Origin of the sequence: Sulfurospirillum sp. (assembly GCF_036802865.1) — a bacterium.
Lineage (GTDB): Bacteria > Campylobacterota > Campylobacteria > Campylobacterales > Sulfurospirillaceae > Sulfurospirillum.
In genome coordinates, this window is the sequence record NZ_DAIRVK010000002.1 from 227,863 (window position 1) to 689,235 (window position 461,373).

The 461,373-nt window shown below is 37.8% G+C and carries 440 protein-coding genes, 4 tRNA genes and 2 pseudogenes (2 of these 446 cut by a window edge); 220 read left to right on the forward strand and 226 right to left on the reverse strand.

The annotated features are described in order from the left end of the window. The 6 genes from V7Q04_RS05535 to V7Q04_RS05560 form a co-directional block, all read left to right on the forward strand. Positions 1-1,026, forward strand: partial view of an EAL domain-containing protein gene (locus tag V7Q04_RS05535; RefSeq protein ID WP_333803931.1) — the 3' portion only. 975 nt of this gene lie to the left of the window's left edge; 1,026 of the gene's 2,001 nt are visible here — the last part of the coding sequence; its start codon lies beyond the left edge, outside the window; the stop codon is at positions 1,024-1,026. A 199-nt stretch (positions 1,027-1,225) separates the two neighbouring features. Continuing rightward, entirely contained in the window at positions 1,226-1,453 is a 228-nt protein-coding gene (locus tag V7Q04_RS05540) for a hypothetical protein (RefSeq protein WP_333803932.1), read from the forward strand. 65 nt (positions 1,454-1,518) lie between these two features. Further along, positions 1,519-2,322: a bifunctional hydroxymethylpyrimidine kinase/phosphomethylpyrimidine kinase gene (gene thiD, locus V7Q04_RS05545; RefSeq protein WP_333803933.1), complete on the forward strand. Its 804-nt coding sequence runs from the start codon at positions 1,519-1,521 to the stop codon at positions 2,320-2,322. Next, positions 2,319-3,530 (forward strand): putative hydroxymethylpyrimidine transporter CytX, encoded by a 1,212-nt coding sequence (gene cytX, locus V7Q04_RS05550; RefSeq protein ID WP_333803934.1) that lies wholly within the window; start codon positions 2,319-2,321, stop codon positions 3,528-3,530. Before thiD ends, cytX begins: the two co-directional genes overlap by 4 nt. Then, a complete protein-coding gene (gene thiM / locus V7Q04_RS05555; protein WP_333803935.1) occupies positions 3,509-4,312 on the forward strand; it encodes a hydroxyethylthiazole kinase in 804 nt (267 codons plus the stop codon). The genes cytX and thiM overlap by 22 nt, the downstream gene beginning before the upstream one ends. A 75-nt stretch (positions 4,313-4,387) precedes the next feature. Beyond that, positions 4,388-4,903, forward strand: coding sequence for a ferritin-like domain-containing protein (locus V7Q04_RS05560; protein WP_333803936.1), 516 nt, complete (start codon positions 4,388-4,390; stop codon positions 4,901-4,903). Positions 4,904-4,944: 41 nt separating this feature from the next. Here V7Q04_RS05560 and V7Q04_RS05565 read toward each other — a convergent pair whose 3' ends face one another. Further along, entirely contained in the window at positions 4,945-5,235 is a 291-nt protein-coding gene (locus tag V7Q04_RS05565; RefSeq protein ID WP_333803937.1) for a helix-turn-helix domain-containing protein, read from the reverse strand. A 286-nt stretch (positions 5,236-5,521) separates the two neighbouring features. Here V7Q04_RS05565 and V7Q04_RS05570 point away from each other — a divergent pair, with 286 nt between their 5' ends. The 3 genes from V7Q04_RS05570 (at position 5,522) to V7Q04_RS05580 (ending at position 9,181) form a co-directional block, all read left to right on the forward strand. Then, on the forward strand, positions 5,522-7,129 hold the full coding sequence (locus V7Q04_RS05570) for a methyl-accepting chemotaxis protein (protein ID WP_333803938.1): 1,608 nt from the start codon (positions 5,522-5,524) through the stop codon (positions 7,127-7,129). Between the two features lie 198 nt (positions 7,130-7,327). Further along, positions 7,328-8,431, forward strand: coding sequence for a methyl-accepting chemotaxis protein (locus V7Q04_RS05575; RefSeq protein WP_333803939.1), 1,104 nt, complete (start codon positions 7,328-7,330; stop codon positions 8,429-8,431). Positions 8,432-8,440: 9 nt separating this feature from the next. Then, positions 8,441-9,181, forward strand: coding sequence for an MBL fold metallo-hydrolase (locus V7Q04_RS05580; protein WP_333803940.1), 741 nt, complete (start codon positions 8,441-8,443; stop codon positions 9,179-9,181). 6 nt (positions 9,182-9,187) lie between these two features. On the opposite strand, the gene V7Q04_RS05585 is transcribed toward V7Q04_RS05580, so the two are convergent. The 4 genes from V7Q04_RS05585 to motA form a co-directional block, all read right to left on the reverse strand. Continuing rightward, a complete protein-coding gene (locus V7Q04_RS05585) occupies positions 9,188-9,487 on the reverse strand; it encodes a hypothetical protein (RefSeq protein WP_333803941.1) in 300 nt (99 codons plus the stop codon). A gap of 31 nt (positions 9,488-9,518) precedes the next feature. Beyond that, the gene (locus tag V7Q04_RS05590) at positions 9,519-11,351 is read right to left on the reverse strand and encodes an ABC-F family ATP-binding cassette domain-containing protein (RefSeq protein WP_333803942.1); all 1,833 of its coding nucleotides are present in this window, start codon (positions 11,349-11,351) and stop codon (positions 9,519-9,521) included. Positions 11,352-11,529: 178 nt separating this feature from the next. Then, positions 11,530-12,324 (reverse strand): flagellar motor protein MotB, encoded by a 795-nt coding sequence (gene motB, locus V7Q04_RS05595; RefSeq protein ID WP_333803943.1) that lies wholly within the window; start codon positions 12,322-12,324, stop codon positions 11,530-11,532. A gap of 9 nt (positions 12,325-12,333) precedes the next feature. Next, complete coding sequence (gene motA / locus V7Q04_RS05600; protein ID WP_333803944.1) at positions 12,334-13,107, reverse strand: flagellar motor stator protein MotA; 774 nt, start codon at positions 13,105-13,107, stop codon at positions 12,334-12,336. Positions 13,108-13,289: 182 nt separating this feature from the next. Here motA and V7Q04_RS05605 point away from each other — a divergent pair, with 182 nt between their 5' ends. The 9 genes from V7Q04_RS05605 to V7Q04_RS05645 all read left to right on the forward strand — a co-directional run bounded on the left by V7Q04_RS05605 (position 13,290) and on the right by V7Q04_RS05645 (position 24,403). Then, on the forward strand, positions 13,290-13,946 hold the full coding sequence (locus V7Q04_RS05605) for a TetR/AcrR family transcriptional regulator (RefSeq protein WP_333803945.1): 657 nt from the start codon (positions 13,290-13,292) through the stop codon (positions 13,944-13,946). A gap of 113 nt (positions 13,947-14,059) precedes the next feature. Next, positions 14,060-15,223 (forward strand): efflux RND transporter periplasmic adaptor subunit, encoded by a 1,164-nt coding sequence (locus V7Q04_RS05610; protein ID WP_333803946.1) that lies wholly within the window; start codon positions 14,060-14,062, stop codon positions 15,221-15,223. Between the two features lie 3 nt (positions 15,224-15,226). Continuing rightward, on the forward strand, positions 15,227-18,355 hold the full coding sequence (locus V7Q04_RS05615; RefSeq protein WP_333803947.1) for an efflux RND transporter permease subunit: 3,129 nt from the start codon (positions 15,227-15,229) through the stop codon (positions 18,353-18,355). Further along, on the forward strand, positions 18,345-19,769 hold the full coding sequence (locus V7Q04_RS05620) for an efflux transporter outer membrane subunit (protein ID WP_333803948.1): 1,425 nt from the start codon (positions 18,345-18,347) through the stop codon (positions 19,767-19,769). The genes V7Q04_RS05615 and V7Q04_RS05620 overlap by 11 nt, the downstream gene beginning before the upstream one ends. A 156-nt stretch (positions 19,770-19,925) precedes the next feature. Beyond that, entirely contained in the window at positions 19,926-20,843 is a 918-nt protein-coding gene (locus tag V7Q04_RS05625; protein WP_333803949.1) for an AraC family transcriptional regulator, read from the forward strand. 122 nt (positions 20,844-20,965) lie between these two features. Next, positions 20,966-22,069: an alpha/beta hydrolase gene (locus V7Q04_RS05630; protein WP_333803950.1), complete on the forward strand. Its 1,104-nt coding sequence runs from the start codon at positions 20,966-20,968 to the stop codon at positions 22,067-22,069. 93 nt (positions 22,070-22,162) lie between these two features. After that, positions 22,163-22,582, forward strand: coding sequence for a (R)-mandelonitrile lyase (locus tag V7Q04_RS05635; RefSeq protein WP_333803951.1), 420 nt, complete (start codon positions 22,163-22,165; stop codon positions 22,580-22,582). A gap of 130 nt (positions 22,583-22,712) precedes the next feature. After that, positions 22,713-23,960 (forward strand): MFS transporter, encoded by a 1,248-nt coding sequence (locus V7Q04_RS05640; RefSeq protein ID WP_333803952.1) that lies wholly within the window; start codon positions 22,713-22,715, stop codon positions 23,958-23,960. Positions 23,961-24,031: 71 nt separating this feature from the next. Next, the gene (locus V7Q04_RS05645; protein ID WP_333803953.1) at positions 24,032-24,403 is read left to right on the forward strand and encodes a cyclophilin-like fold protein; all 372 of its coding nucleotides are present in this window, start codon (positions 24,032-24,034) and stop codon (positions 24,401-24,403) included. Here the strand turns inward: V7Q04_RS05645 and V7Q04_RS05650 are convergent, their stop codons facing one another. From V7Q04_RS05650 to V7Q04_RS05685, 8 genes are all read right to left on the reverse strand, one after another. Further along, positions 24,404-25,306, reverse strand: a complete 903-nt coding sequence (locus tag V7Q04_RS05650) for an AraC family transcriptional regulator (RefSeq protein WP_333803954.1) — start codon at positions 25,304-25,306, stop codon at positions 24,404-24,406. A 39-nt stretch (positions 25,307-25,345) separates the two neighbouring features. Beyond that, a complete protein-coding gene (locus V7Q04_RS05655) occupies positions 25,346-25,618 on the reverse strand; it encodes a DUF2798 domain-containing protein (protein ID WP_333803955.1) in 273 nt (90 codons plus the stop codon). A gap of 15 nt (positions 25,619-25,633) precedes the next feature. After that, the gene (locus tag V7Q04_RS05660) at positions 25,634-25,921 is read right to left on the reverse strand and encodes a Dabb family protein (protein WP_333803956.1); all 288 of its coding nucleotides are present in this window, start codon (positions 25,919-25,921) and stop codon (positions 25,634-25,636) included. Then, positions 25,918-26,460 carry an NAD(P)H-dependent oxidoreductase gene (locus V7Q04_RS05665; RefSeq protein ID WP_333803957.1) on the reverse strand — a complete coding sequence of 181 codons (543 nt, stop codon included), beginning with the start codon at positions 26,458-26,460 and terminating at the stop codon, positions 25,918-25,920. Before V7Q04_RS05665 ends, V7Q04_RS05660 begins: the two co-directional genes overlap by 4 nt. 179 nt (positions 26,461-26,639) lie before the next feature. Beyond that, positions 26,640-27,788 (reverse strand): iron-containing alcohol dehydrogenase, encoded by a 1,149-nt coding sequence (locus V7Q04_RS05670; protein WP_333803958.1) that lies wholly within the window; start codon positions 27,786-27,788, stop codon positions 26,640-26,642. A gap of 103 nt (positions 27,789-27,891) precedes the next feature. Beyond that, a complete protein-coding gene (locus tag V7Q04_RS05675; RefSeq protein ID WP_333803959.1) occupies positions 27,892-28,620 on the reverse strand; it encodes a TIGR03915 family putative DNA repair protein in 729 nt (242 codons plus the stop codon). Further along, a complete protein-coding gene (locus V7Q04_RS05680; RefSeq protein ID WP_333803960.1) occupies positions 28,620-29,852 on the reverse strand; it encodes a putative DNA modification/repair radical SAM protein in 1,233 nt (410 codons plus the stop codon). The genes V7Q04_RS05675 and V7Q04_RS05680 overlap by 1 nt, the downstream gene beginning before the upstream one ends. A 102-nt stretch (positions 29,853-29,954) precedes the next feature. Further along, on the reverse strand, positions 29,955-30,584 hold the full coding sequence (locus V7Q04_RS05685; protein WP_333803961.1) for an NAD(P)H-dependent oxidoreductase: 630 nt from the start codon (positions 30,582-30,584) through the stop codon (positions 29,955-29,957). Between the two features lie 130 nt (positions 30,585-30,714). On the opposite strand from V7Q04_RS05685, the gene V7Q04_RS05690 reads away from it, so the two are divergent. Both V7Q04_RS05690 and V7Q04_RS05695 read left to right on the forward strand, forming a co-directional pair. Next, complete coding sequence (locus V7Q04_RS05690) at positions 30,715-31,107, forward strand: winged helix-turn-helix transcriptional regulator (protein WP_333803962.1); 393 nt, start codon at positions 30,715-30,717, stop codon at positions 31,105-31,107. An 81-nt stretch (positions 31,108-31,188) separates the two neighbouring features. After that, a complete protein-coding gene (locus V7Q04_RS05695) occupies positions 31,189-31,812 on the forward strand; it encodes an NAD(P)H-dependent oxidoreductase (protein WP_333803963.1) in 624 nt (207 codons plus the stop codon). Here V7Q04_RS05695 and V7Q04_RS05700 read toward each other — a convergent pair. The 4 genes from V7Q04_RS05700 to V7Q04_RS05715 form a co-directional block, all read right to left on the reverse strand. Then, a complete protein-coding gene (locus V7Q04_RS05700) occupies positions 31,802-33,337 on the reverse strand; it encodes an ABC1 kinase family protein (RefSeq protein WP_333804422.1) in 1,536 nt (511 codons plus the stop codon). The two genes, V7Q04_RS05695 and V7Q04_RS05700, sit on opposite strands and share 11 nt — an antisense overlap. Further along, positions 33,337-33,600 carry a hypothetical protein gene (locus tag V7Q04_RS05705; protein ID WP_333803964.1) on the reverse strand — a complete coding sequence of 88 codons (264 nt, stop codon included), beginning with the start codon at positions 33,598-33,600 and terminating at the stop codon, positions 33,337-33,339. Before V7Q04_RS05705 ends, V7Q04_RS05700 begins: the two co-directional genes overlap by 1 nt. Positions 33,601-33,662: 62 nt before the next feature. Further along, on the reverse strand, positions 33,663-35,021 hold the full coding sequence (locus V7Q04_RS05710; RefSeq protein WP_333803965.1) for a cryptochrome/photolyase family protein: 1,359 nt from the start codon (positions 35,019-35,021) through the stop codon (positions 33,663-33,665). Between the two features lie 2 nt (positions 35,022-35,023). Beyond that, positions 35,024-35,971 (reverse strand): YbgA family protein, encoded by a 948-nt coding sequence (locus tag V7Q04_RS05715; RefSeq protein ID WP_333803966.1) that lies wholly within the window; start codon positions 35,969-35,971, stop codon positions 35,024-35,026. Positions 35,972-36,101: 130 nt separating this feature from the next. Between V7Q04_RS05715 and V7Q04_RS05720 the strand changes: the two genes are divergently transcribed. Next, positions 36,102-37,613: an RNA-directed DNA polymerase gene (locus V7Q04_RS05720; protein ID WP_333803967.1), complete on the forward strand. Its 1,512-nt coding sequence runs from the start codon at positions 36,102-36,104 to the stop codon at positions 37,611-37,613. Positions 37,614-37,628: 15 nt separating this feature from the next. Beyond that, positions 37,629-38,639, forward strand: coding sequence for a virulence RhuM family protein (locus V7Q04_RS05725; protein WP_333803968.1), 1,011 nt, complete (start codon positions 37,629-37,631; stop codon positions 38,637-38,639). A 37-nt stretch (positions 38,640-38,676) separates the two neighbouring features. Here the strand turns inward: V7Q04_RS05725 and V7Q04_RS05730 are convergent, their stop codons facing one another. Genes V7Q04_RS05730 through V7Q04_RS05750 form a run of 5 tightly spaced genes read right to left on the reverse strand, consistent with a single transcriptional unit; the run spans position 38,677 to position 44,069 of the window. Further along, positions 38,677-39,975 carry a phenylacetate--CoA ligase family protein gene (locus V7Q04_RS05730; protein WP_333803969.1) on the reverse strand — a complete coding sequence of 433 codons (1,299 nt, stop codon included), beginning with the start codon at positions 39,973-39,975 and terminating at the stop codon, positions 38,677-38,679. A gap of 15 nt (positions 39,976-39,990) precedes the next feature. Next, a complete protein-coding gene (locus V7Q04_RS05735; RefSeq protein WP_333803970.1) occupies positions 39,991-40,425 on the reverse strand; it encodes an amino acid-binding protein in 435 nt (144 codons plus the stop codon). After that, positions 40,425-41,723, reverse strand: a complete 1,299-nt coding sequence (locus V7Q04_RS05740; protein WP_333803971.1) for a phenylacetate--CoA ligase family protein — start codon at positions 41,721-41,723, stop codon at positions 40,425-40,427. Before V7Q04_RS05740 ends, V7Q04_RS05735 begins: the two co-directional genes overlap by 1 nt. Beyond that, positions 41,720-42,256 carry a 2-oxoacid:acceptor oxidoreductase family protein gene (locus tag V7Q04_RS05745; RefSeq protein ID WP_333803972.1) on the reverse strand — a complete coding sequence of 179 codons (537 nt, stop codon included), beginning with the start codon at positions 42,254-42,256 and terminating at the stop codon, positions 41,720-41,722. Before V7Q04_RS05745 ends, V7Q04_RS05740 begins: the two co-directional genes overlap by 4 nt. 1 nt (position 42,257) lies before the next feature. After that, the gene (locus V7Q04_RS05750) at positions 42,258-44,069 is read right to left on the reverse strand and encodes a thiamine pyrophosphate-dependent enzyme (protein ID WP_333803973.1); all 1,812 of its coding nucleotides are present in this window, start codon (positions 44,067-44,069) and stop codon (positions 42,258-42,260) included. A gap of 258 nt (positions 44,070-44,327) precedes the next feature. Between V7Q04_RS05750 and V7Q04_RS05755 the strand changes: the two genes are divergently transcribed. Both V7Q04_RS05755 and V7Q04_RS05760 read left to right on the forward strand, forming a co-directional pair. After that, positions 44,328-44,495: a symporter small accessory protein gene (locus V7Q04_RS05755; RefSeq protein WP_333803974.1), complete on the forward strand. Its 168-nt coding sequence runs from the start codon at positions 44,328-44,330 to the stop codon at positions 44,493-44,495. Continuing rightward, complete coding sequence (locus V7Q04_RS05760; RefSeq protein ID WP_333803975.1) at positions 44,495-46,135, forward strand: sodium:solute symporter family protein; 1,641 nt, start codon at positions 44,495-44,497, stop codon at positions 46,133-46,135. Before V7Q04_RS05755 ends, V7Q04_RS05760 begins: the two co-directional genes overlap by 1 nt. A 145-nt stretch (positions 46,136-46,280) precedes the next feature. Here the strand turns inward: V7Q04_RS05760 and V7Q04_RS05765 are convergent, their stop codons facing one another. From V7Q04_RS05765 to V7Q04_RS05780, 4 genes are read right to left on the reverse strand one after another with little or no spacing between them, the layout of a single operon-like run. Beyond that, positions 46,281-46,529 carry a hypothetical protein gene (locus V7Q04_RS05765; protein ID WP_333803976.1) on the reverse strand — a complete coding sequence of 83 codons (249 nt, stop codon included), beginning with the start codon at positions 46,527-46,529 and terminating at the stop codon, positions 46,281-46,283. Next, positions 46,516-46,893 carry a flagellar export chaperone FliS gene (gene fliS, locus V7Q04_RS05770; RefSeq protein ID WP_333803977.1) on the reverse strand — a complete coding sequence of 126 codons (378 nt, stop codon included), beginning with the start codon at positions 46,891-46,893 and terminating at the stop codon, positions 46,516-46,518. Before fliS ends, V7Q04_RS05765 begins: the two co-directional genes overlap by 14 nt. An 18-nt stretch (positions 46,894-46,911) precedes the next feature. Continuing rightward, positions 46,912-48,594, reverse strand: coding sequence for a flagellar filament capping protein FliD (gene fliD, locus V7Q04_RS05775; protein WP_333803978.1), 1,683 nt, complete (start codon positions 48,592-48,594; stop codon positions 46,912-46,914). A 3-nt stretch (positions 48,595-48,597) separates the two neighbouring features. Beyond that, a complete protein-coding gene (locus V7Q04_RS05780; RefSeq protein ID WP_333803979.1) occupies positions 48,598-48,969 on the reverse strand; it encodes a FlaG family protein in 372 nt (123 codons plus the stop codon). 183 nt (positions 48,970-49,152) lie between these two features. On the opposite strand from V7Q04_RS05780, the gene V7Q04_RS05785 reads away from it, so the two are divergent. From V7Q04_RS05785 to V7Q04_RS05875, 19 genes are all read left to right on the forward strand, one after another. Next, positions 49,153-49,515, forward strand: coding sequence for a hypothetical protein (locus tag V7Q04_RS05785; RefSeq protein WP_333803980.1), 363 nt, complete (start codon positions 49,153-49,155; stop codon positions 49,513-49,515). Continuing rightward, a complete protein-coding gene (gene rsmD, locus V7Q04_RS05790; protein WP_333803981.1) occupies positions 49,505-50,083 on the forward strand; it encodes a 16S rRNA (guanine(966)-N(2))-methyltransferase RsmD in 579 nt (192 codons plus the stop codon). The genes V7Q04_RS05785 and rsmD overlap by 11 nt, the downstream gene beginning before the upstream one ends. Before the next feature lie 2 nt (positions 50,084-50,085). Continuing rightward, positions 50,086-50,805 carry a DUF1003 domain-containing protein gene (locus V7Q04_RS05795; protein ID WP_333803982.1) on the forward strand — a complete coding sequence of 240 codons (720 nt, stop codon included), beginning with the start codon at positions 50,086-50,088 and terminating at the stop codon, positions 50,803-50,805. 42 nt (positions 50,806-50,847) lie between these two features. After that, on the forward strand, positions 50,848-51,903 hold the full coding sequence (locus tag V7Q04_RS05800) for a flagellar basal body P-ring protein FlgI (RefSeq protein ID WP_333803983.1): 1,056 nt from the start codon (positions 50,848-50,850) through the stop codon (positions 51,901-51,903). 53 nt (positions 51,904-51,956) lie between these two features. Continuing rightward, positions 51,957-52,211 (forward strand): rod-binding protein, encoded by a 255-nt coding sequence (locus V7Q04_RS05805; RefSeq protein ID WP_333804423.1) that lies wholly within the window; start codon positions 51,957-51,959, stop codon positions 52,209-52,211. Positions 52,212-52,272: 61 nt separating this feature from the next. Continuing rightward, positions 52,273-52,473 (forward strand): flagellar biosynthesis anti-sigma factor FlgM, encoded by a 201-nt coding sequence (locus tag V7Q04_RS05810; protein WP_333803984.1) that lies wholly within the window; start codon positions 52,273-52,275, stop codon positions 52,471-52,473. Between the two features lie 28 nt (positions 52,474-52,501). Beyond that, positions 52,502-52,930, forward strand: coding sequence for a hypothetical protein (locus V7Q04_RS05815; protein WP_333803985.1), 429 nt, complete (start codon positions 52,502-52,504; stop codon positions 52,928-52,930). A 2-nt stretch (positions 52,931-52,932) separates the two neighbouring features. After that, a complete protein-coding gene (gene flgK / locus V7Q04_RS05820; RefSeq protein WP_333803986.1) occupies positions 52,933-54,780 on the forward strand; it encodes a flagellar hook-associated protein FlgK in 1,848 nt (615 codons plus the stop codon). A gap of 17 nt (positions 54,781-54,797) precedes the next feature. Next, positions 54,798-55,592 (forward strand): ABC transporter permease, encoded by a 795-nt coding sequence (locus V7Q04_RS05825; RefSeq protein WP_333803987.1) that lies wholly within the window; start codon positions 54,798-54,800, stop codon positions 55,590-55,592. Further along, positions 55,582-56,337 (forward strand): TIGR02757 family protein, encoded by a 756-nt coding sequence (locus V7Q04_RS05830; RefSeq protein ID WP_333803988.1) that lies wholly within the window; start codon positions 55,582-55,584, stop codon positions 56,335-56,337. Before V7Q04_RS05825 ends, V7Q04_RS05830 begins: the two co-directional genes overlap by 11 nt. A gap of 8 nt (positions 56,338-56,345) precedes the next feature. Beyond that, positions 56,346-58,040, forward strand: a complete 1,695-nt coding sequence (locus V7Q04_RS05835; protein WP_333803989.1) for a SulP family inorganic anion transporter — start codon at positions 56,346-56,348, stop codon at positions 58,038-58,040. Positions 58,041-58,042: 2 nt separating this feature from the next. Then, complete coding sequence (locus tag V7Q04_RS05840; RefSeq protein WP_037955736.1) at positions 58,043-58,249, forward strand: tautomerase family protein; 207 nt, start codon at positions 58,043-58,045, stop codon at positions 58,247-58,249. A gap of 61 nt (positions 58,250-58,310) precedes the next feature. Continuing rightward, the gene (locus V7Q04_RS05845; RefSeq protein ID WP_333803990.1) at positions 58,311-58,988 is read left to right on the forward strand and encodes a F0F1 ATP synthase subunit A; all 678 of its coding nucleotides are present in this window, start codon (positions 58,311-58,313) and stop codon (positions 58,986-58,988) included. An 11-nt stretch (positions 58,989-58,999) separates the two neighbouring features. Then, positions 59,000-59,284 (forward strand): hypothetical protein, encoded by a 285-nt coding sequence (locus V7Q04_RS05850; RefSeq protein ID WP_333803991.1) that lies wholly within the window; start codon positions 59,000-59,002, stop codon positions 59,282-59,284. Then, positions 59,259-59,816, forward strand: a complete 558-nt coding sequence (locus V7Q04_RS05855; RefSeq protein WP_333803992.1) for a thiamine phosphate synthase — start codon at positions 59,259-59,261, stop codon at positions 59,814-59,816. Before V7Q04_RS05850 ends, V7Q04_RS05855 begins: the two co-directional genes overlap by 26 nt. 15 nt (positions 59,817-59,831) lie before the next feature. Continuing rightward, positions 59,832-61,262, forward strand: a complete 1,431-nt coding sequence (gatB, locus tag V7Q04_RS05860) for an Asp-tRNA(Asn)/Glu-tRNA(Gln) amidotransferase subunit GatB (protein ID WP_333803993.1) — start codon at positions 59,832-59,834, stop codon at positions 61,260-61,262. An 11-nt stretch (positions 61,263-61,273) separates the two neighbouring features. Beyond that, positions 61,274-62,161 carry an NAD(P)H-dependent glycerol-3-phosphate dehydrogenase gene (locus V7Q04_RS05865; protein ID WP_333803994.1) on the forward strand — a complete coding sequence of 296 codons (888 nt, stop codon included), beginning with the start codon at positions 61,274-61,276 and terminating at the stop codon, positions 62,159-62,161. A gap of 74 nt (positions 62,162-62,235) precedes the next feature. Next, on the forward strand, positions 62,236-63,258 hold the full coding sequence (locus tag V7Q04_RS05870) for a glycoside hydrolase family 3 N-terminal domain-containing protein (protein ID WP_333803996.1): 1,023 nt from the start codon (positions 62,236-62,238) through the stop codon (positions 63,256-63,258). Beyond that, entirely contained in the window at positions 63,248-64,474 is a 1,227-nt protein-coding gene (locus tag V7Q04_RS05875; RefSeq protein ID WP_333803997.1) for an amidohydrolase family protein, read from the forward strand. Before V7Q04_RS05870 ends, V7Q04_RS05875 begins: the two co-directional genes overlap by 11 nt. Here the strand turns inward: V7Q04_RS05875 and truA are convergent. From truA to glmU, 6 genes are read right to left on the reverse strand one after another with little or no spacing between them, the layout of a single operon-like run. Next, positions 64,471-65,205, reverse strand: coding sequence for a tRNA pseudouridine(38-40) synthase TruA (gene truA, locus V7Q04_RS05880; RefSeq protein ID WP_333803998.1), 735 nt, complete (start codon positions 65,203-65,205; stop codon positions 64,471-64,473). The genes V7Q04_RS05875 and truA overlap by 4 nt on opposite strands. A 6-nt stretch (positions 65,206-65,211) precedes the next feature. Beyond that, positions 65,212-66,237 (reverse strand): LptF/LptG family permease, encoded by a 1,026-nt coding sequence (locus V7Q04_RS05885; protein WP_333803999.1) that lies wholly within the window; start codon positions 66,235-66,237, stop codon positions 65,212-65,214. After that, a complete protein-coding gene (locus tag V7Q04_RS05890; RefSeq protein WP_333804001.1) occupies positions 66,230-66,958 on the reverse strand; it encodes a prepilin peptidase in 729 nt (242 codons plus the stop codon). Before V7Q04_RS05890 ends, V7Q04_RS05885 begins: the two co-directional genes overlap by 8 nt. Positions 66,959-66,963: 5 nt before the next feature. Beyond that, on the reverse strand, positions 66,964-67,686 hold the full coding sequence (locus V7Q04_RS05895; RefSeq protein WP_333804002.1) for a hypothetical protein: 723 nt from the start codon (positions 67,684-67,686) through the stop codon (positions 66,964-66,966). Next, a complete protein-coding gene (gene coaBC / locus V7Q04_RS05900) occupies positions 67,683-68,894 on the reverse strand; it encodes a bifunctional phosphopantothenoylcysteine decarboxylase/phosphopantothenate--cysteine ligase CoaBC (RefSeq protein WP_333804003.1) in 1,212 nt (403 codons plus the stop codon). The genes V7Q04_RS05895 and coaBC overlap by 4 nt, the downstream gene beginning before the upstream one ends. Continuing rightward, a complete protein-coding gene (gene glmU / locus V7Q04_RS05905) occupies positions 68,887-70,188 on the reverse strand; it encodes a bifunctional UDP-N-acetylglucosamine diphosphorylase/glucosamine-1-phosphate N-acetyltransferase GlmU (protein ID WP_333804004.1) in 1,302 nt (433 codons plus the stop codon). Before glmU ends, coaBC begins: the two co-directional genes overlap by 8 nt. A gap of 259 nt (positions 70,189-70,447) precedes the next feature. Here glmU and V7Q04_RS05910 point away from each other — a divergent pair, with 259 nt between their 5' ends. The 4 genes from V7Q04_RS05910 to V7Q04_RS05925 all read left to right on the forward strand — a co-directional run bounded on the left by V7Q04_RS05910 (position 70,448) and on the right by V7Q04_RS05925 (position 73,225). Next, complete coding sequence (locus V7Q04_RS05910) at positions 70,448-70,837, forward strand: bacteriohemerythrin (protein WP_333804005.1); 390 nt, start codon at positions 70,448-70,450, stop codon at positions 70,835-70,837. Positions 70,838-71,009: 172 nt separating this feature from the next. Beyond that, positions 71,010-71,744 carry a flagellar type III secretion system pore protein FliP gene (gene fliP / locus V7Q04_RS05915; RefSeq protein ID WP_333804424.1) on the forward strand — a complete coding sequence of 245 codons (735 nt, stop codon included), beginning with the start codon at positions 71,010-71,012 and terminating at the stop codon, positions 71,742-71,744. Next, on the forward strand, positions 71,698-72,552 hold the full coding sequence (locus tag V7Q04_RS05920) for a D-hexose-6-phosphate mutarotase (protein ID WP_333804006.1): 855 nt from the start codon (positions 71,698-71,700) through the stop codon (positions 72,550-72,552). Before fliP ends, V7Q04_RS05920 begins: the two co-directional genes overlap by 47 nt. A gap of 82 nt (positions 72,553-72,634) precedes the next feature. After that, positions 72,635-73,225, forward strand: coding sequence for an NAD(P)H-dependent oxidoreductase (locus V7Q04_RS05925; RefSeq protein ID WP_333804007.1), 591 nt, complete (start codon positions 72,635-72,637; stop codon positions 73,223-73,225). A 33-nt stretch (positions 73,226-73,258) separates the two neighbouring features. Here V7Q04_RS05925 and V7Q04_RS05930 read toward each other — a convergent pair whose 3' ends face one another. From V7Q04_RS05930 to V7Q04_RS05940, 3 genes are read right to left on the reverse strand one after another with little or no spacing between them, the layout of a single operon-like run. Continuing rightward, entirely contained in the window at positions 73,259-73,780 is a 522-nt protein-coding gene (locus V7Q04_RS05930; RefSeq protein ID WP_333804008.1) for an ATP/GTP-binding protein, read from the reverse strand. Between the two features lie 46 nt (positions 73,781-73,826). Then, on the reverse strand, positions 73,827-74,138 hold the full coding sequence (locus V7Q04_RS05935) for a thiamine-binding protein (protein WP_333804009.1): 312 nt from the start codon (positions 74,136-74,138) through the stop codon (positions 73,827-73,829). A gap of 16 nt (positions 74,139-74,154) precedes the next feature. Then, the gene (locus V7Q04_RS05940) at positions 74,155-75,873 is read right to left on the reverse strand and encodes a YgiQ family radical SAM protein (RefSeq protein WP_333804010.1); all 1,719 of its coding nucleotides are present in this window, start codon (positions 75,871-75,873) and stop codon (positions 74,155-74,157) included. Between the two features lie 113 nt (positions 75,874-75,986). Between V7Q04_RS05940 and V7Q04_RS05945 the strand changes: the two genes are divergently transcribed. Continuing rightward, positions 75,987-77,252, forward strand: a complete 1,266-nt coding sequence (locus tag V7Q04_RS05945; protein ID WP_333804011.1) for a glucose-6-phosphate isomerase — start codon at positions 75,987-75,989, stop codon at positions 77,250-77,252. Between the two features lie 32 nt (positions 77,253-77,284). Here V7Q04_RS05945 and V7Q04_RS05950 read toward each other — a convergent pair whose 3' ends face one another. Further along, positions 77,285-77,674, reverse strand: coding sequence for a TerB family tellurite resistance protein (locus V7Q04_RS05950; protein WP_333804425.1), 390 nt, complete (start codon positions 77,672-77,674; stop codon positions 77,285-77,287). A gap of 115 nt (positions 77,675-77,789) precedes the next feature. Here V7Q04_RS05950 and V7Q04_RS05955 point away from each other — a divergent pair, with 115 nt between their 5' ends. The 10 genes from V7Q04_RS05955 to nikR all read left to right on the forward strand — a co-directional run bounded on the left by V7Q04_RS05955 (position 77,790) and on the right by nikR (position 89,376). Beyond that, positions 77,790-78,377, forward strand: coding sequence for a TetR/AcrR family transcriptional regulator (locus V7Q04_RS05955; RefSeq protein WP_333804012.1), 588 nt, complete (start codon positions 77,790-77,792; stop codon positions 78,375-78,377). Next, a complete protein-coding gene (locus tag V7Q04_RS05960) occupies positions 78,377-79,267 on the forward strand; it encodes a hydrogenase (protein ID WP_333804013.1) in 891 nt (296 codons plus the stop codon). Before V7Q04_RS05955 ends, V7Q04_RS05960 begins: the two co-directional genes overlap by 1 nt. After that, complete coding sequence (locus V7Q04_RS05965; RefSeq protein ID WP_333804014.1) at positions 79,254-80,597, forward strand: nickel-dependent hydrogenase large subunit; 1,344 nt, start codon at positions 79,254-79,256, stop codon at positions 80,595-80,597. Before V7Q04_RS05960 ends, V7Q04_RS05965 begins: the two co-directional genes overlap by 14 nt. Before the next feature lie 242 nt (positions 80,598-80,839). Next, positions 80,840-81,997, forward strand: a complete 1,158-nt coding sequence (locus tag V7Q04_RS05970) for a hydrogenase small subunit (RefSeq protein WP_333804015.1) — start codon at positions 80,840-80,842, stop codon at positions 81,995-81,997. 15 nt (positions 81,998-82,012) lie between these two features. Beyond that, the gene (locus V7Q04_RS05975; protein WP_333804016.1) at positions 82,013-83,761 is read left to right on the forward strand and encodes a nickel-dependent hydrogenase large subunit; all 1,749 of its coding nucleotides are present in this window, start codon (positions 82,013-82,015) and stop codon (positions 83,759-83,761) included. A 20-nt stretch (positions 83,762-83,781) separates the two neighbouring features. Then, the gene (gene cybH, locus V7Q04_RS05980; RefSeq protein ID WP_333804017.1) at positions 83,782-84,459 is read left to right on the forward strand and encodes a Ni/Fe-hydrogenase, b-type cytochrome subunit; all 678 of its coding nucleotides are present in this window, start codon (positions 83,782-83,784) and stop codon (positions 84,457-84,459) included. Between the two features lie 12 nt (positions 84,460-84,471). Continuing rightward, positions 84,472-85,011, forward strand: a complete 540-nt coding sequence (locus V7Q04_RS05985) for a HyaD/HybD family hydrogenase maturation endopeptidase (RefSeq protein ID WP_333804018.1) — start codon at positions 84,472-84,474, stop codon at positions 85,009-85,011. Then, on the forward strand, positions 85,008-86,672 hold the full coding sequence (locus V7Q04_RS05990) for a hypothetical protein (RefSeq protein WP_333804019.1): 1,665 nt from the start codon (positions 85,008-85,010) through the stop codon (positions 86,670-86,672). Before V7Q04_RS05985 ends, V7Q04_RS05990 begins: the two co-directional genes overlap by 4 nt. After that, positions 86,662-88,881, forward strand: coding sequence for a carbamoyltransferase HypF (gene hypF, locus V7Q04_RS05995; RefSeq protein ID WP_333804020.1), 2,220 nt, complete (start codon positions 86,662-86,664; stop codon positions 88,879-88,881). The genes V7Q04_RS05990 and hypF overlap by 11 nt, the downstream gene beginning before the upstream one ends. A gap of 81 nt (positions 88,882-88,962) precedes the next feature. Beyond that, positions 88,963-89,376 carry a nickel-responsive transcriptional regulator NikR gene (gene nikR, locus V7Q04_RS06000; RefSeq protein WP_041957442.1) on the forward strand — a complete coding sequence of 138 codons (414 nt, stop codon included), beginning with the start codon at positions 88,963-88,965 and terminating at the stop codon, positions 89,374-89,376. A gap of 44 nt (positions 89,377-89,420) precedes the next feature. On the opposite strand, the gene V7Q04_RS06005 is transcribed toward nikR, so the two are convergent. Further along, complete coding sequence (locus V7Q04_RS06005) at positions 89,421-90,071, reverse strand: Crp/Fnr family transcriptional regulator (RefSeq protein WP_333804021.1); 651 nt, start codon at positions 90,069-90,071, stop codon at positions 89,421-89,423. 281 nt (positions 90,072-90,352) lie between these two features. On the opposite strand from V7Q04_RS06005, the gene V7Q04_RS13150 reads away from it, so the two are divergent. The 16 genes from V7Q04_RS13150 to V7Q04_RS13155 all read left to right on the forward strand — a co-directional run bounded on the left by V7Q04_RS13150 (position 90,353) and on the right by V7Q04_RS13155 (position 111,130). Continuing rightward, a complete protein-coding gene (locus V7Q04_RS13150) occupies positions 90,353-92,590 on the forward strand; it encodes a molybdopterin oxidoreductase family protein (RefSeq protein ID WP_443070033.1) in 2,238 nt (745 codons plus the stop codon). 314 nt (positions 92,591-92,904) lie between these two features. After that, complete coding sequence (gene fdhF / locus V7Q04_RS06020; protein WP_333804022.1) at positions 92,905-95,142, forward strand: formate dehydrogenase subunit alpha; 2,238 nt, start codon at positions 92,905-92,907, stop codon at positions 95,140-95,142. A gap of 325 nt (positions 95,143-95,467) precedes the next feature. Further along, positions 95,468-96,040: a 4Fe-4S dicluster domain-containing protein gene (locus tag V7Q04_RS06025; protein ID WP_333804023.1), complete on the forward strand. Its 573-nt coding sequence runs from the start codon at positions 95,468-95,470 to the stop codon at positions 96,038-96,040. A gap of 13 nt (positions 96,041-96,053) precedes the next feature. After that, positions 96,054-98,015, forward strand: coding sequence for a proton-conducting transporter transmembrane domain-containing protein (locus V7Q04_RS06030; RefSeq protein WP_333804025.1), 1,962 nt, complete (start codon positions 96,054-96,056; stop codon positions 98,013-98,015). A gap of 10 nt (positions 98,016-98,025) precedes the next feature. Further along, the gene (locus tag V7Q04_RS06035) at positions 98,026-98,949 is read left to right on the forward strand and encodes a respiratory chain complex I subunit 1 family protein (protein WP_333804026.1); all 924 of its coding nucleotides are present in this window, start codon (positions 98,026-98,028) and stop codon (positions 98,947-98,949) included. Position 98,950: 1 nt separating this feature from the next. Next, positions 98,951-99,598: a hydrogenase 4 membrane subunit gene (gene hyfE, locus V7Q04_RS06040; protein ID WP_333804027.1), complete on the forward strand. Its 648-nt coding sequence runs from the start codon at positions 98,951-98,953 to the stop codon at positions 99,596-99,598. Positions 99,599-99,606: 8 nt separating this feature from the next. Next, a complete protein-coding gene (locus V7Q04_RS06045) occupies positions 99,607-101,091 on the forward strand; it encodes a hydrogenase 4 subunit F (protein ID WP_333804028.1) in 1,485 nt (494 codons plus the stop codon). Between the two features lie 10 nt (positions 101,092-101,101). Next, positions 101,102-102,844, forward strand: a complete 1,743-nt coding sequence (locus V7Q04_RS06050) for a hydrogenase large subunit (protein WP_333804029.1) — start codon at positions 101,102-101,104, stop codon at positions 102,842-102,844. A gap of 6 nt (positions 102,845-102,850) precedes the next feature. Further along, a complete protein-coding gene (locus V7Q04_RS06055) occupies positions 102,851-103,390 on the forward strand; it encodes a formate hydrogenlyase complex iron-sulfur subunit (RefSeq protein WP_333804030.1) in 540 nt (179 codons plus the stop codon). Continuing rightward, the gene (locus V7Q04_RS06060; protein WP_333804031.1) at positions 103,387-104,211 is read left to right on the forward strand and encodes an NADH-quinone oxidoreductase subunit B family protein; all 825 of its coding nucleotides are present in this window, start codon (positions 103,387-103,389) and stop codon (positions 104,209-104,211) included. The genes V7Q04_RS06055 and V7Q04_RS06060 overlap by 4 nt, the downstream gene beginning before the upstream one ends. A 28-nt stretch (positions 104,212-104,239) precedes the next feature. Further along, positions 104,240-104,587, forward strand: coding sequence for a formate hydrogenlyase maturation HycH family protein (locus V7Q04_RS06065; RefSeq protein ID WP_333804032.1), 348 nt, complete (start codon positions 104,240-104,242; stop codon positions 104,585-104,587). Next, entirely contained in the window at positions 104,584-105,042 is a 459-nt protein-coding gene (locus V7Q04_RS06070; protein WP_333804033.1) for a hydrogenase maturation protease, read from the forward strand. The genes V7Q04_RS06065 and V7Q04_RS06070 overlap by 4 nt, the downstream gene beginning before the upstream one ends. A gap of 10 nt (positions 105,043-105,052) precedes the next feature. Continuing rightward, the gene (locus V7Q04_RS06075) at positions 105,053-105,907 is read left to right on the forward strand and encodes a formate/nitrite transporter family protein (protein WP_333804034.1); all 855 of its coding nucleotides are present in this window, start codon (positions 105,053-105,055) and stop codon (positions 105,905-105,907) included. A 9-nt stretch (positions 105,908-105,916) separates the two neighbouring features. Beyond that, positions 105,917-106,153 (forward strand): hypothetical protein, encoded by a 237-nt coding sequence (locus tag V7Q04_RS06080; protein WP_333804035.1) that lies wholly within the window; start codon positions 105,917-105,919, stop codon positions 106,151-106,153. Positions 106,154-106,353: 200 nt separating this feature from the next. Further along, complete coding sequence (fdhF, locus tag V7Q04_RS06085; RefSeq protein ID WP_333804036.1) at positions 106,354-108,597, forward strand: formate dehydrogenase subunit alpha; 2,244 nt, start codon at positions 106,354-106,356, stop codon at positions 108,595-108,597. Positions 108,598-108,883: 286 nt separating this feature from the next. Then, positions 108,884-111,130, forward strand: a complete 2,247-nt coding sequence (locus V7Q04_RS13155) for a molybdopterin oxidoreductase family protein (protein ID WP_443070034.1) — start codon at positions 108,884-108,886, stop codon at positions 111,128-111,130. A gap of 48 nt (positions 111,131-111,178) precedes the next feature. On the opposite strand, the gene V7Q04_RS06100 is transcribed toward V7Q04_RS13155, so the two are convergent. From V7Q04_RS06100 to V7Q04_RS06110, 3 genes are all read right to left on the reverse strand, one after another. After that, entirely contained in the window at positions 111,179-112,369 is a 1,191-nt protein-coding gene (locus V7Q04_RS06100) for an APC family permease (protein ID WP_333804037.1), read from the reverse strand. A 138-nt stretch (positions 112,370-112,507) separates the two neighbouring features. After that, positions 112,508-114,643, reverse strand: a complete 2,136-nt coding sequence (locus V7Q04_RS06105; RefSeq protein ID WP_333804038.1) for a TonB-dependent siderophore receptor — start codon at positions 114,641-114,643, stop codon at positions 112,508-112,510. Between the two features lie 164 nt (positions 114,644-114,807). Then, the gene (locus tag V7Q04_RS06110) at positions 114,808-115,479 is read right to left on the reverse strand and encodes a hypothetical protein (protein WP_333804040.1); all 672 of its coding nucleotides are present in this window, start codon (positions 115,477-115,479) and stop codon (positions 114,808-114,810) included. Positions 115,480-115,579: 100 nt separating this feature from the next. Here V7Q04_RS06110 and hypB point away from each other — a divergent pair, with 100 nt between their 5' ends. The 7 genes from hypB to V7Q04_RS06145 all read left to right on the forward strand — a co-directional run bounded on the left by hypB (position 115,580) and on the right by V7Q04_RS06145 (position 120,379). Further along, a complete protein-coding gene (hypB, locus tag V7Q04_RS06115; protein ID WP_333804042.1) occupies positions 115,580-116,428 on the forward strand; it encodes a hydrogenase nickel incorporation protein HypB in 849 nt (282 codons plus the stop codon). Between the two features lie 2 nt (positions 116,429-116,430). Next, positions 116,431-116,700: a HypC/HybG/HupF family hydrogenase formation chaperone gene (locus V7Q04_RS06120; protein ID WP_333804043.1), complete on the forward strand. Its 270-nt coding sequence runs from the start codon at positions 116,431-116,433 to the stop codon at positions 116,698-116,700. Further along, positions 116,693-117,817: a hydrogenase formation protein HypD gene (gene hypD / locus V7Q04_RS06125; RefSeq protein WP_333804044.1), complete on the forward strand. Its 1,125-nt coding sequence runs from the start codon at positions 116,693-116,695 to the stop codon at positions 117,815-117,817. The genes V7Q04_RS06120 and hypD overlap by 8 nt, the downstream gene beginning before the upstream one ends. Beyond that, positions 117,814-118,818 (forward strand): hydrogenase expression/formation protein HypE, encoded by a 1,005-nt coding sequence (gene hypE / locus V7Q04_RS06130; RefSeq protein ID WP_333804045.1) that lies wholly within the window; start codon positions 117,814-117,816, stop codon positions 118,816-118,818. The genes hypD and hypE overlap by 4 nt, the downstream gene beginning before the upstream one ends. Then, positions 118,818-119,159, forward strand: a complete 342-nt coding sequence (gene hypA, locus V7Q04_RS06135) for a hydrogenase maturation nickel metallochaperone HypA (RefSeq protein WP_333804046.1) — start codon at positions 118,818-118,820, stop codon at positions 119,157-119,159. Before hypE ends, hypA begins: the two co-directional genes overlap by 1 nt. 81 nt (positions 119,160-119,240) lie before the next feature. After that, positions 119,241-119,741: a GNAT family N-acetyltransferase gene (locus V7Q04_RS06140; RefSeq protein ID WP_333804047.1), complete on the forward strand. Its 501-nt coding sequence runs from the start codon at positions 119,241-119,243 to the stop codon at positions 119,739-119,741. 2 nt (positions 119,742-119,743) lie between these two features. Then, positions 119,744-120,379 carry an HAD family hydrolase gene (locus tag V7Q04_RS06145; RefSeq protein ID WP_333804048.1) on the forward strand — a complete coding sequence of 212 codons (636 nt, stop codon included), beginning with the start codon at positions 119,744-119,746 and terminating at the stop codon, positions 120,377-120,379. Positions 120,380-120,532: 153 nt separating this feature from the next. On the opposite strand, the gene V7Q04_RS06150 is transcribed toward V7Q04_RS06145, so the two are convergent. Then, the gene (locus V7Q04_RS06150; RefSeq protein WP_333804049.1) at positions 120,533-123,094 is read right to left on the reverse strand and encodes a YhdP family protein; all 2,562 of its coding nucleotides are present in this window, start codon (positions 123,092-123,094) and stop codon (positions 120,533-120,535) included. A gap of 31 nt (positions 123,095-123,125) precedes the next feature. Here V7Q04_RS06150 and mltG point away from each other — a divergent pair, with 31 nt between their 5' ends. The 10 genes from mltG (at position 123,126) to V7Q04_RS06200 (ending at position 133,596) form a co-directional block, all read left to right on the forward strand. Further along, positions 123,126-123,974 (forward strand): endolytic transglycosylase MltG, encoded by an 849-nt coding sequence (gene mltG / locus V7Q04_RS06155; RefSeq protein ID WP_333804051.1) that lies wholly within the window; start codon positions 123,126-123,128, stop codon positions 123,972-123,974. A gap of 73 nt (positions 123,975-124,047) precedes the next feature. After that, the gene (locus tag V7Q04_RS06160) at positions 124,048-126,285 is read left to right on the forward strand and encodes an NADP-dependent isocitrate dehydrogenase (protein WP_333804053.1); all 2,238 of its coding nucleotides are present in this window, start codon (positions 124,048-124,050) and stop codon (positions 126,283-126,285) included. Positions 126,286-126,315: 30 nt separating this feature from the next. Beyond that, complete coding sequence (gene mdh / locus V7Q04_RS06165) at positions 126,316-127,266, forward strand: malate dehydrogenase (protein WP_333804055.1); 951 nt, start codon at positions 126,316-126,318, stop codon at positions 127,264-127,266. Between the two features lie 250 nt (positions 127,267-127,516). Continuing rightward, positions 127,517-128,467, forward strand: coding sequence for a malate dehydrogenase (gene mdh / locus V7Q04_RS06170; protein WP_333804057.1), 951 nt, complete (start codon positions 127,517-127,519; stop codon positions 128,465-128,467). A gap of 127 nt (positions 128,468-128,594) precedes the next feature. Beyond that, positions 128,595-129,764: an ADP-forming succinate--CoA ligase subunit beta gene (gene sucC, locus V7Q04_RS06175; protein ID WP_333804059.1), complete on the forward strand. Its 1,170-nt coding sequence runs from the start codon at positions 128,595-128,597 to the stop codon at positions 129,762-129,764. A 2-nt stretch (positions 129,765-129,766) separates the two neighbouring features. Continuing rightward, entirely contained in the window at positions 129,767-130,639 is an 873-nt protein-coding gene (gene sucD, locus V7Q04_RS06180) for a succinate--CoA ligase subunit alpha (RefSeq protein WP_333804061.1), read from the forward strand. A 95-nt stretch (positions 130,640-130,734) separates the two neighbouring features. Then, the gene (locus tag V7Q04_RS06185; protein WP_333804063.1) at positions 130,735-131,052 is read left to right on the forward strand and encodes a 4Fe-4S dicluster domain-containing protein; all 318 of its coding nucleotides are present in this window, start codon (positions 130,735-130,737) and stop codon (positions 131,050-131,052) included. 9 nt (positions 131,053-131,061) lie between these two features. After that, positions 131,062-132,195, forward strand: a complete 1,134-nt coding sequence (locus V7Q04_RS06190; protein ID WP_333804064.1) for a 2-oxoglutarate synthase subunit alpha — start codon at positions 131,062-131,064, stop codon at positions 132,193-132,195. Further along, positions 132,195-133,028 carry a 2-oxoglutarate ferredoxin oxidoreductase subunit beta gene (locus V7Q04_RS06195; RefSeq protein ID WP_333804065.1) on the forward strand — a complete coding sequence of 278 codons (834 nt, stop codon included), beginning with the start codon at positions 132,195-132,197 and terminating at the stop codon, positions 133,026-133,028. Before V7Q04_RS06190 ends, V7Q04_RS06195 begins: the two co-directional genes overlap by 1 nt. A 10-nt stretch (positions 133,029-133,038) precedes the next feature. Further along, a complete protein-coding gene (locus V7Q04_RS06200; protein ID WP_333804066.1) occupies positions 133,039-133,596 on the forward strand; it encodes a 2-oxoacid:acceptor oxidoreductase family protein in 558 nt (185 codons plus the stop codon). 48 nt (positions 133,597-133,644) lie between these two features. Here V7Q04_RS06200 and V7Q04_RS06205 read toward each other — a convergent pair whose 3' ends face one another. The 5 genes from V7Q04_RS06205 to V7Q04_RS06225 all read right to left on the reverse strand — a co-directional run bounded on the left by V7Q04_RS06205 (position 133,645) and on the right by V7Q04_RS06225 (position 137,565). Further along, complete coding sequence (locus tag V7Q04_RS06205) at positions 133,645-135,252, reverse strand: methyl-accepting chemotaxis protein (RefSeq protein ID WP_333804067.1); 1,608 nt, start codon at positions 135,250-135,252, stop codon at positions 133,645-133,647. 113 nt (positions 135,253-135,365) lie between these two features. Further along, on the reverse strand, positions 135,366-136,286 hold the full coding sequence (locus tag V7Q04_RS06210; RefSeq protein WP_333804068.1) for a helix-turn-helix domain-containing protein: 921 nt from the start codon (positions 136,284-136,286) through the stop codon (positions 135,366-135,368). 195 nt (positions 136,287-136,481) lie between these two features. Beyond that, entirely contained in the window at positions 136,482-137,051 is a 570-nt protein-coding gene (locus V7Q04_RS06215; protein WP_333804069.1) for an NAD(P)H-dependent oxidoreductase, read from the reverse strand. A 113-nt stretch (positions 137,052-137,164) separates the two neighbouring features. Further along, positions 137,165-137,464, reverse strand: a complete 300-nt coding sequence (locus tag V7Q04_RS06220) for a hypothetical protein (RefSeq protein WP_333804071.1) — start codon at positions 137,462-137,464, stop codon at positions 137,165-137,167. A 26-nt stretch (positions 137,465-137,490) separates the two neighbouring features. Then, positions 137,491-137,565: transfer RNA gene (locus tag V7Q04_RS06225), tRNA-Gly, on the reverse strand. Between the two features lie 157 nt (positions 137,566-137,722). On the opposite strand from V7Q04_RS06225, the gene fumC reads away from it, so the two are divergent. Both fumC and V7Q04_RS06235 read left to right on the forward strand, forming a co-directional pair. Further along, positions 137,723-139,114 (forward strand): class II fumarate hydratase, encoded by a 1,392-nt coding sequence (gene fumC, locus V7Q04_RS06230; RefSeq protein ID WP_333804072.1) that lies wholly within the window; start codon positions 137,723-137,725, stop codon positions 139,112-139,114. A 105-nt stretch (positions 139,115-139,219) separates the two neighbouring features. Beyond that, positions 139,220-139,717 carry a hypothetical protein gene (locus V7Q04_RS06235; protein ID WP_333804073.1) on the forward strand — a complete coding sequence of 166 codons (498 nt, stop codon included), beginning with the start codon at positions 139,220-139,222 and terminating at the stop codon, positions 139,715-139,717. On the opposite strand, the gene V7Q04_RS06240 is transcribed toward V7Q04_RS06235, so the two are convergent. The 3 genes from V7Q04_RS06240 to V7Q04_RS06250 form a co-directional block, all read right to left on the reverse strand. Then, on the reverse strand, positions 139,714-141,015 hold the full coding sequence (locus tag V7Q04_RS06240; RefSeq protein WP_333804075.1) for a TolC family protein: 1,302 nt from the start codon (positions 141,013-141,015) through the stop codon (positions 139,714-139,716). The genes V7Q04_RS06235 and V7Q04_RS06240 overlap by 4 nt on opposite strands. A gap of 301 nt (positions 141,016-141,316) precedes the next feature. Further along, entirely contained in the window at positions 141,317-141,817 is a 501-nt protein-coding gene (locus tag V7Q04_RS06245; RefSeq protein ID WP_333804076.1) for a hypothetical protein, read from the reverse strand. Between the two features lie 5 nt (positions 141,818-141,822). Further along, the gene (locus V7Q04_RS06250; protein ID WP_333804077.1) at positions 141,823-142,989 is read right to left on the reverse strand and encodes an AAA family ATPase; all 1,167 of its coding nucleotides are present in this window, start codon (positions 142,987-142,989) and stop codon (positions 141,823-141,825) included. A gap of 444 nt (positions 142,990-143,433) precedes the next feature. Here V7Q04_RS06250 and V7Q04_RS06255 point away from each other — a divergent pair, with 444 nt between their 5' ends. The 4 genes from V7Q04_RS06255 to V7Q04_RS06270 are packed head-to-tail and all read left to right on the forward strand — an operon-like array spanning position 143,434 to position 148,403. Further along, a complete protein-coding gene (locus V7Q04_RS06255; RefSeq protein WP_333804078.1) occupies positions 143,434-144,591 on the forward strand; it encodes an HlyD family secretion protein in 1,158 nt (385 codons plus the stop codon). Positions 144,592-144,598: 7 nt separating this feature from the next. Next, entirely contained in the window at positions 144,599-146,212 is a 1,614-nt protein-coding gene (locus tag V7Q04_RS06260) for an ATP-binding cassette domain-containing protein (protein ID WP_333804079.1), read from the forward strand. Continuing rightward, positions 146,209-147,327, forward strand: a complete 1,119-nt coding sequence (locus V7Q04_RS06265) for an ABC transporter permease (RefSeq protein ID WP_333804080.1) — start codon at positions 146,209-146,211, stop codon at positions 147,325-147,327. The genes V7Q04_RS06260 and V7Q04_RS06265 overlap by 4 nt, the downstream gene beginning before the upstream one ends. Further along, positions 147,324-148,403 carry an ABC transporter permease gene (locus tag V7Q04_RS06270; RefSeq protein ID WP_333804081.1) on the forward strand — a complete coding sequence of 360 codons (1,080 nt, stop codon included), beginning with the start codon at positions 147,324-147,326 and terminating at the stop codon, positions 148,401-148,403. The genes V7Q04_RS06265 and V7Q04_RS06270 overlap by 4 nt, the downstream gene beginning before the upstream one ends. Positions 148,404-148,514: 111 nt before the next feature. On the opposite strand, the gene V7Q04_RS06275 is transcribed toward V7Q04_RS06270, so the two are convergent. Then, a complete protein-coding gene (locus tag V7Q04_RS06275) occupies positions 148,515-149,120 on the reverse strand; it encodes a MarC family protein (RefSeq protein ID WP_333804082.1) in 606 nt (201 codons plus the stop codon). A 65-nt stretch (positions 149,121-149,185) separates the two neighbouring features. Between V7Q04_RS06275 and V7Q04_RS06280 the strand changes: the two genes are divergently transcribed. The 7 genes from V7Q04_RS06280 to V7Q04_RS06310 all read left to right on the forward strand — a co-directional run bounded on the left by V7Q04_RS06280 (position 149,186) and on the right by V7Q04_RS06310 (position 156,785). After that, positions 149,186-149,791, forward strand: coding sequence for a hypothetical protein (locus tag V7Q04_RS06280; protein WP_333804083.1), 606 nt, complete (start codon positions 149,186-149,188; stop codon positions 149,789-149,791). Between the two features lie 11 nt (positions 149,792-149,802). After that, complete coding sequence (locus V7Q04_RS06285; RefSeq protein ID WP_333804084.1) at positions 149,803-150,462, forward strand: DUF1847 domain-containing protein; 660 nt, start codon at positions 149,803-149,805, stop codon at positions 150,460-150,462. Between the two features lie 42 nt (positions 150,463-150,504). Further along, positions 150,505-151,875, forward strand: coding sequence for a diguanylate cyclase (locus V7Q04_RS06290; RefSeq protein ID WP_333804085.1), 1,371 nt, complete (start codon positions 150,505-150,507; stop codon positions 151,873-151,875). 372 nt (positions 151,876-152,247) lie between these two features. Next, positions 152,248-152,451, forward strand: coding sequence for a Tat pathway signal protein (locus tag V7Q04_RS06295; protein WP_333804086.1), 204 nt, complete (start codon positions 152,248-152,250; stop codon positions 152,449-152,451). Between the two features lie 9 nt (positions 152,452-152,460). Further along, a complete protein-coding gene (locus V7Q04_RS06300; protein ID WP_443070035.1) occupies positions 152,461-155,295 on the forward strand; it encodes a formate dehydrogenase subunit alpha in 2,835 nt (944 codons plus the stop codon). 18 nt (positions 155,296-155,313) lie between these two features. Continuing rightward, positions 155,314-155,871, forward strand: a complete 558-nt coding sequence (fdh3B, locus tag V7Q04_RS06305) for a formate dehydrogenase FDH3 subunit beta (RefSeq protein WP_333804429.1) — start codon at positions 155,314-155,316, stop codon at positions 155,869-155,871. Positions 155,872-155,885: 14 nt separating this feature from the next. Next, positions 155,886-156,785, forward strand: a complete 900-nt coding sequence (locus tag V7Q04_RS06310; RefSeq protein WP_333804087.1) for a formate dehydrogenase subunit gamma — start codon at positions 155,886-155,888, stop codon at positions 156,783-156,785. A 39-nt stretch (positions 156,786-156,824) separates the two neighbouring features. Here the strand turns inward: V7Q04_RS06310 and V7Q04_RS06315 are convergent, their stop codons facing one another. The 11 genes from V7Q04_RS06315 to murJ form a co-directional block, all read right to left on the reverse strand. Then, entirely contained in the window at positions 156,825-158,096 is a 1,272-nt protein-coding gene (locus tag V7Q04_RS06315) for a 4Fe-4S binding protein (RefSeq protein ID WP_333804088.1), read from the reverse strand. Between the two features lie 141 nt (positions 158,097-158,237). Next, positions 158,238-158,915, reverse strand: a complete 678-nt coding sequence (locus V7Q04_RS06320; protein ID WP_333804089.1) for a YggS family pyridoxal phosphate-dependent enzyme — start codon at positions 158,913-158,915, stop codon at positions 158,238-158,240. Then, a complete protein-coding gene (gene rseP / locus V7Q04_RS06325; protein ID WP_333804091.1) occupies positions 158,905-159,963 on the reverse strand; it encodes an RIP metalloprotease RseP in 1,059 nt (352 codons plus the stop codon). The genes V7Q04_RS06320 and rseP overlap by 11 nt, the downstream gene beginning before the upstream one ends. Beyond that, positions 159,963-160,505: a CDP-diacylglycerol--glycerol-3-phosphate 3-phosphatidyltransferase gene (gene pgsA, locus V7Q04_RS06330; RefSeq protein WP_333804092.1), complete on the reverse strand. Its 543-nt coding sequence runs from the start codon at positions 160,503-160,505 to the stop codon at positions 159,963-159,965. Before pgsA ends, rseP begins: the two co-directional genes overlap by 1 nt. Beyond that, positions 160,502-161,269 carry an enoyl-ACP reductase gene (locus tag V7Q04_RS06335; protein WP_333804093.1) on the reverse strand — a complete coding sequence of 256 codons (768 nt, stop codon included), beginning with the start codon at positions 161,267-161,269 and terminating at the stop codon, positions 160,502-160,504. Before V7Q04_RS06335 ends, pgsA begins: the two co-directional genes overlap by 4 nt. After that, the gene (gene dapA, locus V7Q04_RS06340; protein WP_333804094.1) at positions 161,269-162,162 is read right to left on the reverse strand and encodes a 4-hydroxy-tetrahydrodipicolinate synthase; all 894 of its coding nucleotides are present in this window, start codon (positions 162,160-162,162) and stop codon (positions 161,269-161,271) included. Before dapA ends, V7Q04_RS06335 begins: the two co-directional genes overlap by 1 nt. Position 162,163: 1 nt before the next feature. Further along, a complete protein-coding gene (locus tag V7Q04_RS06345) occupies positions 162,164-163,423 on the reverse strand; it encodes a M16 family metallopeptidase (RefSeq protein WP_333804095.1) in 1,260 nt (419 codons plus the stop codon). A 48-nt stretch (positions 163,424-163,471) separates the two neighbouring features. Then, on the reverse strand, positions 163,472-164,536 hold the full coding sequence (locus tag V7Q04_RS06350; protein WP_333804096.1) for a quinone-dependent dihydroorotate dehydrogenase: 1,065 nt from the start codon (positions 164,534-164,536) through the stop codon (positions 163,472-163,474). A 75-nt stretch (positions 164,537-164,611) separates the two neighbouring features. Further along, the gene (locus V7Q04_RS06355) at positions 164,612-166,327 is read right to left on the reverse strand and encodes an ABC transporter ATP-binding protein (protein ID WP_333804098.1); all 1,716 of its coding nucleotides are present in this window, start codon (positions 166,325-166,327) and stop codon (positions 164,612-164,614) included. After that, entirely contained in the window at positions 166,328-167,725 is a 1,398-nt protein-coding gene (cysS, locus tag V7Q04_RS06360) for a cysteine--tRNA ligase (protein WP_333804099.1), read from the reverse strand. It lies immediately after the preceding gene. After that, positions 167,712-169,121, reverse strand: a complete 1,410-nt coding sequence (gene murJ, locus V7Q04_RS06365) for a murein biosynthesis integral membrane protein MurJ (RefSeq protein ID WP_333804100.1) — start codon at positions 169,119-169,121, stop codon at positions 167,712-167,714. The genes cysS and murJ overlap by 14 nt, the downstream gene beginning before the upstream one ends. A 147-nt stretch (positions 169,122-169,268) precedes the next feature. On the opposite strand from murJ, the gene V7Q04_RS06370 reads away from it, so the two are divergent. From V7Q04_RS06370 to V7Q04_RS06410, 9 genes are all read left to right on the forward strand, one after another. Beyond that, a complete protein-coding gene (locus V7Q04_RS06370; RefSeq protein WP_333804102.1) occupies positions 169,269-171,200 on the forward strand; it encodes a flagellar assembly protein A in 1,932 nt (643 codons plus the stop codon). After that, entirely contained in the window at positions 171,197-171,754 is a 558-nt protein-coding gene (gene ruvA / locus V7Q04_RS06375) for a Holliday junction branch migration protein RuvA (protein ID WP_333804103.1), read from the forward strand. Before V7Q04_RS06370 ends, ruvA begins: the two co-directional genes overlap by 4 nt. A 12-nt stretch (positions 171,755-171,766) precedes the next feature. After that, the gene (locus tag V7Q04_RS06380; protein ID WP_333804104.1) at positions 171,767-172,801 is read left to right on the forward strand and encodes a D-alanine--D-alanine ligase; all 1,035 of its coding nucleotides are present in this window, start codon (positions 171,767-171,769) and stop codon (positions 172,799-172,801) included. A gap of 53 nt (positions 172,802-172,854) precedes the next feature. Next, positions 172,855-173,079, forward strand: coding sequence for a prevent-host-death protein (locus tag V7Q04_RS06385; protein ID WP_333804105.1), 225 nt, complete (start codon positions 172,855-172,857; stop codon positions 173,077-173,079). Then, on the forward strand, positions 173,072-173,791 hold the full coding sequence (locus tag V7Q04_RS06390; protein ID WP_333804106.1) for an alpha/beta fold hydrolase: 720 nt from the start codon (positions 173,072-173,074) through the stop codon (positions 173,789-173,791). The genes V7Q04_RS06385 and V7Q04_RS06390 overlap by 8 nt, the downstream gene beginning before the upstream one ends. After that, a complete protein-coding gene (locus V7Q04_RS06395; protein ID WP_333804108.1) occupies positions 173,788-174,057 on the forward strand; it encodes an acylphosphatase in 270 nt (89 codons plus the stop codon). The genes V7Q04_RS06390 and V7Q04_RS06395 overlap by 4 nt, the downstream gene beginning before the upstream one ends. Before the next feature lie 3 nt (positions 174,058-174,060). Next, positions 174,061-175,497: a UDP-N-acetylmuramoyl-tripeptide--D-alanyl-D-alanine ligase gene (locus V7Q04_RS06400; RefSeq protein ID WP_333804110.1), complete on the forward strand. Its 1,437-nt coding sequence runs from the start codon at positions 174,061-174,063 to the stop codon at positions 175,495-175,497. A gap of 68 nt (positions 175,498-175,565) precedes the next feature. Further along, positions 175,566-177,677, forward strand: a complete 2,112-nt coding sequence (pta, locus tag V7Q04_RS06405) for a phosphate acetyltransferase (RefSeq protein WP_333804111.1) — start codon at positions 175,566-175,568, stop codon at positions 177,675-177,677. Then, a complete protein-coding gene (locus tag V7Q04_RS06410) occupies positions 177,674-178,888 on the forward strand; it encodes an acetate kinase (protein ID WP_333804112.1) in 1,215 nt (404 codons plus the stop codon). Before pta ends, V7Q04_RS06410 begins: the two co-directional genes overlap by 4 nt. 44 nt (positions 178,889-178,932) lie before the next feature. Here the strand turns inward: V7Q04_RS06410 and V7Q04_RS06415 are convergent, their stop codons facing one another. Beyond that, complete coding sequence (locus V7Q04_RS06415) at positions 178,933-179,379, reverse strand: GatB/YqeY domain-containing protein (protein ID WP_333804113.1); 447 nt, start codon at positions 179,377-179,379, stop codon at positions 178,933-178,935. An 81-nt stretch (positions 179,380-179,460) separates the two neighbouring features. On the opposite strand from V7Q04_RS06415, the gene flgH reads away from it, so the two are divergent. Together flgH and V7Q04_RS06425 are read left to right on the forward strand one after the other, a co-directional pair. After that, positions 179,461-180,168, forward strand: coding sequence for a flagellar basal body L-ring protein FlgH (flgH, locus tag V7Q04_RS06420; protein ID WP_333804114.1), 708 nt, complete (start codon positions 179,461-179,463; stop codon positions 180,166-180,168). A gap of 24 nt (positions 180,169-180,192) precedes the next feature. Further along, positions 180,193-180,636 (forward strand): hypothetical protein, encoded by a 444-nt coding sequence (locus V7Q04_RS06425; RefSeq protein ID WP_333804116.1) that lies wholly within the window; start codon positions 180,193-180,195, stop codon positions 180,634-180,636. Positions 180,637-180,682: 46 nt separating this feature from the next. Here the strand turns inward: V7Q04_RS06425 and V7Q04_RS06430 are convergent, their stop codons facing one another. From V7Q04_RS06430 to V7Q04_RS06495, 14 genes are all read right to left on the reverse strand, one after another. Then, a complete protein-coding gene (locus V7Q04_RS06430) occupies positions 180,683-181,924 on the reverse strand; it encodes a type II secretion system F family protein (RefSeq protein ID WP_333804117.1) in 1,242 nt (413 codons plus the stop codon). Continuing rightward, positions 181,921-183,672 carry a GspE/PulE family protein gene (locus V7Q04_RS06435; protein WP_333804119.1) on the reverse strand — a complete coding sequence of 584 codons (1,752 nt, stop codon included), beginning with the start codon at positions 183,670-183,672 and terminating at the stop codon, positions 181,921-181,923. The genes V7Q04_RS06430 and V7Q04_RS06435 overlap by 4 nt, the downstream gene beginning before the upstream one ends. A 66-nt stretch (positions 183,673-183,738) precedes the next feature. After that, positions 183,739-184,587 (reverse strand): hypothetical protein, encoded by an 849-nt coding sequence (locus tag V7Q04_RS06440; protein ID WP_333804120.1) that lies wholly within the window; start codon positions 184,585-184,587, stop codon positions 183,739-183,741. Continuing rightward, positions 184,580-185,389: an ATP-binding protein gene (locus tag V7Q04_RS06445; RefSeq protein ID WP_333804430.1), complete on the reverse strand. Its 810-nt coding sequence runs from the start codon at positions 185,387-185,389 to the stop codon at positions 184,580-184,582. The genes V7Q04_RS06440 and V7Q04_RS06445 overlap by 8 nt, the downstream gene beginning before the upstream one ends. Then, positions 185,382-186,929, reverse strand: a complete 1,548-nt coding sequence (gene mshL, locus V7Q04_RS06450) for a pilus (MSHA type) biogenesis protein MshL (RefSeq protein ID WP_333804121.1) — start codon at positions 186,927-186,929, stop codon at positions 185,382-185,384. Before mshL ends, V7Q04_RS06445 begins: the two co-directional genes overlap by 8 nt. After that, the gene (locus tag V7Q04_RS06455; RefSeq protein ID WP_333804122.1) at positions 186,898-187,326 is read right to left on the reverse strand and encodes a hypothetical protein; all 429 of its coding nucleotides are present in this window, start codon (positions 187,324-187,326) and stop codon (positions 186,898-186,900) included. The genes mshL and V7Q04_RS06455 overlap by 32 nt, the downstream gene beginning before the upstream one ends. Next, positions 187,323-187,973, reverse strand: coding sequence for a type 4a pilus biogenesis protein PilO (gene pilO, locus V7Q04_RS06460; protein ID WP_333804124.1), 651 nt, complete (start codon positions 187,971-187,973; stop codon positions 187,323-187,325). The genes V7Q04_RS06455 and pilO overlap by 4 nt, the downstream gene beginning before the upstream one ends. After that, positions 187,966-189,477: a hypothetical protein gene (locus V7Q04_RS06465; protein ID WP_333804125.1), complete on the reverse strand. Its 1,512-nt coding sequence runs from the start codon at positions 189,475-189,477 to the stop codon at positions 187,966-187,968. Before V7Q04_RS06465 ends, pilO begins: the two co-directional genes overlap by 8 nt. Before the next feature lie 47 nt (positions 189,478-189,524). After that, positions 189,525-190,415: a GTPase Era gene (era, locus tag V7Q04_RS06470; protein WP_333804126.1), complete on the reverse strand. Its 891-nt coding sequence runs from the start codon at positions 190,413-190,415 to the stop codon at positions 189,525-189,527. Between the two features lie 13 nt (positions 190,416-190,428). Then, positions 190,429-191,754, reverse strand: a complete 1,326-nt coding sequence (gene hslU, locus V7Q04_RS06475) for an HslU--HslV peptidase ATPase subunit (protein ID WP_333804127.1) — start codon at positions 191,752-191,754, stop codon at positions 190,429-190,431. A gap of 4 nt (positions 191,755-191,758) precedes the next feature. After that, positions 191,759-192,295, reverse strand: coding sequence for an ATP-dependent protease subunit HslV (gene hslV / locus V7Q04_RS06480; RefSeq protein WP_333804128.1), 537 nt, complete (start codon positions 192,293-192,295; stop codon positions 191,759-191,761). A gap of 5 nt (positions 192,296-192,300) precedes the next feature. Further along, positions 192,301-192,747: a 50S ribosomal protein L9 gene (rplI, locus tag V7Q04_RS06485; protein ID WP_333804129.1), complete on the reverse strand. Its 447-nt coding sequence runs from the start codon at positions 192,745-192,747 to the stop codon at positions 192,301-192,303. A gap of 99 nt (positions 192,748-192,846) precedes the next feature. After that, positions 192,847-193,266 (reverse strand): rhodanese-like domain-containing protein, encoded by a 420-nt coding sequence (locus tag V7Q04_RS06490; RefSeq protein WP_333804130.1) that lies wholly within the window; start codon positions 193,264-193,266, stop codon positions 192,847-192,849. 5 nt (positions 193,267-193,271) lie between these two features. Further along, positions 193,272-194,501, reverse strand: coding sequence for an argininosuccinate synthase (locus V7Q04_RS06495; RefSeq protein ID WP_333804131.1), 1,230 nt, complete (start codon positions 194,499-194,501; stop codon positions 193,272-193,274). 157 nt (positions 194,502-194,658) lie between these two features. On the opposite strand from V7Q04_RS06495, the gene V7Q04_RS06500 reads away from it, so the two are divergent. Genes V7Q04_RS06500 through V7Q04_RS06520 form a run of 5 tightly spaced genes read left to right on the forward strand, consistent with a single transcriptional unit; the run spans position 194,659 to position 198,315 of the window. Next, positions 194,659-194,907: an RNA-binding S4 domain-containing protein gene (locus V7Q04_RS06500; protein ID WP_333804132.1), complete on the forward strand. Its 249-nt coding sequence runs from the start codon at positions 194,659-194,661 to the stop codon at positions 194,905-194,907. Continuing rightward, entirely contained in the window at positions 194,904-195,887 is a 984-nt protein-coding gene (trpD, locus tag V7Q04_RS06505) for an anthranilate phosphoribosyltransferase (protein ID WP_333804133.1), read from the forward strand. Before V7Q04_RS06500 ends, trpD begins: the two co-directional genes overlap by 4 nt. Next, positions 195,884-196,315, forward strand: coding sequence for a tRNA (adenosine(37)-N6)-threonylcarbamoyltransferase complex ATPase subunit type 1 TsaE (gene tsaE, locus V7Q04_RS06510; protein WP_333804134.1), 432 nt, complete (start codon positions 195,884-195,886; stop codon positions 196,313-196,315). The genes trpD and tsaE overlap by 4 nt, the downstream gene beginning before the upstream one ends. After that, entirely contained in the window at positions 196,302-197,024 is a 723-nt protein-coding gene (lptB, locus tag V7Q04_RS06515; protein WP_333804136.1) for an LPS export ABC transporter ATP-binding protein, read from the forward strand. The genes tsaE and lptB overlap by 14 nt, the downstream gene beginning before the upstream one ends. Before the next feature lie 19 nt (positions 197,025-197,043). After that, positions 197,044-198,315, forward strand: coding sequence for an RNA polymerase factor sigma-54 (locus tag V7Q04_RS06520; protein WP_333804138.1), 1,272 nt, complete (start codon positions 197,044-197,046; stop codon positions 198,313-198,315). Here V7Q04_RS06520 and V7Q04_RS06525 read toward each other — a convergent pair. The 5 genes from V7Q04_RS06525 to V7Q04_RS06545 all read right to left on the reverse strand — a co-directional run bounded on the left by V7Q04_RS06525 (position 198,312) and on the right by V7Q04_RS06545 (position 202,497). Beyond that, positions 198,312-199,142 carry an adenylosuccinate lyase gene (locus V7Q04_RS06525; protein ID WP_333804139.1) on the reverse strand — a complete coding sequence of 277 codons (831 nt, stop codon included), beginning with the start codon at positions 199,140-199,142 and terminating at the stop codon, positions 198,312-198,314. The genes V7Q04_RS06520 and V7Q04_RS06525 overlap by 4 nt on opposite strands. Before the next feature lie 63 nt (positions 199,143-199,205). Next, entirely contained in the window at positions 199,206-199,913 is a 708-nt protein-coding gene (locus V7Q04_RS06530) for an arginyltransferase (protein ID WP_333804431.1), read from the reverse strand. Positions 199,914-199,934: 21 nt separating this feature from the next. Beyond that, positions 199,935-200,105 carry a hypothetical protein gene (locus V7Q04_RS06535; protein ID WP_333804140.1) on the reverse strand — a complete coding sequence of 57 codons (171 nt, stop codon included), beginning with the start codon at positions 200,103-200,105 and terminating at the stop codon, positions 199,935-199,937. Positions 200,106-200,416: 311 nt separating this feature from the next. After that, a complete protein-coding gene (locus V7Q04_RS06540) occupies positions 200,417-201,661 on the reverse strand; it encodes a hypothetical protein (RefSeq protein WP_333804142.1) in 1,245 nt (414 codons plus the stop codon). 53 nt (positions 201,662-201,714) lie between these two features. Beyond that, positions 201,715-202,497: a nuclease-related domain-containing protein gene (locus V7Q04_RS06545; protein ID WP_333804144.1), complete on the reverse strand. Its 783-nt coding sequence runs from the start codon at positions 202,495-202,497 to the stop codon at positions 201,715-201,717. 108 nt (positions 202,498-202,605) lie between these two features. Between V7Q04_RS06545 and V7Q04_RS06550 the strand changes: the two genes are divergently transcribed. The 5 genes from V7Q04_RS06550 (at position 202,606) to V7Q04_RS06570 (ending at position 206,685) form a co-directional block, all read left to right on the forward strand. Next, complete coding sequence (locus tag V7Q04_RS06550; protein WP_333804145.1) at positions 202,606-203,520, forward strand: hypothetical protein; 915 nt, start codon at positions 202,606-202,608, stop codon at positions 203,518-203,520. 116 nt (positions 203,521-203,636) lie between these two features. Beyond that, a complete protein-coding gene (locus V7Q04_RS06555; RefSeq protein WP_041957562.1) occupies positions 203,637-203,894 on the forward strand; it encodes a hypothetical protein in 258 nt (85 codons plus the stop codon). Between the two features lie 133 nt (positions 203,895-204,027). After that, a complete protein-coding gene (locus tag V7Q04_RS06560; protein WP_333804147.1) occupies positions 204,028-205,368 on the forward strand; it encodes a hypothetical protein in 1,341 nt (446 codons plus the stop codon). Next, positions 205,368-205,607: a hypothetical protein gene (locus tag V7Q04_RS06565; protein WP_333804149.1), complete on the forward strand. Its 240-nt coding sequence runs from the start codon at positions 205,368-205,370 to the stop codon at positions 205,605-205,607. Before V7Q04_RS06560 ends, V7Q04_RS06565 begins: the two co-directional genes overlap by 1 nt. 37 nt (positions 205,608-205,644) lie before the next feature. Beyond that, on the forward strand, positions 205,645-206,685 hold the full coding sequence (locus tag V7Q04_RS06570) for a tyrosine-type recombinase/integrase (protein WP_333804150.1): 1,041 nt from the start codon (positions 205,645-205,647) through the stop codon (positions 206,683-206,685). 75 nt (positions 206,686-206,760) lie between these two features. Here V7Q04_RS06570 and V7Q04_RS06575 read toward each other — a convergent pair. Both V7Q04_RS06575 and V7Q04_RS06580 read right to left on the reverse strand, forming a co-directional pair. Beyond that, positions 206,761-206,844: transfer RNA gene (locus tag V7Q04_RS06575), tRNA-Leu, on the reverse strand. A gap of 82 nt (positions 206,845-206,926) precedes the next feature. Beyond that, entirely contained in the window at positions 206,927-207,205 is a 279-nt protein-coding gene (locus V7Q04_RS06580) for an HU family DNA-binding protein (RefSeq protein ID WP_333804151.1), read from the reverse strand. A gap of 201 nt (positions 207,206-207,406) precedes the next feature. Between V7Q04_RS06580 and V7Q04_RS06585 the strand changes: the two genes are divergently transcribed. The 4 genes from V7Q04_RS06585 (at position 207,407) to V7Q04_RS06600 (ending at position 215,359) form a co-directional block, all read left to right on the forward strand. Beyond that, a complete protein-coding gene (locus V7Q04_RS06585; protein ID WP_333804432.1) occupies positions 207,407-210,019 on the forward strand; it encodes a flagellin N-terminal helical domain-containing protein in 2,613 nt (870 codons plus the stop codon). 115 nt (positions 210,020-210,134) lie between these two features. Beyond that, positions 210,135-212,216: a DNA translocase FtsK 4TM domain-containing protein gene (locus tag V7Q04_RS06590; RefSeq protein ID WP_443070036.1), complete on the forward strand. Its 2,082-nt coding sequence runs from the start codon at positions 210,135-210,137 to the stop codon at positions 212,214-212,216. A 28-nt stretch (positions 212,217-212,244) separates the two neighbouring features. After that, positions 212,245-214,803, forward strand: coding sequence for a bifunctional aconitate hydratase 2/2-methylisocitrate dehydratase (gene acnB / locus V7Q04_RS06595; protein WP_333804152.1), 2,559 nt, complete (start codon positions 212,245-212,247; stop codon positions 214,801-214,803). A gap of 58 nt (positions 214,804-214,861) precedes the next feature. Continuing rightward, a complete protein-coding gene (locus V7Q04_RS06600) occupies positions 214,862-215,359 on the forward strand; it encodes an FKBP-type peptidyl-prolyl cis-trans isomerase (protein ID WP_333804153.1) in 498 nt (165 codons plus the stop codon). Here V7Q04_RS06600 and ppsA read toward each other — a convergent pair. Next, complete coding sequence (ppsA, locus tag V7Q04_RS06605; protein WP_333804154.1) at positions 215,356-217,737, reverse strand: phosphoenolpyruvate synthase; 2,382 nt, start codon at positions 217,735-217,737, stop codon at positions 215,356-215,358. The genes V7Q04_RS06600 and ppsA overlap by 4 nt on opposite strands. Before the next feature lie 140 nt (positions 217,738-217,877). Continuing rightward, entirely contained in the window at positions 217,878-218,618 is a 741-nt protein-coding gene (locus tag V7Q04_RS06610) for a MipA/OmpV family protein (protein WP_333804156.1), read from the reverse strand. Positions 218,619-218,757: 139 nt separating this feature from the next. Here V7Q04_RS06610 and V7Q04_RS06615 point away from each other — a divergent pair, with 139 nt between their 5' ends. After that, positions 218,758-219,642, forward strand: a complete 885-nt coding sequence (locus V7Q04_RS06615; protein ID WP_333804157.1) for a helix-turn-helix domain-containing protein — start codon at positions 218,758-218,760, stop codon at positions 219,640-219,642. A 7-nt stretch (positions 219,643-219,649) separates the two neighbouring features. Here the strand turns inward: V7Q04_RS06615 and V7Q04_RS06620 are convergent. Beyond that, positions 219,650-219,727 (reverse strand) — tRNA-Pro (locus tag V7Q04_RS06620). A gap of 111 nt (positions 219,728-219,838) precedes the next feature. On the opposite strand from V7Q04_RS06620, the gene V7Q04_RS06625 reads away from it, so the two are divergent. The 3 genes from V7Q04_RS06625 to trmA all read left to right on the forward strand — a co-directional run bounded on the left by V7Q04_RS06625 (position 219,839) and on the right by trmA (position 223,341). Next, positions 219,839-221,353, forward strand: coding sequence for a B12-binding domain-containing radical SAM protein (locus tag V7Q04_RS06625; protein WP_333804158.1), 1,515 nt, complete (start codon positions 219,839-219,841; stop codon positions 221,351-221,353). A gap of 24 nt (positions 221,354-221,377) precedes the next feature. Then, positions 221,378-222,088 carry a DUF445 domain-containing protein gene (locus V7Q04_RS06630; protein WP_333804159.1) on the forward strand — a complete coding sequence of 237 codons (711 nt, stop codon included), beginning with the start codon at positions 221,378-221,380 and terminating at the stop codon, positions 222,086-222,088. Positions 222,089-222,237: 149 nt separating this feature from the next. After that, entirely contained in the window at positions 222,238-223,341 is a 1,104-nt protein-coding gene (gene trmA / locus V7Q04_RS06635; RefSeq protein ID WP_333804160.1) for a tRNA (uridine(54)-C5)-methyltransferase TrmA, read from the forward strand. An 18-nt stretch (positions 223,342-223,359) separates the two neighbouring features. Here the strand turns inward: trmA and V7Q04_RS06640 are convergent, their stop codons facing one another. After that, positions 223,360-224,544 carry a methyl-accepting chemotaxis protein gene (locus V7Q04_RS06640; RefSeq protein ID WP_333804161.1) on the reverse strand — a complete coding sequence of 395 codons (1,185 nt, stop codon included), beginning with the start codon at positions 224,542-224,544 and terminating at the stop codon, positions 223,360-223,362. Positions 224,545-224,666: 122 nt separating this feature from the next. Here V7Q04_RS06640 and V7Q04_RS06645 point away from each other — a divergent pair, with 122 nt between their 5' ends. Both V7Q04_RS06645 and ilvA read left to right on the forward strand, forming a co-directional pair. After that, complete coding sequence (locus tag V7Q04_RS06645; RefSeq protein WP_333804162.1) at positions 224,667-225,101, forward strand: CoA-binding protein; 435 nt, start codon at positions 224,667-224,669, stop codon at positions 225,099-225,101. After that, positions 225,101-226,312: a threonine ammonia-lyase gene (gene ilvA / locus V7Q04_RS06650; protein ID WP_333804163.1), complete on the forward strand. Its 1,212-nt coding sequence runs from the start codon at positions 225,101-225,103 to the stop codon at positions 226,310-226,312. Before V7Q04_RS06645 ends, ilvA begins: the two co-directional genes overlap by 1 nt. A 32-nt stretch (positions 226,313-226,344) precedes the next feature. Here ilvA and V7Q04_RS06655 read toward each other — a convergent pair whose 3' ends face one another. The 5 genes from V7Q04_RS06655 to V7Q04_RS06675 form a co-directional block, all read right to left on the reverse strand. Further along, positions 226,345-226,797, reverse strand: coding sequence for a hypothetical protein (locus V7Q04_RS06655; protein WP_333804164.1), 453 nt, complete (start codon positions 226,795-226,797; stop codon positions 226,345-226,347). Positions 226,798-226,823: 26 nt separating this feature from the next. Next, a complete protein-coding gene (locus V7Q04_RS06660) occupies positions 226,824-227,570 on the reverse strand; it encodes an amino acid ABC transporter ATP-binding protein (RefSeq protein WP_041957597.1) in 747 nt (248 codons plus the stop codon). 8 nt (positions 227,571-227,578) lie between these two features. Next, complete coding sequence (locus tag V7Q04_RS06665) at positions 227,579-228,664, reverse strand: amino acid ABC transporter permease (protein WP_333804167.1); 1,086 nt, start codon at positions 228,662-228,664, stop codon at positions 227,579-227,581. 1 nt (position 228,665) lies between these two features. Then, a complete protein-coding gene (locus V7Q04_RS06670; RefSeq protein WP_333804168.1) occupies positions 228,666-229,820 on the reverse strand; it encodes an amino acid ABC transporter permease in 1,155 nt (384 codons plus the stop codon). Between the two features lie 65 nt (positions 229,821-229,885). Continuing rightward, positions 229,886-230,914 carry an amino acid ABC transporter substrate-binding protein gene (locus V7Q04_RS06675; RefSeq protein WP_333804169.1) on the reverse strand — a complete coding sequence of 343 codons (1,029 nt, stop codon included), beginning with the start codon at positions 230,912-230,914 and terminating at the stop codon, positions 229,886-229,888. A gap of 432 nt (positions 230,915-231,346) precedes the next feature. Between V7Q04_RS06675 and V7Q04_RS06680 the strand changes: the two genes are divergently transcribed. The 3 genes from V7Q04_RS06680 (at position 231,347) to V7Q04_RS06690 (ending at position 235,837) form a co-directional block, all read left to right on the forward strand. Next, complete coding sequence (locus V7Q04_RS06680) at positions 231,347-233,434, forward strand: methyl-accepting chemotaxis protein (protein ID WP_333804170.1); 2,088 nt, start codon at positions 231,347-231,349, stop codon at positions 233,432-233,434. Between the two features lie 72 nt (positions 233,435-233,506). Beyond that, complete coding sequence (locus V7Q04_RS06685) at positions 233,507-234,871, forward strand: class II 3-deoxy-7-phosphoheptulonate synthase (RefSeq protein ID WP_333804171.1); 1,365 nt, start codon at positions 233,507-233,509, stop codon at positions 234,869-234,871. A 78-nt stretch (positions 234,872-234,949) separates the two neighbouring features. Further along, a complete protein-coding gene (locus V7Q04_RS06690) occupies positions 234,950-235,837 on the forward strand; it encodes a cation diffusion facilitator family transporter (protein ID WP_333804173.1) in 888 nt (295 codons plus the stop codon). A 3-nt stretch (positions 235,838-235,840) separates the two neighbouring features. On the opposite strand, the gene V7Q04_RS06695 is transcribed toward V7Q04_RS06690, so the two are convergent. From V7Q04_RS06695 to V7Q04_RS06715, 5 genes are read right to left on the reverse strand one after another with little or no spacing between them, the layout of a single operon-like run. Continuing rightward, complete coding sequence (locus tag V7Q04_RS06695; protein WP_333804174.1) at positions 235,841-236,119, reverse strand: DnaJ domain-containing protein; 279 nt, start codon at positions 236,117-236,119, stop codon at positions 235,841-235,843. Positions 236,120-236,130: 11 nt separating this feature from the next. Then, a complete protein-coding gene (locus V7Q04_RS06700) occupies positions 236,131-236,751 on the reverse strand; it encodes a DedA family protein (RefSeq protein WP_333804175.1) in 621 nt (206 codons plus the stop codon). Positions 236,752-236,768: 17 nt separating this feature from the next. Next, on the reverse strand, positions 236,769-237,167 hold the full coding sequence (locus V7Q04_RS06705) for a desulfoferrodoxin family protein (protein ID WP_333804176.1): 399 nt from the start codon (positions 237,165-237,167) through the stop codon (positions 236,769-236,771). 59 nt (positions 237,168-237,226) lie between these two features. Then, positions 237,227-237,805, reverse strand: coding sequence for an ATP-binding cassette domain-containing protein (locus tag V7Q04_RS06710; protein WP_333804177.1), 579 nt, complete (start codon positions 237,803-237,805; stop codon positions 237,227-237,229). Next, positions 237,802-239,037 (reverse strand): glutamate-5-semialdehyde dehydrogenase, encoded by a 1,236-nt coding sequence (locus tag V7Q04_RS06715; protein ID WP_333804178.1) that lies wholly within the window; start codon positions 239,035-239,037, stop codon positions 237,802-237,804. The genes V7Q04_RS06710 and V7Q04_RS06715 overlap by 4 nt, the downstream gene beginning before the upstream one ends. Positions 239,038-239,155: 118 nt before the next feature. On the opposite strand from V7Q04_RS06715, the gene V7Q04_RS06720 reads away from it, so the two are divergent. From V7Q04_RS06720 to mnmH, 8 genes are read left to right on the forward strand one after another with little or no spacing between them, the layout of a single operon-like run. After that, complete coding sequence (locus V7Q04_RS06720) at positions 239,156-240,109, forward strand: NAD(P)-binding domain-containing protein (RefSeq protein ID WP_333804179.1); 954 nt, start codon at positions 239,156-239,158, stop codon at positions 240,107-240,109. Between the two features lie 17 nt (positions 240,110-240,126). Then, positions 240,127-243,453 carry a hypothetical protein gene (locus tag V7Q04_RS06725; RefSeq protein WP_333804181.1) on the forward strand — a complete coding sequence of 1,109 codons (3,327 nt, stop codon included), beginning with the start codon at positions 240,127-240,129 and terminating at the stop codon, positions 243,451-243,453. A 2-nt stretch (positions 243,454-243,455) separates the two neighbouring features. Further along, complete coding sequence (locus V7Q04_RS06730) at positions 243,456-244,154, forward strand: tRNA1(Val) (adenine(37)-N6)-methyltransferase (protein ID WP_333804183.1); 699 nt, start codon at positions 243,456-243,458, stop codon at positions 244,152-244,154. After that, entirely contained in the window at positions 244,142-244,522 is a 381-nt protein-coding gene (locus tag V7Q04_RS06735) for a YkgJ family cysteine cluster protein (RefSeq protein ID WP_333804184.1), read from the forward strand. The genes V7Q04_RS06730 and V7Q04_RS06735 overlap by 13 nt, the downstream gene beginning before the upstream one ends. Continuing rightward, positions 244,498-245,769, forward strand: coding sequence for a hypothetical protein (locus V7Q04_RS06740; protein WP_333804185.1), 1,272 nt, complete (start codon positions 244,498-244,500; stop codon positions 245,767-245,769). The genes V7Q04_RS06735 and V7Q04_RS06740 overlap by 25 nt, the downstream gene beginning before the upstream one ends. Beyond that, entirely contained in the window at positions 245,766-246,554 is a 789-nt protein-coding gene (gene trpC, locus V7Q04_RS06745) for an indole-3-glycerol phosphate synthase TrpC (protein ID WP_333804186.1), read from the forward strand. The genes V7Q04_RS06740 and trpC overlap by 4 nt, the downstream gene beginning before the upstream one ends. After that, positions 246,554-247,045, forward strand: coding sequence for an HIT family protein (locus V7Q04_RS06750; RefSeq protein ID WP_333804187.1), 492 nt, complete (start codon positions 246,554-246,556; stop codon positions 247,043-247,045). The genes trpC and V7Q04_RS06750 overlap by 1 nt, the downstream gene beginning before the upstream one ends. Continuing rightward, on the forward strand, positions 247,039-248,052 hold the full coding sequence (gene mnmH, locus V7Q04_RS06755) for a tRNA 2-selenouridine(34) synthase MnmH (RefSeq protein ID WP_333804188.1): 1,014 nt from the start codon (positions 247,039-247,041) through the stop codon (positions 248,050-248,052). Before V7Q04_RS06750 ends, mnmH begins: the two co-directional genes overlap by 7 nt. Here the strand turns inward: mnmH and V7Q04_RS06760 are convergent. The 9 genes from V7Q04_RS06760 to V7Q04_RS06800 form a co-directional block, all read right to left on the reverse strand. After that, positions 248,049-248,801, reverse strand: coding sequence for an energy-coupling factor ABC transporter ATP-binding protein (locus V7Q04_RS06760; protein WP_333804189.1), 753 nt, complete (start codon positions 248,799-248,801; stop codon positions 248,049-248,051). The two genes, mnmH and V7Q04_RS06760, sit on opposite strands and share 4 nt — an antisense overlap. Further along, positions 248,788-249,342, reverse strand: coding sequence for a hypothetical protein (locus V7Q04_RS06765; protein WP_333804190.1), 555 nt, complete (start codon positions 249,340-249,342; stop codon positions 248,788-248,790). Before V7Q04_RS06765 ends, V7Q04_RS06760 begins: the two co-directional genes overlap by 14 nt. Continuing rightward, the gene (locus V7Q04_RS06770) at positions 249,332-249,613 is read right to left on the reverse strand and encodes a PDGLE domain-containing protein (protein WP_333804191.1); all 282 of its coding nucleotides are present in this window, start codon (positions 249,611-249,613) and stop codon (positions 249,332-249,334) included. The genes V7Q04_RS06765 and V7Q04_RS06770 overlap by 11 nt, the downstream gene beginning before the upstream one ends. After that, positions 249,610-250,257 (reverse strand): cobalt transporter CbiM, encoded by a 648-nt coding sequence (cbiM, locus tag V7Q04_RS06775; protein ID WP_333804192.1) that lies wholly within the window; start codon positions 250,255-250,257, stop codon positions 249,610-249,612. The genes V7Q04_RS06770 and cbiM overlap by 4 nt, the downstream gene beginning before the upstream one ends. A 111-nt stretch (positions 250,258-250,368) precedes the next feature. After that, positions 250,369-251,304 carry a 4-hydroxythreonine-4-phosphate dehydrogenase gene (pdxA, locus tag V7Q04_RS06780; RefSeq protein WP_333804193.1) on the reverse strand — a complete coding sequence of 312 codons (936 nt, stop codon included), beginning with the start codon at positions 251,302-251,304 and terminating at the stop codon, positions 250,369-250,371. Beyond that, positions 251,301-252,080, reverse strand: a complete 780-nt coding sequence (locus tag V7Q04_RS06785) for a pyridoxine 5'-phosphate synthase (protein ID WP_333804195.1) — start codon at positions 252,078-252,080, stop codon at positions 251,301-251,303. Before V7Q04_RS06785 ends, pdxA begins: the two co-directional genes overlap by 4 nt. A 63-nt stretch (positions 252,081-252,143) precedes the next feature. Continuing rightward, positions 252,144-253,271 carry a cytochrome b/b6 domain-containing protein gene (locus V7Q04_RS06790; RefSeq protein ID WP_333804196.1) on the reverse strand — a complete coding sequence of 376 codons (1,128 nt, stop codon included), beginning with the start codon at positions 253,269-253,271 and terminating at the stop codon, positions 252,144-252,146. Between the two features lie 59 nt (positions 253,272-253,330). After that, entirely contained in the window at positions 253,331-253,702 is a 372-nt protein-coding gene (locus tag V7Q04_RS06795; protein ID WP_333804197.1) for a c-type cytochrome, read from the reverse strand. A 32-nt stretch (positions 253,703-253,734) separates the two neighbouring features. Then, a complete protein-coding gene (locus V7Q04_RS06800) occupies positions 253,735-255,207 on the reverse strand; it encodes an NAD(P)/FAD-dependent oxidoreductase (protein WP_333804198.1) in 1,473 nt (490 codons plus the stop codon). A 269-nt stretch (positions 255,208-255,476) separates the two neighbouring features. Here V7Q04_RS06800 and V7Q04_RS06805 point away from each other — a divergent pair, with 269 nt between their 5' ends. The 6 genes from V7Q04_RS06805 to V7Q04_RS06830 all read left to right on the forward strand — a co-directional run bounded on the left by V7Q04_RS06805 (position 255,477) and on the right by V7Q04_RS06830 (position 260,072). Further along, entirely contained in the window at positions 255,477-255,635 is a 159-nt protein-coding gene (locus tag V7Q04_RS06805; RefSeq protein ID WP_333804199.1) for a hypothetical protein, read from the forward strand. A gap of 6 nt (positions 255,636-255,641) precedes the next feature. Next, positions 255,642-256,547 (forward strand): Ppx/GppA phosphatase family protein, encoded by a 906-nt coding sequence (locus V7Q04_RS06810; protein WP_333804202.1) that lies wholly within the window; start codon positions 255,642-255,644, stop codon positions 256,545-256,547. Positions 256,548-256,695: 148 nt separating this feature from the next. Then, positions 256,696-258,387, forward strand: a complete 1,692-nt coding sequence (locus V7Q04_RS06815) for an acetolactate synthase large subunit (RefSeq protein WP_333804203.1) — start codon at positions 256,696-256,698, stop codon at positions 258,385-258,387. 3 nt (positions 258,388-258,390) lie between these two features. Then, positions 258,391-258,864, forward strand: a complete 474-nt coding sequence (gene ilvN / locus V7Q04_RS06820) for an acetolactate synthase small subunit (protein WP_333804204.1) — start codon at positions 258,391-258,393, stop codon at positions 258,862-258,864. After that, the gene (gene lpxD / locus V7Q04_RS06825; RefSeq protein ID WP_333804205.1) at positions 258,864-259,814 is read left to right on the forward strand and encodes a UDP-3-O-(3-hydroxymyristoyl)glucosamine N-acyltransferase; all 951 of its coding nucleotides are present in this window, start codon (positions 258,864-258,866) and stop codon (positions 259,812-259,814) included. The genes ilvN and lpxD overlap by 1 nt, the downstream gene beginning before the upstream one ends. Positions 259,815-259,826: 12 nt before the next feature. Beyond that, positions 259,827-260,072: a hypothetical protein gene (locus V7Q04_RS06830; RefSeq protein ID WP_333804206.1), complete on the forward strand. Its 246-nt coding sequence runs from the start codon at positions 259,827-259,829 to the stop codon at positions 260,070-260,072. A gap of 48 nt (positions 260,073-260,120) precedes the next feature. Here V7Q04_RS06830 and V7Q04_RS06835 read toward each other — a convergent pair whose 3' ends face one another. From V7Q04_RS06835 to murA, 15 genes and pseudogenes are all read right to left on the reverse strand, one after another. Then, entirely contained in the window at positions 260,121-261,317 is a 1,197-nt protein-coding gene (locus tag V7Q04_RS06835; protein WP_333804207.1) for an NAD(P)-dependent oxidoreductase, read from the reverse strand. Between the two features lie 123 nt (positions 261,318-261,440). Next, on the reverse strand, positions 261,441-262,610 hold the full coding sequence (locus V7Q04_RS06840) for a pyridoxal phosphate-dependent aminotransferase (protein WP_333804208.1): 1,170 nt from the start codon (positions 262,608-262,610) through the stop codon (positions 261,441-261,443). 69 nt (positions 262,611-262,679) lie between these two features. After that, positions 262,680-263,393 carry a serine O-acetyltransferase gene (gene cysE, locus V7Q04_RS06845; protein ID WP_333804210.1) on the reverse strand — a complete coding sequence of 238 codons (714 nt, stop codon included), beginning with the start codon at positions 263,391-263,393 and terminating at the stop codon, positions 262,680-262,682. After that, complete coding sequence (gene speA / locus V7Q04_RS06850) at positions 263,390-265,234, reverse strand: biosynthetic arginine decarboxylase (protein ID WP_333804211.1); 1,845 nt, start codon at positions 265,232-265,234, stop codon at positions 263,390-263,392. Before speA ends, cysE begins: the two co-directional genes overlap by 4 nt. An 11-nt stretch (positions 265,235-265,245) precedes the next feature. Continuing rightward, positions 265,246-266,454: a histidine--tRNA ligase gene (hisS, locus tag V7Q04_RS06855; RefSeq protein ID WP_333804212.1), complete on the reverse strand. Its 1,209-nt coding sequence runs from the start codon at positions 266,452-266,454 to the stop codon at positions 265,246-265,248. Next, positions 266,447-267,130 carry a dTMP kinase gene (tmk, locus tag V7Q04_RS06860; protein ID WP_333804213.1) on the reverse strand — a complete coding sequence of 228 codons (684 nt, stop codon included), beginning with the start codon at positions 267,128-267,130 and terminating at the stop codon, positions 266,447-266,449. The genes hisS and tmk overlap by 8 nt, the downstream gene beginning before the upstream one ends. Then, the gene (locus V7Q04_RS06865; protein ID WP_333804214.1) at positions 267,127-267,927 is read right to left on the reverse strand and encodes a phosphoribosyltransferase; all 801 of its coding nucleotides are present in this window, start codon (positions 267,925-267,927) and stop codon (positions 267,127-267,129) included. Before V7Q04_RS06865 ends, tmk begins: the two co-directional genes overlap by 4 nt. Beyond that, positions 267,920-268,651, reverse strand: a complete 732-nt coding sequence (locus V7Q04_RS06870; protein WP_333804215.1) for a hypothetical protein — start codon at positions 268,649-268,651, stop codon at positions 267,920-267,922. Before V7Q04_RS06870 ends, V7Q04_RS06865 begins: the two co-directional genes overlap by 8 nt. Before the next feature lie 49 nt (positions 268,652-268,700). Further along, positions 268,701-269,183, reverse strand: coding sequence for a pantetheine-phosphate adenylyltransferase (gene coaD / locus V7Q04_RS06875; RefSeq protein ID WP_333804216.1), 483 nt, complete (start codon positions 269,181-269,183; stop codon positions 268,701-268,703). Continuing rightward, entirely contained in the window at positions 269,180-269,707 is a 528-nt protein-coding gene (locus tag V7Q04_RS06880; RefSeq protein ID WP_333804217.1) for a UbiX family flavin prenyltransferase, read from the reverse strand. Before V7Q04_RS06880 ends, coaD begins: the two co-directional genes overlap by 4 nt. Beyond that, positions 269,704-270,441 carry a flagellar basal body P-ring formation chaperone FlgA gene (gene flgA / locus V7Q04_RS06885; protein WP_333804218.1) on the reverse strand — a complete coding sequence of 246 codons (738 nt, stop codon included), beginning with the start codon at positions 270,439-270,441 and terminating at the stop codon, positions 269,704-269,706. Before flgA ends, V7Q04_RS06880 begins: the two co-directional genes overlap by 4 nt. A 152-nt stretch (positions 270,442-270,593) precedes the next feature. Beyond that, positions 270,594-270,668 (reverse strand) — tRNA-Gly (locus tag V7Q04_RS06890). A 268-nt stretch (positions 270,669-270,936) separates the two neighbouring features. Continuing rightward, positions 270,937-272,367, reverse strand: a pseudogene (locus V7Q04_RS06895) (methyl-accepting chemotaxis protein); the annotation flags it as partial. A gap of 144 nt (positions 272,368-272,511) precedes the next feature. After that, positions 272,512-273,708 carry a molybdopterin molybdotransferase MoeA gene (locus V7Q04_RS06900; RefSeq protein ID WP_333804220.1) on the reverse strand — a complete coding sequence of 399 codons (1,197 nt, stop codon included), beginning with the start codon at positions 273,706-273,708 and terminating at the stop codon, positions 272,512-272,514. A 3-nt stretch (positions 273,709-273,711) separates the two neighbouring features. Continuing rightward, positions 273,712-274,980 carry a UDP-N-acetylglucosamine 1-carboxyvinyltransferase gene (gene murA / locus V7Q04_RS06905; RefSeq protein WP_333804221.1) on the reverse strand — a complete coding sequence of 423 codons (1,269 nt, stop codon included), beginning with the start codon at positions 274,978-274,980 and terminating at the stop codon, positions 273,712-273,714. Between the two features lie 102 nt (positions 274,981-275,082). Between murA and V7Q04_RS06910 the strand changes: the two genes are divergently transcribed. Further along, positions 275,083-276,993: a PilZ domain-containing protein gene (locus tag V7Q04_RS06910; protein ID WP_333804222.1), complete on the forward strand. Its 1,911-nt coding sequence runs from the start codon at positions 275,083-275,085 to the stop codon at positions 276,991-276,993. A 24-nt stretch (positions 276,994-277,017) separates the two neighbouring features. On the opposite strand, the gene larB is transcribed toward V7Q04_RS06910, so the two are convergent. From larB to V7Q04_RS06945, 7 genes are all read right to left on the reverse strand, one after another. Beyond that, on the reverse strand, positions 277,018-277,764 hold the full coding sequence (gene larB, locus V7Q04_RS06915) for a nickel pincer cofactor biosynthesis protein LarB (RefSeq protein WP_333804223.1): 747 nt from the start codon (positions 277,762-277,764) through the stop codon (positions 277,018-277,020). Beyond that, positions 277,765-278,574: an ATP-dependent sacrificial sulfur transferase LarE gene (gene larE, locus V7Q04_RS06920; protein WP_333804225.1), complete on the reverse strand. Its 810-nt coding sequence runs from the start codon at positions 278,572-278,574 to the stop codon at positions 277,765-277,767. After that, a complete protein-coding gene (larC, locus tag V7Q04_RS06925; RefSeq protein WP_333804226.1) occupies positions 278,567-279,799 on the reverse strand; it encodes a nickel pincer cofactor biosynthesis protein LarC in 1,233 nt (410 codons plus the stop codon). Before larC ends, larE begins: the two co-directional genes overlap by 8 nt. Before the next feature lie 8 nt (positions 279,800-279,807). Further along, a complete protein-coding gene (larA, locus tag V7Q04_RS06930; protein ID WP_333804227.1) occupies positions 279,808-281,067 on the reverse strand; it encodes a nickel-dependent lactate racemase in 1,260 nt (419 codons plus the stop codon). A gap of 259 nt (positions 281,068-281,326) precedes the next feature. Beyond that, positions 281,327-281,887, reverse strand: coding sequence for a Fe-S-containing hydro-lyase (locus V7Q04_RS06935; protein ID WP_333804229.1), 561 nt, complete (start codon positions 281,885-281,887; stop codon positions 281,327-281,329). Between the two features lie 10 nt (positions 281,888-281,897). Further along, a complete protein-coding gene (locus tag V7Q04_RS06940; protein ID WP_333804231.1) occupies positions 281,898-282,749 on the reverse strand; it encodes a fumarate hydratase in 852 nt (283 codons plus the stop codon). 225 nt (positions 282,750-282,974) lie between these two features. Then, positions 282,975-284,336 carry an anaerobic C4-dicarboxylate transporter gene (locus V7Q04_RS06945; protein WP_333804233.1) on the reverse strand — a complete coding sequence of 454 codons (1,362 nt, stop codon included), beginning with the start codon at positions 284,334-284,336 and terminating at the stop codon, positions 282,975-282,977. A gap of 269 nt (positions 284,337-284,605) precedes the next feature. Here V7Q04_RS06945 and V7Q04_RS06950 point away from each other — a divergent pair, with 269 nt between their 5' ends. From V7Q04_RS06950 to V7Q04_RS06970, 5 genes are read left to right on the forward strand one after another with little or no spacing between them, the layout of a single operon-like run. After that, complete coding sequence (locus V7Q04_RS06950; RefSeq protein ID WP_333804235.1) at positions 284,606-286,657, forward strand: sensor histidine kinase; 2,052 nt, start codon at positions 284,606-284,608, stop codon at positions 286,655-286,657. Further along, on the forward strand, positions 286,654-287,304 hold the full coding sequence (locus V7Q04_RS06955; protein ID WP_333804237.1) for a response regulator transcription factor: 651 nt from the start codon (positions 286,654-286,656) through the stop codon (positions 287,302-287,304). The genes V7Q04_RS06950 and V7Q04_RS06955 overlap by 4 nt, the downstream gene beginning before the upstream one ends. After that, positions 287,294-288,442: an MFS transporter gene (locus V7Q04_RS06960; protein WP_333804239.1), complete on the forward strand. Its 1,149-nt coding sequence runs from the start codon at positions 287,294-287,296 to the stop codon at positions 288,440-288,442. The genes V7Q04_RS06955 and V7Q04_RS06960 overlap by 11 nt, the downstream gene beginning before the upstream one ends. Continuing rightward, entirely contained in the window at positions 288,439-288,720 is a 282-nt protein-coding gene (locus V7Q04_RS06965) for a hypothetical protein (protein ID WP_333804240.1), read from the forward strand. The genes V7Q04_RS06960 and V7Q04_RS06965 overlap by 4 nt, the downstream gene beginning before the upstream one ends. A gap of 45 nt (positions 288,721-288,765) precedes the next feature. Continuing rightward, the gene (locus V7Q04_RS06970; protein WP_333804241.1) at positions 288,766-289,266 is read left to right on the forward strand and encodes a SixA phosphatase family protein; all 501 of its coding nucleotides are present in this window, start codon (positions 288,766-288,768) and stop codon (positions 289,264-289,266) included. A 12-nt stretch (positions 289,267-289,278) separates the two neighbouring features. Here V7Q04_RS06970 and V7Q04_RS06975 read toward each other — a convergent pair whose 3' ends face one another. Genes V7Q04_RS06975 through tgt form a run of 3 tightly spaced genes read right to left on the reverse strand, consistent with a single transcriptional unit; the run spans position 289,279 to position 292,248 of the window. Beyond that, entirely contained in the window at positions 289,279-290,064 is a 786-nt protein-coding gene (locus tag V7Q04_RS06975; protein ID WP_333804242.1) for a CorA family divalent cation transporter, read from the reverse strand. Continuing rightward, the gene (locus tag V7Q04_RS06980; RefSeq protein WP_333804243.1) at positions 290,061-291,125 is read right to left on the reverse strand and encodes a tyrosine-type recombinase/integrase; all 1,065 of its coding nucleotides are present in this window, start codon (positions 291,123-291,125) and stop codon (positions 290,061-290,063) included. The genes V7Q04_RS06975 and V7Q04_RS06980 overlap by 4 nt, the downstream gene beginning before the upstream one ends. Position 291,126: 1 nt before the next feature. Then, entirely contained in the window at positions 291,127-292,248 is a 1,122-nt protein-coding gene (tgt, locus tag V7Q04_RS06985) for a tRNA guanosine(34) transglycosylase Tgt (RefSeq protein ID WP_333804245.1), read from the reverse strand. 43 nt (positions 292,249-292,291) lie between these two features. On the opposite strand from tgt, the gene V7Q04_RS06990 reads away from it, so the two are divergent. The 9 genes from V7Q04_RS06990 (at position 292,292) to V7Q04_RS07030 (ending at position 301,326) form a co-directional block, all read left to right on the forward strand. Beyond that, positions 292,292-293,695, forward strand: a complete 1,404-nt coding sequence (locus tag V7Q04_RS06990; RefSeq protein WP_333804247.1) for a COG3400 family protein — start codon at positions 292,292-292,294, stop codon at positions 293,693-293,695. Positions 293,696-293,742: 47 nt separating this feature from the next. Continuing rightward, entirely contained in the window at positions 293,743-294,789 is a 1,047-nt protein-coding gene (gene aroB, locus V7Q04_RS06995; RefSeq protein WP_333804248.1) for a 3-dehydroquinate synthase, read from the forward strand. Then, entirely contained in the window at positions 294,782-296,395 is a 1,614-nt protein-coding gene (locus V7Q04_RS07000; protein ID WP_333804250.1) for a mechanosensitive ion channel domain-containing protein, read from the forward strand. Before aroB ends, V7Q04_RS07000 begins: the two co-directional genes overlap by 8 nt. Beyond that, the gene (gene mtaB, locus V7Q04_RS07005; RefSeq protein ID WP_333804251.1) at positions 296,376-297,620 is read left to right on the forward strand and encodes a tRNA (N(6)-L-threonylcarbamoyladenosine(37)-C(2))-methylthiotransferase MtaB; all 1,245 of its coding nucleotides are present in this window, start codon (positions 296,376-296,378) and stop codon (positions 297,618-297,620) included. The genes V7Q04_RS07000 and mtaB overlap by 20 nt, the downstream gene beginning before the upstream one ends. Next, positions 297,607-299,268, forward strand: coding sequence for an ATP-dependent metallopeptidase FtsH/Yme1/Tma family protein (locus V7Q04_RS07010; RefSeq protein WP_333804252.1), 1,662 nt, complete (start codon positions 297,607-297,609; stop codon positions 299,266-299,268). Before mtaB ends, V7Q04_RS07010 begins: the two co-directional genes overlap by 14 nt. Beyond that, positions 299,255-299,764: a pimelyl-ACP methyl ester esterase BioV gene (gene bioV / locus V7Q04_RS07015; RefSeq protein ID WP_333804254.1), complete on the forward strand. Its 510-nt coding sequence runs from the start codon at positions 299,255-299,257 to the stop codon at positions 299,762-299,764. The genes V7Q04_RS07010 and bioV overlap by 14 nt, the downstream gene beginning before the upstream one ends. Next, positions 299,761-300,123, forward strand: a complete 363-nt coding sequence (locus V7Q04_RS07020) for a thioredoxin family protein (protein WP_333804255.1) — start codon at positions 299,761-299,763, stop codon at positions 300,121-300,123. The genes bioV and V7Q04_RS07020 overlap by 4 nt, the downstream gene beginning before the upstream one ends. 89 nt (positions 300,124-300,212) lie before the next feature. Beyond that, positions 300,213-300,551 carry a DUF3465 domain-containing protein gene (locus V7Q04_RS07025; RefSeq protein WP_333804256.1) on the forward strand — a complete coding sequence of 113 codons (339 nt, stop codon included), beginning with the start codon at positions 300,213-300,215 and terminating at the stop codon, positions 300,549-300,551. 28 nt (positions 300,552-300,579) lie between these two features. Then, positions 300,580-301,326 carry a hypothetical protein gene (locus tag V7Q04_RS07030; RefSeq protein WP_333804258.1) on the forward strand — a complete coding sequence of 249 codons (747 nt, stop codon included), beginning with the start codon at positions 300,580-300,582 and terminating at the stop codon, positions 301,324-301,326. Positions 301,327-301,399: 73 nt separating this feature from the next. Here V7Q04_RS07030 and V7Q04_RS07035 read toward each other — a convergent pair whose 3' ends face one another. Further along, positions 301,400-302,398: an LLM class flavin-dependent oxidoreductase gene (locus tag V7Q04_RS07035; RefSeq protein ID WP_333804260.1), complete on the reverse strand. Its 999-nt coding sequence runs from the start codon at positions 302,396-302,398 to the stop codon at positions 301,400-301,402. Positions 302,399-302,592: 194 nt separating this feature from the next. Between V7Q04_RS07035 and V7Q04_RS07040 the strand changes: the two genes are divergently transcribed. Then, complete coding sequence (locus tag V7Q04_RS07040) at positions 302,593-303,510, forward strand: glutaminase (RefSeq protein WP_333804261.1); 918 nt, start codon at positions 302,593-302,595, stop codon at positions 303,508-303,510. 57 nt (positions 303,511-303,567) lie between these two features. Here the strand turns inward: V7Q04_RS07040 and V7Q04_RS07045 are convergent, their stop codons facing one another. After that, positions 303,568-304,113, reverse strand: a complete 546-nt coding sequence (locus V7Q04_RS07045; RefSeq protein WP_333804262.1) for a DUF3237 domain-containing protein — start codon at positions 304,111-304,113, stop codon at positions 303,568-303,570. Between the two features lie 151 nt (positions 304,114-304,264). Continuing rightward, the gene (locus V7Q04_RS07050) at positions 304,265-304,882 is read right to left on the reverse strand and encodes a pentapeptide repeat-containing protein (RefSeq protein ID WP_333804263.1); all 618 of its coding nucleotides are present in this window, start codon (positions 304,880-304,882) and stop codon (positions 304,265-304,267) included. A 174-nt stretch (positions 304,883-305,056) separates the two neighbouring features. Here V7Q04_RS07050 and V7Q04_RS07055 point away from each other — a divergent pair, with 174 nt between their 5' ends. From V7Q04_RS07055 to V7Q04_RS07065, 3 genes are read left to right on the forward strand one after another with little or no spacing between them, the layout of a single operon-like run. After that, positions 305,057-305,557 (forward strand): Rieske 2Fe-2S domain-containing protein, encoded by a 501-nt coding sequence (locus tag V7Q04_RS07055; protein WP_333804264.1) that lies wholly within the window; start codon positions 305,057-305,059, stop codon positions 305,555-305,557. Beyond that, positions 305,554-306,717, forward strand: a complete 1,164-nt coding sequence (locus V7Q04_RS07060; RefSeq protein WP_333804265.1) for a cytochrome b — start codon at positions 305,554-305,556, stop codon at positions 306,715-306,717. The genes V7Q04_RS07055 and V7Q04_RS07060 overlap by 4 nt, the downstream gene beginning before the upstream one ends. Continuing rightward, entirely contained in the window at positions 306,704-306,997 is a 294-nt protein-coding gene (locus V7Q04_RS07065; RefSeq protein WP_333804266.1) for a hypothetical protein, read from the forward strand. Before V7Q04_RS07060 ends, V7Q04_RS07065 begins: the two co-directional genes overlap by 14 nt. A gap of 3 nt (positions 306,998-307,000) precedes the next feature. Here the strand turns inward: V7Q04_RS07065 and hemJ are convergent, their stop codons facing one another. The 4 genes from hemJ to V7Q04_RS07085 form a co-directional block, all read right to left on the reverse strand. Next, positions 307,001-307,513, reverse strand: a complete 513-nt coding sequence (gene hemJ, locus V7Q04_RS07070) for a protoporphyrinogen oxidase HemJ (protein WP_333804267.1) — start codon at positions 307,511-307,513, stop codon at positions 307,001-307,003. A 109-nt stretch (positions 307,514-307,622) separates the two neighbouring features. Then, positions 307,623-308,717 (reverse strand): GTP-binding protein, encoded by a 1,095-nt coding sequence (locus tag V7Q04_RS07075; RefSeq protein ID WP_333804268.1) that lies wholly within the window; start codon positions 308,715-308,717, stop codon positions 307,623-307,625. 15 nt (positions 308,718-308,732) lie between these two features. Continuing rightward, positions 308,733-309,545 (reverse strand): MIP/aquaporin family protein, encoded by an 813-nt coding sequence (locus V7Q04_RS07080; protein WP_333804269.1) that lies wholly within the window; start codon positions 309,543-309,545, stop codon positions 308,733-308,735. An 89-nt stretch (positions 309,546-309,634) separates the two neighbouring features. Then, positions 309,635-310,654 carry an AraC family transcriptional regulator gene (locus tag V7Q04_RS07085; protein ID WP_333804270.1) on the reverse strand — a complete coding sequence of 340 codons (1,020 nt, stop codon included), beginning with the start codon at positions 310,652-310,654 and terminating at the stop codon, positions 309,635-309,637. A gap of 89 nt (positions 310,655-310,743) precedes the next feature. On the opposite strand from V7Q04_RS07085, the gene V7Q04_RS07090 reads away from it, so the two are divergent. The 6 genes from V7Q04_RS07090 (at position 310,744) to V7Q04_RS07115 (ending at position 317,593) form a co-directional block, all read left to right on the forward strand. Continuing rightward, positions 310,744-311,169: a CopD family protein gene (locus V7Q04_RS07090; protein ID WP_333804271.1), complete on the forward strand. Its 426-nt coding sequence runs from the start codon at positions 310,744-310,746 to the stop codon at positions 311,167-311,169. Positions 311,170-311,255: 86 nt separating this feature from the next. Beyond that, on the forward strand, positions 311,256-311,870 hold the full coding sequence (locus V7Q04_RS07095; protein ID WP_333804272.1) for a TetR/AcrR family transcriptional regulator: 615 nt from the start codon (positions 311,256-311,258) through the stop codon (positions 311,868-311,870). Continuing rightward, positions 311,867-313,096 (forward strand): TolC family protein, encoded by a 1,230-nt coding sequence (locus tag V7Q04_RS07100; protein ID WP_333804274.1) that lies wholly within the window; start codon positions 311,867-311,869, stop codon positions 313,094-313,096. Before V7Q04_RS07095 ends, V7Q04_RS07100 begins: the two co-directional genes overlap by 4 nt. Then, complete coding sequence (locus tag V7Q04_RS07105) at positions 313,093-313,791, forward strand: efflux RND transporter periplasmic adaptor subunit (RefSeq protein WP_333804275.1); 699 nt, start codon at positions 313,093-313,095, stop codon at positions 313,789-313,791. The genes V7Q04_RS07100 and V7Q04_RS07105 overlap by 4 nt, the downstream gene beginning before the upstream one ends. 3 nt (positions 313,792-313,794) lie before the next feature. Then, entirely contained in the window at positions 313,795-316,824 is a 3,030-nt protein-coding gene (locus V7Q04_RS07110) for an efflux RND transporter permease subunit (protein ID WP_333804277.1), read from the forward strand. 286 nt (positions 316,825-317,110) lie between these two features. After that, a complete protein-coding gene (locus tag V7Q04_RS07115) occupies positions 317,111-317,593 on the forward strand; it encodes a hypothetical protein (protein ID WP_333804278.1) in 483 nt (160 codons plus the stop codon). Between the two features lie 40 nt (positions 317,594-317,633). On the opposite strand, the gene V7Q04_RS07120 is transcribed toward V7Q04_RS07115, so the two are convergent. Beyond that, positions 317,634-317,846: a hypothetical protein gene (locus V7Q04_RS07120; RefSeq protein WP_333804280.1), complete on the reverse strand. Its 213-nt coding sequence runs from the start codon at positions 317,844-317,846 to the stop codon at positions 317,634-317,636. 190 nt (positions 317,847-318,036) lie between these two features. Here V7Q04_RS07120 and V7Q04_RS07125 point away from each other — a divergent pair, with 190 nt between their 5' ends. Next, positions 318,037-318,351 (forward strand): hypothetical protein, encoded by a 315-nt coding sequence (locus V7Q04_RS07125; RefSeq protein WP_333804281.1) that lies wholly within the window; start codon positions 318,037-318,039, stop codon positions 318,349-318,351. Between the two features lie 63 nt (positions 318,352-318,414). On the opposite strand, the gene V7Q04_RS13160 is transcribed toward V7Q04_RS07125, so the two are convergent. The 20 genes from V7Q04_RS13160 to V7Q04_RS07230 all read right to left on the reverse strand — a co-directional run bounded on the left by V7Q04_RS13160 (position 318,415) and on the right by V7Q04_RS07230 (position 352,357). Further along, positions 318,415-320,424 (reverse strand): methyl-accepting chemotaxis protein, encoded by a 2,010-nt coding sequence (locus tag V7Q04_RS13160; protein WP_443070037.1) that lies wholly within the window; start codon positions 320,422-320,424, stop codon positions 318,415-318,417. A 383-nt stretch (positions 320,425-320,807) separates the two neighbouring features. Beyond that, positions 320,808-322,127, reverse strand: coding sequence for an HlyD family type I secretion periplasmic adaptor subunit (locus V7Q04_RS07140; protein WP_333804282.1), 1,320 nt, complete (start codon positions 322,125-322,127; stop codon positions 320,808-320,810). Beyond that, the gene (locus V7Q04_RS07145) at positions 322,124-324,226 is read right to left on the reverse strand and encodes a peptidase domain-containing ABC transporter (protein ID WP_333804284.1); all 2,103 of its coding nucleotides are present in this window, start codon (positions 324,224-324,226) and stop codon (positions 322,124-322,126) included. The genes V7Q04_RS07140 and V7Q04_RS07145 overlap by 4 nt, the downstream gene beginning before the upstream one ends. Then, positions 324,211-325,518, reverse strand: a complete 1,308-nt coding sequence (locus V7Q04_RS07150; RefSeq protein WP_333804285.1) for a TolC family protein — start codon at positions 325,516-325,518, stop codon at positions 324,211-324,213. Before V7Q04_RS07150 ends, V7Q04_RS07145 begins: the two co-directional genes overlap by 16 nt. Then, on the reverse strand, positions 325,515-338,120 hold the full coding sequence (locus V7Q04_RS07155) for a calcium-binding protein (RefSeq protein ID WP_333804286.1): 12,606 nt from the start codon (positions 338,118-338,120) through the stop codon (positions 325,515-325,517). The genes V7Q04_RS07150 and V7Q04_RS07155 overlap by 4 nt, the downstream gene beginning before the upstream one ends. Next, positions 338,120-338,878 (reverse strand): hypothetical protein, encoded by a 759-nt coding sequence (locus tag V7Q04_RS07160; protein WP_333804287.1) that lies wholly within the window; start codon positions 338,876-338,878, stop codon positions 338,120-338,122. The genes V7Q04_RS07155 and V7Q04_RS07160 overlap by 1 nt, the downstream gene beginning before the upstream one ends. Positions 338,879-338,908: 30 nt before the next feature. Further along, positions 338,909-340,582, reverse strand: coding sequence for a polymorphic toxin type 44 domain-containing protein (locus V7Q04_RS07165; RefSeq protein ID WP_333804288.1), 1,674 nt, complete (start codon positions 340,580-340,582; stop codon positions 338,909-338,911). Then, a complete protein-coding gene (locus V7Q04_RS07170) occupies positions 340,582-341,148 on the reverse strand; it encodes a hypothetical protein (RefSeq protein WP_333804289.1) in 567 nt (188 codons plus the stop codon). The genes V7Q04_RS07165 and V7Q04_RS07170 overlap by 1 nt, the downstream gene beginning before the upstream one ends. A gap of 641 nt (positions 341,149-341,789) precedes the next feature. Beyond that, positions 341,790-342,440 carry a ferritin family protein gene (locus tag V7Q04_RS07175; RefSeq protein WP_333804290.1) on the reverse strand — a complete coding sequence of 217 codons (651 nt, stop codon included), beginning with the start codon at positions 342,438-342,440 and terminating at the stop codon, positions 341,790-341,792. Positions 342,441-342,710: 270 nt separating this feature from the next. Further along, positions 342,711-342,983: a CBU_0592 family membrane protein gene (locus tag V7Q04_RS07180; RefSeq protein WP_333804291.1), complete on the reverse strand. Its 273-nt coding sequence runs from the start codon at positions 342,981-342,983 to the stop codon at positions 342,711-342,713. A 3-nt stretch (positions 342,984-342,986) separates the two neighbouring features. Beyond that, positions 342,987-343,580 (reverse strand): hypothetical protein, encoded by a 594-nt coding sequence (locus V7Q04_RS07185; RefSeq protein ID WP_333804292.1) that lies wholly within the window; start codon positions 343,578-343,580, stop codon positions 342,987-342,989. Between the two features lie 140 nt (positions 343,581-343,720). Then, positions 343,721-345,529 (reverse strand): menaquinone biosynthesis decarboxylase, encoded by a 1,809-nt coding sequence (locus tag V7Q04_RS07190; protein ID WP_333804293.1) that lies wholly within the window; start codon positions 345,527-345,529, stop codon positions 343,721-343,723. A 9-nt stretch (positions 345,530-345,538) separates the two neighbouring features. Further along, positions 345,539-346,483 carry a hydroxymethylbilane synthase gene (gene hemC, locus V7Q04_RS07195; RefSeq protein WP_333804294.1) on the reverse strand — a complete coding sequence of 315 codons (945 nt, stop codon included), beginning with the start codon at positions 346,481-346,483 and terminating at the stop codon, positions 345,539-345,541. Next, positions 346,480-347,340: a DsbA family protein gene (locus tag V7Q04_RS07200; protein WP_333804295.1), complete on the reverse strand. Its 861-nt coding sequence runs from the start codon at positions 347,338-347,340 to the stop codon at positions 346,480-346,482. The genes hemC and V7Q04_RS07200 overlap by 4 nt, the downstream gene beginning before the upstream one ends. Then, positions 347,291-347,719: an FxsA family protein gene (locus V7Q04_RS07205; protein ID WP_333804296.1), complete on the reverse strand. Its 429-nt coding sequence runs from the start codon at positions 347,717-347,719 to the stop codon at positions 347,291-347,293. The genes V7Q04_RS07200 and V7Q04_RS07205 overlap by 50 nt, the downstream gene beginning before the upstream one ends. Next, positions 347,716-349,419: a proline--tRNA ligase gene (locus tag V7Q04_RS07210; RefSeq protein WP_333804297.1), complete on the reverse strand. Its 1,704-nt coding sequence runs from the start codon at positions 349,417-349,419 to the stop codon at positions 347,716-347,718. The genes V7Q04_RS07205 and V7Q04_RS07210 overlap by 4 nt, the downstream gene beginning before the upstream one ends. Continuing rightward, entirely contained in the window at positions 349,416-350,720 is a 1,305-nt protein-coding gene (hemA, locus tag V7Q04_RS07215; protein ID WP_333804299.1) for a glutamyl-tRNA reductase, read from the reverse strand. The genes V7Q04_RS07210 and hemA overlap by 4 nt, the downstream gene beginning before the upstream one ends. Further along, positions 350,720-351,616 carry a polyprenyl synthetase family protein gene (locus V7Q04_RS07220; protein ID WP_333804300.1) on the reverse strand — a complete coding sequence of 299 codons (897 nt, stop codon included), beginning with the start codon at positions 351,614-351,616 and terminating at the stop codon, positions 350,720-350,722. The genes hemA and V7Q04_RS07220 overlap by 1 nt, the downstream gene beginning before the upstream one ends. A gap of 8 nt (positions 351,617-351,624) precedes the next feature. After that, on the reverse strand, positions 351,625-351,966 hold the full coding sequence (locus tag V7Q04_RS07225) for a hypothetical protein (RefSeq protein ID WP_333804301.1): 342 nt from the start codon (positions 351,964-351,966) through the stop codon (positions 351,625-351,627). A 112-nt stretch (positions 351,967-352,078) separates the two neighbouring features. Further along, a complete protein-coding gene (locus tag V7Q04_RS07230) occupies positions 352,079-352,357 on the reverse strand; it encodes a DUF2018 family protein (RefSeq protein ID WP_333804302.1) in 279 nt (92 codons plus the stop codon). 421 nt (positions 352,358-352,778) lie between these two features. On the opposite strand from V7Q04_RS07230, the gene V7Q04_RS07235 reads away from it, so the two are divergent. The 5 genes from V7Q04_RS07235 to V7Q04_RS07255 all read left to right on the forward strand — a co-directional run bounded on the left by V7Q04_RS07235 (position 352,779) and on the right by V7Q04_RS07255 (position 358,987). Then, entirely contained in the window at positions 352,779-354,041 is a 1,263-nt protein-coding gene (locus V7Q04_RS07235; RefSeq protein ID WP_333804304.1) for an O-acetylhomoserine aminocarboxypropyltransferase/cysteine synthase family protein, read from the forward strand. A gap of 9 nt (positions 354,042-354,050) precedes the next feature. Next, on the forward strand, positions 354,051-354,464 hold the full coding sequence (locus V7Q04_RS07240; RefSeq protein ID WP_333804305.1) for an Rrf2 family transcriptional regulator: 414 nt from the start codon (positions 354,051-354,053) through the stop codon (positions 354,462-354,464). 11 nt (positions 354,465-354,475) lie between these two features. Continuing rightward, a complete protein-coding gene (gene cysK, locus V7Q04_RS07245; RefSeq protein WP_333804306.1) occupies positions 354,476-355,405 on the forward strand; it encodes a cysteine synthase A in 930 nt (309 codons plus the stop codon). A 93-nt stretch (positions 355,406-355,498) separates the two neighbouring features. Next, positions 355,499-356,296: a GGDEF domain-containing protein gene (locus V7Q04_RS07250; protein ID WP_333804307.1), complete on the forward strand. Its 798-nt coding sequence runs from the start codon at positions 355,499-355,501 to the stop codon at positions 356,294-356,296. Positions 356,297-356,356: 60 nt separating this feature from the next. Then, entirely contained in the window at positions 356,357-358,987 is a 2,631-nt protein-coding gene (locus V7Q04_RS07255) for a valine--tRNA ligase (RefSeq protein WP_333804308.1), read from the forward strand. A gap of 42 nt (positions 358,988-359,029) precedes the next feature. Here V7Q04_RS07255 and mog read toward each other — a convergent pair whose 3' ends face one another. The 6 genes from mog to V7Q04_RS07285 form a co-directional block, all read right to left on the reverse strand. Next, a complete protein-coding gene (mog, locus tag V7Q04_RS07260; protein ID WP_333804310.1) occupies positions 359,030-359,560 on the reverse strand; it encodes a molybdopterin adenylyltransferase in 531 nt (176 codons plus the stop codon). A 1-nt stretch (position 359,561) separates the two neighbouring features. Continuing rightward, the gene (locus V7Q04_RS07265) at positions 359,562-360,497 is read right to left on the reverse strand and encodes a ketopantoate reductase family protein (protein ID WP_333804311.1); all 936 of its coding nucleotides are present in this window, start codon (positions 360,495-360,497) and stop codon (positions 359,562-359,564) included. Between the two features lie 5 nt (positions 360,498-360,502). Then, positions 360,503-361,795: a histidinol dehydrogenase gene (hisD, locus tag V7Q04_RS07270; protein ID WP_333804435.1), complete on the reverse strand. Its 1,293-nt coding sequence runs from the start codon at positions 361,793-361,795 to the stop codon at positions 360,503-360,505. A 26-nt stretch (positions 361,796-361,821) separates the two neighbouring features. Beyond that, positions 361,822-362,694 carry a 1-aminocyclopropane-1-carboxylate deaminase/D-cysteine desulfhydrase gene (locus V7Q04_RS07275; RefSeq protein ID WP_333804312.1) on the reverse strand — a complete coding sequence of 291 codons (873 nt, stop codon included), beginning with the start codon at positions 362,692-362,694 and terminating at the stop codon, positions 361,822-361,824. Positions 362,695-362,738: 44 nt separating this feature from the next. After that, the gene (gene fbaA / locus V7Q04_RS07280; protein ID WP_333804313.1) at positions 362,739-363,815 is read right to left on the reverse strand and encodes a class II fructose-bisphosphate aldolase; all 1,077 of its coding nucleotides are present in this window, start codon (positions 363,813-363,815) and stop codon (positions 362,739-362,741) included. Positions 363,816-363,932: 117 nt separating this feature from the next. Then, positions 363,933-364,745 carry a peptidylprolyl isomerase gene (locus tag V7Q04_RS07285; protein WP_333804314.1) on the reverse strand — a complete coding sequence of 271 codons (813 nt, stop codon included), beginning with the start codon at positions 364,743-364,745 and terminating at the stop codon, positions 363,933-363,935. Between the two features lie 119 nt (positions 364,746-364,864). Between V7Q04_RS07285 and nth the strand changes: the two genes are divergently transcribed. Further along, positions 364,865-365,506: an endonuclease III gene (gene nth / locus V7Q04_RS07290; RefSeq protein ID WP_333804316.1), complete on the forward strand. Its 642-nt coding sequence runs from the start codon at positions 364,865-364,867 to the stop codon at positions 365,504-365,506. 11 nt (positions 365,507-365,517) lie between these two features. Here the strand turns inward: nth and V7Q04_RS07295 are convergent, their stop codons facing one another. Both V7Q04_RS07295 and V7Q04_RS07300 read right to left on the reverse strand, forming a co-directional pair. After that, positions 365,518-366,081 carry a thioredoxin family protein gene (locus V7Q04_RS07295; protein ID WP_333804317.1) on the reverse strand — a complete coding sequence of 188 codons (564 nt, stop codon included), beginning with the start codon at positions 366,079-366,081 and terminating at the stop codon, positions 365,518-365,520. Positions 366,082-366,084: 3 nt separating this feature from the next. Continuing rightward, on the reverse strand, positions 366,085-367,374 hold the full coding sequence (locus V7Q04_RS07300; protein WP_333804318.1) for a Xaa-His dipeptidase: 1,290 nt from the start codon (positions 367,372-367,374) through the stop codon (positions 366,085-366,087). A gap of 45 nt (positions 367,375-367,419) precedes the next feature. Here V7Q04_RS07300 and V7Q04_RS07305 point away from each other — a divergent pair, with 45 nt between their 5' ends. The 3 genes from V7Q04_RS07305 to V7Q04_RS07315 all read left to right on the forward strand — a co-directional run bounded on the left by V7Q04_RS07305 (position 367,420) and on the right by V7Q04_RS07315 (position 369,276). After that, entirely contained in the window at positions 367,420-367,650 is a 231-nt protein-coding gene (locus V7Q04_RS07305) for a hypothetical protein (protein WP_333804319.1), read from the forward strand. A 6-nt stretch (positions 367,651-367,656) separates the two neighbouring features. Further along, on the forward strand, positions 367,657-368,556 hold the full coding sequence (gene cmoB, locus V7Q04_RS07310; protein ID WP_333804320.1) for a tRNA 5-methoxyuridine(34)/uridine 5-oxyacetic acid(34) synthase CmoB: 900 nt from the start codon (positions 367,657-367,659) through the stop codon (positions 368,554-368,556). Positions 368,557-368,730: 174 nt separating this feature from the next. Next, positions 368,731-369,276 carry a PaaI family thioesterase gene (locus V7Q04_RS07315; RefSeq protein ID WP_333804321.1) on the forward strand — a complete coding sequence of 182 codons (546 nt, stop codon included), beginning with the start codon at positions 368,731-368,733 and terminating at the stop codon, positions 369,274-369,276. Here V7Q04_RS07315 and V7Q04_RS07320 read toward each other — a convergent pair. Then, positions 369,271-369,864 carry an MBL fold metallo-hydrolase gene (locus V7Q04_RS07320; RefSeq protein ID WP_333804322.1) on the reverse strand — a complete coding sequence of 198 codons (594 nt, stop codon included), beginning with the start codon at positions 369,862-369,864 and terminating at the stop codon, positions 369,271-369,273. The two genes, V7Q04_RS07315 and V7Q04_RS07320, sit on opposite strands and share 6 nt — an antisense overlap. A 134-nt stretch (positions 369,865-369,998) precedes the next feature. Here V7Q04_RS07320 and V7Q04_RS07325 point away from each other — a divergent pair, with 134 nt between their 5' ends. The 7 genes from V7Q04_RS07325 (at position 369,999) to V7Q04_RS07355 (ending at position 376,608) form a co-directional block, all read left to right on the forward strand. After that, positions 369,999-370,766, forward strand: a complete 768-nt coding sequence (locus V7Q04_RS07325) for an NAD+ synthase (RefSeq protein WP_333804323.1) — start codon at positions 369,999-370,001, stop codon at positions 370,764-370,766. A gap of 9 nt (positions 370,767-370,775) precedes the next feature. Beyond that, positions 370,776-371,909: a DegT/DnrJ/EryC1/StrS family aminotransferase gene (locus V7Q04_RS07330; protein ID WP_333804324.1), complete on the forward strand. Its 1,134-nt coding sequence runs from the start codon at positions 370,776-370,778 to the stop codon at positions 371,907-371,909. Next, positions 371,902-372,840 (forward strand): tetraacyldisaccharide 4'-kinase, encoded by a 939-nt coding sequence (locus V7Q04_RS07335; RefSeq protein ID WP_333804325.1) that lies wholly within the window; start codon positions 371,902-371,904, stop codon positions 372,838-372,840. The genes V7Q04_RS07330 and V7Q04_RS07335 overlap by 8 nt, the downstream gene beginning before the upstream one ends. A 33-nt stretch (positions 372,841-372,873) precedes the next feature. Then, a complete protein-coding gene (gene argB / locus V7Q04_RS07340; protein ID WP_333804326.1) occupies positions 372,874-373,725 on the forward strand; it encodes an acetylglutamate kinase in 852 nt (283 codons plus the stop codon). Between the two features lie 108 nt (positions 373,726-373,833). After that, positions 373,834-375,321: a threonine synthase gene (gene thrC / locus V7Q04_RS07345; protein WP_333804436.1), complete on the forward strand. Its 1,488-nt coding sequence runs from the start codon at positions 373,834-373,836 to the stop codon at positions 375,319-375,321. Then, entirely contained in the window at positions 375,318-376,022 is a 705-nt protein-coding gene (kdsB, locus tag V7Q04_RS07350) for a 3-deoxy-manno-octulosonate cytidylyltransferase (protein ID WP_333804327.1), read from the forward strand. The genes thrC and kdsB overlap by 4 nt, the downstream gene beginning before the upstream one ends. Before the next feature lie 58 nt (positions 376,023-376,080). Then, positions 376,081-376,608, forward strand: a complete 528-nt coding sequence (locus V7Q04_RS07355; RefSeq protein ID WP_333804329.1) for a hypothetical protein — start codon at positions 376,081-376,083, stop codon at positions 376,606-376,608. Positions 376,609-376,650: 42 nt separating this feature from the next. Here V7Q04_RS07355 and V7Q04_RS07360 read toward each other — a convergent pair whose 3' ends face one another. Next, positions 376,651-376,941, reverse strand: a complete 291-nt coding sequence (locus V7Q04_RS07360) for a hypothetical protein (RefSeq protein WP_333804330.1) — start codon at positions 376,939-376,941, stop codon at positions 376,651-376,653. Beyond that, a complete protein-coding gene (gene dsbD, locus V7Q04_RS07365) occupies positions 376,942-378,693 on the reverse strand; it encodes a protein-disulfide reductase DsbD (RefSeq protein ID WP_333804331.1) in 1,752 nt (583 codons plus the stop codon). It abuts the gene before it with no gap. A gap of 116 nt (positions 378,694-378,809) precedes the next feature. Between dsbD and ppk2 the strand changes: the two genes are divergently transcribed. Next, a complete protein-coding gene (gene ppk2, locus V7Q04_RS07370) occupies positions 378,810-379,703 on the forward strand; it encodes a polyphosphate kinase 2 (RefSeq protein WP_333804332.1) in 894 nt (297 codons plus the stop codon). Between the two features lie 3 nt (positions 379,704-379,706). Here ppk2 and V7Q04_RS07375 read toward each other — a convergent pair whose 3' ends face one another. The 7 genes from V7Q04_RS07375 to rpsO all read right to left on the reverse strand — a co-directional run bounded on the left by V7Q04_RS07375 (position 379,707) and on the right by rpsO (position 385,458). Next, complete coding sequence (locus tag V7Q04_RS07375; RefSeq protein ID WP_333804333.1) at positions 379,707-380,738, reverse strand: HD-GYP domain-containing protein; 1,032 nt, start codon at positions 380,736-380,738, stop codon at positions 379,707-379,709. Between the two features lie 162 nt (positions 380,739-380,900). After that, a complete protein-coding gene (gene dnaK / locus V7Q04_RS07380) occupies positions 380,901-382,787 on the reverse strand; it encodes a molecular chaperone DnaK (RefSeq protein WP_333804334.1) in 1,887 nt (628 codons plus the stop codon). Positions 382,788-382,897: 110 nt separating this feature from the next. Beyond that, complete coding sequence (gene grpE, locus V7Q04_RS07385) at positions 382,898-383,458, reverse strand: nucleotide exchange factor GrpE (protein ID WP_333804335.1); 561 nt, start codon at positions 383,456-383,458, stop codon at positions 382,898-382,900. Positions 383,459-383,460: 2 nt separating this feature from the next. After that, positions 383,461-384,264, reverse strand: coding sequence for an HrcA family transcriptional regulator (locus tag V7Q04_RS07390; protein WP_333804337.1), 804 nt, complete (start codon positions 384,262-384,264; stop codon positions 383,461-383,463). Positions 384,265-384,431: 167 nt separating this feature from the next. Further along, complete coding sequence (locus V7Q04_RS07395) at positions 384,432-384,602, reverse strand: hypothetical protein (RefSeq protein ID WP_333804339.1); 171 nt, start codon at positions 384,600-384,602, stop codon at positions 384,432-384,434. Next, positions 384,599-384,847, reverse strand: a complete 249-nt coding sequence (locus tag V7Q04_RS07400) for a helix-turn-helix domain-containing protein (protein ID WP_041957805.1) — start codon at positions 384,845-384,847, stop codon at positions 384,599-384,601. The genes V7Q04_RS07395 and V7Q04_RS07400 overlap by 4 nt, the downstream gene beginning before the upstream one ends. A 332-nt stretch (positions 384,848-385,179) precedes the next feature. Beyond that, positions 385,180-385,458 (reverse strand): 30S ribosomal protein S15, encoded by a 279-nt coding sequence (gene rpsO, locus V7Q04_RS07405; protein WP_333804340.1) that lies wholly within the window; start codon positions 385,456-385,458, stop codon positions 385,180-385,182. A 196-nt stretch (positions 385,459-385,654) separates the two neighbouring features. Here rpsO and V7Q04_RS07410 point away from each other — a divergent pair, with 196 nt between their 5' ends. From V7Q04_RS07410 to V7Q04_RS07425, 4 genes are read left to right on the forward strand one after another with little or no spacing between them, the layout of a single operon-like run. After that, positions 385,655-386,059 (forward strand): RrF2 family transcriptional regulator, encoded by a 405-nt coding sequence (locus V7Q04_RS07410; RefSeq protein WP_333804341.1) that lies wholly within the window; start codon positions 385,655-385,657, stop codon positions 386,057-386,059. 9 nt (positions 386,060-386,068) lie between these two features. After that, positions 386,069-388,261, forward strand: coding sequence for a flagellar biosynthesis protein FlhA (flhA, locus tag V7Q04_RS07415; RefSeq protein WP_333804342.1), 2,193 nt, complete (start codon positions 386,069-386,071; stop codon positions 388,259-388,261). 48 nt (positions 388,262-388,309) lie between these two features. Continuing rightward, positions 388,310-389,335, forward strand: coding sequence for a DHH family phosphoesterase (locus tag V7Q04_RS07420; RefSeq protein ID WP_333804343.1), 1,026 nt, complete (start codon positions 388,310-388,312; stop codon positions 389,333-389,335). A 3-nt stretch (positions 389,336-389,338) separates the two neighbouring features. Next, positions 389,339-389,605: a hypothetical protein gene (locus tag V7Q04_RS07425; RefSeq protein WP_333804344.1), complete on the forward strand. Its 267-nt coding sequence runs from the start codon at positions 389,339-389,341 to the stop codon at positions 389,603-389,605. A gap of 19 nt (positions 389,606-389,624) precedes the next feature. Here V7Q04_RS07425 and cmoA read toward each other — a convergent pair whose 3' ends face one another. Further along, positions 389,625-390,335: a carboxy-S-adenosyl-L-methionine synthase CmoA gene (gene cmoA, locus V7Q04_RS07430; protein WP_333804346.1), complete on the reverse strand. Its 711-nt coding sequence runs from the start codon at positions 390,333-390,335 to the stop codon at positions 389,625-389,627. A gap of 105 nt (positions 390,336-390,440) precedes the next feature. Here cmoA and V7Q04_RS07435 point away from each other — a divergent pair, with 105 nt between their 5' ends. Next, on the forward strand, positions 390,441-391,226 hold the full coding sequence (locus V7Q04_RS07435) for a GGDEF domain-containing protein (protein WP_333804348.1): 786 nt from the start codon (positions 390,441-390,443) through the stop codon (positions 391,224-391,226). Here V7Q04_RS07435 and V7Q04_RS07440 read toward each other — a convergent pair. From V7Q04_RS07440 to V7Q04_RS07485, 10 genes are read right to left on the reverse strand one after another with little or no spacing between them, the layout of a single operon-like run. Then, on the reverse strand, positions 391,205-392,068 hold the full coding sequence (locus V7Q04_RS07440; RefSeq protein ID WP_333804349.1) for a bifunctional riboflavin kinase/FAD synthetase: 864 nt from the start codon (positions 392,066-392,068) through the stop codon (positions 391,205-391,207). The genes V7Q04_RS07435 and V7Q04_RS07440 overlap by 22 nt on opposite strands. After that, complete coding sequence (tlyA, locus tag V7Q04_RS07445; protein WP_333804351.1) at positions 392,028-392,744, reverse strand: 23S rRNA (cytidine-2'-O)-methyltransferase TlyA; 717 nt, start codon at positions 392,742-392,744, stop codon at positions 392,028-392,030. Before tlyA ends, V7Q04_RS07440 begins: the two co-directional genes overlap by 41 nt. Continuing rightward, a complete protein-coding gene (gene ligA, locus V7Q04_RS07450) occupies positions 392,741-394,687 on the reverse strand; it encodes an NAD-dependent DNA ligase LigA (RefSeq protein WP_333804353.1) in 1,947 nt (648 codons plus the stop codon). The genes tlyA and ligA overlap by 4 nt, the downstream gene beginning before the upstream one ends. Continuing rightward, positions 394,684-395,445: a TSUP family transporter gene (locus V7Q04_RS07455; RefSeq protein ID WP_333804354.1), complete on the reverse strand. Its 762-nt coding sequence runs from the start codon at positions 395,443-395,445 to the stop codon at positions 394,684-394,686. Before V7Q04_RS07455 ends, ligA begins: the two co-directional genes overlap by 4 nt. Then, positions 395,435-396,166, reverse strand: coding sequence for a hypothetical protein (locus tag V7Q04_RS07460; RefSeq protein ID WP_333804355.1), 732 nt, complete (start codon positions 396,164-396,166; stop codon positions 395,435-395,437). The genes V7Q04_RS07455 and V7Q04_RS07460 overlap by 11 nt, the downstream gene beginning before the upstream one ends. 8 nt (positions 396,167-396,174) lie before the next feature. After that, positions 396,175-397,317: a dihydropteroate synthase gene (folP, locus tag V7Q04_RS07465; protein WP_333804356.1), complete on the reverse strand. Its 1,143-nt coding sequence runs from the start codon at positions 397,315-397,317 to the stop codon at positions 396,175-396,177. Continuing rightward, positions 397,314-397,940 (reverse strand): DNA polymerase III subunit delta', encoded by a 627-nt coding sequence (locus tag V7Q04_RS07470; RefSeq protein WP_333804357.1) that lies wholly within the window; start codon positions 397,938-397,940, stop codon positions 397,314-397,316. The genes folP and V7Q04_RS07470 overlap by 4 nt, the downstream gene beginning before the upstream one ends. Beyond that, positions 397,927-398,478, reverse strand: a complete 552-nt coding sequence (locus V7Q04_RS07475; RefSeq protein WP_333804358.1) for a HobA family DNA replication regulator — start codon at positions 398,476-398,478, stop codon at positions 397,927-397,929. Before V7Q04_RS07475 ends, V7Q04_RS07470 begins: the two co-directional genes overlap by 14 nt. 3 nt (positions 398,479-398,481) lie before the next feature. Next, positions 398,482-399,684, reverse strand: a complete 1,203-nt coding sequence (locus tag V7Q04_RS07480) for an aspartate kinase (protein WP_333804359.1) — start codon at positions 399,682-399,684, stop codon at positions 398,482-398,484. Between the two features lies 1 nt (position 399,685). Continuing rightward, positions 399,686-400,156 (reverse strand): RNA pyrophosphohydrolase, encoded by a 471-nt coding sequence (locus V7Q04_RS07485; protein WP_333804360.1) that lies wholly within the window; start codon positions 400,154-400,156, stop codon positions 399,686-399,688. 76 nt (positions 400,157-400,232) lie between these two features. Between V7Q04_RS07485 and hemW the strand changes: the two genes are divergently transcribed. Continuing rightward, positions 400,233-401,288, forward strand: coding sequence for a radical SAM family heme chaperone HemW (gene hemW / locus V7Q04_RS07490; protein WP_333804361.1), 1,056 nt, complete (start codon positions 400,233-400,235; stop codon positions 401,286-401,288). A gap of 28 nt (positions 401,289-401,316) precedes the next feature. Here hemW and V7Q04_RS07495 read toward each other — a convergent pair whose 3' ends face one another. The 3 genes from V7Q04_RS07495 to V7Q04_RS07505 are packed head-to-tail and all read right to left on the reverse strand — an operon-like array spanning position 401,317 to position 404,208. Further along, positions 401,317-402,927, reverse strand: coding sequence for a cation:proton antiporter (locus V7Q04_RS07495; protein WP_333804362.1), 1,611 nt, complete (start codon positions 402,925-402,927; stop codon positions 401,317-401,319). Between the two features lie 2 nt (positions 402,928-402,929). Continuing rightward, positions 402,930-403,304 (reverse strand): heat shock protein transcriptional repressor HspR, encoded by a 375-nt coding sequence (locus V7Q04_RS07500; protein ID WP_333804363.1) that lies wholly within the window; start codon positions 403,302-403,304, stop codon positions 402,930-402,932. Positions 403,305-403,323: 19 nt separating this feature from the next. After that, a complete protein-coding gene (locus tag V7Q04_RS07505; protein ID WP_333804364.1) occupies positions 403,324-404,208 on the reverse strand; it encodes a DnaJ C-terminal domain-containing protein in 885 nt (294 codons plus the stop codon). A 171-nt stretch (positions 404,209-404,379) separates the two neighbouring features. Between V7Q04_RS07505 and V7Q04_RS07510 the strand changes: the two genes are divergently transcribed. The 4 genes from V7Q04_RS07510 (at position 404,380) to V7Q04_RS07525 (ending at position 408,236) form a co-directional block, all read left to right on the forward strand. Further along, a complete protein-coding gene (locus V7Q04_RS07510) occupies positions 404,380-405,801 on the forward strand; it encodes a Do family serine endopeptidase (protein ID WP_333804365.1) in 1,422 nt (473 codons plus the stop codon). A 65-nt stretch (positions 405,802-405,866) separates the two neighbouring features. Further along, entirely contained in the window at positions 405,867-406,547 is a 681-nt protein-coding gene (locus V7Q04_RS07515; RefSeq protein WP_333804366.1) for a response regulator transcription factor, read from the forward strand. Next, positions 406,544-407,776 carry an ArsS family sensor histidine kinase gene (locus V7Q04_RS07520; protein WP_333804367.1) on the forward strand — a complete coding sequence of 411 codons (1,233 nt, stop codon included), beginning with the start codon at positions 406,544-406,546 and terminating at the stop codon, positions 407,774-407,776. Before V7Q04_RS07515 ends, V7Q04_RS07520 begins: the two co-directional genes overlap by 4 nt. A 43-nt stretch (positions 407,777-407,819) precedes the next feature. Beyond that, positions 407,820-408,236 (forward strand): hypothetical protein, encoded by a 417-nt coding sequence (locus V7Q04_RS07525; protein WP_333804368.1) that lies wholly within the window; start codon positions 407,820-407,822, stop codon positions 408,234-408,236. A gap of 10 nt (positions 408,237-408,246) precedes the next feature. On the opposite strand, the gene V7Q04_RS07530 is transcribed toward V7Q04_RS07525, so the two are convergent. After that, a complete protein-coding gene (locus V7Q04_RS07530; protein ID WP_333804369.1) occupies positions 408,247-409,449 on the reverse strand; it encodes an ABC transporter permease in 1,203 nt (400 codons plus the stop codon). 9 nt (positions 409,450-409,458) lie between these two features. Beyond that, positions 409,459-412,038, reverse strand: a complete 2,580-nt coding sequence (gene secA, locus V7Q04_RS07535) for a preprotein translocase subunit SecA (RefSeq protein WP_333804437.1) — start codon at positions 412,036-412,038, stop codon at positions 409,459-409,461. Between the two features lie 128 nt (positions 412,039-412,166). On the opposite strand from secA, the gene lolA reads away from it, so the two are divergent. Beyond that, positions 412,167-412,682 (forward strand): LolA-like outer membrane lipoprotein chaperone, encoded by a 516-nt coding sequence (gene lolA, locus V7Q04_RS07540; RefSeq protein ID WP_333804370.1) that lies wholly within the window; start codon positions 412,167-412,169, stop codon positions 412,680-412,682. Positions 412,683-412,697: 15 nt separating this feature from the next. Here lolA and V7Q04_RS07545 read toward each other — a convergent pair whose 3' ends face one another. From V7Q04_RS07545 to glmS, 12 genes and pseudogenes are all read right to left on the reverse strand, one after another. Then, complete coding sequence (locus V7Q04_RS07545) at positions 412,698-415,271, reverse strand: EAL domain-containing protein (protein ID WP_333804371.1); 2,574 nt, start codon at positions 415,269-415,271, stop codon at positions 412,698-412,700. A 68-nt stretch (positions 415,272-415,339) separates the two neighbouring features. Then, positions 415,340-416,512, reverse strand: a complete 1,173-nt coding sequence (gene nhaA, locus V7Q04_RS07550) for a Na+/H+ antiporter NhaA (protein WP_333804372.1) — start codon at positions 416,510-416,512, stop codon at positions 415,340-415,342. 64 nt (positions 416,513-416,576) lie between these two features. Next, positions 416,577-417,914 carry a tRNA uridine-5-carboxymethylaminomethyl(34) synthesis GTPase MnmE gene (mnmE, locus tag V7Q04_RS07555; protein ID WP_333804438.1) on the reverse strand — a complete coding sequence of 446 codons (1,338 nt, stop codon included), beginning with the start codon at positions 417,912-417,914 and terminating at the stop codon, positions 416,577-416,579. Continuing rightward, complete coding sequence (locus V7Q04_RS07560) at positions 417,911-418,858, reverse strand: Jag N-terminal domain-containing protein (protein ID WP_333804373.1); 948 nt, start codon at positions 418,856-418,858, stop codon at positions 417,911-417,913. The genes mnmE and V7Q04_RS07560 overlap by 4 nt, the downstream gene beginning before the upstream one ends. Next, a complete protein-coding gene (yidC, locus tag V7Q04_RS07565; RefSeq protein WP_333804374.1) occupies positions 418,855-420,444 on the reverse strand; it encodes a membrane protein insertase YidC in 1,590 nt (529 codons plus the stop codon). The genes V7Q04_RS07560 and yidC overlap by 4 nt, the downstream gene beginning before the upstream one ends. Positions 420,445-420,472: 28 nt before the next feature. Next, a pseudogene (gene yidD / locus V7Q04_RS07570) lies at positions 420,473-420,793 on the reverse strand (membrane protein insertion efficiency factor YidD); the annotation flags it as partial. After that, the gene (gene rnpA / locus V7Q04_RS07575; RefSeq protein WP_333804439.1) at positions 420,790-421,128 is read right to left on the reverse strand and encodes a ribonuclease P protein component; all 339 of its coding nucleotides are present in this window, start codon (positions 421,126-421,128) and stop codon (positions 420,790-420,792) included. The gene rnpA and the pseudogene yidD, both read right to left, overlap by 4 nt. Next, the gene (gene rpmH, locus V7Q04_RS07580) at positions 421,116-421,250 is read right to left on the reverse strand and encodes a 50S ribosomal protein L34 (RefSeq protein ID WP_014769624.1); all 135 of its coding nucleotides are present in this window, start codon (positions 421,248-421,250) and stop codon (positions 421,116-421,118) included. The genes rnpA and rpmH overlap by 13 nt, the downstream gene beginning before the upstream one ends. 103 nt (positions 421,251-421,353) lie before the next feature. Continuing rightward, positions 421,354-422,928 (reverse strand): AMP-binding protein, encoded by a 1,575-nt coding sequence (locus V7Q04_RS07585; protein ID WP_333804376.1) that lies wholly within the window; start codon positions 422,926-422,928, stop codon positions 421,354-421,356. A gap of 1 nt (position 422,929) precedes the next feature. Continuing rightward, positions 422,930-424,123 (reverse strand): glutamate mutase L, encoded by a 1,194-nt coding sequence (locus V7Q04_RS07590; RefSeq protein WP_333804377.1) that lies wholly within the window; start codon positions 424,121-424,123, stop codon positions 422,930-422,932. After that, a complete protein-coding gene (locus V7Q04_RS07595; RefSeq protein ID WP_333804378.1) occupies positions 424,120-425,484 on the reverse strand; it encodes a methylaspartate mutase in 1,365 nt (454 codons plus the stop codon). The genes V7Q04_RS07590 and V7Q04_RS07595 overlap by 4 nt, the downstream gene beginning before the upstream one ends. Next, on the reverse strand, positions 425,481-425,885 hold the full coding sequence (gene glmS / locus V7Q04_RS07600) for a methylaspartate mutase subunit S (RefSeq protein ID WP_333804379.1): 405 nt from the start codon (positions 425,883-425,885) through the stop codon (positions 425,481-425,483). The genes V7Q04_RS07595 and glmS overlap by 4 nt, the downstream gene beginning before the upstream one ends. 85 nt (positions 425,886-425,970) lie before the next feature. Here glmS and V7Q04_RS07605 point away from each other — a divergent pair, with 85 nt between their 5' ends. After that, a complete protein-coding gene (locus V7Q04_RS07605; protein ID WP_333804380.1) occupies positions 425,971-426,330 on the forward strand; it encodes a hypothetical protein in 360 nt (119 codons plus the stop codon). Between the two features lie 13 nt (positions 426,331-426,343). Beyond that, positions 426,344-426,823, forward strand: coding sequence for a ribonuclease E activity regulator RraA (gene rraA / locus V7Q04_RS07610; RefSeq protein ID WP_333804381.1), 480 nt, complete (start codon positions 426,344-426,346; stop codon positions 426,821-426,823). Here the strand turns inward: rraA and V7Q04_RS07615 are convergent. Next, the gene (locus V7Q04_RS07615; protein WP_333804382.1) at positions 426,792-427,244 is read right to left on the reverse strand and encodes a hypothetical protein; all 453 of its coding nucleotides are present in this window, start codon (positions 427,242-427,244) and stop codon (positions 426,792-426,794) included. The two genes, rraA and V7Q04_RS07615, sit on opposite strands and share 32 nt — an antisense overlap. Positions 427,245-427,318: 74 nt before the next feature. Between V7Q04_RS07615 and V7Q04_RS07620 the strand changes: the two genes are divergently transcribed. After that, positions 427,319-427,741 (forward strand): hypothetical protein, encoded by a 423-nt coding sequence (locus V7Q04_RS07620; protein WP_333804383.1) that lies wholly within the window; start codon positions 427,319-427,321, stop codon positions 427,739-427,741. A 44-nt stretch (positions 427,742-427,785) separates the two neighbouring features. On the opposite strand, the gene V7Q04_RS07625 is transcribed toward V7Q04_RS07620, so the two are convergent. Next, positions 427,786-430,359, reverse strand: coding sequence for an ATP-dependent Clp protease ATP-binding subunit (locus V7Q04_RS07625; protein ID WP_333804384.1), 2,574 nt, complete (start codon positions 430,357-430,359; stop codon positions 427,786-427,788). Between the two features lie 226 nt (positions 430,360-430,585). Between V7Q04_RS07625 and V7Q04_RS07630 the strand changes: the two genes are divergently transcribed. From V7Q04_RS07630 to V7Q04_RS07665, 8 genes are all read left to right on the forward strand, one after another. Continuing rightward, the gene (locus tag V7Q04_RS07630) at positions 430,586-431,917 is read left to right on the forward strand and encodes a S41 family peptidase (protein ID WP_333804385.1); all 1,332 of its coding nucleotides are present in this window, start codon (positions 430,586-430,588) and stop codon (positions 431,915-431,917) included. A gap of 14 nt (positions 431,918-431,931) precedes the next feature. After that, positions 431,932-432,645, forward strand: a complete 714-nt coding sequence (gene purC, locus V7Q04_RS07635; protein ID WP_333804386.1) for a phosphoribosylaminoimidazolesuccinocarboxamide synthase — start codon at positions 431,932-431,934, stop codon at positions 432,643-432,645. A 22-nt stretch (positions 432,646-432,667) separates the two neighbouring features. Next, on the forward strand, positions 432,668-432,913 hold the full coding sequence (gene purS / locus V7Q04_RS07640) for a phosphoribosylformylglycinamidine synthase subunit PurS (protein WP_333804387.1): 246 nt from the start codon (positions 432,668-432,670) through the stop codon (positions 432,911-432,913). After that, positions 432,907-433,578 carry a phosphoribosylformylglycinamidine synthase subunit PurQ gene (purQ, locus tag V7Q04_RS07645; protein WP_333804388.1) on the forward strand — a complete coding sequence of 224 codons (672 nt, stop codon included), beginning with the start codon at positions 432,907-432,909 and terminating at the stop codon, positions 433,576-433,578. The genes purS and purQ overlap by 7 nt, the downstream gene beginning before the upstream one ends. 4 nt (positions 433,579-433,582) lie before the next feature. Then, entirely contained in the window at positions 433,583-434,674 is a 1,092-nt protein-coding gene (locus V7Q04_RS07650) for a hypothetical protein (RefSeq protein ID WP_333804389.1), read from the forward strand. Continuing rightward, positions 434,652-435,344 carry a lysophospholipid acyltransferase family protein gene (locus V7Q04_RS07655; protein ID WP_333804390.1) on the forward strand — a complete coding sequence of 231 codons (693 nt, stop codon included), beginning with the start codon at positions 434,652-434,654 and terminating at the stop codon, positions 435,342-435,344. The genes V7Q04_RS07650 and V7Q04_RS07655 overlap by 23 nt, the downstream gene beginning before the upstream one ends. A gap of 137 nt (positions 435,345-435,481) precedes the next feature. Continuing rightward, on the forward strand, positions 435,482-437,353 hold the full coding sequence (htpG, locus tag V7Q04_RS07660) for a molecular chaperone HtpG (protein WP_333804391.1): 1,872 nt from the start codon (positions 435,482-435,484) through the stop codon (positions 437,351-437,353). Between the two features lie 234 nt (positions 437,354-437,587). Then, the gene (locus V7Q04_RS07665) at positions 437,588-437,773 is read left to right on the forward strand and encodes a hypothetical protein (protein ID WP_333804392.1); all 186 of its coding nucleotides are present in this window, start codon (positions 437,588-437,590) and stop codon (positions 437,771-437,773) included. Positions 437,774-437,888: 115 nt separating this feature from the next. Here V7Q04_RS07665 and V7Q04_RS07670 read toward each other — a convergent pair whose 3' ends face one another. The 9 genes from V7Q04_RS07670 to V7Q04_RS07710 all read right to left on the reverse strand — a co-directional run bounded on the left by V7Q04_RS07670 (position 437,889) and on the right by V7Q04_RS07710 (position 446,701). Continuing rightward, positions 437,889-439,625, reverse strand: coding sequence for a thioredoxin domain-containing protein (locus tag V7Q04_RS07670; protein WP_333804393.1), 1,737 nt, complete (start codon positions 439,623-439,625; stop codon positions 437,889-437,891). A gap of 9 nt (positions 439,626-439,634) precedes the next feature. Further along, the gene (locus tag V7Q04_RS07675) at positions 439,635-440,027 is read right to left on the reverse strand and encodes a rhodanese-like domain-containing protein (RefSeq protein ID WP_333804394.1); all 393 of its coding nucleotides are present in this window, start codon (positions 440,025-440,027) and stop codon (positions 439,635-439,637) included. A 62-nt stretch (positions 440,028-440,089) separates the two neighbouring features. After that, positions 440,090-442,120, reverse strand: a complete 2,031-nt coding sequence (locus V7Q04_RS07680) for an ATP-dependent helicase (protein WP_333804395.1) — start codon at positions 442,118-442,120, stop codon at positions 440,090-440,092. Positions 442,121-442,188: 68 nt separating this feature from the next. Further along, positions 442,189-442,725 carry a hypothetical protein gene (locus V7Q04_RS07685; RefSeq protein WP_333804396.1) on the reverse strand — a complete coding sequence of 179 codons (537 nt, stop codon included), beginning with the start codon at positions 442,723-442,725 and terminating at the stop codon, positions 442,189-442,191. Then, positions 442,722-443,354: a hypothetical protein gene (locus tag V7Q04_RS07690; protein WP_333804397.1), complete on the reverse strand. Its 633-nt coding sequence runs from the start codon at positions 443,352-443,354 to the stop codon at positions 442,722-442,724. The genes V7Q04_RS07685 and V7Q04_RS07690 overlap by 4 nt, the downstream gene beginning before the upstream one ends. Then, positions 443,344-444,144, reverse strand: coding sequence for an ATP-binding protein (locus V7Q04_RS07695; protein ID WP_333804398.1), 801 nt, complete (start codon positions 444,142-444,144; stop codon positions 443,344-443,346). The genes V7Q04_RS07690 and V7Q04_RS07695 overlap by 11 nt, the downstream gene beginning before the upstream one ends. 87 nt (positions 444,145-444,231) lie before the next feature. Next, on the reverse strand, positions 444,232-444,735 hold the full coding sequence (locus V7Q04_RS07700; protein ID WP_333804399.1) for a flagellar basal body-associated FliL family protein: 504 nt from the start codon (positions 444,733-444,735) through the stop codon (positions 444,232-444,234). Positions 444,736-444,745: 10 nt separating this feature from the next. Continuing rightward, positions 444,746-445,258, reverse strand: a complete 513-nt coding sequence (locus V7Q04_RS07705) for a hydrogenase-4 component G (RefSeq protein WP_333804400.1) — start codon at positions 445,256-445,258, stop codon at positions 444,746-444,748. A 114-nt stretch (positions 445,259-445,372) separates the two neighbouring features. Then, entirely contained in the window at positions 445,373-446,701 is a 1,329-nt protein-coding gene (locus V7Q04_RS07710; protein WP_333804401.1) for an ATP-dependent DNA helicase, read from the reverse strand. A gap of 56 nt (positions 446,702-446,757) precedes the next feature. On the opposite strand from V7Q04_RS07710, the gene V7Q04_RS07715 reads away from it, so the two are divergent. Further along, positions 446,758-448,764 (forward strand): SH3 domain-containing protein, encoded by a 2,007-nt coding sequence (locus V7Q04_RS07715; protein ID WP_333804402.1) that lies wholly within the window; start codon positions 446,758-446,760, stop codon positions 448,762-448,764. Here V7Q04_RS07715 and V7Q04_RS07720 read toward each other — a convergent pair whose 3' ends face one another. Genes V7Q04_RS07720 through V7Q04_RS07730 form a run of 3 tightly spaced genes read right to left on the reverse strand, consistent with a single transcriptional unit; the run spans position 448,765 to position 450,689 of the window. Continuing rightward, entirely contained in the window at positions 448,765-449,472 is a 708-nt protein-coding gene (locus tag V7Q04_RS07720; RefSeq protein WP_333804403.1) for an endonuclease/exonuclease/phosphatase family protein, read from the reverse strand. Between the two features lie 8 nt (positions 449,473-449,480). Then, entirely contained in the window at positions 449,481-449,669 is a 189-nt protein-coding gene (locus V7Q04_RS07725; RefSeq protein WP_333804404.1) for a DUF1737 domain-containing protein, read from the reverse strand. A gap of 27 nt (positions 449,670-449,696) precedes the next feature. Next, positions 449,697-450,689, reverse strand: a complete 993-nt coding sequence (locus V7Q04_RS07730; protein ID WP_333804405.1) for a virulence protein RhuM/Fic/DOC family protein — start codon at positions 450,687-450,689, stop codon at positions 449,697-449,699. 200 nt (positions 450,690-450,889) lie between these two features. On the opposite strand from V7Q04_RS07730, the gene tpx reads away from it, so the two are divergent. Beyond that, a complete protein-coding gene (gene tpx / locus V7Q04_RS07735; protein WP_443070039.1) occupies positions 450,890-451,432 on the forward strand; it encodes a thiol peroxidase in 543 nt (180 codons plus the stop codon). After that, on the forward strand, positions 451,377-452,621 hold the full coding sequence (locus V7Q04_RS07740) for an NnrS family protein (RefSeq protein ID WP_333804407.1): 1,245 nt from the start codon (positions 451,377-451,379) through the stop codon (positions 452,619-452,621). The genes tpx and V7Q04_RS07740 overlap by 56 nt, the downstream gene beginning before the upstream one ends. A gap of 47 nt (positions 452,622-452,668) precedes the next feature. On the opposite strand, the gene V7Q04_RS07745 is transcribed toward V7Q04_RS07740, so the two are convergent. The 7 genes from V7Q04_RS07745 to V7Q04_RS07775 all read right to left on the reverse strand — a co-directional run. Beyond that, positions 452,669-452,875, reverse strand: a complete 207-nt coding sequence (locus V7Q04_RS07745; protein ID WP_333804408.1) for a heavy-metal-associated domain-containing protein — start codon at positions 452,873-452,875, stop codon at positions 452,669-452,671. Between the two features lie 114 nt (positions 452,876-452,989). Continuing rightward, a complete protein-coding gene (locus tag V7Q04_RS07750; RefSeq protein ID WP_333804409.1) occupies positions 452,990-455,152 on the reverse strand; it encodes a heavy metal translocating P-type ATPase in 2,163 nt (720 codons plus the stop codon). An 80-nt stretch (positions 455,153-455,232) separates the two neighbouring features. Then, entirely contained in the window at positions 455,233-457,608 is a 2,376-nt protein-coding gene (locus V7Q04_RS07755) for an HD domain-containing phosphohydrolase (RefSeq protein WP_333804410.1), read from the reverse strand. 98 nt (positions 457,609-457,706) lie between these two features. Next, on the reverse strand, positions 457,707-459,011 hold the full coding sequence (rmuC, locus tag V7Q04_RS07760) for a DNA recombination protein RmuC (RefSeq protein ID WP_333804411.1): 1,305 nt from the start codon (positions 459,009-459,011) through the stop codon (positions 457,707-457,709). 34 nt (positions 459,012-459,045) lie between these two features. Further along, on the reverse strand, positions 459,046-459,330 hold the full coding sequence (locus V7Q04_RS07765) for a hypothetical protein (protein WP_333804412.1): 285 nt from the start codon (positions 459,328-459,330) through the stop codon (positions 459,046-459,048). Beyond that, positions 459,330-460,247: a 16S rRNA (cytosine(1402)-N(4))-methyltransferase RsmH gene (rsmH, locus tag V7Q04_RS07770; RefSeq protein WP_333804413.1), complete on the reverse strand. Its 918-nt coding sequence runs from the start codon at positions 460,245-460,247 to the stop codon at positions 459,330-459,332. The genes V7Q04_RS07765 and rsmH overlap by 1 nt, the downstream gene beginning before the upstream one ends. 27 nt (positions 460,248-460,274) lie before the next feature. Then, a protein-coding gene (locus tag V7Q04_RS07775; RefSeq protein WP_333804414.1) for an adenosylmethionine--8-amino-7-oxononanoate transaminase crosses the window boundary here: on the reverse strand, positions 460,275-461,373 show its 3' portion. It continues 206 nt past the right edge of the window; the window shows 1,099 of its 1,305 coding nt (coding positions 207-1,305); its start codon lies off the right edge, out of view; its stop codon occupies positions 460,275-460,277.

The window sequence follows — 461,373 nt, forward strand, 5'->3', positions numbered from 1 at the left end:
TTAGGTTTTGGAGAGTATGCCTTAGCGATTGACAAAAATAAATGCCCCCTCAGTGTGGATATGTTAGCTCAAAAAATTAAAGAACTCTTGAAAAATGTCGAAACATCTACCATTCATCTCAATGAGATTGAGTACAGTGTCTCTTTGCTAGCAAGTTTAGCTTATGGTGGTAAAGAGCCTTATCAAAGTGCCCATTTTGGTATCAAAAAAGCGGAACGCTCCAAGATCAATTTTATCGTAGCTACGGACTTGATTTTAGAAATGCAAGCACAAGCGCAGGTCAATATGGGAATCATTGTTGCGGTTAAAAAAGCACTGAGTTCTTCAGGTATTGTCTCGTATTTTCAACCTATTATTGACAACAAAACACGTAAAATTACCAAATTCGAATCCTTAGTAAGGTTAGTGGATGATCATCATAACTTGTGGTTTCCCTCCGACTTCTTGGATATTTCTAAAAAAGGGCGTTACTACACTCAAATTACGCAAAGAGTTTTAGACAACTCATTTCAAGCGCTTTACCAAACGGAAGCGGGTATCACGATCAACCTTTCTGCCGTTGATATTGAGGAAAAAGTAACACGTAAAAAACTCATTAGTCTTTTGGACGTTCATAAAGAACATGCCCACCGTATTACATTTGAGCTTTTAGAAGATGCCAATGTTAAAGAATTTGAGACCATCAAACAGTTTATTAAAGAGGTTAAAGCGTGTGGCGTTTCAATTGCTATTGATGATTTTGGCAGTGGATACTCTAATTTTGAGAGATTGCTTGATTATGAGCCCGATATTATTAAGATTGATGGTAGCTTGATTAAAAATATTGCGACCGATGATTACTCTATCTCGATTGTCAAAACGATTGTTGGTTTTGCGAATGAACATGGTATTAAAACCGTTGCAGAGTTTGTTGAAAATGAGACAATTTTTACTATTCTCTGTGATTTGGGTGTTGATTATTCACAAGGATATTATTTTAGCAAACCAAAATTATTGGAAGAATATAAAGGTGTTGAAGGCTTGTAAAAACCTATAAATCAGAGTACAATTGTCTTTAATAGTTCGTGCTAGGAGGGCTGGTAAACCAGCTGAGATAAAGAATGGTGATTCTTTGATCCTTATACCAAGCACATCTATCTATCGCGTCAATAGCTTGTCAAGCACCAAGTTTCATGAGGCGACACTTTGCAAGTGTAGTTCTACTACACTCAAAGGTGTTAACGAGATGAGGCGCCGTGTGATTGACAAGCCCTACGGGAACTTTTTTAAAATTATCTTTGGGGCGTTAAAGATACTTGCCTTGCACTTAGCAAGGTTGCGCATCTTTGCCTACCAAACACAATTTTTAAAAAGTTCTATTGACGTGATAGATAGATGCGCTTGGTATCTACCTGATCTGGGTAATGCCAGCGTAGGAAAGCTCAATCAAACCAACACACATCCTCCTTTTTAATTCCTCTCACGACCTTCATTCTTTTTACATGTAAACGCAATTTAACTTATTTTCGAGGAAAATATATGAAACATTGTTTAACCATAGCAGGCTCAGACAGCTGTGGCGGAGCGGGCATTCAAGCCGATCTTAAAGCTTTTAGTGCCAATGGCACGTATGGCATGAGCGTTATAACCGCAATTACAGCGCAAAATACGCAAGGCGTTTTTGATGTTCAAGACATTAATCCTTCTGTGATTGCACACCAAATCGAAGCCATTTTTGATGACATTCGCGTGGATGCAGTCAAAATTGGGATGGTCTCCAGACCTGAAACAATCGAAATTATCGCACAGACGCTTAAAAAATACTCCTTACCCCCGCTTGTCATTGACCCTGTGATGATTTCTAAAAGTGGGTATGACCTTTTGCAGCCTGAAGCCAAAAAAGCACTCATCGAAATTCTTTTACCGATGGCAACGCTTATCACTCCTAATCTTCCTGAAGCGGAAGTCATTGTAGGGTATACCATTGATACGATTGAGCTTATGAAAAAAGCTGCACTTGATTTGCACACATTAGGCTGTAAATATGTGCTAGTGAAAGGTGGACATTTGGAAAATGACGCTACCGATGTACTGTACGATGGATCACAATTTTATCTATTGCACTCTAAGCGTTTAGAGACTATTAACACGCATGGAACAGGCTGTACACTCTCTTCAGCCATTGCCGCTAATCTTGCCAAAGGAATGAGTGTGAAAGAGGCTGTTGAGGCTGCAAAAGCGTATATCACTGAAGCGATCAAACATGGTTTTGTTCTTGGTCGTGGAGTGGGACCCGTACACCATTTTTATGAACTTTACACGAAAGCAGGAATTGAGTTATGATGGAAGAAAAAACAAAGTTAAGTGGTTTTGGCCTTTTCACTCTTTGGTTTGGTGCCGCTGTTTCGATGGCGGAGATATTTACAGGGGGTCTTTTAGCACCTTTAGGCTTTAGTGAGGGCTTAAAAGCAATTCTTTTAGGTCATTTCATTGGTGGTGTTATACTCATTTTGGGTGGCTACATCGGCGCCAAAAGTAAGCTTCCTGCCATCATGTCAACGCGTATCTCCTTTGGTCGTTATGGTTCATACCTTTTTTCACTACTCAATGTGCTTCAGCTCATTGGTTGGACAGCAGTAATGATCATCTCTGGTGGTCGTGCGGCTAATGAATTGGGTATTAGCTTGTTTGGATTTGATAGCCTCAATACATGGGCGATTGCCATCGGCATTTTTATAGGACTTTGGATTTGGCTTGGGAAAGTTGGTTTTCAAAAGCTCAACGTCATAGCAGTCGTACTTCTTTTTGCGCTCACATTGGTTTTATGTGGTGTTGTTTTTCAAGAAGGAAGTATTTTTCAAGTAAAGCCAACGGGTGAAATGAGCTTTGGCTCTGCATTAGAACTGAGTGTCATTATGCCACTTTCGTGGTTACCCTTAATTTCAGATTATACACGCTTTGCTCACACTAAAAAAAGTGGACTTCTAGGAAGTTTTACGGGCTATTTTATCGGTAGCTCTTTGATGTATGCTCTGGGGCTAGCCATTGCGTTGTATGCCCAAGATGCAAGTGTGGGGACGATGATGATGGCGCTTAATTTAGGGTTTGCCGCGTTGGGAATTGTCCTACTCTCTACCATTACGACTACATTTTTAGACGCATACTCCGCGGGTGTTACATTTACCAATATTTTTCCACAAATGAGTGAACGTAAAATTGCCTTTGTCATGGCAGTTATTGGTCTTGTTGTCGCTCTATTTACTCCCGTTGAGCAGTATGAGAATTTTTTATATGCGATTGGTTCAGTTTTTGGACCATTGTTTGCCATTGTACTCAGCGATTATTTCATCTTTAAAAAAGAGCAGATAGAACCCACATTGGCGTTACATGTCGGCTCACTTTTAGTATGGATAATAGGTGTAGTGTTGTACTATCAGTTCATAACGCTTGACCTCTCTTTAGGTTCAACCCTTCCTACGATGCTTGCAACGAGCATTATTTTTATCATCACTAAAAAGGTTATGACATCATGGACATTAAAGAGCAAATAAAGGCTATTTTTGAGTCACTTGAGACTAAAAAAGCGCTCATACATCATATTACTAATTATGTGACAGTCAATGACTGTGCCAATGTCGTTTTAGCGATTGGTGCATCGCCGATTATGGCAGATGAAGTACGTGAAGTAAGCGCAATGGTAAGCATATGTGATGCGTTGGTTTTGAACATTGGTACTGCCAATGAGCGAACCATCGATGCAATGCTAGAAGCGGGTAAAACGGCAAATGCGAAAGGCATTCCTCTTGTGCTAGATCCCGTAGGCGTGGGTGCTACACCGTTTCGTCATGAAAGTGTCGAAAAGCTCATGGAAGCTTTGACGTTTAGTATCATCAGAGGCAATATGGCAGAGATCAAAACGATTGCTGGGCTTGAAGCAAAAAGTGCTGGTGTTGATTCGTTGGAAGAGGAGAGCGATGGTTCACTTATTGCTCAAAAACTGGCTAAGAAGCTTGGTTGTGTCATTGCCATTACAGGTAAAATTGACATTGTCTCTGATGGAACTGTTTGCTTCGCGCTTGAAAATGGCGATGTCGCTTTGACCAACATTACAGGAACAGGGTGCATGAGCACGTCGCTCATCGGCAGTTTTTTAGGTGCTTCAAAAAATGCACTTGGAAGTGCCATTGCAGCCATTTTGACAATGTCCATTGCTGGTGAAATTGCCGACAAAAGCAAAGGTATGGGCACTTTTCATACTTCACTGATGGATGCCATTAGTCAAATGAATGCTGACACTGTTATTCAAAGAGGTAAGATAAGCCTCATTAAATAATAAAAATTATTATTTAATATATATTTTAGTTTTTTGCTTGTAAGATTTCTTCATATAAAATCAAAGGAGTCAAGCATGGCAAGAGTTGGAAATTCCATTATCAAAGGGATTGAGGTTCAAGAGATCATCACCACCCTCAATCGTGCATATGCGGATGAATGGTTGGCGTATTATCAGTACTTTATTGAGTCTAAAGTTGTTAAAGGATTGATGAAAGATGCAGCGATTGCAGAACTTGTCCAACATGCTGCGGATGAGCTTCGTCATGCGACAATGGTAGCAGATCGAATCATCCAGCTTGGTGGCTCACCACTACTTCATCCTTCCGATTGGCTCAAACAGACAAACTGTGGTTACGATGCTCCTAATGATTTTGATGTCGTCGCAGTTTTAAAAGATGCTATTAAAGGTGAGCAGTGTGCTATTGCGACGTATTCTAATATCGTCGATCTCACTCGGAACAAAGACATCGTCACGTATGACATGGTGTCTCAAATATTGGCGGATGAAGTTATGCATGAAGAAGACCTTCAAAACTTGCACGATGACATCACTGAATTTATCAGTGATCTTAAAAAATCAATGCAATAAAAGAAGAGTAGGTATAGTTGGTTTATATCATGTTGAATCATCTATACTTTCTCATCAGACTCTTCAAAAAATTCTTTTACATTAATATCAAGTACTTTAGCAATTTTATAAAGATGTTCGATCGAAAATTTAATATTTTTATAGCCTGATTCTGCACCCGCAATAAGAGAAGTTGATTTAAATCCAATGTAGTAAGAAAGTTCTAATTGGCTCAGACCTTTCTCTTGTCGTAAGCATTGAACTTTTCGTCCCAATTTTCTGTGAAAAATCTCAATTTCATGTTTATCACATTCAATCGATAACATATCAATACTGCTAGATTCTTTTGTCATAAGGCTTGACGCTCTATTGTTGTAGATTGTTTGAGCAAGTTTAATCCGTTATACTTTAGTTGACAATCTATCAGGATAGAGTTAATGATGTTAAACCTAATATTCCTGTAATTTTTCACATAATTGCGTATAAATTCAGGTGTTATTTTAAGATAATTTTTTGTTTCCGTAAAGAGATGGCATTCATGCAGAGAAAAAACTTCATAACTTATACAATTTACTTCATATTCTCTTATCAAAATCAGTATTCCATTTATATTTAACAATTTAAAAAGGGGAAAATAGAATGAGTATATCAAAACAGTTGATGAGCATGCTAGCCATTGCCATCTTGGGAATTATTGCTGTCTTTAGCATTGGCATGAATAAGATGGAAAATGTGTATGAAAAAGCTAATACATGTAATATCAACTCATTACCAAGTATCTTATTTATAGGAGATCTTCAACAATCAATGTATCGTATTCGTCTAACAATTTGGGAACATATTGCCTTTACAGATAAAGAGCATATGAAACAGCTTGATGAAAAATATTTAAAATATAAAGCTGAATTTGAAAAAACATATAAGAGTTATGAAGCACTTCTTTCTGATGAAAAAGATAAAGAGCTTTATGCAAAAGAAAAAGAGTATTTTACGCAATACAGTGCCTTTATAGAAAAATTGCTGAAAATTTCTTCTCAAAATAAAAAAGAAGAAGCACGCGATTTTATTCTAGCAAATCGTACAATTGCACAAAATATGACACAAACACTTGAAGAGCATATGTCATACAACCAACAATTAGCCGATAAAGATTCCAAAAATGCTGTAGTAGAAAAGAATAGTGCAACAACGATGATGATAGGCTTGTCGCTCTTGGTTGCTCTTGGAGTTATTATTTTAAGTTTTGTCATCCGTAACAACATTATGCATGGAGTTTCCCTGATTCGCGATAGTATTTCAGGCTTTGTGAGTACTAAAAACCTAAAATTTAGAATCAATTATGGTAAAAAGAATGAAATACAAGATATTGTCAATAGCTTCAATGATTTGGTAACAACCTTAGAAGTCATCATTGAAGATGTCAAACATTCATCCAATGAGAATGCCTCTGTATCGCATGAGCTTAGCACCACCAGTATGCAAATAGGAAGAAATGCTGAACACAGTACCACCATTGTGAACAATACCATTGAAGAGATTGTGGCAATTAAAACCTTTGTTCAAGAAACTGCGGTACTTTCTGAGTCTATGAAAAAAAGCATTGGCATAGCAGGAGATAAACTGGAATCGGCTAAAAATGAAGTCATTAAACTGAAAGATGAAGTAGAACTTGCCAGTGAAGAAGAGACAGCCCTTGCACAACAATTAGAGCAAATGAGTAAAGATGCGGAACAAGTGAAACAAATTCTAACCGTTATTTCAGACATTGCAGACCAAACCAATCTTCTTGCACTTAATGCCGCTATTGAGGCCGCACGTGCGGGTGAACATGGTCGTGGCTTTGCCGTTGTAGCGGATGAAGTTCGTAAGTTAGCAGAACGCACACAATCTTCTTTAAATGAGATCAATGCAACGATTAATATCATCGTTCAGTCCATTGTTAATTCATCCGATAAAATGACAAAAAATGCTCAAAATATTAGACGCTTAGCAACGGTTTCTACAACGGTTGAAGAGACGATTATCTCAACGACCAGCGTTATGGGAGAAAGTGTGGCATCTGTCACACTTAGTGCTAGTAATTCCAATAAAATAGCCAAAGATACGGATAAGATTGTTGATCTTGTGACTAATATTAACGCTATCACCAGTGAAAATGCTAGAAGTGTAGAAGAGATTGCCAGTGCTGCAGATCATCTCTCTAAATTGGCTGAAAATCTTAACCAAAAATTGAGTCAATTCCAATAATTCCTATAATTGTTCCAATGGTTTTATAAAATTAAAAACCATTGGAATCTCGTCTTACTATACTTTAAAAATCGTTCCAAATCTTCACATTAGTGGATTAAATAACTTCATAATGCTAAGTTATTTATAAAATATAAGGAATATTAGGGAAATGATTTGATAAAATTCCAGTTAAATTTTTATAAAAAGGGCACAGGAATGTTTGGACGTAGCAAACTAGTATTGCAAGAGAGCAATGAACAACTCACTCAGGAGAACACACGCCTTAAGGAAGAAAACGAACATTTACAAAAGAAGTTAGAAATGCTACTTCAAGCGGAGTCAGATACACAAATGACACTCAGCGAAAATCGCTTAAAAACAGAACTGATTAATACAATGCTTGGTGGATGTGGTAACAGTGTTAAAGAGATTCAACATGACATCGAACAAAACTTAGAAGCTTCCAAAGAGATTGTCCAAATCAGCGGAACAACCGTGGAGAGCATTACAAGTCTTAATGCCATCTCAAATAGCCTGTTAACCTCACTTTCACAGATTTCTCACTCTGCTGTGGAGTCGCGCCAGATGGCTGAAAATTTACACCGTAGTGTTGATGAAATTGCTAGTGTTATCAACCTTATTAAAGATATTTCAGACCAAACCAATTTATTAGCGCTGAATGCAGCCATCGAAGCAGCCCGTGCGGGTGAGCATGGACGCGGTTTTGCTGTTGTTGCTGATGAAGTCCGCAAACTTGCAGAACGTACACAAAAAGCGACTGCCGAAGTGGAAATGAACATCAACGTTCTCAAACAAAATGCCAACTTAATGTTTAAACAAAACGAAGAAGTGGAATCTGTTGCTGTCGAATCAAATCAGCACATCGAAAACTTTAAAATCGAATTTGACGTCTTACAAAACAGTGCAACTACCATTCAAAATGACTCTCAAAATATTAGTTTTGAAGTCTTTACTGCACTTGCAAAACTTGACCATGTTCTCTTTAAAGTTTCTGGATACGGCTCTGTTTTTGATAAAGAGCATAAAGAGTTAAGTGACCATACCAATTGCCGTTTAGGAAAATGGTATGCAGGTGTCGGTAAAGAGAATTTTAGTGCAACAACAGCGTTTAAAGCTTTAGAAGAACCCCATAAAATCGTACATGGTGAGATCAATCAAGCGATTAAATGCGTTCGAGAAGGAACCTGTTTAAATGATATTAATATCGTCATAAACCACTTTGCAACAGCGGAAGAGTCTTCTAAAAAACTCTTTGGTTTACTCAATCAAATGTTGCAAGAAAAAAAACAAAATTCATAGGAATCGTACTTGAAGTTTGAGTTTTTAGGAACAGCAGATACAGGCGGAATTCCACGGCATCAATGCCATTGTATGATTTGTGAAGAAGCCAGAACAAAGGGCATAAACAACCGTTCTACCAGTGCATTTTTGGAGTTAGATGATGGCAGTGTCATACTCTTTGATGCAGGGTATGATACGGTGTGTGACAGGTTTAATACCACACGTATTCGAGCGGTTTTTCTCACACATTTTCATGCCGATCATTGTTTGGGCTTAATTCGCTTACGCAAATCAGTCGATGGTATTAACTGTTATATTCCCGATGATACGCAAGGCTTTGGTGATCTTTTTATGCATAAAGATTCGATAAATTATCAAGTACTTGAGCCTTTTGAATCTATTGAAATTGAAGGCATTAAAATTGTTGCTGTGCCCTTAATTCATTCAAAGCTTACGCATGGCTATGTTTTCTTTACAAAGAACAATGTTGTAGCGTATTTGACAGATTGTGCAAGCATCCCTGCTGCATCACTTGCTTATTTGCAAAGTCAAACGATAGATCATCTTTTTATAGATGCGGCTTATTCGCCATCTTTTGAGTCGAAAAAGCATTTAAATTGGGAGAGTGCAAGAGAGTATATTGATCAAATTAGCCCTAAAAATGGCTATTTTATTCATGCAAGTTGTCAAACACTTTTACCACTTTATAAAAGCAGTAAAAGTTTGAAATACCCTTATATTGACAAGGGATTTCGTATCGAGGTGTGAAGAGGTTTACTCTTCATCCTCATCATCTTCAAAACCTTCTTCACTATCTTCTTCTTCAAAGTAGATGTTGTCTTCGTTGCCATCATAGTTATAGTCGCTTTGATAGATTGGATCATTTTCTTCATCTTCATCAAAGTCTTCGTCCTCTAAATCCTCTTCATAGTCATCTTCGTTCATTAAAATATCTTCAACTTTGTCGAGAAATGCATCGACATCTCCTGTGAAGAGGTGTTCATAACGCATCGCATCGAGGATAAATTCACTCGAACAACCGTTTTCAAGAAGGAGTTCTTTCAAGTCACGCATACTTTACCTTTGCTTTTTTCGAAATTCTACACTAATTTTGGATGTTTTTCAATTGCATTTCATAAGATTCGAAGAGCTCATCATGGGTTACATGCAATGTTTCAAATTGTTCATACAGTTTTTCGAGTGTTTCTTCATCTGCTTTGAGTTCTTTGGAAAGTCGTTGAAGTTCACCGATATCATTACCTGAAGAGCACGCAATTAAGGCTTCATTTTTTGTTTTCATTCCCTCTTCAAGTTTCAAAATCTTCGCTTCACACTGTTCTATCTGTTTTTTAAGAGGAGAGAGTTTATGACTTCTTTCTTGAATCAGTTTACTACGAAGTTTTTTGCTCTCGTTATAATCATTTGAAATGGCTTTTTTAGGGGTATTATCAACTTCTTCTTCCCAACCGATTTTTTCTAAAAATTCATCATAGTTTCCATCAAAAAATTCAGCTTTATCATGGTGAAAAATAATAAGAGCATCGGCGAGAGTTTTTAGCATCATTTCAGAGTGGGTGACAAGAATGGTGGAGCCTTCAAAATTTTTGATTGCTTCGGAAAGCGAGTCAATGGAGTACATGTCAAGGTGGTTTGTTGGTTCATCCAAAAAGAGAAGATTTGCAGGTGTCGCGATGATTTTCCCAAGCATAACACGGCTACGCTCACCTCCTGAGAGGATACTAATCTCTTTTTCAGCCATTTTCCCGCTAAACATCATACCGCCACAAATAGCCCGAACACGCGTGATGCCAAGTAAAGGATCGACTTCGTAAATCTCATCTATAATGTTGTTTTTATGATTGAGTCTTTGAATGTTCGTTTGCCCAAAATGTGCAAAAGCCGTTTCAGGGTGAAAGTTGAGTGTTCCTTGTTGTAAAGGTAATTCGCCCGCTAAAACATTGAGAAGGGTTGATTTTCCTTTGCCATTTTTACCAATGATTGCTAAGCATTTTCCCTTTTCAAGTTTAAACGAGAGGTTTTGAAAAAGAGGTTTGCTTGGATCATATCCAAAGCCAATATTTTGAGCATCAACGATAATCTTTGCAGGTGTTTTTTTGTAGTTAAAATCAAACGAAAGATTGTTCTCTACTTCCAGATCATCCATCTCTCCCATTTTTTCGAGCTGTTTGGCTTTGCTTTGTGCCATCACAGCTTTTGAAGCGCGTGCTTTTTGGCGTGTTACAAAGTCTTCAAGTTCAGCACGTTTTTTATCAAGGTTGATTTTGGTTTTTAGGTATCGTTCATCATCTTCTTGTAGCTTGGAATAGTATTTTGTGCTATTGCCTTCAATGATCATCAAGCTTTTGCGTCTAAGCCCCATTGTGTGGGTTGTTACTGCGTCCATAAAGTCACGATCGTGCGTGATAAGAATAATTTCACCTTTAAACTCTCGAAGGAAGGTTTTTAGCCAGCGCATAGAGACAATATCAAGGTAGTTGGTTGGTTCATCCAGAAGTAAAAGCGATGGATTGGTAGCAAGGAGTTTGACCAAATTGATACGAATTTGATAACCGCCTGAAAAACTCATCGGATCTTTATCTAAATCTTCAGCACTAAAACCAAGTCCAAAAAGCATCTTTTCAATTTTGTAAAGATCAAACGCTTCATCGCCATGCAAGGCCGAGGCACACTCTTCACGTACTGTTTTATGGGTAAATTTAATATGTTGAGCAAGCGTACCAATCGTATAGTTTTTTGGAATGAGAATATCGCCCTCATCGTGCTCTTCTTCTTTTAATAAGATTTTGAAGAGGGTTGATTTACCTGAGCCATTGCGCCCGACAAAGCCTATTTTATTGCCTTTTGCAAGGGTAAAACTAATGTTTTCAAAAAGGGTTTGTGCCCCAAAGTGTTTAGAAAGATTTGTGACTTGAATCATAAGGAAAACTCATTATATGTAAAAATTTTTAGCCTCAATAAGGCCGTGTTATTATAAAAAAAGTTATGCAAGAACTTGATTAAAGTGCTAAGAAAAACTTTCTAAAAGAGTTCAAAACGTGGAAATCTTTAGCACTATATCCGGTTATTGTAGCTTTAAAAGCGCCAAAAGATAACCATTATTCTGATTTTTTATTGATAGAATTCAGTGTGTCGAGGATGGACTCTTTCTTAGCAGATCCATCGGGTCCAGAAATGCGCATTGTAAACTCAACACGACCATTTTTCTCACGACCCTCCGCTGTATCATTACTAGCGAGTGGTTTTGTGTCACCATAACCTGCAGAGCTTAAACGATCTTTGGCAATACCATTGCGTACAAGCACACGGATGACGGCATTAGCACGAGCAGAAGAGAGTTCAAGATTGTCTTGAAATTTAGAACCGCTTGGTAATGGTGTCGTATCCGTATATCCCTTGACAATGACTTCAACATTTTTAGGAAGCGTTGTAATGATGTCTGACACACGTTTCAAAAATAGCATGGAATCACTGTTGATAATTTCAGCAGAACCTGTTGCAAAGAGCATTTTTGTTGGAAGCTTTAAAATGGCACCATCAATTTTTTGTTCAAGTGCACCGTCTCCAACGTTCATTTTTTCGATCAATTGAGCGAGTCGAGCGATTTCGTCAAGTTGCGCAGAACTTCCGCCAGCGTTTCCTTTGTCTTTATCTTTAGCAGCTTCACCTGATTTGACAGCCATACTCATAACAGGCGTTGCTTCTTCTGGTTTAGCACTATAATCGTAAATTTTGACAAATTCTTCTTTAAGCGCTTTCATCTTTTCAGTATTGGTTGAGGCAATTGCAAAAAGGGCAATAAAAAGGGCAAGGAGAAGACTAAAAAAGTCAGCAAAAGGTACTGCCCACTTCTCTCCCGCTTCACATTCGACTTTTTTACATTTTTTGCCCACGCTATATCCTTATTTATCGAATTGGCTTTTTTTATCTTCAAGTGGAGAGAGATAATTGAGCAATTTTAGTTCAAGAGTACGTGGATTGTCACCATGAGAAATACCTAAAATTCCCGCTAAAATAACACGTTTTTCTTTGATGATATCTTTTGATTTACCTTTAAGTTTATGTCCCCACGGACCAAGGAAGATGTATGAACCTGCAATACCAAAAACCGTTGCTGTAAAAGCACCACCAATTCCCATTGCCATTTCAGCAGGATTGTCAAGCTTTTGTAGTGCGAGAATAAGTCCCAAAACAGCACCGATTAGACCCATAACAGGGCACGTTTCACCCGCATGAACCCAGTAGTGTGCAGACCCATGGTAATACTCTTCAATCTCTTCAATGACAACTTCAAGGGTCTCTTCAATTTCGTGTGCTTCAACACCATCGACCGCCATACTAAGACCTTGTTTAAAGAACGCATCTTCCATTTGATTTGCATGTGACTCAAGTGCCAAAATGCCATCACGGCGCGCAATAATTGCAAAATCAATAATTTGTTTAATACGTGCATGCAGATCAACAGGAGATTTTTTCATAATAACTTTAAATTCTTTAAAGGCACCTCTTACATACTCTTGTGGTGTTGCAGCCATAGCAGCAGCCATAGCCGTTGGAATAACGATAATAAACGAAGTGATATGTAAAATATGAATAGGATTTCCACCTTCCATGATATCACCTACAGAAATAGTGGTGATAGCAAGTACCATGCCTAAGATGACGGTTAAGTCCATACGGGTTACTCCAAAAATAATATTCAAACACTTTCAAGCATTATCGGTTAAAATGCAAAAAACTTTACACGAAAAGCAATGATATAACAATCTTCCTTAGATAAAATGGTTATTTTACATGCCATAAAGTGAAAAAAATAATTTGTTGTATAATTGCAAAAAATTTCAAAGGAGGTCTTGTCATGGATGAACCTAAGTGTTGTATGAGTTCTTTTTTTAAAGAGTTGAGTGGAAAAGCAGAATCTCGTTGCACTAAAATTGTTGATGTAGCACACAGACTTTTTTTAGATAGAGGCTATGAAAATGTGAGTATGAATGATATTGTTAAAGTGGCAGGTGGCTCTTTAGCGACATTGTATAAACATTTTGGCAATAAAGAGCAGCTTTTTATTTATGTGATGGAGCAAAAATCTGAAGAACTTTTTGGAGAGTGGAAACGTCAAAGTGTCTGTTATGAAGGACGAATTGAAGCTTTTTTAATGATGATTGGTACGTCATATTTAGATTTAGTCGCAGATGATGATTCTATTTTATTTCATCGACTTATTGTTTCATTAGGGTATTTAGATAAATCTCAACTTATCAAAGAGACGATCTTAGAAACATTGACACATCCTATTAATGTTGTATCGGAGTATTTAGAAAATGAAAAAAAAGCTGGGCGTATAGAAGTAGATGATACAAAATTATGTGCACATCAGTTTTTAAATGCGCTTGAAGAACCTTTTATGTTTTCAAGAGTATTGGGTGTTGAAACAGATATATCAGAAACAACACGTCTTAAAGCGCTGAGGCAATTGGTACGAATTTTCTGTCGCGGATTAAGTGTTTCTCAATAATTACTTTTTTTACGGTAATGGAGAAAATAGCTTGACTAATTTATTTTTTACGACTATAATTCGCTCACAAAATGTAATGTAATATACATTACACTAAAATATGGAGTTCAAAAATGACTAAAAGTAGAGTATATAAAACTTACGCAAGCTACGCGTTAGCCTTAAGTTTAGGGGCATTTTTAGTAGCTGGATGCAGTTCTGAGGGAAAAGGTGCTGGAGCACATGGTATGCCAGCCATGCCACCTTTAGCAGTTTCGACTTATAAAGTCATAGCTTCAGATGTTCCCGTTTCTTTGGAATACCCTGCAAAAGTAAAAAGTATGCAACAAGTGAACATTGTTGCACGGGTGAGCGGAGTATTGGAAAAAAAGAACTTTACAGAGGGAAGCTTTGTTAAAGCCGGCGATACACTCTATCAAATTGACTCTGATCGTTATGAAGCCTTGATGCAAGAAGCTGTGGCAGATGTTGGGGTGAAAGAAGCAACCCTTAAACAAGCAACGCGTGATTGGGAACGTACCAAAGTGTTGTTTGAACAAGACGCTGTGAGCCAAAAAGAGAGAGATGCAGCACTTTCCGCGTACGAATCAGCCAGTGCGTCCCTTAAAGCTTCCCATGCAGCGCTTAAAAAAGCAACGATTGATTTTAATTACACCAAAGTTAAAGCAACCATTTCAGGACTTACGAGTTTAAATACCCAAGATGTAGGAAGTTATGTAGGCTCAAGCAGTGATACCATGACCCTTACGACCATTACCCAAACCGATCCTATTTATGTTGAATTTTCGCTCTCCGACATTGAGCTTTTAAAAAAACGTTATGTCATGAATCAAGGTAACTGGGGCAGTATCGCTCAAGCGAAACTTCCGGTTCAACTCTCTACGCCTGATGGAAGTAAATATGCCAAAGCTGGAACATTAGACTTCTTAGATAGCAGTGTTGATGCTGAAACCTCTACCATTAAAGCAAGAGCAACATTTGCAAACCCTAACAACATCCTCATTCCTGGTCTGTTTGTTCGTGTCAAAGTAGAAGGATTAGTGTATAAAGATGCTATTAGTATTCCTCAAGTGGCTCTTTTGCAAGATGCAACAAGTTCTTATGTCTATGTTGCCAAAGAGGGGAAAGCACATAAAGTACCTGTAAAAGCAGGAACTGTTCATAATGATACCTACATCATTGAGAGTGGTTTAAGTGCAGGAGATGTGGTCATAACCAATAATCTTACCAAGCTACGCCCCGGATCTGCTGTTATTGTTGCAGAAGCGAAGGAATAAATTATGTTTTCAAAATTCTTTATCAACCGCCCAATATTTGCAACCGTCCTTTCGATTGTTATTATTATTGCGGGATTAATGGGTATAAGAGGTTTATCCATTGAAGAGTATCCTGAGGTAACGCCACCGCAAGTCAGCATTCAAGCGACCTATGCAGGGGCAAGTGCGGAGACAATTGCGAAGACCGTAGCCGCACCACTTGAACAGCAGATCAATGGTGTTGAGAACATGATCTATATGTCTTCTACGGCGTCTTCATCAGGAACACTGACCATCAATGTCTATTTTAAAATTGGTACCAATCCTGACCAAGCAACGATTAACGTCAACAACCGTGTACAAGCAGCGCTCAACAAACTTCCAAGTGAAGTTCAAGCGCAAGGTGTAACGGTTACAAAACAATCTTCAACGATTCTTCAAGTTATTTCCATCATTTCACCGAACAATAGTTATGATGAAATTTATATGGCGAACTATGCCCTTATTAACGTGATTGATGAGCTTAAACGTGTTCCAGGTGTTGGTAATGCTTCACTGTTTGGAAATCAAAACTACTCGATGCGTATTTGGATGAAGCCCGATCAATTGGCAAAATATAACTTAACACCCAATGATGTTATTTCAGCTATTTCGGAGCAAAATGCTCAGTTTGCAACGGGTCGTTTTAACCAAACACCTACAAAAAGCTCTCAAGCGTACACCTATACGGTAACGACACAAGGGCGTTTTGATAAAGTCGATGAGTTTGAAAATATCATCTTGAAATCAAACAAAGACGGCTCAACGTTACGACTTAAAGATGTTGCTCGTGCAGAGTTGGGCGCTGAGTCTTACAATGTGACAGCAATGCAAAATGGACAAACGATGGTACCGATTGGTATCTATTTGCAATCAGGTGCGAATGCTCTTGATACGGCTAAAAAAGTTAAAGAGACTATGGACCGTGTTGCCAAATCTTTCCCTGAAAATATGACATATAACATTCCGTATGATACAACGACGTTTATCCAAATTTCAGTGCATGAAGTGATAAAAACGTTTATTGAAGCGCTACTTTTGGTTATTGCGATTGTCTATCTTTTCTTGCAAAATATGCGTGCAACGATTATCCCCGTCCTTGCTATTCCTGTATCCATCATCGGTTCATTTGCGGGCATGTACGCCCTTGGGTATTCCATCAACCTTTTAACCCTTTTTGGGCTTGTTCTTGCCATTGGTATCGTTGTTGATGATGCCATTATTGTTATTGAAAACGTTGAGAGGATATTACATTCTGAACATGACATAACCGTTAAAGATGCGACCATTAAGGCGATGCAAGAGGTAACGGGTCCTGTTGTTGCGATTGTATTGGTGTTATGTGCGGTGTTTATTCCTGTCTCCTTTATGGGTGGATTTACGGGACAAATGTACCAACAATTTGCGATTACGATTGTTATTTCCGTCGTTATCTCAGGTATGGTTGCACTTACATTGACTCCTGCCTTATGTGCTATTTTTCTCAAAAAGCAAGAGCCAAAACCGTTTTGGTTTGTAAAGAAATTTAATGAGTTCTTTGATGCTTCAACGAATTGGTTTACCAGCGGAGTGAGTCTTGTGGTTCGTCATGGTGTGATTAGCCTTATTGTCTTTGCCGCACTTATGGGGATGACATACACGCTTTTCCAAAAAGTTCCTTCAAGCTTAGTTCCTATGGAAGATAAAGGGTACTTGATTGCGGTGACAGCATTGCCACCAGCTTCTACACTTGGACGTACCGAAGCGGTGAGTTCACAAGTCAGTGGTATTACCAAATCAATGCCTGATATTGAGTATAACATGGCGATTTCAGGATTTGATCTTTTAAGTGGTTCTGCAAAAACCAATGCCGCAACTTCTTTTTTGATTTTGAACGACTGGAGTACACGTAAAGCGCCAAATCAACACTCGCAAGCAATCAGTGGCGCTTTAAATGGTGCGTTATTTGGTGTTTCCGATGCAACGATTTTTGCACTTAATCCTCCTCCGATCATGGGTCTTAGTATCTCTGGTGGATTTGAGATGTATTTGCAAGATAGAACAGGCGGTTCGCTACAAGAACTTGGTGCTATCACACAAAAAATTGTAGAAAAAGCAAGCCAACGACCCGAAATGATGATGGTGAGAAGTACATTCAATATGAATATACCTCAGTATAAAGTCACATTGGATCGCGAAAAAGCCAAAGCTATGGGTGTTTCGATCAATGATGCGTTTAAAACATTACAGTCCACATTTGGGGCTTATTATGTCAATGACTTCAACCTATATGGACGTACTTACCAAGTGAATGTTCAATCTGATGTTGATTTTAGAGAAAAGCCAGAAGATATGAAAAATGTCTTTGTCAAATCAAGCAGTGGAAAACTGATTCCGTTAAGTTCATTGGTAACGTATGAGCGAAGTGTTGGTGCGGATGTTCTTGAACGCTTTAACGTTTTCTCTGCGGCAAAGATAGAGGGTGAGCCTTCTCCTGGTTACACTTCAGGTGACGCGCTACGTGCCATAGAAGAGGTAGTTAAAGAAGTTGCACCAGAGGGTTATACGCCATCATGGGCAGGAACATCGTACCAAGAAAAAGCAATGGCAGGCAGTGGTTCTCAGGCGTTCATCTTTGGTATCGTCTTTATCTTCTTAATCCTAGCAGCACAGTACGAAAGATGGCTTATGCCACTCGCCGTAGTCACCGCAGTACCATTTGCGGTCTTTGGAGCGATTATGGCCGTGTATTTACGAGGTCTAAGCAATGATATCTATTTCCAAATCGGTCTGTTAGTTCTCATTGGATTATCAGCTAAAAATGCCATTTTGATCGTCGAGTTTGCGATGCAAGCTCAAGAGAGAGGGAAGTCTATCTTTGATGCAACACTCGAAGCGGCACGTTTACGTTTCCGTCCGATTGTTATGACCTCTTTAGCCTTTACGATTGGTGTTTTACCACTTGCCCTTAGTTCAGGAGCAGGAGCTGGAAGTCGTCATGCGATTGGTACGGGTGTTATTGGTGGAATGATTGCCGCAACTACGATTGCGATCTTCTTTATTCCACTCTTTTACAATTGGCTAGCACAACTTAATGCGAAGTTTACACGCAAAGGAAAAAAAGATGAAGAATAGTATCTATTACAGTGCTGTCCTAGCCCTCGTTCTTAGTGGATGTTCACTCTCTCCAGAGCTGAATGTCCCTCAGACACAGTTTCCGCAAGCGTACCGTGCTGATGTCAAAAGTGAAACAGGTTATGTGGATGGCGCATGGTGGAGTGGTTACCATGATGAGAAACTCTCAGCTTTGATTGAAGAGGCATTAAATAATAACTATGACCTTCAAACAGCAATGGCAAATATCTCACTAGCACGTGCCTCATTGTCATTGAGCACTTCAAATCGTTACCCAAGCCTTGATGTTCAAGGATCAGGTCAGAGAGTTAGAAGCAGTGCAGATACCTTTAACTCAAAAGCGCATAACACCTACAATGACTTCTCGCTCAGTGCCGTGCTCAGTTATGAGTTAGATCTTTGGGGTAAATACAAAGAAGCGGAAGCCTCTTCAAGGGCTTCATTGATTGCAACCTATGCAGCTAAAGATACCGTAAAGATCTCTTTAGCTTCCAGTGTGGCAGAGAGTTATTTTACCCTCATTAGTCTGTATGAACAACTGGACATTACCAATGAGACGATCAAAGCACGAGAAGAAGGGCTTAAACGTAATGAGTCTAAGTACACACTTGGTGCTATCGCAAAAGGAACCCTTTTATCTGATCGAGCAGAGCTTAACAGTGCTCAAATCACGAAAGATGCCCTAGAGCAATCTATCGCTTTACAACAAAGTGCTTTGGCTGTACTTGTGGGTAAATCTCCTGAAGCCATTGCTGCTTTTAGTAAAGATGGCTTACCACGAGTGTTGCCAAGTGATATCGTTGTTCCGTCTAACTTACCATCAGAACTCTTAACCAAACGTCCTGATATTAAACAAGCCGAAGAGAATCTCAAAGCGGCGAATGCTAACATTGGTGTAGCACGTGCGGCTTATTTCCCTAGTATTAGTCTCTCAGGCGCACTTGGGTTTGAGAGCACACAGCTTTCCAACTTGATGAAATCGCAATCAGGCATGAATAGCTTTGGTGGAAGCCTCGCCTCGCCACTGTTTAATATGGGTAAAACCAGCTCCAACGTTGAGAGTGCCAAAGCCAACAAAGAGCTAGCAGAGATTACCTATGCAAAGACCGTACAACAAGCCTTCCAAGAGGCGTATGATGCTTTAAATAAACGTCATACACTCACTCAAAAGTTTGAACATCAACTTGCATATGAGAAGAACATTGAGCAAGTGTACCTCTTGGCTAAAAAACAGTATGAGAGTGGTTATGGTGATTACTTGACTCTGTTAGATGCTAAGCGTAATCTGCTTTCAGCAAAGCTTGCCTCTTCTCAAACCAAACAAGCACTGCTAAGCTCAGGTGTATCGCTTTACAAATCCCTTGGCGGTGGCTGGGATAAAGTTGTGTTTGAAAAACACGCTGACACGCTTTAACTGCTTTACATGTCAACGCCTTAACCTCAAGTTTAGGGCGTTTGACGCTTCATAATTTTTTTCATTTCATAGAATTAGGCATGAAATTTGGAGAATTTGTTTAGGAAAAATTCAAATAATTGATTATAATGGAGAATCAACGCATATAGGATTTTAATGAATGATTCTTTAGATAAATATAGATTGGAACTTATAGACTTTATTCAAACGAAGTACTCTTTTAGTGAGAGTTTGCAAAGTGAGATTCCTTGTTTGATGTTCCATATTTCAGATACTCCAACAGAATTTAAAAGTATTATGTATGAGCCGTGTTTATGTATCATCTTGCAAGGGGCTAAAGCTGTTGGTTTTGGCACTAAACTCTATCGGTATGATCCTTACCAGTACCTTTTGTCTTCAACGCATATTCCCTCCGATATCAGAATTTTAGAAGCATCTAAAGAGACTCCTTACCTCTCTTTAACCATTCGCTTTACACTTGAAAATATCTATGAAGTTCTTAAAAATACCAATCCCGAAAAACTCAAATTTCAAAAAAAAGCGGAACAAGGTCTCTTTTTTGATGACCTCAATGCCAAGCTGTACGAACCGATCTATCGCCTCGTTAAATTACTGGCGATGCCAAAAGAAGACATAAACTTTCTATCACCGTTTATTATTAAAGAGATTTTGTATCTTCTCGTCAATGAAAAAAGTGGTTATTTTTTAAATAAATTTGCGATGGAGGGAACAGCTTCCAATAAAATCGTCAAAGCCATTACGGAAATTACCAATACGTTTAGTGAAAAGCTCAATATGAAAGAGTTAGCCCGTCGTATTGACATGGCAGAGTCTTCTCTCTATCAAAACTTTAAAACCATTACGTCTATCTCTCCGTTGCAGTTTCAAAAAAAGCTTCGGCTTGAAGAGGCTAAACGTATGCTGACGCATCGCAATATTGATGTTTCAGAAGTAGCATTTTTAGTGGGTTATGAGAGTCCATCCCAATTTAGCCGAGAATACTCACGTATGTTTGGTGTCCCTCCAAAAGAGCATCTTAAAACAGCCAAAGAGAGAAATTTATCTTATCAATAGCCGATGATCAGGTAAATTGATTTTTTCAGAGAAATAGGCAACACTTTGAAAGAATCAGTCTACTGATAAAAATACATTTCATTTATAATGTCTCCGAGAAAGTAATTTTTTAAGGAGACAAAATGAACAAAGAAAAAGAACAATCCAGACGCAATTTTATGAAACAAAGTGCTTTTGCAGGAGCCAGTTTAGTTTTTGCAAGTGCTACAACTGCTTTTGCTGGCAATACACAAGAATCAAATCCTAAAAAACAAAGTGGAGTTTCAATGACAACGACATGGGATAAATTATTTCCAAAAAGTGATAAAGTCGATCATGAAAAAGTAACGTTTAAAAATCGTTATGGCATCACCCTCGCAGCGGATGTCTATTTACCTAAAAATCGTGCCAATCAATCATTGCCAGCCCTTGCTATCAGTGGTCCTTATGGCGCGGTTAAAGAGCAATCTTCAGGGCTTTATGCTCAAATTATGGCAGAAAAAGGCTTTGTTACCGTTGCTTTTGATCCATCATATACGGGAGAGAGTGGCGGTGAACCACGTAATGTCTCATCGCCTGATATTAACACCGAAGATTTTAGTGCTGCTGTGGATTATTTAGGGATTCAACCCTTTGTCGATAAAAACCGCATTGGCATCATCGGCATTTGTGGTTTTGGTGGCATGGGGTTAAATGCTACGGCTATGGATAAACGTGTTAAAGCCGTTGCCGTGGCGAGTATGTACGATATGTCTCGTGTGATGGCAAAAGGGTATTATGACAAGATGACGCTTGAAGAGCGTACCCATATGCTCGAAAAACTAAACCTACAACGCTGGGAAGATGCTAAAAATGGAACGCCATCTTCTGGTCCACGTCTGTTACCTGAAAAGCTAACAGGGGATGAGCCTCAAGTTGTGAAAGACTATTTTGACTACTACCGAACGCCTCGTGGATTTCATGCTCGTTCACTCAATTCCACCAGTGGTTGGAATGCAACCAATCCATTGGCGTTTATGAATATGCCACTGATGAGTTATATCAAAGAGATTTCTCCACGCCCCGTTTTGATTATCGCAGGTGAGAATGCCCACTCACGCTACTTTAGTGAAGATGCGTACAAAGCGGCCAATGAGCCTAAAGAGCTGTTGATTATTCCTAATACGGTGCATGTGGATTTATACGATAAAGTAGAGAAAATTCCTTTTGATAAAATCGAAGTCTTTTTTCAAAAGAATTTGAAATAAAAGCATGGAAAAGCAGTTATGAAACGATATTTTTTATTAGGACTAATGGGCGTGTGCTTTATGACACATGCCTTTGCACAAGAAGGAGAAAAAATGACACAGATTTCTAAAGTGGAGTCACGAGCATCGATTGTTGTGAAACAATCAGAGTATAAAAACTATTTTACAGGCGATGTTAGAGTCGACATGCTCTATCCACAAAGCGATGCAAAAACGCATGGTGGAGCCTATGTGACGTTTGAGCCAAGTGCTAGAACTCATTGGCATGTTCATCCTGCGGGGCAGCATATTATCGTGATTTCAGGTGTTGGGTACTATCAAGCATGGGGTGAGCCTGTACAGATCATCAAAGCTGGGGACGTTGTCTGGATCCCTTCAGGCGTTAAACACTGGCATGGTGCTTCTAAAGAGATTGCTATGACACATTTGGTTATTACCGGTGCCGATGAACATGGCAAAAATGTTGAGTGGTTAGAGCCTGTCAGTGATGAGCAGTATCGTCTAAAAAACTAAATTTACCACTAGGCTAGGTTTGAAAATTCCTAACCTAAACGTGTGTACACTCAACAAAACTTCTTCTGTTGTTTTATCTTCCCATAACATTTCAATACAAATGTGTAATTTTTAAATAAAAAGGCTATTTATGAAACAACCCCATACCCATGTACACAAGCACGACACAACAGCTCTTTGGGGCGCTGTGTGGGCGATGTCGTTGTGTGCTATGGTCTTAGTCGCATCGGAATTCATGCCGGTGAGCCTTCTCACACCCATTGCCACAGAACTGCATATGAGCGAAGGCTACACAGGGCAGTCTATTGCTATTTCAGGGCTTTTTGCACTCATCACAAGTTTATGGCTTACTTCATGGATAGGGCATGCAAATCGTCGTAAAGTTTTACTCTTTTTTACATTTTTGATGGGCATATCGGGCATTGTAGTCACTTTTGCTCCCAATGCAACGGTTCTTATGGTCGGCCGCGCGTTATTGGGTGCATGTATCGGTGGATTTTGGTCGATGTCAGCCGCTGTTGTGATGCGGATGGTTCCTGAAAAAGCCATCCCAAAAGCGTTAGCATTGCTCAATGGCGGTAACGCACTATCAACAACCATTGCTGCACCTTTGGGGAGTTTTTTAGGTGGATTGATAGGTTGGAGAGGGGCATTTTTTATCATTGTTCCTTTAGCGGTGATTGCTTTTGTCTGGCAATGGCGTTCTTTACCTTCATTGCCTGCAAAAAAACGCGATGATGGTAAAAAAACGTCTGTCAAACATGTTCTAAAATTGTTAAAACGTTTTGATGTGACCCTGGGTATGTTGGGAGCGATGTTCCTCTTTATGGGACAATTTGCACTCTTTACCTATCTTCGCCCCTTTTTAGAGAGTGTGACAGGAGTTGGTGTTGAAGTGTTGTCGTTAATATTATTGGCGATGGGTCTTTCAGGACTGGCTGGAACATTTGTGATGGGAACTCTTTTAAAAACACGTTTGTATAGCTTACTGATTGGCACACCTTTTTTGATGATGGTTATAGCTCTTGCACTTATCTATGTTGGCTCTTCTCTTGGTGCCGTTGTTGTGTTACTAAGCATTTGGGGCTTTTTAGGAACATCCGTACCTGTAGCATGGTGGACATGGCTGAGTCAGACACTTCCCAACGAAGCAGAAGCAGGCGGAGGGCTTATGGTGGCGATTATTCAGCTTGCTATTACGATAGGTGCTTCCATGGGCGGGCTTTTCTATGACACATTGGGCTATGAAGCAACATTTATATTTGCCAGTGCCTGTCTGGCATGTTCTATGGTTTTAGCCACAATAGGACACCGTATAAACACATCGGAAAAGCAGTTTTATAGTTGTAGAAATAGACAAAAGGAGAATACAAAGTGATATCAAAATATTTTTGGATACTTGTGGGCATCTGTATAAATATCTACGCCCAAGAAGGAAACATAACAACCATGCAGAAAGAAAAAATCTTTGAAACGATTTTGGTAAGTGTTCATCAGCAGACGTTTAAACTCAACCTCTTTGAGAACGAAACGACAAAGGCATTTATCGAAAAATTACCTTTAATATTGGAGATGAATGAACTGGGTGGCAACGAAAAATATTTTCATTTTTCAACCAATCTACCTACGCACTCCTTCAATCCAAAGATGATTCATTCGGGTAATGTGATGTTGTGGGGAAGCAATAGCTTGGTGCTTTTTTATAAAACCTTTTCAACATCTTATGCCTATACTAAAATGGGATATATTGAAGATACAACGCATCTTGAAGAAGCTCTTGGAAAAGGAAATGTGGTTGTGACATTTGAAAAGGCTCTATAACTAATTTGGTGTTACTTTTTTCATATGCGCTTTGGGTGAGAGTCCAAACATGCGCGAGTATTCTCTGCTAAATTGAGAAGTGCTTTCATAGCCAACCGAGAAAGCAACTTCTCCTACATCAATATCTTGTGTCAAAATGATATGCCGTGCCTCTTGGAGTCTAAGTGTTTTTTGAAACTGCAAAGGGCTCAGCAGGGTGACTTTTTTGAAGTTGTGGTACAGTGAAGATTCACTCATACCAAACGATTTTGCAAGTTCTTTCATATTGATGTTTTCAGAAAAATTACGTTTTATTTTAGAGATGATTTTGACAATTTGATGGGTAATACTGCCATCTTTGAGGTACTTACGTAAGAAGTCACCTCCCTCATCGGTCATGATAAGGTACAAAATCTCTTTGATAATCATAGATGACATAAATTTGAGATTGGAAGGCTCATCAAGTACACGTACCAAACGTGTCAGTGGGTCGATAAGCCTGTGTAAATCTCCATAACACAGCCCCGCTTCTGTGGAAGGATTGAGAATAGGTGTAGGGGTTTTAATCTCTTTCATGACTTCGTAGATATCTTCCATGGTAAAGGTAAGTTTGATAGCAATATAGGGCTTTTCTTTGGATGCCTCTTTAATGAGAACACGGGTTGGTACATGCACAGAGACTAAAAGGTATTTGCTTGGATCATTGAGCGTATAAATGGTTTCACCCAGTATGACTTCTTTGCCACCTTGCAGAACGATGCATACAGATGGTTCATACGCAACAGCGGCAAATTCTGTAGCCTTATCTAAGGCATGAAAATGAAGCGATGGGAGTGGTGTCTCTATCACACTGTTATCCACACGCTTTGCAAGAATTTGGCTGATAAGCTCAGCCTGATAGGTTTCAAAAAGAGTATCTGTCATGGTTATACGCTACCTTTTCATTTAATAGTACAACAAGACTTAAGGATATCGTACCAAAGATGCTGTCAGTTTTCGAACGATTGGTAGTAAAACAAGCAGCGTTGGAAACGCTATGAGCCATGATACACCCCATGAACTTATCCAGACATTTAAAAACTGGGATGTTATTCCTGCAATTTTAACCGTGCTAATAAATGAAACAAGCATGGTCATCAAAATAGAAAGCAAAAAAGGCATAACGATGCTAGCATATTTGGCTGGGAATTTGGGTATGCCAAAAATGATGGTCGATGAGGTTTTGGATGAATTCACGAAATATCCTTAATTTTAGTGTTGATAGACAACGGTTTTTAACTCTGCAACAGCAGGTTTGATACGCTGAACCACTTCGACATGTATGGGGTCATGCTCAAACACGTGAACATCTTCCATCGTATCAAAGTCAAAAAGAGCGGCTAGATCAAACACACGCTCTCCTAAAAGTAGATTGTTTCCTACTTCCATGTGTTTAATAACAGGCATTTTTCCCTCTAAGCTCATAATGTGTTGTTTGATGAGCGCCATATTTTGTTCTGAATTGTCGACCAATTTGAATACAACGATAAAACGTATCATGCATGGCTCCATTGTGCAGTTTTAATAATGCCCTGATACTCTTTTGCTTTTTGTGTAAGCTCTGCGTCACTGATTTTTAGAGCACCATAAATTTTAAAGGTCGATGTGAACGTCATTTGCGTCATCAAAGCCATTGTTTGAAGTGGTTTTAAAAGTTCACTAATCGTTGCTTGCATAAAACCCTCTGGCTGGTACGCTTCTTCAGGTGCACCAATTGTTACAGCAATTTTAAATGGTTTACCTTTGAGTTTATCGCCTGTACTTCCGTAGGCAAAGCCGTATTCTAGGACTTTATCTTGCCACTCTTTCAAAAGACTTGGTGTACTGTACCAGTAAAAAGGAAACTGAAAGATAATGCGCTCATGCTCAAGAAGAAGTGCTTGCTCTTTAGCGACATCAATCGCATCGGCATTTTTATAGGTGGCATAAATATCATGCACCGTGATATTTGGCTCGTCTTTGACTGTTTCAATGAGGGCTTTATTGAGCCTAGATTGTGCCATATTTAGATGGGTTAAGATAATAAGTGTTTTTTGCATACATAAAACTCCTGTGTGATTTAATTTTTATGGTGAAATTATAAGATGTACCGATACAAATGCCCTAGAACGATAATGCAAATTTTTTGCCTATTTCTGCAAAGTTAAAGGTTAAATAAGTGATTGTAGTGAATGAATGATAGTAAAAAAGGTGGTATGTGTAACCACCTTTTAAAAAGTTACAAGGCTTTTTTTAGAATTTCAGTGATAACTTCTTTCGTGTATACGTCGCCCATTCCAAAATAGACAGCATTTCCAGCAGCATTGTCTATAACAGCTGGCAAGGTTTTTTCTTCAATATTGAAGTCTGAAAACTTTGTGGGTGTCCCAATTTTATCGAACCATTTGGTAAGTGCTTCGATGCCTTCTTCAGCACTATCACGTCCAAAAATTGTTTTGGCAAAGCGTTTGAATTGCGCTTCATTTTGTTTGTAATACCATTTCATCCATGCAGGCATAACGATAGAAAGTCCAGCACCATGTGGAACGTTGCAAATGGCTGAGAGGGCGTGTTCTATCATATGATTTGGATAGCTTACTCCCGCTGTCCCTACATACGTAAACCCATTCAGCGCACACGTTGCTGCCCATGCAAATTCAGCTCTTGAGTTGTAATCGTTTGGATTTGCGATAAGTTTTTCAGTGGTATCCATTACAGTGGTGATGATCGCTTCAATTTGCTTGCTAATGAGTGTTGGATGTGTTGTTGCCGTAAAATAGCCCTCAATGCAGTGTGCAATGACATCCGAAGCCGAATAGACTAAATACTCTTTCGAGACAGAGCTTTGAAGTTTTGGATTGATAATCGAAACTTTAGGGTACAAAGCAGGTGCCATAATGTAGTATTTTTGGTGTGTTGCGTCATTGGTCACAACAGCACCATTGTTCATCTCGCTACCTGTTGCAGCTAAGGTAATGATGTCAAAAATAGGCAATGCTTTTGTGATAAAGCTTTTTCCTAAAAAGAAGTCCCATACATCACCATCGTATAAAGTACCCGCTGCGATAGCTTTTGAACTATCCAAAACAGAGCCTCCCCCAACCGATAAAATGGCATCAACTTTGTGCGCTTTTGCAGCATTAACCCCTTCGTAGACTTTTGAAAGCAGAGGATTGCTTACAATGCCACCAAGTTCAACATACTCAATATGGTACGCTTTTAAGCTTTGAATGACGGTATCAAACAAACCATCTTTTTTTATGCGTTCGCTTCCATACGTAAGTAGTACTTTTTTAACAGCAAAATTGGCTAAATGTTCTCCTATCTCTTTCTCGGTGTTTTCTCCAAAGACAATTTGTGTTGGATTGTGAAATACAAAATTTTCCATTGATTTTCCTTATTTTAATGTTGAAAGAATTATAGGACGAAGACATCCGAAATGGTTAGATAAATTATCTGTAAAATTTGCCTAATCCTACAAAAATAAAAAGTTACTCAAATTCACTCATATAGGTACGGTATAAGAGAGGAACCCAGCTTTGCTGGAGCTTTGGATTGTACCTGCTTTCAACGGCGGCTGATTTAAAAAAGGTTTTCCAGAGCGCTTTAAATTTTTCTTCTTCGCTGGAAAAAGTTGGGGCATCAAATGAGGCTATGGAGCGAATTTCTCGCATGTCATCATTTTTGATAAAGGCTAATGAGCGCTTAACATCGTGGATAATAAAAGGAATGTTCCCAAGTCGTTTGCAAAAATGATCCCCTAAAAAAGGCACTATGTTAAACTTCGTCTCTATCTTGGCATAGAGTGAGCCATCTTCTAGTTCTTCAAACCGTGTAAAACCGTACATTTTATGTACCAAACTCAAAAGCTCTTTTTCGAGATTTTGGATGTAAAAAAGGTTGGTATTGTTGATGTTGCGAAGCTCTTTAGGGTTTTTAAACCCAATGCGAATGTACTCTAAAAGCGCCATCTCATGTGCTCGGCTGTCACATAAAAAGATGTTGCAAAGAGTGTGCTGTTGCTCTTTGGTAAAGTGTTTTGTGATGGCTTCTAGAACTTTTTTCGCTTTTATCTCATCGGTAAAGACTTCGTAAAAGCGCTCAAACAGAAGCGTTTTTGGCATCTCTTTGACAATGGCGTGCACGCTCAATTTTTCATAATAGACTTCATGCACCAGACTCAAAAATCCTTCAAAACTGCCATCGTAGAGTAAAACCATCACAGCTCTCCTGTGTAGATGGACGTGTCGAACAACGTGGGCTGAATGATGTTCGAGCCTTGGTGAATCAGGGCTAGTTTTATTTTTTCGGTATACAAACTAGAACTTCTATGAAAATCTTTACCTGCGACAATAAAATAACGCGCTTTTTTGAGCGATATTTTAAGCTGTGCCAACTCTTCAAAGCCGAGTTGTTTAAAACGCCTCGCTTGTAAAATCTTCAAAGCCCCGCGAATACCAATGCCTGGAATGCGTACTAATTCTTCCTGCGAAGCGCGGTTAATATCAATGGGAAAAAGGTGAAGGTTTGAAAGTGCCCAAAAGGTTTTGGGATCAAACTGAATGTCAAGATTTTGGTTTTCACTTAAAATTTCATCGTAGGAAAAGCCATAAAAACGCAGCAACCAATCAGCCTGATAAAGCCTATGCTCACGAAGCAGTGGAGGCTTTGAAAGCTCAGGTACAGGCAAATGCTTGTGGTTGTTCACCGCAATATATGCGGAATAATAAACTCTTTTTAAGAGAGCTTTTTGGTAAAGCGATGAAGAGAGTTTGAGTATCTCAAAGTCACTCTCACTCGTAGCCCCGATAATCATCTGCGTACTCATCGAAATGGGCTTAGCACTTCTCTGCATTGTGATGTCACGTGCATGTTTGAGAGGGGAGAGGAGTTTTTCTTTGGTTTTATCGGGAGCAAGTAGGGCAAGGCTTTTAGAACTTGGAAGCTCGATGTTCGAGCTGACACGATGCGCCAAAAGAGTGGCTTCTTCGATGAGTTCCTTGGAAGCCCCTGGGATGAGCTTGACATGAATGTAGCCGTTAAATCGGTACTCATGGCGTAAAATGCGCAACGTTTGAAGTAGCAAGCTCATCGTATGGTCTTCGTTTTTGATGATGCCAGAACTTAGAAAAAGTCCTTCGATGTAATTGCGCTTGTAAAAGTTGATGGTCAAGTCCGCTAGTTCACGAGGTGTAAAAGCCGTACGTTGGGTGTCATTGCTCACACGGTTGATACAGTAGGCACAGTCATAGATGCAGACATTGGAAAGCAAAACTTTGAGAAGTGAAACACAGCGTCCATCACTCGTAAAACTATGACAAATACCACTGTTATGGGCACAACCAAGTTCACCCGTTTTGTAGTTGTTCTCACTGCCACTGGATGAGCAAGAGACGTCGTACTTGGCACTGCCTGCTAAGATGGAGAGTTTCTCTTCTGTTGTAAATTTCATACCAATATAGTACGTTTTTTTTAGATGAGAAGGTTAAAATATTTCAAAATGAAATGAAAAAGGAAAAGGAGAGGGCAGAGCCTATTTCTAGGCTCTAAGGTATTACTTAATAAATTCAACCGCTTCGTTAAACGGAACTCTAAGCTGAGTAGATTGTGGATTGATGCGGTAACCAAAAGGAAGAACCATCGCGACTTGGTATTTGCTCGTATCGAGTCCTAAAATGGCTTCAACTTTCTCTTTCTCAAAGCCTTCAATAGGGCATGAATCAATGCCGATAAACGCTGCTGCAGTCATCATGTTACCCGCAGCAATGTAGCTTTGTTTTGCTGTCCAAGCATAGATGTTTTTATCAGAACTTAGGGTCTCTTTGAGGTGGTTTGCATAAAGATTGATGTAAAAGTCTTTTTTCTCTTGTGGCATTTCACGTCGTCCAAAACGCTTTGCAGGAACACCACTTTCGACTTTTACTGCGTCAATCGCTGCTAAAATGATGACAAGATGAGAACTGGTCGTGATTTGTGGTTGATCCCAGCAAACGGGGCGAAGTTTTGCTCTGAGCTCATCATTGGTAATGACTAAAAATTTCCACGGTTCCATGCCAAACGAAGAAGGAGATGTATGACCTGCTTCTAAAATAAAGTGCATTTGATCTTCACTGATTTTTTTTGTTTCATCGAAAACTTTACACGCGTGGCGAAAGTTCATTGCTTTTGAAAAGTCGTTTGTCATTTTGTATCCTTTAGTTTTTTTCTTGAAAGCATTATAAAGATTTTAAACTTTATTTTCGCTTACTTTACTTTATGTAAGTAATGATGTTTTATGTTGTTTATGCTATAATCCAAATATAAAGGATTAGCTTATGTATTATATCAATGAAAAAGAGTACGACTGCTCTGTAGCCGTGACGCTGGATGTGTTTAATGACAGATGGAAGCTTGCCATTATTTGGCATTTATTGGAAAAAAATAAACGTTTTAAAGAGCTTTCTGAAGATATAAATGAAATCACCCAAAAGACGTTGACGATTAAGCTTAAAGAGCTTGAGGAGAAAAAGATTATTGCAAGAGAAGTTTTCCCTGAAATCCCTCCTAAAGTGGTTTATTCACTCACACCTATTGGAAAGGCGCTTAGACCTATTTTGGAAGCGATGTATGTATGGGGTAAAAGCTACGTCGAAGCACATGGAAAAGTCGGTGAAGAGTTAGTGTGCGAAGCATCTGTTTTAAAGGCTTTAGGCAAAAAAGAATCTTAAAAAATAGCGCTGATTTTTAGCTTAACATCCAGCATGTTATCGTTGTATTATAATCTTTAAAATTTAACAAGGAGTATATTGATGGATAACAAAAAACTATTTTTAGGAGCGATGAATTATCGTCATGCGTGCAAATTATTTGATGGCAAAAAAATTCCACACGAAGATTTAGAATTTATCTTAGAAGCAGGGCGTTTAAGTCCGAGTTCATTTGGTGTTGAACAGTGGAAATTTGTCGTTGTTCAAAACCAAGCACTCAAGGAAGAGATCGAAAAGGTTTCCTGGAATCAAAAGCAAATCTCTACATCAAGTGACCTTCTTATTATTCTCGCGCGCAAAGATGTCCGAAGTAGTGACGCATACACACAAAAACAACTCAAACGTTGGGGACTAGCGGAAGATGCGTTCAAAGGGTTATTGGGTATTTACCACGGTTGGGTGGATGGAAGAGATGACCATACCATCGAGATGTGGAGTGAAAAACAGTGTTACATCGCTGCTGGCAATATGATGACAGCCGCGGCTATTATTGGTATTGATTCATGTCCGATTGAGGGCTTTGATTTTGCTAAAGTTGACGCACTTTTAGGGGTCGATACCACCGTGTACCAAAGTGCTATCGTCATACCTTTTGGTTACCGTGCGTCAGAGCAGAGAGGCAAACACCGCTTAAGCTTGGAAGAAGTGGTTGAGTTTAAAAAATAATACGTGCCAATCCTAGAGTAAAGAGTACCAACGCGACCTCTTTGAGTGAGGGGTCGTAGAGGAGGCTAAAGAGGGCGGATAGTAAGAGAACTAACCCAAACATAAAAGGTTTTAGATAGCTTTTTAACTCTTTTTTGAGCCATTCTAATTGTGCAAGTGAGAGTTCTACTTTGAGTTCGCCATCGCTGATTTGTTGGAGTGAAGACTTGACATGGTGAATGGTGAGAGGAATGGACTTAAACTCTTTTACCAGACTTTCCAAAATACCTTCATCTGCACCCAATGCTTTAGGAATGTTCTCCTGTAAAATGGGCAAAATATCTTTAATACCATTAAAATTTTCAATGTATGTGGTTCCCAATCCCTCAATAATAGCGCTTACACGTAAGATATAGATAGCTTCTTGTGGTAATTTAAACGGTAAATCATGGGTCGAATTCAGAACATCAAAGGCTAGTTTTTGCATGTTTTCTGAGCTTAAATTATCATTGCCAAAGATATCGAACATACGCTCACTCAAAAGAGCCAATTCACCAACAGGCGCTTCATAGGCGATGGTTCCTAAGCGTTTACTAGCACTAATGTAGAGTTCATAGTTTTTTTCGTTGGCAGCTTTTAACAGCTCAATAATAGCAATACGCGTTTGATTGGGAATAGATTTGACCATACCAAAGTCGAGCAGTATCAGCTCGCCTTTAGGCGTAATAAGCAAATTGCCAGGATGGGGGTCTGCGTGAAAGTAGCCACGAAGTAGCATTTGCTCGGTGTAAAAAGAGATAAGTTTTCCAATAATGGCTTTAAAATCAATATTCTCTTTTTGTAAGCGTTCTTTATCATCAAAACGAAACCCTTCTTCGTAACTCATCACCAAGGCATCTTCACTACAATACGCTTCAAAAGGGGTTGGAAAACGAATGCCAGAATGAGCATAAGTAGCAGAGAATTTTTGCAGATTGTGAAGCTCGGTGGTCATATTGACCTCTTGAAGAATCATCTTAGAAAATTCAACAATAACTGCTTCAATGGAGTTTTTTGTGTAGTGTGAAAAAAGAGGTCTAAAAAGCGCATTAAAAAAAGAGATAATCACAATGTCCGCCCGCACTTGTTTCTCAATGTCCAGACGTCTGAGTTTAATAGCAACTTTTTGTCCACCTATGCGTGCTTCATGCACTTGACCTATGGAGGCTGAGGCGATGGGTATAAGCGTAAAATCCTCAAAAGGCATGGTAGGAAAGGCGCGAGAAAATACAATCTTTAACTCAGCGTCGAGCATCGGAGGAAGCTGATCGTGGAGCGATTTTAGTTCATCCAAATACTCCGTGCTGAAAAAATCTGCCCGTGTGGCAAGCACTTGTGCCAGTTTAATAAAACTAGCCCCAAGCCTTACTATCGTATGATTAAAGGCACGAGGACTTAGCGGTTTAAAGAAAAGCAAACGCTCCTTTTTTTTCAGCAATAAATAGACACTGAGCAAAAATGAAAAAACATCATAAACCCTTTTTGGGTTAAAAAGATGCCAATAAATTAAGAGAGTTTTGATTTAAGCTCCTCAATGTCGCTTTTAGTAGCAAGTCCTAATTCATCGACGACTTCTTTAATCATCTCTTTCATTTTGGCTTTGAGGCGTTCATCTTCATCTTTGCCTTTTTGGCTGATAGACTCAATGAAACTCTTAGCATCGCTGGTGCTTATTTTGCCTTTTTCTTCAAGTACCTTAAGTTCTTCTTCGATTTTTTCTTTTAAAACAACCATTCCGCCTAAACCAGCATGTAAAAGCTCTTTTAACATGAGATACTCCTTGTGTTTTGTCACTATTCTAACACGATTTACACAATACGCGGTAAACAAAATTAATGTATTTGTGAAAAGGTACTTAAAAAGCGTTTTCGAGCATTTTCATGCCCTATAATAGGCTTTGGATAGCCTGCAATATTATGGCTTAGCAAATAAGCTTCTTTATGCAAATAGGCATTTGGAAGATCGTTTAAAAGGGGCAGATAACGCTTGATATAACGTGCTTCCTTATCAAATTTTAACGATTGTGTATAAGGGTTGAAAATGCGAAAGTAAGGCTGTGGGTCTATGCCCGTTCCAGCGCACCATTGCCATGAAAGACTATTTGCACTCGCGTCGTAATCCAAAAGATGCTTTGCAAAAAACGCCTCTCCCTTTTGCCACGGTAGCATCAAATGTTTGGTAAAAAATGACCCCACTACCATGCGCGCTCGGTTGTGCATAAGCCCTGTTGTGAGAAGTTCCATCACAGCCGCATCAATGATCGGATACCCTGTTTGAGCTGTGATAAATCGTTCATATGCTTCAGCATCATTGGAAATGGGCGGAGAGTATTTGTAATTTTCCCATGCAAGATTGGGAAAATGGTAGAGTAAATAAGCGTAAAATTCACGAAAAACAAGTTGCCTAAAGAAGGGTTCTGTTTGATGATTTTTTGTTTTGAGCGCTGTTAAAAAACGTACCACTTCACGAATGGAAAGTGTGCCAAATCGAAGATGTACACTCAGATGCGACGTGGCATCAACGTCCAAAAAATCTCGTTTGTCTGCATAATCATCTACCTTTTGCGCAAACGCTTCCAACGCTTTTTGAGGGGTCAAAATGTTTGTAGGTAAAGACTCAAACCCCAGACTTTCAAGCTTTATCGCTAAAGGTGTTTTAACGCCATTGTCAATGTTCCAAAGTTCGTTGTAGTCGAAGTTTGAAAGGCTTTGCGTGGCTTTTATGTATTTTAATGCATGAAATTGTGTGTAAAGCTCTTTGCAAGCCCTATAATAGGGCGTAAATACAAGGTAAGGTGTGCCGTCTTTTTTCAAAACTTCATTGGGCTCAAAAAGGTAACAATCATTCAGTGCGTGAAAGTGCATGAGTTTACTTATGTTCGCATCGCGCTCTTTGGCGTAAGCATCATAATCCACACTCGCATACACTTCATCAAAGCCGAGTGTTTTAAGGTAGGTAAAAACTTCCAGAGGCGTTCCATAAAAGAGCGCAAGATCAAGTCCTAATGCTTTAAGATTAGCCTTAAGTTTTTGAACATGCTCGAAAATAAATAAGACTCTTTTGTCTTGTTTTGGTAAGCCATTTAATATATGTGTATCGAAAATAAAAATAGGCAAGACTTCACCCTCTTGGGCTAAAAGCATGGAGTCATCAACCCGTAAATCGCGTCTAAACCAAAGGACTTTTTTCATGCTTATTTGCCTACTTGTATCATCGAACGAAGTGCTAAGTCTTTAGGGTAGGGGTTTAAAAACTTCTGCCCTAAAAGATAGGTCGTATTGTACTTCTTCGCTAAAAATTCAATGGTGCTCATCACCGCAATGAGTGGAATGATCTCATCGCGGAACTCTTCGATTTGCAAATGCAGTTCTTGTTTTTCACTGCTTGTTAACTCTTTTTTGAAGAAACCTACCATGTGTTGAAGGACATTTACCGTTTTGGCGATGGTGCTTTTATGATTGAGGGTTTGTTTAAAAAGAGCGAGGTAGGCTTGTGTTATTTCCATCACACTTTTTGTCTCATGGTTGGCTACGATTTTGCCCAAAAGGCGATAGTTCGCTTCGTGTTTGCTTTGCAATAAAAATTTATACGCCGTATGAAATGCCACCAATTCACGCATAGTTTGAATGTTTTTTTCAAGCATTTGCGCATCGGCATAGGCAAAGAGTTGCATCACAAAGTTTTCCCGAAGCCACGGGTCTAAGAGCCGCGCCTCTTCTTCGATGGGGAAGTCCACGAAATGTTCTTTGCAAAGTGTGGCAAAAAGACCATCTTTTTTCCCTTCGCTCATCTCTTTCATGTAGTACTTCGTACTCCCAAGTCCACAACTCGGTGACTTTGACTTTAAGATGATGCCACAGAGTTCTTCTTTTTTGATTTTTTCCAGTTCATGTGCCATTGCTGTGTTCATAGCGTCGGTAACATCGTTTTTAGAAAAAACGGTAATGACTTTTTTGTGCTCATTTTCTAGCACGATGCGTATGGTCTCACGGGGCGTTCCAAACGCTAAATGCTCAGGACAAAAGGGAACAAATGAGGCATACTTGCCAAGCTTATCGGTGATAAATCGGTCTCTTTGACCTGTTTTATCATAACGAATTGGTTCACCCAGTAAACACGCAGATACTGCGATTTTTAGCATGCTAGTCCTTTGAAAAAAGCTATGACTATTATAGCCACTCCTTTTGATAAAAGGCTTAGTGGGGATGTGGTAGACTATGAATACAGAAAATATACAATGTTCAAAAATTTTCTTAAATGAGGGTTTATATATGAAAAATGTTTTATCACTTACTTTTGACGAAGTAAAAACTTTTTTTTTAAAGCATGAAAGTTATATCAATGTTGATTTGCCACCTTATATAAAATTTGGTAGTTTGCTTGAAAATATCTCTAATAATATTTTAAATAATCAAGACCTTGCTAGTATTCAAGTAAAGAAACCAGATTCTTTCGAGAATGTAAATTATAAGCTATTTCACAATAAAAATGGAAAATACGATTGGCGGCAATTTGAACTGATTCATCCGTTTATTTATGTGTCTCTTGTTCACAAAATTAGTGAACAGCATAATTGGGAATTAATTAAAAAAAGATTTGAAAGTATTCAAAAGAAAAGTCTTGTAGAGTGTATGAGTGTGCCTATTGTGTCAGAGTCTGAAAACTCTGACAAGGCAGAACAAATCCTTAATTGGTGGGAACAAATAGAGCAAAAATCATTAGAACTAAGCATGGATTATAGCTATGTATATCATACAGATATTACTGATTGCTATGGTTCAATTTATACCCATTCTATTCCATGGGCGTTACATTCAAAAAAAATATCAAAAGCTAAAAAACAAGATAGAACTTTTAACAGAAACTATATTGGTGGAATGATTGATTTTTACATAAGAAATATGTCAAATGGACAGACTAATGGAATTCCACAAGGTAGCGTTTTGATGGATTTTATTGCTGAAATAGTTTTATCTTATGCTGATTTATGTTTAAGTGTAAAGCTCAAAAATTTTGAAAAACAAGATTTTAAAATTTTGAGGTACAGGGATGATTATAGAATATTTGTTAATAGCCCCCAAGTTGCTGATAAAATCATAAAAACATTAACAGAAGTTCTCATTGATTTAGGTTTAAAACTAAATAGTAGCAAAACAATTTTTTCAAATAATGTTATTCAAAGCTCTATTAAACAAGATAAAATGGAATGGTTAGTCATTAATAAAAGTGCAAAAACAATACAAAAACAACTTTTGTTAATTCATCAATTTAGTCTTAAATATTCAAATTCTGGCACTATTGTTAAAGAATTACAATCCCTATCAAAAAAAATTCGTAAAAGAAAAGAAAAGATTAAAACAACTGAAAATATAGAGGTCTTAATAAGCATTGTAGTGGATATTGCACTTTTAAATCCAAGAACTTATTCTATATCTATGACAATATTAAGTATTCTCTTTGGTTTATTGGATATTAATTTAGTAGAATCAATTGTCAATAAAATAATGAATAAATTCCAGACTATTCCAAATACTGGGCATATGCAGATATGGTTACAAAGAGCAATTATTAAATTGTCACTTACTCAAAAAAATTTTGATGAATCACTATGTAAATTGATTAATAATGAGCCTATTGATTTATGGAACAATGATTGGTTACATGGAAGTCATGCACAAATTTTAAAAGTTAGAAATAACATTATTGAACAAACTATTTTAGATAGTTTGGATGCAGAAATTCAAGACGATGAAGTATTACTATTTGGAGAACAATCGTTATAAAAAAGGTAACTTAAAATGACCAACACCACACCAACATCCAACATCCTTATCTACCAAAGCGAAGATGGCAAAACAAAGATAGAAACAAGGCTTGAAAATGAGACAGTTTGGCTCACGCAAGCGCAACTGTGTGAGCTTTTTCAAAAATCAAAAGCAACGATAAGTGAGCATATAAAAAATATTTTTGAAGAGGGTGAATTGGTAGAAGAGTCAGTTGTTCGGAATTTCCGAACAACTGCACAAGATGGTAAAGGTTATAACACGAACTATTACAATCTCGATGTCATCATCTCGGTAGGCTATCGCGTGAAGTCGTTGCAAGGTACGAAGTTTCGCCAATGGGCAACGGCGAGGCTTAAAGAGTACATCGTTAAAGGCTTTACGATGAACGATGAGTTACTAAAGCTTGCAGGTGGTGGGAATTACTTTGAAGAGCTTTTAGCACGTATTCGCGATATACGAAGCAGTGAGAAGATCTTTTGGCGTAAGGTGCTAGATATCTATGCTACGAGTATAGACTATGATGCAAAGGCGGAGCAAAGCGTTCTCTTTTTTCAAACAGTGCAAAATAAAATGCACTGGGCGGTTCACGGTAATACAGCGGCGGAACTTGTCTATGAAAGGGCTGATAGCACAAAGCTACATATGGGGCTTACTCATTTCAAGGGCACTCATCCGACGAGGCAAGACATCGGTGTTGCAAAAAATTATCTTAGCGAAGATGAACTCAACCTTTTAAACCGAATGGTGACAGCGTACATCGAACTTGCAGAAATCCAAGCTATGGGTAAAACACCTATGTATATGAGCGATTGGATAGAAAGACTTGATGAATTTTTGAAAATGACAGGTAAAGATATACTCGCGCATGCGGGAAAAATCAGCCATGATAGAGCCATTCAAAAAGCATACGATGAATATGAAAAATACAAAGAACAAACCAAAAACGAACTTTCACGCGTTGAAAAAGATTTTATAGAGTATATTGATACAACAGCAAAGATGCTTAAAAAGGCTAAAAAATAATGATTAAAGATAAGTAAGGCTTTAAGCCTTACTTATCTTACTTCGGTCGTTTATCGACCACTCTCACTGCTTTTCCCTCACTTCTTTGAAGCGATTTTGGAGCGACGAGTTTGACTTCGACATTGATGTAGAGGTTATTTAAAAGGGCGTGTTGTAGCTCTTTTTTGAGGCTTCCGAGGTAACTTACATCATCGCTTATGAGGTGTTCATCAAGCTCGATGTCGATTTCGAGTTTATCGAGGTAGCCTTTTTTATCGGCGATGATTTGGTAGTTGAGCGTGATGCCTTCTTGTTTGGAAAGCACGTGTTCTATCTGCGATGGAAAGACGTTGACACCGTTGATGAGAAGCATGTCGTCACTTCGTCCGACGATGCTCTCGATGCGACCTATGGTTCTGCCACAACGACATGGAATGCGAGTGAGCGAAGTGATGTCACCCGTGCGGTAGCGAATGATCGGCAAGCCTTGTTTGGTCAGCGTTGTGATGACAAGTTCTCCTCTGGTGCCCTCAGGTAGGACTTCGCCCGTTTCAGGGTTGATGATCTCAGGGTAGAAATGGTCTTCGTGTATGTGTAGTAGGCTTGAATGTTTGCAGTTACATGCAACACCAGGACCTATGATCTCGGAGAGTCCGTAAATCTCATGGTAATCAATGCCCCAAATATGGGCTATTTCGTTTTTAAGCCCTTCACTGGTTGGCTCCGCTCCGAAAAATCCCACGCGGAGTTTGAAATCTTTTTGGATGTCATAACCCTCAGCTTTCGCCACTTCCGCCATATGAAGCGCAAAGGAAGGCGTTGCCGTAAGGACGGTTGCGCCAAAGTCTTTTAAGAGCAAAAGTTGACGAGAGGTAAAGCCCGTGGAGCTTGGAATGACGGCGATTTTCATACGCTCAGCGGCATTGTGAAAGCCAAGACCGCCCGTGAAAAGCCCATAACCGTGCGAGTTTTGCATGATGTCTTGACAGGTCACGCCGCCCATCGTAAAGGCTCTTCCCATCACTTCTGCCCAGATGTCCATGTCGTGCTCAGTGTAGCCCACAACGGTGGGCTTTCCTGTTGTTCCACTAGAGCTGTGGATGCGCACGATTTGGTCCATATCGACCGAGAACATGCCAAACGGGTAGTTGTCGCGAAGGTCGTGTTTTTTGGTAAAAGGTAGCTTGGCAATGTCTTCAAGGGTTTTAATGTCTTGCGGTAATACGCCATGCTCATCAAACTTTTTTTTGTAAAACGGAACGAGATGGTAAACCCTAAGAAGCGTCTCTTTGAGATGCTTGAGTTGCCACGCTTGAAGCTCATCTTTACAGAGGCTTTCGTTTTTACTAAATGTCATTGGTTTTCCCAACCTTTACATGTAAAAGTGTTTGGCTTGAACAATCTCAATATTTTTGGCTTGCAATGCTTTTATAGCATCGTCAAAACGCTCTTTATCGACACTGAAAATGAAAATACCCGTACTTGCCTCATAAAAACTGTATGTGTAGAGAATGTTAATACCAGCTTCTGAGAGCGCACTCACGGCTTTGTCAAAGCTTCCTACAACGTCTTCGATCTTGACACCAAAAACATCGGTAAAGCGCACACTAAAGCCTTCATCTTCTAAAATCGTTTTTGCTTTTTCAGGATTGTCCACGATGGTACGAACCAAACCAAAATCCGTTGAATCTGCAAGTAAAATAGACTTAATAGAGATGCCATTTTTGGAAAGAATATGTGTCAAAACAGAGAGTTCACCCGCCTTATTTTCTAAAAAGATCGTTAGTTGTTTAATGTTGCATTTCATTACAGACTCCTTTTATCGATGACGCGGACGGCTTTACCGACACTGCGTTCTATGGTTCTTGGCTCAACAAGTTTGATCTCTGCGTTAATGTAGAGGTTGTTGAGCAGTTCATGTTGGATTTTTTTCTTCAAGGCTTCAAGCTGTCCGATGCTATCTAACGGCATATCTTCGGTGACTTCTACCATGATCTCGAGTTTGTCGAGGTAGCCTTTTTTATCGGCGATGATTTGGTAGTTTAGGGTAATGCCTTCGATGTTGGAGAGCACATGTTCCACTTGCGATGGGAAAACATTGACGCCATTGACGATGAGCATGTCATCGACACGTCCCATAACGCTTTTCATACGCACATGGGTTCTCCCACATTTGCACGGCGTTTGGTCAAGAGAGGTGATGTCACCTGTTCGGTAGCGAATGATAGGAAAGGCTTGTTTGGTAAGGCTGGTGATGACCAACTCACCTTTTTCGCCATATGGCAACACTGCACCCGTTGCGGGGTCGATGATTTCAGGGTAGAAATGATCTTCAAAAATGTGCAAGTCTTTGCTTTCAAAGCAGTTAGAAGAAACTCCCGGTCCGATGATCTCGGAAAGCCCGTAAATCTCACAGTAGTGAATGCCCCAAACACGGGCTACTTCTTCTTTGAGTCCAAGACTGGTGGGTTCTGCTCCAAAAATGCCGCATTTGAGTTTAAAATCTTTAGCGATGTCGTAGCCCTCAGCGACCGCCGCTTCTGCCATATGAAGTGCAAAGGAAGGCGTTGATGTCAATACCGTTGCTTCAAAGTCTTTCATCAACATAAGTTGACGAGACGTAAAACCACCTGAACTTGGTACAACCGTAGCACCCACAGTTTCAGCACCATAGTGAAGCCCAAGACCGCCTGTAAAAAGACCGTAACCATAGGCATTATGAGAGGTGTCTTCGCTTGTGACACCTGCCATCGTGAACACACGAGCCATGACTTCATTCCATGTGTCAAGATCCGCCTTCGTGTAGCCCACAACGGTGGGCTTTCCTGTGGTTCCGCTACTGCTATGGATACGCACAACCGCGTCTTTTTTTACGGCAAAAAGCCCAAAAGGGTAGTTGTCGCGCAAATCTTGTTTTTTAGTAAAGGGCAATTTTACGATGTCGTCGATGGAGGTTATATCGGCAGGGGTAATGCCAAGTTCTTGAAATTTTCGTTGGTAAAAAGGCACGTTCTCATAGACACGAGCGACGGTGTCTTTAAGTCTTTGGCTTTGAAGTTCTGTGAGTTTATGTCGAGGCAGTGTCTCTTCTTTAGACCAGATCATTTTCCCGCCTTTGCGTCATTCATACCTTGATGAAGTACCGCTATATTTTTTTCGGCGACTTTAGCATTCATTTGGGTAATCGCCTCTTCAATATCTTTACATGTAAAAGGAAAATGAGGGTCAAGGATGAGTGTTGCACCCAACATATAGACATTCAGTGCATCAATAGGAAACTCTTTAGCTTTGGCTTTTGTAAATGCATCAATGCTGTGTGTTTCAAAGTCAACCTTAGGGAAGCTCTTGGGTGCATTAACGACAATAGTGCCTTTTTTAGGGCTTAGGTACTGAATGTTACGAAGCGCTTCATTGCCTTCAAGTGCGATGAGAAGATCGGCTTGCCCTTCATCAATCGCAGGAGCGAAAAAATCACCGATTTTGACATAGCACGAAACAGAACCGCCACGTTGGCTCATACCGTGATTTTCAGTGCCTAAACACTTGAAGTGTTTAATGGCAGAAGCAATACTTAAAACTTTGACCAAAAAGACTGCGCCTTGTCCGCCAATGCCTGCGATTACGATTTGATACTTCATCTTACTTCTCCTCTTTTTTGACAAAGGCGTCTGTTGGGCAAACGACATCAAGACATGCGCTACAGCCTGCGCATAAGAATGGGTCGATTTCCATTTTACCTGCATCGTTGTAGTGCATTGGAGGGCATTTGTAGTTGGTAATACACGAATCACACGCGACACATTTGTCTTCATCCACTTCAATCAAAGCGTTACCCAAACGACCAGCGGCGTTTTCTTTATCTAAGACACAAAATTCGCGTACCACAGCTACAACAGGTGCCGTTGCATTCTTGTATGCTTCTTGAAGGGATTTTATAAACCCAACGGTTTTGTTAAGGTCTTGTTCATAGATGTATTCATGGCACGCTATGCCACACCCTTCGACAATGCGTTTGATGTCGATTTGATGAGGGTTGGTACGTTCAGGTGTGGTTTGACGACCTGTCATTGCGGTAGTTGAGTTATCTAAGATGACTAAAACAAACGTATGATTTTGGTAGATGGCGTTAATGAGCGGCGCGACACCTGAGTGCATAAACGTACTATCGCCGATGGTCGCGATGACGGTTTTATCTGGATCGGAGATGCTAAAACCACTTGCCATAGAGACACTGGCTCCCATACATAAAATGGTGTCAATCGCCCCTTGGTTAAGACCAAGTGTGTAACAGCCAATGTCAGAAGTATAGATGGCTTTTTTCTTTTTAAAGACCTTGGTAATAGCATAGTGAACATCACGGTGAGGACAACCAGGGCACATATTGGGTGGGCGTTTGGGAAGTTCTTCGGCGTATTTTTCACTTTTGTACGCATGACTTGGCGCTATAACACCAGCATTGGCAAAAGCAGTTACAACTTTATCTTTTGAAAATTCATCGATTTGATGCACATGTTTGGTCAGTTTCCCATACAGTTTTGGTGAGCTTAATTGCTCTTCAATACAAGGAAAACTCTCTTCAAAAACAATGACTTTATCGTACTTTACAAAGAGTTCTTCGAGCTTTTCTTTTGGAAGTGGGTAGGGCATATCCAGTTTTAAAACATCGGCTTTTATGTCTAACTCGCTGATAGCTTCTCTGACATAACCATCACCCGTTCCACTGGTAAGGCAGAGAACATTTTCCCCTTTAAGGGCGTGGGTTTTGGGCTTAATGAGATGATCCCAGTTCCACATTTTAATGGCTTCTAGGCGTTCTATTTGTTCCAAGCCTTGTCTAAATCTTCCAGCAGGTGGAACAGCGCCCCAACGAGGGATGTTTCGTTCAAAATCACCCTTTGATGCTTCAACATACAAACCATCATCGACCTCACAAATCTCTCTTGCATGGCTGACACGCATAACAGGGCGAAGCATGACAATGGATTCAAATTGATGGGAGAGTTCAATGCCTAGTTTGACCATATCGTACGCTTCTTGAGGCGTACTTGGGTCAAGTACAGGAATGCGTGCAAATTTGGCAAAACTGCGGCTGTCTTGTTCTGTTTGCGAAGAGTAAAACCCTGGATCATCACAGGAGATGAGCAGCATAGCACCTTTAAGACCGATGTAAGAAGCGCTCATCAACGCATCGCTTGCAACATTAAGCCCTACTTGTTTCATGGTAGCACAGGTGCGTTTACCCGAAATAGCGCCTGCATAGGCTACTTCAAAACCTACTTTTTCATTGGTTGCCCATTGTGCGTAGGTTGCACGTTGAAATTTAGCGCTGTATTTTTGGAAATTTCCCAAAATTTCACTTGAAGGTGTCCCTGGGTAACCTGAAACCATATCGACCCCTGCGTGAATCAACCCAAGGGCGATGGCATCATTTCCCATCAAAATCTGTTTCATATCGTTGTGCTCCATTGCTGATAAATAGTGTAAAAGGCAAAGGCGTATGAAAAGCTCTGTAAGAACTCTTAATGGTTTAAAGGGTATTGAAACTTACTTTATAAAATACTTATCTAAGCATTCGAGTCAAAAATGTTACATCTAAAGTGAGCAATTTTGAAACTTTATTAATTTTTATAATGAATTAAGAATAAAACTAAAGTTTCGTTAAAGCAATTTATATTACTTTTAAGGAACTTTTAAAAGGAAGGAAGTTGTATGGGAACATTTGATCTAGGTGTTGGCTCAGCGTTTTGGCTAATGAATGCAAGTGCTCTTTTGTGCGTTATTTACGGGGCTCTTTACTGGAATAAGGACAAAGAAGAGAAAGTACTCAACACGAAATCTTGGGATAGAGATGAAGCTAGAATCAATGAGGATTTATAATGAATCTCATTGAAAACATCGTCATTATTATCTATTTAGCGGTGCTTGCTTATTTGGGTTATGTGGGTTATAAACAGACAAAAAGTTCTGCGGATTACTTAATTGCAGGTGGCGATACCCATCCCTTTGTCATGGCGCTGAGTTATGGTGCTACTTTTATATCCACAGCGGCGATCGTTGGGTTCGGAGGTGTCGCTGCATGGCTGGGTAATTCGCTTCTTTGGCTTACGTTTTGTAACATCTTTATTGGCGTGTTTATTGCCTTTGTCTTTTTGGGAAATCCTACCCGTAAAATGGGCATTCGCCTCAATGCACACACCTTTCCTGAATTATTAGGACGACGTTTTAATTCTAAGTTTATTCAGGTATTTGGTGGTATTCTCATCACTATTTTCATGCCTTTATACACTTCTGCTGTTTTAATTGGTGGAACGGAGTTTTTAGTAGCGTACTTTAAAGTGGACTATCATCTTGCTCTTTTAGTGATGTCTGTCATCGTAACAGGCTACGTTCTTGCCGGCGGACTCAAAGGCGTTATGCTCACCGATGCCCTTCAAGGTGTCATTATGTTTTTTGCTATGATCATTCTTTTAGTCATGGTTTTTGATGCTGTGGGTGGAATGGATGCAGGACTTTCTAAATTAGAGATGGTTTGGGATAAAACAGTTGCACCACTAGCCAGTGTGAATATAAAAGATTTGGTAGCGGGCAGTCCAGATTTTTTAATGAAGCTTTCAATGAACTGGGGTTTCCAAGGATGGAATAAAATGCCAGTTTTTCTCTCCGAAGGATGGCTTTTCATCATCACAACCATTGCTATGGGGGTTGGTGTAGGCGTTTTGGCTCAACCACAACTCGTTGTACGTTTTATGACGGTTAAAAGTAAAAATGAACTAAACCGAGCTGTTTTGATCGGGGGTATTTTTATCATTGCGATGACAGGCATTATTTACCTTGTTGGTTCCGTAACGAATGTGTGGTACTTTGAATTTGATGGAGGCAAAAATGCCCTTCAAAGCACGGGTGGCATCGGTAAGGTTATTCCTCATTTTATCAATGCAGCGATGCCAAAATGGTTTGCATTTATCTTTTTATTTGCTCTTATTTCGGCTGCGATGAGTACGCTTTCAAGTCAATTTCATGCGATGGGTACAGCCATAGGTCGTGATGTTTTTGAGCAACTTGCAGGAAAGCACAACCCCAATTCACTGCTGATTACCCGTGTGGGTATTATCGTGATGATTATTATCTCCGTCTCTTTAGCGTATGTGTTTGATCAGCAACCTGCCATCATTGCACGCAGTACGGCTATCTTTTTTGCACTCTGCGCAAGCATCTTTTTACCAACTTATTTTGGTGGACTTTTTTGGAAGCGTATGACCAAAAAAGGGGCCATTGCTTCTATGTTTGTAGGAACTATCGTAACGACATTTTGGTTACTGTTTGTTCACTTTCAAGAAGCAAAAGAGTTAGGCATTTGTAAAATAATTTTTGGAGTAGATATTCTTTTAAGTGGCAAAATTACATTTGTGGACGCTATGATAGTAGCCTTGCCACTATCGGCTTTAACAGCAGTTGTTGTTTCGCTCATGACAAAGCCAGAGAGTTCCGCATTAATTAAAAAGTGTTTTGAGGATTAGACATCTTGCAAAACTCAAGTTGCAAGCTCTTAAAGCACCAAAGTTGCGTGGGCTTTATGCCGAATAAAACTCAGTGTTAACGTAGTGTTTGAAGCTTTGCTTTAAATGCGTGTTAAGAGTTTATAGTAGAGGATGAGGGTAGAAATTACCCTCTGTATTCTTGATATGGTTCTGAAGATGTATCAATAAAAAGACGTGTTTTTTTCATTTTTTGCATAGCTTCAAAAGTGTTTGCTTTTTCTTTTTCCATAATAGTTAAGGCTTCTTGAATCAATGCACATGCTGTTTGTGTCTCTTCAATGGTTTCAAATTGAGGCACACTTTCAATCAGTTCGCCTATAGCTTCATAATTCTCTTCTACAATAGCTATAGTAAAGGATTTAATCCACGACATACTCTGTCTCGTCTTTCCATGCTTGCAATAACTCTCGTGCAACACTAATTACTTCATCAAGTTTAGTCGTATCATTGTACATATTTGCTTCAGCAAGAAGTTTCACTTGATGAATGTAAAGCCCGCTCAAATAATGAGCTATTTGTCCTCCATCATAGTTTAAGGAGTTAATCAGTTCTGTAAAAATAGCCGATGTACGGTTGATCCAGTAAGTGCGTTTTTCGATATTTTTATCTTCGATAGCTTTTTTAGCTTGTGAAGCAAAGCGCAAAATACCTTCGTATAGCATTCTTATCAACTTTTCAGAAGATTCAATGGAAGCGTTGTTTTGTGAATAAGTTGAGTATGCTAAATTTGAATACATTTTAAAATCCTTTTTTAATTACTTTGAAGTAGTAGATTGTTTGATAATCGTAGAAAGCGAACTGAATTGATTATTTAGTTTACTGATAATACTGTCATAAGCCGCAAATTTTGTTGCCATAGCCTCATATTTTACGTCAAGTCTTGTAACCGCGGTTGCTCTTGATTTTGTTAATGTTGTTTTTTCCGTTGCTAAGCTTTTGTTATATTGGGTTAGTGTTCCATTGGTTGTATTAACATAGCCGTTAAGCATTGTATTGAATGTTGTGAAAATACCATCTTTTGTTTTTGGCGAAGAATATGTATTGTTTTTTTGAAGACCCATAGTGGCTAGAGCAGTGCTGTCTCCAGTGATGAGAATGTCAGCACCAGCAGCGCCTTTGAGAACAATATTATTGTTCGTTCCAATACTTGCATCAACACCCGTGATTCCAGCATTATTAATAGCCGTTTTGATGGCTGCTAAATTATCTGCAATTGTTGATGTTGAAGGCGTGGTGAAAGTAATAGCTTTTCCATTGATAGAAAATGTGTCTGCTCCAATACTTAAACCGCCTGATGGGACAGATGATCCTTCATACGAAGTTGTACTATACGTTGTTGATCCTAAAAAATAGTCTTTGACATCTGCTGGATCTGCTGCAACTTTGGCGTTAAATGTTGCTGCATTAAACTCAAGTTTACCCTCAGTAGTCATGCTAATGCCATAGTCACTTAGTCCTCTTCCTTCACTATCAACGCCTAAAACTTGTTTACGAATATTAGTGCTTAAAGTGTTGATTTGGGTAACGCCTTGAAACGTACCTGCTGTTTTTGTTGATGTATCAAAAGCTGTTGCAGTTTTTAGTTTTGCCATAAGATCATTGTATGAAGTTACCAGTGATTTAAGATTGGTTGTAATGTTTGTCCAATCTTGTGTAATTGCAACCGTTGTATTGGTAGATGAATCTTGTGCTTTATTTAATGTAATGCTTGTACCTACGATAAGATCATCAAATGTGTTAGAGCTACGCGCTACCGTTACGCCATTGTAAACAACAGAAGCATCGGTTGCAGTTTTGAGATGATTGGCACTTAAGTCTAATCCTAAATCTGTAAGGGCTGTTCCTGTGGACGATAATGTTATAGCGTTATCAGCTCCCGTTGAATTTGACTTAATGACAAGTTTATAAGGGTTAGTTCCTCCAACATTAAGAATAGAAGCAGTGATTTTTCCATTTGCTTTATCATTGATCATATTTTTAAGATCGGTGAGTGTTGTTGTTGCTGTTACATCAATGGCGTAAGTATTTGTTCCAAGTTTGAGACTTAGAGTATCGCTATTAGATGTAAATGTACTGGTCTGACTTGCCAAACTGTTTGATTGATAAATGTCTTGACTTGCTAAAGTATTGACATGCATTGTAAAATTATCTACAGTTGTTCCAGATTTTGTAGTAACAGAAATAGCATCATTTGAAACGGTAGTTGTTCTTTGAAGATAGTTATTCTCTTGTGATAATGCATTGGTTGATGACTTTAAGGTATTTGTTAATGATGTAAGAGACGTCAAATCCGTTTGCTTAGTCGTATTGGCTGTCACTTTGTTATCAATAGGTGTAAGTATTGCTTTTTCATCAACTGCTCTTAATTTATCTATGGTATCGTATGAAAGGGTACCACTGCTACCAAGACCAAGAGAACTTAAGCTTGATGTTGCCATCGTCTATCCTTTTTTATCAAAAATTATTCCTACGATTTCTTTCATTTTAGCGGAAAGGCTCATTGCTTCTTCTGTAGGAAATTTACGAATGACTTTACCCGTACTTTTTTCTATAACATTGATAAACATTTGATTAATCTTATCATTGTATCCAAATGTTATATTGGTATCGAGTAAATCCATTTGCTTATTAAGCTCTTTTACCGTTTCGCTTAATGCCTTTGTATTGTTATTATTGTCGTCTTCTTTTGTTGATTGCTGATTCACTTTAGATGTATCTGCTGTTTGTTCAACTTGTCTGACTGGAACCTGATTTGCTACTTTCGGAGTCGTTGCTGTTTCGACTTGTTTGCTGGTTGCGCTAAAGATGTCCATAATTGCCCTCCTTGACGTTTTATAATTTTCCTACTGACTAGATCGACACATCTTTTTTTTTATTTAATTATGAGCAATATATGTTTAACATTAAATATATCGTTTCGTAAAATTAAAGCACTTACAAAAAGTCTATTAAGATTTAGTGTGTTACTATTTCAGGTACATAACAAGAGGAATATCATGAAAGTAGCTTTAGTTTGTCAATCATTACTGTTGAGTCGCGCACTTAAAAGTTTTTTAGGAGACGTTGTTGTTCCCTATAAACAGTGTGATTTTGTCATCAGTGATAAAAAAATTGAGCTTGATAAACCTATTTTCTATATCTCTTCTACCGAAGGCAATTTAATCATTCCTTTTTCAAAATCTTCGCTCTTTATAGAACTTGACAAATTTTTCCAACATCTTTTGCTTCTTCAAGGCAATGTGGATGACATGATGCCTCACGCTAAGAACACCCATGCGCTTGAAGAGAAAATTACGGCATTAACTGAAAAATTTAGAACAGATCTTATCCAAACCATTCGAGGTTATTATGGCAATTAAACCTTTGATGGCAACGATTAGTGCAGGTAAATATAAAGGAAAGAAGATAGCCCTTCCTTCACTTGAAAGTACACGAAGTACAAAAGCTATTCTAAAAGGCTCTTTGTTTGATACCGTGCAATATGATATTGTGGATGAAGTATTTGTTGAAGTATTTGGCGGTAGTGGTTCTATGGGACTCGAAGCACTCAGCCGAGGAGCGAAGCATGCTTATTTTATTGAAAAAGACAAAGCGGCATTTAGCACCCTCAAAAGTAATTGTAAATTAATTGATGAAGCCCATACCACACCACTTTATGGCGATAGTTTTACCATTTTCCCAACATTATTACCAACACTTAAAAGTAAAGCCTATTTTTATTTCGATCCTCCTTTTTCAATTCGTGAAGGAATGGAAGATATTTATTTAAAAGTGATGGAGCTTATTGCCTCTATACCCCAAGAGAAGGCACATTTGATTATTGTTGAGCACATGAGTACGCTTAGCCTTCCTGTGAGCATTGGTTCATATGCATTACAAAAAACTAAAAAATTTGGAAATAGCTCTTTAAGCTATTACAACATATAGCTATGGAAAACACTACTTTTATTAGCGATATATCTCATAAAGCATTTCCTCTTTCTGAACGGATTTCTGCTACGACTATCAGGCATTCTATTTTAGGATCTATTCAAAATCAGTATCCTAATTTTGGGGAAGAGAGTTACCTTGCTATTACAGAACTGAATACGTTTCGTGAAAAATATATTGCTGATTATTTGGCAAAAGAGTTAGGTGAACTTTCTGATCTAGAACAACGCGTTTTAGCTTCCTTTCAAAATAATTCCACACTGACAGATAAAGTCGAAAATGATGATAATGCAACACTGAGTTTTGGTCAAAAAGTAGCGGATAAAGTTGCAAGTTTTGGTGGTAGTTGGACATTTATTATCTCTTTTTGTTCATTTCTTGTGATTTGGATTGTCATTAATATTTTCTGGTTTAAAAATCAAGGGTTTGATCCTTATCCTTATATCCTGCTCAATTTGATTTTATCATGTATCGCAGCATTACAAGCTCCTGTGATTATGATGAGTCAAAACAGACAAGAAGAAAAAGACAGAATTCGAGCTAAAAATGACTATATGATCAATCTTAAATCTGAACTTGAAATTCGGATGCTCCATGAAAAAATAGACCATCTCATTATGCATCAGCAAGAAGAACTCCTTGAAATTCAAAAAGTTCAAATCGATATGATGCAGGATATTTTACAACGCGTTAACCAGAAAGAATTATTGGAACATTAATTGCTTTAAAGTTGGCATGAATGTCAAATTTAAAGGAAACTGATGAAGATCCTCAAACTATCTTTTGTATTAATTTCAACACTCAGTACACTTTATGCCCAACGATTAGGTGATATTGCCAATGTTATCGGTGTCCGTGACAACCAATTAATTGGATACGGTCTTGTTGTTGGTCTTAACGGTACGGGCGATGGCTCATCATCAGAATTTACAAAAAGTTCTCTCTCTAACTTGTTACAGACTGTTAATGTTAAAATTGATCCTGCTGCTATTAAATCGAAAAATATCGCTGCTGTTATGGTTACTGCGAAACTTCCACCGTTTGCAAGACAAGGCGATAAGCTTGATGTTTCTGTCTCATCTATTGGTGATGCAAAGTCATTGCAAGGTGGAAATCTCCTCCTTACGGCACTTAAAGGTGTTGATGGAAAAATCTACTCTTTAGCACAAGGCTCACTTACGATTGGTGGTATGAATGGCGGTAAAGAAAAAGGTCAACTCAACCATCCTTCTTCTGCCAATATTTTTGGTGGAGCTTTGGTCGAGCGTGAAATCGAAAACGATCTCCATGAACAAGAATTTGTCAACCTTTCATTGAAAGAAGCAAATTTCAATACCGCAGTTTCAGTGCAAAATGAACTTAATAAAAAATTTGGCAAGAAAATTGCAGTCGCAACAGATTCAAGAACTATTCGCTTAATGCGTCCAGCCAACCTAACGACTACTGAGTTTTTAGCAAAAACATTGGATTCTGATGTGTTGTATGAAAGAGAAAACAAAATTGTGATAGATGAACGAACTGGTACTATTGTTTCGGGTGTTAACATTAGGGTTGATCCTATTGTTGTGACACATGGTGATATAACGATTAAAATTGAAGCCAGTAACACCCCATTGGATGATAAGAGTGTTGATATTGGTGGTGATGTGCAAATCGCAAGTACAGAAAATCGCATTAAAATTAAAGAAGAGAGCATGACGGTTGCAAATATTGCACGGGCATTGTCAAAACTGGGTGCTAAACCAAAAGATATTATCTCAATCTTGGAAAACATCAAACGTTCAGGTGCGATTACTGCACAATTGGAGATCATCTAATGCAAACAGCCGATAACAGCATCGCTCTTTTAAATGCAAATTATAACGGATCTATGGGCAAAATTGATATGCAAAGTAAAAGTGATGCAGCGCTCAAAGAGCAGACCGATAAATTTGAAGCTTATTTTGTAAAGCAAATTCTTGATATCGCAATGAATACGGAAGATAATGGCGAAAATAGTCTCTTTCCAAAAGATGCAGGTGATAAAATTTATAAATCTATGTATAACGACACAATGAGTACAGCTTTAAGTGGAAATTTAGGGCTGAGTGAAATGTTATTTAGTTATTTGAAAGAAGGGCGTTAAAGTTTTATCATTTTTGACGATATGGTTGTAGACAACTACAATCTAGAATAAAGGGTTTAAAATGATTTCAAAAGTTCAAACGTCCAATGTGGCGTATTTACAACAGAGTGCTCCCAAAGATGATTCATCTAAAGGTGTCTCCAAAACAGAAAAAAGCGAAGGGATAGATAAAGTCTCCGCACTCAAAGCTGGAATCGAAAATGGAACGTACAAAGTCGATCTAGCAAAAACTGCACAAGCAGTCGCGGAAGAGTTGATCTAAATCCTTACACATGTAAAAGGATGATAAGATGTTGACGCACTACTTACACAATGCTATTAAAGATATAGAAAATCTCATTGAACAGACACAAAAAGATATAGCGGATATTAAAGTCGCAAAACACAGTGAGGTTTTTGAGAGAGCAAAAATTAAAAACGATTTGATTCAATCATTTGAAAACAAAAAGTCTCTTTTAGATAATGAACTGATGAAGATGCTCAAAGAGAGTGGTCAAACTTCATTGGAAACGTTGTTAAGTGTTGAACAAAAAGAGCTTTTAGCGCAAATGAAAATAAAACTCTCGGAACTTAAAACCTATAACAGTCAATATGCTAAGTACGTCATTACCATCAGTCAATTTTACAATGTATTGCTTGACAGCATCTTTCCAAGAGATATGGAAGGCTATAAAGTTGCAAACCATACGCCGGCTTCTTTATTAAAAGTTAGGGCTTAGTTATGAGTAACTTATTTGGAATTTTCAATACAGGTAGATCAGGACTTAATGCTGCACAAGTAGCAGTAGCCACTACCAGTCAAAATATTTCCAATGCAGGCAATCAATTTTATACACGTCAACGTGTTCAATTTACAGCAAGTGATGCTATCGCCTCTAGTGGAATTAGCATTGGCACTGGTGTTACGGTAACATCTATCGTTCGCATTCACGATGAATTTGTTTTTACAAAACTTAGAAATGCATCATCCAACCTTTCCTATGATACATACTCTTCGCAGTCACTTCAAGAAGTAGCAAAGAATTTCCCAGACTTAGCGGATGCTGGTATTTCCAAAGATTTAACCAATTATTTTACGCAGTGGAATAATCTTGCTTCTAATGCAACTGCTGGTTCTCAAAAGATTTCTTTAACACAAGCGGCTACAACATTAACTGGTGATATTCAATCGACAAGAGACTCAATTCGAGGTATTCAAGACTCTATAAATACACAGCTCAAATCATCTCTTGATGAGATCAATAGTTTGGGAGAAAGAATTGCCAAGATCAATGGGCAAATCTCCAATATTGAATCTGATAAAGTTACTAATGCCAATGACCTTCGTGACAAGCGCGATGAACTTGAACTTACTTTATCTAAAATGCTTAATATTTCTGTCTCAAAAGGTGCGATTAGCACAAACAATACGGTTGATGCTAATATGACAGATACAGGTACTCAGTATTATCTCAATATTTCAGGTGCTGCTTTTGTGGATGGATCAACGTTTCATCCTTTAGTCATTGATAATACTTCTAATGCAAGCAGTTACTATTCTATCTATTCTGAAATACAAGATGGTACACGCTACAACCTTACTGAGCAGTTATCAGGTGGTAAGATTGGAGCGATGCTGGATCTTCGTGGTCGTGTTGTCTCCGCTGGTGTCAATGGGGGTTATCCTCAAGATGGAAGTATTCAAGATTATGTCAATAAACTGGATAGTCTTGCTCAAACCGTGATAACTGAGACAAATAATCTTTACGCAAGAAGTGCTCAAAAAAGTATGCAATCGCCTATTTTAGATCTTAAAAGCACTACGTCATTGCAAAATGCTTATAATAATATTAACAATGGTTCTTTTGATATGATCGTTTATGATAGTGCCGGTAAAGAAGTTGCGCGTAAAACCATTAATATTGATAATTCGACCAGCATGGGCGATGATACTTTTTCTAACAGTATCTTGACTCAAATGAATACAAGTACTGATGATAACAAGGATAATAATTCACTCAATGACGTGGATGACTATTTTAAAGCGACATTTATGGACAATGGTGCATTTTCACTTTCACCCATTTCCAACAATAGTGGTTATACAATAGCCCTTCAAGACAATGGATCTAATTTCCCTGGAGCTATTGGGGTAAGTCAGTTTTTTACTGGAACGGATGGGTCAAATATTGATGTAAATGCAGAATATAAGAAAAATCCTCTGGCAATGCAAGCGTATGGTGCACCTATTGTGGGTAACCATGATGTTGCAAACGCTATGGTGCAGTTACAATACAATTCATTAAATTTTTATGCCAAAGACGGAAGTGCAACAAAAGAGACTATTGCTGGTTATTACAGTGCTTTGACAACCAAAGTTGCAACAGATGCTTCCGCTTCATCAACAAGTTATGATACCAATGATGCACTTTATAATACGATAAATACCCAATTCCAATCTGTCAGTGGTGTCAATAAAGATGAAGAGTTAGCCAGCTTGATTCAATATCAAAAATCTTACAGTGCGGCTGCCAAAATCATTACGACTATAGATCAAATGTTAGACACTCTTTTAGGCATTAAACAATAGTGAAACGATTTCCTTATATGAGTACCTTTGTTTTGGTACTCATCTTCTTTTTTTGTTTTCTTTTACCTTCCTTTTACACAGGTTCAGCTTATGACCTTAATCCTACAGCTATTTTATTACCACCAAGTTTTGAATATCTCTTAGGTACCGATAGACTAGGGCGTGATCTTTTTACGCGTTTAATGGTCGGCGGTCAAGTTTCATTGATGATTGGTATGTTAAGTGCCTTGATTTCAAGCTTGGTGGGGTTGATGATTGGCATTAGTGCTGGATTTTTTCAAAAAGGTGTTGATAAATTCATCATAGTACTTATTGACCTTTTTCTAACGTTTCCCACATTTTTCCTTTTATTGGCACTTATCAGTTACATGAATGCTTCTGTTTGGGTGCTTATATTTATTATTTCCATCACAGGATGGATGGGAATGGCTAGAATGATTCGCTCTGAGAGCTTCGCGATTTCAAATGCTCCTTTTATTAAAATTCTAAAGCTCTCTAATGTCAATACATTCAAAATTATTTTTAAATATTTTGCTCCTTTATTAGCCCCTATCTTTTTTATCAGTTTTACATTTGGTGTCAGTGGTGCTATTTTAGCTGAGAGTGGGTTGAGCTTTTTAGGTATTGGTATCACACCTCCACAAATGAGTTGGGGTGTTATTATTAGTGAAGGGAAAGAAGTGATTGATATTGCATGGTGGCTGAGCTTTTTTCCGGGCTTTCTTATTTTTTTAGTCACTCTTTCATTGATTAATCTCTCTGATTATCTACAATCTAAGAGCAATGAAAAAGATGTTTTAAATGACGTTTGAAGCTGTAAAAAAACTTTTAAAAGAAGAAGCGCTTAAACGTAATCATCATGAAGAGCTCTCCCAAGATCGCCCTGATCCTTTGATGATTGCATCAAGGTATAAAGACGAGTTTAGTTCCCTCATCTGCGCACTTTTTGCATATGGAAATGTTTCTGCCATTATTCAATTTTTGGAAAGCTTAGATTTCTCATTGTTAGATGCTGATGAAAAAACTATTGAGCAGACATTGTCGCATCATTACTATCGGTTTCAAAATGCCAAAGATATCCAAGCCCTTTTTATAACACTCGCTCGCCTCAAAAAAAACAGAAGTTCATTGGAGTCTATTTTTCTTCCAGCCTATCAAAAAGAATCTAACGTCATGGATGGTTTACGCGCATTGATCGCAATGTTGTACGATATTAATCCGTATCGTTCACGTGGTTATCAGTTTTTGTTGGGTACAATTCCTCCTACAAACCCACACTCTCCTTATAAACGATGGCATATGTATCTAAGATGGATGGTTCGAAATGATCATCTTGACCTTGGTCTTTGGCAAGGTGTTGATACCAAAGATTTGCTCGTTCCTCTTGATACCCATACTTTCGCTGTCGGGAAAAAATTGGGCTTGATTCAGCGAAAATCGTATGATTTTAAAGCTGTGTTAGAGTTGAGTCACACACTCCAAAAGATTGATCCAAGTGATCCTGTCAAATATGATTTTGCACTCTATCGCTTAGGACAAGAGAAAATTCTTTTTTAAGGTTCACAATGAATGTGAAGTATTGGCTCCCTAGGAGCTTTACGGTTTTGAGAGAAGGGTATGACCTTACTAAATTCTCAGCCGACATAGTAGCAGGATCTACCGTTGCGATTATCGCTTTACCTTTAGCTATGGCTTTTGCAATAGCCAGTGGTGTAAGTCCTGAAAAAGGGCTTTTTACAGCGGTTGTCGCAGGGCTCATTATCTCTCTCTTTGGTGGGAGTAGGTACCAGATTGGAGGTCCTACAGGGGCTTTTGTTGTGGTACTCTATGCGGTTATCTTAAAACATGGATACGATGGCTTAGTGATTGCCACCTTTTTAGCGGGTGTAATGCTCTTTTTTATGGGTGTTTTTAAGCTTGGTAATATTATTAAGTATATTCCTTATCCCGTGACGGTTGGTTTTACAACAGGTATAGCACTGATCATTTTCTCTTCGCAGATTAAGGATTTTTTTGGGCTTCCTATTGCAAAGATGCCAGCAGAATTCGTTGATCAATGGAAGCTTTACTCTACAGAATTTTTACATGTCAATTATTACGCAGTTGCAGTTGGCGTCATTAGTATTGTGCTTTTGATTAAGCTGCGTCATCGGTTTCCGCATATTCCGACACCTATTATTGTTATTATTCTCTCAGCATTAGCTGTCTACTTTTTTAAATTGCCTGTTGAGACGATTGGGTCAAAATTTGGAACACTTCCTTCTACTTTACCCTATCCAACGATTCCAGCTTTTTCTTTAGAAAAAGTGCGTGCAGTTTTTCCTGATGCCATGACGATTGCGCTTTTAGGTGCTATAGAATCATTGTTGTCATGCGTGGTTGCTGATGGTATGACGGGTGATCGCCATCATTCAAATAAAGAGCTAATGGCACAAGGTGCTGCCAATATAGCTTCAGTGCTTTTCGGTGGCATTGCCGCAACGGGAGCTATTGCACGAACAGCTACCAATATTAAAGCGGGGGCTTATAGTCCAATTTCAGGTGTTATTCACGCTTTAATGCTTCTTGTTTTTATGTTTTTATTTTCCAAGTTCATTGTGCTTATCCCTCTTGCAACATTGGCAGCCATTTTAATCGTCGTTGCATGGAACATGAGTGAATTTCACCATTTTAAAGCCATTGCTCTTAAATCTGAACGTTACGACACGGTTGTGCTTTTAATGACTTTTTTCCTTACGGTTTTGATTGATCTCAATACAGGCGTTCAAACAGGCATTATGTTAGCGGGACTTTTGTTTATTAAGCGCATGATTGATGTTACTGGCATTGTTGATACAAAAAATACAATCGTACTCCCTTTTGATAGTCAAGATGAGCCTTTAGAAGTTGATGATGCAAATGCCATTTCTAAAAAAATTGTCCCAAAAGATGTGGAAGTGTATGAAATTGATGGCCCGTTTTTCTTTGGTGTCGCGGATCGCCTTAAAAACGTGCTCAATGAGGTGAGTAATCCTCCACGCATTTTTATTTTGAGGATGCGTCATGTTCCTATGGTTGATGCAACAGGGCTTCATGCTTTGGAGGAATTTTTTGATTTGTGTAAAAGTAACGGAACGATTCTTGTACTCTCAGGCGTGAATGAGCACATTAAGCTTAAAATGCGACGCCTTGGCTTTGAGAAAAAAATAGGGATAGAAAACATTACTGACAATATTGACATGGCACTTTCTCGTGCCCATAAACTATTAATAAAGGAGTAACAGTGCCATATGTTAACATTAAGATCACCAAAGAGGGTGCAACGAAAGAGCAAAAAGCAGAGCTCATTGAAGGCGTTACAAACCTTTTAGTCAGTGTTCTTGGTAAAAATCCAGCCACGACCGTTGTCACGATTGACGAAGTGGATATGGATAATTGGGGTATAGGTGGGCAACAGGTCAGCGAACTTCGCAAAAAACCGAAGCCTTAATGAACTATTAAATGATTTATAGATACAATCACGCAAAATTAATTAACGAAGGAAATGTGTAATGGGCGAAATGTTTACATTTTTAGGTCTTATTAATCACACTCATGACTTCATCTTTGTATCCCATATTGTTTTAGTCGGTGTTATCAGTTTTGTCTTGGCAAAACTTGCAACAACTAAAATGCAACTGGTACCAAGTGGTGTTCAAAATGTCATGGAAGCGTATCTTGAGAGTGTCATCTCTATGGGTAAAGATGTCATTGGAGAAGAATTGGCGCGTAAATACCTACCACTTGTAGCAACACTTGGTTTGATGGTATTTATTGCAAACGTTATTGGTATTATCCCTGGTTTTGAAGCTCCTTCAAGTAACCTAAACATGACATTGGCGTTAGCGCTTATGGTATTTGTTTACTATAACTTTGAAGGTATCCGTGTCAACGGTGTTGTTCATTATTTTGCGCACTTTATGGGACCATTGAAAGTTTTGGCTCCTTTAATGTTCCCAATCGAGATCGTTTCACATCTTTCTCGTATCGTCTCTTTGTCTTTCCGACTTTTCGGTAACATCAAAGGTGATGATCTTTTCTTAGCGGTTGTTTTGATGCTAGCTCCTTGGGTAGCACCACTTCCTGCATATGCGCTTTTAACATTCTCTGCATTTTTGCAGACGTTTATTTTTATGATCTTAACATACGTTTATCTAGCAGGTGCTGTTTTAATTAGCGAAGAGCACTAAAAAGTACTCCTTTGTTGCAACACCAACAAACGCGTTTTGAAAAACTCCTCAGTTTATTGCAAGGAGCCTCATGGGCACTTGCAATAGCAGGTGGGGGTTATACTTTTCTCGCTTTACTTCCTTTTGGTTTTATCATCGCTTCCATCATTGCTCTTTTCTTCTTTTTAACAGGATGTTTTTTTGTCATAATCTTTGAAATGGCACAACTGCAACTGGATAAAATGGGAGAGCTTAAAAAACAGACGCAACTCTTAGAAAAACTCTCTCACGATGATCAAACACTATCTCATCACTGATCCTGTTTTTTATACTTCCAATCCAACAGAAGTTGTTCAAAAACTTTTACACGTAAAAGCCAAATATCAGCCTGATTATATCTGTTTACGCGATAAATTGACCTCTGATTATGCCTCTGTCGCTAAGGCCATTGTAAAGGCTAAAATTCAAGATGAAAAAACAAAACTCTATTTGCACACGGATTTTAAACTAGCCCATGAATTAGGCTGTGATGGTGTACATCTACCTAGTCATGCTTTTGATCAAATTGAGAAAGCTAAAGCATTGGGTTTAGAAGTCATTGTTAGTACGCATACGTTTAAAGAGGCAGATGAAGCTCAAAACAAAGGTGCTGATGCCATTACCTTTAGTCCTATTTTTGCAACGCCCAATAAGGGGCAACCGCTTGGTTTAGAGAAGTTAAAAGAAATAAATGATAGAATCCGCGTTAAATGTTTCGCGCTTGGTGGCATCATCAACATGGAGCAAGTGAAGGCTTGCGAAGAGGTTGGTGTGTATGGTTTTGCCTCAATTCGCTTTTTTATAGATTAATCCCAAAGGGTATTTATGCAATTTGAAGTTGTTATTGGACTTGAAGTTCATGCTCAGTTAAATACAAAAACCAAGATTTTTTGCAGTTGTCCAACCAGTTTTGGAGATGAACCAAATACCAATGTATGTGAGGTCTGTTTAGGCCTTCCTGGAGCACTTCCTGTTTTGAATAAAGAGGTTGTTAAAAAAGCGATTGCCCTTGGTACGGCTATCAATGCAACGATCAATCAAAAATCTATTTTTAACCGTAAAAACTACTTTTATCCTGACCTTCCAAAAGGCTATCAGATCAGTCAATTTGAGATACCTATTGTTGAAAATGGTGAGATTATTATTGATTTTGAAGATGGTACAAAAAAGCGTATTGGTGTAACACGTGCGCATCTTGAAGAAGATGCAGGTAAAAACATCCATCATGGTAATGTCTCTCATGTTGACTTAAACCGTGCAGGAACACCACTCCTTGAGATCGTGAGTGAACCGGATATGCGAAGTAGCGAAGAAGCTGTTTTATATCTAAAAAAACTTCATGCTATTTTACGATACCTTGATATTAGCGATGCCAATATGCAAGAGGGAAGCTTCCGTTGTGACGCGAACGTCTCTATTCGTCCAAAAGGTGATACGAAGCTTTATACTAGAGCAGAAATCAAGAACCTAAACTCGTTTAAATTTATTCAAAAAGCGATTGATTACGAAGTACAACGTCAAAGCGAAGCGTGGGAAGATGGCGTTTATGAAAGAGAAGTGGTTCAAGAAACCAGACTTTATGATACCGAAAAAAATGAAACAAGAAGTATGCGAGGTAAAGAGGACAGTGCGGAGTATCGTTACTTTCCAGATCCTGATTTATTGCCAGTTCTTATCCCTGATGATATGCTTGCAGAATGCATTAAAATTCCTGAACTTCCTGATGAAAAAAGAGATCGTTTGGTGAAAGAATATGGCATCAAAGAGTACGACGCAAACGTGATTACGTGCAGCGTTGAAATGGCACAATTTTATGAGACAATGATTAGCGAAGGTGCTGGTGCTAGAAATAGCATTACCTGGTTGACTATAGAATTACAAGCACGTTTAACCCATGGTGTGACCATTGTGACATCTCCTGTCGATGCCATTAAGCTTGCAATGCTTGTTAAACGCATCGAAGATGGTACGATCAGTGGAAAAGCTGCTAAAGAGGTGCTTGATTATTTGATGGAAAACAGTGCAAACGTTGATGATGCGATTGAAAAATTAGGTCTTAAACAAGTCAGTGATGATGGTGCTATTTTAACGATTATTGATGCAATTATCGCAGCGAATATGGATAAAGTAGCTGAGTATAGAGGCGGTAAAGATAAACTTTTAGCTTTCTTTGTTGGTCAAACAATGAAAGAGAGTAAAGGGACAGCAAATCCTGTAAAAGTGAATGAACTTTTAAAATCTAGACTTGATGTTTAAGTAGGTTAGGCGTGAGTATAGCAGTTATTGGAGCAGGTAAATGGGGGCAAGCACTTCAGTTTGCGCTCTCTCACAATTTTATATGTAAGATTACATCACGCCAACCTAAAGTTATTGAAAATTTTGTGGGTCTTGAAGAGGCTTTATCTTCTGAGTATCTTATCTTTGCACTTCCTGCTCAAGTAGTGCGTGGTTGGCTGGAAGAGCATTTTAGCTTTACGGGGCAAAAAATTTTAGTGGCAGCAAAAGGTATAGAGCAGGGAAGTGGTCAATTTCTCAATGAAATTTTTGCTAAGCATGTTCCCGAAGATCATCTGAGCTTTTTATCGGGTCCTTCGTTTGCAAGTGAGGTCATGCAAGGTCTCCCAACTGCCGTGGTTATTAATTCTACCAACGAAACGCTTTCCAAAGAATTTGCTTCATTTTTCCCTTCCTTTATTAAAACGTATACTTCAAAAGATGTTATTGGCGCAGAGGTATGTGGCGCATACAAAAATGTTCTTGCTATTGCCAGTGGTATTTGTGATGGATTGAAACTGGGTAATAATGCACGTGCTAGTTTGATTGCACGAGGTCTTGTGGAGATGCGTCGTTTTGGGAAATTCTTTGGAGCACAGGATGAAACATTTTTAGGTTTAAGTGGAGCAGGAGATCTCTTTTTAACAGCTTCTAGCACGCTTTCTCGTAATTATCGTGTTGGTCTTTTTTTGGCTGAGGGCAAAAAGCTTGATGACATTTTGGTTTCATTAGGCGAAGTTGCTGAGGGCGTTTTTACCTCAGAAGCCATTTTTGAGCTTTCTGCAAAGTATAGTATTTATACACCCATTGCCCATGAAATAGCGCTTATCTTAAAAGGCAAAGAGCCACGGATGAGTGTGAAAGATTTGTTGGCTGATTGATGATACGCAAGCTTTTTTTCTCCTGCTTATTTTTCTCCTCGCTAATGCACGCTAAAACACCGCCTTTGGAAGACATGATTGCCCAAATGATTATGATTGGGTTTGATGGTACCAAAGAGGGTGATAAATGGGTTGATCAGATCGCAAAAGACATTAAGCGTGAAAAAATTGGTGGCGTTTTTATTAATGAAAAAAATATCCAAAATCCAGCACAACTGAAAAAGCTTAATGAGTATCTCAAAGCACAAGCGCCAAAAGAACTTCCTCTCATTGTTGCCGCAGAGCATGAAGGTGGCACTAAAAGTCTTTTTGAAGCCAAAAAAGGCTTTAACGAAGTTCCTTCCGCGTATGAACTTTTTAAGAATAAAGATATAGCTGAAACGGAAGAACTCTACCAAAAACTAAGTCATGACCTTGCTAAAAGTGGTATTAATGTCAATTTTGCACCTGTTTTAGACCTTCAGCCCAAAAAAGATGTTTATGAGAGTTCAAAATTGCAACGCAGTTACTCCAGTTATGAAGAAATTGTAACCACCTATGCCATGTTATTTATCAATGCGCTTCATGCTGAAGGTGTTATGCCCGTTGTGAAATATTTTCCAACAGCAGGCGCTAATTTATGGAATAACTTTTCCAGTGAAGAAGATGTAACCAATACATGGCGTTTTGAGCAATTAAAGCCTTATTATGATCTGATTGCTTTTGGTAAAATGGATGCTGTAGTCATTTCGCATGTTGTGCATAAAGAGATTGATCCTAAAAATCCACTCCTATTTTCAAAACTGGTTATTCAAGGGTTACTTCGAGATAAAATGCACTTTGAAGGTGTTGTTTTTGCTGATAATTTACGCACAAACTCTATAGCCAGCAGTATGGATTTTAAACAAAGGGTCATTCGTAGTATTGATGCGGGGGCTGATATTTTAGTCTTTACAAACTATTTTGCTGACAATGCGAGTATGACATTTACAATTAATAAGATAATTACAGATGCCATCAAAAGTGGGGAGTTAAGTAGTGAGCGTATAGCCCTTTCCTATGAACGTATTGTAAATTTTAAACAAAAACTATCAAAAAGAGGAAGCCATGTTAATTAAAAATGCTTTAGTGTCAACTCAAAAAGGTCTTGTGAATCAAGATGTATTGATAGAAGAGGGAAAAATTGTTGCCATAGCGCAGAATTTAGATGCTTCGGCTCATGAGGTGATAGATGCAAGTGGACTCTACCTTCTTCCCGGTCTTATTGATCTAAATGTTCGCTTTTCAAATAGCACGCTTAATCAAGAACACATTGATAAATTAGCGAGTAGTTGTCTTAAAGGTGGCGTAACAACAGCCGTTGTTATGTCTGATTTTACACCACGACTTGAGAGTGCGACCTTATTGGAGCTTGTTAAATTTAAAATTGATCAAGCCAAAATTAATCTTCAAATAAGTGCGCCTCTTGCCGATGAAAAAGAGGATCAACTGCACAATATTGCTACCCTTTTAAATAATGGTGCCGCTGCTATTTTGGCTGATTCGCATCGTAATGCAAATCTTTTACGACGGGGTATGCAATACGCAACAATGAAACAGAGACCTTTCTTTGTACAGTGCTATGAACCAAATCTTGATGATAATGGTTTAATGAACGATGGCGCGATCGCTTCAAAAATGGGGCTTTCTGGAATTTCAAAAATCTCTGAAACGGCTGAAGTTGCTAAACTTTCAGAACTTGCACATTTTTATGGCGCAACCGTTGTGCTAAAATCACTTTCTACAAAACGCTCTTTAGCGATTGTCAAAGAGCATAAAGCCCTTCAATCTAAGCTTTATACGGAAGTTTCTATTCATCATCTTTCCAAAAATGACAGTAGTTGTGCTGGTTTTAATACATATGCAAAATTGATGCCGCCGCTTCGTGAGGAAGAAGAGCGTAAAGCTTTAGTAGAAGCACTGAAAGAAGGATTAATCGATATTTTAACCTCTGCTCATTCTCCAAAATCTATTTTATACAAGGATGTTGCGTTTGAAGATGCGGCATTTGGAATTGGTTCAATTGAAGAGTTTTTAACACTTGCTTATACATTTTTAGTGAAAAATGATGTCATTGATCTTAATGAACTTATTCGTATTTGCGCTCAAAATCCAGCAAAAGTTTTAGGACTTTCTCATAAGGGCACTATAGCAGTAGGATTTGATGCAGATTTAGTACTCTTTGATCCAAACGAGAGCTATGAAGTTACCAATAAGCATTCACTGTATTGTGGTAATACACTTCATGGTAAAGTGAAAAAAGTAGTTGTGGGCGGAAAATTACTTCTGAATTAATAATAGACACGTGAAAGATAAAGTCCACACGCTGGAATCAGCGTTGTGGAGACTTTCATTTTTCGTTCACGTTGAGCAATAATATCTTCATAACTGAGAGATCCCTCACATGCTTTGAGTAGACTTCCGCACATCATGCGTACTTGTGAGCGTAAAAAAGCATTGCCTAAAAAATAAATAATAATAAAATTATTATGACGATATGCACCTGCTTTAAAGATAGTACGTTTATCGTTTGTTGTTTCACCACCCAGTTTTTTAAAATACTCAAAATTATGAAATCCAACAAATATCTGCGCATAATCGTTTAATTTCATAACATCTAGAGATTTTACATGGTAAGCATAATTGGCTAAAAATGGCTGATATGCTCCATCATAAAGGACGTAACGGTAGAGTCTTTTTTTGGCACTGAATCGTGCATGAAAAGACGCAGTAGCCGTTGAAATACTTTTAATGAAAATATAAGGATTTAGAAAGCCATTGAGATGATCTTTTAGTTTTTCGAGGTCATTCCAAAAAGCAGGAAGATCAATATGTACGACTTGATGTGTTGCATGAACTCCACTATCTGTTCGTCCACTTCCTACAACATTTTCATCAATATTGATACGCTTAAGAGCTCTTGTAATTGCACCTGCAACAGTTTGGGAGGCCTTAGTTTCGTTCTTTTGTATTTGGAAGCCCATAAAATGGCTTCCATCATAGCTTAGAGTAATTTTGACACGCATAAAAATTTAGAAGATATCACGAATGCGTTTTTGGTAAATTTTGTAGGCAATAAAAAAAGTAACAAGAAAAACAATGATAGGGGCACCTTGAGGATGCCATGCTGCAATGAGTGTTGTGAGTATAAGGTAGAGTGAAATAGTGGCAAACATAGCAATATAGATGCTTCCTTTATCATAACGATACGTCACAATACCAATGCTAAGCGCAATCAGTGTTGATGCAATAGGGAAAAGAGCGATGAGTAAGAAAAATGAGAGATCATATGCACGTTTTTGATCAACAAATGCACCATTCCAATACTCTTCGATAGTTTGTATCGCACCTATCGGTGTTTTTGGACTAGAATTAATATGCATGCGCTCAAAATCGATTTGTTGAATATCTTCTTTTGTAAATTCAAAAATTTTGCCCTGATCAAGATTGAGTCTAAGAGTTCCTTTTTCATTAAAAATTGCAGCATTTGTAGCAATGATGAGTTTTTCATCTTCTTTGTTATTTGGAGCTTGGTATAGGGTAATACCTGTGTAGTTTTGATTATTATCACTGTGTTCAATATAGACAAGCCAATCAGAAAATTTTTGTCCAAATTCATTGGCCTTAATATTGAATTTTGCTTCTGCTTTTTTGTATTCTAAAAAGTTGTTATTCAGTTGCTTTGAAATAGGAATAAGAACAAAAATATCGACAATAAGCATAAATGAGAGAAGTGATGCTAAAGCTAAAAAAAGTTTTGCAATCTTTTTTGGATTGTACCCTAGTGTAAACAGAACAATAGTTTCATTCTCTTTGGAGAGATTAAAAAGGGTAATACACAGTGCAATAAAAAAGGTAAGTGGCAACGTGTAAATAAGCGTTCTTGGTAACAAATAGATATAAAGTGTTCCTAATTCTAAGAAATTCATCTTTATAATGGCCGTCATGGCTGTTAGCTTGATGAAAAAGACCACCGATGTGATAAAGAAGAGGATAAAAAATAAAGAGCTAAAGAGCTCACTGAAATGTTTTAAAAGATAACGACTTACTCTATTCATAAATAAATTCCATTACATGTAAAATTGGTTTATCGAAAAGCCACGTGAACAAAAGACCAAAGGCAAGAAACGGGATAAACGGAAGTTGATAACTTCGTTTTCGTACAAGTACAAAAGCAACAAGCGAAAGGATTGCCGCAATATAAATAGCGACAAAGCCTAGTTTGATTCCAAGGATGGCTCCTATTATACCAGCAATAATAATGTCTGCTTCTCCCATGGCTTCTTTTTTAGCAAATGCTGAGACAAGAAAGCGAAGAAGCGTAAAAGCTCCCATAAATAAAAGCCCATTTTGAAGAGATACTAAAGGTGGATTTAGACAAAAAGAAAGCAAAAGCACAGGAAGACTGAGTACATCAGGAACTGCTTTGTACCGCAAATCTATAATACTTAGAGCCATTAAAAGTGCAAAGACTGAACCGAGTAATAAAGCTTGAACAATACTCTCTAAATGTATAAAACAGATTCCATACAGGAGTGCTGAACTCAATTCAACAAAGGGATATTGAAGCGATATAGTACTTTTACAAAATGCACATTTTCCTCTTAGTAAAAGCCATGAGAAGAGAGGAATATTGTGATACCATTTTAAGGGATGTAGACACTTAGGACAATGCGATGCAGGAAAATTGATACTTTCATTTTTAGGCAAGCGAAGTATGGCAACGTTTAAAAACGATCCAATACATAAGCCAAAAATAACGATCAACATACCTTCCATAACCACTAGCCCTTCACATCTAAAACTAAATCACTGATATCAAAAAGAGGTTTGAGCTCTTTTTTCACAGTAAAGTGTGTAATCATACCCAATTTAGGGCTCTCTTTTTGTAAATAGTACAAACTTTTATCGTACATTGCAGCTATTTCAAATTCTGTTGGGCTGATACTGCCCAACAGGGGTCCTAAATGCTCATATGCGATATAAAAAAGCAATGATTCATCCGCTTGTTTTTGAAATTGCACCATCACTTTCTTGCCTTTAAAAAGTAGGGGAATATGAATGGTTGCTTTAGAAAGTGCTAAAAGCATATAGGAGTAAGTTTTAAAAAGCTCTTTACTCAATGGTTCATCGCTCAATTGCTTGAGTAAAAAAGCCTTAAAATCGTTGTAATTGAAGCTTTCTGATTCAAAGAACTCTTCGAGAGAAAGGGGTAAAAAGTATGCTTCATCTTCAAAGAGTTGAGGCTGTTTCCAAAGATTGGAAATGGTTAAAATTCCACCGCGTCCTTCGGAAAAATTTGCCCAGTATTTTTGCCCTTCTTTGAGGTTTTTACTACTTTTAGTGGTGAGTTCTTTTCTTCCAAGCTTCAGGCGATAACGCGTTGCATCGATTTGTTTGAGTACTTCAATGCTTACGGGAAGATTGGCATTGAAATTAATATTGGAACTACTGGTATGTCCGATGTCAGAGCCAATACCTGCTAACTTCTGAAGCGTGGAGATCATAGGTGGCTACAGTGTTCCACAATTAATTCTGCAATCTCAAATTTTCCAGCAAGTGAAAATTTTTGAACATGTGAAGCTGTGATGAAACTGACCTCATTTTTAGTGCTACCAAATGTATTTTGCCCTTTAAGGACATTGAGACAGACTGCATCAAGTCCTTTTTTCTCCAACATTTTACTTGCGTTATCCAGCGCTTTACTTTCATCCATCTCTGCTTTAAAACCGATGACTTTAAAGCCTTTTTTAGGTAATGATGAGAGAATATCGACATTGCGTTTCAGTTCTAAGTTGTATGTTTCACCCAATTCTTCTTTTTTGAGTTTTCCCTCATGTGTTTGAACCGGTATAAAATCACTTACAGCTGCAGCCATTAATAAATAAGGCGTTTTATCGTTTTTAGTGACATATTGCATCTGGGAGAGAAGGGCACTTTGCAGCTCGTATGTACTTTTTACATGTAACGTATTAATTGCGTTAACAAGGGGTGTTTCACCACTGCTAACAAGTGTCACATTGGCACCTCTTAAGTAAAATGCAAGTGCTAAAGCAGAGGCTTGTTTTCCACTGGAAAAATTGGTGAGACATCTTACATCATCAATTTTTTCCATCGTTCCACCCCCTGTGATGATAACCTCACGTTCAGTCCAAAAAGGCTCTTTCAGGAGAAGGCGTGAACAGGTATAAAAAATCTGCTCAACATCAGCAAGAGCACCAACACCTTCATCGTTGCAGGCAAGTAGTTTGGATTGCGGTGCGATGATCTCATAGCCAAGTGAGGCAAGTTTGGTAAGACTTTCTTGCGTGATGGGACTTAGCATCATGTTGGTATTGGCAGATGGGGCGAGAACAATCGTTTTTGTAAAAGCAATCGCTGTTTGCGTTAAAAGATTGTCCGCAATGCCATGACTAAGCTTGTTGATGGTATTAACAGAAGCTGGGGCAATGAGAAAAAGATCTGCCCATTTACCCGTATGAATATGGCTGAGCCCTTCACTCCAGCTTTCTGTATCAGCATGTAATACTTTATTTTGACTGATAGCCTCAAAAGTAAGCGGTGTGATAAAACGCTTTGCATCTTCGCTCATCAGCACTTTTACCTCAGCTCCCGCCTTAACAAAGAGCCGAATTAGCTCTAAAGCTTTGTAAATAGCAATGCTTCCCGTGACACCAAGAAGGATTTTTTTCCCTGCAAGTAGGTTATTACGCATCTTTTTTCCCGAAGAATTTGTAGAAGAATCCCTCAATGATTTTGAGTGGTTCTCTATTGATAGCCAAAGCGCCTTTAGGAATGTCTTTAGTGACCGTTGTTCCAGAAGCTATTAAGACATCATCTGCAATAGTGATAGGTGCAACAAGTTGGGTATCGCTTCCAACAAAGACATTTTTGCCGATGATGGTTTTGTATTTGCCTTTTCCATCGTAATTACAGGTAATCGTTCCACAACCGATATTTGTTCCCTCATCAATGGTTGCATCGCCAAGGTAGCTTAAATGACCTGCTTTAACGCCCTTTAGTGTAGATTTTTTGATTTCAACAAAATTGCCAATATGGGTACCTTCAATAATTGAATCAGGGCGAATTCGCGCCATTGGTCCAATATCAGAGTTTTTAATAACACTTTTTTCAACTACGGAATGTGCCTTAATATGGGCATTGTCTAAAACAGTGCCCTTCAGTAGTGTCACACCATTTTCAAGTTTACATTCACCCCTCATCTCTACATCTGCTTCGATGTAGATGGTGTGCGGTAAGCGCATACTCACACCTTGCTCCATAAAACGGCGTTTGATGCGGTTTTGCATCAACTCTTCTGCTTGCGAGAGGTGGTACTTTGAATTAACACCCATAAACGTGGCTTCATCGACAAAAAGGGCTTTAACCGTTCTGTTTTCTGCGTTGGCTAAGGCTATAAGATCGGTAATGTAGTACTCTTTTTGGCTATTGTTATTGGAAAGTTTTGGAAGATTCTCTTTTAAAAAGTCTGTTTTGAAAAGATAAACGCCTGCATTCACCGCAGTGACTTTTTTCTCTTCAATACTCGCATCTTTTTCTTCGACTATTTTTTCCACATTATAGTGGGTGTCCATGATGACCCTACCATACCCAAAGGGTTCTTTACATGTAAAAGCACTCATCACAACATCTGCATCCAAATGTGTAAAATTTTGCATATTTTCTGCTTCTAACAGAGGCATATCGCCATTAAGAACCAATAATCGTTCATATTTGGGAGCAATGCCACGAATTGCACCACCCGTTCCAGGGAAGTTTTGATGGTCTTGCATGCTGTAGTGAATATTGGAAAAATGGCGGTTCATTTTTTCTTGAACAAGGTCTGCTTGATGGTATAAGATAACATGGATATCATCGCTGATCTTTTGAGCTTCTTTGATGATGTGGTATAACATCTCAAAACCGCTGATTTCGTGAAGTACTTTTGGTAAAGTAGATTTCATGCGAGTACCTAGTCCCGCAGCCATAATTGCAATCGAAATATTCATAAATGGTGTTCCTACAAATTAGATGAAATCTATTTTAACGAAAAGTTGTTTAAAGATTAAAACGTATTTTGGTTGAGTTTGTTGAGAGATGAGTGCAAAGGCTATCACTCTAGTTTTCACGATATGATGCATTTACGTCTAAATACCTCTGATTTACTTGCTATATCGTATAATTTATAGTAATATTAATCAATCACAATATAGTCACTTATTCGTTTGAATTTTGCATTTACATACATTTTATGCTGGAGTAATTCATATGATGCCTCAATGGAATGACAAGTATAAACTAGACCATGATCTGTTAGATCAACAACATAAAGAGCTGTTTAAGCTTGCTAATTTCGTTTACAATTTAGATCCAACTTCAACCAAGAAAAATGAAGTTGCAACGCTTTTTAAAGCTTTTTACCAATACATGGATACTCACTTCAAAGATGAAGAGGCTTATATGGCTTCTATTTCTTATCCATTGCTCGATGAGCATAAAAAGCTCCATCAAGAAATCATCGCTAACCTCAATCATATTTTGAAAACAAAAAAGACAGTTCAAGAATTACAAGCCAGTATGAAATATGCTGCGCAAAAATGGCTTTCAGAACATATTTTAGAGAATGATTTAAAAATCATTGCATGGGCTAAAGGGTAGGGGGACAATAGCCTCACATTTTAAAACGCAAAGAGAGTCATTGAGACTCAAAAGAGTAATGTTTAGATTTGAAAACTGCTAACTTTAGTACTTTACTTCACAATTAAAACGTTTTTAACGCAAAACCAACTAAAATCATGCAATATATTATTGAGGATACCATTTGAAGAATGTGAAGAGAATTTTACTTTTACTATTGATTTGTATGACACCGATGGCTTTTGGTGCCGATACCATTCCAACGGTTAACCTTTCTCTTTCCGCACCTAATTCACCACAACAGCTTGTAACCAGCCTCAATCTTGTCCTTGTTTTAACGATTTTGACACTGGCTCCTTCGCTTATTTTTATGATGACCAGCTTTTTACGCCTACTCATCGTTTTTTCATTTCTTCGCCAAGCTTTGGGAACACAACAAATGCCACCAAGTCAGGTTATGGTCTCATTGGCGATGATCTTGACGTTTTTTATTATGGAACCCGTGATGAAAGAGTCGTATGATGTAGCCATAAAGCCTTATTTAGCAGAGAAGATGAGTTATCAAGATGCCTTTGAAAAGGGCTCTGCGCCTTTTAAAGCTTTTATGATTCGCAATACGAGAGAGAAAGACTTAGCACTTTTCTTTCGTATTCGCAACCTTGAAAATCCAAAAAATATTGAAGATGTTCCTTTGACGGTGGCAATGCCAGCTTTCATGATCAGTGAACTCAAGACGGCTTTTGAGATAGGCTTTTTGCTTTACTTGCCATTCTTGGTTATCGATATGGTAGTAAGTTCCGTTTTGATGGCTATGGGTATGATGATGTTACCTCCTGTTATGATCTCATTGCCATTTAAACTGCTTATCTTTGTTCTGGTTGATGGTTGGAATTTGTTGGTACAAAAACTCGTGGAGAGTTTCCATTAACGCCCAATATATCAAAAAGACAACAATAGGTTTTGAACTTGACCATCCTCTTTTTGATGCGATTATTCTAAAACAAGGTGCTCAGCTCATCCATTTTCAGCCCAAAGGCGGTAGTGCACTCTTTTGGAAGGCTGATCTTTCAACATTTGAAGCAGGGAAGGCATTTCGTGGAGGTATTCCTCTGTGTTGGCCATGGTTTGGAAAAGCGGGCAACCCAACTCATGGATTTGCACGCATTATGGAGTGGGAAATTGTACTGCATGTCGAAAATGAAGAGGGCGTCCAACTGGTTTTTGAACTGCATGATTCTGCTACAACACGAGCTATCTGGCCGTATGCTTTTTTTCTACGACTTGAAATGAACTTAGGCCGAGAAGTTGCACTCACGTTACATATAAACACTGAGAAAGAGAGTACAGGAGCGTTGCATACCTACTTTTCGTGTGATGCTGTTCATAAAGTGCAGGTCACTGGACTTGGGTATCATTATATCGACGCTTTACAAAATGGAAAGCGTTGTGAAAGTGAAGATGACATGTTACAGGTAAACCATGCACTTGATCGAATTTATACTCAACCACAATCCAATATCGTTCTTACTGATACAAAACGACGTGTGAGCGTCTCTCAAAAAAATCACAGTGACGTTGTCGTATGGAATCCTTGGAAAGAAGGCGCAGCTAAACTTTCTGACATGGAAGAAGATGATTATACGCGGATGCTTTGTTTGGAGAGTGCTAGAATATCGAAGCCTTTTAACGACGATGATAGTTTGCAGATAACAATTCATGTAGAAGAAATATCCTAATACTTACCTAAAGTATCGTAAGTATAAATTAAGTATATTGCAGTTATACTTTTCTAAACAAAAAACATAGAAAAGGTACTATATGAAAAATGTTCTTATTATTAACGGTCATCAAAAATATCCAGTTGTAGCCGAAGGCAACCTAACACGTACTTACATAGACACTGCAACGCACTATTTTCAAGAAAATGGTTTTACTGTCAAAAATTCGGTTATTGAAAGTGCTTATGATATTAAAGAGGAACTTGAAAAATTTGCATGGGCAGATTATATACTCTTTCAATACCCAGTTTATTGGATGGGCGTGCCTTGGATCACTAAAAAATACATGGATGAAATTTTTTCCATGGGCAAAGATACCGTAACGTATGCCAGTGATGGAAGAACCAGAAGTGACGCTTCTAAACGATACGGTAGTGGGGGCTTGATGCAAGGTAAAAAATACATGCTCTCTTTGACATATAACTGCCCAACAACGGAATTTGATAATAAAGAGGGATTTTTTGATGGCTTGAGCATCGATGAAGCCAATGTCGCAGTACATAAAACATTTCAGTTTTGTGGTGCAGAACCTTTAGAAACATTCTCAGTGCATGATATTTTTAAAGGTGACTTAGATATTGAAAAAGAGAAAGTACGTCTTCGTGCACATTTAGCAAAAAACTTCAAATAATCTTTTTGGTGGTATGAAAATACCACCTCTTCTTTACATGTAAAGCTCAAATCCTTTTTGCTGTTTCAAAATGCTCTCAAAAAGTTTTTGCGCTTCTTGCAACATTTTCTCATGTTGTTTTTGTGCCTTTTCTAAAATCTTATCAAGGCTTTTAAGCAAAGAGTTATTCTCATAATTTTGAGTATTGAGGTCTTGCGCTTTAGGAAGTAAAGCATTAATATCATAAGCGGTGTTGGTTGTCGTGGCTTGGGGCGTTGCACTACCACTCTCTTGTACGTTTTTAAAGTACTCATCCATCATCGGTTGAATCTGTTTCATCGCCGCATCAATCTCTTTTTGATCGTTTGCATCAATACCATCACCTTTATAGTGAAAGCTATAACCGTAAGCATGGGAAAGCGTTAGTGTGGTTGTTTGCGATGTACCACTGTTCTCTTGTAAGATTTCAGCTGAACGTTCATCGTACATACTAAGATCGATCGTATCGCCACTACTCGTTTGGAGTGAAAAACCAAAGTTGTTTGAACTGTAGTTGCTTGCGCTTATACTCTGCATGGTAACTCCTTTATTGAAAGCTACATCGGCATAATGCAGTTTTGATTTAGATCGTAATGAGGCAGTCTAATTTATTTTGTACCGATTCAATTTTTTGCTGCATACCATCTTGTCGGTTTGGTCTTATATCGAACTTTAAACAGGCATAAACACGTCCATAGGCTTCTAAGAGTGCATAAGCTTTTTCGACCAGTTTCAATGCTTCAGGCATAGTAGGTGTTTCAACAACAGTACTCATAGGCGTGAGTTTATAACTGTAGCCACTTTCATGGATCATCTTAACGATGCATGCAACATCGGCACTTTTACTCTCACTCCCTTCGAGTGGGAACATACTAAATTCCATTAAAACGCTCATCCATACTCCCTTGTGTTTAGCTATCCAGTCCACTGCTGTAGTACTTACGCTCTTTTGCAACAACGATCTCTTTTTGACGCTCTTTTTTATGCATGTCTTTTTCCACAAAAAGGGGCTTTCTGGTTATAGGGTGTAAGCCTGTATAGTACATGAGCGTGGCATAGGTCGAAGGTGTGGGCGTAAAAATTTGCGCTTGTTCAGGATTGATCTTAAGCACCGTAGAGGCAAAGTGTTTCAGTGAGTGCATGTGCTTCTCTTCACACCCCGGATGTGCTGCAATGAGGTAATAAGTAAGAAACTGTTTTTTACCCGACTCCCGACTGAGCCTGTCAAAGAGGGCTTTAAACTCGACTAAGGACTCTTTTCCTGGTTTGCCCATAAGGGCAAGTATCTCATCGTCGATATGTTCAGGAGCGATTTTCATCTGACCACTGAGGTGATGCTCGACAATCTCTTTAAGGTATTCATACCCATACGCTTTATCATCGCTAATGAGGTCGTAGCGAATACCTGAAGCTACAAATGCTTTTTTAATTCCAGGCAGTGCCCTTACTTTTCGCAATAAATCAAGTTGTTTTTTATGCGTTGGTTTAAGTGCCTTGCAGAGTTTGGGAAACATACAGCTTTTTTCTTCACACGTTCCTTTGGTCACTTTCTTAGAACACTCATAACCGTACATATTTGCTGTTGGTCCTCCTAGATCGGAGATAACGCCCTTGAAGTCTTTGTAAGTGGTAAAGTGCTTTGCTTCTTTGAGGATGGAATTTTCACTACGACTTCTTATGGTTCTGCCTTGATGCACACTAATGGCACAGAAACTACACTCACCGTAACAGCCTTGGTGTGTTGAAATAGAAAATTTGATGGTTTCAAGTGCTTTAACAGCCCCGTCTTTTTTATGGAAAGGATGGACATCACGCATAAAAGGCAGTGCACTGACTGCATCCATCTCTTCGGTTGTAAGGTAGAGTGCAGGTGGGTTTTGTATGAGGTAGCGCTCATCCACTTTTTGGCAAAGACCTTTAGCTGAAATGGGGTCATTATTGTGGTAAAAAATGTCAAACATATCCATGAATTTAAGCTTATCACTGAGTGTCTCAGCATGGCTTGGAAGCGCTAAATAATCAGTCTTAGGCTCTTTAGAAATATAACAAAGCCCTTTGACATCCAAAGGTTCAATGCCCTTTTTTAGGGCATCTGCAAACTCAATGATACTTTTATCTGCCATACCATACAGTAGATAATCTGCCTTGGCATCGAACAATATAGGCTTACGAAGCTTGTTACTCCAAAAATCATAATGCGTCACGCGCCTAAGGCTTGCTTCAATGCCTCCCAGCATAATAGGCACCGTGTTTTTAAAGTTTTGGCGGATGAGGTTGGTGTACACAAGACTTGCACGATCGGGGCGTTTGTTGTTAATGCCTCCTGGTGTATAGTCATCACTGTTTCTAAACTTTTTTGTAGCTGTGTAGTTCGACACAAGTGAATCCACACTACCACCACTTACGCCCCAAAAAAGTTTTGGTTCACCCAAACGGGCTATATCGATGCCATTGGTAACATCAGGTTGCCCGATAATGCCTACTTTATACCCTGCTTGTTCTAACACACGTCCCACAACAGAAACACCCATATATGGGCTATCTATATAGGCATCGGAGGTGATGAGAATAATGTCAAGTTGACTCCATCCTCTTTGTAACATCTCTTCGTGTGTCGTAGGTAAAAACATGCGTATCCTCTGTCGTTAATAATAGGTATTAATATAGCACAACGCCTCTATATTTTGGCTTTTTTAAGATTGTTAATAGTAATATCTCACCAATTATCATTTGGAGGATACGTTTGAAAAATTCACTCTATTTTAACATGAAAGTTGAAGAGGGCATCTTTGAAAAAATCATAGCGGAGCAAGATAGTATTGGCTATTATGCCTTGCCAGATCAAGATATCAGTTGCCTAGAAAGTTACTTAGAAGATTTTAAATCTAAAAATGATTATGACGCGATCAAAGACATTGCTATTATCGGTATTGGTGGAAGCTCTTTGGGACCTAAAGCGATCTTTAGAGCATTGCAAGGTATTCGTGATTTTGACAAACGTTTGCACCTCTTTGAAAGCACTGATCCTGCATCCATTCGCTCAACACTTAATAAACTTGACATCAAAAATACCCACTTCTTTGTCATCAGTAAATCAGGTACAACGATAGAGACAATTTCGGTGTACAAATACATTCTTTCACTGCTTAAAGCGAAAGATATTTCACTGGATTATCGTTTTACATTTGTCACCGATGATGGCTCAAAACTTGAAGCACATGCGAAAACATTTAACTCTTTTGTTTTACACATTCCTGTCAATGTGGGTGGACGTTTTTCTGTTTTAAGTGCTGCAGGACTTGCACCATTACTGCTTGTGGGTGTAGATATTCAAAGACTCCTTGATGGCGCCAAAGCGATTAAAAAAAGCTTCTTTGAAGATGGTTACATTAAAGAGACATTGATGAAAAAAGCGACCTATTACGCTAAAAATTCAATGCATTACAACATTAATACGCTTTTTGCTTACTCTGAGAGTTTGGACTGCTTTACAGACTGGTATGTTCAGCTTTGGGGTGAGAGTTTGGGTAAAAAACAACGTCACAGTAGCTTTAATGTTGGTTTGACACCTGTTGGACTTATTGGACCAAAAGATCAACACTCCTTTTTGCAGCTTATCGTTGAAGGACTTCGCGATAAAAGTGTCACCGTCCTTAAAATCGAAAATTTTGATGATAAGATCAAAATTCCTGCTATTACCCTTAAAGAGCTTGAGAGCTTAGATTTGATGAATGGCATTGCGTTTTGCGATCTGATTAACATGCAAGCAGACTCAACGATTGAAGCACTTTTGGATAAAAAGGATATTCCTATCGATACTATTACCATTCAGCATATTGATGAAGAAAACATTGGTAAGTTAATATTCTATTATGAGCTTCTCACCTCTCTTGTAGGTCAAATGATGAATGTTAACACGTATGACCAACCGGGCGTTGAGAGCGGCAAGAAGATTTTAGAGGGTAAATTAATCGAAGAAAAAAAGAATACAAGCAAAAAAACTCGCTAATACGTATAGGCTGGGAATACTCCCAGCCCTTTTTATTTTTGTGTAAAGACAAGCGCTTGTTCATACAGCGCTGAGCCCATTTTCCCCCACATTGAAAAAAGATGCGTTTCTTTCTCATTGAGATTGAATTGTTGAACGATTTTGTTGACAATTTTATGTTCATCTATACCAAATCTATCGTCAATATGTACCAAGACCATTAATGCAAGCAATGCGATTTTTTGACTTTGAGATGATTTGAAAACGGTTAAAATATCTTCTAATACAAAATGACTCAAGTCTAATTCAAGATTTTCAATTCCCATTTCAGTGCAGTATTCATCAACAATCTCACGCTCCTTCATCCCGTATTCGCCATCCAGTTTTGCGACATATTGTACGAGCTGTAGAAAAGCAAATTTCTCTTCTGATTTAAGTTTCATTAGTAACAATTTGTACTCCTTTAATAATGGATCGATGAAATTATAGTAAAACATTCTAAATGAACCTTAATAAACATGCTAAAATTGAGAAAGTGTATTTATAAGGACGAAGTTCGTGGATAAAAAATTACAAAAAAGTGAAAAAATTTTAGATGCTGCGTTGATGCTGTTCTCAAAACAAGGTTTTTATGCAACTACGATTCCAGACATTGCAAAAGCGATGGGTATGAGTGTGGGAAATATCTATAACTACTTTTCTTCCAAAGAGATACTTGCTAAAGAGATCATCAAATACTCATCAGACATTTTAGGTGCGGAAATTCGAAAAGTCAATGAAGAAGAGGGGAGTGCCAAAGACAAAATTCGTAAAATTGTTGCGCTTTATTTTGAAATGGCAACCTTGAAACCTCAACATATTAACTACTTTTTACGCGTTTATCTTGCCAACAAAGAAGTTTTCAAAGAAGGGTGTGAAGGCATGATTTGCGTCTCTGCCTTTGTAACAGAGTTGATGTTGTTTTTTGAAGAGGGCGTTGCTCGTGGAGAGCTTCGCAATCAAGATTTTTTTTCTGCCTTTGGTCTTTTCATGGGGTATCTTGGTGGTTTTGTTTTTCTAAGTGGCGAAGGAGTGTTGGATAAAGCCCTCAATTACTATGTCGATGAGATTTCACTCAACATTTACAATGCTTTGAAACAACAATAATGCCTCGTAAATCTTCCATCATTTGGCTTCAAGGACTGACGTGTAATGGTAACAGCCACTCTTTTTTGAATTATGCTCAGATGCCAAGCTTCGCCGCTTCCTTTGATATGCTCTATCATCCATTGTGGTGCGGAGCAGAGGATTTTATGGGGTTATTACACAGTGATGCACCCTTTGACTTTCTCATTTTAGAGGGCGCTCTTAGCCATGATGAGCGTTTGCTTCAACGCTTTAATTTACCTTTCTATGAAATCCTCGATAACCTCGCTTCTCGTTCAAAATATATTATTTGTGCAGGAAGTTGTGCCAGTTTTGGTGGTATTTTCAGGCTTCGCGATCCACAGAAGATTACAGGGGCACTTTTTAGTGGTAAAGAGAAGGGTGGTTATTGGCTGGAGAAGAAGAATGTTATTAACATTTCAGGCTGTCCACTGCATCCTCGTTGGTTGGCTGAGACTCTTTTTGCACTGCATCATGGTGACAATGTGGCATTAGATGAGTTTTTACGCCCCAAAGAGATCTTTTCTTATTTTGCGCATCATGGTTGTTTACGCAATGAGTATTTTGAGTGGAAAGTGGATAGCAAGCAGTTAGGGCAAAGAGAAGGGTGCTTGTATTATGAGCATGGTTGTCAAGGGCCGATGAGCCATGCAAATTGCAATAAGATTTTGTGGAATGATGTGAGTTCTAAAACAAGAGCAGGCTCACCTTGTTTAGGGTGTACAGAGTTTGATTTTCCTCGTCCTGCACTCTATGAAACTCAAAAAAACATGTCTCTTCCTCAAACACCTTTTGGCATCTCAAAACGTGCTTATTATACACTTGCAGGTGTAGCCAAAAGTTTTAAAATAGAAAGACTCGAAAAGAAGTTGATTGATGAAGATAACTAAAAAAATTATAGAGCGCATTGAAGGCGAAGCTACATTGGAGCTTGAGTGGGAAAATGAACAGGTCAGTTTTGCCAAAATCAAATTTTTTAATTACCGTGGTATTGAAGAAATCTTAAAAGGGCGACCTTTGTTGGATGCGCTTGCTCTTACCCCTCGTGTCTGTGGTATCTGTTCGCACTCACATGCTATTGCTTCAGTGCTTGCTATAGAAGAGTGTTATAAAAGTGCAGGGGAATCGTTACTGATAAATCAAAAAGCCAAAGATATTCGTGAGATTGCTTTGAATGCTGAGAAGATCCATAACCATATTAAATGGTATTTTTTTACGATTTTACCAGAGCTTAAAAAGGTTTCTGATCCAAAATATGGTGGGAACGCTTTTAAAGATACACAATGGTTTACTGCCCAGCGTGCGATTATGGAAAGCCTGAAAATGGGCGCTCATTTTACGGGTCAGTGGCCACATGGTTCGTTTGTGATGGCAGGCGGTGTGACGTGTGATCCCCTGAGAAGTGATCTTATTAGTGCGCATGGGTGTTTAGATGCTGTGATTGCTTTTTGTGAAGAGCATTTTTACGGGATGGGGTTGGAAGAGTTTTTGAGCTTTGACTCAGCCTTGCAAGTAATGGCTTCACCTTCAGCGCTTTCGCAAGGTATTGATGAGATGCTCAAACACGGGTTTGATCGCTTGGGCAGAAGTTTTGATCGTTTCTTAGCTTTAGGAGACTCTTTTATGTACGAGGGAAGTCTTAAGGCTTCAAAAACTACGGTACTGAGTGCGGATGTAAAACACGTACATGAAAGTTTAGATCATACCTTTTTTGCCGATAAACAGAATGGTTATACCTATTCTAAAAGTGCTCTCTATAAGAAGAATTTTTGTGAAGTGGGACCATTGGCACGTTTAATAGTAGCAAAAGAGCCTTTGATGCGTGATTTTCACCGTAGGTTTAAAGATGCAGCATTAACACGTGTGGTGGCACGTGCCGTGGAGTGTGCTTACTTACTTTGGCGTACGAAAGCATTGCTCAATAACTTAGATGTAAAAGAGGCCTCTTTTAGTCCTCCCAAAAAAGATGTACATTCACTCAGTGGTGAAGGGATTGGTGTTATTGAAGCGCCACGAGGCTCACTGATCCATCATGTGAAGGTAGACCATGGTGTCATTGCGTCATATGAGATCATCACTCCTACGGTTTGGAATTTAGGTAATGGAGACCGAGATAATCCTTCGACTGCTCAAAAAGCACTTATTGGTCTAGATTCGTTTACCAAAGCGGATTTTATTCTCAAAAGTTTTGACGTCTGTTCGGTTTGTACCACCCAATAACAGATTGCCCTAAGGTGTGACAATTTAGCCATTTTTAATATAATACACTTTTTATCCTCTTTTTTTGTTACATTTTTACTCCATATGATTAAAAAAGCCTTAATAATAGGCGTTTCCAGCATATTGTGAAATATTTTTTGATTTAATGCTAAGTGAATACTCATTCAGGTAAACAAATGTTGTCTGTTTTCTGAATAGTCCCTTAACTTTTTGATCTTGGAAAATTTACACAGGAGAGATTTATGGAACACGCTAAACTGTACGAAAGGCTTGCTGATAGACTTAGCAATCTTGAGAAGTTCCCCCGAATTAAGGAGGAAAAATCTATTGCGGCATTGATGGAAGAACATGGTATCAGCCGTAGAGATTTTATGAAGTGGGCAGCAGGTGTTACTGCAATGTTGTCATTACCTTCAGAATTTACACCACTTATGGCACAAGCTGCTGAGCTAACAGATCGTTTACCGGTCATTTGGTTGCACATGGCAGAGTGTACAGGTTGTAGTGAGAGTTTGCTTAGAACTGACGCACCAACAATTGACAGTTTGATCTTTGATCATATCTCATTAGAATACCATGAGACACTAATGGTGGCCTGTGGTTGGCAAGCAGAGCACAACTTAGAGAGTGCTATTGAAAAATACAAAGGTAAATACATCTTAATGGTTGAAGGTGGTATTCCTGCGGGCAGTAGCGAATTCTTCTTAACCGTTGGACCACATGGACAAACAGGACAAAAAAGTGCTCAAAAAGCGGCAGACTCTGCAGCAGCTATTTTTGCTATTGGTTCTTGTTCAAGTTTTGGTGGTATCCAAGCGGCTCATCCAAATCCAACAAACGCACAACCACTCAGTAAAATCACTAATAAACCTGTTATTAATGTTCCAGGATGCCCTCCAAGTGAGAAAAACATTGTGGGTAACGTACTTCACTATATTCTTTTTGGAACCCTTCCAGCACTTGATGCGTATAATCGTCCAAAATGGGCTTATGGTCTTAGAATTCACGATCTTTGCGAAAGACGTGGTCACTTTGATGCGGGCGAATTCGTTCAAGAGTTCGGTGATGCAGGTGCTAAAAAAGGTTTCTGTCTTTATAAAGTGGGTTGTAAAGGTCCTTATACCTTCAATAACTGTTCACGCGAGAGATTTAATCAACATACTTCTTGGCCAGTTCAAGCAGGTCACGGTTGTATCGGTTGTTCAGAACCAGGTTTCTGGGATAACATGGGACCATTTGAAGAGCCTCTAGGTGATAGATTGTATAACACTGTTTACGGTGAGGGCGCTGATAAAACTGCTGATAAAGTAGGCGTAGCACTCTTAACTGCGACTGCGGTAGGTATTGCGGCTCATGCGGCGATTGCTGCGGTTAAGGGCAGTGGAAAAACTGAAGAATAATAGAAGGATAAGATAATGAGTAAAAGAATCGTAGTTGATCCAATCACCAGAATCGAAGGACACTTAAGAGTTGAAGTTATTGTAGATGACAACAACGTTGTAACAGAAGCATACTCTTCTTCAACACTTTGGAGAGGAATTGAGACTATCCTTAAAGGCAGAGATCCAAGAGATGCTGGCTTTATGGTACAAAGAATTTGTGGTGTTTGTACGTACTCACACTACAAAGCAGGTATTATGGCAGTTGAAGATGCTCTAGGAATTGAGCCTCCTCTTAATGCAAAACTCACTCGTACATTGATGAACAATGCACTTTTCTTGCATGATCACGTAGTACATTTTTATCATCTTCATGGACTTGACTGGGTTGATGTTGTTTCTGCTCTTAAAGCCGATCCACACAAAGCGGCGGCTGAGTCATTTAAATACACTGACGCTCCTATTGCGTGTGGTGCAGATGACCTTGTTGCAACTCAAAAAAGAGTAGCCGATTTTGTTAAAAAAGGAAATCTTGGACCATTCGCTAACGCTTACTGGGGACATCCAACATACAAATTGACACCAGAGCAAAACCTTATTGCGGTTTCTCACTATCTTAAAGCGCTAGAGCTTCAAAGAACAATCGCTCAAATGATGGCTATTTTTGGTGCAAAACAACCACACCCACAAAGCTTAACCGTTGGTGGTGTAACGTGCGTTATGGATCTTCAATCACCTTCACGTTTAGGTGAGTATATGACTAAATTTAAAGAAGTTGCAGATTTCGTTAATCGTGCTTACTATCCTGACGTTGTTATGGCTGGTAAGGCATATGCTGGCGAGCCAAGCGTTACAGGTGGTTTGGGTGTACCAAATCTCTTTACACAAAAAGAGTTCCAAATCAGTGCAAAAGAATTTTTATTTGATAGCGGCGTAATGATGGGCGAAGATGTTGTCAATCTTATTACGGGCAAACCATTTAAAGTTCAAACACTTGATGAGAGTAAAATTACCGAAGAAGCAACACGTGCATGGTATAAAGACAATGCAGCGTACCATCCGTATGAAGGTCGTCAAGAGCCTAATTATACAGGCTTTAAAGATGCTCAAACCATCAATGACAAAGGTGTACTTGCACCTACTAAAGTTATTGATGAAAATGGTAAATATACATGGATCAAAGCGCCTCGTTATGATGGTAAACCACTTCAAGTTGGACCATTAGCAAATATCGTTGTAAACTATGCGCTTGGTAACAAACGTGTTAAAGCTGTTGTTGATAAATTCTTGAAAGACACAGGTCTTCCAATTTCTGCAGTTGCTTCTACTCTTGGTAGAACGGCATGTCGTATGATTGAAGCGAAAGTTATTGCTGATAATGGTATGGAAGCTTTTGCATCGTTAATCAATAACTTAAAAGTTGATGATGCTACATGTACTAGTTACAAAATTGATAAAAACAAAGAGTACAAAGGTCGCTACATCGGACATGTTCCTCGTGGTGTTCTTAGTCACTGGGTTAAAATCAAAAATGGTGTAATCGAAAACTACCAAGCAGTCGTTCCAAGTACATGGAATGCAAGTCCAAAAGACGCAAAAGGCGTTAGAGGATCTTATGAAGAGTCTTTAATTGGTTTGAAGATTACAGATCTTTCTCAACCGCTTGAAATTGTAAGAATCATCCACTCTTATGATCCATGTCTTGCATGTGCTGTACATGTTATGGATACAAAAGGTAATGAGATGAGCAGTTATAAGGTCAATGTTAACGGTGCGTCTTGCTAAAAGCGAAAGGGAGTCTAACAATGAAAAGAGATATAGAATTTGAGTTCTCAGCAGGGCTTCGTTGGACGCACTGGCTTAGAGCAATTGCTATTTTTGTATTAACGGTGACAGGTTTTTACCTCACCTTTGTATTCATCGCTCCTGAAGCATCAGATGAGCCTATCCTCTTCTTGAATGCAAAGTTCAGAATGTGGCATGAAATCGCAGGGTTTTTGCTGATTGCAATCACTCTTTTTAAAACTTACCTTTTCTTTTCTGATCGTATCAGTTCAAAAGAGAGGGTATCTTTTTTAGATTTTATTAGTCCAAAGATATGGTTTCAGCAACTGAAATATTACCTTTTTATGGGGGAACACCCTCATTTAAGAGGTGTCTATAATCCGTTGCAATTTGTCGCCTATGTTGGTCTTTATGCGATGATTTTTCTCATCTGTATTACAGGGCTTGTTTTATATGTACATTGTTATCAAGGTGGCGGTATTGGTCTGTTTTTATACGACTATATGCGTCCACTTGAAGCGATGATGGGTGGACTTGCTATGGTTCGAGAAATTCACCACATCGTGATGTGGGGTATTTTGATCTTTATACCAATTCACATCTATATGGCAATCTTTAACTCAATTATGGGTAAAGAAGGTTCAATGGATGCGATTATTAGTGGTTACAAATTTCATAAACAACATCCAAAACACTAAGCGAGTCTTGGCTTGAAAGTGTTGATTTTGGGCATTGGCAATGTGATGTTCTCCGACGAAGGCGTCGGAGTTCATCTTTGCCGCCTTGTTGAACAAAAGTATGCGTTTTCTTCTTCTGAACACACCCTCACATTTATTGATGGCGGTACCCTTGCAGAGAGATTAATCCCTATTATCGTTGAATATGACTATCTGATCGTTCTTGATTGTGTTGATGCCAATGATGGCGAGATCGGTGATGTTTACTTCTTCGATTTTGAAAATGTCCCCAATTCTATTACATGGCAAGGTAGTGTGCATGAAGTAGAAATGTTACAAACCCTCTCGATGATGGATTTAGTGGGAGATCGTCCTCCTACGAAAATAGTGGGCATTATTCCCGAAGTTATTGAAGATACAACACTCCAACTGACCGATGCTGTTGTTAAAGGAAGTAGCGTTATGGAGAGCGTTTTACTGAAACATTTGGTAGAATTAGGCTTTTCATATCAGCAAATCAGCGATATTGATATCCAAAGTGTGGCAAACACATCCTGTCTGGAGGATCGATGATCTTAGCATTTGAATTTAACTATGTTTCCAATAACGGTATTTTAGAAAATTTACTCAAAGAAATCGCAAGTGATTTTGGCATTAGCCATAAAATTATTCGCAAAGAGACAATTGTAACGCTTTTTGTAGAAGCTGATGAGACAGTGTTAGGCACGTTTGCCGATACACTCTCTGCTTCTCTTCCATTATCTATCTTTTTTAAATCTTCCAGCGTGGAAGTGCTCGATGTGATGCCAGAAGATCAGGAAGTAGTGCCTGTGATGGCTTATACTGTAGAATTTACACCCAAAATATTAGCTTTGGTTAATACACCAAATTCTCCATTTTATCTTTCGCCTTTTGCAAGCAAGCCAAAAGATGGAACTGTAAAGCTTTTGCAAGAAGGGAAAGAGCTTTTACATGTCAATAATGCAAAAGGATATGAAGAACTTTATGAAAAAGTTGCAGAATATATTGCAACAGGTGAAAATATAGCAATTCAAACCAAAAATGGTCATTTTCTTTTTGGAAAAATTGAAAACAGCAGTGCTATTAAAACATTTGAAGTTATGGCAACGGATTTATCTGTTGTTGAGCGTATGGTTGTGAGTAGAGAAAATGAGATCAAAGCACTTGCTTCTTTGGAGCGACCTGCGATTCGTTTTAAAGTTAACAGTCTTTTCGCACAAAAAGGTATTTTGAGTGATGCGCGTGTTAATTTAAGGCTTGCCGATGATCTTTTCCTTTACCATCTTTCAAAGCATCTTTTTAGTAGAGGTGTCCAGTTTCTGTTTAAAGCTTCACTAGAGCAATATTCAGCGGTGTATCGTGTTGATTATGCGGTTGAGTGTGAATCCTTAGAACCTCTACTCATTAGTGTGCTCGAAAATGGCGCTATTTTAATTTTAAAAGGTAAAGATTACGCTTCTAAAGCACTTCAATCAAGCTTGAAAAAATTTGATGAGCCCTCTCATGCAGCATTTGCCTCTATTATGCAAGAGCATCAGCTTTTTGATGTAGTATCTAGCTGTTTTTATCTTAGTACCTCACACAAAGATAGAATTATGCACTTCTCGAAAGAGCATGGTATGCTTAATCTTGTGGAAGTGTCGCTTCCTTCTTCGTTTGAAGAGCTTTTTGCTGAGATTGAGCGAAGTAGTCCTAGTGCTGAGCGTTTGGTGGCAAATTATAAAGAACAGTTTCCTGAAATTTACGCAAAAGCCATTCAAACTGTTATTCCAAGCGATGCATCAAAAAACATCTACTCACTATGGAAAATTGTTGCGATAGTCTTAGGCTTAAGCGATAATTTTGATCGTGCTGCAGAACAGTTGCTTGAAAATGCAGAAGATTTTGGTGGTCTAAAAGGTCCAAGAATTGATTATTTCTTAGAAAAAGAAGATGCATTAAGTTCTGATTTGAATTATGTGAGACTCATTCGAAGTGGTATGAGTTTTAAGATTGCTGGAACCGATAACACAACGCTAAGCTTTGGTTACATGGAAAGTCTTGCCTATTTTATCTCTGATCTTGCAGATGCACACAAAGAAAACCTTATGACAATGAAGATTGCACTTTGTGGATCACTGTTTGGGTATAAACGATTTTCTGAGATGATCTGTAAAAATCTTAAACCAAATCACACCATCTGCTTTAATAAAGAATTACCGATTGATCAGTAAATCTCGTCTGATTTATCATATAGAAGGTATTGTCCAAGGGGTTGGTTTTCGCCCCTTTGTCTATACCATTGCTCTACGTTATGCGCTTAAAGGTTTTGTGCTTAACAATTCCAAGGGTGTCATCATTGAAGTAGAAGGATTTAAAGAGAGTCTTGATGCATTTGAAGAGGCTTTGTTTAAAGAACTTCCTCCCCTTGCCCGAATTGATTTTTGGCATAAAGATACGCTTGACAGTAAAAATGATACGATATTTGAAATTCATCATAGTGAAGAGAGTGATGTTAAATCGTCTTTGGTGTTACCTGATATGTCAATTTGCCAAGAGTGCTTAGCAGAGTTACAAGATCCAACCAATCGTCGTTATCACTACTTTTTTACCAATTGTACTCATTGTGGTCCTCGCTACTCTATCATTCAAACCGTTCCATACGATCGTCCTTACACCTCAATGCACCCTTTTACCATGTGCCAAGCGTGTCAAGATGAGTACACAAATCCGCTTAATCGCCGTTACCATGCCCAACCAATTAGTTGTCCAAATTGTGGGCCAACCCTCTTTTTACGTGCTATGAGTGGAGAATTGCTTGCGAGTAATGAAGAGGCAATATGTAAACTAGCGGGACTGATTAATGCAGGGCATATTGTTGCTATGAAAGGTATGGGTGGGTTTCACTTGATGTGTGATGCGACCAATGACACTACCGTGGCAAAACTAAGAGAGCGAAAACACCGCCCTTCCAAGCCATTTGCCGTCATGTTTAAAACGCTGGATGCCATCCACGAAGTTTGTGATTTAAGTGTACAAGAAGAAGAGGGCATTGGCTCACTTTTGCGACCGATTGTGCTTGTTAAACGCCATAAAAAAGCTTCAAAATTGAGTTCGTTGATAGCACCACATATTGACAGACTGGGTGTTTTCTTGCCGTATACGCCTTTACATGTTATGCTTTTTGAATACCTTTCAAATCCCATCGTTGCGACCAGTGCCAACCGTTCGGGTGAGCCTATCATCAGTGAAGCAAAGGTTTTGGAGCAGAAATTAGGAGATGTTGTAGAGTATTATTTGGATTACAACCGTGAAATTGTAAATTCCAGTGATGATAGCGTTTTGCAGTATCTTGGCGATAAAACGCTCATTATGCGTTCTTCAAGAGGTTTGGCACCACAGAGTTTTAGAATGACATCAACCGATGAACGTAAGATTTTAGCTGTGGGGGCACACCAAAAAAATGCCATAGCGATTTATCTGAATCATCAAATGATTGTAAGCCCCTATATTGGGGATTTAGATAACATTGCTTCTCATGGACTTTTTGAAAAAATGATAGAGAGCTTTGCGCGCTTTTATAATTTTACACCTGAACTTATTGTTGGAGATATGCATCCAAATTATGTTTCAACGCAGTGGGCAAAAAAGCAAAGCATTCCTTTTTTACAAGTTCAACACCATTACGCACATATTCTCTCAACAATGTGTGAACATCAATTGAACGAACCTGTCCTTGGAATTGCATGGGATGGAACAGGCTATGGAGATGATGGTACGATCTGGGGTGGCGAGTTTCTACTTTGCGATCAAAATGGCTATGAACGTGTTGCTTATTTTGAACCTTTTTTACTTTTGGGTGGTGATGCCAGTATTAAAGAGATCAAGCGCATTTTGGCTTCACTTTTGTGGGATGTTTTAGGTGATGAAGCCGATATTCATCTTTTGAACTATTTTGATAGCACATCACTCAAACTTCTTAAACAAATTTATACCAAAAAGATCAATGCACCACTGTGTTCCTCGGTTGGAAGACTCTTTGATGCTGTAGCCGTTTTATGTGGAATGGAAGAGAATGTGACGTATGATGGAGAGAGTGGATTGTTGATAGAGGCATTGTATGATCCTGTTATTACAGAGTATTATGATGTTAAAATTGACGATAAAATTATTGATTATAAGTCAATGTTTAGCCAAATGCTCCATGACAAAGACCCCCATGTTATCGCCTCTAAATTCATTAATACTCTGGTTAAAATCCTTCTTACTTTAAAATCACGTTATGACTATCCTGTTGTTTTAGGTGGTGGAGTGTTTCAAAATCGCACACTTATGGAAAAAATTCTTCAAAATGTCACACAAAATCTCTATTTTCCGTTACAATTAGCCGTGAATGATGGCGGAATTTGTGTTGGACAGGTCTATAAAGCCCTTTCAAAATAATATTAATCTTTTTCTCTTTTAATATATAAAGATTACTCTGATTAGAATGTGAATGAAGTATATTTTTAATAAGGATACACCATGGATAAAATTATTCGTTTTAGTGTTTCACTGCCAGAAAAACTTTTAGAAGAGCTTGATAAAAAAGTTGATGCTCAAGGGTATGCTTCACGTAGTGAGTTTACCAGAGATCTTATTCGTGAAAAAATTGTTAAAGACGATTGGCAAGACGATAATAGCGATGTTATCGGTGTTTTGACGATGATTTATACACATCATCAAAATGAACTTGTTCAAAAAATCTTAGAAATTCAACACGATGCAAAAATCAATATTATGTGCAATACCCATGTTCATGTGAGTCATGAAAATTGTCTTGAAACCATTATGGTGACGGGAAAAGTTTCTGAAGTGAAAGATTTTGCACAAAAAATTGCAGGGTTAAAAGGCGTTAAATTCTCCAAACTTGTCGAAGCATCAATCCCCGCTTCATAGTTTTTCTATTTTAGGGGTAAGTATTAACGTATTTACCCCTTTAGCTAGTTCGTTATAGTCCATTCTTTGAGCTTCTCTAAATCAGCAATTGCATAATGTGACTGATCTTTTTTCATCAAAATTTTCTTTTTTAAGAGTTCGTTAAAAACTGTTGAAACGGTTTGTCGTTTTGAACCAATAAATAAAGAGAGTTCATGCACAGAAAGATTAAAAAGAATTATCGTATTGTTCTCAACAATATTATTGTTTTGTGCACTGGCGACTTCGAGTAAAAATGAGGCTAATTTATTTTTACAACTTTTAAAAACTAAGTTTTTAATGATGCGCCGCTCCATGACAGCACGCTGTTTTAATGATGAAATAACAGCCGTAGAAAATTTTTCATTTCTAAAAAAATGTGAGAACTTTTCTGCGTCAATAAGATAGACTTCACTCTCCTCCAAAAATTCGATAACACATGATTCTTCTGGGATAATGATGTTGTCTTTTATAAGATAATATAAAATAAATTCTTCGTCATTTTCATAAATAATTGCTTTAGCTTTACCACTTTTAAACACATAAAGTGTCAATGATTTATTATCGTAAGCAATATTTCCTTTTGAGAATTTTTTGATAGGAATGGATTTAAATTCATCATCGGAGAGAATAGCAGAAAGATTAACAGCATCAACTCTTATTCGACTGGATTCCATTAGTAACCTTTTTTTTTACAAATTATCGTAGCATATCCTATGATTTCTGAAATAAAAGTTAATGAGCCTTTTTCTATCTAAAAAGCAACAAAACCCCTTAAAATAGGACTTTTGAGAAAAAATGAAAAGTGTCATCTATCTGACAGTATTTATTTTTGAGTTGTGATAGGATTCTTCAATTAAATTTAAAAGTAGATATATTTTTTAATATTAAATTCAGAAATATGAAAAATAGCCCCTGCAATTAAATTTGAGAATGCATATTTTAAGAAAGGATAGAGATGAAAAAGTTTCAAACTACATGTCCTTATTGTGGCACGGGCTGCAATATTGACCTGCTTGTTGAAAATAATAAAATCGTCAAAGCCGAGCCCACAAAAAATCATCATGTCAATGATGGTGAGTTGTGCTTAAAGGGTCTATACGGTTGGGAATATGTACATTCACCAAGGAGACTCACCAAACCTCTTATGCGAAAAAAAGAGGGTGTTTTTTCAAAAGAAGGTGAATTGGTGGAAGTGAGTTTTGAAGAAGCTTATGCATTTGCTGCGTCACGCATGAAAGCTTCTGTTGAACAGTATGGTTCAGATAGTATTATGGGATTTTCTTCTGCTCGATGTAGCAACGAAGACAATTATGCTTTTCAAAAATTATTTAGAGTTCAAGGAACAAATAACATAGATCACTGCGCTCGTCTTTGACATGGTCCTACAGTAGTCGGTTTGACTAAAACATTAGGAAATGGAACCATGACGAACGATCTTACGGAGTTTGCTACAGATACAGACGTTCTCTTCTTGATAGGCACAAACACGAGTGAATGCCACCCTATTATAGCGATGCAAATGTTGCGTGGGTTGGAACGTGGTGCAAAAATGATTGTTATTGACCCTAAAGAGACAGATATGGCCAAAAAAGCGGACATATTTATTCAAATTCCTGTTGGGTACAACATTCCTCTTCTTAACGCACTGATTCATCATATTATCGAAAATGATCTGTTTGATAAAGAGTTTGTCGAGAATTATGCAGTTGGTTTTGATTACGTGAAGTACGCTGTTGCTGACTTTACACCTGAGCGTGTTGAAAAAGAGACAGGTATTCCAGCAAGCTTAGTCGTTGAAGCTGCTGAGATGTATGCAAAAGCGGGAGCTGCTGCTATTTGTTACACTATGGGAATGACACAATTTATTGATGGAACTTCCAATATCTTCTCCCTTTCCAATCTTGCCATTTTAACGGGCAATCTGGGTAAAAAAGGTGCGGGTGTCAATCCTTTACGTGGACAAAACAATGTTCAAGGTGCCTGCGATATGGGTGCACTTCCGAACTGGGCACCCAATGGTATGGTTACTAGCGAAGCCGTACGTTCACATATAAAAGAAGTTTGGGGATACGACATCAGCCCAAAAATAGGGTTTAAACTCACTGAAGTTCCGCATAAAATAGAAGAGGGCATTATAAAATTCCTCTATGTTTTTGGCGAAAACCCTGTTATGAGTGATCCTTGGACAGAACATTTTATCGAAGCAGTTGAGCATCTTGATACGATGATTGTTCAAGACATATTCCTCACAGAGACAGCCCAAAAAGCAGACCTTGTTTTGCCTGCCGCTTCATGGGGCGAAAAAGAGGGAACATTCATCAATACTTCTCGTCGTATTCAAATGGTTTCCAAAGCGGTTGAGCCAGCAGATGGAATCGAGCCGGATTGGAAAGTGATTTGTAATATTGCAAAAAGAATGGATTTGGAAGGGTTTGATTTTTACAAAGCTGAAGAGCTTTGGGAAGAAGTACAAGCACTTAATCCTCGATTTTTTGGTGGTGCTACGTATCATCGCCTTAAAAAAGAGAATGGCATTAGTTGGCCATGCCCTGATGAAACACATCCTGGAACACCCGTACTGTACGAAGATAAAAAATCAATGCTTCCTGATGGTAAATTTAGATTAACCCCCGTTATCTATACAGGCGATAAAGAGAAGCGAGCTGTCCTTGAACAACAGTTGATTGAAACATTGAGTATTCCAAGTGACTATCCAGTAGGCTCTGGCGCACTCAGTGAAAAGGTCAATGAGCTTTATCCTTGCCTCTTTACAACAGGCAGAAAAGTGTATCACTACCATACAGGTACGATGACACGCGAATGTAAACCGCTTGAAATGGGAGCTGATTTTATGGGTGCTGCCATCGAGGTGAGCCCAGATATCGCTGATGCAAGGGATTTACAAGAAGACTGTTATGCCCTTGTTGAAAATAAACGTGGCAGAATCGCTGCAAAGGTTAAAATCAATCGCGATCTTCGCCATGGAACGATCTTTACAACATTCCATTATGCTGAAGCCGATGGTAATGCACTTGCCAATGCGGAAGATACCGATCCACTCTCTGGAATGAATCCGCTTAAAATGACCATCGCGGCAATTCGAAAGATTTCTGAAGAAGAATATTTGGCTGTACGAAATACAACAGATATTCATATGCATCCTTCTGAATTATACCGAACCGTAAGACGATAATTTTAATATCTAGCGTAAAGGTGGAGTGATTTCCACCTTTACATCTTCAATTTTTCAAGTCAAATTCCCATTATTTTCCATAAATTCATTTTTTTCCTTAAAGTTGTTTTTTGATATTTTCAAACGAAAACAGACTTTAATAATATGCATTTTCAGCATATTATTAAAGTGTCACATGGCTGACACTCATTATTTTTTAAACATGTTACTATTCAATTATAAATTTAAAAAGTATATTTATTTTTTTAGATTTACTTCAGAATTTAATGAGACAACACAGTGAATTCAAAAAAAGATTCTTGGAAAGGATAAACATGAAAAAGATTCAAACCACATGTCCTTATTGTGGAACTGGCTGTAACATAGATTTATTTGTTGATAACAATAAGATTATCAAAGCAGAACCGACCAAAGGTCATTATGTCAATGATGGAGAGTTGTGTCTTAAAGGAAGATTTGGATGGGAGTACGTTCACTCTCCTCGAAGGCTTACGAAACCTCTCATACGCAAAAAAGAGGGTGTTTTCTCAAAAGAAGGTGAATTGGTAGAAGTGAGTTTTGATGAAGCTTACAGTTTTGTAGCCTCACGTATGAAACAAACCATCACAGAGCATGGTTCTAACAGCGTGATGGGACTCTCTTCCGCTAGAGCAAACAACGAAGATAATTATGTTTTTCAAAAACTGTTTCGCCTTCAAGGCACGAACAATATAGACCATTGCGCGCGCATTTGCCATGCTCCAACCGTCTCTGGACTTGCCAATACACTTGGTAATGGCACGATGACCAATGATTTTACAGAGTTTTCAACCACAACCGATGTTTTCTTTTTGATGGGGACCAATACCAGCGAATGCCATCCGATTATTGCGATGCATATTTTTCGAGGGTTGGAGAGAGGTGCTAAGATGATTGTCATCGACCCTAAAAAAACAGATATGGCAAAACGAGCCGATATTTATATCCAAATCCCTGTGGGCTATAACATTCCACTTCTGAATGCGATGCTACATCACATCATCAAAGAGAACCTTTTTGATAAAGAATTTGTTGAAAAATACACCCTTGGTTTTGAGTATCTTAAAGCCGCCGTCGCTGATTTTACCCCTGAACGTGTTGAAGCGGAGACAGGAATCTTAGCAAGCCAAGTCATTGAAGCGGCAGAAATGTACGCTCGTGCAGGAACCGCGGCGATTTGTTATACGATGGGCATGACACAATTTACCGATGGAACCTCTAATATTTTCTCTTTATCGAATATGGCGGTTCTGACAGGAAATCTTGGTCGAAAAGGTGGTGGCGTCAATCCACTGCGTGGGCAAAATAACGTACAAGGTGCCTGTGATATGGGGGCACTTCCTAACTTTGCGGTTGCTGGTTTTGTGACAAATGAAGCGACAAGAGCGCATCTTGCCAAAATATGGAAGTATGATATCAATCCAAATATTGGTTTTAAACTCACCGAAATACCGCATCAAATTGAAGAGGGTGTCATCAAATTTCTCTATGTCATGGGCGAGAATCCTGTGATGAGCGATCCTGATACAGACCATTTTATTAAAGCGATGAAACATTTAGAGCTTCTTGTGGTTCAAGATATCTTTTTAACCGAAACAGCGCAACAAGCCGATGTCGTTTTACCTGCGGCATCATGGGCTGAGAAAGATGGAACCTTTACCAACACTTCACGCAGAATCCATAAAACACGAAAAGCGGTTGAGCCTTCTGCTGGCCTTGAACCCGATTGGAAAGTGGTTTGCCATGTCGCTCAAAAAATAGGACTAGAGGGGTTTGATTTTGTAAAAGCGGAAGAGATATGGAATGAAGTCCGCAAAGTCAACCCGAATTTTTACGGTGGTATCAGCTATGAGCGTTTAGATGAGTTAGATGGTATAAACTGGCCGTGTCCTGATAAAAATCATATGGGCACGCCTATCTTATACACCGATCACATCTCCTTTTTACCTGATGGTAAATTTAAACTCGTTCCTGTAGGCTATACCGATACATATGAACACAAAGCCGACATTGAAGCGCAGATGCGAAAATCCATGAATATTCCTACAGGTTATCCTGTTGGGGTTGGTGCATTGAGTGAAAAAACAACAGATGCTTGCCCTTATGTTTTTACCACAGGACGTAAAGTGTACCACTACCACACAGGCACTATGACACGTGAGTGTAAACCTTTAGAATTTGGTGCAGATATTATGGGACCTATGATTGAAGTCAGTACAGATGTTGCAAGTGAGCGTAATTTGGAAGATGATTGTTACGCGGTCATTGAAAATAAACGAGGTCAAATCTCCGCAAAAGTAAGAGTCAATCACGGGCTCACCAATGGAACGATCTTTACAACATTTCATTATGCCGAAGCCGATGGTAATGAATTGTGTAATGCTGCAGATACCGATCCGCTCTCTGGTATGACACCTGGTAAATTGACAACGGCGAATATCCGTCGCATCGAAGAAGCTGAGTTTATCAAAATTCGTGAAACAACAGACTTACAAATGCACCCTTCTGAATTATACCGATCCGTAAGACGATAACATTTATAAAGCCAAGGTAGTCTCATACCTTGGCGATTTTAGATGGATTTGGCTTAAAACTTACGTATTTTTCAATTTTTCCTTAAAAAAATTAAATACTACCTAGCCCGCTATCTATATAACTATAAATCCCATAAAATAGGCATTTGTACATTTTTTTAAAAGTGTCATCTAGCTGACAGTATTTATTTTTGCTATGTGATACTATTTTAACATAATATTTAAAAGTATATTTATTTTTTTATATTCAATTCAGAATATTGAAAAATAGGTCGTACGTTTAAATGTGTTTGTCGAAATTATATAAAACTATAAGGAGATAAAGGTGAACGAATTACGAAGCAATAAATTTGTAATTGCAAACCCTAGCGTTTGTATTGGTTGTGCTACCTGTATGGCAGCATGTTATGAGTCTTCCTATCAACGTGGAAAATTAGCCGTTCCACGCCTCATTGTGACACGAACACTCAGTGGAACAATGCCAAATCAATGTCGTCAATGTGATGACGCACCCTGTGCAAATGTCTGTCCCGTAGGCGCACTTCGTTTTGGTGCGAACAGCATTGAACTTTACGAAGAGATTTGTATTGGCTGTAAGATGTGTACGTTGGCATGTCCTTTTGGTGCTATTCGAGCAGGTGCTGAGATTATGCCTTCGGTGAATTACACGATGGAACCTAAATACAATCTAGGGCTAGAGTCTGAAATTGGCGCCAAAAGTGTTGCTATCAAGTGTGATTTATGTAAAGGCCGAGAAGAAGGACCTTCATGTGTTGAAGTTTGTCCAACTGGCGCTTTGATATTTATTGATTCTAAAAACTTGGAAACTAAAGTGATCAGTCATAAAGCACACAAAAGTGTTGAGACATATGTTCAGAACGTAATTAAATATGTTTAATGAAGGATAAGTGATGACAGATGTATATCTATTGTACGTGCTAGGATTCTGTGTTTCCATGCTGTTGTACAAATACAGTAATTTAGCATCTAAGATTGGTTTCTTTCTCTCTACAGTAGCCTCAGGATACGGTGCTTTTTATTTTGCAACGCATTTGGGAGAATCAACACATTTTTCAACGAAGATTTCGCTTTTATACAATCCGACATTTTCGTTAGACCCTGTTGGTAATTTCTTCTCTTTTGTGGTAACGCTTATTGCGTTTGCATCTTCACTCTATGCGATTCAATATGCTGAAGGTTACGCAAAAAAAGGAAATTTAGGCGTTATGGCAGCACTTTTTAATCTTTTTGTGCTCTCAATGCTCTTAGTTCTTTCTGCCTCTGATGTCTTTTGGTTCATGATTTGCTGGGAATTAATGACGATTATTTCAGCCTTTCTTATCTGCTTTAATGAATCCACATCTTCTCTTAAAGCGATTATGATTTATTTAGGCATTGCGCATTTTGGCGGAATGTGTATTTTATCGGCGTTTTTATTGATGGCGTACCAATCTGGCTCATTAGAGTTTAGCTCTTTTGCTTCTATCCAGATGTCACCTATCATGGCAAGTATCACTTTTTTGCTTGCTTTCATTGGTTTTGGATCAAAAGCAGGTATGTTTCCTTTTCATGTCTGGTTACCCAAAGCACACCCCGCTGCACCGACGAATGTATCGGCGTTGATGAGTGGTGTTATGATTAAGGTAGCGCTTTTTGGAATTATCAAATTCTGTCTTTGGCTTCCTGTTATGGAATGGTGGGGACTTTTGATTATTATCATTGGCGCACTTTCTTCTCTTTTGGGTGTTTTGTATGCATTGATTCAACACGATTATAAAGCGTTGCTTGCATATCACTCTGTTGAAAACATCGGCATTATCTTACTTGGTCTTGGTACGGGTGTTTATGGCATCGCTATCAACTCTCCAACTCTTGCAACCATTGGGTTTTTAGCAGGTCTTTATCACACGGTGAACCATGCTATCTTTAAAGGGCTTCTTTTCTTGGGTGCTGGCAGTGTTTTGCATGCGACGCATACGAGAGAAATTGAAGTTTTAGGTGGTTTGGCTAAGAAAATGCCTTTTACTGCTTTTGGTATGTTTATCGGTGTTATGGGCATTGCGGCACTACCTCCTTTGAATGGTTTTGTCAGTGAATGGTTTACCTATCAAGGTATGATGCAAGGCGCTCTTGGTGAGGGCATTCTTCCTAGGTTTGTCTTTACATTCTCCGTTGTAGCACTGGCTCTTACGGGCGTTTTGGTTGTTATTCACTTAAAACTATATGCCGTTATTTTTGCAGGAACTCCACGAGATCAAGCAATTTTTGATAAAGCGAAAGAGGCTCCTATCACCATGATTTTAGGCATGATGTTTCTGGTTGTCGGATGTTTTGCATTCGGTATTGGTGCTAATGTTGTAACCGAAAGCATTATGACTGTGGTGACATCTTTTAGCGGTGCGTATCATGCTGCCCCAACGGGTGGTTATATTGCTTCTCCTATTGGCTCAACTATCTCATTACCTCTGATTGCTATGGTGATTTCAGGTGCGATGTCATTGCCATTTATTATTGCAGTTCTTATGAAAGCCAATAAAACGGAGCCAAGAGAAACAGACCCTTGGGCATGTGGCTTTAAGTACAGCAGTAGAATGCAAATGACAGCAGGACCATTTACGGGAGATCTTCGTCGCTTGATGGACTGGCTGTTTAAAAGCAAGCCAACAGTTGAAGATCAAGGTTACTTCAAACCTGTTATTTATACAGATCATCCAAAAGACATTTGGTGGAACCTCTTTTATCAGCCAGTGATTGACTTTGTTGATACTACTTCTATCAAACTATCTGCAATGCAAAATGGTAGTACAGGGATGTATTCTGCTTATATATTAGGTGCTTTATGCTTTTTCTTAGCGATAAGCCAAATACTATAAAAGGTTTAACATGAGTAGTTTATTCTTTATGGCTTTGCAGGTCATTGCAATTATACTGGTAGCGCCTTTTTTCGATGGTGTTGCAAGAGTTTTAAGGGCGAGATTACAATCACGCCGTGGAGCACCAGACTTTTTTCAAACATACCGTGACATCGTCAAATTGTTCAAACGGGGTCGTACCATTCCTGCGTGTTCACACTGGGTGTTTCGTTACGGTCCTTACACACTTTTTGGCTCTGGAGCGGCACTTTTAGCGGTTATGCCTATTATGTATGGACCCAATACTTTAGCATCATCATGCTCTGATATTTTTGTTGTCCTCTATATTGCTGCGATGCTACGATTTATTTTTGGTGCGGCATCTATTGATTCTGGTAACCCATTTGCGGGTGTTGGCGGTAGTCGTGAGCAAATGCTTGCGGTTTTTGTTGAACCTGTGATGATGACAAGTTTATTGGTAGTGATGCTTTTAGCGAAAACCAGTAACTTAGTTGAAATTCAACACATGGTCAGAAGTGGTGTGATTGGGTATCAAATTCCAGCGTTTGCCGTTGCTTCTATCTCTTTTTTATGGGCGATGTACGTTGAAAGTGGTCGTAACCCTTATGACTTAGCTGAAGCAGAACAAGAGCTTCAAGAGGGTGTTTTGAGTGAATACTGTGGTGCAGATTTTGGTATAGCACATGCAGGGCTTATCTTAAAACAGTTTGCCATGATTGGTATGTTTTTGACTATTTTTGAACCGTGGAGCTTTGAAAATCCATTTTTAGCGCTGGTTGTCTTTATCGTAAAAGCAGGTGCTTTTTATGTTGGTGCTGTCTTTATTGACAACTTTGGACCAAGACATAAATTATTAACCAGCTTTCGTACAAATGCATTAGCCGCACTTGGTATATCGTTTGTTGCGCTTGTGTTATATGTTGTAGGAGCATAATATGATTGATTTACTAAGTATATTATCCCTTGCCATGATTTTAACGTCATTGGTGGTATTTGGGCTTCGAAATTATCAGGCAGCTATTTATGTCTATGCTCTTCAAACGGCATTGTTGGTCTCTATTTTCCTACTGTTATCGACTACCCATTTGGCGGAACAACTCTGTACATGGGCATTGATTGCTTTTTTTACAAAAGTGATCTTAATTCCGATTGTTTTGTTGCGCTTGGTCAAAAAAATGGGTGTGGTAAGTGAAGATGAGCCTGTTATGGGCTTTTTTGTAAGCCCTATTATTGCGATTAGTTTTTCATTGGCAATTGCAATGTCTATTTATCCTATCTATATGAAGTTCTCATTAATCCATGAGAGTATTCCACTCATTGCATCTATTACGATTTTTATGATTGGTATTTTTGGTTTTATTTTGCGTAATTCTGCCATTAAACAAATTCTTGCTTATTGTATGTTTGAAAATGGCATTCACCTCTCATTGGCGTTGATGGCGTACAACTCACCTGAAATTGCGGAGCTTGGCATTTTAACCGATGCAATTTTTGCTGTGCTCATTATGTCCGTGCTTGCACAACGATTTTACAAATATTTTGGTTCTTTAGATGTTTCCAAAGCAACTGAATTGAAAGGGTAGGTAAGGAAATGGATACTCAACAATTATTCATCTTATTATTGGCGGTACCTGTTTTGGCATCGCTGATCATTTGGTTCGCACCAACACAATTTAAGCTACTAAGCACATTGCACATCATAGCGTCTATGGTCTCTTCTGCCATAGCCATGTACGCTGTTAAACACGTCATGCATGGTAAAGTATTTTTTGCATTCCATGATATGTTGTTTATTGATGCGCTTGGTGGTGTCTTTTTGTCTTTGATTGCTGTAACAGGATTACTGGTTAATTTGTATTCTGTGAAGTATATGCAGTGGGAAATTGACAAGGGTGAGATTAGCACAAAAGATGCGAAACTCTTTTTTGCACTTGCTCATTTATTTGTTTTCACAATGACGTTTTCGGTTCTTGCGAACAACATTGTCTTGATGTGGGTTGCGATTGAAGCAACAACACTCTCTTCGGTTTTTATGGTTGCCTTGCATAAAGGCAAAAAATCAACAGAGAGTGGTTGGAAATACATCGTTATTTGCAGTATCGGTTTAGCGTTTGCGCTGTATGCAACGGTACTTCTTTACAGTGCTGGTTTTTCAGTCATCAAAGATAGCCACAGCATGATGCTTTGGTCTACGCTTATGGCACATGCGAAAGAGATTAATCCAGACATTTTAAAACTTATTTTTGTTTTTGCTTTGATTGGCTTTGGTACCAAAGCGGGTCTTGCTCCAACCCATACATGGTTACCTGACGTTCACTCAGAAGGTCCAGCACCAGCTTCTGCAATGCTTTCAGGAATACTCCTTAAATGCGCCATTCTTGGGCTCATTCGTTACTATGCCATTGTCGGAAACTCAATGGTTGGTTTTGAATACGTCCAAACGGTGATGTTGATTAGCGGTTTGATTACTATTTTTATTGCAGCTCTTTTTCTTATTCGTCAACATGATGTTAAAAGAATGTTTGCATACCACTCCATTGCCCATATGGGTGTCATCGCTTTTGGTTTAGGTGTTGGTGGAATGGTGGGTGTTTTTGCAGCACTTTTCCATGCATTAGCTCACTCTGTTACCAAAGCCTTAGCTTTTTGTGTCACAGGAAATATGGTTCAAATCTATGGCACACGTGACATGACCAAAATGGGTGGACTGATTAAAATAGCGCCTATTACGGCCATATTATTTGGTATTGCTATTTGTTCCTTGGTTGGTGTTCCTGGTTTTGCAATTTTTGTGAGTGAATTTATGATTATCCAAGAGTCATTTAACACCATGATTATCTTTCCTTTAGTACTTTTTATCATTGGATTGATCATTATCTTTATTGCAGACTTTTCTCACTTTTTCCTTGCTACTTTTGGCGAAAGTAAAAGCAAAATTCTCTCTCGCGAAGTAGCATGGAGTGCAAATCTACCACTTATCGGTCTTGCAGCACTCATTATTATCTTTGGTGTGTTCTCTGTTGAAGGATGGATCACATTACTTAACAGCGCAGTCAAAATTATATTTGTGGCATAAGGAAAACAGAATGCTTAAAGGTGAAATTTTTATTAATCAACTTAAACAAAGAATTACAATTCGCAATATAGAACGACAACAGCCAGAAGATCAAGTCACCATTACGGTGGATCGTAACGATCTTCCTGAGGCTGTTCGTACCCTTTATTATGATATGGGCGGTTGGCTTTCAACGATGATTCCAAACGATGAAAGACAGCTCAATGGCAACTATGTACTTTACTATGTGCTCTCTATGGAAGGTGGAAAACTTACACCTGAAGATGAAGTAGAACAAAATGAAAAATGCTGGATTACCGTTAAAGCTTTTGTTCCAGCGGCTGATCCTACTTTTCCATCCGTAACCTGCAAAGTACCTGCTGCTGTGTGGTATGAGAGAGAGGCGTATGATCTTTTTGGACTTCGAGCCATTGGATTGCCTGATCCTAGAAGATTGGTTGTTGCGGATGATTGGCCTGATAACCTTTTTCCATTACGTAAAGATTCTATGGACTACAGGCATCGACCAGATCCTGTGGATCATAAAGATGAACCTGATTATGATTTTATGCACCCATTAGGCTCAGGTGTTGTTGATGTTCCTTTAGGACCTTTGCATATTACCAGTGATGAACCAGGTCACTTTAGATTGTACTGCGATGGTGACACGATCATTGATGCAGATTACAGACTCTTTTACCAACACCGTGGTATGGAAAAGTTGGCTGAGAACAGAATGAACTATGACCAAATGGGCTATCTTGCAGAGCGTGTATGTGGTATCTGTGGTTATGCTCATGCGATTGCGTGTATTGAGGCGGCTGAGCGTGCTATTGGGTTAGATATTCCTCTTCGTGCTCAAGCGATGCGTGTCATTTGTCTTGAGATAGAAAGACTGCACTCGCATCTTCTCAATATTGGTCTTGCCTGTGAAGTAACGGGCAATGTAAATGCGTTTATGCACATCTTTAGAATTCGTGAGTTTTCGATGGAACTTGCTCAGCTTGTTACCGGTGGTCGTAAAACCTATGGCAATGTCGTTATGGGTGGCTTGCGCCGTGATATGAGTGGAACTGAAATTAAAAAAAGTTTAGAACTTATCAAAACGATTGAACAGCAACTCAAAGAAGTTTGGGAAGCTGTCATGGATGACAAAGCGCAAATTGGACGTTGGAAAGGGGTTGGTATATTAGATCCTAAAGTAGCGCGTGACTTCTCGCCTGTTGGTCCAAATATTCGCGGTAGTGGTTTTAAACGTGATTCGAGATATGACCATCCGTATGATTTCTTTGACCAAATTGAATTTAATGTAGCCGTTGAATTTGGTTGTGATGTCTTTTCTCGTGAGATGGTTCGTTACAAAGAGCTTTTAGAGTCCATCTCCATCATTCGTCAATGTTTTGAAATGATGCCAGGCGGTCAAACCATCATCTCTCCTCAAACAATGATTAAACCAGGGGCGTATGCCATTGGAAATGATGAAGCACCGCGTGGGGAAAATATGCACTGGATTATGCATGGAAATGCACAAAAAGTCTATCGTTGGAGATGTCGTGCGGCAACGTATAACAACTGGTCATCCCTTCGTTATCAATTCCGTGGTAATACCATCGCCGATGCGGCTTTAATTGTCTGTTCTTTAGATCCATGCTATTCATGTACAGAGCGTGTCACTGTTGTGGATATTAAAAGCCAAAAATCTAAAGTACTCACACATCAAGATTTGAAACGTTATTCTCAGACCTTGAAAAATTCTCCTTTAAAAAATATGTAGGAGTCGGTGATGAAACTATTAGATATGACTCGAAAATATGGCAATGCAACATATGACTATCCTCTTGCACCTTATGAGGTGCCTGAAGGATTTCGTGGTAAGCCCTCTTACGATTATGAAAAATGTATTGGGTGTACAGCATGTGCGGTTGCGTGTCCATCCAATGCCATCAATGTGAAGCTCAACAAAGACAAATCAAAATTGGTTTGGGAGTTTAACTGTGCAAGGTGCATTTTTTGTGGGCGTTGCGATGAGGTATGCCCAACTAACGCTGTCATGCTTTCCAAAGAGTTTGAAATAGCGGTTAAATTTAATAAAGAAGATTTGATGGAGCGTGGTGAGCTTGAGTTGCAACACTGTGAAGTGTGTAAAAAGCCATTTACGACCAAAAAATTGATAGCGTATGATCTTGAGCGCCTTAAGCGAGTAGGGTGGAGTGAAGAGACATTGGATGAAAAGACACACTATATTCGTACCTGCCAAGAGTGCAAAAAAAATAGTGTGGTCGAGCAAATGAATCGATTCTTTGGAAAGGGTAAAAAATGAGTAAAACATATGTCGTGCCCGAAGATATAGCACTTGCTAATTCGGTTGCCGCAAAATTAGAACACCTTAAAAATATTAAAGGTAGCTTTAGTGTTTACAGAGTTGACTGTGGTTCATGCAATGGTTGCGAGATTGAGATTTTTGCGGCTATTACACCGATGTGGGACCCTGAGCGTTTTGGTTTTAAACTGGTTCCATCACCAAGACTTGCAGATATTTTGGTCTGTACAGGGCCTTTGACACGCCAAATGTACTATCCACTGCTTCGTGCTTATGAAGCAACACCTGATCCAAAAGTTGTAGTAGCTATTGGTGCATGCGGAAGCAGTGGTGGTATTTTCCACGATGCATACAGTGTTTGGGGCGGAATTGATAAAGTCATCCCTGTGGATGTTTACATCCCAGGATGTCCTCCTCACCCAGCAACCATTCTTCATGGTCTTGCAACAGCACTTGGTATTTTAGATCAAAAGCTATCTTTGAAAGTGCATACAAATGGCTCAACTGAGTCTCCTGAAATCAAAGAGTCTTTACTCGGCGATATTTTGTTTGAGCGTGATATTTTGGCTGAGTCAAAAGTCTTGATGGGCTATCTTTTTGGGCGTAAGTTGTATGACAAATACATCAAAGCGCTCAAAGAATCTCCAGACATCAAAGATACCCTCAAAACACGTATTTGTTTGGAGCGATTGGTTCATGAAGAAGAAGATCACAGGTATCAAGAATGTATGCAAACGTTGCACAATAAAATCTATTTGTCTCATATGCGCAAGTTTAAAGAAATTGATGCGGCAGATTATATGGACTTAGAAAGTAACTGATAAATACGATGATGCGATAGGAGATGAGATGATTGAAGTGTGCAAATTAACCAAAAGGCAAATAGACCCTTCATCTAAAAAAATGCCTAAAGAACTTGAACAGGTCAAAATTTTTTCTATGTCCGTCGGGCATGGAATTGGAACGGTTGATTATGTGGAGTGTATCGGAAAAATAGACGAAGAAGCGTATGACACTATGTTAAAAGAGTGTGGCAAATATGCCCAATTTAAATTGGGCAATTTAACCAAATACTTCGAAGTCGAAGTTTTTCCTGAACATGCAGAGTTACTGTATAAAGATATGCCAGAGGGATTTTTAAAAGAAGTTTTTTATAGGCTCAAAGAAGGGTATGTGATCTTAAGGAAAAGTCTATGAAAAAAGCCATTTTAATGATTGGAAATACGCTACGAGGCGATGATGGGATTACAACCTATCTTGGGCATTTACTCGAAAAAGAGAATTTGGGTTGGCGCGTATTTTACGGTGGCGATACACCTGAGAGTGAATTTCACAATTTAAGAGCGTTCGGGCCCGATGTGATTGTCGTAGCCGATGCAATGACAGGTACAAAAATAGGCACAGTTGAACTTATTGACATCAGCGATGATCGTGAATACATGTACACAACGCATAATTTGCCGATGCCTATTCTTTTAAGTTATTTGAAGGGATTTTGTCAGGTTGTCCTCTTTTTAGGACTCAACGTAGATATTGAAAAAGTACTCGAGATTGACCCTTCTCTTTCAGAAGAGGCAAAAGAAACAGCACAAAAAGCGCTTTCTAAAATGCTTGAAATCGATGCTATTTTTGATGAAGAAAAGATTAGTTAAAGGAGTTCGCATGTTATCACCAGCAGAAACCGCACAGTCCTTATCTGGAGGACTCAGACATAAGGCACTGATGCCTTTAATCAGTATTGCTTTTTTATCAATTATGGCAGGAAGTTCAATTGCCTTGGGTGACGTTTTTTGGGCACATTCAACGGTAGGTGTAGCAAAATCGGCAGGTATTGGTATCGCCAACTTTATTGGTGGTATCGCTTTCTCCGTCGGTTTGATGATGGTTGTCTTCTTTGGTGGACATCTGTTTACCAGCTCTGTTATGTCGGGTGTTTCGACGTATGATCGTAAATTACCGATTGGTAAAATGGCGGCTTATTGGGTGTGGGTGTGGATCTTTAACTTTGCAGGTGCCCTTTTGACGGCGTATATGTACTACGAATCTCGTTTGCCACTCAATTATGATGGTGAGATTTTAAAACACTTTGCTGCATTGGGTGCTGGAAAAATGTCTCTTAGTTTTTATTCAGCATTTATTCGAGGTATCTTTTGTAACGTATTTGTCTGTATGGCTATTTGGGCATCAACAGCAGCAGAAGATACTGCTGGAAAAATCCTAGCTATCTGTTTTATCGTTGGAGCATTTGTCGCTTCTGGGTACGAGCACTGCGTGGCAAATATGTTCATTATTTCTGAAGCTCTTTTTGCAAAAGCGCATTATTTAGCAGAAGTAGGTGGCGATATGGAAGCGCTGTCTCATTTGACACATACTTCCATTGCCAGCCTTGACAATCTCACTATAACAAACTTTTTTGTTAAAAATTTATTTCCTGTAACACTTGGAAATATTTGTGGTGGTCTGTTCTTTGTTGGACTTATTGGCTTTATGTCTCATAAAGTAGATATGAAAGCATAAGTTGAACAGATGACATTTAAACAAGAGAGCACGGCTCAAAAGGTTCATCAGCACAGAATGCAAAGAACCCTTTTCATCTCTCTTTTAGCAATACAACCCATGGTTGAAGAGGAGGGTGTGCATATACACTCCTCTTACGCTGTGAGTTCAGGTGTCTTTGATCAATTTTATCATTATGAAATTGACCCAACAAAACGTCAAAAAATAGAAAGAATCAATAAAAAATATGCACTTAATCCTCTTTAGATGACAAAGGGTTGAATCGTAAAAGTGCATTTTTTTTGAAGATAAATATGCCAATTTTGCATAGACATAAAAGGAGTTTGAATACAAGAGACAGGATTGATAGTATGCGGTGAAAGTGCGCTTTACAGAGTGTAGCTTTTGAAATTCGTTTAAAATCTTAGGAGTTTGGTAAAACTCACTACATAATAAAAGGAAATAAAATGAGTAAGTCACGTGTGATATGCCCTTACTGTGGGACTGGATGTAATGTTGATTTGCAAGTAGAAAACAACAAAATTATCAAAGCAGAGGGTGCAAAAAATCATCCTGTTAATGATTCGCAATTATGTTTGAAAGGGCTTTATGGCTGGGATTATGTGGGCGCAAACGATCGTTTGACTATGCCGTTAATCCGTAAAAAAGATGGAAAATTTTCAAAAGATGGCGAGTTCGTTGAGGCTTCATGGGATGAAGCACTAGATCTTGTGGTCTCAAAATTTAAAGAAGCAAAAGAGAAGTATGGTCCTGATTCGATTGCGGGTAATTTTTCAGCGCGTTGTACGTTAGAGGAAAATTACGTGTCTCAAAAATTTATGAGAGTGGCTATTGGGAGTAACAATGTCGACCATTGTGCGCGTGTGTGTCACGGACCTACCGTTGCGGCACTGGCTAGAACGATAGGTAATGGCGCTTCTACAAACAGTTTTACGGAGATTGGTTTGTACAGTAATTGTGTAATGATGATCGGCTCAAACCCTGCAAGTGGGCATCCTATCGCTGCTATGCATATCCAAAGAGCGCTTGATAGGGGCGCTAAACTCATTGTGATTGATCCGATTAAAACAGAGTTTGCGCAAAGAGCAGATGTGCACATTCAACTACCACCTGAGCATAACATTCCGATTATGAATGCGATGCTAAATTATATTATTGCTCATAATTTGTGTGATGATGATTTCATCGCAAACTATACGGTAGGTTTTGATTATGTCAAAGAGGCTGTTAAAGAATACACCACTGAGTATGTTTCAAAAATGACAGGTGTAGAAAAAGAGTTGATCGAAAAAGCGGCTCATATGTATGCGACGATCAAACCAGCGGCAATTTCGCACGGTATGGGTGTCACGCACTTTAATCATGGCGTTGGCAATGTTTTTGATGTCTCTAACTTATTTTTATGTACGGGCAATATCGGTTATTTAGGTGCAGGCGATCATCCTCTTCGTGGTCAACAAAATGTTCAAGGTGCTTGTGATATGGGTGTTTTACCGAATGTATTCCCGAACTTAAAACCTGTAACAGACCCAAATGTGAGAGCTTTTTATGAGAAACTGTGGGACTGCAAACTGGATGGAAAAATCGGTATTCATAAAACGCAAATTCCTGATGGCATTATGGAGGGAAAGATCAAAGTCTTTTACACCATCGGTGAAAACCCTGTCATCTCAGAGCCCAACACCAACCACTTCTTAAAAGGGTTAGCACATCTTGACTTTTACGTGGTGCAAGATCTCTTTTTAACCGAAACGGCACTGAAAGCAGACGTGGTATTACCAGCAGTTTCCGTGGCTGAAAAAGAGGGCTGTTATGCTAATGCGGAGCGTCGCATTCAACGCAGTCACAAAGCGGTCAATCCTGTGGGAAATGTGAAACAAGACTGGGAAATCATCGGTGAAATTGCCAGACGACTCGGTGCGAAAGGGTTTGACTATACCTCTCCTGAGCAGATTTGGGAAGAGGTACGCATCTCTGATCCTGCGCGTTTTGGTGGTATGAGTTACGATCGTTTAGAGAAAGAAAACGGCTTGCATTGGCCGTGTCCAACACTCGAACACCCAGGTACGCCTTTGATGTACATGGATAAAAAGTTCTATACACCCGATCAAAAAGCACGTTTTGCGCCTGTTACGTTTGTGGACGATAAAAGCGAAATTCCTGCGGCGCAAAAAGCGCTGGCACAAAAACTGAACCTTCCAGAGGGTTACCCACACATGGTTGGTTCTGTCGATGAGAAAACGAATGAGGAGTATCCTCTTAAACTCCTTACCATGCGTAAAGTTTACCACTACACGGTAGGAACAATGACAAGGAGATCTCCAGCATTAGAGTGTGGAGCGGACGCTCTTGGACCAACAGCTGAGATCAATCCTGAAACAGCCAATGAATACGGTTTGGAAGAGGGTGATTTTATAGCAGTAGAGAGCAGGTATGGCTCCATTGCTATTAAGGTAGAAGTGACCGACATTGTTCCCAAAGGCATTATGCAGATGGCATTTCACTACTGGGAAGCACACTCTAATGAGCTTACGAGCAATGGTTTGGATGCCATTTCTTTTACACCAACGTACAAAGCGGCAGTAAAAATGCACAAAATTACGCCTGAAGAGTATCTTCAAACACTGAAAGAGAAAAAAGAGAAGTTTTATTCTCAAAAGATCACGTATGAAGATCGCCATCACCATTGATGACGTGTAACATGAGGTACAGAGGTACCTCATGTTATCAAGAGAGGTTAGCCTTTTTACCAAGGGTTAATCTGTCTTAATGAGATTTAATATGCTAATTTAGCATATTTGCAGGAGGAGTCCATGGAATGAGAACGAAGCAAAAAAGTCAAAAATAAATTAAAAGCACCAAGGGTGCGTGGGCTTTCCGCCGAGGAAAACCTAGTGTTAACGTAGTTTTCAAAGCTTTGCTTTGAAAGCGTGTTGCAGAGTTCTGTAAGAACTTTATTATATGAAAGGAAATAAAATGAGTACATCACGTGTAATATGTCCTTATTGTGGTACTGGCTGTAATGTCGATTTACAGGTAGAAAACAATAAGATTGTAAAAGCCATTGGCACGAAAGATCATCCTGTTAATGATTCACAACTGTGCCTTAAAGGTCTTTATGGATGGGATTATGTAGGTGCAAACGATAGGCTTAAAAACCCTTTGATTCGTAAAAAAGACGGTAAATTTTCCAGAGATGGCGAGTTTGTTGAAGCATCATGGGATGAGGCTTTAGATTTGGTTGTTGCTAAGTTTAAAGAGTCTATTGAAAAATACGGAAAAAGATCAATAGCCGGCAATTTTTCGGCTCGTTGTACATTGGAAGAAAATTATGTCTCACAAAAATTGATGAGAGTCGCCATAGGAAACAATAACGTAGACCACTGTGCTCGCGTTTGACATGCACCTACAGTAGCCGGTTTGGCTAAAACAATAGGTAACGGTGCAGCAACCAACAGCTTTACAGAAATTGGTTTATACTCTAATTGTGTTTTAATGATTGGCTCAAATCCAGAAAATGGTCACCCGATTGCGGCGATGCATATTCAAAGAGCGTTAGACCGTGGTGCTAAGTTGATCGTAATTGATCCTATCTTAACAGAAATGGCACAAAAAGCAGATGTTCATATTCAATTACCACCTGAGCATAACATCCCGATTATTAACGCGATGATTAATTACATTATTGCCAATGATTTGTGTGATAATGAGTTTATAGCAAACTATACAACGGGATTTGACTATGTCAAAGAGACTGTTAAAGCGTACACGCCTGAGTATGTTTCAAACATGACAGGTGTACCAAAAGAACTCATTGAAAAAGCGGCACATTTGTATGCTACCATCAAACCAGCTGCTTTAACACATGGTATGGGTGTGACGCACTTTAACCATGGTGTTGGTAACGTGTATGATGTCTCAAACTTGTTTTTGTGTACGGGCAATATTGGAGAACTTGGTTCTGGTGATTACCCACTTCGTGGACAACAAAATGTTCAAGGTGCTTGCGATATGGCAGTGTTGCCTAACATATTCCCGAACCTAAAACCTGTCACTGACCCAGAAGCAAGAGCTTTTTTTGAAAAAATGTGGGATTGTAAACTTGATGATAAAATCGGTGTCCATAAAACACAAGTACCCGATGCCATCATGAGTGGCGAAGTGAAAGTGTTCTATACCATTGGTGAAAATCCTGTCATTTCAGAGCCTAATACCAACCACTTCTTAAAAGGGTTAGCACATCTTGATTTTTACGTGGTACAAGACATTTTCTTAACTGAAACAGCACTCAAAGCTGACGTTGTACTTCCAGCAGTGTGTGGACCTGAAAAAGATGGCTGTTATGCCAACGCTGAAAGACGTGTTCAACGTAATCATAAAGCAGTCGATGCCGTTGGAAACGTAAAGCAAGACTGGCAGATTATCTGTGAAATTGCAAAACGAATGGGCGCGAAAGGGTTTGACTTTGCATCACCTGAAGAAATTTGGGAAGAGGTGAGAGAGGCTGATCCAAAAAGATACGGTGGAATGAGTTATGAACGTTTGGAAAAAGAGCATGGGTTACATTGGCCTTGTCCAACACTTGTTCACCCAGGTACACCTTCGTTGTACATGGATAAACTTTTCTGGACATCTGATAAAAAAGCGCGTTTTGCACCTGTCATTTTTGTGGACGATAAAAGCAAGATACCAGCAGCGCAAAAAGAATTGGCTGAAAAGCTCAATCTTCCAGAGGGTTACCCGCATATGGCAGGTTCTGTGGATGAAAAGACCACTAAAGAGTATCCAATTGAACTTTTAACCACGCGAAAAGTATACCAATATACCGTTGGAACGATGACCCGAAAATCACCTGCCCTTGAATGTGGCGCTGATCTTCACGGTCCTGCGGCTGAGATAAACCCAGTAACAGCGGAAGAATACGGCTTAGAGGATGGCGATTTTGTAGCGATTGCAAGTCGATACGGCTCGATTGCGATTAAAGTGGAAGTGACAGAAGTTGTTCCTAAAAATATTATGCAGATGGCATTTCACTATTGGGAAGGACATTCAAATGAGCTTACCAGCAATGGCGTTGATCCTATTTCGTTAACACCAACGTATAAAGCGGCAGTCAATATGAAAAAGATAACACCAGAAGAGTACTTTGCAACTTTGATGGAGAAAAAAGAGAAGTTTTACTCTCAAAAAATTATCTATTTCGACGCTCACGCTCACCATTAAATCATCAAGAAGAGGTGCTAAAGTGCCTCTTCTTGACACTTAAAGCCTTTATCGAAGAACCTTCCACGCTAAAAGAGCGATGATGCTAAGCACAATCCAATGAGCACTTAAGAGCATACATCCAAAGATGATACTGAGGAAAAGCGCTGTATAACGGATGGTTTTAGTCGTAGCAAGTTTATAAGCGGCAAGAAGCGCAATGGTCGCATTGGCGATAAAAAATCCATCGGCTAACGCAACTAAATCTTTGAGCGTAAAAATATTCATCGAAACTAATCCCAAGACAACAGCATTAATTGTGCATAAAAAAAGCGTTGCGTTGATGGGTGAACCGTTTTGTAGACGTGTACTTAAAAGCCCTATAATGCCTTTGTTCTGAGAAGTCAATCCGCTAATGAGCCTTGCAACGCCTCCTACAAAGAGTAAGACCGTACTAAGACACAGTAGCATCGCTAAGATACCTATAACAAACTCACTGGATGTTCCAAATAAAGGATAGATAAGTGCCGTGATGGCATTGGTATGTTTTAATGAGGCAAATTGAATGGCACAAATAACCAAAAGGTAAATAATAGAAATAACCACTGCACTTATTTTTACTGCTTTAGGGATTGTTTGCTCGGGATTGCGCACTTCTTTAGAGTAGTTACCGACAACTTCCCAACCCACAATCGCCCAAAAGGCAAGCAACAAGGCTTTTGAAATCAGTCCTATATCAAAGGGGGAATCAAAGGAAATGCGTGTTTCATGTCCCACTAAAATAGCAATACTTCCGAGACTTAGAATAATGCCAATGATAGTGGTAACAATGAGTGAAAGTGTTCCTAAAAAATGAACAGGGCGAAGGAGAGCTAGAAATGTAAAAAATAGCATTGAAAAGGCAAGTGTATTGACGTCTAACCCTATAAGGGGTTGAATAAAATGTGCCCCAATGAGATAAACGGGGACGGGACCAAACAGTACAGCGCTGATGAGATAGTAAGAAGTGAGGTACTTGAGTTTTGTGCTAAAGGCTGCTTGTACCGCATTGGTTACACCTTCGTCCCCTGGAAATTTGATACTTAAGTTTCCAAGAACCAAAGCAAATGCAAAACCCAAAGCTAAAATAACAAACCACACAAGGATGGAAAGATTGCCTGTAAGGTCATAAACAATGGGTGGTAAAAGAATGATGCCAGAGCCTAAGATAGGACCTATCATTAAACCTGAAAGTGTCAAGGTATTGAGCTGTTTTTTCATAAGTTTCACTTTGGAAAAATTTAAAACAGAGTCTACCACACTATGGATCTAAAATCAGATTTTTTGAGATGAAAGCGGTTTTAAAATGTTGATATGGGGAAAAAAGCCTCACACCTTTTATGATGTGAGACCTAAACACTAATACAATTCGACTTTGTAATTTAAACGGATAGTACGAGGAGAGCCAGAAGCTAGGCGAGTGCCTCCTGCTGCCCAATACTCTTTGTCGGCGACATTATCAACATTGATTTGCCAGATATTGCGTTTACCATAGAGTTTTGTGGTATAACGTCCACCTACGCTAAAGATGGTCACATCATCCAACCACGCTTGGTTGAGATCATTGACAGGGCGACGACCGGTATAATAAGCTCCACCGTTGATAGACAACCCAGCAATACTACTCAGTTCATAATTTAAAAACAAACTACTTGTACGACGTGCCGCATTTTCGGGTAATTTTCCATTGAGATTGGTTGCATCACCACCCATATCTTCAAAACGAGGGTCTAACCATTGTGTTGAAGCGAGCCAACTGAGTTGTTCTGTTAATTTACCTTGAAGCGAGAGTTCAACGCCACTGTAGCGTTTATGCCCATCTGCAACATAGTAGTTAGTTGCGTTGGTATAGTATCCAGGGCTTTCTATATCAAATACCGCCGCTGAAGCAAGCGTTCCATTTGGCAGTAGCCAATGCGCTCCTAGTTCGTATTGCTTACTGATGCCAGGACTTAGACGTTCTGCTTCATTTTGTGTTCCCGCTGGTGCAGCTTCACCTTCTTCCAAGCCTTCAGCATAAGAAACATACAACGAGAGACTTTCTACTGGTTTATAGACAAGTGCTATCATGGGAGTCGTCTCGCTGGCTTCATAACGTGCTACATCTTGATTGCTTTCATATTTTGAATGACGTAATCCTCCGATAACTTGCCACTCTGGACTAAGCGTGACACGATCTGTTGTATAAAAACCTGTATCTTTGGTTGTATAAGAAACTCCCGCTGTTTTTGTAAACACCGTTGGTGTTATCGTGTGTGGCGTGTAAAGATTTTGAGCAAGTGTCGAAGAGTTGCTGTTTGAAAGAGGTTCTTGATTTTTTTCGGTATAACTGGTTCCTACTGTTATATCGTGTTGAACATCCCATGTATTAAAAATTCCGTAGAGTTCTGCACGCAAAAGATCTGATGTATATTCGTATTCTTGGTGATTAATTCTTACTGTACCTGCTCCTGTAGTGAGTGTTGTTGCTTGAGGGTTAGAAAATGTAAAGGTTGAGAGATTGCGTTCGCGCTCTGTTTTCGCTCGTCCTGCTTCAAGTCCAAGCGTCCAAGTATCACTCAGTGCATAATCAGATCTAAGTAATACATTGGTTGTTTCTGTTTCAAACTTGCTCGAGTCTGATCCTACCAGTGCTTTTGGATCGACTGTATGCGGTAAGGTAATGGCACCATTCACCGCTTTTGGCAGTGCAACGCCTACTTGTTCCGTGACTTTACGACGATCATACTCGACATCAGCTTTGAGCGTTAAACGATCATTGACACGCCAATCCAGTGCCATAGAAACAAAGCTCCGATTGCCATTGTCAACATCATCTAAGTAGGATCCAAGCGATCCTCCCGCACTGTTCAAACGAATGCCTAGCTGTTTTTCTTCTCCAAAACGCTCGCTCACGTCTGCGGATGCTACAGCAGAACCATATTGATCCATCATTAAACCAACGGTTGCCATTGGCGCATTGGTGGGACGTTTAGTGACGTAATTGATAATGCCTGAAGGAGACGTAAACCCATAATAAAGTGCTGATGCACCTTTCAGCACTTCAATGCGCTCTTTGTCTTCCATTGGCACTTGGCTAAAATTCATAAGCGGCAATGAGCCATTAAGCCTGTAATTGGTACGGTTTTGCACTTCCATACCTCTAATAACCAGCTGGTCCCATGTCTCTCCACCATTTTGCTGTTTCGTGACACCTGCGGTGTTTCTAACAGCATCATACGTGCCCATAGCCGCTTGCAAATCCAAGGCTTCTTTGGTAATGACATTGACCGTTGAAGGCACATCCATAATGTTAGTTCCTCGAAAAGAACCTGCTTCAACCGTTTCGGGTCGTAATCCAACGGAACGTATATCTTCTATTGTAACGGTAGAAAGTGTAGATGTATCTTCTTTTCCTGTTTCGATGACAACTTCAGCAGCCGAGAGTGTACTCATGGCGACGAGGCTTAAGAATGTACGTGTAAAGTGATACGAATTGATCCTATCAAGGTTCATTTGACTCCTTCATAATAGTATGAATATTTTGTGGTAATTATGTGAAATTCTTTAGAAATTAGATTTGAAGAATTATATATAATTGATAATCATTATACATAAGTATATTTAAACATCGCTTGTAAACGAAATACTAAAATTGAAGTTTAGGAAGATATTAAAATTTAGAGAACTGTTTTTTGGGTTAAAATAGTGCGTTGTTCTTCTTTTGTGTAGTTAAATTTAAATTCTGCTTCTTTAAGATAATAGATAAAATACTCTTTTTTAACCCCTTTGAAGTGATCTAGCCAATTTTCCAAAAATAGCCAAAAATCGACTAAGGGATTGTGAAAACTCTCATAATGCGCCACTTTATGTTGGTTTAGATAGCGGGCATAGGTCTCTTTTTCGATGGAATTTTCCTCTAAATTTTGAAGATGGGCAAATTGATCAGGAAGTAAGAGTGTGTGAATATGTTTTCCATATAACATACCCAAAATACCGATAGCATCAAAGAGATACTTTGATTTTCCTCGTTTTGATGTTGGAAGAAAATAGTATTCATCGTATTGTGAAAATGTTTCTGTTTGTTTTGTGTAGAGAGCTTCCGAATGCGTGATGATACAAAGGCGAAGTTTGTGATATTTTTTTGCAATCGTTAGGTAATTTAGTCCTAAAAGTGAAGCGCATTCATAGGCACTATAGTTGTCAATAAAATACTCTAAAATAGCCATATCTTGGGCATACTTTACATGACTAAATGTACGTTTACATGCAACACAACGATACTGCGAAGTAGAGACTTCGTAAAGTTTTGTGTGACCGCAAAAAATACATACTTTTTCTTCTGTTTTCATAGGGGTATTTTTCCTGAAAATAACTAAGAAACTTCTTTTTTTAGCTCCTATTTAAAGAGTTGCTCTATAATAAATCAAAAATATACCTAAGGATCTAACAATGTGTAAAGATTGCGGTTGTTCAATCACTCCTTCTCAATGGTCTGCGCACGCGCACGAACACTCTCACGATGGTCATTCCCACAGCCATTCACACGATCACGACGATCATACTCATCACGAGCATCCTCATGCGCACGATCACGATCATCATGACCATCACAAACATGAAGAGATTCATGCCAATCCACAATTAAACGATAAGAAGACCATTGCCGTTATTACTAAAATTTTGGATGCAAACGATACTCAAGCAGCGCATAATCGCAAACATTTTGAAGAGAATGGCGTCTTGGCGATCAATCTCATGAGCAGTCCCGGAAGTGGAAAAACAACGCTTTTGGAAGCAACCATTGACACGAAACAGATAAAACTTGCCGTCATTGAGGGTGATCTTGAAACAAATCAAGATGCTGATCGTATCACCGCAAAAGGGGCATTGGCACATCAAATTACCACAGGTCAAGCGTGCCATTTAGATGCATTTATGGTGCATGAGGGACTTCATCATCTCCCTATAGAAGGGCTTGATGTTGTGTTCATTGAAAACGTGGGCAATCTTGTTTGTCCTGCGAGTTACGATGTTGGAAGTCATCTGAATGTCGTGTTGCTCTCCGTTCCAGAAGGCGATGATAAACCAGCAAAATACCCTGTAATGTTTAGAAGTGCTGATCTGTTTTTAATAACAAAATGCGATCTTTTGCCGTATTTTGATTTTAGTGTTGAAAAAGCCATTCGTGAGGCTCGAAAACTTAATCCAAAAGTCGATATCATCGAGATAGACAGTAAATCTGGCAAAGGAATTGATCAGTGGATTAATTACCTTAAAATGAAAAAAGCATTGAGATAACCATGTGTTTATCTATACCTTCAAAAGTCATCGAAATTGATGAGAATAATTATGCAACCGTAGATACCATGGGTGTTAAGCGTAAAGTGACGCTTGATTTGATTGCTGAAGAAGTAAACATTGGGGATTATGTTCTCATTCATGTAGGCTTCGCGATGAATAAAATCAGCAAAGAACACGCGGAAGATAGCATTGCGGCATACCAAGAGATAGCCGAAGCAATGCAAAATGGCGAGATTAGCGATGAAGAAGGAAACAGTAATTATGTCTGAAGTTGATCTCATTGAAGGTTTTCGTGATCCTATCCATATGAAAGCACTTGCAGCGCTCATCAAAAAAGAGTGTAGGTCTAAGATCAACATCATGGAAGTGTGTGGTGGACATACGCATACTATTATGAAATTTGGTCTTTCACAAATTTTGCCAGAGTTCATTGAATTTGTGCACGGACCAGGGTGTCCTGTGTGCATTATGCCTAAAGAGCGCATCGACCATGCTATTGCGTTAGCTTCTATGCCAAACACCATCTTAGCCACGCTTGGCGATATGATAAGGGTTCCAGGAAGCAAAACCTCTTTACAAAAATTACGTGCTGAGGGCAAAGATATTCGCTCTTTGTATTCACCTTTGGATGTCATTAAAATTGCCCAAGAAAATCCTGATAAAAACGTGGTCTTTTTTGCGATCGGCTTTGAAACAACGACACCGATGAGTGCTGTTCTTGTGCAACAAGCCATAGCTTTGAGCTTGACCAATCTTTTCTTTCATATCAACCACGTCACGGTTCCTGAAGCCGTCGATGCCATTATGAGCGGAGGGGACGCGAAGATAGATGCTTTTTTAGGACCTTCTCATGTCAGTGTCATTACAGGTTATAAAATTTATGAGCCAATTGCTAGCGCTTACCATACACCTGTGGTCGTTTCAGGCTTTGAACCAACCGATGTCATGGAATCAGTTTTACGCATTGTTCGTCAAGTCAATGAAGGTAAAAGTGTTGTTGATAACGAATATGCAAGGGCTGTTTCGAGAGAAGGTAACCTTAAAGCACAAGGGCTTGTCAATACTTACTTTGAAAGACGAAGTCACTTTAGATGGCGTGGCATTGGGGATATTCCGCATAGTGCGCTTAAACTCAAAGAGGAATATGCCGCCTATGATGCTGAAATCGTGTTTGATGCATTTTTGCCCAAAATTGAGCTAGATGACCATAAAATGTGTATTTGTGGCGACATCCTCAAAGGACGTGCTAAACCATTTGACTGTAAAGTCTTTGGCAAAGCCTGTACCCCAAGCAATCCGATGGGATCGTGCATGGTTTCAAGTGAAGGGGCGTGTTCAGCTTACTTCAAATATGGAAAATTGAACCTCAAAGGAGCAAGAGCGTGAGCAAAAAGATACTTCTCTCTCACGGTGGTGGCGGTGAAGAGACCCAAAACCTCATTAAAGATCTATTTTTTAAACATTTTGACAATGAGATTTTACTGCGCATGGAAGATGCCGCAAGCCTTGTAATGAATGACCATAAAATCGCTTTTACGACCGACTCTTTTGTCGTTTCTCCACTGTTTTTCAAAGGTGGAAACATTGGTAAACTCGCCATTGCTGGAACGGTGAATGACCTTTCCATGATGGGGGCAAAGCCTCGTTATATGACCTGTTCATTTATGATCGAAGAGGGCTTTTTGTATTCTCATCTTGAAGAGATCGTCATAACCATGCGCGATGAAATGGCTAAAAGTGGTGTCAAAATAGTCGCTGGTGATACCAAGGTTGTTCCTAAAGGAGGCGTTGATGGGCTGTTTATCAACACTTCAGGTATTGGTGAAATCATGTGCGAAAATATCTCTGCCCATAACTTAGAAAATGACGATGTCATTATCGTTTCCAACGAAGTAGGCAATCACGGTGCGTGCATTTTAGCCACACGTGAAGAGATAGAACTGGAGAGTGACCTTCAAACTGACTGTGCTAGTTTATGGAAACCTGTGGAAGCGTTGATAGATGCAGGCGTGAAAATTCATGCATTAAGAGATGCCACAAGAGGAGGGCTGAGTGCTGTTTTAAATGAATGGGCGAGTACATCGCACATTTGTATTGAAGTGGATGAAGCCAAAATTCCTGTTGCCAAAGAGGTTAAAGGTGTGTGTGAACTTTTGGGTTTTGAGCCTTATGAGTTTGCTAATGAAGGTACGATGGTCATAGCACTTCCAAAAGCAGAAGCGCAAAAAGCGGTTGAAGTACTAAAACAATTTGATGAAACTGCCAAGGTGGCTATCATCGGTAATGTTAGCGATAGATTTGTTGATAAAGTTATTTTACATACGCCTTGGGGATCAGAGCGCTTTTTAGAGCCACCAAAAGGTGAATTACTTCCAAGGATCTGTTAATGCATGAGTTCTCTATTGTTAATGCACTTTTAGAGATGTGCGAAAAAAATGCACGAGAACACAACGCTACTAAAATTACCAAAGTAGAGATTAAAATCGGTAAATTAAGTGGCGTTGAACCTTATCTTTTGGAAACAGCATTTAATACCTTTAAAGAAGAGGGTGTTTGCGCTGGGGCTGAGTTTATTGCACATTTGCAAGAGATTGTCATTCATTGCGAAAGCTGTCATAATGAGGCAACGCTCACTCAAAATGAGTTTGTTTGTCCGACATGCCAAAGTACAGATCTTCGCGTTATTGATGGTGAAGAGATGTACCTCATGCATCTTGAAATGGAGTAATAAAGAGAGGCTAAGAGTCACTAATGTATAATCAGTGATTATATATTATAAGTTCCAAAAGAATTTTGCCTAAGGATGCCAATGCTAAACGAGCTACGACGTGCAACGCTTGAAGATTTGCCAGAGATTATCAAGATTTATAATGAAGCTATCAAAGATGGTATTTCTACGGCAGATAGTAAAATTGTTACAGTAGAAGATAAATTAGAGTGGTTTCACGCTCACAGCGAAATGCGTCCTATTTTGGTGAAAGAGTATCATGGACGCATCATCGCATGGATTAGCATACAGCCTTTTTATGCCAACCTTTTGGCCTATACAAACAGCGCACGTATCAATATTTACATTGATAAAAATTTTCAAGGTAAAAAACTGGGACAACAGTTTTTAAGTGAAGCGATCGAGCAAGCCAAAAGTTATGGGATTAAAACACTTTTGGCGCTTATATTCTCTGAAAATGCACCAAGTTTGAAACTTTTTAAAAAACTAGGCTTTAAAGAGTGGGGTAATCTTAATCGTGTTGCTACGATTGAAGGGGTTGACAAAGACCTATTAATCCTAGGTCAACGTATCGAAGAATAACCATGAGAAAAGAAGCATCTATTATTTTTGATATGGACGGAACGCTCATTGACTCAAGTGCTGCAATGACGCACAGTGTCAATTACGTACGCAATTCTTTAGGGCTTTGTCCGATTGATAAAAAGTACCTTGAATATCACATTAACCAACCCGATCAACATCTGCCTAAGATTTTTTACAATACGGATGAGTACAATCCCGAACATCGTGCTTTGTTTAAAGAACACTACATGCATTTTTCTCCCTCTATGATAGCGCTTTATCCCGATGTGAAAGAGATGCTACACGTGATAGGTCAAAAGGCATATTTGGCGATTGCTACCAATGCAAGTGATTTTTTTGCGCGTCATATGTTGGAAAAAATGGGTATTATTGATCACTTTTCTGCCATTATTGGTGCCAATAATGTTGCTGAGCCAAAGCCAAGCCCGTTAATGGTTTATCGATTAATGGAGGAGTTAGGCAGTGAACCTTCAAAGACGATTTTGGTGGGTGATAGCATCAAAGACGAACTCGCTGCCTCAAATGCTGGAATCAATTTTATTTTCGCAGGATGGGGTTATGGCACAAGTGAAACAGCTAACGTGAAAGCCCATAATATCCATGAGCTCTTAAGTTTACTTCATACGTTTATTTAACGAATGTTACGCACTTTTTCAAAAGAGCGTAACATGTTTCTCATAAAACAAGTTTTATGAAGCTTTAGGAGGTGTCGGGGATTTATCCCTGACCTTAAACAATGAGTTTTACTCATTGTTTAAGATACTGTTACGCAAACTGCGTAACCTCAGTTATTTAAGAAGCTCTAGTGGAAATTCAAGCGTACGCTTGATGATATTCATAGGGCTTTTGAGTGTATCCATAAGCAGATGCGTTTCTATCTTTGGATCGGTCGTTGAGCCTGTCACATCCACATTAGTTGCTATTCTTTTGTCTTCTCCTAAAATAATGCCACCTACGATAGGAATCATATCAATTGCAGAACTAAACGTTTTCAGTGTTTTAATTTGAAGCTTAAGATCAAGAGTGCTAGCTGCTAAATTAACAGTACCTGCACCCATAATATCTGCACTTTTACCGCGTAATTGAAGCTCTTTTAAAAACAAATTGTCCTTGCTTTGGCTAAATTCAACAGTTCCGTTATCAACAAAGTAGCCTGATTGGTTAAAATTGGGGTCATTAAAGACAAGTAATGAAGGAATAGCATTGATTGTTGCCATAAGATTATTGAAAAATTTGAGATCTTTGATGTAAGTTTTATGCATGACGAATGTGCCTTGCATATTGTCACTATCTTTGCCTTCAATATTGACTGAAAATTCGCCATCATAAAAGTAGTATTTTGTAAGCAATGCGTTGGCAGCATCAGCATCAAGTGCTGTTGCATTAAGCGTATAGTTACCTTTTTTCTCATCGTATTCTAAAGAGGACTTACCTCGTTTTGAATTGAGATGAATCGTATCTTTGTAGAGATTTACCGTATAGCGTTCACTTAAAATGGTTCGATTGTTATCTAGATCGATTAGAGAAGAATTTTCTCCAAAAATTGTTGTACGAATGGGTATATCTAAAGATTCATTACCGTTCGGAAGAGAGATATTCATATCTTTAACATGTACTGTGAGGTCTTTATCAAAATGGAGTGAGAGTTTATTGTTGGTAGAGCTTGCATCAAGTGTTTTTGTATTGGTTGTAAGTGCAATTTCGAAATTACGCACCGGTTCGCGGTTTTCTAAAAGTGGAGTGTTGACATTTTGAAGATTGAGTTTTGCATCAAAATTTTCAAAGTCTTTTGTTTGCACCGTTACGGCACCTTCTGAGAGATTGCTATCACGCATAAAAGGTGAAAATGCAGCCACTTTTGTAAGATCGGTGAATATAAATTGATTGTTGTCCTTGGCAAATGTGATAGTTGTATTGAGGCTTGGAAGTGCCATTTTTGTTACGCCATTTTCGATTGCAAATGAAGCATTTTGATCTGCCAAATTAGTCATTTTTAAAAGTTTAGTGCCACTAAAATCAAGTAATAATGCATTAATATCAATTTTACCCTCATATTGGCTCTTCTTGGCATCAAATGTACCTGTAGCATTAATGTCAAAAAGATTTTTATAACGTAAATTAGCGTTATCAAGTATGATTTTAAAGTTATCGAGTTTTACTTCACCATATTTTGTAGACATAGGAAGACCGCTGAGGGTAAAGTCACTGGGGGAGAGTTTAAATTTTCCAGTAGCATTGATGTCATAGGGGAGAAACTTAATATCTAGCCTAACATTGGCATCGGTTAAACCTGTTGTTTGGGTAATGGGTACATCGATTTTAAAAGCATGTAAAATTTTATGTATTGGTGCGTCAAGCTTTGATGTCGCATTAAGATCAACAACGATACCTGTGCCTTTTCCTATGAGATTGTAGATATAAACATCCGCTTTTTGAATTATTTTTTGCTCATAACTTGGCTCTTTAATATCAAAAAGAAGTTTATCATTTTTAAATTCTATGCCAATTTCTTTTACATAGGCAGGTGGAACTGTGGGTTCAAAGCTTACGGTAGCATTTTTAACCGTAGCCTTTCCATGCATCTGCATTGGAAAATAATCCAGTGTATCAAGGTTGAGTTTTCCTTCAAAAAAATGCAAAACATACTCTTGCCCTACAATATTTTTATCGATCCAGTCTTTGGCAATTTGGTCAAGTTCAACTTGAGAGACAATAAAATCCATAAGATCTTTCAGCTCTTTATTGCTAAATTTTTCACTTTGCAAATGATACGTTAGAAGCTTATCTTTAATGTCTATAAGTGCGATTCCTTTGAGTCCAAATGTATCAAAGTTCCCTTCGTAAACATATGTTTTTGCTTTCAAGTCCATATGTGTTTTACCATTAAACATCAAATGATAATCTTTAAAGTGTGCTTCTTGAATGTCTACATCTACCTGCCATTTTTCGATAGGGGTAATAATAAGATCAATACTTAGATGTTGACTATCCAGTTTAAAGGTATTTTGCTCATAATGAAGGGATAATGTTTCGTTTAAATAATGAATATTTTCAATGCTGATTTTGCTAAAAAACTGATTGATATACGGGAAATTTTTAATCAGTTCCGCCATCTCTTCTAGCGAGGTGTCGGTTTGTGTTTCCTTCTTAATATCAAGCGTTTGAATACTTACAATCAATTTTTTATCTAGTTTGATATATAATTGATCAATTTTTATCGTCGGTAATGTAAGATTATCGATCGAAATGCCATTTACTAAGGTGCCAATTAATGCTACGACAGAAAGAACTATGAATAATAAAAGTATCCAGATATTCCTAATGGTATGTGATGTTGCTTTAATAATCATATATTCACTTCTCTTTCACTTGTCCAGACCGATGAACTCAAGCTCGGTCGCCTTTGTGCCACAAGGCTCAATAAGTCAAATTATATCATATATGGTTGAGAAAAATTTTGACCTCCATGATAAAGTCGACAAATACCTTCTTTACATGATAGGCAAACCTCAATCGGGTTGGGTGAGCATCAATCCAAGTCCATTGACGCGTGGCGATTTTCTCTACAAGCTTTCACATTCCAAAGCACCCCTTAAAGCGATCACCTATATTCCGGGTGAAACGAAGGAACTTTTATTTGTGCAAATTGCTCTGGCATTTGATCTTTCTTATGAAAAATTAATGCAAGAGTATGCCCTTGCAACACCCTATGTAGAGGGCTTTTTAGTGCCAGATACCTACTATATTCCTATTGGCATTAACGAAAAGCATCTGGTTCATTTTTTACTTGCTAATGCAAAAAAGTACCATAAAGACGTGTTTGAAAAAATTTTTGGTGAGTTTAATGAAGCCAAATGGCAGAAGTTTCTTATTATTGCGTCTATTATTCAAAAAGAGGCTGCCAATAACGAAGAGATGCCACTTGTTTCTTCTGTTATTTACAACCGTCTTAAAAAAGATATGAAATTGCAAATGGATGGTACGCTTAATTATGGGCAATACTCTCATATTAAGATTACGCCACAGCGCATTCGAGAAGACACCTCCCCGTACAATACTTATATGTACAAAGGATTGCCTCCTTATCCTGTATGCAGTGTCAGTAAAGAGGCCATATTTGCAGCCATTTTTCCTAAAGCAACGAACTATCTCTATTTTGTAAAAAATAAAAGTGGAACCCATACGTTTTCGCAGACATATGAGACACATTTGGACAATATAAAAAATTAATGGCGTAAATTTAATAAAGAGAAATAAATAAACAAGTACTATTACTAAAATCCAGTCAAAAAAAGGGGTAATTATGGTTCAAAAAACAAGTAAAATCATCTACACACAAGTAGATGAAGCTCCCGCACTCGCAACGTATTCTTTGTTACCGATTGTTAAAGCATTTACCGCAAGTTCCAATATTGAGATTGAAACCAGAGATATTTCATTATCAGGTCGTATTCTTGCAAACTTCCCTGACAATTTAACCGCTGCACAAAAGATCAATGATGATCTTACCTTCTTGGGAGAACTCGCAAATCAACCAGAAGCCAATATTATTAAATTACCAAATATCAGTGCTTCTTTGCCACAACTTCAAGGAGCCATTAAAGAGCTTCAAGAAAAGGGTTATAGTATTCCTAATTACCCAGAAAATCCTGCAAATGAAACCGAAAAAGAGATCAAAGCGCGCTATGCCAAAGTTTTGGGAAGTGCCGTTAACCCAGTACTTCGAGAAGGAAACTCTGACAGACGAGCTCCATTATGCGTAAAAGAGTACGCACGTAAAAATCCACATCGTATGGGAAAATGGACCAGTGATTCTGCATCGCATGTTGCATACATGAACGAGGGTGATTTTTACGGTAATGAAAAATCTGTGACTGTGCCAGAAGCAACCACCGTTCGTATTGAACTTGTTGGAAAAGACGGTACAACGACAGTTTTAAAAGAAAAATTAGCACTTTTAAAAGATGAAATTATTGATGGTACCTATATGAGTAGCAAGAAACTTTCAGCATTTTTTGAAGCGCAAATAGAGGATGCTAAAAAAACGGGCATTTTACTCTCATTGCATCTAAAAGCAACGATGATGAAAGTAAGCGATCCGATTATGTTTGGATACGCAGTCAAAGTCTTTTTCAAAGACGTTTTTGAGAAACATGCAACACTCTTTAAAGAAATTGGTGTAAATGCTAACAATGGTCTTGGTGATCTTTACACTAAAATTGCAACACTTCCTGAAGCTCAAAAAGCGCTCATTGAGGCAGATATTAAAGCGTGTTATACCAAACGTCCTAAACTTGCGATGGTCAATTCTGACAAAGGTATTACGAATTTACATGTACCAAGTGATGTGATTATTGATGCATCTATGCCTGCGTGTATTCGTGAGTCTGGTCGTATGTGGGGTGAAGATGGTGCATTGCACGATACAAAAGCACTCATTCCAGACCGCTGTTATGCGCGTATTTACGAAGAGACAATGAACTTTTGTAAGAAAAATGGCGCACTTGACCCTAAAACAATGGGTTCTGTTCCAAACGTAGGTCTTATGGCTCAAAAAGCAGAAGAATACGGCTCTCACGATAAAACATTCCAATGCGAAATGGATGGTGTTGTTCGTATTGTAGAGATTGCGAGTGGTAAAGTCTTGATGGAACACAGCGTTGAACAAGGCGATATTTACCGTGCATGTCAAGCAAAAGATGCACCGATTCGCGATTGGGTAAAACTTGCTGTAAATCGTGCACGTCTGAGTAACACGCCTGCTATTTTCTGGCTTGATCCTGTGCGTGCTCACGATGCTCAAATGATTAAAAAAGTCGAAAAATATCTTAAAGAGTATGATCTTAAAAATCTTGATATTAAAATTATGACCCCAGAAGAGGCAATTCGTGAATCTTTAGCGCGTATTGTTAAAGGACTCGATACGATTGCCGTAACGGGTAACGTTTTACGTGATTACCTCACCGATCTTTTCCCTATTTTAGAAGTAGGAACTTCGGCTAAAATGCTCTCCATTGTTCCATTGATGAGTGGTGGTGGATTGTTTGAAACCGGTGCGGGTGGTTCTGCTCCAAAACACGTTCAGCAATTTGTGGAAGAGAATCACTTGCGTTGGGATTCGCTCGGTGAATTTATGGCGTTAACTGCTTCTCTTGAGCATTTGGATAACGTTGTTGGCAATAAAAAAGCGTCTATCTTAGCTAAAACACTTGATGCTGCAACAGGTAAGTTCTTGGATAACAACAAATCACCTTCTGCAAAAGTAGGTGAATTAGATAACCGTGGAAGCCATTTTTATCTTGCGATGTACTGGGCCGAAGCCCTTGCACAACAAAGTGATGATAAAGCATTGGCTGAACAGTTTAATCCACTTTTTGAAACACTTAAAGCCAATGAGAGTAAAATTGTTGGTGAGCTTAATGCGGCACAAGGCAAAGCCATTGATATGGGTGGGTACTATAAACCTGATTTTGAAAAAACAAGTAAAGCAATGCGCCCAAGTGCTACGTTCAATAGTGCTTTGGATGCAATCAAAGCGTAATTTTGATTTATATGTAAAGAAGGAGTCTCATTGTCACAAGGAAAAAAAGTCTCTATTATTGGAGCAGGAAACGTAGGCGCAACGGTTTGCTATTGGCTTGCGATGCGTAAAAGTTGTCGCGAAATTGTGATGATAGACCTCGTTGAGGGCGTTGCCATTGGCAAAGCCCTTGACATTTCTCAAGCTACCAGTCCAGAGGGCAGTCATGCCCTTATTAGTGCGTCAAGTGATTATAAACATATTGCCAACAGTGATATTGTGGTTATTACTGCGGGAAGCCCACGGAAGCCTGGCATGAGTAGAGATGATCTTTTAATGATCAATGCTAAAATCACGAAAGGCATCATCGAACAAGTTCAAACTTATGCCCCAGAAGCCATCATCATTACCGTTTCTAATCCTTTGGATGCGATTACGTATGTTGCCCTTAAAACAGGCAATTATCCTCGTGGTCGCGTTATTGGTATGGCAGGTATTTTGGACAGTTCTCGTATGGAGACCTTTATTTCACAGAAGCTTGGTTTTGGTTACGGTCAAGTAACGGCAAGTGTTATGGGTGGACATGGCGATGATATGGTTCCATTACCTCGTTATTCCTCTGTGAACGGTGTAGCCCTTACGGATTTACTTAGTGATCTTGAAATTGATGAGATTATTGAAAAAACACGTCATGGTGGCGCTGAAATTGTAGGCTATATGGGAACATCCGCGTATTATGCACCTGCTAACTCAACTGTAAAGATGATTGAAGCTATTTTAAGTGATGCTCGTACCATTTTTCCGTGTGCTGTATTGCTTGATGGCGAGTATGGTTACCATGACATCGTAAATGGTGTTCCTGTTGTTTTGGGTGCTAATGGTGTCGAAGAAATCGTAGAGTTACCTCTCAATTTAAATGAACAACACCAATTTGCCAAAAGTGTTGCATCCGTGAAAAATCTTTTAGAGACGTTGGAAAAAAATAATTTCTTTACGGCCTAATATTTACCTCTAAAATCCTAATGAGAGCCATAAATGTATGGTTCTCACTTTTCCTTTCCTTGATATTCTGCATTTTTTAATCACAATAGACATACTTTCAATATTGATATTTTATAAATTAAAAGAGATAAGCGCAATCTTTACTGTGTATTTATGTCATCAAAATAGAATAAACGGTGATAATTAATTAAGTATTAAATTGTACAATTGTGTTTTTAAGATGAATATTCTAGAAAATCAGGAGTTTCTGATGCCACAAGGTAAAAAAGTTTCCATTATAGGTACAGGTAATGTTGGTGCAACGGTGTGTTATTGGCTCTCTATGCGAAAAAGATGTAGAGAAATTGTTATGATTGACAGGCATGGTGTTGTTGCACATGGTAAAGCACTGGATATTTTGCAAGCAACAAGCCCAGAAGGGAGTCCTACTCGAATATATAATTCAACAGATTATGCCATGGTTGCGAATAGTGATGTTGTTGTTATAACAGCGGGAAGTCCAAGAAAGCCTGGAATGAGCAGAGATGACTTATTGATTTTGAACGCTGGTATAACAGAACAAGTCATTCACGAAGTCCGAAAATACGCTCCTAATGCTATTGTGATTATGGTTTCAAATCCTTTGGATGCGATGACATACACGGCTCTTAAAGCAGGCTGTTATCCGCGTAATCAGGTGATTGGAATGGCAGGAATTTTAGACAGTGCTCGGATGGAAACATTCATATCTGAAAAATTGGGTTTTGGGTACGGTCAAGTAACAGCAAGTGTTATTGGAGGGCATGGCGATAATATGGTTCCACTGCCTCGTTACTCATCGGTCAATGGTGTTGCCCTTACTGATTTGTTAAGCGATGAAGAAATTAAAGAGATAATTGAGCAAACAAGAGAGGGTGGTGCGGAGATTGTGGGTTATATGGGAACATCTGCTTATTACGCACCTGCAAACTCAGTTGTGAAAATGATAGAAGCCATTATTGGTGATGCTAGAGCAATTTTTCCTTGTGCTGTTTTATTAGAAGGAGAATATGGTTATAATGACATTGTAAACGGTGTACCCGTTGTTTTAGGTGCTCATGGTGTTGAAAAAGTTCTTGAGCTACCCCTTAATTTAGATGAACAAAAACAGTTTGCAAAAAGTGTGAATTCTGTAGCAGAATTGTTAGAAGTATTACGAAAAAACAATTTTTTTACGGTATAAATTCTTTTGTTAACTTAAATTAGAGACAAAAAAAACATATAGTTAAGATTTTTATTGATTATGATGTTCAGATAACTATAGAGTCTTGGTATCGAAAGTTTAATTTAAGTCAATGCAGGGAGGTTTTATGAATATCCATGAGTATCAGGCAAAAGAGATCTTTAAAAGATACAATGTTCCCACACCAAGAGGCTATGTAGCTTTTAGTGTTGAAGAGGCTGTTGAAAACGCTAAGAAACTTGGTGGTTCTATTTGGGTTGTCAAGGCACAAATTCACGCAGGTGGACGAGGTCTTGGCGGTGGCGTAAAACTTGCACGTAGTTTAGACGAAGTCAAGACACTTGCAAACGAAATTCTTGGCATGACTTTGGTCACGCATCAAACAGGACCTGCGGGCAAACTGGTTCAAAAAGTTTACATTGAAGAGGGCGCTGACATCGCAGATGAGCTTTACCTTGGTGTTGTTTTAGATCGCGCTCGTGAAATGCCTGTTATTATGGCATCTCGTGAAGGTGGTATGGAGATTGAAAAAGTAGCAGCTACCTCACCTGAAAAGATTATCAAAGTAGCCGTTGATCCTTTTATTGGTTTTCAAGCCTTTCATGGTAGAGAACTTGCTTACGGATTAGGTCTTGCACAAGAAGAGATTAGTAGTTTTATTAAATTTGCAGCAGCACTGTATAAAGTCTATATGGAAAATGATGCAGAGATGATCGAAATCAATCCTTTGGTTAAAACTAAAAGTGGTGCATTTATAGCGCTTGATGGTAAAATGGGCTTTGATGACAATGCACTGTTCCGTCATCCAGAGATCGAAGCAATGCGTGATGAAAGTGAAGAAAACCCAATCGAACGCGAAGCGTCAGGATTTGGACTAAGTTACGTCAAACTTGATGGCAATGTTGGCTGTATGGTCAATGGTGCAGGTCTTGCAATGGGTACGATGGATACCATCAACTACGTAGGTGGAAATCCTGCAAACTTCTTAGACGTGGGCGGCGGAGCTAATGCTCAAACCGTTGCAAAAGGCTTTGAGATTATCCTCAAAGATCCAAACGTCAAATCAATCTTTGTAAATATTTTTGGTGGTATTGTGAGATGCGATCGTATTGCAAATGGTATTTTGGAAGCGACTAAATTAGTCGATGTTCATGTTCCAGTCATCGTTCGTCTTGATGGTACAAATGCTAAAGAAGCAGCCGAAATTCTTAAAAATGCAAATATCAAAAATATTATTACAGCAAGTGATCTTAACGATGGTGCTATTAAAGCTGTCGCTGCTGCTAAAGGAAATTAATTATGAGCATATTGATTGATAAAAATACAAAAGTCATCGTTCAAGGTTTTACAGGTAAAGAGGGAAGCTTTCATGCAGAACAATGTTTAGCATACGGTACTAAAATCGTTGGTGGTGTTACGCCTGGTAAAGGTGGCACAACTCACCTTGGACAACCTGTGTTTAACACTGTTCGTGAAGCGGTTGACGCAACTGGTGCAACTGTGAGTATGGTATTCGTTCCACCTGCTTTCGTAGGTGATGCTGTTTTGGAAGCGGCTGATGCTGGCATTGAACTTTCTGTGATTATTACAGAAGGCTCACCTGTACGTGATATGCAAAGAGCAAAAGCGTATGCAGTGAAAAAAGGTATGAAAACCATTGGACCAAACTGCCCAGGAATCATTACGGCTGAAGAGTGTAAAATCGGCATTATGCCAGGTTCTATTTTCAAAAAAGGTAACATTGGTTTGATTAGTAAATCAGGCACATTGACCTATGAAGGTGCAAACCAAGTGTGCAATGAAGGATTTGGTATCACCACTGCAGTTGGTATTGGTGGAGATCCTATTATAGGGCTTTCGTATATACAACTTCTTTCATTATTTGAAGCAGACCCTGAGACTGAGGCGATTGTTATGATCGGTGAAATCGGTGGTGACCTTGAAATCCAAGCAGCAAAATACATTAAAGAGCATATTAAAAAACCTGTTGTTGCTTTTATCGCAGGTCAGAGTGCGCCTAAAGGTAAACGTATGGGACATGCTGGTGCTATTATCAGTGGAAGTGCAGGCACTGCTGCTGAGAAAATGGAAGCGCTTTCAAATGCAGGTGTTCATGTCGTAAAATCTCCTGCTGAAATTGGAAAAAAGATAGCGGAAGTTTTGAAAAAATAATAATGATTAAGTGAGCTAGATGGTGCACTATTGTACAATCTAGCTACTATTAATATTACATTGTGAAGCAAAGATATGATAAAGGAGAGAGAAGGATGGGTTTAATCACTGCTCCAAGTAATACACCGGTATGGGTTAACGTCGCTAGGTGTAAAGCTTGTGATATTTGTGTCAGTATGTGTCCAGCAGGTGTTTTGGGAATGGTTCAAGCACCAAATTCGACACTAGGATCAATGATAGAGGTTGTTGTTCCAGACGCCTGTATTGGCTGTAGGGATTGTGAATTACATTGTCCTGATTTTGCTATTTACGTAGCAGACAAAAGCGAATTTAAATTTGCAAAACTTTCAGAGAGTTCTAAAGAGAGAGCTGAGAAAGTTAAACAAAATAAATTTAAAAAACTGACTGCATAAGGATCATTGATGGCAAGAGAAGTAATATCAAGCGGCAATGCGTTGGTAGCAAAAGCGGCAGTTGAATGTGGATGTAAATTTTTTGGCGGATATCCTATTACGCCTTCAAGTGAAATTGCAGAAGATTTAAGCAAGCTCCTTCCAAAAGTGGGTGGTAAATTTATTCAAATGGAAGATGAAATCGCAGGTATTTGTGTATCTTTAGGTGCTTCCATGAGTGGTACTAAGTCTATGACAGCTTCATCAGGTCCTGGAATTTCACTCAAATCTGAACAAATTGGTTACAGCTTTATCACCGAAGTTCCTTTGGTTATTGTAAACGTTATGCGTGGTGGGCCTTCTACGGGTCTTCCTACACGTGTTTCTCAAGCCGATATCGGTCAAGCAAAATACCCAACACACGGTGATTTTGCCTCAATTTCACTCTGTCCTGGTAGTCTTGAAGAAGCGTATACTGAAACTGTAAGAGCATTTAATATTGCTGAAAAATACATGACACCCGTTTTTGTACTTTTAGATGAAACACTTGGTCACATGCATGGAAAAGCAATGCTTCCTGATCTTGCAGATATCGAGAAAAGTGTTGTAAAACGTGCTGAATTTACAGGGGATCCAAAAGATTACAAACCTTATGCAGCAGGTCCAACAGAGCCAGCAGTGTTGAATCCTTTCTTTAAAGGTTATCACTATCACGTAACAGGGCTTCACCATGGTGACATGGGCTTCCCAACAGAAGACGGTGCAGCATGTGAGTACAACATTGAGCGCTTAATGAATAAAATCAATACAAAAACAGATGATTTAGTGCATTACGAAGAGTTTATGCTTGATGATGCAGATGTTTGTATTATCGCTTATGGAAGTATCAGCCGTGGTGCTAAAGAGGCTGTTATGAAACTTCGTCAAGATGGTATTAAAGCAGGTCTATTTAGACCAATTACCCTTTGGCCAAGCCCTGTTGCTAAACTTCAAGAAATCGGTAAGAAATTCAAGAAGATCATGGTAACGGAACTTAACATGGGACAGTACTTAGAAGAGATTCAGCGTGTTATGAAACGAGACGATTTTGCGACATTGCACAAAGCAAACGGTCGTCCAATCGCTCCACTTGAAATGGTTGCTAAAGTTAAGGAGATGATCTAATGGCATTTAATTACGATAAATATCTACGTGTAGATAAAATGCCAACCTTATGGTGTTGGGGTTGTGGTGATGGCGTTATCTTAAAATCTGTTATTCGTGCTATCGATACAATGGGTTGGGATATGAACGATGTGTGTGTTGTTTCTGGTATTGGTTGTAGTGGACGTTTTAGTTCATACATCGACTGTAATACGGTTCACACAACGCATGGTCGTGCAATTGCGTATGCAACAGGTATTAAGCTTGCAAATCCTGAAAAACATGTCATTGTTGTCACTGGTGATGGTGATGGTTTAGCGATTGGTGGTAACCATACGATTCATGGTTGTAGAAGAAACATTGATCTTAACCATGTTTTGATTAACAACTTTATCTATGGTTTGACCAATTCTCAAACAAGTCCAACAACGCCACAAGGCTTTTGGACATCAACCGCAAACTACGGTAACGTTGATCCAACGTTTGATGCTGCAAAATTAGCAGATGCTGCAGGTGCAACCTTCGTTGCGCGTGAGTCTGTACTTGACCCACAAAAATTGGAAAAAATGTTTGTAGCAGGATTCTCTCATAAAGGGTATTCGTTCTTTGATGTGTTCTCTAATTGTCACATCAACCTTGGACGTAAAAACAAAATGGGTGAAGCGGTACAAAACCTTGAGTGGATTGAAAATCGCATTGTGGGTAAAAAGAAATTTGATCTCTTAAGTGATGAAGAGCGTGTGGATAAATTCCCAACAGGTATCCTCAAACAAGAAGAGGGCAAACTCGAATACTGTGACGCGTATGACAAAGTTATTTACGCAGCACAAAATAAAACAACCGTAGCGCTATAAGGAGCCCCTGATGAGAAGACAATTACGTTTCGTAGGTGTGGGTGGTCAGGGCGTTATCTTGGCAGGTGAGATTTTAGCGGTTGCAAAGATCAAAGAGGGCGGTTATGGTGTAAAAGCCTCTACCTATACTTCTCAAGTACGTGGTGGACCAACAAAAGTTGACATTTTACTGGATGAAAGCGAGATTTTATTTCCTTATGCCAATGAGGGTGAAATCGAGTTTATGATTGCAACAGCACAAGTCAGTTTCAATCAATTTAAAAGTGGTGTAAAACCAGGTGGCATCATCGTTGTAGAGCCAAATTTGGTTACTGTCAATGAGGAGGATCGTAAAAAATGGAAGATCATTGAAATTCCTATTATTACGATTGCGAAAGAAGAAGTTGGAAATGTTATTACGCAATCTGTTGTAGCACTTTCAATTACAGTAGAGATGACACAAGTACTTGCACATGACTTAGTACGCGAAGTTATGCTCTCAAAAGTACCTGAAAAAGTACATGCTGCTAACAATACAGCGTATGATCTTGGTGTTAAATACGCTAAAGAAGCGCTCGCTAAACTTTAAAATTTTAAGCTCTTTGGAAAATATGCCAAAGAGCTTTTCCTCATATTCTTACTGAAATTGACTTAACTTTTGATTGAGTGATTCTGCTAATTTAGAGAGATGATCTGCAGCACTGGCTATCTCTTCCACACTTCTGGCATTTTCACTGGTAATAGAGTTTATGTTGGTCACAAGATTCACAATTTTATCGGTATCTTTTTCAATGATATTAGAGTTATTTGCACTTATTATGACAGACTCTATACTTTCAGCCATGACACTTGTCGTTGAAACGATCGTCTCTTCAACATCGGTTGAGACAGTTGCTAACCGCCTAATGTTTTGAGCATTTTTCGTCATCTTATCGGATGAATTGACAATTGATTGAACAATGATATTAATGGTTGCATTGATCTCATTGAGTGAAGATTGTGTGCGTTCTGCTAGTTTCCTCACTTCATCAGCAACGACTGCAAAGCCTCGACCGTGTTCTCCTGCTCTTGCTGCTTCGATGGCAGCATTAAGTGCTAGTAAATTCGTTTGGTCTGCAATATCAGAGATAACCGTTAAAATTTGTTTGACTTGTTCCGCATCTTTACTCATTTGCTCTAATTGCCCAGCAAGAGCGGTCTCTTCTTCACTGGCAAGTTCTACTTCATCTTTAAGTTTAATGACTTCATTTTTAGCAGATTCAAGTTTATCACCTGCAATACTAATATTTTTTTTCATTGATGCCGAAAGGAGAGCGGTTTCTTGAACAAACTTTTTAATGGAAACAATCTCTTCAATGGTATTATTAACAATCACTGTACTATGCTCAGCATTGCGACCTATTTGCATACTGGTGGTACTTAGTTCATGTGAAACAGAAGCATTTTCATTGGATGAGTGTTTAACATCTTCAATAATGACTTCTAAGGTTGTGACTAGGTCGTTAAAGCTATTAACTATATCTTGAATTTCATTGTTCTTGCCGTAGTTGATTCTAAATTTCAGATTTTTATTTTTTACAAAGCCTGATATCCCATCGTGAATAAGGGTAACACCTTGCATGATATTGTTACGAATGATAAAGCTTAAAATAATGACACCCATAATGACTAAGAGCGATAAACCAATCATCATCGTTGACGCACTGCTTTTTTCAGTAGCAGCTTCTCCAGCTCCAGCAAAGGCTCTCTCTTTTTTTAAATTGATATATTCATGAAGTGTATTGATTTCTGACTCAACAATGGAACGATTTTCATATATAAAAGCAAGTGCTTCTGTATTTTTATTTTCATCTGAGAGTTTTAATACTTTGTTATTTAATGCTGCATATGCAACAAAATGATCTTGAATAATTTTAAAGTATTCTCTACCTTTTGGGGTAATAAGATGAGGCTCATATTTTTTAGAGTTTTCTTCAAAAGAACGTTGAGCGTCAAGCAATCTCTTTTCGATCGCTTTTTTATTTTCTTTATCTGTGTTTGCGATATGTTCCAATATGCGAATGCGCATCGTATAAAAGTTTTCTTGCATGTCATTTAAAATTAAAATACTAGGGAGTGAATCAATATTACACTGATTTGTCTCTTCATAAACTTTACCCATCTTATTCATACCAATGCTAAAGACAGCAATAATTCCTATAATGGCAATAGTCAGCATCGTCATTAGTTGTTTGGATATACTCATTTTATTCTCCTTCTAATCAAAATTTATTCTTAACTATAATATCAATATAAAAAACTAAATATAAGTTAATAAATTTCGGTTTTTTTTACAAAATTTCGGAATTATGTGGAAAGTTAGTGATGAATACCTAAACGAAACGCTTTTGGTGTCATTTTATAATGAGATTTAAAAAAACGTGTAAATTCAGAAGGATTATCAAATGCAAGGATTGTGGCAATTTGCGTAATAGTTAAAGGCCTATATTTAAGAAGGTAAAGTGCTTCTTTAAGTATTCGGTGATGAACATATGACAAAGCACTTTGTCCAAGTGTCTCTTTTATGGTTTCACCTAGATGCTTTGAGGTTATATCTAGCAATTTTGCATAATCTGAGATCTTTCTATACTCCAAAAAATGTTTTTCAATCAACTCAAGATAACAATGTGTTATTTGTTGCGCTCTCGTTTTAAACATGGCATCAGATGTGTTTTGATCTTTTTTACTGCGTTTAAGAATAAAAAGAAGCTTTAAAATATGAAGTTTTACAATGGTTGTATAATCTTCTTGCTGCTCATGAAGTTCGGTATTTATATCTTCATACATAGAGTATACAGATGAAAATAGTGATGTTTTTAGTATGGCTGGTTGTAGATTTTTTATATGAAAATCAAAAAGATCTTGAATGCTTTGAGCTAGTAGCTTTGGTTGATTAGCTTTAATATAGGATTCGGAGAAGAGAAGAATATAAATTTGTGTTGTTTCTGTAATGTTTTCAAAATGGTAGATAGTATTTGGTGGGATAAGCTGTAATGACTGCTTTGGAATAAGATACTCATATTGATTGAGATTACGTTTTAATTCGCCCTCTAAACAAAGCAATAAGGCATAAAAATCAAATTTTATAGGAATATTTTTTTTTAAAGTGACCTCTTTTTCCAGTATAGCAACCCCCTGACATTCAAAATCGTCACGATAGAGATCCATACCAAATTTGGGATTTTTGACAAAAGAGTGTTTATAAACTTTAAGCGCTTCCTCTAATTGTAACAAAGACATTTTTACTCCAATAGCTACTATGCAAAAGTACGGAAATTATAATATAAAAATATGTAGAAATAGATGAGTAATTGTTAGGGGTACGTTAATCTAGCAGAATATACCACTTTTATAATATTATAAAATAGTTTATTATTTAAAGCTCTTCATATTCATAACCAGAAGAGCTTTATTCGTATTATCTACAAAAATTTCTTATTTCTCATCCGCTAAATATTTGAACAAAGATGTACTCCAATCTTTTTTTGCCAATAGATTTTTATACTCTTGTGCTTTGTCATGGAGTTCTTCGTCGGTAATTTTTAAAGCACGATGAACGGCAAAAGGTTGTGTGAAAATCATCTGAGTAAAAATCACCATCGTTTGCAATGGTTTTAAAATCTCACTCATGGATGCCTGAACATACGCACCCGTTTGATAGGCATATTCTGGTGAGCCTACGGTTACTACTATTTTAAACTCTTTTCCCTCAAGTTTATACCCTTCACTACCATATGCAAAGCCATATTCTAAGACTTTATCTTGCCAATCTTTTAAAAGACCGGGTGTGCTAAACCAATAAAGAGGAAATTGAAAAACAATTCTATCATGCGATAGGAGCAATGCTTGTTCTTTCTTAACATCAATATCATGGATGGAGGTATAGTTTGCATAGAGGTCATGAACCGTAATATCAGACTCATCTTTGATGGCTTCGAGTAGGGTTTTGTTAAGTCTTGATTGATCCATGTGTGGATGAGCAAGTAAAATTAATGTTTTTTTCACGATAATCCTTTGTATTTAAGTTTGGAAAATTTATCTTAAATACACTTGCATTATCCTTATAGAAATAAAAGTAAGTAATGGAGTTTTGTATCGAAAAAAGAGGAAAGTTTATTCTAGAAAAACAACCAAACCAGTAAAACTACTCCGAAGCCAAGATTGAACCAGCTTACACCATCATCAAAGAGTTTAATTAACATTTCGTAGTTTAATTTTTCAAGTATATCAGGATGCAAGCTCAGCCCATTTTGTGCATATTGAACAATGTCTGCTGCCCAGAAATAGGCAACAATTTCAGGAGCGATAAAGAAAAGAACGACACCTAAAATTCCCCAAATTGTTTTTTGAGGTTTCATGTCCAGAAGCGCTTTTTTAGTGGCAGGGTGACGTGCAATTTTTCGGAGTTTTTCTTTCACGCAAGACCTTTGGGAAGTTTAAATTGTGGAGCGGGTGACGAGAATCGGACTCGCTACTTTCAGCTTGGGAAGCTAACACTCTACCAATGAGTTACACCCGCATTTTAAAGCAGGCATTATAGCATAGGTAGCTGTTGATGTCGACAAAATCTTTACATGTAAAAGTAAACTTTAGATTTTGTGCATAGTTTTAAAAGTGCTATTTCTTTCAAACTTCACTGCTCTATAATAATCTAAAATGAAATAAAGGAGTTAGTCATGGATTATCGAATTGAAAAAGACACCATGGGTGAGATTAAAGTTCCTAATGAGCGTTATTGGGGTGCCCAGACGGAGCGAAGTTTAGAAAACTTTAAAATCGGTACAGAGAAAATGCCAAAAGAGCTTATCCGTGCTTTTGCACTTTTGAAACGCTCCCTAGCCAGTGTGAATTTAAGGCTAAAAAAACTAGATGCTAAAAAAGCAGAAGCCATTATCCAAGCTTGCGATGAAATTCTTGCAGGAAAATTTGACGGTGAGTTTCCTCTCGCCATTTGGCAAACGGGAAGTGGTACCCAGACCAATATGAATCTCAATGAAGTCATTGCCAACCGTGCGACAGAAATTTTAGGCGGTGATTTTCGAAAAGAGAAACTTGTACATCCGAACGATCATGTCAATATGTCACAAAGCTCAAACGATACGTTTCCTACAGCCATGCACATAGCCAGCGTCATTGAAATTGAAGAGCAACTGCTCCCTTCCTTAGAAAAGCTTAAAGAGGCATTGGAAGCCAAAGAAAAAGAGTTTACAGGCATCATTAAAATAGGGCGAACACACCTTCAAGACGCTACTCCGTTAACACTTGGTCAAGAGTTTAGTGGCTATCGCAGTATGCTAGAACACTCCTCTTCACATATTCTTTTAGCACTTGAATCCTTGCGTGAGCTTGCCATTGGTGGAACGGCTGTGGGGACAGGCATCAATGCACATCCAAAACTCAGTGAATTTGTGAGCGAAGAGCTGAGTAATCTCACAGGCAAAATGTTTGTTTCTTCGCCCAATAAATTCCACGCACTAACATCGCATGATGCGCTTGTCTTTGCCAGTGGCGCGAATAAAGGTTTGGCTGCAAATCTGATGAAAATAGCTAACGATATTAGGTGGCTTGCTTCGGGTCCACGTTGTGGTATTGGTGAGCTTAACATTCCTGAAAATGAACCGGGAAGTTCCATTATGCCTGGTAAAGTTAACCCAACCCAAGCTGAAGCGGTGACAATGGTCGCGTGCCAAGTGTTTGGTTCAGACACGGCGATTGCATTTGGTGCCAGTCAAGGTAACTTTGAACTCAATGTCTTTAAACCCGTCATCATCCTTAACTTCTTGCAGCAAGTAAGACTTTTAGCCGATGTGATGGAGTCATTTCGTATCCATTGTGTGGAGGGCATTGAAGCCAATAGCGAGAAGATTGCTCACAACCTTCACAACTCTTTGATGCTTGTGACCGCACTCAATCCTTACATTGGGTATGAAAATGCAGCTAAGGTGGCAAAGCTTGCGCACAAAGAGCATTTAAGCCTTAAAGAAGCATGCGTGAAGCTTTCACTCTTAAGCCCTGAAGAGTTTGACCGTTATGTTATTCCTTCAGAGATGATTCATCCCAAAGAGTAAAACGGCTTGCGTAGCAACTAAAATGTGGTTGTTACGCTTTCCCTGTAAAGATTTTCATACGGCATAACTCTTGCATAGTTGTATAAAAATTTTCAAGGAGTTATTTTGGAAACTATAGTTAATGGTGTTATAAAACTACTGCAAAAAAATGAACGAAAAATAGGTTCTGAAGCCCCTGCTATCTGCTTAGATATGTTAAATGGCGAAATCAAAGTCATTGGCATGATGGCAACCAAAGTGCAAGTGATGATTACTTTGCCTTTTCATCACTCGCTGAGTGATCATCTTCAAAAAGTTATTGCTAAGTATCACGATCAAGCGTTTATTTACGTCATCAGTAGTCACGCTTTAGATCAAACACATAACCTTGAATGTTCATCAACGGATTTTGTTGAATTTGCAAAGAAATTTGGTGTTTACATTGATGATACAGTGTGTGCGAAGTCTGTTTTTGTCATCAATAAAGATGGGCAATTTGTCTATAAAGAGATAACCCGTGACGTTGAAGATGAGCTTGATCTTGAGATGTTAGAAACCAAGCTCGAGGAAGCGATTCATTTTAAGAAAAAAGGGCATGTGCATGAAAATTGGATGGGTGCTTAGTGTTGTGTAAGCGCTTTTTTCTCAAAGACACTCCAACCGCATTCCAGCCATAAACGAGCACTTTGGTTAAAGAGTTCACTTTGCAGTGTGGCAACTTTGGCTTTGGTAGAAGCTAGATTGGCGATGGCACGACTCAGTTCATCTGCACTGATGAGTTGGTTGTCAAAACGACCTTGTGTGAGCTTTGTGTAGGATTCACTTGCTTTTTCTTCAAGCAATGCGCTTTGTAACTGTGCTTGAACCGTTCTAATTTCTAACTGTGTATTTTCAACCTCTAAACTCACTTGTTGTTTGTACTCTTCAAGATTGAAAAAAGCGGACATTTTGGAAGCACGCGCCGCGTCGATGTTGTGGGCATCGCTATAGCCATTAAACAGATTCCATGAAGCACTGAGTCCTACATAGCTTTTATCGGCATTGGTGTAACCATCGCCGTTTAATTCGAGTGAGTCACCTTGTCGTTTTAAAACGCCTACCATCGCAAGTGTTGGGTAGTTTTTACTTTTGGCTAATTCCACGCTGCTTTGTGCGACATCTATTGCTTTTGCCATTACATGTAAATCTTCGCGTTCATTTAAAGCCATCTCTTTAGTGGCAGTGTCATTAGGCAATTCAAAAACTTGTAGCGTGTTGCTTGAAAGCGTTTCTATCTTGGTATTGACAATGAGTGAGAGCTGGTTGAGGAGTTGTTTTTTTTGATTGCGATGGTGAAGCAGTTGCGCTTCAATGTCATACTTTTTCGCTTCAATAGCGTAGAGTTCGCTTTGTGCTAACAGACCATTGTCATAAAACCCTTTGGCTTTTTTATACGCTTGGTTAATGGCAAGTTCCGAGCTTTTTAATGCATCAATGACTTTGTCCTCTGCAATGATAGTACTGAAAAGCTGGGTAACATGCATGGCAAGATTGCGTTTGAGATTGGTTACTTTTAAGGTTGCTTGCTCATGCTCAAATTTGGCTTTATCGATGGCGGCTGAGATAGCAAAACCCGTAAAAAGGGGATAGCTTAAAACCAGCGCACCTTCCATGTGTTTACGTGTTCCCATATTGGCTGTTGTGACGGGGAAAGAGGGAAGATGCAGTGTCATAGTGGAAATTTCATTAAATTCAATGGCACTGAGTGTTGCATCTAATGAAGGAAGATTTTTACCTTGTGCTGCTTGGTAAAGCGATTCAGACGCATTTTCCAACTCTTTAGCACTTTTGTAGCTGTTACTCTTTTCCAATAAATTTAAAAGTTCAGTGTAGGTTTGTGCATATAAACATAAAGGCAGTAAAAACAGAAGTAAAAGTCGCATAAACCGTCCTTGCGAAACATCATGATTGTGAAGTTAATAGTATTGCTTATCCTATTAATTTGCTCTTAATCATAAAATATTTTGAAACCCTTATTTTAGGGCTTTTAAAAATACCATAAATCAAATTGTGCCAAATTTGTGCCAAAAAAATCATTCAAAAAATGACTCAGTACGTGATAGATCGTTTTAGTCTTCTCTATAATGGGCATAAATTTGGGGTCATTCCACAAAGATAAAATAATCAAAATTATTTAAAGAAAGAAAAAATATGCAAATGTGTTTATGAATCTGGGCATTCCATTTATTTTGTTTCGACAGGATAAAAATGATGATTTTCATCCAAAAAAACAACATAAAAAGTATTTTTATCGAAGTATTCTTCTGTACCTAAATGTAGAGTTTTATGATGATGTTCAGAAACAACAAAACCAATTAGGCGTTTCAAATTATTTAATTTAAACCGAGCCCAAGAAACATCTTCTGGAATATAAGTAGGTTTTGTAAAATAACTGTCTGTCGGAAATGCACCATAAATAACGAAGTGAGGTGGTGGCCAACCAGATAAAGGAGACATAGAAAAAGACTTTAAATCATCTAAAAGATCAATTAAAGCCTCATGCGTCCATTCTGAAAATTTCTGCCCATGACTTTGACTATCATCAAAATAACTAAAATTAAATTTACAGCGTTTAGTCAAGTTACTAGTTGCATTATCTAATATATTGGAAGTTTGAAGTTCTTTTACCATATCAGCCATTGATATTTTACGACGTGTATTATTAAATTTATTATTTTTCGCCATGCAGATTATCTATTTTTTGACTTATGTAACTTTGGACGGCCACCAATCTTATGGCTTTGATAATAATTTGTTATTGATCTATCATTACGAATTAGTTCTCCAGGTAATTCATCTAAACGGTATAAATAACTTTCGTTATTAGTTTTATTTACAAAAACTAAACGATATTTACTTAAATGTTCCATGATATCCACATTATGTGTGGTAAATATAAATTGGGCATTATGAACATTAATGTCAACATTATCAAATAAATCAACCAATAATGATAAAAGATCAGGATGTAAATTTACATCAAATTCATCTAAAACTAATACTCCACCATTAATTAGAACAAAATAATAAAATCCCAATTGAAGATATAAAGATTTTACACCACTTGATTGATCAAAATAAGTTAAAAATAAATTATTCTCTAAAGAGTAGTGAAAAATCGGATAATATTCTTTTTCATTTTTTTCTTTATCTATTCGTTCGTTTACTTCAATGCTATGAATGCCTGTATCTGAAAACTTTAAAAAATTGATTACAAATTCTAAAGCAGCTTTATTATGATAATACAATTCAGATATTTTATTATGATTTATACGAGGCTGTTCTAATCTTCCAAATAAATCTAAATTTGGTGCAGATATTTCATTAAAAAAATTATAAATTTGGCTAATACATGAAAGTTCATATTGGTGAGCTGTACTTATTAATGAAGCATTGTCACGTAGTTTCATAGCTTTTAATTCGTTAAATTCTTTTGTTGTATAAACTATTTTATTATCTTTACGTTCAATAATTTTTTGAGATCTTTTATCTTTGCGATAAATAGTTTCAGTTAAAACTTTTTTCATAGTTACTGTAACTTCATATCTATATTCAATATTATTAGATGAGAATGTTAAAAAAAGATCTGCTGGATTTGGGTTATCAAAATAAGAATAAAATTTTAATTCTTCCTCCGGTTTAGAGGATGAAAAGGAATTGATACAAAAAAATTTCAAAAAGGATAAAACTTTCAAAACATTAGTTTTTCCTGTAGCATTAGCACCTTTTATCGCCAAAAGATTAGAAATATTTTTTCCATGAGAAATAGGTTTGGGACATGAATCTGTGAATCGCAAAGATATTTCAAAGCCCTCTTTAAAAGAATAAAAATTTTTTGCTCCAAATTCTAATAACATAATAAAATACCTTATTGTAAAAAATTGTCAAATTTTACATATTATAAGCTTAATTAGAAATTGTAAAAAGGTATTTTTGTCATTTTGTGACAAAAATATAATTTAAAACAATAAAAATATTTGATATATTATTCTGAAACTAAATTAATTTAAAGATATATTAAATCTATATAATCGCGAATTCTATAATACAGATCGCAAGGATGTAGTGTTTTTGGCATACGATTTATTCAAATTTCTCTCCTGATAAACCTAAATTTGTGCCAAACTAAATCCTTTCAATAAGGCTAATAAAGGAATATTTAGAGATATATATGTTTGGAAATACCCTACAATTAACAATCTAGGAAAATACTAGAAACCGCTATTTTAATCCGCTCTTAATTAGGTAAAAATATAAGAAATTAGTTATATAATAGTTTTCTCTTCATCCAAGGAGCGTGCATGTTAGAAAAAATGAAACAGTATCGTTTAGGTGTGGCTATCTTAGCCTTGGTTATCATTGCTTCAGGACTCATCATCAATAAACTCATAGCTCCCAAACTTGCTGAAAACCTCGTTCAAGGTTCAGGTCGTATGGATGGTGATTTGGTGAACCTTAATGCTAAGTATGCGGGTCGTATTGCAACACTTACTATTTACGAAGGGCAACGTGTTGAAATTGGGCAAAGTATAGCAGTCCTTGCAAGCCATGAGTATGATGCTCAAAAGGCACAGATCGAAGCACAAATAAATGCAAGAGCGCAAGAGCTTAGTGCTAAAGAGACAGAATTAGAAATTGCGACCAAAACCATTCCTGAAACACTTGCCAAAGCCAAAGCCAATTTCTCCATCAAACAGCATCAACGTGAAGAACTGGGTAAAAACATAGCCTCTCAAACCAGTGTCCTTGCGCAAGATAAACGCGATTTAGAGCGTATGAAAAACTTGTATGAACAAAATCTCATCGAAAAACGTCAAGTTGAAGTAGCAGCATTAAAGCACCAAACCAGTGGCGATTTTCTTTCAAGCTTAAACCAAAAACGAGAACAACTTAGTCTTGCGATAAACGTTGCAAACAGTGAACTGATCGAAGCAACAGCGCATCAAAAAACGTTACAGGCAATGAGCCAAGGTGTAGAAGCCATTAAGTCATCACTTAAAGCTTTAGAAGCTTCCAAAACACAGATCGAAGCGGTTTTAAATGAGATGACACTTCGCTCTTCCATTGATGGTGTGGTCGTGGAAAAGATAGCCAACCAAGGAGAAGTCATAGGAGCTGGAAGTGTTGTGGCAACCTTGCTTGATCCAAACTCGCTTTACCTTAAAATCTTTGTTGACACCAAACAAAATGGAAATCTCCAAGTAGGAAATGATGCGGTTATCTTTTTAGATGGAAGACCCAATGAGCCTATCCCAGCAAAAGTCGTGCGCATCGAGCAAAAAGCAGAGTTTACGCCTAAAGAGGTGAGTGTTCCCAGTGATCGCATTCAGAGAGTTTTTGCTTTACATGTAAAGCCACTCTCTCCTCAGCCAACCCTAAAACTGGGCATACCTGCTGTGGGTGTTGTCTCAATGGATGGCAAAGGTTTGCCGAAGAGTTTAAAAAACGTTCCTGAATGAGCACATCATGGAATTAATCGTTGAGAATGTCCGTGTTTACCATAAAAAAAGCCTTGGAATTGCTGGGGCTAGTTTATCGGCAAATGAGGGCGAAATCATCGGCTTTATTGGCGCAGATGGAGCAGGAAAAAGCTCTCTAATTCACGCCATAGCAGGCGTCATTCCTTTTGAGGGGAATGTCACGTTTAATGGTTTGATGTATCATTCTCCTAAAGAGGCTGAGTCGCTTAAGCCTTCCATCGGTCTTATGCCTCAAGGCATTGGTTTGGTACTTTATGATCTACTCACCGTCGATGAACACTTACGTTTCTTTGCCAATATTCATAACATCAAACAAGATGCCACGTTTGAAGCATATAAACTTCGCCTCTTAAAAATGGCAGGACTGGATGCCTTTCAAGACCGTCAAGCGGGAAAGCTTAGTGGGGGCATGATGCAAAAACTCTCCCTCATCTGCACGCTGTTACACCGTCCTAAACTTTTATTGCTCGATGAGCCTACTACGGGCGTTGATCCGCTGAGTCGCATAGAATTGTGGGAAATCCTCGATGAAATTCGAAAGTCTGAAGGAACCATTTCGATCATTAGCACAGCCTACATGCAAGAAGCCGCAAAGATGGATAAAATTTTACTTTTTGATGAGCAAGAGATCATTGCGCAAGGTACTTCGAGTGAATTGATTGACTCTGTTCGTGCCATGAGCTATGTCGAAGGGGTTAAAACGCAAGAGCCGTGTATTCGAACGCTTCATGCGACCTATTGCCTTTCGCCTTTAGAAGTGGAGCATGCAGAGCCAAGCCTTGAAGCACTCTTTTTTGTCAATGCCCTTCAAAAAGGTAGAAAAATGCCTCTCATTGAGATTACCAACAAAGAGCAAACCATTGAATTGCCCGATGTTGTTATGGAATCCAAAGGGCTTACCAAAGTTTTTGGCAGTTTCATTGCCAATGAAAATGTCGATATGACACTGCACAAAGGCGAAATTTTAGGGCTTTTAGGAGCCAATGGTGCAGGGAAAACAACGTTTATCAAGATGCTTTTAGGACTTTACCCCATTGATGGGGGAGAACTCACACTGCTTGGAAAATCCATTCAAACACAAGTTGACCGCCAAGCGCTTAAAGCGAGCATCGGTTATGTGAGCCAGCACTTTGCGCTTTACAATGACATGAGTGTCGAGGAAAATCTGCTGTATGCCGCTTCTATGCGGGGAATTGCGAGGGATGTGGCAAAGAGTCGCATCGCTCGTTATGCCCTAGAATTGGGCTTTGATGAATACCTAAATGCAATGCCTCAAGAGCTACCACTGGGAATCAATCAGCGTTTTTCACTGGCGTCTGCACTGTTGCATGAGCCTGTCATTTTGTTTTTGGATGAGCCAACCTCGGGCGTGGATGCCATCGCACGAGCCAAATTTTGGGAGCTTCTCAAAGCCCTAAAAGAGCGTTGGGAAATTGCTATCTTAATTACCACACACTACATGAGTGAAGCAGAGTTTTGCGATCGTGTAGTACTTTTGCGACAAGGAAAAAAGATCGCTGATCATACCATCGCAGAGTTTTATGCAAAACATCCTAAAGCGCAAAGTTTTGAAGAGATTTTCTTGGAGTACTACCGATGAAACTGGGTGTCGTTAAAGCGTATGTGCTCAAAGAACTCACGGAGATTATAAGATCACGGCTTATCATCATGGTTTATTTGATGCCAACGATGGTGTTAGTGCTCTTTGGCTATGGCATACGCATGGAAGTCACAGGAGCACGTACGCTTATTATCGACAACGACCAGAGCCATTATTCACAGCTTCTTGTGAGTAAGTTTGAACACTCTAAATATTTTGATGCAACCATCGAAAAACGAGGCGAAGCTAAGGCTCTTGATGAAATTCACAAAGCCAAAAGTGACATACTCATCATCATTCCTGAAAGTTTTGAAAAACGACTTTTGCATGGACAATCGACACAAATAGGTGTTTTTGTCGATGCTGCGTTTCCGATGCGAGGCTCAACGATGGAGAGCTACGTTAAAGGTGTTGTACTAGATGCCGCCAGTCAAATGTTGGAGCGCTTGGGTGGCAATGCTCCAACGATTAGTATTAACCAGAGAACACTCTTTAACCAAGCGATGCGCGATGAAGATGCCATCGTTCCAGGGCTTATCGGGCTTGTCATGCTCATTGCACCGGCTATTTTAGCCGCCCTTTTGATCGTTAAAGAGAAAGAGAGAGGTACCATCTTTAACTTTTACGCATCACCTGTTTCTAAAAGTGAGTTTATCGCCGCTAAGCTCATTCCTGTTTTTTTACTGCACTCGATCAATATTTTCATCCTCTTTCTTTGGGCAACGTACCTGTTTGAAGTGCCATTTAGAGGCAGTTTTTTGCTCTATTGGCTTACTTCTGAGCTTTATTTGGTCATTAGTCTCTCCATCGGTATGCTTATCTCCATCATCACGCGTACGCAAATCGTAGCGGTGGTTTTAACGGTTATTGTGACGATCATTCCTGGGTTTTTGTATTCAGGTATTTTGATGCCGATCTCTTCAATGATCGGTGTTTCACGCTATGAAGCGCACATTTTCCCTGTTATGTACTACAACCACATTCTTTACGATGTTTTTTTGGTGGGTGAGGGGTTGGCTTCGTCTAAAACAGTGACGTACATTTTCATCTTGGCATTGTACGCTTTTAGTATGCTCACCCTTGGCAGTTTCTTGCTTAAAAAGGAGCTACGATGAAGGTTTTTTGGGCAGTTGTGGGAAAAGAGTTGCTGAGCTTCATACGCTCATGGCAGTTGGTTTTTGTTGTGCTCTATGCCTTTAGTTTTGAAGTGTACATCGCAGGCAGTGGCATCGAGCTAAAACCTCGTAATATCGCCGTTGGTTACATTGATAGTAGTGGAGGAGGGCTGAGCCAGAAGTTTTTGAGCTACTTCCATGCCCCTGAGTTTTTAGAGCCTGTTTTATTTGAGTCGCAAGAAAAACTCTCTCAAGCGGTGTTTGATAAAGAGATTATGGTGGGGTTAGTATTTGATGATGCTTTTGAGCAAAGTTTTCGTAAAAATCATCATACAACACTGCATGTTCTACTCGATGCAACCGCAGCGTCACAAGCGTTTACGGCACTGAGTTACTTGCAAAACATAGCGATCAATTTTACAGCGCGGACTTTTCCAGTAGACCTTGTAACGCATAAACTCTTTAATGAAAACGCGGACAATCATACTTTTATGGCACTCACTGAACTGCTCTCCATCACAACACTTTTGTCAGTCATTTTAACCGCCGTTGTGTTTGTGAAAGAGAAAGAAGAGGGGACGTGGGACATTATGCTTTTGATGCCTGTGAATGCAAAAATCATCATTTTAGCCAAGTCTTTTTCTCAGGTGATTATTGTGATGGTTGGTATCGTCATTTCGGTGGGATTTGTGATATTTGGTATTTTTAATACACCGATTAATGGTTCATTTTTCGCTTTTTTATTGTTGAGTTTCCTCTATGCTTTTACAGGTGCTGGCATTGGGCTTTTCATAGCGGCAATTGCCAAAGATGTGATGCAAGTAGCACAGCTCTCCATCGTCATTATGTTGCCACTCATCTTTCTCAGTGGTGCGTGGACGCCTATATATGCGATGCATCCGTGGTTGCAGACATTTTCGCTTATTTCGCCTTTGCGTTATTACATTGAAGGAACAGAGAGTATTTTTTTTCGTGGAACGCCTTTTTTAGAGCTTTATCCCTACTTTTTAGGGGTAACATTGGTGGGGAGTGTGGTGTATATGGTAGGATTTCGTAAAATAGGGCGATTATTTTAGTATCAATTTTAACACGCCATTTGGGCAAAGCTCAAATGGCTACGTTACACTGGGTGCTGAAGCTTGCCAATTATATTGGCAGAATTGCTTGATACGTTTTTACATGTAAGATTAATGTAAAAAGTTTTTAATGCCAGTAAAGATGAGTTGAGCCGAAAGTGCCGATAGCACAAGTCCTGTCACTTTACTAAAAACAACGAGTCCTGTACGACCAATAAGTCTCTCGATGTGACCTGAAAGATACAGCAATAATCCAATACTAAAGATAGCCGATAAAAGTGCGCTGGATCCTAGCATTAAGTCTTCAAGACCATCCATATCAGCACCCATAACCATCAAAGCTCCTACGGTTCCAGGTCCTACGGTGACAGGAATCGCCAAAGGTACAACGGCATGTTTTAAGATATCTGTTTTACATGTAGGCTCAGCGTTGATATCTTTTTGAACTAAATCAACAGCTGTTAAAAACAAAAGTGCTCCTGCTCCGATACGAAACGCATCAAGGGTGATACCAAAGAGTTCAAAAATGTATTTTCCAAAAAAGAGAATAATCAAACACGTAATAGATATTGCAAGGGTTACTTTGATCGCAAGACGCTTTTTGTCGCTTTCATCAATACCTTTGGTCATTGATAAAAAGATAGTCGTAACAAAAAAAGGCGTCATAATGAAAAAGAATTTCACATAAATCGCAAAAAAAGCAGAAAGATGAATCATAGTGTCTCCTTAAAAAGAGTTGGCATTATAGCACTTTTTCAGTTGCGCTTTGGCAGAATTGAGTTATGAAAAAAGAGATACTTTACCTAACCGAATACTTAGCAAAAAGTGAAGGCGAGCAAGAACGCATTTTTTATGCATTGCTCATGCAAAACCTTGCTTCACAAGAACTGTACACTCCCACGAAGTTTACACAAGCACAGATTGAGACGTTAATGTCCCGGCAAGGGTTTTCTCCTCCATCTGGTTTTATTGAAGGAACGAAAGCACTGGATGCTGCTTTTGAGTCTGCTCTTCCTGCTCCATTACAAGAAGCCAAAAAAAGCCTCTTTATGACACTTCTAAATGTCAATTTTCCTAAAAAGAAGGGGTTTTTGAGTGTTTCATTAGAGCTGTTTCTTTCTCAATTAGAGCCTGTAGAAAAAAGTATTTATGAGAATCTTTTGGCTTATGTGGCAGGACTAAACCGTGCACTTGCGCTCTTTTTTATTTTAGGAAAGGAAGATACACAAAACTTTGCACCTGAGCGATTGATTGCCTTTGGAGAGTCGTTACACGATAAGCTATTAGAATTTCTTTTTAACGAAGAGGAAAAAGCACTTTTAAGTCAAGGACTTAAAGAGTTACTGGGTGTTTACCTCAGTCTTTATGGTAAATATCTTTACATGTAAAAAGGATTGTGATGAGCGAAGCAGAAAACGAACTCAGTTGTGCAGAATGTGGAACACTGAACTGTCATAAACACGAAAGCCGTTACCCTAAGTTTTGTTTAACGACCAATGTTGATGAAAAGATGTTGGAAGAGTCTTTGGAATGCTATAAAGACGAAGAGGGTATTGATCGTAAAATCGCAATGGCAGCAGCTGACATTGAAGGTGAGTACTATGGAAAACTCACACGTGTTGAAGAGATACTTGCTTTTGCAAGACGGATTGGTGCTAAAAAGATTGGTATAGCTTCGTGTGTTGGATTAGCGGCTGAGTCTAAAGTCTTTGCAGAAATTCTCAAAGTTAATGGCTTTGATGTTTTCATGGCAATCTGTAAAGTAGGCTCACGCGATAAATGCGAAATTGGACTCACAGAAGAGCAAAAAATCCGCCCCAATACGTTTGAGCCAATGTGCAATCCTGTGCTTCAAGCCAAGTATCTAAACCGTGCTCAAACCGATCTCAATGTCATTATGGGATTGTGTGTCGGACATGACTCACTTTTTATCAAATACGCGCAAGCCACCACAACATACCTTGTGGTAAAAGACCGTGTTTTGGGGCATAATCCTGTTGTAGCACTTTATACAACAGGCTCTTATTATAAAAAACTTTTAAGCCCAAAAGAGTACTAATCGGTTATAATAGTTCTAAATCATAGAAAACAGAGGGTAAATGTGCTCATAAAACTTTGGTTAGTGCTACTTGTATTGATACCATATTCTCTTTTTTGCATTGAGTTATCGACAGATGAAAAAGTCTATTTAGAAAAATTAGGCACCATAAAAGTTTGCGTTGATCCTGATTGGGAACCTTTTGAAATGATGGATAAAAAAGGTAATTATACAGGTATAGGTGCTGATCTTTTACGCTTAGTTAGCAAACGAATAGGGTTAAGTGTTGAGATAGTACCAACCAAAGATTGGGATGAAAGTGTCGCGTACTCAAAAGCAGGCAAATGCCAAATTATCAGTTTCCTCAATCAATCACCTTACCGTGATACATGGCTATTGTTTACCAAACCCCATTTTAGTGACCCCAATGTCTTTATTACAAGGGAAGAACACCCTTTTATTGGTGATCCTAGAGATTTGATACATGAAAGTATTGTCTTTCCTGTTGGCACTGCAATGGAAGAGTTTGTCCGAAGTGAATACCCAAATCTCAAAATCATGACCACGGCATCTGAAACAGATGCTTTTAAATTTGTTTCAGAGAAAAAAGCAGACATCACAATGCGCTCTTTGATCGTTGCTGCGTATACGCTTAAAAAAGAGGGCATGTTTAATCTCAAAATTGCAGGGCAATTACCTGATTATACCAACCAATTGCGTATAGGTGTCATCAAAAGTGAGCCGATGTTGCGTGATATTTTGAATAAAGGTGTTGATACCATTAGTGCAGAAGATCGAGCTTCTATTGTCAATAAATATGTTTCCATCAAAGCGCAAACAGCCTACGACTATGACTTAATTCTCAAAGTTTTTTTTGTTTTCCTTATGGTAGGACTATTGCTTTTGTGGCGTTATTATAAGCTTAGAAAGTACAATAAAGAGTTATTGTATCTCTCTGAAACCGATATTTTAACTAAAATTTATAACCGAACTAAGATTGAAAAAGAGCTTGTAACTCACGTAGAACATGCCAAGCAAATGAAAAAGAATTTTTCTATTTTGCTTATTGACCTTGATTTTTTCAAGGTAGTGAATGATACGTTTGGTCATCCTGTTGGTGATCAAGTTTTGATCGAAATGGCGCAGCTTATTAAAGAGAGTATTCGCCATGATGATCTACTTGGGCGTTGGGGCGGCGAAGAGTTTTTAATTCTTTGTCCTAATAGTACGCGAGAAGATGCTTACAAAGTGGCTGAACGTATTCAAGAAAAACTCAAAAGTGCAGTATTTTCTACACAGCAACGTCAGAGTGTAAGTATTGGAGGTGAGTCAATGAATCTTGATGATACGTCTTATACACTTATTTCACGTGCAGACATGGCACTGTATAAAGCTAAAAATGCAGGTCGGGATACTATATGTTTTTTTGAGTGATTCATTTTTTCCGCTACAAAACCTCAGGATCTTTCATTATATATTTATTTATATAATGCTTAATATAATATAAAAAAATATATTTTGGTCATTCATTCTTTACCAATTTTAAGATATGCTAAAGTTGCATATGACTACAATACTCCCGTTGTTCATGATATTATGCTTACGTGGTAAGCCTACATACGTATCGTGAGGGATATATTTTCTTAAAATTATATAGACTTCATTACTATACCTCTATGTCTTTCTTCTTCAATTAACAACATTTTGTATGCATAAAACGTTCATTGGTGGTCAATGATACATTACCGTTTTTATGCTATGTCTACATGGAATTATTTTACATGTAAAAAGATGCAGGAGGAAATCGTGCAAGATCAAAGAAGGAGTTTTCTTAAAAAAACTCTAGGAGCGAGTGCTGTAGTAGCCACTGTTGGCGTTAGTGCCATTGCAAGTGACAAAGGTGTGCAAACAGCTGGAAGTAACGGTGTTGTCAAGGGAAAATCGAAGAAAAAAGAGATTCTCTATAAAAAAACAGCCAATTGGGACGCGTATTATCACGCGGCAGTTTAAGGAGGCATTATGAGTAAAATGACACATGAAGATTCCTTAAAAATTGGAAGACGTGCCTTTCTAAAAATGGCAGCAATCGGGGCGAGTTTTGGAGCAACTGAAGTTTTTGCAAGTAGCGATTCATTGCGTCCGGCTACCGAAGAAGAAGTGAAAAATCCTTTTCCAGGTAGTAAGCGAGTCAAAACTATTTGTAGTATTTGTTCAGCAGGATGTGGCATCATTGCTGAAGTTCAAAACGGTGTTTGGGTACGTCAAGACGTGGCACAAGACCATCCGATTAGTGAAGGTAGCCATTGCTGTAAAGGAATCGATCAGATTGATTTGGTTAAAAGTACACAACGTATTAAATACCCTCTGAAAAAAGTAGACGGAAAATGGCAACGTATCAGTTGGGATCAAGCCATTAATGAAATTTCAGAGAAAATGCTTAAACTAAGAGCTGAGAACGGTCCTGATGTGGCAATGTTCTTAGGTTCTGCAAAATTTAGTCTTCAACAATCCTTTTATTTTAGTAAATTTGCTGCAATGTGGGGAACAAACAACTTAGACCACGTTGCCCGCGTATGTCACAGTGCTTCAGTTGCGGGCGCTGCCAATACATGGGGCTATGGTGCTATGACCAATCACTTTGGTGATGTTGTTGAAAATTCAAAAGTCATTATGATGATTGGTGCAAACTCTGCTGCTGCGAATCCTATTGGGTTTAAACACTTTTTACAAGCAAAAGACAGAGGTGCTACGCTCATCGTTGTAGATCCTGTTTACACAAAAAGTGCGGCTAAAGCAGATCATTATCTTCGTATTCGCACGGGTACGGACATTGCGTTTGCGTATGGTATGCTTCATCTTATCTTTAAAAATGGTTGGGAAGATAAAGAGCTTATCAATGAGCGTGTTTACGGTATGGATGAGATTCGCGCAGAAGCTGCCAAATGGACACCAGAACTCACTTCTGATGTCACAGGCATTCCAGTAGAACAAATTATTCAAATCACCACGCTGTTTGCAAAAAATAAACCTGGATGTGTGGTGTGGTCACTGGGCATTACGCAACACTCTGTGGGTTCATCTAACACCAGAATCCTTCCTATTCTTCAACTTGCTCTTGGTAATGCTGGTAAAAAGGGTGGTGGCTGTAACATCATCCGTGGACACGATAATGTTCAAGGTTCAACCGATATGGGAAATATTGCTGATACATTACCAGGGTATTATGGTTTGGATGATGGCGCTTGGAAATACTATGCTGAAACTTGGGGCGTTGATTATGAATGGCTCAAAGGAAGATTCTTTGAGAAAAAATGGATGAATGAAAAAGGTTTCTCGCTTTCAAAATGGTGGCAAGGTGTTCTCCAAGAGGAAAAAACACACTCTTCTAGTCCTATTCGTGCCCTTTGGGTTCAAGGAACAGGTATTACTTCCATGACCCAACAAGCGAAAATCAAAGAGGCACTTGATAAATTAGATCTACTTGTTATTGCCGAGCCTTTTGTGAATGAAGCGGCGATTTTAACCAGTCGCAAAGACAATATTTATATTCTTCCTGTGGGAACACAGTTTGAGAGTGAAGGAACCGTAACCGCAACCAATCGCTCTGCACAGTGGCGTACTAAAGTCGTTGAACCTCTTTATGAAGCAAAGGAAGATCAAGAAGTGATGTTTGCGTTTGCGAAAAAATTTGGCTTCTATGACCAGTTTGTGCAAGGTATGAAAATGGGCATCAAAGAGGGCAAAGTTGTTCAAGTCAAAAATGATTTTAAATGGCCAGATGATGCGGTTAATGAGATTGCTCGCTCTGTAAAAACGATAGGACTCAGTGGTTGGACGGCTGAGCGACTTCGTAAACACCAAGAGAATTGGCATATGTTTGATCCTATTACCCTTGCGGGAAAAGGTGAAATGAAAGGTCAGTATTACGCACTTCCATGGCCATGTTGGGATGAAAAACATCCAGGATCACCAATACTTTTTGATGTCAATACACCAGTTAATGATGGCGGTATGGGCTTTAGAAATCGTTTTGGCGCTGAGCACAATGGCATGAGTCAAATTGCAAGTAAAACAGTGACCATTAAAGGCTCAAAAGTACAGGGTGGTTATCCTGAAATCACCAAAGCCAATATTGAAGAGATTCTTGGTATTAAACTTACCGAAGAAGAAAAAGCTAAAATGGGTGCAAACTGGAAAGTGGATTTTAGTGGGATTATTCAAGCCAAATGTCGTGAAGCGGGAGTGTGTGTTTATGGAAATGCACGAGCACGTACGATCGTTTGGGAGTTCCCAGATCCGATTCCACAACACAGAGAGCCTATCCACTCACCTCGTTGGGATTTAGTCCAAAAATATCCGACCTATGATGACCAAGTCAATAACTTTAGGGTTGAAACAAAGTATAAATCAGAACAACAAAAACAAAACTGGTTTAAAGAGTTCCCAACCATGATGGTCAGTATGAGGGTTGTTAACCTCTCAGGTGCTGGAATGCTTGAGCGAACCAGCAAATACCTCTCCGCGATTACGCCAGAAATGTTCTGTAACATTCACCCAGATCTTGCCCTTAGTAAAGGCATTCGTAATGGTGAGATGATGTGGTTACATTCACCGCATGGCACCAAAATTAAGGTCAAAGCATATCATAATGAGAGTGTTACACCTGATCGTGTCTGTATGCCATACAACTTTGCTGGCATGTTCCAAGGTGCGGATTTGAGTGCGAATTATCCAGAAGGTACAAAACCGTATAGCATTGGCGAGAGTTCCAATACGATTGTCAATTATGGTTTTGATGTTATTACTCAGATTCCTGAGTTTAATGCCGGCTTATGCCGTGTTGAAAAAGCGTAGGGGTGAGCGATGAGTGAAATGTCAAGAATGAAATTTTATTGTGATGATCACAGATGTATAGAATGTTTTGCATGTTCCGTAGCGTGTGCAGAAGCGCATGAGCTACCAACAGGTATTAGTCGTCGTAAAGTCATTACGCTAAACAATGGCGTAGAAGGTAAAGAAGTTTCAACTTCTATGGCATGTATGCATTGTACCGATGCACCGTGTCAGCAAGTCTGTCCTGTGGATTGTTTCTATATTCGTGAAGATGGAATTGTCTTACACGATAAGAAAAAGTGTATTGGTTGTGGTTACTGCTTGTACGCTTGTCCATTTGGTGCTCCTCAGTTTCCAAGAGATGGCGCGTTTGGAACAAAAGGAGCTATGGATAAATGTACCATGTGTGCAGGGGGACCTGAAGAGACCAATTCAGCAACGGAGCGTCATTTATACGGTCATAACCGTATTGCAGAAGGACGTGTGCCTATCTGTGCAGCGGTATGTGCAACCAATGCTCTTCTTGTGGGTGATGCAGAGAGTGTCTCTACTATGTATCGTAAAAGAGTCGTAGGGCGCGGAACGAAGCGTATTTAATGAAGGAGTCGCGAATGAATAAAATAATCTATGGATTCATTGTGCTCCTAAGTTTGGCATCAGTGGCATACGCTACCGATAGCCAAATCTGGGGAGAGATGCGCATCCAAAATATCTTAGGATACGATAAAGAAGGAAGTACACACTTAGGACAACTCTTCACCATGCTCCAACATCAATACTTTGCATGGATATTCCTAGGAGTATTAATTGGCGTTCCAGGAGCCTTCTTTATCCATTATAAGATTATAGGTCCCAAAGTGTTTCCACACAGTGAAAAGAAATACTATGCCTTTAACCTCTATAATAGAATTATCCACCAAGTAGCAGCAGTGAGCTTCTTGGTTATTATCCCTACAGGATTCATTATCGTCTTTGGTGACTTCTTTGGTGGTGGAACACTCGTTAGAATGGCAAAGAACCTTCATGGCATCTTTACCATACCTTTTACCATTGTTGTCATTCCTATGGCACTCATGTGGCTTAAAGAAGCCCTCTTTAATATGGATGATGTGAAATGGTTTATGATCCTAGGTGGTTATCTCTCTAAAGAGAAAAAACCTATCTTGGCAGGGAAGTTTAATGCAGGTCAAAAGATGTGGTACTGGGTAGCAATACTAGGAGGAATCACGATGATTCTGAGTGGTGCCTTTATGTTCTTCTTAGACTTTAAAATGCAAATGTTGCATAACTTAACAGGAATGAGTCAAATCGATATGTTACGAGCTGCAGCGATTATCCATAATGTCATGGGCTTTGCAGTCTTAGCACTGTTTATAACCCATGTGTATATGTCTATGTTTGCTATTAAAGGAGCCGTGCATAGTATTATCACAGGCTATGTTGAAGAAGAAGAGGTCAAGATTCTTCACAGCACGTGGTATAAGAAGCTTAAGGATCAGGGTAAGTTTTAACAATATTGTATAAGAAGAAGCCCTAAAATAGGGCTTCTTCTAGTTCATATCTGCTAAGAGTTTACCAAAATAACGTGACTTGATCTGCTCACTTGCTATGATTTGTTTAACGGGTGGGAGTTTGAGGAGTACGCCCAAAATGGCTGCCATAGCACGGTGGTTCCAGAGCGCTTGATTATCAAAAATAAGCTCTTGTAATTTTCCTCGCTCTATCGCCATCATAACAGTTTTGTGTACAGAATTCACAGGGGTAATGATGCGCCGAGCACGCTTTTTAAGAGAGATGATGTTCTCTTTACAGGCTGTAACACAAACACCACATCCCAAACAACGATCTTCATCCAACTGAGCTTTCATTTTTTTAGGTTTTTGTGGATCATGCGCTGAAACCATAGAAATGGCTTCTACAGGACACGCTTGAGAACATTTGCTACATCCATGACAGGTAAGATCAATTTCGGGTAAAAAATTGGTTGTCTCAACGGGATTTAAAAAGGCAAAACGGCGCGCGGCTGTGAGTGCCTCACAACAACAGCTACAGCAATTGCAGATGAAATTGACACCACTTTGAGCATTCTCCCCAAATTGTACGAGGTTATGTTCTCTGGCCTTTTCTAAAAGTTCTAGTCCTTCACTTTTTTCAACAAGTCTTGTGTAGCCATACTGTGAAAGAGAATGTGCCGTGTTGCCAAATGTCATACAAATCTCCATAGGGGCATTGCAAGCCGTGCCAAGATGCTGTTTTTTATGACGGCAATAACACATCCCAACACCCATGAATTGGAAACTTTCAATGATATGTGAAGCGCGCTCATAATCCAATACATATAGGCTATTTTGCGAGGAGAGAGCATTTTCATTTACAAAAGTACGCCCAGGTTTCGTTTCTCCGCTAAAGAGTGTTTTTATGAATTCTTCTTCGACACTGAGGTATTGGTAAAAGAGTTCTGAAATCAACTTTTGATCAACATGCCCACCTGTACGCATAAGGCTAAACTCAAAAAAACCAGCCATCGGAGGAGGTAGGACATACGTTGAGCTACCATTTTGCTCAATGTCGATGAGAAGTGCTTTCGAGCAAAGGGAATCTAGTATTTTTTGTGCCTCTAACATACTCACTTTCCAATTTTGAGCGGCTATTTCCATTTTAAAAGGTTTGATAGGTAAAAGAGAGACGAGTTCGGCTTCTTTAGGCGTAAAAAGGAGGCTTAAAATGTCATAGAGCGTTTGTGAAGGTGGAGCGCCTAGCGGAAAACGGTTGAGGCGCTCTATGAGATGTGTATAACCTTCTCTTGAAGTAAGGTGTGACATGGAATCATCTCCTTTATAAAAGGCAGAGATAGTTTATTGTAAAAGCACCAAAGGGGCGCGACTTGACTTTGACGAAAACCCAATGTTAACGTAGTTTGTAAAGCTTTGCTTCGCAAGCGTAACGAAAGTTCTGTAAGAACCTTATTTGAATAAGATGCTTCCTAGACGAATCATGTTTGAACCACACGCAATAGCAAGTTCAAAATCTTGGCTCATGCCCATAGAACAATACTTTGCACCTTGATTTTGAAGTGACTCAAAAATTTCAGAGGTAGTTTCAAAGCTTTTTTGGATAATGGCTTTTTCTTCAGTATGTGCGCCAATACTCATGACACCTTTGAGTTGAAGATGTTTACATGTAAGGTTTATTTGCTCATAGACTTCCAGCGCAACTTCAGGTAAAACACCTGCTTTTTGCTCTTCATAGGCACTGTTGATTTGAAGGAGTACATTCATCGTTTTACCTTTGACAGATAAACGTTTATCAAGCTCTTGGGCAAGCTCAAGTGAGCTTAGTGAGTGCATCAATGAAGGGTTCAGATCAATGAGCTGGTTGATTTTATTGGTTTGCAAACGTCCGATAAAATGCCATTCTAACGGTAAATGAGAAAGTGCATGAACTTTATCACTCATATCTTGAATTTTATTTTCGCCAAAAGAACGCTGACCGATGTTATACATTGCTTCGACCATTTGTGGAGTTGCACTCTTACTAGCAGCTACAATTTTAACAATACGGTGCTGATCAACACTCAATCGTGCTTTTTCAACACGTGTCAAAATCTCATCAAAAGTGTTTACAAAATTTTTAGTTTCCATTGGTCAACCTATAAATATCATTAAAAATACTCAACGCCATGAGGCTTAAGAGTAGCATCCATCCAGCCGTAGTCATACCTCTAAGAACCTTTTCGCTCGGTGCTCGTTTGGTAATAAGCTCATAGGCATTAAACATAATGTGCCCACCATCAAGTGCAGGAATCGGTAGAAGATTGAGAACACCAAGGTTGACTGAAATGAGTGCTGTTAACGCAAAAAGAGCGACAATACCTGCGGCACTTGCTTCTGATGTCACTTGTACAATAGAAATAATACCACCCAACTCTTTAGGTGAGACGACACCTTCAACCAATTTTTGAAGACTGGTCAAGATAAGTTTTGTTGCTTTTACCGTTTGATCATAGGCAAAGCCCAACAGTTTATCTGCACTGTAGTTTACTTCAATGGTCTTACCACTAGGTGAAACACCGATCATCTTTTTTTGCTTTGTTTCACCAAACATGTTTTGGTATTCATTGATTTTAGGCGTTATGAGAAGGGTTTGAACACTGCCAGCACGCTCAACTTTTAATTCAAGTTTACCCATACTGTCTTGGATAAGTGTACTGACTTCATCCCAGCCTTCAATTAATGTTCCATTGATCATAACAATACGGTCATTTTCTTGGAGTCCTGCTTCGAAAGCAGGAGAGTTTTCGCTAATTTTACCAATGATGGGAGCGTATTTGCTAACACCCATGGAACCAATTGCCATAAAAAGTAAAAAAGCGAGTAAAAAGTTTGCAAAAGGACCTGCAAAGAGAATAATAATACGTTTCCAAGGCTCTTTTGTGTTGTAGCTATCGCTATCAAAGCTTACTTTTGTAGGATCACGGTCATCTTGTCCTTTCATCTGAACATAGCCACCAAGTGGAATAAGCGAAAGACAATACTCAGTGTTTCCCACTACTTTAGTGAAAAGCTTTTTGCCAAAACCAATACTAAAGACTTCAACATGCACTCCAAAAAAACGAGCGGCAAGGAAATGTCCTAATTCATGAAAAAAGATAAGAAAAGAGAGAACCAGAATGGAGGTCAATGTTCCCATTAATGGATTCCTTTTTTAGTATATCCGATGATATACTCATACCCTGAGTACATTGTAAGAGCAACAGCTGCCCATAAAAGGATATTGGCATAAGGCCAGTTCATCATCATAAAACCAATAGCGATCATTTGAAGAACGGTTTTTACTTTTCCAGCCATACTTGCAGCGATATCTTTACCTTCACCCATTGCAGCAACACGAAGTCCCGTTATGAAAAACTCACGCGTAAGAATGAGAAAGATTGCCCAAGCATTCGCCCGATCGATCATCATCAGCCCTAAAAAAGCCGCAAGTGTAAGCATTTTATCGGCAAGTGGATCAAGAATTGCTCCGAGTTGGGTCTTTTGATCCCAATTACGTGCAATATAGCCATCAAAAAAATCTGTTGCACTGGCAATAACAAAAATAAGTGCGGCAAAATAGTCCAGCCATGTTGAATGTACACCCGCAAAAAGTGGCAAATCACGGTTGACCAAAAGGACAAACATGATTGGAGCTAGCCCGATACGTAAAGAGGCTAAGAGATTGGGAAGGTTCATCATTTAAATGTTGTTCCGCCATCAATCAGCATGGTATGTCCTGTAATCCAAGACGCTTTATCCGAACAGAGAAATAAACAAGCCCCTGCAAGATCTTGTGGTTGTCCCATGCGACCGAGTGGTGAGAGTTTTGCTGTGATATCACGAACTTCTTCATAGTTTGTAAAAGCTCTTAACGCGTCAGTTTCAATTGGACCGCCACTGACAGCATTGACACGAATGCCTATAGCACCAAGCTCTGCTGCTGCATAACGTACCATAGTTTCAACGGCAGCTTTTGCAGTGCCATGACCTGCATAGTTTTCGATGTACACAAGGTTACCTGTTGATGAAAGAGAAATAATGCTTCCTCCTCCCACTTTTTCCATACGTTTAGCTGCTTCTTGAGCGCCAACCACAAATGCATTAACGGTTGCTGTAAAGATGTTGTTGATACCACGAGGTTTAAGTTTCATAAACTTTGTATATCCACCAACCACTGGGCGACCTGAGATAATAGCGTTAGAGATGAAAAAGTCCACACGATCAAAATCTTTATCGATTTCTAAAAAGAGGTCTTTATAGGTCTCTGGCTCTAAAATATTAAGGGCATATGCTTTGGCTTTGATGCCATACTTTTGTTCTAAATCTTTAACTTGTGCAATCGCTAACTCTTCATTTGAGTTATACGTAAAAGCAATATTTACACCTGCTTGGGCAAATTCATAAACGATGGCTTGACCGATACCTCTGGTACCCCCGCTAATGACAAGTGTTTTTCCCTTCATTAAAATCCTTTTATTGTATATTTTTTGAGTGTATTCTCGATACGTTTCATATTGTCGTTGCTTGGTGCGCACAGTGGTAAACGATATTCTAATGTTTCAAGTAAGCCTGCAATGTACATCGCAGCTTTAATGGGAATAGGGTTACTCTCACAGAAAAGTATTTTGTTGATCTCATACAGTGAGTCATTGATCGCTTTTGCACCGTGATAATCACCTTTAAGCGCTAAATGTGTCAATTCTGAGATTTGATCTGGTAGAATGTTTGATGTGACAGAGATAACACCTGAGCCACCGTTTGATAGAATAGGGTAGTTAATGGCATCTTCACCACTAAATACTGCTAGTTTAGGTTGGTGTGCAAGCAAATCAACACATCTATCAATAGAACCTGTTGCTTCTTTAACGCCGAAAATATTTGGGCATGCTTCAAAGAGCCTAAAAATAGTATCTGGAAGCAAGTCGCATCCTGTACGTCCTGGTACGTTGTACAAAAGTACAGGAATATCAACAGAGTTTGCTATAGCTTTATAGTGTTGAAACAATCCTTCTTGCGTTGGTTTGTTATAGTATGGTGTGACAGACAAAATTCCATGTGCGCCATGTGCTTGCGCAAATTTTGCCAACCCAATAGCTTCATGGGTTGCATTGCTTCCTGCTCCTGCAAGAACTTTAACATCGCTTTTGGAACAGACATCAACCGCAATTTCAATACAACGACGATGTTCGTCATGGTCAAGTGTTGCACTCTCTCCCGTTGTTCCAACAGGAACAACAACATCGATGCCATTTTTAATTTGTCTCTCTATTAGTTTTGCATACTGAACTTCATCTAATTTACCATTTTTAAATGGGGTGATAAGAGCTGTCATCGCTCCTTGTAACACGTGTTGCATGTTAATAATCCTTTCTTAATATCACAGTTGTCGAAAACTGTGGGAGTAAATATTTGTTAACAACGTTGATTATATCTTCTTTTTTCAGCTTGTTGATACCCTCTTCATAATGCAACAGCGGAGTAATATCTCCTTTGGCATAATATGAGCCAAACAGTGACGCAAGTTCACTTGAACTTTCTAAATTATGAATAAAATCAGCTTTGGTGTTGATCTTGATCTTCTCGATCTCTTTATCACTGACATCGCCTTTTTTGAGGCTCTCAATAATCTTTAATATTTCACTTTCAACATTTTCAGCTTTAACACCAGGATTACAAACAGCTAGAAATAAGAAAATCGAAGGGTCTTTTGCTTCCATTGAGTAGCCATAAATTTGATTGACTAATTTTTTCTCATCGACTAAAATGCGGTGAAGCTTACTGCTCTTTCCACTGCTTAAAAGCTCACTTAATGCTGAGAGTGCCACTTGATCTTCATGTAAAAAGTTAGGAATTTTGTAAGCAACCGCTACCATTTCCACTTCACTCTCTTTTTTAATCAATAGACGCTTAGCACCATCTTGTTGTGGTTCAACTTGATGATGAGCTGCAGGAATAGGCGTAGCGTTTTTGATATTACCAAAGTATTGTGTAACATTGTTGAAAACAACTTCTGGTTCAATATCTCCTGCAACAACAACGATAGCGTTTGCAGGCTGGTAATATTTAGAATGGAAACTACGGATATCTTCAATACTCCAGTTTTTAATATCTTGTATAAAACCTATTGGTGTCCAGTGATACGGATGATAGGTAAAAGCATTGTTAAAGAGTCTAAAGTAAAGGTATCCCACAGGTGAGTTATCGGTTCTCCAGAGTCTCTCTTCTAAGACAACATTACGCTCAGGTTGAAACTCCTCATCTGTAAGCTTAAGATTTTGCATGAGTTCTGCAAAAAGCTCTAATGATTTAGGTAAGTTCTTAGAGGAGCTTTTGATGTAATAGTGTGTATAATCAAAGCCTGTTGAGGCATTATTGACACCACCGAAACCTTTAACAATCTCATCAAATTCACCTGATTTTAGGTTTTTTGTGGATTTGAAATTAAGATGTTCTAGCATGTGTGCAATGCCACTTTTACCCATAATTTCATTACCGCTACCCACTTTGTAAAAGACATCTGTTGTAATAACATCGCTTTTGTTGTTCATGGGAATAACGACTATTTGAAGACCATTCTCTAAAGTTTTGGTAAAATGCTCAGGCAGAGAGTTAGCCATTAATGCTCCTAAAAATGTTAAAAATAGTAGTACATGTTTCATTTGTTATCATCTCCTGTCGCTTCCTATAACTTCGCTAATATGACTAAATCCATCTTTTTCCATACGCTCTAAAATACCAAGATTGATTGAGCGATTGAGAGAAGGTCCTTTAAAAATAAATGCTGTGTAGACTTGAATAAGGCTTGCACCTGCTTTAAGTCTTCTGTATGCCTCATCTGCAGAGTCAATGCCTCCGACTGAAATGAGTGTCGTTTTACCGAAAAATTCTTTAGCTAATGCTTCAAACATACTAAAACTTTTTTCTGTTAATACTTTACCGCTAATACCACCAAAATCTTTTGCATTTGGAAGCAGTGAATAATCAATGGTTGTGTTCGTCGCCACAATACCATAGGCTCCATTTTCCAACGCAGTTGAGCTAATGTTCAAAGCATCATTGATGGCAAGATCGGGTGCAATTTTAAGAAGAACAGGTTTGTCTGTAAGTTCTTTTACCATGACAAAAAGATCTTTAATAAATTGCTCATTTTGTAAATCTCGAAGCCCTGGTGTGTTAGGAGAAGAGATATTAATCACCAGATAATCGCTCAAATCTTTAAAACGCTTAATCAATTTTTCATAATCTTTTAGCGCATTTTCTGCTGAAGTGACTTTGTTTTTACCTATATTGGCACCCAGTGGTGTTGCAAAAGGATAGAGTGATTCTAAGCGTTTACCAATTTTGTACATACCTTCGTTGTTAAAACCCATGGCATTTTGGATGCTCTCTTGTTCAGGAAAACGAAAACAGCGTGGTTTTGGATTGCCACTTTGTGGTTCAGGTGTCATCGTGCCATACTCAATATGCCCAAATCCAAGGGCTGTGAGCATTTTAATCATCGTGGCATTTTTATCGAAACCTGCTCCTAGTCCTAATGGATTGTGAAAGGTTTTACCAAAAAGCTCTTGTTCTAGACGTTTATCGTGAATATAAAAGTGTTCGGCTAAAGGTGAGAGGATAAAAGGTGTAAATTTTGCACCATTTTTAAAGAAAAATTCTGCAATATGGTGTGCATTTTCTGGAGAGAAGTTAAACATAAATTTTTTCATCAGACCATAATAATCAAACATCTTTTATTTCCTTCAATATTAAAGTACGCGATTATACTCCATTAAAGATAAAAGATGGTTGATTTTTAGGCAGTTTTAGTGTTGTAAACCTTTGAGATTAAGATACTCTTGGGATGTTTTAAGTAACTCTTCATCGCTGCCAATAGCACAAATTTTGCCGTGTTTAAGAAGAGCAATTTTATCTGCTTTTTTAATAGTACTTAAACGATGTGCAATGACAAAAGTAATCTTGTCCTTGATAAGATTTTCAATAGCTTCTGTTATTTTTTGTTCACTGTGTGAATCCAAAGCAGAGGTTGCTTCATCTAAAATAAGTACCTGCGGATTGGTATAAATAGCACGAGCTATGGCAATGCGTTGTCTTTGTCCACCTGAAAGGTTTGTTCCAAATTCATCTAGATGGGTGTAAATACCTTCATGTAAGTTTTGCACAAATTCATAGGCATTAGCTTTTTGAAGTGCATCGATCACTTTTTCTTCATCTATCTCTTTGCCATACGCGACGTTTGCTGCAATGCTATCGTGAAAGATATAGACTCGTTGGGTTACCATAGCAATGTTGTGGCGTAGGTCGTGAAGATCAAATGATTTTAGATCCATTCCATTGATGCAAATAGTGCCTGATATTGGATCATAAAAGCGCATAAGCATATTCATTAAAGAGCTTTTACCACCACCACTATCACCAATAAGTGCAATCATTTCTCCTGCTTTTGCCTCAAGGCTTACGTCATGTAATGCTTGTTTTTCACCGTAAGAGAGTGAGACATTGTTAAAAGTAATCGTATCAATTTTTTGTGGTAAAGAGGCATTTCCTGTTTTAATTGAAGGTGTTTGATCAAGTAAAAAGAAGATACGCTCACTTGCAACGACAGCATCTTGCATCTTGTTGTAAAGACCTGAAATCCTCTTAATAGGTGTATAAAGCATAAAAAGAGCCGTTAAAAACGAGAAAAACGCTCCTACACTCATGCTTCCTTCTATAACTTCTTTGCCACCTACTAAAATAACAACAGCAACCCCAATTGATCCTAATGTTTCCATTACAGGACTTACCAGTTCATTGACTTTAGTTGATTTCATCGTAAGTCTAAAATAACGTTCATTGTCTTTTTTGAAGAGATCATGTTCATATTTTTGAGCATTATTGGCTTGAATAATCTCAATATTATTAAAAATTTCACTCAGTTTTGCCGTAATATCTGAAACTTTTTCTTGAGATTGGCGTGAAACTTTCTTCATTTTTTTAGACAGAATACTAAGAGGATAGATCGCTAAAGGCATAATTATTAAAGCATAAAATGCTAATTCAGAGCTTTGATAAATTACAACACCTATAAGACCAAAAATAGTGAATGTTTCTCGTAAAAATTCGGGGATTAGGTTTGAGACAACTGTTCTGACACGCTCAACATCATTAGTATTACGACTAATGAGCTCTCCCGTGCGGTATTCATGGAAGAAAGAGAGATCCAGCTTTAAAAGATTTTCTAAAATGTTGTCACGAAAACGTTTGATAATATCTTGACCAATATAAGCTGTAAAATAGGCTTGCATGTATCGTCCAGCTTCTTTTGCAGCATAAACAGCAATAATGGCATAGGGTAAAAATTGAAGCATTTCTTTATCTTTAGCGATGAAAATTTCATCCAAAAGAGGCTTTACCAAATAAGCGGAATAGGCGGTGCCACCACTCGAAAGTACCATACCAAAAATAGCCAGAAGAAAGTAAGGAATATAATCTTTAAAAAAAGGTAAAAAACGTTTTAAGATACCACGTAGGCTTTTCATCTAGTTCACCTTTTCCCATTGTGTTCCACTAGCGGTATCCATAAGCTGAATTTGTTTTTTTTCTAAAAGTGTACGAATTTCATCAGCTTTAGTAAAATCTTTATCTTTTTTAGCTTGTGCGCGATTTTCAATCAACGCTTCAATCTCAACTTTTTCAGCGTCACTTACACCGATTTGAAAATAAGTGTAAGGATTGTAAAGTCCAATCCCAAGCAGTGCTTCAATCCAAATAAGATTGGCATGGGTCACTGCTTTAGAGGCTTTATCTTTTGGATTAGCATCTAACATTTCATTTGCATACGAGATCATTTCATCCATACTTGCCAATGCTTTAGAAATATTAAGATCATCACTTAGTGCTTCTATCATTGACGTTTTAAAGTTAGATGAGAGTTCACTCGGTGTTATTTCAAAAACTCTTTTTTTAAGACGGTAAAGCTTATCAAGTCGTTTTTTGGTGTTTAGTAAATCTTCTTCAGAAAAGTTAAAATTAGCCCTATAATGCGTTGCAAGGAGATAAAAACGAAGCACTTCACCGCTATAATTGGCAAGCGCGTCTTTTAAGAAAAAACTATTGCCTAAAGACTTACTCATCTTTTCTCCACTGATGGTAACAAAGCCGTTGTGCATCCAGTATTTGGCGAGTTCTTGATCGCTTTTGCATCTGGTTTGTGCCGCTTCATTTTCATGATGTGGGAAGAGAAGATCCGCTCCTCCTGCGTGAATATCAATCTGAAAATCACCACTGCTTGCAAGATGCTTTTCAATCATCGCAGAACACTCAATGTGCCATCCGGGGCGTCCTACACCAAAAGGGGCAGGGTAACTTGGTTCATTGGCTTTTGAGAATTTCCACAGTGCAAAATCTCTTTGATCTTTTTTCTCTTCTTTTTGCGCGACACGTGATTGACTGGCTTCTTCTTCAATGACGCGATGACTTAAACTGAGGTATTTATCGTCTTTTGATGTGTCAAAATAGATACCATCGCTGGTAGCATACGCGACCTTTTTACCGAGCATCGTATCAATAAACGTGATGATCTCTGAAACGGTTTCTGTAGCTTTTGGTTCGATGTCTGCATCGTTTACATGTAAAGCATGCATTTCGTTTTTATAACGCTCAATGTAAAAGGAGGTGATTTCTTCAAGAGACTTGCCGCTCTCTTTCATTTTGTTAATGATTTTATCGTCAATGTCTGTAAAATTCTTAACAAATGTGACGGTATACCCCAGTGATACGAACACTCGACGCAAAAGATCGAACGCAATAGCACTTCTCGCATGCCCTAAATGGGCATCATCGTACACTGTTGGTCCGCAGACATAAATTTTAACTTCGTTTTCTTTGATGGGGATAAACGGTACTTTTTTCTTTTGTACCGAATCATAAATAAACATGCATGAGTTCCTTTAACCAACCTAGTACATACCATTCAAGCAGTAGTACTAAAATTAAAATAAGTGATTTTTTATTATACAGTATAGCAAAAAACTTTTTGAGCCCAAAAGAGCGTAGGGTAAAAAAGAGCAAAACGAAAGCTGACAACGACCCAGCAAGGGCAAGACCAGCTGCTCCCATAGGCTTAATCAGTGTAAATGAAAAGATAAGATTTGATCCCAGTGCGTACATTGCAATGACTGCCGCTTCTTTTTGCCTCATCTGTGCGTAGAGCCATAAAGAGAAAAGTTTAGCCAGTCCAAAAGGAATCAAACCTATCATGTACATTCCCAAAACCCATGCTGTTGTGAGGCTGTCTTCATGTGAAAAGGAGCCATGTTCAAACAGAAGTTTTACAATTTCATAACTGAGCATATAACCGCCCATTGTCGATGTTGTAAGTAAAAAAGCTAATACCCAAAAGCCTTGGGCAAGGAGTTTTGATGCTTCATCATCATTATTGGCTTTGATTAAACGGGTAATTCTTGGGAAAATACCCGTAGTAAGAGCAATCGCAAAAAGTGCTAAAGGAAGTTGAAAAATACGATTTCCATAGTAAAGATAACTAATGCTTCCACTCACTAAAAAACTTGCCAGCGTTGTGTCGACAAAAGAGACAATTTGAGGCGTTGAATTGCCAATGATTGAGTGCCAAAACGATCGATTAAAACTTTTATTACTCTCTTCTAATGTGGCATCTCTTTTATGACGGTATTTAAACCCAACGGCAAAGAGTTTTAAAAAATTATCTTTTTTTAGAGCAATAACATGGACGAGAACTTGAAGTAAGCCCCCAACTAAAACACCATAACTAAGGGCATAGACAATAGTTTTGCGATCATACCCCTGAAATAAAAGTAAAGCGCCTATCATTCCTATGTTAAGCAATGCTGTGGAAAAAGCTGAAACTGCAAAATGGTGTTTGTATTGAAGGAGTGAACCAAAAAGAGTTACACAAAAAATGAGTGGAAGATAGTAAAAGTTAATGGCAACAAAAGGGGCTGAAAGTGCAACTGTTTCATCGTCGAATCCAAAAGCAATAATTTTTGCAAAGGATTCACTAAAAAGTGTTACTACAAGTGAAAAAATAATCAAAAAAAGTAAAAAGCGTATAAAAATTGTGTAAGTAAATAGCGCTTTTTTAGGTGCTTTGATGAAGCTTGGAATAAAACTTTGAGTAAATGCACCTTCAGCAAAAATTCGTCGAAAGAGGTTTGGAAATTTAAATGCAACAAAGAAAATATCGCTGTAGATGTTGGCTCCTAAAATAGAAGCACTCAGCATATCCCGAATAAAGCCAAAAATGCGCGAGACTAACGTCCCGATACTGTTTGTAAAAAATGATTTAATAAGCATTGAGTATTTTACCAAAATAACGTTTAAACAAAATTTTTATCTATATTTCGCTAAGATACGCAACCTACTATGTAACATATATGTAACTTTGGTCGATATACAACACACGGGTTCAGAACTCATTTAAATCTATTTTAGAGGTGCACATTGGGGCTATTTGACAAAATTAAGGGAAATAATACGGACGCGACAAAGCAAAGCGATGGTGGTACGTCTGAATTTAAATCCATCGTCATAGACACAACAAATGTCATCAAAGAACTTAAAAATGTTTCTGCTGCAAACCATCTCAAAGCAACAGATTTAGCGTTTAAATTACTCAATGTTACAACATACTACAGTGATGAAAAAAGCGAAAATAATGAGATGAATGAGGAAGAGTTGAAGCTTTTATTGGATGATAGTTTTTTGCTTAACCCAAATCTCAAATTAACACAACATTATCGCGTTGAAATTTATAAAATTGATGACACAGAAAATGACCATACGATCATTCCTGACATTTCGCTCAGTGGCAATAAAAATTTGACAAAAATCATTGCGATGGTAGCCAAAAACCACGACGTCAAGTACACATCAAAGCTTGAAGAAAAAATCATTGAAGATATTCAGATCAAAAAAATAAAAGCAGGTATTTTGGTTGGTATTCGTGATCAAAATATGTATAAAGAGGTCAAAAAGATCGTTGCCAATGTTCGTGTGAACGGTATTATTGATCAAAACTACACGTTTGTCGCCTGCCAAGGTGTTGATGAAGTACCTTCTATAAATGACGATCTTATTTTTCATTACAAAAAGAAAATTAACGCAAAAAGCACAGACGGTAAAGTGGATTATTCTAAACGAGGATTTGTTTTAGCTGTGGATAAAGATGAGTGTATTATTGAATACATTAAACCGCAACTTGGAACACCTGGAAGAAATTGTAGAGGGGCTTTTTTAACGGTTAAAGAGCCACGAAAAACCAATGATGCGCCTATTTTAATTACTGCTAATTTAACAAAAAAAGAGAGCGAAACAAGCATAAAGTATCTTGCAAATCGCGGTGGTTATGTTAATTTTGAAAAAGGTACGTATGATATTCAGGATCAAATGGAAATTAACGAGATTAGCTTTAAATCTACAGGTTCAATTGATGCGAGTTTAGGTTCTAATATTAAGATTAATATTAAAGAGAAAGATATTCTAAAAGATGCCATAGGCGCTGGTATGAGTGTGGAAACTTCTGAAATACATGTTCAAGGTAATATTGGCAGTGGCGCTAAACTTAAAGCAAAAATTGCTGATATTGGTGGACAAACACATCAAAGTTCGTACATTGAAGCAGATAAAATCATTATTTCAGTTCACCGAGGTGAAGCAAATGGCGTTGATGTAGAGATTGACCGTTTAGAAGGTGGCAAAGTTATTGGTGAGAATGTACATGTAAAGCAGATGATAGGCGGTGAAGTTATTGCAAGGATTGTTAAAATTGATAGTCTTATGTCCAATGCCAAGATAACTGCTTCTGAGATTTTAGAAGTAACAGAGCTTAAAGGTACTAATAATAAATTTATTATAGATCCGAGTGTCACAAAAGAATTTAATGAATTAATTGAGTCTATCAATAAAAAAATCGAAAAGCTCGAAGAAGAACTTAAAGCTTATCCTCGACAACTCAGTGCCAAAAAAGAGTTTATTGATAAGAATAAACCAATGGCTGAAATGGTCAAAGAAAAAATTATGGAGCTTAAGCGCACAGGCGTTGAACCTCCTGTAACACTTTTTGCAAAGATCAAAGATTTTCAAGAAAAAGTAATTGACTACAATAATTTTTTACAGACGTTCAAAGATAAAAAAGAAGAATTACAAGAGTATAGAGAAGAGCTTAATAAAGTTCAAAATAAAGTCTTTACCGCTAAAATCATTAACCACTCTGCATGGAAAGAGTTTAATGAAGTGCGTTTTAGACTCATTTATCCACCAAAAGATGTTACTTACAATCCGAAAGAGCACGAAATTGCACGTGAGATTACCCTTAAAGATATGGGTAATGGAGAGCAAAGAATTATGCGTTCAGCCGAGTATAGCAGCAAATGATAGTTGGTATTGAAGGAACTGTAGCCAAGAAAGAGGTTACTTTTGTCCACATTAAAACACCTTCGGGACTTACCTATAAGGTTTTTGTTTCATTGGCTTGTATCGGGAAAATTAATACCGATGCGATTTTTTTACATGTAACGCAAATTATCAGAGAAGACCAGCACAGTTTATATGGTTTTATGGATGAAAATGAGAAAAAAGTGTTTGATACACTTATTAAACTCAATGGCATTGGTCCCTCAACGGCTCTTGCCGTATGTTCGACACTCAGTCCCGATGATTTTGCACAAGCTCTGATCAGCCAAAATGTCCAAGCTTTTCAAAAAGTCCCTGGAATTGGCCCTAAGAGTGCAAAACGTATTTTGGTGGAACTCAGTGATTTTTCATTGCAATTACACAGTGATGATGCCTCTTCAGGAAGTATTCTTGAAGCATCACTTGCCTTAGAAAGTCTTGGATTTAAAAAAGAGATGATTAAAAAAGTATTAAGTACCGTTCAAGGTGGCGATACACAAACACTTATAAAAGAAGCCCTAAGAAAGCTTAGTTAACAAAGGAAGAAGATGACTGTAGCCGTTTTATTTGGCGCCCAAAGTTTTGAACACGAGATTAGCGTAGTGAGTGCCATTGCTCTCAAAAAAGTTCTTAAAAGTGACATTGTTTATATTTTTTGTGATTATGAACGTAATTTTTACTTGATACCAACAGATAAAATTACTTCAAAACGTTTTAGCAGTAGTGAGTATAAAAAAGACAAAACACTTTTTCTCAAACTTGGTGGCTTTTATGCTAAAAAGATGTTGGGTGAAGAGAAAATTACTTTTGATGTGATGATTAACCTTGTCCATGGACAAGACGGTGAAGATGGAAAACTGAGTTCTATGCTTGATTTCTTTGGTGTGCCCTATATTGGTCCTCGCACGGAAGGAAGTTGTATCAGTTATAATAAACTCTTTACTAAATTGTATGCCAAAGAAGTAGGGGTCGATGTTTTGGATTATCAAGCATTGCGCAAAGACAGCCCTGAGCCTATTAGAATTCCTTACCCTTTTATTGTTAAACCATTGCGTCTTGGCAGTTCTATTGGGATTGGCATTGTTAAAGAGGAAAAAGAACTTGCCTATGCACTGGATGTTGCTTTTGAGTTTGATGATACCGTGCTCATTGAGCCATTTATCAGCGGTGTCAAAGAGTACAATCTTGCAGGTTGTAAAAGCGATACCTTCCATTTTTCCATCATTGAAGAGCCACAAAAAGAAGAATTTTTAGATTTTGACAAAAAATATTTGGACTTTTCTCGTACCAAAAGAGTCAACGAAGCTACTTTAGATATAGAAACAGAAAAAGGTATTAAAGATGCCTTTACTAAATTGTATGATCCACTCTTTTTGGGTGCACTTATTCGTTGTGATTTCTTTGTCATAGAGGGTAAAACATACCTTAATGAAATCAACCCAATTCCAGGAAGCATGGCAAATTATCTTTTTGATGACTTTGATAGCATTATAAAATTACTTGCAAAATGGTTACCTAAAAGTATAGCAATGCGTAAAGAATACCGCTATATCAACTCAATTCAAGCTGCTAAAGGGAAGTAAAAGTCTTGTTTATGTAAGATATTACATAAAATTTTGCACAAAGGTTTACTGTAATGACCTATGCCAAGAACGAGATAATGACTGCAACAGACATGGTACGCAACTTTAGCTCCGTGTTAGGAAGCCTTAGCAAAGGCAATAACAAACGTGTCGTCATCGTGAAAAATAACCGTTTTGAAGCGGTTATGGTCACGGTAGATGAATACGAAAAAATGAGCGAAGCTGTTCAAATCCTAGAAAAAATCTACGCTAGCACGAAAAAGAAGAGTGATGGCTAAGAAAGAGATTTTATTTCAAAATAGTACCTATGCACTTGCGTATGAAATGCTCCATTTAGGGCAACCTCAAACAATCCTTTTTTTACATGGCTGGGGAAGCAACAAAGAGATTATGAAGCAAGCGTTTGCAAAAACATTTCCTTCCTATCAACACCTTTATCTCGATCTTCCTGGTTTTGGGCAGTCTTCTATTAATGATGTTATTGATACCATGACATATGCTCACATAGTTCAATCATTTTTAGACGAATTGCACATAAAGCCTTGTATGATAGTAGGGCACTCTTATGGTGGAAAAGTGGCTACGATCCTTAACCCTGAGACGCTTGTTTTACTTTCAAGTGCTGGCATTATTGCGCCAAAGTCGCTTAAAGTAAGAACAAAAATAGCACTCTTTAAAATGCTAAAACCCTTCGCACCTCGCTCTTTATACCGTTTATTTGCAACAAAAGATGTTGATGGAATGAGTCAAACGATGTATGAAATACTTAAAATTGTTGTGAATGAAGATTTTAGTGAGAAATTTTTAGCACGTAAAGCTAAAACATTTATTTTTTGGGGTCAAGAAGACCGTGCAACGCCACTTTTAAGCGGTCAAAAAATACATGCTTTAATACAAGGAAGTCATTTTTATCCATTGGATGGAGATCATTTTTTCTTCTTAAAACAAAACAGAGAGATTGAAAAAACGCTTTTGGAGTTCGGATTTTGAATACGTACAAGTTGATGGTTACAGGACGCGTTCAAGGCGTTAATTATAGGCGTTTTGTTGTCGATATGGCACAAGCATTAGATTATGTTGGGTATGTTAAAAATATAAATGATGGAAGTGTTGAAGTCGTGATTAACACAACGTACGAAGAAGATTTGGAGTTTTTTATCAGCAAGTTATATGATGGCTCTATGTTTTCAGATGTTAAAGATGTCACATGTACCAAGATCAATAAATTGGTCTTTGATAATTTTGAAAAGAGATAGAGTATGGAACAGATAGTAACGAGCATGGTACATCTTGGTTTTACCGTAGCAATAGGCTTTTATTTTATGACGGCAATGCAATGGTATAGTTATAAAATTGAGCGTGTTTTATTTCATTATAATCGCTATGACTGGCATCTTTGTTTCTTTGTATTACCTTTAATTGGCTACTATTTTTTAGAGAGTTTTTTTCTCTATTGTTGGGTTGTGCTCTTTGGTGGAGTACTATTTTTATGGCAGAAAAAAATGGATAAAAAGCTTGTTTGGACTGCACGAATCAAGCGATTTTTCCTTTTTTTAGTTTTAGCAATAGTTTTCCAAGATCTTTTATGTGCTGTTTTTGCTTCATGCCTAAAATTAGGCGTTGTTATTCCTCTTGTTGTTGCACAATGTGCCAGTATGCTTTATGAAAAGATGCTTTTTTTGAGTTTTAAGAAAGAAGCAGAAAAAAAACTAATGGAAAACAGTACGCTGAAAGTTGTTGCAATAACGGCAAGTTACGGTAAAACGAGTATTAAGAACTTTTTAGCACAAATTTTAAGCACTAAACTACATGTCTATAAAACACCTCGAAGTGTTAATACCCTTGGAGGTATTATTAAGGATATCAACGAATCATTGCCTAATGTTTGCGATGTTTACATCGTTGAAGCAGGCGCTCGTATGAAAGGCGATATTGATGAAATTGCACGACTTGTCAATCCTCATATTGCCGTCGTTGGTTGTATTGGTGAGCAGCATATTGAGTATTTTAAAACATTAGAAAATATCCGCAATACCAAGATGGAAATGGTTAACTCTTCGAGGCTTGAGAAAGCATTTGTACATGAGAGTGCACATATAAAAGAAACGCAGACTATCGTCTCTTTTGGTGCAGAACTCAGTGACATTGAAGCAACACTTGAAAAGCTTTCGTTTTCAATGATGTTTGATGGTGTTAAAGAGCCGTTTAGCTGTAATCTTTTGGGTGATTTTAACGCTATCAATATTGCAGCAGCCATTCATGTAGCGCACACACTTGGTCTTAGTATTGAAGAGATCAGAACAGCCGTTGCACGTTTGCAAGGTGTGGAGCATCGTCTTCAAAAAATTGAAGCAGGTGGAAAGCTTATTATCGATGATAGTTTTAATGGAAATTTAGAAGGAATGCTCAGTTCTTATGAATTGGTTTCAAAACATCAAGGTCGCAAAATTATTATTACTCCAGGAATTGTTGAAAGTACTGAAGAAGCAAATACAACGCTTGCGAAGAAAATCGATGAAATTTTTGATCTTGTGATGATTACCAGTAAAACTAATGCGAAGATTTTAGATGCGCATGTCAAAAAGGCGCAAAAAATTATTATTTCCGATAAATCCAAACTCCAAGAAATCTTAGCAGAACACACACATGCAGGAGATGTGATACTTTTCTCTAATGATGCCCCAAATTTTATCTGAAAATTCCATTTTATTATACGAATGTTATACGATCTAAAGTATGATAGTCAGAAATATAAAGGAGTGAGATGAAAACTAAGAGTTTGTATATCTCATCGCTTGCACCAGCAGCGGGCAGTCTGATCGTAGCGATGGGTATTATGGAATTGTTAAAAGGCCGTCTTGGTAAAGTGGCTTTTTTTCGCCCTGTCATTTTAGATGGCAATGAAGTTGATAAAGATATTGATTTTATGCTTGAGCATTATGCCTTAGGTATGGACTATAAAGATACTTATGGTTACACCGTGCACGAAGTCGAAAGCTTAATCGCTGAAAACAAATACAATCACGTTTTAGAAAATCTCATTGATAAACTTAAAACATTAGAAAGTCAGTACGATTTTGTGCTTATTGAAGGACTGAATCAGTCCAATTTTTCACAAACACTTGACTTTGACATTAACCTTTCTATTGCAAAAAATCTTAGCAGTCCTTTTATCAGTGTACTTAAAGGGAAACATAAGAGTGTTAAAGAGGTATTAGATGAAATTCACATCGAAGCAGAAGCAATTAAAGTTGCTGGTTGTCAACACTTTGCAACCTTTGTCAATCGCTTAGGTGAAGCAGAATCTGAAGAGTTGAAAGAACTCAACAGCAAAACACCACTCCAAAAATCTCCTGTTTATTTTCTTCCTGAAGTTCCAGAGCTTGACACGCCTACAGTTGCGGAAATCAAAAAGAAATTAGGCTGTATGCACATTTACGGTGAAGAAAAAGACCTTAGACGTGTGGTAAAACAGAGCAAAATAGCCGCAATGAAGCTTGATAACTTTTTAGAGTACATTGAAGATGGCGATTTGGTTATCACTTCTGGCGATAGATCAGATATTATCGTAGGATGTCTTAGCACCGTATTTTCCAACAATTATCCAAATATTTCAGGTATTTTACTGACTGCAGGTATGATGCCGCATAAATCAATTAATAAACTCATAGCAGGGTTTAAAGACCTTTCTATTCCTATCTTAAGTGTAGATAATGGTACATTTGATACTGCTGTAAATGTTGCCAAAGTTCCCGCAACCATTACACCTCAAAGTGTACGAAAAATAGCACTTGCGATGGGTCTTTTTTCATCCAATGTTAACATTGCTGAGATAGAAAAATCTATTAACACAGAATCTTCAACACATTCATCTATTACGCCTATTATGTTTGAGTATGCTCTTTTTGAGCGTGCAAGACGTGATCGTAAAAAAATCGTACTTCCTGAGAGCAATGATGAGCGAATTCTTCGTGCCACAGAGATTTTATTACGTCGTGATGTTGCCGATATCATTTTATTAGGTGTTGAAGAAGAGGTACGTCGCAAAAGTGCAAGCCTTGGTCTTGACATCAGTAAAGCAACGATTATAGACCCTTTGACATCGCCACTCATGGAAGAATTTGTAACTTCTTTTTATGAGATGCGCAAAGCTAAAGGTTTGGCACTGGATGTTGCACGTGATAGTATGATGATGAAAAACTATTTTGGTACGATGATGGTTTATCTGGGCTATGCTGATGGTATGGTCTCTGGTGCTATTCATACTACGCAAGAGACGATTCGTCCTGCACTTCAGATTATCAAAACGAAACCGGGTATTTCTATTGTTTCAAGTCTCTTCTTTATGTGTTTAGATACACGTGTACTTGTTTACGGTGATTGTGCAGTCAATCAAGACCCTAATGCTGAAGAACTTGCTCAAATTGCTATTTCATCGGCTGACACAGCGAAGATGTTTGGCATTGAGCCAAAAATTGCAATGCTCTCTTATTCTACAGGTGATTCAGGCAAAGGCGAAGAGGTTGAAAAAGTGAGACTTGCAACAAAAATCGTTCAAGAAACTCGTCCAGATCTAATGGTTGAAGGACCTATTCAGTACGATGCTGCAATTGATCCAAGTGTGGCTAAAACGAAGTTACCTAATAGCAAGGTTGCGGGTGAAGCAACGATCTTTATATTCCCAGATCTTAATACAGGCAATAATACCTATAAAGCGGTTCAAAGAAGTTCAGGCGCTGTTGCTATTGGTCCTGTTCTTCAAGGTTTACGTAAACCTGTTAATGACCTAAGTAGGGGTTGTCTTGTTCCTGATATTGTTAATACTGTCGCCATTACTGCCATTCAAGCACAAACCAATGATGGAGCAAACAAGTGAAAATTTTAGTCTTAAACGCGGGTAGTTCTTCTGTTAAATATCAACTCTTCAATATGTCCAATAACGAGGTCTTAGCAAGCGGTATGATTGAGCAAATTGGCGAAAAAGAGTCAATGGCTAAAATTAAATACAAAGATGAAACGGGCGCTGAGCAAAAAAGAGAAGAAAAATGTTCTATAAAAGATCATGATGAAGCTTTAAAATGGATGAGTGAAGCTTTAATTCACTCAAAGGTTATTCATGACCTTAATGAGCTTGATGGCATAGGACATCGTGTTGTCCAAGGTGGAGCTTCCTTTCAAGAACCTGCTATGGTAGACGAGTATGTCATGTCAGAGATTGAGCGTTTAATCCCACTAGGGCCTTTGCATAATCCAGGTCATTTAGCGGGTATGAAAGTCTCCGTACAGCAAAGTCCAAAGGTACCGCAAGTTGCTGTTTTTGACACGGCATTTCACTCAACATTACCACAACATGCTTACATGTATGCTATTCCTTATAAATACTATGATGAGTTGCGTATTAGAAGATATGGTTTTCATGGAACGTCACATTATTATGTCACAAAAGAGGCAGCCAAGTACCTTAAACAAGAGATGAATACACTCAATGCCATTACGCTTCATCTAGGGAATGGTGCGAGTGTTTCGGCTATTGAAAATGGTAAAAGTGTAGATACCTCTATGGGGTTAACACCACTTGAAGGTTTAGTTATGGGCACACGTAGTGGTGATCTTGACCCTGCTATACTTTTTTATCTTGCTCGCAAGCGAGGGCTTACGTTAGATGATCTTGATAAAATGCTTAATAAAGAGAGCGGATTGAAAGGCATCTGTGGCAATAATGATATGCGTGAAATTTCACGTATGGCAGAAGAGGGTGATGAAAAAGCGCAATTGGCACGCGATATGTTCATCTATCGCTTAAAAAAATATATAGGTTCTTACAGTGCAGTTCTTGGTCGAGTTGATTGTATTGTTTTCACAGGAGGAATTGGTGAAAATGATAGTGGTGTCCGTCTTAAGGCTTGTGCAAATTTAGAAAATCTTGGTATTAAAATTGATCCACGACTTAACGAAATGCGATCAAGTGATATTATGCAAATTAGCACACCAGATAGTAAAGTAAAAGTTTTGGTAATCCCAACCAATGAAGAACTTGAAATTGCGATCGAAACGCTAGAAATGATTGAAAAACATCATACAAAATAATGATGATTTCCATGTAGAGATTTTCTCTACATGGAAAATTGTATTTAGACTAAAAGCTCTTTCGCAATAGCGTTGATTCTTTTACCATCAGCGACACCCTCACACTCTGTAAGTACTCTAGCCATGATTTTACCAATCTCTTTAAGGCTTGTAGCACCGCTCGATTGAATATGTTTTTGAATAATTGTTTTTAGTTCTTCATCACTGAGTTGCTGTGGTAAATAGCTTTTTAAAATAGCAGCTTCTGCGATTTCTTTTTCATACAAATCATCTCTTTTGGCTTCTTGGAAAGCTATTGCTGCATCATCGCGCTGTTTGAGTGATTTTTGGATGATTTTAACAATATCAGTATCACTAAGTTCTTTACGTTCATCGACTTCAATTTGCTTGAGGGCACTCATCAAAAAACGGATGACATCACGTTTGAAATTGTCTTTATTTTTCATTGCCTCTTTAAGGTCATCTTGAAGTTTTGTTTTAAGTTGTGACATCTTTTTTCCTTGGTACTTAATTTGCTTTAGAGGGGCATATTTTATAGTATAATGGTAAAAAATAGAATAAAATGGAGTTATATGAGAGTTTTTGCATGTAGCTTTGTAGCAGTTTTAATTTTGGCAGGCTGTTCTGTTCATCCTGCTGATCCAAAAATTAGCATGAAAGCTCCTGTTTACGTCGATGAAACACCTTCCAAAGTGAATGAGACAATGCCTCCAAATCCGGGTAGTCTTTTTGGGCAAGGAGATAACCCTTTGTTTGCTGATCTAAAAGCAATGCATTTGAATGATGTTGTAACTGTTACTATTACTGAAAAAACGGCACAGACATCAACAGGTAAAAAAGCGCTTACTAAAACGAGTGCTGATACGTTAGGCGCTGGTATAACAACGGCTGCAGGTGGCGGTGTTTTGGGTACAGTTTCAAAAAATTTAAATGAAGTTGGTAATATAGGCTTTACCGCAGGCTCAAATAACTCCTTTACGGGCAATGGAAGTAATACCCGTAATGAAAGCTTCGCAACGACTATTTCAGCACGTATTATCAAAGTGCTTAATAATGGGCACTATTTTATTGAAGGAAGTCGTGAGCTGCTTATAAACGGTGAAAAACAGATTATACAAGTCAGTGGCGTTATTCGCCCTTATGATATTGATAAGAACAATAATGTTGATTCTAAATTTATTGCTGACGCGAAGATTCTCTACAAAACAGAAGGCGATATTGATCAGACAACAACAAAGCCATGGGGTGCTAAGTTTATGGAAACCATTTGGCCATTTTAATGCATTTATTACAAAGGATATTGATTGGAAAGTACTAACCTCCCTAAGTTTATTGAAAGAGACAAAATTTTTAAAGCAAAAGATATTATTGTTGCTCTCAAATATTTTGGTGTCAGTTTTGATAAATTAAAAACAAACACACCAGCACGCGCTCGTGCAATCGTTATTGGATATAAAGCATGGCGTTTGGGTCTTAATGAAACGCAATTACGTTCTGTCATAGATCGTAAAATTGATGATAAAGAGATTATTGAAGTACTTGATTATAAAGAGAAAAAAAGTATTCGTAGTTGGAGTATCTATACAAAAGTAAAAGAGGATGACTATAAAATTAAAGTTGAACGTTTATGGTGTAAAAAATTAGGCGCTTTGTGCTTAATTGCTAATATTGGACAAAAAGAGCTTATTGAACTCTCCAAAGAGAAGTTCAAAGATCAATTAGATTGTACCATTCCTAAAGAGTTTTAAAATATGTTTGCCTTGCATTCAAATGTGAGGCAAACGCTTATGATGTTTATGTTTTGACAGCTTTTGCCATATCCCACATGGGCATGAAAATACCAAGTGCCATTAAAAGAACCATTCCAGCAATAAATCCCAATAAAATAGGTTCGATATAACTGGCAATATTATCAATAATAAGGTTGAAGCGTGACTTGAGATAGTTTGTAACTTTCTCGAGCATTTTATAGAGCATACCACTTTGCTCACCTGCTTGGATCATCTGAATGAGCATCCCTTCAAATAAGCCTGTATCGCGAAATGCTTCTGTAAGAGAAACACCTCTTTGCACTGATATTTTTACAGCAGAAAGCTTTTTTTTCAAGAATGTATTTTCAAGTGTTAAAATAGCAGTATCGAGTGCATCAGCAATAGGAATACCTGCGCGAATTAGTTCGGTAAAAACGAGGCAAAAGCGACTTAGTGTTGCGTATAAAATAATGTCACCAATTAAATAGAGTTTGAGAATGTATTGATCATAATTTTTCTTAAACTCTTCGTTGTTACTCAGTAAATATTTAACCAAAACAATTGTTGCAATGATCACTGCAAGCAGATAAACCCCATAATTATTAATCAAATTTTCCATAAAAAGAAGGATTCTGGTTGGGAGAGGAAGTTCTGTTTTGAGCTTACTAAAAATATCTTTGAATTTTGGAACAACATAGATCATGAGAATTGAAAAAGCGATGGCAATAGCAATAACAACAGTAATTGGATAACGCAATGCTTTTTTAAATTTCTGTCTATTTTCTTCAATTTCTTCTAAAATTTCTGCTAATTTTTCTAAAGATTCTGCCATATTACCCGTACTCTCACCGAGTTCTACCATTGCAATCGTCACATCGCCTACCTCTTGTTTGTAAGGCATCAAAGCTTGTGTGAGACTAAGACCAGAATTTAGATCATCATTAATGCTGTTGAAAATAGTTTTAAGTGATTTATCCATTGTAGAATTGACGACTTCTTTAATACTATCATGAATAGATATACCCGCATTGGTCATAACACTGAGTTGTCGAATAGCAGCAATGAGGCTTATTGTTTTAATTTTTTTGCGAAACAATTTTCCCACAATTTGCACTTTGAGTTCGTTTAATTGATCTTCCAGTGGTATTGAAGTCTCTTTAACAGTTAAAATAATCCCTGGAATTTTTACTTTTGCAATTGCAATCGCATCTCTGCGATTAGGGGATTTGATAATAGTTTTTGTTCTTTGCCCTTTAAAAAGGTAATTCACTTCAAAATATTTCACCCTTTTGCTACTCTTGCAATTTCATCTAGTGATGTAATACCATTGGCAGCACGGATAATTCCATCGTGATACATGTCAACAAAGCCTTCTTTGATGGCTTGCTCTTTGATTTCGCTTTTAGGGATACCTTGTGCAATCATACTTGAAATTTTCTCGCTTATTGGTAAAATTTCAGAGATCATTTCACGTCCCAAATAACCTGTTTGAGAACATTTTTCACAACCATTGTTTTTATAAAACTGATAATTCTCTGGTAACATTATTTGAATTTCATCATAAGCAGTTTTGGGTAACGTATATTTTGTTTTACAATGCGGGCACAGTTTTCGCACCAGCCTTTGTGCTTCAATAGCAATGAGTGAGCCACTAATCAAATAAGGCTCTATACCCATATCTACTATCCTTGTTACCGCACTTAACGCATCGTTAGTGTGGAGTGTTGAAAATACTAAGTGCCCCGTCAGTGCTGCTTGAACAGCAATGCGCAAAGTTTCTGTATCCCGTACCTCACCGATCATAATAATATCAGGATCTTGTCTTAAAATAGATCGCAGTGCTGAGGCAAATGTTAAATTGGCTTTTTCATTCACTTGCACTTGCTGTGTTAAATTTAATTGGTATTCTACAGGATCTTCAACGGTAATAATTTTACTTTGAACACTTTTAATAGCATTTAATGCTGCATAGAGGGTGGTCGTCTTACCGCTTCCTGTAGGTCCTGTAACAAAGATAATTCCATAAGGTGTTCGCATTGCTTGTGAGAATTTTTCGTACGTTGCAGGTTGCATGCCTAAATCTTCAATCTTAATCATAACTTTGGATTTATCTAAAACACGAATGACGATTGATTCTCCATTAATTGTCGGAAGTGCAGAAATCCTAAAGTCATACTCTTTCCCAAGAATGGCAGCTGAAAAACGACCATCTTGTGGTTTACGTTTTTCAGCAATATCCATATTGGAAAGTAATTTCATACGTGAAGAAAGTGGAGGGTAAATGTCTTTATCAAAAATAAATGTTTCAGTAAGCATTCCATCGATTCTGCTACGCACAATGCAGTTGTTTTCCGTGGGTTCAATGTGAATATCGCTCGCACGGGCTAAGATAGAAGTTTTGAGAAGAATTTCAATCAGTTTAAAAATACTTGAAGATTCTTGTGGATTATCAATAGCACTGGATGTTATCTCTTTGCGAATATCGCTTACTAAGCCTTTAATACTTTCACTGAGTTCCATTTTGACAAGATATTTATCAATTTGTGTGGGTTCTGCAATAACAATTTTTAACAGTTTTCGTGGAAAAATTCTCTGTACGCCTTCTTGTGCATTGATATCCAGAGGATCCCTAAGTGCTACAAAAACGTTTATTTCATCTTCACTAATGGGGAGTGCTTTAAACTTCTTGAGTTGCATAAAAGGAAGTTTGGAGGAGAGTCGATAGTCTATATCAATAGAATCTAAATCCAGATATTTGTAATGAAGGCTTTTTGCTAAGGCTTGCAAAAATGTTTCATTACTGATGGCAAAATTGGTATTAATATCTTCAAGTTTGAGTTGATTTTTCTTAAAAAAATCAATGATCAGAACAAGTAGATCTTCTTTAGTAATGATATTTTTGTTTAAAAGGATGTCGCCCAATATTTTATAATTATTTTCTTCTAGCTCTTCTTTGATCTCGGTAGCACTTTTTTCATCAAGAATTTTATTATGAATAAGATAGGTTAAAAGTGTTGTTGTACTATTATTCATGTTATCTACCATTACCTGTAAATTTTATCTATTATAGCATTGAACTGCGTAAGACAATAAATGTACTTAATCAATGTTTTCTCCGCTAAGAATTCGGTTAAGTACGCTTTGTACGACTTTATTGGCTTTATTATTTTTTAAATAAGCTTCCAGTGCAGAAATGGCATCCTCTTTTCTCCCTAGTTTCACTTTAGATTTTGCAAATAAAATCCAACTTTTTTCGTTATCTGCATCGATCGTGTTTGCAATGATTGCCCATTTATTGGACTCTTGATAGTTCTTCGCTATATAGTATTCATCTGCTAACATTAATGCAAAAATGATATTGTGTGATTTATCAAATCTCTCTTTAAGATACTTAATAGAATTCACTTCTTGTGTTTCAATTTTGATAAAACCTTTTGGTTTGTCTTCCTCAAGTGGAGGAGGTGGTAACAATAAAGGATCAATTTGTTTTTCAGACATTTGAGTTGTTTTTCGTATTAAAACTCTATTGTCAAGTTCTTCTTCTTGGATATTAATATTTGTTTTTGTTTCTGGTATTTCTAGTATTTCTGGTAAAGAAGCGCCTTTCTTCTCAAGATTATTTTTCCCAATAAGAGGAAGTTGTAAAAACAGTGCATCCTCTGTTTTGTTTTGTTCATGAGTATATTTTGTGCTATTTTGTATCTGCGTTGGCAGTGAGGGTTGTTCTGTTATTGAAAGGTTCGTATCTATGGGCTTTTCATCATTTTGTATTTTACTCGATTGCACTTCTTTTGAAGTAATAACACTTTGTGAAGCAAAATAGAAAAAAGAACTGGCAATAGCAATTAAGAGCATCAACGAAGCTACAATATAATAAGGCAAACGTTGCCTACATCTGTATTTTAGAACCTTCTTTTCCAGTTCAATAATCTCTAATGTACTAAGCATGAATCAATCCTAGACTAATACCCGCCATCTCAAGATACTTGACATGTAGAGCATTGGCTTTAACTAAAGAAGGATTGTGTTCGTCATAATACTCTAAAATTTCAAAGAGTTTGTACATGAGTTTATTGATAGATCGTAAATTACCACCTGTAAGCTTGGCAATTAATTTATAATGCTTTGCGTTAAAAAGATTAAGGTAACCAAAGCAATTATGAAAAAGGAGTTTTTTTTCAATATAGATTTTAATTTCATCTTCAGAAGCAGTATCGATTTCAATCGTTTCCCAAATACGTGTTTGGAAGTAGTCTTTTGCAAGCACATCTTCTTGTTCTGTTTTATGGACTGTAAATAAAAATTTCAGTAAACGTGAGTCTGCCATAAGGCGAATTTTTTCAATAAGTTCTCTTGGATAGAGTTGTGCTTCATCAATTAAAACAGGAATAGCTTGTTGCGGCGAAGTAATGTGCTTTTCGAGTAAAACTAAAAAATCATTGTAATTTGAAAAGTCAGGAGATGCTTCATCAAAGATATTTTCGTATAATGCTTTAATAAAAATCTTTTCTTCAAAAAAAGGTCTTGGAAAAAAAATGACACGTTTTTTTTGTTTGAGGTCATTGTGAATTTTTTGCAGTAAAAACGTTTTCCCAGTACCTGGTTTTCCATAAAATAAAATGAGTTTTAACGGCTTATCTAGGGCATTAACAAGTTTGTTGTACATGGTTGTTGACTTGTTCAGGTTAATATAATCAAATACTTCACCATCAATGAAAATATTTTTGAGATCGCTGTAATGATTATTCATCGATTTTTTGACTGTATCCAAGGTCTTTAAGAGTTGCTTTGCTCACACTTTTGGGACTAATAATACGAGGTGTAATAACAAAAATAAGCTCATTGGTTGACATGGTATCGCCTGAATATTTGAAAGCCTCACCTAAAACAGGAATGCTGCTTAGTAATGGCACATGACTTTCCGATTTTCCTTTATTATTGGTAATTAGACCGCCCAATATAATGGTTGAACCATCTTTAACTTTTATGACGGTAGAGAGTTTCTTTTCTTGTGTATCAGGTGCAATTTGCCTAGGTGAAGTTTGTTGTGCATCATCAGCTGAGTATTTAAAATTACTTACGGAAGGATTAATGCGTAAAATGATCTCATTATCTTCAGAAATTTCAGGAGTAATATTAAGTAAAACTCCAATAAAAATAGAAAAGTTTGTGTAAGTAGTTGTTAGTGTTGTTGTTGTTGTGGCTGCTGTATTTGTCGTATTCTCAGGGATACGATAATTGATATTGTCACCAACGGTAATTAAAGCTTGTTGATTGTTCATTGTAACCACTTTTGGACTTGAGACAACTTTTGTCTCTCCACTGGAGGCTAAAAAATCAATCAAGCCTGATATGGTGAAAATACCATCATTGACAACGGTAAGATTGTTGGCATTTTTTGTAATGGAAGAATCATAAAGTGTACTAGCTGTGGTATCACTTGAATAGGTGTTATTATGCGTTTGTCCTTGGTTACTGTTATTGAAAATGGTACTGCTTTTAAATCCAAGAGAAAATTTACTCCAGTCAACACCTGTTTTATTGGAGTTACTAAGCAAAACTGAGACAATTGAAACATCAATTAATACTTGTTTATGCAATCGCTCTTTTAACAGTTCTATATAGTCAGAAACACGGTCCAACTGCTTTTTTGTTGCAGTTACAGTTATCATGCCTGCATTAACATTAATAATAGGAGCTACAGCTTGGTACGTTTCGGAACCTGTATTTAAAACAGAGGTTAACTCTGCCGCAATTGTTTTCCAAAAATCAAATGATTCATTGGAAGAAATGGTATTTTGACTCTGCGTTGTTGAATTTTTTGTTGCACCAGAGGTTGTCGTTTCCGTTGGTGTTGCATCTACAGACGCGTTAATAACAGCTTTTCCTTCTCGTATAGAGGATATATAATCCACTTTAAAAGATTTGGTACTTAAAGCAGAAATTTTTAAGAAATTTTTATCATAGGAATAGAAAAGATCATTATCGTGAATGACCGTTTGAAACACTTCGTCTAAAGAGAGATTTTTAATATTGATACCATTCAAATTTTTTGCAAGGGTTTTTTCAGCTTCAGAGTCTTTAATAATAATACTAAAATTACACACTTCTGCTAATTCTGACAGTAGCTCAGCACCTGTTGCTTTGTTATTGGTTTTGATGTTAAATGTACGGTATTCACATCCCGCATTTTTTTCCGCACCAAGAAGAGACGATGACGAAAGCATAATAGCGGAGATTATGATAAAAATAATAAATTTATTTGGAAAGTATTTTAACATTGTTCCCATTTTTTGTCCTGATAAAAAGTTCTTTTGTTTCAATTTCATTTGCAAGTGTTGCACTCTTTTGCGTAATTTTTACAATTTTATAAGATTCTATTGTTTCATGTATCCCATACCATTGACCGTTTATTTTAACTCTTTGATTGACGATAGCTTCCAGTGCGTATTCGGGTGTTTGTACGGGAGCTGTAATATCGCTGGTATTGTGTTCAACAGTTTGAACAATAAAAGGATTATTGATTTTATCAATCATCGTACCATCAATACCTATTCTTTTTTTGGCTATTTTTGAAAAAATTTGATCGTATTCTTTTACTTCTTGCTCTAAGGATATGCCTTCTTTTGCTATAACATTTACCATACCAAATGCAATCAAGCATAGAATCAAAGTGATAGTTCTCAATATTTCATTCCCCAAACACTGATTGTAAATTGACCTTCAATACTATTTTTTTCTCTAGTCCACTTAAATTCTGAAATATCCACAACAAGCTCACTCTCTTCTATGGCATTCATAAATTTCATAATATTAGTGAAAGAACCACTAAACGAAACTTTAAGTATAAGGATTTGTTCTATTTTTTGAATACTTGGTTCGTTGATTTTATTGTCAATGATTTTGATGTGAACGGAGTATTTCTGGGCATTTTGTGTAATAGAATAAAGAAAATCTGCCCAATTTTTGTCATTGAACAATAAATATGAGAGTTCTTTGAGTTTATTATCAATATAGGTGTTGATGTAAAGAGTTTTTTCTAAGCGAAGTTTTGAATTTTCAATTTCAGATTTCATTTTATTTATGAAGAATGTTGCATCATTCTCTTTAGAAACAGAGCTTAAATAGACTTGTTCCTCATGAAGCTTTTTTTCAATTTCTTTAGCATCTCTTATGGTTTGACTTATTGCCTTATCGGTTATTGGAAAGAGGAAAGAATAAAATAAAAATACAATGAGGGAAAAGACCATTGCCAAAATTAGGTAGATTTCGCTGTTCTTTTTACCTTGAAAAAATAAATCAATTCTCTCTAAAAGGGTGTCAATATTAATCATTATGCAAGCCAATAGTGATTTTACTGGTGTAGAGCTGTATTTTATCATCTTGAAGAATTTTATCTGTATTGATTTTGTATTTATTAAGAGCTGTTAGAGCTTGTATAAATTCTGTGATTTTCTTTTCATTTTTATTGCGTACTGAAATATCAAGTTGATTGTTCTTAAAATCAATAAATTCGATTTTACACTCATTTTGATTGGATAAAGAAAAAATTTCTAAAAGTATAGAAGTTTTCATAGCATAAGAAATTTTTTTATTATAAATTTCGACAAGTAGTTTTTTTCGAAATTCAAACTTTGTTGTTTCACTACTGATTAGTCCATCAATTTTTTCTTTTTCAGTTTTTAACAATGCTAAATCTTGTCTCATACTGGATGTTTCGATAAATAATTCATTGTATTTAGCACTATTCTGAGATATTGTAAAATGTAAAAAAGTGCTGTATAGAAACTGATAGGTAGGATAAAGTAGACATACTGCAATACTTGTCAACACCAGACCCAATAGTTTACCTGAAGCTCTCTCCCTCAGCGGAGGAGGTTTTCTGTAAGGTGAAAAATTGAGATTATCATCAGGATTTTCTATATACAACTGAGCACTAAGCATCATAAGAAAATGAAGTTGATCTCTCTTTTCTTTTGAGAAATTCAGTGTGGAGCTAAAATCAAATTGAGCTGATTCAAGTCTAAGATGGCTTTCACTAAATTTATCCATACCATTCAATGAACCGATCTCGGAGCCAATATAGATTTTTTCAATAAAATCTATATTGTAAGAGCGCTTGATAAAAACTAAAATTTCACTCATATAGACATAAATATCATTAAAAAGTTGTTCTAAAAATTGATGATACTCGTTATGTGTACCTTGTAATAATTTATAAAAACTCTCTTCATCAATTCTCTCACCAACGAGTTCACAAAATTTTTCATGCATTTCATGAAGAGAGTAGTGCAATGATTTTGAGTAAATATACTCACCGTTTTTATAGACCGCTAAAAAAGCATCAGATTTTTGAAAATAAACAAAACAATGTGTTTCATCTATCTTGAGAATATCTTTACGATAGAGAGCTCTGATTAAAAAAGGTGCGGTAGTAATGTAATCAATATAGCGAATTTTTTCTTTAACAGGTGAAAAGATAGATTGAAGTAATTTTGTATCAATAAGAAAAATATTAAAAGATCTATTGTTGATATCTTTAGATTCTGTTTCAACAAAATTTATAACGTATTCTATTGAAGAATCAAGTGCCAATTCATCGTAAATTTTGATTTCAATGGCGTCTTTAATATCACTGTCTTGAATGTTATGGTTAATATCGATGGTACTACTAATAACATCGCGTGTTTGTAAATAGGAAATAATAAAAGAATTTTTTTGCACCGTATCCAGACTGCAACGTGTACAATCACGGAACGAGTGCGTATATGAAATGTTTGAAAATGGATCAATAGAAACAATTTCTGCGCTAAAATTCTTCTTCTCAATAGCGAGCATTATTTGTTAACCCTTCATGGAAATTTGTAGCAACTAAATTAAAAAGTCTATTCAACTATATAACCAATTTTCTTCAACATCTCTTTATCTTGGCTCCATCCTTGTTTTACGATGACAACAAGTTTCAAAAAGACACGTTTTTGGGACAGCGATTCGATGAGTTGACGTGCACTTGTACCGATTCTTTTGATGGTTTGCCCCTCTTTTCCGATCATAATACCTTTTTGACTTTTTTTATCTACTATGATGGTTGCATAAATATTATCGATTGTCTCTTTTTCATCAACTTTATCAATGATGACATCTGCAAAATAGGGGATTTCATCGCTGGTATTTTCAAAAATAGCTTCACGTATCAATTCTTTATAAATATCACGAGAACGCTCTGTTGTAAGAATTTCAGGATCGTATAAATAAGGGTGTTCTGGCATAAATTTAGAAATTGATTCTAATAAATACGCCTGTGAAATACCTTTTTTAACTGAAACAGGAATAAGTGCAACAAATTTATCTTGATAGTTCTGATATTCTCCAATCTTATCAAAGAGTGCCGTTTGCGGAACACTATCCGTTTTTGTAAGAAGAACCATATGTGGAATATTCGCTTTATTGAGGGCTAGGAAATCAATATAGTTTTGAATACTATCGCTTGCAGGGGCAAGAAAAAGAATCAGATCACAATCTCCCATTGCTTTCATTGCTTCTTCAAGCATAAATTGATTTAAAAGGCGTTCTTGTTCGTGTATACCAGGAGTGTCAATAAAAATAATTTGTGTATTTTCATGCATCGCAATGATGTTAAGACGTTTGCGTGTAGCATTGGCTTTATGTGAAACCATTGCAAGCTTTTCGCCCACTAACCAATTGAGAAGCGAACTTTTACCTGCATTGGGTCTACCTATAACGGCAACGTAACCTGTTTTTGTTTTCTCTGTCATATTTCTTCTTTATTTATAAAATGTAGCGACTGCTATCTTCACTCTCAACAATAGCATCGAGTTTTTCATGTACAAGTTCTTGCGTTACATGTAACGTTTCTCCACCGTGTTCATCGGCACTGTAGCTAATGTCTTCAAGCACTTTTTCGATGATAGTATGAAGCCTACGGGCTCCAATGTCTTCCGTTTTTTCATTGGTGATTTGAGCAATTTTAGCAATGGCACGAATGGCATCATCATCAAATACCAATTCCACGCCTTCTGTTTTTAAAAGTGCTTGATATTGGCGTAGGAGCGAATTTTTAGGCTGTGTTAGAATTTGGTAAAGGACTTCTTCCGTTAAAGAGCTTAGTTCCACACGTAGTGGAAAACGACCTTGTAACTCAGGAATTAAATCACTTGGTTTACTGAGATGAAATGCACCTGCTGAGATGAAAAGAATGTGGTCTGTTTTGATACTTCCGTATTTGGTATTAACATCACTACCTTCGACAATAGGAAGAAGATCTCTTTGAACACCTTCTTTACTTGGGTCACTTCGGTGTGATTGAGAAGAACTTACAGCAATTTTATCAATCTCATCGATAAAGATAATACCACCATTTTGGGCTCTCTCTCTGGCTTCCGTTTTAACGGCTTCCATATCCAAAAGCTTTTCACTGGCTTCTATTTTTAGGGCTTCTTTGGCATCTTTGACTTTCATCTCTTTTTTGATATTGCCTTGTCCTGTTCCTAAAATTTTAATAAATGATTCTTGCACTTTTATCATTTCAGGAGGGAGCGAAGAATCACCTAAATCACTGTTATTCTGAGAAATTTCAACCTCAATTTTAAGATCATCCAACTCTCCATCACGAAGTCTTTGTCGCATCTTCTCAAAACTTTTTTCATAGTCAGCTTTTTTCTCTTCACTCACACCTTTAGGAAGTGGTGGGAGAAGTTTTTCAATAATGGTTTTTTCAACGTGCGAAGCGATGTCATCTTGGTTTTTTTCTTTATGTTCCGCTTTGACAAGGTTGATAGATGACATCATCAAATCACGTACCATAGATTCAACGTCACGTCCAACAAAGCCCACTTCTGTGTATTTGCTCGCTTCAACTTTGACGAAAGGGAGGGAAAGCATTTTCGCCATACGACGTGCGATCTCTGTTTTGCCAACACCGGTTGAACCGATCATTAAAATGTTCTTTGGCATTACTTCTTCAGCCATTTCACCTTCAAGTTTCAATCTTCTGTAACGATTCCGAAGGGCTATGGCAATTGATTTTTTAGCATTAAATTGTCCGATGATATACTCATCAAGGTAAGCAACGGTTTGTTTTGGCGTTAAGTTCATGAAATTATCTCTCTAAAACAAATGTTTTAATGTTGTCATTGGTATAAATACAAAGCTCACTAGCGATTTTCAAGCTCTCTTTGACAAGTGTCTCTTCATCAAGATGTGCATGGCGATCAAGAGCACGAGCAGCTGAAATAGCATAGTTTCCACCACTTCCAATTGCTGCAATTTTGCCATCTTCTGGTTCAACCACATCACCCGTACCGCTTAAGATAAAAATATGATCGCACGTTAAGACAATCATCATAGCTTCTAAACGACGTAACATTTTATCTTTACGCCATTCTTTGGAAAACTCGATGACAGATTTGTACAAATCGCCTTTTTTTTGCTCTAAAATACTTTCAAACATGTCAAAAAGGTTGAATGCATCAGCCGTACTTCCTGCAAAACCAGCTAAGATTTTGCCGTTGTAAAGTTTACGAATTTTAGTAGCGTTGTTTTTTAGTACGGTATTGCCAAAGGTGACTTGTCCATCACCGCCAATGACGGCTTTATCTTTACCCCGACATGCAAGGATGGTGGTTGCTTCAAACATAGAGGTTATTCTCCAAGAATGATAAGTTTTAGTACTGCGTGGATGCCGTGACCTAGTTTAATACTGACATCAAAATCGCCTGTTGTTTTAATAGCATGTTCAATCTCAATGGTTTTTTTATCAATTTCGATGTTATGTTGTGCTTTCAGATCGTGTGCAATTTCATCTTTCGTAACAGCACCAAAAAGACTACCATTGGCTCCAAGTTTACGTTTTACCGTAAGCTTTAGCTCACCTAATTTCTTTTCAATGGTTTTAAGGTTAGCAATCTCTTCAGCTTCTGCAGCTGCTTTTTTACGTTGATCTGATTCGTATTTTCTCATAACTTCATTGGTTGCAAGAAGTGCAAAACCTTTGCCAATGAGGAAGTTTTGACCATAACCGTCTTTAACCTCTTTAATTTCACCTTTTTTACCTAAATCTTTAACATCTTTAATCAATAAAACTTTCATTTTAAAATCCTTTATAACGCTTCAAAAGCAAAAAGCTCTTAAAGCTACGTTAGCCACTAGGGCACTAAAGCTTGCCAATAGCATTGGCAGAATATTTTTTTATCTCATCGTCTTGGGAAGTGGGGCATTTTTCAGTTTTTCACCATGAAATGCGTCAATCCCACCACTGAGTTGGGCGATGTTTGAAAAGCCCATTCTTCGTAAAATAAATATCATTTGTGTTGTACGCCCACCAATATGGCAATAAAAAACCAAAAGCTTACTCGCGAGCTTTTTAAGCATATCCATCTGTTGATGAATGGTCGAAGTTGGCATGAGCATATCTGTACCTTTAATGCTAGACTCGGAGTATTCATACATCTCTCGAATATCAATTAGTACAAAATCAAGCTTCTTCTGCGCTCGTAAATTTAGCATGACATGTAACTCTTCACCACTGACTTCACAGCTTCGTGTTACGGTTTGAACTAAATTCATCATCGCTTCTTCACTCCATTCATCTCCACATGGCACATCCATAAGGTTTAAGCTTTACCTTGTTTCTTTCTATTTTTACCACTAATGATGAAACGAAGGGCATTAAGTTTAATAAAGCCTTCTGCATCTTTTTGGTTATAGACTTCGTCTTCTTCAAAGGTACAAAATGCTTCATTGAAAAGGTTATTGGTTTTTGAATCTCTTCCAATAACAGAAACATTGCCTTTGTAAAGTTTGAGCTTAACAGTACCATTAACACCTTCTTGCGATTTATCGATCGCTGCTTGCATCATTTCACGTTCAGGTGAGAACCAGAAACCATTGTAAATTGTTTTAGCATAACGAGGCATGATCTCATCTTTAAAGTGTGCAGCTTCACGGTCAAGTGTAATGCTTTCAATCGCTCTGTGCGCGCGAAGCATAATCGTACCACCGGGTGTTTCGTAACAACCTCTACTTTTCATACCTACAAAACGGTTTTCAACGATATCTGTACGACCAATACCATGTTTGCAACCTAATTCATTAAGTTGTGTTAGCATGTTCGCAGGACTCAATTTTACGCCATTAAGTGCTACTGGATCACCTTTTTCATAGGTAAGTTCAATCGTTTCTGCAAGATCAGGTGCTTTTTCAGGGCTTACTGTCCATCTCCACATATCTTCTTCTGGTTCTGCGGCTGGATTTTCAAGTACTAAACCCTCATAAGAGATATGAAGCAAGTTTGCATCCATAGAGTAGGGTGATTTACCTGGTTTTTTCTCGATGCTAATGCCATTTTTTTCAGCATATGCAAGCAATTTTTCACGAGAGTTCAAATCCCATTCTCTCCAAGGAGCGATGATGACAAGGTCTGAGTTCATGCTAAGGTAACCCATTTCAAAACGAACTTGATCGTTTCCTTTACCCGTAGCACCATGACTTACGCCATCAGCTCCAACCATTGCTGCAATTTCAGCTTGACGTTTAGCAATTAAAGGTCTTGCAATTGAGGTTCCTAAAAGATACTCACCTTCATAAATAGCGTTTGCTCTGAACATAGGAAATACATAATCTTTAACAAATTCTTCTTTTAAATCTTCAATAAAAATATTTTCTGGCTTAATGCCCAAAGAGATGGCTTTTTTACGTGCAGGCTCTAACTCTTCACCTTGACCGATATCTGCTGTAAACGTTACAACTTCACATTTATACTCATCTTGGAGCCATTTTAAAATAATACTGGTATCAAGTCCACCTGAGTAAGCTAAAACTACTTTTTTGACATTTTTTTTCATAATACGAATCCTCACAGAATTTATAGAATTGCGTGATGGTAGCGCAAGTTTGTAAAAACTTTGCTTATGCTTTAAGTGTGTGCTTTACCTGTAAAGTTAAAAAAGCAAGTTTAAATATTCTTTTGATAGAATGAGCGTTAAATCCTAAGGACGGGGCATGCGAGTCGATAAATTTTTAAATAGTACCAATATTACAAAACGTCGTGCTGTCTCAGAAGATATGTGCAAAAATGGTGTTATAAGTATCAATGGTGTTGTTGTGAAACCTGCTAAAGATGTTAAAGTAGGTGATATTATTACCATTAATTACCTTGAAAGAGCAGTGAAATACGAAGTTTTGCAGATTCCTGAGACCAAAACCATTCCAAAAACGAAACAAAACGAATACGCAAGGGAAGTTGTATGAATTACCAAGAGGCTTATGATCAGTTTAATGCGCTTTTTGAAAATAAGCTAAGCAGCGAAGAAGCGGCGCGTTTTTTAGTCGAACTTTATGAGCGTGGCGAAAGCTTCGAAGAGATTGCTGCGGCTGCAAATGTTATGCGTAAACACAGTGTGAAGCTAGATATTCCAGAGCATTTAAAAGCTGAACTTATTGATATTGTAGGAACGGGTGGCGATAAAAGCGGTACTTTTAATATTTCGACAACTACTTCTATTGTTTTAGCATCGTTAGGGTGTAAAGTTGCCAAACATGGCAGTGGCTCCGCGACCTCGCTTTCGGGTAGCGCAGACGTGTTAAAAGCGTTGGGGCTTAATCTTGCGTTATCACCTGAAAAACAGATCAAAATGTTAGATGAGTGTGGCTTTGTCTTTATGTTTGCGATGAATCATCATCCGTGCATGAAACACATTATGCCTATCAGAAGAAGCCTCTCCCATCGTACTATTTTCAATATGCTAGGTCCTCTCGCTAATCCTGCAGGTGCACAAAAGCAGATGGTAGGCGTTTTTCACGTGGATTACATTGAGCGTTTTAGTAAGGCATTACGTGAACTTGGAACAACAAAAAGTATGGTTGTAAGTTCATTGGATGGGTTAGATGAAGTAAGCATTACAGCTCCAACACGGTATACCTTGATAGAAAATAAAATCATCACAGAAGGCGAAATTGATCCCCAAGCATTTGGTTTTAAACTTGCGCCCCTTGATGCCATAAAAGGTGGTGAGAGCGTTCAAAACGCTGAAATTACCCGTGCCATTTTACGCGGTGATGAAAAAGGCGCTAAACTGGATGTCGTCCTTTTAAATGGAGCTTGTGCTTTAATGATCGATGGAAAATCCAGAGATATGCAAGAAGGTATTGCGATGATGCAAGAAGCCATTGCGAGTAAAAAAGCGTGGGATAAGCTTGGTGAAATTATCAAGCTTTCGTATCTTGTATGAGTCAAATTTATGAGAAAGTGTGTGATTTAGCGCACTTAAATACTTTTGCAGAAGAGATACACCATGAAATAGGCAATGCTGGCGTTCTTCTTTTGCGAGGGAATCTTGCCAGCGGTAAGACAGCATTTGTAAAAGCATTTGCCAATACATTAGGTATTGAAGAGGCTATTTCTTCACCGACATTTTCGATTTTACATGAATATGAGGGAAAATTATTTCACTATGACATTTACCAGTGTGGAAGTGATGGATTTCTCAAAAGTGGATTGATCGAAAAATTGGATTGTGAAGGGTACCATCTCATTGAATGGGGTGATGCTGAATTTGAGAAAATATTACGTCATTTCGGCGTAGGATACAGTACAATTGATATTGAAACAATGGATTTAAAACGCAATTACAAGGTTCACATGAATGCATACGCTTAAAGTTCAAGAATTACAAAAAGTTATTAAAAAGTCAGAAATTATTAAAGGTGTTTCGCTTGATGTTAAAAGTGGTGAAGTCGTAGGTCTTCTAGGACCTAATGGTGCTGGTAAAACCACCATGTTTTATATGATTTGCGGGCTTATTCCTCCTAGTTCTGGGAGTGTCTATTTTGATGAGCAAGACGTGACCCAAATACCTTTACATGTAAGAGCAAAACTCGGTATCGGATATCTTCCTCAAGAATCAAGTATTTTTAAAGATTTGAGTGTTGAAGAAAATATTATGTTAGCGGCGGAGATTGTTTATCCTAATAAAGAAGATGCGATGAACCGAGTAGAAGAGCTTTTAAATTTGTTGAACATTGAGCCGATTCGTAAACGCAATGGCGTGAGTTTAAGTGGAGGAGAAAGGCGTCGTTGTGAGATTGCACGCTCTTTGGTTTTACAACCAAAATTTCTTCTTTTAGATGAGCCTTTTGCAGGGGTAGATCCTATCGCTGTTGCCGATATTCAGGGCATTGTACAAGAGCTTGCAAAGCTTGATATTGGTGTTTTGATTACTGATCATAATGTTCGTGAAACACTTGCTATTTGTGACCGTGCTTATGTCCTTAAAGATGGTGCCTTGCTTGCAAGCGGTAGCAGTGAAGAAGTCGCGCAAAATAAATTGGTTAAAACCTACTATCTTGGCGAAGATTTTAGATTTTAACGCATAAGGGAGATGGTTTTTGAAACTTAGGGTTTCTAGCACACAAACAACCAAACAAAAGTTTTCCTCAACGCTTAGAGGGTGGCTTCCTATACTCCAAGCCAATTTGGATAGCTTGGTTGAAACACTTGAACCATTTGTGCAAGAAAACCCTTTTATCAGCGTTAAATCAGGCTCTGAAACACCTGACAAACGCTTTGAGAAAAAAAGCTTTTTTTCTGAAGTGGCTAAAGCATCAGTTTCAGAGACCATTGAAGCACTGACGCTTGATAAAAAATCACTTTTTCAAACGCTCCATGAACAGATCAATCCACCACTTTTTCCTACTGAAAAATCACAAAGAATTGCGTATGAAATTATTGAAAATATCAATTCTGAGGGTTATTTTGAACTTGAAGCATTGGCTGAAATTGCTAAAAAATTATCCGTTTCTATTCCTGAAGTAGAAAAGATAAGACAACGCTTTGCTTATCTTGAACCATTGGGCATTGGGGCATTGGATGTAAAAGAGACTTTTTTATTTCAACTCCAAGACCTCTCTTTGGAAAATGAACTTTATGCTATGGTTGAAAAGCTCATAGTCAATTTTGAAAACATCGAATCATTCAGCAAAGAGTTCTTATTTCACGAAGCTCTAAGCATCATTAAACGTTTTCGCAATCCTCCCGCTATTGATTTTTTAGAAGATGAAAAAGAGGTGATCCCCGATATTTTTATCTACGATTTAGCCGGTGCTATTGAAGTGAGACTTAATGATGCCTACTATCCTGAGGTGATTATTGATACCGATGGGCTTGATGAAAATCATAGTTTTGTTTCTCAAAAAATCAAAGATGCCAAAGACCTTATTGATGCACTTGAGATGCGTAAAGCAACCCTTTACAAAATTGGATTGATGATTGTGGAGTATCAGTATGATTTTTTCTTTGGAAAAGCAATAAAACCTATGAAACTCAAAGATCTAGCGGATGATTTAGGTCGCAATCCTTCGACGATTTCACGCGCCATTGCAGGTAAGTACCTCTCATGTTCGCGTGGCGTTATTCCTTTAAAGCAGTTTTTTGCAACTGCCGTAGAAGAGGACATTTCGAACAGTGCTATTAAAGAGTATATGATTGAACTGGTCAAAAATGAAAGCAAACTAAAACCACTGAGTGACATCAAACTCTTAGAGCTTATTGAGGGAAAATTTAATATAAAAATGGTGCGCCGGACAATTACAAAATACCGACAACAATTTAATATTGCTAGTTCATCGGAACGTAAAAAACTCTACACACTTAACTTTTAAGCAATTCTAACTTCACTATTTTTAAAGTGCATTTTAAGCATTTCATAGGCAGTTTGAACTTCTTGAAACTTCGCAACGTACTTCACATGTAAATCACCATCATATAAGCCACAGCTATCGGGATGATACTTTTTAACCAATGAAAGATAGTTTCTACGAATAATCTCAAAAGAGTCTTCCATTTTACAACCAAGAACGCCAAAATACTCTTCGAGTAAAGAGAATAGGGCATTGTGACGGCTTCGTTTAGCACGTTTAGCTACGAAGCTTTTTTTATACGCTATAAACTCTTCCATGGCATAGGAAAACTCTACAAAACAACCAAAAAGTTCTTTTTGTTCTAAAAGTTTTTCCAATAAACGCACTGTAATATCTGAATTGGGGTAAAGCGTAATCGTGCCATTTTTAGGGCGAATCCTGACCAAATGATCTTTAAAATAACTCTTAAGGTACGATGCAAAAAGCGTATTGTGTGAACCTAGATGGAATACCACAGCGTAATTGTCTTCAATGGCAAGACTAATGTTCATTTTTTGAAGGACTTGATTGGATTTTAGAAGTGAAATTTTGATGCTTTTATCAAGAGCATTTTCAATAATATGGGCTTGTTCTGCATTGCCTGTTTTTCGTAGATAGATCTTACTGATAAGCTTTAAAAAATAACGACGTTGCACTAATTCATCTGCTTCTTTAAAAATGATCATTTTATCTTTGCGACCAATTTTCTTTTGGAAGTTTTTATCAGCAATGTTTTGAAGATAATAAAACGTTTTTGAATCTTCCTGAATTGTAAGAGCAAGCATATCATGAGAAAGTGAAAGGTGCATCTATCCATCCTTTTTGTATCAAGTTATTTACCTTAAAGCAAAAAGAATTCCAACTTTAGAAATTTATATCCAGACGCTATCTTCATTTAAATTTGGATTGCCTTGGAGAATTTGGTAGGGTTGGTAAAAAGCTTTGTATTTGAGGCTTTGGCAGTTTTCGACATAATAGCCAAGATAAATCCAATCCAAATCATACTCTTTGGCTAAAATAATCTGTTCATAAATTGAGAGTCTACCCAAAGAAAGCTTTTCAAAATCAGGATCATAATAAAAATAGATCGAGGAAATTCCATCATCTAAAAAGTCTATGAGATCGACACCAATGAGTTGATCTCCTTGAAAATAGAGCACCTCTTTGCCAAAATTATGTGCACCGCTGACGTAGAGCTCATGGTAACTTTGCGGTTTGAGATTGTAGTATTGCCAACCACGTTTTTGTTCCATAAAACGGTGGTACTTATCGTAAAGTTCAAGATGCTCGGTACTAATTGTAGGTGATTGAATGACATACCGAAGTCCCTCTGCTTTTTTAAAAGCACGCTTAGCAGAGCGTGAAAAATCATAATTTTTAACATCAATACGAAGGCTCAAGCATGATTTACAATTAAAACATTGAGGTCGTGAGTAGTAGTGACCAAAGCGCCTCCATCCCCGCTCAATTAAAGCTTGATTGAGTTCCATAGTTGCATTTTCAATATACTTGTACTCCATGCGCGTTTTGCATCCATCAAGGTAGGAGCATTTGGTCTCTAATGTGGAAAATTCAATCATGCGAGAATAAGATGTCATGGGTTAATGTAGTTTTTTAACTCCAGAGTTTTGCATAAATTTTTCAAATTGAACGTGAAGTTTTTTTTCTTTTTCTTCTTTTTGTTCTACAATGAGTTTTTCTTGCGTATTTTTTTCTTCCTGATTCATTTTGTCTTTGAGAGATTTAAGATCATCAAATAGAATGCCTTGCATTGAATGCCTTTATATGTAAAGATAAATAGGGTTGGATTATAGCAAAAAATAATACAAAGATGCTTAGAAACAAGAGATTAAAAATATTTTGTTAAATGAATTAGAAGTAAATAAAGAAGGGTGGTACCTGAGGCCGGACTCGAACTCATGGAAAAGAATACGATAAAGTCCTAAATTTAGGCATTTTATAAAAAATTAGTTAGCCAAGAGCACACAATATTAATTGTATTTATTGACACCTTCTAACTTGATAAAACATAAAATAATATGTATTATTTTATGTAAAACAAAGGTGATATAATGCATAATTTTTAACCATAAAAATCAAATTTGTTATTTGCGTAATCTATAACTTCACTACTTTCTAAATCAATTTCAAAATTATTTTTTGATAATAAGTTAGTACTTTTTTCAATAAGTTTGTTTTCAAAATGTTGAATACTTTGCTTCAAATATGGAATTGGAATTTTACTAATATAATCTTGATTTTCCAAGCTTTCCGCATTTTGAATCTTTTGTAATACAGAGGTCGCTTTTTCTATACGCTCTAGTGCCTTTATGTCTTTTTCAATTAAAACTTGTTCTAGTTTAGCTTCTAATATTTTTTCTTTTAATTCTTCCTGCTTCAATTTTTTTTCATGTATTTCTTGTTCTCTACGTTCGCTTGCAAAGGTTTTATATATTGTAGCTCCACCTTCAAAAATTGCACCTATCGGACTATTATGAGTAATAGATTTTAAATCCAAAGTTACAGCATTATTTGCTTTTTTATTAATTTGAGCTCTACACAGTATTGTTAGGACGTTATTTTCATTTTTAACTGCTAAAATTGGTCTTTGAATATTGCCTAAAAGCGTGTAAAAGGAAGTGAAGTATTTTTTGTAGATTTTACCTTTAAACTCTATACCGCTTAGATTGTTTTCTATTAGATTTTGTTTTATTAAAGTTATTTCATCAAGACAAGAAACATACTCATCATGTTGCTTGATAAGTCGTTTAAAAATTTCATTTTTTTTGATTGTTTCATCTTCACTTAGATTTGATTTTTCTAAGCTATCGCTAGTTGCTTGATCTAATAGCGTTACTAATTTATTAAATCCATGTCTTTTATATCCATTATAATATTGACATAACAGATCTTTATTTAAAAGTTTAGCTTTATCAATTTGATATAAAAATTCATTTATTTGTCTAAAACTTTTAAACAAAATATTCATAACATATATCTCTTCATTTGGAAAAAGGGAAACAGGATTACCAATATGATATAAATATTTTAAATCTTCATCTTCTAGTGATAGATAAAATAATTGTGAATGTTGCTGATTTAATTTAAAAGACTCATCGAAAATTATAATTTTTTCAGGTGATATATTTTGACTAAGTGCTATTGCAATTGTATTAATAACTTCCGCTTGGTAGTAATAAGTGTTAAAATTGCCAACAAAATTAGATATTTCCCATGGTGATAATATTTTTTCTTTTATCTGATTAATTTTTAACCTAATTCTTTTCGTAACATTTTTATATTTATAATCATCAAAAATATTGTTCATATGCATCCTTTTTATAATAAAAGATTCTGTAATTATATCTTTTTCTTTTTGTATTATTTATATTCACAATTTCTAATATAGATTTCAATTCTATTTGTAATTAGCGCTATATCTTCTATATTAAGCGATACTTTAGAGTTTCTCATAAATTTATCTAAACCTTTTGGATTTAAAATCCATATATCTTTTTGTGGAACTTTTGACTCGGTAAACCATCCTGGGAATACAACTATCGGTTGTACATTAAAATCTTTTCCCGTAGAAGCTCTAAGTTGGTTTTTGAGCCAATGTGCACCCGCTTTAGCTTGAATAATAGGCTTATCACTTTCAAACGTTCCATTATATGAAAGTTTTTCTCCGTCATAGATAATTCTACACTCGCCCTTTAAAGGCTTAGAGTATGTTTTAGTTTCAATGACAAATATACCTTGAGTGCCTATAAGAATATGATCTAAATTGAAATCTTTTGCAACGATGTCATGATAAACCTTGAATCCTTGTTCTCTTAGTAATTCAAGATTCATTCCGACTTCACGTTCGCCATCTCGACCTTGTTTAAGAGATTTTATTTCTTTTCTGAATTTAATAATTTGGTAAATAGCCCAAATTATTGAAAGGAGTGCCATAATTGTAAATATTATTGGATTAGGAATTGTCTGCCCAAAGTAAGAAATCCAAGATCCGAATGCTAACATAATAAATAATGCAGGGATAATGATATATGTAAATGATTTTTCACCAATCAGGTCATCAATTTTCTCATCTAATGATTGAGCAGGATATCGCAGTGGTTTATCTTCAATAGGTGATTTTGTATCAACTTTTTCTTTTTTCATTAAACGTTATCCATTTTTAAATATAAAATGTTACTATAAATTATACTTTTTTATTCGATAATATGCCTAAAATACATATTTCTTATTATTTGAGGGAGTAAAGTAACATTGGAATCATTAACAAATGAGAAATTTCATTTAACTGCCTATAAAGTTTTAAAAGACTTTAATATTCCTGATTTGGAAACAAAACTAACTAGCGGTGAACTTAGTTTATTATTTACAATAATAAATAATAAGCATGCCTATCAAATATGGACTTCAAAGCATATCAATTCCTTTTTACCCAAACAAGCCATTTCTAGTAAAAATATAGATAATTTTATTAAATCTCAAATGACTCATATTGAAGCGGTTAGAAAATTTCATAATTTTCAATACAAGGATAAGCAACTTTATTTTAGATTATTGAGTACAAATTTTGTATTGCATTTATTCTTATGCAACAAAAAAAGTCTCATTAATATACTTCATGATCTTGTCTTCGCATATTGGAGTAATCCAATTTATTATAAAAATCCATTTGAATTAATTCGAAATGCATTTTTAAAATTTATTGATATAGAAAATTTTTTTGTTGAACAAAGCGTTGATTTTTCTCATTATAAAAAAGATTTTGCCAATAGTTTTTTAAATATGCATACATTTTTTCATGCTTTTAATATCACAGAAAAACGTATTAAAACCTCTTTCTCAATTCAAGTTTATCAAATTCTATGCAATCTATCTCTTTCGAAGTATAAAACCAAAGAGATCACCGATACCATTATGCATCATCTTGATATTGATGCAACAATTAATCTAAAAAAAATTGATAATGTGCAATGCATTGGTAAAGTTGATGTGCATAAAATCTATGGATATGATGAACCTGTCATTCCAATTAAATTTTTAGATATAGAATTAATTCAAACTCTCCAAAAGCAACAAAAGCAAGAAGCATTAGAAGCTAATAATCATGAACTTGTTGATTTACTTGATGAAATAATTGAAAGTTTCAATATTTCATCACACATGATGTAAAAATACCGATAAATTTCGAAAAAAATTCCTAGATAAATTCTTCTCTCTTTTCCTAAACTGTCATCGTTTTAAAACATAAATCAAAGCTTTGGTTAATTTCATACAAGGAGTTAACTATGTTAACACTCAAGGCACAGTTGCTGAATATCTTTACAGGTAATGACTTTACCAATCAGCAAACAGGGGAAACCATTAAGGGTAAAACCAAACTTCAACTCTTGGCACGAGTACCACTTAAAAACGGTGAGTACAAAAACCAATTGATCGATCTTTCTATTCCAGTAGAGAGACTCTCTTTATACGAGGATAAGATCAATAGTGAAGTGGAAGTACAGGTTGGTTTGATTGGTGATGCTAAATTCTACGGCATTTAAAAACAGGAGAGAAACAGGAAAAGCTTCATGGGACTTTGTCCCCATGTGGCTTTGGGTTTCTCCACTCTTTTAGCGATGCTTTTGGTAACACATCGCTCACATACGGAAAACGATAAAAAAAGAAAGGAATTTTATGCAAGTAAAGTCTATTTATGGCATTGATACGCTTTACTACTTTGCTCAAAGTAATGAAGCGTATGAAAACGCCTTTTTTGATCTTCAAAGTCAACTCGAAGCCCAAACGAAACTTTTTGAGAGTGATGCATATACCTATGCCAATTCAGCCATGATTGTTAAACTGGGAACAACCGCTTTACGCTATCTTGCCAAAGATAAAGGGGTGTATTGGTTTAGAGATATTAATGAGTATTTTAAACTGGGACTTAAAAACCCAAACATTGCAAGTTATCAACACAACATCCAAATACAGCTTCAAGGTATTGGTATCTATACCATAGGACTAAAGAACCTCTTAGCCTTTATCAATGAAGAACTGCTCAAAGAGATCACAACAGGACTCTTTGAAATCTCTAGGGCTGATCTTAACTGCTTTGTGCAATATGATTTTGGATTTGTCACTAAAGAGATGTTTGTCTCTAAGAAAAAAGGGTATCACATCATTTCAGAGTTTGGCAACTCTAAACGTACTCAAACCATCTATGTCGGCAAAAAGCCTTTTTTCCTAAGGCTCTATGATAAAAAAATAGAACTGGATAAATCGGATAAAGCAGAGATCATGCAAGACTATTTCACCTATCATGGATTTGATCTTAAAGAGCCTATTTTTAATTTAGAGTTTGAAATGCACAGGGTTCATTTTAAAAATATGGGTATTCGTACCTTAGAGGGATTACTCAGTAATGCCAACAATCTTTTTAAAACAGCAATGGATGATATAAGGCTTATTGATCTTACAACCATCAGTAAAAAAGATATGCTCAATAACTCTAAAAACAGAGCTAAAACCTTAGAGATTTGGGAGTATATCAAAGAGAACTATTCTATTACAGAGTTCTTACAATACGAGATTGATTTAAAGCGTATTCCTCAAAAACGCTATGTTTATGATCTGCCAAAGTTTATTACTGATACCCATGAGCTTATCCATAAAGCACTCAATAACAATATTGTGCTTTCTCCTGATTTGATAACCAAAATCTCAGATCGAGCTATTGATCTTTATGGTGAGATCAAAGAGAACCCCTCTAATCCATCACCACGTGTTGCTACAAAATATGATGTAGTGATTAGAGATAAAGAGGATGATTTAATAGCACGGTATAAATGCACGAAAGATGATGAACTTATTCCTTATCAACTACCGTTTAAACTGCTTGGCACAAAAGAGCTACAACACACTATTAAGCGATTATCTAAGCAACTGACAGCGGCAACACAAGATGAGGCTAAAACGCTTACACAACAGCTTAAAATTGCCAATAATGAACTTAGTAAGCGGTTAGAGGTGATGTGATGCTAATTGATCGTATAAACAACCTTGAAAATGAAATGAAAGCCATGAAAACAACGCTATTGAAACTACCAACATGGTTTCCTTTAACATCAGAATTTGCACAAGAGCATCACATGAGTATGAACGGTTTGCGTAAATGGTGTCTGAAAAATTTACATCCTGATAGCTTTGTCAAAAGAGGGCGGTTTTGGTACATCCATAAAAGTGAGATTGCAAATGTGCATCCAAACATTGTATGATTTCATTGTTCTTGGCTAACTTGAAAGGAGTTTTCAAGTGGCTTGTGTCGTTCAACATCCCAAAACAGGGAATGTTCTTTTACAAAATGTTGTTAATGGTAAAACCATCCGCCTATCAACAGGCAAGAAGGCAACGAGTAGGTTAATTGGCTGGTATAAAACTCATGTTGAAGATGAGTTTTGGAAGCTTTATTACCAAAAAAACAAAGAAGCCGATCAACGAATGAGCTTTGCTGAGTATGCGAGATATATTGTGGATATTACACAAAGTAATCGAAACGAATTTTCGCAACGTGGTGAGATTAAAAAAGCTGAGAGGCTTATCAAGTATTTTGGAGATATAGCGTTAGATGATATTAGACCATCAACCATTCAAGCATGGCAAGATACTTTTTTAAAAAACCTTGCACCAAAAACGGTGAAAGAGTATCGAAGTACGCTAAGTGTCGTGTTTAAATTTGCGTTTAATGATGATCTCATCCGTAAAAATCCTCTAACACCCGTTAAGTCGCCCAAATTGCCTAGACGTATCGTTGATGTCTTTAGTGATGAAGATCGAAAATTGCTTATTGAACATTCAAGCGGACAACTTCATAACCTTATTCAGTTTGTTTTTTACAGCGGACTGAGAGCAGGGGAGATAATAGGTCTTAAATGGGACAATATAGACTTTGACAAAAACAAGATTGATGTCTGTATGAGAGTTAGAAAAGGTACTGTTGATCTGCCAAAAGGCGATAAAATCCGTTTGATTGATCTGTTACCGCAAGCGAAACAAGCGCTTCTTGTACAAAGACAGCTAACAGGGCTTTCAACCTTTGTATTTCATTCAAAAGAGGGTAAACCCTATTTTAGTGAAACAAGTATTACGCAATCTATTCAAGAGTTGTGTAAAAAGCTTCATATTGTAGGCGGTGGTGGTTTGCAAAAAATGAGGCGAACGCATAATACAATGCTAAAGCAATTTGGCTTGCCTCTTGATTGGATTCTTCATCAAATGGGACATGAAACGGATGAAGTCAATCGTAATCATTACACGGGAACAATAACAGTTGATATCAGCAAAATAATTGCATGATTTTGACAATTATTGACACCTCATTGACACCAGTAAAGTTTAAGGTTGGGAATATCGTATTTTAGGGAGTTAGGGTGGTACCTGAGGCCGGACTCGAACCGGCATATGTCTCCATACTAGATTTTGAGTCTAGCGCGTCTACCATTTCACCACTCAGGCACTTTAAATAAGAGTTGGAATTATACAAAAAAAAGCTTAAACATCAGTAAAACTGAATGTTTAAGCTTTTTGAGGCGAAGAATTAAGCTTTTGCTACAACGTCTTTAAGTTTTTTACCAACTTTAAATTTAACAGCTGTTGTTTTAGCAACATCAACGACTCTGTCTGTACCAGGAACTCTAGCTTTTCTAGCAGCTCTTGTCGCAGTACTAAATGTACCAAAACCGATAAAGCTTACGTCTTTGCCAGCGACTAGTGCTTCGCTGATTGCTTCTAAAGCTGCATCGACAGCTTTTTGACTATCTTTCTTAGAAAGACCTGCTTTCTCAGAGACCGCTTGGATAAATTCCGCTTTTTTCATTGCTCATTCCTTAAAATAAAGTGTTTGTCCGAGGATTGTACAATTTTTTTTAAAAAAAGACAATAATTTTTTTTAAAAAGTTAAAGAATAAACCCTAATAGACGATATTTTGCTCAGGGAATTAAAATTGCTTATACTTTGAAACGAAAATTTATGGAGAAAACCATGAGAATCACAAATTCACTTTTATTCAACACATCAATGCGAAACTATAAAACTTCTTCAGAGAAGTTATATGCGATAAATGAACAAATTTCTACTAAGTTAAAAATTCAAAATAGTTATGAAGATACAAGTGTTTATATAGATGCAATGCGTCTTAATAATGAAATTGACACATTAGGTCAATCTTCTGCGAGCAGTTCAAAAGCAAAAACATTTGCCGATAACACGGATGCTGCCTTAACAAGTTTCACTGAAAAACTTGATCAATTTAAATCAAAGTTGGTTCAGGCTTCAACTACCTCTAACTCTTCTACAAGTTTACAGTCACTTGCAAATGATTTGCAAGGTATAAGGGATTATTTAGTAGGTTTATCCAACACTTCAATTAACGGGCAATTCTTATTTTCAGGTTCAGCATTGTCTCAAAAACCTATTTCAAGTGATGGTACATATAATGGAAATGCAGAGAATTTAACTGCAATGATAGGTTCTGGCGTTGAACTTCCGTATAACATCACAGGACAATCTCTCTTTTTAGGAAAAGATACAGATTATAATAGAGTGGTTTCTACCAATATATCAATGTATAATCAATCAAAATTGAACCCTGCTGTTATGACAAGTGATAGTAAAAATACTGCTTCTTCTAATGTTTATTTAAAAGATACGGATACGATTAGAGATCTTGTTGGCGATAAAAACAGTGTGGCAACTGATGATCCTAAGGCTGTTTTTTATCTTTCTGGTACAAAAAGTGATGGGAAAACATTTTCAAATGTCATAGAAATTGACACCAGCTCAAAAGTTTCAGATTTGATTGAAAAGATTGGAAACGCATATGGTAATACAGCAACCAATAAAGTTGTAGATGTCAGTATGAATGCTCGTGGTCAGATTGAAGTGAAAGATTTAAAATCTGGCAGTCAACTTTTAGATATGAATATTTTTGGTGCGATTGATCGAAATGCACTTCCTGGAGAGACAGGCAATGCTAAACAAATTATGAATGTAGATAATTTATTGACTCAACCTAATGTAGATATCATTGCATTCAATAAAAGTAATTATCAAACAACTGCTTCTGTACCTGACTTAACAATGCGCTCTGTCGCTGTTACATCTGGTACATTTGCTATAGATTTTCCTATGCAAAATATAACCAATTCTAATATAACTCCTACAACACTATTAAATGGTATTTTCCCATCAGATGTTGATCATATAGATTTTGGAGGAACATCATTCTCAACCAGTGGAAAAACTGTACAAGATTTGATGACAGCGATTGAAACAGAGTATGGATTAAGTGCCGGTGATGTGACATTATCCAATGGTCGTATGTCAGTCAATGATCCAACAAATACATTTAGTACAACAATGCAATTGAAAAATGCCTCCAATGCACTAGCCCATGGTAATCAACTTCCTGACGCAATGAACTTTGCACGAAGAGGCTTTGAAAAAGATGGCAATACCCTTTCAGGCAATGTTTCTCAAGTGGTTAAAAGTACCAGTGATTTTGCAACAGCAAATACAAAACTTGTAGACGTTGCAGGTGTTGACAGTTTAAATGGCAAGCATATGGTCCTTAACTATACGGATAAAAATGGCGTAAAAAGAACAGGAACCCTTAATCTTGATATTGCCAACACAACTTTTTCCGTTGACTTAAATGGTGATGGAAATACAACAGGTGCAAACGAAACTTTTTCTATTTACAGTGGTGGTGATCCTTTAAATCTCAATACAACAGCTGATAAAATGACCTATCAACAACTGAATGACCTGATTGGTATGGCAACTTCGGGAAATTTACCAAAACAAGGTGTTTCGACTGCTGCTCAAACAGCTATAAATACGGCAATAGCGGCTGGTATACCTCCTGTTAGTGCTGCAAATGCAGCAATCCTTACTGCGCAAACTACATTAGCCAAAACAGGTGTTTCTCCTGAAACAGCAAGTTACATTCAAAAAGCTATTGATGCAGGAATCATAAGAGACAATCCAGCATCAACGCCTGCTGCCGTAATCAAAGCAACAGAAGATTACAACAAGGCTATTGGTAATGCCAATCTAACAGAGTATAATTACGCTGTATCTAATGCTAAAAATAGTGTGGAAGTGAACTTAGATTACCAAGGGAAAATGACTATTAAAGACAAAACAGCTTCAGAATCTAAGATAGACTTTACAATGTATGATGCAAGTGCCACGGATTTTACAGGTGTTGGAAGTTCTGCACTTACATTTATGGCAAATAATTCGGTAGCAATTTCAAATCCATCTATAGACATGTTTAAGCAACTTGATGAGATGATAGCCGCCGTACGCTCTGGTAATTTCCGTATGGATTCAACATCAAGTGATCCACGCAATATTGGTATTCAAAACTCACTCACACAACTCGATCATATTGCCGATCATGTCACGAAAGCTCAAACAAAAATTGGCGCTTTAACCAATGCTTTAACCGATGCTAATACTCGATCTGAAATGCTCAGCGTTAATGTTAAGTCCATTCAAAATGATGTTATTGGTATAGATCCTGCCGCAGCTTATTTAGAATTTCAGTCTATTACAACGTCATATCAAGCAATGCTATCGACCATCTCAAAAGTCAATTCGATGACGCTTTTAGATTACCTGTAATAATCTGTTATAATATCAACTCTATATTATTACAGGTAAAGGATCTGCTATCTTAAAAGAGACTCTTTTTATTATTTTTATTGCGGTTGCACTTTTTTTAGGTGTTGCAACCATTTTGCCGGATGCATCTGTTGTTGGAAACTTTGGTGCATATCTTGGAAAGTCAAATCAAAATACGTTTGGATACGTTGCTTTTCTTTATCCTTTTGTATTGATTTTACCTGCTTTTTCGTTTTACAAGGAGAGCAAACTTACTGAGCGTCGTATTGGTGTTTATCTCGCTTCGACGATCCTGCTTTTCACGATTTTAATGGCACAGTCCATTCTTGTTAAAAGTAACTTGAGTGGTTCTTTTGGTCGTTCAATTGTCGATATGTTAATCGCATCTATCGGTATTATGGGCGTTTGGCTTTTTATTGTTGCTATTTTTCTTCTTTCAATGACATTGCTTGTTGAATCAAGTATTAGTGATTTTCTTACTCTACTGAAACCTACGTTTACCAAAACAAAAATAAAAGCGTATAAAGAAGAAGTTCAAGAAACGGCTATTGTTGAAGAGAAAAAGACAAAAATTACTAAAAAGCAAGAACCTTTAGTGGAAGAAAGAATTACACTCAATGATGATGTTCCTGATGAAAATCCAGCTATCATAGCACCTCTTTATCCTGATAATGATGAACCTAAAAAGCCACTTGTTAGACTCAAAAGTGCAAAAAAAGTGGAAATTTTGAGTGAAGTGGCGGAAAATACAAAGCTTCTCTCCGAAATTGACCAAGGTGAATGTGATAAGCCAAAAGACTTTAAATTGCCACCATTGTCTTTTTTGGCAAATCCTCCAGCAAAAGTTGTTCATGTCAATGAGAGTGAGATTGATCAAAAAATCCAAGACCTTTTAGAAAAACTCAGACGCTTTAAAATTGAAGGTGATGTTGTGCGGACTTACTCAGGTCCTGTGGTAACGACTTTTGAGTTTAAACCAGCGCCCCATGTGAAGGTCTCACGTATTTTAACGCTTCAAGATGACCTTGCGATGGCATTAAAAGCGAAAACAATTCGTATTCAAGCGCCAATTCCAGGTAAAGATGTTGTAGGTATTGAAGTGCCTAACCAAAAAATAGAAACTATTTACCTTAAAGAGATTTTAGAGAGTGAGATTTTCAAAAAATCAGCTTCACCTTTGACGATTGCTCTTGGTAAAGATATTGTTGGAAATGCTTTTGTTACCGATCTTAAAAAACTTCCTCATTTATTGGTTGCTGGAACGACGGGTAGTGGTAAAAGTGTGGGTATTAATGCCATGTTACTCTCTTTGTTGTACCGCAATTCACCCGATACCTTGCGCTTTTTGATGATCGACCCTAAGATGTTAGAATTTTCGATTTATAATGATATCCCGCATCTCTTAACGCCTGTTATTACCAAACCAAAGCAAGCTATTGTGGCGCTTGCAAATATGGTTGGTGAGATGGAGCGACGCTACCAGATGATGAGTCGTTCTAAAACCAAAAACATTGAAAATTACAATGAAAAAGCAAAAACAATTGGTGTTGAACCGTTACCTTATATTGTCATTATTATTGATGAGTTAGCGGATCTGATGATGACCAGTGGTAAAGATGTTGAATTTTACATAGCACGTTTGGCTCAAATGGCCAGAGCAAGTGGAATTCACCTTATAGTTGCGACACAAAGGCCATCCGTTGATGTTGTAACGGGTCTTATTAAAGCAAACTTACCTTCTCGTATTAGTTTTAAAGTAGGGCAGAAAATCGACTCAAAAGTCATTTTGGATGCCATGGGGGCAGATTCACTGCTTGGAAATGGCGATATGCTTTTCACACCTCCGGGTACTTCTGGACTCATTCGCTTACATGCTCCTTATACCTCTGAAGATGAGATTGACAAGGTGGTTGAATACCTCAAAAAACAGCGCCCTGTCGTATATGACGAGAGTTTTCTTAAAGAGAGTGACGAGGGCTTTTCGGCTACTTCAAGTAGTAAAAATAGTGGCGAATTGGATGAGCTTTTTGAGGATGCAAAAGCCATTGTCCTTAATGAAAAAAAGAGCTCAATTTCTTATATTCAAAGAAGATTGAATATTGGCTATAATAGGGCAGCGACGATTGTAGAGCAACTGGAGGCCATGGGAATACTCTCTTCTCAAAACGCTAAAGGGCAGCGTGAAATCATCGTCTAAACTTACCAACCACAAGGAGTCAGTCACAATGAGTTTTTTCCAAGCGTATGAAGCAGAAGTGAATGAAAGAGCAAAGTTAGGTGTTCCTCCTTTACCTCTTGATGCTAAAAAAACAGCAGAGGTAGTCGAGCTTTTGAAGAAAGAGGAGGGTGATCAAGCCTTTTTGAAATCTTTACTTGCAAACCGTGTTCCGCCTGGCGTGGATGAAGCAGCTTATGTTAAGGCAGCTTTTCTCAATGATGTAGCTCAGAAAAAAGTTACCTGTAAAGCAATTTCTCCTGTTTATGCCGTGGAGCTTTTAGGAACTATGTTTGGTGGATACAATGTTCAGCCTCTTGTTGATGCGCTAAGCTCAAAAGATGATGCAATAGCGCGTGCCGCATGTAATGCACTTAAAAATATTGTCCTTGTGTATAGTTCATTTAATGACATTGAAACACTTGCAAAAACCAATGCGTACGCTAAAGAAGTGTTACTTTCTTGGGCAAATGCTGAATGGTTTACGATTAAACCTACCATTCCAGAAAAAATCACGGTAGCTGTTTTAAAAGTAGCAGGTGAGACAAACACAGATGATCTTAGCCCTGCTAGTGAAGCATTTACGAGAAGTGATATTCCCCTTCACGCAAATGCTATGTTGGTAAAAAGACTCCCTGGTTCTATTGAAAAAATCAAAGAATTGATTGCTAAAGGGTATGAAGTTGCTTATGTTGGCGATGTTGTAGGAACAGGCAGTAGCCGAAAATCGGGCATCAACTCTATTCAATGGTTTATGGGTCGTGAAATCCCAAATGTGCCAAACAAAAAAACAGGTGGTCTTATTCTTGGAACAACGATCGCTCCAATTTTCTTTAATACCGCAGAAGACAGTGGAGCTCTTCCTATTGAAGTCAATGTTGAAGGTTTAGAAACAGGCGATTTGATTGATGTCTATCCACAAGAGGGCAAAATTGAAAAAAATGGCAAAGTGGTTGCAACTTTCAAACTTTCTCCCAATACTTTGGCTGACGAGTACCGTGCAGGTGGACGAATTCCGCTTATCATTGGTCGTGGCTTAACATCAAAAGCACGAGCAAGTCTTGGCATGGGTGCTGAAAAAATCTTTGCAAAACCAGAACAACCCGCTGAGCAAAAAGGTATAGGTTATACATTAGCTCAAAAAATGGTGGGACGTGCTTGTGGTGTTGAGGGTGTACGTGCAGGTATGTATGTTGAACCTCAAACATTAACCGTTGGTAGTCAAGATACAACAGGACCAATGACCAGAGATGAGATTAAAGAGCTTGCTGCTCTTGGCTTTAGTGCAGACCTTGTCATGCAAAGTTTCTGTCATACCGCGGCGTATCCTAAGCCAAGCGATGTGAAGCTTCACCATGCATTACCAGCATTTATCACTTCACGTTCTGGTGTAAGCCTTAGAGCAGGGGATGGTGTTATTCACTCATGGCTCAATCGTATGGTTCTTCCTGATTCAGTAGGAACAGGTGGAGACAGTCATACACGTTTCCCTATAGGTATCTCTTTTCCTGCGGGTTCAGGTCTTGTAGCCTTTGCAGCAGTAACTGGTAGTATGCCTCTTAATATGCCTGAATCTGTTTTGGTACGCTTTAAAGGCGAAATGCAACCGGGTATTACATTACGTGATCTTGTGAATGCTATTCCTTACTATGCCATCAAAAAAGGGTTATTGACTGTTCCTAAGAAAAACAAAAAGAACATCTTTGCAGGAAAAGTTCTTGAAATTGAGGGGCTTCCAAAACTCAAAGTTGAGCAAGCGTTTGAGCTTAGTGATGCTTCGGCTGAAAGAAGTGCGGCTGCATGTGCTGTAGCACTTGATGTTGAGCCGATTGTTGAGTACCTCAAATCAAATATTACACTACTTGAATCAATGATCAAAGCAGGCTATGCTGATGCTAAAACGCTGCAACGAAGAGCAGATAAAATGAAAGCATGGATTGCTGATCCTAAGCTTTTAAAAGCTGACAGTAACGCTCAGTATGCAGAAGTCATTGAAATTGATCTTAATGAAATTAAAGAGCCGATTCTTGCTTGTCCAAATGATCCAGATGATGTTGCAACACTCAGTGAAGTTTTAGCCGATGCAAATCGTCCTAAGAAAATCGATGAAGTTTTTGTCGGAAGCTGTATGACAAACATTGGTCACTACAGAGCACTTGGCGAGGTTCTTCAAGGCGAAGGAAAAGTACCAACCACACTTTGGATCGCACCTCCTACAAAAATGGATAAAGAGCAACTTACCGCTGAGGGTTATTACTCGATCTTTGGAAATTCAGGTGCTCGCATAGAAATTCCAGGTTGTTCTCTCTGTATGGGTAACCAAGCCAATGTGAGAGAAGGTGCTGTTGTTTTCTCAACATCAACCAGAAACTTTGATAACCGTATGGGACCAAACTCTAAAGTTTACTTAGGTAGTGCAGAACTCGCTGCTCTTTGTGCACTTTTAGGAAGACTTCCAAGTGTTGAAGAGTATATGAGCTTAGTACCTAAGAAATTGGCTGGAAAGACAGATAAAGTCTATAAATACCTCAATTTCAATCTCATAGAAAATTACGAACTCGCAAACTAATAGACAAAAAAGCCACTCGTTAAGAGTGGCTTTTACTTTTTTATAGCTAAGGACTCTTTTGATTGTACAAAAAAACTGCCTTGTGACACTTGACTATACTGTTTTTGATATTGAAAATAATCTGTTGGATAGCGGAGCAACTCCTCTGGTTTATCTGCATGGCGGATACGGCGATATTTTTGGAAAAATAGAAAAAGCATTAGAGGGTAAAAGTGTTGGAGAGAGTATTCATATTCAACTTTCCCCAAAAGAGGCATTTGGAGAGTATAAGCAAGAGTTTGTATTGATTGAAGAGCGTAGTATGTTTGAACATGACATCGAAGTCGGACAAAATGTAGAAATGGTCTTTGGTGAAGAGCAAGACGATGAGATTATGCTGACGTATACGGTGATCGAGATACTTGAAGATCGTGTTATTTTAGATGCCAACCATCCACTTTCTGGTGTAACCATTATTTTTGATGGAACGGTCATTGGTGTGCGTGAAGCGACCAGTGATGAGATAGAAAAAAGACTCATTAATCATGAAGAGTCTTTTTTAGCACACCAAAACTAAGTAAGTTTTTCTTCTATACTTTCAACCACATGATGCATTTTATAGAGTGAATCAGGATTGAGTGAGATCGAATCGATTCCATTTTTAACTAAAAACTCTGTAATTTCAGGGTAATCTGATGGTGCTTGCCCACAAATACCGATGTATTTATTGTGTTGCTTACACGCGTCTATTGCCATTTTTAGCATTATTGTGACTGCAGGATTTCGTTCATTGAAGATATGTGCAATCAATCCACTTTCCCTATCGACTCCTAAAATAAGCTGAGTAAGGTCGTTTGAGCCGATTGAATAGCCATCAAAAATATTTAAAAACTGATCTGCAATAATGACATTTGCGGGTATTTCACACATTGCATAAATTTTTAGCTCATTTTTACCTTGAACTAACCCCTGTACATTCATGATGTCAATAACTTTTTGTCCTTCTTCAGGTGTGCGCACAAAAGGGATCATAATGATGACATTGGTAAGCCCCATATCGTCACGCACACGTTTAAGTGCCTCACATTCCCATGCAAATGCCTCTTTATAGCTTTCATCATAGTATCTACTTGCACCACGAAAGCCTATCATAGGGTTTTCTTCTTCTGCTTCGAAGGAGAGCCCACCAAGCATATTTCGGTATTCGTTGCTTTTAAAATCACTCGTACGGATGATGACAGGTTTGGGATAAAATGCCGCCGCAATCATACCAACTCCTTCACTAATCTTTTGCAAAAAAAACTCTTTTGCATCAGTATACGGAGACATAAAAGTGCGAATCGCTTCTTCCTCTTGGACAGCATTTCCTTTGTGCATATTTACAAGTGCCATAGGATGGGCATTAATGGAGTGCGTCATAATAAACTCCATACGTGCTAGTCCTACGCCATCATTGGGCATTTTGGCAAAATTAAAAGCTTCTGCAGGATTCCCTACATTCATCATCAGTTTGGTCTTCGTATTTTTGAGAGCATTAAAGTCTATAGTTTTGCACGTAAAGGCAATTTCACCTTCATAGATATAGCCTTCATCGCCCTCAGCGCAACTCACCGTTACTTTTTGAGCGTTATGAAGCAGTTCAGTGGCATTGCCACACCCAACAACAGCTGGAACGCCAATTTCTCGTGCAACAATGGCAGCATGACACGTTCGGCTACCACGATTTGTCACAACTGCCGAAGCTTTTTTCATGATGGGTTCCCAATCGGGATTGGTTGTATCGGCTACTAAAACATCACCTGCTTTAAAAAGAGCAAATTCTGAGGTGTTGTGGATGACTTTGACTTCGCCACTGCCTATTTTATCACCGACAGCACGACCAGACGTAATCAGTTTTAGATTTTGGCTCTTCGTTAGTGTGTATTTTTCGATGGAAATATTGTTTTGTAGCTTGCTTTGTACCGTTTCTGGTCGTGCTTGAACGATGTAGAGCTTGCCATCATGTCCATCTTTTGCCCACTCTATATCCATCGGGCGTTTATAATATGATTCAATGATCAGTGCTTGATTCGCTAAAATCATCACTTCTTCATCACTGATCGAAAAACTATTTTGCTCTTCTATGCTTGTAGGTACATTCATGGTATGTGTTGCATCATTGTAAAGCATCTTCTCTTTTTTACTGCCTAATGAGCGTTTTAAAATTGTTTTTAGCCCTTGTTTTAGGGTTGGTTTAAAAACAAAAAACTCATCGGCATTGACTCGACCGCTGACAACATTTTCACCCAATCCCCAGATAGCATTAATCAAAATAAGATTTTGTGAACCACTTTCGGTGTCGATTGTAAACATAATGCCACTACTGGCTTTGTCACTTCGTACCATTTTTTGAACACCAACAGAAAGTGCTACTTTAAAGTGGTCAAATCCACGACTACTGCGGTAACTAATAGCGCGATCTGTAAATAAAGATGCATAGCATTGCTTAACACTTTGTAGGAGTTTTTCTGGGGCGTTAATGTTTAAAAATGTCTCTTGTTGCCCTGCAAAACTCGCATCAGGCAGATCTTCAGCTGTTCCTGAAGAGCGCACCGCAACATCAGTGGCTTCTACACTGTATTCTTTGGAGAGCATATGATAGGCACTTAAGAGCTCTTTGGTAAGATCATCAGGAAGTGTTGACGCTAAGATAAGCTCACGAATCGCAGCGCCACGTTTTTGTAAACTTTGGGTATCGGAGATGTCAAGACCTTCTAAAAGCGTTTCTATGTTCTCTTTAATGCCATTTTCTTTGAGTAATAGATGATACGCTTCGCTGGTTGTGGCAAAACCATTGGGTATGTGAATGCCTTTAGTCGAAAGTTTTTGATACATCTCACCAAGGCTGGCATTTTTACCGCCTACAAGGGGAATATCAGTAAGGTGAAGTTCATTGAAGAAACGAATGTAGCGCATAATAACCTCCCATAAGAAAAGTTACCCCTATGGTAGCACAAAATAGAATTAAGGACGCTATAAAAAAAGGATTACCTGTAATGGTGAAAAAGTCCACAATAAAAGCTAGTGGACTTTTTTAGGAGAGAAAATAACGTATCTTACGGTAAGAATGTATACATGATAGACAAGTATCCAGCCACTTGGTACTTATCATCTACAATAGGGCTTTTATAAATGGTACTGTCAAATCTCTTGTATTCGACATTTGCAATGATTGACCATGTTTCGCTAAAGGCAAAGATTTGTGTTAAGCCAATGAAAGGATTGAGTGCACCGTCTGCATGGTAACTTGGACGTGCAAAGTTTGCCTCTTTCGCTTTGACACCGTAGTAATAATTGCTTTTCTTATCACTGAGGTATTCGGCACCCGCATAGAGAGACAAACCTGAATTTTCTGTCTCAAAAAGTGTGTAGTTATACGCAGCATTGACAGTATAGCCGTCCGTTGTACCACTGACATCACGCGAAACAGTACCGCTTAAAAAGCTATTTTCAAAATTGTATTTCATTCGAAGACCGCCTTCTAAGGACATATTACGATTGTCCATACCTTTTAACTCATTACTATCTTTACCTTTATAGCCTGCAAGTACAGGAAGGAGGATAACTCCAACTTGTAACGTTTTGGTATCATAAAAGTTATATCCCATATTGATACCTTCAATAAAAGCGCTTTTGTAAGTAAGCTCAATATCGGGTAGGGGCATTGTAACACTTGAAACGCCTTTGTAAGGGCTTGTACTCGTTGTGACTCCAACACCTACTTGCACTGATGGATCATCTGTTGCATATAAATGAGTGAGTAAAACAGATAGCAATAAAATAAACTTATTTTTCATATAGTAAATCTCCATTGTAATGTTAATGGCGAAATTGTAGAGCATAGTGACGCATTTTTATAGTAAAAAAACGAATAAACGATAGTCGCGTTTTTAGTATATAATTCGATAATTGTTTTGAATTGATTGAAGGAATAAAATGTTTTTAGATACGGGAATGCCGCCTCAGGGTGATTACACAAAAGCATTTCCCAAAAATCCAGCTCTTTTGCCTTATATCCATTCCTATGTCTCTATTATCAGTGAAGTAGAAGACTCGACAGAGCAGTATATTACGCGATTTTTCCCCTCTTTTATGACACAGTTTGTATTTGATTTTTATGGAAGCCTTAACGAAGTTGTTGAAGAAGGCAGTGTGCAACTCACTATTGACAAAGGGACCTATGTAAAAAGTGGCATTGGCACATGGATGGATTTTTTTCAAAAAGAAAGTTCGTCTTCTAAAAGGTTGGTCAAAAGTTTTAAAGTAACACTCTACCCGCATGTTTTATATGAAGTGTTTGGAATTTCTCCTTTTGAAATCAAATATGAAACTATGAGTGTCAATGATATCTGGGGTAGGAAAGAGGGCGAATTACTTTTTGAAGAGCTAGCGGCTATGGATTCGAGTGAAGGGATGATTGATGTTTTCGAGCGTTATTTTATAGCAAAATTATCGAAAAAATCTTCGCATCAAACAAATATTTACCCCTATCTTTTGGAAGGACACACCTTTCCAACTTTAAAAACTTTATCTAAAGAATGTGGGTATAGTGAACGCTGGATTCAAAAACAGTATCTTGAAATTTTTGGTGAATCTTTTAAGCACATTCAAAATAACGCGCGTTTTATCAAAACATTAAGGTTTATGAATCATGCCATTTTGCAAGGAGATAATCATCTTAAATTAGTCTCTGTAGCATATCAATGTGACTATTTTGATCAGACTCATTTTATTAAAGAGTTTAAAAAGTTTACAGGGCTAACACCCTCGTATTACTTTCATACATTTCGAGATAAAATCCCACTTTCGTGGTTGTGGTAAAGAAAAATGGTCGGAGTGACAGGACTTGAACCTGCGACCTCTACCACCCCAAGGTAGCGCGCTAGCCAGGCTGCGCTACACCCCGATCCATTTAAGAATTTTGATTTTAACCAAGATCTCCAAAAAGTTTTATTATAATTAACACATATATTTACAGCTATTTGCAATCGTTTTTAAATCCCAATAATGGTACTTCATGAAAGAAATTCTCTTAACAACTTTTAATGCACGTTATACCCATACTTCCATCGCACAACGCTATCTCTTTGCCAATCTCGAAGAGCTTCAAGAAAAAGCAAAAATACTTGAATTTGTCATTAACTCTCAAGTCGTAGATGCAGCAGAAGAAATTCTTAGTTATCAGCCAAAAATTGTAGGTATTGGAGCGTACATTTGGAATGCTTTGGAGGTGCAAGAACTTATAGCCATTCTTAAAAAAGTAGCCCCTCATATTCTCATTGTTCTTGGTGGTCCTGAAGCGAGTCATTTTCCACATCGCGTTGATTTTAGCGGAGCGGATTACATCATTCAAGGAGAGGGGGATATTGCTTTTTATGCATTGTGTAAAAAACTTCTTGATGGCAAAACTTCAAGTGAACGCATCATCAAATCGCCTATGGTCAATCTAAGCGCCATTAAACTTCCTTATGACTACTATACAGACCACGACATCAAAAACCGTTACTGTTATGTGGAAGCCAGCCGTGGGTGTCCATTTACGTGTGAGTTTTGCCTCTCTTCTGCCGATAAAAAAGTACGTGACATCGAGATAGAGCGTTTCATAGGCGAACTTGAAAAGCTGTGGCAGCGAGGAGTTCGCAATTTCAAGTTTATTGATAGAACGTTTAATCTCAGCATTGAAAATGCAACGAAACTTTTGGACTTTTTCCTCTCTAAGACAGAAGAGTATTTTGTACATTTTGAAGTCATACCAGACCATTTTCCAGCAGTACTTCGTGAAAAAATTGCCAAATTCCCTCCAGCAGCTTTGCAACTAGAAGTTGGCATTCAAACGCTTGATCCTGAGATTTCTAAAAATATTCACAGACGTTTAAATATTCCTAAAATTGAAGAAAACCTTGCCTTCTTACAACAACAAACCCATGCACACTTGCATGTTGATCTCATCATTGGTTTACCAGGAGAAAGTCTGGAGGGCTTTGGGCGCAATTTAGACAAGCTCTACTCCCTCACGCAGTGTGAAATTCAAATTGGCATCCTCAAAAAGCTCTCGGGAACAACGATTTCAAGACATGATGAGATCTATGGTATGGTCTATTCAAATAAGCCGCCTTATGACATTTTGCAAAATAGACTGATTCCTTTCAAAGAGATGCAAAAGATGAAACGCTTTGCCCGCTTTTGGGACATGGTCTATAATAGCGGCAATTTTAAAAGAAGTGCAGCATTGTTATGGCAAGAGGGCAAAGTGTACAACGGCTTTTATGCTTTTAGCGAATGGCTTTATGCGCAAACAGAATCTACATGGCAGATTTCACTCGATCGTTTAGCACAACTCATTTTTCGTTATCTTTGTGAAGAGATGGGGCATGATGAAGAGAGCATTAAAGCGATGTTGATTGATGACATAATGACCGTACGTGGGCGAAAAATGCCTTCATTTTTGCGTGAAAATTATGTACCGCAAGAAGAGCAAAAAGAGGGCACTTTAAAACCCAATAAACGCCAGTTAAAACATGCCACAGTATAATGGCAATTTTTTTAAGGAGATAAAATGAAAATTGATAAAAGTTGGTGGACGGACATCATCAGTGTTGGATTTATTGCGATTGCATTTGTGTTACCAGAGCCTTATGCACACTGGTCATTATTGACAGGTCTTTTTGCCTTTTCAGGTGCCATTACCAATCAAATTGCCATTCATATGTTGTTTGAAAAAGTACCTTTTTTGTATGGTAGTGGAGTCATTCAGCTACAATTTGAGGCATTTAAAGCATCTATCAAAAATTTGATGATGGATCAGTTTTTTACAAAAGAGCAACTTGATGCATTTTTTGAAAAAGAGGAAAAAACGTTTGATTTAACGCCTATCATTGCTGAAGTAGACTTTTCACCTGCCTTTGATGCGCTGACTAAAACGGTAATGGAGTCATCATTTGGTGGAATGCTCGGTATGTTTGGAGGCGCTAGCGCATTAGAAGGGCTTCGAGCACCTTTTAGTGAGAAACTGAAAGATTCAATCCTTGAAATCAGTGAAAGTAATGTATTTCAACAAAAAGTAGCACAAAGTATACAAAATTCATCACTTACTGATGATATGTTAATTACGATTGAACAAATGATTGATGCAAGGCTCAATGAACTGACCCCACAGATGGTGAAAGAGATTGTTCAGAATTTTATTAAAGATCATTTAGGCTGGTTGGTTGTTTGGGGTGGATTTTTTGGTGCATTAATCGGTCTCTTATCGACGCTCATTTTATAATACATATAATTTTACATAAAATATTAAAAGTACCGAAGGTGTGGGCTTTCTGACAAAGAAAACTCAGTGTTTAACGTAGCTTGAGAAGCTTGGCTTTGAAAGTGTATTAAGAAGAGTTCGGTAAGAGCTCTAACTAAAAAAGGAAATTAATGGAGTGTTCGTATTTTGGGAAATGTGGTAGTTGTACGCTTTACACACTGGACTATAACGCGCAGTGTGCGCATAAACAAGAGGCTATGCGTACACTGTTTGCACCTTTACATGTAAAAGAGTTTGACTTCTTCACATCACCCTCAGAACACTACCGTGGACGCTCTGAATTTCGTATTTGGAAAGAGGGCGATACAATCAGTTATGCTATGGGTGCAGTTGATAAAAAGGGTGCTGTTTGTATTGAAACATGCCCTAAAGTCGAGATGAAAATTTATGACATTATGCCTAAGCTTTTAAAACAGATTGAGAGTTCGCTCATCCTTCGAGAAAAGATTTTTGCTATTGAATTTCTAGCTTCTTCTGAACACCTTTTAGTCACACTTATTTACCATAAACCGCTTAAGGAAGAGTGGGATAAGGAAGCTAGGAAATTAGAGGAGATGTTTGGTGTTTTTGTCATTGGACGAAGTAGGGGTATTAAACGTATTTTGAGTCAAGATTTTGTCGAAGATCGTTTTGATATCGCTGGTAAAATGTATCGTTACCACATTATTGAGGGTGGTTTTTCGCAGCCTAACCGAGCGATGAATCAAAAGATGATTAGTTGGGTTTTACGTCATCTTGAAAACTGTGAAGATTTGTTAGAACTTTACTGCGGTTATGGAAATTTTACGATTCCTATGGCTGGAAAATTTAAAAAGGTTTTAGCAACTGAGATTTCGAAAACATCTATCACTTCGGCACTTCAAAACTGCGAGCTTAACGACATAGACACTATAACTTTTTTGCGCATGAGTGCTGAAGAACTCACTTCCGCACTTAAAAAAGAGCGCGAATACAATCGTTTAAAGGGCATTAATTTAGAAGATTATCGTTTTAGTCATGTCTTTGTTGACCCACCTCGCGCAGGCATGGATGAAGCTAGTTTAGAGTTTATCTCACAGTTTGAGAACATCATCTACATTTCGTGTAATCCTGAAACACTTAAGCGTGATTTGGAAGTTTTAACGAAGAAGTACGCCATTCTCCATTTTGCTCTGTTTGATCAATTCCCAAATACAGAGCATTTGGAGTCTGGCGTTATTTTAAAACGTATCTAACCTTTCAATTTAGAAAGGTTAGATTTTAAAAAGCTCTAGCTTAGAAGCAAGTGCCTTAGAGAGATTTAAAAGCTCTTCAGAAGAGGTATTGAGATTTTTAACATCACCACTGTTTTGCAGTGAAGACTCATAAATCTGTCCAATGTTTTGAATAATGTTTGTGGTATTGACCGAAAGTTTTTGTGATACTTCGGATGCCAAACGAGATGCATCAGAAGCTTGTTTAATAACGGCTTCTGTATTGCTTATTTTCTCTTCAACATCTTCAGAATTATTCGCAATTTTCTCGATAAATTGGTAGTTTTCACTCATCTGACCACTGGCATCTATAATATTTTGAACAATGACATTGATGGTTGCATTAATCTCTGTAAGGCTCTTTTGTGTACGTTCTGCTAGATTGCGTACTTCATCGGCAACAACGGCAAATCCACGTCCATGTTCACCTGCACGTGCTGCTTCTATGGCTGCATTAAGCGCTAAAAGATTAGTTTGATCTGCTATATCAGAGATAACAGTTAAAACATTTTTGACTTGGTTAGCATCGTTACTGAGTTGTTGTAGACGCTCTGCGGTATGCGATTCAACTTCTGAAGCTTTTTGAATATCTTCTACTAAAAGTTTGATCTCTTTAGCACTTACATTTAATGTTTCGGATGCGTTTAAAATGTCATGACTGGTTTGAGAAGCATTGAGTGTGGCTTGTTCTAAAACGACTTTCATGGCATCGCCTAGATCTTTTGTTCTTTTAACAAAATCACGCTCTTCAGCCATGCGCTTGTCTACTTCATGCGAAATAGTGGAAAATTGACGTGCCATCTCAGCACTTTCTTGAGAAGACTTTGTTGATACAACAACGGTGGAATGGATTTTTTCAATGAATTGATTGATATTTTGTGATAAATCTGCAATCTCATCTTTGGAATTGATAACAATTCGCTTGGTAAGATCACCACTTCCTTTTGCAAGGTCAAGCGTGATAGAGGATAAAGCATCGATTGAATTGGTCATGCTGATCACCATAACACGTGTAAAAACGAAGAAAAAGATCATCCCGAAAAATGAGCCCGCAATCAAAATGAGTCGCTCGTTACCTGTCAATAAAAATGCCACCAAAACGATATTTGCCATAAACCCACACAAAGTTCCAAGGGCTAGCATCCATCCCTTTGTTTTAATCTTGATTTGATTCAAAAAAAACATTCTTCCTCCTTAAATGTAAACGAATTGATTATAACAGATTCATAGACCAAAAGCCAATGGATAATCGCGACAAAAGATAGTCTGTGATATACTCCACGTTTAAATTTTTTAAAGGAGCAATAATGGAATGCGACATTTCAAATATTAGCATGCCTGGTGATGCAGGCATTAAAGACATTTTTTCGATGTGTAAGAGTATTGCCATTATTGGACTATCTCCTGATCCAACCAAAGATAGCCATAAAGTGGCACGTTACTTGCAAGAACGTGGGTTTAAAATTTATCCGATTTATCCTAAAGAAGAGATGATTTTAGGTGAAAAAGTCTACCGAAGTCTTTTAGATATTCCTGAAACAGTGGATATGGTAGATATGTTTCGTAAACCTGAAATCGCCGATAGTTTAATCGAGGAAGTTTTAAAAAAAGGTGACGTGAAAGTCTTTTGGTTACAACTGGGCATCATCAATAATCAAGCCTGTGCTAAAGCACAGGAAAACGGCATCATTGCTGTACAAAATCGATGTACCAAAGTAGAATATGAAAGGTTAATGAAATAATGATAGCTCTTAGTGAAATAGTAAAAGCAAAACGACAACTCAGCAATGTTGTTACAAAAACCCCTTGTGTATTAGCTCCACATTTAAGTGAAGAAGTGGGCGCACAAGTGTTTCTTAAAAAAGAAAACCTCCAAATAACGGGTGCGTATAAACTTAGAGGTGCCTATAACAAAATAGCCTCTTTGACGAAAGAAGAACGTGCAAAAGGTGTTATTGCTGCAAGTGCAGGTAACCACGCACAAGGTGTAGCGTACAGTGCACGTAGTTTTGGCATTAACGCAACCATCATTATGCCAGAAGCAACGCCTCTTCTAAAAGTTACTGGAACAAAAGCACTTGGGGCAGAAGTCATATTAAGCGGTGATAATTACGATGAAGCGTACGCTTATGCACTGACCTATGCAAAAGAACATGGACTTACCTTTATTCATCCCTTTGAAGATGATGTTGTCATTGCAGGGCAAGGAACAGTTGCATTAGAGATGATTGATGAAATCAATGACCTTGACATCATTGTTGTTCCAATAGGCGGAGGAGGGCTCATTAGCGGTATGAGTTCAGCCATCAAGCAGATAGACCCAAAAATTAGAGTGATTGGTGTTAACGCAGGCGGTGCTCCCGCTATGTACGAGTCATTTTACGCTAAAAAAGCGATCAACTCTAAAAGTGTCCGTACTATCGCCGATGGTATCGCTGTACGTGATGTAAGTGAGTCTAATTTAGCGCATATCTTAGAGTGTGTCGATGAAGTGGTTACGGTAGATGATGAAGAGATCGCTGCAGCTATTTTGTTCTTGCTTGAGCGTCAAAAACTTGTTGTTGAAGGTGGAGGGGCGGCGAGTGTCGCAGCCATTATGCAACAAAAATTTGCTTTTACTAAAGATATGAAAATAGGCGCAGTTTTGAGTGGTGGTAACATCGATGTGCAAATGCTTTCTGTTATCATCGAAAAAGGTTTGATTAAATCGCACCGTAAAATGAAGTTGGTCATCACACTTATCGATAAGCCGGGGTCACTGATGCGCCTGACTGACTTATTTAAAAATGCTAATGCCAATATTATTCAAATTGACTATGACCGCTTTTCAACCAAGCTCTCTTATGGTGATGCTCAGATTACGATTATGCTTGAAACCAAAGGTGCTGAACATCAAGAATCCATCCGTGGACTTTTAAAAGCAGCAGGGTATCTGTTTACAGAAGAGGTTTAAAAAATCAAAGTGAGGTTAAGCCTCACTTTGATTTAATCGAGTTGTTCATAGGCTTCTAAAAGTGTCTCACGTAGAGCATCTGAAAGTGCTTCACCATCGACACAATACTCTTTGAGAAAAACATCTAAATTACTTAAGAGTTCAAAAAGATCGGCTTCGATCTCCGTTGAACTCTTCTTTTTTGCCATCATTGTCTCAAAAAAGACCAATTTGCGAATAAAATTAGAAAGTAACTCAAGCGCTTCTTCCTCATTTTTCCCTTCCAAAAGTTTGAAAGGGCGCTCACTGGGTGATTTAGAACTATCAAGGCTCTGTTTGATTGCGCGTACGTTTTCTTGAATGATTGCAGAAAATTTGGCATAACGTTCATAGGAGTTTTGGTCAGCAAAGGTATCAAGTTTACTCGTTAACTTGCCTATTTGCTTAACCAAAACAAACGCAACCATCGCAACTATCATCAGAACAGGAATCAATTGTTCCATCATTTCTTATCCTTACATGTAAAACAAAATCAGTGCGATAAGATTTGCTCCAAAAAGAGTTTAAGTCGATCTGACTCAGGATTTTGGAAAAACTCTTCAGGTGTGTTTTCTTCGACAATTTGACCAGCATCCATAAAGATGATTCTATCGGCCACTTTTTTTGCAAAGCCCATTTCGTGGGTTACACACACCATCGTTTTATCTTCGCGTGCTAATTCTATCATAACATCCAAAACTTCGGCAACCATTTCAGGGTCAAGTGCCGAAGTTGGCTCATCAAAGAGCATAATCTTAGGGTTTTTACACAAACTACGTGCAATTGCCACACGTTGTTGTTGTCCGCCTGAGAGTTGATTTGGGTATTTGTGTGCTTGGTTAGCAATACCAACACGTTCCAAATACTTCATAGCCATCGCTTCAGCTTCTTTACGTGGCATTTTTCGAACCCAAACAGGTGCTAAAGTAAGGTTATCCAAAATCGTTAAGTGTGGGAAGAGGTTAAAGTGTTGGAACACCATTGCCACTTCTTCACGAATCGCTTTGATCTTTTTAACATCATTCACAAGTTCAATGCCATCAACAATAATCTGTCCTTCTTGAAACTGCTCAAGGTAGTTGATACAACGAATAAGGGTTGATTTACCAGAACCTGATGGTCCACACACAACGATGATTTCACCTTTATTGATTGTAAGGTTGATGTCTTTTAAGACGTGGAAATCACCATACCATTTGTTTAAGTTTTTAATTTCTATGATTTCTTTTCTATCTTTCATCTTCTATCCTATCTCAAATTGGTATTAAATCGTTTTTCAAGCTTTTGGCTAAAGTTAGACATCGAGTAACAAAAGAACCAAAAAATAAAGGTAACAAACACATAGCCTTCTGTTTCATAACCCAACCAGTATGAATCAGCAGCACTTAAACGTACCATTGCCAGTAAGTCAAAGAGCCCAATGATAAGTACCAATGTGGTATCTTGGAAAAGGGCGATGGAAACACCCACAAGGTTAGGAATAGCCACTTTTAGGGCTTGAGGGAGAATGACTAAAAACATCTTCTGCCAGTACGAAAGCCCAATAGCATCAGCAGCTTCATATTGTCCTTTGGGGATTGATTGTAATCCACCACGAATATTTTCAGCAATATACGCTGCTTCAAACATCGCAATACCAATAAGTGCTCGAAGCAATTTATCAAATGTCATTCCCTCAGGAAAGAAGAGAGGCAAAATGATCGATGACATAAAAAGAATGGTAATGAGTGGAACACCACGAATAAATTCAATGTACGTCACACTGATACTTTTAATAATCGGTAAATGTGAAGCACGACCAAAGGCTAACAGAACACCGAGTGGAAATGCTGCGACAATACCAACAGCTGCTACCATAATGGTGAGCATTAATCCACCCCATTTATCAGTAGGAACCGCTTCCATACCAAAGAAACCACCGTGTACCAAGAAAAAGCCAACTATAAAATAGACATGGGCTAAAGCAATCTTTACCAATGGGCTCTTAAGATATTTAAACGCTGCTGCCAACGCAAAAAAGAGTCCATAAATGGTATTGACTCTCCATCTTAGATCTGAGGGATAAAAGCCATACATAAACATATCAATCTTCATGCGTATAAATACCCAGCAAGCGCCTCCACTCACACAATCTTCACGTGTCGTTCCTACAAAATTAGCATTGATATATGCCCATTTTACAAAAGGAGGAATAATCCAAAAGAGTACCATAACACCTAAGAGTGTTAAAGCTACATTTAAAGGTGTTGAGAAAAGATTTTCTCTGAGCCAAAATGTTAGACCTTTAGTGCTAGAAGGAGCTTTTCGTTCATTAATTTTGTTATAAATTGCCATCTTAACGCTCCTTAATCTTCATTTTGTGGTTAAACCAGTTGAGTATAGCAGATACAACTAAACTGATGACGAGATAAACGAGCATCGTCATAGAGATGATCTCAATAGCTTGTCCCACTTGGTTTAGGGATGTTCCTGCAAAAACAGTAACAATTTCAGGATAACCCACCGCTGTTGCCAAAGAGGAGTTTTTGATGAGATTAAGATACTGATTAATAATTGGAGGAATTGCGATACGAATCGCTTGGGGTAAAACAACCAATTTTAAAGATTGATACGGACTAAAGCCCATAGAAACAGCCGCTTCTTTTTGGCCATGACTCACAGCTTCAATGCCGGAGCGTACAGCTTCTGCAATAAAGGTAGCCGTATAAATCGTTAGAGCAAAGGTTAACGCTAAAAACTCAGGTGAAAGTGTTTTTCCCCCTTTAAAGTTAAAACCTCTGAGCTCTGGAAAACTAAAGTTAAGGTGTGCTCCGCCAATAAAGTAAGCCAATATTGGGAAAAGAATGAACATTCCTATCGCAAATGGAAATACGGTTAAATCTTCGCCTGTTGCTTCTTTACGTCTATTTGCCCAACTATTAAGCATTATAGAAGCTAAAAGTGCAACAAAAAGGCTTGCAAGGATCGTAAAGAATGTTGCATTGTATTCAGGAAGTGGAAAGTAAAGACCGCGATTGTTGATAAAAACAGTCTCAAAAAAACTATAGCTCTCTTTAGGACTGGGCATGGCACGTAGAACCACGTTGTACCAAAAGAGTATTTGAAGGAGAAGCGGTATATTTCTAAAAAAATCGATATATGCTTTTGCGAGTTTTGCAATGAGCCAGTTTTTTGAAAGCCTTAAAATACCGATAATAAGTCCTACAATTGTTGCACATAAAATACCGACAAAAGCGATAATAATGGTATTAAGAAGTCCAACAATGAAAACGCGTCCATGTGTATTTTCTTCAGTATAAGAGATAGGGGATTGATCAATACCAAATCCTGCTGTTCCGTTCAAAAAGCCAAAGCCTGTTTGAATCCCTCTTTGTTCTATATTGGCAACGGTATTGCTTCCAATATACCACAAAAAAGCAACTAAGCCAATAACGGTCAATAGTTGGAAAAGAATCCCTCTAATCTTTTGATTTCTCAAAAGTGCTAACATACGTGTCCTTTATGCTTTGAGATTAAGGGCAGAAATTCTGCCCTTATAAGTCTGTTTATAATCTATTATCTAAAAGGAGGAGCGTATTGTAATCCACCATGATTCCAAAGCGCATTGTAACCTCTTGCAATTTTAAGAGGTGAGCCTTGTCCTACAGTACTTTCAAATGATTCACCGTAGTTACCCACTTGTTTAATGACGTTAAACGCAAAATCTTTCTTAAGACCAAGATTTTCACCCATTTGACCTTCAACACCTAAAAGACGCTTGATGTCTGGATTGTCAGATTTAAGCATTGCATCAACATTTTTACTGCTCACGCCTGCTTCTTCAGCTGTGAGCATTGCATAAGAGACCCATCTAACGATGTCAAACCATCTTCCATCACCTTTACGAACAACTGGTCCTAAAGGTTCTTTTGAGATAACTTCTGGAAGAACGATTGATTCTTCAGGTTTTAAAAGTTTGATTCTCAAACCGTAAAGTTGTGATTGATCTGACGTTAAAACATCACATCTTCCACTTTCATACGCTTTAATAACTTGGTCATTGGTATCGTATGAAACAATTTTATATTTTAATTTATTTGTTCTAAAATAATCCGCTACATTTAACTCTGTTGTTGTGCCTGTTTGAAGACAAATTGAAGCACCATCAAGCTCTTTTGCACTTTTGACGCCTAGCTTTTTAGTGACCATAAAGCCTTGCCCATCATAATACGTTACACCTGTAAAGTTTAGCCCCAAAGAAGTATCTCTGGTCTCTGTCCATGTTGTATTGCGTGAGAGCATATCGATCTCGCCTGATTGAAGCGCTGTTAAACGCTCTTTTGCATTAAGGGCAATGTATTTTACTTTTTTGGCATCACCAAAAACAGCAGCAGCTACCGCACGGCATTGGTCAACATCGATACCTTTATAGATACCGTCACTTCCTACTTCAGAAAAGCCTGGTAATCCACCATCAACACCACACTTAACAAAACCTTGTTTTTGAACCTCTGCTAAAGTATCGGCACTGAGCGCTGTTGTGCCAAGCCCCAAAACGGTAATCGTTGCTAAAGAGATTTTAGCGAGTTTAGAATGTAACATCATTATCTTCCTTTCTAAGTTGATATGAAGAGAATTCTAACACTAAATTTTATTTTTTGGCGAAAAAATTGCCTATTTATTAATCAATATGTCACAGTGTGTAAAATCTCTATTTTTTTTACCAATATTCACTTTTTGCATATTGATTGGTTATTTTTTAATCACTAATTACATTGAAACACTTTCATCTTTTTTGTATAGTAAATCGTTGTGTTTTTAGTTATACAAAGCTTTAAAAATACGACACTATAATAGTTTTATTTTAGTATGATTGCTTCATTAACGAGGGCTATATTACTTTTATGTCACACAAATAGACTGTCTATTTTTTCTGTGATATATAAAGTTCTAAAATAATCTATTGCTTATGATTAAAAATTAATCAAAATTAACCTATGAAGGAGCCTTCCCTTGTTGTCATTTAAAGATACATTCATGATTCTGCCAAAGTGGCTTAGAAATAAAACAATGCTCAGTGCTGTAGAAACTGCCTTTGATGGAATTGCTCAAACCCGTAAGCGTATTATGATTGAATGGGCAAATGAAGTATGGCGAGAAGTGGAAAACACTGCCATTCTTTTAGAACAAGAGGAGAGTGACGTTCTTTCTATATTAAATGAGCAAGAAAAACTCAGTGAAACGATTTTGGAGTATTATATTTTAGACAGTGCGAAAAAGATGCTTTTTAGCTCAGCAAAAAGAGTGATTAAAGAGTACCGCTACGATGAAAGTGCTTTGGGTGAAGCTCTGGACTATATTTTATTAGGATCATCACACCTCCTCTTTGGTCCTTATATCGATGATGACACACTCTTTTTCAAGCCTAAAGCTTCGACATTTCATGACCGTGTAACACTCTCATTCATGAAAAGTTTTAAAATGAATGGTGAAAATCATATTTTGATTGCACGTATTTCAAACGATACACTAAGCGATCTTATTCAAAGAGAAGCAGGACACATTTTTAAAGAATCCGGCGATAATTACCTTTTTATGATCGAGCCTTATTTTAATAAAAACATTAAAACAGGTACAGCACTTTCACGATCACGTTTTGAAGACAACACCTTTAGCTTTGGCGAGAACCTAAAAGAGGGTGTGCATACAGAACAAGGGATTATATCTATCAAACAGCATACAGAATTCGAAATTGTCTTTAATGATCCTGCAACCAACGCCTTGCATCCAGGGGTTGCTAACACCATTAAAAAAGGAACCAATCTTTTTTGTGAATACCCTGGTTATCCTGATTACCGAGGCATTGCTGTTATCGGTAAAGGTATCACGGTAGCACTGCCTTACAGTTTAGATAAATGGGGCATGATGTGTGAGGGCGATCTTTTAGAAGTCTATGACATTATGCAGTTTCGTCATAAAATCTATGCCAAAATGAGCTTATTAATTGGTATTTTTATTCCAAGTTGTTATATGGTGACATTGACATTTATGCCATTTTTAAGTCGCATACAAGAGGTTGGGCTGATTACATTAGCATCACTTTTGATGATCTTAGGGATGATGGGCAAGGAGCTTTCTGATTTTTTTGCTAAATATGCTTCTTTACGCGCGCTTTTACAGGGCTTTGTTGAAGGGGATGGGGACATTACAAAACGTGCAGACCTTACTAAATTTGCAAAAGATGAAAACAGGCGTACGGCTATTTGGATTAACAGTGTCATTGACATTTTTGATACCATTCTCAAAAAAACAAAAACATCACTCATTAATTTACTCAATCTGAATCAACATCTGACCAATACCATTGTGGTAACAGGTAAAAAGATTGAGCAAATTGGGGTTAGTATTCAAAATATCGTTTCACATATACAAACACAAAACACTTCTATCCAAAGCTCTGTGGATAAAGCCGATGCCATGAGTCAAAAAATAACCCAAACCCAAACCCAAGTTGCAACCAGTCTTGGCAATGTTGAATCTTCTATCGGCAATATCAAATCCATTGCCGGTGAAACAACGCAGATTATTTTTACACTCGAGCACAATGTTGCAGAAGTATCTTCGATGATCGAAACGATTAAAGATATTACCGATAAAACCAATCTACTCTCGTTAAATGCTGCCGTTGAAGCAAGTAGGGCGGGAGAGCAAGGACGCGGTTTTGCGGTTGTGGCAGAAGAAGTAAGAAAACTTGCCGACATGACCGATAAAGCAACCGTGCGCATCGAAGCCATTGTGCATAGTATCAACGAAAATGTGAATGAAGCACTTTCAAGTATGCAAAATGTTAACAATACGGTGGATAAAGGCATCGAAATCTCAACGCAGTCATTGCATAGCATTGATGCTATTTTATTGGATCAAAAAGAGGTTATTTTAGCGATGAAAGATGATGTCTATAAAATCTATGAAGACTCAAAAAATACAATGACCCATGCCAACGCTATCAGTAGCGAAGTTCGTGAACTTACCCATCTCAATCATCAGGTTAAAACGATCTCAGACAGCGTAACACACCATGTTAATTCATTGAGCAAAACTGTAGGACAGTTTAAAACTTCATAAGAGGTCATAACCATTCAATTGTCTTTAAAGCCAATATCATTATAATAAGTAAAATTCAATTAAGGGTCATTTATGAGTTCTTGGACGCGTGCATCATGGAGAGAAAAACCAATTAAGCAACAACCATTGTATACCAATCAAGAAATGCTGAATAGTGTTGAGCAAGAACTGAGCAAATATCCACCCCTTGTTTTTGCAGGAGAAGTGAGACAACTCAAAGCTTCATTGGCAGATGTTGTTCATGGTAAAGCCTTTTTACTTCAAGGTGGTGACTGTGCGGAGAGTTTTGCTGAGTTCAATGCAGTTAACATCCGTGATATGTTTAAAGTTATGCTTCAAATGGCAGTTGTTTTAACCTTCGCGGGTGGCTGTCCCATCGTTAAAGTAGGTCGTCTTGCAGGGCAGTTTGCAAAACCAAGATCATCCGATTATGAAGAGTTTGATGGCATTTCACTTCCAAGTTACCGTGGTGATATTATCAATGACATCGAATTCACTGAAGATTCTCGTATGCCAAACCCAAAACGTATGCTAAAAGCTTACAATCAATCTGCTGCGACAATGAACCTTTTACGCGCCTTTTCACGCGGTGGTTTAGCCGATCTTCACCAAGTGCATAAGTGGACACTCGGCTTTGTTTCTGAAAGTCCTTTAGGGGAACGTTACCAACATCTTTGTGATCGCATCTCTGAGACTTTGGCATTTATGGAAGCGTGTGGCATTACTTCTGCTAATACCCCAAACATCAACGAAACAGTGGTATATACTTCGCATGAAGCGCTTTTATTGAACTACGAAGAAGCACTCACACGTCAAGACAGCATTACCAATGACTGGTATGACTGTTCAGCACACATGCTTTGGATTGGAGATCGTACACGTGATGTAGATGATGCTCATGTTGAATTCCTCACAGGTGTTAAAAATCCTATTGGGATTAAAGCGGGACCTACCATGACAGCTGAAGGCTTGATGAAACTCATCAACAAACTCAATCCTGAAAATGAAGCGGGACGCCTTAATATCATCGTAAGAATGGGTGCTGACAAAATTGAAAAAGAGTTCCCAAAACTGGTTCGTGCTGTCAAAGAAGCGGGTGCTGAAGTTTTATGGAGTATCGATCCGATGCACGGCAATACCATCAAAGCGTCAAACAACTATAAAACACGCTCATTTGATGAAGTGTTGCGTGAAGTCAAAGGCTTCTTTAAAGTGCATGAAGATGAGGGTACTTTCCCTGGCGGCGTTCACTTAGAGATGACAGGTCAAGATGTAACAGAGTGCATCGGTGGCGCACAAGAAATCACCGAAGAAAACCTCGCTTGCCGTTACCATACACAATGTGACCCACGCCTTAACGCTAACCAAGCATTGGAGCTTGCTTTCCTCATTGCAGACTCTCTCAAAGCCGCTCGTCAACGATTTTTATCACACTAAAAACTTCTTTACACGTAAAGGTAAAATCTTTACGTGTAAAATTTCGCTTCCTAACAATGAGTCTTCAAAGGATTTTAAATGTCAAAAAGTGTTAAAGCTGCATTATTTGCCAATGGTGTCATAGCCCTGTCCAAAGGTGCAGCAGCATTTTTTACAGGCTCTGCTTCGATGATGGCAGAAGCCATTCATAGTACCGCCGATTGTGGCAATCAAGCATTGGTTATGGTAGGTGAGCGTCAAGCGGCAAAAGGCAAGTCAGAAGCGCACTCTTTTGGGCAAGGAAAAGCAAACTTCTTCTGGTCATTTGTTGTAGCAGTTGTACTTTTTTTACTGGGTGGTTTGTTCTCGGTGTATGAAGGATTTCATCGCATCCAAAATCCACAACCTATTGAAAATCCTTTACTTATTTTAGGCATAATTATTTTATCGATCTTACTAGAAGGGAGTGCATTAAGAGTTGCACTCAAAGAGAGTAATACCACATTTAGCGATATGTTTTCAACCATCAAAAATAGCTCATCCTCTCATATTTTAGTTGTCTTAATTGAAGATACTGGCGCACTGATTGGTTTGGTTATTTTAACATTAGGATTAGTTTTATCGGTTTTTGTTGACCCTGTTTTTGATGGTATTGCGGCATTACTGATTGGAACATTGCTTATTGGACTCTCAAGTGTTTTATTTATTGAACTCAAAAAGTTGCTCATTGGTGAAAGCCTTGATAGAGAAACAACCAAACAGATCAAAAACCTGATTAAAACCGAATCAAATATCTTGATTCATTTAAATGCCGTACGAAGTATGTTTGTAGGTTCTAATGAAGTTTTATTGATTATCTCGATGAATGTTAAAGATGATGCCACAGGGCATGAAATAGAACAAGATATTAGTGAGCTAAAAAACAAAATACAAACGATGCTAAAACAACATAAAATGCAAATCTATGTGGATGTATTTGAGTTTTAAAACTTATCTTCCACTGAGCCAATCACTCTTAGAAAATGGATACTGTTTTTTAAACTCTGCTTCATCAAAATCAAAACGATAATTTTCCATATATTCTTTGATTAAGCAATATGCATCGTTAATTTCTTGAAATTTTGCCGTATTACCAGTAGCTGCATCTGGGTGAAATTCTTTGGAAAGTGAGAGATAGAGTTTGTGAAGGGTCTTTTTATCAGTCTTGGCGACAACACCCAAGGTTGTGAGTGCTTTTTCAAACGCATCGTACTCAAAACCCTGAATCATCATCTCTCCTTTTAGAACTTTTTAGCCCTGTGGTTACGTTCTTTTTTCTTATGAATCGCAATATAAATAATTGCAGCAATGATGATAAAAACAACAACAGCAATGGTGATCGTATGTAAGTGTTCGTTCAACAATGCCTCGTTCTGGCCAAAGAAATAGCCTAAAAATGTCAATATACTGACCCAAATGCCTGCACCAAATCCTGTGTAAAAGCAAAAGATGCCAATGTTCATACGTGCCAAGCCAGCTGGAAGCGATATGTAGTGACGAATAACAGGAATAAGCCTTCCTGTAAATGTTGAAAATGAGCCATGCGTTTTGAAAAAACGTTCTACTTTTTCTAAGGTTTCAGGCTTAAAAAAGAAATAATGTCCATACTTTAAAATGAGCCTTCGACCCAATTTTACAGCCAAATAGTAGTTCAACAATGCTCCTGCGATACTGCCAAAAGTTCCTAACAAAATCACAATCCATAACTCCATCTCACCCTTAGCACACAAGTACCCAGCAGGAATCATCACCACTTCGCTTGGAAGCGGAAAAATGCTACTTTCAATAAGCATCATAACAAAAATTCCAAGGTAGCCTAAAGCTCCAACCGTCTGTACAATCCAATCAATAATAACGTGCATATAACTCCCAATAACTTTTAGTTTTTTTCATTTACGCGTACTTCGACATCTTCACTTTGCCATAAACCGTGTTTGGTACAGTAGCATTGGGCATTGAAATGATAGACATCTTTATTGGGTACAATTGAAAAAGCGACTTCTGCATTACCACGATGTTCATCAGCACTGACAATGCAAGCGGCCAGTTCAACTTTAGCAAGCATATGATCAGCATCGAAGAGCGTAATAGTTGATATATAGTGGTTAAAATCATCAATATGGGCATGTTCACTTCCAACACGAACACGCACAAATAAGGGCACCCCTTTTTGTGGTATGCCATCACAAAAAATATAAGGCGTATGTTTATCGATAAAATCTTTGCGAGATTCACGTTCTTCGGGACTAAATGTTTGTGAAGTGAAAATTTTTGGCATTATTTATCCTTCTTTTGAGTTGTGCAATCCTACAATGAATCGCTTTAAAAATAAAATATTTAATTTTTTAATTCAATCATTTTATCGCTACACCATGATGCCAAGTTTTTATCATGCGTTATAAGCAAAATGCCAACACGATCTAAAAACTGTATCAACAGTTGCATAACATGTAACCCTGTTATATTATCGAGTGCCGAAGTTGGTTCATCGGCTAAAATAAGGGAAGGTTTCATCAATAATGCTCTTAATATAGAACATCTTTGTAGCTGTCCACCACTGAGTTGATGGGGCTTTTGAGCCAAAACATCAGGATCAAGATCAAGTGAATGACAAAGCTGATGCAGTCCTTCAAGGTGTGCTACATCGCTGATTTGGTTGATAATGGTGTAAGTCGGATGAAATGATGTGTAGGGGTCTTGGAAAATTTGTGAGAGTTTGAGTGCCGTGATCGTGCCATTTTTTGCTTTCAGATTTCCTGCAATCAACTCAAACAAAGTACTCTTTCCACTTCCACTCGCTCCTAAAATCGAAACGACTTCTCCCACATTGACCGCTAAAGAGAAGTCATGGTACAAAAGCTTGGAATTTGGGTATCCAAAAGTAAGGTTTTCAATACGCAAAACCTCTGTATTCATGCGCGAATCTGACCTTTACCATAGACTTTAAATTTATAGGTAGTAAGATCATTGATGCCCATTGGACCTCGTGCGTGAAGTTTGTTGGTACTGATGCCCACTTCAGCGCCAAAACCAAATTCGCCACCATCGGTAAAGCGCGTTGAAGCATTGACATACACGCAAGCAGCATCTACTTCGTTTAAAAAGCGTTCTGATGTTGTGTAGTTTTCACTTAAAATTGCCTCAGAATGCGAAGAGCCAAACTCGGCAATGTGAGCAATGGCTTCATCAATACTCTCAACTATCTTAATCGAAAGAGCGTTACTTAGGTGTTCTGTATGAAAGTCTTCATCATTTGCAGGCTTGACATGTAAAAGTTTTTGTGTTTTGACACAGCCTTTTATATCAGCACCCGTAAGATCAAGTGCTTCTTTCATACGTGGTAAGAAATTCTTGGCAATAGCTTCATGCACTAAAAGTGTTTCAAGCGAATTACATGCACTTGGTCGTTGGCATTTTGCATTCAGTACAATCTCAATGGCTTGCTCTAAATTCGCCTCTTTATCCACATACGTATGGCAAACACCTTTGTCATGTTTGACTACGGGGACAGTGGCATTTTCACTGACAAAACGAATCAGTGCTTCACCGCCTCTAGGAATGATGAGATCGACGAATTTATCCATTTTAATAAGCTTTGCAACTCCTTCACGACTCGAATCAGGTAGAAGTGAAATAATCTCTTTAGGAAGGTTATATTTTTCAAGAACATCTTGGAGAAGAGAAGCGATGATTGCGTTGCTGTAAAATGCTTCTTTGCCACCCTTAAGAACACAGGCATTACCACTTTTAAAACAAAGCGCCGCCGTGTCGCTGGTAACATTGGGGCGACTCTCATAAATAATACCTACAACACCAATAGGAATGCTTACTTTTTCAATCCTTATACCACTAGGTACAACCCAACCTTCTAAGACACGACCAACAGGCTCTTTCAAGGCTGCAATTTCACGAATTGCTTTTGCCATCTCACTGATGCGTTTGGTGTTGAGTAAAAGTCTGTCCACCAGTGAAGCACTGAGATTATTGTTTTTTGCCTCTTCTAAATCTTTTTGATTCTCACTTATAATGGTTTCACTATGTGCTTCTAAAATATCTGCCATATCCATCAAAACATCAATTTTTGTTTTGGGATCAAGTGTTGCAATAATACGACTAGCAGCTTTAGCGTGTTTGAGAAAAGTTTGCACGTTTTTTCCCTTAAAATGGAATTTATCGAAGATTTTACCACTTTTGTATTTAATATGTCATAAGTAAGTTCGGGGTATAATAGTTAACATTAGAAGATAATTACACAAGGACATAAGAATGCAGCAAATTTACGATTTAGTCATTATTGGTGGTGGACCTGGTGGTATTGGTGCAGCAGTTGAAGCTAAGGCGCTTGGTCTTCAACATATTATGATGATCGAAAAAGGCGATAACCATTCACAAACGATTCGCAAGTTCTACAAAGACAACAAAAGAGTTGACAAAAACTATAAAGGTCAAGAGATCGAACTTCATGGAAATATTGATTTTCGTGATGGTACTAAAGAGAGCACTTTAAATTATTTTGACTCACTTCTTGATAAAGGAGAGATTGACTCTGCATTTAACAGTGAAGTTGAGAGTATTACAAAAGAGGGCGATGAATTTCATATTGTTACGACTAAAGCTGGATATCGTTCAAAGTACGTCATTGTTGCCATTGGAACAATGGGAAAGCCAAACAAACCTGACTATACACTGCCTCTTTCACTTAAAGAACGTATTAACTTTAACCTTGATAAATGTTCACAAGGTGAGAAACTTCTCATCGTTGGTGGCGGAAACTCTGCGATTGAATATGCCATTGAGCTTTCAAAAACCAATAATGTAACCGTGAATTACCGTCGTGACACCTTTAGCAGGCTTAATGACATTAACCTCTCTATGATTCATGAATACAATGGTGAAGAAAAACTCCGTTTGCGCCTTGGTATGGATATTGTATCAATCGAAAATGAAAATGGTTTAGTAAAAGTCAATTTTACCGATGGATATCATACGATTTATGATCGCGTTATTTACGCTATTGGCGGAACAACACCGGTTGATTTTCTTAAAAAATGTGGTATTACATTTGATGGTGAGGGAAAAGCAGAATTTGATGAAAATTTTGAAACCAAAACTAAAGGGCTTTATTTAGCAGGTGATATTGCAGTTAAAAGTGGTGGATCTATTGCTATTGCACTTAATCATGCATACCACATTATGACACATATTTTAAAATCAAAATAAATTAAGGCATCTCTTTAATGGCAAAAATTGCTCTCTCTACTTCGCAGATTATTAATATAGTGCTTGGCACAATCATTGTGGTTGGAAGTCTCGCAACTGCTCGTTACAGTAACTTTGGCGGAGTCTCTTTTGATGACTTAGGTGAACAATATATCAGCAAAAGTGATGTGAAATTTAGTGATCTTCCCCTTGAAGAACAAAAGCACTACATTAACAAAGACGCAACGATAGAGCAGAGTAAAGATGGCAATCTCTTTGAAGATGAATACCTTGATGAGCAAGGAAAGCCTATTGCTGATTCTGAGCTGACCAAACAAGATTTTAAGCGCATGATTAATCGCCTGCAAAAGACATTGCTTTTTGTTCAACATGACAATCTTTTATTGGCAAATGAGAAGAATGAGCTTTCTAAAAAAATAGATGACCAACAAAGCGAACTTGAAGAACAACGTAATCAATGGACAAATAAAAATACTGAACGTCTCAATGAAGCAGAGCAACAACATTATCGAAACATCAGCGATCTAACCATGAAAATCAATGAAGTACAAAAAGAGAATGTTATCATCGCTCAAAAAGCCAATATTGAAGCTAATACGCTGAAAAGCCAAATCGAAGAACTCAAAGCGAAAGCAATTGAAGATGAAGAGAAAAAACATTTAGCTATCAAAAAAGCACGTGAAGAAGAACAAGCAAAGCTGGGCGATTATAAAGAAAAAATAAAGTTTTTAAATGACCAAATTGTTCTTTTAAATGAACAAATCAATACCAACAATGAAACAGCCAAAAATGCTTTTGCACGTAAACAAGATGAAATTAATAAGCTCAAAGAAGAGATTGTATTTGCCGCAAAAGAGAAAAATGATCTTATGAGCAAACAGACGCAAACATTGGTTATTAACGAGCAAAAGCATAAAGAAGAGATTGGCAAATACACCAATACGATTGAACAGCTCAAAGTCGATACTGAAAAACTCATTGCCAAAAATCGTCAAGATATGGCTTTGCAAGATGAGGATCATCTTAAAAAAATGGCATTTCAAGAAGAAAAAATTAAAAACATCAATACGGAACTTGCAAGTTCCAAAAAACATATTGATGCTTTAATGCTTGAGAGTGAAAAAGACTTTAACAAATTCAGAACCTATCTTGAAGACGAAAAGAGACTTAATAAAGAACTTACTATTGCCAATAAAACACTTGAAGAAAATGCTCAAAATATTGAAAAAACCCTTAATGTTTCTATCTTAAAACTCAAAGAAGAGATTGCTAAAAGAGAAAATTCTATTAAAGAGTTGAACGATAAAATCGTATCTTTAAATAATGAAAAATTGAACTTTGAAGCAGAAGTTAAAAAACGTGTTGATGAGAATGACAAAATTCACAATAAAAATTATAAAGTGTTTAATGAAAAAATTGCCAATTTTGATGCATCTAAAAAAGAGCTAGTTGATAAGCTTGATAAACAACTCAATGAATACAAGGCAACGGCAAAAGAGAACGGGGAGCGTATACAATTTCATATCAATGAACTTACCTCTGCGAACAATGAACTTAAACTTAAAAATGATGAGAAAGAAAAAGAGCTTCAAGGCTTAAAAACACAAATAGTCGCGTTTAAAACAGAGAGTCAAAAAATAAAAGAGAGCGATGAAGGTAAACTCAAAGAGCTTCGTGCTTCTTTAGACGACCTTAAAATGCGAACGAGAGAAAAAGAAGGTGACTACCTCGCTAAAATACAACTTCTTCAAGCAGATCTAAAAGAAAAAGAGTCTGCTATTGCGTTAAATAAAAAGGAAGAAGCACTTAAAATAGCCACTTTAGAAAAAGAGATTAAAGCTAAAGCCATTGAAGTTCAAAAAATTCAAACAGAGAATGCCCGCAATGAAGGTGCGATACAGTCATTACAAGTGAAACTCAAAGATGCTGAAGACAATGCTACCAAAGCAACCAATAAAAATGTGGAAGAGCTAAGAGCAAAAGTGGCAACTTTTGAGAAAAATCGCCTCAATGAAGATACAAAAATGGTTGGACTCAAAGACGAACTGCGCCGCAAAGAGATCGAATACTTAGACATTATCAAAGAAAAAGACAAAGAGATTAAAGCTAAAGAGGCAACACTGGTTGCCAACAAAGAAGCAACCAAAAAAATAGAAGCTCTGAAAGTCTCAACAGATGAAAATCTTACTAAATTCAAAGAAGATTTCAAACAGCAACAACTTCAAAACTTAGAAGCGATTAAAGCACTCAAAGGTGAAATTAAAGCGAAAGAGACTCAGTTAGCATCTTCTTCTAAAGAGGAAACACTCAAAAGTATAACGCTGGAAAAAGAGTTAAAAGCAAAAGAGATGCAACTCTTGGCAAGTAAAGAAGAGATGAAAAAAATTGAAGCACAAAAAGCTTCCAATGAAGAGAAACTTGTCAAGTTAAAAGAAGAATTTAAAGCACAACAAATACAAGCTTTAGAAGCAACGAAAGCATTGCAAACAGACCTGAAAGCGAAAGAGAGTCTTCTTGCATCTTCTTCAAAAGAAGAGACGCTTAAAAGTATAGCGTTAGAAAAAGAGCTCAAAGCAAAAGAGGCAACGATAATTGCCAATAAAGAGAATTATAAAAAGACAGAAGCAATTAAAGCCTCATTGGAAGAGAACTTGACAAAAATCAAAGAAGAGTTCAAACAGAAAGAACTTCAACATCTTGAAGCAACCAAAGCATTGCAAGCTGAGTTAAAAGCAAAAGAGACGCAACTTGGAGCAAGTAAAAAAGATGAAACGCTCAAGATTATTGCACTTGAAAAAGAGTTGAAACAAAAAGAGAGTATTTTGGCACAAAACCAAGATGAGTTTAATAAGCGTATGGCTTCCAATGATCAAATCATTAAAACATTGAATGAAAAAATTAAACTTTTAGAGACAACAACACCAAAAATAGCTACGGCTAAAACATCAGCACCTGCTTCTAAAGGCCAGAAACTAACAATGATTGACAAAGTGACCTGTACCGATATGGGCACAGGTGTCAATGCCATTTCTGAAACATGTAAAAAAGAGGTTCAAACATTCCTTTCGAAATATGACAGTACGTATTTCTTTGAAGTTGCGCCTATTGTCGATAATGGTGGCTTTGCATCTTTAAAACTGATCAAAAATAAAAAAGTAGGCGTTGAAGATGCTGAAATTGACCGAATTAGTGGGCTTGCAAATATTGGACTTGGAAAAGCACGTGCCAAAGCGGGTGGTGAACTTGTTGAATCTTATGTAGGTGAGGGTGCTAAAATCAGCTACGCACTTTCAAATATTGAGCAAGATAAAGCAAAAGGCTTCCAGATCAGGGTGTATCATTAAATATGAATTTATTTCAACCTGAACGTGGGTATCGTTACAACAGCGACACGCTTTTACTTTACGATTTTATCGCCTCATTTACACCCAAAGGCGAAATACTAGATGTTGGGTGTGGCTGTGGTATTTTGGGACTTTTACTAAAACGCGATTTTCCAAGTATTCAAATGCACCTTTTAGACATCCAAGAACAAAATTGCGTCATCGCGAAGGCAAATGCCGAAGCCAATAACACATCAATCAAAAGCTTTACATGTAACAATTTTTTACAGACAAAATTTGAGCATAAATTTGACATGATCGTATCCAATCCTCCTTTTTACCATAAGGGAGGTGTTAAAAATACGAATGATGCACTCTTCTTAAGTCGCCATAGCAGCGCACTTCCTTTTGAAGCCTTTGCTCAGAAAACCACCAAAACACTTTCCAATCGGGGATATTTTTGTTTCTGCTATGATGCGAAACAAATTGATACACTTATGGCATCATTACTGGGAAATGGACTTAATGTTGAAGATATCTGCTTTGTTCATCCTAAAGAGGATAAAGAGGCTTCTTTGGTACTGATTCGTGCCCGTAAAAATTCTAAAACACTTTGTAAAATTCATCCACCACTTTTTATCTATACAGGTGACAATTTTACGCCGCGTGTTAAAGCTATTTTTGAGCAATCTCGAACACAGAGTGTGACATGGACAACCTAATGAAGGCTGAAGGGTACCCTTACGCATTTAATCCTAAAGCCTGTGAAAACTGTTCAGGAAAATGTTGTGTAGGGGAAAGTGGATACATCTGGGTGAGTCCTGAAGAGATCAGTGCAATTGCTGAAAAACTTTCTTTATCTAAAGAGGAGTTTATCAATAAGTATTTACTAAAAATTCGCTATCGTTTCACGATTAAAGAGATCGCGTACGAAGGCGGCTATGGTTGCGTCTTTTTTGATATGGAAAAAAAGATGTGTCGTATCTACGACGTGCGCCCTTCACAGTGCCGTACATTCCCATTTTGGGAGTATTTCAAACAAAATATTGACGAGGTAGTTACAGAATGTCCCGGTATTATTCGCTTATAGTCGTTCTTTTTTTATTGGCAGGATGCGCCACTAAAGAGGTAATTGTTACCAATGAAACTACAAAAAAAGTTTTTGAAGAAGAAGACAATCTTATCTTCCAAGCATTAAATTATCAACAAAATGGTGATTATGTTAATGCTCGTAAAATTTACCATGCGCTTTATGAACAGAGTCAAAAGAAGATTTATCTTACTGAAGATGCAGGGCTTGCTTTTATTTTGAATGATCCTGATGCACGTAATCTTATTATGCAAGGGGTTCGTAAATATCCTGATGAAAAAAACTTTAACCGTCTATTAGTTGGACAACTGGTTAAAGAGAAACGTTATGAAGAAGCCGAAAAAGAGATTCTTAAGCTTATTGAGTACGATAAGTCAGTACAGCATTTGAGTATCGCAGGTAATCTATATTTACAAATGAAAGCCTATGACTTAGCACTCAAATATTTTGAAAGTGCCTATAAAAAAGAGCAAAATGAAGAGTTGATGCTTAATATTGTTGAACTTTTGTACCGCTTTTTAGGTCGTAAAGACGATGCTGTGGCTTACTTAGAAACCTATGCCAATATGGAAGGTTGTGGAGAGCATACCTGTTTTAAATTGATCGAAATTTATGGACGTGATCGTAATGTTCAAGGCTTAATTGCAACGTATAAAAAACTCTACAAAGAGCAACAAACGGAAGAAATCGCTAAAAAAATTGTTGAGCTTATGATGTATGTCAAAGATGTCAAAGGGGCAACACACTTTTTAGAAAAAGCACAAATCAACAAAGATACGCTTCTTCAAATCTATGCAACTCAGAAAAAATTTACAGAAGCTTATGCCTTAGCTGAAAAACTCTATGAAGAGAGCAAAAACCTTGATTATCTAGGGAAAATGGCTATTTATGAGTATGAAATAAACAAAAATAAGCTTTCAACTGAAGTCATTCAGTCCATATCTCAAAAGTTCAACGAAGTGACCAGTTTACTCAAAGATTCAGTTTATCTTAATTACTATGGTTATTTATTGATCGATCATAATATCGATATTCCAAAAGGTATTTCACTGATTCAAGAAGCACTACGATTAGAGCCAAATTCACCGTATTATCTTGACTCTCTTGCTTGGGGTTATTATAAACAAGGTCAATGCGAAGAGGCTTATAATATTATGAAATACTTTGGTGAAAATGTCATGGAAGAAGAGGTTGCTGCACATATTGAAGCGATCAAAAAATGTTTGAAAGAGAAACAAGCACAATGATTTTAGATGAAATTATCAAGCGTACTCGTGAAGATTTAGAAAAAAAGAAAAAAGAGTATACAATTGACTGGTTGGGTCGAAGCCTTGCATTTAATCCTTTTATGCCACGTGATGTTAAGCCTTATCTCAAAGCAACACCCGAGAATCCTTACCGGATTATTGCTGAAGTAAAGAAAGCAAGTCCTAGTAAAGGCGTTATTAAAGCTGATTTTGATCCATTAATGATCGCTAAAGCGTATGAACTAGGTGGTGCTGATGCGATCTCAGTTTTAACAGAACCACACTATTTTCAAGGGAACCTTGAGTATTTAACACAGATTCGCCGTTATGTACCAACGCCTTTGTTACGTAAAGATTTTATTATTGATGAGTATCAAATTCTTGAAGCCCTTGTTTATGGGGCTGATTTCATTTTATTGATTGCAAAAGCACTCACAAAATCCGAATTGAAGCATCTTTTAGAGTATGCATTACGACTTGGACTTGAAGTTTTAGTCGAAATACATGACAAAGAAGACCTTGTCAAGGCGATCTTTGCAGGAGCCAATATCATTGGGGTTAATCATCGCAACCTTGAGACTTTCGAGATGGACATGAGTTTAACGGAAAAATTAATGCCTCTTATTCCTCAGGGAAAAATCATTGTAGCAGAGAGTGGATTAAACGATAAAGAGACGATTAAGCACTTAAGTAAAGTTGGTGCAGACGCCTTTTTGATTGGTGAATATTTTATGAGAGAGCCAGATATTCAAGCCTCACTTGAAGCAATAAAAAAGGTTGATTGATGAATTACATGTACGCTCCTTGGCGTGATGTTTACTTTAGTGAAAAACCAGAAGGATGTGTCTTTTGCAACATTACTGCACATCCTGAACGAGATAACGAGCATCATGTTTTATACCGTGATGAACTCTGTTTTATCGTGATGAATCGCTATCCTTACTCCCCAGGGCATTTTATGGTGATTCCACATCATCATACCGATGCAATGGAAGAACTTGAACCAAAAGTATGGTTGCACATCTCTTTGATGGTTCAGCGCTGTGTCAAAATGCTGAAAGAGGGCATTGGAGCACACGGGGTTAACCTTGGTATGAATCTTGGAAAAAGTGGAGGAGCGGGCATTGCGGAGCATGTTCACTATCATGTCATTCCAAGATGGATTGGAGATACTAATTTTATTACGACTATTGCAGATACCCGAGTGTATGGTACTGATTTTGAAAAAATCTATAAACATCTTAAAGGGCTTGTTCCAGAGTACCTTTCATGCTAAGTGAGTTAGGCATTGATGCCTTTGTCGAGCAAAAATCAACGTTTGATCTTCTCATCGATGCACGCAGTCCTAAAGAGTATTGTGAATCACATATTCCAAATGCCAAAAATTTTTATGCCTTAAATGATGCCGAGCATCAAGAAATCGGTACACTGTATAAACAAGTCTCACGCAATGATGCCAAAATACTGGGAGCGCGTTATATTTGTCAAAATGTTGCACGGCATCTTGAAGAGATCGCAAAGTCTTATACCATAGGCTCAAAAATTGGTATTTATTGTGCAAGGGGAGGGCTTAGGTCAAGCTCTATTGCTATCATACTCTCTCATATTGGCTATCAAGTCTACAGGCTACAAGGTGGCTACAAAAGCTATCGTTTTCATGTACTCACGTATCTTGAAAATATACCCCACCACCATTTTATAGTTCTTGGTGGTAATACAGGCTGTGGCAAGAGCGAACTATTACAAACACTTCATCCTTCTATTGATCTTGAAAAATTGGCAAATCATCTTGGTTCTAGTTTTGGAAGTATAAAAGGAGAACAACCCAGCCAAAAAGCCTTTGAAAATATTTTATGCGAAATTTTATGTAAAATTGATCCCAATGCCTATATCTTCATTGAAGCAGAGAGTAAAAAAATGGGTAAATGTACTGTTCCATCCCTCTTGCATGAACGTATGCTACAAGGGTATCGTGTGGAGATTACCGCACCTTTAGAGCAAAGAGTAGATCGAATTCTAAAAGATTACCATGCTGTTACAGCCACTTTTTTCAACCAATCCATGCAAATGATCTCACCTTATATTAAAAAAAGTGTCAAAGAAGAAGTTCTTTTGGCTTATAAGAACCATGATTTAGCAGAAGTATCGAAGATACTTTTAGTGGCATATTATGATTTAGTGTACAAAAAGCCCCGTCATATAGACATGGTACTTGACAATGCCGAAGAAAGAACCACTCTTCTAGCGCTTCAAGCATTACATGTAAAACTAACCAACGCCTAAAAATGGTGCATATGGTAGTGTGAATGATTAAAATCTTTGTGCTTATGGGCATGAATATGTAACAAATTTCCCTCAATTAATATCTTTTTATCGCGCATCAGTGCTTCTACTTCACCATTATAAATAAGTTGATGTTTGTCATTAAGAACAAGCGCTCTATCACCTAATTCATATGCCAAAGAGATATTATGTGTTGAGATAAGTGTTGTAATGTTCATCTCAGAGAGCAAATCCACAAACCATCCTGTTGTTTTGGGGTCCATATTGGCGGTCGGTTCATCTAAGAGCAAAAATTGTGGTTCAAGAGCTAAAATAGCACATAACATCACTTTTTGTTTTTCACCACCACTCAGTTTAAGCGGAGAGCTTTGCAAATATTCACTCAGGCGAAATTTTTCGGCTATAGCATGAACGCGTTCTTCTACGTTTACAATGTCAAACTCACGTAGTCCAAAAGCGATTTCATCATATACCGTTGGATTAAACATCATCGTTTCAGGGTTTTGAAATAAAATGCCGATCTCTTTACGAAATGATTTATCGACACTTTTTTTGGTAATCAAACGCTCTTTATACGTGTAAGTTCCCTCACCAAAATAAAGACCTGCAAGAATGCGAAGAAGTGTACTTTTACCGCTGCCGTTATTGCCAAGCAAAACAACTTTTTCACCCGCTTTAATTTCAAAAGTGAGTTTGTCCAAAACACATTTTGTTTCATACTGGTACGCTAAATCTTCAACTTTTATCAAAAAATCCCCTTGCTTTGAGTGCCAAACTTTTTTCCTCGCTATCATACAACGCTTTGGTAAAAAAATAACCAAATACAGAGGTAATAAACTCTTTTTTAGCACGCTCGCCCATCTTTTTTATGAGCCTACTTTTGAGTGCCAACATAAAGTTTTCATAACTTTTTTGGTAACTGTAAATTTGAGAAAGAGAAATACTCAACAGAAAGCTCAAGGTTTTGGAAAACGAGAGAGCTAAAGCGATATTGACATAATGCGAAAAGAGCATTGTCGTCAAGGTCAAATCAAAAACACGTAAGTTAAAAAGCAGTAAATACTCAATCCAAGGTTTTTGTTGGAGTAGGGCAATCGACACAAAACCAATACTAATAGCGATATTGAAAAAGAAAATGGATTTTAGGGCTTTTTTGAGCATCTTAAACCATTCTCTCTTTGCTAAAAAAAGTAAAATAATTGCAAAAAAACCTAAAAGATAAAAAGAATGGCTAGAGAGAATGACCAATAGCCCTAAAAAATAGAACCCAAAAAGGATTCTATCGCGCAAGTTTTTTTCCAAGCAAATAAAAAATTCCAAAAATAAGAGCAATACCTATCATACCAGAGAGATAATAAGCCAAAATATCATTGATACCTTCTATCGTATAATCTGGTGCAAGTGCTTTTACATGTAGAGCATTTTCAATCCCTTGTGGAATAAATCCTAAGGCTTCTTGATAATATTCATTATCCCACTCTGCCCATGCAGGATTTTCGCTAATAAGGCCTAAAGGAATCAGTATAAAAATAATCAACATTGGATAGAGAATTTTTTTCATGCGGTTGCTCCTTTATAAATGCGATTTTTAACAATATAACGATAGGCAATTCCTGTAAATATAGCTTCAACAACACCAAAAAAGAGCATATGTGAACCTACAACTGCAGGAAAAGTAATCGCAAAGCCAAAAGGAAAATAAAGAGGCTGACCATCTAAAGTTGCGATCAGTGGCTGAATACCAAGCAAAAGAGTCAGAACAAGAGAAGCACACACAACACCAATCCAACCACTGATATACGGTGCAAATGTTTTGGTTTTGAACATTTTAAAAATAAAGTAAGAAGAAAAGGAAGAGGCGAATGCCATCAACAATGCATTGGCTCCAAATGTTGTAACGCCACCATCACCAAAGACAAGGGCTTGAATAAGAAGCACTAAACTTACGCATAAAGAAGCGACCCACGGTCCAAATAGAATAGCAATTAATGATGCACCCACAGCATGTCCACTCGTGCCACCGGGGATAGGAATGTTAAACATCATAATGATAAAACTCAGGGCACTCAAAGAGGCAATAAGCGGCAATGTTGTTTCATCGAGCTGTTGTTTGAGCTTTTTAAACGCTATAACCCATAAAGGTAAAGCAGCCGCATAGGTTGCAATACAGGTAATAGGGGAAAGATAACCATCTGGGATATGCATAATACGTAACCTCCAAAGATATAAATCCAAAATAATAATTGAGTAATAAGCAAATATTACTCAATTAAATCTGGTATTATTATTACATCTCTAGTCTTAGTATTACTTGAATTAAAATGTTAATATCGCTTTTCCGGTTGCAAGTTTCACCGCTTCCTTAACCGCATTCACATAGCTGAGGGTCGAAGGGTTACCATCTTTATACGCAATATCAAAAGCTGTACCATGATCGACAGATGTTCGTATAACGCCTGCATTAAGGCTTACATTGATGCTTTCATCAAAATAGAGTGTTTTAAGAGGTATAAGTCCTTGGTCATGGTACATACAGATGAAATAGCGAAACTTCTCACGATTGGCTTTTGCAAATGCCATGTCAGGCACAAAAGGACCTACAAAAACTTCACGTTCTAAAAAATGATTGGCTTTTAAAATCGCTTTTTCAATCTCTTCATCTTCATCACCAATGACACCATGATCCCCCGCGTGAGGGTTTAATCCTAAAACAGCAATACGCTCTTCACCAATCTCTTCATACACCTTCAGTAAAAAAGGTTTGAGCTTTTTTGCTTTTATTTCATGAGGAACATCGCGCAGCGGGATGTGATGCGTGTAGAGAATCGTAAACATTTCCTCGCATCCCAACATCATAATAGCTTCACATCCAAGCAGGTCGCTGAGCGCATCGGTATGACCTTTGTATTCCAGTCCTGCCATTGCCCATGACTCTTTGTTAATAGGAAGGGTTACAATGCCACTGACCTCATTGCTTTTTGCTAAGGCTACTGCGGTAATAAACGAATCATACGAGCTTTCACCCGCTTCGGCAGAACAGACACCTGCTTCTATTTCAAAAACTTTACCACAATCGCGTATCTCAAAGTCATGAGGAACATCAACTCCTAAAAGTGCAGCACCCCAACCAAGCATATTTTCATTAATACAATAAATAGGATGACAATGTTTTTTGACTTCTTCATGAGCACGAAGCGCAATCTCTAAACCAATGCCGTTTAAATCCCCAATACTAATAGCAATTTTTTTCATCGAACTAATCCTAACATCTCTTTGACAGCTTGCTCAAACCCAACAAAAATAGAACGTGCAATAATGCTCTGACCAATGTTGAGCTCAGTAATCTCAGAAATCTCTAAAATACGTTTCACATTTTGATAATTTAGTCCATGCCCCGCGGCTACTTTAAGACCTAATTGGTGTGCAAGTTTGGAAGCATGCTCTAATTCATGGGTTGCTTCACTAAGCTTTGCATGCAATGTTGCACGATCCAATTCAAGGGCTTTGATACTATGTGAAGAGTTTGAAAGATTAGAATAGAGCATCGCATAAATATTGGCATAAAGTCCCGTATGAAGCTCAATCCACTCCGCTCCAATCTCTTTTGAAGCTTCAATCATCGCACTATTAGGATCAATAAAAAGTGAAAGTTCTATGTGCTCTTGTTTGAGTCTTTGAGCAATTTTTTTAATAACCTCTTTATTTTTAACTACATCTAAACCACCCTCTGTTGTCACTTCCTCACGCTTTTCAGGTACAAGCGTTGCACGATGAGGACGAAGTGCAATAACTTTATCAATAATCTCTTGATTGATAGAACACTCTAAATTGATAGGAAGCTGAGAAGTTGCAATAATCTTAGAAGCATCATTATCATTAATATGACGTCTGTCTTCTCGTAAATGAATTGTAATCTGATCGGCTCCAGCGCGTTTAACAAGTGACACTGCATCTAGTGGATCGGGATCATTAATCTTTCGTGCTTCCCTAAGCACTGCAATATGATCTATATTTACGCCTAGAAGCATGATGTTTCCTTTGTTTTTTATGAGTGATTATAACGAAAATATGGTTTCAAAAGAATTTCACACTCATTTGGGAATATGAATCCGTGTATTATCAAACACACCATACTCAAAATCAGGATGACATGCAAAACAATTTGAAGCGTCCTTTATACCTAACTGTTTATAGATAGTTTTATCAATTCCTTTGTGTGATTCTCTCCAGTAAGGTACTTTACTCATAGAAATAGGGCGCATTTCACCTAAAGACTCCAATGTTTTAAAAGCGATTTTATGTGTAGATTGTTCGGCACTTTGCGTTAAAAGATACGCTTTGATAGTGGTTTGTTCACTTTTTGTAATATTGTTTTCTGTAATCTGTTCGCCAAAATGGTTATTAAGCCCATCCATCAGTCGTATCCATGAGTCATTTGGTAACATAAAAGGTGGGTAAATTTTATGACATTTGCTACATTTTTCAAAAAAAGTACTGTTTTCCATTTGAAAATCTCGTTTTTGAAATCTACTTTGTGTCACAAATGTTTCTTGATAAGCTACAACATAGAGGGTATAAAGAGAAAAAAAGATAACAGCATAGGCAAAAGTATGACGAATGAGAGAGATTTGAGCATGCTTGCCTTCCGCTTTTTTATAACCTGTAATCATCGCAAAAAGCATATGCGTTTTATGATAAAACTGCTCAATCAAAACACCTATAATATGAATAATAGCCCACATCAAAAGAAAATAAGAAAGTAATTTATGTGCAAAAAAAAGATACGAAGATACATAATAATAGTGTTCGTTCAAACTACCTAAAATACCACTTGCTTCTTGTGTACCTTGCAGTACAAACCCACTACTAACAATCAAACTTCCCAAGCCTAAGACAATAAGTGTAAACCAACTTGATGCAGCATTATGTCCAGCATAAATTTTACGCCATCTGTTGTGTACTTTTTCTTGAAAATAAATTTGAAGTTCTTTTGCGTTAAGTTTAAAGGTTTTAAATGTTGCATAGTTTGGACCAACAAATCCCCAAATAAGACGAAAAAACAACACTATACCAAAGATAAGACCAAAAGCGAGGTGCCATCTAAACAGATGATGATAAAATGAAGTGGCAAATGAAAGAAAAAAGGATGATGCTATAATCCAGTGAATGATACGCGTACATAATGGCCAAACAAAAACTTCATTGAGTCTTGGATTCATCATCGACTTTCAGATGTTTTTTGATGCGAAAGAGACATCAAAAAACATCATATTAATTTTTATTTGACGTAAAATGTATTGTGCAAATAATTTGCCATCATTTTAATATCGTAGTCGTAACCTTTTTCAGCCAATTTTTTCATATTATGCTCCATAACATCATGTTCGGTTGCCGTTGACTGACCAAGACCACCATTTTTAATGTCAAAGAGTGACATTTCAAGCTCTTGAACACTTTGTTTCGTAAGTGCAGGTGCTTTTTTCTCAGCAACACCTTCACCCTTTGGACCATGGCAGTGTAAACATGTCTCTGCATACACTTGTGCTGGGGTGTATTTATACTTCATAATATCTGATTTTGGTTTATCGCCACATCCGCTTAAAACAACCAATGCAACGACGAGAGAGAGTGCTAAACTAATTTTTTTCATAAGTTTTTCCTTTTTATGTATCGTAAACAAAATTAGGCTCTACCAGAGAGCATACCGTAGATTGTCATTGGTTTGAGCGCATATACTTTCAGTAACCACCAAATCCAGCGTTCTTGTGTTGGGTCAAGAGGAAAAGATGGTGCTGGTTTAGCTGTCCAGTTAAATTCAAGTAAAGCAACTGTTCCAATACTCGTGATCAAAGGACAAACGGTGTATCCATCATAGGCAGCAGGGAGTTTTTCTTGTTTTTCCATAACAGCAATTAAGTTTTCGGCAACAACATTGTATTGTTTACGAGCACTTCCGCCTGTTTTCCCCATAGGAACAGCAGCAACATCGCCAAGTGCAAAGACATTTTTATAAGTTACATGCTGAAGTGTCTCTTTTACAACAGGAACCCAACCTTTGCTTGAACCTATAGGTGATTTACCCACAAAATCTGGTGCTTTTTGAGGAGGAGTAATGTGAATAAAATCATACTTTTTCTCAACATTTTTACTCATAGAAATCATGGTGTATTCTTTGAGATCCTCATCGTATTCACCTTTTTCAAGCCATTTTTTCTCAAAAGTCGCTACTTTTTTCTCCGTATCAATGGCCACTAAATTGGTTTTAAATTCCCATTTGAAGTCTCTTACTTTGAATTGCTCAAAGATGGCGGTATTGTATTCAGGCACACCAAACATTTTATCACCAGAGGGGCAAAAAGTTAATTCAACTTTATCTCTTACACCTGCTTTTGTGAGTAAATCATGGGTAATATACATAATTTTTTTAGGAGCGCCACCACATTTTATAGCCGTATCTGGATCGGTAAAAATTGCTTGAAGTTTTTCACTTCCTTTATGCGCTTTAGCTTTGGCAATAAGCTCTTCAATACCTTTTTTTGTATCAACAGCACCATCGGCAAAATAGACAGAATAAACGCCATCTTTACCCACTTTTTTGCGTACAACGTCATTAGCACCCGAAGAGGTAATTTCGCCCTCAAGCCCTTTAATTGCACCAAAATTAAGTATTAAGCCCATAGCAACAACTAAATAGTCATAGCTTATTTCTGTACCATCTGCTGTTTTCACTTTATTATTTGTCGGATCAAAACTTACAACTGAGTCCTTAATCCATTTTACGCCTTTGGGTATAAAATTAGCTGTTTCATACTCAATATCACTTTTTTGCCATACACCAGCAGCAATCAGCGTTTGCCCAGGTTGATACGAAACTGATTTTGGATTTGGCTCAATAAGCGTAATATCGGGGTTAGCAAGTCTTTGTGTCAGTTTTGCAGCTGTAGCAACACCTGCAAGACCACCGCCTACAATAACAATTTTGCCCGTTGCATTGGAACTTGAAGCATGCGCTTCTGTTGCGGTTGCTGCACTTGCCAAGACACTTGCAGCAATTGGTGATGCTGCTAAAAGTTTCATCGCATTTCGGCGAGACATTCCACCTTCATGCTTCTCAATCTCAAAGAGTATATCCTCAATGATTTTGTCTGATTTCATAGTTTGCCCATCCTTTTTGTTGAGTGATTCCCCATTTTACTTCTAACAATCTGAGGCTTACCTTGGTTAAAAAAATTATACCTGATTATTTTAGTTGTTTATAATCTTCTAAAATTGTCCTCATAATGTAATATTATTCAACCTAGTATTAAGTTATCTTTTCCTAAAATCATTTATTCAATTTTTATTTTTATGAAGTAGGGTTAATGTTTAAAAGAGAAATTCTCATTTTTGTTGTCATTTTTTTATTCCTAGCGTTAGGAATGCACATGAACCAATGGCTTACACATCCTCTTGAACATTTAAACAATTTAAGTGCAAACAAGATGCCGTATCATCCACTTCTTTATACAACGATTGTTTACATTTTTACTGGGCTTATCCGCGCTGTTTTAAGTGCCATTATAAAGCTTTTTAGAAAAAGATAGGTTGCAATGATTGGCTGTGATTTAGGCTCTAATACGCTACGTATTGTTCAAATAGAGTGTCAAAGTAAAACGCGCATTAAAGCTTTTGAAAAAATTGTACGAACGGCTAAAGATTTACATCTAACAGGTTTCATTAGCCAGCAGTCTAAAGAGAATATCTTTAATGCCCTTTTTGAAGCTTCAAAACTCTTTGATTTTAAACATGAGCGCTGTTTTTGTGTAACAACGGAAGCAATGCGTATTGCTTCCAATGCACAAGAGATTTTACGAGAAATAGAAGCAACATTTGGACTTATATTTCAGATTATTTCGGGAGAAAGAGAAGCTTACTTAACATCACTCGCTGTTGAAAATGCACTCAAACGTGAAGGATATGAACACCAAACTTATGCCTTATTTGACCTTGGTGGAGGTTCAACAGAACTTACCTTTTGTAAAAATGGCATCAAACAATCTCATAGTTTTCCTTTTGGTATTATCAATATTGCTGAGCGATATAAGAGTGAACTTGAATACCATGTGACCCGTATTGTTGAGTCTATCAATACTTTTATTCAAACTCAACCAGATATTTCTTCCACTTTTTTACAATTAGTAACAACTGCAGGAACACCAACAACGGTTGCCGCTTTTTTAGAAGGTCTTGATTATGCACATTATAATGCTAATACAATAAACGGTAAAATTTTGCATATAGAAGATTTTGACGTTGCCTATGAGCGATTAACGATGATGAATGAAGAAGATGCAGAGCGTTACACTGGCACTAACCGTCGTGATTTGGTTATTGTTGGCATTTTAATCGTTAAAGCAATGATGCGAAAACTTGATTTTGATAGTTGTATTGTTGTTGATGATGGACTACGAGAGGGAGTAGCCCTTGAACAGTGTTACAATTTGGAAAAATCATAAAAAATCCCCTAAAAAAGAGCCTTCTTTAATCTTTATTTGCTATAATAACCCACTTTTTTTACAGAATACGTCTTGTAAAAAATCAATATTTACCGACATGCTCGGTAAGTTTTAGTACCCAAAATATAAAAATATGAAAGGAGAGGTCATGGAGTTAAGCGGTTCCCAGATGGTCATAGAAGCACTACGTAAGGAGAATGTCAGCGTCGTCTTTGGCTATCCTGGTGGTGCTATAATGAATGTTTATGACGAAGTTTATAAACAAAATTATTTTAAACATATTCTTACACGACATGAACAAGCTGCACTTCATGCAGCGGATGGTTACGCACGTGCAACGGGCGAAGTAGGGGTTGCGTTTGTAACCAGTGGTCCTGGTTTTACCAATGCCGTCACAGGTCTTGCAACAGCTTATATGGATTCGATTCCTATGGTGGTTATCAGCGGTCAGGTTCCTATTAGTATGATAGGTACAGATGCATTTCAAGAGATCGATGCTGTTGGTATTAGTCGTCCTTGTGTCAAACACAACTATTTAGTTAAAGATGTAAAAGATTTGCCACGTATTTTAAAAGAGGCTTTTTATATTGCTCGAAGCGGCAGACCTGGTCCTGTTCATGTGGACATTCCTAAAGATGTCACGGCACAGATTGGTCACTTTGCGTATCCTAGTGAAATTAAAATGCAAACCTATAAGCCAACCTATAAAGGCAACCCTCGCCAGATCAAAAAAGCGATTGAAGCCATTGTTGCGGCAAAACGACCGGTTCTTTATATCGGTGGTGGTGCAATTAACTCTAATGCTAGTGAAGAAGTAAGAGAGTTTGCAAAAATCTGTGGTATCCCTGCTGTTGAAACTTTAATGGCACGTGGTGTTATGGGTGATGAAAACCCATTATTACTTGGAATGCTAGGAATGCACGGCTGTTACAGTGCCAATATGGCGATGAGCGAAGCAGACCTTATGATTGCATTTGGACCACGTTTTGATGACAGAGTTACGGGAAAATTAAGTGAATTTGCAAAACACGCCAAAATCATTCATGTCGATATAGATCCTAGTAGCATTGGTAAAATTGTTCCGATTGACTACCCAATTGTTGGGGATCTTAAAAACGTTGTAGAAGCGATGATTCCTCTAGCTAAAGAGCAAATTGATGAGAATAAATACAAACCATGGCGTGATCTATTAAAGCGCTACAATGAGATTCATCCTCTAAAATATGAAGATTCAAATGAAATTCTCAAACCACAATGGGCAATTGAGCGCGTAGGGCAACTGCTTGGCGATAAAGCTATCATCTGTACGGATGTTGGGCAACACCAAATGTGGGCAGCACAGTTTTATCCATTCTCATACCCTCGTCAATGGCTCAGCAGTGGCGGACTTGGAACCATGGGTTATGGTCTTCCAGCAGCCATTGGTGCCAAAGTAGCAAAGCCTGAGAAAACGGTTATTAACTTTACCGGTGATGGTTCAATATTGATGAATATTCAAGAATTGATGACAGCCGTTGAAAACAAAGTTGCTGTGGTAAATATCATCCTCAATAACCAATTTTTAGGTATGGTTCGTCAATGGCAAACGTTTTTCTATAACAAACGTTACTCATCAACTGATCTTTCAGTTCAACCTGACTTTGTCAAATTAGTTGAGAGTTTTGGAGGACGTGGTTTTAGAGTTAAAACCAAAGAAGAGTTTGATAAAGCCCTAAAAGAGGCAGTTGAGAGCAATACTGTCTGTATGATTGATGTTCAAGTCGATCGTTTTGAGAATGTTTTACCAATGGTTCCAGCAGGTGGAACGCTTTACAATATGATGCTTGAGTATAAGGAGTAAGAGATGGAACAATATACGAGAAGAGTTTTATCGGTTATTGTTTTAAACGAAGATGGTGTTTTATCACGTATATCAGGTCTGTTTGCAGGACGTGGTTACAACATTGACTCGCTCACCGTTGCTCCTATTCCCAAAACAAATCTATCCAGATTGACGATTGTAACGTCAGGAAGTGCGCCTGTTTTAGAGCAAATTGTTAAACAGTTGCACAAGCTGATTCCAACCTATAAAGTGATTGAATCGGGTCAATTTGTTGAGAAAGAAATGGCACTGGTTAAAATTCCTTTGAGCGAAGATTTTAATGGACTAGATGCCATGCTTAAAGCTTATAATGGAACGATTGCAAGTAGTGGTGAGGATTTTATCGTCGTTATGGTCGCAGATGATTATGATCGTATCGATAACTTTTTAAAAGCAGTTAAAAAATATAACCCAACTGACATCGTAAGAAGCGGCTCTGTCGCAATGGATATTTAATGAAACTAAGCCTTCTTGCTCAAGCGATTTCGCTTGAATTTTCGGGTTCTGATATCGAAGTTACCTCCTTTTCAACACTGAAGGAGGCGACTTCCTCTCACATTACGTTTTTTGAAAATCCTAAATTTTTAACGGACTTAGAAAATACAAAAGCGGGGGTGGTTATCCTTTCTCCTGCTTACAAAGAGCATCTTCCAAAAACTTCTCAAGCACTTTTCAGCGACAATCCACATTTAAGCATGGCATATGCTAGTGCTTATTTTGCCAAAAAAGCTTTTGATACATCCATCCCCGCAAAAATTTCAGCAAAAAGTCACATTGCGCTACATGTAGTTATTGGTAGTAATACCATCATCGAAGAAGGTGCTGATATTATGCCGAATGTCACTATTGGTGCGAATGTTTGTATTGGTAAGAATGTCAAAATTTTCCCGAATGTTGTGATTTACGATGATTCAATCATCAAAGACAACTGCATTATTCAAGCAGGGGCTATTATAGGAAGTGATGGTTTTGGCTATGCTCATACGAAGATGGGTGAGCATATTAAAATTCATCATAGTGGTAATGTTGTTCTTGAAGAAGATGTTGAAGTGGGTTCTAATAGCACGATCGATAGGGCTGTTTTTGGATCAACCATCATCAAAAAAGGAACAAAAATTGACAATCTCGTTCAGATTGGACATAACTGTGAGATTGGTGAATACAGTATTTTGGTAGCACAAACAGGTATTTCTGGCTCAACCAAATTGGGTCGAAATGTTGTTATGGGTGGACAAAGTGCGACAGCTGGTCATTTGGAAATTGGTGATTTTGCAACCATTGCTGCACGCGGTGGCGTTTCAAAATCAATTGAGGGCGGTAAAATTTACGGTGGTTTCCCACTTTCTTTACAAAGTGAGTGGCTTAAAACACAAGCAAAAATAGCTAAATTTTTTAAAAAGAATTAAAAGGATCACATCATGGGTGGAAAAAACACTATACTCACTAAATTTGCATTAGCGGGAACAAAAAATGGAATTATTTCAGTTTCTCATTTGGAAGAACCCTATGGAAATGGATCATTTCCAGTTGTAAGTATTGGTATTGCATTGAAAAAAAATGGAGAAGAGCCAGATTGGAAAGCGCATATCCCTTATGAAAACCTTGATGAGCTTATTGCAGCGCTTCAAGATGCAAAAGCACGTTTTGGAACAGAATCAAAATAATCTTAAAGCGTTTGGTATGTAAACTTTACATACCAAACGTTCTTTTACTTATAATGTATCAATATACTCTTCAATAGCAATCGCCACACGTTTTGAAAATGCCACTGCTTCAACAACTGTTCTAGCCCCTGTTACAACATCACCTGAAGCAAAAACACCTTCCATCGTTGTTCGTCCACTCTCATCGGTCACAACTAAACCTTTACCATCAACTTCGATTTGCTTCGCTGTTTGAACAATGTTATCTTTTGGACTTTGACTAATAGCAATGAGAATAGAATCCGCTTCCATCAATCCTTCTTCACCATTACCATCTGTGCTAGAGTAAATAACACCTTGCTCGTTAATTTCTACAGGTTGTTTATAGAGTTCAAATTTAACACCATCTATTTTGGCACATTCGACTTCATGATGCGATGCAGGGATATCTTCCATACCTTTACGGTACATAATGATGACTTCTCTAGCACCATGTCTCACCGCTGTTCTTGCAACATCCATAGCAACATTACCAGCGCCTAAAACAACAACTCTATGTCCTAATTGATAAACAGAAGGATTTTTGAGATAGTCAATAGCAAAATGAACATGACCTAAACTTTCACCTTTAATACCAAGTTTTTTAGGAGCCCAAACGCCTGTTCCAATGAATACTGCTTTAAAATCATCACGGAAGAGATCACCCACTGTGATATTTTTACCAATCGTGATATTCGGGCGAATTGTGACATTTAATTGACGCAATTTTGTCTCAATTGTATCTAGGATCTCTTTATTAAGTCTAAAATCAGGAATACCATAACGAAGGACACCACCGATTTTATCGTGAGCATCGTACATCGTAATGTCATACCCTTTCGCACCTAAAATAACTGCTAAAGCAATGCCCGCAGGACCACTACCTATAATTGCAACTTTTTTACCATTGGATACGGGCTTTTCAAATTGAAGATCATTCATATAAAGATCAGAAATATAATTTTCAATACTTCCAACACTGACAGCTGTTCCTTTTTTATTGAGGATACAGTGACCTTCACAATGTTTCTCATGGGGACAAACCATCGAACAAATAACAGAAAGTGGGTTGTTATCAAAAAGCATTTTGCCTGCTTGTTTAATTTCTCCTGCTAGAAAAAGACGAATCATTTCAGGAATCGGTGTACCAACAGGACATCCAGTACGGCATGATGGCTTTTTACAGCCCAAACATGTTTTTGCAAGTGTGATGACATATTTATTCATCTCTATAAACCTTTATAATGTTGTGTATGTAAAAATAATGTCAGAATTGTACCAAAACCGTATGACTTTTGTGGAATTTTTTAAAAGAGGAGGGTGCTTTATTTCAAAGCACCCTAAAATAGGTTATTTGTAGTTCTCAACAAATTTTTTAATGCGTCCAATGCCATCTTTAATAGTTGCATCATCCGTAGCAAATGAAAGTCTAAAGTAACCATCACTTCCAAACCCAAGACCAGGAACAACTGCAACACCTGTTTCTTCAAGTAGTTTTGAGCAAAATTTCATAGAATCACTTTCAACTGCTTTAATATTGACATAAAGGTAAAAAGCACCTTCTGGTTTCATCACTGAAAGACCTTTAATGTCATTCAATAAATCATATGCCATATTACGACGACGCTCAAAAGCAACACGCATAGCTTCAATATCATCATCCACAAGACCATTAAGTGCAGGAAGAGCAGCTTTTTGGGTAATAGAGTTGATATTTGAAGTACTTTGACCTTGAAGATCTACAATAGCATCTACAATTTCTTTAATGGGGCAGGCCAAATAGCCAAAACGCCAACCTGGCATAGCGACTGATTTGCTTAAGCCATTAACTGTAATGGTTCGATTGAACATATCTTCACTAATAGAAGCTACTGAAGTAAATTTAAGATTATCAAATAATATCTTTTCGTACATTTCATCCGAAACCACTAAAACATTTGTTCCTTTAAGCACTTCGGCCAAACCTTCAAGCTCAGCTTTTGAGTAAACTGATCCTGTTGGATTTGATGGAGTATTAAACAAAAGTACTCTTGTTTTAGGTGTAATGGCAGACTTAAGTTGAGCTGGTGTTATTTTAAAACCAGTTGTTTCATCGGTCTCAATATAAACAGGTGTACCACCAGAATATTTAACAATTTCAGGATACGTAACCCAATAAGGAGAGGGGATAATTACTTCATCACCTTCATTGATAATCGCTTGAAAAATGTTAAACAATGAGTGCTTTGCACCAACATTGACTACAATTTGAGAAGGTTTGTAATCGAGGTTATTTTCACGCTTCAGTTTACTTGCAACCGCTTTAAGAACTTCAGGCGTACCTGCGACAGCAGTATATTTTGAACAACCAGCCTGAATAGCTTCAATTGCAGCATCTTTCACACGTTGCGGTGTGTCAAAATCTGGCTCGCCAGCAGAAAAGCTAAGAATGTCTTTTCCTTGAGCCTTAAGGTCTCTTGCTAAAGCAGTAATTGCTAAAGTCAAAGAGGGTGATAACACTTGAATTCTTTTTGATAGCATGAAACTTTCCCCTATAAAAATATCGTGCAGATTATAGCGAAATATTAATCATTTCTTCCCAAAAAAAATTTATTCTTTGACTGATTCTAAGTAGCATTTATAAATTGCTTCTAATTCATCATCTTTAATTTTCAGATCTTTGTTAGTTGTCAACACAGCTTCTTCTAAGATCTTAATACGTTTAAACATATAGATAAAAAGCTCTTTATTAATATCAGGGATTTTATTGTGTGCCATAGGGCTTTTGTCTCGTCCTTTTTCAATAACACGAGCAGGAACACCCACCGCCGTTGAATCATCTGGGATACTTTTGACCACAACAGAATTCGAACCAATACGGCAATTTTCACCAATTGTAATATCACCTAAAATTTTAGCACCCGAGCCAATAACACTGTGGCTTTTGATGGTAGGATGACGTTTAACGCCTCTTTCTAAACTGACACCACCGAGCGTGACACCTTGATAGATAAGGACATCATCACCCACGACTGCAGTCTCTCCAATAACCAAACCAAAAGCATGATCAAAAAAGACTCTTCTTCCCAGCGTAGAAGCAGGATGAATATCGGTATTTGTAATAATCTGTGAAATACCCATGATAGCGCGCGCTAAGGTTTTAAAACCTTTGACATGTAAAGCATGTGCTATACGATAATTAACCAACGCCCATACCCCAGGGTAATTAAAAAATAGCTCTACTTTCGAGTTGATTGCGGGATCATGGAGAATCGGTTGGGAAAAATCTTCTTTAATTTTTTCCCACAAAGAGACTTCGTTCATTGCATATTATCCTCATTGTTAATCGTTTTAAGATAACCGTTGTCATTTAAGAAGAGGTAAATTTCACCTAAAATGTGTTTTTTCTCTTTTTCACTGATAATATCAGAAGCCTCAATACGATCATTAAGATTTTCCTGAACCTCTTTAATGTCATAATCAAGATCTTCTAAAATATCGCTAATGCTTTGCGATTCTAGTATATTTTCAATCTCATAGCCATCATCATCGATGATAATAGTAGCTTCTGTTGGATGAGTAAAAAGGTTGTGTTTCATACCCAATACTTCTTGATAAGCCCCTACTAAGAAAAAGCCTAAGAAGTAGTCACGGTTTTTAATATCAACATCGTGCAAGAAAAGTGGTGTTTCGGTATTAAAACCTATTTCGCCATCGCTATCGCACGTGATATCCCACAGTGAAGCTGAGCGTGTTGGTACTTCATCCAAACGATCGAGTGGCATAACAGGAAATGTCTGACCGATGCCCCAAAAATCAGGCAAGCTCTGGAAGAGTGAAAAGTTAACCAAATAACGCTCTTGAACACGATCTTGAATATCTAAAATCTCGCTAAGTTTTTTATCGGCGACTAAACCAACAGCTTTTTTAATGATGAGATTGACTAAAATCTCTGTATTTGAACGATCTTGAAGGTCAATATAACCTAAATCAAACAGCGTTAACAAAGACTCCATATGGTCAATACTATCGTGTAAAAATTCAAGTGCATTTTTACGGTTCATCGTTCCTAAAAGATCATACAGCTCTTGTACAAGAGGTGGATTAACGTCTTTAGGTCTTAGTTTTTGATCCGTATACTCTTGCGAAAAAAGCTCTAGTACGGGAGCAACTAAAACAGCATGATGTGCAGCAACAAAACGACCCGACTCGATGAAAATATCAGGTTCATGAACCCCTTTTTGGGTTGCAATGTCTTTGAGTAAATAAACAACGTCGTTCGCATACTCGCTTAGTGTATAGTTTTTATGAAGTGTTGTTTTGTGTTGGGAGTATTCAACTGCTAAACCGCCACCTAAATTGATAGCCCGAAGATGCGTAGCGCCCATACGGCAAAGCTCTGCATAAATATTTCCCGCTTCACGAAGTGCTTTTTTAAGAGGTGCAATGTCGGTAATTTGAGAGCCAATATGGAAATGAATCATCGTAAAGTGATCAAGTAAATTCGCATCACGAAGCATATTGACTGCTTCTAACAGTTCAGTAGACGTCAAACCAAATTTAGAGTTAATACCACCGCTTTTTGCCCAAATACCAATACCAGAGCTATGCAAACGAATACGAAGACCAATGTTTGGAACACAACCAAAACGATCTTTTGCGATGGAAATAATGCTCTCAAGCTCATTAAGCCCTTCAATCGTTAGGGTAATGTCATGCCCCATTTCAGCGGCAATAAAGCCTAAAGAGATCATCTCATTGTCTTTAAAACCATTAACCGTAATAGGAGAATCAGGGTTATTGTACGCCATAGCCAAAATCAGCTCAGCTTTACTGCCCGCTTCAAGACCGTAATGATACTTTTGCCCTAATGAAACAAGATTTTTAACAAAATTAGGAAATTGATTGACTTTCAGAGGATAAACCGCACTAAAATTACCTTCATACCCAAACTCTTTTTTCGCATCAGCAAAACTTTTATAAATCATACGGATCTGTTTTTGAATCAAATGAGGAAATCTCAAAAGAATGGGACCACGGATACCATCTTTACGGATCTGTTGAATAATCTCTATTATAGAAGGCTCACAGCCTGTGTTAACTTTTACCTTACCGTCTTCGATAAAAAAGTTATCGTTTCCCCATGTTTTAATTCCGTAATCCAATGTTTTGCTCCTTAAAAATGCACAATATTAATAATTTTTTCTTCTTTGCTCTCAAGATCTTTAATCCAGATTGTCTGCTTTGAAAGCTCGTCTTCACCGATACATACACAAAATTTTACATATAATTTATCGGCTATTTTAAGATGGTTTTTGAGTGATTTTGCATCATAGCTAGTTAAAACCTTATCGGTTTTACGTTTTTGATCAACCAGTTTAAAAACAACGTCTAAGGCATCATTACACAAGGCGGCAATGTAGTATCCTTCACGTGCTACTTCAGGCATTTTAACAAGTTCCATCAAACGCTCAATTCCCATCGCAAAACCAATGGCAGGTGTTGATTTACCATCTAAAAACTCAACCAAACGATCATAACGTCCGCCACCCGCAATCGCACTTTGTGCACCAATTTCGGAGCTTACAAATTCAAATGCTGTTTTTGAGTAATAATCAAGGCCTCTAACCAGCTTTGGATTAACCACATAAGTGACACCAAACTGGTCTAAAAGAGACTTTAATGTCGTAAAATCATCTTTACATGATGCACACAAATGATCTACGATCAGTGGAGCATCACTGAGTAATATTTTACAGTGTTCATTTTTGCAATCCAATACACGAATAGGGTTGGTAAGTTTTCTTCTTTCACAATCTTCACACAAACCTTCACGTGTTTCTAAAAATTTGACCAATTTTGTACGATACACAGGCATACATTCAGGACAGCCCAAAGAGTTGATCTCAAGAGTGAATCCAATGCCAAGTGCGTGAAACATCGCTTTAAGCATCAAAATAATCGTTGCATCTTCTCTGACATCACTTTCTCCAAAACTCTCTGCTCCAAACTGGTGAAATTGTCTTAAACGTCCTTTTTGAGGTCTTTCATAACGAAACATGGGTCCATGGTAAAAAAAGCGTCTTTTTTCCCCTGCTTTGTCATATTTTTGTTGTACGAAAGCACGCACCACGCCCGCTGTGCCCTCAGGACGTAAACAAACATCGTTTTCGCCTTTGTCAATGAACTGGTACATCTCTTTACCGACAATGTCACTGCTCTCACCCACACTGCGTTTAAAAAGAGCCGTTTCTTCTAAAATAGGTGTTTCGATAAACGAAAATCCATACTGTTCTGCGATGCGAGAACAAGTTTCAATCATATATAAGTACGTTTCACTTTGTGGAGAGAGCGTGTCTTTCATTCCACGTAATGCATTAATCATTAATAACTCCATTTTCCAAAACTTTTAGAATAGTTAAATGAATTTCTTGAATAGAAAAAATTTTATTGTCATGAGTACAATTAATTTTATTCCATCCATTAACTAAACAGAGATCTTTATAAGCATAATAAACTTGTCTGAGATAAGAATCATCTTCTTCATGAAGATCTTTAGCTTTATCTGTATAATCACGCTTATTTTTCTTTAAAACTAATTCTGAAGATAGGGAAGGGGAAATATCCAATAAAAAAACAACATCAGGTTTCGGAAGATTAAAAACTCCATATTCTAACTTTTCAATCCAATGTTGTAATTCCTTTTGCTCCTCTTGAGTTTTTAACTTCGCAATCTGATGAGCAATATTTGACGGGACATAGCGGTCACATATAACCATTGTTCCTTTGTTTAATTCATCATAAATTAACTTGCTTTTTTCAAATCTATCGCCAGCATATAGAAGTGCTGAAAATTTCGGATGTACATTATCCAAAGAACCAAACTTTCCATTTAAATAATTTCCAACTTCTTGCCCAAAAAATGTTTCGCTATAACATGGAAACTGTAAAAGCAAATTTGGAATGTTGTTTTTTTTATAATATTCATGCAATAGAGTAGCTTGGGTTCCCTTTCCGCTACCATCAATTCCTTCAAATACAATAATTTTTCCTTTTTTCATTTTGCAATAGGTCCTTCAACAATAAAATGCAATTTAACACCTTTCTTTTCAAGTTTTCCTTTGGCATCTTTACCCTGTGGCGCAAATACTACTAAACATGCATCTACTTCATAGCCATACTTTTTTAAATCATCAACTATTTCCAATACTTTTCTTCCACCTGTCGTACTATCATCAACAATAAGAGCCTTTTTTAAGTTTACACTTTTAGGTAAACCATCAAATTTACACTTCGGAATATCACTATCTATGCGAAATTTTTCTTCAAGATTATGCAAAACAAAAGGTTTCTTGCATAATCTTGAAAATTCATATCCAAGAATAGGGGATCCACCTTTGCTTGTTACTACAAAGTCACAATCTAAATATATTTGCGAATAATAAGTATAAAGCTCTCTAGCAAAATCTTGAGCACATCGTTCGTTTACTGTTGCGCTCATTAAGTCAATATATTTAGGAAAAACATATCCATTTGTACTTTTACCAATCTCAACATCAAAATTTAATGCAAACTTATCTATTTTTTCTTCGACTCTACCCTTCATTTTTTCAACAACACACTCTTGAATCATAGATTTTGTTTCTACAACTTTAAAGCCAAGTTCTTCCAAAACATCAATAGTCGTTGCTAACTTGTTTCTCATAAGCCATTTACTAAGTTTTCGAGGTAAAAAACCAGAAGCTTCGCAAACTAAAATGATTAGTGATATTAATGACAATATTGATAACAGAGTAATTGTAACATTTGGTATATATTCATTTATTACTTTCAAAACATCAGTCGTATTATTATCCATTCATCTTCTCTCTTATTTTTTCAATAGGTTCTATACTATTGGAATAAACTATACACAAATTTGATAAATCTTTACAGATATTTTTATAATCATCACTTGTATCTTGAATATAAAGCTTTTCATCACCCACTGAAGAAATTTTCTCAGATACTTTTGCATTAAATGTTTCGCCGACTATGACATCAATATCATATTTTTCAATAAGAGAACTATACAATTCAATATCTTTAATTGTTATATTTTCAAGCACAGGCTTTAAATATAAAAACATTAATAATTCTTTTTTTTCTTTTTTAAGATTAAAACTTTTAAATCTCTCAAGTGGAGAGCACGTTCCTTTTTCATATTTATTCCAAAATGAAATTGTCGCAGAACTGATATAAATTGAAAGTTGCCCACACCAAACTATTTTATCTAAAATTGATCGAATCTCTTTTTGGTGAATAAATTGTTTCGTTGCAATTTGAATAGGATTTTCTAAAGTCAATAAAAAATTCAATAATTCTATCGTAGCACTTTTATTAATTTCATCCCAACATTCAGAGTAGCAACCAATTGAAAGAATAGTACCTTGCTTACCCTGTATAAACAAAGGATGAGATAACAAATAATTTATAATACTTGTAACAGATTTTTCTTGATTTGGAACTTTACCAAGTTTTAAATCAAGAATAGGCAAATAGCAATAACTACAATTTGATCTACAACCTAAATTAGTATTCACAAATAATCTCTTAGAAGTTCCATCTATATATTCATGCATAATTAATATCTCACATACATGTAAATCTACTTTGCAAATAAGGTAAAACAGACGAAGGCACCAAATGAGAGACATCCCCGCCATGTTTAGCAATAGAGCGTATGACTGATGAGCTAATAAAAGCATTTTTGAGACTTGGCATCAAATAAACTGTTTCAATTTCACTCCATAAAGATGCATTGGCATACCCCATCTGGAGTTCAAATTCAAAGTCACTGACTGCTCGAAGACCGCGAATCATCACACGAATATTTTTTTCTTTTGAAAAGCTCACCAAAAGGTTATCAAAGGGTTCTACTTCAACACCTTCTATATCTTGTATGGCTGCTTGCACCATTTCTACACGGGTATCAATGTCAAACATGGGGCGTTTTTCTTCTGAAATGGCTACTGCTACTAAAACCTTATCAAAAAGCTTTTTGGCCCGTTTAATAACATCCATATGACCATTGGTAATAGGATCAAATGTTCCTGGATAAATGGCTACTCTCATGCTCCCTCCCAACGTTGAAAAAGATTGTGCTCAATCCCCAAAAGATCAAACCATTTGCCGATTAAAAAATGCTCCATTTCGTCAAGGCTAGAAGCCTTAGCATAATAGCCCATGACGGGAGGTGCAATGTGAATGCCTAGCATGGAAAGTTTGAGCATATTTTCTAACGCAATAGCCGAAAAAGGCATTTCACGAGGTGCTAAAAGAAGAGGGCGTTTTTCTTTGATCATCACGCTTGCCGTTCGTGTCAAAAGATTGTCCGCAATGCCATGTGTAATCTTTGCTAATGTGTTCATACTGCAAGGAATAATCGCCATAGCATCAGTTTTAAAAGAACCAGAAGCTGTGATGGCTCCAATATTTTCATCATCGAGTAAAATGGTATTGGCTTCTTTGGCAAAAACAACTTTAGCATGATCAGAGATAATGACGTATTTTTCGATTTCAGAAGGAAGTGCTTTAAGAAAAGAGAGTCCAAGTTCAACACCACTGGCACCACTAATGCCTACAATGATGCGTTTCATTCGAGGATTACCGCTTCTTTGGACGATACAATTTTTGCATTCAAAATTTTGCCTTGTTCTGTTTTAATCTTTACGACATCACCAATATCAGCATCTTCAATCAATGTTGCTTGCACTTCAATAACTAACCCACCATCTTTAAATAGGGCTCTTATACTATCTTTTTTTGAGAGTGTTTTCTTCACATCAAAATGATAATCTGCTAAAACTTGCCCCTCTTTAATACTGGTTTTAACCATAGCATTTTGAGGTATTTCGCTCAAAACAGCTCGTGTGGGAATGCCTTCCAAACTCATCAAAATGCTTTCGTAGTCATCGTTTGTGAGGATTTTACCGTTAAGCAAATTACGTTTCGCTTTAAACACCATTACCTTCGCGTTCATCTCATAAGCAAAATAGAGCTTTCGCTCTTTATCTCCCACTTTAAAAGTAGCGACAAAAGAGCCACTGTTTTTTTTGAGAGTTGTCTCTGGAATAGTTACACTGACTAATTGATAGCGTTTAAAATCAACGGGGAGGGAAGATTTAACCGAAATCCGAGGTTTTTCTTCAATGACAACAGAAGGTGAAGCTTCTTGAAATTTTTTTAAAAAAGCATCTTCAAGAGCATCTGCCTTACCCATAAGCGAACAGTTGCGCTTAAAAACGACCACACCTTCACTGCTATCTATGATAGTTACATTACGATCACTGAATGCTGTGCGTATCACACTTGATGGAATGGCATAATGCATACGTTCTTTGGGGACTTGAACAATGACAGGATTATCGCTACTTTGGAAACCGAAAAAAGATGCCTTGATTGTATCTTCTTCAATGCAGTAAGTTTTATCAATATAAAGAGATTGTGAAAAAAGTGTAGTTATAAAAAGAAGTGAAATTAAAATGGAGCGGGAAACGAGGTTCGAACTCGCGACCCCGACCTTGGCAAGGTCGTGCTCTACCACTGAGCTATTCCCGCAAAACGGACGAAATTCTACCAAAAAAAACCCTTCATGTCAATCTTTTTGAGCTCTAATTGTAGCACAAATAGATTTTAAAGGGCTTAGATGGCAATTTTACACCTTAAAAATAGCGATTTCGTGCTCTAATTCTACAGTCGAAAGATTGAGGCTACTGGAGATATCCATCAAATTATCTGCAATCTTTTTATTTTCATGGGCAAGTCCCGTAGCTTCTTCAACACCTTGAGTAAGCTGATCAATCTCTTTTGAAATACTCATCGCCTTTTCATACGCAACATTGGTAATCTCTAAACTTTTAGCAGTCTTCTCTTTGGTCTCATTTGCCATTGAAGAGATTTTGATAGCATTTTGATTGAGAGAAACAACTTTCTGACTATTTTCTTTAATATTTTCACTTGCACTTGAAACACTTTGAACAACAACACTAATGGTAACATCAATTTCAGAAAGTGATTTTTGAGTACGTTCTGCAAGCTTTCTAACTTCATCGGCAACTACAGCAAAGCCTCGACCATGTTCACCTGCACGTGCTGCTTCTATCGCTGCATTGAGTGCCAAAAGATTGGTTTGATCTGCAATATCTTTGATCATTTCAAGTATGGAACGAATTTGTGTCGTTTGCTCGGCTAAATTATGCATTTGCGATGAAATATGCTGTTCATCTTGACTGACACGATTGATACTTACAACAATTTCATCGAGTGTTACAATCATCTGATCCAAAAGGATATAGTCTTCTTTCATGTACATTGCCGATGTTTCAGATATCTCTTTTGATTCTTGTAATTCATGATTGATTTTGGAGGTGAGTTTTTTGACGTTATCTACAATACGATCTTGGTTTTCAGCCGCACTCGTAATCATATGCGCCGATGTTTGCATATGTTGATTTGTCTCCAAGTTTGATACCATTGTCGTTTTTGCTTTAATTAATGCCTGCTGTAGGGTAGAGAGAAGGGTGTTTAAATTTTCACTGATATGCCCAATTTCATCTTTATTCACAACCTTAATAGAACGGTTAAGCGCTAAATCTTGTGTAATATCAGACAAGTGATCACTGATACGTGCAATTCCTTTAACCAAATAGCGCGTAATAGCGAACAAAAGCCCTGAAGTAATAACTAAAATAAGCGAAGAGATCCCAATAACAAGATAGAGGTTATGATGCAATTGTGCACTAATCTCTACGCTAATATCTTTAACTCGCTGATTGGTGAATTTTGAGATGCTATCAAAGTTTTTACTGATGTATTTGCAATCCGCTTCAATTTCAACGGCCATATCACCAATATCTTCACGATTATCCTTTTGATAGAGATCGTAAATACGTTGATATTTAGGTGCAATTTTTTGACTGTAACGTTCATAGGCTGCATTGAGGTGTTGTTTGAGTGTTGGTTCTGCGTAAAAGTCACTTATAAGTGCTTTATCAAAAAAAGCTTTCATGTTTTTTTCAACAAGAGGTAGTCGTTCTTTTGCTTGTCCCGTGGGTAAAAATTCACTGGTGACATGAATGAGATCATTTAAAATCATCTCAAAATTATCACGTGCAGCAGTGATTTCATTATCGGGAACCACATTTTTCTCATAAATGGTTTCCAAGGAATTTTTGCCAATCATGCTCGAGTTAATGCTAATATAGGAGAGAATCAACAAACCAATAACGGTTACAATGGAGATAAAAAGCAGTTTTGTCGAGATTTTTATTTCGTTAAACATCACATTCCTTTAGAGTAGCACTTTGTCATTTTGTGATGCAATGCTATCTAAAAAAATGTTAAAAGGTCAAGTTTTTTAAACTTATTTTATCTCCAAGAGTATAATTATAGATAAAAGATATTAAAATAATAAAATTTTTATATCTTTTTCAGCAGAGACACTACGGATTTCTTCGTCACTAATCCACAGTGCATTGCTATTTACAAGGGGTTTCACCATGCCTGAACCATACTTGTTTTCACCAAAAACATAAAATTTTCCATCTCTAAAAGTACCTAAAACAAAGTTAACTCGACCCGATTTCACTGTAAATGCCTCTGCATTTGAAGCAGTTATGGAACTTAAGTTAAAGTTTTTTTCACCTTGAAGTTTTTTAAGAAGAGGTATTAAAAAGACAAAAGCATTGACATAGGCAGCCAAAGGATTGCCCGGCATTGAGGCTACAATGGTCTCACCCATTTTTCCCATCATCGTGGGTTTCCCTGGTTTAATATTAATTCCATGAAAAGAGGCGGTAAAACCATTGCGCAAAAGTGCTTGTTCAACAAAATCAGCTTCACCCATACTTACACCGCCACTGGTTACCAATACATCATACTGTTTCATAGATGTGAAATACTCCGTTGCCGCTTCTAAATTATCGGGAATAACACCACAATAATGTGCAACAAAACCGTGTTCTGCAAGTAAAGAGATTAAAGAGAGGGCATTGATGTCATAAATTTCATCTTCGCTGGCATTTTGCCAAGGTGATTTAAGCTCATCTCCTGTAGAAAAAACAGCAATGTGAAGCTTTTTATAGACTTCAAGCATACTAATACCTTGCGATGCAAGAAGAGCAATTTCACGTGAGCTTATACGTATTCCAGCATCAAATAAAACTGAGCCAACACGTTCTTCTTCACCTTTAAGACGTAAAGCATTGCCTTTTCTAATGGAAAAGGGAAGTACAGCTTTTGTTTCATCGTAAGAGATGCAATTCTCAAAAGGAATGATTGTATCAGCGTCATCAGGAACTTTTGCCCCTGTCATGATCTTATAACACTCATTTTCACCCAAACAAGACGTAACAACATTGCCTGCAAAAATCGTTGTTTTGATGTTTAGTTCACTTATGTTTTCTCGATATTTAAAAGCAAAACCATCCAGTGCGGCATTGTTGTAGGAAGGTAGATTTTTCTTACATGTAATCTCTCTTGCCAGCGTTCTACCTAGCGCATCAAAGATACTAACCCATTCTGAATGAGGTGTTGTCGAAACAAGAGAAAGGCTCAGTTTTAGTGCATCATCAAAACTAACTGAAAGCTCTTTTTTCATCTTTTATTCCTCAAGTCTTTCAATGCGCGCACCCAATTTTGAGAATTTACCCTCAAGGTCTTCATACCCACGATCGAGGTGATAAATTCTGTGGATTTTTGTTGTTCCCTCAGCCACAAGTGCCGCTAAAATAAGCGCTGAGCTTGCTCTTAAATCCGTAGCCATAACATCAGCTGCATTGAGTTTCATTTTGCCTTCAACGGTTGCACTGTGCCCTTTGAGTTTGATGTTGGCTCCCATACGTGAAAGCTCACTCACGTGCATAAAGCGATTTTCAAACAAGCGCTCATCGATAATACTTGTACCTTTTGCTTGCGTGCACAGTGCCATAAATTGGGCTTGGAGATCGGTTGGGAAACCTGGATATTCGGTTGTTTCAATGTCAGAAGGAAGAATTTTATCGGCAGGGTGAATGGTTAAGGTATCGTCCTTTTCATCGATTTTAAAACCCATTTGCTCCAATTTTGAGACAACCGCATCAAGGTGTCTTGGATTGACATCTTTAATGGTGATTTTTGACTTTGTAATTGCACCCGCACACAGATATGTTCCTGCTTCAATACGATCTGGAATAACGCGAAAATCTTGAATATCTAAAAGCTTTCCACCGCTTCCTTTGATAACAAGCTTTGACGTACCGATACCTTCGATGCTTACACCAGCCTCTGCTAACACTTCACAGACTTGAACCACTTCTGGCTCTTTTGCCACGTTTACAAGTGTCGTTGTGCCATGCGCAAGTGCCGCTGCCATGATAATATTCTCACTCCCTGTTACGGTCACTTTATCGAAAATAATGGTTGCACCTTTAAGCCCTTTAGGTGCTTTAGCTAAAACATAACCTTGTTTTATTTCAATGACTGCACCCATTTGCTCTAACGCTTTTAAGTGAAGATCAATCGGTCGCTGACCAATAGCACAGCCACCAGGAAGTGACACCTCACAGTGTCCAAAACGTGCAAGCAATGGTCCAAGGGTCAAGATGGAAGCACGCATTTTACGCACGATGTCATAGTTGGCGCAAGCAGAATTAACCGTTGTGGCATCCACTTCGACAACATTTTGATCTTTAAGTGTAAAACTAGCACCAAGATTGGTTAGAAGTTGTAATAATGTTTTAACATCCGCCACTTGCGGCATATTTGAAATTGTAATTTTTCGTTTTGAGAGGAGGGTTAACGCTAAAAGAGGAAGTGCGGCATTTTTTGCCCCTGAAATAGAGACAGTTCCGCTAAGTTTTTGTTTCCCTTCGATCGCTAAATAATACATCATTCTAGAGTTCCTTTTAAAAGATGATGTATTGTAGTTAAAAAATGATTAAATTTTCTATGAATTTTGGTAGAATGTGAATTAAGATGATTATGAGGAAATCCGATGCTTCTAGAACAATTTTTACATGAAACACGTTATCTATCAATCGCTCAGCTCTCATTTGATGAAGAGAAACTTACAATTTTCAATCATGCAAAAAAAGAACATCCTCATTTTCAATCTTTTGATCTTAACAAAGATATAAACTCTGTACCAATGGCAGATATTTTATTTATTGAAATTGGCGAAAGCACAAAAGACAAACTCAAACTTCTTGTAAGCATTTTTACACGACATAAACCTATCATCTCCTATATCTTTGCTGACGATGTTGAAAATAGACTTTTACTCAAATTTGCACTGCATTTTGGGCTTACAGATGTCTTGCCTTTGAAAGATGAAGAAAGTGTACTTCTTTCGATTTTTACTAAAAACCCTACTAAACTTGATGATAATCTCTATGTTTTTCAAAAAATAGAACTTGAAAAAAAGATTGAACACTTCTTTCCTTTTTTTGTTTTTCATGGCGAAACACTCGCTTATGCCAATGCCAAAGCAAAAATGCTTTATGAAACAACAGATCTAACTGAGATTCAAACCAAAATACACAAAGATGAAGAACTGTGTGGTGCCCTGAAAGAAAATGAAGATGCCCAAGGAAACATTGTTATAGAGACAGCCTCTGGACAAAAAGAACCTTATGTGTGTGTCATCAAATCATTTCCGCAAAGTAGTGAAAAAATTGTTACACTGATTAATTACAATCCCGAAAATGAACAACAACCAAAACATTACTCTAACATTCTCAATAGATTTGATTTTATTGATAAACTCAAAGACCGTCTTGCCCAACGCACTGTTACAAATACAGTTATTTCACTTATTTTTATCAATATTTCCAACCTCGAAAAACTCAACAAAGTATTTACTAGTACAACACTGTATGAAGCCTTTAAAAACTTAATGGTAAAACTTTTTCAGTTCAAAGAGGCAAGTCAAGATGTCATTCAGTGGAGCCCCAATCTTTATATTTTGATGGGCGAAGAGAGTAGTTTTGAACATGCTTGTGAGCAAACAAAATACCTCCAACAAGAGCTTATCAATGCAACAGCTAATGAAAAAATAACCCCCATTATTCTTACTTCTGCTTTACATGTTGAATCCAATGATCTGAATGAGGTTCTTGATTATATTGAGAAGATTAATACGAAAACCCTTCTACCACAAGATATTGAAAAGATCAAATATTTTGAGTTGGATTATTTGGATAATGTTATTGATGAGCAAGAACAAATCGCCTATTTATTGCATAATTGTGTGAACAACAAAATTCCTATTAAGCTTCTCAATATCTATAAAGGTCTCTGCATCAATACCAACTCATACATCCAAAAAATGACACCTGACAATAATTACCAAATCAGTTGTGAAAACCTTCAAGGTTACGCGATGCAACTAGAGGGTGAAACCGTTTTGCAAGCACCAAATTTCCCCAAAGACATCAAAGCAGAAATTGCTATGGTTGATATTAAGCGTGCTGTCGTCATTATCAAAAATCTTAAATTTATGCAAAACAGCGCCAACAACAGACAACACACCCGCGTTCAAACCAGTGTTCGAACACCTGTTCTCATCAAATACGCACAGCGTTCTTCTGCACAAGGCGATATTCTCGATATTTCCGTCAATTCAATCGCCATTAAAGTGGGAAAATCCTTCAAAGATGAAGATATGTTAAATCAAAAAGTGAAACTTAACTTTTCACTCCCAAATGAACAGGGCGAAAATGGGTATGTTATTATGAATATTGAAGCAAAAGTTACCTACATTGGGCAAAAAAGTGATTATACAAAAATCGTTGTGATGATAGAAAATCTTCCACAACCTTACGATGATTATTTATTGCGATACATGTACCAACGCCAAAAAGAGCTTATATTTGAGATTAGAAAGGCGACTAAAGCCTACAACTAGGACATAGACTTGAAAAAGTCTATGTTATAAATGATTGATTATGCTTGCATTATACGCCGCACCAAAGCCATTGTCGATGTTCACCACACTCACACCACTGGCACAACTATTCAGCATAGAAAGTAGGGCTGCCACACCTCCAAAACTTGCACCATACCCTACACTGGTAGGTACAGCGATGACTGGCTTATCCACAAGTCCTCCGATGACACTCGCAAGTGCACCCTCCATGCCAGCGATAACAATGACTACTTTTGCATTTTGGATGACATCAAGGTGAGCAAACAAACGGTGAATGCCCGCAACACCCACATCGACGACTTTTTTGACATGATTTCCCAAAATACGTGCCGTTTCATAAGCTTCTTCCACAACATAAAGATCCGATGTTCCAGCAGCTATGATGGCGATGTAACTCTCTGGCGGTGTCATAATTTCACGCTCAATGGTAATGGTTCTTCCCATAACGTTATACTTGGCTTCTGGCGCTATTGCACGTACGGCATCATATGCTTTTTCATTGGTACGGGTGATCAATATATTGTTCTCTTTATCCAAAAGCTTTTGGGTAATCTGAGCGATCTGATCAGGTGTTTTACTCTCACCATAAATGACCTCAGGATAGCCCAAACGAACGCCACGGTGATGGTCTATCTTAGCGAAACCTAACTCTTCAAAGGGCTCTGCTTTTATTTTTTGCATCGCATCTGCAATGCTCACATCGCCATTTTTTACAGCTTCTAACAGCTTCTCTATGCCTTGTCCACACATCTAAACTCCCTCAACAACATGCAAAGATTCCATTATCGAGTCATGTCGATAGCCTTCAAGATCTAATGTGATATGCAAAAATCCTAAAGATTTGAGATGCTCTCGTAAGACCTTTAAGTGAGCATCATTCACCAAACGAATCATCTCCCGCTCAGGCATCTCAATACGCGCTAAACCATCCTCATAGCGCACACGAATCTCACCATACCCCTGTGCTATCATATATTCTTCAGCCAAAGAAACCATGTGAAGTGCTTTATCTTCTATTTTTTTATCGTAAGGAAAACGAGTCAACAAACACGCATATGAAGGTTTATCCCACGTACTAAGTCCCAAATCTTTAGAAAGAGCGCGAATCTCACTTTTGGTAAGTCCAGCATCCAGAAGTGGTGTTTTGATACCAAGTTCTCCCAATGCCACACGTCCCGGTCGAAACTCTTTGGTGTCATCCACATTGCTACCCTCGGCTACAGCACTCAAACCTCTTTGGTGTGCAACATCGAGCAGTGAAGAGAAGAGGGCATGTTTGCAGATGTAACATCGATTGTTTGGATTGGTTCGTACAGCCTCAATCCACGGTTTTAGAATCACTTCATGCTTAACACCTACTTCTTGAGCAATGCGTTTGGCATCGGCAATTTCCCACTCCGCAATATAGGGCGTTGAAGCCGTAATTCCAATAACTTTTTCGCCCAAAACATCGTAAGCGACTTTAAGCAAAAAGGTACTATCAACACCCCCTGAAAAGGCCACAATAAGGCTATCGTAAGAAGCAAGTATCTGTTTTAAATGTTCGTATTTTTTATACATGGTTTATCTCTTTCGTCATTGCTTTTGCAACACTCTCGTATATCATAGAAATAGGAACTTCGTGGCTCAAAGCAGCTGTCTTACACTCTTCATATTCTGCTTTGTATTTGAGTAATTCACCATGCGAAAAGGTGCATTTCACACTGATCTTTCCATAAGGAGTAGAAACCATTTTGATTTCTCGGTCTAACATGATTTTTTGAATCGTTGATCGTCTTAGTCCAATTGAAGAGGTTTCAGCAAAAATAATCTCCGTTGCTTTGGCCTCTTTATCGGCACTGACTAAAACACTAAGCTTCACACCCAAGCGATTTTTCTTTGTTGTAATGGCAGTTGTGTAAACATCTTTTACACCTGCATCAAAAAGCCTTTCTTGGACATATGAGAGAATTTCAGGGCTCATATCATCAATATTCGTTTCTAAAACAATCTCTTCTGGGATAGAAACAACATCTTCCTCTTCACCCAAAAGCACACGCAAAACATTGGGAATAGTAAAATCTTTATGACCAATGCCATAACCAATCTTCTCAATCACCAGTGTGGGCTTATCACTAAAGGTGTCCACGTTGGCTTTAATGATGGCAGCACCTGTAGGTGTCGTCATTTCCGAAGGAACGCGTCCTAAACTTACAGGGACATTGTGTAAAATTTCCAGCGTTGCAGGAGCAGGGACGGGCAATGTACCATGCGCACACTGAACAAACCCACCACCCAGCTCAATTTTAGAAGCCATAATCTTACTGACATGTAAAGCCTCTAAACAGATGGCAGCACCTATAATATCAACGATTGAATCAACAGCACCCACTTCGTGAAAAGCAACTTCATACGGTGATTTGCCATGAATCTTTCCCTCTGCCAAAGCTACACACCAAAACATTTTGATACTTCGCTCTTTAACCCAATCGCTAAGCGTACTGTTTTGAATCATCGCTTCAATACTTTTAAACGTACGATGTTCATGATGATGGTGATCAGAAGTGTGCGGATGGACGTGCCATCCGTTAGGGTTTGCGTGTTGATGTGTTAGTTTGACAGTAACTTTCGTTCCACTAATGCCCATTTTACAGCTTGGTTGAATGGTGAGATCAAACTCCGTATCCAAAGAGAGTTTTGAGAGTTCTTGCTTTAAATAATGACGGTCAACACCCAAATCCAAGAGTGCGCCCAAATTCATATCGCCGCTAATACCACTAAAGCAGTCATAGTACAAAACTCTCATAAATTTCCTTATTTATTCACCAATTTTGGAACCGTAATTGAACCAAAAGGAAGCACTATAATACTTGCATTTTCGCCTTTTTCGGCAAGGGCATCCTCAAGCGCTACATTTAAATCATGGTAAGGCTTCAAGTGCACCGCTTTCATCTCTTCATCGCTCAGTTCACTCACTGCCCAACTTTGCGCCCAAAGGTTAATTTCTGCCATCTTCGCTGCTTTATGATAACCTAATTTGTAGCCACATTTAATTTTATTGAGTACTTCTTGCGCGCAATGTGCTGAACTCATCAGTTTGAAAAAGCCTTCTTCACCAATACCTGTACGGCATTTGGCAACCATGATTAAAATACCATTCTCTTTCAATGCAAGTTTGCCATTATCGAGGGCTTTTTGAGATTGGTAAAGGTCGATATCCATAGGGTAGGGAGCAACAGAGATAACAATGTCAGCTTTTTGTGGAATGTTAACACAAAAAACTTCATCCGCTTTATCAATCGCTGCGTAAAAAGAATCACTCAAATCTCCCGCTCGCACAGCGCAAATATCATGGTCGCTATCAAGTACCGTCATAATGGCAAAAACATCAATGTGTTTTAAAACACTCATGGCATCCATCATGTCTTCATGGACAGGGTTACCTTTAAGGCTCAACGCTTGTGCATTGGGATGAAGCGCTAAAAGGTGATTTTGCTGAATGGTATCGTATGCTGCAACACCCGGTAAGAAACCTTTTCTACCGCCCGTATAACCCGCAAAATAGTGTGGCTCAACCGAACCAATCACGCACACTTTTTTAGCTTCTGCAACAATTTTATTGAGATACATCTCCGTACCATTGGTTGATTTACCAAGGTAAACCATCGGATCGTTATGAGAGTCATGACTCCAAAGACGATTTTTAGCTTTCAAATCTTCATAAATCTCTTTACCTAAGATAAAATGCCACTCTTCCTCGCTAGGTGCTCTATGACAGCCCGTTGCTACAATGAAGAAGATGTCTTTATCTTTGATTTGTGGGTAAATACGTGCCAATACTTTACGTGTTGGAGTAGGGCGTGTACCATCATTGACAATAAAGACAATACGCTCATTAGTATCGCTAAACATATCAAATGCTTCATGGCCAATAGGATGGGCAAGCGCTTCATCAATCGCATGATTGTAGTCCATTTTAGGAACACTATTGGGGTTATAAACACCTACTAACTGTTTTTCGCTAATATTCAGCTCAAATTTTTCATCTTTACCATAGCCAACTGTAACTTTCATCCATGATCCTTTATCACTATTTCTATATTTTCTCACTCAAACCCAATTTACTAACTGTTAAAACACTCTTATAAAGGCCTTCAATTATTATATGTGATATTTTATCACCAATAAAACAATATTTGTAAAATTTTTATCGAAAAAAATGACACACACGAAAGAACCAAGATAGATTTTGATAAAAATTTTATTTTATAAAAGAACATAAGGGAAAGCCCAAAAATAGGCTTTCCCTTCTTGATTGTTTTAAAGAAGAGTTTTAAAATACTTCGTATTGAGCGCGACCAATTTTGTAAAGATCTGCACCGAAAGTATCGTTAATAACCGTTAAAGGGAAATCAACAACTTCAAGTCTTCTGATAGCCTCAGGTCCCAATTCTGGGTATGCGATAACTTCAGCACTTTTAATTTGGCGTGCTAGAAGTGCACCCGCACCACCTGTTGCACCAAAATAAATTGCTTTAGATTTCACACAAGCATCAAGCACTTCTTGACTTCTTTTACCTTTACCGATCATACCTTTAAGACCTTGCTCATTGATAAGTTTTGGAGAGTAAGAGTCCATTCTGTAACTTGTTGTTGGGCCTGCACTACCGATTGGATCACCTGGTTTTGGAGGAGTTGGTCCAACAAAATAGATTACCGCGCCTTTCATGTCAAATGGAAGAGGTTGTCCTGCATCTAAAAGATCGACTAATTTTTTATGCGCCGCGTCACGTGCTGTATAAACAACGCCTGTTAAATAAACAATATCGCCTGCTTTAAGTGGTGTTACATCTGCTTCAGTAAGTGGTGCTGTTAAATGATAAGTTTTGCTCATTATATTCTCCTTATAGCTTAATATGCATGTGGCGTGAGCTGTGGCATTGAACGTTAACGCTCACTGGTAAACTTGCGATATGGCAAGGGTTTTTCTCGATATGAACACCAAGAACAGTATTTGTACCGCCCATACCCATAGCGCCGATACCCAAGTTATTAAGAAGAACCATTAACTCTTCTTCCATTGATTCGAGTACTGGATCTGGATTTTTGCTTCCAAGCTCTCTAAAGAGTGCATGTTTAGAAGAGATTACCGCTTTTTCAAATGTACCACCGATACCAACACCAACAGTAAGTGGAGGACATGGATTTGGACCTGCATCAGAAATAACTTGTTTAACGTACTCGATAATACCTTTTCTACCTTTTGCTGGAGGAAATACAGTTGCGCGAGAAACGTTCTCAGAACCGCCACCTTTTGCAGCGTATTCAATGTCTAGTTCATCGCCTTCAACAATGTCAAAGTGAATGATCGCTGGAAGGTTGTATCCAACTTCATCTTTAAGGTTAGCACGTGTATCCCAATGACAGGTAGATGCTCTTAAATAACCCTCTTTGTATCCTTGCTCTGTTCCCGCATTGATTGCTTTTTTTAAGCTACCGCCAACCACTTTAAGATCTTCGCCTACTTTAACAAAGAAAACTGCTAAGCCTGTATCTTGGCAAAGAGGTCTTGCTTCATTCGCTGCGATATCAGCATTATCTAAAAGTTGTTTAAGAACTTGTTTACATACTTCACTTTTTTCTGTGTTGTATGCATCTTCTAATGCTTTATAAGCATCTTTAGGCAAGTTTGTTGCACTGTAAAGGATCATGTCCTTTACACTCTTAACGATGTCTTCGTACTTAATTTCTCTCATTTTACCTCTCCGAAAAAGTTGGTTTTTGGTTAAAACTGATTTTAGGCACTTTAAAAAGTACATAAAATCAATTTTATCATTTTCTACCCCAAAACGATGGGGTAGAGGTGCTTAGTTGAGTTTACATTTAAAAGGAGGCACCTCTACAGATATTTACATCTAAGTATCTGTAAAAATGCTTTTTAAAGTTCTGCCCTCATAAAGAGGGCAGAAACTGACTACGAATTAGATCAAACCGTAAAGTTTTGCAAAGAAGAAACCACAGAAACATGCAGTGGTTACACCTACAAAACCTGGCAAGATAAAGCTATGATTGATAACGAATTTACCAATTTTAGTTGTACCTGAACGGTCAAATGAAAGTGCCGCAATATCACTTGGGTATGTTGGAAGAATCCAATAACCGTAAGCAGCAGCAGCAAATGCAGCGATCATACCTGGTTCAACGCCTACGGCAAGAGCGATAGGCACCATAGATGAAACCGCAGCCGCTTGTGAGTTGATGAGTTTAGAAATAAGGATCAAAACAACCGCATATGCCCATGGATAGACTTTTACAAGGTCACCCATGCTAGATTTAATATCAGCAGTGTGTGCACCAAACATTGTGTGTGTCATCCAAGCGATACCAAAAACAGCAATAACCGCAGTCATACCCGCTTTGAAAACATCACTCTCGACCATAGCTTTAGTTTTAAGATCTGCGACAATATAAATAACAGCAGCAGAAGCCAACATAAACATTTGGATAGCATCAACCATTGAAAGTGGTGTTAATTTACCTTTAATTGTAAAGGTTGGAACCAATGATGGGAACATACCCAAAATTGCGATAACTGCAATGGTACCAAGGAAAAGCCATACAGAAGCATATTGTCTACTTGTAAACTCTTTACCTAGTAATGTAGCAGTTGAACCATACACATATTTTTTTGCTTCAGGATCTTTGATAAGTTCTTGAAAATCTGGATCTTTATCGAGATCTTTACCTCTAAACATACTTACAAAACCAACAACCAAAACACCGATTAATGCTGAAGGCATTGTAATTTGGAGAAGTTGGATTAATGAAAGATCTTGACCATTAACTAACGGATGTCCTTTCATAAGCGCGATCATAGAAACAACAGCAACAGATGCTGGTGAAATCATAATACCCATTTGTGCTGCAATCGTACTCGCTGCCATTGCACGCTCTGGTCTATTACCTGTTTTAATAGAAATATCATAAATAATAGGAAGCAATGTATAAACAACGTGACCTGTACCACAAAGGAATGTCAAGATAATTGTTGTTACTGGTGCTAAGACGGTAACATAACGAGGATGTTTTCTCAATACTTTCTCAGCTTGTTGTAACATAACATCAAGTCCACCAGACGCTTGAAGTGCAGAACCAGCACAAACAACAGAAAGCATAACCAACATAACGTCAATTGGAGGATGACCGGGAGCAAGTTGAAAACCAAAAACAAAGATAATAACACCGATACCACCGATAAGACCTAGTGCTATACCACTCTTTCTTGCTGCAAAGAACAAGATGACGAGTACTACAAGCAACTGTATCCAAAACATGCTTGACATGAAAACCCCTTATATAAAGTTTTTATATTACAACTTAAAAGCGCAATATAATTTCAGAAAGAATTATATTCTCCAATTTAGGATATAAATGAGACCTTTTTGATAATATAACAAAAAAATATGTCTGGAAACCAATGTTAAACTTAAAAATAATAATTATTTTATTTATTTACAGCTCTTTTTTATATTCAAATGAAATTTTGCTTCTTCATTCATATAATAAAGGCTTAAAATGGAGTGATGGTATTTCTCGTGGCATTGAGGATGTTATGCAAAAACATCCTCAATATGAACTTACGACTGAGTATATGGATAGCAAAAAGATAGATTCAGATAACTACTTTGCAGAATTGCTTGATCTTTATAAAAAGAAATTCAGCAATCGTAGCTATAAAGCAATCATTGCAGCAGATAATTATGCCTATGATTTTGTTCGTAAATATCACCATGAGCTCTTTCCTAATACACCTGTTGTTTTCTGTGGGGTCGAAAACTTTAATCCCAAAGATCTTGATGCGTATCTTAAACAATATATCACTGGTGTCATCGAATACAAAGATATACGAAAAAATCTTGAATTAATTTATAAACTCTTTCCTGCCATTAAAATGGTTTACATTATAAGTGATGATGCGTATTCTTCTCTCATCATTAAAGATCAGATAATAGAAGAGTCAAACCATTTTAAAGATAAATTCCGTGTTTCATTTGATAATCAAATTGATTTTAATACTATTGATGAAAAAATCGCAAAGCTTCCAAAACAAAGTGCCATATTATTTACAAGTTTTTACAGAGACGTTAACGACCAATACATTCCTTATCATAGGCTACAAGGATTTTTTCAACGCTCACCGTTTCCTATTTTTGCACTCAATCATATTCATGTTGGAGAAGGTGTCATTGGTGGATTTATGGTTAATCCTTATGAACAAGGAGCACTTGCTGCTAAAAAAGCATTTGAACTTATTAATGGTAAAAAAATCACTTCTGTTCCTATTGAAACACCCAATGGTAAATATTTCTTTGATAACAATATTTTACGTAAATTTACTATTTCTCTGAGTGATATTCCAAATCCATCTGAAGTGCTTAATGGTGTTGAAGGTTTTTATGAAAAACACCGTAAGTTTGTTGAAAATGCATTTGCACTTATGCCATTGCTACTGTTACTTACAACCATTCTTGTGCTTAACATTATTAAGCGTATCTCTTTGGAAAAAGAGCTCTTGCGCCAAAATAGACTTGATTATGTTTTATTAAATAACATACAAAGTGCTATTTTCTGGAAATCAAATGATGGGAAAATTCTTGGATGTAATGATCTCTTATGTCAAATTTTGGAGCGAAACAAACTGGATATTATAGGCAAACATGTCAAAGAAATCATGCCAACTATCTGTGATGCCATTCAAGAAGTCCCACTGGATTGCCCCAATAGTGCTGAAATAGAGATGCAAGTTCCTTTCAAAGACAAAATTGTCTTTTCCGTACATCGCACTTACTACACAGATGAAAACAACCATGAAGCGGGCGTTGTTACCATCTTAACAGACATTACAGAAAAAAAACGTGTCGATACTGAACATAAGCGTCACGAACAATTTGTTATTCAACGCTCCAAACAATCCGAAGTAGGTGAGATGATCGCCAGTATCGCACACCAATGGAAAACACCTTTGGTGGAAATCTCTGCTATTGCACAAGAACTTATATACAAACGCCGAAAAAAGGTTCTTGACGAAGAAGATACCCAAAAATTTGTCGATGACATCATGACACAAGTGAAGTATATGTCAAGTACCATCGATGATTTTAGGCAATTTATCAAGCCTTCTTCGATGCAAACGGCATTTGATGTACGTGAAGCCATCGATACACTCTTAACCGTCGTTAACCACAATGTCAAATACAATTATATTACGATCAATATTCTCCAAAAACAACCAGAGCAACTCTTAGCTTTTGGTTACCCTAATGAATTTAAACAGTGCGTTTTAAACATCATTAATAATGCAAAAGATAGTATTGTAAAAAGAAGAGAGACAAAAACAACCGATGGCATCATTGAGATTGAACTTGACAGTGATGAAAACAACATTTATCTCTCCATTAGTGATGATGGTTGTGGTATTGAAAAAAATAAACTAGAGTCTATCTTTGATCCGTTCATGAGTACGAAAGCCAATGGTGATGGTTTTGGGCTTTATATGGCACGTTTGATTATTGAAGATAAAATGGGCGGCAAAATAATCGCCAAACAAAGAAAGAGTGGTGCACAAATTTGCATTACCATTAATAAAGCCAAAGGAGCAGCATGAAAATATTGATACTGGAAGATAATGAACGCTTAGCCAATCTTATTGTTGAAGCTTTAGAGCAGAAAAAATACCATGTTGATCTTTTTAAAGATGGAAAACTTGCCCTCGAAGCCATTGATAACGGTTATGACTGTTTTATCTTGGATATCAATGTCCCTGGTATCGATGGACTCAGCCTGCTTAAAGAGATTCGCAGCATGGATGATTCTACGCCTGCTATTATTATCAGTGCCAATGTTGAACTGGATACCATCCAAGAAGCCTACAGCAAAGGATGCGACGAATACCTCAAAAAACCTTTTTATATGTATGAACTCGAAACAAAAATCGAAAAGCTCTGTCGTCCTAAAATCTCTCTTGTAACATTACAAAATGGCTTTACGTACTCCATGCAAAATGAGCAACTTCTGGATGAAAAAGGAGAAGAAATAAAGCTTGCAAAAAAAGAGATTCTTCTCTTGAACCTTTTTACCAAAAATCTCAATAAAAACATCTCTTTTGAGCGCATTGAACAGTATGTATGGGGTGGGGAACTCACCACAACGGAAAATATCCGTGCGCTCGTCAAACGTCTTCGTAAAAAACTTCCTGATGACACCATCGAGAATCAAGGTGGCATAGGATACCGACTCAATTATGAACATTAAATCATTTTTTGCCACACGAGAACAGCTACTCTACCTTCTAGCCGCTGCTGTTCCCATCGCATTTACTGCGTGGAATGCACTTTTAAATAATTTTGTTGTCGAAGTAGCAGGATTTGATGGTGAAAAAATTGGACTTCTTCAAAGTATTCGCGAAATTCCAGGGCTTCTAGCCTTTAGTATTGTTTTTATTTTGATGATTTTTCGCCAACAGAGCGCGGCATATTTTTCATTGTTGCTCTTAGGTTTGGGAACACTTATAACAGCCTTTTTTCCTTCAACTGTAGGTCTTTACATCACAACACTCATTATGTCTATAGGATTTCACTATCTTGAAACCTTGCACAGTTCACTTTCACTCCAATGGATTGATAAAGCGCAAGCACCTACATTCCTTGGAAAAATATCAGCAGTACGATCATTTATGGCGCTGTTTATTTTAGCCACACTGTATGTGATGATGAAAGTTTTTAATGTAGGCTATATTACCGTTTATGTTCTCAGTGGTGGTCTGACGATGCTGCTTGCTATAGTGGCTTGGGTGGGATTTGAACATTTTAAAGATGATGTTGTGCAAGAAACCAAACTTTTTTTACGCAAAAAATACTGGCTTTTTTATCTCCTTACATTTCTTGCTGGGGCACGCCGTCAGATTGTTGTTGTTTTTGCAGGTTTTTTACTTGTTGAGCAGTTTCATTTTAGTGTAGAAAATATGCTATTGCTTCTAAGTGCCAATACCATCATCAATATGATTTGTGCACCCTATGCAGGGAAACTCATTGAACGTTTTGGTGAGAATCTTTCACTAAAACTCGAATATATTTGTATAGTTCTCATTTTTATCCTATATGGTTTGGTACAATCTCAAGCGATGGCAGTGACTTTGTATATTTTAGATAATCTTTTTTATACTATAGCCATTGCCCTAAAAACCTATTTTCAAAAAATAGCTGATCCCAAAGATATATCTGTCACTTCGGGCGTTGCTTCTGCAATCAACCATATTGCGGCTGTTTTCTTGCCCTTTACCTTTGGTATCATTTGGATTAATTCGCACAGCGCTGTCTTTTTTATAGGTGCTGCGATTGCCTTTATTGCGTTTTTGTTGACATTTTTTATATCTAAAAAGGAGCCTGCATGAGTTTACAGGTAAAGGAAGATTTTTTACAATTTGATGATTATCAGCCAGATGCAAAGGATTATAATGCATCGACCTATTTTGAGTTAGAAGGCAGTGAAAAATTTGATAAAACTTCCGCTAAACAGATGCTCGTGATGATGAACCGCATTTCAGCAGATTTACGATTAGATTCATATTCGATGAAAAAGCTTGAAGTCGTCCTGAGAGAAGAACTTCCATTCTTTGCTGTAAACCGCAGACTCGTCCTAAATTGGGTCAATGAAAACTTTTTATTTTAATCTCATCCTTTGTCGTCTATAATAAGCATACGAAAAAGAGGGTACATGAAAAAAATTTATTTTATTAGACATGCAAAATCAAGCTGGAAAGATGAAATGTTAGCCGATTTTGATAGACCTTTGAATGGTCGAGGTAAACGAGACGTTGTCTTTATGGGAAAACGTTTGAAGATGTTCGATGTTATGCCAGACCTTATCTATACCAGTCCTGCAAAAAGAGCTGAAAAAACAACCAGAGAGCTCGCGCGTGAAATTAATTGTGATAAAAAGAAAATCAAAAGCATTGATGCCCTCTATGAAGGCTCATATGAGAGTTATCTTGAACTGATTCATTCCACCGATGACAAACACGCCTCTGTCTTTATCATCGCACACAACCCTGCCATTACCGAAGTAGGGGAACGTCTTAGTGGCGCTATTTTAAGTAATATTCCTACATGTGCCATTGTCTGTATCAGTTTTGATGTTTCAAGTTTTAAAGAGATCACCGAAGAGAGCGGGCACATTCTCTTTTTTGACTATCCTAAAAAACACCTCAAAGACTAAAAAAAGAGTCTTTTAAAGTCTCTTTTTCAAAAACAAAATTAAACCCGTCATAATAATCGCACAACTTGCCATGATAAGTGTCACTAAAGCTGTACCATAAGGAATTTCACTAAAAGGAAGTCCTTGAGAGTTCATCCCAAAATAACCTGCAACAAAATGTAAAGGCAAGAAAATGCCTGAGAGCATTGTCAAAAGATAAATCGTTCGATTCATTTTTTCATTACTACGGGTCGTATAAAAATTGTACAAGTTGTTGAGTTTATCCGTTGCAAGGAGGGCAGAGCGGTTGGTACGACCAATATGCTCATGAATATCTTGAAAATGAATCGCTAAAAAATCTTCTTCTTTAAGATACGTTGTTATAAATGTATTGAGTACTTCAACACCCAAATTAAGGACTCTGTGAATTCTACTCAGATCTTTTTTATTGGCAAGCCAGTAGTGCATAAAGTTTGAAAAACCTGCATTGTCATACAATTTTTCCTCCATCAAATCAATTCCCTCATGCATAGAAGCTACCAAAGCCATCGTTTCATTCGTTTTTTCATTTAAAAATTCATACACATGTTGCATCGTCTCAAAATTCACAAATTCAGCTTTTTGCTTGTCAAAATAGTAGTACGACGCATGGTCAAAAACAAAGGCATGAGACTCCATAGTAAGGCATGTATCACTATAATGAGGCAGTGTTAAAATCAAAATATCATACGCCTCTTCTTCAATAAAACTTGAAGGATGCGTAGGGTTTTTAATGTCTGATAAGTGAAAACTGTCAACTTTTTCAAAAAGATTTTTCATGATATTCCATCCATAGTATCAGCTGCTATTTTAAGACGCTCTTTATCAAAGTGGGTATAAATACGTGAGGTATTGAGATCAGCATGTCCAAGGGCTTCTTGAACCAAAATTAAATCGTGATTTTTTTGATAAAGCAGCGTTGCAAAAGTATGACGCAACATGTGCGCACCGTTTTTTTCTTTCCTTATTCCTGCTTGCATCAGCATTTTATCCATAATATAACTCACATAGGCTTGGGTTAAAGGCTTTCCCGTACGACTTTGAAATAACAGCGCATTTTCAGAGCTTCTGTATCCCATCCATTCGTTTAAATCATGTTCAATGTGTTCGACTTTGATCATGGCAGTTCTTGGTTTATTTCCTTTACCTTTGATCTGAAAGATGAAATAATCACCTTCGCGAACCATGTCCTTAAGCCTTAGTCCTAAAGCTTCACTGACACGCATTCCTGTAAAAATAATCATTTTGATAAGAAGTCTGTTTTTTGCCTGTACATAAGGTTTAAATTCGGTCTCTTCGATGGCTTTAAAAAAGCGAGTAAGTTCTTCTTTGTACATATGTGCTGGCAATTTTTCACCACGACTGCCACCAAGACCTCCCCAATTTTTGAGCTCAATTCGAAACTGATGCGAATTGCCTTTTTCATCTTCATTTTGCTTGTCAATAAATTTAAACAGTGAAATAATAGCAATACGATAGTTTTTCTTTGTCGCATCAGAGAGTGAGCCTGTTTGTGAGGCTAAAAATTCACTCAAAAGCTCTTCATCAATCTCTTTTAAAGATGTAATCCCCATGGGTAGGGCATAGTAGTAAAACTTCTCCAAAGGATTGATAAAAAGGTTAATACCAATAAGCCCTATATTTCGGGCTTCTTTGGCAAGATTTTTAAGCTCATCCATGCTTTTGCACCCTTGGTTAAGAGCGCCAATAATGGCTGAAAGTTTTGCATTTTCTTCAACATGGCGGTTGGATAAAGAAGTAAGTTTCGACTTAATAAATCGATCAAGCCAAAAGAGTAAGCTCTTTTCAAAATTCTCTTTCACATCCACCTTATAGCGCATCTTATTTGGCTCGTTTTGCGTAAAATTCCGCTTTAAAAGAGGCAAAACGACCTTCTAAAATCGCTTGACGCATTTGTTTCATTAATGTCAGATAATAGTGAAGATTGTGAATGGATGCAAGCCTAAAATAGGTCAGTTCCTTGGCACGGAAAAGATGGTGCAAGTAGCCTCGTGAATAGTTCTTACACGTAAAACAGTCACACTCTGGATCAATGGGCGCTTCATCTCTTTGGAACTTCGCATTTTTGATGCTAATTTTGCCAAAAGAGGTAAAAAGTGAACCATTGCGGGCATTTCTGGTTGGCATAACACAGTCAAACATATCCACACCACGCTCCACGTTTTCAACCAAATCTTCAGGTGTGCCAACACCCATCAAATAGCGAGGTTTATCTTTTGGCATTAAAGGAGTCACAAATTCAACTGTTTCATACATATCGGCATTGGCTTCACCCACACTCAACCCGCCAATGGCAAAACCATCAAAGGGTAGGGCGCAAAGTTCATTAGCACTGATACGACGAAACTCTTTATCGGTTCCACCTTGAATGATCGCAAAAATATTTTGATGAAGACCAATACCTTCAGACTGTTTTTGTTTATGATACGTAATGGCACGCTGAGCCCAATCAGTCGTACGTTTGATGGAAAGTGCTATGCGCTCTTTTGTTGCGGGAAGTGCAACAAGATCGTCTAAAATCATCATAATGTCAGAGTTAAAGTTGTACTGAATATCCAGTACCTTCTCAGGTGTAAAATAGTGAGAAGAACCATCAATATGGCTTTTAAACATAATGCCATTCACATCTGCTTTTGAAATATCGCTTAAGCTAAACGCTTGAAATCCACCGCTATCGGTCAAAAAACTGTTTGGAAATTTTGTAAAGCCATGAAGTCCGCCAAAATGTTTAATGACTTCATCATTTGGGCGTAGGTAAAGATGGTAGGTATTACCTAAAATTATTTGAGCGCCTAGCATTTCGCTCATATCAACAGCATCTAAGCTTTTTACACTGCCCACAGTTCCTACAGGCATAAATACAGGTGTTTGGATGGTGCTGTGTGCCGTTTTTATCGTACAAGCACGAGCAAAGCCATCGGTTTTATCTATCTGAAATTCCATTTTAGTTACAATATCCTCTTTATTTTATAGGGAGTCGATTACAATGAAGAAAATTTTAATCATCGCTGATGGCATTCTAGCAAAACAATTTTTAGAAAAGGTTATGGAAACCGAAGCTGGAGAAAATAGCTACACCATCGTTACCTATAAAGAAGAGACTTTACCTAAAAAACGCCCTGAAAATTTTAAATTTTTTGAATTTGATCCAACAAGCTACGAAAAACTCACTATTGTCCTCAACGAGCAATTTTTTCAAGTGATGATTATTATGTCCAATGAGTTGGATGTAAAAGCGACATACCAAAACATCCGAAAAGTGGATGGGAAAGTGCGTATTGTCATCATGGACAGATGGGACTTAAAAATCGAAGACAAACGTCTTTTAATGCTCAACTCACGCGAAATTCTTGCTTCTCGTTTTACCGACCACCTTCCAAACACACCTATTGTTGCACAAAATATCGGTCTTGGTATTGGCGAGATTATGGAAGTATCTGTACCTGTGGGAAGTGCTTATGCCTACAGACATTTAGCTTCCATTGAGCAGAGTAAATGGAAAATTGCAGCAGTGTACCGCTCTAACACACTCATTTTGCCTCGACCTGCACTTATGTTGTTACCTAACGATCTTTTGCTTCTGGTAGGCGATCCTAAAGTGTTGCAAAGTGTTTTTAAAAGTATCAAACGCGAACTTGGTCAGTTTCCTTCTCCTTTTGGAAGCAGTATTTACTGCCTTATCGATATGTTACGCATGAATGACAACGAAACCGACTTGCTCATCAACGACGCACTTTTATTACACTCAAAACTCAACAGCAACAAATTACATGTAAAAATCATCAACCCAACATACTCAAAATCACTTGAAAAAATCAAAAGTTACAGCAATCACCACATTAACGTTATGATTGATTACTTTGAAACGCAACCGCGTAAAGTACTCAAAGAAGATACTGAAAAAATGGACATTGGTCTCATTGTTGTGATGAATAGATTTTTCCAACATAATAAACGCACGCTTTACAAAACCAAACTACCGATTTTTAAAATGGGAACACGTGGCTTTGGTAGCCTCAATCAAGGTGTTGTTTTAAGCAATGATGCCCATGAAATCGAGCAAGAATCTTCAGTCATTTTTGACGTTGCAACCCAACTTTCATTGGAGTTAAAACTCTACAGCTACAATCCTGACCATGAAAATGAAAAAAACAGCCTCATCGAGCACTTTGACAACCTATCCAAAATATTTGGACGTGAAGTTGATGTCGTTCAAAGTGATAAAAATCCACTGGTTAAACTTCGCCATCGCGATAATATTTTGCAATTTTTACCGTTTAGTCCTAAAATATTGGAAGCAAATATTCTTTCTATTTTTTCGACTGATATGGAAAAACTTCACTTCAAACTTGCTGACAATTACCAGCTGTTCATCCCAATCAATGCATAATTAAGTGCTTTTTGAGTATTATAGAAACAAAAAAATTTGGATAGCGCATGCAAGTCAATGTTGTCTTAAAAAAACCCGCTTCAAAAGATTACAGTGTCCATATTGACACATTAGAAAAACTCGTTTTTGATACAAAGGTTCTGGTCGTCACCAACACTACGGTAGCGGCTTTGCACCTCGAAACACTCAAAACACATCTTGTTGCAAAAGAGCTTCACATACTCATTCTCCCTGATGGCGAAATGTATAAAAATTTTGAAAGTTTGAACCTCATTTTGAATGCATGTTTTGAGCACCGTTTGGATCGCCAATCGTTGCTTATTGCTTTTGGAGGAGGGGTCATTGGTGATATGACAGGCTTTGCCGCTTCCATTTACCAAAGAGGTATTAATTTTATTCAAATTCCTACCACGCTTTTAGCACAAGTAGATGCCAGTGTCGGTGGAAAAACAGGCATCAATAACACGTATGGCAAAAACCTCATTGGCTCTTTTTGGCAACCTCGTGCTGTTTATTGCGAAAGCATGTTTCTTAAAACCTTACCCAAACGTGAATTTGCAGCAGGTGTCGCAGAAATCGTTAAAATGGCAGTCACATTCGACAAAGACTTTTTTGAATGGTTAGAGACACACGACCTTTATGATGAGACAAACCTCAAAGTTGCTATTTATAAAAGCATTGCTATTAAAGCCGATGTCGTTTCCCAAGACGAGACAGAAAAGGGCATTCGAGCAGTATTAAACTACGGACATACGTTTGCACATGTCATTGAAAATCAGACCAATTACAGTACATATTTACACGGGGAAGCCGTTGCCATTGGTATGGTCATGGCAAATACACTTTCTCAAAAACTTGGTCTTTTAAGTGATGAAGAAGCAGGGCGCATCAAGACTCTTTTAGAGCGTTACGCACTACCCATTCACTATAAAATCGACTCACTTGAACTCTTTTACGATTCTTTCTTTTTAGATAAAAAAAGTGCTAATGATAAAATAACCTTTATTTTAGCCGAGGGCATTGGTGGCAATGATATGCGCAATGACATCCCAAAAGAAGTTGTGTTAGAAGCACTAGGAGATGCCAATGTTTAAAAACATTCTTTGGCTCGTTTTTGTTACATGTAATCTTCTCTTAGCGGCTGAAACAACGGCTACAACCAAACTTGAAGATTCCATCAAAATAGATTCTATTCGTCAAAAAATTGTAGCCATTGATGAATCCATTCAGGACAACTTGTGGTTTAAGCGTTATGGCAACTATTTAAGTTACCAAAAATTGATTGAAGAACTTTCAACTGTAGATGCTGAACTCAAAAAAGTTAAAAATGCAAAAGACAAAATCACGATTGAAAAACGCGAAAGACTGGCAAGTAAGCAAGAATCTCTCGAAAAACAGATTGAACTTTTACAAGAGTTTAAAAACTCTCCCTTTAGCAGGATGGTTGAGTCAACAGAGCTAGAGAGTTACCCCAAAATCACCAATCCGTTGGCAATTATTTCAGCACTTTCCTACATTAAAAAAATTAAACAAGACAGTATGGATTATAAAGCTCGTATTGATCGTTTAGATTTTTTAGTCGTTAAACTCAAAGAAAAGCTCTCACTTGTTGAAGAAATTTATCAAATCGAGTCAATCATTACCAACGAAGACATGGTCTATGAAGCACAAAAAGAGCTTAACGCGTTTATAGCAGCACAAGAAATCGCCAATACCAGTTACTCTTTACATGTTAAGAAAGTAGAAGAAGCAACCATTCGTGTTACGCAAGACATTACACTCCAAGTCAAACGCGCTTTTAATATTGGTATTTTTATTGTTGTTGTTATTGTTTTCTCACTTTTGCTCAAATTTGTTGCAAAACGCTATATTAAGGACAATGAACGCTTTTATACCGCCAATAAAATCATCAATTTTGCCAACGTAACACTCATTTTACTGATCTTACTTTTCTCCTACATTGAGAATGTTTCATACCTTGTCACCGTTTTAGGATTTGCTTCTGCGGGTATTGCCATTGCGATGAAAGACTGGTTTATGAGCATTTTAGGCTGGTTGGTCATCGTTTTTGGTGGTAGTTTCCACGTTGGCGACCGCATAAAAGTAAGAAAAGATGGACTCTCTTATGTAGGTGACATTATCGATATTTCACTCCTTCGTATTACAATTTTTGAAGACATTACCTTAACCAGTTATGTTGAAAACAGACGTTCTGGACGTGTTATTTTCATTCCCAACAATTATATTTTTACAACACTCATTTCAAATTATACGCATAGCACTATTCGTACGGTTTGGGACGGTATTGATATTTTTATTACATTTGAATCTAACCATAAAAAAGCCGTTCATATTATTAGAGAAATTACCAAAAAATATGCCAAAGGCTACACCGATATCGCGCGTAAACAACTCAACCTCTTACGCAATCAATACAGCCTTAAAAACACCAACATTGAACCACGCATCTACTCATTTATCGAACCACAGGGTATGTGCATTAGTACATGGTATATGACAAACTCTTATGCTGCATTGACGCTTCGTAGTACGATTTGTAGCGAAATTATTGATGCTATCAATAAAGAAGATGACATTGTTATTGCCTACCATACGCAAAATATCAATCTTGGTCAACAACAAAGACCTCCTTTTCCACCCGATGAACTAAAGAGTCCTGATGAAAAAAGTCTTTTTTAAAACATTTGGTTGTCGTACCAATATCTACGATACCCAAGTCATGATGGAAAATCTCAAAGATTTTGAAGTCACGGAAGAGGAAAAAGAAGCAGACATTATCGTTGTAAACTCCTGTACCGTCACCAATGGTGCGGACACAGGGGTAAGAAGCTACATTAACCACGCGACCAAAGAGGGCAAAAAAGTCATCATTGCAGGGTGTGGAGCCATGAGCAAAGGGGAGAGCCTTTTTAGTCAAAAAAAGGTTTTTGGAGTCATGGGTCACTCGGAAAAAGTCCAGATCAATACGCTTTTAAAACAAGAAATACCTTTTTATCAAATCGGCGATCTCACATCCTTGGATGAGACCATCGTACACGAGTACACTGGCAAAACCAAAGCTTTCATCAAAATTCAAGAAGGGTGCAATTTTAGGTGTAGTTATTGCATCATTCCCTATGTCAGAGGCAATGCACGAAGCCAAGATGAGAACAAAATCATCACACAAGTGGAAAAACTAGCCCTCAATGGCTATGGCGAGTTTGTGCTTACAGGTACAAACATCGGCAGTTACGGCAAAGACAAAAACAGTTCACTGGGTAAGTTAGTACAACGCTTAGGAGCCATCAGAGGAGTACGTCGTATTCGTTTGGGAAGCATTGAACCTGTTCAGATCGATGATAGTTTCCGCGAGATTTTGGGTGAGCCATGGTTAGAGAGACATTTACATGTTGCACTTCAACATACATCAGAGCGTATGCTTGAGCTTATGAGAAGACGCAATAACGTCAAACGAGACTTGGAACTTTTCCAAGAACTCAGCGAACGAGGATTTGCGTTAGGAACCGATTACATTACAGGGCATCCTGGAGAAACTGAAGAAATTTGGCAAGAGGCGTACACAACGCTAGAGCAGTTTCCACTCACACACATCCATGCTTTTACCTACTCAAAACGCGACGGAACCCCTTCAAGTACGATGAAACCTGAGGTAAAAGGCGATGTTGCTAAAGAGCGTCATAAGAGCATTGAAGCACTTGTAGAGTCGAAAAACATTACTTTTAGACAAAAAAATAATGCAATACCTTTAAATGTCTTGGTCGAAGAGCACAAAGACGACCACTACATCGGATACGACCAATTCTTCAACAAAGTCATCATTCAAAGTGAACGTGACCTGCTCAAAGAGTGGGTAACCATCGAAAAGTACGAAATCAAACAGGAGGCAAACTATGCGCGTTTTTAAATCCCAAAAACTCATGCTCGCCTTAATGGCACTGAGTATCTTTGCAGTACTACTTGCTTTTGGGTATTTGCGTATATCTCCTAAAATCATTGATTTGCCGACCTATCATGCACTTTTAGAAAGCGGTAGCATCAAAAAAGCGAAAGTGGAAGACAACGAAGTGCTTCTTTATGGGCTCAATGACCATTTTGTCATCATTAAAGATGGCATTGACATTGGTGAGCTTCTTAAGAAAGTACCTATTGAAGTTCAAAAGTCTAGCCCATTTTTTGAAGACCTTATCATTTTAGGAATGCTGGGGAGTCTGCTTTTTGCTCTGCTCATTTATGCACGCAAAAAACGCGCTGAAGATGTTAAAAAAGAGCAAGAAACCAGCCAAAAAGCTTATGCGAGTTACGATCCTTTTATGAGTAGCATCATTCGCCCTGTGCGCGCACAAGTCAGTTTTCGTGATGTTGCAGGCATCAAAGATGTCAAAGAAGAACTTGAAGAGATCGTTGATTTTCTCAAAAACCCTGCACGATATAAACGCTATGGTATTACCTTACCCAAAGGAGTCCTTCTTGTAGGCCCTCCAGGGGTCGGTAAAACGATGATCGCTAAGGCAGTAGCAGGTGAGGCGAGTGTGCCTTTCTTTTACCAAAGCGGTGCGACCTTTGTGCAGATTTACGTGGGCATGGGTGCAAAGAGAGTTAAAGAGCTTTTTTCCCAGGCCAAAGCCCATGCGCCTTCCATCATCTTTATCGACGAAATTGATGCCGTAGGACGTGCTCGTGGTGGTATGCGAAATGACGAGCGTGAATCAACGCTTAACCAACTTCTCACCGAAATGGACGGCTTTGAAGATAGCAGTGGCGTTATCGTCATCGCCGCAACCAACAAAATCGATATCATTGATGAAGCACTTCTTCGTTCAGGTCGTTTTGATAGACGCATCTTCATCCCACTTCCCGATAAAAATGACCGCTTAGAGATTTTAAAAACCTATATGCGCAACAAACCTACCGAAGTTAATTTGGATGAACTTGCGAACATGAGTGTGGGCTTTAGTGGTGCAGCGCTTGCAACATTTGTCAACGAAGCCGCCATCAACGCACTTCGCCGTGGTTCGACCATTCTTGAACTTAGCGATTTTACAGCCGTACGCCAAAAAGTGTTAATGGGTAAGAAAAAAGTACTCAGCTTCTCCGATGAAGAGAAAAAAATCCAAGCGCTTTATCAAGCCGCAAAAGCGCTGTGTGCGTATTGGTTCGAGATAGACTTCGACAAAATCAGCATCGTCAATGACCGACTCAAAGACATCGACCGAGAAATTGAGTCTAAAACCCAAATGCTCTCCAAAATCAAAGTTTACCTCGCGGGCATGGTAGCCACCAAGATCGCTTACAATGAAAAATTTACCAATGCCACTGAAGACCTTAGCCGTGCAACTGCCATAGCAAAAGAGATGGTCGAAGTGTACGGCATGGGTGAAAAACTCATTCCTTATGAGAGTGACATACTCTTCATCTTGGAGAACGCACAAACAGAACTTGAACATTTTTTAGAGGGCATGAACACCGTACTTGCCAAAATCTCCGATGAGCTCTATACCGTTGAGAGTATCTCAAAAGTCCGTCTTAAAGCCATCATCGATGAAGTTCTTTAGTGGTTTTTGCCTTGCAAACGAGCAAGAACTCTTTACTCCCTATCTAAAACCAAGCGATTTCACCGTCGCTGGCTTTAGTTATGGAGCCATAAAAGCCCTAGAATACGCCCTTACGTGTAAAGAGCGCATCGACACACTACAACTCTTTTCACCTGCCTTTTTCCAAGATAAAGACGCCAAATTTAAAAAGCTTCAAACGCTATCATTTTCAAAAAGCAAAGACACTTATACACAAAATTTTATGCAAAATATTGTGTATCCATCCATGTTTGACATGCAACCATTTTTTCAAAAAGGAACTCTTGAAGAGCTGGGTGAGCTTTTGAACTACACATGGGATGAAGAACATTTACGCTCTTTGCAAGAGAGAGGCGTGAACATCGAAGTCTATGTAGGCGAATGTGACACTATCATCAACGCGATAAGCGTAAAAGATTTTTTCATACCTTTTGCAAGCGTTTACTACCTCAAACGAGTAGGGCATATTTTAAAATGATGCAATGTTTAGATGAAGCATCCGTTTTAAAACGCTTACATGAGCCTTCCCCTCGTGCTTTTTTCCTTCTGTTCTACACCACCCAATGCAGTCAATGCAAAATCGCCCACGCAAGAGTAGAGCGCGTCATGCAAAATGGTATCTTTGAAGTGGACTTTTTTACATGTAATCTTGATGTTGCCCCCAAGGTGAGTGAACATTATGGTATTCGCTCTGTGCCTGTGTGTATGACTTACAACCAACAAGGCGAGCAACAAAGGGTTGAATATGGTTTAAAATCCGAAGCCGTTTATGAGAGTATGGTACTAGGTGTCAATACACAAACAGGTGATCCTAAATCACGGTTGTTGGGGTTTTGATGCTTTAACATTAAATGAAAAAAGTCAAGCCCTGACCTCTATTTTTTTGGCTTATTCTGATTGATTAATTATATATGGAGTTTTAAAAAATGAAAAAATTATTGTTTATGATGCTGATAAGCTTGGAAGTCTTTGCAGGTACACCACTGTGCGATTCTGGCAAAGTCATTAAACTGCTCAGTGATGATAACGTCGGCAATCGCCATCAACGCTTTATCGTCAAGTTATCGTCGGGAAAAACGCTGTTAATCGCACACAACATAGACCTTGCGCCCAAAGTAACTACGTTGCAAGAGGGTGGAGTAGTGAAATTTTGTGGTGATTTGGAAACAAACGATAAAGGTGGCGTAGTACACTGGACACACCGTGACCCACACAATAAACACGTTGCTGGCTACTTAGAATATAATGGGCAGAAATACGAGTAATCCATATCAGATTAAAATAGGGAAGAATATGTGTCTTTACAATAAATCGAAAATGATACTGAGAAAAACAGAATGGGTTATACTTGATAAAAAAAATACACCAAATGGATTGATTGATAACATCGTTGATAAGAGTTTTTATCAGCGAATCATTGATCCAATTAAATTAATGAAGAAAGCAGCAAATGAAATTTGGGAAAGAACGTCATTATGGTTTTTCATTTTTTTCATCATTTTAGTTCTGTTACTTATTTTTTATGCGCAATTGAATAAATACTTTTCTTCCACTATGCTTTATGAAATCGGAACTATTCGTAATTATGCACCTCTAATTATTTATTTTTTAACCATCTTAATTACTTATTTTTTATTTGCATTCCGTATGCCGTCCATTACAAGAGAGACATTTGTCAATGAAAAAAATATTAACAAGATTATTTTAAATATCCAGCATGATATTATCAATGAAAAAGAGGCTGATCTTATAGAAAAAAACTTGTCTGATTTAGCAGAGTCTGCAAAACGTAGAAAAATACTGATTCGACTTGTTACCATTGCCGCAATTACTTACATGTTTAGACAAGGGAATGAATGGTTTGGAAGCAGTACAATACTAACTTTTATAGTTGCAGTTTTTTTTGAAATGTATGCGTTAGGAAGTAAAGCTATTTTTGCAAATGCAAAATATGCTGTTCGAGAAATATCACTCCAATACAGTAATGCAAAAAACAATTTACAATTATCAATCGAGAATATAGACTCGCATGCTTCTTAATACCCTGAAAATCAAAAAAAGAAAAGAGGTGAGAGGCTACTCTTTTAATGGAAATATTTAAAAGTAGCTTATCTCACTCAAACCAACCCCTCGAAATCAACTCATAAGATTTTATTCTATCCTCTGGATTATAGATCATGGAGTTTATCATCACTTCATTGGCTCCTGTTCTCTGGGCAAGGCTTTCAAGTTTTTCTTTAACAAATGCGGGTGTTCCCCAGATGGACTCCCTTGTTTTATGTCTTATACTGGTTTCTTCCCACTTTTCCCATAAACGACTCATATCGTTTGTGGGTTTGCATAACGGGCTATTATCACCACGTTGGAGATGGAGAAACTTTTGAAGTTCTGTTGTTGCTAGGTATTGGGCTTGTTCCATTGTTTCGGCACAAACGACATTGATGCAGATGATCATATAAGGCTCTTTTAATTGCGCAGAGGGCTTAAAATTGGCACGGTAGAGTTTTATGGCATCTTCCATATCATCTGGGGCGAAGTGTGAGGCAAACGCAAAAGGCAATCCCTTTTCTGCCGCTAATTGCGCACTAAACGTGCTCGAACCAAGTAACCAGATGGGAATGTCGAGTCCATAGCCCGGAACGGCTTTGATGCCTTTTGTGCCCGATTTATCTGATAAAAAGTATTGTAATTCTTCAAGCATTCTAGGAAAGTCTGAGCCGTCATTGTTTATGTCACGTCTAAGGGCAAGCATGGTCTGTCTATCTGTCCCAGGGGCTCTTCCTAAACCCAAGTCTATTCTACTAGGATACAAAGACTCTAACGTTCCAAATTGTTCAGCGATAACGAGTGGTGCATGGTTTGGCAGCATAATCCCACCTGAGCCTATCCTGATCGTTTTAGTTTTTGCGCCAATGTAACTCAATACAACCGATGTTGCGGCACTCGCAATTCCGCTAAAATTGTGATGTTCTGCTACCCAATAACGTCTATATCCAAACGCTTCAACCTCTTGAGCTAGTTTTGTGCTGTTTTCTATGGCTTGCGCTATGGTGAAGCCTTCTCCTACAGGGATAAGATCTAAAACCGATAAAGATATTTTTTTATTTGGCATGTTTCTCTCCAGTTAAAAGCATTGTATCTAAACACTACCAACATTACCTCAACATCTAACGTTTAAAATTTCAGCTATTTTGATTTTGATGAGGGAAAGATGGTGATTTCACTTCATTGAACTCAAAATACTTTTCATGCAAAGCCATTCTGCTCTTGCTATAATGGTGTATCTCAAAAAAGTAGGGCAATGCGATGTTAGATTATCAAGCGATTCTTGACGAGATAGCGCACGAGATAAAGCCTTTTTTGAACGAAGGAAACGTCGCAGACTACATTCCTGAACTCGCCAATGTCACACCAACGCACTTTGCGATGTCGCTCATGTGTATTGATGGAAGAAGCTTTCATGTGGGAGACTATGAAAAGCGTTTTTCGATTCAGAGCATTTCCAAGCTTTTTACCCTCGCTATGGCGATGCAACTCGTCGATGAAAAGCTGTGGGAGCGCATCGGTAAAGAGCCTTCGGGTTCGGCGTTTAACTCGCTCATCCAACTCGAATACGAAAATGGCATCCCCCGCAATCCATTCATCAACGCAGGCGCACTCGTCGTTACGGACATTATTTTGACTGAACTTAAAGACGCTCATGCAAGTGTGTTGGAGTTTTTACGCATACTCACCCAAAAAGATGACATCAACTTTGACTTTCATGTCGCCAAATCAGAAGCCACCACGGGGTATCGTAACCAAGCCATGGCAAATTTTCTTAAAAGTTTTGGCAACCTTGAGCATGAACCGCACCGTGTGTTAAATGCTTACTTTCACCACTGTTCTATCGCGATGAACACCCAAGAACTCTCCCGTGCAGGACTTTTCCTTGCCAATCAAGGCATACAACCGTGGCTCAAAGAGCCTGTACTCACAGCACGCCACGTCAAACGCATCAATGCGCTCATGCTCACCTGCGGAACATACGACTCTGTGGGAGACTTTGCCTACCGAGTGGGCTTACCTGCCAAAAGTGGCGTAGGAGGAGGTATCCTAGCCTCACTCCCGAACCATTTTACTCTCTGTGTCTGGTCACCAAGACTAAACTCAAAAGGAAACTCATATGCTGGAACGAAAGCGTTAGAGCTTTTTACGACAAAAACGAAGCTTTCTATTTTTTAATCTGGATTAAACGAGAAATGCCTCACCTGAGAATGAGTGAGGCTAGAGGGATGAGAATTATTTAACTTCGTAAAACTTGAGAAGAACTTTATCGGGTAATCTTGTTGCGTAACAAATAAAGATTGATTTTTCCATCCATTTATATTTTTCATTATATGTTTCAAATGTCGGAATAGTAGCGAAATAAACAAATTTTGGATCGACAATTTTACCTTGAGAAGCTTGTTTTGCAGCTTCGGGGTCACTGATTCTTCTCATGCCTGCATTGTTTATATAAATTGTATTGCCATCATCTAATTTAATAGCATATCGTGCGACAAGTTCCGTAAAACCATCTGGTCGTATTACCTGACTGTCCACACCAAAAGGAAGTACTTCACCCGTAATCTTACCCGTTACTTTGCCACTTGTAATTAAAATCATCTGTCTTCTGCCATGCTCAGCATCCTGACCTACCACTAAAGGTTTATCAACTTGGATATCAATACTAAAAACCTCTTCGAGTGTTGGAGCTTTAATGTCTTTTGATGTTATATCAGAAGCATTTAAACTAAGACCTAAGAACAAAGATACTGCCGCCGCGAAAAAGTAAAGCTTTTTCATCACAACTCCTTAATAAAATATAATATTTTTTTATTACAAATTAAATTTTAGTATTGTGGCGTGAGATAGTATGTGATATTTTGTAAAACTCTCTTGTTTTGAAGATACTAGGAGTAGGAACTAAACTTTTAAGTCTATTTCTTTCATATTATCAATCCACCAAAACAATTCCTACACCCTCCAACAAAGCCAGTGCTTCAAATCGACTAAAAATGGCGCCTTTTAGATGATTGGTGCGTAGGTCTATGTGGGTGTTGGAAGCGTTGGTGAAGTTGGCGTTTTCCAGATGTGTGTCGCTAAAGAGGGCACCTTTGAAGTCGGTGGCGGTGAAGTTGGCATTGTGGAGCAGGGAAGAGCGAAAGTCAACCTCTTTGGCACGGCACTCGCGCATCACTACGCTTTCCATTAGAAGTCCAAAAAAATTACTGTCATCTAAAATACACTCTTTAAAGCTGAGCGGTAAAGGGTTTAGCAGGCTTTTCCAGTTACACATACACCAGTCTATGCCGTTCATCTTGCACGAGGTAAAATCCGTATGGCTAAATCTGCTATCGGTGAGTTTCATGACGCTCAGATTGCAATTTTCAAAGTGACAGTCTATGAACCGACACGCATAAAAGAAGGTCTCGCTAAAATCACACGATACAAACGTGCACTCTTCAAATTCCGCTTTATTTAAACGTGTACCGTGCAGATCAACACCTTCAAATCGCTCGGCGAAGCAGTCTAGGTTATCGACTATTTTTATCTTATTCATACACGCTCCCATGGCATCTCAAACAATTTCTATCGCTTTTACAGGTCAGAATTTTAGCGGATCCTTGATTAAAACTTTTTGCACTTGCCCATCTTTCCTTGCGTAAATATTTTTTGTTTTAGAGAACTTCGATATTACTTTTGATAGAATGCCCGATGATGAAGCATGGATCAAAGGGAAACGTGAATGGATAGAAATCGAAGACTTGTCAATTATTCGCTTATAGCACTGGTTGGTACGGGTGCGTATTTTAGTATTGACACCATGTTCAAATCCCTAGAACCGCCGAAAAAGGCAAGGCTTGATGCAGCAACTTTTATCGATGCAGAGTCTCTTCCTCTCAATGAAGTTTCTTTTTTTACATGGCAAAAAAAACCGCTTTTTGTGCTTAAAAAAGACGCCTCTCTTATACATGATGCCAAACGCGATGTGTTGATTGGGGAGTATTATTACACTATTATGGTGGGGATATGTACCCATTTAGGATGTATTCCTAAGTATGAAACACCCTCTAAAATGTTTGTCTGTCCATGTCATAGCGGACACTTTGACTACAATGGCAATCCCATCAAAGGCCCTGTTACTAAAGCACTCTTGATTCCCCCTTTTAAAATACAAAATCAAACTATCATTGTGGGTGAAGTGGGTGAAGCGTATTTAAACCTTATGGAGAGTAGCAAAGCATGAATCTCAAAATAAACAACTTTAATCTTTTGCTTTACACCGGGACGATTATGCTGGTGCTGTGTATTTTAATGCTTGTATCAGGCGTTTTTCTAGCGATGCATTACAAGCCCGATTTTGAGCTTGCCTTTGGCAGTGTCAGCAATACCATCATGAATGAAGTTGCCTACGGCTGGCTGTGGCGTAAAATTCATGCCATGGGTTCGACTTTTTTGTTTTTGTTGCTTTATATCCATATGTTGGGCATGCTCTATTTTGGCTTTTACAAACATGGCAAAACAAAGTATTGGTTCAATGGTATGGCGCTTTATTTTTGCTTTATGGTCATCGGATTTACGGGCTATGTACTGCCTATGGGGCAGATGAGCTATTGGGCAGTGCAAGTCATCACCAGTTTACTTGCGTATATCCCAGGGGCAGGTGAAGACATCATGCTATGGGTTAGAGGTGATTTTAGTGTCAGTGAGATAACGTTACTTCGCTTTTATGCTTTACACATCGTGGTCATGCCTTTGTGTATTGTTTCTATCGTCCTTTTTCATGCAGATTTTTTCAAATGGCACGCTACGCATAAACTCTCCCTAACACGTAAAGGGTTGCACATCAGTAAAGAGGATCGTTTTAGTAAAACCCTTCATGCGGACGCTAAAGCACCCAAACCATTTTTCTCCAACGCTGTTTTAAAGCCTCTTTTAGCGTGTTCTTTGTTTTTAGCACTCTTTTTTTACTGTGTCTTTTTTCACGACTATCTCGCACTAGATGCACTTAACGCGACCCCTGCCAATCCTAGTGACACGCCTGCTCATATCTATCCTGAGTGGTATTTTTTGTGGATGCTTCAATTGCTTAAAAGTTTTTTCTTTGATATTGGCATGATAAAAGGCTCGTATATCGGGATGGCTTCGCTTGTAGTCGTCAATGGAGGGTTACTCTTAATGCCTCTGCTTGATAAAAATCCACGTCGTATTCCCGCACATCAGCGTCCTTACTTTTTCGGGTGGTTTTGGGCATTGGTAGTGTGTTTGGTGGCATTAAGCATTTTAGGAAAACTACCAAGCACTTCACTGACATTGTGGATGGGGCTGTTCTTTTCTTCTGTGTTGTTAGGGCTATTTTTTGTATTGCCTTTCTTATCTCAAAAGGAATCCCATGCCAAATCTTAAAATTTTTGCCACGGTAGTTTTTATGGTTACAGTTCTTGTTATGGGACTTGAATACTTACCAAAGTTTTACGCCCAACCCACATCTGTTGTAGCTACAACACAAACGATAGAAGATAAAACGGCTCTTGAAAGTCCTGAAAACAGGGAAGCAAAAGTGCTTCAAGCCAAAGAAGAAAGCAAACAAACACACATCGGTTATACGGTAGTAGGGTATTTTCTCTTGCTTTCAGTGTTGTTGTACATTAAAATTCTTATGCAACGCACGCAAAGGGTAGAGTAAAAGCTATTGTTGCTTTTTCCCATCTAAAATAACATCGATCACCATCGCGAAAACACCAATCACAATAAGTGTAAATGCCCATGAAAAACTTTTCGTAAGAACATACCCTACGATCAGAATGGCAAGTGCGGTAGGAACTTCATTGTAGGCACGAAAGAATTTTCCATCTTTGGTACACGTGCCTTCTGCCAACGCTAAACGGTACTTTTCAAGCGAAAATGAGTAGAGTGTAAGTATGATAAGCACGGTAAATTTAGCATAAATCCATCCACCACTTGAGAGGAGTTGATTATCAAGGTGAATCATCGTTAAACCACTCACCAATGTCGCCCAAAATGCTGGAAGTCCAATGTATTTGTAAAGTTTATATTCTTGAATTTTTGCTACTTCAACAAACTCTTTTTTTTGCGCGTACTCAACATGGTACACGAAAAGCCTTGGAAGGTAAAATAACATCGCCATCCACGACATCAACGCCACAATATGAAATGCTAACACCCACTTATAGTACTCCAACGCCTATCCTTTTCATTTTACATGATGCTTATTATACATGAAAGATATAGAGCTAAAACTTTGAAGTCCATTCTTTGGCATCTTTTGTAAACTGTTCGTGTAATATGGGTTACTGAACGACATAATCGTATCGGTACGTTGGGTTTGGTCGTCCTGGACTTAAGCATTGGATTGATTCTGGTGTTTGCATGATAACATTATTGCTACAGAGTGTAGAAACGACTTCTTTTACGGTACGCTCTAATTCCTCTGGCGACATTTCAACACGCGCATTCAAAATCATTTTTGCCTGATTTCCTATACCTGCACTGCCTCGTATGCTCAAAGATTCTTTTTTCCCTGTTAGATTACCAATAACATACTGGTCTTCTGTTTCAATCAACACTTTGACATGTCCAACTGCTAATGTTGAAGCATCGAAACGCTGAGCCAATGCTTCCAAGACTTTCAGGGCAAAACTGTCCCAGTCAATAGCGTGACCTTGGAGCGATACGGTCATATTAAGCCACCCCAACACCGCCTCTCCTTGTGCATAAATATCATAGTCCACTTCTGTCAAATGCGTTCCCACATCAAGACAACTCTTTGCTTCATTAAGCCATACGTCCAAGCCTTCGTCTCGTTGAGCACTTAAGGCAAAAACTTTAGCAAAAGCCCACGTGTCGGATACTTTCTTCTTTAATACTTCCAATGCATTTGATGAGAGCACATCTGTTTTAGTGATGACGATCATGTCAGCTTCATCAAGCTGTTTTTTCACAATATACGCAGCACTTGGATGCAACCCTGATGTGCCTCCATCAAGAATATCCTGCAATCTTGCTGGGTCAACGAGCACAGTAAGCGGAGATAGTATGAGTTCATTCTTAAACGTTTGTTTCAAAGGTTGCATAATTGTTGCAGAAAGATCCGTACAGCTTCCCACAGGCTCTGCGATGATGATATCCACATCGTTTTGCACTCGTAAATAAGTAATAGCATCGGTAAAACCATTGAAATTACAGCAAAAGCAACTTCCACTCACTTCAACAACGCTACCACCTGAGCGTTGAAGAAAGGCGGTATCTACCAGCGAAGATGCTTGATCGTTTGTGATAAGCCCAACCCGTTTTCCTTGCTCAATCAGCTTTCGTGCTGATTCTAAAAGTAGGGTCGTTTTACCAGCACCAAGAAATCCGCCAACTAAAATCATGCGCGTTTTCATGTATGTTCCTTTTGTTTAGTTGCAATCACATTTTTCATGTTTACGATTCATCAAGGGTTCAATAAAATGTGTAAATAAAACCCCTGCCATCATCCCGCCAAGTACGGGAGAAAACATATATACAAAGAAGAAACCACCACACTGATCGGGGAAGGCTGCATTATCCCATCCAAACATCCAAGCTACCATTCTAGGGCTAAAATCCCTTGCAGGGTTCAGTCCAGCTTGTGTCAAAGGCGCTATAAGACAAATAATTGATGTGACAGTTAATCCTATAAATAAGGGAGCTATGTTGTCATTAGGGCGTCCTAAATTACAACTTTCTGTTAAGAAAAAGACAATGAGTACCAATAAAAATGTGCCAAAACCTTCCGCAAACATCGCCAATGGCAAAGACACAACCGTCGTAGCATTTGCCAGATGATAGTATTCGCCAAACATTTTCGCTACATTCATGGATTCTGACGTACCGCGGATGATGTGGTTTGTATTTTCAAACGCTACGATGGAAGGATTAAATAACAGATAGACCATCATGCCTGCAAGAAAAGCTCCAGCGAACTGTCCTATGAGATAAACAGGCATTTTTTTGATGGTCATTCTTTGACTGATGACCATTGCCAAAGTAACGGCTGGATTGAGATGTGCACACGATAGATGTCTCGCGGCATATATGGAAAGACTTACACCAATGCCCCAAATAAGGGCTATTTGAAACAACCCTTGATGAACATTAAACAAAACAGAAACGGCTACAGAGCCACATCCAAACAAAACCATAATAAACGTTCCCAACAATTCACCTATAAATTCACGTTGATAGTGCATAATGACTAACCTTTTCTCGTTATGTTTTCAAAACCTTTGAAATATGTAAAACAATCATATCTGTTATTTATAGCATAAAAATAGCAATATTAAACGTTTAAATGTAACGCCATCCACGCTTGAGGATTCATGCCATACCACTTCTTAAAAGCCCGTAAATAAGGGCTTGGTTCGGCATACCCCAAGTAAGAAGCGATGGTGGGTGTACTCAGTCCTTTTTCCAGATAGTGCGTTGCTAGTTTCTGGCGAACTTCTCCTAAAAGCACTACAAAACTACTGTTCTCTTCTTTGAGCTTTTTTTGAAGTGTACGTGGGTGCATTCCCACTTTTTGTGCCACGCTTTGCAGCGATACATCAAGCTCACCTGTACCTATAAGAATGCATCCTTTGACGTGTTCACTCAAACTTCCATGCACACTAAGCCCCAAACTCTGTTCTGCCTCTTTTTCAAACACACTGAGCAAATAAGGATTTTCATAACTTGTTTTTGTTGCCAGTTGCGCTTTGTCGAAGAAGATGGCATTTTCAGTCTCATCAAAGTAGATATGCTCTCCAAAAACTCCTTTGTAGGCATTGACATGTAACGGCTTTGAATGCCTAAAGGTTGTGCGTTTTGGAAAGATGGGGTGGGGAATGATTTTATTCAGAAGGTTAAGCAGTGCGCTTAGGTGGATCTCAGCACTGTACTTTTCAAGGTGAGCGACTTCATCTTCTTTTTGAATAATGATGGTGAGTTTACACTCTGTTGCTTCAAAGATGGGCTTGAGCGTTTTGCCAACCAAAGGATAATAACGACACAATTTAATGATGGCATCTTCAACATTGCTTGAATGCAACATCAAATAGCCTAAAACACCAAGGTTGTTTGGCGTAACGGATGCTGCGAATTTGAATAAAAGCGAAGCATCTCCCGAAATAGATATCGCTTCATCAATAAGTTCACTCACATAATGCGCTGGAATTTTGACGCCTTTTTGCTGTACCATTTCCATGGTTATGTCACGTTGAGCCATAAAAGAGGAGGCATCAAACAGATAGTTTTTTTGTAAATACAAAAGAATAAATAAAAATGCTTCTGCTGGAGCTTCTTTAGAATGAGTCAGTCGCAAAATGTCACACCTTGAGTCGTAAAATGTCATGAAATAATCGTGTTTGAATTATATACTAGCGTTTATTAAGACACATTGAGGAAGCCACTATGAACACTTACAGCATCGTACTCGCATTTCATGTTATTTCTATTGCAACATGGATGCTTATGCTTATCTACCTACCCAAACTCTTTGTTTATCATATTAACGCGCCAACAGCGGCAAAAGAGGTAATCGCTTTACAAGAAGCCAATCTTTTCAAAATAGGCACAGTTGCGATGATTTTTTCCATCAAATTTGGGCTTATATTGCTTTATCTTAATCCGCATCTATTGAACAGTGGAGGGTGGTTACATCTAAAGCTCACCTTGGTTGGTTGTTTGGTTCTTTTTCACGTTACATGTAAAAAATTGATAATGCAACTTAGCCTACAAGACAAAGAGCCAAATCTACGTTTCTTCAAACTTTTGAGAATGTTCCCCGAAATAGCCACATCCATTATTATTCTTCTTACAATTATCAAGCCATTTTAAACAATGGCTTGAAACTCCATTGACAAATCAAGCCAAAAAATGTACTATTTTAAAAATGAATGACCGTCAGTCATTTAAGGAGTACCATGGCACGAATAATTGATAAAGAAGAAAAGAGGTGCGACATCGCACTTTCTGCAATTGAACTTTTTTGTGAAAAAGGCATACAGCAAACAAGTATCGATGAAATTGCAAAAAGTGCAGGGGTAGCCAAAGGTACAATCTATCTTTACTTTAAAAATAAAGAAGAGATTGTCTTTGCAATTTGGGATATCATTGCAGGACGTCATCGTAATGCATTCGAAAAACGCGTCAAAACAAATATGAGGGCTAAAGATAAAATTTTAGAATTTTACAACTTTAGTGAGTGTGAAGAAGAGCAGAATAAAGAGCAAGTTCTTAAACTCTATCAACACTTTGTAAGTTCCATGCTTATCGACAAAACAGGGCTTTATACAACTTATTTTGAAAGCTTTTTTCAAGAAGATTATGATTTTATCACAAGCGCTTTACATGAAGGAATAGCTCGAGGTGAATTGTATGTTGACAACATTGATTTACTAACCAATACCATCATTATGCTCTTAAAAGGCGTTTTAGTCCGAGCAAAAGCCAGTAATATGGACTTTCATGAAGCTCAAACCACACTTATCAAGCACATCACTTATTTACTCGATCAATGTACAAGGAAAGAACCATGAAAAAATTAAGCCTTTTATGTATCTTTCCACTGTTTGCCTTCGCAGGAAACTTACCACAACTTTTAAATCTTGCGGAACAAAACAAACAAGTGGAAGCGTCACGCTACAGTTTAGAGGCGGCAAAAGAGCAAGAGTATGCTACGAAAAGTGGTTACATGCCAAGCCTCAGTTTAGGTGCAAATCAAACCTTCAACCAACAAGAAACAATGCTCAACCCTGATAAAAGCCGAACAGGCTCCGCTACGCTTTCATTTACACTGTATGATGGCGGAAAAAGAGAAGCCCTTTTTGACCAACAAAAAGCCCTTGTAAAGGCTGCGACATTCTCACTTGGATCCGTACAAAACAACGTTTCACTCAATGTGATTTATTACTATTACAACTACATCAGCACCCTTGCCAGTAAAGAGTCAACCGTTCAAAAAATGGAACAACTTGAAGCTGAGCGTTACCGACTTGAAAAATACCTCTCAGTAGGTAGTGCAACGGCAGATGAACTCCAAAAAATCATCTCAACCATAGAACAAACCAAAGTCGATCTTTTGACCTTAGATAACACCCTAAATAACATTTCCAATACCTTAGAATACCTTACCGGTAAAGAGGTGAGTGTAGAAGCTGGCTCATTGGTTGTATTGCAAGAAAGCAAAATAGAGGATGCAAAGCGTTTTGACATCTTAGCACTTGAAGAGAGTGTTCAAAGCTCACGTGCTGAGGCAGAAGCCGCAAAAGCTCCCTATTTACCAATCATTAAAATAGAAGACAGTTACTCACGATTCAAATACGATTACAACAATCCTGCTTTTGAATCAGATAATAACCATCAAAACACCGTTCAACTCACAATGCAATGGAAGATTTTTGACTTTGGTTCCACTTCAGCCTCAGTACAAGCTGCTCAAAAAAACTACCTTTCTAAAAGCAGTGATTTAGCGTATGAAAAACAAAAAGCAAAAGCAAGTTATAAAAGTGCTCAAAATAGTTACACAACAGCACTGGCAAAAATCGAAGCTGCTAAAGCTAAGCTCTCTGCTTCAGAGATGACGTATGAGCTTGTTAAAAAGAAATTTCAACAAGGCATCGTCAATAACGTCAGTTATCTTGATGCGTTGAGCGATAAATTTAATTCACGCTCACAACTTCAAACAGCACTTAATGAAGTTGAATACCAAAAAGCCGTTCTACTCTACGAAATGGGTAAAGAAATAAAAGGAGCCATCCAATGAAAAAAGTTTTTGTAGTCACGCTACTTATGTTCCAAGCCCTTATTGCAGGGGAAGTTTACGCAACATTTGATGTTGTAAGCGAAAAAAGCTCCGAATTAGGACTTTCTATCTCTGGTGTTGTTGGCACCTTGCAAGTTGATGTGGGTGATCGTGTTAAAAAAGGTGATTTACTCCTTGCTTTACAAAACGCACAAGAAAAAAATGAGTATGAAAGTGCTCGTAAAAATGCTGAGCATTCGCTCAAAACCTATGATAGATACGCCAAAATCTCAGATGTCATCGACAAAGAAAAAATGGAAAACTACCTTTATGACAAAGATATTCAACTCTTAAATGCACAAAATAAAGAGATTATCTTCAAAAAAACAGAACTTCGTGCACCTTATGATTTGGTAGTCACTAAAAAAAGTACTGAACTTGGAAACATCGTTCTAGGTTCGCAAACCAAACTCTTAACCGTTGAAAGTACCCGTGATGTCAAACTCGTGCTGAAATTCGATGAAAAATACTGGACTAAGGTCAAAGTAGGGCAAAAATTCACCTATAAAGTAGATGGTAGCGATAAAAAATATGAAGGTGTGATTAGCAAAATCTATCCAACCATTTTAGCAAGCACCCGCGAAATGCAAGCAGAAGTCAAAGCCGTCGATCTTATGCCAGGGCTTTTTGGCAACGGCACAATCGCTGCGGAATAACCAATGTATAAATTAGCGATCAACCGTCCCATCACGACACTGATGGGTGTTTTAACCTTTATTGTTTTTGGTTTGATGTCCTATAATACCATGCCGATCAATCTCTATCCTAACGTGGATTTTCCTATCGTTACGGTTCAAACAACATACAATGGTGCAGATCCTGCAACGGTTGAGACAAAAGTAACCGATAAAATCGAAGAGGCCGTTTCGGGCGTTGATGGCATTGATAAGCTTATGTCAACCAGTTACGAAGGCTTTAGTGTTGTTACCATTCAGTTTAAACTGACTAAAAATATTGATATCGCAACCAATGACGTGCGCGATAAAATCGGTGCGCTCAATCTTCCAACCGAAGTCGATAAACCAGTCGTTAAAAAACTGGGTGCAACGGGTGGCGTTATCAAGCTTTTCGTAGCAAGTGATGGTAAAAATGACATCGCTCTTATGCGCCTTGCCGATGAAAAGCTCAAACCAAAACTTCAGAGGGTAAAAGGTGTTGGCGAAGTCAATATCATCGGTTATCAAGACCGTGAGATTCGCATCTTTATTGACCCTTTTTTGCTTAACAAGTACAACCTAAGTGCATCTGATCTTAGTGGTATCATCTCTAAGCAGAACATCAAACAGGGTGCTGGTAAGATGGTCAATCAAAACCAAGAGATCATCATCAAAGCAGAAGGCGATGCAGCGAACATTCAAGAGATTGAAGATCTTCTTGTCAAGCCAGGTGTGCGCCTTAAAGATGTTGCAACCGTTGTTGATGGTCTGAGTGATCCTAAAAGTTTCTCTTCCTACAACGGTCAAAGAGGTGTAACGCTCGAAGTTAAAAAAATAGCCGGTGAGAATGTTCTTAACATCATCAAAGGTGTTAAAAAAATTATGCCAGACATGCAACTCCTTGCAGGCAAAAATAACGAGATCAAAATCTTGCAAGATCAGTCTGAAAAGATTATGGTCAACATCGATAATGTTCGCTTTGACCTTATCTTTGGTGCATTTTTGTCGATTATTATCGTTTTTGCTTTTTTACGTAATGCAACTGCAACCATCGTTTCAGCCCTTGCTATCCCAACGTCTGTTATTGGAACCTTTGCCATTATGAATGCCCTTGGATACGACCTTAACCGTCTAACGCTCATTGGTCTAACGCTCGCCATTGGTATTTTTATCGATGATGCGATTGTTGTTATTGAAAATATTATGAAAAAGATGGAAGAGGGGCAAAAGCCTTTTCAAGCCTCCTTTGAAGGTATCAAAGAGGTTGCATTCTCTATTCTTGCCATTTCATCAGTGCTTTTAGCCGTATTTATCCCAGTTGCGTTTATGGATGGCATCGTTGGTATGTTCTTTAACTCCTTTGCGATGACCGTAGCTTCGGGTATTGTTATCTCTTATCTTGTAGCGGTTATGTTTGTACCTTCCATTGGCGCACGTCTTTTGAGTGCAAAAGAGAGTAATTTTTATTATGCAACAGAGCCTATTTTAAAAGCGGTTGATAAAGCCTATGTTTCAATTTTAAAACCACTTATCCGTTTTAAAACGATTACTGTTTTAGTAACATTTGGACTTTTATTTGTATCTATGACACTTAAAGTGGGTATGGACTTTCTACCGATGCAAGACAATAGTGAATTTCAAGTGACCATTAAAGGCCCTGTTGGGATCAATTTAGAAACTATGAAACAAAAGGTCATTCCTGTTGATGAAATGCTCAAGGGTGATCCATCGATTTCGTATTCTATTATCTCTATTGGGTATGACTCAGCACAAAGCCTTCACAAAGCACGTATTTACGTTAAGCTAAAATCTCTTAAAGAGCGCACTATTTCACAGCTTAAAATCATCGAAAACTACCGCGAAAAGATGAAAAATCTTGAAGGTCTTACTATCTCTGTTGAAAAAGTCGATGATTTTGATACGGGAGATACAACAGCAGCGCTTCAAGTCGTTATTACCGGCGATAAATTTGACGTCTTAGATGATACTTCGACTAAACTCATGGAGTTTTTGAAATCTAACAAAGGCATCGTTGATATCGATAGAGACTACGAAAGTGGTAAACCAGAGATGCGCATCAGCATTCTTCGTGAAAATGCCCAACGAGTAGGGGTAAGTGTTAAAGAGATTGCCGCAGTTCTGGGCTCTGCTTACTCAAGCGATAGCGCTATTTCATACTATGAAGACAATGGTAAGCAATTTGACATCACCATTCGCTTTAGAGATGACTTTAGAATGTCATTGGAAGATCTAAAAAAACTACAAGTTAAGAACTCTAATGGTGAATTTGTGGCACTTGAAGGCTTAATTGCATTTGAAGAAACACTAGGAACTGCCTCTATTAACCGTTTCGATCGTGAACGTAAAATCTTAGTAACGGCGGGTACTTCTGGTATATCCTTGGATAAAGTTGTTGTTCTTGTTGAAGATAAGATGAAAGAGATCCTTCCTGAAGGATACCACTACCGTTTTACAGGCGATGTTGAAAATATGAGCGATACAGGAAAAGCCTTTGGTGCAGCGGTTCTTCTTGCTGTTATCTTAATCTACTTGATTCTTGCAGCACTGTATGAGTCACTCATTCAACCGTTCATCATCATGATTTCTATGCCTCTTTCGTTAACAGGTATTATGGTAGCGTTGTATCTGACGAACAATACGTTTAGTTTGTTTGTTATGATCGGTATTATTCTGCTTCTGGGAATGGTTGGTAAAAACGCCATCTTGGTTGTTGACTTTGCGAACCGTGCAATTAAAGAGGGGAAAAGCATCGACAATGCACTTCTTGAAGCGGGAGAAAAACGTCTACGACCGATTTTAATGACGACCTTTGCGATGATAGGTGCCATGATGCCTCTAGCCTTTGGTAGTGGAGCAGGGCACGAAGCCAACGCTCCTATGGCACTTGCCATCATCGGCGGACTTTTAAGCTCGACTGTTCTAACGTTGCTCGTTGTTCCTGCTATTTATAAGTTTATGTATCCGATGGACAGCTGGCTACGTAAATGGTACGAAAAAGGAACTGTTAAGTAAGCTTTACATGTAAAGGGTATTTTTTGAAATATCCTTTACAAATCCTTCGCTCCATCACTCCAAAATCCTTCTTTTAAGTCTATACTCCAACATTTAGGTACATTTTTTGCTTGTACTATATCTTGATTTCCAGATCCCAATTGATGCTGGATTTCTATGGTAGGTGAAAGGTTCTCTTCTGTGAGTTTAGGAAAGAGCGATGCTCTTTGAAAATGTGAAAGTCATTTGAAATGATTTCACGCAAAATTCCGTTGTTGCGGATATGTAAATGCTTTAAGGACAAGTAATGAAAAAAATCGTATGTCTCGTTTCAGTAGCAGCAGTGCTAGGAATGAATGCTTATGCAAAAGACTATGTTGAAGATGTACATGGTGGCATCACACGTTCAACTGTTGATGGTGAACATAAGGCTGCTTTTAACGCTGGCTATGGCATAACAAAAACATTAGATAACAAAGTGCTCTTTGGAGTTGCTTTTAATGGTGAATACTCAAATTTATCAGACGGCTCACTTTGGGGTGCTGGAACTGATTTTAAACTAGGTTACAATGTATGGGAAAAGTTGAATGCCTATGGCATCGTTGGGGCAAAACTTCAATCTGTTGATGGAAATGCAGGCTATGGACTTGGTTATGGTTTAGGGGTTGATTATCCTATTACTAGAACTATTTCTGCTGCGGTTGAATATAAAAACTATAACATGAATGCAAGTAATATCCCAGATTATGACTATAAAACTTTAGGACTTAATCTCAAATACGCGTTCTAAAACGCATGTAGGGACATTTTTAGTCCCTACAACTTTTTTGTTACTTATTTCTTTTTCTATCTTTTTTCACTTGTTTTGCCTTCGCCTTAGCTTTGGCTTTTTGAGCATCACTCATTTTAGCTTTGTCAGAGTTCACTGCTCCAACATTCATCTGCTTTCCTTCGTAAGGTACCGTGTGTTTTTGTTGTGTCGCAAGTCCAGCAAGTTTATAGCCATTTTCCATTTTTACGCTATTGTTAAGTAATCCGCCCATAGTGTGTCCTTAATATTTTGAAATTTAATTGGAGAAAAATCGTTGAGAGGTATGTAACGATATATAGCTTATTATACTTTATACTTGCTTCAAACCATGTAAAAGTTATCTATAGTGTTATTTTTGCTTATAATTCAGCCTAATTGATTAAAATACCGCTTACTGCTTTATATGTCAAAAAAGGAAACATATGTCGGAACAAAACCTGATTACCATGCAGCAATACGCCGTAAAAAACAAAATGAGCACCTTTGCTGTTGTTAAATTGGTTAATGCTAAAAAACTTAAAACTATTAAAAAAAATATTGATGGAGAAGAGCGGGAATTTATCATCGATGAGTCTCTTCCACGCACAACAACGCTCAAAAGTGAAACTACTCTAGAACCAGAGCAGGGCACAAAAATCGACTATGAAGTCGAATTTCATAAACTCTTAGCAAAATATGTCGAAATTCAGGACAAATATACAAACTTAATAGAGAAAAACAACTGTACGATGAAGTGAATTTGAGGTTATCGATAAAGCAAGAAGAGGGCATTTAAAATGCCCTTCTTATGGTCATGAAGTCTAGTGATTTAAAATATCGAGTGTTTTTTCATACACACTGAGCTTACCAAGCTCTGTATTTAGCTCATCCGTTAATTTTGATTGTGATCTGAGCTCGCCAGAGATAAGATGACTTTTCCCTGCTAAATTTTCCATATCAGAAGAGAGGGTATTACTTTTTGAAGAAACTTCTAAAAGTCCACTGCTCACGCCACTCATCGTATTGCTAATGCTCTCAACGGCTTGGATGATAGTACTCACCGATACATTGGTCTCAGAAAGACTTTTTTGAGTTCGCTCAGCAAGCTTGCGTACTTCATCGGCAACGACAGCAAAACCGCGCCCATGTTCCCCTGCGCGTGCCGCTTCAATGGCAGCATTGAGTGCCAGTAAATTGGTCTGATCAGCAATATCAGAGATAACACTTAAAACCATACGAATGTCACGAACATTGTTGGTAAGATTATCAACTTCAATGGAAAGGCTGGCATTGTCTGCACTGCCTTTTTCCATGCTTGATGAAAAGACTACAAACTCTTTTTCAACAGAAGAGAGTTGTGTTTCAATCGCATCTATAGCACTTACAGCATTTTGGAGTGTTCCACCAATCGTTTGCAGAACTGGCATACTCGATTTCATTTGATTGAGCATCGCTTTGTTAATGTTGTTAATCATCGTTTGACGATTGATTTTTCTTAAAAGAAAATAGCTTTTAAACCCTGCATATTTTTGCACAAAATGATCAACATATTCACCTTCAAATTTATCTGATTCTTCTACACGATAAAAAAAGATTGCTGTTAATGTTTGATTGATATTGACACCTAAGAGTTCACCAAATGTAGAAAAGCCAACGACAGGTACACCTTCAAATGCTTTTAAACGATTAATCTCACCAGCATTGCATAAACGCCTTAAAATACAATCGTTAAAAATAGCACCTAAAGCTTTGCGTGGTTTATTACGACTAAATTGTTCAAAATCATGCGTTGTTGTTTGCACAAAATCTGTTTTTTCAAGCAATATAAGCTCTTCGCCGGCTTCTAAATCGCAGTAAAAATGAAGAACATTACCGGTTGTGTCAACAGAAGCAATAGAACGAATGTAAATTTCATCATTAATTGCAATACCAAACGTATAATTTGCTAACTTCGTGCTTAACTCATTGGCAGAGCATCTAAAGTGGTTTGTAAGCGCTTCAATAACACCAACACTCATATTGGTCGAGCGGTCTAAAAAAGCACTGACGGTACGTTTAATTGGATCTGCCGCTAAAACAGTAAAAGAGATAGCGGTTTTTCTAAAGTTTTGACTTTTAAAAATACTAAAACGATAATGTGGTGCAAATTTTAAAAATGTAATGACCGCATGATGACGTAATGTACGCGTTCCATCGTAGATATAGGTATTTTGAAAGTCTAATTTTCCACCAGCGCTTCCGCCGGCCAAAAGACAGGGGATATTTCCCACTTGGTATGCAGCTTCCATAAAGAAGCTCTCACTGGCACTAAGCCCATCAATGAGGGTATAGCCCAAGGTATTTTGGTACTCAACTTTAAAGGGAACATGAACTTTTCTAATCTCATCCGCAATAGCGGCAGTACGCTCTGCCGCTGTTTTTTTACTCGTAGCCATATCTTCACTCTTAAGAGGAATGGATGCTACATACACATCACTTACGATAGCATGAGAGAAAAACATTAAAACGATGTTATCGCCTTCACCAGCATTCGCTTGCGAATATAAGGAGGAGAGGGGAGTTAAACCATCTAAACTACATAATTCACCTGCAGTCGTTGAAAGAATCAATGTTGCATCACTCGGAAGTGCCTGTTTGAGTTTTGAAGAGATGCATGTGAAATCAAGTGCAGGAGAGACAAAACCTAAAACAACCTTTGGGTTAAAAGGAATAGTATCAAGTCCAGCTATAATCGTTTTTTCTTGAAGATTTAACGTTACAATCGCTTGATTTAAATCTCCATTAGATACATTAAAAGCAGTTTGTTCTTGTGACTTAAAAAAACTAAACATGAAAATTCCTTATTAGAATGTTTATATAACTTATAATCTAAATAATTCATACTAACTCACTACGAATAAATATAAACTTAAAATACTTATAATAAAAAGTTTTAATATTATCAAACTTATTGGTAAGTAACAAAAAACACTTTAATGTATTTTTACCAGTAGAACTATGACCTTACCACACAAAAGAAGTTTAGATTTTACTTTTATTAATTATTGAAAACTGTAATTTTCATAATTAAATTACAGAAGCATCTTTAGAAATATTACATTAAATTCGTAGCATGAAAATAGCTACTTATAACATTTATAGTTATAGTTAAATAATACAGAAGAGCCTCAGGCTCTTCTTCAATAATAACATCATTATACCATTTTCATTGAATTTACCTCACACTTAACCCCTCATCCATATACTGAATAATCGGATAGATAAAGAACTCAATGATTTTTCTCTTTCCTACTTTAATCTCGGTAGTGACATTCATACCAGGTTCTAATCGTTTCTCTTTACCATCAACCATAATCGATGTTGATGTTGGAATCACTTTGATCTCATAGATCAGCCCTTGCTTTTCATCTTCGATGGCATCATTACCAATGCTATCTACAATACCCTCGATCAGACCATACTTTTGAAAGGTAAAGGTATCGATCTTAATGGCTGCAGGCATCTGTTTGGCAACGAAACCTATATCTTGATTGAGTACGGTTGCTTTGACGATTAATGGCGCATCATCAGGAACAAGAGAAATCAGCTTTTCAGCAGGGGTTACAACCCCTCCTTCGGTATTTACCATTAATTTAGCGACATAGCCACTTAGAGGTGCTTTAATCTGCTGTTGTCTGTTTTGGAAAGAGATGGCATTGATTTCTGATTCTAAGGCTCTGAGCTCTTTTTTCTTATCAAGGAGTTGATTAAACCATGTCGAAAGAGTCTGTTCAACATAGACTTTCTCTTCATGTTCAACCTCTTTGAGGTGTTGTTTGCTCTCATGCTCTTTATGGCGAGCCATATTAAGCTGTTCGCGAACATTATGAACACTTTTTTGGACTTCTTCATAATCATTACGTGCGATAATATCAAGCACTTTTTCCATTCTTTGAAGTCTTATTTGATCTTTGAGTAAAAGACCTTCGAGTCTTTGTACATCTGCTTTAGCACTGCTGTATTGTGCCCCTGCTTGGGATCTTTTCATCGAATATTGTGATTTAGAAGCATTCAGCGAATCACGTTGGTGAAGGTACAGATCACTTTGTTCGGCCAAAAGAGCTTGGTCGAAATATTTATACTGCGTAAAGTTTGGTTTTCTATTTTCCACTAAAGCGCTTAAGCGTTCATTTTCTAAAATATGGACTATGAGGTCTTTATCTTTCGAAGCAAGGCTTGTTTGTGTGACACTAGGATCAATTTGCATCAGTACTTGATCTTTTTCTACATGTTCGCCCTCTTTGACCAATATCTTGGCAATTACACCAGTTTCAATGGGTTGAAGTATCTTAACCTCCCCTGTAGGAACCACTTTACCCCGTGCGCTTACCACGATATCTATCGTTGCAAAGCTAAGCCACATTATTCCAAAAAAGATCACGCCAAAGATAAGCCATAAAATAGTACGGCCTAATGGATTAAGGGGTCTGTCTTCAATTTCAACCAACAGAGGCTGAAACTCATGCACATCATTGTGCTGTTTTTTCGCCTTCATGCCCTCTCCTGCTGTGTGGTTAAGAAGTGATAGTAGCCTTTAAGCACCATGAGTTCATCATGGCTACCTCGCTCTACAATATCGCCTTTATCCATCACGATGATCTCATCACAATCTCTTACAGTACTTAGTCTATGAGCGACAATAAACATTGTCCTTCCCTCTTTAATGGCTTTGAGGTTATCTTGAATGATTTTTTCAGATTCATAATCAAGAGCAGAGGTTGCTTCATCAAATATGAGAACCTTAGGATCTCCTAGAAGAGCCCTTGCAATGGCAATGCGTTGTCTCTGTCCACCAGAGAGTGATGAACCGCGTTCTCCTACAAAAGTATCATACCCTTCAGGAAGTTCTGAGATAAACTCATGTGCTCCTGCAATTTTAGAAACGGTGATTATGCGCTCCATTGAAGCGCCTGGAACCGCAAAGGCAATGTTCTCTTTAATCGTTCCACTAAAGAGATAATTCTCTTGTAAAACAACGCCGATGTTATGGCGAAGCCATGAGGGATTCATATGTCTAATGTCTACACCATCGATGTAGACTGCTCCTTCATGAGGGAGATAAAGACGCTGTAACAGTTTGGTGAGCGTACTCTTTCCACTACCACTTCGCCCTACCACACCAATGCTTTGTCCTGGGCTTACATGTAAAGAGAGTTGTTTTAAAATAAGCGGACCATCAAGGGCATAACGAAAGGCAATTTTGTCAAAGTTAACCTCCCCTTGCACTTTTGGCAAAGTAATGGCTTTATCGTTCATCTGCTCGGTGGGAGTATTCAGAATATCACCTATGCGATCCACCGAAAGCAATGCTTGTTGGAACTCATTCCAAAGTCCTACTAAACGCATGACAGGAGAGCTAAACTGACCAGCAAACATCTGAAAGGCTATAAGTTGCCCAACACTCAGTTTATTATCAATGACCAGCCCTACTCCAAAGTAAAGAATGCTGAGCGTCATCAGCTTTTGTAAAGCGCCACTGACACCGGAAAGTATATTGGAAAGATGGGCTAGATTAAAGCCAGCATTAACGTAAGCTCCTAAGTACTCTTCCCACTTCTTTTGCATACTACCTTCAATGGCTAAGGCTTTCACCGTTTGCATACCCGTGACCGATTCCACTAAATAGGCATTGGATTGTGCACCCATTTGAAACTTCGCTTCAAGACGTTTGCGAAGGTTCGGGGTCACGATGATATAGAGTGTTGCGATAATGGCAATAAAACCTAAAGAGACGAAAGAGAGTTGCACACTATAGATCATCATCATTACTACAAACACCACTGAGAAAAGCATATCTAAAAGCACGGTGACGGACTTGTTGGCGATAAACTCTCTGATCTGATCGAGTTCTCGTACACGAGCGATAATATTGCCCACTTTTCGTTTCTCAAAGTAGACCAAAGGAAGCGAGATAAGATGGCGAAACAATCTTGCTCCAAGCCTTGCATCGATCTTTGAGGTGGTATGAACAAAAATATAGTTACGTACGATGCTCAGTAAAAACTCAAAGAGAATGACCGCTCCAAAGGCGATAGCAATGACATTAAGCGTACTCATACTGTGGTGAACCAATACTTTATCAAGAACAACCTGTGTAAACAGTGGTGTAACGAGACCAAAGAGCTGCATCACAAAGGAGGCTAAAAGGACTTCACCAACAATACGTTTATAGTGTAACAGTTGATTGTAAAACCAAGCAAAGCCAAATTTGATCTGATCGGTCATGATTTTATGTTTGAGAATAATCACTTTAGGCTGTATGGTGGTTGTAAAATCTGTAAAACTGAGTAAATAAGGCTCTTTAGCTCCTGCTTCAAAGACCAACATCTGCTCTTTTTCAAGATCAATTTTTAAGATCGTAATGTAACCTGCATCTTTTTTTCGTGCGATACACGGCAAAGGGTATTTTTCCATTTGAGCAAGCGTGAGTGATTTCAGTTTGGTTTTAAAGCCCTGCTCTTTAGCAATACGAGCCAATACCTCAATGGAAGGTTCATTGGCATCTAAAGCATATTTTCTAGCAATGGCGGTGGAGTCAATCGCAATGCGGTTGAGCTGTCCAACGACTTCAAGTGCGACTAATGCGCTGCGCATTCATACTCCTTTTGAGAAAAGAGAATCTCTTTGGTGTGACTAAGGCTGAGTAGCTCTTCTGCTTCATTGGAAGCGATGGCGGTTTGGTAGTATTGGATTTGAGCTTTAAGGCTTGAGAGTTTATCTTTTTGACCATTTTCATGCAGGCTTTCGATCATCTCAGATACATTTTGAGAAGAAGCTTCACTTCTTTTAGCACTGTTTAGTCTTTGTTCACGTTCACGTGCTTGTGATTGCAGAAGATACTGCTCTTTTTCGTAGGTTCGTTTAGCCTCTTCAAGGGCAACTCTTGCTTGTTGCAACTCTAAGAGTCTTGTCTCCACAGCAGCTTCTCTGGCAAAGCCATCAAAAATTGTCCAACTAAAAGAAAGCCCTACTCTATAACCATTTTTCTCCATATTATCGGTAGCTTGGCTAAGACGATCTTTGTCTGAACCATAAATATCATACTTACTATACAGTGAAAAAACAGGCAGATAGCGTGTCTTCTCTGCTTTAAGTTGCGCACTCTTTTGCTCAATGCTGGCATAGGCTTGTTTAGCACTGGAACTCTCTTCAAAGCTTAAAGATCGTACAGAAGACTCTTTTACATGTAAAGGCTCTAACTTAGAAGAACCATCCAATTTAACACCGCTAAGGTAAGACATATGCGCTAACATACTCTCTTTTTCTTCTTGAATTTGAGCACTCAGAACAAGCTGATCAGCCATATATTGGGCATAGGTGATGACTTCTGTTTGAGCGAGTTCCCCTGCCTCATTGAGTCTTTTTGCCATAACGTAGGATTCTTGATAGAGCTTTTGGATACGTTGGTAATAGGCTAGCTTTGCAGTAGCTATACGCACTTTGGCATAGGCTTCCAATAGAGAGTCTAACTGCTCTTTAAGATTCACGCACTCCCCTGCTTTGGACGCTTTTATCTGTTCATTGGCAGCTTTTACACCAAGATTGGTGGCACCAAAGCGAAAAAGGTCATACGTAAGCGAGATTGTGGAAGAGTTCTGGTACTGGGAGGTTTGGGTTAAACTATCACTACCAATATACGAAGGTGTCGTTGCATCAGTAAATTTTTTAGAATACTCCGATGTTCCACCAAGGGCTAAAGTAGGAAGATACGCAGCTTCCGCAGTTCTTAGACTCTCTTGTGCAATTTTGGTTTGAAGACGTTGTTGTTGCAACTTTGGGGAACTTTTTTCCATTGCATCTAACAACATCTCAAAGGTGACACTCTGATGGGCAAAGCCAAGAGTCACAGAAAATACTGCGACTCCCAGAAAGGCTTTTTTCATCATGCGTTATGCCATCCTGAACTTACGATCTGCATTAAGGCTTGGTTGTTTTGTATATCACTATTAGAGGTTAATGAAATACCTTTATCGACAGCATACGCACTCATTTGCTGAATGATTAGGTTCATATCATTGTCCGTGAGATAACTACCGTTTGATAACTCTATGCGCTCTATCGGCGATGAAGAGGTATTGTTGTATGTATTGGCAACTTTGATGGTATCGTTTTGTCCGTACTGGATAAGAAGGTTTGTACCACTGAGTATAAAGCTAACATCATTGTTTGTGATGCCATCACCAAATTTAACACTATCTACATCACTGCTATTCCAGCTTGCCCACTCATTGATCGTATCTTTTCCATCACCTTTGTTAAATAAGTAAGTGTCACTGCCACTGCCTCCCTCCATGAAGTCATTGCCTGTCCCACCACTTAAAACGTCATTGCCACCATAACTATAGATGCCATCATTGCCACCCATACCATAGATATTGTCCCCGAGAGTATCAATACCAAAGAGCCAATCACTGCCCTCAGTGCCTTTTGTGATAGCAAGTGCATTGACATCGGTTGTGTTAAGTGTTGTTCCATCACTGAAAGTGATCTGTTCTATCGTATTTCTTTGGACTCCGCCAAACCAGTATTTAATACGCATAGAATCATTGTCATTGACTTTAAAGACCAAGTCATAGTTATCTCTTAGGATTTGCAGGTTCTCTTTGGTGATTCCTGCACCAAAGAGGATTTTATCCGTATCGCTACTGCCATAGGCCGAGGAGTCAACGACCGTATCAGCTCCATCACCGATATTGAAAAGATAGGTGTCACTTCCATAAGAACCATCGATGAAGTCATCGCCACTTCCACTTTTTAGCGTATCGTTGCCACTGCCTGCATAAAGAGTGTCATTGCCACTACCTCCGCTTATGACATCATCACCATTCTCACCAAAGAGCATGTCAGTTCCACTCCCACCATTTAGTATGTCGTTGCCCTCTCCTGCGTAGATTTGATCATTGCCATTATCGCCGTAGATTGCATCATTGCCATTGTTTCCTTGCAAGTTATCATTACCATCTCCACCTACCATAAGGTCATTTCCACTGCCACCACTCACATAATCATTGCCACCCGCTCCGAGTAAAATATCATTCCCTACATTACCAAGGAGCCAGTTGCCAGTATTATCTCCTGCAACAAGATGATCACTTGCATCTAAAACGACATAACCGCCATACATGATTGGATTAATAGCATCTCGTGAAAGGCTAATAGTGCCTTCTGCCATTTGCAATACTTCGACACCAGCTTGAGGATCAGTGAAATAGTTTTTCAAGGTAATGGTCTTCGTATCTGCAACAGTGATAACAAGATCACCTCCATTGCAAGAAAAGCGAAGATCATCTTTGCTCAAAGTATTCATTACAAGTGTTTTAGTATCACTTGTATCATCAATGACAAGATCTTCACCCTCATAGATATAACCTTGAACCTCAAATCGTAAGGTTTGCTTTACAACCCCTCCATTGCCATCATCAATAGTAATAATGGCAATATCATCACCGTTATAAGAACCTTCAGATTGATAAGTCCACTCGCCGTTTGCATTAATAGAAATCTTACCGTGTGAGGCTTGAGTTGAAATACCATACGTTAAGGTATCACCGTCTGGATCAATAACATTGATATTACCTGTGCTTTTTCTTGCATCTTGAAGTTGAACATTTACTTCTACATCTATGAGAATTGGTGCTTGATTACGTAAATCATCAAGGCTTAATGTTGTACCATCATCTAATATGACTTTTTCAATTTCAAAGCCTGTTTGTGTCCAGTTTTTGATGGTGATAGTGTCGCTTAGTTCTTCAAAACTTTTACCTGTTTCTTTAAGTCCTAGGATGATGTCATCGCCAACGACTTTAGCGAGAATATCTCCTCTGGCAATACCTGCACCTAACATTAAAGTATCAATGCCAGAGCTATCACTAATTAAATCATGAGCGCCATTTTTTTCGAAAATATAGTAGTCATCGCCATTGCCACCCATTAAGATGTCTGCACCCATGCCACCGTCAATGACATCATCACCATCATCACCCATTAACTGGTCATCGCCTGCTTGTCCATTTAAGAAGTCATCGCCATCATTACCGCTGATGAGCTCATTTCCATCTGCACCAAAAAGAACATCGTTGTAACGACCTCCCACTAAGCTATCGCCTGATGCTAAAACCGTAGCTGAGAGTTCGCCATTTTCTTTGGTTTGCATAAGTTTGGCATAGATAGCTTGTGCATCTAAGGCTGTGCCATCGGCAAAGACAAATTTTTCGATTTTCCCTGTTGCATCAAACCAATTTTTAACAACGATCTGATCGGAAAGATCTTTAAGTGCCGTATCGTCTTCGCTATTTTCACGGATACCAATGACGAGTCCATTGGTTTGGCGATCCCATTTCACAAGGATTTGATCTGCGCTAATTCCACTTGCAAAACGAATTGTATCAATGCCAAGTCCTGTTGGGTCATTATCATCAATGACATCTTTACCGCCACCTAATTTCATCACATAGGTGTCATTGCCCTCGCCTCCGCTAAAGCTTTCATTGGCAATTCTAGAGATGAATGTGTCGTTGTTGGTGATCGTGTCGTTTTTATCCACTTTAAACCAAACATCTCTAACAATGCCTGAACCATTACTACTTGAGGTAAAGCTTGTTTGATTGGAGATGATATTCCCAGCTTCTGTAATTTGGTTGAAAGTTGTACCATCTTCTCTGGTAAGATGAATGGAAGAAATATCGCTTAACTGTAGACTTGTAAGCTCTCCAGCATCCGTGATGCCGTTTTGGTTAGCGTCTTTCCAGATTTTCAGGCTTGCAAAAGCACTATCATTAACATCAATGATATTATCGTGGTTGCTATCGTACTGAGCAAGTGCAGTATAACCGTCACTTGATAAAGAGCCATCGGCAAGTTTGGTGTAATTACCAAAAAGCTCGCCACCGTTGTTTATGAGTCCATCACCATTAAGATCCATCGAAAGTAGTGCATCACTTGATTCTGCCCAAGCCGTTTTTTCCTTAATTCCATTGCCATCATAATCAAAATAAACATTGCTTGACTCTAATGCGATAGAGGTTTTAAGATTGCCATTAAGATCAAGTACAATTGGAGGGGTATATTCACCACCTGAACTATTGCCACCTCTCCAATATGAGCCGATCATTTCCATCATAGGCCCATTGGATCGGATTATGTCTGTACTTGTTAATGAAATGCCATTTTCAGAAGCATAAAGACTCAGGTTTTCGGAGAGTTTTTCGATATCAAGGCTGGTCATATAGGTACCATCACTGAGTACGATCTTTTCAATGGCATTATTGAGATTGGTTTGCGAGTTGATAGTTATAAAATCACCATTTCCTGCATCAATTTCTAAGTTAGAGCCATTCATTCTTAATACGATGTCATCCGCAGTAATGCCATCACCAAACTTCAGGGTATCGTTACCAGCATTATTACCATTTTGCTGACTACCATAGCTATCATAAATTGTATCTTTGCCATCACCCCTATTAAACAGATAAGTATCATCTCCTACCCGTCCATAAAGTATATCATTACCTTTGCCACCATGAATCGTATCTGCGCCATCTAAAGCATATATTATCTCATTATCATCGGTTCCAACATGAGCCATAATATCTGCTTTATTCCATGTCGTTCCATCACTAAAAACAATATTCTCAACAGCATAATACGTATTAAACATCCATCTGGATTCATAATAATCGGGGGAACCAGCTAACCAATTCTCGAATGTAATTGTATCACTGAGTTGATCAAATGTTTTTCCTTCTTCTTTTAGTCCGATGACAAGATTATTCCCTACTTGTTTGATCAGAATATCATCGGCAGTGATTCCTTCTTTAAATTTAAGAGTATCATTGCCATAGTTACTATTCTCAAAGTTATTCTCTCTTACAAGATCTTTACCATCACCTCGTCCAAACAAATAGGTATCGTTTCCACTTCGTCCTTCAAGAAGATCATTACCAGACCCTCCATCCATAACATCATCCCCTAATTGTCCATAGAGTTCATCATTACCATCTCCTCCATAAAGGGTATCATTACCATCTTGCCCTTGTAGTGCATCAGCTCCATCTCCTCCATAGAGTGTATCATTACCTCCGCCTGATACGATAGCATCATTTCCTTTTTCCCCGTAAATAATATCATTCCCAGCCCCTGAAACAATAACATCATTACCGCCTAATGCGTGGACAACATTGTCCTCTGCTCCATACGTTAAATTGTCATCTTGTTCGGTTGGATCAAACAAGAATACTGTATTAATTTTAGTTCCATCACTAAGTACAAAGTGCTCAATTCTATTATTAACGTTATACCAATCTTTAATCGTAATAACATCGCTGAGTTGATCAAATACTTTACCATCTTCTTTAATACCAATAAGAACATTATTGCCTGATTTTTGGATAATAAAGTCATCCGCAGTAATGCCATCACCAAACTTCAGGGTATCGTTACCAGCATTATTACCATTTTGCTGACTACCATAGCTATCATAAATTGTATCTTTGCCATCACCCCTATTAAACAGATAAGTATCATCTCCTACCCGTCCATAAAGTATATCATTACCTTTGCCACCATGAATCGTATCTGCGCCATCTAAAGCATATATTATCTCATTATCATCGGTTCCAACATGAGCCATAATATCTGCTTTATTCCATGTCGTTCCATCACTAAAAACAATATTCTCAACAGCATAATACGTATTAAACATCCATCTGGATTCATAATAATCGGGGGAACCAGCTAACCAATTCTCGAATGTAATTGTATCACTGAGTTGATCAAATGTTTTTCCTTCTTCTTTTAGTCCGATGACAAGATTATTCCCTACTTGTTTGATCAGAATATCATCGGCAGTGATTCCTTCTTTAAATTTAAGAGTATCATTGCCATAGTTACTATTCTCAAAGTTATTCTCTCTTACAAGATCTTTACCATCACCTCGTCCAAACAAATAGGTATCGTTTCCACTTCGTCCTTCAAGAAGATCATTACCAGACCCTCCATCCATAACATCATCCCCTAATTGTCCATAGAGTTCATCATTACCATCTCCTCCATAAAGGGTATCATTACCATCTTGCCCTTGTAGTGCATCAGCTCCATCTCCTCCATAGAGTGTATCATTACCTCCGCCTGATACGATAGCATCATTTCCTTTTTCCCCGTAAATAATATCATTCCCAGCCCCTGAAACAATAACATCATTACCGCCTAATGCGTGGACAACATTGTCCTCTGCTCCATACGTTAAATTGTCATCTTGTTCGGTTCCTTGGAGTATGTCATTTGAAGTGATTGTACTTCCATCTGTAAATTTTACGATCTCAACACGATTTGTTATACCGCCTGTATACCAGTTTTTTACAGTTATCGTATCGATAAGCTGATCGAGTGTTTTACCGTCTTCTTTGAGTCCAATGACAAGGTCATTGCCCACTTGTTGCCAAATGACATCACTTTTTAAAATGCCATTTGCCATGACAATGCTATCAAGCCCTGCATTATCAGTGATAACATCTTTGCCCATTCCTTTTCCAAATCGATAAGTGTCATTTCCACTAACATCATTTATAGTATCGTTGCCGTATCCTCCATCATAAATATCATTGCCACTAATATCACTCATAGTGTCATCTCCATAACCGCCATCAAAGGTATCATCCCCATTGCCACCAGTAAGTACATCAGTTCCGACACCTCCATTGAGAATATCGTTGCCATTTTTACCATCTATTGTGTCGTTACCTACACCACCATTGAGGATGTCATTTTGATCATCAAGTCCATTAATTGTATCATTCCCGTCAGTTTTAATACTTTGAATAATATCTACAGAACTCATAGTAGTGCCATCACTAAACTTGAAAGACTCAATGCGACCGTTACTGTACCAATCTTTTAAGATAATACGATCATTCAGCCTATAAAATGAGGTGCTTCCTTCTTTTAGACCAACAGCAAGATTATTGTCAAATACGCGAAGAACGATATCATCCTTACTGACACCTTCTCCAAAGAAGAGGACATCTGTTCCAGCACTATCTTTAATGATATCTCTGCCATCACCTTTATTAAAGATATACACATCATTGCCTAAGGCATCTTTGATATAGTCAGCTCCAGCTCCTCCGATGATTTTATCGTCACCCGTTCCCCCATCAATGATGTCATCTCCATATTGACCATAGATGATGTCATTGCCATCACCTCCACTAATCACATCAGCTCCACCTGCTGCTTCAATGGTATCGGCACTTGTAGTTCCTGAAATTTCATCATTGTCATTGCCATAAATGTAGTAGCGTTTTGATGTCCAAGTGTTGTTGAAAGTGATGGTAGGGAATGTTTCGGTTTTAGAGATGTCCATGACTTCACCATTACTAAAGATGATCTTCTCAATGCCATGGTTTACATTTGCCCAGTCTTTAATGACCACGATATCTTGTAATTCTTGGTAAGTTTCAGAACTATTAATCTTTATGATCAGATTTGTTCCATTTACACCAATCGTCACATCAGCTTTATTGATGCCCGTTGCGAATTGAAGAGTATCTTTACCTGCATTAACTTCAAGTCCATCTTTGTAGTAATAATCATCGATTACCACGGTAAAATCGCCTTGATTGTACACATATACATCATCGCCATTGCCACCACGAAGTACGGCACCTTGTTTACTAAAGATGGTATCTTCTATATTGACATTGACAAAGAGTGCGGCTACTTCGCTGTTGGTCATTTGAGTTCCATCGGCAAACTTCAATGTTTCGATGGTATTGGTATCTTTAAAGTAATTTGAGATAGTAAGTTTATCGCCTAAGGAACTAAATGTTTTTCCAGCTTCTTTAACCGCGACGACAAGATCATACCCAACCTGTTTAAAGATGAGATTTTCTTTTGCGATGCCTGTACCAAAACTAATAGCATCAACGCCACCTTCATCACTTAGTCTATCTTTGCCATCACCTTTATTGAAAATATAGGTATCATTGCCTAGTCCACCATAAAGACTATCATCTCCTGTACCACCAGTTAGAGTGTCTTCTCCACTTCCTGCTTGAAGGATATCAGCTCCTTCATTACCAAAGAGTACATCATCGCCACCTTCTGCGTTAATAACATCATCTCCTAATCCGCCGATAATTTTATCAGCTCCGCTACCTGAAGTAATTGTATCGTTTCCGCTACCACCATCAATGATATCAGCACCACTTCCAGTGATGATAGTATCATTACCATCGAGTGCATTGACAGTAGATGCTTCATTGCCATACACAAGATAGTCACTCTCTTCACTACCACGTTGCAATTCATCTAACGCTAATGAAGTTCCATCATTTAAGAGTAAGTGTTCTAACTTTCCACTGGAAAGGTAGTTTTTAATGGTAACCGTATCAGTTAGTTGATCAAATGTTTTTCCCTCTTCTTTAATGCCAATGATCAGATCATTGCCATTCGCTTTTGCGATCAGATCATCTTTGGTGATGCCTTCACTAAAACGCAAGGTATCTTCTCCGCTTTCATCACTGAGGATATCTTTACCATCACCTTTACTGTATAGGTAAAGATCATTGCCAGATCCTCCATACAGTGTATCAGCACCTACACCACCAGTTAGGGTATCATTACCGATTCCTGCATCTAACGTATCATCACCTTCATTGCCGACAAGTTTATCATCTCCTGAGTCAGCTGACAGAACATCATTGCCTTCATTTCCGTAGAGTTTATCATCACCTGAACCTGCGTATACGCTATCGTTTCCGCTTCCTGCGGTGATGGTGTCTGCACCTGCATGACTATAAATCGTATCATTACCACTACCGCCATCAATGATATCATTGCCTGCACCTGTGGTGATTTTATCATTGCCTCCAAGAGCATTAATGGTTGTATTTTCATCGTTAAAGGTTAGAACATCATCGCCATCGGTTCCTTGTTGGAGCTCTTCAAGCGAAACAAACGTACAATCGCTTAGCTGTATCTTTTCGATACGGTTGTTAGTGTTGAAGTACTCTTTGATAGTGACAGTGTCACTGAGTGCTTCAAAGTTTTTACCCTCTTCTTTAATGCCGATGATAAGATCATTGCCATTGAGTCTAATGACAAGATCGTCTTTGGTAATGCCCTCGGAAAATTTCAAAGTATCAAGCCCTGCATTACCTTGGGAATTGCCACTATATCGGTAGTCATCATAGATACTATCTTTGCCATCACCTTTACTAAAGAGGTAGGTATCAGATCCTAGTCCGCCTTGAAGATTATCGACTCCAGTACCGCCTGAAAGTATGTCATCGCCAGAACCTGAGTAAAGTGCATCGTCTCCTGCTCCACCACCGAGAGTGTCATTGCCACTGTTTGACGTAATGGCATCATTTCCCTCTCCTCCTGCTATGACGTCATTCCCATTTCCTGAGACGATGGTGTCATTGCCACCAAGCGCATCAACCATTACAGTCGTATCGCCATAGATGAGCTGATCTGCTCCCTCTGTTGCGCTAAAAAGATCACTTATAAGAAACTTTGAGCCATCTGCAAAGAGTATGTTTTCCACTCTACTATCAGAATCGGTATAATTTTTTAGGGTGATTTTATCGCTTAGTTCTGCAAAGCTTTTACCTTCTTCTTTGATGCCGATGATGACGTCACTTCCAACACTCAGCACAACAAGATCATTTTTAGTGATGCCTTCTCCAAATTTGAGAGTATCTTCTCCTGCATATTGGCTAAGTTGATTGTTGTAACCATAACGGTAAGTATCATCTATGGTATCTTTTCCATCACCTTTATTGAAGAGGTAGGTGTCATTACCAAGTCCACCTTGAAGCACATCATCACCCAATCCACCGGTGATGACATCTACACCTGAGCCTGCAACAATGCTATCGTTGCCACTGTCACCATTCAGAGTGTCATTGCCACTACCTGCACTGATCGTATCGTTACCTTCTCCTCCATCAACAACATTGGCTCCATCTCCCGCATCGATAACGTCGTTTCCACTTCTGCCAGAAACACTATCATTTCCACCACCTACACTGATTGTATCGTTTCCGCTACCACCATCAATGATATCAGCACCACTTCCAGTGATGATAGTATCATTACCATCGAGTGCATTGACAGTAGATGCTTCATTGCCATACACAAGATAGTCACTCTCTTCACTACCACGTTGCAATTCATCTAACGCTAATGAAGTTCCATCATTTAAGAGTAAGTGTTCTAACTTTCCACTGGAAAGGTAGTTTTTAATGGTAACCGTATCAGTTAGTTGATCAAATGTTTTTCCCTCTTCTTTAATGCCAATGATCAGATCATTGCCATTCGCTTTTGCGATCAGATCATCTTTGGTGATGCCTTCACTAAAACGCAAGGTATCTTCTCCGCTTTCATCACTGAGGATATCTTTACCATCACCTTTACTGTATAGGTAAAGATCATTGCCAGATCCTCCATACAGTGTATCAGCACCTACACCACCAGTTAGGGTATCATTACCGATTCCTGCATCTAACGTATCATCACCTTCATTGCCGACAAGTTTATCATCTCCTGAGTCAGCTGACAGAACATCATTGCCTTCATTTCCGTAGAGTTTATCATCACCTGAACCTGCGTAAATACTATCATTTCCACTTCCTGCGCTGAGTGTGTCATTTCCACCAAAAGAGCGAACAGTATCATTTCCACCCAAAGCATCTATGGTATTGTCTTGATTGTCTAAGTCTATGACATCAGCATTTTCAGTGACTGAAAACTGTTGTAAGATAGTTGTTACATTCAGCGCTATTCCATCTCCTAGCACAATGTTTTCAATGCGATTTGCATTTAAAAACCAGTCTTTAACACGCACGCTATCGGTAGAGTCTTTAAGAGATAAAAGAAGATCAAATCCTTCTTTTGAAAGCACGATGTCATCTTTAATGATGTCTTTATCAAACCTCAAAGTATCATTGCCACCTGCATCAAAAAGTATATCTTTACCATCACCTTTTCTAAAAAGATACGTTTGGTTGGCACTATCGTGTGACTGGATGATGTCATTGCCACTATTGCCAAGTACTAAGCTATTGCCAGTGACTTCAAGTTTATCATCACCTTTACTTCCTGTAAAGTCAATTCCTGAAGTCATCGTTTGTTGGATGAGATCGTGGCTCATACTATCGGTAATTGTTGCTAAAAGGGCTATGGCATCTATGGTTAATGACTTCGTAGTATTGAGCATCCAAATGGTTTGAGCTAAAAATACTTTAGAGTCTATATCGATAGAAGCATCATTCAGATAATTGGTTAAACTTTGTTGCAGTTTTGTTGCATCTGTTACTTTCAAGGAGTCTGTGTCGACACTGTAACTTACACCTGTAAAGACATTTTCAAAGACACTTTGGATGGCAAATTCACTCTGGGTTCGGTGGAGCATGCTATTGTATTGGGTATTGATATAGTCTGAGGCAAGGATTAATCTGTTTTGTCCATTTATTGAAGTTACAGTAACATCTTTAGTACCAGTAACTGCTTTAGCGTTTGCTTCATAGTTTGACTCTATGCGACTGGTGAGTTCTTCTTTGCCTGAGAACTTCTCCATGATCCAGATTTTTCGATCAAGATCAGACATATCGACATCTGCGCTTAGATTGTATTTTTTAGCTATGGTCTCTTTATAGGCGTTATAACCACTCCATTCATTGATATACTCATCAAAGTCATTGGATATAAGCTGTTCATCTGTAGCATATTGCTTTGCAAGGGTAGCTAAGTTCTCATTGGTTTGATACGCAATGAAACTATCAACCACCAGTCCATACCCTCGAAGGTTTGGTAAGTTTAAGGTCGTTGGGTCTATGGTAAAGTCTTCTTGTTGGACAAGGTCTATGATGGTATCTCTTGCATCGTATTGTAAATGCACATCGGCTATAAGTTCTTTTTCGCCTGTGGCGGTTGTATAGTGAGATGCTTCTGTGATGACATTACCATTGGTGTTGATGTTGGTTTGTACAGAGTTTAAGTCTATGGAGGTGATGCCTTCTTCTTTGAGGCTTTTTAGTTCACCCTCATCGACACTACCATCTTGGTCATAGTCATGCCAGAGTTGGAGGCGGTTAAAGAGAATGTCTTTACGATCTATTTTATTGTCATAATTGGAGTCGATGGTATCTCTTAGTTCATCGAAGCCTTCTGTGGTTACGTTACCAAAGACTTCAGAAATTCCACCTACTTGTCCATCTTCATTGGCATCATACACAAGCAGTGCATCTTCACCTTTGATCCATCCTGTGCGCTCTTTTATGCCATCGCCGGTTAAGTCGAAGTAGGTTTCTGATTCTGTGACACTGGTGGTGGCTATGAAGCCGTCTTTATTGGTGTCTAGGGCTAGTGGGTCTCTGCGTTGGAAGAAGTAGGAACTTGTGAGGTTGAAGTCGTAGGGGTTGAGGCTCGTATGGTCAAAATTATAATCTTCTGGGAGGTAGAGTTTTTCGCCTTCTTTTAAAAGGTAAAAGCTTTTATCTTCACTCACAAACAAATTTGGATTGGTTTTTAATAGCTCATCAATAGTTATTTTGAAGTAGTCTGCGCTAAGTTGAAACTTATCGGCAGTAAAGTAGGTATATATTTCACCTGCACTACCTCCCGTAAGAAAAGTTTCTGCGGCTGAAAGAGCGTTATTAAGATCTGCTATATTTCCTTTCACTTCACCAGCATCATTTTTAACATGGTTAAGATAATCTATAATTTTTGAACGCATAGATTCTAAAAAAGTAATGACTCTATTGGCTTCACCAGCCGTTGTAGGTATTTTACCATCTGCAGAAGAGTATAAACCAAATAAATCCGATTGTGCATCTCTGCGGTTTTGTAAGCCAAAGCTTCTAACATCATTGTTTGCTTTATTGGAATCATATTTTATCTCATACCATGCAGCCACTCTATCGTCATTTGCAATAGCTTCAGTCAATTTTGGTCCAATCAGACCTATACCCCCGTTAAATGCCATATCGACAAGAGATATAAGCTCATTTGATTCGCCAAGCCCTGTTTTAGCGACAACTTTGTCTTGCATAGCATCTAGTTCTTTAGTCATTAAGGTTGTCGCATTTTGCTCGGTTGAAAGAGTGATGGTTGAATTGATTCTATCTTGTAATGTTTTAAGTGAATCAATGTCTCCATCTGCTTTAAACTGCCATTTACTATCAACCTTGACTCTATGGCTACCAATCAAATCTTTCACGGCTTGAATGGCTTGTTCATTGCTGAGATTACTGGTTGCAGAAGAGGCAAGATTTGATAAATCAGAGGTAATGGTAGAGTAGTTTTGAAAAAGATCATAACCATAACCTAATGCGATAGAATTGGCAGTTTTATCAACTTGGGCATTGAGGTTAGTTGACAAATCTTTATTCTTCAAAAGATCTGGATTTTCCTTTGCTTTTGTGAGATTTATGAGATCGTCTTTATAGCTTGATTTATAATTTGTATGAAGATTTGAGAGTGCCATTAGTTATCCTTTTTCGTTTTTTTAAATGTTGGACTGGTAAAAACACGCATCATATAACATAGATCGTGCTGTTCATTAGTAGCATCGTATTTACTGATAGAGATCATATTGTTATCATTCAGATTTTTACTGCGGTATCCCAAACCATCCCAATTATCACGACCATGCGTATTAAAAAACGTAGCGATGTAAAAGGTATCGGCTAATTTAAAAGGACGAAGTAAAACATCTGAACCGGATGAAACATACTGCTTAAACCCATCATTATGTACCTTTTGAACAGGGAACTCTTTGTAATCGTGACTATTTGTTCGTTTAAAACCTACAGAAATGCGCCCTTGTCCATATTGAAACTTTAGCGGAGTGTCAGCCTTTGGTGTAACATAGTCAATTTGATTATAGCTTGGGGTTCCATATAAGCGCTCATCCATAAATGCAACTAGTTCATCTTTACCGTCATTATTGATATCAAAGATGGCATTTTTGCATCCATAAGATTGTTTCTCATCGCAACGTGGTTCATTCATAGGTTTATCTTCTCCTGCACGATAAAACTCAAACTCCTTATCCCAAATAACAGCGTTAAACTCTTTGTGATTTTCCAAATGTACTTCTTTGTGCTCAAAAAGATCTTTATTAAACATACTGGTTATGTTTTGGCAGAGTTGATCATCTTTGCTCATAACTAGCAGATAAGTATCTGCTTGCAAAAATGTGTTTATCATTAATAGCCCACCCACCAACATTAATCTTTTCATTTTTTCTCCTTTATCTCTTGTTTTTCTAGCCTAAGCAACCTTGTTCTTTGCCCCATCGTTTGCCCCTTTTACTGTATTTTGTATCTTTACATGTAAAGCTTTTTGAATTGAAAAAGTCTTACATGTAAAGAGATAATTGGTCAAACTTTGTTGGAGTTTACTTGCATCTGTTACACTTAAAGCATCGGTATCGACACTGTAGCTTACGCCTGTGAAGACATCTTCAAAAACACTTTGGATGGCAAATTCACTCTGGGTTCGGTGGAGCATGCTATTGTATTGGGTATTGATATAGTCTGAGGCAAGGATTAATCTGTTTTGTCCATTTATTGAAGTTACAGTAACATCTTTAGTACCAGTAACTGCTTTAGCGTTTGCTTCATAGTTTGACTCTATGCGACTGGTGAGTTCTTCTTTGCCTGAGAACTTCTCCATGATCCAGATTTTTCGATCAAGATCAGACATATCGACATCTGCGCTTAGATTGTATTTTTTAGCTATGGTCTCTTTATAGGCGTTATAACCACTCCATTCATTGATATACTCATCAAAGTCATTGGATATAAGCTGTTCATCTGTAGCATATTGCTTTGCAAGGGTAGCTAAGTTCTCATTGGTTTGATACGCAATGAAACTATCAACCACCAGTCCATACCCTCGAAGGTTTGGTAAGTTTAAGGTCGTTGGGTCTATGGTAAAGTCTTCTTGTTGGACAAGGTCTATGATGGTATCTCTTGCATCGTATTGTAAATGCACATCGGCTATAAGTTCTTTTTCGCCTGTGGCGGTTGTATAGTGAGATGCTTCTGTGATGACATTACCATTGGTGTTGATGTTGGTTTGTACAGAGTTTAAGTCTATGGAGGTGATGCCTTCTTCTTTGAGGCTTTTTAGTTCACCCTCATCGACACTACCATCTTGGTCATAGTCATGCCAGAGTTGGAGGCGGTTAAAGAGAATGTCTTTACGATCTATTTTATTGTCATAATTGGAGTCGATGGTATCTCTTAGTTCATCGAAGCCTTCTGTGGTTACGTTACCAAAGACTTCAGAAATTCCACCTACTTGTCCATCTTTATTGGTGTCTAGGGCTAGTGGGTCTCTGCGTTGGAAGAAGTAGGAGTTTGTGAGGTTGAAATCGTAAGGCTTGGTGCTGGTATGGTCAACATTAAATTTAGCTGGAAGAGGTATTTTACCTTTATAATAGGCTTCCATCCCATCAACAAAACCTATTGTATCTCTCAGCATATCCAAATTTTCTTTTGCACTTTCAATCCCTAAACCAATTTGTATTTGATCGTTAGGAGCATCGTAACTTCCGTAAACTCCTGTCATAATACCTTTAAGAGTATCCTTAACTATTGCTTCCAGAAAACTAATAGGTTCTTCTGTCTTTTTAGTATTGGATACTTGTTGTGCGGCACCTGCACATGAACGTAAAAGCTCTTCAGTCATGCCAAGAGCAGTACCAATAAGACCATAATGATAATTTCCAAAATTTTCATATTCACTTGCTCCTGGATGCGGATCTTGGTCTAGTTGTTTATAATCCCAATCTCCCTTATTTTGCACCATAGATTGAAACCATAACAACGTTTCTGAAGTAGAATGTGTTTGTTGATATTCTAAAGCATAAGCTATATTTCCCTCAATAGAAACACCATCAGGAATTTTTCCAGTAAAACCAAATTTTTCATTACTCATCATTCAACTCCTCTTTTTAATCTTTTAATAGTTAAATATGTAATTACCAATGACATTATGATAATAGTAGCAATTTCACTATTTTTTTGTGTAATGAAATCACTACCAAATAATGAACTAATCAGTACAATATGATGATCTTTTGCAAATGCAAATGCAATAGCTGTCATACCCGATACACTAACAAATAATGCAATAATAGATATTGGATTTTGTAAAAAAGGTATATTGTTATACTTTTTTTGTAAAAAAGAATTTGTCGTATAAAAAGCAAGGTATGCACTAAACAATACATCAAATAAAAACACGCCAATTAAATTTAACATAGCTGGTCCAACAGCTGCAAGCGCTGCCCCTAAATCCTTTCCTTCTCCTGTAACGATTTGAGTCGTATCTCTTGTCAAATTAGCAATTATTTTATACAGCATCAAAATATTAAAAAAATTGATAATAAAAAACACACCTAAAAGACAAAGAAAAAGCAAACAACTTATGACTACAACTTTCCACTTATGAGGTAATTTTCGAGCACTATCTGCCAATGTCTTTTGCTTTTCATTTTCCATCTTTACTCTCCTTTACATGTAAAGCTATTTTTAGCCCTTTCTTCTGATATCTCAACATAACTATTCCCTTATGTTTATTCATTTTTATAAGCTCATGCCCACCTTTGCTTCTTCTCCACTTTTTGCCCATCTTGGTGTATTTTGAATCTTTAAATGTAAAGCTTTCTGAATTATATAAGGTTTATTTTTTTACTAAATAATCATTTTATATTAAAGGCGTCACAGTTTGCGTCACAAAAAAGTGTTTTTTTATATTTATGTATATGATGCAATTTTTTAATACATTGCTGAGTACTTCATCTGATAAGATGATATTGAGGAGTGTTACACAGATACCTTTACATGTAAAAGTAAGTCATTAGTCATGAAAGAAGTAATAGATATAATGGATCAGTCTAACGAGTAATAATGCAAAAAAGTATAGGTTTGAGAAGTAAAGATGTTGTGTTTAAGGATCTTAACCCAATACATCTTTTGCAATTCAAAGATTTATACAGATAAATGCGCCCTGTTTTGGGTCTAGGATTGAAGTATTCTTTAGCAGAGTGATGATATTCATAAAATTTTTATTATTAAAGATATAAATGTGATCATAAAGAAGACCGCCATTTTAGTGGCAGTGCTTCTTTATAAAGAGTTATTTAGAGACCTAAGTCTTGTCTTTTAAAGTACTCTTTACCGACTTTACACAATGGGCAAGCATTTGGGGCTTTTTTGCCTCTATGGATGTGACCACACACTTCACATACCCAGATTTCTTCTTCTGCATCTGCAAAGAAACCATCTTCTTTCATAGCATCTTGCAATGCTTTGTATTCACGCTCGTGTTCAACTTCAACTTTACCGATTGCATTAAAAAGACGCGCTAGCTCTTTATGTCCCTCTTCTTCTGCAATTTTTGCAAAATTTGGATACATAGTTTCATGCTCGTAATGTTCACCTGCCATTGCGCTATCAAGATTTTTAAGTGTCAACTCTGTTTCAGCGCCATCTACAAGTTTGTGGTATGCTTTAAACTCAGCACGTGCATGCCATTTTTCATTTTCAGCCGCTTCTCTGAAGTGACGTGAAACTGCATGCCATCCCTCCTCTAACGCGATGTCTGCAAATAAGTCGTATTTATTGCGAGCTTGTGACTCACCAGCAAATGCTTTCATAAGATTGACTGCTGTCAAATCTGTTGTAACACATGCCATTTCTTGACCACAACAGGTAAGCTTACCGCCACCTACATTTTGAACTTCAACTTCGTTACCGCATTTACTGCATTTGTATGTTTCGTACTGTCTCATTTTTTCTCCTATAAGTTTATGAGTAGAATTGTAGGCTAAAGTAGCTTAAATAAAAATAAATATCTATTGATAAAAATTATTATCTACTAGGACTACTGTTTGCTTAAATGATTTAGTAAAAGATAGAGTGTACTCCAGAAAACTATTAAGAAATATAATCTCTTAGACTAAGTAACTGTAAAAATATACTTATAGTGAGGATAAACGAAATAAATATTCATTTAAATAAGATATTTTACATTAAATTCATAGCCTGAAAATAGCTTGCTATTATTGATTGCGTTTAGCTATCTTTATTCTAAGATTTTTACTTATACCATAAAGTGTAATTCCAATCCAAAAGACTTCAATCAAAAAAGAACCTAAGTTAAAATGCACCAACAAAGAGACAATCAAAGCCAAAGCCCCTATCAAATTTAGAAGTTGATAGGCTAAAGAATGTATATCATACCGTTCCATCTGAAGCAATAAGTATGCTAAAACAATACATAACATCCCTGCAAATCCAAGCCATTGGAAAAGATCCATCTCAATGTTCATCATTAATTACAAAATTCCTTTTTTACTAAAAAAATCCTCAATAGCTTTAGTAGAGAATGCTTTGTCGTACATATAAAGCTCTTGCCATGTTTTGCCTTCAAGAAAGCTCTTCGTCTCTATCTGATACTTTTGCTTGATGACTTGCACAAACTCTAGAATAGCACTAAACAAAAGTGCATACTGGGCTGAAGTAAACTTTTTGAGTAGATCAAAGAGGCGGTAATAATTTACCATTTTTTTACTCGACTCTTCACCCATACGAAGTGACCAAATGCGTCCCGCAAACTCATGCTGGTACTCAACACCTGTACGAATTTCCAAGGAAAATTCTCGTAGTCCTTGTAAAAATGTCTCTTTGGGTAAAAAATCTCTGGTATTGTGGAAGAATAGATAGACACTGAAAAGGAAAAGATCCTCGATGCACGGAGCATAATTTTTAATCTCATCAAAGGTCTCTTTTTCAACATTGAGCTGCATTCTAAGATAAGCAAGGTGTTTGACACGCCAATTATCTTTTTGTTCTGCCCTTTTCTGCCACTCTATTAATGTAGGTCTAGGTATATCGTAACGCTCAACTAAAGGCTTGTAAGACGTCTGCATAGCTTACTCCCAAGTCAGAATACATTATTCTATTACTTTTTTTGAAATATTTCAATACTTAAGGTTGATTTGAGGTTTATGTAAGAAAAATGTATGCCATTTGTTTTGAAAATAAACATATGGCATACATAAAAAGGCAACTAAATATGAAAGTATTTTAAAAATTGTGGATTATTTTCAATGAGACCACGCTCTATCAAGCTTTTGATAACAGCTTGATCGCAGTCTGTATCTTTTGGCCACTCTCTGGTGTAACCATCGAGAGCATTTTTTGTTGTTGCATCAATACCAATAAATTCATCTTCGACAAAAATATCACGAAGAGCATCAATGTTATTAACAACACGCCATATAAGCATATAAGCATTATCGACAGCATTGCCCTCTTTATCCACTACGATTAAGAGTTTCATATGCTCTTTTAAAGGCTTAAGCGCTTCATAGACTTCTTTACCTGCCCTCTTCTTGTCTATAGTCATCACGGCGATGGGTGTTTTTGTATTGGTTTTATATTGTTTAAGAGCACTGATTTCGGGAACCAATGTTGTAACTTTGAAAAGAAGGTCTCTATCACTTAAAATAGTTTTAGAAGAAGCATCTATGACGCCACCCGTACAATCCACCCCCAGCTTACCACCAAAAAGAGCATTGGGAGAAGCGTGATCAAGGGCATCACATACCCCTTCACTTATCAGTAAGCGCTTTGCACTCACACGATTTAAGATGTAATCACTTAAAAGCTCATAATCATCCAATTCTGGTGCATTTTCATCCACAAAAATAGCATGTTTGACAAAACTCATCTGCCCAACACCCCAAAAAGCGTGCATAAACTGTTTAGCATGTCCTGGGTAAAGTACATTCATTTTTGCCAAAATAAAGTTATGGAAAACCCCATTTTCAGGCATATTATAATCAATCAAATCAGGTGCAGTGGTTTTTAAAAGGGGTAAAAAGATGCGTTCTGTCGCCCAGCCCATGTATTTATCTTCAAGCGGTGGCTTACCAACGACTGTAGCTTGATAAACAGGCTTTTCTTTGCTGGTTATGCACGTCACATCCATAACAGGATACGGCTCTTTAAGCGTGTAGTAACCTGTATGATCGCCAAAAGGTCCTTCGATTTCCATCAAGCTAGGATCAACCCAACCTTCGATGACAATATCCACATCTTCAGGTACATAAATAGGATTGGTCAGCGATTTTACCAAACGAGCATTTTTATCTTTAATGAAACCATACAGCAGCAGTTCAAACATACCAATCGGCATTGGCGCTTGTCCACACCAAATGTAAAGAGGATCGCCACCAATTCCAATACTCACTGGCATTTTTTTGCCCGCTTTTTTGTATTCATGAAAGAAATGCGCACTGTCTTTATGGATTTGCCAGTGCATACCAAGACGGTTATTATCGTACACCTGTAGACGGTACATGCCTAAATTTTGTTTAGTACCATCTAAACTTTGTGTATACACTTGCCCCATCGTGATAAAAGGACCACCATCTTCGCTCCATGTGGTTAAAATAGGAAAATCGTAAAGATTTGGCTCAGTGTAAACTTTGGTTTGGCAGACACCTTTACCCTTAAGTCGCTTTGGGAGTGCATTTTTAAGATTAAAAAGTGTACCAAGCATACCCATTTTATCCATAAATGATGTAGGCGGTTTCATGTGCATAAGTGATTCTATCTGTTTGGCTACAACATTTGGATTTTTACCAAAAATCAGCTCTGTGGCTTTGGAAGAGCCAAAAACATTCATGAGTACGGGTATATCAAAGCTTTTACCAAGTCTTTTACTGACAGGTTTTGTAAAAAGAAGTGCTTTAGAGTCCTCTTTTTTGACTTCAATATAAGCTAAATGCGGAATTTCTAAGTCAATATCGAGTTCAGTATCAATGATTCGTAAAAGATCATTTTGACGTAGAAGATCAATAATTCTCTGCATCCATAATCCTTAAAAAATTTCGTTAAGTGCTATGGTTTCAGCACGCTCTAAAAGTGCTTTTGCACCTTTATCAATCACTTTTTGAGCCAAAGTTTTACCAACAGTTTGGTACTCAGAACGTGTTGTGCTTATTGTTTCTGTTATCATTTCTGATCCATCAGGAAGACCAAGAATGGCTTTTACATGCAAAGCATTTCCCTTAATTTCTGCATTTACACCAATAGGTACTTGACAGCCACCTTGAAGGATGGTAATAAAATCACGTTCAACACGTGTTTCGATGATAGCATCTTCATCATTCAGCACAGAGACAAGACGCTCTACTTCAGCATCATTGATAATTTCAATACCCAAAGCTGCTTGACCGGAAGCTGGAATCATAAGTTCCTTAGAGATAGGGCTAAAATAGCGTACTTCAGAAGAGAGTCCCAAACGGTTAATTCCTGCACTCGCTAAGATAATAGCATCAAATTCACCCTCTTTAAGCTTTCGAATACGTGTATTGACATTGCCACGAAGATTTTTAATGACAAAATCGGGACGGTATTTTAAAAGTTGCATTCGGCGTCTCAAACTCGTTGTTCCAACAACAGCACCTTGGGGAAGTTCTTCCAAAGAACTGTACTTTTCAGAAAGCATCGCATCACGTACATCTTCACGTTTTGTGATAACACCCAGTTTCAAGCCTTCAGGAAACTCCATCGGAACATCTTTGAGACTATGCACAGCAATGTGTGCTTCCCCTCGAAGCATCGCCTCTTCAAGCTCTTTTGTAAAAAGACCTTTACCACCGATCTTAGCAAGTGCAACATCTAAGATTTTATCGCCTTTCGTCATCATAACGGAGAGTTCAACCTCTAAACCAGGATGTGCTTTTTCAAGTTCTGCTTTAACGTGTTCAGACTGCCAAAGTGCTAGTTTGCTACCACGAGTAGCGATGATTAGTTTTTTCATTTAGACTCTTTTATAAAATTTCTATAGGTTCGTTTTGTATCATCTTTTTTACCATCAAAATAGATGGTAGGAGTGCCATTCACCATTAGATTATTGGCAAGTTCTTGATCACTGTCTAATTGCTTAATAATATGCGCTTGGTTAATCTGTGCAACCGTAAAGTTTTTATTGAGAGCTTTGTTGAAAATACCTAAAATAGCCTTTTCATCACTCTCTTTAATGTCAAAAAATTCTTTATAAACTTTTTGCACAATCTCTTTATCACCTTGTATTTCAGCTAAGAGCATTGCTTTTACTAGTGTTGGAGCAGCGGGGTGAATATTGAGCGGGAAATGGTAATAAAAAAGTGCAAATGTCTCAGGATGTTTTTGGACATCGGCAATGACTTCAGGAACAAAATCCATACAGAAAGGACACAATGGATCACTAAAAACAACGATTTTATGAGGGGCATTGAAATCACCTGCTAAAAGATGCTCTTTGTTATATGCAGAAGCTTCCACATCCAATGAATAAGAACCCTTGATGCTTCGACCGCTGTTAATATCTACAAAATCTTTGCTCAAAATTTTACCATTGGTAAAGACAATATCATTGACTGAGATCTTTTTACCCTCTTGTTTTGTTAGTTTGAGATCAATACGCACAAAATAGACCATCCAACCAGCAAGGTCTTTCATCTCTTCTTTTTTGAGAATAATTGCTTTTTCAAAGGTATAGCTTTCGTTAGTAGAGACTGCTTTTTGTAAAAAGGTCGTTACTTTTTGATCAAGTTCAGCATTGATATCAGCCGCAAATAGCGAAAGACTACTTAATGCGATGATTGTCGTCAATAACTTCAACATCAATGATCTCATCTTCTTTTCCTTGTTTAAAATGATGTGGAGGAAATGGAGTATCCTCTTTTACATGTAAAAATTTTGCAACAAACAGTGTTACAATGGAACTAAATTGCAATAATAGACCTATAATATCTCCCAAAAATCCTGGTAAGATAAGTAAAATAGCACCTACAATCGTCCAAAGATTGAGCTTTTGGAAAGATTGTAAGCTTATCTCTCCTTGCATCAAGGCACTGAGGTTCTGCATCAATGTTATACGCATGTTGGCAAGTAAAATAATTCCCACAAAAGCAGATAAAACAAGCTCAACAAATGTTGCCATAGCTCCTATTTCAGAAGCGACATTGACACTTACCATGACTTCTAAGAAGAGATAGATCAAAAAGTATTTCACGCGAGTAGTTCCTTAAGTTTTGAAAGAGCTTCCTCTTTTTTGACAACGGTTTTATCTAATGTTTTACGCTCAACAATTTCGACAAACCCCTCTTCAAGCTCTTTTCCAACAATAAGAGCGTACGGAAGACCGATGAGCTCATAATCTTTCATTTTAAACCCAAAACGCTCATTTCTATCATCCAAAAGAACACCCAAACGCTCATTTTTTAAAGCATTGTACATATCTTCTGCATATGCGCTTTGCGATTCATCTTTTGCGTTAGAGACAATAATATCGAGAAGATAGGGAGCGGTTTGTTTATTCCAAATACACCCTTTTTCATCATGGCTTGCTTCAATCATAACCGCTACCAAACGGCTTACACCAATACCATAGCAACCCATATAAAACGGTTGAGCTTTGCCATTTTTATCTAAAAAGGTCGCACCCATAGCTTTGGCATATTTTTGTCCGAGTTGGAAGATGTGCCCTACTTCAATACCTTTGGTTATACCAAGCTCACCACCACAACACGCACATCTGTCGCCTGCTTTGACACTGACAAGATCTTTGTAACGATCTTCGTTAAAGTTAAACATGGAGACACCCACCATATGGAAGTCTGTTTCATTGGCTCCACAAATTAGATTTTTAGCCTCTTTAAGTTCTAAATCTATGTAAAATTTTACACATTCTAGTCCAACAGGTCCAATAAAGCCAGCTTTGAGCCCTACTTTCTCAACCTCTTCAAGGCTTGCATCAACTAAGTCAAGCGCACCGCACGCATTTTGCGCTTTGGTCTCTTGAAGCTCATCATTTCCTCTTACAAAGAAGACAACAACCTCTTCTTTGTCAACATAAACTGCTTTTTTAACAACCGCTTTAATGCTATAGAAAGAATCGACTTTAAAAAAACTACTGACATCATCAATCGTTTTCATATCAGGGGTTTTGAATTTGGAAAGATTAGCTTCCGGTGTTTCTGCTGTGGTTGTTTTAGGTGCACGTTTTGCCGCTTCGATGTTAGCAGCGTAAGAACATTTTTGGCAGACAACAATGTCATCTTCACCATTTTCCGCTAAAACCATAAACTCTTTACTGCCACTTCCACCGATGGCACCACTATCGGCTTCAACAGCTCTAAAATCAAGCCCTAGACGTGTAAAGATTTTGGTGTAGGTCTTTTCCATAACATCAAACTCTTTTTTCATACATGCTTCATCTTCATGGAAACTGTAACCATCTTTCATGGTAAATTCACGACCACGAAGCAAACCATAGCGAGGACGTGCTTCATCACGAAACTTTGTCGTAATTTGGTACAAGTGAAGTGGTAATTGCTTGTAACTGTTAATACGGTTACGTACTACATCGACCACAACTTCTTCATGGGTTGGGCCTAAAACAAATTCATTCTCTTTGCGGTCTTTAAAACGACACAATTCTTTGCCAAAAACATCGTAACGTCCACTTTGTTTCCAAAGTTCAGCAGGTGTAACCACATCCATCTGAATCTCTTGTGCACCTGTTTCATCCATCTCTTCTTTGACGACATTTTTGATTTTATCAAAAACGATTTTTCCCATTGGCAAAAAGTTATAAAGTCCACTTCCTACTTGTGAGATAAAACCGCCACGCACCAAGTATTGATGGCTTGGAAGCGTTGCATCTTTTGGCGCATCTTTGGTTGTTGGTGCATACAGTTTTGAAAATCTCATTTCATTCCCCCCATTTGGTATTCACATTTGTATTGATTCATTCGTTTTGTTTGATCTTCATTAATGTTAAAAATATATTGAACCGCTTGCACGATCGTATCGGCTTCAGGTTTTTCGGCTACTTCTTTTAAGTTCTTGGTAGCAGAGTGTAAAAAAGAGTTAAAAGCATGGTGTAAAACTTTGGACACTTGATCTTGCAACTCTTCAGGAATATACCCTTTTTTAACTGCTTTCTCTAACTCTTGCAAAGAGCACTCTTTGGCATGATCACGAATCTCTTTGATAATTGGATCCACACACATACTTTGTAACCATTTAAAGAAGTCCATCGTTGAACGTCCTACGATAGAATAAGCGATTTTAGCCTGCTCTTCACGAAGTGACATATTTTTGCTCACAATTTCTTCAAGATCATCTACAGAATAGACATGCAGGTCTTTGCGCTCTTTGACATCGATGTCACGAGGAACAGCAATATCAAACCAATAGCGGGAAAATTCGCGTTCTTCAACCATATCATCGGTTATAACACTGTGTGGAGCACCTGTAGCCGTAAAAACAAGGCGATAACGATTGATAAATTCTGTAAGTTTTGCATAGGGAGCTACAGTTGCAAGTTCGCCTAATTCAGTGGCTAAAGCTTGAGCATGTTCTAAGTTACGGTTAATAATGATGATGTTAACACCACTGGATATAAGATGTTTTGCGGCAAGTTGGCTCATCTCTCCAGCACCTACAACAAGGGCCGTTAAGCCTCCAATATTTCCAAGTAAATCTTTAGCCTTACTTACCGCTACACTTGAAACGGAAACAGGACTTTTGGAGATGTCCGTACGACTGCGTACTTCTGCGGCACAGCGAAATGCATGGTGCATCGCACGTCCTAATTTTTGACCGCAATAGTTATTTTCAAAGGCAAATCTAAATGCTTCTTTAAGTTGCCCAGCGATTTGAGTTTCGCCAATAACTAAACTATCAAGCGAAGAACAGACCGTGAAAAGATGGTGAATTGCACCATTGTCTTCATAAACGTCAGCGCGACCTTCCAGCTCGTCTCGTGAAACGCTTGAAACATGGCTTAAAAGATCAAATGTATCACTCAGTGCTGATTGACACTCTGTAACCGAAACAATTACTTCTACACGATTACAGGTCGAAAGCAAAATAACTTCATTCACCGCCGCACAGCCAACTAAAGAGCCCATAAAATGACGGCTTTTTTCTTCTGAATTAAATGCTAATTTTTCACGAATACTAATATCAGTGTTTTTATGTGTAAAACTAATGGTTAGATAGTGCATTAAAAATTCCTCTCAATCATCTCTTTAATAATAGAGCTTAAACCTACATCTTCTTCTTTTTCGATCACTTCCAAAGCTTCTAGTCCTAGTCTTCTAGCATAAGCAATGGAATCTTCCAGTGCATTAGTTTCGTACATTTTGGCTTTGATCCACTCTTTTTGGACATCATCAAGTTCTTGTTGAAATAGCGCCAGTAATGTTTGCTGTTCATCTTTTGAGAGTTTATGATACATATAAAGGTACGGTAATGTAGTCTTACCCTCTTTAAAATCATTAAGTGAAGGTTTTCCAAGGGTTTCGCTGGATTGGGTAATATCTAAAATATCATCAATAATTTGAAAAGCAAGCCCTAAATTTTTACCGTAAAGTGCGTAAATGTCACCATTTTTTCCAGCAAGTAAGGCAGCTGCTTTTGCAGAAGCTTCAATCAGTGAAGCTGTTTTTTTATAGATCATATCAAAGTAACGCTCTTCACTTGCATTAAAAGTATGAGAGAGTTCAACATCCATAAGCTCGCCTACAGAAAGCAATGCGACTGCATGTGAGATAGTATACGCAACATCTTGAGGCATAGACGTTAATGCGCTAAAGCCTTTTGAGTAAAGAATATCCCCTAACATAATGGCTGTTTTATTGCCAAAGAGCGCATTGATAGAATCTTCACCGCGTCTTGTAAAAGCGTCATCAATCACATCATCATGAAGCAGGCTTGCCGCATGAATCAACTCAACAATAGACGCTAGCTTGAGGGAATTTTCATTCACTCCTGCAATTTTTAAGATCAGTTTCGCGCGTAACCTTTTACCTTTAGGAACTCTATGAAAGAGCTCAACACTGCGTGCATCGCCTAAAGAGGCGACCATTTCTACCATCAAATTTTCAACTTTTCCTAGCACCTGCGATCCTACGGTTTCTTTTTTGGTTTAAACTCAACTTCTATGCGTTGTTGATTATCTTCTATAAATATATCTAAAATTGCCTCTTTATTTCTTTGATCGAAGTCAGTAAAGACAATTTTTGCAGTTGTTCTAGAAAGTATTTTATTATCGCCATCTGGTAAAAGAGGTATTATCACGCTTTCCAGAGGGTATTTTTTTTCTAAAACATACTGCGTTGGATAACCCCTATAATTGACTAAAAGCGTTAACATATTATTTGTAAAAAGGGTCCAACGAAGCTTTAATAGATACTCATTATTGGGATTTTCAGCTGTTGGTTTTTTAGTCATCTCTTTACGGTTTATCAAAATCAAACCTGGTTCATCTTTTTTCAGGATGAACTTGTGTTCGTATTCATATACTATTTCTGAGAAAAGTGATTGAGCGCTAAAAAGCAGACAACATAAGAGCCATCTTAGTTTATTCATTTTGAGTTAAAATATCTCCAACACTGCTAATAAATAGGTCATTATTGTGTTCAACCATTGCATCGGCTTCTTCCATAAAAACAGTGTGAATCATACCCTCAAGTGCTTCGACTCCAAACTGTTTTTCAAGTAAAATTTCCATGGCACTGTAACGATCTACGATTTGTAAAAGCTTTGTTTTAACAAGCTCTTTATTAGCATTAAAGAGAATATCGAAAAATTTACTCTTAGGACTTCCCATAAAAAAGTCATCTTCATCTTCATATAACATCGTTTCTCCTATGCCTTATATTAAACGATTATAGCACACTAAAGCTTATCACATCTGAAAAAAGCATGGTAGATTTTAGATTTTAAAACGTTTTTTTAACTAACCATCTGTTAGTTATGTCTTAAATTATTAAGAAAATTCACCGTCTAAAGTATCCTAAAAAACGATATTTACATATAATTTTATGTATAATAATCTGTATTATTTCTTATGTTAGTTATACCCTTATCTAACTTATATTAAGTATTATTGTATGAATAAATATGTTTTTTGATTCATAACTTAATGCCTAGATTTCACCCTCCTCTCTTTCATAAATCAATCCCTACTTTTTTAATCATTACTTTTTTGATAAAGTTACTTGACATTGAAAAAAAAATAGTCTATACTTTCATCAAATAAACTGCAAAAAGGAAAAAGAATGCATCAAGAGACACTAGCACTTCATCACGGATATGACAAACAACAGTTTGGTACAATGTCAGTCCCTGTGTATCAAACAACAGCCTATGACTTTGGATCAGCAGAAACAGCTGCAAACCGTTTTGCACTTAGAGAACTTGGACCCATCTACACACGTCTCAACAATCCAACGACGGATGTTCTTGAAGCTAGAATTGCTGCTGTTGAAAATGGTGAAGCTGCCATTGCAACTGCAAGTGGTCAAGCTGCTATCTTTTTTGCTATTGCTAACCTTGCAGAAGCGGGTGATAATATCATTATTGCTAAGAAAATTTACGGTGGTGCGACCACTCTTTTAACCCACACTATCAAACGTTTTGGGATTAAAGCAAAAGTTTTTGAGAGCGACCATGCAGATGATCTAGAAGCATTGATCGATGATAAAACCAAAGCAATCTTTTTTGAGACACTTTCCAATCCACAAATTGCGATCCCAAATATTGAAAAAATCGTCGCAATCGCTAAAAAATACAACATCATTACGATAGCTGACAACACTGTAGCAACCCCTATTCTCTTTCAACCCCTCAATCATGGCATTGATGTAAGCGTACACAGCGCAAGTAAATACATCTCTGGTCAAGGAAGTGCTATGGGCGGTCTTATTGTTGAAGCAAAAGGGCTCAATGCCAAACTTATTGGTAACCCACGCTATCCACAATTTAATGAACCCGATGAGAGTTATCATGGTCTAGTTTATGCAACGTTGCCATTTCCTATCTTTTCACTGAGAATTCGTCTTTCATTGATTCGCGATATTGGAGCAACCATTTCTCCCTACAACTCATGGTTACTCATCCAAGGCTTAGAAACACTCTCTTTACGTGTTAAAGAGCATTCACGCAATGCTTATAAAGTTGCATCATTTTTAAAATCACACCCAAAAGTGAAAAAAGTTTCTTATCCTGGACTTGAAAGCGACCCTTTACATGCAAGAGCCAAACAGTACTTTACAGATGCCCAAACATCTGGACTTTTAAGTTTTGAAGTAGAAGATTTAGAGTTTGCAAAGCATATTTTAAATTCCACAAAAATCTTTTCAGTTGTTGTCAATATTGGTGATTCAAAATCAATCATTACGCATCCAGCAAGCACAACACACCAACAACTCTCAATTGAAGAGTTAGAGCTTTCTGGCGTAAAAGTAGGTCTTATTCGTCTGAGTATTGGACTTGAAAATGCGGATGATCTGATCGAAGATCTTAAAATTGCGTTAGGGTAAGGAAGGTCGATGTCATTACTTTCAACCAAAGGGATGTACGGCTTAAGTGCCATGTACCAACTCTTTTTATCAAAGTCTAACAAGCCTTTGCAAATCAAAGAGATCTCAGCACGTGCTGAGATCCCACAAAACTATCTTGAACAACTTTTAATTCTACTGCGTCAAGCAGGATTGGTGAGTAGTGTTAGAGGTGCTTATGGTGGCTATTTATTAGCTAAAAACCCTGAGGATATTTTGATTAAAGATATTCTCATTGCTCTTGAAGGTAATCTTGTTGTTACGGATGGGGATGTAAAAGACCCTGTTCTAAGAATTTTTTATGAAGAGAGCAATCGTAAAATCCAAGAGATTTTTAATTTACCGTTATCTGAATTTCAGGTCTATTCAGAACGTCTTAGTCATCAATTAAACTATAGTATATAAAGGAGATTATTATGTATGCACACAATGTAACAGAACTTATTGGCAATACACCTCTTGTCAAGTTGAACCATGCCTCAGAAGCTACCAATGCTTTGATCCTTGGTAAATGTGAATTCCTTAACCCTTCACACTCAGTCAAAGATCGTATCGGATTTAATATGATTAAAACTGCCCTAGATAAGGGCTTAATTGATAAAAATTCAATTATCATCGAACCTACAAGTGGTAACACAGGTATAGGTCTAGCAACCGTATGTGCAAGCCTTGGTATTAAGCTCATTCTTACAATGCCTAGCTCCATGAGTTTGGAGCGTCGTAAACTACTTGCAGCGTTAGGCGCAGAGCTTGTTTTAACAGAGCCAGCATTAGGTATGAAAGGTGCAGTAGAAAAAGCGACTGAGCTTTCAAAAGAGACACCAAATTCATTTGTTCCACAACAATTCGCAAATGAATCAAACCCAGCCATTCACTATGCAACCACAGCAGAAGAAATTTGGAAAGATACGGATGGCAAAGTAGATATCTTAGTAGCTGCCGTAGGAACGGGCGGAACTATTACAGGAACAGGAAAAAGACTTAAAGAACTTAATCCTAATATCCAAATTATTGCCGTTGAGCCAGAGACATCCCCAGTTCTTTCAGGTGGAAACCCCGGACCACATAAGATTCAAGGTATTGGTGCTGGATTTATTCCATCTGTTCTTGATACCAAAGTCTATAATGAAGTCGTAAAAGTAAGCTACGAAAATGCGGTTGAAACATCTCGTAATCTTGCAAAGCAAGAAGGTCTTCTTGTTGGTATTTCAGCAGGAGCTAACGTCTATGTTGCATCACAAATTGGAGAAAGACCTGAGAACAAAGGTAAAACTATTGTTACTATTTTATGTGATACAGGTGAGCGTTACTTAAGCGCAGGCCTTTATGAGTACAAAGAGTCGTGAAAACGACTCTTCTTTTTTAACCTCTTTTTTTCTTTTGCCTTTAACAGATTTTATGGTACTATTTGTCCCATCACACGAAGGGCATGTGGACACATGAAAAGAATACCAAGTATTTTGCTTAAAAAGCCTTTGTTACTAGGTTCTATTACTTTTGTTGTCAATATCTTCATTAGTACAATACCCGTTTTAATCCTCCATGATAAACATCTCGAGCAATATAAAAGCACCTTTGCTTTCATAGAATTTTTCGATACAAAATTACTCGCAGAACAGCAAATCATTGTGCAAAGTGCACTTTTTTACTCTTTTCTATTTTCTACTATTTTGGCTATCTTAATAACACTTCTTGCCTCTTTTTTAAAAAAATCTTACCTTGAGGTTGAAAACCTCTCCCATGTCGATGGACTCACAGGACTTTACAATCGCATTATGTTTATGAGCGTCTTTCAAAAAGAGATTCCCAAAGTCAAACGTAACAAACAACATCTCTTTTTAGTCATTCTAGATATTGACGATTTCAAGCCTATTAACGATACATTTGGACATCTTGTAGGCGATGAAGCCATAAAAATAACAGCTCATACACTCCAAAATTTACTTCGCACATCCGATACAATTGCACGTTTTGGTGGTGATGAGTTTATCATCAGTATCGTCGATAAAGATAAAGATGCTGCTTCTACAATAGTCAATCGAATTTTAAATGAATTTAACAATAAAATGATTCCCGTAAAACGCAATGACGAAAAACAAGAAATACCGATAAACCTTAGTATTGGGTACACTGCTTACAAAAATGAAGATGACTTTAAAACGATGCTCCAGCGTGCTGACCAAGCGCTTTACATCTCCAAAGAAGCTGGCAAAAATACCGCTACTTACTTAGCTTAAACCAAGTCTTACCCCCATTTTTGTATAATCCCCTAAAAAATTTATAAGGTATATAAACCTATGAGCGAAAAAAGCACCGTTTACAATCCTAAAGAGATCGAAGAGAGTTACTACAAAATTTGGGAAGAGAGAGGCTATTTTGAAATAGATGGCAATAAAGCCATTCAAGAAAATGGTAAAAACTTCTGTATTATGATGCCTCCTCCAAATGTCACAGGAAGCCTACATATAGGGCATGCCCTTACGTTTACCCTTCAAGACATCATCACCCGTTTTAAACGCATGGATGGCTTTAAAACCCTTTGGCAACCCGGAACCGATCATGCGGGAATTGCTACACAAAATGTGGTCGAAAAACAGCTCCTAGCACAGGGCATTAAAAAAGAAGAGCTAGGACGTGAGAAGTTCTTAGAAAAAGTCTGGGAGTGGAAAGCATACAGCGGTGGACAGATTGTTCATCAGATGCGTAAACTTGGCGTCTCACCTGCGTGGAGTAGAGAACGCTTTACGATGGATGATGGTCTTAAAAACTCTGTCAAAAAAGCCTTTGTAAAATACTACAATGAAGGCTTAATCGTTCGTGGTAACTACATGGTCAACTGGTGTACCCATGATGGTGCACTCAGTGACATCGAAGTTGAATTTGAAGCCAACAAAGGAAAGCTCTACCACCTCAAATACTTCCTTAAAGACTCAGAAGAGTTTCTCATCGTAGCAACCACACGTCCAGAGACCTACTTTGGTGACACTGCTGTTATGGTACACCCTGACGATGAGCGATATAAACACCTTTTAGGTAAAAAAGTGGTTCTTCCTCTCATTGGTCGTGAAATCGAAATTATTGCGGATGAACATGTCGATATGAGCTTTGGTACAGGCTGTGTTAAAGTAACGCCTGCACATGACATCAACGATTACGAAGTAGGAAAACGACACAACCTCGAATTCATTAAAATTTTTGATAGCAATGGTATTTTAAATGACTATTGTGGTGAATTTAAAGGGCAAGAGAGACTTGAAGCACGAGCTCCTATTATGGCAAAACTAGATGCTGAAGGTTTTGTCGATAAAGTTGAAGACTATGAGAACCAAGTAGGTCACTGTTACCGTTGTAAAAACGTAGTAGAACCTTACATCTCCAAACAATGGTTTGTTAAAAAAGAGATCGCGGATGGTGCCATTGTAAAAGTCAATGAACACTTAGCAGAATTTTACCCAAGTCACTGGCTCAATTCATACAATGCATGGATGAAAGAGCTTCGTGACTGGTGTATCTCTCGCCAACTTTGGTGGGGGCATCAAATTCCTGTCTTTTACTGCGATGAATGTGGACATGAGTGGGCAAGTGAAAAAGAGAGTGAGCATGAATGTCCAAAATGTAAAAGTGCGAAAATCCACCAAGATCCAGACGTTCTTGACACATGGTTTAGCTCAGGCTTATGGCCTTTTTCAACACTCGGTTGGGAAAATGGCGATGTGTTTAAAGGTGAAAAATGGAATGAGAGTGACTTAAAAGACTTTTATCCGAACACCCTACTCATCACAGGTTTTGACATCCTTTTCTTCTGGGTCGCGCGTATGATGTTCTCAGGTGAACACACCCTTGGTGAGCTTCCTTTTAAAGACATCTACTTGCATGCTCTCGTTAAAGATGAACATGGTCACAAAATGAGTAAAAGTAAAGGCAATGTCATCGACCCACTCGATACCATCAGTGAATACAGCGCCGATACCTTGCGTTTTACATTGGCGATTTTAGCCGTTCAAGGTCGTGACATTAAACTAAGTGGTGAAAAACTAGAGCAAATCCGTAACTTTACCAACAAACTTTACAACGCTTCACGCTTCTTGTTGATGAATGCAGACTCATTTGAAGATTTGGAAAACATTGAAATTAAAACTGCTCTTGGTGCGTATATGAAAAGCCGTCTTGCCGTTGCGATGGAAGAGGTACGTGGACACTTTAGTGACTACCGCTTTAACGATGCAGCAACAACCCTTTACCGCTTCTTGTGGGGCGAGTTTTGTGACTGGGGTATTGAGCTTAGTAAAGCCGATAAACCTGCGATTTTAGAGTTGGGTTCTATTTACAAAGAGGCGATGAAACTGATTCATCCATTTATGCCATTTATCTCAGAGTTCCTTTACCAAGAGCTCTCCGACACAACACTTGAATCAACCGAATCCATCATGGTCAAGCGTTACCCTCATGCACTTGTTCGTGATGAAAAGATTGAGAAAACCTTTGAACTCGTTATCGAAGCCATCGTTGGCATTCGTCGTGCCAAAGCGAACATCGACCTTGGAAACAAAAAAATTGAGCATGCTTACATCAAAGTACCAAATGTAGAAAATCTTAAAGATGCTATTAAATACATTAGTTTATTGGCAAAAGTTGAGAATATCGACTTTACAGAGACAAAAATTGCAAACTCTGCAACTGATGTTGGCGATAATATCGAAGTGTTTATTCCCCTTGATGGAGTTGATTTAGGTCCTATTATTGAGCGTTTGAACAATCAAAAAGTCAAACTTGAAAAAGAGATCATGAAGCTAAGCGGTATGCTTTCCAACGAGCGTTTCGTAGCCAATGCCCCAAAAGAGGTCATAGCTGAAAATCAAAAAGGTTTAGATGACGCTAAATCAAAAATGGAAAAAATTGAGGCTGAACTTAGCTCACTTGGAGAATAACTCTAGAATGTAGGAGCTCTAAAGCTCCTACAAAGCCCTATTTTAGGCCTTTGGACGAAAAGGCTTTATCACTTCTTCGTTACACGTTAAAAATGGTCCTTCTAAAAGATCGATACAATACGGCACCGCTGGAAAGACTGCATCCAAACACTCACGTATAGACTTAGGTTTCCCCGGAAGATTGATAATGAGGCTACGACCACGAATACCTGCCGTTTGTCGCGATAAAATCGCTGTTGGCACATACTTAAGGCTTACTTGACGCATAAGCTCACCAAATCCAGGCATCATCTTCTCACACACCGCTTCAGTCGCTTCAGGCGTGACGTCACGCAGTGCAGGACCTGTTCCACCCGTCGTTACGATCAAACAACATTCGTCATGATCTGCCATATGTTCAAGTGCCGCTTCAATCAATGGCTGTTCATCAGGAATGACTTTATATACCGGCACCCATTCACAGCTTAAGTACGCATTCATCGTCTCGATGATTGCTTTACCAGAAAGATCTTCGTAAATGCCTGCACTCGCGCGATCCGAGATCGTAAGAATTCCAATTTTAATCTGACTCATGTTATTGCTCCATAGTAAATTCAAGTAATGCTTTGATGGTTTTTGTATAAGGTGCATCAACACCTATTTGGTGCAGTGCGCGAATAACGACACCACAAATCTCTTCTATTTCGAGGGCTCTACCCTGCTCTAAATCAACCAACATGGAAGGCTTAATCGAGTCAAACTGCTTAATCAAATTAAACATAGCATCGACATCTTCTTGCGAAATCTTCACATGTAAACTGCGTGCCGCATGTGCTGTCTCTTGCATCAGACCATACACGACATCGCAAAGTGAACTTTTGTCAAATAAAACACCCGTTTTAACACGAAGCAATGCGCAAAGTGCATTAACACCATTGTTAATCACCAGTTTTTTCCAAAGTTCTTGTTTGATGTCATATGTCGTTTGAGTGGGAATACCTGCCTGCTTAAATACAAGCGATAGCTCTTCCAAAAATCGTTCATTCTCCATCGTTACATGCATCATACCGATAATCGTCTCTGCCGTACCCACAGCTTCAATATGAGCAGGTTTGACAACGTGTGCGCCAATTTTACGGGTAAGCCCACCTATAACATACTCTTCAGCAAAATAGTCACATAAAATGGCTTCATTTTCAACACCATTTTGCAATGAAAGAATATAGGGAGGATGCATCTGATTGCGTAGCCATTGCGCAAGTTTCATCGCAACTTCACGTGTTGCAGTTGATTTGGTTGTGAGGATAATCAGATCAAATGAATTAGCCTCTACATCAAGAAGGCTTTCAAGATCAAAAGCTTTGATATTTTGTTCAAATTCAAAGCTTGGATGCTTTACATGCAACCCATCAGTTTGAAGTGCTTCAAGATGAGCACCTCTGGCAACAAAGGCTACTGTATGTCCAGCAGCAAGCAGTCGTGCTCCAAAATAGCCACCAACCCCGCCTGCTCCTAGAATAATAATATTCATATTGTTTATTTTGAAAGACGAACGCGAACACTCGCTTCATGCGCACCAAGACCTTCTGTATGTGCTAAAAGTGCACACGCCTCACCAATCTCATCAATACCCTGTTTGCTCATAGAAATAATCGACGAGCGCTTCAAAAAGTTCTCAACACCCAGTGGCGAGTAAAACTTAGCCGTTCCACCTGTTGGAAGGGTATGGTTTGGTCCAGCGATATAATCCCCAATAGGTTCAGGCGTGTAAGACCCCATAAAAATAGCACCAGCATGGCGAATACGAGGTAATAAATCAAACGGATGTGAAGTCACCACTTCTAAGTGTTCTGGTGCAATTTGATTCATCAAATCCACCGCTTCATCCATATCGCGCGTAACAATAATCGCTCCACGCTCTTTGATAGAAACTTCTGCAATCGCTTTACGATCTAACGTCTCAAGCCATGCATAGACTTCCGTACGCGTTTTTTCAGCAATTTCCAAAGAAGGGGTAATCAAAATAGAACTTGCCATCTCATCGTGTTCCGCTTGAGAGAGAAGATCAATCGCTAAAAGGTGTGGATCAGCACTGGTATCTGCCAAGACTCCAATTTCACTCGGTCCTGCAATCATGTCAATGTTTACTTCGCCAAACACAAGTTTTTTAGCTGTTGCAACAAAGATATTACCAGGCCCTGTGATGACATCCACTTTTGCAATACTCTGTGTGCCATACGCCATTGCAGCAATGGCACTTGCCCCTCCGACTTTATACGCTTTCTTAATGCCACAAAGATGCATCGCCGCAAGCAAAAGAGGATTGAGCTCATTATTGGGTGCTGGTGTGCAGACGACAATCTCTTTAACTCCCGCAACGATAGCGGGAATAGCGTTCATTAAAAGACTACTCGGATACGCAGCTTTCCCACCAGGGATGTAAAGCCCCGCACGATCAACTGGTGTTACTTTTTGACCAAGAACAGTGCCATTGTCTTCAAAATCAAGCCATGATTTAGGCATGAGTTTTTCATGGTAAGCATAAATGCGTTTATACGCAAGTTCTAATGCCCCCTTGAGCTTGACATCAAGCGCGTCATAGGCATTTTTCATGTCGCTTATTTTCACTTCAAGCGCTTCGTCATTTTCAACATGCCATTTATCAAATTTTTCAATATGGTTACGTAAAGCGCCGTTACCTTCGGCTTTAATTTCAGCAATAATGTTTGAAACAATTTTAGATACATTTTCCATGTCCATGTGACCACGGCGTAAAAGTTCATCAAACTGGGCTTTAAAATTTTGTTCATCTGTTTTTAAAAGTAACATCATTCATCCTCTTTAAAAGTATCTTATTATAGCATATTTGCTTTACGCACATACCGAGACAGCATAGATACATTACCTAAAAGTCCGCCTTGATGCACATAAATAGGTGTCCCTTCTTGGCTATTGCTGTTTTCCAGTAAAGCTTTCCAGCCTACAGGATCGTACAGAAGATCAAACTCAACGCCCATTTCATCTTTTAGAGATTGCCATAATATGTATAATTCTATGTATAATTTTCCATAATGATACTTTTTAGTCGTCTCTAAAATAGTTGGATAGCGCGATAAACTTGGTTCCACCATTTCCCACTGTTTTTGTAAATAAGCACTATTCCCAACCGTAGGACATGTCAAAACAGGGTAAGGAAGATGCTTTTGCAAAAAAAGTGCTGTAGTGCCTGTACCCGAAGGAAGAAAGAGATAAGGCTTCATTATATTATGTGTTTCTATATCTACTAAAAGTTCCTCAGCTAAGGCTTTTATACCCTCTTCTGCTTCTTTTTGCCTACCACCTTCTTCGACATGCAAAGAGTTTTCATCAAGCCATTTTTGCACTTCGTCCGTGCGTGTAGAAGATTCTACGATTTGCATACCATTTGCAAGTGCCTCTTTATAATTACCCATAGGATTTTCTTTGAGAAAAACGGGGATATGATCGCAGACATAAACAAATTCCCAACCTTTAAGCTTGGCCAAAACTGAGAGCGAATACATTGCATTGGATTGATTTGAACCTGAACTTACCACACGCTTGATGTGTAGAAAATCATGGATTAAAAAGGAGTGAAATTTACGTGCTTTATTGCCTGAAAAATCTTTATCGAGAAGGTCATCACGTTTAAGATAAAAAAGCTGGTTTTGAAAGCTTCGCTTTTCAAAAGGAGATGGAAGAAAAAGCATTTAGATGAGAAAACAAAAAAGCCCTATTGTAGGGCTTTCCATGATTAACAACGATTCAAACAATTAAGATCTTCAAAGGCTTTTAGAAGACGGTTTTTAACGGTCTCTTCGCCTGGACGAAGCCATTTACGAGGATCATAATATTTTTTATTAGGTTTATCGTCACCCTCTGGGTTACCAATTTGACCTTGAAGGTAAGGAGCGTATTTTTCAATATACCCTTTAACCCCTTCCCAAAATGCCCATTGTGTGTCGGTATCGATGTTCATTTTAATAACACCGTATCCTACGGCTTCACGAATGTCAGAGAGTTCACTTCCGCTACCACCGTGAAATACAAAATTCACAGGTTGTGCATCCGTTTTAAATTTCTCTTGGATATATTTTTGAGAATTATCCAAGATTTTTGGTGTTAAATTGACATTACCTGGTTTATAGACACCATGAACATTTCCAAATGATGCTGCAATCGTAAAATTAGGGCTAATTTTCAAAAGCTCTTCATATGCATAAGCTACATCTTGTGGTTGTGTGTAAAGCGCTGAGTTATCAAGACTCGTGTTATCAACACCATCTTCTTCACCACCAGTACAACCAAGTTCAATTTCTAATGTCATACCCATTTTGCTCATACGCTTTAGGTATGAAACACATGTTTGAACATTTTGCTCTAATGGCTCTTCGGAAAGATCCAACATATGTGAGCTAAAAAGTGGTTTGTGTGTTTTCGCAAAATGCATTTCACTCGCACTGAGTAATTCATCAATCCACGGAAGCAATTTACGTGCAGCGTGATCGGTATGTAAGATAACAGCTACACCATACGCTTCAGCCAATGTATGCACATGCAATGCACCACTAATGGCGCCTAAAACACCCGCTTTAAGTCCATTGACACCTTTTCCTGCATAAAACTCAGCTCCACCATTGGAGAACTGAACAATCACAGGAGAATTTGCAGATTTTGCAGCCTCTAAAACAGCATTAATAGAATTCGTTCCCACGACATTGACAGCAGGAATTGCAAAATGGTTTGCTTTAGCAATAGCAAAAACCTTTTGCAAATCATCGCCAGTAACAACACCCGGTTTTACAAAATCAAAAATTTTCGCATTCAACATGAAAACGCCTTTTATTTCAATTTTTATACGCCTTATACACAAAGCTTGTAAAATGAAGCTTTGCTATTCACTAAAGCTTCTGTCTTTCTAGAAACAGAAACTTTAGCTTTTGGGTCACTATTTGATTGTTACTTTTGCATTTTTTCGAAGAGTTTGTGCTTTATCAGCTACTTGAATACGGAATTTTTCCATTTTCAAGCCATTTTCAATTTGTGGTTTTACAACATCAAAAGTTGCTTTTTCAGCAGCTTTAGTGTCTTCAACTAAGATAACATGGAAACCAAATTGTGTTTGAACTGGAGTTTTAGTGATTTCACCTTTTTTAAGTGCAAAAGCTGCATCTGAGAAAGGTTTTACCATTTGATTTGCAGCAAACCATCCTAGTTCACCACCACCTTGACCGCTTGGTCCTGTAGATTTAGTGGTTGCTAATTCAACAAATTTGTCATTAAGTTTTTGGCCAGAAAGACCGTCTAATTCTTTGATAACATCTTTAGCTTCTTGCTCAGTTTTAACAAGTACGTGTCTTGCTTTGACGGTTGCTGGTTGCATAAATTTATCAGCATTTTTGTCATAATAATCTTTAACATCTTTTGCATCAACTTTTACAGCATCAAAGATTTTTTTCATCCATACTTCAAGCGCAAGATCAGCTTTGATGCGTTTAAGTGCTTCAGCATAATCTTTGTCTTTTTCAACACCGCTTTTTGTTGCTTCTGTTGTTAAAAGTTTGCGCTCAACAGCTTGCTCAACGATCTTTTGCTTTGCATCAGCAGGAAGTTCTTCAAACTTTGCACCTTGCATTGCACGCATAAGAACTGCGATGTCTTGGTCATTAACATCTTCACCGTTTACAGTTGCAAAAACTGTTGCATTTAGACTTACACCTAGTACTGCAGCAGCAATACTACTTAGAATAACTTTTTTCACTTAGATCCTTTATTGAAGTAATTCGCGTATTGTACCCCAAATCTTATTACTATTTCTTAAATGAAATGTTAATTTTAAGGATTGTCGGTATAATTTTTCAAAACGAAGCAAGGTTGAGTATGAAAAAAGCTACACAAAAAGAGATTGCAGCTATTAAGGCTCTTTTTTTGGAACAGTATCCAACAGCAGTTACCGAACTTAATTACACCTCTTTATACGAACTCTTAGTCTGTGTCATGCTCTCAGCCCAATGTACAGATAAACGCGTTAACCTCATCACACCTGCTCTATTCGAGCGTTACCCAACCGTTAAAATGCTCGCCGATGCGGATCTTAATGAAGTCAAGTCGTTCATAAATTCTTGTTCTTTTTTCAATAACAAAGCCGTCAATCTTCTTAAAATGGCTCAAAAAGTGGTTGAACTCTACGATGGAAAAATTCCTTTAGATGAACAAAAACTGATGGGGCTTGCAGGAGTTGGACAAAAAACGGCGCATGTTGTAATGATCGAATACGCAAATGCTAACTTGATGGCAGTGGACACCCATGTCTTTCGGGTAGCACATCGTTTGGGACTCTCAAGTGCTAAAACAGCAATAAAGACAGAAGAAGAGCTAACGAAAGTTTTTAAAAGTGAACTTCATACACTTCATCAAGCGATGGTGCTTTTTGGCAGATATACCTGTAAAGCAGTCCATCCCTTGTGTGAAGCCTGTTTTTTAAAGGAGTATTGTAAAACCACACAAACATTTAAAGTGTGAGTTTTGTCTCATTAACCTGTAACCGTATTGATCCATTTAATAGAACAACCTTGTGAAGGGTGTTGGATTTTTGGTGCTTCTTGTTTGCTAAAAAGTAACATCACGGCTTCTCTAAGATCTTCTTCCTTGACACTACGTGCATCTTGCCAATTATCATCCAATCTTCCATGATAATAAAGCTTCTCATCGCCATCAAAAAGAAAAATATCAGGGGTACATACCGCACCCAAACTCTTAGCAACATGTTGGTTTTCATCAATGAGATACGGGAATTCTAGACTCATCTCTTTAATTTTATCGAGCATATGAGATGGAGAATCTTCTGGATAGTTAGGATGAATATTTGGATTGATTGCAACCGTTGTAATATCCAGTTTTTTGGCAAACTCTGCAACCGTATTAAGCCTTTTCCAAATAGCGTTAGAGTAAGGGCAATGATTACACATCACGGCGATCATAAAACCACCTTTACCAAAAAGTTCTTTACTTTTTAAACGTTTGCCATTGGGATCTTCCAGTTCAAAATGCTCCAGTGTTTGACCAAGTTCAATTGAAGCTGAGTGTATCAGTGCCATGGTTTAATCCTTATAGATATTAATAATTTTTTGAACAATGAATGCTGTATTTTTAACTGAATTCATATCGCACTCTTCTCTTAATGAATGCGGATAGCGAATCGTGGGTCCAATAGAAACAGCCTCTACCTTTTTGGGTTGATGTGAAATCAACTCACCACATTCAAGCCCCGCATGAATCGCTTTAAAAGCGGCATGAGGGTAAAACTCTTTCATTACGTTATGGACACTTTGAGCAAATGGAGTCATTTCAGGCTTCCAAGCACCGTGCATTCCCTCTTGTGTTACTTCAAAACCAAGCGCTTTAAAAAAAGCCATTGTTTCATGTGCTAGTATAGCCAAATTTTCATCGTCCATAGCACGTGCCGCACAGTCAAATCGTAACACATTATCCACAGTAGAAATGATACCAAGGTTAATACTCATAGAAGGGATATCAAGGACTCTATCCCACTCTCTGATTCCTTGTGCAAACGCTCCAATAGCTTTAATAATAGCGCTTGACTGAGCAATATACTGGGTATAAAATCCCTGCTCTAAACGTTTGACTTGTAAACGCGAATCTTCAATATGCAGAGACGTTTTTGAAGCAACGATGGCTGTGGCACTTTTAGGAATGGCATTGCGTCTTTCTCCCCCATGTAAAGAAATAAGAGAGACATCGTGTTTTAGAAGTTCATACCCTAGCGCTTTAATAGCTGAAGGAATCTTTTTATCAATATCTACACCGGAATGACCGCCAAGAAAATCAAACGCACTGATCTCATAAAGTTTTGTGTCTGCATCCAAAGGGCTATACTGCAAATTTAAAGAGGCAATGACATCAACACCACCTGCACACCCAATATAGAGTTCACCCTCTTCTTCTGCATCAAGGTTTAAAAGATACGAAGCTTTTAGCGGTAATCTAAACTGCATTGCACCTATAAGTCCAACCTCTTCATCAGCAGTAAAGAGACACTCAAGGTTTTCATTGTGCTCCATTGCCCAAAACATAATTGCCATCCCCATACCATTATCTGCACCTAACGTAGAGTTTTTGGCTTTAATCAATTTATCTTGAAGCACAATTTCAATCTTCTCAGTATCCCCAATACAAACCATGTCATAATGTGCTTGTAAACAGATGTTTGGCTCACCTTTTTGGCAGAGGATATTCCCTACAGAGTCTTCTTGAACATAACATCCATTTTTCTTTGCAAATGTTTTAATAAACTCTTTCATCGCTACGGCATGACAACTGCAACGAGGAATGGCTGTAATCGTTCTAAAATGCTCTAATATTTGCTCCATAATAGCCCTTGAAAATTTAATAAACGAAATGCTATTATACAACCTATGAAAACAATATTAATCTTACTCACCGCCTTACTTTTACAAGGTTGCCTCTATTTTAATGATCGAGGTGTATCAGGACGTTATTATAATGACTGCAAAGAATACTATGACGGTATGGGCATTTACCATAAAGAGTGTGATGAAAATATTGTTGACTATAAAACAGTCACAAATGGCGTTTCAAAAGGTGTTGATAAAAGTGTTAATGCTACGAAAAGCATTTTTGAATAACTCTGCATGCCGTTAAATCACATTCGCCAAGAGCGTCTTGCTTGGCTAGGCTGGAAAGATATTGCACCAATGCGGGAGCTCTTAGCTTCTCTTCCTTCACCCCAAAACACAACATATTCTTTAAACAATACTGTGCAAATTGATGCTTTACAGGTAAGTGATTCCGATAAAGATACCATACGACACTGTGCCCTTACACTTCGTCCTTGGCGCAAAGGTCCTTTTGAGCTTTTTGGTACATTTATCGACACAGAATGGCAAAGTTTTATCAAGTACAATCTGTTAGAGCCCTACTTTAACCTAGAGGGTAAAGTTGTTGGTGATATTGGCTGCAACAATGGCTATTATCTGTTTCGTATGCTCTCTCAAAAGCCTAAAAAACTGGTAGGCTTTGATCCTTCAGCCTTGTATAAAACACAATTTGATTTTATTAACCACTTTATCAAAAGTGATATTGTTTATGAAATGCTCGGTGTTGAGCATCTTCCTTTATATGAACACAAATTTGACACCCTCTTTTGTTTGGGTGTTCTTTACCACCGAAGTGATCCTATTCAAACACTAAAAGCCCTTTACCAAGGTCTTAATCCAGAAGGTGAACTTATTTTAGATACCTTTATGATCGATGGAGAGACTCCTGTTGCACTTTGTCCTGCAAAAACCTACTCTAAAATTCCTAATGTCTATTTTGTACCAACGATTCCAGCGCTAATTAACTGGTTAGAACGCGCAAAATTTCGAGATATCGAAGTATTAGAGATCAAAAAAACCGATGCGAATGAACAGCGTAAAACGGAGTGGATTTACGGTGAAAGCTTGGAACAGTTTTTAGATCCAAACAATCCTGAGCTCACCATTGAAGGGTTTCCAGCCCCTAAGCGTGTTTACATTAAAGCAAAACGCTAAATTCGTCGATTTGCCCATGCATATGATAAAAAATTTAGATGTTAGTCTTGCAAGAAATAAAAGCACCAAAGGTGCGTAAGTTCTCTGCCGAAGAGAACTCAGTGTTAACGTAGTTTTTAAAGCTTCGCTTTAAAAGCGTGTCAAAACTTAAATATACAACAGCAAGGATGCTATATGGCACAGAATAAAGCAGGATTAGCCAGAGAAATGATTGATAGTACCACCAATTTTGAAGATGATTTAGATGCATCCGATGATGTTTTGCTCGATTCTACCAATTTTTTAAACGATGATCTTAAAACTCATGTAAAAGTTAAAAGTACACTGATTGGAAATCTCATAGAGCTTACCAAAAACGGTGCGAAGGTCGTTTTACAAACGACAACAGATATGTGTGTTGATGAGTTTGGCTTAATTCACAGTGGTTTTATTTTTGGATCAGCAGAATACGCCGCAGTTGCTGCGGTTAATGAAGCAAATGTTGTGGTTATTGGATGCCGATCTAAGTTTTTTGCCCCTGCAAAACTGGGTGATTTAATTACGTTTGAAGCCAAAGGACGTTTTGAAGATGCCCGCAAAAGAGAAATCAAAGTTGTGGGTATGATTAACGAAATTAAAGTGTTTGAAGGTATATTCCAAGCGGTTCTTCTTGAACGACATATCCTTCAAACAAAAATTGATGAACTTCAAGCGAGTTTCAATCCTAAAGACTTCTTATAAAAAACTAAACCAATACGGTACATTTTTTTGCTCAGTTTTGAGTGTTGTACGCTCCCCATGCCCTGGAAAAATTTCCCAATCTGCTTCAATTTGTAGGAATTTTTCCAAACTCTGGCGCATTTGATCACTACTACTGTAAGGAAAATCATACCGTCCGATAGAATTCTTAAAAATAAAATCTCCACTAAACAGTGCATTTTCAATCAAAATAGCACTGCAACCAGGGGTATGTCCTGGAAAATGCATAAATGAAACTTGAATACCATTTATATCAAAATTTTGATCTCCAACAACAGCTACATCTGCATGGCTTGAAGGTGTTCCTTGAACAAAGGGATCACTTTCTAGCATAAAACAATCATCAATGGGTGCATACAATGGAATATGCAGAGCCTCGACAAGATCGGCATTACTCCACACATGATCAAAATGACCATGCGTATTTAAAATAGCAATAGGATTGTGGACATTATGCAATACCCACTCCGTAGCATCCATTCCAGGATCAATAATAATTTCTTTTCCATCAATACTTACGATATAACAATTTGTGCCATAGGCTCCACATGCTTTACTTTTTAACTGCATTTTTCACTTCTTTTGGTTATTTCTAAAATTTTAACACATCTCATCTTATTTTGCTTTAGAAGCTTAAAAGATTGCATTAATTTTAAGTTTAGTATAATTAAATTGTTGCTCAAATTGCTTATGAGGTTACCATTGTGAACAAATACCAATCCATCGAAAATTTTTTAATCAAGTTTCTCCAAGATGAGGTGCGTAAAGCCGGTTTTTCTAAAGTAGTTCTAGGTATCAGCGGTGGTGTAGATTCTGCTGTTGTTGCCATTCTTGCCCATAAAGCATTTAAAGATAATTTATTAGGCATCATGCTTCCAGCTTCTACGTCAAGTCGTGCCAGCTTAGAGCATGCAACAGAACTTTGCCAGAAATTTGACATTCGAGTTGAAAAAATCCCCGTAGGTTCCCTTGTAGATAACTATTTCCATGATAAAAAAGATGCTTCAAAACTTCGCATTGGTAATTTTAGTGCCCGTATGCGTATGTCTGTTTTATATGATATCTCAGCACGTGAAAATGCACTTGTACTCGGAACAGGCAATAAAAGTGAAATCCTTCTTGGTTACGGTACTATTTTTGGAGATCTTGCGTGTGCCATCAACCCTATTGGAGAGCTTTATAAAACAGAAATTTTTGAATTTGCAGCGCACCTTGGTGTGCCAAAATCCATTCTTACTAAAGCACCATCAGCCGATCTTTGGGAAGACCAAAGTGATGAAGGTGAATTTGGATTTAGTTACGCACAAATCGATCAAGTTCTCTATGCCCATATGGAAGAAGGGAAGAACAAAGAAGCCCTTTTAACATCTGGCTTTGATCGAGAGCTTGTTGAAATGGTCCTAGAGCGAATTGCGAGCAATAGATTTAAAGGTAAACTCCCAACCATAGCTGATTTGACAGCGGTAAAATAAAGGATAATCATGAAAGAAATACCATTTTATAAACCATTTATCGACCAAAGAGAAAAGAGCCTTATCAATGAAGTTTTGGATTTGGAAAAAGCAAATAAAGTTGAAATACTTGAAAAAGAATTTGTAAAATATACAGGATGTGGCGAGGCCATCTCAACGGTTAATGGAACAGCTGCTATGCATCTTGCAATGTGTGCACTTGACCTTAAACGTGGCGATAAAATCATCTGCTCTGTAAATGCATTTCCTTCTGTTGCTGAAGTGGTTCGTCACTTTGATGCTGAACCTATTTTTGTTGATATTGACAAAGACGACTTTAATATCGATGTTGATCAATTAGAGAGCGTTTTAAAAAACAATAAAGCCAAAAAACTGAAAGGTGCATTCATCAGTCACATTGCGGGGCAACCTGCAGATATGGCTCGCATTTATGAATTGGCGAAACAGTACGACATCAAAATCATTGAAGACGCTACAGCAGCACTTGGCTCAACGTACAATGGAAAAAAAATTGGCTCACTTGAAGCTGATATTACCGTTTTTCGCTTCAATCCACAATCAAATAATTCCGTATCAAGTGCGGGCGTTATGACAACCAAAGATCCTGAACTAGCAGAGCGTGCTCGATTGCTACGCAATCATGCACTTGTGGGAGAGGGTTGGGATAAATTTGGCAATCTTGGCTATGTCTATGATGTTGTTGATATTGGCCTTAAATACGATCTAAATGAACTCAATGCTGCTTTTGCAATTGGTCAATTGGAAAAAAATGAGAGTTTTATTGAAAGACGTCTTGAAATTGCTGATATTTACAACCGTGAACTTGCTTCATGCCCTCATGTTACGACGCCTATTAAAAAACGTGACCATACCTATGCACAATACATTATTAAAATTGACAAGAATAGAGATAATTTTGCAAAAGAACTGAAAGAACGTGGTATTTATACAGGTCTTCACTACATCCCATTGCATCTTTTAAGCTACTACAAACATAAATACAGTTTACGTGTTAATGACTTTCCAAAAGCCCTTAGTAATTACCAACAAATTCTTTCTCTTCCAATTTATTCAAGCCTAAGTGATAAAGATGTTCTGCATATTTGCGAACAAATTAAAGAGATTGCAAAGAACCGTGTTTAATCGATCACGTTTTGTTTTATGGGTAGAAGTTTACCTCTTCTACCCTACTTCTTTCTTTCAACGACTTTTGTCTTATTTTTTACTACCTTTTAGTGCCATTTACTGTTCGATTGTTCTATGGAAACGTTTTTGGGGCAAACGTAAAAAACTTTTTTTCACCATACCCATTATAAGTATTGGTAACCTTACAGTTGGTGGCAATGGTAAAACACCTTTTTGTATTGCTTTAGCGAAAGAACACTCCAATGTTGCCATTGTTCTTCGAGGTTATGGACGTAAATCACATGGACTGATCTTAGTCTCCGATAATGGAAAAATAATGTGTGACACGATGGCAAGTGGTGATGAAGCCATGCTCTATGCTAAATCATTACCTGAATCAACCGTTATTGTAAGCGAAGATCGTGTTGAAGCGATTCGTTTTGCTAAAAAACGAGGTGCTAAAATAATCTTTTTAGATGATGGCTTTTCAAAAAGTTACATCTCAAAAATCGACATTCTCCTCAAACCTAATCCCGAACCACATAATAGTTTCTGCTTGCCCAGTGGTCCTTATCGTGAACCGCGCTTTTTATACAAATATGCTGATTTAGTGATTTCCGAGCATACGGACTTTGTGCGCCATGTAGAAGTGCTTAATCCAAGCGAAAAAATGCTTTTAGTCACTGCTATTTCTAAACCAAGTAGGTTAGATGCCTATTTACCAGACAATGTCATCGGCAAAGTAACCTATGAAGATCATTACATGTACAATGAAAAAGAGCTAGAAATCCTGCTTCGTGAACATCAAGCTACCTCGCTTTTAACAACCCAAAAAGATGCCGTAAAAATGGCTACCTTTGACATTCCACTCTCCATCCTCAAACTTGACGTTGAAATTCTCCCTGAAACCAAAGCAAAAATCAACACACTTTTAGCTCTCAAACGCTAAAATAAGGCTTTAACCTTTACAGAAGGATTTGCTGTGCAACACAAAATACACCAAGCACAAATCTTGATGGACGCATTGCCGTACATTAAACAATTTAGCAAAAAAACCATTGTTATCAAATACGGTGGCGCCGCACAAATCAACCCAAAACTCAAAGAGCAATTTGCAAAAGATATTGTTCTACTTTATCTTGTGGGCATTAAACCTGTCATTGTCCATGGCGGTGGCAAAAAAATTAACGCTTTACTTGACAAATTAGAGGTCAAAAGCAATTTTGTTGATGGACTTCGTGTTACCGATGAACAAGTTATGGAAGTTGTTGAAATGGTACTTAGCGGAAGTATCAATAAAGAGATCACCACGCTTCTAAACCACCATGGAGCCAAAGCCATTGGTATTACAGGAAAAGATGCAAATTTTATGCGCGCAAAGCCTATGGAAGATGGAAAATACGGCCTTGTAGGCGAAATTACCAGCATTGATAAGAGAGTCATTAAAAACCTTATCAAAGAAAAATTTATTCCTGTTATTGCACCTATTGCTGCGGGTGATGATGTGAACCATCCTGGTTATAACATCAACGCTGATTTAGCAGCCAGTAAAATTGCAGTGGCACTTAAAGCGAAAAAAATCATCTTCCTCACAGATACACTTGGTGTTCTTGATAAAGAAGGCAATCTTATTTCAAGCCTAAATAAGGCAAAAATAAAAGCACTTAAAAAAGATGGAACCATTAGCGGTGGCATGATCCCAAAATTAGATGCTTGTTTAGAAACGATTCGTGGTGGTGTTGAGTGTGCTCACATCATCGATGGTAGGGTCGAACACTCTATCCTCTTAGAACTCTTTACCAAAAATGGTATTGGTACCATCATTAAAGAATAAAAACTAAACTCTGCCAATTTTATTGGCTAGCTTTAGCGCCCCAGTGGCTAACGTAGCAAAAAGAGCTTCGCTTTTTTTGCGTATAAACAATATAAGTAAGGACACATAATTATGTTTATTGAAACTCGTGGAAATGATAATGTCAAACCAAAAACAGTTCCCTTTTCCTATGCCATTTTAAATCCTAGTGCCAGTTTTGGTGGGCTTTATGTACCAGAAAACTTACCTAAAATCGACACTACGTTTTTAGAGAAAGCGTCTAAAAAGAGTTACAAAGAGATCACACTGGATATTTTAAGACTTTTTAACATTGACATCGAAGAAGACGTCATGCAAAAAGCTGTCGCACTTTATGATAAATTTGATGATGCCAATGAGCCTACACCATTGGCTCAAATCGAAAATGATTTATTTGTCAACGAACTCTACCATGGACCAACACGTGCCTTTAAAGACATGGCATTGCAACCTTTTGGCTATATTCTTTCTCATCTTGCGCAAAAACTAGACGAACAATACCTTATATTAGCGGCGACCAGTGGCGACACTGGCCCAGCAACACTCGACACTTTTGCCAATAAACCCAATATCAAAGTCGTGTGCCTCTATCCTGATGGTGGAACCAGCGATGTGCAACGTCTTCAAATGACAACGCAAAAAAGTCCAAATCTTAAAATTATCGGTATTCATGGAAATTTTGATGACGCTCAAAATGCACTCAAAAACCTACTTGCCTCTCCTAGTTTTAAAGAATCACTCAGTGCCAAAAATATTAAGCTCAGCGCTGCAAACTCAGTCAATTTTGGACGTATTATTTTCCAAATTATTTACCATATTTATGCCTATGTGGCATTACTAAAACAGAAAAAAGTCGAACTTGGAAAGCCGTTTTATACCATCATTCCTAGTGGTAACTTTGGTAATGCTTTGGGTGCTTATTACGCGAAAAAAATGGGTCTCCCGATTGAAAAAATTCTCATTGCCTCGAACATCAATAACATCTTAACAGACCTTATTACGACAGGTATTTATGACCTGCGCAATCGAAGTTTGCTTCAAACAACCTCCCCTGCGATGGACATTTTGATCTCTTCCAATGTCGAGCGTGTTTTGTTCGACAAATTTGGCTCATCTCGCACAAAAGAGCTTATGGAAGCACTCAAAGAGAACAAACTCTATACGCTAACACCCGATGAATTAAAATCTTTACAAGAAGATTTTGAAGCAGTTTATTGCGATGATACCTTTGGCAAAGAGCAAATTCGCCACTATGCAAGCAAAGGCTACATCATGGACCCACACACGGCGACATGCTTAAAAGCCTACCAAGAACTTAAAGCAAAACCTCTACCATGTGTTCTTTGCTCAACGGCTGAATGGACAAAATTTGCACCAACCATGCTCAGTGCCATCAATCAAAATAACCAAAAATACACTGATAAAGAAGCATTAGAGGGTATCAGTAAAACTTTAAATGTTAACATTCCAATCTGTATTAGTGAACTTTTTAATGAAGCTGTTATGCATGATAAAGTAGTTGCAAAAGATAGTATCGAAGCAGAAATCTTCGACTTTTTGAACAAGGCATGTAAATGATTATTATCCCTGCGCGCCTTGCTTCGACGCGCTTTCCCAATAAAATTCTAGCCAATATTCATGGGCTTCCAATGGTAATAGCAACCGCTAAACGCGTACAAAATCTCGATGATGTTGCTATTGCTGCTGATACAGAAGAAGTCGTTACATTGGCAAAAGAGTATGGTTTTAAAGCAATTTTAACCTCGCAAGAACATCAAAGTGGGACAGATCGCATTAACGAAGCAGCATCAAAACTCAATCTTTCGGAAGACGAAATTATCATCAACGTACAAGCAGATGAACCCTTTATTGAAGAAGCTGTTGTTAAAAGTGTGATTGAGCGAGCAAAAAAAACAGATGCTATGATCACAAGCGCATGTAAGAAGATTGATCTTTTACATGTAAAAGATCCGAATCTTGTTAAAGTGATTCTTGATGCTAATAAAAATGCTATCTATTTTTCCAGAAGTGCCATCCCCTATGATCGTGAAGGTGGATTTGAAGGATACTTTGGACATTTAGGTATTTATGCGTTTCGTAAAAAGTCTCTTGAAACGTTTTGTACCCTTCCTTACGCACCTATTGAGCATATTGAAAAATTAGAACAATTACGTGCTCTTTATCATGGTTATAAAATTGCCATGGTTGAAGTGGAAAGCCAAAGTTTTGGGATTGATACGAAAGAGGATTTAGAGCGAGCCCTTGCTTTTTTTCGTTAAATTTTCTATCACACAAACTACCATAACACAATGAATCAATTTTAACTTAAGGATTTTTATGCAAAATACACTTTCTGACGAATCAAAAAAGAGTTTAAATACTTTGATGAAAATATGGTTTGCTATAGCAGCTAGTTTATTGTTATATCTTGTTGTCTGTTATATACTATTTATTACGGAAACATATCATCCACCCTTTTCACTTGAAGCTTTGCAAACAAATCTTTTAAGTGGACTCACACTACATGCAGGACTTTACCTAATCGCAGCAATAATCTTTATAGGCGCAGATACGCATTCAAAATATTCTTATAGAAAACTTCTCCAAGTGGCTGCAAACCAAAAATTTAAAACAAAAAATGATGAATTTAATTTTTTCAGAACAAAATATGCTTCTATCATGTTTACACATATTGCTATTTTTAATCTCATAGCTATTTTAGGGGTTATTGTATTTTTGATGACATTTGATTTTACGACATTGATGAATATGATTATTATCGCATTGTTAGGGTTTGTGCTGTTGATTCCAAGTAAAGCAAAATTTGAGTTCCCCGATATAAAAGCGTGTCCTATAAAGAAATAGTCCAAGAAATGGGGATTCCCTCCATCTCTTGGAATGTATAATTTAAACTGCTACCTGTTCAAAACTATCATTTTCAAGATTAAAAAGATACGCTTCCATTGGATTTTCACCTACTTGAAAAATAATACGACACGACTCAAAACCTGACTTTTTAAGCCCTTTTGTCACAACTTCCAAAATGAATGTACGTGTGCTAAACATATGTGTGGTAGTATCGCCTTCATAAGCAAATACTTCCCCTTCAATAGGCGTAATACCCTCTTTCTTCAGATGCTTTTCAAAAACAGCTTGATCGCTCAAACCCTCAACTTCAACAATCAATACAACTTTCATTTAAATCCCTACTTTTTCAAGATGTGCTAAAAACTCATCCGCGTTTTTAAAACCAACTAAACGTAACTCTGTTATCTCTTTACCCTCTTTGAAAAATAAAATTGCAGGAGGTCCATAGATATTAAATGTTTTTTGAAGCACTTTATCTTCATCACTATTTTTGGTGACATCAGCTTTTAAAAGGGTCAATTTTTCAAGCTTTGCTTTCACACGTGCGTCACTAAAAGTAAACTGTTCAAACTCGACACAGTTAACACACCAATCCGCATAAAAGTCCAGCATAACAGGCTTTTGTGCATTTTTCAACGCAAGATTGAGCTCATCTATATTTTTGATCTTGCTAAATATGGTCGATGAAGCAGAAACGTTCACGTTCTCTTTAAGCGTAAACTTCTCAAAAGGCGCAAGTGGGTTGGTTGCACCACTCAAAAAGCCTACTAAAAGAGCTACACCATACACAAGTGCCATAAACAAAAGACTTTTAAGTATTTTTTGCCACCCTTTGGTATGCTCATGAAAAGACTCTAATGCTCCAAAATAGATGGAACTACTGATAATAAGAATTGCCCATAAAGACATACTCACGAAACTTGGAATAATGCGTGAAAGCATCCAAATAGCAACACCTAGAAGCATGACACCGAAAAAAGATGTAATGTTTTGCATCCACATTCCAGGGCGTGGCATATAACGACCAGCAGTGGTACCAATAAGCAATAAGGGAACTCCCATACCAAGGCTCATCACAAAAAGTGCAGCTCCACCCAAAAGAGCATCACCACTTTGAGAAATATAAATAAGTGCACCAGCAAGAGGAGCTGCAACACAAGGTCCCACAATGAGTGCAGATAAAAAGCCCATAATAGCGATTCCAAATACACCTTGTGCTTGAGCTTCGCCTGTTTTTTTATTGACACTATTTTGAATAAAAGAAGGCATTTTGATCTCATAAAAACCAAACATTGAAAGTGCTAAAAGAACAAATATCCCACTAAAGACACCAAGGACCCACGGATTTTGCATGGAAGCTTGCAAATTTGCACCAAAAAGTGCAGCTAAAATACCTGCAATCGTGTAAGCAAGCGACATAGCAAGAACATACACCAGTGAAAGCCAAAACCCTTTTTTTGCATTCATAGAAACACTTGGCTGAGAAACAATAATGGAAGATAAAATAGGAACCATCGGAAAAACACACGGTGTTAATGAAAGTAAAAGACCAAAACCAAAAAAGCTCAGCAATACTAAACTTACATTGTCACTCATAAAGCGTTCTGCAATGCTCTCTTGCTCTGAGAGAGAAGAACTGCTTTGCATCATGCTTCCACCTTTGAGTTTAAACGTAAACTCTTTACTTTCAGGCTGATAACAAATACCTAGCTCTGAACAACCTTGGTAAGAAAATTTGAGTGTAAAACTTCCTTTTTTGACCTCATTTTCAAGCAAGCTTTGCGGTACAAAAAGCTCAAAAGACTTGCGTTGAGTCATAGTATCATGAAAATATTCAGCTTTTGGCTTTTCAACCATTGCTATAATATCAACTGCCTTTGGTTTCACAAGCTCCAATGTGATTTTGTCATCATAAAGATAAATCTTTTCACCTAAAACAACACTGATCATAACGCCTTGTATATTATGCGTAGCGGTAACTTGAAAAGCCTCTTCAGGCGTTAAAAGTTTTGGCTTTTCAACACCAAAAAGCAATACAGTCAGTAAAAAACACAAGGTCAAATAACGAAAAATTTGTTGCACAAAATCACCTTTTCCAAAATAATTATTTATTGTAGCGAAGAACTCTAAATGTTTTTTAAATTACAACGATCTTTAGGGTATTATAGTTATATAATAGACAGAAGCAGGAGTGACCTATGGGCAAAAAGAAAAAAGAAAAATTATTACTGGAAAATGAAGAAGTATTGATAGACAAAGAGCCACTGCAAGAAAAAGGCGATAAAGTCCAAATATGGATTAAAAAAAGTGAACTCAAGTACGAAAAAGATTTAAAAAGACTTCAAATTGAGTTACTAAAATTTCAAAATCATGTCAAAGACAAAGGTCTTAAAGTACTCATCATCATTGAAGGTCGCGATGCAGCGGGTAAAGGTGGAACGATTAAACGTATAACGGAACACTTGAACCCAAGAGGGGCTAGAATTGTTGCGCTTTCGAAACCTTCCGATACCGAACGCTCACAATGGTACTTTCAGCGCTATGCAGAACATCTGCCCTCCGCTGGAGAGATTGTATTGTTTGATAGGTCTTGGTATAACAGAGCAGGTGTTGAGCCTGTCATGGGCTTTTGTACACAAGAAGAACATAAGGAGTTCTTACGCGAAGTTCCAAAATTTGAGACAATGCTTGTAAGTGCAGGAATTGTTCTTTTCAAATTTTACTTTTCGGTCAGCAAAGAAGAGCAAGCTAAGCGCTTTAAAGAACGTAAAACAGACCCTCTCAAACAGTTTAAACTCTCCCCAGTAGATGAAAAATCACAAGAACTTTGGGATCAATACACGGTTGCAAAATACTCCATGCTGTTAGCCTCAAACAATCCTAGCGCACCATGGACAATTGTCCTCTCTGATGATAAGAAAAAAGCGCGTCTAAATACAATAAAACATATTTTGAAAAATGTGGACTATCCGGATAAGATCAAAAAGAAACATCTGCAAACTGAGGAGAAAATTATACGAACGGCAAAGCAGGAAATAGAAATTATGGAACAGAATCTCCCCAGTGAAAATCTTTCACATCTAAACGGATAGATTTTATCGAAGATGTTTAATTAAAAGCTTTACATAATCAGCATCCAGTCTATTTTTAGACTCATCCCTAATAAGCGATAAAGCGTTATATGTGCTGTAAGCGCCTCTGTAAGGCTTTATCGTAATCAAAGCATCAAACATATCACAGATAGCGATAATTTTAGCAAATGGGCTAATGCGTGAGCCATTCATACCATGAGGATAGCCACTTCCATCCAATCTTTCGTGATGCTCTTTAATCGCATTTAAAATAATTCGATCTTTTATACCGCTACGTTTTACAAGATTAACACTCGCTTCTGAATGTGTTTGAACCTTTTGTACTTCATCTTCATTCAAAAAGTCAGGTTTCTTCAACAACGATTCATCCAATTCGCATTTTCCAACATCATGTAAAATGGCACTTAAAACTAATTTTTTCTGATCGCTCATATCAATACCTATCTGACTTCCAATAACCGAAGCAAAAAAAGCAACTTTGACGAAATGTGCTGCCAAAGAATCATGTTCATCTAAAAAATCATTAAACTTTGAAAGGGTAACACGTTCTTGATTCATAACAGAGACCAATTCTTCCACAACAATATCAATCGCTTCAATCGGAATATATTTATCTTCTTTATGCCGTATCCAAGCATCGAAAAGATATTTTGCATTGGTATAAATAGCTTTCAATTTTTCATTAATGACCTTTGTGCGTGATACGATTTGATAAATATCAATGCAGTTTTTAACAGCCGCTTCAAAGCTAATGAAATCGTCACCATCTGATAATGAATAGGTCTTCGAAAGGCTCTCTTCTCGATAATGTTTATAGATGTTGTAATTTTTGTTTTCTACATAGATTTGAAGATCGCGTTTAATGAGTTTTTTGTAAATTTCATCATCAATCAGTGTGCCACTTTCAAGGAGTATCGCAAAACCATTAAACCGTTGAATATAACAGTCAAAATCTAAAAAAGTTCCACGCATAAAAAGGCTGTTATCTATTGGAGTAAATCCTTGATTTAAAAATATTTTTATTACTTTACCCATAATGCAACACCTTAGCCGTATATGCTTTGTATACGAATATTTTTTGATTAGGATATTTTAGCATGGAAAAGTTAAAAAATAGGATTATTTGTTTTTAGAAAGAAATTGCAAGATAGATGCTTATCCTAGCCAGTATATGTACTGGCTAGGATTATATGGTTATTACTCTACTTCAGCGTCGATGACATCGTCATCTTTTTTAGCTTTTGGTTTTTCGCCGCCAGCAGCACCCGCTTCGCCTTGATCTTTTTTGTACATTGCTTCAGCAAGTTTATGGCTCGCTTCGCTCAAAGATTTTACTTTTGCATCGATTTGCTCTTTGGTAGCACTCTCATTTGCAAGCACTTCTTTAAGCCCTTTAAGCTCTGCTTCGATTTTTGCTTTCTCTTCAGCACTGATCGCATCGCCCATTTCACCAAGAGATTTTTCTGTTTGGTGAGCAAGTGCATCGGCTTGATTTCTAGCATCTACCGCTTCTTTACGTTTTTTGTCTTCTTCTTTGTGAAGTTCTGCATCTTTAACCATTTTCTCGATTTCAGCATCATCAAGTCCTGAACTACCAGAGATTTTGATCTCTTGAACTTTACCAGTCGCTTTATCTTTTGCAGATACTGTTAAGATACCGTTCGCATCAATATCAAACGCAACTTCGATTTGTGGTACACCACGAGGTGCTGGTGGGATACTCTCAAGGTTAAATTGACCGAGTGACTTGTTATCTCTTGCAAACTCACGTTCACCTTGAAGGGCATGAATGGTAACCGCTGGTTGATTATCTTCCGCTGTTGAGAACACTTGAGATTTTTTAACAGGAATTGTTGTACCTTTCTCAATAAGTTTGGTCATAACACCGCCCAAAGTCTCAATACCAAGGCTTAAAGGTGTAACATCAAGAAGTAAGATGTCTTTTACATCGCCCTTGATAACAGCACCTTGGATCGCCGCGCCAATAGCAACAACTTCATCAGGGTTAACAGATTTGTTAAGTTCTTTTTCAAAAAAGTCTTTAACTTGTTGTTGAACTAAAGGAACACGAGTTGAACCACCAACCATAACGATCTCTTTAATCTCACCTTTTTTAAGATCAGAATCATTCACAACTTCTTTGATTTTTTTAATCGTAAGTGCTACTAAATCTTCAATCATTGACTCAAATTTCGCACGTGTAATTTTTTTAACAAGGTGCTTAGGACCGGTTGCATCTGCCGTGATAAATGGCAAGTTAATCTCTGTCTCGTTAGAAGAAGAAAGCTCTTTTTTAGCATTTTCAGCCGCTTCTTTCAGTCTTTGAAGTGCCATAACATCTGATTTGAGATCAATGCCATTGTCATTTTTGAATTCTGCAACCAACCAGTCGATTAGTCTATTATCGAAGTCATCACCACCCAAGAATGCATCACCACCGGTTGAGAGAACTTCAACAACATTATCGCCTGTTTCAAGAACGGTAACGTCAAATGTTCCACCACCCAAGTCATAAACAACGATTTTTTCAGCCTCTTTTTTATCCAAACCATAAGAGAGTGCCGCAGCCGTTGGCTCGTTGATAATACGAAGAACGTTTAAGCCAGCAATCGTACCCGCTTCTTTCGTCGCTTTTCTTTGGCTATCGTTAAAGTATGCAGGAACGGTAATAACTGCGTCAGTTACCTCTTCACCAAGGTATGCTTCTGCATCTTCTTTAAGTTTCATCAAAACTTTTGCACTGATCTCTTGTGGAGTATAGACTTTACCATCAATTTCAATCGCACATGCACCATTTCTATCTACAACCGCATACGGAAGACGTTTTTTAGCTTCATTTGCTTTGTCTTCGTTGCTCATAAGACCCATAATTCTTTTGATAGAATAGATGGTTCTTTTTGGATTTGTGACTGCTTGACGTTTTGCAGTATCTCCTACGAGAACTTCTTCTTTATCGGTGAATGCAACAACTGAAGGCGTTGTGTTTTTACCCTCTTTGTTTGGAATAACTTTACTCTCACCTCTCTCATACACAGAGACACATGAGTTTGTAGTTCCTAAATCGATACCAATTACTTTTCCCATTTTTTATCCTTTTACTTTAATTTTTATTTTCATACGCCAACAGAGCAAAGCTCTTTTTGGCTACGTTAACCACTGGGGCACTAAAGCTAGCCGACACGTCGGCAGAAACTTTATTTAACAATACTAACCATTGCTGGTCTTAAAATACGCTCTTTGATCTTATAACCTTTTTGGAAAACCTGCAAAATCTCACCACTACTTTTTTCTTCGCTCTCTAATTGCATAACAGCTTCATGGAAATTCGGATCAAAAGTTCCTTCAATGTCCACCAGTTCAACACCATGTTTTTCAAAAGCTTTTCTAAACTGCTCGATGGTTAGACCTAAACCTTCTTTAACCTTACCAAGAAGCTCTCCACTTTCGATTTCAGTGTTACTCCCTGCAAGAATTGCCATTTCTAAAGAGTCAATCACAGGTAAAAGATCACGGGCAAACACTTCGTGTGCATACGAAATAGCTTGCATTTTCTCTTTTTCTAAACGTCGTTTCATATTGTCAAAATCAGCATTAGCTCTTAAATATCTATCTTCAAGTTCAGCAATCTTGGATTGAAGTTCTTCAACTTCATTGGGTTGCTCACACACTTCACATTCATCATTCTCAGAACACTCTGGAACAATTTCAGCAGAAATATCAGGCATACTCTGCTCTTCTTTTACTTTATCATCCACATTTACTCCTTCACTTGATTAAAAAACTCTTCGAAATCACTCTCGATGCGCCCAAAACAGAAAAGATCAACTGTTGCATCTTCATCTTTGAGTTGTGCTTTTTGTTTGATAGCCATACATCCTTGTGGAACAAATCCATCAAAGTAGAGTCCATCAGTAATAGATTCTACAAAATGAAGCGTTTGAAACCTTTGGATAAATGCCTCATTTTGGAGCTCTTGTGCAATAGAATACATCTCTCTCTCACCCTCACGCAAGATTGGAGCTTGTGAAAAAATAGATGAGAGTTTTTCATGCAACTCATAAAGGCCGACTTGCGCAGAAATGTCTTTGAGCTCACGCATTTGACACCCTACGAGACGTTGTAAAAATTGCTCAACTTTTGGATTAAACTTTAAAACAACCTCATGCCCATCAAAAACCAAAATCAAAAAACGATTTTCGACAGAGACTAACTCTTTAAAAGTGACATTGGCAACTTTTTCAACAATACAAAAAAGATTGTGTTCATGAGTGGAGCGTTTGATTTTATCAATATTTTTGATCTCTAAAGGGTGCATTGGGTCGAGCTTTTCTTGCCAATATCCCATTAAAGCACGATGCGTTGGTACACGCCCACCACTTATATGTAATTGCTCTAATGAACCTACATCCGAGAGTTTTTTAAAATAAATACGTATAGTCGAAGGAGAGATTCCTAACGTCATCCTCATTTGCAACTCAGAAGAACCAATAGGCATTCTTGATTTCAAATAAGTTTGAATAATAGCATCTAAAATCAACTCTTGCTTCGAAGGTTTTTTCATTTTTAGCACTCTTCATGTTTAATTGCTGAAGAAATTATACAACATTGAGTGTAATGTTGTCAAGTAATAGGCAAAATAGTTGTAGCCTATAGACATAGGTACCCTATACTAGATGACAATAAAGACTATATGATGTTTAAATGAAGTATGTTTAATAAAGAGTAGTGTTAACGAATGGGGTGTTTGAGACGTTTTCTGTTGCGCATCAAGAGAAGTTTAAAAAAGTGTTTGATCTCGCCTTTACCCACTTTTAGCTTTGAAAAGAAAGTCTCTTTTTCGGTAATAGTTGTGAAGATGTCATTTAAAGCTTGTCTTTCATTTTGGGACAACGTACTCATTTTTCATCCTTTAATTCATGTGCTATACGCTGAATCAAACGCAAAGCATCGCCCTCCTCGAGTTCACCAAGCATTTTAAAAATTGCTGATGCTGCTTGAGGTTGAGAATTACCAAGTTTCCAATCTTGATAGGTTCGCATTGATACACCTAATTTATCTGCCATCTCACGCTGAGAAATCTTTTTGCCAAAGAACTTTGACTCAACAGCATTATGAAGGAGATTAAAAATATCGTTTGTTTTCATGTATAGGATTCTAGCTAAGGCTTAATTAATTATACATAAATACGATGTTTTTATAAGTTATTATATCTAAAAAATAACGTTTTAATACATTTTTAATACAATAATTTGATATAAATAACGTATTATACATTTTTTTACTCATTATATGTTTATATTTATACGGTTTTACGTATAAATATAAACATGTTATTCAAAGTACAATCCATTAAGAATAATAAAAATTGATACTAAAAATAATGTAAAGGTAAAGTTGCATTGAAAAAATGGGGAAATAGGAGAAGAAAGAAGGAGTGTAAGATGGGTAACCCCATCTTACAGGTAAAAGGCACTGACTATTTTTTATTATCTCTAATAGAAAGTTCTTTAATGATTTTGCTGTAAGTAACAAAATCTTTACGTTTAAGGTATGTCATCAAACGTTTACGTTGACCAACGAGTTTAAGGAGTCCTAATCTTGAAGAGTGATCTTTTTTATTACTCTGAAGATGTCCTGTTAAATCAACAATTCTTTTAGAAAGAAGTGCGATTTGTACCTCTGGAGAACCTGTGTCTCCCTCTTTTCTGCCAAACTGACTAACAATTACTTGTTTTTCCGCCGAACCTAAAGCCATAATGACCTCCTGATTGGTATTTAAATTTACTTTTAAAATAAAAGCTTGGAATTCTATCTAAAAAAAACAAAATTGTCTATAAGCATAAAATCAAGCCTTCCCAGTTTTTAGGAATTATCTTGTGAATTAAAGCTAAATATAACGTTTATTTAGTACAATATTTCTCTTATTTAACCTGAAATCTTGAGGAAAACGTATGTTATTAACCAAAGCCAGTGAATATGCACTGCTATCATTGATTATTATTTCTCAAAAAAATAGCCCACAAGATGTCGATACACTTTCCAACCAATTAGGAATTTCTAAAAGTTTTTTAGCCAAAATTCTCCAAGCACTTGCTAAAGAAAATATTTTGAGCTCTTTTAAAGGGGCACATGGCGGTTTTATGCTAACACGTAAACCGGAAGAATTGACGCTTAAAATGATTGTTGAGTGTGCTGAAAAAAAACAAACAATGGTTTTTGAGTGCTCACCTTCAACTCAAAAATGCCCTGGAGGAAAAGGAACTTATTGTCGTGTTTGGCCAATTCTGAATAAGCTTCAAACAAAAATTGATATGTTTTTAGATAATATGACACTTAAAGATATCATTGAAGTTTAAGGGTGTTGATTGGCTAAAAATCAAAATGCGCTTCTAGCGAGGGTCATTCCCTACTTAGAGCCTATTGTCAAAGCAAAAGATCTTACTGTTGTTATATTCATTGTCGCAATTCTTGCGATTATTATTGTCCCACTACCCAGTGCTATACTCGATTTCTTCTTGGTTATATCCTTATCTGTTTCGGTACTTATTATTCTCATTTCGCTTTATATCCCTAAACCAACAGATCTTTCGACGTTTCCAACACTCATTCTTATTATCACGCTCTTTAGGTTATCCCTGAACATTGCTACGACCAGAATGATTCTTACCAACGGCCATTTAGGCCCTGATGCTGTGAGTGATATTGTCTCTAGCTTTGGTCAGTTTGTAGTTGGTGGTAACTATGTCATCGGTGTTGTCGTCTTTACCATCTTAGTTTTGATTAACTTTATGGTTATTACCAAAGGTTCTACAAGGGTTGCAGAGGTTGCAGCACGTTTTACACTCGATGCGATGCCTGGTAAACAAATGGCGATTGATGCGGATCTTAATGCGGGTTTAATTGATGAAAAAACAGCACGAAAAAGACGTGAAGACATCATTCAAGAAGCAAACTTTTATGGAGCAATGGACGGTTCGAGTAAATTTGTTAAAGGTGATGCTGTTGCTGGTATCATCATCACCATTATTAACATTATAGGTGGCTTTCTTATCGGTTCTTTCCAGCATGGACTAGCACTGGGTGTGAGTGCGCAAACCTATACCATTCTTACTATTGGTGATGGTCTTGTATCTCAGCTACCTGCGCTCATTACCTCTACCGCAACGGGTATCTTGATTACACGGGCAAATAAGGCTGATGAAGTCAGTTTCTCCGATGGCGCGATGGAGCAACTCTTTGGTGAACATAAAACGCTGCTTATCGTAGGCGCTATCTTGGTTTTATTTGCGCTTGTTCCAGGGCTTCCAACCCTCTCTTTAATGTTTGTAGGATTTATCTTTTTAGGCCTTGGGTACCTTGTGAAGCAGACCAATGAAGGTAGTTTTTCATTCCAAAAGTTCTTTGCTTCCACGCCTATAGCGGTTCAAAAAGCGAAAGAAGAGGCTGAAACAAAAGCACAAGCCAGTGCTGCACCGAAGAAAAGTCCTGAAGAACTTCGTAAAGAAGAAGAGACAACGCTTAATGATATTCTTAAATTGGAAATTCTGGAGCTTGATTTGGGATACCAACTCATCAAACTTGCTGATCCTGCACAAGGTGGTGACCTTTTAGAGCGTGTCAAAAGCATGCGCCGCAAAATTGCATCTGATTTTGGCTATCTTATCCCACAAGTTCGTATTCGTGATAATTTACATCTTAGCCCTAACCACTATCAACTTTTACTCAAAGGCATTGAAATCGGTAGTGGGGAAATTTATCCTGATAAATTTATGGCAATGGACAGTGGTTTAACCATTGATAAAGTTCAAGGAATACCTACCAAAGAGCCTGCATTTGGACTTGATGCTATTTGGATTGAAGCGGCATCAAAAGAAGATGCCATTATTAAAGGTTATACGACTGTTGATCCTGCAACTGTTATTTCGACACATTTAAGCGAACTCATTAAAAAATACGCCGAAGAACTTCTTACACGACAAGAAGTTCAAAGTCTTATTGATAAGTTGCAAAAAGACTATCCTGTTGTGGTCACAGATTGTCTTAAAGTGGCAAATGTAGGACTTATCCAAAAAGTACTTAAATCGCTTCTTCATGAGAAAATTCCTATTAAAGATCTTCTCACCATTGTTGAAACCATCAGCGATGTGGCAGAAGTCACCAAAAATGTCTCCATCATTGTTGAACAAGTTCGTGCTAAACTTTCACGTGTCATCACCAAACAGTACAAAGATGACAATGGCATCTTAAAACTCCTCACGTTTAACGCAGGTACGGAGCAAAAACTCTTAGATGCGCTGAGAGAACGTGATGGCGTGCGGGACCTTGTACTGAACATTGGACAAATCAATACATTAGTCAAAGCATGTAGCGACGAAGCAGCAAACCTTCTTCACAAGGGCATTGCCCCTGTTGTTATCATCGTTGATCCGATGTTGAGAAAGTCACTGTCTGATATTTTTGAAAAATTTGGACTTGATATTGTTGTGCTTTCACATGCAGAGATCGATTCAAGCTCTAAATTTGAAGTTATGGGCTCTATCGAAATCGAAAAGCTCTAATTCCTATACCCTATTTACCTAATATATCACTAAGCATTAAGGATTTTTATGAACTATACGTTACACCACCTCTCACATACGGATTTAGATGGCTACAGCTGTCAGATGGTGAGTGCTCATTATTTTGATTCGATTAATTTTTACAACTCCAACTATGGTAAAGAAATCAACGAATGTTTCAATCAAATTTTGGCAACCATACAAACTTCTACTTCCGAAAAACATGTTATTTTGATCACCGATCTTAATCTTACAATGGATCAAGCAAAAGAGTTTGAGTCAAAAGTCAGTATTTGCGACAAAGAGATCATGATGTTTGTCCTAGATCATCATAAAACGGGGCAAGAGTGCGCTGATGCTTTCGAATGGTACTACTTAGATTCTAGCCGCTGTGCCACCAAAATTACCTATGATTTTTTCAGTGCGCTTTATGGTAAAGATGAAAAATTGAGCCACTATGTTGATGTTGTTAATTCTGTGGATATTTGGCTTGAAAATGAGCCTGAATTTGAACTGGGAAAAGTATGTATGGGACTCGTTAGTGGGGCTAAAGAGGTCAATAAAATTATGTTTCCAGAAGAGAATAGCAAATACATTTTTTCTCTGCTCAATCAAGTACAAGACTACTTTACATGCAAAGAAGCACATATCGCTTTAGATGATGCCATTCATGGTATTAAAAAAGCATTTTTCACCACGACAACCAATAACACTTTAAGCAACCTTGTTTCTGCCTACAATGTTATTTTATTGACACGAAACAAAGATAAAATGCAAATTAGCTATAAAGAGTACAAAGGTATTCTAACCTATAACATTGGTAATGTTTCCGTCATCGGAAATGACTTTCTAACCGCCAATCCCGATATGGATTTCTTTATGGACATTACCTCGAAAAAGACCATAAGTCTGCGTTCTAATGGTAAAGTGGATGTCAGCAAGATCGCAGCACAAATTGCTAATGGCGGTGGACATCATAATGCCAGCGGCGGACTTCTCAGCAATTTTAAAGATGCTTTCATCTATGATAACATCAAATCACAAGTGATGAGTATCATCGCAAATAAAGGATAATTTATGGAAGCAAAAGAACTTCAAAAAGAGCTTGAGAAAGCGGAAATTGAAATCGAAGAAATGGCAATGCAACTCGCAGATATGCTAGGTGCTGCACTCTATTTTGCAGGTGTTAAAAAAGAAGATTTACCTAAAGCGATTGATCTTTACCTTAAAGGTCTTGATGAAGTATTTGAAGATGAAGATGAAGATAGCGAAATGGGCTTTGAAGAAGTCATCGAAGTTATAGAATATATCAAAAACAAAAACCCAAAACTTTTTCATAAATAGTCAGTGTAGAGAATTTTCTCTACACCCTCTTCTTTGCGATAAAAGTTGCAAAGTTTCCCCACTTAAAGATAGTCTCTATAGTCTCAAAACCTGCACCTTTTAGCATCGCTTTGTTCTCATCTTCAGTGTAAGGGATTAAAACATTTTCCAAGGCTTCTCGTTTCTGTGCAATTTCAAAGTCACTATAGCCTTGCTGACGCTTAAAGTCATAGTAGAGATCAATCATTTGCTTATTGAGCTCTTTATCCTCAAACACAATCTTCTCACTAAACACAAAAAGACCATTTGGGTTGAGCGCTTCATAAATTTTTGCAACAAATTCAGCACGTTGAAGTGGACGAATAAATTGAAGCATATAATTGGCGATGATGACATCGTGAGAGCTTAAATCCACTTGGGTTATATCTGCCGATACAAGCTCTATTTTAGCCCCATAGGCATGTGTCTTTTGACGAGCAATATGTAACATCGCTTCAGCATTGTCAATGCCTAAAAGGTGATAGCTTTTATTGCTTCTTTTATGCAATGCCAGAAGAGTATTAGCAGTTGAGCAACCAAGATCAACAATCCATGCTCCTTCTTTTACATGAAGACAAATCGTTTTGCATGTAAGATCAATCACCTCTTTATAAAAAGGAATTGAACGCTCTAACATGTCGTCAAAAACAACAGCAACATCCTCGTCAAACTCAAATTGTTTAGTGATCGGTTTGGTAAATACTTTATCCATTACAATATGCTTCCATTATCTAAAATATTCGCGATTATAACAAAATATTAGTTACTATTAAGCATCCTCCCTTTATACTGTTACTATTCCCATAGAGGTCACATCATGAACAAACAACTGCAAGAACTTACCGATCTGACCATCAAAGAGATACGCAATCTTGAGATTGTTTTACCAGAGATCTACCGAGATATTTTTTATGCAAAAGCCAAAGAACTTGGCATAAAACTAAGCGACATCGATAAAGAAGCAGCGATGCTCTATGCCCTACGCAAAATTCAACTTCTTAAGAATGAAACGGAGCGCTCTGCATCGGAACTCAAAGAGAATGTTGTCAATGCACGTATAGCTATCACCAATAAAGACAATATGGCATTGGAATTCATCGAAAACAATATGATTGAACTTGAATCCAAAATCGCTTCGCTGCAAGAAGAACTTTACATCGATGAACTGACACATTTGTATAATCGTAGATGGCTTTTTGAAAACTTTCTCAGAGATGATCGCTTTAAGAAGGGTGGTCTTTTAGCTTTTATAGATATTAACAATTTTAAAGATGTTAATGATAAATTTGGTCATATCATTGGAGATAAAGTTTTACACGTGATTGGTAGAGTCCTCAAAAAAGTACAAAATACTACCGCCGTTCGTTACGCTGGAGATGAATTTGTGATACTCAGTGACCATCATAGGGATGAAGAAGAAATACATAAAATTTTACATACTGTTAACCAAAATCTCTTAAAAACGCCTTTTAAACACAACAAAGAACTGTTTTATATTGATTTTTCATTTGGAGTAGCCGCATTTAAGGCTAAAGAGAGCTTCAAGAAAACACTTGAAGATGCCGATCTTAAAATGTACGACTACAAGAAGTCATTTAAGTAAACTCTGCATGTCTCTAACTGTTTTCTAGCTTCTTTAATATCTTTTTCGATCTGTTGTTTCAGGTCATCAAGGCTGTTAAATTTCTGGTTATCGCGTATAAATTCTACAAAGAAAAGCTCAATGGAACCTTCAATTGCGGCAAGGCTTTCATCTAAGATATGCGTTTCAACCGAAAATTGCCCATCGGTACTGTGGCGTGTCCCAACAAAAGAAACCGACTTATAAATATTATGTCCAATACGTGTGCGGGTTGCATAAACACCTTCACGAGGAATAAGATACTCTAATACTTTCAGATTAAGCGTAGGGACAAGCTCTTTTTTACCCAACCCCTGCCCTCTAATCACATCACCCGTGATGGCATATTCACGTCCTAAAAAGCGATTGGCTTCTTCCAAGCGTCCTTCGTGTAAGTACTCACGAATCAGGCTTGAATGAATGGAAATTCCATGGTAACAATACTCTTCAACGATGATGACTTCACCATCAAATAGTTTTTGAAGATCATGTGCATTGCATGAGCGGTGCTGACCAAAGAAAAAGTCATATCCCACAACAATTTTTTTAAGATTGACAAACTCTTTCTTTAAAAGAGCAACAAATTCATCCCCGCTCAGATGTTTGATTTTAAGAAAATGAAAAAACATACACGGATAACCCGCATATTCACTGCGCTTAATACCAGGAGTCAGATTGGCTTGGTCTTTGTCCACGACAAAAAGTGCACCATTATCTCCAAGATGGTTTATAAGCTGTCTGTGTCCTACATGAATGCCATCAAAACTACCAATGGCTAATGTATCAACACTCTCTTTTTTTAAAATAGTAGAACGTCTCAACATTCCCCTCTTTTCCTTTTATCAGTGATTCTCTTTTGTCTATCTGTTGCCAACCAAGTGTTGTTATTTGTGCCTCAAACTGATAGTGTGCGCGCATAATAGCCGAGCCATCTTTAACGACACCTTTAGTGGTGCGCTTTACATCTTTTCCCACTTCGAATTGAGGTTTAAACAAGATGATAATGTCACTTTTAGCTAACCGATTAATATGTTCTAAAAGTGCCCCTACCCCAATAAATGAAACATCGCAACTGACCATATCATAAGTTCTTTCAGGCATAAAAAGTCGAATATCACTATTTTCATGTAAAATAATTCGAGAATCGACTTTTAGCGTGGGATGAAGTTGCTCATTTCCGACATCTACTGCTGTCACACTCTTTACATCCTCTTCCAACCAAACCTGTACAAATCCACCGGTACTGCTGCCAATATCAAGCACATCAATACCTTTAACTGATAAGCCTAATTCATTGATAAACCCACGCAATTTTAATCCTGCACGGCTCACATATTGAGAAATCTTTTCAACCTCGACACTATCATTTTCGCCAATTTCAACAGAGCTTTTTCGCTCTACTTTTCCATTAACCCAAACACTGCCCTCTTTGATCAATTCTGCTGCTTTATTACGGCTTAGTGCATATCCCTTTTCAAATACATAACTATCTAGTCTCATAAAATCATCTCGTTTAATTCACTTTCACTCAGTGTCTTTACACCCAGTTCTAAGGCTTTAGCTAACTTACTGCCTGCTTCTTCGCCATAAATGACAAAATCGGTCTTTTTAGAGACACTTCCGCTTACTTTTGCACCCAATTTTTCTAACATCTCTTTTATTTCATCACGTGGTTGACTCATTGAACCTGTTAAAACTACCGTTTTACCTGTAAAAACAGACTCTGTTATCTCTAATTTTGAGGCAATAGGCTGAATAATGGCCATTAACTCATAGGTTTCGACCCGATTAACATGGATAAACTCTACCAAACTCTTCGCCATCTCTTCGCCAAATCCCTCAAGTGCAATGATAGTTTCATACGTTGCTTCTAACCATTCCAATCCAAAAGTTCTTGCAATCTTTTTCGCTGCCACTTCGCCGATATGCTCAATGCCTAGAGCGTTAATAAACTTCTCTAAGCTCACGCCTTTGCTCTTTTCAATCGCTTCTAAAAGGTTGAAGGCTTTCTTCTCTTTAAAGCCCTCTAAGGCGAGTAATTGATCCAGCGTAAGCGTATATAAATCTTTTACATGTAAAACCCGTTTTTGAGCATAGAGTTGTTCCACTATTTTATCACCGAGACCATCAATATTGAGGGCTTTTTTAGAAGCAAAGTGAATCATAGCACCAACGACTCTAGCATCGCAGGAGAGATTTTGACATTTAATGAGTGCCCCATCGTCTAAAAGCTCCTCTCCACATACAGGGCAGTTTAAAGGACGTTTTACAACCACTTCATTTCCACTTCTACGCTCTTCTAACACTTTAATGATTTTGGGAATGACATCTCCACTGCGAATGATGATAACGCTGTCTCCAATGCGGACATCCTTACGTTCTATTTCATCAAAATTATGCAATGTTGCACGCTCTACGATGACGCCTTCGATATTGACCGCTTCCACTTCTGCCACAGGCGTTACAACACCTGTTCGACCTACTTGAAGGGTAATGTCTTTGAGCCGTGTCACTTTCTCAATCGCAGGAAATTTAAACGCCACCATCCATTTAGGATACTTCACCGTATAGCCTAATTCTTCTTGCAAGCTTGTATCATCGATCTTAACAACCATGCCATCCATCATCATTTCAATCTCATCACGCTTTGCAATCAATTCATCATAAAGGGTATGAACATCGTTTACATTTTGTGTTACAACAATTTTAGGAGGTTGTAAAAAACCAAGACTATAGACAAAACCCATCTTTTGACTCAAAAAACTCTGTGTTAAACTATTTACACCAATGCCCCACGGATAAAACATCAGTTTACGCTTCGCCGTAATGCTCGTATCAAGCTGCCTAAGGCTCCCTGCTGCAGCATTGCGAGGGTTGGCAAACAAAGGCTCTCCAAGACTTAAACGCTCACTGTTGAGTTTTTCGAAGTCCGCTTTTTTAATAACCACTTCGCCACGAATTTCAATAAGTTCTTTATAGTCAATGCGTAAAGGAATAGAACCAATCGTTTTGATATTTTCTGTCACATCTTCGCCAATGCTTCCGTCCCCTCTCGTAATGGCCTGTTTTAAAATACCATTTTCATAAATAAGGTTAAGGCTCGCACCGTCAAACTTTGGTTCGCAGTAAAAGGTAAAGCTTTCTTTTACTTTTTTGACACGTTCTATCCATGTGTCAAGCTCACTTTCATTAAAAACGTCTTCCATACTCCACATACGCGCTTTATGTGAGGCTTTCACAAAACCTTCGAGAACTAAGCCTCCGACACGTCTGGTTGGACTATTTTCATCCGTAAAAAGTGGATTTTCTTGCTCATAGTTTAGGATTTCATGGTAAAGCCTGTCATACTCTTCATCGCTTGCAAGTGGTGCGTCATCAACATAGTATGCCCTAGCCCACGTATTGGCAAGATCAATTTTGGCTAAATACGCATCGTGTGTCATGCGAAATAACTACTGTAAATGATTTTTATAAGTGTGAGAGCTACCATCGTTAAGAAAAACGTGCGGATAAATTTAACCTCTTTTTTGATAACCATATTTGAACCAATGTAAGCACCAACAATTTGTCCCAAACCCATCAATAAACCTACTAAAAAAAGGACATTCCCACTCCATAAAAAAACAGCCAAAGAGACAATGTTACTTGTAAAATTCATCACTTTAGTCTGAGCAGTTGCTTTTTTAAGGTTAAGCCCTAACAAAACGACCAAGGCTATTGTCCAAAACGTGCCTGTGCCAGGACCAAAAAAACCATCGTAAAAACCAAGTCCTATACCAAATATCAAAAAGAAGAGATGATTTCCAATGTACGCATGGCGATCATTCTCACCAAGTTTTGGAGATAAAAGCGTGTAAATAAAAATGCCCACAAGCATTGCAGGAATAATCTTTGCTAAGATACTAGCATCCATGAGTAAAATGGCATACGTTCCAAGTGCCGCACCAATGAAGGTATAAATAACGCCTATAAAAACTTCAGACCATTTAATAAACCCTTTACGAATAAAGTTAATAGAAGCCATACCGCTACCAAAGGTACCTTGTAGTTTGTTGGTAGCAAGTGCTATATGTGGGGGCATACCAGATGCAAGAAGCACGGGAATGGTAATAATACCACCTCCTCCGGCAATTGCATCAATAAAACCTGCGATAAGTCCTGTTACTAAAAAGATTACATAATAATAAAATTCAAATTCCATCTTTTTTAATCTCTTTCCCTTCTTCTTGAATAGCTATTGCACATTCATCATCACTGCGTTCTTCTTGAGATGCTTTTGTTTCTTCTTCGTTTGAAGAAACGACTACTGATTCTGTCTCAATGGCAGGTAAAGACTCTTCTTTCTGTACATCTGATGTCGTTTCAGCGTTTTCTTGAACGGTCACTTCAGTCGGCATTTCAGAGTCCACTGGCTTTACTTCACTATCAGTAGCTTTCTCTTCTTCAAGCTTCGCATAAATTTCTAAAGCTTCTTTTGTTGCGGTTGAAACTTCGTTATACGTGCCTTCACGAATATGACGCCAGATTTCACGTCTAACCAAACTTAAAACATAGCGTCTATCTCCACCCACGACGCGACCAAGTTCATGTCCACCACAGGCTGGGCAGATAAAATAGGTAATTTTATGCTGTAACGTCTCTTCTGCACGACAGTTCTCATCATCACACATCAACATATTTTGACATTTTGGACAGTAACACCACAATCCTATAATGTCACCTTTTTTATATTTCCAACGCCACAATACCTTAAATAAAATCAACTCGCGAAATTTAAAATATTTTGGGCGCATAAGATAACGAGCTACAAAAGGAAAAGCAACTAAAATAATACAAATAACAATGGCACCGCTGTTAACAGCCCATTGTGGGATAGCGTAAAGCTCACTGATACGCGTTAAAAGGCTAATAATTTTTTCCAAAAAAAGTCCTAAATGGTTTGATTAAGTGCTTTAAGCACACTAAGGGCTTGTACGTGCTCTTGAACGTCATGTACACGCAATATGGTTGCACCATGCTCGTATGCCTTAAGATGTAATGTTAGAGAGCCTGCTAAACGCTCAGAAACAGGTGTAGAAATAATCTTATCGATCATTGATTTGCGACTTGCACCAAAAAGCAGAGGAAAGCCGAAATGCAAAAAATGTTCATGGTGTTTTAGAAGCTTTAAATTATGCTCTAAATTCTTTCCAAAACCAATACCAACATCTAACACGATCTTGCTAATACCAAAGCTATGCGCTTTTGCAATGCGTTCTTTAAAAAAGTCATCCACGGATATGATAACATTTTCATAACTTGGTTCTTCTTGCATACGTTGAGGATCACCTTGCATATGCATCAAGACAACCGTTGCATTGTATTTAGCAGCCACACGTGCCACATCATCATTGGCAAGCGCTGTTATGTCATTGACAATACTAAAACCACGCTGTAGTGCATACTCCAAACATAAAGGAGAGTAACTATCTAACGAAAATCGTGCCTTTTCGAAAAGCTTGTGCTCATAGATAAGATCAATAATAGGCTTAACACGAGCAAGTTCTTCTGTTTCGCTCACACCAAGGCTACCAGGACGACTTGAAACACCACCAAGATCAATGATGCTAGCACCCTCTTCTATCATCTTCCCAATGTGTGCAAGGGCATTCTCACCACTAAAGCGACTGTCTTGAAAAAAACTGTCTTCATTGGTGTTAATAATTCCCATGACCTCAAAATCATCTTTACAAGTAAAAACAAATTCGCCCAATTTTTCAGCCACAGCTTTAAGACCAAATGGTTGCACTTTTTCTTTACGAGCAAGTTTTTTTAGCTGTTTGTCATTCGCAATTAAAACAGCATCCACTAAAGCGGTTTTACAAGTAATTGTCTCTTTAGGCACAGCCAAATCAGCACCAATAGAAAGTGCATCTTGTTTAAGAATATTCGCAGCTGGCGTTTTTAAGTCTTTAATATAAATAAAATTTAGATGCGCTTTTTGCTCTAAAATAGCACTGCCTTCTTTCGTGACACCTAAAGTTTGAAATAGAGCTTTCATATCACTGGTGGAAGAGAGTTTATAAAGGTTCATTGGTATTTCCTAAGCATCACAGAGAGCAAAAGAGATGTAAGTATCGTTTGAGCTCTGGTATTAAGATCAACAAGGTGAAGCAATTTTTGAAAATGCTCCAACTCTTTTTCACTAAAGCGAAGATGATGTTCATTAATGGCTTCATAAACAATGGCTTGAACTAACTCTTTCAAAAATCCTTTTTCAACACTCTGATACTTTTGAATAAAAGGATAGATGTCACCTAGATCAAGCTTTGAAAGATTGAGACCACTGTGAGTGACTTCTTGCTCTACAACGAGCTCTTTTAGCAATAAACGTGAACGAATCGTTGGTAAAAAAGCTGTTTTAGAAGGAGCAACAACAATAAAAACAATATGACGGGGAGGTTCTTCCAGAATTTTTAAAAGCGCATTTTGGGCTTCGACACGATAGCCTTTTGCCACCAAAATTAAAAATTTATTCGCAGATTCGGCAATATATGCCTCTTTGATAACCTCTTTAGCATCATCGATGAGAAACTCATCTTTAATGAAAAACAGATGACGCTCTTTGGCGTACTCTTCTTGCAGACGCTCTTTGGCTTTTTCCACATTTTTACAAATTAAAATATGGCTAAAAACCCCTTCATCATTCGTTTTCAAAGGTAACCTCGGCAAAAAGCACGGCATCGATACTTTTATCGAGAAGTCTAAAGAGTTGAATTAATTTAATATCTAAACTATCGTCGTCGCTTAAAAGATAAAAACTATTTTGAACATGCTCGTCCATAATCCACATAAAACTATCGTCTTTACGCTTTGCAATTTGCATTTTAACATCACTATTTTTCCCAACATAAAAGAAGGTATAGCCACTTGGGAAGGCTTGAGAAAGCATATTTTCCAAAAGTTCTATATCTTCTTTGGTTCGCACTTGGTATAAATTAGGATAGAGCGTTTGCAACGATAAAAAAGGCAAAAGTGGTCTATTTTTATGATGATTATTGATGGCTCTGAGCATATAATGGCAAAACCATGCTCTATCATCATCCGTAATCACAATAAATGTGTGTCCATCAAGAAGATTTTTCAGCATGGAAGCGGCAAGAGGAACCCATTCGAACCTCTTCTCTTCCATCCAACTCATCGTAGATCCATCTTTGCGGATCTCTTCTAATGTCCACTTTAAAAATTGTTGCATCGATTATTTATCCAATTGGTATGCACTGTGAAGTGCTCGAACAGCAAGTTCACCGTATTTTGCTTGGATTACCATCGAAATTTTGATTTCACTGGTACTAATCATCTCAATATTGATGCCCTCTTTAGCCATCGTATCAAACGCTTTACACGCAACCCCGCTGTGTGATTTCATGCCCACGCCAACAACTGAAACTTTCACGATCTCACTATCATATTCCATAACATCGCTTGCTCTAAGTTCGCTCATCGCAGCTTTTGTCATCTCTAGCTCATTTTGAGGTACTGTAAAGCCAAGGTTTGTTGTGCCATCGTGTCCAACATTTTGAATAATCATGTCAACGTTAACGTTACAATCAGCAAGTTTTTTGAAAATCTCAGCTGCAATGCCTGGCTTATCAGTAACACCACGAAGAGTGACTCTGGCTTGATTTTTATCGAGTGCAATACCGCTAACTAATGGTTGTTCCATAATTTTATCTTCCTTTGTAATGAGTGTTCCTTCATTTTTATTAAAACTGCTTCGCGTTACGAGATTAACATTGAGTTTCTTTGCCATCTCAACCGAACGGCTTTGAAGTACTTTCGCACCCAAGCTTGCAAGTTCTAACATTTCATCGTAACTGATTTTATCGAGTTTCTTTGCTTTTGGCTCAATTCGAGGATCAGTGGTATAAACACCGTCAACATCCGTATAGATTTCACATAAATCTGCTTCTAAAGCTCCAGCAATAGCCACAGCAGAGAGATCACTGCCGCCTCGACCAAGAGTTGAAACTTCACCACTTTCAGTCACGCCTTGAAAACCTGCCACAACAATAATTCGACCCGCTTTAAGCTCTTCTTTCATGGCAGAAGTATCAATATATTCAATTCTAGCTTTTGTATGTAACGTATCGGTAACAATACCTGCACGTCTGCCACTCATAGAAACCGCAGAATAGCCCTCAGCTTCGAGTGCAATAGCTAAAAGTGCACTGGTCACGCGTTCACCAGAACTAAGCAACATATCCACTTCACGCGTGTTAGGTGTTTTACTAAAATGGGCTGCAAAATCCAAAAGCTTATTGGTTTCACCACTCATCGCAGAAACAACAACAACGAGATCATGTCCCTCTTGTTTGCTCTCAATAACTCTTTTGGCAACAGCTTCAATGCGCTCAACATTGCCAACACTCGTTCCACCGTATTTTTGAACGATCAACATCTTAAAGGTACCCTTCTTTTTTGAAATATTCTAACACCTGTTTATACACGGGGCGCTTGAAATAGGTAATAAAATCAAACACTTCTTCTAAACTGACAAATTTATGGTCGCAAAACTCTGGTTCTTTCGTTGCAAGATTGATCTTTGCATCTTTTTTGAGTCTTACTAAAAAATATTTTTGGCTCTGTCCATCAAAAGGGTACATCTTCTGAGCTATTTTTTGAGGAAAATCGTATTGTAACCACTGTGGATACTCTGCTATAATCTCGACATCGCCTGTACCAATCTCTTCTTCAAGTTCACGATAAAGCGCTTCTCGTGGCGTTTCGCCTTCGTCAATTCCACCTTGCGGAAATTGCCAAGCACCTTCGATATCGCTACGACTGGCAATAAAAAGTTGGCATTGAAAAGGGTATTTGGCAGAGACAATCACGGCAGCAACATTTGGTCTGTATCGTTTTGGTGATTCCATAATTGCGCATTACCTCTATATTTTTGTTAAAATAGTACCTAAAAAGTCATTAAACTTGCTTGATATAAGGAAATAAGTGTTAGCCTACCTCCATATCCCCTTTTGCGATAGTAAATGCCATTACTGCGCCTTTAACTCATACGAAAACAAAGGTGCTTTAAAACAAAACTATATGCAAAGCATCACATCACAACTTCATTTTGAACTTGAAAAATTCAATGCTCAAAAGAAAAGTATAACCTCTTTATTTATTGGTGGCGGTACACCTTCAACCGTTACAGCTTCGTGGTATGCGCCTTTTTTTGAGATAATCACCCCCTATCTAAGTGATGATGCAGAAGTCACATCAGAAGCCAATCCACACTCTGCTACCCAAACATGGATAGAAGAGATGCAAGCATTAGGCATCAACCGACTCAGCTTTGGAGTGCAAAGTTTTGATGCTAAAAAACTTGCCTTTTTAGGGCGAAACCATACGCCAAAAGTCGCACGACAAGCTATTGAGAATGCTTCGGCTTTAGGCATCAAAAATATCTCGCTCGATCTCATTTATGCAACAGCCTTGGATACACCTCATTTACTACAAGAAGATCTTAACATCGCTGCTTCTTTGCCTATCAACCATCTCAGTGCTTATGCGCTTACGTTGGAGGAAGCGACACCATTTTTCACACGAAACGATGTAACCAATGCATCAGAAAAGCTTGCCAAAGGCTTTGTCAAACAAATTATTCAAGCGGGCTTTCCACAGTACGAAATTTCTAATTTTGGTCATTACCAGAGCCGACACAACAAAGGGTATTGGGAGCATCAAAACTATCTTGGCATTGGCAGTGGAGCAGTGGGTTTTTTGAAAAACAGGCGGTTTTATCCCCAAAAAGGCATTGAAGATTACATTCAAAATCCACTCATTCAAGACATTGAAACACTAAGTGCTGAAGATTTGCATATCGAAATCATTTTCTTAGGACTCCGAAGCACTATAGGAATCTCTTTAGAGCATTTTACCCCTAAAGAGATGAAGAAAATCACTATTTTACTGGAAGAAAATAAGCTTTCTTGTAAAGGTAATCGTCTCTTTAACAACGACTACTTTTTAAGCGATGAAATAGCTCTTTTTATCACTCAGTAGGCTCTTATGAGGCAGAAGACTTCGTCAGTTAATAATCTGTCTCTTCATCCATCGCCACTTTTAAGAGTGCTTTTGCGGCTTCTCTTCCTTCATTAACGATGTGCTTGACTTGAAGTGCTTTAAGAAGTTTTTTCTCATCATAATCACTCGCTTTGGCAACGATTTTAATCGATGTGTCAAACGATTTTAAAACCTCACAGAGCAATATCAATTTTTTCTCATTGTTTATCGCAATAATAACCGCTTTGGCCTTTTCAACAAAGGCATTTTGAAGGATGCTTTTTTCCGCTGCATTTCCAAAATAAACAGGTTCACCCCTGCTTTGTCCCAATTTCACAAGGGTAATGTCATGCTCCAATACCAAGTAATTCACATTCATTTTTTTAAGACGGTAAACAATCTCTTGCCCGAGTTTTCCATAACCACACACAATAATATGATCTTTAATGCCTGAAGAGTGAATCATAAAATCACCATTGTTTGGCTCTTTGGTAATGGCATCAACAATTTTTTTCATATTTTTTAAAATAAAAGGTGTCAAAATCATCGATAATACAACCGTTACAATCAAAATTTGTGACGTTTTTGTGCTAATAAGATGCGATGAACTGGTCAATGCTAAAATTGCTAAGGAGAACTCTCCACCTTGACACAGTGCTAAACCGGTTTTAAGAGCGACTCTACCACCCACTGAGAAAAATAAAATGGCAAAAACAACCAATGTTTTAAATGCCATCATGAGGACTAAAAAGAATAAAATTGTGCCGTAATTTTGCGCTATTAAACCAAGGTCAATCTGCATACCAACGGTAATAAAAAAGAGACCCAATAAAAGATCACGGAAAGGCACAAGATCGGCTTCAATTTGGTGTTTATACTGTGTCTCAGACATCATCATACCTGCCAAAAAAGCACCTAATGAATAAGAAAAGCCTAAAGTATGGGCTAAAAAAGAAGCTCCAACCACGAGTAATAACACGGAGGCAATGAAAATTTCTTGTGTATCTGCCCAAACCACCAACGATAAAAAGCGATTGAGAAGGTATTTTCCTACCAAATACATCAATCCTAAAATAATGACAGCACTGTAAAGTGTTTGTAACAAGAGCGATGAAAGCGAACTGGTCTGATTTGAAAAAATGTTAATCATCAATAAAATTGGAATAACAGCGATATCTTGAAAAAGTAAAATTCCCAGTGCCTTACGACCATAAATGGTATGAATGGTTCCGCTATCATTGAGGATTTTCAAAACGATGGCTGTTGAAGAGAGTGCTAATGCGTAACCAATAACAATTGCACTCTTTTTTTCAATACCAAAGAAATACTCAGCACCTAAAGCAATGACACCACCAACAAGGGAAACTTGCAACAACCCATAAAAGAAAACATCTTTTTTCATTGCTAAAAGATGTTTAATGGAAAATTCAAGTCCAATGGTAAACATTAAAAAAACAACACCGAATTCTGCAATATGGTTAAGTGATGTATTATTTTGACCTAATTTATACATGTAAGCAATAGCAAATCCTGTGATGATATAGCCAATAATTGTAGGAATATTAAAACGCTTTAATAAAATATTAAAGAGCGTTGCTATAGCAGTTGCACTCAAAATGATTGCTAATAAACTATCCACCTTTACTCCCCAAATAAAATGATTTCGTAACTATTTTTGTGTTTCACTAACGGATTTTTTGTTTGAGTACTTTTTTTGGTAAGCCCACTCAGTTCAGAGCGTAAACTCTCAACCAACGCCTCAAAGTCATCAATTTTATCTTTAAGCTGCATGATAATATCAACCCCCGCAAGGTTGACACCAAGGTCACGTGTGAGTCTCTGAATCATCTTGATTTTATCAATATCACGTTGTGAGTAGAGCCTCATTTTACCATCGGTTCTTGAAGGCAGAACAAGACCTTCCCTTTCGTATTGACGAAGTGTTTGAGGGTGAATGGTAAGTACTTTAGCAACAACGCTAATCAAATAGACGGGTTCTTCATATCCATGATGCATAACATACTCCTCGTGCGTTTTAGTTTGGTAAATTTTCTTCCATCATTGCTTTTAAAGCGTTATCCAATGAAGCAAGAGGAGGAAGAACAATGTTGGCTACTAAAAATAAATCACCCTTGCTTTGCGTTTTACGATTCAACGCCCCATACTCTTTCACTCTAAATTTTTGTCCATTTTTCGTATCTTCTTTTACTTTGAGGGTAATCTCTTTGTAAAGTGTATCTAGCGCAATTTTACCGCCAAACAGTGCCGTTTTTAGAGGTATATCAATCGTTTTAATAAGATCATCACCCTCTCTGGTGTATTCAGGACTTGATGCTACTTCGACACTTAAGATAAGATCGCCTTTTTGACCTTGAAACGATTTACCCTTCTCTTTAACGCGCATCTTTTCACCGTTTTTAATGCCTGCTGGAATTTTTACATCAAAACTCTCATTATTGTAAGAGAGTGAATGTTTCCCACCTAAAATAGCAACATTAAAAGGAATAACAATTTTGGCACTGACATCTAAGTCTGGCTCGCTATAGCCTCCAAAGCCACCGCCACCGAAACCTCCAAAGCCGCCTCGTCCATTGCTAAAACCGCCGAAACCTCCAGCGCCACCGCCACCAAAAATACTGCGTAGAATGTCATCTAAATTTGCACCACCTTGGGAATGCGCAAAATCATGGAAATTTTGTCCACCAAACATACTATCACCGTATTGATCATACTGCCTTCGTTTTTGCTCATCACTTAGAATTTCATAGGCCGCATTAATTTCTTTAAATTTTTCTTCAGCTCCAGCATCTTTGTTGATGTCTGGATGATATTTACGTGCCAATCTTCGATAAGCTTTTTTAATCTCCTCAGCACTTGCATCAGATGCAACATCTAACGTCTCATATAAACTCTTACTCATGGGTATTAACCTTGTTTTGGACTCTTTTTAATCCATTAATATTTATAGTGATTATAACATAAAAGTTTAGTCTTGGTCAATCAACTTATGCACTTCTTTTCTTAATATTTACTTTATATTTACCTCTCTCCTTTATAATGCTAAATACCAAAACTACTAAGGAGTTTTAGAATGAAAAAGATTATTTTACTATCCTTTCTTGCGACTCTTTCGCTCTTTGCAGCGACTGCTGACATTGCACAAATACCTAAAGATTCTCAACGCATCGAAGCAACAGCTCCCAATGTTATACTTTCTTACAATAACGCCGTTAAAGATATTAAAAAAAGTGTTGTTAACATTTCTACTACGAAAAAAAGCAAACAAAATGACCAACTCAATGAACTCATGCAAAATCCGTTCTTTAAAGAGTTTTTTGGAAATAAAATGCCTGAGCTAAAGCAACAAGAGCGTAAATCACATTCTTTGGGTTCGGGTGTTGTCATCGCAAGCAATGGATTTATTATTACGAATTACCATGTTATAGAAGGGGCTGAAGAGATTGTCATTACCCTTCCAGATGATGAAAAAGAGTATAAAGCCAAAGTTATTGGGGAAGATCCTAAAACAGATCTTGCTGTTGTGAAAATTGAAGCAAAAGATTTGCAAGTGGCCAAGTTTGGGGATTCGTCAAATCTGCTTGAAGGTGACGTGGTCTTTGCCATTGGAAATCCATTTGGCGTGGGTGAAACCATTACACACGGGATTATCTCCGCACTCAATAAAAACAATGTTGGACTCAATCAGTACGAGAACTTCATCCAAACAGACGCATCCATTAACCCAGGAAACTCAGGGGGCGCATTGGTGGATACCAGAGGTGCACTCATTGGTATCAACAGTGCCATTCTCTCCAAAAGTGGGGGCAATAATGGCATAGGTTTTGCCATACCTTCCAATATGGTACAAAAAATCGCTGCTTCATTGATTGAAAGCGGTAAAATTGATCGAGGTTTTATGGGTGTTTCCATCTCGGATCTCACCAATGATCTAAAAGAATTGTATGAAAACAAACAAGGTGCACTCATCTTAATGATCGAGAAAAATTCTCCTGCCGAGAAAGGTGGTCTTCAAGTCTCAGACTTGATTATTGAAGTGGATGGTGTCAAAATCAAAAACTCCAATGAGCTTAAAAACACTGTTGCAGCTATTGCTCCAGATAAAATCATAACCATCACCTATGAACGCGATAAAAAAGTAAAATCAACTAAGATAAAACTTGCAAAAATGGATGCTGAAAAAGCAACCAGTGATGTTGAAGGAAAGGCTAATACGAGCCCTGTTGAAGGGCTAACTCTTTTAGAGATCAACGACAAAACCAGAGCACAATACCAAATCCCTAAAGAGATTGAAGGTGTACTTGTTTTAGACGTAAAAGATGGTTCTAAGGCTGAAAAAATGGGCTTCAAAGAAGGAGATATTATTATTCAAGTTGAACAGATACGTGTTGCTTCTTTAAAAGATTTAAACAATGCTCTTAAAGAGTATAAAAGTAGTAAAAAGCGTGTCATTATCAACCGTCAGAATTATCGCGCAATCCTTGTTATGCCATGATATTTAGGAGGCAAAAGCCTCCTAAATAAGCTATAATACCCGCCACATGTAAGAGGAGTTTGCGTATGACCAATATTTTGATGATTGAAGATGATTTGGAGCTTGCTGAGATTTTAATGGAGTATCTTGAACAGTTTGATATTGCTATTACCATTGCCGATGATCCTTATTTAGGGCTTTCTACTCTCGACACCAAAAAATTTGATCTCGTCATTCTTGATCTTACACTTCCGGGGCTGGATGGTCTTGAAGTGTGTAAAGAGATTCGCAAACGCCATACCGTACCTATCATCATCTCTTCTGCACGTACCGATATTACCGACAAAGTCACCGCTTTAGAGAATGGTGCGGATGATTATCTGCCTAAGCCTTACAACCCAAGAGAACTCCAAGCGCGTATTATGAGTTTACTACGTAGACAAAAAGGGGTTATTGCTACAGAGCAAAGTGTGCAAAAACCAAAAGATCTGGTTTTAAATGAAGAACAAATGCTTATTGCATTACGAGGTAAAGAGCTCCATTTAACTGCAGCAGAATACGGAATCCTAGGCTATTTGATGAAAAAAGAAGGTGGGGTTGTCTCACGTGAGGAGCTTATCTACAACATCGAAGCTATCAGTGAAGAAACAACCAATAAAAGCATCGATGTCATTATTGGGCGTATTCGTCAGAAGCTTGGTGAAAACCCGAAAGAACCAACATACATTCATGCCGTTCGTGGCGTGGGATACAAGTTTTTACAATGACAAAATCTTCCATTTTTTACAGCATTACCTTTATTTTTTCGCTCAGTATCATTAGTATCTTTTTGGCACTTCTTTTTTTGTTAGAGTATGACAAACAAACGTACACAGAGAAGCTCAATACAAAGTACTCCATCATTGCACGTGCAACCTTATTTCATCTCAATAATTTTATAACCAATGAAGAGCTTAAGAAGCAGGTACAAGGGTACCAAATGCGTGAAATTACCGATAAAGAGATGCAAAACATCATTATCAAAAACGCACAAATTATTCAAAAAATTTCAGATCGTATTGGAACCAGTGCCATTTTGCGTTATGACAATAGCCATTACCTCCATATTGAGACAAAATACTCATCGTTGCTTCTTAAAGATGAAGATTTTCAACCCTATCGTTACGATCTCATTAAAGTCATTTTTGGTATTGTTTTTGCCATTATTATCATTGCTTATATCCTTACAATTCGTAAGCTTAAACCTTTACGTAAACTCAAACGCCAAATGGACCGTTTTGCTAAAGGCGATCTTGATATTAACTGCAAAACGGACGGAGAAGACGAAATATCACAAGTGGCGAACTCTTTTCACAATGCCGTCGAACAAATCAATAAACTGAATCACTCAAGACAACTTTTCTTACGCAACATTATGCATGAACTCAAAACACCTATCACTAAAGGACGTATTAGTGCTGAGATGCTTGAAAATGGCAAACAACGTGATCGTTTAATTGGTACATTTGAAAAGCTTGAACTCCTTATTAACGAGTTTGCTTCGATTGAACAGATAACATCAGGCGAAGGGCTTAAAAATGTCAAACCTTACCGTTTGGTTGATATGCTCGATGAATCAATTGATCTAGCCATGATTTCACCATCGCAAATAGAAATTGAACTCGATGATGAGATCATTTTGAATGTAGATTTTAGACTCTTTACAACTGCTATGAAAAATGTGATTGATAATGGCATCAAATACTCTATTGATCAAACCATAAAAATCATTGCAACAAAAGAAAAAATTTCTTTTGTTAGCCAAGGAAAACCCCTAAAATACGACCTAGAATACTATTTAGAACCTTTTGTTCAGGAAAAAAACTCTCATCAAAGCTTTGGCTTAGGACTCTATATCGTCTATCATATTATCAAAGCGCATCATATTATCTTTACCTACGAACACAAAGATGGATATAATTATTTTAATTTTGAAAAAATTGAAACGTTAGAGTAGTTTTTAGAGTACAATAAATCAAATGGTATATAAAGGAGTCAGCATGTCTGGTATTGCTTTTTCAAAGATCAATCTTGCCCATCTTATTGATCATCATATTGCACTTTTAGAGCGCTTTGGAATCAAAGATGAAGTTCCTTTTTCGCTCATTTTCTTTTCATTGGATGATCGTAAAGAGATGGATAGTCTAGAGATGTTTCAAAATATTCTTAGAAGAACTGATGCAATATTTTGCCACAGTAACCACTATGTTGTGATGCTAACAGGAACAGATTGGAATGGTGCAAATGAAGTACTTTCAGGTATTCAAAGCTTTTTAGGTCAAGAGTCTTATGACAATATTGTCACCTACCCTGAAGATGGAACAGATGCGGTAGCACTCTTAAAAAAACTACATGATATTGTTGAAAAAAATTGTGATATAACAACAGATCTACTAAAAACTGAAGTAGGCTTATAACAGCCTACTTTTACTCGTTTCGCAGTGTATCTAAAACATTAATTTGCGTTGCTTTATATGCAGGATAATACGAAGATAGCGCTACAATAACACTTGTCCCCACCACAATCAATACAAAATCAAGCATTGAAAGATCAAGAGGCAATCTTGCCGTTCCATAAACATCCGCTGGAAGTGAAATAATGTCAAATGAACCTAGCACAAACAGTGTTAATGAGCCTAATACAATACCAAAAAGCATTCCACCACCGCCGATGACAAGCCCTAGATAGAAAAAGGTATTCTTAATCTCTTTCTTATAAGCACCCAAAGAGAGCAAAAGTGCAATCTCTTTACGTCTATTCATAACCGTCATTAAAAGCGAACTGATAATATTTAACGATGCAATCAAGATAATTAACATTAAAACGATGAAAAGTGCGCGTTTTTCAAGTGCTAAAGCAGCAAAGAAATTCCCATTCATCTGCCACCAACCCACAATACCAAGATCATCAGGAAGCGTTTTACGTATCTTTTCAATATCAACAAATGGATCGTCAGAGTAGATATGAATACCATCAAAATGACCCTCTTCATACTGCATCACTTGGGCAAGTGAGTCAAGCGTGGTATACATATAAGCTTTATCGTATGCCATCAACCCTGAGCGAAAAGAGCCTTGATAATTAAAACGTTTCATTTTAGGTATCAAACTCATACCACCTGGATCATTTTTAGTGAAAATAAGTGTTGCTTTTTCATCAGATGAGAACTGATGTATCTTAGCAATTTCACTTCCTGTAATAAGGTCGTATTTGTCGAGTGTTTTATCTTTAACAGCGGCAGCAACAATGGCGTTAATTTTCGCTTCTTGCTCAAAATTGACACCAAAAAGCATACCGCCTTCTAAGCGATTCCCTTTTTTAATGATCACTTGTGTTGAAATATAAGGACTGAATTGTAGCTTTGGAAATTGCTCTTTCAACATATTAAGTTGCGTTTGATTAACAGGAGAGAAACTACGCGAGTATATGGACAGCGGATAATTCATGGTAAAGAGTTTTTTTTCAAACTCTTTATCAAATCCATTCATAATTGCCATAGCAACCATTAAAACCGTTAACCCAATAGCAACGCCAAAGAAGGCTAAAAGTGAAATAACCGTAATAAAAGGTTGAGACTTGTCAAAACGTAAATACTTTTTGACAAGATAGAGACTAAGATTGTTCTGCACCCTATTCCCTTATGCTAAAAGCCCTTTTTTAGGACCACTCTTACCGCAGCATTGCTTATATTTTTTACCACTTCCACACGGACATGACTCATTGCGTGCTGTTTTTTTGTTTTTATCATCCTCTTCTTCATCACCATAAGGACTTTCATGTTGAAGCGTCGCATTGGCATTAGCTTCTTCCATTCTTCGAATCATCTCATCCATAGCACGTTTTTCATCTTCTTCTTTATTGTCACGAAGTTGAACAATATGAAGCGTTCTAAAACTCTCAAATTTAATCTGCTCAACTAACTCAATGAAAAGGTTGTAACTCTCTTTTTTATACTCAGTCAATGGATCTTTTTGGTTATAGCCACGAAGACCAATACCTGTTTTTAGAATATCCATTTGATAGAGATGCGCTCTCCAAGCATTATCAAGGACTTGAAGGTATAAAATACGCTCAATCTCTTTACGTTGTGTCGGATCAACCACAGACATTTTTTCATCAAAATGTTTTTCAAGTATTTCAAGGATGATTGATTTTAATGCATCAAATTCCAACCCTTGCAATTGTTCTAACCCAAACACTTCGTTAAGGTCATCTTGCAGAATTGAAATAAGGCGTTCAATGTTATATTCTGATTCTGCGATACCTTCATAAATTTCTGCTTTGTAAAGCAAATTGGTCACAAATTCTAAACGAATCTCTTTAATACGTGTCTCAATATCAAAACTTGGATTTAAAAGATCATTTCTAAAGTTATAAATAGCCTTACGTTGTTTGTTAGCGACATCGTCATACTCAAGTAGGTGTTTACGGGATTCGAAATGAAGCGCTTCTACTTTTTTCTGTGCGTTTTCAACCGCCCGTGTAACCATCTTAGACTCAATATGCTCACCCTCTTCAATACCTAAACGCTCCATAATCGCTTTAATACGATCACTTCCAAAAATTCTTAAAAGATTATCTTCAAGGCTTAAGTAAAAACGACTTTTACCATTATCCCCTTGACGACCTGAACGACCGCGAAGTTGGTTGTCGATACGGCGGCTTTCATGGCGCTCCGTACCAATGATATAAAGACCTCCAAGGGCTTTAATTTCATCATCAAGCTTAATGTCAACACCACGTCCTGCCATGTTCGTTGCAATCGTTACAGCGCCTTTAACACCAGCATCTTTAATGATTTGCGCTTCTTTTTCATGGTTTTTAGCATTTAAAACAGAGTGTGGTACTTTCTCTTTTTTGAGAAGGGTATGCAGTAACTCACTTTTTTCAATCGAAGCAGTACCTACAAGAACTGGTTGTCCTTTTTCATGGCACACTTTAATATCTTTAATAACTGCTTCAAATTTTTCACGCTCAGTTTTATAGATAAGATCATTTTTATCTTCTCTACGCATTGGAACATTGGTAGGAATGGAGATAACTTCAAGATTATAAATCTGTGCAAACTCAGTTGCTTCTGTTTGTGCAGTACCTGTCATACCCGCTAATTTTTTGTAAAGTCTAAAATAGTTTTGGAACGTAATATCAGCCAAGGTTTGTGACTCTTCTTTGATCATCACATTTTCTTTAGCTTCTAGCGCTTGGTGCAAACCTTCGCTAAAGCGTCTTCCTTCGCTCAAACGTCCTGTAAATTCATCAACAATAATAATTTCGCCCTCACGCACAACATAATCAACGTCTGCAACAAAGAGGTAACGTGCTTTGAGCGCTTGATCTAAATGATGCGATAAAACAGCATTCTCAAGGCTATAAAGGTTATCCACATTAAAAAGTTTTTCAGCATTGCTGATGCCATCTTCCGTCATCAAAACGGTTCTATTCTTCTCATCGACGGTAAAATCAGCCTCTTTTGTAAGTTGTTTTGCAACACCATCAGCAATTTTATAGCCATCAAGTGTACGATTTGAAGGGCCAGAGATAATAAGAGGTGTTCTTGCTTCATCAATTAAAATAGAGTCAACTTCATCTACAATAACAAAGTTATGGACACGTTGAACTTTTTCATCCAACGAATAGCGCATATTATCGCGTAAATAGTCAAAACCAAACTCATTATTGGTTCCATAGGTTATATCACTATCGTACTGCGCTTTACGTTTAGCATCGTTTTCCAAATCATTGGTAACAACACCCACGCTTAGGCCTAAAAAGTTGTAGATACGAGACATATCAGCAGCATCTCTTTTGGCAAGGTAATCGTTCACCGTTACAACATGAACACCTTCGCCAGCCATAGCATTTAAAACAACAGGGAGTGTCGCTACAAGTGTTTTACCTTCACCGGTTTTCATCTCTGCAATATCACCACCATGTAAAACCAAACCACCAACCATTTGTACATCAAAATGACGCATTCCTGTTGTTCGTTTACTCGCTTCTCTCGTGATAGCAAAAACATCATTTAAAATATCATCTAATTTTACATTGCCAGCTTGTACATCTGCTTTAAAGGCATTAAAGGCATCTTTTAGGGCTTCATCACTCATTTTTTCATATGTTGGCTCTAAGGCATTGATCTTCTTTACGCGCCCGTGAAGCTCTTTAACAACGCGATCATTTTTAGTGCCGAAAATTTTACGAACAATATTACTCAACATCATGTGATTTCACCTCTATCTTTCTTTGCTTTCATGCGTTAATTTCTCTTAAAGCTTGGGATTTTATCATACTTTTACTATCTATTTGATAAAACTCCATATCTTATTGTGTTTACGAGGAGTATTTTATGCGAATTTTATGGATCTTTCTCTGTTTTACAACACTCCTTTTTGCCAAAATCGAGCAGTTTAAAACCATTCAAAGTGATTTCACACAAAAAGTAACCAACGACCAAAATAAAACGATCGTTTATCAAGGTTCCTTTTACGCTACCAACGATAAAAAAGCACTTTGGATTTATGAGAAGCCCGTGGCAAAAAAAATCTATTTCAATAACACACGCGTTTTAATTATTGAACCAGAGTTAGAGCAAGTGATTATTACTACGTTGGAGAGTACGCCTAATATTGCGCAACTTTTACAAGAAGCAAAAGAGATCTCTCCTAACAAATATAGCACAAAATATCAAGAGACAACCTATACTATTTTTGCTCACAAAGAGAGCATTGATAAAGTTGTTTATCGTGATAAGCTTGATAATGCAGTAGAAATTCTCTTTTCCAATCAAACAACAAATCTTTTTTTAGACGAAGAACTCTTCCGAGCAGAGATTCCTAAAGGGTATGATATCGTTCGCGAATAAGTTACTTGTAACACATTAAAAAGACTCTGTGGGTGTTGGCTTTCCAAAAAAGTAGCCTTGAAAATAGTGACACCCCAGCTCTTTAAGCTTCATAAACTGTTCTTCTGTTTCTACTCCTTCGGCAATAACTTCCATATTGAAATTTTTGCCAATAGAAATGATCGTTTCAACGATCAAAGCATCACTACGATTTTCAATAAAATCACGAATAAAAGATTGGTCAATTTTTAACTCATCAACATTCAGGCATTTAAGGTATTGTAAGCTTGAATAGCCTGTTCCAAAATCATCGATAGAAAGCGATATTCCTAGGGCTTTAAGTGCATGCACCTTTTCAAGAGCTTTTGCTGTATCGCCTATTAAAAGGCTCTCCGTAAGCTCCAAGCGAATCAACGCAGGATCAATTGCGGCATCAGCAAGTGCTGATTGAATTATGCTTACAAAATCTTCACGTATAAATTGTTTTGTACTGACGTTGATTGAGACGCGCCATTTAGATTTTTCAAGATCATCCGCCCAATGTTTTACCTGTGCCATGGCTTCATTTAAAACCCATTGCCCCAAAGGAACGATCAATCCTGACTCTTCACACAAAGGAATAAAATGTATAGGAGATACCATTTCGCCATTGGATTTTTTTAATCTAATAAGAGCTTCAACCCCTATAATATGAGCATTTTGATCAACTTGAGGCTGATAATAAAGTAAAAATTGTTTCGAATCAAGGGCATCTCTAAGTTGTTGAAGCATGAACGATTTTTCTTCCATGACTTTTTGAATATAGGGATCAAAAAAACGAATCATATTTCGTCCATCTGTTTTTGCTGTATACATTGCACTGTCGGCATGACTGAGTAAAACTTCTACGCTCTCATTCCCATCAAATAATCCAATACCAATGCTCACCGTCATATAAAAAGGGTGATTTTCAATTATGAAAGGCTCTTTGGTAGCAATCAAAATTCCTATTGCAATTTCTTCAGCTTTTTTCGCTGCTTCTTCAAGTACGGTACCAAGATTAGGCAATAAAATAGCAAATTCATCGCCACCAAAACGTGCCACAATATTATTGTCTTCTGTTTCATGTTCCAATCTCCGAGCCATCATTTCAAGCAGTTTATCGCCTGCATCATGCCCTTTTAAATCATTAATAGACTTAAAATTATCCAAGTCCATAAAAAGGAGTGCTCCATAAGCCTTGTTTTGTTTATTAATATTCATGCACATTTTAATGCGCTCTGTTAAAAGTACTTTATTGGCAAGATTTGTCAGTGAATCATAATAAGAAAGTTTCAGGATACTCTCTTTTTGCATAAACGAATTGATAGCAAAACCAATGTCTCCTGCCAATTCTTCAATCATCGAGCGTTCTTCTAAGCTAAAACCATCAGGCATTGTTGTACAAATGCTCATAATACCCAATGCATTGGATGCAAACTTATCACTTTTGAGTACCGTTATATAGGCTTCACTCACATTGTAACGCACTATGCTCAACTCACAATTATACGGTAAATCATCACTTTGAGGCGTAATAATACGAAAACCGCCTTCTTTAAAAACCATTGCTTCCAAGGCATTGATTTCATGTTCTTCATCAAAACCAAATGACTCTTTGACATGCAAAGCACCATGTTCATACAAAGCAATTTTAACATGTGCAAAGGACTCATTGGAAAAAAGACATTTTGCCGTTTCATACAACAAATCTTCTAATGTTTGGGTTGTAATTAAAATTTGATTGCTATCTGCTACGGTGCGAAGAATAGTATAAAGATGTTGTTGTTGCATGTAGGCTTTTTCAAGTTCCATGCTTTTTTGAGCAAGCTTTTCCGTTCGAGTCAGCACCAATGCTTCTAGCTCTTTCTTTTGTTCTACATCGCGCTTTGTTAACTCTTTAATTGCCATATACATGAAACCTAACAAAGCAAACATAACAAGCGAACTAAACAAAACTTCTTTCCAAAAAAGCTCTACAACATCATCAGATAACGTAGTTTTTGGAATTTTAATACTGGTTAGCCCTCGCACTTCCCCCAACTTATAGCCATAAGCGTTATCATAGCGATTTGCGATATACGGCAATACTTCATTTTTTTCACCATGACACACTAAACAATAGGGTTGAATACGTAACGGTGAAGTAAAAAAGAAAAATTCTTTTTTATCGTCACGTATAAGCTCCATCGTTTCATTTTTATCGGGATTTTGATTGAAATAGGCAATGGCTTTGGTTTCTAATGCATCGGATTGATTCACTGGATTTCGTGGACGATCTGAAACATTTTGGATACTAATGCCCTGATTGGAACGCTTAAGAAACTCTTCACTAATATGAGTAGAAGCATGTGCAGGTAAAAAACCAACAGTAGAATCATTAAGATCAATGCCACTCTCTAAAAATTGTTGATGATAGACATAACGCATAGACATAAAGTAATCTTGAAGTGTTTTCGCTTTAGAATAAGCACGAATTTTTGCCAAATTTTCGGCTTGCTCGTATAAATAACTAATCACAAAAGCATTAGCGCATAAAACAAAAAAGGCAACAATCCAAAAAAGACGTTTCGTCAAGTTAAGTTGTCGCACGTAAGTACTTCCTTTAATGAAATCTTTGGCTTATCAAAGATTGTAATACCTCTTAACTTAGAAGTATGTTATAAATTTGGAGAAGTTTTTTTTAAGAAAAAATAACCAACAATTCCTGATAAAAAAGAACCTAATAAAATAGCTAATTTATCGGCATAATGAAAAAGATCCGTATCATTATAGGCTAAAGTATTGACAAAAAGGCTCATTGTAAAACCAATTCCTGTGAGAATAGCAACACCATAAAGCTGTTTAAAATTGCTGTTTGTCGGTAGCGTTGCAAAGCCTAGTTTAATGGCAATGAAGCTAAAGATAAAAACACCTAACTGCTTTCCGAGAAAAAGCCCTATCATAATACCGAGAGAAACATCTGAAAAAAGTGCTAATGGAGATAAATCTTTAAGGTCAACGCCCGCATTTACGAAAGCAAACAGAGGAAGAATAAAAAATGCAACCCAATAATGAAGATCATGCTCCATCTCTTTGAGCATTGAAAAACGCTCACCTTTCTTTGTGTCAGAGTAGAGTGGGATACAAAATGCAAATACAACACCTGCTATGGTGGCATGAACACCTGATTTGAGGACACTAACCCATAATACGATACCTACCAAAACATACGCTGCTTTTTTAAGCACATTCAGTTGATTCATAAAAACCAATACAACAATTGAACCTAAAGCAACAAGTATGGACATCAACGATAATTGATTTGTATAGAAGAGCGCAATAATGACAATAGCGCCAAGATCATCAATAATGGCAAGTGCCATCAAAAAAATCTTTAATGAGGTTGGTACACGTGAACCTAAAAGGGAAAGAATGCCTAAAGCAAAAGCAATATCTGTAGCAGTCGGAATAGCCCAACCATTCATTGAAAAAGAATCTGAATGGTTAAAAAAAGTAAAAATAAGAGCCGGTGTTACCATGCCTCCTAATGCAGCAATAGCTGGTAAGGCAATCTGCGCTTTGGAAGAAAGTTCACCTTCTAAAACTTCACGCTTGATTTCAAGTCCGACGAGAAAAAAGAAAATCGCCATTAAACCATCATTTACCCATAGTAATAATGGCTTAGCAATACCAAAAGAACCGATGCTGATTTGAAGGGGTGTATGTAAAAAATTAGTATAGAAATCTGTCAAAAAGCTATTTTGAAAAAATAAGGCTAAAAGCGTTACGATGATTAAAATAACTCCCGAAGAAGACTCTTTTTTAATAAACTCTTCTATCGCTGAAAACATAAAAACCCCTTTTAGTTGGTCCTTTTATCGTAACATAAGGAGGTAAATGGTTTGTTAATCATATTTACTTGCCAAGACAAAAGTTGCTAAACATCTTCTCTAAAATCTCATCGCGTTCAAATGCCGTTGTAATAGAAGAGATGCTTTGTATCGCTTCATTGATGTGAAATGCAAAGAGTTCTAGCTCACCCTCACCCAAGAGTTGGTAAGAGCTCTGAACATTCTCATAGGCCTTTTGAACAGCATCAATTTGACGTGTGGACGTTAACATAATAGTATCATCACGCGTTGTTTGATCTAAAATTGTTTCAAGCTTTTGCGTTAGTTGATAACTGTCATTCTGACATGAAAGAGAAATAAAATCTGTCTCTAAGCGTTTTGTATCAAATTCATTTGGTAAATCAATTTTGTTAAGCACAATTAAAACGTGTTTTGAAGAAGCATACTGTTGAAGCAATGTTAACATTTTTTCATCTTCATGGTCACATGGTTTGCTATTATCAAACATCGCAATAACAATTTCAGACTCTTCAATTGCAGCAATAGAGCGCTCGATTCCGATCTTTTCTATCACATCATGTGCTTGTCTAATACCAGCAGTATCAACAATACGTACCAAATGTGTTCCAATACGAAGCTCTTCTTCAATGGTATCACGCGTGGTGCCAGCAATATCACTAATAATCGCACGATCGTAACTTAAAAGTGTATTTAAAAGGGAACTTTTACCAACATTTGGTTTGCCTACAATAGCGATTTTGAAACCATGCATCAGCCCTTGGCGACGTTTACTACTCTCATACGTTTTCAAAAGTTCTTTGGCTAAAGCATCTAGTTTTTCTTTGATTTTTTCAATCATATCAAGCGGTAAATCTTCTTCAGCGTAATCAATATTGACTTCAACAAATGCCAGCGTTTCTATCAATAATTCTCTTACATGTACAACAAAATGACGCAGTTCTCCTTTGAGCTGACGTGTAAGCATTTTCGCAGCATCAACACTTTTCGTTTCAATAAGTGCAGCTATTGCCTCTGCTTCTGAGAGATCAATTCTACCATTTAAAAAAGCCCGCTTGGAAAATTCTCCAGGATTGGCAAGCCTGACACCATATGCAATAAGTGTTTCTAAAACCATTCCAGCAACGACACTGCCACCATGGCATTGAAATTCAATGACATCTTCAGCCGTAAAGCTATGAGGGGCTTTAAAATAAATCACAATCGCTTGATCAATGGCATCATTGAACTGGTCATGTAAAAAAGTAAGCGTGGCAAGACGTGGTGCAAAGGTATCTTTATGAGATATTTTTTGAGCCAATACAAGGGCATCGGGACCACTAACGCGAACAATCGCGATGGAACCTACCCCTGCACTGGTGGCAATTGCAGCAATGGTATCTATGCGGTTTTCCTATTAAAATCATTGACAACGATAAACTTACCACCGTCTTTTCCAGATTTAATGCCAACATATTTTTCAGGAAATTCAGAACGAAGTGCTTCAAGTGCAATTTTAATCAAAACACCATCTAAAATTTTTGTTTGACCTTTTCCACTGTTACGAATACGCTCAATAACAGGAACAAGATACTTCTCGATCATCTCTTCTTGGTTTTTTAAAAATTCAGCAATTTCAAGGCGAATATTCAGACCGTATTTAAGGTTAATCCAGTTGTAAAGCAAATAAGAAAGTGCTTTGTAACGGTATCCCTCTTTTCCAATCAACAACGCAGCATCTTCACCACTAAATTCAATTAAAATCGTATCATCACTGTATTTAGAAATAATTGGGCTTTCCAATGTAAAACAGCTGTATTTAAAAAGGTTTTTAATCTGAACACGGACTTCATCAATAACATCGTTGAGTTCGCGTTTTTCATGATGAAAATTTTGATCGATAGCCGTAGATGCAATGGTATGTCTTGGTTCTTTAACAGGACTAGCTTTTGGTGTTTCAACTTTTACTTCAGGTTTTGGAGAAGCTACAATTGGAGCTTCCTTAGCAAGAAGTGGTTCAGAGCGTTTATTCTCAGGAAATTCTCTGTTCTTGTTTTTATTTCGTCTATTTTTATTGCGTCTATTACGATCTTTTCGTTCATCACCAAAAGGCGCATCTGCTTCAGTGCCCTCTTCTTTACGTGGAGCAACAAACTCTTTACGTTCACGCTCCAAAGGCTTAGAGCCTTTGCGTTGTACTTCGATGATAGCACTTTTTTTAAAAAGCCCAAGAAACCCGCTTGAGCCATTTTGAACAATGTTAATATCTAAATCTACGACCGAACAAGACAACTCACTCGCTGCTTTGGAGTAAGCTTCTTGGAGTGTTGCTGCTTCTACTTTGATCATTTTTCGACCTTTTGCTCTTCATGTTTTTTTGCGAAAAGTTTATTGACGTAAAACTGTTGTACGATAGATGCTAAGTTATTGGTAAACCAATAGAGTGTCAAACCTGCTGGGAACGAAACAAAGAAGAATGTAAAAATAAGAGGTAAAAACTTCATAATCTTTTCTTGCATTGGATCTGTAAACGTTGTTGGTGTAATACGTTGGTGCAAGAACATTGTAATACCCATAAGTACTGGAAGAATAAAGTAAGGATCTTTAATTGCTAAATCTTCTACCCAAAAGATCCATACGGCACCTTTAAGCTCAATTGCATTTTGTAAAACGCGGTATACTGCAAAGAATACAGGAATTTGAAGTAAAATTGGCAAACATCCACCCATTGGATTAGCACCATTTTTCTTGTACAGTTCCATCATGTGCGTATTAAGCTTTTGCTTATCATCAGCGTATTTTTTCTGCAACTCTTTGACCTTTGGAGCAAGTTCTTTAAGCTTGTTCATAGAGACCATACCTTTGTACGTCAAAGGGTAGAGTACTAAACGAACAATAATGGTCATACCTACAATAGCCCAACCCCAGTTACCAAAGATTCCGTGAAGAAATGAAAGAAGTGTAAAGAGCGGTTTAGAAATAAACGTAAAGAAACCATATTCTACAACATCGGTAAGTTCTGGGTTAATCGCTTTAAGTTTTACGTACTCTTTTGGTCCAATATAACCACTAAGTTTAAAATCTTCTTCACCTTTAACAAATAAAAGTGGGTCTTTATCTTTACCTACAGAAACAACACTCTCTAAGCCTTTGTCTAATTCATAAAAAAATGTGGTGTAATATTTATCAGCGCCTGCAACTATTTTTGTATTTGAAAAACGCTCATCACCTTTAGCATCGCCATCACTGATTGTTTTTACCGTGCCATCTGATTTTTTAATAAGTGCACCATGAAAAGTGTAGCTATCAAGGGCTAAACTTGGACGAAAACCAGGAGAAATAAAATATTCATTAGGAGATGAAAGCTTTACATGTAAATCATATTTGCCAGATGGGAAAAATGTAATGGTTTTGATGACATTAACATTGCCAAGTGTTTGTGTTAAAACAACGCTACTACCATTTTCACTGACATCCACTTGAGCTTTGTCAGCACTGTAAGACATGACAAATGCGTCTGCATTAATATTTTTATCACTAAATCGAATTTCAAGGGGTAAAAGTGCTTGAGAAGCATCGATAAGCTGAAAACGCTCACCTTTGTCATCTTTATATTTTCCCTCTTCAAGATAAAACTTTGCAATTCTGCCCAGTCGATCGATCTGAACTTCATAACCTGCTGCTTTGATTGTAGTGATAATTTCACTCTCTTTACCTGAACTCATTGGGGCAGATGTAACGTCTGCACTATTGGCTACTGACTTGACGTCAGGTGCACTAGTAGCAGATGAAGCATTTTTTTCAATTGAAGTTGAAGCAGTTTCAGGAAGCGAAGGATTTTTGGGGATAAAAAAATGATCATACAAAGCAAAAAATAAAAATGATAGTACAGTGGCAAGAATAATGCGCACTTGAGGAGTAAGTTTATCTGACACGAGATTCCCTTTATTTCGATGTTTTAAAAGATTTTACCACGTAAAAACTTTGCTTATCTTTTGGTACAAACCAAAAAGTTACTGGATGAATGTGTGGATGTTTGTGAGACAAGGGAAGAGGAGATGCAAAGTGTCTTTGAATGACAGGGTAATCAATTCCCCCAACAAAAAGCTGATTGCATTTCAAAATACGTATAAAACTATAAAAGATAGCTTTTAAAAAACTATTGTGTAGAAGCTGTTCTTTAGCGTATTGCGAACACGTCGGATAATACCTACAACTTCCATAGCCAATCAGTGTAAAAAACTTCTGATAAAGCTTTATCAACAACAGCGCTAAAGATTTCATTCTTTAACACAGTTTAATTTTTTCATAGACCATAATATACCTTTTTTCAAAGCTTCATACGATATATGATTTATCTTCTCTTTTGCTACAAAAACATACACGCCATCATTTAAAGTGTGTTGAATTTCTAAAAAAATAGCCCGAAGTCGCCTTTTGGCCAAATTTCGCTTGATAGCATTACCGACCTTCTTACTTGCCGTAAAGCCAACTCTTTTTGCTGTATCGTTATTGTAAAAGACTAAGGCACCTTCGTAGTGCCATTTTTTAGCATGGTTGTAAACGTATGAATACTCTCTTGTTGCCTTGAGAGTATCATAATCTTTTAAACGGCCAATCTGCTTCTACCTTTAGCACGACGTGCTGCAATGACTTTACGGCCACCTTTAGTTTTCATTCTAAGTCTGAAGCCGTGAGTGCGTTTTTTAGGTGTACTATGTGGCTGATACGTTCTTTTCATCAAAAGTTCCTTTAGCAAAAAATAATTTTAAGGTATGGATTTTACCTTAGCTTTACTTAAAATTGCATAAGCTTCGATTAAGAAGCGCTTTACATGTAAGTCTTTAGCGTAACTCCATAACCATTTTTTTTAGAACTTCTTTATCAATTTTTGCTTCGCTGGGACTGGTTTGAGGAAGCTTCTCTTTATAGAGAATGATGGAAGGAATCATATGATTTGGCAAATGCTTTTTCAATTCAAATAAAATCTCATTTTTGGGGATTTCTCTTATTGCACTGTAAACCATGACAATTTCTTCTTCTGTCTTCTCATTTTCAATCGAAAAAACAGCACATTGGCTGATCAATGGTAATTTATCATGCACAACACTCTCAATTTCATAAGGGCTGATTCTAAATCCACTGACTTTAATCATATCATCCTTACGCGAAACGAAGTAAAGGTAGCCCTCCTCGTCCCTGTAAACAAAATCGCCACTGGCAACGACGATTTCATCAGTCAAGTCACCCTCTAAATTGACTACTTTGTCTAAGATGGCAATGCTTTTATAACGTTTTTGCGTATCTTCTTTGGATTTCCAATAACCTTTGTAAATATACCCACCACGGTGAATCAACTCACCAATTTCTCGAGGCTGGCACTCAAGCCCTTGCTCATTAATAACATGAATTTCAACACCAGGGATCGGCTTGCCAATCGAATTGGGGCGAATTTTAAGTTGTGCCGGATCAAGATACGTTGAGCGAAACGCTTCAGTAAGCCCGTGCATGGAGTAAAACTTAGCAGTTGGATAGCGCTCTTCAATGTCCGAAATCATTTTAGGCGTAATTTTTCCACCCGAAGAGGTCACGATGCGCACATTTGCTAAAAGCTTGGCATTTGGGATGCGTTTAGGATCACTCTCAAACATTTGCGTAATGTGAGGAGGCATAAGTGGAAGAACCGTTACACCATCGTTGATGAGATGATTAAAAAAGTCTGCTGGAAGTACCAAAGAGTGCAGTGCCAGCGTCGCGTGATTGTAAATAGAACAGAAAAGTTGGTTAAGACCATAATCTAAGATAAACGGCAATGTCCCTGAAATAACATCGCTCTCTTTCAGCTCAAGGTAGTTTGAAGCCACTCTAGCACTGTCAATGAGATTACGGTGCGTGATGACAATACCACGAGGAAATCCCGTCAGTCCAAAACTATAGGTAATTGCTGCATTTTTGTAGTCACCAATGTTACATGTAAACGCATCACTGCAACATTTATAGATCTCCTCAAACGAGACGATGTCGCGCTCACTCGCTTCATACGTAATAATTTTGCCGCTAAATTTTATCTCATCAATGCTTTTGATCTTTGATTTATCGGTAATTATACACGCCATACTACAATCATTAATGATGTGTTCAACTTGCTCAGGCTTTAAAAGTCTTGAAATAGGTACAAAAATATGCTCGGTTGAGAGAAGTGCCAAAATAGCAATAATCTGCTCACTACTTTTATGCGAATAAATACCAATGCGTGATCCACTTGGCAGAGCAAGTTCACTGAGATATCGTGCTATTTGATTAACCTTGCGAAACACTTCACCATAGGTTAGTTTTTTAGCGCCATCAATGATCGCAACTTTATCAGGACATGTCACAGCCGCTTTTTCAATAAGCGCACGAATACAATTAATTGACATCTTAACTCCTCATATCTGTATTGTTTTGCATACCCAATGTCCAGATCGCATAGTCGTAATCCATAACAATATTAGGAGTAGCATGTAAATTCATAACTTTTTTATAGAAAAATTGCATAATCATCTCTACCTCTTCATAAGAAAGCACTTTGGTTATACCACCAGTTAATACGATAGTATTAAGCAATTCAAGATGCAGTGTCACATACAAAGGATTGAGTCTTGAAACCTTGTAAAGCACCAAAAAGATGGAAAGTTGCATCAAAATGCGCAAAGATTTCTCGCTCTCTTCTTCCAAAATATTCTCTGTAACATTCAGATACGACAACAACTCATAGACAAACTCATTGTTTTTGGCTGCAAAGATGAGTGTTTCGCGAGACTTAAAAACACCGAGCTTTTTAAAGACTAAGCGATCATATCCGCTTTCACTCACAATGTTATCGCGAACCAAGTCACGACTGTAATGAATATCCGTTGTAGCCCCACCGATGTCCACTACAATGAAGGGATTAACCACTTCAAAGTTTGCATCAATGAGCGGTAAAGAACGGTTAACGATGTACGGTGTTGAGTAGATTTGATTTGCTGTAATTTCATAAAGATGCTTGATGTCCTCTTTGCCCACGATGTCCGCTTGATAGAGATTTGTCAAGTACTCTTTGAGCTCGCCACCGTTTACATGTAACTTATCAGTGATGATGTTTCCAAGCACTTTAAGTTCTGGAATTTGCGCACTTAAAAATGATGCGTCTTGTTTCGTTCCCACATAGACAATATTGCTGTACTGCACATTTTTGAGGTAATCAAATAATTTTTCATCAAACACCTTGCCAATGCCATCAATTCCACCCACGATAATGACAACATCAACCAATTCACTAGGTGCCCTGCTCTCCTCTATCTTACTGTACAAAATCGTATCGATAATGTTAATGCCTGAATTAAACGCTATGTTTTTTGCAAACTTCAAACTAAAAGAGTTGGTAAGACCGATGATAAGCGTGCTTAAACCACCATTGGCAGAAGAGCAGATAAAAATATCTTCTTTCTTATAGTTTGCAAAAATGTTGCCGCACTTGGTGACCAAGTCATCGTAAATATCTTTCTTAAAATCCCTAAAATACTGACTGATACCGCTTGTTTGGCATACTTTAAAGTAGGTACTTCCTACATCGATGAGAAGTTTACTCATAGCATTGCCCCTATGTCATGGATAATTTTATTGATTACCTCTGTTTTGCTCTCCGGTAAATTGACCTTTGATTTTTCATACGCAAAACAGCGATCGGGTAGTGGAAGTTTGCCTTTTTCAATGATGCGGATATTGCCAGAGTCATCGCGAATCGTGATGACTTCGTTATGGTTGATAATATGCGGTGAAAAAGGGACATCGATCAAACCGTTTTTAATCGTATTGAACACTTTTCTCCACAAGGTATCGGCAGGGTCATTAAAAACAGCGTCCATGATAGCTCGAACTTCCAGCTCCAAGTTTTCCTCTTCCTCTGCATCATGCACTTGTGGAAGACCTTTGAGTGTACGAAGCGTGTATTTAGTGTTAGCGACCGATTGGGCGTTGCACTGCATGGTGGGGATACCAAAAGCCTCATCACGGGTTTTGATGATGATTTTGTCGGCTCGTACCATTGCCGCAATAACGGTATTGGTGTTAATGAGCGAATCAGAGAGGTTTTTATCTCTTGGAAATGCACCCATCCATTGGTGATACACAAGGTTAATAATGGCGTCGCTTCCACCAAACATATCGGCATACTCACGGGCTAGTTTTTTAAGCACGTTGGAAGTCACAATATCTTGCATCATCGAGCCATTTTGAGAAAAACTCACAGAAAACGACTTAACGCCCTCTTCAATGGAAAGCAGCATCTCGATGAGCTGAATGACGATGACAATGCACGGAGGAACGAGTGTCGCGGTCAATGGTCCAAAAGATTCACGGTTGATCGGCTCATTGAGCGTTGAGTATTTTGCACAGACTTTATCGACGTATTTCCAGTACAAAAAGGCTTTATCGAGAGGAAAGTTTTTGGAATATGGAAGCATATACGTAATCGGTCCACCTTCAATCTCAAAGATGCCCGAAGCTAGGGCTGTTTCAACTAAAAGCCTCGCATCGGGTGTGCCGTGGCGAAGACTAACGGGTTTATTAAAATGCGTCATCATTTTACGCGTGGTGCGATAACCATGATTAACCAGAGGATAGCCATTGAGCATATCCATTTCGTTCTCTTCGGAGAGTGTCAGCATCTTTTTGGCCATCGCGTAGTCATTGAGTCTGGTGTTACTATCAATGGTCAGAGGTAAGACGTCAATGTCCGCTTTCATAAACTCCTCATAGAGTTCAAACATCTTTTTATACGTTGGGAAACCGCCACGAGGCTGAACAAGAAGACGGTCTCGCTTTTTAAAATGATGGGAGATAAACATCTCTTTATTGGCATTGCGAATAAAATCTTCAATCTCATCAAAATCAAAACTATCGGCATACTCGTTGCGGGTAATGACATCACGCTCTTTTTGGAGTAAACTCATGCTCGCTCCTTTACAAAACGCTCTATCTCATCAAGCCCCGTATTGAGATCAATTTGATGAAAGACAAGATCGAACCCATAAGATTTATATTTGGGGATAATATCACTCTGAGTGGCTTCACCTACAGCTAAATTGCCACCGATTACAAAAATGACATCTTTAAGCGCATATTCGGAACGCAAAAATTGCAAGTCTCGGCACCAGCCCTCCGCTTCGCCATTAAGAGAAGAGATAAGCAGTATGTCTGCATCTGTTTCAACAACAGCATCAATAAACTCTTCCAAAGAAGTATTGACACCAAGGTTAAACACCTCAAAACCTCTTGCTTGTAATGATATATCGATGAGTCTGTTTGCGACGACATGGATATCATTACCTACGACACCTGTGACTACTTTCATAAGCGAGCCTAAATTTTGGATAATAGCTCATTCTATCTTAACGTGATTAAAGATATAATTAACACAAATCTTCTAAAGTGAGTCTATGTCAAAAAAAGCCTTTTTAGTGCTCATTCTTCTCATTTTGAGTTTTCAAAGTATGCTCATTGCCTGTGGCGGAAGCTGTTTGGAGTGCCATTCTAAACTTCAGCCTTACATCAACGATCAAAACCATATTGTTTTAAATGAGTGCATCACCTGTCACAATCAACCTTCAAAGAATGGTCAATGTGGTAGAGATTGCTTTGATTGCCATTCACAAGAAAAACTCTATGCAAACAAAGAAATCATCGCACATCAAGAACTAAAGCTTTGTGCATCATGTCATAAAGAAAAAGTCGATTTTACGCTTCCAAAACATTCACCCATTTCCAATCAACCAAATCTAATACAACTTTTTAAATAAACTAGGAGCAATTATGAAATTTTACACGGCAGATCTTTGCGATAAATACCCTGACAATATTCAGGTACTTGAGCCCATCATGAAGTCATACGGTGGTGCTAAACGCGTTATGGGACAAATCGTAACCGTAAAACTTTCAGGACACAATAAAACATTGGTTGAACTGCTTAAAAGTGAAGGAAACGGTCAAATTGCCGTTGTTGATGTCGATGCTACATACACCGCCGTTGTTGGTGATAACCTTATGAAATTTGCTTACGAGAACAATTGGGCAGGTATTATCATCAACGGCTATGTAAGAGATACCAAAAATACGAAAGAGATTGATGTCGCTCTTTTTGCATTAGGAACGTGCCCAAAAAAGACGATGGAAGCCTGCGAGGGATCTTTACATGTAAAGGTAATTTTTGGAGGTGTTAGCTTTAATGAAGGCGATTATCTCTATGCCGATCGCGATGGTATTATTGTGAGTCAGACTCCATTGGAGATGTAACCAAGCATTTTTGCATAATCTTTTTCCAGTCCACATCAAAGGGTTTACGTATAAAAGCTTTGGTGTGGGGAACTATGCACGCCGAACAATCCAAATGTGCCACATTTTCATACACAAATATCCCACTCTTTTTAGAACCAATCGAACACTTACTTTTACATGTAACGCCCTCTTCTACACTCAGCCCTTTATCATTGAAGCGAAAATGAGGACACGCACACAAATAACAGTTAAGAGATTTAATGTCATGGCACTTTTGTTTGTTAGCATACAACAGACAAAAATCAGGTTCTTTCTCCACCATGTTTTCAAAGAGAAAATAATCAATCATCATCTCTTTTGTATAGTTTTGAGCACTCAATTTTTGAACAATGACATGATGTTTGTTAGCATGTGTTTCAAACCACTCCAAATAGCTCATAAAATTTGCATTTCCTTTCAAAAAGTGGCCTCTATCTTGAAGATTTTATTGTAAAATTCCGGCAAAGGAATGATATGAAAAGATTATTGGTTATTTTAGCACTAATTTCGAGACTCGTTGCTGATGATGCAAATGATTTAGACGAAATTAAAGAGGAAGACATCCCTAAAATTCTCTCCATTATTAAAGATGGCACCAAAGAGCATTTACCGATGATGTTGGATGATTACACAACACTGGTTGATATTGTTAGTGTTAATAACGCCATCGAATATAGAAACCGTATCAATTCCGCAAACGAACATGTCAAAACAATTCTCAAAGCCGATAAAGGCACGCTGATTAAAACAACCTTTGAAAACAATAAAAGCTATCTTTGCAATGATTATGAAACACGTTCACTTTTGAAAAAAGGGGCTGTTTTTATTTATGTCTTTTTTGATATGAATAATACAGAACTTTTTAAATTCTCTATTCAAAATAAAGATTGTCAGTAACTTCTTACATGTAACACGCTTACATGTAAGAAGTATTTACTTTTTTAGTGCTTGTTGATAACGATCTCGCCATCTTTGGCATCGATGATGATGCTCTCACCTTCATGCAATTTCTCTTCTAAAAGAAGCTCAGCCAATTTATCTTCGACCAGTTCATACAAAGCACGCTTAAGTGGACGTGCCCCATACACTGGGTCAAATCCAGCTTCTGCTATCAATGCTTTTGCCGCAACCGTAAGTTCTGCTTTAATCTCTTTACCCGCAAGTTTTGTTTCTATATCTTTGAACATAATGCTCACAATTTCTCGCAAACCATCTTCTGTTAATGGATTGAAGATAATAATGTCATCCAAGCGGTTTAAAAACTCAGGTTTAAAGTGACTTCTAAGCTCTTTCATGACTTCCTCGGTGCGTTTTTCACCCTCGTAAGCCATAATCTTATCACTTGCAATGTTGGATGTTAAAATAATGATGGTGTTTTTAAAATCAACCGTCACACCTTTATTGTCCGTCAAACGCCCTTCATCAAGGACTTGTAGCAAAATGTTGAAAACATCCGGATGCGCTTTTTCAATCTCATCAAAAAGTACGACACTGTAAGGTTTGCGACGCACAGCTTCGGTGAGTTGTCCACCCTCATCGTACCCTACATAACCTGGAGGTGCACCGACTAAACGACTCACGGAATGTTTTTCCATGTATTCACTCATATCAAAACGTATCAGTGCTTTGGTTGTGTCAAACAAGAAGTTAGCCAGAGCCTTTGCACTTTGCGTTTTACCCACACCTGTTGGTCCTAAAAAGAGGAAACTACCAATCGGTTTATTTTGCTCGCTCAGTCCTGCTTTATTGCGTTTAATCGCTCGACCAATTGCCTTGATTGCAGCATCTTGTCCCACAACCTCTTTTCTAAGATGCTCTTCAACGGCTAACACTTTCGCTTTTTCGCCTTGAAGCATTTTATTAACAGGTATACCTGTCCATTTGCTAACAATGGTTGCTATCATCTCTTCATCAACACTGTTTTTCAAGAGTGTTCCACTCTCAACCATTTTTTCCCACTTAGCTTTAAGGTCTTCCTCTTGTTTAACAAGCTCAGGTAATTTGCCATACTCTATCTCCGCGGCTTTGTTAAACTCACTGTTTTTCTTAGCCGTCTCTGCTTCACGTCGCAAGGCTTCTGATTCTGTTTTAATCGCAGCAATGTCATTAAAGACACTCTTCTCTGTTTCAAACTGAACTTCTAAAGAGCGCATTTTCTCTTTGGCATCGCCCAACTCTTTTTCAATGGCATGTAAACGTTCATCGTTCTTTTTGTTTTTCTCCATCAAAAGCGCTTCTTTTTCTACCATCAACGTACCAATCAATCTTTTAATACGACTAAGCTCTGTGGGTTCACTCTCGATTTGCATCTTAAGTTCAGCCGCCGCTTCATCAATAAGATCAATCGCTTTATCCGGTAAAAAACGATCACTGATGTATCGTGAACTGAGTTTTGCCGCTGCAATAAGCGCTGAGTCCATAATCGTAACATGATGATGCGCTTCAAGGCTCTCTTTAATACCCCGTAAAATCTGTAATGCTTCGTTGATGCTGGGTTCATTCACTGTAACAGGCTGAAAACGGCGTTGTAACGCTGCATCTTTTTCAAAATATTTGCGGTACTCTTTCAGCGTTGTCGCACCTATGGTATGAAGCTCTCCACGCGCCAGAGCAGGTTTGAGAATATTCGCAGCGTCCATACTTCCTTCGCTGGCACCCGCACCAATAATAGTATGAATTTCATCGATAAACAGAATAATATTGCCACTTTTTTTCACTTCATCAATCACTGCTTTAAGACGGTCTTCAAACTCACCACGGTACTTTGCACCTGCGATTAAGGAACTCATATCCAAAGCGACGACACTTTTATTTTGAAGGCTTAGAGGTACATCGTTATGTGCAATTCTAAGTGCCAACCCCTCTGCTATCGCTGTTTTACCGGTTCCTGGCTCACCAATTAAAATCGGATTATTTTTGCTCTTTCGAATCAAAATTTGCATCATTCGACTTATCTCTTCATCACGTCCGATGACAGGGTCAAGCTTACCTTCACTGGCTAATTTGGTTAAATTGATACCGTATTTTTCAAGTGATTCAAGGTTTTCATCGGCACTTTGTTTATCAATTTTTTTACCACCACGAAGTGCTTCAAGGTTTTTCTTAAACTGCAATAGATCAAGGTATTTTCCAAGAATTTTTTTGAGCGGATCACTATCGATATTAGCAAGTAACCATGTATCTACGGAAAGGTAACCATCGCCTTTTTGTTTCATCAGTCCTTCGGCTTTTTGCAAAGATTCGACAAGAACACGTGAAATAGTAATATTTTCCTTGGTGACATGCGAAGCCGTTGGTAATTTTTGGACTTCACTTTTAATTTCAAGTTCTATCGCACTCTTATCAATATTCATTTTATTAAAGACTTGATTGAGTATAGAAGCTGAATTGGTAAGGAGTCCCCACGTTACATGTAAAGACGTTGCTTCTTGATTTTTAGAATGCAGAGCAAGGCTAATAGCGCTCTCTATCGCTTCTCTCATTTGGTTAGTCAATTGTTCAAAAAGTGAGTTCATTGCATCTCCTAATTTTTTCTATAATTCTACAACTTTAGTCTATTGATGTCAAGTTTATTTAGCAATATAGCATTATGCTTATCAAGCGAACACCTTCACTTCATAGTTAAAATAAATTAAAATATTAAACTATGTTCAATCAAGCTTTCATAGAAGTTTTAGGGAAACTGCACTATAATCGTTCTCCAAAGAATACGCATAATCTTGCGAGGAGCATACACACGCTATGAAACATTTACCATTTGCTACGGCTGGCTTTATTGCCACATTTTTAGGTATCACTACCTTTTTTTCTTCAACGCTCTTTGCAGCAGATAATGCTGATGGAGAAAAGAGTCGTCTTGCTTCTTTGGCCAAATTTACACGCGTTTTGGCAACCATTGAAAAATATTATGTTGATGACATCAAAATTGACGATATCGTCAAAAAGTCCATTGAAGGACTTTTAACAAACCTCGACGCACACTCTTCTTACCTCGATGAAAAACATTTTAAAGATCTCAAAATCCAAACTGACGGTGAATTCGGTGGTTTAGGTATTACGGTTGGTCAAAAAGATAGTGCTTTAACCGTTATCGCGCCGATGGAAGGAACTCCTGCAGATAAAGCAGGTGTTAAAGCGGGCGACATTATTTTGAAAATCAATAAACAATCAACACTCAACATGACCATTGATGAAGCGGTCAACATCATGCGTGGTAAACCAGGTACAGGTATAGAACTGACACTTGTACGTGAAGGTGAAAGTAAACCTCTTACGATTGCCATTGTTCGCGATATCATCAAAATCGAGTCTGTTTACTCAAAGACTATTGAAAATGAAAACATCCTCTATGTTCGTGTTGTAAGTTTCGATAAAAATATTGTAGGTGATGTACAAGACGCTATTAACAAAAACAAAGGTGTTAAAGGTATTGTTCTTGACCTTAGAAACAATCCGGGGGGGCTTTTAAATCAAGCTGTTGGACTTGTTGATCTTTTCGTTGATGAGGGTATTATTGTTTCGCAAAAAGGACGTGTAGAGTCTGAAAATGCTGAATACAAAGCAAGCAAATCAGCTACCATTACCAAAGCGCCGTTGGTCGTCCTTGTAAATGGTGGTAGTGCAAGTGCAAGTGAGATCGTCAGTGGTTCATTACAAGATCATAAACGTGCCATCATTATTGGTGAAAAAACTTTTGGAAAAGGAAGCGTACAAGCTGTTCTTCCCGTCGTTGATAATGAAGCAATTCGTTTAACGATTGCACGTTACTATCTCCCAAGTGGGCGAACCATCCAAGCAGAAGGTGTCACACCTGATCTTGTTGTTTATCCAGGTGATGTTCCTCATAAAAACAACGAACAATCACTCAAAGAAAAAGATCTTAAAAAACATTTAGAGAGTGAACTGAAAAAAGTAGATGAAAACAAAACAGAAGTAAAAGAGACGAAAACAAAAACAAAAACAAAAGAACAAACAAAGGCAGAGAAAGAGATCGTGAGTCAAGAGAATTTATTCAAAGATTTACAACTTAAAAGTGCTGTTGATGCAATCAAAGTACTTTCTATTAAAAAATAATTGAGGAGAGAGACGTGAATAAAGGTGCATTGTTATACGAAGGTAAAGGTAAAAAACTGTTTTTAACAGATGACGAAAATCTTTTAGTTTCAGAATTTAAAGATGACTTGACAGCATTTAATGCTGAAAAAAAAGGTAATGAAGCAGGTAAAGGTGCGCTTAACTGTAAAATCAGTACACAACTTTTTCATCTTCTTGAAAAACATGGTATTCAAACACACCTCGTCAAAACACTTGATGATACAAATCAATTGATCAAAAAAGTAAAAATCATTCCTATCGAAGTGGTTGTTAGAAACATTGCAACAGGTTCTCTTGCAAAACGCCTTGGTATAAAAGATGGTACGGTACTTCCTTTTACCCTCGTTGAATTTTATTACAAAGATGATGCTCTTGGTGATCCTATTATCAATGATGAACACTGTTTACTTCTCAATCTTGTGAAAAGTGAATCAGACCTTGAAGAACTTAAACGTCTTGGTCGCGAAATCAATGTCATTATGAAAAGTTTTTTTGCTGAACGTAGACTCAAACTTGTTGATTTCAAAGTTGAGTTTGGTGTCGATAAAGAAGGAAACATTCTTCTCTCAGATGAAATCAGTCCTGACAGCTGTCGTTTCTGGGATATGGATACCAATGAAAAACTGGATAAAGATAGATTTAGACAAGGTCTTGGTGATGTTAAAGTTGCCTATGAAGAAGTCCTAAAACGTATTCTCTCTCACTAAAATTACAAGGAAAAAATAAACGATGAAAGTTATTGTCAATATTCAACTCAAAAATGGTGTTTTAGATCCACAAGGAAAAGCTGTTCATCATGCACTTGCTTCTTTAAAATTTAACGAAGTAAATGAAGTCCGTATTGGAAAGCAAATCATCCTTGATATCGCAGAGTCTGACAAAGCAACAGCAGAAAAAAGAGTGAAAATCATGTGTGATGAGCTTTTAGCCAATACGGTTATTGAAGATTATACGATTGAGTTTCCAACATGCTAGTTGCTGTTGCAGTCTTTCCCGGAACAAACTGCGAAATCGATACTAAATACGCTTTTGAAAAACTAGGACAAGACGTTGTTCTTGTTTTTCATAAAGAGGAAAAATTACCAGAAGGCACTGACTTAGTCGTACTTCCCGGCGGTTTTAGCTATGGCGATTACCTAAGAAGTGCTGCCATTGCTAAATTTTCACCTATTATGAAAGCGGTCATTGAATTTGCTAACAATGGTGGAAAAGTCCTTGGTATTTGTAATGGTTTTCAGATGCTTGTTGAAGCACGCCTTTTGCCTGGTGCTATGAAACGCAATGAAAACGTTCATTTTATCTCACAATTTCATCACCTTAATGTTATTGCAAATGATAATACATTTTTGCGTAAATGCTCAATTGGTGAGCTTTTAAACGTCCCAATTGCACACGGTGAAGGAAGTTATTACATTGATGATGCTGGACTTAAAGAGCTTTATGCCAATAAACAAGTACTGCTTACGTATTGTGATGAACAAGGAAATGTTAAAAACCCTAATGGATCGGTTGATTCCATTGCAGGCATTTGCAATAAAGAAAAAAATGTGTTTGGTCTTATGCCACACCCAGAGCGTGCCATCGAGAAAATTTTAGGCTCTGATGATGGTGTTAAAATGCTTGAGGGTTTTCTAAACTAACGTGATGAAGAAATTTTTCACACTCCTCGTACTCTCTTTGGCTCTTTTAGTGCCTTCTTTTGCTGCTGAAGAGAGTGCGTTTTCAGGTCGTTCCAAGTCCATTTTCCTCTCTGTTGAAGAGATGCCTCAAAAAGTCTATATTGGACAAGTTTTTCCGATAAAAGTCAAAGCCATCGTTGCTAATGATAAAATTGATGGACTTCTCAATACCTTTTCAAGTGCTTCAGCAGCAGAAGTTCTTAATCCTCAAAACCCTTGGGAACGCTCACGCGACAATACCTATTTTAATACCTTTTATTTCAAAATAAATTCTAAAACAGCTGTAATGCCTCGCCTTAGTGTCTCTTTAATACAGCAACAAGAGGCCGTTGAAAGTGAAGTTATCATTTTAAATCTTCCATCTCAACTTGTTCAGCTCAAGCAAGACCCACTTTTTAGTAATGTCATTGCTCAAACTTTAAATATTAACAAGTATAAAACAACAACATTTGATGCTAAAAATGTTATTGTTGTCTTGGAAATCGAAACGACCGGTGCTAATTTAAAAGACTTTGCTCTCAGTGGCATTGCTAAAAGTGGTATCGATTCTTTTTCTGACAATGGAACTTCTCAAAAAATTTATTACTATGGTATTGTTCCAAACTATCAAAAAAGTTTTGATTTTACCTACTTTGATCTTACAAGCAATAAATTTAATAAAATAACACTACCAATGGTTATTGAAAGCGATGAAGTCAGTACCCAACTTGGACTTAACCCCAAAGAGAGTATTTTTGAGTTCTATAAAAGCGTTGCTTATGCAGTTGCCGCGTTTTTATTCTTTGTCATTTTACTGAAACGTCGAAGATGGTACTATTTGGCTATTTCGTTGTTTTTCTTGGCACTCTTTTTCCTCGATCGTAATCCATTAAACAATGCAAAACTCAAAGCAAACAGTAGTATTATGATTCTTCCAATGGAGAGATCAACTGTCTTTTTTACCAGTGATAAAACCTTAGATATTGAAAAATTGGGAGATCGTGATAAATATATCAAGATCTTACTACCCGATGGAAAAATTGGATGGACTGACCGTGAAAATATTATCAAAAATTAGAGGTTTTTATGTGATGATCGAGTTTGTCATCACCGTTTTGATGACTATTATTTTGATGTATGCATTTCGCAACAATACACATATCATTCGACGTACATGGGGGCGATTGCAAACATTTTTAATGGGCTTTCGTATTAAACAAATAGGTGATGTAGCACCTAGTGCAACACTTTTAGTGCTCAATCATCAAAGCCTTGTTGACATTGTTGCACTGGAGACAATTTATCCTAAAAATCTCTGCTGGATTGCTAAAAAAGAGATTGAAGATATTCCTCTTTTTGGACATATTATCCCAGCACCTCGTATGATTTCTATTGATCGTAACGACAAACGCTCACTTATCAAAATGATCAAAGAGGGTAAAGAACGCGTGAGTGAAGGACGGGTTCTTGCTATGTTTCCAGAAGGAACACGTGGACGTGGTGATAGACTTTTAAAATTTCAAAGTGGTGCAAAAATTCTAGCTGAAAAGTTAGAGCTTATCGTCCAACCTGCTATCATTGTCGGGGCACGTCATATTCTTGATTCTAAGAGCCTTGATGCGCATGGCGGTGAAGTCAAAGTCATTTATCTTGATCCTATCAATCCTAAAGAGGACGAACAATGGTTTGAGAAAATGTACATTACAATGGAAGAGCGATTAGCTCTTGAGTTAGCTTCAAAAAAGTAATCTATTGAAAGCCACTTTTGTGGCTTTCAAATTCTCTCATTTTTGCTACAATAACGCGATTTTTGGATTTGTCAAATAACTTTTAAAACATAAGTTTTTTGATAAATCCAACTATACATACATTAAAGGATAAAACCATGTCAAAACATCAATTTCAAACGGAAGTTACTCAACTTTTAGACCTGATGATTCATTCGCTCTACTCTAATAAAGAGATCTTTTTACGCGAACTTATCTCCAATGCTTCGGATGCCTTAGATAAGCTGAATTATCTCACACTGACCGATGATACATACAAAGCACTCTCATACATTCCACGCATTGACATCGCCATTAACAAAGAAGCTAAAACCCTTACTTTAAGCGATAGTGGTATTGGTATGAATGAAGAAGACTTGGTTGAAAACCTTGGAACCATCGCTAAAAGTGGTACAAAATCATTTTTACAAAACCTTAGTGGCGACAAAAAGAAAGATTCAAGCCTTATTGGTCAATTTGGTGTTGGCTTTTACTCTGCTTTTATGGTTGCCAATAAAATTGAAGTTGTAAGTCGCAAAGCTGGCGAAGAAAAAGCCTATATGTGGAGCAGTGAAGCAGGTGCAGAGTATGACATCGCAGAAGTGACCAAAGAAAGCCACGGTACATCGATTACCCTTTATCTCAAAGACGATGAAGATGAATTTTTAGAGTTTTACCGCATCCAAAACGTCATTAAAAAGTATTCAAACCACATTCCATTCCCTATTTTTATGGACAAAGAAGAGAAAGAGTTTGATGATGAAGGTAAAGAAAAAAGTAGTGAGATCAAAAACGTACAAGTTAACAAAGCCAGTGCACTTTGGACAGTAGCAAAAAGTCAAATCAAACCTGAAGAGTACAAAGACTTTTACCAACAAATTTCTCACGATAGCACCGATCCACTTCTTTGGAGCCATACAAAAGCTGAGGGTAAATACGAATATACTACACTTTTCTACATCCCATCAACGCCTCCAATGGATTTGTTTAGAATGGACTATAAACCAGGTGTTAAACTCTACGTTAAACGTGTTTTTATTACCGATGATGAAAAAGAACTGCTTCCTACCTACCTTCGTTTTGTCAAAGGTATCATCGACGCGGAAGACCTACCACTGAACGTTAGCCGTGAGATTTTACAACAAAACAAAGTGCTAGAGACTATCAAAAAAGCTTCGGTTAAAAAAATTCTGAGCGAACTCAAATCACTCAAAGAAAAAGAGAGTGAAAAATACCTAGAGTTTTACAAAAACTTTGGACGTGTTGTTAAAGAGGGACTTTACAATGACTGGGAGAACAAAGAAGCACTCTTAGAGCTTGTACTGTTCAAATCATCTAAACGTGATGGCTTAGTCAGTCTGAAAGAGTATAAAGAGGCGATGGGAGAAGATCAAAAAAGCATCTATTACATCACGGGTGAAAATGAAAAACTCCTTCGTAACTCTCCACTGATTGAGCAGTTTAAAGCGAAAAATATCGAAGTCTTACTTCTTGACGAAGAAGTCGATGCCATCGTCTTCCCAATGGTCGGTGAGTACGATAAAACCCCAATCAAACCGGTCAATAACTCAGACATTGATGAAGAGATCAAAGAAGATAAAGCGAAAGTTGAAGAAGATGAGAAAACGTATAAAGAAATCTTGGTAAAAATGAAAGAGATTTTGAAAGATGATGCGAAAGATGTTAAAATCTCTAGCCGTTTGAGTGACTCACCATCATGCCTTGTATACGATAAAAATGACCCAGATTTCCAGATGCAACAAATGCTCAAACAAATGGGACAAGACAATCTACCTGCCGTTAAACCTATCTTAGAGATCAATCCTGAGCATGAAATTTTCAAAAAATTAAGTGCAAAAGGTGATCTTTTAGAGCTTAATGATGTCGCTTTCTTACTTCTTGATCAAGCTAAACTTCAAGAGGGAATGAAGATCGAAGATACCGCTGCTTTTGCAAAACGCTTAAACCGTTTTATCGCAAAAGCGCTTTAAAAAACAACTTTACATGTAAGGATTTTTCCTTACATGTAAAAAAGAACTCCCCTTACCTCTCCAAGCTACATCAAACCTCCATTTTCATAGAATATTACACACGACTTCCAATGTTCGTAACATATGAGCATAAAATACAGAAAGTTAAAAGCTTAGCCCTGACCCCTATTATTTTTGAGCATATTAGGCTGTTTTGTATATAATGTTCATTGAATAAATAGTTAGGACGCAATTATGGATTTTCTAAAAAATATTTCAGTTAACTTACATGCTACAGGACCTGCAACTGTTATGACTGTTTGGTGTATTTGCATTACATTGCTAGGTTTATATGGGGATGGCGAGTTGGCTAATAGTGCCATAAAAATACTTTCATTTTTCGGTGGCATGGTTATGATAGCGCTTGCAAATAAAGCATGAACAAATTTTGCTCTAACAAATCAGAGGAGACCAATCAAAAACCCGCGAGCGGCTTTTTGATTGCTCATTTTAAACATTATGTAGAAAAAGGGGTTAGAGCTAAACTTTTAACTTTTTACATGTAAAGTGTCACTGCCCTCACCGCTTCGGGGTAGGCGTGAGCGTACTTTTGAATCCCTGAGCCAAAACTCTCTAACATATCCTTTGCACGAATAGATAGCGCTGTATCATCTTCCAACTTTGCTAATTCAAAAAGATTTTTAATCATCGTCGAAAGCGGGCTTTTGTAGCTGTTATCTTCCAAAACCGCTTTGGCACGGAAGGCTTTATCGGAAAGATACCACGTCTCTTCTTTATAAAATCTCTGCTCTGCTTCATGGCTGAGTTTCTTTGCCAATTCCAAGTAACGCACCTCTTTAGTATGCGCATAACTGCGCAGTAAGGCTTCAATGACAAAGGCATAATCTTCAAGCAACGCTTCCACTTTCAAACTACCACCTAAGACGATTTGGTGGTACAAAACACCGTTTACATGTAAAGTTTTTAAGAGGGTATCGAGCACATTTTTTGCTTTTTCAATTTTACCTGCCTCATAAAGTGCTGTGATCATTAAAGCATTCCACGATGTCAAAATCTTCGTGTCAATAAACGGATACGCTACCTTTTGACGCTCTTGTTTTAAAATAGTAACGGCTTCATCGAAACGAGCAGGTTTTTCATTACATGTAATGACAGGATTGGTACTCTGGTGTTCAAAATTACCAAATTTTGTGATGCCAAAATAATCCATTACAGCTTTAGTCTCCACCTCACTCAGACCTGCTTTTAAAAGCGTTTCTTTGGCTTCTTTAAATCCAAAAACAAAATATTTGCCCTCTTCGCCTTCAGAGTCTGCATCGCTAGCGCTGAGATAGAGTCCCTCTTTTAAAAACCGCTCATCCATCGCTTCGATGGTTTTATCGACGACCTCATTAAACAATGGTTTTTGCGTGATTGTGTACAGTTTGGCATAGACTTCAATCAGCTCAGCATTGGTGTACAACATCTTTTCAAAATGAGGAATCACCCAAGCCTCATCGACGCTGTAACGGTAAAATCCACCCTCTATCTGGTCATTGATGCCCCCTTGCGCCATCGCACTAAGCGCATCTTCACTCATATACAACGCTTCAAGATTTTTGGTTTGCACATAAATATCTAAAAGTGCGTTCCATGTCGAAGCATGCGGGAATTTTGGTGCACTTCCCACACCTTTGGAGACATCATCGTAACTTGCTTTGACATTGCTCACAAATGCTTCGACGACTGCAATTTTATCAATGTGGCTCTTTTGTTCAAAACTACGCTCGTAATGCTTAATAGCCGCCTCAATACTCTGTGCACTCTTTTGAACTTCTTCATATTCATCATCGAATTTACCTTTAATGAAACTGGTCAATTCACGAAATCCCATGCGTCCCTGTGCACTCTGAGGTGGCAGATACGTTCCAGCGAAAATAACCTGCTGTGTTGGCGTCATAATGATGCTTAGAGGCCAACCACCGCTTCGTTTGGTAAGGAGATAATGCACGTCCTGATAGTATTTGTCAAGATCAGGCATCTCTTCACGATCGACTTTGATGCTTACGTATGAATCATTAAGTAGTTTTGCACTCACGTCATCTTCAAATGTTTCGCGCTCCATTACATGGCACCAATGGCAGGTGCTATAGCCGATGGAAAGAAAAATGAGCTTATTTTCATCTTTGGCTTTAGCAAGGGCTTTATCACTCCATGCCATCCAATTGACGGGGTTATGTGCATGCTGAAGAAGGTAAGGAGAATCCTCGTGGATCAGTTCATTGCTGTGCATGGCATCATCCTAAGGGTTATAAGGTGAAGGCGTATAGCCTTTAGTGACAAGAGATTTCATCCCACCTTTAATGTTAACAACTTTATATCCTTGTTTGGAAAGGAGTTCTGAAACAGCGGCACTCCTACTTCCTGTTCGACAAATGAGTGCAAACTCAGTATCTTTGCTCACATATTTGTCAAGCTCTTTCATAAACACTTCGGCGTCATAACGTCCTTGTTCGTCAAAGAAAGTTAGAGGAATAGCATTTTTTACCAACCCTGTCTCTTTCCATTCAGGCATTGTTCGTATATCAATGATTTTAATGCCACTTTTAACCACTTCTTCACTTGCATCAACATGGCGCAGTTCTGCAAAAAGAAATGATGTGAAAAGTGATATAAGAAGTAAAATTTTGTACATAAGAAACTCCTGTCTTTTTAGGAGTTATTCTATCTCTTTTAAGTTAGTAGAGTCTTTAAAACTTAATGTACCATTCCCGCTTCAACTAAAAAGGGTGAATGGGTATAGCTGATTTTTTTGATTTTGTCATACTTTGCGTAAGAGAGAATGAGCATATCTTTCGCGCGTGTGGTTGCAACATAAAAAAGACGTCGCTCTTCTTCAAGACTTCCACCTTTTTGCATCAACTTGCGATTTGGAAAACGCCCATCCATAAGGTCTATGACGTAAACTTCTTTAAATTCAAGTCCTTTGCTGGCATGAATGCTTAAAAGATTGACACCCTCACCTTCACTCATTTCGTTACTGCCAAGGGTCAGGGCATTGAGGAAACGCTCACTCGAAGCATAGCCACTTGCTAAATCTTTCAGCAAATGTCCTTTTCTAAAGATACGCGCTCTTGCTTCTTGTTTCATCTTATCATCCACACTACCATCTTTTTTAGTAGAACGTTTAACCGCTAATACTTCAGCGATGGCACTAAAGACTTCCGAACTTAAGACGTGGTTAATGAGACTTTGAGGCGTTTTAATGCGTATAGCATGCTTCATAAATTTATAAAAAGAGTGTAAAAACTTCGCACCATCTGTGGTAAGTTTTGGATGCTTTAATATAGGGCTGGAAAGAAAAAGCTCTTCAAAACCAAAATTGTAAAAACGACTGACACTACCAAGATCCATAATATCATCAAAGAGTCCTAATTGATGGTTCTTCGCCCGTTTTTTAAAAATATCTTCCACATCCTCTCTTGGATGAAAAAATCCTTGATAGATGTTACCATCCCCCAATTTAAAAAGCCCATCAAATAGCTCTTTTGAAAGCGAACTTCCCACACCTCTGGCGTATTCAAATGTATGAATAAACGCCATCATATCTTTAGGATTTACAACCACACCAACAAGATCAAGCATTCCTTTGACTTCGGCTGAGTCAAAAAAGCTAATACCTCCTTTGCGTCTACAAGCAATTCCCTGTTCGCGAAGCGTTGCTTCAATACCGTCTGCGGTAGAGTTATTGCGAAAAATGACAGCAATGTCAGCAGGAGCATGCATTGAATGTTTAATGAGTGAAGCAATCGACTGATACTGAGAAAAAAGCTCATCGTAGATAAGAAGTTTTGGTGCTTCAAATGCACCATCGCGTGTTACTTCAAGCCTTTTTTCATAGAGCCTTGGATTTTTTTCAATCACGCGGTTTGCTAAAGATAAAATTTTATGCGAAGAGCGATAGTTCTTATTGAGTGTGAAAACATTTGCATTTGAATAGCGTGTTGCAAAAGAACCAATGATGTCGATGTTTGCACCATTAAACGCGTAAATACTTTGGTCATAATCCCCCACGCAAAAAAGTGACTTTGAGCGAAATGCGTCAATGAGGGAACCTTGTAGTGTATTGGTATCTTGATACTCATCGATCAAAACTTCATCAAAACCAAGATCCTCAGTTGTTTTAAGTGTATCGCGCATGAGAATCAAAAGATCATTAAAATCAACATATCCGAACTCACGTTTTAAAGCTTGGAACTCCTCAAAAATATCTTCATAAATGTCAAAAAAAAGTCCATGCTCACTGTCATTTGACTCCAACCATTCTGAAAAAGTCTGCGTAACGGTGCTGTTTTGGTAAAGCGAAAACATATCGTACAAATATGCGGCACTGTAAGCTTTTGCACCAGAATCTATATGATCAAATCTGCGCCTATCGTGAATACTTTTAAGCAAAATTTTAAGATCTTTGGGTTGTTTGAGAACAATATTGCGTCCCAATTTTTTCAAAAGACGATAACTCACCGCATGGAACGTCCCTGATTCAATTTGTGAGGTGATATTTTTACCAAAGAAAACACCCACACGCTCCAACATTTCTGCTGCTGCTTTGTTGGTAAAGGTCAATAGTAAAATACGAGATGGCTGAACACCTTGATTTAAAAGATGCGCAATACGTGCTACAATGGTCGAGGTTTTACCTGTTCCTGCACTGGCAATAATAAGATTATGTCCTGAGGGTGCAGTAGCAGCACTTTTTTGCTCAGCATTGAGTCGACTAAGAGGCATTGAGTTCCTAAAGTAAAAAAATTAGAGGTGGGATTGTAGTAAAAAAGACCCTAAAACAAAGTAAAGATTTACAGATACCAATGACGTTTTATCAACTTCCCATCTTTATTTTCGTCGATAAAAACTTTTTTAGGATCATCATCAGAGAGCCACAAAGTATAGTTAAGATCAGGTGTTTTGATCTCAATACGCTTTTCAACAACTTCGTAGTTACCTTTAGAAAGTTGTTCAAATACACGAGAGAGCACATGATTGGTGCGAGGAAGTTTTAACTCTTTGAGATTAATAGTATCATGCATAAATTGATAAATGAGCTTTTTTTGAAGCACTAACGTTGCAAAGTAAGAACCACTTTCACGATACTCTTTAGTACTGATAAGATTTTTAGAGATATTACCTAAAATATTGATGGAGTCTATCTTGGCACATGCATCACCAATGGCAACTAAAATTTGTTCATTTTTATCGCTTTTAAGGACAAATCCAGCACCATCATTGCAAACTTTTTCAAAATTTTTCGCCTCATAATCTCTTAAAACATCGTTATACGAATAAGCGTACATGTAACTGCTAAAAAGACCCAATAATGCTAAAACTACTCTCATTCTTGTCCTTTGTAAACGTTTAGAAGTTCTTGTACTTCTGTAGAATTAATATAGCTTAAAAAGAGTTCTAAAGACCTTATAGCTTCAGCGCGATCACCTAGAGAAAACTTCGCTTTAGCATATAATATCCACGGCTTTTCAGAACGCGAATTGTATTTACTCGTCTCTTTCGCCCAGATAATCACATCGCCATACGATTGTCGCCCAAAATAAAAATAGGCCAAGGCATAGGCATTATCAAAATTTTGTACTGCATTAAAACTTTTGAGTAACTGCGTTTCTTCACTTAATGCTTTTGTCTCATTAACCGAAAATTTAGTATCACTCTTATAAATACGTGGCGCCAAGAAAAGGAGCTCCTCTTCTGGCATTTGTGGCGCTATGATTTTTTCAGGTACCGTAACATTACTTTCATTTTTATCACTTGACGATGCTTGAGTTTCAACAACCAAAGGTGCAATAATAGGTTTTTCAGCAGTAAGTGGTTCTTGTGCGTGTGGATACATCCAATAATAACTTCCAAAACCAATGAGAAATAAAGATGTTATGATGAAAACCATGCGAATAATGCGTACTTTTTTAAGCCTTGCGCAACGTCGTTCTAACTCTTCAAAACGACTATTTGTCATCAATAAGTCCTATATCAAGGGCTGCCATAGTTAGAAGACAACTGTTGAGTTTACGGTATTTTGAAAGACCTTTTTTTTGCGTATAATCCAATAGTTTCATCAGCGTATAAAGAAACTTTTTAATCATTCTAAAATTACCTTTAGCATATCGACCAATAACCCGAGCCTCATTTTTTGTAAACATCGCGCTAATTTCATTATGCGTATGTCCTTTAAAGAGTGTTTGAATATAACGCAAAATTTCATTTTCTTCAAGATTTCCATACTCAATAACCAATTTTGAACGGGTTTTAAACTGCTTTTTTTCAAGCAATGCCATGCCTTCTTCTTTGTGCATAGCAAAGACAAATTGAAAAAGTTTTGTGTCGCTTAAAATGCGAATAAACTCGAAATGATCATAACTTAAAAGCTGTGCCTCATCGATAAAAATCGTACAAAGTGTTTCAGCGTACATATCCAAAAGTTCATCCATAAACTCGCCTTGACTTTTGTTTTTGTGAAAAAACATATTGCGATTTTCATAGAGTAATCTTATAAGATCGCACGAATCAAAAAAAGGATATTCAATTAAAATACTTGATGAAGGTTCTGTAGCTTCTTGATGCATCACTCGCATCATATGACTTTTACCAACACCAGACTCACCAAGAATAAAAATCAGGGGAACAGTAGCGTCACCAATAGCATTTTTGAGATTGGTATGAGCAATTTCAGAACTGATACTGTCAAAATAAAACGAAGGGTCAACCGTGTCTTTAAAAAACTCTTTAGCAGCTTCAAAATCTTTCATTATGACTCTTTGCAAGCGGTTGCTTTGATTTATTTTATTTTATCATATTCTTTGATAGTTATGAGATTTAATATGCAAAGATAATGTTTAAAAATTAACAGCATTTTCTTCAGGAATCAGTGAGCGTTTTGGTAGTGGTGGCGCTAGATTGAGCTGTTGCGATTGCTGTTGTTGTCTTGGAGCACTGTTTTGTTGTTGCTGTTGTTGAAAAGCACCCTCTTTTTTCATCGCTTCAACGATCTCTTGCGTTGTTGGATTGGTTTTGACGGTTAATTCTTTAATATAGACCGAATCGATCACTAGCCCATGTGTTTTTTTTGCATAGGCAATAATAGTTGATTTTAAAAGCTCTTTACCTCGAGAGGTAACAAGATCTTCGGCAAAATAACTTCCAATAACAATATTGAGCGCATCGACTACTTTATGCTCGCTTTTTTTAACATCATTACCTTCAAAGACCAAACCAACGGTTACTTCTACAGGTTTTTTATCGGACTTTGCAAAGACATTGGCTTTGAAATGCTCTACCACCAATGTCTCAGCAAATACACTTACATGTAAAAATAACAATGCTGTTAAAACGCGTTTCATTTGAGCCTTTTTAAACGGATGTATCCAGCACATTTCCGCCAAGTTCTTTGATCCTAGCGTCAACTTTTTCCAGTGCTTTTTGCATCGTAGTATAACTAATTTCAGGTAATTTTCCACCCCAAACTTTTTCAGCTTCGCTAAAACCTTGAAGCATGCCAGAGCGTCCTGCTTGAAGTTTTGAGAGGTCGTCTCCCGCACCATTTACCACAAAATCAGCAATTCTAGCACTCGTTTGAGAAATACCGAAAAAACCATCATCGGCAACCAAAGCCTTCGCTTCATCTTGGCTCAATTCACCAATAGGCTTTCCACTGTAACCAATATCAGCAAGACGAAATGTGCTTGCTTGTTCGCCTAATGTTGCGCTAGACTGCTCCATCATCTGCTTTTGGTATGCAGCAAAATACGCATTGGTAATCTCTTTGCCACTGAGCTTCTTTTCCTGTGCATCATTCAGACTAATCGTAGATTTTGTACTGTACGTTTTACTTGACGTACTTTCATAATTGACATTAAGATCCATAAGTTGCCCCCTTAGTTTCATCTCAATTTTGACACGCTTTTAAAGTAACACTAGGTTCTCTTCGGCAGAGAGCCCACGCACCCTTGTGCTTTACTTTTCTTTACATGTAAATCGTCAAAATTCATCAAAAAGTGAATCGCTCCTCACCTCTTCTATTTTCAAAATATCTGATTTTTGGTAAAACTCCCCTACTTTGGGAGAGACTTGTACACAGCGTGTCAAATGTTCATAAAAACGCTGATAATGGTAATCGAGCAAAAGTTGATTGGGGTAGCGCGCACGTGAAATGGCTACATAAAACTGGCTTTTTTCAAAAATAGTGTTAATGTTGCAAACCAAAGAGTCAATGCTCATCCCTTGGCTTTTATGAATCGTAATGGCATACGCCAATTTAAGTGGAAACTGTTCAATGGAAACAAGCGGTTTTTCTTTCACTTCACCTTCCATAACAACATTTTCATGCAACGTGTACTCTTGGCGCTCCACTTTAACCAGCTCACCTGCTTTTTCTACAATGACCTCATTTTCATCTATTGCTTTGATGACACCACGCTCACCGTTATAGTATTTCCCCCATTTATTGGTGCAAAAAAGTACCTTTGCACCGACTTTCAACGTCAAGTCTACAGGAATGGGAAGAGCGTTTTTCCAGCCTTCTATCTTATTGACGTGTAAAGACTGCTCATGCACTTTTTCTTTGGCTTTGAGCACGATAGGTTCACTGTCTATTTGCGCCAACTTTTGAATGTTGAGCATCTCAGCTTCTTTGTTTCTGCCAAACAAAACCGTTGGGTCATCATCCCAAACACCGACATTAGTGCGTAAGGCTTCAAGATATTCAACCGTCTCATTTTCAAGTATACCACGTCTGATTTTTCCTAAATGTGAAAAGAAAAGTGCGTCATGCGTACGCTTGGTAATGGTTAGCTCCACCACCACAGGCTCAAAAGCGTTCCATGAACTGCTCTCAAACGCATACTCAAAACCACCCCATAGGCTATTTTCCTTACCTTTTGAAACAGGAGGTAGCTGGAAAAAGTCGCCCACAAACAGCACACTTCCCTCAAAACCAGCATTGCGAAGACGGTAATAAATCATATCAAGCAAATCAGCCGACACCATGCTAATCTCATCAATGACCAAAAGATCGCATCTCGTAAGCACTTTTTTGATCTCCACAAGTCTTGCTTTAGAGTAACGATCATGACGTGTGAGCTCATCAAGATGATTGCAGATGCCAAAAGCAAAAAAACTGTGCAACGTTTGCCCACCGACATTGACAGCACTCACACCTGTGCTTCCTAGTACGACGACTTGTTTACCTACTTTTCGAAGTTCCGTTACAAGTTCACCGACAAGATAGCTCTTCCCAACACCTGCACCACCCGTGAGGAGAACATTGTCTTTTTTTAAAATGTCGATGATTTTTTGTGCTAAACTCAAAAGGAATCCTAGATGTTTTTGGTATTATAGCATTAACGATATTCAAGGTTTCAAATATGACAATACGAAATATTTTTCTTTTTACCTGTATACTTTTTTTCCTCATCGGTTGTGCCCCCAAAGAGCCAACAGTCGAAGCATTTGTCGCGCAAAAAACGGCTTCCAATGACATGCTTCTCTATCCCCAAAATGTAGATTTTTTAGCGCAAAACATTACGCCAAAAAACGTTGCACAAGAAGATTTTACCTACCGGTACTACTCACCATGGTTTAGAACGCATGTCAGCTCTAAAAAAGAAGATGCACTCTGGGCAAACAAATCGTATGGACTTAAAGGTCGTTATTATGGTGAAAATCTCCAGCTCATTTCCGATGCAGAGATCGATGCTATCATTCACAGCACCAATATAGAAGCGTATGGGAGTGTCAATACCCATGCCATCATGATTCAAAATGCACAGATGCGAAACCTCCCTACCGAAAAGCCTTTTTTCAAAAAGACCACATTACCAGGCGAAGGTTATCCCTTTGATAACTTGCAAACTTCTCGTATTCACATCGCTGAGCCTTTGATTATTTCACATTACAGTAAAGATGGCGCTTGGGCGTTTGTTGAAAGCTCTTTTGCTTCAGGATGGCTGCCTGTGGAAACATTTGTGAGCGTGGACGCACAAGAACGTATAGCGCTTATTAAAGCCCAAAAAATTGCCATTATTAAAGACAATGTCCCGCTTTATAATGCCAAACAACGTTTCATCACGTACGCTAAAGTAGGTGCTATTTTACCTATAGACAATGAAGATGAAAACTTTTTTCATGCATACATGTACACACGCGATGGTGAATTTAACGCTCAAAAACTAGAGTTGCGTATTCCAAAGACCTTTGCACAAACAGTGCCCGTTGCCTTTGCACAAGAGAGTATTTCTAAAATTGGTGATGAACTCTTAGGCGAAAAGTACGGCTGGGGTGGCTACCTCGCCAATCGTGACTGTTCTGCGATGACACGCGATTTTTTCTCTCCCTTTGGCATATGGATACCCAGAAACTCCGCCGCGCAAAAGAGCTTTGGCGAATATATTTCAATGAAAGATTTAACTCCCAAGGAGAAAGAAGCAATGATACTCAAACACGGCATAGCCTTTTTAAGCCTCATTTACCTTAAAGGTCACATTATGCTTTATGCGGGTGAATTTGAAGGTAAACCTCTTGTTATGCATAACGTTTGGGGTGTACGAACGATGGAAGAAGGAAAAGAAGGTCGCAATATTATTGGCAAAGCCGTTGTTACAGATCTTTACGTTGGTGCAAATCAACCTAATGTCCCAGAAGCTGGGCTTCTTATCAACCGTGTTGAAGGCATAATGGTCAAACCAGCCAACACCAAAAGCAATAATTTCACACAAAAATACCCCAGTGTAAAGTCTGTCCATGACAATACCGTTTTTTTTATGGATGGAAGTTCACTGCCATATGATGACAAAAAAGTAAAAAGTTTTGATGAAAAGCTTGAAAATGCAGATATAGAAGACATGTTCGCGCAAAACTACCCAGCTTTTGCACCCATCACTGATCCTGAACTCAACAGCGATCCAGGACGCTTTCGTAACGACACTTTTTTGAAAAAACTGTATGGCTCCAATAAAAGCGAAATCGAAAAAAATCTCACAACCATAAACTGGCTACCAAACCATGGTGGTAAAAAACTGCAATTTAACAAAAATGAAAATGCGGCAAGGCAGTTGCAAAAAGTCTCTGATGATTTGGATAAATTGCCCGAAGAGTTTATGAAATACCTTAAAAAAGTTGATGGAACCTACTACTTTCGTAAAATCGCCAAAACAGAGCGCCTAAGTGCCCACAGTTACGGCATCGCCATCGATCTCGACACCCACTACTCACGCTACTGGCAATGGGACAAAACGCACAATTTTCACAATGAATTTCCTAAAGAGATCATCGATATTTTTGAAAAACACGGCTTTATTTGGGGTGGCAGGTGGTACCACTATGACACCATGCACTTTGAGTATAGACCTGAATTGTTTGAGAGTGTAGACTAACTAGCTAAATTCAAATAATACTGGCATATGGTCACTTTTGGAAAGCCACTCTTCAGGCTTACCTACATTAACGTGTTGTAATTTTTCATGCCAATAAGAACCTGCAAAACAGTAGTCAATATGATAAGGTTTTTTTAAATTTTTCTGTAAAAACAATGTTGGCTGACCTTCATCGCCAAACGCTTCATTAAAATATAAATGATATAAACTCTTAATATTCTTTAAAATAAAGATTGCTAACAAATCCCCTAAATTAGACTTCTTCTTCCCTTTATCCCATATTTTATTCCAATTAAAATCACCCATAATGATAGTTTTTTCATCGAGTAAACTATGATATTCTCTTAAAGCATATACTACTTGACCAATATATCGTTGTTCACGATTAATAGAATCATTCATCGCCCAAACTGCAAAAAGTGAGAATTGCTTTTCGTCATTTAAGAAGACATCAATAGGAACAACATAGCGATATGCTTCATTATATAACGAGTTTATTTTCAATTCATAATTATTAAAAGCAAAAACAGCTAAACCTTTATTTTGGTTATCTCCAATCCATAAAGAAGAATTTGCTTGTTGACATTCAGGTATTTTCTCTAAAGTCTCACACTCTTGTAAAATGACAATATCCTGAAAAGAAGAAGTTATTATTTCAGACTTCTTTCTAAACGCCATGTTACAGTTCCATGTTAATATTGACTTCATTTTAATACTTACTTCGTAAATCCGCACGCCTTAACGTCTTTGTCATCCTCTTTAACAATCGCTTGTGCTGCGATCACAGTTTGACCGTTAAACGTTACTGCTGGGTTTCCGTGTAGTTTCCAGCCGTTATTTAAAAACTCTATGATTCTCGCACAAAAGGTTGAGTCATCGGGTCCTGTGATAAGTTTATATTGCATATTTACTCCTTAACTTTTCTATGTATTTTAGTCTGTTTCACTTAAAAGATTGACGATGAGTTTAACCATCAGCTCTTTTTGATTTGGTTCGCTTGCTGCTACTAAAAGAGCAAGTGAGACCAACGCGTTATCGTTGATTTTTGGCTCACCGTTTGTCTTGTAAGCGATGCCATTTTTATGTAAAAAGAGGATGAAGAGAAACGAGCCTATGCGTTTATTACCATCTGAAAAGGCATGATCTTTAATGACATAGTAAAGTAAATTTGCCGCTTTTTCTTCGATGCTAGAAAGTAGATCGACTCCACCAAAAGTTTGATAGATATTGAGCAATGCACCTTTAAACTCTCCTGCTTTTTCATTGCCAAAAAGTTCTGTGGCATCACCTTTTGCCATCAGATCTTTTTTAAGCGCTTTTATCGCTTCTTTGGCTTCATCGTAGTCTAAAATAAACCGTTGATTGAGCGTACCTTGAAGTGCATGAAGAGCATCTGAGTCGTAACCTTGAAGCAGTGCCCATGTTTTGGCATAATTGTTGATGATGTCAAGCAAGCCTTTGGCTTCATTGCTACTCAGCTCTTTTGTTTCGATGCTTTTTCGCACTAACTCCATCGTGGCGGTGAGTTCACCCAGACTTTGAACATTGATGCGTTGGTGGTTGAGGGCATAACCTTTGATGAGATACTCTTTAAGGATTTTACTCGCCCAAATACGAAACTGTGTTGCATTTTTAGAATTTACTCTGTATCCCACAGACAGTACGGCATCTAAATTATAAAATGATGTTTCATATGTTTTCCCATCATTCGCAGTATATTCCAAAATGGAATGAACTGAATTTTTATCTAATTCTCCTGATTTAAAGATATTGCTTAAATGCTTTGAGATAGCTGGTTGTTTAGTACCAAACAGTTCAGCCATCTGGGATTGATTGAGCCAAAGAGTTTCATGCTCCAAAGTAACTTTTAAACTCACATGCCCTTTATCATCGATATATAAAACAACATTCTGAGTCTCTGGCATCGTTGCTATCCTCTTTTTTGATGTTTTATTATAGCCTTTTAATAAAAGAACGATCCATTTCATTGCAAAATGAAATAAGAACTTTAGATATAAAAATGTCAAATTCCTAGATGTAGATCAAGGTTTTTTGGTTTTAAATGAGATAAAATGACTCCCATATAAACACATATGAAAGGATAACCATGACGTTTACCGCAAAAATAGATAAAACTGCCCTTAAAGGCATGTCCGTAAAACTAGAAGGCACTTTTCAAGAAGTGGGCAACAATGCTCCTATCGTGAAGGTTGTTACACCCGACTTACAAGAAAAAACCATTGGTGGAGAGAGCAATAAAGCTCAACTTATCATCGCAGTGCCTTCTTTAGATACGCCTGTGTGTGACGCTGAAGCGAGACGCTTCAATCAAGCCGTTGCAAGTCACGATAATATCGACACTGTTATTGTCTCTATGGATCTTCCATTCTCCGCTGCAAAATTTTGTAACGTTGCAGGAATCGAAAATCTTAGCGTCACCAGTGACTTCAGACACAAAGCGTTTGCACGTGCCTATGGTATGCTCATTAGTGATGGCGCATTAGAAGGTTTATGTGCAAGAGCACTGTTTGTCATCAGTAAAGATGGCAAAATCGTTTACAAACAAGTTGTTCCTGAGATTACGGAGGAGCCAAATTATGACGAAGCGCTAAATGCCGCTATCGATGCAGCCAACAGGGGGGCTAGTTGTTGTGGTTTTTGTCAGTAGTTTAACCCCACCGCCACCGCCTAAGACGACGGCGATTCAGAACCTTCAAGCTCAGCCACACCGTATCTTTTTCTTTGCTGGTGTGGTGCAAGGCTTGCTCTTTGTTGCTCTTATTGGGCTAAATTATGCGGGTCTTATACACCTTAAAGCAAACGTGGGTCTCTACCACGCTTATGCCATGACATTTATCGTTTTTACACAGTTTTTTGCAGGATTTTTGTTGACGACGTTTCCTCGCTATTTGTCTCGTCCATCGGCATCTCAAAAAGAGTATATGCCGATTGCATGGCTTATTAATGGTGGTGGAGTACTTTTTGTACTACTCTCGTTTGTCTCAACAACAGTACTCATCGCGCCTATGCTTCTCATCTTGGCAGGGTATGTTAAACTTTGTTTGGTTTTGCTTGATTTTCAAACGAAAAGTACCGTAACAAACAAAGCAGACACGACATGGATGTTACGCTCTTTTGCCCTTGGTGCAGTAGGTCAAGTGCTTTTTATTTTTGACTTGTTTATACCAAGCTATGCCTATGCTTTGGCTCTTGGCGTGAGTTTTTATCTCTATTTGTTTTTTATTGTTTTAACGGTTTCACAGAAAATGATGCCATTTTTTGCGGCAAATACCATTGTTGGTTATACCATGAACAAAAGCAAGCATTTTTTACTCGTTGTCTTTGCTGCATTGGTGCTCAAAGTCGTCTTAGAAGCCCTAAATATCAATGCTTTTATAGCCGATGGAGCACTGTTTGGGATCATCACGTATGAGCTTTTAAAATGGCGTCTTCCTTTTAAAAAATCACCGCCTATTTTATGGGTTCTTTTTCTCTCCATCTGGTGGGTTCCTGTAGGTTTTGGGCTTTTTGTTGTGCAAGATTTTTCAGCACTGCTAGGCGCGCCAATCTACTTGGAGAAGTCTCCTTTGCATGCTTTGGCATTGGGTTATTTTACAACAGTACTCATAGGCTTTGGGACAAGAGTCATATTAGGACATTCTGGAAGAACACCAAAAGCAGATGCTTATGCTGTAACGCTTTTTGGATTGATTCAAGCGATGGCACTGATTCGTATTATTGCAGGTATTTTTCCGCAATTTGGATACCTTCATGCGGTATTAACAGTAGCTGTTTTATGGATTATTATCTTTGGGTTATGGTCTAAGCGGTATATTCATATCTTGTTCGAGAAGTGATGTCTTGGAAGAGCCCTATTTTAGGGCTCTTTACTTTAAATTTAAAATTATAAAGCGACTTCAAATCCCGCATCATCAATCGCTTTTTCAAACACACTCACATCAATCGGAGCATCATACTCAATGACAGTTTGACCACTGGCTAGGTCAACATTGACGCTCTTGACGCCTTTGATTCCCTCTAAAACACCTTTGACGCTTTTAACGCATCCTCCACAACTCATACCTTTAACCACCAATGTGATTGTTGCCATTGTTTTCCTTTTACTATAATTTTTATTTTTATAACGCCACTTAGGCAAAGCCCAAGAGGCTACGTTAGCCACTAGGGCACTAAGGCTTGCCTCTTTCGAGGCAGAAATATAATTTTATTTCATTTTCCAACGTCGAAGGAGCAAAGAGTTACTGACCACAGAGACAGAACTCATCGCCATTGCGCCACCTGCGACAATGGGGTTTAACATACCCAAAAATGCAAGTGGAATTGCTAGGGTATTATACACAAAAGCTAAAAAGAGGTTCTGCTTAATTTTTGACATCGTGGCACGTGAAAGTGCGATGGCATTGACCACAAAGAGCGGGTCATTTGCAATTAAAATCATATCGGCACTCTCTACGGCAATGTCTGAGCCATTGGACATCGCAATGGCAACATCAGCAACCGCAAGAGCGGGTGCATCGTTGATGCCATCTCCCACCATACAAACAAACTTTCCTTCATCTTGAAGCTTACTAATCGCCATAGCTTTGCCATCAGGGAGTACATCTGCAAAAAAGTGTTCAATGCCAAGCTCGTGAGCCACCTTTTGAGCACAACGCTCATTGTCACCGGTCAACATATAAACGGCAATGCCGTCATTTTGAAGCTTTACAATCGCTACTTTGGCACTCTCACGAATGGTATCTGCCAAAGCAATATAGCCAACGATAGCCTCTTTAGTTGCTAAGACTACAATACTATTGCCCTCTTCTAAAAATGTTTGAGCCCTGGTTGAGGGGTGCAGTGAGGTGAATTGAGCAATAAACGCAGGAGACCCAGCAAAATAAACAACACCATTGATCTCACCTGAAACGCCCAATCCTGAATAGTTCTGAAACGATTGTACATTAAGCGTGATATTCTTGGGCGCAGAAGCCATAATAGCTTTGCCCAAAGGATGTTTAGACCCCTCTTCTAACGCCGAAACAAGGGCTAAAAACTGCCCTTTATCAAGATCATTTTTTTCGATTAAAACATCAACCACTTGAGGATTAGCATAGGTCAATGTTCCTGTTTTGTCAAAGACAACAGCAGTAATCTTACCTACATTCTCGAGCACTTCCGCATTTTTGATGAGAATGCCCTCGCTTGCCCCTCTTCCCACGCCTACCATAATCGCAGTGGGTGTTGCAAGACCAAGCGCGCACGGGCACGCAATGACAAGAACAGAGACAGCGTTGATAATTGCTTCTTCAAAATTTCCTCCAATAAACCACCACGCACCAAAGGTAATCACCGCAATGCTCACAACAATCGGCACAAATATACCTGCAATCGTATCGGCAAGACGTTGAATAGGTGCTTTTGAGCCTTGGGCCTCTTCGATGAGACGAACAATAGACGCTAAAAAGGTGTCTGAACCTACTTTTAAAGCTTGACATTTGAGCATACCATCGCCATTTTTAGTCGCACCTACGATGTGGTCTCCTACAGATTTGAGTACGGGTAAACTTTCCCCTGTCATCATCGACTCATCGACCATGCTATTGCCCTCGACAACAAGACCATCCGTAGGAATACTCTCACCTGCTTTAACAATGAAAATATCATTGACATGTAAAGAGTCTATGCTCACTTCTTCGATAAGACCATGACGCTCTACAAAGGCTGTTTTAGGCTGTAAATGCAGAAGCTTAGCGATGGCAAAACCTGTCTTTGCTTTAGCCCTAACTTCCATAAGTTTACCTAAAAGAACTAACGTGATGACAGATGCAGATGCTTCAAAGTAAAGATGGAGGGGTAAGGTGAAGATCATGACACAAAGACTTAAAAAGTACGCAGCACTTGTACCCAAGACAACAAGCACATCCATGTTAGCGCTACCACTTCTGAGGCTTTTATATGCCCCTATGTAAAACTTTCTCCCACAGTAAAACTGGACAATAGTCGCTAAAAAAAGTTGTAATGTAGCAGCTAAATGAAGATGACTGCCCGCTAACATTGCTATCATTTCCACTAAAAAAGGAAGTGTTAAAAGGGCTGAAAGAATAAACTCTTTGAGAAGCTTTCGATACTCTTGTTCTTTATCTAAACTTTTTTGGTTTTGATCGACCTTGGCAGATTCGGTTGCGCCAAAACCTGTTTTTTCGATACTTTGTATGATTTCAGGAAGATTTATAAGAGGATTTGTTGATTCAATAAACGCTTTTTCAGTGGCTAAATTGACATTGGCTGTGACACCTTCAAGCTTTCCAAGTACACGCTCGATGCGTGAAGAACATGCAGCACATGTCATACCTTTGATGTCAAGCTCAAAATGCTTTTCGGACATTTTTTGTCTCCTACTTTTTGTGACATTCTAACGCTTCGTTACTTGTGTCAAGATGAAACAAAAAATGTAGGCGTAAAGTCTTACGATGAGAGGTATTGGGTTATGTCAACTTCATCGATCTGCTCAGGATTTAGATACTTTTGTGCATACTGCATATAAACACCACTTCGTAAAAATAGTTCAAACAAATCACCATCAATGTGCTCATCTTTTTTAAGCATACTCAAAATTTTAATCGCTTCTGAGATTGTTTTTGCTTTTTTATACGGTCTATCATTGGCGGTCAATGCTTCAAATATATCTGCAATAGCGATAATACGTGCAGGCAAAGAAATTTGTTCTTTCGTGAGCCCTCTTGGATACCCAGATCCTGTCATTGTTTCATGGTGCGCACACGCATACTCAGGTACTTTTTTGAGGTTATCCATAAACGGAAGCTCTGAAAGCATACGAATACTCATAATGATATGCTCATTAATCTTATAACGCTCTTCTTCATTCAGCGTTCCTTTGGCAATGCTAAGATTATAAAGCTCCCCTAGATTATTGTAGTAGTGCGGTATTTCCATTTTAATGCCGAGTTGTGCATAGGTTTTTTCATCAATCTCATATGCACGTTTAATGAGATATTCTGGCTTATCCTGAAGCAACGTTTCGTAGCAAGGTAATGGTATCGCTGCAATACCCGCCAAACGTTTATTTTCAGCTTCACTCATACCCAATCTATCGTCAAAATGGCGTGTCCAGGTTATGGAGGCAATTTGTTTAAGACGCTCTATTTTTTGAGCATCCATAAACTCACCACCGATGTTACACTCTGCCAAAAAAGCAAAGTCATCAAACAGTTTTCCTTCGGCTTCTACACGTCTTTGCACTAAAATCTCTTTTGCCTCATTCCCGGATAAAAGACCTTCAAAATAAGCAATATGCGCATCTCTGAGTAAAACTTCAAAACGCGTTCGAATCTCGTGAATACGGTTATGGATCGTTTCCAATTTCGTTGCTTTATCAACCACATACTCAGGTGTTGTTACTTTACCGCAATCGTGTAAAAGTGCTGCTATGCGAAATTCACGCCACGCATTTTCATTTTTGAAATGAAACTTTTTAAAAATTCCTTCATCACTGTTATTGGCAACTTCCGCTAACATGGAGGCAAGTTCTGGAACCCTTTCACAATGCCCGCCCGTATAAGGTGATTTTTCATCGATTGCGCTTGCTATAAGCTTTATAAAGGACTCCATAAGGTTTTCTTGTGCTTTTTCATGCATTTTAATGGAACGTGCCATAAGAACCATAGAATGGCTGAGTGCATAAAACTCTTTAATACGGGTTGTAATGTGATGCACCGCATCATATTTCTTTTCAGCAACATTATCACTCATCGTTTTAAGCAGATCAACAGGACGTATAATGATATATCGAAGAGCAAACCATGTGACAATAATAATAAAAGCTATCATCAAAAGTGAAATAACAATTGTTTCTATTGCAATCGCATCAATCTCTTGAGTCACTTTTTTTTCTTCTAAATAGGTTCCAATATACCACTGTTTTTCAAAATCAGCAGGAAATTCTGAAAAGGCAAAAAGATAGTTCTCATTAGCGTTATTTTGGACACGCCCACGCCTTTTTCCATTTAAAAAATTCTCATACGACGCCTTAATCTCTTGATTTGGGAGTTGCGAAACTTTGAGATTTTTTTCACTGACCTCCAATGAGCTAGCGATGATATCACCCGTTTGATTGACGATAATAATAGAACCATCGATAACGGCACTTTGTTCTTTAAGTAGCTTTGTAATGGAAGCAATCGTAAAATCAATTCCCGCTACTTTAATCTTTTCACCATCACTATTAAAAAAAGGATATGACACAGTTATACCAACCTCTTTTGTTGAGGCAAAAGCATACGGATCTGACCAATAATAACTCTTAGACACTGTTGCATTTTTATACCATGACCGCTCGCATGGATCATATGTTGCATCTTTATATTCAAGGCGCACAGTCTCAAACTGACTGTTTTTATACGCCCATTCATCCAGTGGAACTTTTGCTCTTGTATCAATGGTGCGCATCACAAAATCGGGTGTTCGTCTTGCTTGAAAAAAATTCCCATATTTATCGGCAAGGTAAATACTGGCTATCTTTTCATCTGAAAGTAGCATTTCCCACATCATGCGTGTAAAAATCTCTTTTGAAGCAAACAGATCATCATCTTCTTGACTATGCAACAACACTGTAAGATGTGCAGATGTCCTTTGTAGTGAGGTTTTAATCGTTTCTATGATGTTTTTACGCACTTCCGCGTTTCGTTTTTGAATCATACTGTAAGAATTTTTGGAACTTTGCAGATAATTATGCCCAATGAGAGAAAAAGAGAGGAATCCCGCTAACCCAATAATCAAGGTTATAATACTAAATGTAAACGTATATCTTTTGGTGTTTTTCATAGCTACCCTCCTAACATTAAGGCGTGTAACGATTCATGCTTTCAAACAAAGAGATTGTAACACGATTTAACCAAATCATTTACATGCTCTTTCACAAATTATTCTTCTGTTTTCTCCTCTAAAAGTGCTACTGCTTCAATATCTGTATTAAAGTCTTGGTATTCAAGTTTGGCATCTTTGAGGTTTTTTGTCGCTTTCGCACCTAAACGCTTTAAATTCTCTACCCTACCCAAGATATTACCTGAACCTTCAGTGAGCTGTTTTTGAGCGTTTTCATAGCTGTTGTTAAGTGTTTGGAGTTGCGAGCCAACTTTTTTAAAACTCTCAGAAAAACCAACCATTTTGTCGTACATTTTTCCTGCTTCATCAAACAGCTTTGATGCTAAAGTACTCGACTGTTCACTTTGCCAGTAAAGATAGATCGTACGCAATGAAACGGTTAGTGTAGAAGGATTAACAATAGCGATGTGCTTGCGAAGCGCATACTCATAAAGCTTTGGGTCTTCATTGATGGCAACAGAGAAAGCCCCTTCAATAGGCACAAACATAAAGACATACTGCAATGTTCCTTGTTTGTAATGCGCATAATCTTTACTATCAAGCGTGTCAATATGCTCACGAAAGGCCTGCATTAAGGCTTTTGAAGCAAGGTGTTTTTCCTCTTCACTCTCAGCTTTAACAAATTCATCGTAACTGTTCAGTGACACTTTAGAGTCAATGATGATGGTACGGTCTTGCGGGAGTTTAATAACGACATCAGGACGTTTTGTTCGCCCTTCTTCATCTTTATAACTCTCTTGCGTTTCGTAATGCACACCCTTAACAAGTCCTGAGTACTCTAAAACGCTCTCCAAAATCATTTCACCCCAACTACCTTGGCTCTGTTTTTTACCTTTGAGTGCTTTGGTGAGATTTTCTGCCTCTTTAGAGATATTTATACCTGCACGTGCCACCAGTTCGATCTCTTTGGAGAGTTCCGCAAACTTTTTTGTACTGTTCTCTTGCGAATTTTCAACACTTTTTTTAAAATGATCTAAATTCTCTTTGAAGGGTTTTAAAAGTGTTTCAAGCGATTTTGTCGAAGTTTCATCAAGTTTTTGAAGCTTCTTTTCTAGGTGTTGCTCCATAATAGCATTGAGTTTTAATTCAAGCTTTTTCCCCTGATCTTCAAGGTCAAATTTGAGTTGCTGATTGCCCTCTCTTTGGGCTTTAAGTTCTGCTTGAAGTTTGGCACTTTGCATGTTTAGCGCTAAATTATCAGAAGATAACTGCTCATTCTTGACTTTAAATTCGGCAAGCTCATACGATTTTTCTTTAAGAAGTGACTTAACCCACAATCCAATCACCACGATAGCAACACTAAACATAATAAAAATAGCTAAAAATAGCATCTCTTGTGGCATAAAAACTCCTAATATGTATGGGTAAGTAAAAAGATTATTCGATGTAAATTGTGTCTAAAATTTGGTTTTTGAAGCGAATATTTTCCAAATTTTGCTTCAAAACGCGGTTCTCTTCTTTAAGAATTGAGTACTCACCGTAAAGTTTGCTAATATCACGGCTCATGTAGTAGATTTGATTTTTGATGTAAATTTTAGGAAGAATCAACAAAAAGGCGACAAACATCACCATGTACACGAGCAATAAAAAACGAAAATCGAGATTTTTCTCAACTTTCTGTTCAGCGTCATACTGCTCTAAGAGTTCATTTTTATCGCCCATTACGCCCTCTTCATCTCAAAGACTCTCAGCTTTGCACTACGACTACGAGGATTTTTCTTTATCTCTGCATTGCTGGCTTCGATCGGCTTTTTACTGATGAGTTTACCAAGCGAGTGGTTATTACCACACATACAACGCATCACGTGTGGCGGACAAATACAGTTTTGAGACCAGAGTTTAAACGTCTGTTTGACAATGCGGTCTTCAAGAGAATGAAATGAGATAATCCCCACAATACAGTGCTTAAAATGAGCATTTTTGATGCTCTCTAAAAGTTCAGTAAGAACACCTAGCTCGTTATTGACTTCAATGCGAATCGCTTGAAAAAGCAATGTTGAAGGATGTATTGTCTTTTTTCCTCCCACTTTTTCCGCCAATTTTGAAAGCTCTTTTGCACTCATAAGCGGTGCTTTTACTCTGGCTTCACAGATAAGATTTGCCATTTTTTTATACTCGTGAATCTCGCCATACTCACGTAAAATAAACTCTAGTTCCTCTTTAGAATAATGATTAACTACGTCATAGGCACTGAGTTCTTGCTTTGGATTCATACGCATGTCCAAAACATCGGAATCAAAGGCAAAACCACGCTCTTTTTTATCGAGTTGCAAGGAAGAAACACCAATGTCTGCAAGAATGCCACGAATAGGTAAATGCGCGTATTTAGCGATCACGGAAGAAAAATTGCCGTGTTCAAAAACAACACGTTCACCAAAACGTTCTAATCGTTTCTGACTAAAGGCTAACGCCTCTTCATCTTGGTCACAACCAATGAGTTTTATATGAGGGTTTTGCTCTAAAAGTGCTTCACTATGACCACCATATCCTAGCGTACAATCAACAATAAACCCTTCAGTAAGAGCAGAAAAAGCCTCTTTGACCTCTTCTAAAAGTACGGGAATATGGGGAATGTTCACTGGGCTTCCTTGGTTAAAATGGTTTTATTATAATCTATTGAGGCTTACAATCGCCTCATACGCTACGTCCATCATCGTCTCAATCTCTTCGGGTGTAATGACATAAGGTGGCATAAAATAGACAACATTGCCGAGTGGACGCAGTATCACGCCTTTTTTCAGGGCATATTCAAATATTTTCAAATTGACACGAAACTCAATCGGATACTCTTTTAATTCTACAGCAGCGATCATGCCCATTTGACGAATTTTCTGCACATTAGACAGTGTTTTAAAACGCTCTAATTTTAAAGCAATTAAATCAATTTTTTCTTGGTTTTTCTCCAAAATTGATTCATTTTCAAAAATATCCAATGTAGCGTTTGCAGCACTACACGCCAGAGGATTCCCCGTATAGCTGTGAGAGTGTAAAAATGCCTTGAATTCAGTGTAATCACAATAAAAGGCATCATAAATGTTTTGAGTTGTTAAAACGACCGAAAGAGGCAGATAACCTCCCGTTAGTCCTTTGGATAATGTCATAAAATCAGGACTAACATTTGCATGTTCACACGCAAACATTTTACCTGTTCTACCAAAGCCAACAGCTATTTCATCGGCAATTAAGTGAACACCATAGGTATCACACAGTTTGCGTGCAAGTGAAATATAAAGCGGATGATACATGTTCATTCCACCTGAACATTGAATGAGTGGTTCGATGATAAAAGCAGAAATCTGATCGGCTTTTTCTTGGAAAATTTTCTCCAACGCATCTGCTGCTTTTTTTGCACTTTCCGCGCTTTGATCTTTTGGCACAGGTGTTTGAATCGTTTGCAATAAAATATCTTCAAAAACTTCTTTATAAAGCTTCACATCGCCAACGGCTAAAGCCCCGATAGTTTCACCATGATAACTATTTTCAAGTGAGACAAAAAACGGTCGTTTTTGCCCCTTATTTTTATGATACTGAAAGCTCATTTTAAGAGCTACTTCAATCGCGCTAGAACCATTATCGGCGTAAAAACACTTTTCAAGCCCTTTTGGCGCTAAAGCGCACAATCTTTTAGAAAGCCTAATGATCGGCTCATGCGTAAATCCCGCAAAAATAACATGTTCAAGCGTTTCTAATTGCTCTTTTATTTTT

Coding starts and splice junctions, on each gene's coding strand:
- V7Q04_RS06190 (WP_333804064.1), top strand. CDS start 131,062: ATGGCAAGAGAAGTAATATCAAGCGGCAATGCGTTGGTAGCAAAAGCG.
- V7Q04_RS06120 (WP_333804043.1), top strand. CDS start 116,431: ATGTGTTTATCTATACCTTCAAAAGTCATCGAAATTGATGAGAATAAT.
- V7Q04_RS06300 (WP_443070035.1), top strand. CDS start 152,461: ATGAGTAAAATGACACATGAAGATTCCTTAAAAATTGGAAGACGTGCC.
- V7Q04_RS07305 (WP_333804319.1), top strand. CDS start 367,420: ATGAAAACAATATTAATCTTACTCACCGCCTTACTTTTACAAGGTTGC.
- V7Q04_RS07120 (WP_333804280.1), bottom strand. CDS start 317,846: ATGGGCGGATTACTTAACAATAGCGTAAAAATGGAAAATGGCTATAAA.
- V7Q04_RS07110 (WP_333804277.1), top strand. CDS start 313,795: ATGTATAAATTAGCGATCAACCGTCCCATCACGACACTGATGGGTGTT.
- V7Q04_RS05855 (WP_333803992.1), top strand. CDS start 59,259: ATGATCAAACACTATCTCATCACTGATCCTGTTTTTTATACTTCCAAT.
- V7Q04_RS07185 (WP_333804292.1), bottom strand. CDS start 343,580: ATGCAGACGTCTTACAAGCCTTTAGTTGAGCGTTACGATATACCTAGA.
- V7Q04_RS07095 (WP_333804272.1), top strand. CDS start 311,256: ATGGCACGAATAATTGATAAAGAAGAAAAGAGGTGCGACATCGCACTT.
- V7Q04_RS06065 (WP_333804032.1), top strand. CDS start 104,240: ATGATTGAAGTGTGCAAATTAACCAAAAGGCAAATAGACCCTTCATCT.
- V7Q04_RS05705 (WP_333803964.1), bottom strand. CDS start 33,600: ATGTTAAAAGAGCTTTTACATGCTGGTTTAGGCGGAATGGTTGTTTTA.
- nhaA (WP_333804372.1), bottom strand. CDS start 416,512: ATGTTTTCAGCGATAGAAGAGTTTATTAAAAAAGAGTCTTCTTCGGGA.
- V7Q04_RS06970 (WP_333804241.1), top strand. CDS start 288,766: ATGAAAAAAATTTATTTTATTAGACATGCAAAATCAAGCTGGAAAGAT.
- V7Q04_RS06880 (WP_333804217.1), bottom strand. CDS start 269,707: ATGAAACGCATCATTGTAGGCATTAGTGGTGCCAGTGGTGTTGAACTT.
- V7Q04_RS06960 (WP_333804239.1), top strand. CDS start 287,294: ATGAACATTAAATCATTTTTTGCCACACGAGAACAGCTACTCTACCTT.
- flgK (WP_333803986.1), top strand. CDS start 52,933: ATGAGTAACTTATTTGGAATTTTCAATACAGGTAGATCAGGACTTAAT.
- trpD (WP_333804133.1), top strand. CDS start 194,904: ATGAATTACCAAGAGGCTTATGATCAGTTTAATGCGCTTTTTGAAAAT.
- htpG (WP_333804391.1), top strand. CDS start 435,482: ATGTCAAAACATCAATTTCAAACGGAAGTTACTCAACTTTTAGACCTG.
- V7Q04_RS07595 (WP_333804378.1), bottom strand. CDS start 425,484: ATGAGTTTACTCCAAAAAGAGCGTGATGTCATTACCCGCAACGAGTAT.
- V7Q04_RS07300 (WP_333804318.1), bottom strand. CDS start 367,374: ATGGAGCAAATATTAGAGCATTTTAGAACGATTACAGCCATTCCTCGT.
- V7Q04_RS06530 (WP_333804431.1), bottom strand. CDS start 199,913: ATGATTGAATTTTCCACATTAGAGACCAAATGCTCCTACCTTGATGGA.
- V7Q04_RS07200 (WP_333804295.1), bottom strand. CDS start 347,340: ATGAGATCATTGATGTTGAAGTTATTGACGACAATCATCGCATTAAGT.
- V7Q04_RS05875 (WP_333803997.1), top strand. CDS start 63,248: ATGTTAATTAAAAATGCTTTAGTGTCAACTCAAAAAGGTCTTGTGAAT.
- V7Q04_RS06735 (WP_333804184.1), top strand. CDS start 244,142: ATGGACAACCTAATGAAGGCTGAAGGGTACCCTTACGCATTTAATCCT.
- V7Q04_RS06350 (WP_333804096.1), bottom strand. CDS start 164,536: ATGTTTGATTATTATGGTCTGATGAAAAAATTTATGTTTAACTTCTCT.
- V7Q04_RS07035 (WP_333804260.1), bottom strand. CDS start 302,398: ATGCCAAATAAAAAAATATCTTTATCGGTTTTAGATCTTATCCCTGTA.
- fumC (WP_333804072.1), top strand. CDS start 137,723: ATGGATTATCGAATTGAAAAAGACACCATGGGTGAGATTAAAGTTCCT.
- V7Q04_RS07105 (WP_333804275.1), top strand. CDS start 313,093: ATGAAAAAAGTTTTTGTAGTCACGCTACTTATGTTCCAAGCCCTTATT.
- lpxD (WP_333804205.1), top strand. CDS start 258,864: ATGAAACTAAGCCTTCTTGCTCAAGCGATTTCGCTTGAATTTTCGGGT.
- V7Q04_RS07605 (WP_333804380.1), top strand. CDS start 425,971: ATGTCAAAAAAAGCCTTTTTAGTGCTCATTCTTCTCATTTTGAGTTTT.
- truA (WP_333803998.1), bottom strand. CDS start 65,205: ATGCGTGTCAAAATTACTCTAAGCTATGATGGAAGCCATTTTATGGGC.
- V7Q04_RS07315 (WP_333804321.1), top strand. CDS start 368,731: ATGGCACAGAATAAAGCAGGATTAGCCAGAGAAATGATTGATAGTACC.
- V7Q04_RS06950 (WP_333804235.1), top strand. CDS start 284,606: ATGCAAAAACATCCTCAATATGAACTTACGACTGAGTATATGGATAGC.
- pgsA (WP_333804092.1), bottom strand. CDS start 160,505: ATGATGAACCTTCCCAATCTCTTAGCCTCTTTACGTATCGGGCTAGCT.
- V7Q04_RS06075 (WP_333804034.1), top strand. CDS start 105,053: ATGTTATCACCAGCAGAAACCGCACAGTCCTTATCTGGAGGACTCAGA.
- V7Q04_RS06725 (WP_333804181.1), top strand. CDS start 240,127: ATGGCAAAAATTGCTCTCTCTACTTCGCAGATTATTAATATAGTGCTT.
- V7Q04_RS07475 (WP_333804358.1), bottom strand. CDS start 398,478: ATGCAACAATTTTTAAAGTGGACATTAGAAGAGATCCGCAAAGATGGA.
- V7Q04_RS07745 (WP_333804408.1), bottom strand. CDS start 452,875: ATGGCAACAATCACATTGGTGGTTAAAGGTATGAGTTGTGGAGGATGC.
- V7Q04_RS07615 (WP_333804382.1), bottom strand. CDS start 427,244: ATGAGCTATTTGGAGTGGTTTGAAACACATGCTAACAAACATCATGTC.
- V7Q04_RS05645 (WP_333803953.1), top strand. CDS start 24,032: ATGCAGAAAGAAAAAATCTTTGAAACGATTTTGGTAAGTGTTCATCAG.
- V7Q04_RS06655 (WP_333804164.1), bottom strand. CDS start 226,797: ATGATGGAACAATTGATTCCTGTTCTGATGATAGTTGCGATGGTTGCG.
- V7Q04_RS07650 (WP_333804389.1), top strand. CDS start 433,583: ATGAAGAAATTTTTCACACTCCTCGTACTCTCTTTGGCTCTTTTAGTG.
- V7Q04_RS06140 (WP_333804047.1), top strand. CDS start 119,241: ATGCTAAACGAGCTACGACGTGCAACGCTTGAAGATTTGCCAGAGATT.
- V7Q04_RS07455 (WP_333804354.1), bottom strand. CDS start 395,445: ATGGAATTTGAATTTTATTATTATGTAATCTTTTTAGTAACAGGACTT.
- V7Q04_RS05735 (WP_333803970.1), bottom strand. CDS start 40,425: ATGAAATGCAACATTAAACAACTAACGATCTTTTTAGAAAATAAGGCG.
- V7Q04_RS07165 (WP_333804288.1), bottom strand. CDS start 340,582: ATGAGTAATGAAAAATTTGGTTTTACTGGAAAAATTCCTGATGGTGTT.
- tsaE (WP_333804134.1), top strand. CDS start 195,884: ATGAGTCAAATTTATGAGAAAGTGTGTGATTTAGCGCACTTAAATACT.
- gatB (WP_333803993.1), top strand. CDS start 59,832: ATGCAATTTGAAGTTGTTATTGGACTTGAAGTTCATGCTCAGTTAAAT.
- V7Q04_RS06810 (WP_333804202.1), top strand. CDS start 255,642: ATGATTGGCTGTGATTTAGGCTCTAATACGCTACGTATTGTTCAAATA.
- V7Q04_RS06270 (WP_333804081.1), top strand. CDS start 147,324: ATGAAGGTTTTTTGGGCAGTTGTGGGAAAAGAGTTGCTGAGCTTCATA.
- V7Q04_RS05635 (WP_333803951.1), top strand. CDS start 22,163: ATGACACAGATTTCTAAAGTGGAGTCACGAGCATCGATTGTTGTGAAA.
- V7Q04_RS05625 (WP_333803949.1), top strand. CDS start 19,926: ATGAATGATTCTTTAGATAAATATAGATTGGAACTTATAGACTTTATT.
- V7Q04_RS07250 (WP_333804307.1), top strand. CDS start 355,499: ATGAAAAGAATACCAAGTATTTTGCTTAAAAAGCCTTTGTTACTAGGT.
- V7Q04_RS07060 (WP_333804265.1), top strand. CDS start 305,554: ATGAATCTCAAAATAAACAACTTTAATCTTTTGCTTTACACCGGGACG.
- V7Q04_RS06545 (WP_333804144.1), bottom strand. CDS start 202,497: ATGAAAAAAGAAAAAGTTGATACAAAATCACCTATTGAAGATAAACCA.
- V7Q04_RS07010 (WP_333804252.1), top strand. CDS start 297,607: ATGCGCGTTTTTAAATCCCAAAAACTCATGCTCGCCTTAATGGCACTG.
- lolA (WP_333804370.1), top strand. CDS start 412,167: ATGCGAATTTTATGGATCTTTCTCTGTTTTACAACACTCCTTTTTGCC.
- sucC (WP_333804059.1), top strand. CDS start 128,595: ATGAATATCCATGAGTATCAGGCAAAAGAGATCTTTAAAAGATACAAT.
- V7Q04_RS05890 (WP_333804001.1), bottom strand. CDS start 66,958: ATGGAAGGTATGTTGATCGTTATTTTTGGCTTATGTATTGGATCGTTT.
- V7Q04_RS06740 (WP_333804185.1), top strand. CDS start 244,498: ATGTCCCGGTATTATTCGCTTATAGTCGTTCTTTTTTTATTGGCAGGA.
- V7Q04_RS05675 (WP_333803959.1), bottom strand. CDS start 28,620: ATGGTTTTACTCTACGATGGCAGTTTTGAAGGATTTTTGAGTCTGGTG.
- cbiM (WP_333804192.1), bottom strand. CDS start 250,257: ATGCATATCCCAGATGGTTATCTTTCCCCTATTACCTGTATTGCAACC.
- trpC (WP_333804186.1), top strand. CDS start 245,766: ATGATTTTAGATGAAATTATCAAGCGTACTCGTGAAGATTTAGAAAAA.
- V7Q04_RS07390 (WP_333804337.1), bottom strand. CDS start 384,264: ATGAAAAAACCTTCGAAGCAAGAGTTGATTTTAGATGCTATTATTCAA.
- V7Q04_RS07500 (WP_333804363.1), bottom strand. CDS start 403,304: ATGCATCATGGATATGAAGAACCCGTCTATTTGATTAGCGTTGTTGCT.
- V7Q04_RS06535 (WP_333804140.1), bottom strand. CDS start 200,105: ATGCAAGGCATTCTATTTGATGATCTTAAATCTCTCAAAGACAAAATG.
- V7Q04_RS05690 (WP_333803962.1), top strand. CDS start 30,715: ATGTATTATATCAATGAAAAAGAGTACGACTGCTCTGTAGCCGTGACG.
- V7Q04_RS06525 (WP_333804139.1), bottom strand. CDS start 199,142: ATGCACCTTTCACTTTCTCATGATATGCTTGCTCTTACAATTCAGGAA.
- V7Q04_RS05750 (WP_333803973.1), bottom strand. CDS start 44,069: ATGAAACAGATTTTGATGGGAAATGATGCCATCGCCCTTGGGTTGATT.
- glmS (WP_333804379.1), bottom strand. CDS start 425,885: ATGAAAGTAGTCACAGGTGTCGTAGGTAATGATATCCATGTCGTCGCA.
- fdh3B (WP_333804429.1), top strand. CDS start 155,314: ATGTCAAGAATGAAATTTTATTGTGATGATCACAGATGTATAGAATGT.
- V7Q04_RS07360 (WP_333804330.1), bottom strand. CDS start 376,941: ATGAAAGTTGTATTGATTGTTGAAGTTGAGGGTTTGAGCGATCAAGCT.
- V7Q04_RS07150 (WP_333804285.1), bottom strand. CDS start 325,518: ATGATGAAAAAAGCCTTTCTGGGAGTCGCAGTATTTTCTGTGACTCTT.
- V7Q04_RS07180 (WP_333804291.1), bottom strand. CDS start 342,983: ATGATGAACATTGAGATGGATCTTTTCCAATGGCTTGGATTTGCAGGG.
- hemC (WP_333804294.1), bottom strand. CDS start 346,483: ATGAAAAAACTAATCATCGCTACTCGTGGTAGCAAACTAGCACTTTGG.
- V7Q04_RS07690 (WP_333804397.1), bottom strand. CDS start 443,354: ATGACAAATAGTCGTTTTGAAGAGTTAGAACGACGTTGCGCAAGGCTT.
- V7Q04_RS06050 (WP_333804029.1), top strand. CDS start 101,102: ATGCTTAAAGGTGAAATTTTTATTAATCAACTTAAACAAAGAATTACA.
- hisS (WP_333804212.1), bottom strand. CDS start 266,454: ATGATTAATGCATTACGTGGAATGAAAGACACGCTCTCTCCACAAAGT.
- V7Q04_RS05760 (WP_333803975.1), top strand. CDS start 44,495: ATGAATCTCATTGAAAACATCGTCATTATTATCTATTTAGCGGTGCTT.
- V7Q04_RS05825 (WP_333803987.1), top strand. CDS start 54,798: ATGAGTACCTTTGTTTTGGTACTCATCTTCTTTTTTTGTTTTCTTTTA.
- V7Q04_RS05665 (WP_333803957.1), bottom strand. CDS start 26,460: ATGCAAAAAACACTTATTATCTTAACCCATCTAAATATGGCACAATCT.
- hypB (WP_333804042.1), top strand. CDS start 115,580: ATGTGTAAAGATTGCGGTTGTTCAATCACTCCTTCTCAATGGTCTGCG.
- V7Q04_RS07170 (WP_333804289.1), bottom strand. CDS start 341,148: ATGGAAAATGAAAAGCAAAAGACATTGGCAGATAGTGCTCGAAAATTA.
- purS (WP_333804387.1), top strand. CDS start 432,668: ATGAAAGTTATTGTCAATATTCAACTCAAAAATGGTGTTTTAGATCCA.
- V7Q04_RS06240 (WP_333804075.1), bottom strand. CDS start 141,015: ATGCGACTTTTACTTCTGTTTTTACTGCCTTTATGTTTATATGCACAA.
- V7Q04_RS06720 (WP_333804179.1), top strand. CDS start 239,156: ATGCAGCAAATTTACGATTTAGTCATTATTGGTGGTGGACCTGGTGGT.
- V7Q04_RS07020 (WP_333804255.1), top strand. CDS start 299,761: ATGATGCAATGTTTAGATGAAGCATCCGTTTTAAAACGCTTACATGAG.
- V7Q04_RS07075 (WP_333804268.1), bottom strand. CDS start 308,717: ATGAAAACGCGCATGATTTTAGTTGGCGGATTTCTTGGTGCTGGTAAA.
- V7Q04_RS05765 (WP_333803976.1), bottom strand. CDS start 46,529: ATGTCGTGGATTAAATCCTTTACTATAGCTATTGTAGAAGAGAATTAT.
- V7Q04_RS07765 (WP_333804412.1), bottom strand. CDS start 459,330: ATGGGCGATAAAAATGAACTCTTAGAGCAGTATGACGCTGAACAGAAA.
- V7Q04_RS05585 (WP_333803941.1), bottom strand. CDS start 9,487: ATGCGTGACTTGAAAGAACTCCTTCTTGAAAACGGTTGTTCGAGTGAA.
- V7Q04_RS05615 (WP_333803947.1), top strand. CDS start 15,227: ATGTTTTCAAAATTCTTTATCAACCGCCCAATATTTGCAACCGTCCTT.
- mshL (WP_333804121.1), bottom strand. CDS start 186,929: ATGGGAACAATGTTAAAATACTTTCCAAATAAATTTATTATTTTTATC.
- V7Q04_RS07230 (WP_333804302.1), bottom strand. CDS start 352,357: ATGTTATATGAAGATGAAGATGACTTTTTTATGGGAAGTCCTAAGAGT.
- murJ (WP_333804100.1), bottom strand. CDS start 169,121: ATGCTTATTAAATCATTTTTTACAAACAGTATCGGGACGTTAGTCTCG.
- V7Q04_RS06355 (WP_333804098.1), bottom strand. CDS start 166,327: ATGAAAAGCCTACGTGGTATCTTAAAACGTTTTTTACCTTTTTTTAAA.
- V7Q04_RS05560 (WP_333803936.1), top strand. CDS start 4,388: ATGGCAAGAGTTGGAAATTCCATTATCAAAGGGATTGAGGTTCAAGAG.
- V7Q04_RS05950 (WP_333804425.1), bottom strand. CDS start 77,674: ATGAAACTTAAATCAGAAGAGAAATTTGCTTTTCTACAGCTCGTACAA.
- V7Q04_RS05660 (WP_333803956.1), bottom strand. CDS start 25,921: ATGATACGTTTTATCGTTGTATTCAAATTGGTCGACAATTCAGAACAA.
- V7Q04_RS07155 (WP_333804286.1), bottom strand. CDS start 338,120: ATGGCACTCTCAAATCTTCATACAAATTATAAATCAAGCTATAAAGAC.
- V7Q04_RS06830 (WP_333804206.1), top strand. CDS start 259,827: ATGGGTGGAAAAAACACTATACTCACTAAATTTGCATTAGCGGGAACA.
- motA (WP_333803944.1), bottom strand. CDS start 13,107: ATGGACTTAACCGTCATCTTAGGCATGGTACTTGCTATCACCACTATT.
- tlyA (WP_333804351.1), bottom strand. CDS start 392,744: ATGAGACTAGATAGTTATGTATTTGAAAAGGGATATGCACTAAGCCGT.
- coaBC (WP_333804003.1), bottom strand. CDS start 68,894: ATGCGTAATAACCTACTTGCAGGGAAAAAAATCCTTCTTGGTGTCACG.
- V7Q04_RS07400 (WP_041957805.1), bottom strand. CDS start 384,847: ATGAAAACAAACGATATTTTTAATCTCCTTCATAATGCTGTTGAGTCA.
- V7Q04_RS05570 (WP_333803938.1), top strand. CDS start 5,522: ATGAGTATATCAAAACAGTTGATGAGCATGCTAGCCATTGCCATCTTG.
- V7Q04_RS07145 (WP_333804284.1), bottom strand. CDS start 324,226: ATGCGCAGCGCATTAGTCGCACTTGAAGTCGTTGGACAGCTCAACCGC.
- V7Q04_RS07115 (WP_333804278.1), top strand. CDS start 317,111: ATGAAAAAAATCGTATGTCTCGTTTCAGTAGCAGCAGTGCTAGGAATG.
- kdsB (WP_333804327.1), top strand. CDS start 375,318: ATGATTATTATCCCTGCGCGCCTTGCTTCGACGCGCTTTCCCAATAAA.
- V7Q04_RS05630 (WP_333803950.1), top strand. CDS start 20,966: ATGAACAAAGAAAAAGAACAATCCAGACGCAATTTTATGAAACAAAGT.
- fdhF (WP_333804022.1), top strand. CDS start 92,905: ATGAAAAAGATTCAAACCACATGTCCTTATTGTGGAACTGGCTGTAAC.
- V7Q04_RS07030 (WP_333804258.1), top strand. CDS start 300,580: ATGTGTCTTTACAATAAATCGAAAATGATACTGAGAAAAACAGAATGG.
- V7Q04_RS07100 (WP_333804274.1), top strand. CDS start 311,867: ATGAAAAAATTAAGCCTTTTATGTATCTTTCCACTGTTTGCCTTCGCA.
- V7Q04_RS05755 (WP_333803974.1), top strand. CDS start 44,328: ATGGGAACATTTGATCTAGGTGTTGGCTCAGCGTTTTGGCTAATGAAT.
- V7Q04_RS06105 (WP_333804038.1), bottom strand. CDS start 114,643: ATGAACCTTGATAGGATCAATTCGTATCACTTTACACGTACATTCTTA.
- V7Q04_RS06110 (WP_333804040.1), bottom strand. CDS start 115,479: ATGAAAACAGAAGAAAAAGTATGTATTTTTTGCGGTCACACAAAACTT.
- bioV (WP_333804254.1), top strand. CDS start 299,255: ATGAAGTTCTTTAGTGGTTTTTGCCTTGCAAACGAGCAAGAACTCTTT.
- rseP (WP_333804091.1), bottom strand. CDS start 159,963: ATGGGAACATTGACCTCCATTCTGGTTCTCTCTTTTCTTATCTTTTTT.
- V7Q04_RS07395 (WP_333804339.1), bottom strand. CDS start 384,602: ATGAGTACGTTGTCCCAAAATGAAAGACAAGCTTTAAATGACATCTTC.
- V7Q04_RS06045 (WP_333804028.1), top strand. CDS start 99,607: ATGGATACTCAACAATTATTCATCTTATTATTGGCGGTACCTGTTTTG.
- V7Q04_RS05920 (WP_333804006.1), top strand. CDS start 71,698: ATGGTTGGAATTTGTTGGTACAAAAACTCGTGGAGAGTTTCCATTAAC.
- V7Q04_RS05640 (WP_333803952.1), top strand. CDS start 22,713: ATGAAACAACCCCATACCCATGTACACAAGCACGACACAACAGCTCTT.
- cmoA (WP_333804346.1), bottom strand. CDS start 390,335: ATGGATAAAGTATTTACCAAACCGATCACTAAACAATTTGAGTTTGAC.
- hslV (WP_333804128.1), bottom strand. CDS start 192,295: ATGTTTGAAGCAACCACCATCCTTGCATGTCGGGGTAAAGATAAAGCC.
- V7Q04_RS05740 (WP_333803971.1), bottom strand. CDS start 41,723: ATGATCTGGTCTAAAGAAGAGACACTGCCTCGACATAAACTCACAGAA.
- V7Q04_RS06385 (WP_333804105.1), top strand. CDS start 172,855: ATGACCTATGCCAAGAACGAGATAATGACTGCAACAGACATGGTACGC.
- V7Q04_RS05610 (WP_333803946.1), top strand. CDS start 14,060: ATGACTAAAAGTAGAGTATATAAAACTTACGCAAGCTACGCGTTAGCC.
- V7Q04_RS06205 (WP_333804067.1), bottom strand. CDS start 135,252: ATGAGTATATCCAAACAACTAATGACGATGCTGACTATTGCCATTATA.
- V7Q04_RS07730 (WP_333804405.1), bottom strand. CDS start 450,689: ATGCCAGAGACTCAGAATGTTGTTTTATATATCGATGATAAAGGGCAT.
- larC (WP_333804226.1), bottom strand. CDS start 279,799: ATGAGAGTTTTGTACTATGACTGCTTTAGTGGTATTAGCGGCGATATG.
- V7Q04_RS07210 (WP_333804297.1), bottom strand. CDS start 349,419: ATGAGATTTTCAAAACTGTATGCACCAACAACCAAAGATGCGCCAAAA.
- V7Q04_RS06800 (WP_333804198.1), bottom strand. CDS start 255,207: ATGAAATCAGACAAAATCATTGAGGATATACTCTTTGAGATTGAGAAG.
- V7Q04_RS05565 (WP_333803937.1), bottom strand. CDS start 5,235: ATGACAAAAGAATCTAGCAGTATTGATATGTTATCGATTGAATGTGAT.
- V7Q04_RS06785 (WP_333804195.1), bottom strand. CDS start 252,080: ATGCTTCTAGGCGTAAATATAGATCATATTGCAGTGCTTAGGGAAGCA.
- V7Q04_RS06310 (WP_333804087.1), top strand. CDS start 155,886: ATGAATAAAATAATCTATGGATTCATTGTGCTCCTAAGTTTGGCATCA.
- mtaB (WP_333804251.1), top strand. CDS start 296,376: ATGAAAAAAGTCTTTTTTAAAACATTTGGTTGTCGTACCAATATCTAC.
- V7Q04_RS06770 (WP_333804191.1), bottom strand. CDS start 249,613: ATGAAAAAAATTCTCTATCCAATGTTGATTATTTTTATACTGATTCCT.
- V7Q04_RS07265 (WP_333804311.1), bottom strand. CDS start 360,497: ATGAATATTATTATTCTAGGAGCAGGCGGGGTTGGTGGCTATTTTGGA.
- V7Q04_RS06945 (WP_333804233.1), bottom strand. CDS start 284,336: ATGTCAAGCATGTTTTGGATACAGTTGCTTGTAGTACTCGTCATCTTG.
- pilO (WP_333804124.1), bottom strand. CDS start 187,973: ATGATTAATATTGACACCCTTTTAGAGAGAATTGATTTATTTTTTCAA.
- cmoB (WP_333804320.1), top strand. CDS start 367,657: ATGCCGTTAAATCACATTCGCCAAGAGCGTCTTGCTTGGCTAGGCTGG.
- V7Q04_RS05680 (WP_333803960.1), bottom strand. CDS start 29,852: ATGAAATTTACAACAGAAGAGAAACTCTCCATCTTAGCAGGCAGTGCC.
- dnaK (WP_333804334.1), bottom strand. CDS start 382,787: ATGGGAAAAGTAATTGGTATCGATTTAGGAACTACAAACTCATGTGTC.
- rplI (WP_333804129.1), bottom strand. CDS start 192,747: ATGAAAGTTTTATTGATTAAAGATGTTAAAGATTTAGGTAAAAAAGGT.
- rpsO (WP_333804340.1), bottom strand. CDS start 385,458: ATGGCTTTAGGTTCGGCGGAAAAACAAGTAATTGTTAGTCAGTTTGGC.
- V7Q04_RS05720 (WP_333803967.1), top strand. CDS start 36,102: ATGAAAAATGTTTTATCACTTACTTTTGACGAAGTAAAAACTTTTTTT.
- V7Q04_RS05805 (WP_333804423.1), top strand. CDS start 51,957: ATGGGCAAAATTGATATGCAAAGTAAAAGTGATGCAGCGCTCAAAGAG.
- V7Q04_RS06645 (WP_333804162.1), top strand. CDS start 224,667: ATGGAATGCGACATTTCAAATATTAGCATGCCTGGTGATGCAGGCATT.
- V7Q04_RS07235 (WP_333804304.1), top strand. CDS start 352,779: ATGCATCAAGAGACACTAGCACTTCATCACGGATATGACAAACAACAG.
- V7Q04_RS06005 (WP_333804021.1), bottom strand. CDS start 90,071: ATGGAATCCAGTCGAATAAGAGTTGATGCTGTTAATCTTTCTGCTATT.
- purQ (WP_333804388.1), top strand. CDS start 432,907: ATGCTAGTTGCTGTTGCAGTCTTTCCCGGAACAAACTGCGAAATCGAT.
- V7Q04_RS06840 (WP_333804208.1), bottom strand. CDS start 262,610: ATGCTATCAAAAAGAATTCAAGTGTTATCACCCTCTTTGACTTTAGCA.
- V7Q04_RS05650 (WP_333803954.1), bottom strand. CDS start 25,306: ATGACAGATACTCTTTTTGAAACCTATCAGGCTGAGCTTATCAGCCAA.
- acnB (WP_333804152.1), top strand. CDS start 212,245: ATGAGTTTTTTCCAAGCGTATGAAGCAGAAGTGAATGAAAGAGCAAAG.
- V7Q04_RS06580 (WP_333804151.1), bottom strand. CDS start 207,205: ATGAAAAAAGCGGAATTTATCCAAGCGGTCTCTGAGAAAGCAGGTCTT.
- V7Q04_RS05815 (WP_333803985.1), top strand. CDS start 52,502: ATGTTGACGCACTACTTACACAATGCTATTAAAGATATAGAAAATCTC.
- V7Q04_RS05810 (WP_333803984.1), top strand. CDS start 52,273: ATGATTTCAAAAGTTCAAACGTCCAATGTGGCGTATTTACAACAGAGT.
- larB (WP_333804223.1), bottom strand. CDS start 277,764: ATGTGTGGACAAGGCATAGAGAAGCTGTTAGAAGCTGTAAAAAATGGC.
- V7Q04_RS05800 (WP_333803983.1), top strand. CDS start 50,848: ATGAAGATCCTCAAACTATCTTTTGTATTAATTTCAACACTCAGTACA.
- V7Q04_RS07670 (WP_333804393.1), bottom strand. CDS start 439,625: ATGCACAGCAATGAACTGATCCACGAGGATTCTCCTTACCTTCTTCAG.
- V7Q04_RS06665 (WP_333804167.1), bottom strand. CDS start 228,664: ATGGCAATTTATAACAAAATTAATGAACGAAAAGCTCCTTCTAGCACT.
- hypA (WP_333804046.1), top strand. CDS start 118,818: ATGCATGAGTTCTCTATTGTTAATGCACTTTTAGAGATGTGCGAAAAA.
- V7Q04_RS05590 (WP_333803942.1), bottom strand. CDS start 11,351: ATGATTCAAGTCACAAATCTTTCTAAACACTTTGGGGCACAAACCCTT.
- V7Q04_RS07740 (WP_333804407.1), top strand. CDS start 451,377: ATGCCGCTATCGATGCAGCCAACAGGGGGGCTAGTTGTTGTGGTTTTT.
- hyfE (WP_333804027.1), top strand. CDS start 98,951: ATGATTGATTTACTAAGTATATTATCCCTTGCCATGATTTTAACGTCA.
- V7Q04_RS06610 (WP_333804156.1), bottom strand. CDS start 218,618: ATGAAAAATAAGTTTATTTTATTGCTATCTGTTTTACTCACTCATTTA.
- folP (WP_333804356.1), bottom strand. CDS start 397,317: ATGAACCTTTATAAACTCTCTTCCACCAGTGATATGAAAGCTCTATTT.
- cybH (WP_333804017.1), top strand. CDS start 83,782: ATGAAAAGAGATATAGAATTTGAGTTCTCAGCAGGGCTTCGTTGGACG.
- V7Q04_RS06795 (WP_333804197.1), bottom strand. CDS start 253,702: ATGAAAAAAATTAGTTTAGCACTCTCTCTCGTCGTTGCATTGGTTGTT.
- V7Q04_RS07175 (WP_333804290.1), bottom strand. CDS start 342,440: ATGAGACAGTACGAAACATACAAATGCAGTAAATGCGGTAACGAAGTT.
- V7Q04_RS06440 (WP_333804120.1), bottom strand. CDS start 184,587: ATGCTTAGTACATTAGAGATTATTGAACTGGAAAAGAAGGTTCTAAAA.
- V7Q04_RS06390 (WP_333804106.1), top strand. CDS start 173,072: ATGGCTAAGAAAGAGATTTTATTTCAAAATAGTACCTATGCACTTGCG.
- V7Q04_RS07480 (WP_333804359.1), bottom strand. CDS start 399,684: ATGTTGATCGTTCAAAAATACGGTGGAACGAGTGTTGGCAATGTTGAG.
- V7Q04_RS07040 (WP_333804261.1), top strand. CDS start 302,593: ATGTTAGATTATCAAGCGATTCTTGACGAGATAGCGCACGAGATAAAG.
- V7Q04_RS07080 (WP_333804269.1), bottom strand. CDS start 309,545: ATGCACTATCAACGTGAATTTATAGGTGAATTGTTGGGAACGTTTATT.
- mdh (WP_333804057.1), top strand. CDS start 127,517: ATGCCACAAGGTAAAAAAGTTTCCATTATAGGTACAGGTAATGTTGGT.
- V7Q04_RS06900 (WP_333804220.1), bottom strand. CDS start 273,708: ATGAAAAAAGAGCTTTCAGTTAGTTTTGATGATGCACTAAAACTGAGC.
- pta (WP_333804111.1), top strand. CDS start 175,566: ATGAAAACTAAGAGTTTGTATATCTCATCGCTTGCACCAGCAGCGGGC.
- fliD (WP_333803978.1), bottom strand. CDS start 48,594: ATGGCAACATCAAGCTTAAGTTCTCTTGGTCTTGGTAGCAGTGGTACC.
- V7Q04_RS06200 (WP_333804066.1), top strand. CDS start 133,039: ATGAGAAGACAATTACGTTTCGTAGGTGTGGGTGGTCAGGGCGTTATC.
- V7Q04_RS07590 (WP_333804377.1), bottom strand. CDS start 424,123: ATGAGTAAACTTCTCATCGATGTAGGAAGTACCTACTTTAAAGTATGC.
- V7Q04_RS05925 (WP_333804007.1), top strand. CDS start 72,635: ATGAAAAATGTTCTTATTATTAACGGTCATCAAAAATATCCAGTTGTA.
- V7Q04_RS06445 (WP_333804430.1), bottom strand. CDS start 185,389: ATGAATAATCATTACAGCGATCTCAAAAATATTTTCATTGATGGTGAA.
- V7Q04_RS06435 (WP_333804119.1), bottom strand. CDS start 183,672: ATGAATAATAGTACAACAACACTTTTAACCTATCTTATTCATAATAAA.
- V7Q04_RS05725 (WP_333803968.1), top strand. CDS start 37,629: ATGACCAACACCACACCAACATCCAACATCCTTATCTACCAAAGCGAA.
- V7Q04_RS07515 (WP_333804366.1), top strand. CDS start 405,867: ATGACCAATATTTTGATGATTGAAGATGATTTGGAGCTTGCTGAGATT.
- V7Q04_RS07255 (WP_333804308.1), top strand. CDS start 356,357: ATGAGCGAAAAAAGCACCGTTTACAATCCTAAAGAGATCGAAGAGAGT.
- rsmD (WP_333803981.1), top strand. CDS start 49,505: ATGGCAATTAAACCTTTGATGGCAACGATTAGTGCAGGTAAATATAAA.
- V7Q04_RS06465 (WP_333804125.1), bottom strand. CDS start 189,477: ATGCTCGCTATTGAGAAGAAGAATTTTAGCGCAGAAATTGTTTCTATT.
- V7Q04_RS05715 (WP_333803966.1), bottom strand. CDS start 35,971: ATGCTAAAAATCGCAGTATCTGCGTGTTTACTGGGTGAACCAATTCGT.
- thiM (WP_333803935.1), top strand. CDS start 3,509: ATGGACATTAAAGAGCAAATAAAGGCTATTTTTGAGTCACTTGAGACT.
- V7Q04_RS06400 (WP_333804110.1), top strand. CDS start 174,061: ATGGAACAGATAGTAACGAGCATGGTACATCTTGGTTTTACCGTAGCA.
- tmk (WP_333804213.1), bottom strand. CDS start 267,130: ATGAAAAAAGGAAAAATTATTGTATTTGAAGGAATTGATGGTAGCGGA.
- thiD (WP_333803933.1), top strand. CDS start 1,519: ATGAAACATTGTTTAACCATAGCAGGCTCAGACAGCTGTGGCGGAGCG.
- V7Q04_RS06615 (WP_333804157.1), top strand. CDS start 218,758: ATGTTTTTAGATACGGGAATGCCGCCTCAGGGTGATTACACAAAAGCA.
- V7Q04_RS06815 (WP_333804203.1), top strand. CDS start 256,696: ATGGAGTTAAGCGGTTCCCAGATGGTCATAGAAGCACTACGTAAGGAG.
- nth (WP_333804316.1), top strand. CDS start 364,865: ATGAAAAAAGCTACACAAAAAGAGATTGCAGCTATTAAGGCTCTTTTT.
- V7Q04_RS06315 (WP_333804088.1), bottom strand. CDS start 158,096: ATGTCACACCTTACTTCAAGAGAAGGTTATACACATCTCATAGAGCGC.
- V7Q04_RS06710 (WP_333804177.1), bottom strand. CDS start 237,805: ATGAATACAGAGGTTTTGCGTATTGAAAACCTTACTTTTGGATACCCA.
- V7Q04_RS06625 (WP_333804158.1), top strand. CDS start 219,839: ATGAAAGAAATTCTCTTAACAACTTTTAATGCACGTTATACCCATACT.
- V7Q04_RS07625 (WP_333804384.1), bottom strand. CDS start 430,359: ATGAACTCACTTTTTGAACAATTGACTAACCAAATGAGAGAAGCGATA.
- V7Q04_RS05970 (WP_333804015.1), top strand. CDS start 80,840: ATGGAACACGCTAAACTGTACGAAAGGCTTGCTGATAGACTTAGCAAT.
- coaD (WP_333804216.1), bottom strand. CDS start 269,183: ATGAGAGTAGCCATTTATCCAGGAACATTTGATCCTATTACCAATGGT.
- V7Q04_RS07510 (WP_333804365.1), top strand. CDS start 404,380: ATGAAAAAGATTATTTTACTATCCTTTCTTGCGACTCTTTCGCTCTTT.
- V7Q04_RS06210 (WP_333804068.1), bottom strand. CDS start 136,286: ATGTCTTTGTTACAATTAGAGGAAGCGCTTAAAGTTTATAAACACTCT.
- V7Q04_RS05795 (WP_333803982.1), top strand. CDS start 50,086: ATGGAAAACACTACTTTTATTAGCGATATATCTCATAAAGCATTTCCT.
- fbaA (WP_333804313.1), bottom strand. CDS start 363,815: ATGTTGAATGCGAAAATTTTTGATTTTGTAAAACCGGGTGTTGTTACT.
- V7Q04_RS06690 (WP_333804173.1), top strand. CDS start 234,950: ATGTCAAAAAGTGTTAAAGCTGCATTATTTGCCAATGGTGTCATAGCC.
- V7Q04_RS06345 (WP_333804095.1), bottom strand. CDS start 163,423: ATGGCTAACTCTCTGCCTGAGCATTTTACCAAAACTTTAGAGAATGGT.
- V7Q04_RS06935 (WP_333804229.1), bottom strand. CDS start 281,887: ATGAGCAAAACTTATCATTTAACAGCACCACTTACTGAAGCAGATGTA.
- glmU (WP_333804004.1), bottom strand. CDS start 70,188: ATGAATATTTCGATTGCAATTATGGCTGCGGGACTAGGTACTCGCATG.
- lptB (WP_333804136.1), top strand. CDS start 196,302: ATGCATACGCTTAAAGTTCAAGAATTACAAAAAGTTATTAAAAAGTCA.
- V7Q04_RS07440 (WP_333804349.1), bottom strand. CDS start 392,068: ATGTTGAGACGTTCTACTATTTTAAAAAAAGAGAGTGTTGATACATTA.
- V7Q04_RS05935 (WP_333804009.1), bottom strand. CDS start 74,138: ATGAGCGTTTTAATGGAATTTAGTATGTTCCCACTCGAAGGGAGTGAG.
- V7Q04_RS07705 (WP_333804400.1), bottom strand. CDS start 445,258: ATGGATCTTAATGTCAATTATGAAAGTACGTCAAGTAAAACGTACAGT.
- V7Q04_RS06145 (WP_333804048.1), top strand. CDS start 119,744: ATGAGAAAAGAAGCATCTATTATTTTTGATATGGACGGAACGCTCATT.
- V7Q04_RS06285 (WP_333804084.1), top strand. CDS start 149,803: ATGAGCGAAGCAGAAAACGAACTCAGTTGTGCAGAATGTGGAACACTG.
- V7Q04_RS07410 (WP_333804341.1), top strand. CDS start 385,655: ATGTTATTAACCAAAGCCAGTGAATATGCACTGCTATCATTGATTATT.
- V7Q04_RS06250 (WP_333804077.1), bottom strand. CDS start 142,989: ATGTTATTAGAATTTGGAGCAAAAAATTTTTATTCTTTTAAAGAGGGC.
- V7Q04_RS07125 (WP_333804281.1), top strand. CDS start 318,037: ATGTCGGAACAAAACCTGATTACCATGCAGCAATACGCCGTAAAAAAC.
- V7Q04_RS06705 (WP_333804176.1), bottom strand. CDS start 237,167: ATGCCAAAAATTTTCACTTCACAAACATTTAGTCCCGAAGAACGTGAA.
- V7Q04_RS07295 (WP_333804317.1), bottom strand. CDS start 366,081: ATGGCACTGATACACTCAGCTTCAATTGAACTTGGTCAAACACTGGAG.
- V7Q04_RS06030 (WP_333804025.1), top strand. CDS start 96,054: ATGACAGATGTATATCTATTGTACGTGCTAGGATTCTGTGTTTCCATG.
- hisD (WP_333804435.1), bottom strand. CDS start 361,795: ATGTTACTTTTAAAAACAGATGAACAAAATTTTAAAGCCCAGTTTGAT.
- V7Q04_RS07050 (WP_333804263.1), bottom strand. CDS start 304,882: ATGGGAGCGTGTATGAATAAGATAAAAATAGTCGATAACCTAGACTGC.
- V7Q04_RS06335 (WP_333804093.1), bottom strand. CDS start 161,269: ATGAAGGGAAAAACACTTGTCATTAGCGGGGGTACCAGAGGTATCGGT.
- V7Q04_RS07525 (WP_333804368.1), top strand. CDS start 407,820: ATGTCTGGTATTGCTTTTTCAAAGATCAATCTTGCCCATCTTATTGAT.
- V7Q04_RS07685 (WP_333804396.1), bottom strand. CDS start 442,725: ATGAGAGTAGTTTTAGCATTATTGGGTCTTTTTAGCAGTTACATGTAC.
- V7Q04_RS07065 (WP_333804266.1), top strand. CDS start 306,704: ATGCCAAATCTTAAAATTTTTGCCACGGTAGTTTTTATGGTTACAGTT.
- V7Q04_RS06490 (WP_333804130.1), bottom strand. CDS start 193,266: ATGGATGTGCCATGTGGAGATGAATGGAGTGAAGAAGCGATGATGAAT.
- V7Q04_RS05745 (WP_333803972.1), bottom strand. CDS start 42,256: ATGAAGTATCAAATCGTAATCGCAGGCATTGGCGGACAAGGCGCAGTC.
- V7Q04_RS06560 (WP_333804147.1), top strand. CDS start 204,028: ATGCAAGTAAAGTCTATTTATGGCATTGATACGCTTTACTACTTTGCT.
- V7Q04_RS05965 (WP_333804014.1), top strand. CDS start 79,254: ATGAAGATAACTAAAAAAATTATAGAGCGCATTGAAGGCGAAGCTACA.
- hemA (WP_333804299.1), bottom strand. CDS start 350,720: ATGCACTATCTAACCATTAGTTTTACACATAAAAACACTGATATTAGT.
- V7Q04_RS06750 (WP_333804187.1), top strand. CDS start 246,554: ATGAATTACATGTACGCTCCTTGGCGTGATGTTTACTTTAGTGAAAAA.
- V7Q04_RS13160 (WP_443070037.1), bottom strand. CDS start 320,424: ATGTTTAGTTTTTTTAAGTCACAAGAACAAACTGCTTTTAATGTATCT.
- V7Q04_RS05730 (WP_333803969.1), bottom strand. CDS start 39,975: ATGACATTTAGTAAAAACGAAAGCCTCTGTAAAGATGAGCTTCAAGCG.
- V7Q04_RS07700 (WP_333804399.1), bottom strand. CDS start 444,735: ATGAAACGCGTTTTAACAGCATTGTTATTTTTACATGTAAGTGTATTT.
- secA (WP_333804437.1), bottom strand. CDS start 412,038: ATGTTGAGTAATATTGTTCGTAAAATTTTCGGCACTAAAAATGATCGC.
- V7Q04_RS07275 (WP_333804312.1), bottom strand. CDS start 362,694: ATGCTTTTTCTTCCATCTCCTTTTGAAAAGCGAAGCTTTCAAAACCAG.
- V7Q04_RS06495 (WP_333804131.1), bottom strand. CDS start 194,501: ATGAAAAAAAATGTCAAAAAAGTAGTTTTAGCTTACTCAGGTGGACTT.
- V7Q04_RS06695 (WP_333804174.1), bottom strand. CDS start 236,119: ATGATTCAGGGTTTTGAGTACGATGCGTTTGAAAAAGCACTCACAACC.
- V7Q04_RS05695 (WP_333803963.1), top strand. CDS start 31,189: ATGGATAACAAAAAACTATTTTTAGGAGCGATGAATTATCGTCATGCG.
- V7Q04_RS07355 (WP_333804329.1), top strand. CDS start 376,081: ATGCAAAATACACTTTCTGACGAATCAAAAAAGAGTTTAAATACTTTG.
- V7Q04_RS06500 (WP_333804132.1), top strand. CDS start 194,659: ATGCGAGTCGATAAATTTTTAAATAGTACCAATATTACAAAACGTCGT.
- V7Q04_RS05895 (WP_333804002.1), bottom strand. CDS start 67,686: ATGATCTCCACGCTTCAGAAGTTAGCAGGTATTGGCTCTGACATCGGA.
- aroB (WP_333804248.1), top strand. CDS start 293,743: ATGCAAGTCAATGTTGTCTTAAAAAAACCCGCTTCAAAAGATTACAGT.
- tgt (WP_333804245.1), bottom strand. CDS start 292,248: ATGGAATTTCAGATAGATAAAACCGATGGCTTTGCTCGTGCTTGTACG.
- V7Q04_RS06680 (WP_333804170.1), top strand. CDS start 231,347: ATGATTCTGCCAAAGTGGCTTAGAAATAAAACAATGCTCAGTGCTGTA.
- V7Q04_RS06080 (WP_333804035.1), top strand. CDS start 105,917: ATGACATTTAAACAAGAGAGCACGGCTCAAAAGGTTCATCAGCACAGA.
- V7Q04_RS06255 (WP_333804078.1), top strand. CDS start 143,434: ATGTTAGAAAAAATGAAACAGTATCGTTTAGGTGTGGCTATCTTAGCC.
- V7Q04_RS07675 (WP_333804394.1), bottom strand. CDS start 440,027: ATGTACAAAATTTTACTTCTTATATCACTTTTCACATCATTTCTTTTT.
- rraA (WP_333804381.1), top strand. CDS start 426,344: ATGAAATTTTACACGGCAGATCTTTGCGATAAATACCCTGACAATATT.
- pdxA (WP_333804193.1), bottom strand. CDS start 251,304: ATGAAAAAAATTGCTATTAGTATTGGGGATTTAAACGGCATTGGTTTA.
- V7Q04_RS06260 (WP_333804079.1), top strand. CDS start 144,599: ATGGAATTAATCGTTGAGAATGTCCGTGTTTACCATAAAAAAAGCCTT.
- ppk2 (WP_333804332.1), top strand. CDS start 378,810: ATGGGCAAAAAGAAAAAAGAAAAATTATTACTGGAAAATGAAGAAGTA.
- V7Q04_RS06195 (WP_333804065.1), top strand. CDS start 132,195: ATGGCATTTAATTACGATAAATATCTACGTGTAGATAAAATGCCAACC.
- V7Q04_RS06275 (WP_333804082.1), bottom strand. CDS start 149,120: ATGATTCATCTTTCTGCTTTTTTTGCGATTTATGTGAAATTCTTTTTC.
- V7Q04_RS07000 (WP_333804250.1), top strand. CDS start 294,782: ATGTTTAAAAACATTCTTTGGCTCGTTTTTGTTACATGTAATCTTCTC.
- fdhF (WP_333804036.1), top strand. CDS start 106,354: ATGAGTAAGTCACGTGTGATATGCCCTTACTGTGGGACTGGATGTAAT.
- nikR (WP_041957442.1), top strand. CDS start 88,963: ATGGATAAAATTATTCGTTTTAGTGTTTCACTGCCAGAAAAACTTTTA.
- mnmH (WP_333804188.1), top strand. CDS start 247,039: ATGCTAAGTGAGTTAGGCATTGATGCCTTTGTCGAGCAAAAATCAACG.
- V7Q04_RS05885 (WP_333803999.1), bottom strand. CDS start 66,237: ATGAATAGAGTAAGTCGTTATCTTTTAAAACATTTCAGTGAGCTCTTT.
- V7Q04_RS07190 (WP_333804293.1), bottom strand. CDS start 345,529: ATGCAGAGAATTATTGATCTTCTACGTCAAAATGATCTTTTACGAATC.
- mog (WP_333804310.1), bottom strand. CDS start 359,560: ATGAGTCAGATTAAAATTGGAATTCTTACGATCTCGGATCGCGCGAGT.
- V7Q04_RS06160 (WP_333804053.1), top strand. CDS start 124,048: ATGGTTCAAAAAACAAGTAAAATCATCTACACACAAGTAGATGAAGCT.
- V7Q04_RS05930 (WP_333804008.1), bottom strand. CDS start 73,780: ATGCAGAGTATAAGCGCAAGCAACTACAGTTCAAACAACTTTGGTTTT.
- V7Q04_RS05710 (WP_333803965.1), bottom strand. CDS start 35,021: ATGAAAAAAGTCCTTTGGTTTAGACGCGATTTACGGGTTGATGACTCC.
- V7Q04_RS06565 (WP_333804149.1), top strand. CDS start 205,368: ATGCTAATTGATCGTATAAACAACCTTGAAAATGAAATGAAAGCCATG.
- V7Q04_RS06070 (WP_333804033.1), top strand. CDS start 104,584: ATGAAAAAAGCCATTTTAATGATTGGAAATACGCTACGAGGCGATGAT.
- larE (WP_333804225.1), bottom strand. CDS start 278,574: ATGTATAAAAAATACGAACATTTAAAACAGATACTTGCTTCTTACGAT.
- cysS (WP_333804099.1), bottom strand. CDS start 167,725: ATGTTTATTTATGATTCGGTACAAAAGAAAAAAGTACCGTTTATCCCC.
- V7Q04_RS06975 (WP_333804242.1), bottom strand. CDS start 290,064: ATGAAAAATCTTTTTGAAAAAGTTGACAGTTTTCACTTATCAGACATT.
- V7Q04_RS07435 (WP_333804348.1), top strand. CDS start 390,441: ATGAACAAACAACTGCAAGAACTTACCGATCTGACCATCAAAGAGATA.
- V7Q04_RS05685 (WP_333803961.1), bottom strand. CDS start 30,584: ATGACAAACGACTTTTCAAAAGCAATGAACTTTCGCCACGCGTGTAAA.
- V7Q04_RS06730 (WP_333804183.1), top strand. CDS start 243,456: ATGAATTTATTTCAACCTGAACGTGGGTATCGTTACAACAGCGACACG.
- hslU (WP_333804127.1), bottom strand. CDS start 191,754: ATGAACTTAACGCCAAAACAAACCGTTGCTTACCTTGATGAGTATATC.
- flgH (WP_333804114.1), top strand. CDS start 179,461: ATGAGAGTTTTTGCATGTAGCTTTGTAGCAGTTTTAATTTTGGCAGGC.
- mltG (WP_333804051.1), top strand. CDS start 123,126: ATGAACTCAAGCTCGGTCGCCTTTGTGCCACAAGGCTCAATAAGTCAA.
- V7Q04_RS05830 (WP_333803988.1), top strand. CDS start 55,582: ATGACGTTTGAAGCTGTAAAAAAACTTTTAAAAGAAGAAGCGCTTAAA.
- V7Q04_RS06660 (WP_041957597.1), bottom strand. CDS start 227,570: ATGAAAGATAGAAAAGAAATCATAGAAATTAAAAACTTAAACAAATGG.
- V7Q04_RS07485 (WP_333804360.1), bottom strand. CDS start 400,156: ATGGAATCACCAAAACGATACAGACCAAATGTTGCTGCCGTGATTGTC.
- V7Q04_RS07505 (WP_333804364.1), bottom strand. CDS start 404,208: ATGAGTAAGAGTTTATATGAGACGTTAGATGTTGCATCTGATGCAAGT.
- V7Q04_RS07240 (WP_333804305.1), top strand. CDS start 354,051: ATGTCATTACTTTCAACCAAAGGGATGTACGGCTTAAGTGCCATGTAC.
- ilvA (WP_333804163.1), top strand. CDS start 225,101: ATGATAGCTCTTAGTGAAATAGTAAAAGCAAAACGACAACTCAGCAAT.
- V7Q04_RS07520 (WP_333804367.1), top strand. CDS start 406,544: ATGACAAAATCTTCCATTTTTTACAGCATTACCTTTATTTTTTCGCTC.
- ligA (WP_333804353.1), bottom strand. CDS start 394,687: ATGACACACGATGCGTATTTAGCCAAAATTGATCTTGCCAATACGTGG.
- V7Q04_RS07025 (WP_333804256.1), top strand. CDS start 300,213: ATGAAAAAATTATTGTTTATGATGCTGATAAGCTTGGAAGTCTTTGCA.
- cysK (WP_333804306.1), top strand. CDS start 354,476: ATGTATGCACACAATGTAACAGAACTTATTGGCAATACACCTCTTGTC.
- dapA (WP_333804094.1), bottom strand. CDS start 162,162: ATGCAACACGTGTTACAAGGAGCGATGACAGCTCTTATCACCCCATTT.
- V7Q04_RS07585 (WP_333804376.1), bottom strand. CDS start 422,928: ATGTCAATTAATTGTATTCGTGCGCTTATTGAAAAAGCGGCTGTGACA.
- V7Q04_RS05780 (WP_333803979.1), bottom strand. CDS start 48,969: ATGGACATCTTTAGCGCAACCAGCAAACAAGTCGAAACAGCAACGACT.
- V7Q04_RS07045 (WP_333804262.1), bottom strand. CDS start 304,113: ATGAAAAAGCTTTACTTTTTCGCGGCGGCAGTATCTTTGTTCTTAGGT.
- V7Q04_RS06380 (WP_333804104.1), top strand. CDS start 171,767: ATGACTGTAGCCGTTTTATTTGGCGCCCAAAGTTTTGAACACGAGATT.
- V7Q04_RS06265 (WP_333804080.1), top strand. CDS start 146,209: ATGAAACTGGGTGTCGTTAAAGCGTATGTGCTCAAAGAACTCACGGAG.
- V7Q04_RS07750 (WP_333804409.1), bottom strand. CDS start 455,152: ATGTCCGAAAAGCATTTTGAGCTTGACATCAAAGGTATGACATGTGCT.
- V7Q04_RS07425 (WP_333804344.1), top strand. CDS start 389,339: ATGGAAGCAAAAGAACTTCAAAAAGAGCTTGAGAAAGCGGAAATTGAA.
- ruvA (WP_333804103.1), top strand. CDS start 171,197: ATGATAGTTGGTATTGAAGGAACTGTAGCCAAGAAAGAGGTTACTTTT.
- V7Q04_RS05975 (WP_333804016.1), top strand. CDS start 82,013: ATGAGTAAAAGAATCGTAGTTGATCCAATCACCAGAATCGAAGGACAC.
- V7Q04_RS06955 (WP_333804237.1), top strand. CDS start 286,654: ATGAAAATATTGATACTGGAAGATAATGAACGCTTAGCCAATCTTATT.
- V7Q04_RS05540 (WP_333803932.1), top strand. CDS start 1,226: ATGAGGCGCCGTGTGATTGACAAGCCCTACGGGAACTTTTTTAAAATT.
- V7Q04_RS06185 (WP_333804063.1), top strand. CDS start 130,735: ATGGGTTTAATCACTGCTCCAAGTAATACACCGGTATGGGTTAACGTC.
- V7Q04_RS06640 (WP_333804161.1), bottom strand. CDS start 224,544: ATGTTTTTTTTGAATCAAATCAAGATTAAAACAAAGGGATGGATGCTA.
- V7Q04_RS06245 (WP_333804076.1), bottom strand. CDS start 141,817: ATGGCGAAAAATAATAAATTTAATAATACACGTCGTAAAATATCAATG.
- V7Q04_RS06990 (WP_333804247.1), top strand. CDS start 292,292: ATGAAGAAAATTTTAATCATCGCTGATGGCATTCTAGCAAAACAATTT.
- V7Q04_RS05835 (WP_333803989.1), top strand. CDS start 56,346: ATGAATGTGAAGTATTGGCTCCCTAGGAGCTTTACGGTTTTGAGAGAA.
- V7Q04_RS05670 (WP_333803958.1), bottom strand. CDS start 27,788: ATGGAAAATTTTGTATTTCACAATCCAACACAAATTGTCTTTGGAGAA.
- sucD (WP_333804061.1), top strand. CDS start 129,767: ATGAGCATATTGATTGATAAAAATACAAAAGTCATCGTTCAAGGTTTT.
- era (WP_333804126.1), bottom strand. CDS start 190,415: ATGACAGAGAAAACAAAAACAGGTTACGTTGCCGTTATAGGTAGACCC.
- flgA (WP_333804218.1), bottom strand. CDS start 270,441: ATGCATTATGCCATTCCATCAAGTGTGATACGCACAGCATTCAGTGAT.
- V7Q04_RS05785 (WP_333803980.1), top strand. CDS start 49,153: ATGAAAGTAGCTTTAGTTTGTCAATCATTACTGTTGAGTCGCGCACTT.
- V7Q04_RS06555 (WP_041957562.1), top strand. CDS start 203,637: ATGTTAACACTCAAGGCACAGTTGCTGAATATCTTTACAGGTAATGAC.
- rpmH (WP_014769624.1), bottom strand. CDS start 421,250: ATGAAAAGAACGTATCAGCCACATAGTACACCTAAAAAACGCACTCAC.
- V7Q04_RS06630 (WP_333804159.1), top strand. CDS start 221,378: ATGAAAATTGATAAAAGTTGGTGGACGGACATCATCAGTGTTGGATTT.
- V7Q04_RS07725 (WP_333804404.1), bottom strand. CDS start 449,669: ATGCAATATAAACTTATCACAGGACCCGATGACTCAACCTTTTGTGCG.
- larA (WP_333804227.1), bottom strand. CDS start 281,067: ATGAAAGTTACAGTTGGCTATGGTAAAGATGAAAAATTTGAGCTGAAT.
- V7Q04_RS07140 (WP_333804282.1), bottom strand. CDS start 322,127: ATGAAGGCGAAAAAACAGCACAATGATGTGCATGAGTTTCAGCCTCTG.
- V7Q04_RS06685 (WP_333804171.1), top strand. CDS start 233,507: ATGAGTTCTTGGACGCGTGCATCATGGAGAGAAAAACCAATTAAGCAA.
- cytX (WP_333803934.1), top strand. CDS start 2,319: ATGATGGAAGAAAAAACAAAGTTAAGTGGTTTTGGCCTTTTCACTCTT.
- V7Q04_RS06100 (WP_333804037.1), bottom strand. CDS start 112,369: ATGAAAAAACAGCTCAATACCTTGACACTTTCAGGTTTAATGATAGGT.
- V7Q04_RS07055 (WP_333804264.1), top strand. CDS start 305,057: ATGGATAGAAATCGAAGACTTGTCAATTATTCGCTTATAGCACTGGTT.
- V7Q04_RS06965 (WP_333804240.1), top strand. CDS start 288,439: ATGAGTTTACAGGTAAAGGAAGATTTTTTACAATTTGATGATTATCAG.
- V7Q04_RS07720 (WP_333804403.1), bottom strand. CDS start 449,472: ATGAAGTCAATATTAACATGGAACTGTAACATGGCGTTTAGAAAGAAG.
- V7Q04_RS06320 (WP_333804089.1), bottom strand. CDS start 158,915: ATGGAAACTAAAAATTTTGTAAACACTTTTGATGAGATTTTGACACGT.
- V7Q04_RS06940 (WP_333804231.1), bottom strand. CDS start 282,749: ATGAGAGAAATTAAGTACGAAGACATCGTTAAGAGTGTAAAGGACATG.
- V7Q04_RS05960 (WP_333804013.1), top strand. CDS start 78,377: ATGCCTCGTAAATCTTCCATCATTTGGCTTCAAGGACTGACGTGTAAT.
- V7Q04_RS07755 (WP_333804410.1), bottom strand. CDS start 457,608: ATGAAAAACACCAAAAGATATACGTTTACATTTAGTATTATAACCTTG.
- fliS (WP_333803977.1), bottom strand. CDS start 46,893: ATGTATTCAAATTTAGCATACTCAACTTATTCACAAAACAACGCTTCC.
- V7Q04_RS07320 (WP_333804322.1), bottom strand. CDS start 369,864: ATGCAGTTAAAAAGTAAAGCATGTGGAGCCTATGGCACAAATTGTTAT.
- V7Q04_RS05620 (WP_333803948.1), top strand. CDS start 18,345: ATGAAGAATAGTATCTATTACAGTGCTGTCCTAGCCCTCGTTCTTAGT.
- V7Q04_RS05845 (WP_333803990.1), top strand. CDS start 58,311: ATGGGCGAAATGTTTACATTTTTAGGTCTTATTAATCACACTCATGAC.
- V7Q04_RS06805 (WP_333804199.1), top strand. CDS start 255,477: ATGAACCAATGGCTTACACATCCTCTTGAACATTTAAACAATTTAAGT.
- V7Q04_RS06835 (WP_333804207.1), bottom strand. CDS start 261,317: ATGAATAAATATGTCATCACACTTGCAAAAACATGTTTGGGCTGTAAA.
- V7Q04_RS05870 (WP_333803996.1), top strand. CDS start 62,236: ATGATTGCCCAAATGATTATGATTGGGTTTGATGGTACCAAAGAGGGT.
- V7Q04_RS05605 (WP_333803945.1), top strand. CDS start 13,290: ATGGATGAACCTAAGTGTTGTATGAGTTCTTTTTTTAAAGAGTTGAGT.
- V7Q04_RS06910 (WP_333804222.1), top strand. CDS start 275,083: ATGCTTCTAGAACAATTTTTACATGAAACACGTTATCTATCAATCGCT.
- V7Q04_RS05990 (WP_333804019.1), top strand. CDS start 85,008: ATGATCTTAGCATTTGAATTTAACTATGTTTCCAATAACGGTATTTTA.
- cysE (WP_333804210.1), bottom strand. CDS start 263,393: ATGAACGAAGTCTCTTTGTGGGAAAAAATTAAAGAAGATTTTTCCCAA.
- V7Q04_RS07695 (WP_333804398.1), bottom strand. CDS start 444,144: ATGAAAGATTTTGAAGCTGCTAAAGAGTTTTTTAAAGACACGGTTGAC.
- ppsA (WP_333804154.1), bottom strand. CDS start 217,737: ATGCGCTACATTCGTTTCTTCAATGAACTTCACCTTACTGATATTCCC.
- V7Q04_RS07715 (WP_333804402.1), top strand. CDS start 446,758: ATGACAATACGAAATATTTTTCTTTTTACCTGTATACTTTTTTTCCTC.
- V7Q04_RS07090 (WP_333804271.1), top strand. CDS start 310,744: ATGAACACTTACAGCATCGTACTCGCATTTCATGTTATTTCTATTGCA.
- V7Q04_RS06585 (WP_333804432.1), top strand. CDS start 207,407: ATGCGAAACTATAAAACTTCTTCAGAGAAGTTATATGCGATAAATGAA.
- ilvN (WP_333804204.1), top strand. CDS start 258,391: ATGGAACAATATACGAGAAGAGTTTTATCGGTTATTGTTTTAAACGAA.
- V7Q04_RS07160 (WP_333804287.1), bottom strand. CDS start 338,878: ATGAAAAGATTAATGTTGGTGGGTGGGCTATTAATGATAAACACATTT.
- V7Q04_RS06415 (WP_333804113.1), bottom strand. CDS start 179,379: ATGTCACAACTTAAAACAAAACTTCAAGATGACCTTAAAGAGGCAATG.
- V7Q04_RS06150 (WP_333804049.1), bottom strand. CDS start 123,094: ATGATTATTAAAGCAACATCACATACCATTAGGAATATCTGGATACTT.
- hypD (WP_333804044.1), top strand. CDS start 116,693: ATGTCTGAAGTTGATCTCATTGAAGGTTTTCGTGATCCTATCCATATG.
- V7Q04_RS07620 (WP_333804383.1), top strand. CDS start 427,319: ATGAAAAGATTATTGGTTATTTTAGCACTAATTTCGAGACTCGTTGCT.
- V7Q04_RS06865 (WP_333804214.1), bottom strand. CDS start 267,927: ATGGATAATAATACGACTGATGTTTTGAAAGTAATAAATGAATATATA.
- V7Q04_RS06280 (WP_333804083.1), top strand. CDS start 149,186: ATGAAAAAAGAGATACTTTACCTAACCGAATACTTAGCAAAAAGTGAA.
- V7Q04_RS07420 (WP_333804343.1), top strand. CDS start 388,310: ATGAACTATACGTTACACCACCTCTCACATACGGATTTAGATGGCTAC.
- V7Q04_RS06980 (WP_333804243.1), bottom strand. CDS start 291,125: ATGCGCTATAAGGTGGATGTGAAAGAGAATTTTGAAAAGAGCTTACTC.
- V7Q04_RS07330 (WP_333804324.1), top strand. CDS start 370,776: ATGAAAGAAATACCATTTTATAAACCATTTATCGACCAAAGAGAAAAG.
- V7Q04_RS05910 (WP_333804005.1), top strand. CDS start 70,448: ATGATGCCTCAATGGAATGACAAGTATAAACTAGACCATGATCTGTTA.
- V7Q04_RS06675 (WP_333804169.1), bottom strand. CDS start 230,914: ATGATGTTACATTCTAAACTCGCTAAAATCTCTTTAGCAACGATTACC.
- murA (WP_333804221.1), bottom strand. CDS start 274,980: ATGATGTATTATTTAGCGATCGAAGGGAAACAAAAACTTAGCGGAACT.
- V7Q04_RS07680 (WP_333804395.1), bottom strand. CDS start 442,120: ATGCCTCTTAGTCGACTCAATGCTGAGCAAAAAAGTGCTGCTACTGCA.
- V7Q04_RS07630 (WP_333804385.1), top strand. CDS start 430,586: ATGAAACATTTACCATTTGCTACGGCTGGCTTTATTGCCACATTTTTA.
- V7Q04_RS05940 (WP_333804010.1), bottom strand. CDS start 75,873: ATGTTTTTACCTACGACACACGAAGAGATGTTACAAAGAGGATGGAGT.
- V7Q04_RS06035 (WP_333804026.1), top strand. CDS start 98,026: ATGAGTAGTTTATTCTTTATGGCTTTGCAGGTCATTGCAATTATACTG.
- V7Q04_RS06060 (WP_333804031.1), top strand. CDS start 103,387: ATGAGTAAAACATATGTCGTGCCCGAAGATATAGCACTTGCTAATTCG.
- V7Q04_RS06670 (WP_333804168.1), bottom strand. CDS start 229,820: ATGTTAGCACTTTTGAGAAATCAAAAGATTAGAGGGATTCTTTTCCAA.
- V7Q04_RS05575 (WP_333803939.1), top strand. CDS start 7,328: ATGTTTGGACGTAGCAAACTAGTATTGCAAGAGAGCAATGAACAACTC.
- V7Q04_RS06790 (WP_333804196.1), bottom strand. CDS start 253,271: ATGAATCCAAGACTCAATGAAGTTTTTGTTTGGCCATTATGTACGCGT.
- V7Q04_RS06700 (WP_333804175.1), bottom strand. CDS start 236,751: ATGCACGTTATTATTGATTGGATTGTACAGACGGTTGGAGCTTTAGGC.
- trmA (WP_333804160.1), top strand. CDS start 222,238: ATGGAGTGTTCGTATTTTGGGAAATGTGGTAGTTGTACGCTTTACACA.
- V7Q04_RS07560 (WP_333804373.1), bottom strand. CDS start 418,858: ATGATCAAAGTAGAAGCAGCAACACTCCAAGAAGCTTACTCCAAAGCA.
- rmuC (WP_333804411.1), bottom strand. CDS start 459,011: ATGCCACAAGAGATGCTATTTTTAGCTATTTTTATTATGTTTAGTGTT.
- V7Q04_RS07665 (WP_333804392.1), top strand. CDS start 437,588: ATGGATTTTCTAAAAAATATTTCAGTTAACTTACATGCTACAGGACCT.
- V7Q04_RS06540 (WP_333804142.1), bottom strand. CDS start 201,661: ATGAACAATATTTTTGATGATTATAAATATAAAAATGTTACGAAAAGA.
- V7Q04_RS07375 (WP_333804333.1), bottom strand. CDS start 380,738: ATGGGTAAAGTAATAAAAATATTTTTAAATCAAGGATTTACTCCAATA.